Origin of the sequence: Lawsonella clevelandensis, assembly GCF_003241315.1 — a bacterium.
Lineage (GTDB): Bacteria > Actinomycetota > Actinomycetes > Mycobacteriales > Mycobacteriaceae > Lawsonella > Lawsonella clevelandensis_A.
Genome location: NZ_QFOZ01000001.1, coordinates 57,672 through 513,856, shown reverse-complemented (window position 1 = coordinate 513,856; position 456,185 = coordinate 57,672). Strand labels below are relative to the sequence as shown.

Annotated in this window: 403 protein-coding genes, 12 tRNA genes and 2 pseudogenes (1 of these 417 only partly in view); 125 read left to right on the top strand and 292 right to left on the bottom strand. The window is 50.1% G+C overall.

Going from position 1 to position 456,185, the window contains the following annotated elements:
• Positions 1-681: 681 nt before the first annotated feature.
• The 24 genes from DI579_RS02355 to DI579_RS02240 all read left to right on the top strand — a co-directional run bounded on the left by DI579_RS02355 (position 682) and on the right by DI579_RS02240 (position 24,845).
• On the top strand, positions 682-1,236 hold the full coding sequence (locus DI579_RS02355) for a lipopolysaccharide assembly protein LapB (protein WP_290595185.1): 555 nt from the start codon (positions 682-684) through the stop codon (positions 1,234-1,236).
• Between the two features lie 12 nt (positions 1,237-1,248).
• The gene (locus tag DI579_RS02350) at positions 1,249-2,265 is read left to right on the top strand and encodes an HAD-IIA family hydrolase (RefSeq protein ID WP_290595186.1); all 1,017 of its coding nucleotides are present in this window, start codon (positions 1,249-1,251) and stop codon (positions 2,263-2,265) included.
• A 14-nt stretch (positions 2,266-2,279) separates the two neighbouring features.
• Entirely contained in the window at positions 2,280-2,486 is a 207-nt protein-coding gene (locus DI579_RS02345) for a hypothetical protein (protein ID WP_290595188.1), read from the top strand.
• Positions 2,487-2,501: 15 nt separating this feature from the next.
• The gene (locus DI579_RS02340) at positions 2,502-3,386 is read left to right on the top strand and encodes a TlyA family RNA methyltransferase (RefSeq protein WP_290595190.1); all 885 of its coding nucleotides are present in this window, start codon (positions 2,502-2,504) and stop codon (positions 3,384-3,386) included.
• Positions 3,386-4,339 carry an NAD kinase gene (locus DI579_RS02335; RefSeq protein ID WP_290595192.1) on the top strand — a complete coding sequence of 318 codons (954 nt, stop codon included), beginning with the start codon at positions 3,386-3,388 and terminating at the stop codon, positions 4,337-4,339. Before DI579_RS02340 ends, DI579_RS02335 begins: the two co-directional genes overlap by 1 nt.
• 18 nt (positions 4,340-4,357) lie before the next feature.
• Complete coding sequence (gene recN, locus DI579_RS02330) at positions 4,358-6,145, top strand: DNA repair protein RecN (protein WP_303678620.1); 1,788 nt, start codon at positions 4,358-4,360, stop codon at positions 6,143-6,145.
• Between the two features lie 60 nt (positions 6,146-6,205).
• The gene (gene steA / locus DI579_RS02325) at positions 6,206-7,387 is read left to right on the top strand and encodes a putative cytokinetic ring protein SteA (protein ID WP_303678619.1); all 1,182 of its coding nucleotides are present in this window, start codon (positions 6,206-6,208) and stop codon (positions 7,385-7,387) included.
• Positions 7,388-7,423: 36 nt separating this feature from the next.
• Positions 7,424-8,224, top strand: a complete 801-nt coding sequence (locus DI579_RS02320) for a copper transporter (RefSeq protein WP_290595198.1) — start codon at positions 7,424-7,426, stop codon at positions 8,222-8,224.
• 60 nt (positions 8,225-8,284) lie between these two features.
• Entirely contained in the window at positions 8,285-9,988 is a 1,704-nt protein-coding gene (locus DI579_RS02315; protein WP_290595200.1) for a CTP synthase, read from the top strand.
• 20 nt (positions 9,989-10,008) lie between these two features.
• Positions 10,009-10,653, top strand: coding sequence for an NUDIX hydrolase (locus tag DI579_RS02310; protein WP_303678618.1), 645 nt, complete (start codon positions 10,009-10,011; stop codon positions 10,651-10,653).
• 61 nt (positions 10,654-10,714) lie between these two features.
• Complete coding sequence (gene xerD / locus DI579_RS02305; RefSeq protein WP_290595202.1) at positions 10,715-11,644, top strand: site-specific tyrosine recombinase XerD; 930 nt, start codon at positions 10,715-10,717, stop codon at positions 11,642-11,644.
• A gap of 33 nt (positions 11,645-11,677) precedes the next feature.
• Entirely contained in the window at positions 11,678-12,580 is a 903-nt protein-coding gene (locus tag DI579_RS02300) for a ParA family protein (RefSeq protein WP_290595203.1), read from the top strand.
• 3 nt (positions 12,581-12,583) lie between these two features.
• A complete protein-coding gene (locus DI579_RS02295; RefSeq protein WP_290595204.1) occupies positions 12,584-13,372 on the top strand; it encodes a ScpA family protein in 789 nt (262 codons plus the stop codon).
• A 9-nt stretch (positions 13,373-13,381) separates the two neighbouring features.
• Positions 13,382-14,065, top strand: coding sequence for an SMC-Scp complex subunit ScpB (scpB, locus tag DI579_RS02290; protein WP_290595205.1), 684 nt, complete (start codon positions 13,382-13,384; stop codon positions 14,063-14,065).
• Positions 14,066-14,139: 74 nt separating this feature from the next.
• Positions 14,140-15,057, top strand: a complete 918-nt coding sequence (locus DI579_RS02285) for a pseudouridine synthase (RefSeq protein ID WP_303678617.1) — start codon at positions 14,140-14,142, stop codon at positions 15,055-15,057.
• Positions 15,054-17,189 (top strand): bifunctional cytidylate kinase/GTPase Der, encoded by a 2,136-nt coding sequence (gene der / locus DI579_RS02280; RefSeq protein WP_303678616.1) that lies wholly within the window; start codon positions 15,054-15,056, stop codon positions 17,187-17,189. The genes DI579_RS02285 and der overlap by 4 nt, the downstream gene beginning before the upstream one ends.
• 112 nt (positions 17,190-17,301) lie before the next feature.
• Positions 17,302-17,375 (top strand) — tRNA-Pro (locus tag DI579_RS02275).
• 317 nt (positions 17,376-17,692) lie between these two features.
• Positions 17,693-19,990: an accessory Sec system translocase SecA2 gene (gene secA2, locus DI579_RS02270; protein ID WP_303678615.1), complete on the top strand. Its 2,298-nt coding sequence runs from the start codon at positions 17,693-17,695 to the stop codon at positions 19,988-19,990.
• Positions 19,991-20,047: 57 nt separating this feature from the next.
• Positions 20,048-21,388, top strand: a complete 1,341-nt coding sequence (gene gdhA / locus DI579_RS02265) for an NADP-specific glutamate dehydrogenase (protein WP_303678614.1) — start codon at positions 20,048-20,050, stop codon at positions 21,386-21,388.
• Positions 21,389-21,503: 115 nt separating this feature from the next.
• Positions 21,504-22,214 (top strand): CDP-alcohol phosphatidyltransferase family protein, encoded by a 711-nt coding sequence (locus tag DI579_RS02260; protein ID WP_303678613.1) that lies wholly within the window; start codon positions 21,504-21,506, stop codon positions 22,212-22,214.
• 129 nt (positions 22,215-22,343) lie between these two features.
• The gene (locus DI579_RS02255; RefSeq protein ID WP_290595211.1) at positions 22,344-22,796 is read left to right on the top strand and encodes an FHA domain-containing protein; all 453 of its coding nucleotides are present in this window, start codon (positions 22,344-22,346) and stop codon (positions 22,794-22,796) included.
• A 9-nt stretch (positions 22,797-22,805) separates the two neighbouring features.
• Entirely contained in the window at positions 22,806-23,525 is a 720-nt protein-coding gene (locus DI579_RS02250) for a MerR family transcriptional regulator (protein ID WP_290595212.1), read from the top strand.
• On the top strand, positions 23,525-24,070 hold the full coding sequence (locus tag DI579_RS02245) for a bifunctional nuclease family protein (RefSeq protein WP_290595213.1): 546 nt from the start codon (positions 23,525-23,527) through the stop codon (positions 24,068-24,070). The genes DI579_RS02250 and DI579_RS02245 overlap by 1 nt, the downstream gene beginning before the upstream one ends.
• Before the next feature lie 199 nt (positions 24,071-24,269).
• Complete coding sequence (locus DI579_RS02240; protein ID WP_290595214.1) at positions 24,270-24,845, top strand: MerR family transcriptional regulator; 576 nt, start codon at positions 24,270-24,272, stop codon at positions 24,843-24,845.
• A gap of 106 nt (positions 24,846-24,951) precedes the next feature.
• On the opposite strand, the gene DI579_RS02235 is transcribed toward DI579_RS02240, so the two are convergent.
• The 3 genes from DI579_RS02235 to DI579_RS02225 are packed head-to-tail and all read right to left on the bottom strand — an operon-like array spanning position 24,952 to position 28,050.
• Positions 24,952-25,605 carry a hypothetical protein gene (locus DI579_RS02235; RefSeq protein ID WP_290595215.1) on the bottom strand — a complete coding sequence of 218 codons (654 nt, stop codon included), beginning with the start codon at positions 25,603-25,605 and terminating at the stop codon, positions 24,952-24,954.
• Positions 25,606-25,615: 10 nt separating this feature from the next.
• A complete protein-coding gene (locus tag DI579_RS02230) occupies positions 25,616-26,680 on the bottom strand; it encodes a hemolysin family protein (protein WP_290595216.1) in 1,065 nt (354 codons plus the stop codon).
• Positions 26,677-28,050: a hemolysin family protein gene (locus DI579_RS02225; protein ID WP_290595217.1), complete on the bottom strand. Its 1,374-nt coding sequence runs from the start codon at positions 28,048-28,050 to the stop codon at positions 26,677-26,679. Before DI579_RS02225 ends, DI579_RS02230 begins: the two co-directional genes overlap by 4 nt.
• A 194-nt stretch (positions 28,051-28,244) precedes the next feature.
• On the opposite strand from DI579_RS02225, the gene DI579_RS02220 reads away from it, so the two are divergent.
• From DI579_RS02220 to DI579_RS02210, 3 genes are all read left to right on the top strand, one after another.
• Complete coding sequence (locus DI579_RS02220) at positions 28,245-28,934, top strand: hypothetical protein (protein WP_303678612.1); 690 nt, start codon at positions 28,245-28,247, stop codon at positions 28,932-28,934.
• Between the two features lie 27 nt (positions 28,935-28,961).
• Positions 28,962-29,435 (top strand): PaaI family thioesterase, encoded by a 474-nt coding sequence (locus DI579_RS02215; protein WP_290595219.1) that lies wholly within the window; start codon positions 28,962-28,964, stop codon positions 29,433-29,435.
• Between the two features lie 232 nt (positions 29,436-29,667).
• Positions 29,668-30,738 carry a class I SAM-dependent methyltransferase gene (locus DI579_RS02210; protein WP_303678611.1) on the top strand — a complete coding sequence of 357 codons (1,071 nt, stop codon included), beginning with the start codon at positions 29,668-29,670 and terminating at the stop codon, positions 30,736-30,738.
• 424 nt (positions 30,739-31,162) lie between these two features.
• Here DI579_RS02210 and DI579_RS02205 read toward each other — a convergent pair whose 3' ends face one another.
• Positions 31,163-31,501, bottom strand: coding sequence for a hypothetical protein (locus DI579_RS02205; RefSeq protein WP_290595221.1), 339 nt, complete (start codon positions 31,499-31,501; stop codon positions 31,163-31,165).
• A gap of 119 nt (positions 31,502-31,620) precedes the next feature.
• On the opposite strand from DI579_RS02205, the gene DI579_RS02200 reads away from it, so the two are divergent.
• Complete coding sequence (locus DI579_RS02200) at positions 31,621-31,974, top strand: RNA polymerase-binding protein RbpA (protein WP_290595222.1); 354 nt, start codon at positions 31,621-31,623, stop codon at positions 31,972-31,974.
• A gap of 70 nt (positions 31,975-32,044) precedes the next feature.
• Here the strand turns inward: DI579_RS02200 and DI579_RS02195 are convergent, their stop codons facing one another.
• Positions 32,045-32,812 carry a polyprenol monophosphomannose synthase gene (locus DI579_RS02195; protein ID WP_303678610.1) on the bottom strand — a complete coding sequence of 256 codons (768 nt, stop codon included), beginning with the start codon at positions 32,810-32,812 and terminating at the stop codon, positions 32,045-32,047.
• Between the two features lie 62 nt (positions 32,813-32,874).
• A complete protein-coding gene (gene lnt, locus DI579_RS02190; protein WP_303678609.1) occupies positions 32,875-34,653 on the bottom strand; it encodes an apolipoprotein N-acyltransferase in 1,779 nt (592 codons plus the stop codon).
• A 260-nt stretch (positions 34,654-34,913) separates the two neighbouring features.
• Between lnt and DI579_RS02185 the strand changes: the two genes are divergently transcribed.
• Entirely contained in the window at positions 34,914-36,134 is a 1,221-nt protein-coding gene (locus DI579_RS02185) for an acyltransferase family protein (RefSeq protein WP_290595224.1), read from the top strand.
• Positions 36,135-36,141: 7 nt separating this feature from the next.
• Here DI579_RS02185 and DI579_RS02180 read toward each other — a convergent pair whose 3' ends face one another.
• The 11 genes from DI579_RS02180 to DI579_RS02130 all read right to left on the bottom strand — a co-directional run bounded on the left by DI579_RS02180 (position 36,142) and on the right by DI579_RS02130 (position 48,616).
• Complete coding sequence (locus DI579_RS02180) at positions 36,142-36,900, bottom strand: SDR family NAD(P)-dependent oxidoreductase (protein WP_290595225.1); 759 nt, start codon at positions 36,898-36,900, stop codon at positions 36,142-36,144.
• 15 nt (positions 36,901-36,915) lie between these two features.
• Positions 36,916-39,546, bottom strand: coding sequence for an RNA helicase (locus DI579_RS02175; RefSeq protein ID WP_303678608.1), 2,631 nt, complete (start codon positions 39,544-39,546; stop codon positions 36,916-36,918).
• Positions 39,521-40,564, bottom strand: coding sequence for a twin-arginine translocase subunit TatC (tatC, locus tag DI579_RS02170; RefSeq protein WP_290595227.1), 1,044 nt, complete (start codon positions 40,562-40,564; stop codon positions 39,521-39,523). The genes DI579_RS02175 and tatC overlap by 26 nt, the downstream gene beginning before the upstream one ends.
• A 33-nt stretch (positions 40,565-40,597) precedes the next feature.
• A complete protein-coding gene (tatA, locus tag DI579_RS02165) occupies positions 40,598-40,894 on the bottom strand; it encodes a Sec-independent protein translocase subunit TatA (protein ID WP_290595633.1) in 297 nt (98 codons plus the stop codon).
• A 61-nt stretch (positions 40,895-40,955) separates the two neighbouring features.
• Entirely contained in the window at positions 40,956-41,879 is a 924-nt protein-coding gene (locus tag DI579_RS02160) for a WYL domain-containing protein (protein WP_290595228.1), read from the bottom strand.
• Positions 41,880-41,888: 9 nt separating this feature from the next.
• The gene (locus tag DI579_RS02155; RefSeq protein ID WP_290595229.1) at positions 41,889-42,896 is read right to left on the bottom strand and encodes a YafY family protein; all 1,008 of its coding nucleotides are present in this window, start codon (positions 42,894-42,896) and stop codon (positions 41,889-41,891) included.
• A gap of 14 nt (positions 42,897-42,910) precedes the next feature.
• Entirely contained in the window at positions 42,911-44,287 is a 1,377-nt protein-coding gene (pafA, locus tag DI579_RS02150; protein ID WP_290595230.1) for a Pup--protein ligase, read from the bottom strand.
• Positions 44,288-44,290: 3 nt separating this feature from the next.
• Positions 44,291-44,476: a ubiquitin-like protein Pup gene (locus DI579_RS02145; protein ID WP_290595231.1), complete on the bottom strand. Its 186-nt coding sequence runs from the start codon at positions 44,474-44,476 to the stop codon at positions 44,291-44,293.
• A complete protein-coding gene (gene dop / locus DI579_RS02140) occupies positions 44,476-46,071 on the bottom strand; it encodes a depupylase/deamidase Dop (protein ID WP_290595232.1) in 1,596 nt (531 codons plus the stop codon). Before dop ends, DI579_RS02145 begins: the two co-directional genes overlap by 1 nt.
• Positions 46,031-47,680 carry a proteasome ATPase gene (gene arc / locus DI579_RS02135; RefSeq protein WP_290595233.1) on the bottom strand — a complete coding sequence of 550 codons (1,650 nt, stop codon included), beginning with the start codon at positions 47,678-47,680 and terminating at the stop codon, positions 46,031-46,033. The genes dop and arc overlap by 41 nt, the downstream gene beginning before the upstream one ends.
• A gap of 96 nt (positions 47,681-47,776) precedes the next feature.
• On the bottom strand, positions 47,777-48,616 hold the full coding sequence (locus DI579_RS02130; RefSeq protein WP_303678607.1) for a tRNA (adenine-N1)-methyltransferase: 840 nt from the start codon (positions 48,614-48,616) through the stop codon (positions 47,777-47,779).
• A gap of 63 nt (positions 48,617-48,679) precedes the next feature.
• Here DI579_RS02130 and DI579_RS02125 point away from each other — a divergent pair, with 63 nt between their 5' ends.
• Entirely contained in the window at positions 48,680-49,552 is an 873-nt protein-coding gene (locus tag DI579_RS02125; protein ID WP_290595235.1) for a RecB family exonuclease, read from the top strand.
• Between the two features lie 24 nt (positions 49,553-49,576).
• Here DI579_RS02125 and hisG read toward each other — a convergent pair whose 3' ends face one another.
• From hisG to DI579_RS02110, 3 genes are read right to left on the bottom strand one after another with little or no spacing between them, the layout of a single operon-like run.
• The gene (hisG, locus tag DI579_RS02120; protein ID WP_303678606.1) at positions 49,577-50,434 is read right to left on the bottom strand and encodes an ATP phosphoribosyltransferase; all 858 of its coding nucleotides are present in this window, start codon (positions 50,432-50,434) and stop codon (positions 49,577-49,579) included.
• Positions 50,435-50,456: 22 nt separating this feature from the next.
• Positions 50,457-50,720 carry a phosphoribosyl-ATP diphosphatase gene (locus DI579_RS02115; RefSeq protein ID WP_290595237.1) on the bottom strand — a complete coding sequence of 88 codons (264 nt, stop codon included), beginning with the start codon at positions 50,718-50,720 and terminating at the stop codon, positions 50,457-50,459.
• 55 nt (positions 50,721-50,775) lie between these two features.
• On the bottom strand, positions 50,776-51,435 hold the full coding sequence (locus tag DI579_RS02110) for an HAD family phosphatase (RefSeq protein ID WP_303678605.1): 660 nt from the start codon (positions 51,433-51,435) through the stop codon (positions 50,776-50,778).
• A gap of 217 nt (positions 51,436-51,652) precedes the next feature.
• Between DI579_RS02110 and DI579_RS02105 the strand changes: the two genes are divergently transcribed.
• Together DI579_RS02105 and DI579_RS02100 are read left to right on the top strand one after the other, a co-directional pair.
• Complete coding sequence (locus tag DI579_RS02105; protein ID WP_303678604.1) at positions 51,653-53,011, top strand: ABC transporter permease; 1,359 nt, start codon at positions 51,653-51,655, stop codon at positions 53,009-53,011.
• A gap of 12 nt (positions 53,012-53,023) precedes the next feature.
• Positions 53,024-53,830: an ABC transporter ATP-binding protein gene (locus tag DI579_RS02100; RefSeq protein ID WP_290595240.1), complete on the top strand. Its 807-nt coding sequence runs from the start codon at positions 53,024-53,026 to the stop codon at positions 53,828-53,830.
• Here DI579_RS02100 and mshC read toward each other — a convergent pair.
• The 3 genes from mshC to DI579_RS02085 all read right to left on the bottom strand — a co-directional run bounded on the left by mshC (position 53,827) and on the right by DI579_RS02085 (position 56,625).
• On the bottom strand, positions 53,827-55,077 hold the full coding sequence (gene mshC / locus DI579_RS02095) for a cysteine--1-D-myo-inosityl 2-amino-2-deoxy-alpha-D-glucopyranoside ligase (protein WP_290595635.1): 1,251 nt from the start codon (positions 55,075-55,077) through the stop codon (positions 53,827-53,829). The genes DI579_RS02100 and mshC overlap by 4 nt on opposite strands.
• A gap of 124 nt (positions 55,078-55,201) precedes the next feature.
• A complete protein-coding gene (locus tag DI579_RS02090) occupies positions 55,202-55,798 on the bottom strand; it encodes a DUF3090 family protein (protein WP_290595241.1) in 597 nt (198 codons plus the stop codon).
• A complete protein-coding gene (locus DI579_RS02085) occupies positions 55,798-56,625 on the bottom strand; it encodes an undecaprenyl-diphosphate phosphatase (protein WP_290595242.1) in 828 nt (275 codons plus the stop codon). Before DI579_RS02085 ends, DI579_RS02090 begins: the two co-directional genes overlap by 1 nt.
• Positions 56,626-56,799: 174 nt before the next feature.
• Here DI579_RS02085 and DI579_RS02080 point away from each other — a divergent pair, with 174 nt between their 5' ends.
• The 3 genes from DI579_RS02080 to DI579_RS02070 all read left to right on the top strand — a co-directional run bounded on the left by DI579_RS02080 (position 56,800) and on the right by DI579_RS02070 (position 59,047).
• Positions 56,800-57,855: a quinone-dependent dihydroorotate dehydrogenase gene (locus tag DI579_RS02080; protein ID WP_290595243.1), complete on the top strand. Its 1,056-nt coding sequence runs from the start codon at positions 56,800-56,802 to the stop codon at positions 57,853-57,855.
• Positions 57,856-58,038: 183 nt separating this feature from the next.
• A tRNA-Leu gene (locus DI579_RS02075) sits at positions 58,039-58,127 on the top strand.
• Positions 58,128-58,279: 152 nt separating this feature from the next.
• Positions 58,280-59,047, top strand: coding sequence for a TVP38/TMEM64 family protein (locus tag DI579_RS02070; RefSeq protein ID WP_290595244.1), 768 nt, complete (start codon positions 58,280-58,282; stop codon positions 59,045-59,047).
• Here DI579_RS02070 and DI579_RS02065 read toward each other — a convergent pair.
• Positions 59,013-59,876: a DUF3097 domain-containing protein gene (locus DI579_RS02065; RefSeq protein ID WP_290595245.1), complete on the bottom strand. Its 864-nt coding sequence runs from the start codon at positions 59,874-59,876 to the stop codon at positions 59,013-59,015. The genes DI579_RS02070 and DI579_RS02065 overlap by 35 nt on opposite strands.
• Between DI579_RS02065 and DI579_RS02060 the strand changes: the two genes are divergently transcribed.
• Positions 59,875-60,687 (top strand): hypothetical protein, encoded by an 813-nt coding sequence (locus DI579_RS02060; RefSeq protein ID WP_290595246.1) that lies wholly within the window; start codon positions 59,875-59,877, stop codon positions 60,685-60,687. The genes DI579_RS02065 and DI579_RS02060 overlap by 2 nt on opposite strands.
• A 3-nt stretch (positions 60,688-60,690) precedes the next feature.
• Here DI579_RS02060 and DI579_RS02055 read toward each other — a convergent pair whose 3' ends face one another.
• Together DI579_RS02055 and DI579_RS02050 are read right to left on the bottom strand one after the other, a co-directional pair.
• Positions 60,691-62,331 (bottom strand): NlpC/P60 family protein, encoded by a 1,641-nt coding sequence (locus DI579_RS02055; RefSeq protein WP_290595247.1) that lies wholly within the window; start codon positions 62,329-62,331, stop codon positions 60,691-60,693.
• Between the two features lie 241 nt (positions 62,332-62,572).
• Positions 62,573-63,166, bottom strand: coding sequence for a DUF6676 family protein (locus DI579_RS02050; RefSeq protein ID WP_290595248.1), 594 nt, complete (start codon positions 63,164-63,166; stop codon positions 62,573-62,575).
• Positions 63,167-63,280: 114 nt separating this feature from the next.
• Between DI579_RS02050 and acnA the strand changes: the two genes are divergently transcribed.
• On the top strand, positions 63,281-65,977 hold the full coding sequence (gene acnA / locus DI579_RS02045) for an aconitate hydratase AcnA (RefSeq protein WP_290595249.1): 2,697 nt from the start codon (positions 63,281-63,283) through the stop codon (positions 65,975-65,977).
• 139 nt (positions 65,978-66,116) lie between these two features.
• On the opposite strand, the gene DI579_RS02040 is transcribed toward acnA, so the two are convergent.
• The 9 genes from DI579_RS02040 to DI579_RS02000 form a co-directional block, all read right to left on the bottom strand.
• Positions 66,117-67,748, bottom strand: coding sequence for an ABC-F family ATP-binding cassette domain-containing protein (locus tag DI579_RS02040; protein ID WP_290595250.1), 1,632 nt, complete (start codon positions 67,746-67,748; stop codon positions 66,117-66,119).
• Positions 67,745-67,984, bottom strand: coding sequence for a hypothetical protein (locus tag DI579_RS02035; RefSeq protein ID WP_290595251.1), 240 nt, complete (start codon positions 67,982-67,984; stop codon positions 67,745-67,747). Before DI579_RS02035 ends, DI579_RS02040 begins: the two co-directional genes overlap by 4 nt.
• Positions 67,985-68,314 (bottom strand): metal-sulfur cluster assembly factor, encoded by a 330-nt coding sequence (locus tag DI579_RS02030; protein WP_303678628.1) that lies wholly within the window; start codon positions 68,312-68,314, stop codon positions 67,985-67,987.
• Between the two features lie 357 nt (positions 68,315-68,671).
• The gene (gene sufU, locus DI579_RS02025; protein ID WP_290595252.1) at positions 68,672-69,184 is read right to left on the bottom strand and encodes a Fe-S cluster assembly sulfur transfer protein SufU; all 513 of its coding nucleotides are present in this window, start codon (positions 69,182-69,184) and stop codon (positions 68,672-68,674) included.
• Complete coding sequence (locus DI579_RS02020; protein ID WP_290595253.1) at positions 69,184-70,422, bottom strand: cysteine desulfurase; 1,239 nt, start codon at positions 70,420-70,422, stop codon at positions 69,184-69,186. The genes sufU and DI579_RS02020 overlap by 1 nt, the downstream gene beginning before the upstream one ends.
• A complete protein-coding gene (gene sufC, locus DI579_RS02015) occupies positions 70,422-71,189 on the bottom strand; it encodes a Fe-S cluster assembly ATPase SufC (protein WP_290595254.1) in 768 nt (255 codons plus the stop codon). The genes DI579_RS02020 and sufC overlap by 1 nt, the downstream gene beginning before the upstream one ends.
• 51 nt (positions 71,190-71,240) lie before the next feature.
• Entirely contained in the window at positions 71,241-72,392 is a 1,152-nt protein-coding gene (locus DI579_RS02010; protein ID WP_303678603.1) for a SufD family Fe-S cluster assembly protein, read from the bottom strand.
• Complete coding sequence (gene sufB, locus DI579_RS02005) at positions 72,392-73,837, bottom strand: Fe-S cluster assembly protein SufB (protein ID WP_303678602.1); 1,446 nt, start codon at positions 73,835-73,837, stop codon at positions 72,392-72,394. The genes DI579_RS02010 and sufB overlap by 1 nt, the downstream gene beginning before the upstream one ends.
• Positions 73,834-74,556, bottom strand: coding sequence for a metalloregulator ArsR/SmtB family transcription factor (locus DI579_RS02000; RefSeq protein ID WP_303678601.1), 723 nt, complete (start codon positions 74,554-74,556; stop codon positions 73,834-73,836). Before DI579_RS02000 ends, sufB begins: the two co-directional genes overlap by 4 nt.
• A 144-nt stretch (positions 74,557-74,700) precedes the next feature.
• Between DI579_RS02000 and mptB the strand changes: the two genes are divergently transcribed.
• From mptB to tal, 3 genes are all read left to right on the top strand, one after another.
• Entirely contained in the window at positions 74,701-76,347 is a 1,647-nt protein-coding gene (gene mptB, locus DI579_RS01995; protein ID WP_290595258.1) for a polyprenol phosphomannose-dependent alpha 1,6 mannosyltransferase MptB, read from the top strand.
• 132 nt (positions 76,348-76,479) lie between these two features.
• Positions 76,480-78,573 (top strand): transketolase, encoded by a 2,094-nt coding sequence (tkt, locus tag DI579_RS01990; protein WP_290595259.1) that lies wholly within the window; start codon positions 76,480-76,482, stop codon positions 78,571-78,573.
• Positions 78,574-78,596: 23 nt separating this feature from the next.
• Positions 78,597-79,709, top strand: a complete 1,113-nt coding sequence (gene tal, locus DI579_RS01985) for a transaldolase (RefSeq protein WP_303678600.1) — start codon at positions 78,597-78,599, stop codon at positions 79,707-79,709.
• A gap of 116 nt (positions 79,710-79,825) precedes the next feature.
• Here the strand turns inward: tal and secG are convergent, their stop codons facing one another.
• The 44 genes from secG to DI579_RS01765 form a co-directional block, all read right to left on the bottom strand.
• Entirely contained in the window at positions 79,826-80,062 is a 237-nt protein-coding gene (secG, locus tag DI579_RS01980) for a preprotein translocase subunit SecG (protein WP_290595261.1), read from the bottom strand.
• A gap of 177 nt (positions 80,063-80,239) precedes the next feature.
• Positions 80,240-81,022 (bottom strand): triose-phosphate isomerase, encoded by a 783-nt coding sequence (gene tpiA, locus DI579_RS01975; RefSeq protein ID WP_290595262.1) that lies wholly within the window; start codon positions 81,020-81,022, stop codon positions 80,240-80,242.
• A 29-nt stretch (positions 81,023-81,051) separates the two neighbouring features.
• Positions 81,052-82,263, bottom strand: coding sequence for a phosphoglycerate kinase (gene pgk, locus DI579_RS01970; protein WP_303678599.1), 1,212 nt, complete (start codon positions 82,261-82,263; stop codon positions 81,052-81,054).
• 190 nt (positions 82,264-82,453) lie between these two features.
• Positions 82,454-83,470 carry a type I glyceraldehyde-3-phosphate dehydrogenase gene (gap, locus tag DI579_RS01965; protein WP_290595264.1) on the bottom strand — a complete coding sequence of 339 codons (1,017 nt, stop codon included), beginning with the start codon at positions 83,468-83,470 and terminating at the stop codon, positions 82,454-82,456.
• 274 nt (positions 83,471-83,744) lie between these two features.
• On the bottom strand, positions 83,745-84,731 hold the full coding sequence (gene whiA / locus DI579_RS01960; protein ID WP_290595265.1) for a DNA-binding protein WhiA: 987 nt from the start codon (positions 84,729-84,731) through the stop codon (positions 83,745-83,747).
• 45 nt (positions 84,732-84,776) lie between these two features.
• Positions 84,777-85,706, bottom strand: coding sequence for an RNase adapter RapZ (gene rapZ / locus DI579_RS01955; protein ID WP_290595266.1), 930 nt, complete (start codon positions 85,704-85,706; stop codon positions 84,777-84,779).
• Positions 85,707-85,728: 22 nt separating this feature from the next.
• On the bottom strand, positions 85,729-87,657 hold the full coding sequence (gene uvrC / locus DI579_RS01950) for an excinuclease ABC subunit UvrC (protein WP_290595267.1): 1,929 nt from the start codon (positions 87,655-87,657) through the stop codon (positions 85,729-85,731).
• A gap of 5 nt (positions 87,658-87,662) precedes the next feature.
• The gene (ribH, locus tag DI579_RS01945) at positions 87,663-88,139 is read right to left on the bottom strand and encodes a 6,7-dimethyl-8-ribityllumazine synthase (RefSeq protein ID WP_290595268.1); all 477 of its coding nucleotides are present in this window, start codon (positions 88,137-88,139) and stop codon (positions 87,663-87,665) included.
• A 90-nt stretch (positions 88,140-88,229) separates the two neighbouring features.
• Positions 88,230-89,555: a bifunctional 3,4-dihydroxy-2-butanone-4-phosphate synthase/GTP cyclohydrolase II gene (locus DI579_RS01940; RefSeq protein ID WP_290595269.1), complete on the bottom strand. Its 1,326-nt coding sequence runs from the start codon at positions 89,553-89,555 to the stop codon at positions 88,230-88,232.
• Positions 89,556-89,597: 42 nt separating this feature from the next.
• Entirely contained in the window at positions 89,598-90,230 is a 633-nt protein-coding gene (gene ribB / locus DI579_RS01935) for a 3,4-dihydroxy-2-butanone-4-phosphate synthase (RefSeq protein WP_306558783.1), read from the bottom strand.
• 85 nt (positions 90,231-90,315) lie between these two features.
• The gene (locus DI579_RS01930) at positions 90,316-90,912 is read right to left on the bottom strand and encodes a riboflavin synthase (RefSeq protein ID WP_303678598.1); all 597 of its coding nucleotides are present in this window, start codon (positions 90,910-90,912) and stop codon (positions 90,316-90,318) included.
• Entirely contained in the window at positions 90,912-92,018 is a 1,107-nt protein-coding gene (gene ribD, locus DI579_RS01925; protein ID WP_290595271.1) for a bifunctional diaminohydroxyphosphoribosylaminopyrimidine deaminase/5-amino-6-(5-phosphoribosylamino)uracil reductase RibD, read from the bottom strand. Before ribD ends, DI579_RS01930 begins: the two co-directional genes overlap by 1 nt.
• Positions 92,019-92,023: 5 nt before the next feature.
• Complete coding sequence (gene rpe, locus DI579_RS01920) at positions 92,024-92,683, bottom strand: ribulose-phosphate 3-epimerase (RefSeq protein ID WP_290595272.1); 660 nt, start codon at positions 92,681-92,683, stop codon at positions 92,024-92,026.
• A 15-nt stretch (positions 92,684-92,698) separates the two neighbouring features.
• Positions 92,699-94,267: an RsmB/NOP family class I SAM-dependent RNA methyltransferase gene (locus tag DI579_RS01915; protein ID WP_303678597.1), complete on the bottom strand. Its 1,569-nt coding sequence runs from the start codon at positions 94,265-94,267 to the stop codon at positions 92,699-92,701.
• Positions 94,264-95,220 (bottom strand): methionyl-tRNA formyltransferase, encoded by a 957-nt coding sequence (fmt, locus tag DI579_RS01910; RefSeq protein WP_290595274.1) that lies wholly within the window; start codon positions 95,218-95,220, stop codon positions 94,264-94,266. Before fmt ends, DI579_RS01915 begins: the two co-directional genes overlap by 4 nt.
• 55 nt (positions 95,221-95,275) lie before the next feature.
• Complete coding sequence (gene def / locus DI579_RS01905) at positions 95,276-95,797, bottom strand: peptide deformylase (RefSeq protein ID WP_290595275.1); 522 nt, start codon at positions 95,795-95,797, stop codon at positions 95,276-95,278.
• 75 nt (positions 95,798-95,872) lie between these two features.
• Positions 95,873-97,924, bottom strand: coding sequence for a primosomal protein N' (locus DI579_RS01900; RefSeq protein WP_290595276.1), 2,052 nt, complete (start codon positions 97,922-97,924; stop codon positions 95,873-95,875).
• Positions 97,925-97,997: 73 nt separating this feature from the next.
• Positions 97,998-99,227 (bottom strand): methionine adenosyltransferase, encoded by a 1,230-nt coding sequence (gene metK / locus DI579_RS01895; protein WP_290595277.1) that lies wholly within the window; start codon positions 99,225-99,227, stop codon positions 97,998-98,000.
• A gap of 133 nt (positions 99,228-99,360) precedes the next feature.
• The gene (gene rpoZ / locus DI579_RS01890) at positions 99,361-99,654 is read right to left on the bottom strand and encodes a DNA-directed RNA polymerase subunit omega (protein WP_290595278.1); all 294 of its coding nucleotides are present in this window, start codon (positions 99,652-99,654) and stop codon (positions 99,361-99,363) included.
• Positions 99,655-99,738: 84 nt separating this feature from the next.
• Complete coding sequence (gene gmk, locus DI579_RS01885; protein ID WP_290595639.1) at positions 99,739-100,284, bottom strand: guanylate kinase; 546 nt, start codon at positions 100,282-100,284, stop codon at positions 99,739-99,741.
• An 80-nt stretch (positions 100,285-100,364) separates the two neighbouring features.
• Positions 100,365-100,685: an integration host factor, actinobacterial type gene (gene mihF / locus DI579_RS01880; protein WP_290595279.1), complete on the bottom strand. Its 321-nt coding sequence runs from the start codon at positions 100,683-100,685 to the stop codon at positions 100,365-100,367.
• Between the two features lie 154 nt (positions 100,686-100,839).
• Positions 100,840-101,721 (bottom strand): orotidine-5'-phosphate decarboxylase, encoded by an 882-nt coding sequence (pyrF, locus tag DI579_RS01875; RefSeq protein WP_290595280.1) that lies wholly within the window; start codon positions 101,719-101,721, stop codon positions 100,840-100,842.
• On the bottom strand, positions 101,721-105,071 hold the full coding sequence (gene carB / locus DI579_RS01870) for a carbamoyl-phosphate synthase large subunit (protein WP_303678596.1): 3,351 nt from the start codon (positions 105,069-105,071) through the stop codon (positions 101,721-101,723). The genes pyrF and carB overlap by 1 nt, the downstream gene beginning before the upstream one ends.
• On the bottom strand, positions 105,072-106,253 hold the full coding sequence (gene carA, locus DI579_RS01865) for a glutamine-hydrolyzing carbamoyl-phosphate synthase small subunit (RefSeq protein ID WP_290595282.1): 1,182 nt from the start codon (positions 106,251-106,253) through the stop codon (positions 105,072-105,074). It abuts the gene before it with no gap.
• 35 nt (positions 106,254-106,288) lie between these two features.
• Positions 106,289-107,608 carry a dihydroorotase gene (locus DI579_RS01860; protein WP_303678595.1) on the bottom strand — a complete coding sequence of 440 codons (1,320 nt, stop codon included), beginning with the start codon at positions 107,606-107,608 and terminating at the stop codon, positions 106,289-106,291.
• 2 nt (positions 107,609-107,610) lie between these two features.
• Entirely contained in the window at positions 107,611-108,555 is a 945-nt protein-coding gene (locus DI579_RS01855; protein ID WP_290595284.1) for an aspartate carbamoyltransferase catalytic subunit, read from the bottom strand.
• Positions 108,552-109,181, bottom strand: a complete 630-nt coding sequence (gene pyrR, locus DI579_RS01850; RefSeq protein ID WP_290595641.1) for a bifunctional pyr operon transcriptional regulator/uracil phosphoribosyltransferase PyrR — start codon at positions 109,179-109,181, stop codon at positions 108,552-108,554. Before pyrR ends, DI579_RS01855 begins: the two co-directional genes overlap by 4 nt.
• Positions 109,182-109,275: 94 nt before the next feature.
• Entirely contained in the window at positions 109,276-109,842 is a 567-nt protein-coding gene (gene nusB, locus DI579_RS01845) for a transcription antitermination factor NusB (protein ID WP_290595285.1), read from the bottom strand.
• A 19-nt stretch (positions 109,843-109,861) separates the two neighbouring features.
• Entirely contained in the window at positions 109,862-110,425 is a 564-nt protein-coding gene (gene efp / locus DI579_RS01840; protein ID WP_303678594.1) for an elongation factor P, read from the bottom strand.
• 77 nt (positions 110,426-110,502) lie between these two features.
• The gene (locus DI579_RS01835) at positions 110,503-111,585 is read right to left on the bottom strand and encodes a Xaa-Pro peptidase family protein (protein WP_290595287.1); all 1,083 of its coding nucleotides are present in this window, start codon (positions 111,583-111,585) and stop codon (positions 110,503-110,505) included.
• A gap of 128 nt (positions 111,586-111,713) precedes the next feature.
• Positions 111,714-112,145 (bottom strand): type II 3-dehydroquinate dehydratase, encoded by a 432-nt coding sequence (aroQ, locus tag DI579_RS01830; RefSeq protein ID WP_290595288.1) that lies wholly within the window; start codon positions 112,143-112,145, stop codon positions 111,714-111,716.
• Between the two features lie 2 nt (positions 112,146-112,147).
• Positions 112,148-113,233, bottom strand: a complete 1,086-nt coding sequence (gene aroB, locus DI579_RS01825; protein WP_290595289.1) for a 3-dehydroquinate synthase — start codon at positions 113,231-113,233, stop codon at positions 112,148-112,150.
• Positions 113,234-113,242: 9 nt separating this feature from the next.
• Positions 113,243-113,791 carry a shikimate kinase gene (locus tag DI579_RS01820; protein ID WP_290595290.1) on the bottom strand — a complete coding sequence of 183 codons (549 nt, stop codon included), beginning with the start codon at positions 113,789-113,791 and terminating at the stop codon, positions 113,243-113,245.
• Positions 113,779-114,975, bottom strand: a complete 1,197-nt coding sequence (gene aroC / locus DI579_RS01815; RefSeq protein WP_290595291.1) for a chorismate synthase — start codon at positions 114,973-114,975, stop codon at positions 113,779-113,781. Before aroC ends, DI579_RS01820 begins: the two co-directional genes overlap by 13 nt.
• A 63-nt stretch (positions 114,976-115,038) precedes the next feature.
• A complete protein-coding gene (locus DI579_RS01810) occupies positions 115,039-115,548 on the bottom strand; it encodes a prepilin peptidase (protein WP_290595292.1) in 510 nt (169 codons plus the stop codon).
• 42 nt (positions 115,549-115,590) lie between these two features.
• The gene (locus tag DI579_RS01805) at positions 115,591-116,415 is read right to left on the bottom strand and encodes a shikimate dehydrogenase (protein WP_290595293.1); all 825 of its coding nucleotides are present in this window, start codon (positions 116,413-116,415) and stop codon (positions 115,591-115,593) included.
• A 35-nt stretch (positions 116,416-116,450) separates the two neighbouring features.
• Entirely contained in the window at positions 116,451-117,731 is a 1,281-nt protein-coding gene (mltG, locus tag DI579_RS01800) for an endolytic transglycosylase MltG (protein ID WP_290595294.1), read from the bottom strand.
• Positions 117,732-118,238 carry a Holliday junction resolvase RuvX gene (gene ruvX, locus DI579_RS01795; RefSeq protein ID WP_290595295.1) on the bottom strand — a complete coding sequence of 169 codons (507 nt, stop codon included), beginning with the start codon at positions 118,236-118,238 and terminating at the stop codon, positions 117,732-117,734. It abuts the gene before it with no gap.
• 33 nt (positions 118,239-118,271) lie between these two features.
• Entirely contained in the window at positions 118,272-120,956 is a 2,685-nt protein-coding gene (alaS, locus tag DI579_RS01790) for an alanine--tRNA ligase (protein WP_290595296.1), read from the bottom strand.
• A gap of 196 nt (positions 120,957-121,152) precedes the next feature.
• Positions 121,153-122,556, bottom strand: coding sequence for a replication-associated recombination protein A (locus tag DI579_RS01785; RefSeq protein WP_303678593.1), 1,404 nt, complete (start codon positions 122,554-122,556; stop codon positions 121,153-121,155).
• 18 nt (positions 122,557-122,574) lie between these two features.
• Positions 122,575-123,708 carry a hypothetical protein gene (locus tag DI579_RS01780; RefSeq protein WP_290595298.1) on the bottom strand — a complete coding sequence of 378 codons (1,134 nt, stop codon included), beginning with the start codon at positions 123,706-123,708 and terminating at the stop codon, positions 122,575-122,577.
• Entirely contained in the window at positions 123,701-125,509 is a 1,809-nt protein-coding gene (gene aspS / locus DI579_RS01775) for an aspartate--tRNA ligase (protein ID WP_290595299.1), read from the bottom strand. Before aspS ends, DI579_RS01780 begins: the two co-directional genes overlap by 8 nt.
• A gap of 125 nt (positions 125,510-125,634) precedes the next feature.
• The gene (gene hisS / locus DI579_RS01770; RefSeq protein ID WP_290595643.1) at positions 125,635-126,915 is read right to left on the bottom strand and encodes a histidine--tRNA ligase; all 1,281 of its coding nucleotides are present in this window, start codon (positions 126,913-126,915) and stop codon (positions 125,635-125,637) included.
• A gap of 62 nt (positions 126,916-126,977) precedes the next feature.
• Positions 126,978-127,649 carry an MBL fold metallo-hydrolase gene (locus DI579_RS01765; RefSeq protein WP_290595300.1) on the bottom strand — a complete coding sequence of 224 codons (672 nt, stop codon included), beginning with the start codon at positions 127,647-127,649 and terminating at the stop codon, positions 126,978-126,980.
• Positions 127,650-127,728: 79 nt separating this feature from the next.
• On the opposite strand from DI579_RS01765, the gene DI579_RS01760 reads away from it, so the two are divergent.
• Positions 127,729-128,925 carry a peptidylprolyl isomerase gene (locus DI579_RS01760; RefSeq protein ID WP_290595301.1) on the top strand — a complete coding sequence of 399 codons (1,197 nt, stop codon included), beginning with the start codon at positions 127,729-127,731 and terminating at the stop codon, positions 128,923-128,925.
• A 166-nt stretch (positions 128,926-129,091) separates the two neighbouring features.
• Here the strand turns inward: DI579_RS01760 and DI579_RS01755 are convergent, their stop codons facing one another.
• The 19 genes from DI579_RS01755 to DI579_RS01665 all read right to left on the bottom strand — a co-directional run bounded on the left by DI579_RS01755 (position 129,092) and on the right by DI579_RS01665 (position 148,390).
• Positions 129,092-131,374 carry a bifunctional (p)ppGpp synthetase/guanosine-3',5'-bis(diphosphate) 3'-pyrophosphohydrolase gene (locus DI579_RS01755; RefSeq protein WP_290595302.1) on the bottom strand — a complete coding sequence of 761 codons (2,283 nt, stop codon included), beginning with the start codon at positions 131,372-131,374 and terminating at the stop codon, positions 129,092-129,094.
• 47 nt (positions 131,375-131,421) lie between these two features.
• Positions 131,422-131,949 carry an adenine phosphoribosyltransferase gene (locus tag DI579_RS01750; RefSeq protein ID WP_290595303.1) on the bottom strand — a complete coding sequence of 176 codons (528 nt, stop codon included), beginning with the start codon at positions 131,947-131,949 and terminating at the stop codon, positions 131,422-131,424.
• Positions 131,950-131,971: 22 nt separating this feature from the next.
• Entirely contained in the window at positions 131,972-133,678 is a 1,707-nt protein-coding gene (locus DI579_RS01745) for an ABC transporter substrate-binding protein (protein ID WP_290595304.1), read from the bottom strand.
• An 11-nt stretch (positions 133,679-133,689) separates the two neighbouring features.
• The gene (gene secF, locus DI579_RS01740; protein ID WP_303678592.1) at positions 133,690-134,808 is read right to left on the bottom strand and encodes a protein translocase subunit SecF; all 1,119 of its coding nucleotides are present in this window, start codon (positions 134,806-134,808) and stop codon (positions 133,690-133,692) included.
• 2 nt (positions 134,809-134,810) lie between these two features.
• Complete coding sequence (gene secD / locus DI579_RS01735) at positions 134,811-136,511, bottom strand: protein translocase subunit SecD (protein ID WP_303678591.1); 1,701 nt, start codon at positions 136,509-136,511, stop codon at positions 134,811-134,813.
• A gap of 71 nt (positions 136,512-136,582) precedes the next feature.
• Positions 136,583-137,056 (bottom strand): preprotein translocase subunit YajC, encoded by a 474-nt coding sequence (gene yajC / locus DI579_RS01730; RefSeq protein WP_290595307.1) that lies wholly within the window; start codon positions 137,054-137,056, stop codon positions 136,583-136,585.
• 50 nt (positions 137,057-137,106) lie between these two features.
• Positions 137,107-138,162 carry a Holliday junction branch migration DNA helicase RuvB gene (ruvB, locus tag DI579_RS01725; protein ID WP_306558885.1) on the bottom strand — a complete coding sequence of 352 codons (1,056 nt, stop codon included), beginning with the start codon at positions 138,160-138,162 and terminating at the stop codon, positions 137,107-137,109.
• 83 nt (positions 138,163-138,245) lie between these two features.
• Positions 138,246-138,845, bottom strand: a complete 600-nt coding sequence (gene ruvA, locus DI579_RS01720; protein ID WP_290595309.1) for a Holliday junction branch migration protein RuvA — start codon at positions 138,843-138,845, stop codon at positions 138,246-138,248.
• A complete protein-coding gene (ruvC, locus tag DI579_RS01715; RefSeq protein ID WP_290595310.1) occupies positions 138,846-139,421 on the bottom strand; it encodes a crossover junction endodeoxyribonuclease RuvC in 576 nt (191 codons plus the stop codon).
• An 81-nt stretch (positions 139,422-139,502) separates the two neighbouring features.
• The gene (locus DI579_RS01710; protein WP_303678590.1) at positions 139,503-140,267 is read right to left on the bottom strand and encodes a YebC/PmpR family DNA-binding transcriptional regulator; all 765 of its coding nucleotides are present in this window, start codon (positions 140,265-140,267) and stop codon (positions 139,503-139,505) included.
• A gap of 150 nt (positions 140,268-140,417) precedes the next feature.
• The gene (gene pdxT / locus DI579_RS01705; protein ID WP_290595312.1) at positions 140,418-141,023 is read right to left on the bottom strand and encodes a pyridoxal 5'-phosphate synthase glutaminase subunit PdxT; all 606 of its coding nucleotides are present in this window, start codon (positions 141,021-141,023) and stop codon (positions 140,418-140,420) included.
• An 18-nt stretch (positions 141,024-141,041) separates the two neighbouring features.
• Positions 141,042-141,935: a pyridoxal 5'-phosphate synthase lyase subunit PdxS gene (pdxS, locus tag DI579_RS01700; RefSeq protein WP_290595313.1), complete on the bottom strand. Its 894-nt coding sequence runs from the start codon at positions 141,933-141,935 to the stop codon at positions 141,042-141,044.
• Between the two features lie 90 nt (positions 141,936-142,025).
• Positions 142,026-142,673, bottom strand: coding sequence for a hypothetical protein (locus DI579_RS01695; protein ID WP_290595314.1), 648 nt, complete (start codon positions 142,671-142,673; stop codon positions 142,026-142,028).
• Positions 142,670-143,794, bottom strand: a complete 1,125-nt coding sequence (locus DI579_RS01690) for a glycosyltransferase family 4 protein (protein ID WP_290595315.1) — start codon at positions 143,792-143,794, stop codon at positions 142,670-142,672. The genes DI579_RS01695 and DI579_RS01690 overlap by 4 nt, the downstream gene beginning before the upstream one ends.
• Positions 143,795-143,797: 3 nt before the next feature.
• Complete coding sequence (locus DI579_RS01685; RefSeq protein WP_290595316.1) at positions 143,798-144,757, bottom strand: phosphatidylinositol mannoside acyltransferase; 960 nt, start codon at positions 144,755-144,757, stop codon at positions 143,798-143,800.
• Positions 144,758-144,817: 60 nt separating this feature from the next.
• Complete coding sequence (gene pgsA / locus DI579_RS01680) at positions 144,818-145,474, bottom strand: phosphatidylinositol phosphate synthase (protein WP_290595317.1); 657 nt, start codon at positions 145,472-145,474, stop codon at positions 144,818-144,820.
• A gap of 9 nt (positions 145,475-145,483) precedes the next feature.
• Positions 145,484-146,080 (bottom strand): HIT domain-containing protein, encoded by a 597-nt coding sequence (locus DI579_RS01675; RefSeq protein ID WP_290595318.1) that lies wholly within the window; start codon positions 146,078-146,080, stop codon positions 145,484-145,486.
• A complete protein-coding gene (gene thrS / locus DI579_RS01670) occupies positions 146,067-148,154 on the bottom strand; it encodes a threonine--tRNA ligase (protein WP_303678589.1) in 2,088 nt (695 codons plus the stop codon). The genes DI579_RS01675 and thrS overlap by 14 nt, the downstream gene beginning before the upstream one ends.
• Before the next feature lie 164 nt (positions 148,155-148,318).
• A tRNA-Val gene (locus tag DI579_RS01665) sits at positions 148,319-148,390 on the bottom strand.
• A gap of 390 nt (positions 148,391-148,780) precedes the next feature.
• Between DI579_RS01665 and DI579_RS01660 the strand changes: the two genes are divergently transcribed.
• From DI579_RS01660 to DI579_RS01630, 7 genes are all read left to right on the top strand, one after another.
• Positions 148,781-148,856 (top strand) — tRNA-Gly (locus DI579_RS01660).
• A gap of 16 nt (positions 148,857-148,872) precedes the next feature.
• Positions 148,873-148,943, top strand: a tRNA-Cys gene (locus DI579_RS01655).
• 18 nt (positions 148,944-148,961) lie between these two features.
• Positions 148,962-149,036: transfer RNA gene (locus DI579_RS01650), tRNA-Val, on the top strand.
• Positions 149,037-149,207: 171 nt separating this feature from the next.
• The gene (locus DI579_RS01645) at positions 149,208-149,780 is read left to right on the top strand and encodes a GNAT family N-acetyltransferase (protein ID WP_303678588.1); all 573 of its coding nucleotides are present in this window, start codon (positions 149,208-149,210) and stop codon (positions 149,778-149,780) included.
• Positions 149,781-149,847: 67 nt separating this feature from the next.
• Positions 149,848-151,074, top strand: a complete 1,227-nt coding sequence (locus DI579_RS01640) for a glycosyltransferase family 87 protein (protein ID WP_290595321.1) — start codon at positions 149,848-149,850, stop codon at positions 151,072-151,074.
• Between the two features lie 74 nt (positions 151,075-151,148).
• Positions 151,149-151,736, top strand: a complete 588-nt coding sequence (locus DI579_RS01635) for a DUF3000 domain-containing protein (protein ID WP_290595322.1) — start codon at positions 151,149-151,151, stop codon at positions 151,734-151,736.
• A gap of 7 nt (positions 151,737-151,743) precedes the next feature.
• Positions 151,744-152,997 carry an HRDC domain-containing protein gene (locus tag DI579_RS01630; protein ID WP_290595323.1) on the top strand — a complete coding sequence of 418 codons (1,254 nt, stop codon included), beginning with the start codon at positions 151,744-151,746 and terminating at the stop codon, positions 152,995-152,997.
• 19 nt (positions 152,998-153,016) lie between these two features.
• On the opposite strand, the gene dxs is transcribed toward DI579_RS01630, so the two are convergent.
• The 6 genes from dxs to DI579_RS01600 all read right to left on the bottom strand — a co-directional run bounded on the left by dxs (position 153,017) and on the right by DI579_RS01600 (position 158,728).
• Positions 153,017-154,891, bottom strand: coding sequence for a 1-deoxy-D-xylulose-5-phosphate synthase (dxs, locus tag DI579_RS01625; protein ID WP_290595324.1), 1,875 nt, complete (start codon positions 154,889-154,891; stop codon positions 153,017-153,019).
• Positions 154,892-154,940: 49 nt separating this feature from the next.
• Positions 154,941-156,299: a class I SAM-dependent RNA methyltransferase gene (locus tag DI579_RS01620; protein WP_290595325.1), complete on the bottom strand. Its 1,359-nt coding sequence runs from the start codon at positions 156,297-156,299 to the stop codon at positions 154,941-154,943.
• 20 nt (positions 156,300-156,319) lie between these two features.
• Positions 156,320-157,018, bottom strand: coding sequence for a DUF3159 domain-containing protein (locus DI579_RS01615; RefSeq protein WP_303678587.1), 699 nt, complete (start codon positions 157,016-157,018; stop codon positions 156,320-156,322).
• Positions 157,019-157,020: 2 nt separating this feature from the next.
• The gene (locus tag DI579_RS01610) at positions 157,021-157,848 is read right to left on the bottom strand and encodes a DUF3710 domain-containing protein (protein ID WP_290595327.1); all 828 of its coding nucleotides are present in this window, start codon (positions 157,846-157,848) and stop codon (positions 157,021-157,023) included.
• A gap of 3 nt (positions 157,849-157,851) precedes the next feature.
• On the bottom strand, positions 157,852-158,328 hold the full coding sequence (dut, locus tag DI579_RS01605) for a dUTP diphosphatase (RefSeq protein ID WP_290595328.1): 477 nt from the start codon (positions 158,326-158,328) through the stop codon (positions 157,852-157,854).
• Positions 158,329-158,422: 94 nt separating this feature from the next.
• On the bottom strand, positions 158,423-158,728 hold the full coding sequence (locus DI579_RS01600) for a DUF4193 domain-containing protein (RefSeq protein ID WP_290595329.1): 306 nt from the start codon (positions 158,726-158,728) through the stop codon (positions 158,423-158,425).
• Between the two features lie 564 nt (positions 158,729-159,292).
• On the opposite strand from DI579_RS01600, the gene DI579_RS01595 reads away from it, so the two are divergent.
• The 4 genes from DI579_RS01595 to DI579_RS01580 are packed head-to-tail and all read left to right on the top strand — an operon-like array spanning position 159,293 to position 164,033.
• Complete coding sequence (locus DI579_RS01595) at positions 159,293-159,871, top strand: 2-oxoacid:acceptor oxidoreductase family protein (protein ID WP_290595330.1); 579 nt, start codon at positions 159,293-159,295, stop codon at positions 159,869-159,871.
• On the top strand, positions 159,858-161,144 hold the full coding sequence (locus DI579_RS01590) for a transketolase C-terminal domain-containing protein (RefSeq protein WP_303678586.1): 1,287 nt from the start codon (positions 159,858-159,860) through the stop codon (positions 161,142-161,144). The genes DI579_RS01595 and DI579_RS01590 overlap by 14 nt, the downstream gene beginning before the upstream one ends.
• 12 nt (positions 161,145-161,156) lie before the next feature.
• Positions 161,157-162,371 (top strand): thiamine pyrophosphate-dependent enzyme, encoded by a 1,215-nt coding sequence (locus DI579_RS01585; RefSeq protein WP_290595332.1) that lies wholly within the window; start codon positions 161,157-161,159, stop codon positions 162,369-162,371.
• A 3-nt stretch (positions 162,372-162,374) separates the two neighbouring features.
• Complete coding sequence (locus DI579_RS01580; RefSeq protein ID WP_290595333.1) at positions 162,375-164,033, top strand: NAD(P)-binding protein; 1,659 nt, start codon at positions 162,375-162,377, stop codon at positions 164,031-164,033.
• A gap of 87 nt (positions 164,034-164,120) precedes the next feature.
• On the opposite strand, the gene DI579_RS01575 is transcribed toward DI579_RS01580, so the two are convergent.
• Positions 164,121-165,041, bottom strand: a complete 921-nt coding sequence (locus DI579_RS01575; RefSeq protein WP_290595334.1) for an inositol monophosphatase family protein — start codon at positions 165,039-165,041, stop codon at positions 164,121-164,123.
• A gap of 238 nt (positions 165,042-165,279) precedes the next feature.
• Here DI579_RS01575 and ppgK point away from each other — a divergent pair, with 238 nt between their 5' ends.
• Together ppgK and DI579_RS01565 are read left to right on the top strand one after the other, a co-directional pair.
• Positions 165,280-166,053, top strand: coding sequence for a polyphosphate--glucose phosphotransferase (gene ppgK / locus DI579_RS01570; protein WP_303678585.1), 774 nt, complete (start codon positions 165,280-165,282; stop codon positions 166,051-166,053).
• Between the two features lie 278 nt (positions 166,054-166,331).
• The gene (locus tag DI579_RS01565) at positions 166,332-168,002 is read left to right on the top strand and encodes an RNA polymerase sigma factor (RefSeq protein WP_303678584.1); all 1,671 of its coding nucleotides are present in this window, start codon (positions 166,332-166,334) and stop codon (positions 168,000-168,002) included.
• A gap of 81 nt (positions 168,003-168,083) precedes the next feature.
• On the opposite strand, the gene DI579_RS01560 is transcribed toward DI579_RS01565, so the two are convergent.
• Positions 168,084-168,326 carry a DUF3039 domain-containing protein gene (locus tag DI579_RS01560; RefSeq protein ID WP_290595337.1) on the bottom strand — a complete coding sequence of 81 codons (243 nt, stop codon included), beginning with the start codon at positions 168,324-168,326 and terminating at the stop codon, positions 168,084-168,086.
• A gap of 103 nt (positions 168,327-168,429) precedes the next feature.
• Between DI579_RS01560 and DI579_RS01555 the strand changes: the two genes are divergently transcribed.
• From DI579_RS01555 to galE, 4 genes are all read left to right on the top strand, one after another.
• Positions 168,430-169,983, top strand: coding sequence for a class I SAM-dependent methyltransferase (locus DI579_RS01555; protein ID WP_303678583.1), 1,554 nt, complete (start codon positions 168,430-168,432; stop codon positions 169,981-169,983).
• Positions 169,984-170,063: 80 nt separating this feature from the next.
• Positions 170,064-171,041 (top strand): RNA polymerase sigma factor SigB, encoded by a 978-nt coding sequence (gene sigB / locus DI579_RS01550; protein ID WP_290595339.1) that lies wholly within the window; start codon positions 170,064-170,066, stop codon positions 171,039-171,041.
• Between the two features lie 162 nt (positions 171,042-171,203).
• Positions 171,204-171,893 carry a metal-dependent transcriptional regulator gene (locus tag DI579_RS01545; RefSeq protein ID WP_290595340.1) on the top strand — a complete coding sequence of 230 codons (690 nt, stop codon included), beginning with the start codon at positions 171,204-171,206 and terminating at the stop codon, positions 171,891-171,893.
• A gap of 3 nt (positions 171,894-171,896) precedes the next feature.
• Positions 171,897-172,886: a UDP-glucose 4-epimerase GalE gene (gene galE / locus DI579_RS01540; protein WP_303678582.1), complete on the top strand. Its 990-nt coding sequence runs from the start codon at positions 171,897-171,899 to the stop codon at positions 172,884-172,886.
• A gap of 17 nt (positions 172,887-172,903) precedes the next feature.
• Here the strand turns inward: galE and DI579_RS01535 are convergent, their stop codons facing one another.
• Entirely contained in the window at positions 172,904-173,902 is a 999-nt protein-coding gene (locus DI579_RS01535; protein WP_303678581.1) for a DUF4192 family protein, read from the bottom strand.
• Between the two features lie 102 nt (positions 173,903-174,004).
• Entirely contained in the window at positions 174,005-174,898 is an 894-nt protein-coding gene (locus DI579_RS01530; RefSeq protein WP_290595343.1) for a hypothetical protein, read from the bottom strand.
• 164 nt (positions 174,899-175,062) lie between these two features.
• On the opposite strand from DI579_RS01530, the gene DI579_RS01525 reads away from it, so the two are divergent.
• From DI579_RS01525 to DI579_RS01510, 4 genes are all read left to right on the top strand, one after another.
• On the top strand, positions 175,063-176,013 hold the full coding sequence (locus DI579_RS01525; protein WP_290595344.1) for a PAC2 family protein: 951 nt from the start codon (positions 175,063-175,065) through the stop codon (positions 176,011-176,013).
• Positions 176,014-176,016: 3 nt separating this feature from the next.
• A complete protein-coding gene (locus tag DI579_RS01520; RefSeq protein ID WP_303678580.1) occupies positions 176,017-178,545 on the top strand; it encodes an RNA helicase in 2,529 nt (842 codons plus the stop codon).
• Between the two features lie 23 nt (positions 178,546-178,568).
• Complete coding sequence (locus DI579_RS01515) at positions 178,569-179,246, top strand: GNAT family N-acetyltransferase (RefSeq protein WP_290595346.1); 678 nt, start codon at positions 178,569-178,571, stop codon at positions 179,244-179,246.
• Between the two features lie 160 nt (positions 179,247-179,406).
• Positions 179,407-180,303, top strand: coding sequence for an SDR family NAD(P)-dependent oxidoreductase (locus tag DI579_RS01510; protein WP_290595347.1), 897 nt, complete (start codon positions 179,407-179,409; stop codon positions 180,301-180,303).
• A 37-nt stretch (positions 180,304-180,340) separates the two neighbouring features.
• Here the strand turns inward: DI579_RS01510 and DI579_RS01505 are convergent, their stop codons facing one another.
• Positions 180,341-181,291: a hydrogen peroxide-inducible genes activator gene (locus tag DI579_RS01505; protein WP_290595348.1), complete on the bottom strand. Its 951-nt coding sequence runs from the start codon at positions 181,289-181,291 to the stop codon at positions 180,341-180,343.
• Between the two features lie 121 nt (positions 181,292-181,412).
• On the opposite strand from DI579_RS01505, the gene DI579_RS01500 reads away from it, so the two are divergent.
• The 3 genes from DI579_RS01500 to hrpA all read left to right on the top strand — a co-directional run bounded on the left by DI579_RS01500 (position 181,413) and on the right by hrpA (position 188,345).
• On the top strand, positions 181,413-182,003 hold the full coding sequence (locus DI579_RS01500; protein WP_290595349.1) for a peroxiredoxin: 591 nt from the start codon (positions 181,413-181,415) through the stop codon (positions 182,001-182,003).
• A gap of 223 nt (positions 182,004-182,226) precedes the next feature.
• Positions 182,227-184,341, top strand: a complete 2,115-nt coding sequence (locus tag DI579_RS01495; RefSeq protein ID WP_303678579.1) for a beta-glucosidase — start codon at positions 182,227-182,229, stop codon at positions 184,339-184,341.
• Positions 184,342-184,448: 107 nt separating this feature from the next.
• Positions 184,449-188,345 carry an ATP-dependent RNA helicase HrpA gene (gene hrpA, locus DI579_RS01490; RefSeq protein ID WP_290595351.1) on the top strand — a complete coding sequence of 1,299 codons (3,897 nt, stop codon included), beginning with the start codon at positions 184,449-184,451 and terminating at the stop codon, positions 188,343-188,345.
• A 34-nt stretch (positions 188,346-188,379) separates the two neighbouring features.
• Here the strand turns inward: hrpA and nrdR are convergent, their stop codons facing one another.
• Together nrdR and DI579_RS01480 are read right to left on the bottom strand one after the other, a co-directional pair.
• A complete protein-coding gene (gene nrdR / locus DI579_RS01485) occupies positions 188,380-188,865 on the bottom strand; it encodes a transcriptional regulator NrdR (protein ID WP_290595352.1) in 486 nt (161 codons plus the stop codon).
• Positions 188,866-188,960: 95 nt separating this feature from the next.
• Positions 188,961-189,314: a LysM peptidoglycan-binding domain-containing protein gene (locus DI579_RS01480; RefSeq protein WP_303678578.1), complete on the bottom strand. Its 354-nt coding sequence runs from the start codon at positions 189,312-189,314 to the stop codon at positions 188,961-188,963.
• A 508-nt stretch (positions 189,315-189,822) separates the two neighbouring features.
• Between DI579_RS01480 and lexA the strand changes: the two genes are divergently transcribed.
• Complete coding sequence (gene lexA, locus DI579_RS01475; protein WP_290595354.1) at positions 189,823-190,506, top strand: transcriptional repressor LexA; 684 nt, start codon at positions 189,823-189,825, stop codon at positions 190,504-190,506.
• A 9-nt stretch (positions 190,507-190,515) separates the two neighbouring features.
• On the opposite strand, the gene ptsP is transcribed toward lexA, so the two are convergent.
• Positions 190,516-192,243, bottom strand: coding sequence for a phosphoenolpyruvate--protein phosphotransferase (gene ptsP / locus DI579_RS01470; RefSeq protein ID WP_303678577.1), 1,728 nt, complete (start codon positions 192,241-192,243; stop codon positions 190,516-190,518).
• A gap of 453 nt (positions 192,244-192,696) precedes the next feature.
• Here ptsP and DI579_RS01465 point away from each other — a divergent pair, with 453 nt between their 5' ends.
• Together DI579_RS01465 and DI579_RS01460 are read left to right on the top strand one after the other, a co-directional pair.
• Positions 192,697-194,769, top strand: coding sequence for a fructose-specific PTS transporter subunit EIIC (locus DI579_RS01465; protein ID WP_303678576.1), 2,073 nt, complete (start codon positions 192,697-192,699; stop codon positions 194,767-194,769).
• Positions 194,770-194,858: 89 nt separating this feature from the next.
• Positions 194,859-195,119: an HPr family phosphocarrier protein gene (locus DI579_RS01460; RefSeq protein ID WP_290595357.1), complete on the top strand. Its 261-nt coding sequence runs from the start codon at positions 194,859-194,861 to the stop codon at positions 195,117-195,119.
• Here the strand turns inward: DI579_RS01460 and hflX are convergent.
• From hflX to miaA, 4 genes are read right to left on the bottom strand one after another with little or no spacing between them, the layout of a single operon-like run.
• Complete coding sequence (hflX, locus tag DI579_RS01455) at positions 195,105-196,490, bottom strand: GTPase HflX (protein ID WP_290595358.1); 1,386 nt, start codon at positions 196,488-196,490, stop codon at positions 195,105-195,107. The two genes, DI579_RS01460 and hflX, sit on opposite strands and share 15 nt — an antisense overlap.
• Positions 196,483-197,352: a diaminopimelate epimerase gene (gene dapF / locus DI579_RS01450; protein ID WP_290595359.1), complete on the bottom strand. Its 870-nt coding sequence runs from the start codon at positions 197,350-197,352 to the stop codon at positions 196,483-196,485. Before dapF ends, hflX begins: the two co-directional genes overlap by 8 nt.
• Positions 197,353-197,365: 13 nt before the next feature.
• A complete protein-coding gene (locus DI579_RS01445; RefSeq protein WP_303678575.1) occupies positions 197,366-198,136 on the bottom strand; it encodes an IclR family transcriptional regulator in 771 nt (256 codons plus the stop codon).
• Between the two features lie 60 nt (positions 198,137-198,196).
• Entirely contained in the window at positions 198,197-199,114 is a 918-nt protein-coding gene (gene miaA, locus DI579_RS01440; RefSeq protein ID WP_290595645.1) for a tRNA (adenosine(37)-N6)-dimethylallyltransferase MiaA, read from the bottom strand.
• A 186-nt stretch (positions 199,115-199,300) separates the two neighbouring features.
• On the opposite strand from miaA, the gene DI579_RS01435 reads away from it, so the two are divergent.
• Positions 199,301-200,638 (top strand): DUF349 domain-containing protein, encoded by a 1,338-nt coding sequence (locus DI579_RS01435; RefSeq protein WP_290595361.1) that lies wholly within the window; start codon positions 199,301-199,303, stop codon positions 200,636-200,638.
• A 106-nt stretch (positions 200,639-200,744) separates the two neighbouring features.
• On the opposite strand, the gene miaB is transcribed toward DI579_RS01435, so the two are convergent.
• The 4 genes from miaB to DI579_RS01415 form a co-directional block, all read right to left on the bottom strand.
• A complete protein-coding gene (miaB, locus tag DI579_RS01430) occupies positions 200,745-202,217 on the bottom strand; it encodes a tRNA (N6-isopentenyl adenosine(37)-C2)-methylthiotransferase MiaB (RefSeq protein ID WP_306558815.1) in 1,473 nt (490 codons plus the stop codon).
• 75 nt (positions 202,218-202,292) lie between these two features.
• A complete protein-coding gene (locus DI579_RS01425; RefSeq protein WP_290595363.1) occupies positions 202,293-202,895 on the bottom strand; it encodes a regulatory protein RecX in 603 nt (200 codons plus the stop codon).
• A gap of 24 nt (positions 202,896-202,919) precedes the next feature.
• The gene (recA, locus tag DI579_RS01420; protein ID WP_290595364.1) at positions 202,920-203,981 is read right to left on the bottom strand and encodes a recombinase RecA; all 1,062 of its coding nucleotides are present in this window, start codon (positions 203,979-203,981) and stop codon (positions 202,920-202,922) included.
• 155 nt (positions 203,982-204,136) lie between these two features.
• On the bottom strand, positions 204,137-204,361 hold the full coding sequence (locus DI579_RS01415; protein WP_290595365.1) for a DUF3046 domain-containing protein: 225 nt from the start codon (positions 204,359-204,361) through the stop codon (positions 204,137-204,139).
• Between the two features lie 88 nt (positions 204,362-204,449).
• On the opposite strand from DI579_RS01415, the gene DI579_RS01410 reads away from it, so the two are divergent.
• The 3 genes from DI579_RS01410 to DI579_RS01400 are packed head-to-tail and all read left to right on the top strand — an operon-like array spanning position 204,450 to position 206,522.
• Complete coding sequence (locus DI579_RS01410) at positions 204,450-205,196, top strand: biotin transporter BioY (protein ID WP_290595366.1); 747 nt, start codon at positions 204,450-204,452, stop codon at positions 205,194-205,196.
• Positions 205,189-205,890: an energy-coupling factor ABC transporter ATP-binding protein gene (locus DI579_RS01405; protein ID WP_290595367.1), complete on the top strand. Its 702-nt coding sequence runs from the start codon at positions 205,189-205,191 to the stop codon at positions 205,888-205,890. The genes DI579_RS01410 and DI579_RS01405 overlap by 8 nt, the downstream gene beginning before the upstream one ends.
• A complete protein-coding gene (locus tag DI579_RS01400; RefSeq protein WP_290595368.1) occupies positions 205,887-206,522 on the top strand; it encodes an energy-coupling factor transporter transmembrane protein EcfT in 636 nt (211 codons plus the stop codon). Before DI579_RS01405 ends, DI579_RS01400 begins: the two co-directional genes overlap by 4 nt.
• Before the next feature lie 23 nt (positions 206,523-206,545).
• Here the strand turns inward: DI579_RS01400 and DI579_RS01395 are convergent, their stop codons facing one another.
• The 4 genes from DI579_RS01395 to pgsA (DI579_RS01380) all read right to left on the bottom strand — a co-directional run bounded on the left by DI579_RS01395 (position 206,546) and on the right by pgsA (DI579_RS01380) (position 208,932).
• Entirely contained in the window at positions 206,546-207,310 is a 765-nt protein-coding gene (locus DI579_RS01395) for a PspA/IM30 family protein (RefSeq protein ID WP_290595369.1), read from the bottom strand.
• Between the two features lie 161 nt (positions 207,311-207,471).
• Complete coding sequence (locus tag DI579_RS01390; protein ID WP_306558820.1) at positions 207,472-207,768, bottom strand: helix-turn-helix domain-containing protein; 297 nt, start codon at positions 207,766-207,768, stop codon at positions 207,472-207,474.
• Positions 207,769-207,807: 39 nt separating this feature from the next.
• Positions 207,808-208,293 carry a CinA family protein gene (locus tag DI579_RS01385; protein WP_290595371.1) on the bottom strand — a complete coding sequence of 162 codons (486 nt, stop codon included), beginning with the start codon at positions 208,291-208,293 and terminating at the stop codon, positions 207,808-207,810.
• A gap of 3 nt (positions 208,294-208,296) precedes the next feature.
• Positions 208,297-208,932, bottom strand: coding sequence for a CDP-diacylglycerol--glycerol-3-phosphate 3-phosphatidyltransferase (gene pgsA, locus DI579_RS01380; protein WP_303678574.1), 636 nt, complete (start codon positions 208,930-208,932; stop codon positions 208,297-208,299).
• A gap of 129 nt (positions 208,933-209,061) precedes the next feature.
• On the opposite strand from pgsA (DI579_RS01380), the gene DI579_RS01375 reads away from it, so the two are divergent.
• Together DI579_RS01375 and DI579_RS01370 are read left to right on the top strand one after the other, a co-directional pair.
• Positions 209,062-209,568: an amino-acid N-acetyltransferase gene (locus DI579_RS01375; RefSeq protein WP_290595647.1), complete on the top strand. Its 507-nt coding sequence runs from the start codon at positions 209,062-209,064 to the stop codon at positions 209,566-209,568.
• A gap of 3 nt (positions 209,569-209,571) precedes the next feature.
• Positions 209,572-209,859, top strand: a complete 288-nt coding sequence (locus tag DI579_RS01370; RefSeq protein ID WP_187398171.1) for a YciI family protein — start codon at positions 209,572-209,574, stop codon at positions 209,857-209,859.
• A gap of 97 nt (positions 209,860-209,956) precedes the next feature.
• Here DI579_RS01370 and DI579_RS01365 read toward each other — a convergent pair whose 3' ends face one another.
• From DI579_RS01365 to DI579_RS01315, 11 genes are all read right to left on the bottom strand, one after another.
• Complete coding sequence (locus tag DI579_RS01365; RefSeq protein ID WP_290595649.1) at positions 209,957-211,111, bottom strand: TerC/Alx family metal homeostasis membrane protein; 1,155 nt, start codon at positions 211,109-211,111, stop codon at positions 209,957-209,959.
• A 232-nt stretch (positions 211,112-211,343) separates the two neighbouring features.
• Positions 211,344-213,896 (bottom strand): DNA translocase FtsK, encoded by a 2,553-nt coding sequence (locus tag DI579_RS01360; protein WP_290595374.1) that lies wholly within the window; start codon positions 213,894-213,896, stop codon positions 211,344-211,346.
• 134 nt (positions 213,897-214,030) lie between these two features.
• Positions 214,031-215,899: a ribonuclease J gene (locus tag DI579_RS01355; protein WP_290595375.1), complete on the bottom strand. Its 1,869-nt coding sequence runs from the start codon at positions 215,897-215,899 to the stop codon at positions 214,031-214,033.
• 172 nt (positions 215,900-216,071) lie between these two features.
• On the bottom strand, positions 216,072-216,980 hold the full coding sequence (gene dapA / locus DI579_RS01350) for a 4-hydroxy-tetrahydrodipicolinate synthase (protein ID WP_290595376.1): 909 nt from the start codon (positions 216,978-216,980) through the stop codon (positions 216,072-216,074).
• 109 nt (positions 216,981-217,089) lie between these two features.
• Entirely contained in the window at positions 217,090-217,839 is a 750-nt protein-coding gene (gene thyX, locus DI579_RS01345; RefSeq protein WP_290595377.1) for an FAD-dependent thymidylate synthase, read from the bottom strand.
• The gene (gene dapB, locus DI579_RS01340) at positions 217,836-218,591 is read right to left on the bottom strand and encodes a 4-hydroxy-tetrahydrodipicolinate reductase (protein ID WP_290595378.1); all 756 of its coding nucleotides are present in this window, start codon (positions 218,589-218,591) and stop codon (positions 217,836-217,838) included. Before dapB ends, thyX begins: the two co-directional genes overlap by 4 nt.
• A 115-nt stretch (positions 218,592-218,706) precedes the next feature.
• Positions 218,707-220,011, bottom strand: a complete 1,305-nt coding sequence (gene galK / locus DI579_RS01335; protein ID WP_290595379.1) for a galactokinase — start codon at positions 220,009-220,011, stop codon at positions 218,707-218,709.
• The gene (gene galT / locus DI579_RS01330) at positions 220,008-221,189 is read right to left on the bottom strand and encodes a galactose-1-phosphate uridylyltransferase (RefSeq protein ID WP_290595380.1); all 1,182 of its coding nucleotides are present in this window, start codon (positions 221,187-221,189) and stop codon (positions 220,008-220,010) included. The genes galK and galT overlap by 4 nt, the downstream gene beginning before the upstream one ends.
• 135 nt (positions 221,190-221,324) lie before the next feature.
• Positions 221,325-221,660 carry a hypothetical protein gene (locus tag DI579_RS01325; protein ID WP_290595381.1) on the bottom strand — a complete coding sequence of 112 codons (336 nt, stop codon included), beginning with the start codon at positions 221,658-221,660 and terminating at the stop codon, positions 221,325-221,327.
• Positions 221,661-221,672: 12 nt separating this feature from the next.
• On the bottom strand, positions 221,673-223,391 hold the full coding sequence (locus DI579_RS01320) for a sodium:solute symporter family protein (protein WP_290595382.1): 1,719 nt from the start codon (positions 223,389-223,391) through the stop codon (positions 221,673-221,675).
• Positions 223,392-223,868: 477 nt separating this feature from the next.
• Positions 223,869-226,115 carry a polyribonucleotide nucleotidyltransferase gene (locus DI579_RS01315; RefSeq protein WP_290595383.1) on the bottom strand — a complete coding sequence of 749 codons (2,247 nt, stop codon included), beginning with the start codon at positions 226,113-226,115 and terminating at the stop codon, positions 223,869-223,871.
• Between the two features lie 471 nt (positions 226,116-226,586).
• Here DI579_RS01315 and DI579_RS01310 point away from each other — a divergent pair, with 471 nt between their 5' ends.
• A complete protein-coding gene (locus DI579_RS01310; RefSeq protein ID WP_290595384.1) occupies positions 226,587-227,078 on the top strand; it encodes a phosphoribosyltransferase in 492 nt (163 codons plus the stop codon).
• A gap of 156 nt (positions 227,079-227,234) precedes the next feature.
• Here the strand turns inward: DI579_RS01310 and rpsO are convergent, their stop codons facing one another.
• From rpsO to rimP, 11 genes are all read right to left on the bottom strand, one after another.
• Positions 227,235-227,504 (bottom strand): 30S ribosomal protein S15, encoded by a 270-nt coding sequence (gene rpsO, locus DI579_RS01305; protein WP_290595385.1) that lies wholly within the window; start codon positions 227,502-227,504, stop codon positions 227,235-227,237.
• A 177-nt stretch (positions 227,505-227,681) separates the two neighbouring features.
• A complete protein-coding gene (locus DI579_RS01300) occupies positions 227,682-228,671 on the bottom strand; it encodes a bifunctional riboflavin kinase/FAD synthetase (RefSeq protein ID WP_303678573.1) in 990 nt (329 codons plus the stop codon).
• Positions 228,672-228,714: 43 nt separating this feature from the next.
• Positions 228,715-229,665, bottom strand: a complete 951-nt coding sequence (gene truB / locus DI579_RS01295) for a tRNA pseudouridine(55) synthase TruB (RefSeq protein WP_290595387.1) — start codon at positions 229,663-229,665, stop codon at positions 228,715-228,717.
• Positions 229,666-229,689: 24 nt separating this feature from the next.
• Positions 229,690-230,559 carry a 4'-phosphopantetheinyl transferase gene (locus tag DI579_RS01290; protein WP_290595388.1) on the bottom strand — a complete coding sequence of 290 codons (870 nt, stop codon included), beginning with the start codon at positions 230,557-230,559 and terminating at the stop codon, positions 229,690-229,692.
• A complete protein-coding gene (locus DI579_RS01285) occupies positions 230,556-231,911 on the bottom strand; it encodes an MATE family efflux transporter (RefSeq protein WP_290595389.1) in 1,356 nt (451 codons plus the stop codon). Before DI579_RS01285 ends, DI579_RS01290 begins: the two co-directional genes overlap by 4 nt.
• Positions 231,911-232,849, bottom strand: a complete 939-nt coding sequence (locus DI579_RS01280; RefSeq protein ID WP_303678626.1) for a bifunctional oligoribonuclease/PAP phosphatase NrnA — start codon at positions 232,847-232,849, stop codon at positions 231,911-231,913. The genes DI579_RS01285 and DI579_RS01280 overlap by 1 nt, the downstream gene beginning before the upstream one ends.
• Positions 232,850-232,930: 81 nt before the next feature.
• The gene (gene rbfA / locus DI579_RS01275) at positions 232,931-233,380 is read right to left on the bottom strand and encodes a 30S ribosome-binding factor RbfA (protein WP_290595391.1); all 450 of its coding nucleotides are present in this window, start codon (positions 233,378-233,380) and stop codon (positions 232,931-232,933) included.
• A gap of 173 nt (positions 233,381-233,553) precedes the next feature.
• Positions 233,554-236,370 carry a translation initiation factor IF-2 gene (infB, locus tag DI579_RS01270; RefSeq protein WP_303678572.1) on the bottom strand — a complete coding sequence of 939 codons (2,817 nt, stop codon included), beginning with the start codon at positions 236,368-236,370 and terminating at the stop codon, positions 233,554-233,556.
• A gap of 134 nt (positions 236,371-236,504) precedes the next feature.
• Complete coding sequence (locus DI579_RS01265; RefSeq protein ID WP_290595393.1) at positions 236,505-236,819, bottom strand: YlxR family protein; 315 nt, start codon at positions 236,817-236,819, stop codon at positions 236,505-236,507.
• A gap of 68 nt (positions 236,820-236,887) precedes the next feature.
• The gene (gene nusA, locus DI579_RS01260) at positions 236,888-237,904 is read right to left on the bottom strand and encodes a transcription termination factor NusA (RefSeq protein WP_290595394.1); all 1,017 of its coding nucleotides are present in this window, start codon (positions 237,902-237,904) and stop codon (positions 236,888-236,890) included.
• A gap of 3 nt (positions 237,905-237,907) precedes the next feature.
• On the bottom strand, positions 237,908-238,504 hold the full coding sequence (rimP, locus tag DI579_RS01255; RefSeq protein WP_290595395.1) for a ribosome maturation factor RimP: 597 nt from the start codon (positions 238,502-238,504) through the stop codon (positions 237,908-237,910).
• Positions 238,505-238,756: 252 nt separating this feature from the next.
• Here rimP and DI579_RS01250 point away from each other — a divergent pair, with 252 nt between their 5' ends.
• Positions 238,757-239,134 carry a hypothetical protein gene (locus DI579_RS01250; protein ID WP_290595396.1) on the top strand — a complete coding sequence of 126 codons (378 nt, stop codon included), beginning with the start codon at positions 238,757-238,759 and terminating at the stop codon, positions 239,132-239,134.
• Entirely contained in the window at positions 239,134-239,769 is a 636-nt protein-coding gene (locus tag DI579_RS01245) for a ferritin-like domain-containing protein (RefSeq protein ID WP_303678571.1), read from the top strand. The genes DI579_RS01250 and DI579_RS01245 overlap by 1 nt, the downstream gene beginning before the upstream one ends.
• A 95-nt stretch (positions 239,770-239,864) precedes the next feature.
• Here the strand turns inward: DI579_RS01245 and DI579_RS01240 are convergent, their stop codons facing one another.
• Positions 239,865-241,598, bottom strand: coding sequence for a proline--tRNA ligase (locus DI579_RS01240; RefSeq protein WP_290595398.1), 1,734 nt, complete (start codon positions 241,596-241,598; stop codon positions 239,865-239,867).
• An 83-nt stretch (positions 241,599-241,681) separates the two neighbouring features.
• Positions 241,682-243,166, bottom strand: coding sequence for an MFS transporter (locus tag DI579_RS01235; protein ID WP_290595399.1), 1,485 nt, complete (start codon positions 243,164-243,166; stop codon positions 241,682-241,684).
• A gap of 259 nt (positions 243,167-243,425) precedes the next feature.
• Here DI579_RS01235 and DI579_RS01230 point away from each other — a divergent pair, with 259 nt between their 5' ends.
• Together DI579_RS01230 and DI579_RS01225 are read left to right on the top strand one after the other, a co-directional pair.
• A complete protein-coding gene (locus tag DI579_RS01230; RefSeq protein WP_290595400.1) occupies positions 243,426-244,853 on the top strand; it encodes a mycothione reductase in 1,428 nt (475 codons plus the stop codon).
• Positions 244,854-245,060: 207 nt separating this feature from the next.
• Positions 245,061-245,837, top strand: a complete 777-nt coding sequence (locus DI579_RS01225) for a triacylglycerol lipase (RefSeq protein ID WP_303678570.1) — start codon at positions 245,061-245,063, stop codon at positions 245,835-245,837.
• Positions 245,838-245,915: 78 nt separating this feature from the next.
• On the opposite strand, the gene map is transcribed toward DI579_RS01225, so the two are convergent.
• The 10 genes from map to rpsB all read right to left on the bottom strand — a co-directional run bounded on the left by map (position 245,916) and on the right by rpsB (position 255,800).
• Positions 245,916-246,803 (bottom strand): type I methionyl aminopeptidase, encoded by an 888-nt coding sequence (gene map, locus DI579_RS01220; protein WP_290595403.1) that lies wholly within the window; start codon positions 246,801-246,803, stop codon positions 245,916-245,918.
• A gap of 51 nt (positions 246,804-246,854) precedes the next feature.
• On the bottom strand, positions 246,855-247,961 hold the full coding sequence (ispG, locus tag DI579_RS01215; RefSeq protein ID WP_290595651.1) for a flavodoxin-dependent (E)-4-hydroxy-3-methylbut-2-enyl-diphosphate synthase: 1,107 nt from the start codon (positions 247,959-247,961) through the stop codon (positions 246,855-246,857).
• Positions 247,962-248,052: 91 nt separating this feature from the next.
• The gene (locus DI579_RS01210; RefSeq protein WP_290595404.1) at positions 248,053-249,288 is read right to left on the bottom strand and encodes an RIP metalloprotease; all 1,236 of its coding nucleotides are present in this window, start codon (positions 249,286-249,288) and stop codon (positions 248,053-248,055) included.
• Complete coding sequence (gene dxr / locus DI579_RS01205; protein ID WP_290595405.1) at positions 249,285-250,454, bottom strand: 1-deoxy-D-xylulose-5-phosphate reductoisomerase; 1,170 nt, start codon at positions 250,452-250,454, stop codon at positions 249,285-249,287. Before dxr ends, DI579_RS01210 begins: the two co-directional genes overlap by 4 nt.
• 28 nt (positions 250,455-250,482) lie before the next feature.
• Entirely contained in the window at positions 250,483-251,592 is a 1,110-nt protein-coding gene (gene rlmN, locus DI579_RS01200) for a 23S rRNA (adenine(2503)-C(2))-methyltransferase RlmN (protein ID WP_303678569.1), read from the bottom strand.
• Between the two features lie 92 nt (positions 251,593-251,684).
• Positions 251,685-252,602, bottom strand: coding sequence for a phosphatidate cytidylyltransferase (locus DI579_RS01195; protein WP_290595407.1), 918 nt, complete (start codon positions 252,600-252,602; stop codon positions 251,685-251,687).
• Positions 252,603-252,604: 2 nt separating this feature from the next.
• Complete coding sequence (gene frr / locus DI579_RS01190; RefSeq protein WP_303678625.1) at positions 252,605-253,162, bottom strand: ribosome recycling factor; 558 nt, start codon at positions 253,160-253,162, stop codon at positions 252,605-252,607.
• A gap of 44 nt (positions 253,163-253,206) precedes the next feature.
• On the bottom strand, positions 253,207-253,938 hold the full coding sequence (pyrH, locus tag DI579_RS01185) for a UMP kinase (RefSeq protein WP_303678568.1): 732 nt from the start codon (positions 253,936-253,938) through the stop codon (positions 253,207-253,209).
• A gap of 150 nt (positions 253,939-254,088) precedes the next feature.
• Positions 254,089-254,904, bottom strand: coding sequence for a translation elongation factor Ts (gene tsf / locus DI579_RS01180; protein ID WP_290595409.1), 816 nt, complete (start codon positions 254,902-254,904; stop codon positions 254,089-254,091).
• 29 nt (positions 254,905-254,933) lie between these two features.
• On the bottom strand, positions 254,934-255,800 hold the full coding sequence (gene rpsB, locus DI579_RS01175) for a 30S ribosomal protein S2 (RefSeq protein ID WP_290595410.1): 867 nt from the start codon (positions 255,798-255,800) through the stop codon (positions 254,934-254,936).
• Positions 255,801-256,182: 382 nt separating this feature from the next.
• Here rpsB and DI579_RS01170 point away from each other — a divergent pair, with 382 nt between their 5' ends.
• Positions 256,183-256,758: a M23 family metallopeptidase gene (locus DI579_RS01170; RefSeq protein ID WP_290595411.1), complete on the top strand. Its 576-nt coding sequence runs from the start codon at positions 256,183-256,185 to the stop codon at positions 256,756-256,758.
• A 22-nt stretch (positions 256,759-256,780) separates the two neighbouring features.
• Here DI579_RS01170 and DI579_RS01165 read toward each other — a convergent pair whose 3' ends face one another.
• From DI579_RS01165 to ftsY, 15 genes are all read right to left on the bottom strand, one after another.
• Positions 256,781-257,764 (bottom strand): tyrosine recombinase XerC, encoded by a 984-nt coding sequence (locus DI579_RS01165; protein WP_290595412.1) that lies wholly within the window; start codon positions 257,762-257,764, stop codon positions 256,781-256,783.
• Positions 257,765-257,857: 93 nt separating this feature from the next.
• Complete coding sequence (gene hemH / locus DI579_RS01160; protein WP_290595655.1) at positions 257,858-258,874, bottom strand: ferrochelatase; 1,017 nt, start codon at positions 258,872-258,874, stop codon at positions 257,858-257,860.
• Positions 258,849-260,015 carry a DNA-processing protein DprA gene (gene dprA, locus DI579_RS01155; RefSeq protein ID WP_290595413.1) on the bottom strand — a complete coding sequence of 389 codons (1,167 nt, stop codon included), beginning with the start codon at positions 260,013-260,015 and terminating at the stop codon, positions 258,849-258,851. Before dprA ends, hemH begins: the two co-directional genes overlap by 26 nt.
• 16 nt (positions 260,016-260,031) lie before the next feature.
• The gene (locus DI579_RS01150; protein WP_303678567.1) at positions 260,032-261,534 is read right to left on the bottom strand and encodes a YifB family Mg chelatase-like AAA ATPase; all 1,503 of its coding nucleotides are present in this window, start codon (positions 261,532-261,534) and stop codon (positions 260,032-260,034) included.
• 26 nt (positions 261,535-261,560) lie between these two features.
• Complete coding sequence (locus tag DI579_RS01145; RefSeq protein WP_290595415.1) at positions 261,561-261,962, bottom strand: YraN family protein; 402 nt, start codon at positions 261,960-261,962, stop codon at positions 261,561-261,563.
• A 97-nt stretch (positions 261,963-262,059) separates the two neighbouring features.
• Positions 262,060-262,362, bottom strand: coding sequence for a DUF2469 domain-containing protein (locus tag DI579_RS01140; RefSeq protein WP_290595416.1), 303 nt, complete (start codon positions 262,360-262,362; stop codon positions 262,060-262,062).
• 3 nt (positions 262,363-262,365) lie between these two features.
• Positions 262,366-263,019, bottom strand: coding sequence for a ribonuclease HII (locus DI579_RS01135; protein WP_290595417.1), 654 nt, complete (start codon positions 263,017-263,019; stop codon positions 262,366-262,368).
• A gap of 53 nt (positions 263,020-263,072) precedes the next feature.
• On the bottom strand, positions 263,073-263,840 hold the full coding sequence (gene lepB / locus DI579_RS01130) for a signal peptidase I (protein WP_290595418.1): 768 nt from the start codon (positions 263,838-263,840) through the stop codon (positions 263,073-263,075).
• Positions 263,841-263,981: 141 nt separating this feature from the next.
• Positions 263,982-264,323 carry a 50S ribosomal protein L19 gene (rplS, locus tag DI579_RS01125; protein ID WP_290595419.1) on the bottom strand — a complete coding sequence of 114 codons (342 nt, stop codon included), beginning with the start codon at positions 264,321-264,323 and terminating at the stop codon, positions 263,982-263,984.
• Positions 264,324-264,488: 165 nt separating this feature from the next.
• Entirely contained in the window at positions 264,489-265,229 is a 741-nt protein-coding gene (gene trmD / locus DI579_RS01120) for a tRNA (guanosine(37)-N1)-methyltransferase TrmD (RefSeq protein ID WP_290595420.1), read from the bottom strand.
• Complete coding sequence (gene rimM, locus DI579_RS01115) at positions 265,226-265,750, bottom strand: ribosome maturation factor RimM (protein WP_290595421.1); 525 nt, start codon at positions 265,748-265,750, stop codon at positions 265,226-265,228. Before rimM ends, trmD begins: the two co-directional genes overlap by 4 nt.
• A 57-nt stretch (positions 265,751-265,807) precedes the next feature.
• Positions 265,808-266,056 (bottom strand): RNA-binding protein, encoded by a 249-nt coding sequence (locus DI579_RS01110; RefSeq protein ID WP_290595422.1) that lies wholly within the window; start codon positions 266,054-266,056, stop codon positions 265,808-265,810.
• A complete protein-coding gene (gene rpsP, locus DI579_RS01105; RefSeq protein ID WP_290595423.1) occupies positions 266,057-266,554 on the bottom strand; it encodes a 30S ribosomal protein S16 in 498 nt (165 codons plus the stop codon). It abuts the gene before it with no gap.
• Between the two features lie 200 nt (positions 266,555-266,754).
• Positions 266,755-268,287, bottom strand: a complete 1,533-nt coding sequence (gene ffh, locus DI579_RS01100) for a signal recognition particle protein (RefSeq protein ID WP_290595424.1) — start codon at positions 268,285-268,287, stop codon at positions 266,755-266,757.
• 154 nt (positions 268,288-268,441) lie between these two features.
• Complete coding sequence (gene ftsY, locus DI579_RS01095; protein ID WP_303678566.1) at positions 268,442-269,950, bottom strand: signal recognition particle-docking protein FtsY; 1,509 nt, start codon at positions 269,948-269,950, stop codon at positions 268,442-268,444.
• 154 nt (positions 269,951-270,104) lie between these two features.
• On the opposite strand from ftsY, the gene DI579_RS01090 reads away from it, so the two are divergent.
• The gene (locus tag DI579_RS01090; protein WP_303678565.1) at positions 270,105-270,455 is read left to right on the top strand and encodes a hypothetical protein; all 351 of its coding nucleotides are present in this window, start codon (positions 270,105-270,107) and stop codon (positions 270,453-270,455) included.
• A gap of 8 nt (positions 270,456-270,463) precedes the next feature.
• On the opposite strand, the gene DI579_RS01085 is transcribed toward DI579_RS01090, so the two are convergent.
• The 13 genes from DI579_RS01085 to DI579_RS01025 form a co-directional block, all read right to left on the bottom strand.
• A complete protein-coding gene (locus DI579_RS01085; RefSeq protein WP_290595660.1) occupies positions 270,464-270,745 on the bottom strand; it encodes an acylphosphatase in 282 nt (93 codons plus the stop codon).
• Positions 270,738-274,343, bottom strand: a complete 3,606-nt coding sequence (smc, locus tag DI579_RS01080; RefSeq protein WP_303678564.1) for a chromosome segregation protein SMC — start codon at positions 274,341-274,343, stop codon at positions 270,738-270,740. The genes DI579_RS01085 and smc overlap by 8 nt, the downstream gene beginning before the upstream one ends.
• 10 nt (positions 274,344-274,353) lie before the next feature.
• Entirely contained in the window at positions 274,354-275,232 is an 879-nt protein-coding gene (gene mutM / locus DI579_RS01075; RefSeq protein WP_303678563.1) for a bifunctional DNA-formamidopyrimidine glycosylase/DNA-(apurinic or apyrimidinic site) lyase, read from the bottom strand.
• Between the two features lie 36 nt (positions 275,233-275,268).
• Complete coding sequence (gene rnc / locus DI579_RS01070; RefSeq protein WP_306558832.1) at positions 275,269-276,159, bottom strand: ribonuclease III; 891 nt, start codon at positions 276,157-276,159, stop codon at positions 275,269-275,271.
• Positions 276,160-276,162: 3 nt separating this feature from the next.
• The gene (locus DI579_RS01065) at positions 276,163-276,822 is read right to left on the bottom strand and encodes a DUF177 domain-containing protein (RefSeq protein WP_290595429.1); all 660 of its coding nucleotides are present in this window, start codon (positions 276,820-276,822) and stop codon (positions 276,163-276,165) included.
• Between the two features lie 75 nt (positions 276,823-276,897).
• The gene (locus tag DI579_RS01060) at positions 276,898-277,779 is read right to left on the bottom strand and encodes a DivIVA domain-containing protein (RefSeq protein ID WP_290595430.1); all 882 of its coding nucleotides are present in this window, start codon (positions 277,777-277,779) and stop codon (positions 276,898-276,900) included.
• 100 nt (positions 277,780-277,879) lie between these two features.
• Positions 277,880-278,350 carry a pantetheine-phosphate adenylyltransferase gene (gene coaD / locus DI579_RS01055; RefSeq protein WP_303678561.1) on the bottom strand — a complete coding sequence of 157 codons (471 nt, stop codon included), beginning with the start codon at positions 278,348-278,350 and terminating at the stop codon, positions 277,880-277,882.
• Positions 278,347-278,937 carry a 16S rRNA (guanine(966)-N(2))-methyltransferase RsmD gene (rsmD, locus tag DI579_RS01050; RefSeq protein WP_290595432.1) on the bottom strand — a complete coding sequence of 197 codons (591 nt, stop codon included), beginning with the start codon at positions 278,935-278,937 and terminating at the stop codon, positions 278,347-278,349. The genes coaD and rsmD overlap by 4 nt, the downstream gene beginning before the upstream one ends.
• Positions 278,937-279,173: a biotin/lipoyl-containing protein gene (locus DI579_RS01045; RefSeq protein WP_290595433.1), complete on the bottom strand. Its 237-nt coding sequence runs from the start codon at positions 279,171-279,173 to the stop codon at positions 278,937-278,939. Before DI579_RS01045 ends, rsmD begins: the two co-directional genes overlap by 1 nt.
• A 13-nt stretch (positions 279,174-279,186) precedes the next feature.
• Complete coding sequence (gene recG / locus DI579_RS01040) at positions 279,187-281,505, bottom strand: ATP-dependent DNA helicase RecG (protein ID WP_303678560.1); 2,319 nt, start codon at positions 281,503-281,505, stop codon at positions 279,187-279,189.
• 5 nt (positions 281,506-281,510) lie between these two features.
• Entirely contained in the window at positions 281,511-282,200 is a 690-nt protein-coding gene (locus DI579_RS01035; RefSeq protein ID WP_303678559.1) for a uracil-DNA glycosylase, read from the bottom strand.
• Positions 282,201-282,295: 95 nt separating this feature from the next.
• On the bottom strand, positions 282,296-283,405 hold the full coding sequence (locus tag DI579_RS01030) for an AIR synthase related protein (protein WP_290595436.1): 1,110 nt from the start codon (positions 283,403-283,405) through the stop codon (positions 282,296-282,298).
• 62 nt (positions 283,406-283,467) lie between these two features.
• A complete protein-coding gene (locus DI579_RS01025) occupies positions 283,468-284,604 on the bottom strand; it encodes a D-alanine--D-alanine ligase family protein (RefSeq protein ID WP_290595437.1) in 1,137 nt (378 codons plus the stop codon).
• 144 nt (positions 284,605-284,748) lie between these two features.
• On the opposite strand from DI579_RS01025, the gene DI579_RS01020 reads away from it, so the two are divergent.
• Positions 284,749-285,804, top strand: coding sequence for an NUDIX hydrolase (locus DI579_RS01020; protein WP_303678558.1), 1,056 nt, complete (start codon positions 284,749-284,751; stop codon positions 285,802-285,804).
• A gap of 39 nt (positions 285,805-285,843) precedes the next feature.
• Here DI579_RS01020 and DI579_RS01015 read toward each other — a convergent pair whose 3' ends face one another.
• The 3 genes from DI579_RS01015 to leuC all read right to left on the bottom strand — a co-directional run bounded on the left by DI579_RS01015 (position 285,844) and on the right by leuC (position 288,601).
• Positions 285,844-286,287, bottom strand: a complete 444-nt coding sequence (locus tag DI579_RS01015; RefSeq protein WP_290595439.1) for an HU family DNA-binding protein — start codon at positions 286,285-286,287, stop codon at positions 285,844-285,846.
• A gap of 261 nt (positions 286,288-286,548) precedes the next feature.
• Entirely contained in the window at positions 286,549-287,136 is a 588-nt protein-coding gene (leuD, locus tag DI579_RS01010; protein ID WP_290595440.1) for a 3-isopropylmalate dehydratase small subunit, read from the bottom strand.
• A gap of 31 nt (positions 287,137-287,167) precedes the next feature.
• Positions 287,168-288,601: a 3-isopropylmalate dehydratase large subunit gene (gene leuC, locus DI579_RS01005; RefSeq protein WP_290595441.1), complete on the bottom strand. Its 1,434-nt coding sequence runs from the start codon at positions 288,599-288,601 to the stop codon at positions 287,168-287,170.
• Positions 288,602-288,756: 155 nt separating this feature from the next.
• Between leuC and DI579_RS01000 the strand changes: the two genes are divergently transcribed.
• Positions 288,757-289,458, top strand: a complete 702-nt coding sequence (locus tag DI579_RS01000) for an IclR family transcriptional regulator (RefSeq protein WP_290595442.1) — start codon at positions 288,757-288,759, stop codon at positions 289,456-289,458.
• A gap of 78 nt (positions 289,459-289,536) precedes the next feature.
• Here the strand turns inward: DI579_RS01000 and DI579_RS00995 are convergent, their stop codons facing one another.
• From DI579_RS00995 to gltX, 5 genes are all read right to left on the bottom strand, one after another.
• The gene (locus tag DI579_RS00995) at positions 289,537-289,743 is read right to left on the bottom strand and encodes a cold-shock protein (RefSeq protein ID WP_290595443.1); all 207 of its coding nucleotides are present in this window, start codon (positions 289,741-289,743) and stop codon (positions 289,537-289,539) included.
• 137 nt (positions 289,744-289,880) lie between these two features.
• Complete coding sequence (locus DI579_RS00990) at positions 289,881-290,783, bottom strand: GIY-YIG nuclease family protein (protein ID WP_290595444.1); 903 nt, start codon at positions 290,781-290,783, stop codon at positions 289,881-289,883.
• Positions 290,784-290,937: 154 nt separating this feature from the next.
• Positions 290,938-291,013, bottom strand: a tRNA-Glu gene (locus tag DI579_RS00985).
• A 106-nt stretch (positions 291,014-291,119) separates the two neighbouring features.
• Positions 291,120-291,191: transfer RNA gene (locus DI579_RS00980), tRNA-Gln, on the bottom strand.
• A 65-nt stretch (positions 291,192-291,256) separates the two neighbouring features.
• Positions 291,257-292,768: a glutamate--tRNA ligase gene (gene gltX / locus DI579_RS00975; protein ID WP_303678557.1), complete on the bottom strand. Its 1,512-nt coding sequence runs from the start codon at positions 292,766-292,768 to the stop codon at positions 291,257-291,259.
• Between the two features lie 82 nt (positions 292,769-292,850).
• Here gltX and DI579_RS00970 point away from each other — a divergent pair, with 82 nt between their 5' ends.
• Complete coding sequence (locus tag DI579_RS00970; protein WP_290595446.1) at positions 292,851-294,041, top strand: isochorismate synthase MenF; 1,191 nt, start codon at positions 292,851-292,853, stop codon at positions 294,039-294,041.
• On the opposite strand, the gene DI579_RS00965 is transcribed toward DI579_RS00970, so the two are convergent.
• The 6 genes from DI579_RS00965 to DI579_RS00940 form a co-directional block, all read right to left on the bottom strand.
• Positions 294,038-294,835, bottom strand: a complete 798-nt coding sequence (locus DI579_RS00965) for a fumarylacetoacetate hydrolase family protein (RefSeq protein WP_290595447.1) — start codon at positions 294,833-294,835, stop codon at positions 294,038-294,040. The genes DI579_RS00970 and DI579_RS00965 overlap by 4 nt on opposite strands.
• Positions 294,836-294,962: 127 nt before the next feature.
• A complete protein-coding gene (locus DI579_RS00960; protein ID WP_303678624.1) occupies positions 294,963-295,979 on the bottom strand; it encodes a 3-isopropylmalate dehydrogenase in 1,017 nt (338 codons plus the stop codon).
• Positions 295,975-297,582, bottom strand: coding sequence for a phosphoglycerate dehydrogenase (gene serA / locus DI579_RS00955; RefSeq protein ID WP_290595448.1), 1,608 nt, complete (start codon positions 297,580-297,582; stop codon positions 295,975-295,977). Before serA ends, DI579_RS00960 begins: the two co-directional genes overlap by 5 nt.
• A 253-nt stretch (positions 297,583-297,835) precedes the next feature.
• Positions 297,836-298,849, bottom strand: coding sequence for a ketol-acid reductoisomerase (gene ilvC / locus DI579_RS00950; RefSeq protein ID WP_290595449.1), 1,014 nt, complete (start codon positions 298,847-298,849; stop codon positions 297,836-297,838).
• A gap of 97 nt (positions 298,850-298,946) precedes the next feature.
• The gene (gene ilvN / locus DI579_RS00945) at positions 298,947-299,450 is read right to left on the bottom strand and encodes an acetolactate synthase small subunit (protein ID WP_290595450.1); all 504 of its coding nucleotides are present in this window, start codon (positions 299,448-299,450) and stop codon (positions 298,947-298,949) included.
• A gap of 2 nt (positions 299,451-299,452) precedes the next feature.
• Positions 299,453-301,315 (bottom strand): acetolactate synthase large subunit, encoded by a 1,863-nt coding sequence (locus DI579_RS00940; protein ID WP_303678556.1) that lies wholly within the window; start codon positions 301,313-301,315, stop codon positions 299,453-299,455.
• 296 nt (positions 301,316-301,611) lie between these two features.
• Here DI579_RS00940 and ilvD point away from each other — a divergent pair, with 296 nt between their 5' ends.
• The gene (gene ilvD / locus DI579_RS00935) at positions 301,612-303,456 is read left to right on the top strand and encodes a dihydroxy-acid dehydratase (RefSeq protein ID WP_290595452.1); all 1,845 of its coding nucleotides are present in this window, start codon (positions 301,612-301,614) and stop codon (positions 303,454-303,456) included.
• Positions 303,457-303,579: 123 nt separating this feature from the next.
• Here the strand turns inward: ilvD and DI579_RS00930 are convergent, their stop codons facing one another.
• The 7 genes from DI579_RS00930 to ligA form a co-directional block, all read right to left on the bottom strand.
• A complete protein-coding gene (locus DI579_RS00930; protein WP_290595453.1) occupies positions 303,580-304,758 on the bottom strand; it encodes a DoxX family protein in 1,179 nt (392 codons plus the stop codon).
• A 91-nt stretch (positions 304,759-304,849) separates the two neighbouring features.
• Complete coding sequence (gene gatB / locus DI579_RS00925) at positions 304,850-306,358, bottom strand: Asp-tRNA(Asn)/Glu-tRNA(Gln) amidotransferase subunit GatB (RefSeq protein ID WP_290595454.1); 1,509 nt, start codon at positions 306,356-306,358, stop codon at positions 304,850-304,852.
• A gap of 132 nt (positions 306,359-306,490) precedes the next feature.
• Entirely contained in the window at positions 306,491-307,531 is a 1,041-nt protein-coding gene (locus DI579_RS00920; RefSeq protein ID WP_303678555.1) for a 6-phosphofructokinase, read from the bottom strand.
• Between the two features lie 234 nt (positions 307,532-307,765).
• Positions 307,766-309,265, bottom strand: coding sequence for an Asp-tRNA(Asn)/Glu-tRNA(Gln) amidotransferase subunit GatA (gene gatA, locus DI579_RS00915; protein ID WP_290595456.1), 1,500 nt, complete (start codon positions 309,263-309,265; stop codon positions 307,766-307,768).
• 5 nt (positions 309,266-309,270) lie between these two features.
• Positions 309,271-309,573: an Asp-tRNA(Asn)/Glu-tRNA(Gln) amidotransferase subunit GatC gene (gene gatC, locus DI579_RS00910; RefSeq protein ID WP_290595457.1), complete on the bottom strand. Its 303-nt coding sequence runs from the start codon at positions 309,571-309,573 to the stop codon at positions 309,271-309,273.
• A 55-nt stretch (positions 309,574-309,628) separates the two neighbouring features.
• Positions 309,629-310,165 carry a GNAT family N-acetyltransferase gene (locus DI579_RS00905; protein ID WP_290595458.1) on the bottom strand — a complete coding sequence of 179 codons (537 nt, stop codon included), beginning with the start codon at positions 310,163-310,165 and terminating at the stop codon, positions 309,629-309,631.
• Positions 310,162-312,321: an NAD-dependent DNA ligase LigA gene (gene ligA, locus DI579_RS00900; RefSeq protein ID WP_290595459.1), complete on the bottom strand. Its 2,160-nt coding sequence runs from the start codon at positions 312,319-312,321 to the stop codon at positions 310,162-310,164. The genes DI579_RS00905 and ligA overlap by 4 nt, the downstream gene beginning before the upstream one ends.
• A gap of 115 nt (positions 312,322-312,436) precedes the next feature.
• Here ligA and DI579_RS00895 point away from each other — a divergent pair, with 115 nt between their 5' ends.
• Positions 312,437-313,153 carry a 3'-5' exonuclease gene (locus DI579_RS00895; RefSeq protein ID WP_290595460.1) on the top strand — a complete coding sequence of 239 codons (717 nt, stop codon included), beginning with the start codon at positions 312,437-312,439 and terminating at the stop codon, positions 313,151-313,153.
• 155 nt (positions 313,154-313,308) lie between these two features.
• Here DI579_RS00895 and DI579_RS00890 read toward each other — a convergent pair whose 3' ends face one another.
• The 7 genes from DI579_RS00890 to DI579_RS00860 all read right to left on the bottom strand — a co-directional run bounded on the left by DI579_RS00890 (position 313,309) and on the right by DI579_RS00860 (position 320,916).
• Positions 313,309-314,178, bottom strand: coding sequence for a hypothetical protein (locus tag DI579_RS00890; RefSeq protein WP_290595461.1), 870 nt, complete (start codon positions 314,176-314,178; stop codon positions 313,309-313,311).
• Positions 314,178-315,401, bottom strand: a complete 1,224-nt coding sequence (mnmA, locus tag DI579_RS00885) for a tRNA 2-thiouridine(34) synthase MnmA (protein ID WP_290595462.1) — start codon at positions 315,399-315,401, stop codon at positions 314,178-314,180. The genes DI579_RS00890 and mnmA overlap by 1 nt, the downstream gene beginning before the upstream one ends.
• 9 nt (positions 315,402-315,410) lie before the next feature.
• The gene (locus tag DI579_RS00880) at positions 315,411-316,631 is read right to left on the bottom strand and encodes a cysteine desulfurase family protein (protein ID WP_303678554.1); all 1,221 of its coding nucleotides are present in this window, start codon (positions 316,629-316,631) and stop codon (positions 315,411-315,413) included.
• A gap of 40 nt (positions 316,632-316,671) precedes the next feature.
• Positions 316,672-317,652, bottom strand: a complete 981-nt coding sequence (locus DI579_RS00875) for an electron transfer flavoprotein subunit alpha/FixB family protein (protein WP_290595464.1) — start codon at positions 317,650-317,652, stop codon at positions 316,672-316,674.
• A 13-nt stretch (positions 317,653-317,665) separates the two neighbouring features.
• A complete protein-coding gene (locus DI579_RS00870) occupies positions 317,666-318,457 on the bottom strand; it encodes an electron transfer flavoprotein subunit beta/FixA family protein (protein ID WP_290595465.1) in 792 nt (263 codons plus the stop codon).
• 183 nt (positions 318,458-318,640) lie between these two features.
• Entirely contained in the window at positions 318,641-319,960 is a 1,320-nt protein-coding gene (locus DI579_RS00865; RefSeq protein ID WP_290595466.1) for a class I SAM-dependent methyltransferase, read from the bottom strand.
• Positions 319,961-320,025: 65 nt separating this feature from the next.
• The gene (locus tag DI579_RS00860) at positions 320,026-320,916 is read right to left on the bottom strand and encodes an ABC transporter ATP-binding protein (RefSeq protein WP_290595467.1); all 891 of its coding nucleotides are present in this window, start codon (positions 320,914-320,916) and stop codon (positions 320,026-320,028) included.
• A 100-nt stretch (positions 320,917-321,016) separates the two neighbouring features.
• On the opposite strand from DI579_RS00860, the gene DI579_RS00855 reads away from it, so the two are divergent.
• On the top strand, positions 321,017-323,023 hold the full coding sequence (locus tag DI579_RS00855) for a maltotransferase domain-containing protein (protein ID WP_290595468.1): 2,007 nt from the start codon (positions 321,017-321,019) through the stop codon (positions 323,021-323,023).
• Here DI579_RS00855 and DI579_RS00850 read toward each other — a convergent pair.
• Positions 323,020-324,063 carry a tetratricopeptide repeat protein gene (locus DI579_RS00850; RefSeq protein ID WP_303678553.1) on the bottom strand — a complete coding sequence of 348 codons (1,044 nt, stop codon included), beginning with the start codon at positions 324,061-324,063 and terminating at the stop codon, positions 323,020-323,022. The two genes, DI579_RS00855 and DI579_RS00850, sit on opposite strands and share 4 nt — an antisense overlap.
• Positions 324,064-324,110: 47 nt before the next feature.
• Entirely contained in the window at positions 324,111-324,803 is a 693-nt protein-coding gene (nucS, locus tag DI579_RS00845) for an endonuclease NucS (protein ID WP_290595470.1), read from the bottom strand.
• A gap of 59 nt (positions 324,804-324,862) precedes the next feature.
• Here nucS and DI579_RS00840 point away from each other — a divergent pair, with 59 nt between their 5' ends.
• Together DI579_RS00840 and DI579_RS00835 are read left to right on the top strand one after the other, a co-directional pair.
• Positions 324,863-325,459 carry an NUDIX hydrolase gene (locus tag DI579_RS00840; protein ID WP_290595471.1) on the top strand — a complete coding sequence of 199 codons (597 nt, stop codon included), beginning with the start codon at positions 324,863-324,865 and terminating at the stop codon, positions 325,457-325,459.
• A 71-nt stretch (positions 325,460-325,530) separates the two neighbouring features.
• Positions 325,531-327,201, top strand: a complete 1,671-nt coding sequence (locus DI579_RS00835; protein WP_303678552.1) for an adenylate/guanylate cyclase domain-containing protein — start codon at positions 325,531-325,533, stop codon at positions 327,199-327,201.
• Positions 327,202-327,257: 56 nt separating this feature from the next.
• Here DI579_RS00835 and DI579_RS00830 read toward each other — a convergent pair whose 3' ends face one another.
• The 19 genes from DI579_RS00830 to argS all read right to left on the bottom strand — a co-directional run bounded on the left by DI579_RS00830 (position 327,258) and on the right by argS (position 347,096).
• The gene (locus tag DI579_RS00830) at positions 327,258-327,692 is read right to left on the bottom strand and encodes a DUF2550 domain-containing protein (RefSeq protein WP_290595473.1); all 435 of its coding nucleotides are present in this window, start codon (positions 327,690-327,692) and stop codon (positions 327,258-327,260) included.
• A gap of 86 nt (positions 327,693-327,778) precedes the next feature.
• Positions 327,779-328,165, bottom strand: coding sequence for a F0F1 ATP synthase subunit epsilon (locus tag DI579_RS00825; RefSeq protein WP_290595474.1), 387 nt, complete (start codon positions 328,163-328,165; stop codon positions 327,779-327,781).
• Between the two features lie 6 nt (positions 328,166-328,171).
• Positions 328,172-329,617: a F0F1 ATP synthase subunit beta gene (gene atpD, locus DI579_RS00820; RefSeq protein ID WP_290595475.1), complete on the bottom strand. Its 1,446-nt coding sequence runs from the start codon at positions 329,615-329,617 to the stop codon at positions 328,172-328,174.
• A 3-nt stretch (positions 329,618-329,620) separates the two neighbouring features.
• Positions 329,621-330,589: a F0F1 ATP synthase subunit gamma gene (locus DI579_RS00815; protein WP_290595476.1), complete on the bottom strand. Its 969-nt coding sequence runs from the start codon at positions 330,587-330,589 to the stop codon at positions 329,621-329,623.
• Positions 330,590-330,642: 53 nt separating this feature from the next.
• Positions 330,643-332,277, bottom strand: coding sequence for a F0F1 ATP synthase subunit alpha (gene atpA, locus DI579_RS00810; protein WP_290595477.1), 1,635 nt, complete (start codon positions 332,275-332,277; stop codon positions 330,643-330,645).
• A 28-nt stretch (positions 332,278-332,305) separates the two neighbouring features.
• The gene (locus DI579_RS00805) at positions 332,306-333,136 is read right to left on the bottom strand and encodes a F0F1 ATP synthase subunit delta (RefSeq protein WP_303678551.1); all 831 of its coding nucleotides are present in this window, start codon (positions 333,134-333,136) and stop codon (positions 332,306-332,308) included.
• On the bottom strand, positions 333,133-333,720 hold the full coding sequence (locus DI579_RS00800) for a F0F1 ATP synthase subunit B (RefSeq protein ID WP_303678550.1): 588 nt from the start codon (positions 333,718-333,720) through the stop codon (positions 333,133-333,135). Before DI579_RS00800 ends, DI579_RS00805 begins: the two co-directional genes overlap by 4 nt.
• Before the next feature lie 18 nt (positions 333,721-333,738).
• Positions 333,739-333,978 (bottom strand): ATP synthase F0 subunit C, encoded by a 240-nt coding sequence (locus DI579_RS00795; RefSeq protein ID WP_290595480.1) that lies wholly within the window; start codon positions 333,976-333,978, stop codon positions 333,739-333,741.
• An 81-nt stretch (positions 333,979-334,059) separates the two neighbouring features.
• Entirely contained in the window at positions 334,060-334,842 is a 783-nt protein-coding gene (gene atpB / locus DI579_RS00790) for a F0F1 ATP synthase subunit A (protein ID WP_290595481.1), read from the bottom strand.
• A 146-nt stretch (positions 334,843-334,988) separates the two neighbouring features.
• Positions 334,989-335,477: a hypothetical protein gene (locus DI579_RS00785; RefSeq protein ID WP_290595482.1), complete on the bottom strand. Its 489-nt coding sequence runs from the start codon at positions 335,475-335,477 to the stop codon at positions 334,989-334,991.
• The gene (locus DI579_RS00780) at positions 335,470-336,768 is read right to left on the bottom strand and encodes a glycosyltransferase family 4 protein (protein ID WP_290595483.1); all 1,299 of its coding nucleotides are present in this window, start codon (positions 336,766-336,768) and stop codon (positions 335,470-335,472) included. The genes DI579_RS00785 and DI579_RS00780 overlap by 8 nt, the downstream gene beginning before the upstream one ends.
• A 72-nt stretch (positions 336,769-336,840) precedes the next feature.
• Positions 336,841-337,500 (bottom strand): L-threonylcarbamoyladenylate synthase, encoded by a 660-nt coding sequence (locus DI579_RS00775; protein ID WP_290595484.1) that lies wholly within the window; start codon positions 337,498-337,500, stop codon positions 336,841-336,843.
• Positions 337,497-338,429 (bottom strand): peptide chain release factor N(5)-glutamine methyltransferase, encoded by a 933-nt coding sequence (prmC, locus tag DI579_RS00770; RefSeq protein WP_290595485.1) that lies wholly within the window; start codon positions 338,427-338,429, stop codon positions 337,497-337,499. Before prmC ends, DI579_RS00775 begins: the two co-directional genes overlap by 4 nt.
• 7 nt (positions 338,430-338,436) lie before the next feature.
• Entirely contained in the window at positions 338,437-339,510 is a 1,074-nt protein-coding gene (gene prfA, locus DI579_RS00765) for a peptide chain release factor 1 (protein ID WP_290595486.1), read from the bottom strand.
• A 5-nt stretch (positions 339,511-339,515) separates the two neighbouring features.
• The gene (rho, locus tag DI579_RS00760) at positions 339,516-341,324 is read right to left on the bottom strand and encodes a transcription termination factor Rho (RefSeq protein WP_290595663.1); all 1,809 of its coding nucleotides are present in this window, start codon (positions 341,322-341,324) and stop codon (positions 339,516-339,518) included.
• A 337-nt stretch (positions 341,325-341,661) separates the two neighbouring features.
• Positions 341,662-342,567, bottom strand: coding sequence for a homoserine kinase (gene thrB / locus DI579_RS00755; RefSeq protein WP_303678623.1), 906 nt, complete (start codon positions 342,565-342,567; stop codon positions 341,662-341,664).
• A gap of 88 nt (positions 342,568-342,655) precedes the next feature.
• Complete coding sequence (locus DI579_RS00750; protein ID WP_290595487.1) at positions 342,656-344,023, bottom strand: homoserine dehydrogenase; 1,368 nt, start codon at positions 344,021-344,023, stop codon at positions 342,656-342,658.
• A complete protein-coding gene (gene lysA / locus DI579_RS00745) occupies positions 344,020-345,381 on the bottom strand; it encodes a diaminopimelate decarboxylase (RefSeq protein WP_303678622.1) in 1,362 nt (453 codons plus the stop codon). Before lysA ends, DI579_RS00750 begins: the two co-directional genes overlap by 4 nt.
• Positions 345,382-345,431: 50 nt before the next feature.
• Positions 345,432-347,096, bottom strand: coding sequence for an arginine--tRNA ligase (argS, locus tag DI579_RS00740; protein WP_290595488.1), 1,665 nt, complete (start codon positions 347,094-347,096; stop codon positions 345,432-345,434).
• 100 nt (positions 347,097-347,196) lie between these two features.
• On the opposite strand from argS, the gene DI579_RS00735 reads away from it, so the two are divergent.
• A tRNA-Arg gene (locus DI579_RS00735) sits at positions 347,197-347,272 on the top strand.
• Positions 347,273-347,287: 15 nt separating this feature from the next.
• Here DI579_RS00735 and DI579_RS00730 read toward each other — a convergent pair.
• From DI579_RS00730 to DI579_RS00715, 4 genes are read right to left on the bottom strand one after another with little or no spacing between them, the layout of a single operon-like run.
• Positions 347,288-349,891, bottom strand: a complete 2,604-nt coding sequence (locus DI579_RS00730) for an AAA family ATPase (protein WP_303678549.1) — start codon at positions 349,889-349,891, stop codon at positions 347,288-347,290.
• Positions 349,891-351,057, bottom strand: a complete 1,167-nt coding sequence (locus DI579_RS00725; protein WP_290595490.1) for a metallophosphoesterase — start codon at positions 351,055-351,057, stop codon at positions 349,891-349,893. Before DI579_RS00725 ends, DI579_RS00730 begins: the two co-directional genes overlap by 1 nt.
• Positions 351,050-351,946, bottom strand: coding sequence for a hypothetical protein (locus tag DI579_RS00720; protein WP_290595491.1), 897 nt, complete (start codon positions 351,944-351,946; stop codon positions 351,050-351,052). The genes DI579_RS00725 and DI579_RS00720 overlap by 8 nt, the downstream gene beginning before the upstream one ends.
• The gene (locus DI579_RS00715; RefSeq protein WP_303678548.1) at positions 351,947-354,883 is read right to left on the bottom strand and encodes a DEAD/DEAH box helicase; all 2,937 of its coding nucleotides are present in this window, start codon (positions 354,881-354,883) and stop codon (positions 351,947-351,949) included. It lies immediately after the preceding gene.
• Between the two features lie 345 nt (positions 354,884-355,228).
• Between DI579_RS00715 and DI579_RS00710 the strand changes: the two genes are divergently transcribed.
• On the top strand, positions 355,229-355,837 hold the full coding sequence (locus tag DI579_RS00710; protein WP_303678547.1) for an HNH endonuclease family protein: 609 nt from the start codon (positions 355,229-355,231) through the stop codon (positions 355,835-355,837).
• Positions 355,838-355,844: 7 nt separating this feature from the next.
• Here the strand turns inward: DI579_RS00710 and DI579_RS00705 are convergent, their stop codons facing one another.
• Genes DI579_RS00705 through DI579_RS00690 form a run of 4 tightly spaced genes read right to left on the bottom strand, consistent with a single transcriptional unit; the run spans position 355,845 to position 361,156 of the window.
• A complete protein-coding gene (locus DI579_RS00705) occupies positions 355,845-357,725 on the bottom strand; it encodes a DEAD/DEAH box helicase (protein WP_303678546.1) in 1,881 nt (626 codons plus the stop codon).
• Between the two features lie 35 nt (positions 357,726-357,760).
• A complete protein-coding gene (locus tag DI579_RS00700; protein WP_303678544.1) occupies positions 357,761-359,089 on the bottom strand; it encodes an MFS transporter in 1,329 nt (442 codons plus the stop codon).
• Positions 359,082-360,452: a M20/M25/M40 family metallo-hydrolase gene (locus DI579_RS00695; RefSeq protein WP_303678543.1), complete on the bottom strand. Its 1,371-nt coding sequence runs from the start codon at positions 360,450-360,452 to the stop codon at positions 359,082-359,084. Before DI579_RS00695 ends, DI579_RS00700 begins: the two co-directional genes overlap by 8 nt.
• Before the next feature lie 5 nt (positions 360,453-360,457).
• A complete protein-coding gene (locus DI579_RS00690) occupies positions 360,458-361,156 on the bottom strand; it encodes a TetR/AcrR family transcriptional regulator (RefSeq protein ID WP_303678542.1) in 699 nt (232 codons plus the stop codon).
• 165 nt (positions 361,157-361,321) lie between these two features.
• Between DI579_RS00690 and DI579_RS00685 the strand changes: the two are divergent.
• Positions 361,322-365,045: pseudogene (locus tag DI579_RS00685) on the top strand (multifunctional oxoglutarate decarboxylase/oxoglutarate dehydrogenase thiamine pyrophosphate-binding subunit/dihydrolipoyllysine-residue succinyltransferase subunit); the annotation flags it as partial.
• A gap of 3 nt (positions 365,046-365,048) precedes the next feature.
• Here the strand turns inward: DI579_RS00685 and DI579_RS00680 are convergent.
• Entirely contained in the window at positions 365,049-366,230 is a 1,182-nt protein-coding gene (locus tag DI579_RS00680) for an NADP-dependent malic enzyme (RefSeq protein WP_290595669.1), read from the bottom strand.
• A gap of 136 nt (positions 366,231-366,366) precedes the next feature.
• Between DI579_RS00680 and DI579_RS00675 the strand changes: the two genes are divergently transcribed.
• Both DI579_RS00675 and DI579_RS00670 read left to right on the top strand, forming a co-directional pair.
• The gene (locus tag DI579_RS00675; protein ID WP_290595498.1) at positions 366,367-367,008 is read left to right on the top strand and encodes a dTDP-4-dehydrorhamnose 3,5-epimerase family protein; all 642 of its coding nucleotides are present in this window, start codon (positions 366,367-366,369) and stop codon (positions 367,006-367,008) included.
• Positions 367,009-367,048: 40 nt separating this feature from the next.
• The gene (locus DI579_RS00670) at positions 367,049-368,137 is read left to right on the top strand and encodes a magnesium and cobalt transport protein CorA (RefSeq protein WP_303678541.1); all 1,089 of its coding nucleotides are present in this window, start codon (positions 367,049-367,051) and stop codon (positions 368,135-368,137) included.
• 18 nt (positions 368,138-368,155) lie between these two features.
• Here the strand turns inward: DI579_RS00670 and DI579_RS00665 are convergent, their stop codons facing one another.
• Entirely contained in the window at positions 368,156-369,166 is a 1,011-nt protein-coding gene (locus DI579_RS00665; RefSeq protein WP_290595500.1) for an FAD:protein FMN transferase, read from the bottom strand.
• Between the two features lie 259 nt (positions 369,167-369,425).
• Here DI579_RS00665 and DI579_RS00660 point away from each other — a divergent pair, with 259 nt between their 5' ends.
• From DI579_RS00660 to DI579_RS00650, 3 genes are all read left to right on the top strand, one after another.
• A complete protein-coding gene (locus tag DI579_RS00660; protein ID WP_290595501.1) occupies positions 369,426-370,718 on the top strand; it encodes a CBS domain-containing protein in 1,293 nt (430 codons plus the stop codon).
• Complete coding sequence (locus DI579_RS00655; RefSeq protein WP_303678540.1) at positions 370,708-371,259, top strand: DUF1003 domain-containing protein; 552 nt, start codon at positions 370,708-370,710, stop codon at positions 371,257-371,259. Before DI579_RS00660 ends, DI579_RS00655 begins: the two co-directional genes overlap by 11 nt.
• 75 nt (positions 371,260-371,334) lie before the next feature.
• Positions 371,335-372,462, top strand: coding sequence for an Mrp/NBP35 family ATP-binding protein (locus DI579_RS00650; RefSeq protein ID WP_290595502.1), 1,128 nt, complete (start codon positions 371,335-371,337; stop codon positions 372,460-372,462).
• 110 nt (positions 372,463-372,572) lie between these two features.
• On the opposite strand, the gene tatB is transcribed toward DI579_RS00650, so the two are convergent.
• The 3 genes from tatB to sigE form a co-directional block, all read right to left on the bottom strand.
• On the bottom strand, positions 372,573-373,247 hold the full coding sequence (gene tatB / locus DI579_RS00645; protein ID WP_290595503.1) for a Sec-independent protein translocase protein TatB: 675 nt from the start codon (positions 373,245-373,247) through the stop codon (positions 372,573-372,575).
• Positions 373,248-373,265: 18 nt separating this feature from the next.
• Positions 373,266-373,727, bottom strand: a complete 462-nt coding sequence (locus DI579_RS00640) for an anti-sigma factor (RefSeq protein ID WP_290595504.1) — start codon at positions 373,725-373,727, stop codon at positions 373,266-373,268.
• A 119-nt stretch (positions 373,728-373,846) separates the two neighbouring features.
• Positions 373,847-374,476 (bottom strand): RNA polymerase sigma factor SigE, encoded by a 630-nt coding sequence (gene sigE / locus DI579_RS00635; protein ID WP_290595505.1) that lies wholly within the window; start codon positions 374,474-374,476, stop codon positions 373,847-373,849.
• Positions 374,477-374,700: 224 nt separating this feature from the next.
• Between sigE and DI579_RS00630 the strand changes: the two genes are divergently transcribed.
• Positions 374,701-375,342 (top strand): O-methyltransferase, encoded by a 642-nt coding sequence (locus DI579_RS00630; RefSeq protein ID WP_290595506.1) that lies wholly within the window; start codon positions 374,701-374,703, stop codon positions 375,340-375,342.
• A gap of 25 nt (positions 375,343-375,367) precedes the next feature.
• Here DI579_RS00630 and DI579_RS00625 read toward each other — a convergent pair whose 3' ends face one another.
• From DI579_RS00625 to dapE, 5 genes are all read right to left on the bottom strand, one after another.
• Entirely contained in the window at positions 375,368-376,234 is an 867-nt protein-coding gene (locus DI579_RS00625; protein WP_290595507.1) for a methyltransferase domain-containing protein, read from the bottom strand.
• A gap of 64 nt (positions 376,235-376,298) precedes the next feature.
• On the bottom strand, positions 376,299-376,466 hold the full coding sequence (locus tag DI579_RS00620; RefSeq protein WP_290595508.1) for a DUF3117 domain-containing protein: 168 nt from the start codon (positions 376,464-376,466) through the stop codon (positions 376,299-376,301).
• A 79-nt stretch (positions 376,467-376,545) separates the two neighbouring features.
• Positions 376,546-376,845, bottom strand: a complete 300-nt coding sequence (locus tag DI579_RS00615; RefSeq protein WP_290595509.1) for a DivIVA domain-containing protein — start codon at positions 376,843-376,845, stop codon at positions 376,546-376,548.
• 46 nt (positions 376,846-376,891) lie between these two features.
• A complete protein-coding gene (locus tag DI579_RS00610; protein ID WP_290595671.1) occupies positions 376,892-377,674 on the bottom strand; it encodes a TIGR00730 family Rossman fold protein in 783 nt (260 codons plus the stop codon).
• A gap of 56 nt (positions 377,675-377,730) precedes the next feature.
• The gene (gene dapE, locus DI579_RS00605; protein WP_290595510.1) at positions 377,731-378,912 is read right to left on the bottom strand and encodes a succinyl-diaminopimelate desuccinylase; all 1,182 of its coding nucleotides are present in this window, start codon (positions 378,910-378,912) and stop codon (positions 377,731-377,733) included.
• 138 nt (positions 378,913-379,050) lie between these two features.
• On the opposite strand from dapE, the gene dapD reads away from it, so the two are divergent.
• Both dapD and DI579_RS00595 read left to right on the top strand, forming a co-directional pair.
• Positions 379,051-380,016 carry a 2,3,4,5-tetrahydropyridine-2,6-dicarboxylate N-succinyltransferase gene (gene dapD, locus DI579_RS00600; protein WP_290595511.1) on the top strand — a complete coding sequence of 322 codons (966 nt, stop codon included), beginning with the start codon at positions 379,051-379,053 and terminating at the stop codon, positions 380,014-380,016.
• Positions 380,017-380,156: 140 nt separating this feature from the next.
• Complete coding sequence (locus DI579_RS00595) at positions 380,157-381,494, top strand: amino acid permease (protein ID WP_366664340.1); 1,338 nt, start codon at positions 380,157-380,159, stop codon at positions 381,492-381,494.
• Here DI579_RS00595 and dapC read toward each other — a convergent pair.
• From dapC to typA, 5 genes are all read right to left on the bottom strand, one after another.
• Complete coding sequence (gene dapC / locus DI579_RS00590; RefSeq protein ID WP_290595513.1) at positions 381,491-382,612, bottom strand: succinyldiaminopimelate transaminase; 1,122 nt, start codon at positions 382,610-382,612, stop codon at positions 381,491-381,493. The two genes, DI579_RS00595 and dapC, sit on opposite strands and share 4 nt — an antisense overlap.
• A gap of 6 nt (positions 382,613-382,618) precedes the next feature.
• A complete protein-coding gene (fdxA, locus tag DI579_RS00585) occupies positions 382,619-382,945 on the bottom strand; it encodes a ferredoxin (protein WP_290595514.1) in 327 nt (108 codons plus the stop codon).
• A gap of 97 nt (positions 382,946-383,042) precedes the next feature.
• Positions 383,043-384,131 (bottom strand): PIG-L family deacetylase, encoded by a 1,089-nt coding sequence (locus DI579_RS00580; protein ID WP_290595515.1) that lies wholly within the window; start codon positions 384,129-384,131, stop codon positions 383,043-383,045.
• Positions 384,128-386,143: an ABC transporter substrate-binding protein gene (locus DI579_RS00575; protein ID WP_290595516.1), complete on the bottom strand. Its 2,016-nt coding sequence runs from the start codon at positions 386,141-386,143 to the stop codon at positions 384,128-384,130. Before DI579_RS00575 ends, DI579_RS00580 begins: the two co-directional genes overlap by 4 nt.
• Positions 386,144-386,158: 15 nt before the next feature.
• Positions 386,159-388,066, bottom strand: coding sequence for a translational GTPase TypA (gene typA, locus DI579_RS00570; protein ID WP_290595517.1), 1,908 nt, complete (start codon positions 388,064-388,066; stop codon positions 386,159-386,161).
• A 283-nt stretch (positions 388,067-388,349) separates the two neighbouring features.
• Between typA and putP the strand changes: the two genes are divergently transcribed.
• The 3 genes from putP (at position 388,350) to DI579_RS00555 (ending at position 393,333) form a co-directional block, all read left to right on the top strand.
• Entirely contained in the window at positions 388,350-389,837 is a 1,488-nt protein-coding gene (gene putP / locus DI579_RS00565; RefSeq protein WP_303678536.1) for a sodium/proline symporter PutP, read from the top strand.
• Between the two features lie 112 nt (positions 389,838-389,949).
• Complete coding sequence (locus DI579_RS00560; protein ID WP_290595519.1) at positions 389,950-391,392, top strand: aspartate ammonia-lyase; 1,443 nt, start codon at positions 389,950-389,952, stop codon at positions 391,390-391,392.
• A gap of 261 nt (positions 391,393-391,653) precedes the next feature.
• The gene (locus tag DI579_RS00555; RefSeq protein WP_290595520.1) at positions 391,654-393,333 is read left to right on the top strand and encodes a fumarate hydratase; all 1,680 of its coding nucleotides are present in this window, start codon (positions 391,654-391,656) and stop codon (positions 393,331-393,333) included.
• A 128-nt stretch (positions 393,334-393,461) separates the two neighbouring features.
• Here the strand turns inward: DI579_RS00555 and DI579_RS00550 are convergent, their stop codons facing one another.
• Entirely contained in the window at positions 393,462-393,896 is a 435-nt protein-coding gene (locus DI579_RS00550) for an Hsp20/alpha crystallin family protein (RefSeq protein WP_290595521.1), read from the bottom strand.
• Positions 393,897-394,072: 176 nt separating this feature from the next.
• Between DI579_RS00550 and DI579_RS00545 the strand changes: the two genes are divergently transcribed.
• Complete coding sequence (locus DI579_RS00545) at positions 394,073-394,858, top strand: NAD-dependent deacylase (RefSeq protein ID WP_290595522.1); 786 nt, start codon at positions 394,073-394,075, stop codon at positions 394,856-394,858.
• A gap of 210 nt (positions 394,859-395,068) precedes the next feature.
• Entirely contained in the window at positions 395,069-396,112 is a 1,044-nt protein-coding gene (locus DI579_RS00540; protein WP_290595523.1) for a zinc-binding dehydrogenase, read from the top strand.
• A 100-nt stretch (positions 396,113-396,212) separates the two neighbouring features.
• Here the strand turns inward: DI579_RS00540 and ychF are convergent, their stop codons facing one another.
• Positions 396,213-397,292 carry a redox-regulated ATPase YchF gene (ychF, locus tag DI579_RS00535; protein WP_290595524.1) on the bottom strand — a complete coding sequence of 360 codons (1,080 nt, stop codon included), beginning with the start codon at positions 397,290-397,292 and terminating at the stop codon, positions 396,213-396,215.
• Positions 397,293-397,348: 56 nt separating this feature from the next.
• On the opposite strand from ychF, the gene DI579_RS00530 reads away from it, so the two are divergent.
• The 6 genes from DI579_RS00530 to DI579_RS00505 all read left to right on the top strand — a co-directional run bounded on the left by DI579_RS00530 (position 397,349) and on the right by DI579_RS00505 (position 405,044).
• Positions 397,349-398,971, top strand: a complete 1,623-nt coding sequence (locus tag DI579_RS00530) for a sodium-dependent transporter (protein WP_290595525.1) — start codon at positions 397,349-397,351, stop codon at positions 398,969-398,971.
• Positions 398,972-399,134: 163 nt separating this feature from the next.
• Positions 399,135-400,787 carry a sodium-dependent transporter gene (locus DI579_RS00525; protein ID WP_303678535.1) on the top strand — a complete coding sequence of 551 codons (1,653 nt, stop codon included), beginning with the start codon at positions 399,135-399,137 and terminating at the stop codon, positions 400,785-400,787.
• On the top strand, positions 400,784-400,903 hold the full coding sequence (locus DI579_RS00520; protein ID WP_290595527.1) for a methionine/alanine import family NSS transporter small subunit: 120 nt from the start codon (positions 400,784-400,786) through the stop codon (positions 400,901-400,903). Before DI579_RS00525 ends, DI579_RS00520 begins: the two co-directional genes overlap by 4 nt.
• 109 nt (positions 400,904-401,012) lie before the next feature.
• Positions 401,013-402,587: an AI-2E family transporter gene (locus DI579_RS00515; RefSeq protein WP_290595528.1), complete on the top strand. Its 1,575-nt coding sequence runs from the start codon at positions 401,013-401,015 to the stop codon at positions 402,585-402,587.
• A gap of 42 nt (positions 402,588-402,629) precedes the next feature.
• Positions 402,630-403,739, top strand: coding sequence for a DNA recombination protein RmuC (locus DI579_RS00510; protein ID WP_303678533.1), 1,110 nt, complete (start codon positions 402,630-402,632; stop codon positions 403,737-403,739).
• A gap of 9 nt (positions 403,740-403,748) precedes the next feature.
• The gene (locus DI579_RS00505) at positions 403,749-405,044 is read left to right on the top strand and encodes a DUF6542 domain-containing protein (protein ID WP_303678532.1); all 1,296 of its coding nucleotides are present in this window, start codon (positions 403,749-403,751) and stop codon (positions 405,042-405,044) included.
• Between the two features lie 3 nt (positions 405,045-405,047).
• On the opposite strand, the gene DI579_RS00500 is transcribed toward DI579_RS00505, so the two are convergent.
• Positions 405,048-405,989: a 4-hydroxy-3-methylbut-2-enyl diphosphate reductase gene (locus DI579_RS00500; protein ID WP_290595531.1), complete on the bottom strand. Its 942-nt coding sequence runs from the start codon at positions 405,987-405,989 to the stop codon at positions 405,048-405,050.
• Positions 405,990-406,148: 159 nt separating this feature from the next.
• Here DI579_RS00500 and xseA point away from each other — a divergent pair, with 159 nt between their 5' ends.
• From xseA to glpX, 3 genes are all read left to right on the top strand, one after another.
• Positions 406,149-407,396: an exodeoxyribonuclease VII large subunit gene (gene xseA, locus DI579_RS00495; RefSeq protein ID WP_303678621.1), complete on the top strand. Its 1,248-nt coding sequence runs from the start codon at positions 406,149-406,151 to the stop codon at positions 407,394-407,396.
• Positions 407,397-407,433: 37 nt separating this feature from the next.
• A complete protein-coding gene (locus DI579_RS00490) occupies positions 407,434-407,709 on the top strand; it encodes an exodeoxyribonuclease VII small subunit (protein ID WP_290595532.1) in 276 nt (91 codons plus the stop codon).
• A gap of 261 nt (positions 407,710-407,970) precedes the next feature.
• Complete coding sequence (gene glpX / locus DI579_RS00485; protein WP_303678531.1) at positions 407,971-409,002, top strand: class II fructose-bisphosphatase; 1,032 nt, start codon at positions 407,971-407,973, stop codon at positions 409,000-409,002.
• A gap of 20 nt (positions 409,003-409,022) precedes the next feature.
• Here glpX and DI579_RS00480 read toward each other — a convergent pair whose 3' ends face one another.
• On the bottom strand, positions 409,023-409,979 hold the full coding sequence (locus DI579_RS00480; RefSeq protein WP_290595534.1) for a LysR family transcriptional regulator substrate-binding protein: 957 nt from the start codon (positions 409,977-409,979) through the stop codon (positions 409,023-409,025).
• A complete protein-coding gene (gene glyA / locus DI579_RS00475; RefSeq protein WP_290595535.1) occupies positions 409,972-411,282 on the bottom strand; it encodes a serine hydroxymethyltransferase in 1,311 nt (436 codons plus the stop codon). The genes DI579_RS00480 and glyA overlap by 8 nt, the downstream gene beginning before the upstream one ends.
• A 100-nt stretch (positions 411,283-411,382) precedes the next feature.
• Here glyA and coaA point away from each other — a divergent pair, with 100 nt between their 5' ends.
• Positions 411,383-412,315 carry a type I pantothenate kinase gene (gene coaA, locus DI579_RS00470; RefSeq protein WP_290595536.1) on the top strand — a complete coding sequence of 311 codons (933 nt, stop codon included), beginning with the start codon at positions 411,383-411,385 and terminating at the stop codon, positions 412,313-412,315.
• A 12-nt stretch (positions 412,316-412,327) separates the two neighbouring features.
• Here the strand turns inward: coaA and DI579_RS00465 are convergent, their stop codons facing one another.
• Positions 412,328-413,143, bottom strand: coding sequence for an isoprenyl transferase (locus DI579_RS00465; RefSeq protein ID WP_290595537.1), 816 nt, complete (start codon positions 413,141-413,143; stop codon positions 412,328-412,330).
• Positions 413,144-413,226: 83 nt separating this feature from the next.
• Positions 413,227-414,135, bottom strand: coding sequence for a mycothiol conjugate amidase Mca (gene mca, locus DI579_RS00460; RefSeq protein ID WP_290595538.1), 909 nt, complete (start codon positions 414,133-414,135; stop codon positions 413,227-413,229).
• A gap of 165 nt (positions 414,136-414,300) precedes the next feature.
• Here mca and greA point away from each other — a divergent pair, with 165 nt between their 5' ends.
• Positions 414,301-414,798, top strand: coding sequence for a transcription elongation factor GreA (gene greA, locus DI579_RS00455; protein WP_290595539.1), 498 nt, complete (start codon positions 414,301-414,303; stop codon positions 414,796-414,798).
• A 115-nt stretch (positions 414,799-414,913) separates the two neighbouring features.
• Positions 414,914-416,764 (top strand): acyltransferase family protein, encoded by a 1,851-nt coding sequence (locus DI579_RS00450; protein ID WP_290595540.1) that lies wholly within the window; start codon positions 414,914-414,916, stop codon positions 416,762-416,764.
• A gap of 103 nt (positions 416,765-416,867) precedes the next feature.
• Here the strand turns inward: DI579_RS00450 and DI579_RS00445 are convergent, their stop codons facing one another.
• From DI579_RS00445 to mfd, 9 genes are all read right to left on the bottom strand, one after another.
• Positions 416,868-417,716 (bottom strand): Bax inhibitor-1/YccA family protein, encoded by an 849-nt coding sequence (locus tag DI579_RS00445; RefSeq protein ID WP_290595541.1) that lies wholly within the window; start codon positions 417,714-417,716, stop codon positions 416,868-416,870.
• A gap of 254 nt (positions 417,717-417,970) precedes the next feature.
• Positions 417,971-418,044 (bottom strand) — tRNA-Leu (locus DI579_RS00440).
• 23 nt (positions 418,045-418,067) lie between these two features.
• Complete coding sequence (locus tag DI579_RS00435) at positions 418,068-419,069, bottom strand: Ppx/GppA phosphatase family protein (RefSeq protein WP_290595542.1); 1,002 nt, start codon at positions 419,067-419,069, stop codon at positions 418,068-418,070.
• Positions 419,070-419,102: 33 nt separating this feature from the next.
• Positions 419,103-419,663: a DUF501 domain-containing protein gene (locus tag DI579_RS00430; RefSeq protein ID WP_290595543.1), complete on the bottom strand. Its 561-nt coding sequence runs from the start codon at positions 419,661-419,663 to the stop codon at positions 419,103-419,105.
• A gap of 47 nt (positions 419,664-419,710) precedes the next feature.
• Positions 419,711-420,238, bottom strand: a complete 528-nt coding sequence (locus tag DI579_RS00425; protein WP_303678529.1) for a septum formation initiator family protein — start codon at positions 420,236-420,238, stop codon at positions 419,711-419,713.
• A gap of 224 nt (positions 420,239-420,462) precedes the next feature.
• Positions 420,463-421,740 carry a phosphopyruvate hydratase gene (gene eno, locus DI579_RS00420; protein WP_290595545.1) on the bottom strand — a complete coding sequence of 426 codons (1,278 nt, stop codon included), beginning with the start codon at positions 421,738-421,740 and terminating at the stop codon, positions 420,463-420,465.
• A 206-nt stretch (positions 421,741-421,946) separates the two neighbouring features.
• The gene (locus DI579_RS00415; RefSeq protein WP_303678528.1) at positions 421,947-422,714 is read right to left on the bottom strand and encodes a lytic transglycosylase domain-containing protein; all 768 of its coding nucleotides are present in this window, start codon (positions 422,712-422,714) and stop codon (positions 421,947-421,949) included.
• A gap of 125 nt (positions 422,715-422,839) precedes the next feature.
• On the bottom strand, positions 422,840-423,745 hold the full coding sequence (locus DI579_RS00410; protein WP_290595547.1) for a MazG nucleotide pyrophosphohydrolase domain-containing protein: 906 nt from the start codon (positions 423,743-423,745) through the stop codon (positions 422,840-422,842).
• A complete protein-coding gene (mfd, locus tag DI579_RS00405) occupies positions 423,738-427,457 on the bottom strand; it encodes a transcription-repair coupling factor (protein ID WP_290595675.1) in 3,720 nt (1,239 codons plus the stop codon). The genes DI579_RS00410 and mfd overlap by 8 nt, the downstream gene beginning before the upstream one ends.
• Before the next feature lie 127 nt (positions 427,458-427,584).
• On the opposite strand from mfd, the gene rfbA reads away from it, so the two are divergent.
• Positions 427,585-428,454, top strand: a complete 870-nt coding sequence (rfbA, locus tag DI579_RS00400; protein WP_303678526.1) for a glucose-1-phosphate thymidylyltransferase RfbA — start codon at positions 427,585-427,587, stop codon at positions 428,452-428,454.
• 107 nt (positions 428,455-428,561) lie between these two features.
• Positions 428,562-428,633: transfer RNA gene (locus DI579_RS00395), tRNA-Gln, on the top strand.
• A 109-nt stretch (positions 428,634-428,742) separates the two neighbouring features.
• On the opposite strand, the gene epsC is transcribed toward DI579_RS00395, so the two are convergent.
• Positions 428,743-429,327, bottom strand: a complete 585-nt coding sequence (epsC, locus tag DI579_RS00390; protein ID WP_303678525.1) for a serine O-acetyltransferase EpsC — start codon at positions 429,325-429,327, stop codon at positions 428,743-428,745.
• Between the two features lie 96 nt (positions 429,328-429,423).
• Positions 429,424-430,356, bottom strand: coding sequence for a cysteine synthase A (cysK, locus tag DI579_RS00385; protein WP_290595550.1), 933 nt, complete (start codon positions 430,354-430,356; stop codon positions 429,424-429,426).
• 164 nt (positions 430,357-430,520) lie between these two features.
• On the opposite strand from cysK, the gene glmU reads away from it, so the two are divergent.
• Together glmU and DI579_RS00375 are read left to right on the top strand one after the other, a co-directional pair.
• Positions 430,521-431,999: a bifunctional UDP-N-acetylglucosamine diphosphorylase/glucosamine-1-phosphate N-acetyltransferase GlmU gene (glmU, locus tag DI579_RS00380; protein ID WP_303678524.1), complete on the top strand. Its 1,479-nt coding sequence runs from the start codon at positions 430,521-430,523 to the stop codon at positions 431,997-431,999.
• A 153-nt stretch (positions 432,000-432,152) separates the two neighbouring features.
• Positions 432,153-433,130, top strand: a complete 978-nt coding sequence (locus tag DI579_RS00375) for a ribose-phosphate diphosphokinase (protein WP_290595552.1) — start codon at positions 432,153-432,155, stop codon at positions 433,128-433,130.
• An 88-nt stretch (positions 433,131-433,218) separates the two neighbouring features.
• On the opposite strand, the gene DI579_RS00370 is transcribed toward DI579_RS00375, so the two are convergent.
• Positions 433,219-433,413: a hypothetical protein gene (locus DI579_RS00370; protein ID WP_290595553.1), complete on the bottom strand. Its 195-nt coding sequence runs from the start codon at positions 433,411-433,413 to the stop codon at positions 433,219-433,221.
• Positions 433,414-433,415: 2 nt separating this feature from the next.
• Positions 433,416-433,610 carry a hypothetical protein gene (locus tag DI579_RS00365; RefSeq protein ID WP_290595554.1) on the bottom strand — a complete coding sequence of 65 codons (195 nt, stop codon included), beginning with the start codon at positions 433,608-433,610 and terminating at the stop codon, positions 433,416-433,418.
• A 264-nt stretch (positions 433,611-433,874) separates the two neighbouring features.
• On the opposite strand from DI579_RS00365, the gene DI579_RS00360 reads away from it, so the two are divergent.
• The 3 genes from DI579_RS00360 to DI579_RS00350 all read left to right on the top strand — a co-directional run bounded on the left by DI579_RS00360 (position 433,875) and on the right by DI579_RS00350 (position 437,045).
• Positions 433,875-434,507: a 50S ribosomal protein L25/general stress protein Ctc gene (locus DI579_RS00360; protein WP_290595555.1), complete on the top strand. Its 633-nt coding sequence runs from the start codon at positions 433,875-433,877 to the stop codon at positions 434,505-434,507.
• Positions 434,508-434,690: 183 nt separating this feature from the next.
• Positions 434,691-435,311 carry an aminoacyl-tRNA hydrolase gene (gene pth, locus DI579_RS00355; protein ID WP_290595556.1) on the top strand — a complete coding sequence of 207 codons (621 nt, stop codon included), beginning with the start codon at positions 434,691-434,693 and terminating at the stop codon, positions 435,309-435,311.
• Between the two features lie 108 nt (positions 435,312-435,419).
• The gene (locus tag DI579_RS00350; protein WP_303678523.1) at positions 435,420-437,045 is read left to right on the top strand and encodes a peptide chain release factor 3; all 1,626 of its coding nucleotides are present in this window, start codon (positions 435,420-435,422) and stop codon (positions 437,043-437,045) included.
• 129 nt (positions 437,046-437,174) lie between these two features.
• Here DI579_RS00350 and DI579_RS00345 read toward each other — a convergent pair whose 3' ends face one another.
• The 11 genes and pseudogenes from DI579_RS00345 to rsmI all read right to left on the bottom strand — a co-directional run bounded on the left by DI579_RS00345 (position 437,175) and on the right by rsmI (position 451,268).
• The gene (locus DI579_RS00345; protein WP_290595558.1) at positions 437,175-438,764 is read right to left on the bottom strand and encodes a peptide MFS transporter; all 1,590 of its coding nucleotides are present in this window, start codon (positions 438,762-438,764) and stop codon (positions 437,175-437,177) included.
• Between the two features lie 19 nt (positions 438,765-438,783).
• Positions 438,784-439,767, bottom strand: coding sequence for a diaminopimelate dehydrogenase (locus DI579_RS00340; RefSeq protein ID WP_303678522.1), 984 nt, complete (start codon positions 439,765-439,767; stop codon positions 438,784-438,786).
• Between the two features lie 9 nt (positions 439,768-439,776).
• Positions 439,777-440,894 (bottom strand): annotated as a pseudogene (locus DI579_RS00335) (enoyl-CoA hydratase/isomerase family protein).
• A 152-nt stretch (positions 440,895-441,046) separates the two neighbouring features.
• Positions 441,047-442,504, bottom strand: coding sequence for an MFS transporter (locus tag DI579_RS00330; RefSeq protein ID WP_290595562.1), 1,458 nt, complete (start codon positions 442,502-442,504; stop codon positions 441,047-441,049).
• Entirely contained in the window at positions 442,474-444,318 is a 1,845-nt protein-coding gene (locus DI579_RS00325; RefSeq protein WP_290595563.1) for an ABC-F family ATP-binding cassette domain-containing protein, read from the bottom strand. The genes DI579_RS00330 and DI579_RS00325 overlap by 31 nt, the downstream gene beginning before the upstream one ends.
• A gap of 1 nt (position 444,319) precedes the next feature.
• Complete coding sequence (locus DI579_RS00320; RefSeq protein ID WP_290595564.1) at positions 444,320-445,261, bottom strand: 4-(cytidine 5'-diphospho)-2-C-methyl-D-erythritol kinase; 942 nt, start codon at positions 445,259-445,261, stop codon at positions 444,320-444,322.
• 103 nt (positions 445,262-445,364) lie between these two features.
• Positions 445,365-446,216, bottom strand: coding sequence for a 16S rRNA (adenine(1518)-N(6)/adenine(1519)-N(6))-dimethyltransferase RsmA (gene rsmA / locus DI579_RS00315; protein WP_290595677.1), 852 nt, complete (start codon positions 446,214-446,216; stop codon positions 445,365-445,367).
• Between the two features lie 82 nt (positions 446,217-446,298).
• On the bottom strand, positions 446,299-447,441 hold the full coding sequence (locus tag DI579_RS00310; RefSeq protein ID WP_290595565.1) for a resuscitation-promoting factor: 1,143 nt from the start codon (positions 447,439-447,441) through the stop codon (positions 446,299-446,301).
• Positions 447,442-447,589: 148 nt separating this feature from the next.
• Positions 447,590-448,435, bottom strand: a complete 846-nt coding sequence (locus tag DI579_RS00305; RefSeq protein WP_290595566.1) for a TatD family hydrolase — start codon at positions 448,433-448,435, stop codon at positions 447,590-447,592.
• Between the two features lie 22 nt (positions 448,436-448,457).
• The gene (gene metG, locus DI579_RS00300) at positions 448,458-450,314 is read right to left on the bottom strand and encodes a methionine--tRNA ligase (RefSeq protein ID WP_303678521.1); all 1,857 of its coding nucleotides are present in this window, start codon (positions 450,312-450,314) and stop codon (positions 448,458-448,460) included.
• 72 nt (positions 450,315-450,386) lie between these two features.
• The gene (gene rsmI / locus DI579_RS00295; protein WP_290595568.1) at positions 450,387-451,268 is read right to left on the bottom strand and encodes a 16S rRNA (cytidine(1402)-2'-O)-methyltransferase; all 882 of its coding nucleotides are present in this window, start codon (positions 451,266-451,268) and stop codon (positions 450,387-450,389) included.
• Positions 451,269-451,401: 133 nt separating this feature from the next.
• Here rsmI and DI579_RS00290 point away from each other — a divergent pair, with 133 nt between their 5' ends.
• Positions 451,402-453,141, top strand: coding sequence for a dolichyl-phosphate-mannose--protein mannosyltransferase (locus tag DI579_RS00290; protein ID WP_290595569.1), 1,740 nt, complete (start codon positions 451,402-451,404; stop codon positions 453,139-453,141).
• 13 nt (positions 453,142-453,154) lie between these two features.
• Here the strand turns inward: DI579_RS00290 and DI579_RS00285 are convergent, their stop codons facing one another.
• The 3 genes from DI579_RS00285 to glpR all read right to left on the bottom strand — a co-directional run.
• Entirely contained in the window at positions 453,155-454,504 is a 1,350-nt protein-coding gene (locus DI579_RS00285) for a metallophosphoesterase (RefSeq protein WP_290595570.1), read from the bottom strand.
• A 249-nt stretch (positions 454,505-454,753) separates the two neighbouring features.
• Positions 454,754-454,826: transfer RNA gene (locus DI579_RS00280), tRNA-Ala, on the bottom strand.
• Positions 454,827-454,897: 71 nt separating this feature from the next.
• Positions 454,898-456,185, bottom strand: the 3' portion of a protein-coding gene (gene glpR, locus DI579_RS00275) for a gephyrin-like molybdotransferase receptor GlpR (RefSeq protein ID WP_290595571.1). 170 nt of this gene lie beyond the right edge of the window; 1,288 of the gene's 1,458 nt are visible here — the last part of the coding sequence; its start codon lies off the right edge, out of view; it ends in the stop codon at positions 454,898-454,900.

The following is a 456,185-nucleotide window of genomic DNA, read 5'->3' as shown; positions in this document are numbered from 1 at the left end:
TCGGGAGGGTGTGGGAGAGTAGGTCGCTGCCGAACTTTAACGTTGTGCTGTGGGGAGTCTCTTTGAGGCTCCCCACAGTTTTTTTATGTAAACTAAAAATCACAAAAGATTACGGATCAAGGAAATATGATGGCAGAGTACGTGAATAATAAAGGGTCCCACAAGGGAAAGCGCTCTTCTAGTACATCATTCCATCATCCTTCTTCTCGAGTTGCTCATTCCCAACGCTCTACTAGAGGAACAAGAGAGTCTGGAGAGCAAAGACAATCTCGTTCTTTCGAAAATAGGAGAAGGAACGATAGAAAAAACTTTAATTCAAGAAATTCTGATGTCAGAAGTTCTGACCATAAATATAAACGGGGTAATCAACACAGTAAATGGGATGACCGTACGGATAGCAACGGTTTTCGTCACCATGATTCTCACAATAAACGGTTGGATAAATCGTCTTCTACGGGGAATGAGCGTCGTTTTCGAGGGGGAAAGAGAAATTCTTACTCTTCAACGAAGAAGCGCTACTCACCGGATCAGAACTATCGTTCACGAGATGAGCGGTCGTCTAAACGGGCTAATAAAGATCCTCAGATTCCTGAATGGGTAGATCCACGCGATCTTCCTAGCGATATACGAAGAGATCTTCACATGCTCTCTAGAGAAAATGCTAACCGAGTTGCAAGCCATATGATTGCCTCGTATGCACTTATTGATGAAGATCCGAAAGAAGCTTTAGCTCACGCGAAGGCAGCTCGCGATCATGCTGGCAGAATTGCAGTAGTACGAGAGCATACGGGCATCATTGCTTATCGTACAGGGCACTGGCAAGAAGCACTTAGTGAGTTACGTACAGCTCGGCGTATAGGTGGAGGGCCAGGCATGCTCAGTTTGATGGCTGATTGTGAACGAGGATTGGGGCGCCCAGAACGCGCAATCGAAATGCTTAACAGTGAATATGTTAAGGATTTAGATGAAACTGCTTTAGCTGAACTCCGCATTGTCGTTGCGGGAGCTCATGAAGATATGGACGAGTATGATGCTGCTATTGCAGTTTTGGAAAAGGGCAATCTTGATCCGTCACAAGTGGGGGATACTGCGGTCAGATATTTTTACGCCTATGCAGACGCACTTTTGGCAGCTGGAGATAAAGATAAAGCTATTGACTGGTTCCAACGTGTTGTAGCAATTGATGATGAGGTTCTTACCGATGCCGTTGATAGGCTTGAAGAACTTGAGAATTAAGGTAATTCCGCTGTGGCACAATCGAGTTATGACTCTTTTCTAGTTGATCTAGACGGTACCGCCAACATCGGTGATTTACCTGTTCCCTACGCTGTTGATGCTCTTAATACATTCGGAGACTGCGTTGTTTATGTAACAAACAATGCTTCACGTTCTCCGGATACGGTGCATCACCGACTTAAGCGTATTGGCTATAACACGGATGTCCAGCATATTGTGACCAGTGCACAGTTAGCGGCACAAGTAATGAAGAAGGACCTTGTATCGGGAGCAGAAGTTCTTGTTCTCGGTACTCCTTATCTTGAACAGGTAGTTCGCGAAAGTGGATTTTCTACAGTCCGAGATAATTCGTGTCAGACGAAGGCAGTTGTACAAGGGCATTCAGATGCCACAGGCTGGAAACAACTGTCTGCTGCAGCGAGGGCTATCAGGAATGGTGCTCGGTATTATGCAACGAACAAAGATACATGCCTCCCCAGTGAACAAGGTCTTAATGTTGGTAACGGTGCGATGGTTGCTGCAGTTGAGGTCTCTACAGGTGTACGTGCTATTACTGCAGGTAAACCGGCTGCACAAAGTATGCAGCAAGCAGCTCATCTCGTAGAGGGACAAAATCCTCTTGTTATTGGCGATAGACTAGATACTGATATTGAGGGGGGTAATAATGCAGGCTACGATACTCTTTGCGTGCTCACCGGAGTAACTAGCATTACAGATATTTGTAATGCTAGTAAGAAACAGAGACCTACATATGTAGTGCCAGATCTGCGGTTCTTAAAGGATCTTGTGTGTTCCCCTAAAGATTTCAATCTTCCTCATTATTCGCGTGCATATGCAAAAGAGATTCTTTTGCTTGACGTTGATTGTAGCGGAGTAGCTACCGTTAGATTTCTGAATAAACATGCTTCCCACGTAGAAAAAATAGCTGCTCTTATTGTGCAAGCATGGGACAATACTCAGTGCGTAAAAGTAGTAAAAGGATTTGATACAACTGATACGGAGGAGCTTGTATCATGGTCGACTCTATGAGCTCAACTAAGTCAATGAGTTCAGCTAGTCCTGCTTCACTTGCCTCCAATGCACAGAAATTTGCTGGTGTTACTCCCGAAATAATCTATCAAGAAGTTGCTCAGTATCTCTCGAAGAGTCTTGAGTGCAATGATGATACTGATAGTGCTATTAGCTTTTTGAATGATGCTCATGATCTACTAACACAGGCATTGGATGCTGTCGAAGACGAATTAGACTAGTGGAAGGATCTACCGATGGTGCACCGTCTCCGTGCCGACGCCGAGCTAGTGCGCCGTAAACTCGCTCGTTCCCGTGAACATGCCGCTGATCTGATTAAAGCTGGGTGCGTTACATGTAACGGCATGCCGGTTAAAAAACCGGCTAGTGTAGTCTCTTCTGATGCCCCACTAGTTGTCGAAGAATTAGAAGAATATAAGTGGGCTAGTAGAGGAGCGCACAAATTATTGGGCGCTCTTGCTGCGTTTGGACCGCAAGGTCTTACCGTAGAGGGAAAACGCTGTCTCGATGCCGGTGCTTCCACTGGTGGTTTTACTGATGTACTGCTCGAAAATGGGGCTTTGCATGTTGTAGGCGTAGATGTCGGATATGGGCAGATGATATGGCGTCTGCAAAATGATCCGCGTGTAACAGTACTTGATCGTACTAATGTGCGTTCCATCGATGCAGCTAGTATTGGTGGTCCTGTAGATCTAGTTGTATCGGATCTTTCATTTATCTCTTTGACTTTAGTGCTCGATGCACTTCTTGCATGTTGTACCGATGACGCACAAATGATGCTTATGGTAAAGCCTCAATTTGAGGTAGGAAAAGATAATGTCGGAGCAGGAGGGGTCGTTCGAGATCCTGCACAACGTCAGAAAGCAATATGCCAAGTAGCCCAAAAAGCGCTTGATCTGGGCATGGGTATTCGGGATATTGCTGCTTCTCCTCTTCCTGGACCATCTGGAAATGTAGAGTATTTTCTCTGGATTGAAGCGTACCCTCACTCGCAGTGCGGTAGTGAAGAGAACGATACTGATTCGCTTACACGGCCATTGTGTATCGTAGGAAATGACGATGAAGCACTATTCCAAATATCTGCTTTAGCAGCTGAAGCAGTAGAAAAAGGACCTCAATAATGTCGAAGATACAACGTTCTGAGCATAATCATGTGGGTTTTACTCCCAAATCTGTGCTCATTGTTGGTTACTCCTATGATGCACCTCAGGTTGCTCATGAGGTTGCTGATTATCTTCGTAGTAGAGGCATCACCAGTAGTATTTTGAGCACAGATCCATGGAATGAACCTCCAGGAGCCTGCTCTGCTTCCGTTATTGATGAGGCCCGCAGTACGGCTTCTTCTAGCGATCTCATAATTGTTTTAGGCGGCGACGGTAGTTTCTTACGAGGTACAGATCTTGCACATGGTGCCGATATACCCATAATTGGTATCAATATGGGGCATGTTGGTTTTCTGGCAGAGCTTGAAGCAGATAACATCTGGAATGCGCTCGATCGACTCATATCAGGAGATTTCACAGTTGAAGATCGCATGACTATTGACGTCGGAGTTGTTTCAGATAATCGTGTTCGTACTGGTAGCTGGGCTATTAACGAACTTAGCTTAGAAAAAGCAACGCATCGAGGAATTCTTGAAGCCACATTAGCAATTGATAATCGGCCGGTCTCTAGTTATGCGTGTGACGGTATGTTTGTCTCGACACCGACAGGTTCTACGGCACATTCCTTTTCTGCGGGAGCACCCGTTGTCTGGCCGCAGATGGCTGCTATGCTCGTTATGCCGAATAATGCACATGGTCTTTTTACACGACCACTTGTTGTCTCTCCAGATTCTTTAGTGACAATTGATATTCACTGTGGGCGTGGTCTCGCGATGGCTTATCTTGACGGATACCGCGGAATTCGTGTGGAAAATGGTGAGCGTATTGAAGTGCGAAAAGGCTCTCGTCCAGTTCGCATGATTCGCCTTGATAACAGTCCTTTTGCTGATAAATTGGTACGGAAATTCCATCTTCCCGTCCAAGGATGGAGGGATGTTTCTCCGCATGCAGCTCCCCACAAAAATGCGTAGATCAGTTAATCTAGCCTTGTGTTAAGCGAACTACGAATTACAAATTTAGGTGTTATCGCGGAAGCGGATCTTGAACTACACCCGGGTTTTACTGTTGTCACTGGTGAAACAGGTGCTGGAAAGACGATGGTAGTCTCATCGCTCCAGCTTCTTACTGGGCAGAGGGCCGATTCATCACAAGTACGTAATACGGCGGATGAGGATATTAGCGAAGCCCGTGTTGAAGGCCGTTTTTATGTAGATGGATTACCTGATGAGTTAGCTCATCAAACAAGCGAGCTGCTTGCCGGGTGCGGTGCTGAAACCGATGACGACGAATCAATTATCGCTTTACGAACGATACGGTCCGATGGACGCTCTCGCGCGCATTTGGGAGGACGAAGCGTTCCTGCCGGTATCCTTGCTGAATTTAGCCGTCCTCTGCTGACTATTCATGGACAGCATGATCAGTTACGGTTGCTGAGTTCGGCACAACAGCGTGAAGCACTCGACCAGTACGGTGGTGATGAGATTAGTGAACTGTACACGGTTTATCGAAAGCTATGGGAGCAGTGGAAAGTATGCTCTCGGGAACTTCGCGAACGCCAAAGTCAGGGCCGCGAACGTGCCCGTGAGGTTGCTCAATTACGAGAATCTGTCGCAGAAATTAATCAGGTAAATCTTTCTTCCGGAGAAGATAGGCAGCTTCAAGAAGAGATTCGCCGGTTGATGGATGTAGACGAACTACGAGATATTGCCAGTCGTGCTTATTTTCTTGTCAGCGGAGATGTTTCCTTCTTGTCAGGGGATGGGCTGAGTTCTCTTCCCGACCATAGCTCTCCGGCGGCTATTAGTTCTTTGGGGGAAAGCCGTGATGTTTTACACGGTAGCAGTGATGCAGTTCTGGAAGAGTCAGCGGAACAGCTTGACGAAGTACTGTCTATTCTTGAAGAACTTTCCTCTGGTCTTCATTCTTATCTTGAAGCTCTTGATGCAGATCCTGTTGTATTAGAAGAAAAATTAGCTCGTCAAGCAAGTATCAAAAACATTATTCGTAAATACGGAGTTGATGCTGATGATGTCTTGCGATGGAAGAATGACGCAGAGAAGCGTATCGCTGAACTTGATACGTCGGAAACGACTCTCGACCAACTCCAAAAAGAAGTTGATCGATTAGCTGGAGAGCTTCATGAGGCGGCTCATACTCTTACCCTTGCTCGTAAAAAATATGCTCGGACTTTACAAAAATTAGTAACGTCTGTTTTACATACATTGGCGATGGATAAAGCAACTTTTACTATTGATATTTCGCCTCTGGACGGTGCTGCTACCAGTGGTAGTACAGAACATTTTTCAGAATATGGTGCAGATAGTGTCACTTTCCTCCTGGCTGCGAATAACGGTTCCATCCCGCAACCTATTTCAAAAGCAGCTTCTGGAGGTGAACTATCACGAGTGATGTTGGCTTTAGAAGTTGTTCTTGCACAAAAAGACTACGGTCGTACTCTTATCTTTGATGAAGTTGATAGCGGGATTGGTGGTTCAACGGCATTGGAGATAGGGAGGTGTCTTTCCCGTTTATCACGAACTCATCAAGTGTTCGCTGTCACACATCTTCCGCAAGTAGCTGCTTTTGCGGATTCTCACCTTACCGTCACGAAAGATAATTCCACACAGGTAGCAGTAACAACCGTTACTCATCTAGATGACGATGAACGGATACTGGAGCTTTCAAGGATGCTGGCAGGTATAGGAGATACGGAAACAGGTAAAGCACATGCCAAAGAACTATGGGAAACTGCTAAAAAATTAAAAACTGCAGATTAACCGTTATAAACTCGGCGCGCCTCTACTATCCAATTGGCATATTCAGAAATAATAACTGGTATGAAGTGGCCTATTTCTCGTTCCGATAGTAACTCTGATCCTGGAATTACCGGGATCGCACGAGTGGATGGTTCTCTCGCGCGTGTGCTTCATCGAGTAAAACCGGGTGATATCGTCGTCATCAATGAGCCAGACCTTACACAAGCCACAGCAGAGGATCTTCTTAAAGCCGGAGTTGTGGGAGTAATTAACGCTGCATCGGCACTGTCGAATAAATATCCCACCTATGGAACCCTTACGTTATTGCAAGCAGGTGTAGCAGTAGTTGATGAAGTAGGGGAGACCATTTTTGATGTTGTTCGAGAAGGTCATCCACTTTCCATGGATACCGGAACTATTTGGGTGAAAGGCGAAGCCGTAGCGCACGGTAACGCACTTACTCTCCCAGAGGTTTCACGGAAGATTGAAGAACGCCGTACGCGTGTTAATGAACAATTAGCTGCTTTTGCGGGTAACACTGCGGAATTTCTTTCAACAGAGTCGCCTCTTTTACTAGAAGGTATCGGTGTGCCCGATGTCGATTGCAATATGGTCGACCGTAAAGTAGTTGTTATTGGGAATAGTAGTGAAAGTGCCGCTCAGCTTCGTTCTATCCGCTGGTTTATTAAGAAGTATAAACCGGTTTTAGTCGGTGTTGATGCAGGTGCCGAGCTCCTCGTAGATGCAGGATATAAGCCTGATTTATTAGTTGGAGACCCCCGCAGTATGACTAATGAAACTCTACAATGTGGAGCCCAATTAGTCCTTCCTGCCTCCCCGGATGGACATGCAGAAGGTCTAGAGAGAGTACAGGACCAAGGGGTTTCTGCAATTACTTTTCCAGCGGTTGCAGATGCAGAAGAACTTGCACTTCTACTCGTAGATTATGCAGGAGCGTCTCTTGTTGTTGCCGTCGGGCTAACAATGAGTTTGCAGGACTTCTTGGATCCAGATTCTATAAGTACTAGTGCCGCGGCCTTTCTTACCCGGTTAAAAGTTGCGCATTGTCTTGTTGATGCGCAAGCTATAAGCTCGCTCCGACCTGACCAAACAGTGAGCTGGTGGGCCGTACTGCTAGTTGTAGTAGCTGTTATTTTTGCTGCTTTTATGGTGTATCTCTATGGTTTTCCAGATGCTCCAGGTGCCTCAACCATTATCGATGGATGGAATAGCTTTGCTACTACTGTCCAAGGCTGGTTCTAGTTGTTCCATGACCGCTATTCCTAGGGAAGATAAAAGATGAAAAAGGGAAACGGAATTGCTCTTACCATTGCTGCAGTGTTTGCTGCACTTGGCATTGGCATTATTACCGGAGGAACACTAGTCTCTTCAGATAATTCAACATCTACTACTGCCACACAGACAGAAGATGTTGTACCAGATGTACCTGTACGGGCTCTTGCTAATAGAAAAGTACTTATTATCGCTACTCCTGCGGCTAATCGTGAGACAATTGCCCAAATTCAGAAGCAAGTGACATCTGCTGCTGGTCGACTAACAGGATTTATCACCCTGACACCAAAATTTGCTGCCACAGAAAATGATGCTGAACTTTCTACCCTTGTTACTAATGCTCTTCCCAAAGGAGTTGAGTTACCAACAGATAGAGATCAGAATTCAGGCCGTTTAACGGGCTCTATTCTGGGATCATTATCTGTACAAGCGGATACTCCAACAGTAGATGCAGCACGTTCTACTTTTATGGATCGGCTGGCAGCTAATGGTTTTGTGACTCCCGATAGTTTTCTCGGGGAAGCTGACTGTGCAATTCTCGTATCCGGAGGAGCCAATAACAGTTCAGCACCTAACTCCGAAGATGGAGTACGAGGGATAACGATAGCGAAAATTGCGGAGGGATTAGCGCAACGAAAAGTTGCTACCGTTGTTACCGGTGCAACAGGTGCTGAACATGTGAATGGTCCTCTTACAGCAGCAAAAACTTTTACGACAAAGAAACTTGCTGTTGTAGGCAAAGCAGATAAGAAATCTGGCCAGGCAAATATTGTGTTACGTCTTGTCGAGTTAACGAAGACAAAGTGACCCCAGCAACACCGCTATGATAATCTGAAATCCCGTAGGAAAAGTGTGCTTTTTTAAAAAATGCACACGAAACATACGGGAGTTTTCGTGCTAAATAGACTAAATAGAACTGATAAGCGCGCGTGTAAACACATTATTGTTACAGGTGGGGTTGTATCATCCCTCGGTAAAGGCCTTTCGGCAGCTAGTCTTGGACAGCTTCTTATTTCCCGTGGTCTTTCCGTCACCATGCAAAAACTGGATCCTTATCTCAACGTTGATCCTGGCACTATGAATCCTTTCCAACATGGTGAAGTGTATGTTACTGAAGATGGAGCGGAGACTGATCTTGATCTCGGCCACTATGAACGATTTTTGAATGTACCCATGTCACAGCGCGGTAACATCACTACTGGGCGCATTTATACCAATGTCATAGCTAAAGAGCGGCGTGGTGGGTATTTAGGGGGAACCGTACAGGTAATACCGCATATTACTGATGCCATTAAAGAAGCTATCCTTGCGATGGAAGAACCCGACGAGAACGGTATCTCACCAGATGTCGTTATCTCTGAAATTGGTGGCACGGTAGGCGATATTGAATCACAGCCTTTCCTAGAAGCTGTTCGACAGCTACGCCATGATGTTGGACGAGAAAATATTTTCTACTTGCACTGCTCATTAGTGCCGTATATTGCCCCATCGGGAGAGTTAAAGACAAAACCAACTCAACACTCTGTGGCGACTTTACGCAGTATCGGTATTGTTCCCGATGCGTTAGTATTGCGAGCTGATCGACCGGTACCGGACGCATTGAAAAACAAGATTGCGCGTATGTGCGATGTTGATGATGAAGGCGTTATTTCTTGTCCCGACGCACCATCCATCTACGATATCCCTAGAGTTATTTATGATGAGGGTCTGGATACCTACGTCATCCGTAAACTTGAGTTGCCGTTCCGCGACGTAGACTGGACCATATGGGGAGATCTTCTTGACCGTGTTCATCACCCCCAGAGTGAAGTTACTATAGCGATTGTTGGCAAATACATTGATTTACCAGACGCATATCTGTCTGTTATTGAAGCAGTTCGTGCAGGTGCTTTTGCCGAATACAGTAAAGCGAATATTAAATGGATATCCGCTGATGAATGCGAGGACCCAGACACTACAGCTGAGCTCTTTGCCGATGTAGACGGTATTGTTGTCCCAGGCGGCTTCGGAATACGAGGAATTGAAGGAAAAATAGGCGCTATTCGCTATGCTCGTGAACATAAAATACCGCTGCTAGGTCTATGTTTAGGCTTGCAATGCATAGTACTAGAAGCTGCTCGTTCGGCGGGTATTGATGATGCGTCATCTACTGAGTTCGACCCCGATACGACACATCCAGTAATTCATACGATGGCTGAGCAAGAAGAGATTGTGGCAGGCAATGCTGATATGGGCGGTACTATGCGACTGGGATCGTACCCTGCAGTGTTGAAAAAAGACTCGCTTGTTGCAGAAATCTACGGTAGAACATCCATTACCGAACGACATCGCCATCGTTTCGAAGTCAATAACGACTATAGGGACGATATGGAAAGTGTCGGACTACATATCTCTGGTACAAGTCCAGACGGTAAATTAGTCGAATTCGTTGAATATGATCGCTCGTTACATCCTTTCCTAGTTGCTACACAAGCACATCCGGAATACAAGTCTCGTCCCACCCAACCACATCCATTGTTCCATCGACTAGTAGTAGAGGCACTGCGTTACCATCACAATAAGAACGCTTGATGGTTATCAAGGAGCACACCATGGTTAACGCACCTAGTACACATGACTTTGAGGTTGTGGATTCAAGGACTCTTTATGAAGGAGCAATTCTTGCGCTGCGTAAAGATCGTGTAAGAATGCCCGGAGGAACTATAGCAACTCGAGAAGTCGTAGAACATTCCGGTGCTGTGGCTATTGTTGCTCTCAATGAAGAGATGAAAGTGCTACTTGAGTATCAATACCGACATCCAACAGGACGACGTTTATGGGAAATACCTGCTGGAATACTAGATATTCCGGGAGAAAAGCCACTTACTGCAGCACAGCGTGAACTCTGTGAGGAAACATCGTATGCAGCTGAAGAATGGCATGTTATTGCAGATACTGTTACTTCTCCAGGATTTGCGGACGAATCTGTGCGAATTTTTTTAGCGCGTGGAATCTATTCCGTCGATCGTCCATCACCAGAGGAGGAAGAGGCTGACATGAGATTACAGTGGATGCCCCTTTCGCAAGCTGTGCAGCATATTTACTCTGGTGAGATTGTTAACAATATTGCGATAGCTGGCATTTTAGGAGCAGCCTATGCTTTAGCAACTAATTCCGTCGGTATGCTCCGCTCAACTGATGCAGACTGGGATACCAAAGCATGGCGTTTTGCGCAGCGGAAAGGATGGCAGAAGTAACACCATAGTACGTGTAAATATGGTGAAATTGACTGCGTGAGTAAAGAAAAGGAAGCCAGTGATGTCAGACTTTACAACACCTGTCGATTCCTATTTTGATTTTCTCGCAGTGGAACGAGCGGCCTCCAACAATACACTGCAGGCATACCGGCGGGATATCGATCGGTATATTTCTTTCCTTACGTGCTATCCAGTGAATTCTTTAGGGGAAGTTACCCAAAACCATCTCGAGGAGTTTCGAGATTCTTTAGTAGCTGGAGATAAAAAGTTAGGATATGCGCCGCTTGCGGCCAGTTCGGCGGCACGCGTCATGGTCTCTGTTCGAGGACTACATAAATTCGCTTTCCGGGAAGGAATAACAGAGAGCGATCCAGCGGCTACAGTACCTCCTCCAAAAATTGCTCAGCGTCTTCCCAAAGCATTACCGGTGAATACTATTTTTAAACTTTTAGAAGGAGCAGGGGATGGGTCCTCTCCCGATCCAGTTCGTGCATTACGCGATCGGGCACTTTTAGAAATGCTTTATACAACTGGCGCACGAATCTCTGAAATTACTGGCCTTAATATTGGCGATATAGACATTGAGAACGCTTCCGTTCTCTTGCATGGTAAAGGGGATAAAGAACGCATAGTGCCAGTGGGAGGACCAGCACTTAAGGCATACCAGGAGTATCTCGTACGTTCGCGTCCTGCATTGTCGAAAGGGAAAACTCATGCAGCTTTTCTTAACTTGCGAGGTAATCGTTTAAGCAGACAAAGTGCCTGGCAGATTATTCAAAATACAGCTGATCAAGCGCATATTACAGAAGACGTCTCTCCCCACACGTTACGACACTCTTTTGCCACACACATGTTAGAAGGCGGCGCAGATGTTCGTGTCGTGCAGGAATTATTAGGACACTCGTCAGTGACTACCACTCAGATCTATACGATGGTGACAGCAGAATCTTTACGCGAGGTTTGGGCAGAGTCACACCCGCGCGCACGGTAGGCTAATAGGGAACAGTGAAAGGAGAACTCCACCATGGCAGTTCGGTTGCAGGATCCAGGAAAAAGTAGCGATCAAAAGAGCGCTACAACTGGTGCTACAAAACTTGGACCTACTGGGCGACCGATTCGTGAGATCCCAACCCCCCAACCAAAGACTAGCCATGGGCCTGCTGTCGTCATCTCCATGTGTAACCAAAAAGGTGGTGTGGGGAAAACTACCTCCTCTATTAATCTGGGCGCTGCACTTGCAGAAACTGGACGTCGTGTACTTCTCGTCGATCTGGATCCGCAGGGAGCGCTTTCTGCTGGTTTAGGCATTCAGAGCTATGAACTGGATACAACGATCTATAATCTCTTAGTTGATACATCTGTCAGCGTTGATGAAGTTATCGTTCATACACACACGGAAAACCTCGACGTTATTCCTGCCAATATTGATCTCTCTGCGGCAGAAATTCAACTGGTATCTGAAGTAGGGCGAGAGCAGGCGCTTTATCGAGCAATTTATCCAGTTATGGATCGTTATGACTACATATTGGTAGATTGTCAGCCATCTCTAGGGTTACTAACGGTGAATGCTTTAGCATGCTCCGATGGAGTCATCATTCCAATGGAATGTGAGTTCTTCTCTATGCGAGGTCTGGCTCTTCTCACTGACACTATGGATAAAGTACGAGCGCGCCTTAATCCCCGTTTGTCTCTTACCGGGATTCTCGTCACCCTTTATGATGGTCGCACTCTGCATGCCCGTGATGTTATGTCGCGGCTTATGGAAGCTTTTGGGGATACTGTTTTTGAAACAGTTATTACTCGAACCGTACGATTTCCAGAAACGTCGGTGGCTGGAGAGCCCATTATTACGTGGGCATCCTCGTCACCAGGCGCACAACAGTATCGCCAGTTAGCTGCTGAAGTTATTGAGCGGATTGAGCATTAAATTGTGAATGAGGACGGTTTCCAACTTCGGCTAAGAAACTTTGAAGGGCCATTTGACCTGCTGTTACAGCTTATTCAAGACCGTAAATTAGACATTACCGAAGTGGCACTTCATGAGGTTACTGATGAGTTTGTAGCCTATACGCGGAGTCTAAGTGAAGAAAAAGGCCTGGATGCTGTCACAGAGTTTCTTGTTGTTGCTGCGACTCTTCTTGATCTTAAAACTGCCCGGCTCCTCCCACAGGGAGATATGGTCGATCCCGCAGATCTTGAATTACTAGAAGCACGGGATCTTCTTTTTGCCCGTCTTTTCCAATACAAGGCTTTTAAAGAGGTTGCGCAACAGTTTGCCCGATGGCAGCAGGAAGCGCCCCATCGATACGCGCGCTCAGTGGCACCTGAAGAACATTATCTTCACCTGCTCCCGCCAGTTGATCTAGGAATGAGTGCAACGGAATTTGCACTACTTGCTGCGGTAGCTTTCCGTCCTAAACCCGTTCCGAGCGTGAGTACTACGCATGTGCATGTTCCCGTCGTCTCAGTTAAACAAGAAGCTCAGTACATTGTGAGAGCACTATCAGGATTACACCGTGGCGAGAGAATGGACTTTGCACAGCTTGTCGCTGACTGTTCGCAAAATATGACAGTTGTTGGTCGATTCCTCAGCTTATTGGAACTGTACAAACTAAAAGCTGTTGATTTCGACCAGGAAGATCCTTTAGGGAATCTCTATGTTGAATGGACTGGTAAAACATTTACCGACGATGAGCTAGAAAGAGCAATGGGGGAATAGCGGATAACTATGGATAAGAACGACATCAACAATACGGAATCTACTCTGCCCGGCACTTTGCGTGGCGCTATTGAAGCGGTTGTGCTTATTGTTGATACCCCTATTACTACCTGCGATTTAGCACGAGCTGTTGATAGTGATGAAGAGACTGTACGAAATATTCTCGTACAGTGGTCCGATGAATTGAATTCTGCCCATAGTGGTATTGATCTACGAGAAATGCCCGATGGGTGGAGGCTTTATACTCGCGCAGAATATGCACCCTATGTTGAAAAAGTATTGCTTGACGGTAGTCGTGGAACATTATCACGGCAAGCTTTAGAGACCTTAGCTGTAGTGGCTTACCGTCAACCAGTTACCCGTTCTCAAGTCTCTGCCGTACGCGGAGTGAATGTCGAAGGGGTAATGCGGACACTGCAAGCGCGCGGACTTATCGTCGAAAATGGTCACGATCCAGAAACTGGAGGAATGCTGTTTTGTACAACATCACTTTTTCTCGAACAACTTGGGTTAACGGATCTTTCCGCACTACCCGATTTAGCACCTCTATTGCCTGATGTAGAACGTATTGATGAAATAGATGATGAGGCACGTCTAAGTTTTGAAGCGCATCGTGCTAAAACCGGACAAACGGATACTAGAGCGGAAGACGAGTTTGGTGATGACAAAGGTGACGGAGCCCCTTCAAAATGAGACAATGGCCACGTTAACCTGATTCATCTCAGCACTAAACATGATGCTGAATATGGTGTAGAAAAGAGAACATTGTGAACCGACCCGCTCGCCGTGATGGCACACCGGCAAGGAAGAGTCCTCGAAAAAATTCTTATTCATCACATTCTTCTGTAGTAAAGAAGAATCTCCCACGTACATCCTCGGCTCGGCCCAGTCGGCATCACATGGTAACGGCGAACAACCCTGTTGACGTTTCCGTATCTTCTTCTCATCCGCCGCAAGAAATGCGGCTACAGAAATATCTGGCGCAAGCAGGTGTCGCCTCACGGCGTGTTTCTGAAGAGCTCATTGCGGCAGGACGCGTACAAGTGAATGGTAAAGTGATCCGTCAGCAGGGTGTAAAAGTTAATCCTGCCAACGCTGTAGTACATGTTGATGGGGAACGTGTTATTGCGAGAGAAGAACATGTTTATCTTCTCCTTAATAAACCCCGTGGTTACCTGTCGGCTATGTCTGATGATCATGGACGTCCGTGCGTAGGCGATATCGTTGCAGACCGTATTCGCGCAGGACAGCGGCTTTTTCATGTAGGTAGGTTGGATCAAGACACAGAAGGACTGTTACTTCTCACCAATGATGGGGAATTAGCTCATCGTCTTATGCATCCCTCCTACGAGGTCCCAAAAACGTATCTCGCTACTGTACGAGGAGTAATGGGACAACGTGAGGCGCGTAAGCTGCGTCAGGGGATTGACCTTGATGATGGTCCAATTAGTGCAGATGAACTACAGATCATCGATAAATTGGATGGAAAAACTCTGGTGAGAGTTGTGGTTCACGAAGGTCGAAACCGAATCGTGCGACGGATGTTGGCTGAAATAGGCTTCCCCGTTATTGAGCTTGTCCGTACACAACTAGGGAGAGTAGCGCTCGGGAATCAGCGTTCTGGTTCTCTCCGTAAGTTATCCAGTAAAGAAATTGCATCACTCTACGAGGCGGTACAACTATGACGTTTTATATTGCTGTAGATGGACCCAGTGGAGCCGGAAAATCCACTGTTTGCCGAGCTGTTGCACAAGAATTGGGTATGGCTTATCTCGATACTGGAGCCATGTACCGCATTATTACCTTGGCTGTTTTACGGGCGGGACTTAGCAGCGATGATACAGCTGCAATTGTGAAGCTCCTTGATGAGACTGATATCAGTGTGTCGTCTGACCCGAATAAAACGTATTTTTATCTCAATGGTGAAGACGTTACTGCGGAAATTCGTGAGGCGGATGTGACCGCACACGTATCTGCAGTGTCTGCTATCCCTGAAGTACGTGAAAAGCTGGTTGAATTCCAACGTAAACTAGCGTGTAGTGGATGTGGTGCCATCGTTGATGGGCGTGATATTGGAACTGTTGTATTGCCCGATGCACCTCTCAAGATTTTCCTTACTGCGTCTCCTGAAGAACGCGCACGTCGTCGATTAGAACAGGATCTTGCAGAAGGGCGGACAACAACCTTTGATGAGGTACTGTCTTCTGTCCTCGCTCGTGATAAAGCTGATTCCACTCGGGCTGTATCGCCCTTACGGCAAGCAGAAGATGCCATTGTGGTGGATTCTACTGGTAATGAATTTTCGCAGACCGTTTCCATCATTGCTCAGTTAGCTCGTGAAAAACAGGCTGCTGAAGGAGACTGCGGGGATGAAAATGTTGAGTCGAATGACTCTTCCTATGATGCTGATTTGGGGGAGTATGACGCATCTACTGAAGAAGCATGGGAGCGTTTAGCAGCTGATTACCTCACTGATGAGGATATTGACCACACACAAGAAAAAGAGCTACTTCCGGTAGTCGCTGTGGTGGGGCGCCCCAATGTAGGGAAATCTACGCTAGTTAATCGTTTTATTGGCCGTCGTGAAGCCATTGTGGAAGATTTTCCTGGTGTTACCCGTGACCGTAACTCCTATGAAGCGCTGTGGAATGGACGGCGTTTTATGGTGACGGATACCGGTGGGTGGGAACCAGACGCAAAAGGTATGAATAAGGAAATCGCCAAGCAAGCAGAATCTGCCATGCAAACAGCAGATATTATTGTACTCGTTGTCGATTCCACAGTAGGCGTCACTATCACGGATGAAATTGCCGCTCGGAGTCTGCTGCGCTCAGATATTCCGGTTCTTGTTGCTGCGAATAAGTCTGATTCTCCTAACGCTGATGGGGATGCAGCTGACTTTTGGTCGTTGGGTCTGGGAGAGCCACATCCAATTTCAGGGCTGCATGGGCGTGGTGCTGCCGATCTTCTGGATGAAATTGTTACGTTGCTACCAGAACACCCGCGTCGTGGTGAAACGGCGCTTACAGGAGTACGGCGTGTGGCACTTGTTGGAAAGCCCAATGTCGGTAAAAGTTCGTTACTCAATAAACTGTCTGGGGAAAATCGTTCAGTGGTGGATGATGCATCGGGCACTACTGTTGACCCAGTTGATTCACTTGTTGAATTAGATGGTCAGCTCTGGCACTTTGTTGATACTGCTGGGTTACGCAAGCGTGTAGGCCAAGCACAAGGCCACGAATACTACGCATCATTGCGGACGAAAGCAGCTATTGAGACGGCAGAAGTTGTCATTATGCTTATTGATGCTTCACAGCCCATCACTGAACAAGATCAGCGCGTTGTTAATATGGTTCTGGAAGCTGGCCGTGCTGTTGTTCTTGCCTATAATAAGTGGGATCTTGTCGATGAAGAGCGACAACGCGAATTAGAACGAGAAATTGAACGCGATCTACAACAGTTGAGTTGGGCTAAGCGTATTAATATTTCTGCCGCGACTGGTCGATCCTTGCAGAAACTTGTACCCGCTATTGAAGAAGCACTGGAGAGCTGGGACAAACGTATTCCAACAGGACAGCTCAACCAGTGGCTAAAGGAAGTTGTGGCGGCTACTCCGCCCCCGATGCGTGGTGGCAGACTTCCACGTGTTCTTTTTGCGACACAAGCAGCTACTCGCCCTCCTACATTTGCTCTGTTTACGACGCGTTTCTTGGAAGCTGGATATCGGCGTTTCCTGGAACGTAAGTTACGTGAAAGTTTTGGATTTAGTGGTTCTCCTATCCGTATTAGCGTACGAGTAAGGGAGAAGCGTCGTTAGTAGAATAACGAAAATCCATAGTGATTATTTCTATGGAAATAACTGTCTTGCAGGCGATTGGGAAAATCTATACTTCTCGTTATAGAGTAGAGAAGCTGTCACAGACAGTGGACGGGCTATGGCGCAGTTTGGTAGCGCACTTGACTGGGGGTCAAGGGGTCGTGGGTTCAAATCCCGCTAGCCCGACAAAGATAGATATTAGACGGCGGCCTACGCATGTAGGTCGCCGTCTAATATTTGTTATGCGTCTCAGGTATCCATGCCATGCTCAAGCATTCATACCCACTACTGAGACTGTTGTTGTGGTGTTGTAAAAATTCTTGTTTTTAGTCAAAAGCCATGCGTGGCTCAATTTTCGCAAAGAATAACTCTAAAACTTTCTTAGAAATGTCGTTTTGTCTTCCCTATAGCTAAACTGATTCTGTAGGCTGGCAAAGTCAGCATAGCTCAGCATTCAGCTGTGGCGAATACGTCGTTAGCTAAGCGACAGAGGAGGAGTTCCTGTGAAAGGTTTCGGAAAGTTCTGGAAACTTCTGGGAGCTTCGACCTCAAAAAACCGGGAAGAAGCGGAATCTGCTGTTTCCCTTTCGCAAAAATATGATGAATGGGCGTCTTCTCTCAAAGATGATGAATTCGCTGATGCCGCGCACGCACTGGATCTTCTGTCTGATGATGCCCCGGAGTATCCACGGTTTTTAGCTTTAATTCGCGAAGCGGCGGATCGTAGTCTCGGATTGAGGCCCTTTGATGTTCAGCTAGAAGGCGCCTTGCGTTTGCTAGATGGCGATGTCATCGAGATGGCGACGGGTGAAGGTAAAACACTTTCTGGAGCTATCGCAGCCGTGGGATACGCGCTCAGTGGACACGCTGTTCACGTTATCTCGGTGAATGACTATCTAGCCCGACGCGACTCCATGTGGATGGAGCCGCTTTTTAATATCGTTGGTTTACGTTCTGGCTGGATCAATGAATCCTCTACGCGGGAAGAGCGTGAAGCAGCTTATGCCTGCGATATTACGTATGCTCCGGTAAATGAGATTGGTTTTGACGTTCTCCGAGATCAGCTTGTTACACGTGCAGATGATCTTCTTGCCCCCAAGGCGGATGTCGCCATTGTTGATGAGGCTGACTCAGTACTAGTCGATGAAGCACTCGTTCCTTTGGTGCTTGCGGGTTCCACAGCAGGAGAGATTCCTTCAGAAGATGTTGTGGACATTGTTAAGCAGCTGCAGTCACATCGGCATTACAAGACAGATGCAGAAAAGCGCAATATCTATCTCACGGATGAAGGATCGCGCTTTGTAGAAAAGCAACTAGGTGGTATTAACCTCTATGACGATGAGCATGTAGGCACCACTCTTGTACAGGTTAATGTTGCTCTACATGCACATGTACTGCTGCAACGAGACGTACACTACATTGTTCGTAACAATGAAGTGAAGCTTATTGATGCTGCACGTGGTCGTGTTGCAGAGCTACAGCGTTGGCCGGATGGTTTGCAAGCGGCAGTTGAGGCAAAAGAAGGACTCCCCATCTCGGAAGCTGGGGAAGTGCTCGACACCATCACTATTCAGGCTCTTATTGGTCGTTATCCAACAGTATGCGGCATGACAGGAACAGCACTTGCTGCGGGTGAGCAGTTCCGACGCTTCTATAATCTAGAAGTTTCTCCCATTGAACCGAATAAGCCATGTATTCGTGTTGATGAAAAAGATCGTGTTTACGATACTGCAGGTAATAAGCAAGCAGCTATTGTGACGTTCATTAAGAACGTGCACGAAAAAGGCCAACCTATTCTTGTCGGTACGCAGAATGTGGCAGAGTCAGAAGATCTGGCTGATCAGTTGCGTGCTGAAGGACTGCACTGCAACGTATTGAACGCTAAAAACGATGCTGCGGAGGCAAAAGTCGTCGCGGAAGCAGGCGCCTATGGAGCTATTACTGTTTCCACGCAGATGGCTGGTCGTGGTACTGATATTCGCCTGGGTGGCTCCGATGAAGTCGACCGTTCCAAGGTTGTTGATGCCGGGGGATTGTGTGTGATTGGCACTTCTCGCTACCGCACAGAACGGCTTGATAACCAGTTGCGAGGGCGCTCTGGTAGGCAGGGTGATCCGGGCATGAGCGTGTTCTTCATCTCTATGGAGGATGAGCTTATTGCTGCTGGTGCTCCGGATGCTAAATGGCCGGGGGCAACTGATCGTGACGGTCTTTTTACAACGCCAAAGGCTCTTCGTCTTGTTAACCATGCACAGCGTGTCACTGAGGGGCAGATGCTGGATATTCATGCATACACATGGCGTTATTCACGCCTAGTTGCAGATCAGCGTGCCATTGTCTCTGAGCAGCGTGACCGTATCCTGACCACAAATGTGGCCTCTGAATACTTTGCCTCACATAACACTGACAAGTGGAGTGAGGTAATGGCCAAGTTCTCTGCTGAGGATGCAGATCAACTTGCGCGAAATATCATGCTCTTCCACCTTGACCGTGGATGGGCTGATCATCTGGCATACCTTGATGACGTGCGGGAGAGTATTCACCTGCGCGCTTTGGGGCGCCAGAATCCTCTGGATGAATACCATCGTATTGCGATTGAGGCCTTTGAAGACTTCATCGAACGCGCTGAGAAGCGCGCCGAGGAAGCATTCAATAAGCTAGACCTATCCAACGGTCTTCCTGACCTCGATCTAGCTGGCATGGTACGCCCATCTACCACATGGACGTACATGGTACACAGCAATCCGCTTGCACAAGACGGTGATACTGGGTTCTCCAGTTTAGGCGGTGTATTCCGCTGACACAAGTGATGGTCTTTCGAGTCTCATCACACAACACACAACACGAAAGGCACTCTCATGCCAAGTACTCGGCTACAGGAAGTCTATTCTAACCTGGTTGCTAACAACCCTGGAGAAAAAGAATTCCACCAGGCTGCGAAGGAGATTCTTGAATCGCTTGAGCCGGTCATCAAGGAACGTCCTGAATATACTGACCGGGCACTCCTGGACCGTATTGTTGAGCCGGAACGCCAGATAATGTTCCGTGTCCCTTGGATGGATGACAAGGGAGAATACCACGTCAACCGCGGTTACCGTGTTGAATTCTCCAGTGTTTTGGGTCCATATAAGGGCGGTCTACGTTTCCACCCCTCTGTTAACCTCGGCATCATCAAGTTCCTAGGTTTTGAACAGATCTTTAAGAACTCCCTCACTGGCCTCGCTATTGGTGGCGGCAAAGGTGGTTCTAACTTTGATCCCAAGGGAAAGTCTGACGACGAAATCATGCGTTTCTGCCAGTCATTCATGACTGAGCTGCAGCGCCACATCGGTGAGAATGTTGACGTTCCTGCTGGAGACATCGGTGTTGGTGGCCGCGAGATTGGCTACCTCTATGGACAGTACAAGCGCATCCGCAACAGCTTTGATGCTGGTGTTCTTACTGGTAAGGGTCTCAATTGGGGAGGATCGCTGGTTCGTACCGAGGCAACTGGATACGGACTTGTGTACTTTGCCGAAGAAATGTTGAAGGATGCGGGTACCAGTTTCGATGGTAAGACCGTTGTTGTTTCTGGTGCCGGTAACGTTGCTACTTACGCAATTGAAAAAGCTGAGAAGCTCGGAGCTAAGGTTGTCACTGCATCGGACTCTTCCGGTTACGTCTATGATCCTGAGGGTATTGACGTTGAGCTCCTCAAGCAGATCAAAGAAGTTGAGCGCGGTCGTATTAATGAGTATGCAGACCGTCGTTCCAGCGCCACTTTTGTTGCTAATGGTTCTATCTGGGATGTTAAGTGCGATGTAGCACTACCGTGCGCTACTCAGAATGAGCTTGACGGCGATGCTGCTGCCACACTTGTGAAGAATGGCACAAAGTTTGTGGCGGAAGGAGCAAATATGCCCTGCTCACCTGAAGCTATCAAGACCTTCAGCCAGGCTGGTATTCATTACGCTCCTGGTAAAGCCTCCAATGCCGGCGGCGTAGCCACTTCAGGTCTGGAGATGGAGCAGAATGCTTCCCGCAGCCACTGGTCATTTGAACAGGCTGACGAGCGTTTGCACTCGATTATGGTAGGCATCCACGATACTGCAGTTGCCACTGCAGAGGAGTTTGGATTCCCCGGTAACTACATGGTTGGCGCTAATATTGCCGGCTTTGTTAAGGTTGCAGATTCCATGATTGATATGGGTGTCATCTAAATAATAGGGGAGTAACTTCCTATCATTGATAATGGGCGGTGTATGGTGCTTACGTGCGTCATACACCGCCCATTGGAAGTCTATTGTTAAGAAGAGAAACAGGAAGATGTCTGCTGTGACAGCTGCACATAAACATAATGAGGGTTCCAGACAGAATACTGAATATGTTGCGCATAAGAGAACATCTGAAGATAGCGCTGCAGCAAAGACATCTTCATCATTGGGTATATTCACTGTTCCTAATTTCATTAGTTTCTTACGATTGTGCCTAGTCCCTGTTTTTATCTGGTTATTGGTGGGGAAACACAACTATGTAGCTGCTTTCGTTCTTCTTATGATTATCGGCATCAGTGATTGGGCGGATGGGAAGATTGCCCGTTATTGGCATATTGAGTCCAAGATAGGAGCATATCTTGACCCCGCCGCAGATCGGTTAATGACAATTGCTGTACCAATTTCAATGGCAGTTGTGCACTTTGTTCCGTGGTGGATGGTTATTGTTCTTATCTGTCGCGATGTTATTCTCGCGGGAATATTTTTTATCTACCAAAATCGTGGCCTTCGTATGTCAGTGATTTATCTAGGAAAAGTTGCGACAGCAAGTCTCATGGTTGCTTTCCCCACGATAATTTTTGCTAACCTTCCTTATTCAGGTTGTAAATGGGCAATACCACTTGGGTGGGCAGTATTCATTTGGGCGTTTGTTCTCTATGTATGGACAGGGCTGCTTTATATATATCGGGGATATTTACTGGCTAAAAAAGTTCCAGTATTGACTCCGGAAGAGAAAGCTCAATGGAGAAAAAATAAAAATATTCTTAACTAGAGAATCGTTAATCTCATTGCGATTTAGAATCATAAAGAGGATGCCGAAGCTGTCTTTGCAGAGTATCCTTGAACCTGGAATTGAGTGTTTCACACATGTTTACTCTGTGTGCCATGGAAAGGAAGACTAGTGAGCGAGAATCCTGTCGGTTACCCATTCCAGGAACCAAGTACAGAGACCACTTCTGTTTTCCGGGCTAAATTACTGAAGGAAAGTGATTTAGCCGCAACTGAGCCTGTGGTGGCAAAAGCTACCTCAGTTGAGGGCCTCCCAGAAAATTCAGCATTACTCGTTGTCAAACGAGGACCTAATGCTGGTTCTCGATTCCTTCTTGATCGGGATGTTGTCACTGCTGGGCGTCACCCTGAATCAGATATTTTTCTTGATGATGTGACAGTATCGCGTCGACATGCAGAATTTCGACGTAATGGTGATACTTTCAGCGTCTCCGATGTGGGCAGTTTGAACGGAACGTATGTGAACCGTGAACCCACTGATTCTGTTGTCCTTAATAATGGGGATGAAGTTCAGATTGGCAAATTCCGGTTAGTATTTCTTACTGGTCCACGCCGGAGTGCATAAATGTCGGCTTTGCCACTGAGATCTTCTAGTGCAACTATGTCCATCGGCGCTGTCGTTGATCTTCTTGCACAAGAATTCGATGATATTTCTCTTTCTAAAGTTCGTTTTCTTGAAGCCACGGGTCTAATTTGTCCTGCGCGAACAGCGTCTGGCTATAGACGATATACACGTGACGATATAGAGCGATTGCGTTTTATTCTTAGTGCTCAAAGGGATCGTTTTCTTCCTAACAAAGTTATTGGAGAGCAGTTAGAGCGAGTTGACGCAGGTGAAGTGACTTTAGAGGAACTACAGCGTCAATCTAATACGGTGCAGCCTGTACCGTCTGAGCAGAAAGAGAATTTTTCTTGTGTTAGCCAGGTTCGACTTACTGAGCGGACGTTGTGTCTAAAAACAGGTATTGACCCGGAATTTTTAGATACTCTTATTGATGCGGATCTCTTACGTGTGACTGGTGCCGGATTTTACGTTGAAGACGATATCACCATTGTGAAGGTATGCAAGGCGTTATGCGATGCTGGTATCGATATAAGACACTTACGTACATTTCGTACTTCGATTGATCGTATGGCGAATCTTATCCGTCAAGCATCTGGTGCCAGTAGAGCGTTACAATCTGCTGATGATAAAAAATGTAGTGTTGAAAGAACTAGAGAGCTCGCCAATGATGTGAGCGATTTGACTGCTGGACTTCTTAAACAGCGTCTCCGCGATGTTTTGGATTACTAATGAGAATTCCTGTTCGTATTGTAGGTATACAATCTGATACTCCTGAAGATGATCCGATCGTTATACTGCACGAATGTGTAGGAGACCGGGTACTTGGAATGTGGATAGGGGAGCAGGAGGCGGCTCTGCTTACCTTTGCTATGACCAAAACTGAGATTCCTCGCCCATTTACGCACACTACGCTGTGGAGAGCTATTCAAGCTGCTGGTGCGGAAGTGCAGTCTGTATGTATTACGGCGCAGAGAGACGGAATTTTTTGGGCAGAAATTGTGCTTGATAATTCCAAGACGGTTGATAGCCGTCCCTCTGATGCTCTCATTCTTGCTGCGACGTGTGGTTGCGAGATCACCGTTGAAGAGTCTGTTCTAAACGAGTTCGGAGTACCCGATCCGCATAACGGTAAAATGCCTTCCCAACAGGTAGGTACTGGCAATTATTCAGATGAATTACCGGAAGAATACAATGTCGAGATTGATAAGTTTCGAGAAATGCTTGAGCATTTGTCGATGGATGATTTTCTCGATGGTCCGGACGATGAGGAATAAAAGTCTCAAGTAATACTTGAACCTTTGGGCGTGTCCAGTTGCTCTGGGATTTCCTAGCAAATATTCTTTATTCACGTAGGGTAAAAGAAGTCACATTAGTAACATTAGTAATTTAGTTACCATAAGTAACTTTGTGTTACTGCGTTGAGCTACTATTAGCACTGGTGGTCTAGCGATGTGACATGTGCAAGGTGGAATAATGGATAACGTCAGTTCTCACGGCGACAAACATAGCGAACAACCGGGACTATTCCCCGACCGTTCTATTCCAGATGACCAGACAGGCTATCGAGGTCCTACAGCCTGCCAGATTGCTGGTATCACATATCGTCAGCTTGATTACTGGGCACGCACAGGCCTTGTAAAACCGTCCATTCGAGGAGCCAAAGGATCTGGTTCCCAGCGTCTTTATTCTTTTAAAGACATTCTTACGCTAAAAATTGTGAAGCGTCTGCTTGACACCGGAATTTCTCTACAAAATATTCGTATTGCGGTTGACCATTTACGTGACCGCGGTGTTTCTGAACTATCTAACATTACGCTTGTGTCTGATGGATCATCAGTTTATGAGTGCACTTCTCCGGAAGAAATGTTTGACCTCATCCAAGGAGGCCAAGGAGTATTCGGTATTGCTGTATCGGGCACTATGAAAGAGCTCACTGGCTCGATCACGCATTTCCCTGCCGAGCATATTGATAATTCTTCTGTTACTGAAGTCCCTCTAGTTGATGAACTAGCGGATATGAGACGTCGACGTGAACGTCGTATCGGATAATGTAAACAGTACTAACACTTAAAATGGGGATTCTCTTAGTAACAAAAGAATCCCCGTTTATTTACTCGCTAATGATTTTGCGTTGCCGCTTCTCTAGACTGTCGTATTACCTTTTAGCTGGAGATGGTTTTAAAAGAGTATTCGCTTTTTTCGAAGAGGTACTTTCGGTGAACTGTAATTCATGCTGCTGAATATATGCATTCACGTCTACAGATGCTTGTGTCGCCTCAGAAGTATGTTCGGCAGTAGTGTCGTCTAGGTTCGTGGGATCATTTTGAGAGAGATCCAAACTGATGGAATAAAAGGATGTTCCCTGCAACTTTTTAGGTTTGGTTACCACCAGTGAAGGATGAACCTTTTCTACTTTCTTCATATCGGATAGGGAACCTATCCATACTCCAGGAATATAAGGTTTCTGGTTCTTAAGTTCCTTTGCAGCTTCAGACGAGGACTGCGTAGATAGTGAGAAAGATGAGCATAAACCGCCATTAGACGGTAGTGATGATTGATATGCAGTAATAAGTTCCGTAAGAGAATCTTGTATACCAGCAGGAGCCCATATATCAATGTTGAGATATCCTGCTGAACAATCCTGAACAGCATCGAGATTACGATTATTATCGATGTTTTTATGAGCAACCGTCCAGCCTACGGCACTGCCAATAACTACAAGTAAGACAACTATGGCTGTAATTATCCAGCCGGCGAGTAACTTATGTGGCCGGTTACCTGATCGATGGTGAGAACTCTCGATAGCCATGTCAATGAACTTACTCCGGAATCTTATGAGTGGAATCGCGAACGGTACCTACGAATTCTTCCATAAGGTCTTCTAGTGCCACGAAACCAATAATTTTATCCGTTTCGGGGTCTGTCACTAATGCTAAATGAGAATGTAGGCGACGCATACGAGCAGAGACAGAATCAATAGTTGAATCTGCCGGAAAAGTAATGAGTGGGCGAATAAGATTTGCGGGAATAGGTTTTCCTCTTAAGTCTTCGGAATAGAGGTAGCTAAGAACGTCTTTAATGTGCAGAAATCCTAAATAATGCCCAGTGGCATTCCGCACGGGATAACGTGAGTAACCAGTTTCCTGGACGAGTTTTTGTAAGGCATCTAGTGTTATCTGGCCCTCGTGAAGTTCAATAGTACGCATACGATCCACCGGTATCATGATTGAGCGTACTGGTTGATCGGATGCTTCTAAAGCACGGTCAAGACGATGCGTTTCCTCGTCATCAATTAAACCTTCTCCACTGGATTCGTTAATCATTGCTTTGAGCTGTGTAGAAGTAACTTTGCGCTCTAATTCATTTTTTGGCTGAACGTGTAGTAGTCGAAGACTGCCGTTTGCTAAAGCGTTAAAGAAACGAATAAGGGGTTTCGATGCCAGCATTAATACCCGCATAGGAGGGACAACAATAAGAGCAGTTTTTTCGGGAGAAGAAATAGTGAAATTCTTGGGAACCATTTCTCCAAACAAAATATGCAGGTAGGAAACAATAACGAGGGCGATAATGAACGCAGCGGTATGCAAGCCGAAGCCGGAAACGCCGATGAGACTAAAAGGTTTTTCGATAAGTCGAGTAATAGCTGGCTCTGCGATCTTACCAATGAGAACTGACGCGATAGTGATACCGAGCTGACAGGTAGCGAGCATCATTGAAAGATGTTCTGAAGCGTCAATGACTTTATAGGCACGTGTATGCCCAGCAGCAGCCATTGCCTCTAAACGATCATGTCGAGAAGACACTAAGGCAAACTCTGTGGTTACGAAATACGCATTGATAATAAGAAGAAGAATCAGTAAAAGAATAGCCGGCAATATACTCATTGCTTTTCCTCACTAGAGGAAGAAGAAACAGGGTGTCGCGGGGTAAGAAGAACTCGATCTATACGTCGACCATCCATATGTGTTATGCGGCAGTGCCACTGTATATCAGGTGAGTCCTCCAACATTTGTGTTTCGCAAGGAAGATCTAATTCATCGCCTTCTTCCGGAATGCGTCCCAACTTCCACATGATGAGTCCACCAAGAGTATCAAATGACTGATTATCTGGGAAGAGATATGTTGTGGCAGAGACCACTTCATCTCGACGAAGCTGACCAGAGCAGTCCCAACTACTACCGCGTTTAAGAACATCTAGCATACTGGCATCGTGTTCATCTCGTACGTCGCCGAGGATTTCCTCAATAATGTCTTCCACGGTGATGAGACCTGCTGCACCTCCGTATTCATCAATAACGAGTGCAGATTGTTGGCCGCTCGCACGGATAGTTGTTAGCACCGTATCGGCATCAAGACTGTCAGGGAGGCGGGGGAGAGGTTTCATAAGGTCACGCATAGTGACCGTAGAAAGTTTATCTAGTGGTACTGGAAAAGCGTCTTTTACATGGACAATTCCCAGAGTGCTGTCAAGATCTCCAGATACTACGGGGAAACGTGATATACCAGTTTCTTCCGCTCGTTCAAGAAGCTCACGTGCTACTGCATCCGCCGAGATGGTCTCGATACGCGATCTAGGCGTCATAATGTCTTCTGCGGAGAGATTTCCGAATTGAAGGGATCTTTGCACAACTTGCGCAGTATGAGCCGGGAGATGGCCATCTAGAGCCGATTCTTGGACTATTCTGTCTAACTCCTGCGGTGATCGTGCAGAGGCGAGTTCATCAACGGGTTGAGCCCCTAGATGGCGAACAATCGCATTAGCGGAACTATTGAGACTGTTAATGAGAGGCCGAAAGAATGCTGAAAAACCCATAAGAAAGGGTGCTGACGCTTTAGCGATTCGCATTGATTCACTAATTGCCCAGTTTTTGGGAACAAGCTCCCCGTATGTCATAGAAAGTATCGTCGCGATAATAAGAGCGAGTGCGAGGGAAATTTTATCGACAGAAGAATCGGATAACTGGGGAATCTTGTGCAGTAGGGGTCGTAAAAATTGCGCCAATACTGGTTCGGCGAGATAACCGGTAATAAGTGTGGTAAGGGTAATACCTACTTGGCATCCGGAAAGCGCAAAAGAGAGATGTTCATGCGCATGTTTCAGCTTCTGTCCACGCTTACTGCCAGTAGCCGCTTCTCTATCAATCGCAGACTTCTCGAGAGCCGTCAGAGAGAATTCCGCGGCAACAAAAATTGCCGTTATGTTAGTAATTGCCACAAACCCAATTAATGACAGTATTTGTGTAGCGATTCCCATAACTGTGCTGGTTTTCCCTCCTAATTCGTATGTTTTTTATTGTACTTAAATGCGTGTGTTCTAGCCCTCAGACTCGTCTCAGGTCGCTTTATTATGGCTCAATATTTCTTAGTATTTTGATAAAAGGCCGCAGTTGTAGAACAATTCCTTTTCAAATGCAGGGCATCTTCAATGAAAGAGAAAGTTTTCAGTAAATGCTCGATTTTTACGCTAAAGAAGTACTCCGTGAAATTGCGGACATGGGCGGAAGTCTATGCGAAGAGGAGCCACATTTGTATTCCGTAGCAGATATTGAAGAATGTCCTCATCGTCGGTGGATAACCATTACAGATGTGATCAAGAACAAGTACCTAGAAGACTATTACCACTCAGTTGTCGACTCGAGTTCGAATAAGAACCAGGCTATTGAGGACGTATGTAGCCACATGATCCACCTCGTCCTAGGTGGAGTAGTAACAAGTTACATGCTCAGTGGCCGTGTATGGGAAGTATGTCCGGGAAATATTCTGCTTCGTACACATGTGCTTGGTGGTTTTGATCGATATGGCGCTGTGCGTGCCCGCGTCCGTGTGTTAAAGGATGATCCGTATGTTACGCAGTTGCAGTCATATCTCGTTATACCGACTGAAGAGGATATGGCTGATTGGACAATGGTACAGGCGCAGGAAAGTCTCATCCCCATTATGGAGGAGATAAGCCGTCTTAGCGGTCTTTCTGAATCGATATGTTGGGGGCCTTTGCATGGTCTTATCAACGGTTATGCCAAACTTGCTATGCATCGCTATCCCAGAAAACAAGAGCAAGTAGAGCGACGAATGCACTGTATCTACGAGAGTTGTGAACGCCTCGGTCTGCCTCTTAAACGAAGGGTGAGTAGACTCTAGCTATCACTGTGATACAAGGAGCTACTGGTGCGAGATCTTATAAAGCTTTACGCCCCGTATATAGGGCGCACCCTTAATAAAAGAGAATTGGATGAAGCTCGAAAAGTTCTCGAATGTGAAGGCTTTTCTCGCACACTTGGCATTGTCTATGATGAGATTTCACCCGATAGAGTAGTAGCTCATCTGGATGTAGGACCTCAGTTCTGCCAGCCTATGGGAATTGTGCATGGCGGTATTTATGCGTCTCTCGTTGAAGATGTGGGGTCTCTAGCTGCATGGTGGTGGCTTGGTGGACGGAAACTAGCAGTCGGTTCGTCTAATGATACAGATTTTCTGCGTCCGGTAACGGAAGGACGTTTAACTGCAACAGCGACACCTTTACATCGCGGACGGACTCAGCAAATTTGGATTGTTGATATTGTTCGTGACGATGGCAAACAAGCTGCTCAGGGAAAACTACATCTTGCTAATCTTTCTTTAGATTCATTGCCGGATAGGTAGTAATTTAGGCGTGGCATAAGCTTCGTTAGCAATGTGGATACGTGCGTCTGTAGTTTCTCGATAAAAGGTGGCGTGAACAGCGATGACGTTATTAGATCTTTCAGCGTGGCCACGTTTGGCGCCTCCTACACATTCGCATTTTCGTATACGTAAATACCATCTTCGAGAACAGTTGCCTCAGTTTACATGGCTCACTGTAGAAGGAGAGTGTCCGGAACTAGTACCGGGGAGATTGCCTCTCGAGGATTCTGACTCTGCTCGTACTGTCAAACTTTACGATGAAGCTGCAGTAGACGAGCGTTTTATGGACAATGGTTGGCTTGGTCTAGCAGAAAGTTTCATGGCAGGGGAGTGGGATGCACAAGACCCCTCATACCTGTGGGTGGACGCCATGTCTTTGAAGGGAGCTCTTCCCCGCAAAGAGAGAGCAGAACGTCGTAAACCTTTGGTTTCTGCTCCACGTAAGCGTACTTTTGAATTTTTCTCAACATGCCTCGATGACACTTTCAATATTGGAGCAGCCGATTTTATTAACGGTCCACGTTCCACGGTAGTGGAAAAAGGAGTAGCGGAGATCTATCTCGATGATCCGTCACCTTTGCCGCTTCGAAAAGATCTTTTTGGGGCGCAGCGTCGACGAGTTGCTCGAATGCTCATGGATGCGGGTCTGAGACGGCGCGATAATGTTCTTTTTGTAGGAGCGGAGTGGGGAGAAGCGGCTTTAGAAGCAGCATCATTCGGCTGTGATGTAACAGTACTGTGTGAGAATCCTCAAGTGGAGAAAATTCTTACGGAGCGCGCTAACGAAGCAAAACGGGGGAGAATTCGCCTTATCCCGGGGTTATACCGTAATACGGGGGTATATGACGTTCTTATATCAGTGTCCTCGTTGCCGCATGACAATATTTACGACGTACTACCTCAGCTGGTTGCTGATGATGTTGCTCCACGAGGTCGTATTGTCGTGGAACGTCCTTGGCGGGGTCATACTCGGCAGGAGATGCCGCTATCGTGGTGGTGGTCATATATTGATGCAGATAGCCAACTTCGTTCCCGCAGTGAGTGTGTTGCTGCGCTAGAGGCGGTAGGAGCTCAGTTAACTCAAGCCACGCATTGTGGACATCACTATATTCGTTCGTTGGAACTATGGGATGAGAGTTTTCGTGCACATGTAGCTGAGGCTGGAGCGTTAGGTTACGACGCTGTGTACCGTCGCCTTTGGCGTACTGCTTTAGCTATTTCGCGAGCAGCTGTGCGGACGGGTGCACTTGAGTATCAGCGGTTAGTTTTTACTAAACGATAGTTAGACAGATTCAGCGGTGAATCGGTAGTAGAGGGTAGTAGTCCGAAGACAGTATGAACAGTACGAGAGTGTAACTCCTAACAGTTAAAATGACATAATGTAGATTATCGGATAATTACTGTTAGTGATGACGTAGGAATAAATGTAGGGATATATGTACTGATTAAAAAGTAAAGGACCTACTACTCGCAGTTGTATTCATATGTGTGACTACAGTGTGCATATTAAATAGTTAGCACAATAATAAATTGATGCCATGTGCTGTTTGTAATTGCCATGACATCTGCCTGTATGTGTAGTTACCTGCACTTCTGTTGGTCATGAAGAATATAGAGCTGCACGTACTAATTTCGTCACAGTGACAAAATTAGTACGGCTTTCCCGGTCGTGATCAGACAAAGGGTATGAACACTATTCCTGCTAATTAACGGATACGCTCAGCTTCACGACTCAAGGCCACTACTTCAGTAGCGATCTCCTGAAGTTCTTCTGATGTTGCTCCCTCTGAAATTGCGGTAAGAAGATCTTCAGCTGCACAACGAGCCTGGAAAATTCTGTCAATAATGGCGTCGGTGTCGGATTGTGTTAAAACAACGCAATCTGGAGACAGACCTTGTTGTATAAGATTATGTCGTGCTTCATAGGTTCGTTGACGACATGATTGTGAGCAGTATTTTCGTTTACGTCCGCGATTGTTTGTGGAAATGTCACGACCACACCATGCACAATGAGCATCCTCGTGCTTATTCGTGTACTGTGACATTGGTTAGCTCCCCTTCGTATCTTTTTACATAAATCGGTAGACTGATAAGTAACTATACGGTGTGGTGTACTTTATTAAAATAAATCACATTTATTCGGTGATGGTAGAAATGAGGATTCATGGCTGATCGTGTATTACGAGGTAGTCGGCTTGGCGCCGTTAGTTACGAAACTGATCGTAACCATGATTTAGCACCTCGGCAGATGATTACATACCGCTGCAGTAACGGTGAAGAATTCGTCGTTCCATTTTCCCACGATGCGGAAATTCCACAAACATGGATATGCAAGAATGGGATGGAGGGAACCCGAGTCGATGGCAAAGAAGAAAAAGACAAGCAAGTAAAACCTCCTCGCACCCACTGGGATATGCTCCTTGAACGACGCAGTGAAGAGGAACTACAGGAACTTCTTCAAGAACGTCTCGAAGTTCTTAAGAAGCGTCGCCGTCGTCTCCCTAGCAGCAACTCTTAGAGTTGCTAATTCTTAGCATATAAGTAATGAAGACCCCCGCTTATGCGGGGGTCTTCATTGAATTTAGATGCTATTTATCGAGGTTAAGAAGCTTACGAAGCTTTTCAAAACGAGATTTCATTCCCCACAGGAAAACACGACCGAAGGCTTCAGTAATGATATTTCCGCTCATTTTGGATTCACCGATCTCGCGCTCAGTGAACGTAATAGGAACTTCTACTACAGTGAAGCCAGCTTGAATAGCACGCCAAGCTAGATCAATCTGGAAGCAGTAGCCCACTGAACCGACAGCATCAAGATCAATAGTTTCGAGTACTTCTCGACGATATGCACGGTACCCGCCGGTGATGTCATTCAGTTTTACACCGAGCACAATGCGTGTATAGATATTTCCACCACGAGAGAGAATTTCGCGCTTCTTAGGCCAGTTAACAACAGTACCGCCAGGAATATAGCGGGAACCAAGAACCATATCTGCGCCTTCATCAATTTTGTCGAAAAGTCTGCAGAGCTGTTCGGGAGCATGGGAACCGTCTGCATCCATTTCACACAGAACGGTGTAACCATGGTCTAGACCCCAGTGGAAACCAGCGATGTAGGCGCCGCCCAGTCCCCCTTTGCCTTCGCGGTGCATAACAAAAATTTTGTCACTGTCGGCTGCAAACTTATCAGCGAGGTCGCCAGTACCATCGGGACTGTTGTCATCCACGATAAGAATATGGACATCGGGTTGTGTAGTGCGGACACGATCTACAATGAGCGGTAAATTTTCTTTCTCATTATAGGTAGGGATGATGACGAGTGTATGCGCACTCGGCTTCAAAGTTTTTGCAGACATGTTTTTCCTTATATACGCACTCTCATGGTTAGAAACCGTAAGGTGTGTTTGAAATAGTACAGCTAGAGAGGGATTTTACGCTTTTTCCAGGAGATAATCGATCCAATGCACACGAGAATTCCCAGAGTACAGAAAATTCTATCCAACCATGGCTGAAGATAAGTTGCAGCAGTTCGTATTCCATAAAGAGATATAGAGCGCACTGCGTAATGCTGTTCATAGAGAGGTGTCTCGTCCCAGATAGTGCCATCTGGGGAAATAAACGCACTTGCGCCAGAAGTGGATGCTACAACAACCCACCGGTGTAATTCGCGTGCACGAAATTGGCTGATAGCAAGTTGCTGGTATGTCTCATTGGAAAAACCGAACGTAGCATTATTCGTTGGTACTGCTAACCAGTTAGCAGCATGGTGAACAGCCTGCCGGCCACTATCATCAAAGATAATTTCAAAACAGGTAGCAACACCTGCACGAGTTCCATCAACAGGAATAACACCATCGTCATTGCCCGGCTGAAAATTACCTGCCCACATGGCATAAGGAGATATTTTTTCCACTAAACGACGTAGTGGGAGATATTCTCCAAATGGTTGAATATGGCGTTTGACATGTCGTATTCCCTGGTACCCCTTGCCGGTCCACAATAATATGGCATTAAGTTGAGGGCTATGCGACTCACGTCCTAATACTGACCCCACCAAAATAGGTGCATGAATAGCCTGAGCAGCGCGAGTAATAAGAAAATTGGCGTCAGGATTACCAATCGGATCAATATCAGCCGAGTTTTCAGGCCACACAACAATATCCGGTTGTGGCTGAAGTCCTCTTTTTACTTCATCGGCAAGCTTAAACGTTGCTTGAACATGATTGTGCAGTACTTCCATACGAACAGTATTGAAGCTGAGACCGGACGTAGAAACGTTCCCTTGGATAAAAGCGATGCGGCGCTCCCCCAACGACTCCGCGTGAGCTCGCTCATACTGATCGTACGTGAAAGACCCAGCAGTACCTATAGTTCCCATAAGAACTAGCGCACAGCATGTAATACATGCGTATCTCAAATGGAAGGACGTAAAGTGTCTGGTAGACGGAAGCCCCTCCCCTATTCTGTGATGTTCACGCCTATACGAAACCCCACATAGTACAGCCCATACCAAGGCGAAGAGGGTGTAAGACCATACCACTATAAGGAAATTAGTACCTGCTGTGGATCCCCATAGCGCGGCAGACATGAGAGGGCCTGTTGTCTGGGCATAGGCAGGACTTCCCCATGGAAATCCCCCAAAAGGGAAATGCGCTCGTGCTACTTCAACAACAGTCCACCATAACGCAGCGGCTAAGGCACTTTTTAGACAGATTACTCCCCACAGTCGTATGAAATGGGCGATAGGTATTGTGACCAGTACTGAAAATAACGAAAGGACAAGACAAAGAATAATCCACGGCAGATTTCCGACGAAAGTCTTAATCCACTGGAAAAGAGGGATGTAGAGTGTCATTGCCCACACAAAACCAGCAATAGCGGCATACCAGTACGGATGCGACGAAAGCTTTTCTACAATAAGAGCAATATCAGCTAGGAGAACTGCGATACCGATAAGTTCTAGTGGCCATAAACTATGCGGTGCAAAGCTGTAGTACGTTAAAGTACCACCCACAACCGGAATGATGAATAACAGTACGATAAGCCTGCTGATAGTCCGCACTTTATCGGTATTTTGAGAATGAGAAGAAGGACCGTGGCTAAGACTATGGCGAGAGTAGTTGTGGCTAGAGCTGTGGTTAGAGCAGTGAGATGATGATTCGCCACCATCGGATAGGGGGAGCACTGAGGCGCGCACAAGAACCTTCTTACCGTGACGATAACTCTCTCAGGAACTCTCTCATGGTATCAGGAGTCTATAAGACGAAGTCTCATTATTGATGCCAGTGCAGTAGGCTGTGAATAAGAATGATACAGTGTCACTACTCGTAAGAATACCCATTAGAGAATAGTGACAGATGCGCTGTACTAGGTATTGCTTCTTGCTGCATACGTACAGTGATGACAGGCGGCCAGCTCCAAACGTATATGGCTGTGCCGTTACGATGAGGAGATGTAGTGGAAGATAAGCCTGTCAAACCACGTATCGTATGGGTTGATATTGCAAAAGGTATTTCAATCCTTACGGTCGTGTTCCTCCACCTATCCACATGTGGCATAGATGCGGGAAGTTCTCCAGGTCAGTGGTACCAGATTTCTTCCTATCTCGTGCATTTGCGGATGCCGCTCTTTTTCATGGTGTCAGGTTTATTCGCTGCTAAAATCCGCCGCTTTACTTTTGCGGAGTTATTCGTCAAGCGTACATGGCTGTGGGGAGTCCCCTTCGTTATATGGGGTGCAGTTGTCCTCATCTCCTCACATTTTGTCAGAGGTACTTCTCTCGACGGTTTCTGGGAGGAATGGGGACGCGGAATCATCTTCCCTGAGAATGGTATTTGGTTCCTCATGGCCCTCCTCGTCTTTACCTTCCTTATCTGGGTATGTAGAAAAGTTCGTGGCCGCTACATGCTCATAGCTTCAATACTATTAACACTGGTAGCGTCATTTATCGGAGGTACAAGCGTACAAGCCGGACCATTATGGTCGTGGAAGCGTCTTGCAATGTACTTCTCTTCTTATTGCATTGGCCTCTACGGACGGCAGCTAGTACTTCGATTTGCATCCCGAATTCGTTGGTACTGGGCAGTTCTTTTAGTCGTTCTCCTCTTTGTAATGGAAAGAGGCTATCAGCACATTACTAACGAGTTTGCCAGTGCATGTGCCAATATTTTCCTTATCGGTTACGGGCTTATCGCGGGAGTCGCTGTAGCAGTAGCTTTTGATGGCACGCATATAGGTAAGCTACTTTCCTACCTTGGCCGCCACACCTTGGAAATATATCTTCTTAACGAAATATTGGTATGGATTTTTTACAAAGATATCTTCCCTCACATTGACACCAACACTGGTACAGATATGCGAACGTGGAAGGAGTGGGAACTCTTCATTCACCCACAAGGTGTTCTCAGTTCGATGAAATTCTGGTCACCAATAATTGGACTTGTCTTTGTTACGGGTTGCGCACTTTTTATTCGTTTTATGATTAAGGGATCTCGTCTTGACTATATTTTCACGCCACCCACATTTAAATGGATGAATAAGTGGATTGACAATAGTCTGCAGAAAAGAGAGAAAGCTCAAGCACAAAAGTGTGTACAAGAATCCAATGGGAAAGAAAAGTGCACCATAATTGAGGACAATACGCTACCGCGCTCTTCCCTACTACCAAAAGCTCGGTAATACCTTATTACCGAGGCATTCTCCGCCATAGTGAATTAGGTACAAAAGGCATAATACTGGCTAGTAAGCGCAATCTATTAGGCACCCATACCCGATGCTTACCTGAACAAATTGCCTGGTAAACGCTGGCTGCAACCTTTTCTGCTGTTGACGCCATAATGGCAGGCTCCATACCTGCTGTCATACGGCCAATGACGAATCCAGGACGCGCCATGACGACATTAACCTTTTCCTTGTGAGTGGCATCGATAAGCCCGGAAAGGAAACCATCCAGGCCGGCTTTAGCAGAACCATACACGTAATTTCCACGACGTACTCGCCATCCTGCAATTGATGAAAATGCCACGAGGAGACCATGAGTGTGCTTGCGGAGATACTCAATTGCAGCAGTAATAGTAACAACTTGAGCGGTGTAGTCAGTGTGAGCGATGCGGAAGACTTCTGCAGGATCATGCTCAGCTTTCTGCTGATCACCAAGTATGCCGAAAGCCACGATGACCGTACTGATAGGTATTCCGCAGGTCTTTTCAGCGTTCTCGTAAATAGAAACGAGGTCATCATTGTTGAGGGCATCCCATTGGAGGGTATAAACCTGCTGTGCTCCTCCTCGTAAAAGTGCCTCAACTGCACCGACATCCTTATTGGAAGGACGTTGTGCAAGAACGACCGGTCGGCCGTTACACAGACGACTTGCTAGCGCAATGCCAATTTCAGAGCGTCCTCCTAATACGAGAATTCCGCCTTCTGCAGGCTGCAGAGATTTCACAAGAACACCTTTCCTTTACAGCGATTCCGCCACAATGCCGCGCTGTATGGCATTTTTTGCTTGGTAAGAACAGTCTACGAGGTGTTGATACTCGTCGGTATTTAATTTTATGAACTGTGAAAGAAGATCAATGATTTGCCGGATATGACGGACAAAATCCCCCGGAGTAATACTTAAACCAAACATTTTTGCGAGGGTAAGACATTCTTCCAAGGTAGCGCCATTAGCCCATTGGAAAACTGCTGTTGTCAGTCCACCATAGAGAGGCCGAGAAAGTAGTAACTCGTGATCATTTTCTAAGTGATGGATATCGCGTGCAATTCGCTGAGTATCCGTATATGTATCCGCCAATACCTCTGTTTGCGCAGGGGGCCAGTAATGGTCAGTATCTTTCCGAGATTCTCCAGTAATTGCTGACGCAACAGCGGCCAACTCCGCAGGAGTAAGGCCATCCCACGCATGTTCACGAATAGCTTCGGCACAAATAAGATCTGTTTCACAGTATATTGACCGTAAAAGAGTTCCTGCAGAAGTTAATTCATACGTGGATGTAAGATAACCAGCTGACTGGAGAACGTCGCACACATGGGTAAAATCTGTTGCTAGGGTTCCCGCATCATGCTCGATACGGTGCTGAAGGTTTTCCTGTCGATTGAGGAGATGTGCCCTCTCACGGTTAAGAGCAGTAATTTCAGCATGGTTAAGGTGCCCATGTAGCGGGTGGTGTCGTAATTCCCGACGTAGCTGCTGGAGATGTGCAGGTGGCCGTATATTCTTCTCGTGTCGAGCATCCTTAGGAATACGTATATTACTGTGAGTGAGTTCGCGGCGTGCCAGTTTTACTGTATGCGCGTTATCAGGAGCTCCCCTTTCCTCTAAGTGGAAGTGCCCCAGTGCTTCTCCATTATGGCGAATAGTAGAAAGATGAGCAGTTCCAACCCAGTTCGACGTCGCTACGAGAATTTTATTCTTGCGTGGTCGTTCAAGAACTACCGCAAGAATAGGTTTTTTACGGATACTAAGACAGATAACATCACCGCGACGTAATTTTGCTAATGCACCTTTTGTGGGACGCGGATATTCCTTATTTTTTCTTTTCTCCCACGCCTTTGTCTCATTATTAAGTTGAGTAATAAGAGTGAGATAGTCCAGCATTTGTGGAGAAATAGTGGACTCTATATCATGAAGTTCTTTTTCCACTTGGTTAAGCTCGCGCTGTGCAAGAACAACTGCCGCATCATTTTGGTACTGTCCAAACGATTGACGGAGGAGAACAAGCGCTTCATCGTAGCTATGGTGTGCAAGTAGATTAACAACCATGTTGTAACCCACTTTAAAGCTAGATTGAAGTGGAGACGGTTCAGCTCGATAAAGCGCTGCTAGATTGTCTAGATCAACATCCGGGGTGTAATAAACAATGGCGTGCCCGGTGGAGTCAATGCCGCGTCTTCCAGCACGACCAATAAGCTGAGCAAATTGGCTGCTGGTAAGTTCTTCATGGCTAACACCATTGAATTTAGTAAGTTTTTCAAGAACAACAGCACGTGCTGGCATATTAATGCCTAACGATAGAGTTGATGTTGCAAAAACTACTTTGATAAGTCCCCTACTGAAGAGTTCTTCAACAACCTGCTTAAATAGTGGCAGCATGCCCGCATGATGGGTAGCAAAGCCACGTCCTAAGCTGGAGCGCCACTGTGTATAGTGCAGAGTTTGCCTATCGGCTTCTGAAAGAAGTCGGCAGTGTTCATCTACGTACTGGAAGATATGCTGACGTTCCTTTTTGGTCGTGAGAGTAAGACGAGAACGCGCACATTGCGATAAAGCTGAATCGCACCCTGTACGAGAGAAAATAAAGTCGATGGCCGGAAGTAAGTTTTCACGTTCTAGCGTCTCTACAATCCGCACACGATTAGGGAAGCGTTCGTGATGTGACGGAGTATGAAGTATCCGATCGACACGATTGTGCAGATGGCGAGAAACATCATTTCCACTTTTGTTCAGCAATGGATAAATAGTGGAGTTCACCAGCACATTTGCTGTCAGTGGAACTGGACGGAAGTCTGTAGTAACAACACTTGTTGGCCCCACTACTGCAGAAATCCAATTCGCAAACTCTGTGGTATTGCCAATAGTGGCAGAAAGCGCAATAAGCTGAACAGTGTTGGGGAGAGAAAGAATGACTTCTTCCCAAACTGCACCACGGAAAGCATCCGACAGGTAATGCACTTCATCCATAACAACGTAACGAAGCTTATGAAGAGTGGGACTTTCCGCATAGAGCATGTTGCGGAGAACTTCAGTTGTCACGACGACAACGGGAGCATCACCATTGATGGACTGATCTCCGGTAAGAAGTCCAACATTATCTTTCCCCCATCGTGCACAGAAGTCACGATACTTTTGATTCGATAATGCTTTGATGGGAGTCGTGTAAAAAAGTTTATCCGCTTGGTGTAAGGCAAGAACTGCTGCCGCTTCAGCAATAACTGTTTTCCCAGCACCCGTAGGGGCACTGACAATAACATTGCGTCCCTCCGCAATGTGCCCAATTGCGCGCTGCTGAAATTCGTCGAGGGTAAAGGGACGACGCGCCATAAAAGCGTCAAGAATTTCTTGTCTAGTGTGAAGCGTTATTGGATCCATTATCTGAAGGTTCCTCGTCATCTACATCGATGTCGGTCCATTCGGAGGTCTGTATATCGGTCGATAAAAGCGGTTGATTATCTGGTAGAGAGGTCGGAGCAGCAAGCGGTGAAGGCGTCACCTCCTCCCCCTCAGTAGTAGCTCCATCAGAAGTTATTGCATCTGGACTCTCCAACGGGGATGCAGCAGCGTCATCAGTTGCGAGCCAATCCGGACGTTCTTTTTTCTTACGTTTGTCATGCACACGACAGATCTGAATCGCTATTTCCTGCAGCACTGTTAGTGTCAGAGCCAAAGCCGTCATAGAAATAGGGTCGCCACCAGGGGTGACGAAGGCCGCAAAACAGAATAATGCCAGAATAGCAACGCGACGCCATTTCTTAAGCTGTTCATAGCTGACAACTCCCATAATGTTGAGAGTCACAATGAGCAGAGGAAGTTCGAAACTTATTCCGAAAATGGCGATAAGGGCGATAATGAAGTTGAAATATTGGGTACCAGAAAGTGCCGTAATCTGGACGTTATTGCCCATATTGAGAAGGAAGTCCAGAGCTTTGGCCACAATGAAGTAGGCCAGTACAGCACCACAGATAAAGAGCAAAGATGCGACGCCCACATACAGGAGCGCGAACTTCTTCTCTTTTTTATAGAGACCTGGCGCGATAAAAGCCCACACTTGATATAGCCAGAAAGGGCTTGTGAAGACGATACCGGCAACGGAACCAACTTTGAGGCGCAGCATGAACTGCTCAAAGGGGCCAGTCGCAAGGAGCCGGCAGGTATTATCATCGCCTAGCTGAAGACGACCCTCTGGAGGGATGGCGCAGTAGGGCCCTCTAAGAATTTCACCGAGGCTAGGAATATTACCAATACGAAGGTCGTACCAGATAAAGCCAAGTATCATCGACAGGAAAAGAATCCCGACAATAATAATGACGCGTTTCCTGAGCTCCCGTAAATGTTCCGACAACGCCATTTTTTCTTCTGGCGTGCGGATGCGTTGCTTTTTCGGTGCCAAGAATATTTCTTCGTGCTACGTGAATAGAGAAATCTATTTCGACTTGGGCGTAGGATCCGCCGCTGGTTTGTCAGTAGTATCAGCAGCCTTAGTGCTATCTGATTCTACAATGATGGCATCTGTCTGCACGATAGTATCAGCTTGGATCTGATCATCTTTTTTAGACTTATGAGATCCCTTGTCCGATTTGTCGTTTCCGTTTTCATTCTTCATTTCCTTCATTTCGGATTTGAAGATGCGCATAGAGCGGCCCATTGAACGAGCTAACTCAGGAAGTTTGGCGGCTCCAAAGAGGACGATAACGACGAGCAGGATAATAAGGATTTCCATCCAACCGATATTCACGGTGCCCTCCAATAAATGTGGTAACAAGTATCACTGTATCGCCAGTCTAGCGTGCTAAAGCCTTACTAGCTCTATCGACCACAATCTTTTCTATTTGTTCAGGTTTACGTACCACTAAGTAATCTGCATACTGTTGTGCAGTTTGAAGAAGCCAAGTATCTGAAAAGTACGGTAACGTGCCACACAGTCCTTCGGATGTACTACCCGTAATAGAAATACCTAGTAATTCTACTAACCACACTGCATCAGTACGTAACAGTATATACGCTTTGTGGGGAGCAGCTTTATTCTCGATAAATAGCTGAATATCTGTAGAAGTAACCGGGCTCTTTCCAGTCCATGGAGAACCTTCAGAAAAGTCAAGAATCCTATCTAACCGGAATTGTCGAAGTTCCGAAGCCTCAGTGGACCATGCAATAAGATAGGCGTAACCATGCTGAATATTAATTTTGTATGGCACAATTTGACGGTTCATAGTGCGCTCGCCAGTGCCATTCACGTAGTCAATGATGAGAATTCTCTGCTCGGCAATAGCAGTAGTGATAGCGTCAGCCAGTCCCGGAAGAGTAGAAGGACTACCACTGATGTCAGCAGGAGCTGCTGTATCGTAATTCTCTCCTAATTTGGCAAGAACACTCTCCACTGCCGAATTATTAAGAAGGCCTGGTACTTTCTCTACCTGGCGTAACGCAAGAGTAAGCGCGGCACGTTCTGCAGGAGTAAAACGTAGCGGCTTCTCTAGCCCTTGCGCGGTGTAAACGTAGATGTTATTGCCCCAGATATCAATATCGATAAGATCCCCGCCATAGTATCCAGGGACGCCACAGCACACCGCAGTTTCTAAAATTGAGGTAAGTTCGCGCGGCGTAATACCAAAATGATGCGCTGCTTCCTCTCTAGTAATGCCATTATGGTCGACCAGATAAGGAATGATATCGAGAGCGAGCGCTATCTTTTCCGAAGATTTCATCACCTTCACCTATTCCGCGTGGGACCCACGGTTCACAATACGAACAAGACAAGCATGAACATCATCAGCTAAGTCTTGCGGAGACAGAACAGAAACATGAGGAGTATTGGCGAGAATCATATCTCTCAGCCATTGATAATTGACGTTTGTGAAATGAAGAATATTCTGTCTTTCCTCCCCTTCTGTGGCTCCCTCTGTGTTCCTCGCTACAGAAGTCTCTATATGATCAGCTGCCAGACTCAGTTCTTCACTGATATCACTATCTGTAGCAATTTCTGCCGAGATGTAACGGCGTACCGATGACAATTGTTGACGGAGTAGCTCGCGGGCGCATATACGGGGACGTTCAGAGTGTGCAGGTTCATCCCTATCAACAACAGGACCTGTCATACGGGAAAGCCGAAAAACCCGCATCGCTTCCCTCTTGCGATCGAATCCTAAGCAATACCATTGTCCATTGTCAGCCACAACACCCCAGGGCTCAACGATACGGCGTTCCGGCGTTATATTTGTAGCCGTGTGGTAGAGGAAATCAACAGTACTGTGCTGTGATGCTGCCTCCGACAACGTGGTGAGCTTGTCTAGTTCCTCTCTATCAGTACCGATAACACTATTGCGTGATGCGGATCCTGATTCTGTAACGTCATGCTGTAATTTATCGAAACCACGCTGCAAGACGTCGTATTTTTTATCCCTATACAGCTGCATAGCAAAGTTGATAGCAGTGCGTTCTGCGGAGGTAAACGACATGGGTTCTAACTGATAGTCGGATTTATGAATACGGTAGCCGGGGACACCGTATTTTTCCTCAGTAGTAACAACACTAATGGGAATACCAAGCTCTTTAAGAACTTGTTTATCCCGCTCAAACATTTGTCGACCGGCTTCCCCATTATGCGCATCGTAGCCCGCTACGGATTGCCGTATCTCTTCCGCCGTAAGATAGGTAGAGGTATTGAGAAGAGCGATGACGAGATTGAGCTGCCGCTCTGTGGGCGAAATTTTCGAGGTAGGCACACCTTGATAGTAATTCATCCACTATGTGAAATGAATGACTTTATCTCGGATGTCATGGACTCAAAAGGATCATTTAGCTCTACTTCAGTGGACGGGGAGGAAGCATACTTAAGATGTGTCCAGTCCGCAGAAAAAGAAACTCCTGAGTCCAAACAATGGGTAACGAACTGTCCGCGTATATTAGCGCGAGTTGTTGCAGGTGGTACCGTACGAGCTTTTTCTACCTCGGTAGGGTCCGTCAGTCGGTTAATCAGTCCACGTGACTCCAGTAATGGGAAAATGCCACGTCCAGGGCGAATGTCATGGTAGATAAGATCCAGTTTGGCGCAACGCGGATCCGCATAATCAACGCCATAACGCTCTCTCTGCCGGTCCAGAAGAGATTTCTTAATGACCCAGTCAATATCGCGAGAAATAGGGGTGAGATCACCCGACTCTACTGCGTCAAGAGTACGGTTCCATAGATTAATGGTCCACCGATATCGTGGCGTTTGTTCATCTGTTGGGCGAGTTTCAAGATAGTGTGCGGCAGCTGTGCAGAACACCCGCTGAACCTCAAGTGCGGTACTTGTTCCACCTGCCTTCAACAAGAAAGGCGCTTGCCCATCTAACCCGCGCGATACGATGCGGATAGCATCAATAGGATCCTGCGGGTAAAAGTCTGAAACCTCTATCCCCTCTTCCAGCATTTCTAGTATGAGGAGGGTAGATCCTAGTTTGAGTGCAGTGGTGGGTTCCGCCATAGAGGAATCGCCCACAATAACGTGCATGCGGCGATAACGAGAAGAATCCGCAAGCGGCTCATCGCGCGTATTAATAATGGGACGAGAACGCGTAGTAGCCGATGACACACCATCAAAAACATGCTCTGCGCGTTGGGAGAGGCGATAGGACGTTTGCCCCGTGTGCGGATCGCGCAGGACTTTACCAGCGCCACAAATAAGTTGGCGGGTAACGAGAAAAGGAATAAGTGCCTGGGATATTCGGAAAAAATCGTCGGTTCGTTCAATGAGGTAGTTTTCATGCGAACCGAAAGAATGACCGGAAGCATCAGTATTATTTTTGAAAATATAGACGTCACCACTGCCAGCCGTGCGGGCAAGATTCTCTTCAGCACAGATAGCGAGACTATTCATCTCTTCATCGCCGGCACGAATATAGGTCAGCAGTTGGTCAACGGAGTCGCATTCACAGGTGGCGTATTCAGGATGAGATCCCACATCTAGATAGAGACGAGAACCATTGCGTGTAAAAACATTCGATGAATGGTAAGTCTCAATAACCGGAGTGAAAAAGCGATGCGCAATGTCATCGGCAGTAAGACACTGCTTACCATTCGATAAACATGCAATACCGTACTCAGTTTCTACTCCTGCAATGCGACGACGCATGCGTTACTCTCCGCCTTTTTGAATAAAAGACATGACGAACTCTTCCGCGTTGGTATCAAGCATGCTGTCAATCTCGTCGAGAAGATCATCTGTGTCATCTACTGATGCTTGTAGATGAGTTTGACCGCCACCGAACTCATCATCCTCTCCCCCATTACCATGACCACCAAAAACCTGAGCTTGTGGCATTATGATGCTCCTTCCATGATCTCTTGAGACACTCGATGAAGAATTGTCCCTGGATTACTCTCATTGTCCACGATAGGAGCACAATTAGCAGCTCCCACAGCAAGTGGATCCCCTATATGAAGAGTAAAGATTGTCCCATCCGGTTCCACAACAGACAGGCTATCCCAGGAAGCAGCCATAATAGCGGAACCAAATTTCTGTACAAGAGTACCCCGTAACCATGCGCGAGTACTGCACGGAGGCTGTGAAATAGCGTGTTGTACAGCAGATTCTTCCACGAGCCGAGACATTCTCCCCTTCGCAACAAGAGTGTTATAAATACCAGCGGGACGTATATCGCTATAGGAGAAGTCGAAAGCGCTGAGGCGAGGATCCTCCCAACCACAGTGATAACGTTCCCGCAGTTGTGTAAGAAGGGAGAGTTTCGCCGTCCAATCCAGATAACTAGCAGTGCTAAGAGGATCTGTACGCAGATCAGCTAATACTTTCTCCCACCACGCCATAAGATCAGCAGTTCTCTCCATAGAGAAACAACTGGAGTGCTTCACAACAGTCGTTGAGGTGGGTGCTTGGTCGCCATAAAAATAGGTGAGCACTCGTTGTCGATACTGCTCTTGAATATCCATGGCTGTCATAGCGCCACCACCGGCAAGCGTGAGTGGTGTGCGTAGGGTGAGATCACGCGAAACACTCTTTATTGCCTGTACTGGATCTGCAAGGGCAAGATCGGAGAAATCTACCCCATTCTCAATAGCAATAATGACAAGCATAGTGAGACCCACTTTGAGGTACGTGGCCACTTCTGCCATATTCGCGTTTCCCACAATGACATGCAGACGACGCCACTTCTGCTCATCAGCATGCGGTTCATCGCGGGTATTGATAATGCCCCGGTTCAAAGTGGTCTCTAGACTAATATCCGTTTCGATGTAATCCGCGCGCTGTGAAATCTGAAAACCAGGTATCTGGCTTGCGGTACCAATACCGACACGACCCGCTCCGGTATATATACAGCGGGTGACGAAAAATGGGATAAGGTGCTGTGCTAGCGTCTCAAAATCAAGTGACCGCTGCACTAAATAATTCTCGTGGCAGCCATAAGAAGCACCTTTGCCGTCAACATTATTCTTATACAGCACAACCGGGTAGGAATTCGGCAGTGACGCAAGTGCCTGTGTTGCGTTATAGGCAATGCGTTCGCCTGCTTTATCCCAGAGAACTACCTCAAGCGGATCGGTAACTTCCGGCGTGGAAAACTCGGGGTGCGCATGGTCAACATAGAAGCGTCCCCCATTGGGCAGAATAAGGTTCGCTAAACCTGGTGCATTGGGGTTAACACTGTGGCTAGGGCGGGCACGTCCAAGATCGTAACCGCGGGCATCGCGGAGTGGATGTTCGGGGGAAAAATCCCAGCGAGTGCGGGTATCAGCGGCCATTCCGAGGGAATGTGCATACGCCAGGACAATATCAGTAGAACTGGAGATGGGGCTAAGACGTGGATCGCAGGGTGTAATAATGCCAAATTCCACCTCTGTTCCCAGTGAGCGTGCGTTTTTACCGACAGTTTGAGGATTGTGAAAGTAATCGAATGTCAATGATTCGTTCGCCTCGCTTCCCAGAAACACGAGCCCACTCATCCGGGCGATGAACGTTGGGTAAGTCCTCGTTTTGTGAATACTCCAGGGCTACCGCATCCATCATCATCTGTTCGGTAATACCAGCTGGTTGACCATCAAGTTTGGCTTTAATAGCGGATTTTTTAGCGCGGTCAACAATGTTGTGCAGCATTGCGCCAGAGACAAAATCTTTGAAGTAGAGGATTTCCGTAGAGTGATCCTGATAAGTAACTTCGATGAACTCATTGGCAGGAATCTCTGCATACATGCGTTCCACAGTTCGATTAATAAGTTCCCGGTATGCTGTATCGCTATCTCCTCCTCCTAGCTCTGCCATAGTGGTAGCGGAGAGAGGAACAGCCTGAGTAAGGTACTTCGCAAGGATATCGCGTGCACCTGCTTCATCCGGTCGTCGGATAGAAATCTTCACGTCTAGTCGACCGGGGCGAAGAATTGCTGGGTCGATCATATCTTCACGGTTGGTGGCGCCAATGACGATAACGTTTTCCAGGCTTTCGACACCATCAATTTCGGCTAATAGTTGTGGCACAACAGTATTTTCCATATCGGAAGAAATGCCGGAACCGCGTGTCCGGAAAACAGCGTCCATCTCATCAAAAAAGATGATCATGGGTGTGCCGTTGCTTGCCTTATCGCGAGCCTGCTGGAAGATAAGACGAATCTGACGTTCCGTCTCCCCTACATATTTATTGAGTAGCTCGGGACCTTTGACGTTGAGGAAGAACGATTCTGCACGTATATGGGAGAGGCTCTCACCTGTGTTTTTCGCATTTTGTTCAGCGATTTGCTGCGCGAGCGAATGTGCAACCGCTTTCGCAATAAGCGTTTTACCACAGCCAGGGGGGCCGTACAGGAGCACTCCTTTGGGTGGCCGTAAATCATATTCAGCGTAAAGATCACGATGCAGGAAAGGAAGTTCTACAGTGTCTTTAATCTGCTGAATTTGTGGGGCTAAACCGCCGATATCAGCGTAGGAGACATCTGGGACTTCCTCCAAGATGAGCTGCTCTACCTCATCTCTCTCCACATGATGGTGGGCGATATTCGTGTGGTCATCAACGATGAGAGAGTCCCCTATACGAACTTTTCGTCTCCCCTGATCAGTGCTAATCCCCTCTACTAAATCATGTGCTAGGAGAACAACGCGCTCTTCATTGGTATGGTTTGCGACAAGTGCATGGGTAGTGTCTACCATTTCCTGCACTTTGAAAATCTGCCCTACTGCGGGGGTATCCACAACCTCGACAACGACAAGTGCGTCATTTAGCCGTACTGTAGTGCCGACCTGAATATCAGCAATCTGTACGGTAGGACTAAGTATTACACGCATAGGACGGTTGCTTGTAAAGACGTCAATAGCGCGAGCTGCAGTAGTATCAAGTCCCATATTTTCCTGCCGACGGGGGTTAAGCACTACCCCAAAAGCAGTTGGCGGTGTCGCCAATGAGTCCAGCTCATCTTTGAGCTCAATAAGCTGCTCGCGGGAGGCTTTAAGAAGCTCAGCAAGTTTAATGTTGCGTGTCTCAAGACTGTGCAACTTTGTTTTCAGATCATCAACTTCAGTCATATTCAACAACTACATACGTTGTGGTGGATAAGGACTACGATCCTAACGAGATACCAGCATGTATATCTATTATCTTCTAGGGTAATTCAGAAGGTATTAAGAGCGGCGTGCTTTTCGGCGTGGCGGAAGAGGCTTTGTACCATCAGCGAGCCGCCTGGTGGAAATAAGGAAAGCAGTATGCGCCTGCATACGGTGCTCCGGACGAACTGCGAGCTCAACAACATGCCATTCCCGCACAAAACTTTCCCAAGCGCGGGGTTCCGTCCAGCACTGTTGCGCACGAAGAGCCTCAATAAAACGCGACAGTTGTGTCACTGTGGTGACGTAGCAGATAAGTACACCACCTGGATTAATAAGGTCTTTAACAGCTGGTAGGCACTCTTCCGGATTCAACATATCGAGAATAATTCGATCCACACCATCAGATATGTCATCTCTGGTAACTTGCGCTAAATCGCCTTCTCGGAGAGTCCAAGAATCGGGGTGCTCTCCATAGAAATCGACAACATTGCGTTCCGCTACCTGTAGGTGGTCAGCACGGATCTCATAGGAGTACAGGTGGCCGGTAGGACCGATAGCACGGAGCAGAGAACATGTGAGAGCACCAGAACCAGCGCCGGCTTCTAATACACGAGCACCGGGGAAGATATCTCCCTCCATAAGAATCTGCGCAGCATCCTTTGGATACACTACAGCCGCACTGCGAGGCATAGACAGTGTGTAGTCGACGAGAAGATGCCGAAGTGCAAGATAATGGCCACCAGCAGAAGACTCAATAGAGGATCCCTCCGGCTGACCAATAATGTCATCATGAGAGATGAAACCTTGATGAGTATGGTAGCGCTCCCCTGCTTGTAGCGTCAGCGTAATATGACGGCTCTTCGAGTCTGTGAGCTGGACACGGTCACCTTCTGCGAAAGGGCCTTGAGAACGCATTATTCTCCTCTACTACAATTGCGGAAAAGGGCTATGTTGCACTAACCGTGTACGCTGCCAATTATGACGAACGAACAGACAAGTGAGACTGCTACCCAGGAAACTCCAAAAATTTCCCAACTCCCTAAGCCTACTGCATTAAAGCCCCTTGCTTTATCTGCCTCCCGTGCTAATGATTTTCGGCAGTGCCCGCTACTCTACCGTTTTCGTTCTATTGATCGTTTTCCCGAGCCAACAACAGAAGCACAGTTCAAAGGAACTGTTGTACATGCTGTATTCGAACGGCTCTTTGATCTCCCACTAGCAGAGCGTATCCCTTCCGCTGCGATTGATCTTCTTCCCACAATCTTTAGAGAGCTGCACGCGAAAGAGGACACGTCGGTAATCCCACAAGAAGAAGAGCGTCGTTTCCTCAACGATTGCGCCGCCCTTATTTTTAATTATTACCGAGTGGAAGACCCTTGCCGGTTCGATCCTGCCGGGCGAGAAAAATACGTTCACGTTATGCTGCCGGACAATACACCCGTACGTGGGTTTATTGATCGGTTGGATATTGCTCCCACGGGTGAAGTACGCATTGTGGACTATAAAACGGGGAAGAAACCTCTCCCTCGCTATGCTGGATCAGTTAAATTCCAGATGCGGCTTTACAGTCTGATGTACTGGCGTATCTACGGAGCTTTACCTGATCAGATGAAACTTATTTATCTGAAAACTGGTGAAACGATGATAAGCCAGCCTTCTATCCCAGATCTTATTGATACAGAAAAAGAAGTCGTCGACCTGTGGAACCGCGTAAGAAAGTGTGGAGTAAACGGGGATTTTCCCACACAAAAATCTAAACTCTGCGGCTGGTGCGCATTCCAACAGTATTGCCCAGAGTTTGGCGGTGACACTCCGGACTATCCAGGATGGCCAGGAGAGGCACAACATTAGTGCTTAGTGTTATGTCTGTGACATCTAAAGACGGCATGTGCGCAAGTCTGATGCGAGAATTGCGCTAGCACCAAGTTCGTGGAGCTCATCCATAAGAGCATTGATACCGTGACGCGGCACCATAGCGCGAACAGCCACCCAGCCATCATTCGATAGTGGCGAAACAGTTGGAGACTGTATACCGGGGCTTAGCTCGATAGCCTTATCGAGGAGCTCACGCGGGCAGTCATAGTCCAGCATGAGGTATTTCTTCGCATACGATACACCCTGTATGCGGCCCGTTAGTGTATCTTTAGCACGAGTTAATTCAGAAGTATCCGCGCCGCCGTCACGCTCAATAAGAACTGCCTCAGATTCGCACAGCGGCTCGCCAAATGGTGCCAGACCATGCGCACGCAAGGTACGACCCGATTCCACAATGTCAGCGATGCAATCGGCGACACCCAACTGAATGGAAATTTCGACAGCTCCGTCGAGGCGGATAACACGAGCGTCCATACCCCGGTTTTTAAGATCTGACCGGGTGAGATTGGGGTAAGCAGAAGCAATAGTTTTACCGGCAATCTTATCGACAGTCCACTCTTCGTTAGCGGGGGCAGCATACCGGAATTTAGATGCGCCAAAACCTAAACCAAGGCGTTCACGGACAGGAGCCTGCGATTCGATGGCGAGATCACGGCCGGTAATGCCAAGATCAAGCTGCCCATTACCAACATAGATAGCAATGTCTTTGGGGCGAAGATAGAAAAATTCAACTCCATTGGAGGAGTCCACTACGGTGAGATCTTTATGATCTGAGCGGGAACGGTATCCCGCTTCTTTCAGCATCTCCTGAGCAGGCTCAGAAAGGGCGCCTTTATTCGGAATGGCAATACGCAGCACGGCAGCTACCTTTCAGCGTCGATTAGAGGAATTTGTATATATCGTCCGGGGTGAGACCACGCTTCACCATAATGACCTGAAGCCAATAGATAAGCTGAGAGATCTCTTCTGAGAGTTCATCATCGGACTGGTATTCAGCCGCCAGCCATACCTCCCCAGCCTCTTCCGCGACCTTCTTCCCCAAAGAATGAATACCACCATCCAATGCTGCAACAGTGCCGGAGCCCGCAGGACGGTTAACGGATTTATCAAGAAGTTCGGTGAATAGGTCTTCGAAATTTTTCACAATTCCTATTATTCCACTTTTCTGACGTGCCTAGTTACTTATATTGCTGTGTAAGTCAGATAGACATATAACGACGGAGATCCTGCACGCTAACACCGAGCAGAGAATCCCAGATTTCGTAATCTTCACCTGAATCAAGTCTGTTGTCAGTATGTATTCCCAGTACATGACAGCCAGCAGCCAATCCAGCAGAAATACCCGTCATACTGTCCTCGATAACTAAACAGGATTCTGGTGGAAGGCATAGCATAGTAGCAGCCTTTACATAAGGATCTGCAGCAGGTTTCCCCGCCGGGACCTCGTCACCACAAACACTTACAGCAAAGTTCTCACTGCCGATAGTCTGTAGAGCCACGCGCGTAAGAACCCGTTTTGTATTAGTGACAAGTGCTTGTGGAATACCTGCTGCGTGTAATTCATTAACGAGTTCTTGGGCGCCCGGCTGCCAGTGCATCTCCGTTGTATAGAGTCTGCTCATAGCAGTAAGAATCTTGTCATTAATGGTGCGTACCAGTGTCTCATCGGTGCTCCCCGCAAAACCAGCAAGAGTGCGCAGCAGATTATCCATACTCATTCCCACCGTACGGGCGCGCTGTGCGGGAGTGAGTGGAGATCCTATCTCCTCCATTGCGCCGTAAATAGCTTTATCCCAAAGAATCTCAGTATCGACGAGAGTCCCATCCATATCCCACAGGACTGCACTGAGAGTGCTCATGAATCACAATCCGTTCTCTATACCGTGTATTTAACAAGTATGCTCTGTCGTTTTCTTTACCGCGACGACACGTAAGGGTTTTCTCATAGAAAGATACAGATCTTATAATCTGCTGGGCTATACGTGTTTTCTTCAGTGTATATGCGTAGCCTTTACATTGTTTGATGCGGTTAAAGGTAGATTGTTCGTGTTTAAAGAAATCCGCGATCTCAGACCGATGAGTCTCTCAGTTCTCATCATGACGCTCATTGCCTCGTGGATGCTCACATTATCGTTAGGAATAACGATTGTTGGTGCGCAAGCCTCCGATACAGAAGCTGGAGAACAGTTTTCCTCACTAGGTGGGCTACAAATAGCATTAACATGTATCTCCATCTTTATGTGTCTCCCATCCGTTGTGAAGCTCGCTATTCGGAGAGATTCCCGACGTATTGCACTCTGGCAAGTTATTGGAGCATCCCCTGCTAGTGCGAAGGCTCGTTACACAGGAATAGCATCTATAAGTGCTTTGGTGGGTGCCGTCCTGGGTGGCATATTCGCTTATCTGACGTGGCCTTCCTTCACAGATCTAGTGAAAAACACAGGATTACTCGCACTCCCCTCACTTTCTGACCCACTCACCGTCTGGGCATGGACTTTTGGCCCTGGTACAGCATTCCTTGTACTCCTCTTATCACTGGTGTTGGGGGCACGAAGCATTACCAGAATTGAACCTGTTGTTGCCCTATCAGAAGCCCCGGAGAAAGCTCCCGCTAACAGCGTTACAAAAATTATTTTCTCCGTCCTTATCGTGGCGGGCATTATTGTGGGGTACATAGCCATTGGGAAAACACACCCCATTGGGCAAGCACAGCCCATTTATGATTCAGAAAAACTGAGCGGCATAGTATCCGCATACTGGGGTACGGGGCTGGGGCTTCTCTTGGCCTATGGGCTATCTGACCGAATTATTATTCAGCCCGTTGTGCGATTGATTGGGGCTATTCTGCCTTTGAATTTTTTAGATAGTTGGCTCCTTGCGAAAACCTCTGCCCGTCGTCGATCTGTTGTGTCAACATCAGTCATTACCCCATTAGTGGTGGCGGCATCAGCTGTGGGCTGCATTTTCGGAATGGTAAACCAAACGAAAAATGTGACAATCGCTTTGGGAGCAAGCGAAGCAGATCTTCAGGTCAGCCCCACAAGCCAAATTATTCTTGTCTTTGGTGCCCCCGTTATCGTTGCAGCTTTCGCCGGCGTGCTAGCTGTGTATCTCACAAACGAATGGAGAAAACACGATATTGCTCTCCTCCAAACACTAGGAGCAACCACTACCTCTATCCGCTGGGCAGCAGTATTCGAATGTCTCATCTATTTTGCTGCCGCTGTCGTAATCTCCACAGTGATCCTCGGAATTAATGCACTAGCAATGGGAACTGCACTCCACAATGGCCCTGTACCAGGAGCATCCCCTGTATGGATAGGAAATGAAACCTACTACCTCCTAGCCGTGGGATTCGCACTCCTAGCCATTACCATTGTCATCCCCACCCTGCGGGAATCACACACTCTTCGACTAACTGCCATCGTCCGATAAAGGAACGCCATAATGACCACCACCGTAAATAACACAGTGAATAGCGCAGCGGCTAGAACAATGAACACCATCATTGAGGCGACAGCCTTAACAAAGTCCTTCCCCATTACGAAAAGAGAAAAAGAACTCATCCTCAAAGGAATTGATTTTTCCGTCCGCCCCCAGGAATTCGTGTCCATCGTGGGACCTTCCGGATCCGGTAAATCCACATTCCTTTACTGCATTTCCGGATTAGAAAAACCAGATTCTGGTACCTGCGTACTATGCGGTAAGGACTTAGCTACCGCATCTAACCGTGTAAGAAGTAACGTACGACGCAAAAACGCAAGTTTCATTTTTCAAGACTACAACCTTGTTGATTCCATGACCGCCTTAGAAAACGTCAAGTTAGGGCTGCGTTTTGTGGGTAAGAAAATGTCGAGAAAAGAACTCGATGCACTCTTTGAAAAATTTGGATTAGCAGGAAGAAAAAATTATTACCCAGCACAACTATCCGGTGGACAGCGGCAACGCGTTGCCATTATCAGAGCACTTGCAGTAAAACCACAAGTATTGTTCGCTGACGAACCAACAGGCGCCTTAGATTCTGCCTCCGGTGCACTTGTTATCCGAGAACTCTCCGAGCTCAACCGCAATGGCACAACCATTGTCATGGTGACGCACGATCTTGAGATTGCCGCAAGTGCAGAACGAGCAATTGTTCTCTCCGACGGAAAAATCGTTGATGATATAGCCTCGCCTACTGCAGAAAATCTCTTCGCATCATTTAACCATCACCGTACTACCTCTCCCCTAGCGGTCACTACCCCTAATAATTAATAGAGAGTAACGCCCAAAAGACTATCGATAAGAGTACGCATAGTTGTGGGGGCAGTAGCGTCGTCCCCTAATCCTCGTAATGTCTCATCTGCCCACACATCAATGAGTGCCAGTGCACGAGGCGTGTCGAGATCATCTGAAAGCGCTTCGCGAACGCGCTGAACAGTAGTCACGGCAGGAACACCACTGTTGCGTTCACAAGCCTGCTGCCAACGCTTCTGACGCTCAACAGCTGTTGCGAGAACTTCATCCGACCAGTCTCTATCCGTGGCATAGTGGCCCGCATAAATACCCAGACGGATAGCCCCAGGGTGAACACCCTGAGCACGCAGTTTAGAGACAAAGACAAGATTCCCCAAGGATTTAGACATCTTTACGCCATCGAGGGCAATCATTCCAGTGTGGACATAATGGCGAGCCATGTGGTGACATCCAGTTGCCGCTTCCACATGCGCGGCGGAAAACTCATGATGAGGAAAAATTAGATCGGAGCCGCCCCCCTGAATATCAAAGGAGGTTCCCAAACGGTTAAGAGCAATGGCCGCACACTCAATATGCCAACCGGGGCGCCCCGCCCCCCAGGGTGAATCCCATGCAGGTTCACCAGGTCGCTGCTGACGCCACAATAAAGCATCAAGCGGATGCTTCTTTCCGGGACGTTCCGGATCACCGCCACGTTCTGCAAAGAAGTGCTCCATCGTAGGACGATCATAGCCAGATTCATAGCCGAACTGTTGTGTAGCCGTCACCGGGAAGTACACATCTTGGTAATCTGGATCGTCTTCAGCAGAAATCTGGTATGCGGCGCCTTTATCGAATAGCTTTTGAACAAACTCGATAACCTCGTCAATGGCTTCTGTGGCACCGACATAATGGTCGGGTGGAATAACGCGGAGAGCTTCCATATCGCTGCGGAATAGATCGGTTTGCTCATTGCCTAATTCGCGCCAATCTACGCCGTCGCGTTCTGCGCGTTCGAACAGTGGGTCATCAACATCAGTGACGTTTTGGACGTAAAGAACGTTGTGGCCATTATCTCTAAGAATGCGATTAATGAGGTCGAAAGTAACATAGGTCGCGGCGTGACCAAGATGTGTTGCGTCATAAGGGGTAATGCCGCACACGTACATTCCTGCAGTTTCCCCAGGAGTGACGGCTGTTAGCTCTCCTGCGGAGGTGTCGTAAAGGCGAAGTGGAATCGAGATACCGGGAAGAGTTGGGACAGAAACCTTTGGCCATGCATACATGGACACCAGTTTACTGGCATGCAATGTATGTCGAAGATTAGCCACAGGTGATTCTTTAAGGGCTTATCCTCTCCACCCCTATAGTCAGTCATCTATAACCAGCTACTAGGGGGACAGTGGCACTTTAACGCTGATAATCAGTTAGTCGGTCAATAATCTCACCAAGATCACGGCGATAACCGTTCAAACGAACACAAATGTGTCCTTCTGGATCCATCGGTTCACCGCATAGTGGGCACAATGGTCGGCCAGCTGCATAAACAATTTTAGTTCGATGCGCGAACTGCCGAGCAAAATGAGGACTGAGCATAATGCGTACGGTATCTGGTCCTTCTTCAGCATCATCGGAAAGGATGAGATTCTCATCAAATTCGCCATTGGTGAAAGAAAGAAGTTCAAGAAGAATAGCTGATTTTTCTTCACTCCACGCCAAACCGATCGTCCCCGCCAGGAACTCTGAGTCAAGTGGCAGATCCAGCGGAGAAAGATCATCAACGTGTCTAGCACGACGCGGTAACCGCAAGTTGTAGTAGTCGGCAACATCGTCTAAAAGCTGGTCAATACGTTTAGCGATAAGCCGCAGCTGCATAGCATCAAGTTCTACAGAAACTAATTGGCCATCTTGAACAACTTGCAGATAGTAGCTTTGATCAGGATATTCCCCAATAGCGCCAATAATGCAGCGTGACGGATGGTCGAAAATAAAAAGCCGACGAGACACTAGGCGGTAAGCACCCCGGTTCCAAGGAGAATAAGGACTATTACACCAACGATAACGCGGTAACCCGCAAACCAGTTAAGAGAATGCTTTTCTACAAACTTTAATAGCCATGCGATAGAGATATATCCCAGAATAAAAGCAATAACAACACCCACACCTAGCTGAGAACTAGTTGCTGCCTGACCATGTGTGGGGTTAAAAGCATCTGGTAGGGAGAAAATGCCGGAAGCTAACACTGCTGGAATAGCCAGAAGAAAACTATAGCGGGTGGCTACTGAGCGTTTAAGACCAATAAAAAGTCCTGCAGAGATAGTTCCACCGGAACGTGATACGCCAGGAATGAGTGCCAGGCATTGCGCACAGCCCATAATGATGGAATCTTTCATTGTGAGCTGGTCGAAGTCGCGTTTCCGCGATCCCCATTTCTCTGCTGCCATAAAAACAAAAGAGAACACAACAAGCACACTGGCCGTTACCCAGAGACTGCGGAGATTGTCCCGAATAGCATCCTTTGCCAAAAATCCGATAAGACCGATTGGGATAGTACCAACAATGACGTACCACCCCATCTTGTAGTCAAGATTGTCCCTACGATCCTTGTGGAATAGGCCAATAAACCACGCTTTGATAATGCGGACAATATCTTTAGCAAAAAAGACCAGGACTGCCAGTTCCGTACCAAGTTGTATGACAGCAGTGAAGGAAGCTCCAGCATCTGCTCCCCAGCAGAGACGCGAAACGATATTAAGGTGTCCAGAAGATGATACTGGGAGGAATTCAGTTAGTCCCTGCACGATAGAGAGCACAATTGTTTGTGCCCAACTCATAGTCCCCACACTTGCTCCTTGTTATGGTGCTGCATTCGCCTGTCACTAAGCCTAGCGAAAAGAGTCTGCTAATTGCTTTTCCTCCTGCATGGTCAGCAGTTTATCCTAAAGGGTGGCAAGATAGACATGACAGTCCTCAACCCAGCAGGTAGGTAACCAGTGTTATATGAAGTCGTGAAGCGCACAATGTTCCTTCTTCCCCCCGAGAAGATCCACACTTTTGTGTTCGGCATGATAAAAACACTTCACCTGGTACCTGCGTTAGGGCAATTAGCTAGCTCCGTTTTTAACTACGAGGACGATATTCTTGCCCAAGATCTTTTTGGTGTGCATTTTCCTGCACCATTGGGTCTAGCCGCCGGTTTCGATAAAAATGCAGCAGCATCCGATGCATGGGGACCCATGGGATTCGGCTATGCGGAAATGGGGACAGTGACGGCTGCTGGCCAACCTGGTAACCCGCAGCCACGTTTGTTCCGTCTTCCTGAGGATCGCGCATTGCTCAACCGGATGGGCTTTAATAACCATGGTGCTGGGTATGCCGCAAATAATTTACGTCGCCGCCGCGGTACCACTATTACTGGCATCAACATTGGCAAGACCAAAGTAGTACCCCCGGAGGAAGCAGTGGCGGATTACCGTACATCTGCTCGTTTGGTGAGTGCGCTGGCAGATTATCTTGTTGTGAATGTGTCCTCCCCCAACACTCCAGGCTTGCGTGATTTGCAAGCTGTAGAATCTCTGCGTCCTATTCTGGAGGGAGTGCAGGCAGTATCTGAGGTGCCGGTGCTGGTAAAAATTGCTCCAGATCTTTCTAATGAAGATATTGATGCGATTACAGATTTAGCATTGGATCTTAAACTGGCTGGCATTATTGCCACTAATACAACAATTTCTCGAGAGGGTCTCCGTACAGATGCCGCCAAGGTGGCTGCAATGGGTTCTGGTGGAATTTCTGGGCAGCCGGAGAAAAAACGTTCCCTTGAGGTGCTAGATCGGATCTATGCGAAAACACAGGGACGTATTGTGCTGATTGGATGCGGTGGTATTGAAACTGTTGATGATGCATGGGAGCGGATAACGCACGGTGCAGATCTTCTACAGGGATATACGGCGTTCATTTATCAAGGTCCTTTCTGGGCTCACCATATCCACAAAGGATTGGCGAAGAAGCTACGCAAAAACGGATTTTCATCTATTTCAGAAGCTGTCGGATCTGCTGTGAGATAAACGCGATAATCTACGTTGTACAGGCGATTTGGGGTTTTAGTAGAGTTTGCAGTAAATTAATCCAAGCAACCTAGTGAAACACTTTCGCACTAATTCACACAGATTCATACAGATTCTCATGGATTAGGCAGAAGAGTTCTTCACGGTAGCAGTTGATAATTACACATGATAATTACACAGTGAGTCCGAGTGGCGGAATAGGTAGACGCGCTAGCTTGAGGTGCTAGTGCCCAAATTAAACGGGCGTGGGGGTTCAAGTCCCCCCTCGGACACAAATTCTAAAAACCCTGCACGTGGTATTCCATGCTGCAGGGTTTTTCTGTTGTCACAATAGAGAACAGTGGATACCTAGGAGATAATCGCGGCAGATAGTTGCAGTAGCGAAATACAATAGAGAGAGAAAGCGACAACGAAGGATTCAGTAATGGCAGAAAAACCGGTTTCTGGGGTGCGTGTAGCGCTTCGGAGATTATGGTCACTGCTGTGTTATATCTGTCGTGAAATATGGGCAGGTTTCCGGAGTGCTCCTCTGTGGAAACAACTCATTATTCCCATCGTTATTGTTGTGGGGATACTTCTTCTTTTTCTTACTGATGTGCCGCCGTTAATTGTTGTTCGCCACGGTGTGGCACGGTTGGGTCGTTGGTTCCCCTTCGTTTTTTTCTTGTGCTATGTTCTCCTCACCCTGTTTCCTATCCCTCGCACATTTTTCACGCTAATATCGGGGATTCTCTTCCCACCACTGCTGGCATTAGCAGTGTGCCTTGGTGCCACCGTGCTATCAGCAGTAGTAGCGTGTGCTCTTACCCGCTACGTGTTTCGTGGCTGGGTAGAAGAACACCTGCATCATCCTATGTTGGATGCTCTTAATGAGCGCCTTGAAAAACGAGGATGGTTGGCTGTCGGATCGTTAAGGCTTATTCCGTTTGTCCCGTTTTCTGTACTGAACTATGCTGCCGCGCTTACTCCGGTACGTATGCTTCCTTTTGCAGTGGCGACATTAGTGTGTAGCGCTCCCGGCACTACAGCGGGTGTTTTGTTCGGTGAGGCGGCTGTGGGGCATGCCAATCCTTGGGTCATTCTTGTGGGCTTGTGTTGTTGCGCCATGGGAATTGTGGGCCTTGTTATTGACGCAAAAATGCCCGTAACAACGTCACTCAGAGAGCCCCCGGCTCCGTCACAAAATCAATGAGGCGTTCTACTGCACCAATAAGAGTGGAGTCAAGATCTCGATACGTTTTTACACGTGCGGCAATTCTTCTCCACCCGTCTTGTGGAGTACCCCAGCCAAGACGTTGGCACGTACCAGTTTTCCAATCCTCACCCATTGGTATGTCTGGCCAGGCGGATATCCCCATTGTTGCGGGTTTTACTGCCGCCCAAATATCGACAAAAGGATGCCCAGTGACAAGAACGTTATCGCCAACATTGTCTACTAATGCAGTTTCTTTTGTACCAGTGATGAGATGATCAGCCAGTACACCCACTCGTCGTTGAGGAGAGGGAGAAAAGTAGGCAAGCCGCTCCGGAAGGTTATCGAGACCGGATAGTTCTTCTACCACAATCCCCTCTTGGGCAAGATCATGCCCCCATACTTGCTGCACGATAAGAGCATCATGTTTCCCTTCCACCCATATACGCGATGCGCGTGCTGTACGTGCCCGCTGCGGATGTGCAGCGAGCCGCGAACCACTATTGGAAAGTTGTGGACCACGTGGGGTTTGACGCGGACGAATAAGATGAATGGGCTCCCCTTCTAATAGTAAAAGTCCAGGTTTGGTAGGGAATACTCGCACATGGCCGTGGCGATCTTCGAGGCGTACCAGCAGGCCACTATCTGATTTTTCGAAGCCCACAACAGCTCCGCAGTATTCGGTGGCGGCATCCTCGATGATAAGTCCGCGTGTTCCCTCTACTGTGCGGTACTGTTTCGGAGCTTTTTTCTTAGCTAGGGGGTCTCGTCCATAGCGATCATTCCAATGCGGCATGGCATCCATCATAGTGACTATGCTGGATGCCATGGCTTCTCCTCTTTTCTCCGCTACCTGGTGGCTTCCCGCTTTACACCGTGGCGAAATCAGCCCGGATGATCTTATTGAAGCTCTTCTTCCATGGGGGAAAGACCACCGCATTGTTACTGGTGATGGTCACACATATAGCGGTCTTGTAGAACTACTACGTATAACTCGTCCCTGGGACATAAGATTCCTACAAGTACTGCCCGGAGCATATAGCGAACTTCCTACTACTCCCCCAGGTACTCATGAACTAGTGGAATCCGCAACAGAGGAAGAGAGTGTTCTCAGTACTACCGCATTGGGGGAACTAATAAGTACTGCAGGTGGTGAGGCATTGGCTCTAGGACATCCGCATGAGCACCCTGACGGACCTTTTGAGGTTAGTTTTATGACTCCCCTGCGTGACGTCGTTTTGTGGCGTCTCGTTCCCTTTCCGGGACAACTGCCTCCCATTGTCAATGCGGGACCGCGTGCGGCATTAGGAGACTTACGTCGTGCGGAGGAAGCATCACTACAGAGACTGCAGCACACTCCTCATATCATTAGCGAACAACAAGATGAGGATTTCCGTAATGCCCTTATTGATATTGATAGTGCATTACTTATTAGCGACTCTGTTACATATCCGCCGAGTGTTGAGGGACATTATCTGCAATTGATTTTTGCGGCAGACCACGTTGCTGCAATTGTGTCCGTTACACGACACTATGCGCAGACAGCAGAAACCGCGCTTATCCCACTCTTGCGAACAGCTCAGCGGGCGCGCGGTACTGCCTGGAATGAGTGGCGCTATCACCACTCTCCTACGTTATAAACGTTAATTCATAACCATACGAACAACGTAAGGTGTCATACCCTCCCAGCGGACAGGACTGACCTTGACAACATCACCAGAACATGGTGCTTCCAGCATCATGCCGTCACCAAGGTAGAGGGTAACGTGCTCGCTACCGCCAGGACCGTAGAAGATCATGTCGCCACGTTTCATCTGTGACGCCGGTATCTGCGTACCAGAGGTGTACTGGTAGCCACTGTAGTGAGGCAAGTTATAGCCAAGTGCAGCGAACGAATACACCATTAGGCCAGAACAATCGAAACCGACCTTGTTGTAGTCGCCATAGGAATCCGCTACGCCGCCGTCTCGAATACCGCGGGTTGGGCCATCGACGTTTCCGCCGCCCCACGCGTAAGGAACACCCAGCTGAGACATACCACGGTTAATAACCTTTTCGATTTTTTGCTGGGCACTAAGGAAAAGAGTATCCAGCGAGGCAGCGGCGCCAGGCTTAGCAATGGAGCCAGTATCAGGAACGACTGAACTTGCTGATCCATCGCCTTCAATGGCATCGGGCACACTAGCCAAAAGATCGATGCTATTAGTAACGATAGACAAATGTGGTATTGCCTTAATAGTTACGTCAGTGGCAATGCCAACGGCTACAGCTGCTTCTGGGCTTTGCTTCGCTACTTCTCTCTGAATAGTTCCGCCAAGCCTTCTCCACTCTGATGGTGGAATAGACTGCAGTGCTTCTATCGGCAGCTTAGCGAGATCTGCAGTTGTGTTCACATGACTAAGGTCAACATGTGCACTAGCTGCAGTATGGACAGCTGCACGGGTTATTGCTGCTCCGCTTCTTGCCCCTTGCACTACACCTGCTCGAATTGCTGCTTCGTCAATGGTGCCATTATGAACTGACTGTGATCGGGCGGAGGATACCTGCATCTTCTGCAGCTTAGTAGTAAGGGTGGCACGTTTCTTAGCAAGCTGTTCAATTTCTTTTTGCTTGGTGCGTACCGCGGTGCGAGAAGCAAGCAGAGTATCTTCCGCATCATGATTTCGCGATACAGCCCGTTGGGTAGCAGCTTCTGCAGCGGCGGCTGCTTCTTTTGCATGCGAGGAGCGGTTCGCGCTTACGGCGCGGGCTTGTTTGAGTTCATCAACAATGGAGCTTTGTTGTGCAGCTGCACGGCTAATAACTGCATCACGCGCCATAACTGAGTCGGGATCTTCTCCACTCATTAGCTCGAGTGTAGAACTGCTCGTTGAGGTATTTCGATAAGCATCGGCAGCGATGGTATTCAGCTGCTGTTGTGCGCGCAGTACATTTTTTTGTGCAGTGGCAAGTTGAGCAGCTGCAGCATCAGCTTCTTTTTGAGCATCAGCTGCACGGAGGCGAGCACTTTGGAGGTCTACGAGAGCCTTGTTTGCTCGTTCTTGATCTTGGCCAAGCTGGTGTTGCAGGGTAGCAAGATCCTGGTTTGTGGTAGCGAGTTGCTTAAGCAAGGCGTCCAGATCTGTATCCGGACCTGAATTTTCTCGTTGATTGTCAATATGCGGCTGGGCTTGACCGAAGCCGGCACCAGTGAGCGCAACAGCGCCCGTTACACCAACACCAACTAGTGTTCGTCCAGTTGTCTTGATGGCAGTGTTTCGGTTGGCTTTGTGTGGGGTGCTCACAGCTACTCCTTTCCACTTACACAAAACAGGAGTCCGTGTTCTTCCCCGAACACGGCTTTCCCTATTCATGAATGTGGCAATCTACACTAGTGTGACACTTGTACCGTACGACACTTCGTCACCATATGAAACATCTTTAACAGAATTACTCTTATGTAACTCTCTTTAAAGCCCTATATTCCCCTATTTAACTGCAGTTTTATGGACGAGCGTGACAAATAGGATGCCCAAATAATGAGATTTAGTGGGATGAGGTAATGCGCGAGGATAACGCCGATAATTTTCTCTTGAAAATTGTCGCTATCACCGTGATAGTCAGCACTACAGTCACTCCAACACCGCTCATAATAGGAGTCCAATTAAGAGACGACTCAGCGACATCATGGATGTAGGTGTCAATACGTGCCAGCACCTGCTGTGTTGTATAAGGAGGCTTACTGTTAGTAATAATCCGATTAGCATCGATCTCTGCATGTTCCATGACATAACGTGGATACACGGGGCTCACAGAGCCAATTTGCTCATCATTAAGTACCACAATAGTGCCATCAATATGAGGCTTGAGAAGCTCTGCTAAATTACGAGTAGCTGTGAAACTTTTATCCGAACCCGGATAATAAACAATTTTTAAATCTATTCCCTTGCTATGAGCCTGATACACACGTTCTCGTAAAGCTCCTGCTAGCTGAGGAGTTGCAGATACTCCATCTTTTTGTAGATCGGCAGCAATCGCAGCGGGATTAACACCATGAGGAAGCGCTGGATGAGAAACCGATGTGGGTAGCGGAGCTGAGTCAGACATAAAACCTCGTTCTATAACGGCAGAGATACCCATAGATACCCCTAGTCTACTGGCTTAGCTAACTGTTTTAACCAACCGAGATGTCTGAGACAACACAGTAAGTAAGGTAACCTGAAGACACTAATCTATTCAGAACGGAGCGCCTGTATGAGCCTTAATTCTTTCAACGCTCTAGACACCCTTGAGGTGAATGGACAGCAGTACAACTACTTTAATATCAACTCTCTGCCCGGAGTTGATAAACTTCCATACGCCTTAAAGATATTGGCGGAGAATCTTCTTCGTAACGAAGACGGTGCCAATGTAACAGAAAAACATATTAATGCTCTTGCCCACTGGGATCCCTCCGCAGACCCCAGTGTAGAAATACAATTCACCCCCGCACGCGTTCTCATGCAGGACTTCACCGGCGTTCCGTGCATTGTTGACCTGGCCACCATGCGTCAAGCTGTCACTACGCTGGGAGGAGACCCCGACCAGGTCAACCCTCTCAACCCCGCTGAGATGGTGATCGATCACTCCGTTATCGTCGAATACTTCGGTACCCCAGATGCCCTCACCAAAAATGTTGAGGTTGAATACGAACGGAATAAAGAACGCTATCAATTCCTCCGCTGGGGACAAGGAGCATTCTCCAACTTCCGCGTCGTTCCCCCGGGAACCGGCATCGTGCACCAAGTGAACATAGAACACTTAGCACGCGTTGTTATGAACAATGACGGTGTCCTCTACCCCGATACCTGCGTGGGTACTGATTCCCACACCACCATGGAAAATGGTCTTGGCATTCTGGGCTGGGGCGTCGGTGGTATTGAAGCCGAGGCTGCTATGCTTGGCCAGCCCATCTCCATGCTTATCCCCCGTGTTGTTGGCTTTAAACTTACTGGCCAAACACAGCCGGGTGTCACCGCTACAGATGTTGTTCTTACCATTACTGATATGCTTCGCCAGCACGGTGTGGTTGGAAAATTCGTGGAATTCTATGGGGAAGGCGTCAGCGCAGTACCACTTGCTAACCGTGCCACTATCGGCAATATGTCCCCTGAATATGGTTCTACCTGCGCCATCTTCCCCATTGATCAAGAAACCCTCAACTATATGCGTCTCACCGGCCGTGATGACGACACTATCGCCCGCGTGGAAGCCTACACAAAGGCACAAGGACTGTGGCATGACCCCAGTAAAGAGGCAACCTATTCGGAATACCTTGAGCTTGACCTGGGTACTGTCGTCCCCTCTATTGCCGGCCCGAAACGTCCGCAAGACCGTATCCCCCTCAACCAGGCAAAAGAAACCTGGCGGAAAACTGTTCGCAGCTACACGAGTGATCCCGAAGGTAAAGGCGATCTGTCCGGACGCCCCTCACACCCCGTTCATGTAGACACAGCCGAACGCGGCAGTTTTGACCTAGACCACGGCATTATCGGCATCGCATCCATTACGTCATGCACGAACACATCGAATCCATCAGTAATGCTTTCCGCAGGCCTACTCGCACGTAATGCGGTACAGCGTGGCCTGCGCGTGAAGCCGTGGGTAAAAACCACTATGGGTCCAGGCTCCCAGGTTGTTACCGACTACTACGACACTGCCGGCCTGTGGAAGTACCTCGAAAAACTCGGTTTCTACCTCTCCGGTTATGGCTGCACTGCCTGCATCGGCAACGGTGGTCCCCTTATTCCAGAAGTATCCCAGGCAATTCAAGACAATGACCTTGCTGCCTGCTCCATTCTCTCTGGTAACCGTAACTTTGAGGGACGCATCAACCCCGATATCAAGATGAATTATCTGGCATCACCGCCGCTCGTTATTGCCTATGCCATTGCGGGCACTCTTGATATTGATTTCGATAAAGAGCCCCTCGGTACCGATAACGACGGCAAACAGGTTTATCTCCGCGATATTTGGCCATCCGATAATGACATTAACGACATCATTATGTCCTCCATCACCGAAGACATGTACGCCAAAGACTATGCCGATGTTTTTACCGGTGACGAACACTGGCAAAACCTTGACACCCCGGAAGGCGACACCTTCGCATGGAACGACGATTCCACCTATATTCGCAAAGCCCCCTACTTTGACGGTATGACTCTGGAACCGGATCCTGTTACTGACGTGAAAGGTGCTCGAGTACTAGCTAAGTTGGGCGATTCCGTCACCACTGACCACATCTCCCCCGCTTCCGCAATTAAACCAGGCACCCCCGCGGCACAATATCTGGATTCTTACGGGGTAGCACAGAAGGACTACAACTCCTTTGGATCTCGACGCGGTAACCATGAAGTTATGGTGCGTGGCACCTTCGCTAATATCCGTTTGCAGAACCAACTACTCGATGGGGTAAGTGGTGGCTACACCCGAGACTTCACCCAAGATGGCGCCCCGCAGAGCTTTATCTATGATGCGGCACAGCACTATGCTGCGGCTGGTATTCCGCTTGTTGTCCTCGGTGGTAAAGAATACGGAACAGGCTCCTCCCGCGACTGGGCGGCAAAAGGCACCGCCCTCCTCGGCGTTAAAGCGGTTATCGCGGAATCTTTCGAGCGTATTCACCGCTCCAACCTCATCGGTATGGGCGTTATCCCTCTCCAATTCCCAGAAGGCGAAAGCCACGAATCGCTAGGCCTAGATGGCACAGAAGTTTTTGATATCAACGGTATCAGTGACTTCACTACCGGTAATATCCCGAAGACTGTCGCAGTGACTGCCACTAAAGATAACGGTGATACTGTTCAGTTCGATGCGGTCGTCCGAATCGACACCCCCGGGGAAGCCGACTACTACCGGAATGGTGGCATTCTGCAATACGTACTGCGGAACATGGTAAAGAACGGATAAAACAATAAACACAGTACTGGTGTAGCAATGCCGGTGCAGTGCTTCAACAAGGCGCTGCACCGGCATTAGCTATCTATGATTCATTCAGATGTGAAGGCTGTACGAGGACAACTGAGAGAGCATTCGAGAAATGCGGAGGTTAGGCAAGCGTGACAATCTCCATATAATCATCGCCCCACAGATCCTCCACACCATCAGGGAGAACAATAACGCGTTCTGGCTGTAAAGCCTCCACTGCTCCCGGATCGTGGGTGACGAGGATACAAGCACCCTCATACGTACGCAGTGCTTCAAGCACTTGTTCGCGGCTAATAGGATCCAGGTTGTTTGTGGGCTCATCCAAAAGTAGGACATTCGCTTGTGAACACACCAGACTAGCAAGTGCCAGACGTGTCTTTTCGCCACCGGACAAAGTACCTGCAGGCTGTTCCCACATCTGCTCAGTCAACATGAAAGCACCCAGCAAACCGCGCAGGTCCTGCGCTCCAGCGTCTGGGGCCTGGCGCACCATATTGTCCCATACGCTCTCATCTGGGTTAAGAGTGTCATGTTCCTGCGCGAAATAACCACGCTTCAGACCATGCCCCTCAATAACTGTGCCGTCCCCATCAGACTTCTCTACACCGGCGAGAATACGCAGCAACGTTGTTTTACCGGCACCATTCAAACCCAAAATAACGACACGACTGCCCTTATCAATGGCGAGATCCACACCAGTGAAAATCTCCAAAGAACCGTAGCTCTTCGACAGATTTTTCGCTGTCAGTGGTGTTTTTCCACACGGCAAAGGTTTCGGGAAAGCAATATGAGCATGCTTTTCGGCCTGTCGAACATCGGCAGCTTCATCAAGGAGACGTTGCGCGCGGCGTTCCATCTGATGGGCAGCTGCTGCCTTTGTGGCTTTAGCACCCAGATGAGCAGCCTGCGCCCGCAATGCTGCTGCTTTCTTTTCGGCATTAGCGCGCTCCCGGCGGCGGCGCTGCTCATCGGCGGCGCGTGCGGAAAGATAGCGTTCCCACCCCATGCTGTAGGTGTCTATCTCACCGCGGATGGAGTCGAGATACCACACCTTATTGACGACAGCATCCAACAGTTCAGTATCGTGACTAATGACGATGAGACCGCCCGTATATTGCATTAAAAAATCGCGTAACCACTGGATACTATCGGCATCCAAGTGGTTTGTTGGCTCATCGAGTAAAAGCGTTGTGTTGTTTTTACTGCCATCAGCTTGAGAACTGCCGAAAAGAATACGCGCAAGCTCCACACGTCGGCGTTGACCACCAGAAAGATGCCCTAGCTCTTCTGTAAGAACACGCTGCGGTAATCCCAGCGAGTTACAGATACGGGCAGCATCACCCTTCGCCTTGTAGCCGCCAAGATCATTGAAGCGTTCTTCTAGACGAGTAAATTTTTTAATAGCTTGATCGCGTTTCTTATCGTTATCAGTAGTCTCTAAAATGAACTGCTGACGATCCATATTGCGAGCAATGCTATCAAGTCCACGCGCTGACAACACCCGGCTGAGAACAGTTGTTGTGAGATTGCCTTCCCGAGGATCCTGCGGAAGATAACCAATATCCCCCGAACGCACAATAGTGCCAGCGTACGGCTCTGTCTCGCCGGCAAGAATGCGCATAGTGGTAGTTTTCCCAGCACCATTACGGCCAACTAGCCCAATGCGGTCCCCCTCATGCACCACTAAAGAGCCAGGAACAGTAAGGAGAGTACGAACACCTGCCCGCACCTCCAGATCAGTAAACGTTATCATGCAGGATTTTTACCTCGGTGAGATGGTTGCGAAGGCCCCTTGCCATTAGTGGATGTCGGGGGCAACTCCCCTTTCATGCGGCGAACTTCACGATCCAGAAAATACATCACCGCAAAAATAAGAAGCGTCATCACAATAAGACCCAACCATTGATGGGCAAGGATAGCGTATGCTGCCAGCGCAAACTCTACCGCTAGAAGAATCGCTAGCAGGGCGGTAATAATTTTTGACTTCATTTAGAGGGTAAAACCTAACGCGCGAAGTTGTTCACGACCATCATCTGTAATCATATGGGCACCCCATGGAGGCATCCACACCCAGTTTATTCGCAAAGCCCGGGCATGCCCTTCTGTACACACTGCAACGAAAGCCTGATCCTCAATAACATCGGTAAGCGGACATGCTGGTGAAGTGAGGGTCATATCAATAGTTGCGCGCCGTGCAATGTCCATTTTGACGTCGTACACAAGCCCCAGATCGACAACATTAACACCAAGTTCAGGATCGACAACGTCATACATTGCCTCGCGAACTTCCTTGGCTTCAGCCTCCGGAGCAAGCGGAATATCATCAGGGAGCTTTGCGAGATCCTCTGCTTTTACTGCACGATAGTCATCAACCGTCCAGGTAGAGAAATCAGTATCGTCAGTAATTTCTGGAGGCTCTGTAGTATTTGTAGACTCTGCAGTCTCTACAGACTCCGCAGTATCTACATTAGGCGTGTCGGAAGATGGGGTGCCAGAAGACAGCACAGTAGATGATGACGCAGTAGAAGACGATGCGGCAGCAGGAGCTAATGGATCCACATCCGGGTTCTCTCCGTCTTCTTGCGCAGCACTTCCCAGTGCTGCCAAAGCATTAAGAACAGCGTCCTCTTGTTCCTTGTGCTTACGCTGCTGTGATGAGGTGAAATCCGGTTCCATTTACTCTTTCTCTCCCCCATCGGCAGGTGCACCATCATTGTCCGACGATCCTTCAAGCGCCTGAGACGAAGCATCCTTAAACGCCATCCATCCCAATAAAGCGCACTTCACACGTGCCGGATACTGTGACACACCCGCCAGTGCAGTACCGTCGCCTAAGATATCTTCATCGCCCTCGTCTTGGCCACGAGAAGTGACCATCTTTTCAAAACGATCACAGATATCAAATGCTTCTGCCACAGTATGCCCAATAAGCTGCTCCGTCATAATAGACGTGGATGCTTGGCTAATAGAGCAGCCCTCCCCGTCATAGGAGATATCGCGAATGACGGTTTTTTCTGGGTTATGCGGATCATCTGGATCGTGGTCTAGGTGAACACGTAGCCGAATATCGTCACCGCATGAGGTGTTGTGGTGATGTACTTCTGCATCCCAATTGTCACGCAGTCCACGTGCGTTGGGGTGGCGATAATGGTCCAGAATGACCTCTTGGTACATGCTTTCCAAACGCATTAGATAACTCCAAAGAATTTCTGTACTCGCGTAATACCGTCCACTAACCGGTCGACTTCATCGAGGGTGTTGTAAATGTAGAAGCTAGCGCGAGTAGTACCAGATAGCCCAAAGTGAGTGTGGAGTGGTTCAGCACAGTGGTGTCCCACGCGGACGGCAATGCCATCATCATCAAGGAATTGTCCGATATCGTGGGAATGTATGCCATCAATAGTGAAGGAAATAGCACTGCCACGATTTTCAGGAGTGGTGGGGCCAACAATATGAACGCCAGTGAGCTTACCAAGTTCCTGCAAAGCATAACTGGTGATTTCTTGCTCATGGGCGAAGACATTATCCATGCCAAGAGAATCCAAATACTCGACAGCAGCACCTAAACCCACAACCTGGCTCATATTAGGTACACCAGCCTCATAACGCTGTGGAGGTGGAGCATACGTCGTCTTTTCCATGGTGACGTGTTCAATCATGGAACCGCCTGTCAAAAATGGTGGCAGCGCCTGCAGGATCTGTGCGCGGCCGTACAAGACACCAACCCCTGAAGGCGCTAGCATCTTATGGCCGGAAAATGCGGCAAAGTCTACACCCAGGGCGGTGAAATTCACCGGCATATGGGGTACCGACTGGCAGGCATCAAGAACAACAAGTGCCCCCACCTGGTGTGCACGCTCCACTACTGTCGCAACATCTGTAATAGCACCCGTGACATTGGAAGCATGAGTTACTGCAACTACTTTTGTGCGTTCAGTAATCTCCACCGCGTCCAAATCAAGGCGCCCATCATCTCGCAATGGGAACCATTTAAGAGTGGCTCCTGTCCGGCGGCACAACTCCTGCCAGGGTATGAGGTTTGCGTGATGTTCCGCCTCCGAGATAATAATCTCATCACCAGCGGAGACGCGGTACTGCCCAGCACGATCATCCCCCAGTACGTAGGACACGAGGTTGAGACCTTCTGTGCAGTTTTTCGTAAAAATAACCTCGTCAATGGCACAACCAACGAAACCTGCTACCAGTTCGCGGGCATGCTCGTATGCGTCGGTTGCCTCTTCCGCAAGTTGGTGAGCACCACGATGAGTTGCAGCATTGTGATGCAGCACGAAGTCACGTTCTGCATCGAGAACGGGAAGTGGCTTTTGTGACGTTGCCCCAGAATCCAGATAGACGAGAGGCTTCCCATCACGGACAGTGCGCGTGAGAATGGGGAAATCCGCACGTATAGAATGAACGTCAAGCATTACGCACCTTTCGTAACGAACGCATCGTAGCCATGCTCTTCAAGCTGATCTGCAAGTTCCGGACCGCCCGTTAACGCGACTTTACCGTTAGCAAAGACATGGACAATATCTGGCTTTACATAACGCAAAATGCGTGTGTAGTGCGTGATCAGTAAAATACCGCCATTCGTTTCCTGCTGATACTTGTTGATACCTTGCGAAACAAGACGGAGAGCATCTACATCCAAGCCAGAGTCTGTTTCATCAAGAATGGCGAACTTAGGTTTAAGAAGCCCCAGCTGTAGTGTTTCAAAACGCTTCTTTTCCCCACCGGAAAAACCCTCATTCACAGAACGATCATTAAAAGCTGGATCAATCTGTAGGAATTCCATTTCTCCACGGACTTCCTTCACCCATTGACGTAGCCGGGGTGCTTCACCACGGACAGCAGCCGCCGCAGAGCGAAGAAAACTGGAGGTCGACACGCCCGGTACCTCTACTGGATACTGCATGGCGAGGAAAAGACCCGCACGAGCACGTTCATCGGCAGTCATCTTGAGAACATCGTCCCCGTCGAGGGTGATGGAGCCACCTGTTACCTCGTATTTCGGATGTCCAGCAATAACATAAGAAAGAGTTGATTTACCGGATCCATTGGGGCCCATAATGGCGTGAGTTTCACCAGAGTTCAGGGTGAGGTTGACACCCTTCAAAATCTCAATGGGCTCCTCGGTATCATCAGCACGCTTGACCTGCGCAGTAAGGTCTTTAATAACAAGTTGGGACATGGTGTTTTCCTTTAGCGCGTTTTCCTTTAGCAGGGTTAGTAACGAGTTTCTTTAGAGACCAGCGCGTTCAAGCTGGCGGACAACAACGGCATCTAGCTCTTCTTCGAGACTGGGAAGATTGAGTTTGTGAACAATGTCATGGAAAAATCCGCGTACGACGAGCTGCCGTGCCGTTATTTCATCAATACCGCGAGACTGCAGATAGAAGAGTTGCTCTTCATCAAAACGACCAGTAGTAGAGGCATGCCCAGCACCAATAATCTGTCCTGTGGCAATTTCTAGGTTAGGGATAGAATCCGCACGGGCAGCTTTGCTGAGAAGAAGGTTGCGGTTACTTTCATAGGTATCAGTGCCATGCGCTTGGGGACGGATAAGAACATCACCAACCCATACACCGTGCGCCTCCCCCAGCTTGGACTCGGGGTTGCCCAGCAATGCGCCCTTGTAATGAACATACGAGCGACACTGCGCCACACTGTGGTCAATAAGCAGCCGATTTTCCACGTGCTGTCCAGCTCCACCGAAGAAGACGCCGCTCATGTCAGCATCTCCGCCAGGACCTTCATAGGTGACAGACGTTGTTATGCGGGTAGCTCCCCCGCTTAACGTGATAACACCATGGTGGAGGTGGGCATTACACCCTAGATGTGCGTGCTCCGCAGAAGCGACGACGGCATCGTCGTCCCATAGGTTGACGAAAGCAACGGTGAGGGATGCATCGTCTGCAATAGAAAATTCAATATTATCTGCTAGTGCACCTGCACCAGATCGGTAGATGAGAAGCTCTGCGGTGGTATGAGCAGGAACATCCACAAAAAGATGTCCAAAAGTAAAAGGCTTTTTGCCAGTACCAATAGTGATGACGGTGGGATCAGCTGGTGTATCTGTGGCAGCAAACTGTACAACATCAACGCTGGGACTGCCATTCCAGGCAACTGCCGCAAGACGATCAGAGGGTAGCTCTACGCTACCCGCGGCTGATTCTTCCCGTGCAACACGGCGGAGAGTAGCTGCGCCAGCAGTAGTAAGGCCCACCGTCCACAATGCGCGTTGGGATTGTTCAGGAAGCTCGGCGAGTGGAGAAAAACGACGAGTCGGAGTGAACCGCCAATCTTCCAGTTTGCCGTGGGGTTTAGGGAAGTCATCGATAGCAGTGGAGAAAATGCGATCCGCTTTATGCTCGGTGTACTTGGTGTAGTTCATTAACCAACTGCTCCTTCCATCTGGAGCTCAATGAGGCGGTTCAGCTCCAACGCATACTCCATGGGAAGTTCTTTCGCGATGGGTTCAATGAATCCGCGAACTACCATCGCCATAGCTTCTTCTTCGGTAAGGCCACGGCTCATGAGATAGAACAATTGCTCTTCTGAAACCTGTGAGACAGTAGCCTCATGCCCCATAGTGACGTCATCTTCACGAATATCGGCGTAGGGGTAAGTGTCAGTGCGGGATATATCGTCAACGAGTAAAGCATCACACTTTACCGAAGCGGCAGACCCATAGGCACCTTTATGGATGGACACTAAACCGCGGTATCCCGAACGCCCACCACTACGGGAAACTGATTTAGAAACAATGTTGGATGAGGTGTGAGGAGCCATGTGCACCATCTTGGCGCCTGTATCTTGGTGCTGCCCTTCTCCCGCAAATTGGACGGAGAGAACCTCTCCGCGTGCATGTGGTCCCATCATGTAGACGGCTGGATATTTCATATTGATTTTGGAACCAATATTTCCATCCACCCATTCCATGGTGGCTCCTTCAGCTGCTTTAGCACGCTGAGTTACCAGGTTATAAACGTTATTCGACCAGTTCTGAATAGTGGTGTACCGGCACCGGGCATTCTTTTCCACAATGATTTCGACAACACCAGAATGGAGAGAATCGGTTTGGTAGATAGGTGCGGTGCAGCCCTCCACATAGTGCACGTACGCATCTTCATCAACAATGATGAGGGTGCGTTCGAATTGGCCCATATTTTCGGTATTAATACGGAAGTAGGCCTGTAGAGGGATTTCTACATGGACGCCTTTAGGAACGTACACGAATGATCCGCCAGACCAAACAGCAGTGTTAAGTGCAGAGAATTTATTATCTCCAGCAGGGATAACTGTTCCGAAGTATTTGCGGAATAGCTCAGGATAGTCACGCAGGCCAGTATCGGTGTCCACAAAGATAACGCCTTGTTTCTCCAGATCGTCACGAATCTTGTGGTAGACCACTTCAGATTCGTACTGGGCGGCAACGCCTGACACTAAGCGTTTCTTTTCCGCGTCAGGTATACCGAGTCGGTCATACGTTGTGCGAATATCTTCTGGGAGGTCTTCCCACGTGGAGGCCTGCTGTTCAGTAGTGCGCACGAAGTATTTATATGAGTCGAAGTCGAGTCCAGAAAGATCGGGACCCCATGTGGGGAGAGGTTTCGCAGCAAAAATCTCCAGTGCCTTAAGGCGCGTCTCCAGCATCCATTCGGGCTCATTTTTTAATGCTGAAATTGTGCGAACAACATCTTCAGAAAGCCCACGATGGGCACTAGCTCCAAAAGTATCTTTGTCGTGCCAGCCGTAATCGTAGCGGCCTATAGTGTCAATATTTTTATCTCGTTCAGCAATGACGTCATCGATATCAGAGGGAAAAGTCTTCGTCATGCTTCACTTCTTTCCGCATGGTTCTGGATGGAGTTATGAGGAACAGTAACGTTTGTGGTGCAGGTATGAGCACCATATGCAATGGTGGATAACCGCTGTATGGGTGTATTCAATAGTTCAGAGAGAATATGATGTTCTGCTGCGCATAGAGCCGGGAAATCGTGGGCTACATGCGCTACCGGACAATGGTGCTGGCAAATCTGAATACCGCCACGCGCGTTTTCTACAGACGTGGCATAGCCGCATTTATTAAAAGCTTGTGCAATTTTTTCAGCGCATTCTTGAACATCTGCGCGAGTAGCATCCCTATCGAGGGGCGTAATACCTGCTACGACATCATGCATATGTTGCTGGGAGAAATCGACAAGTGCACGTTCTCCCCCCAATTTACGCACCATGCGGAGCGCATCGACAGCAAGATCGTCATAGGCATGGCCAAAATGAGAACGTCCCACATCACTGAGGTGGAATAACTTTGCAGGACGGCCTCGTCCACGTTCTTGATAAGGAGAGGGATCAACGGCTACTGCTACGCCTTCTTCGACCATAATGTCGAGGTGACGGCGTACGGCGGGGATAGTAAGCGACAACTCCTCCGCTATTGCCGACGCAGTTAACGGGCCATGTAACAGGAGTCGGGCGATTGCTTCCCGAGTAGTTAGAGCCGTATTGCGATTCATCTGCGGCAATGGTTGTGCTGATCGCTTGGAATAACGCATCAGTACCTCTTTTCCGCGGCCTTTTCATCGTACTTCCTATTTTTGCTAACACTAGTGTTGCTTAAATAATTCCCTAGGTCTAGCAAGGTTAGCCTAACGTCGTTCAGTACTTCTTCTTGTGGTTCTATCCGCTAGGCTTACTGTGTGGCATTACCTTCTTTTTCTGCGCGTACAACAGCAGCTCATGGAGATTCCTCTAAGAGGCGTTCCGCTAGTGCTGCTGTTCGCATGTTCCGCAGAGAAGAATGCGTCGTTGCTCCACTATCGGAAGAATCCACACGGCGATGGCGCATCGTACGTCTTATCGGCGCAGTGGCAGCATTGCTTGTCGCTATTGGCGGTTGGGGCGGAGGCGCCGTCATGACGCAGAATCCCATTACATCCGTCCCCGTTATTAATCTTCTGTCGCGTGCACCTTTTTCATCTGTTGGTTTATGCCTTATTGGTACAAGCGTGATAGTTGTAGCGTGGCTAACAATGATGCGCTATGCCCTCCCCCTGCGACACTACAATCGCGGGGAAACAGCAGTGACCCAAATGACAGAGGGACAAACATGGACAGTTATAGCAGCCTGGGTCCTTCCTCTTTTCTTCACTGCCCCACTGTTTTCTAAGGATGTTTATTCCTACATTGCCTTTGGCTACGCAGCTGACCATGGGTTAGATGTTTACTCCGGCGGACCGCAAGATCTTCTCCACGGAGGGGCTTTCGTTGAGAACGTTCCCCTAGAGTGGCGTCATACACCTGCCCAATATGGGGCTGGTTTCGTCGGTCTAGCTCGACTGATCGCCGCATTGACCGGTGACAACATTGTGGCAGCAATTGTGTGCTACCGTTTCCTCGCTCTTGTCTGTCTTGTCGTACTGGCGTACGTTGTCCGTTGGTTAGCACGTCGCTGCAATATGCGCATAGCGACAGCGTTATGGCTGGGAATTCTTAACCCCCTAACGCTCTTCCATATTGTGGCAGGTATTCACAATGAAGGCATTATGTTAGCGCTTACCCTGACAGGGTTAGCAGTTGGCCTGGAGGGAACCCGCTACCCCCGGCATTCGGTGCGAGCATGGGTACTTCTTATTGTGGGAGCATGTCTTATATCGTGGGGAGCCAGTATCAAATTGCCAGCTGTGGTGGCACTCGGATTCCTCGGAGTAGAAGCGGCACGTCGCTGGTGGAATCGCTGGTGGTCAGTACCCATTATGGGTGTGATCATGGTGGTAATCATGGGGATTACCGTGGTGCTTGCTACTGTCTTGAGTGGCACTACATTGACGTGGATTTCATCCACCGGTGCCGCGGCGCAGTATCCCACAGTATTAACGCTAACGAATGATATTGCTAAAGCAGCCGCTGCCTGTGGAAAATTACTGGGTCTTGGTAACCACTATGTTGCAATTCACAGTTTCTTTATTGCTGCTGGCCTGCTTGTATCAATGGTTTTCCTCCTATGGGCACTATGGAAGGTGTATCGAGGAGAACTCCATCCAGTGGGAGGCTTTGGCATGTCTATGCTTGTTATGGTGCTGTGCTTCCCGGTGATGCATCCGTGGTATTTACTATGGGGCATTATTGCGCTTTCGGCATGGATTAATGATCGTCGTTACCGCGTTCCTGTGGTCGTTATCTCTGCAATCGTCTCTATTTGGATTATGCCGCAGGGAGGAACTATGCCCTTCTCCCTCAACGTCGTCATTATTATCGAGACCATTGTTCTCGTTGTCGCAGGGATCTTTACCTGGCGTGCACTTTTTAAGCGCGACCACGCTTTACGATATGGGGATCTCTCCTAAGGTAAACTTTCTTTTGTTGCAGGAATAGAGAAAAGCCGTCTAGCGACTGATAATCTGTGCCGATATTTCCACTTATCCGCATACACTTATACAGGAAGACTGCTGAGCGACCGCTGAACAAGGAGCCCCTCCATGCCATTGAGTCCAGAACTCATGAAATATGTTGAACCGCACTACCCTAGCGATTGGACTGATCTCGATAGTAAAGCCGTCGATACTGCTCGTCTACTGGCTGCGGATGCCGTCCAGAAATGTGGTTCTGGACACCCCGGTACCGCAATGAGCCTTGCTCCTCTTGCCTATACTCTGTACCAACGAATTATGCGGCTTGATCCCAAGGATCCCACCTGGGTGGGACGAGATCGTTTTATTCTCTCCTGCGGGCACTCTTCTCTAACCCAATACATACAGCTTTACTTCAGTGGCTGCGAACTTGAACTTGACGATATTAAGAAGTTGCGGACGTGGGGATCACTCACCCCGGGCCATCCAGAATACGGCCACACCGCTGGCGTTGAAATGACTACGGGTCCACTTGGCCAAGGTCTTGCAACCTCCGTTGGCATGGCGATGGCAGCACGACGAGAACGCGGACTTTTTGATGCGGCAGCACCAGCCGGCCAGTCCCCCTTTGACCATTACATCTACGTTATTGCCTCCGATGGTGATTTCGAAGAGGGTATTACGGGTGAAGCCAGTTCCCTCGCCGGAACCCAACAATTGGGCAACCTCATCGTTTTCTACGATGACAACAACATCTCTATCGAAGAAAATACCGATATTGCCTTCACTGAAGATGTAGCGGCACGCTATGAAGCCTATGGATGGCATGTCCAGCATGTCGATGGTGGTGAAAATATCGTTGCTATTGAAGAGGCCATTGACGTCGCTAAAAAGGTCACTGATAAACCGTCACTTATTGTGTTGCGCACTATTATTGGCTATCCCGCTCCGAATAAACAAAACACTGGATCCTGCCATGGTGCAGCGTTGGGAACAGAAGAAATTCGCGCTACTAAAGAGATCCTCGGTTTTAATCCCGATGAAGATTTTGCGGTAGCAGATGATGTTATCGCTCATACGCGGAAAGCAATTGAGCGTGGTGCTGCAGCCCATGCTGAATGGCAGAAGAGCTTTGATCAATGGGCTGCAAATAATCCGGAGAAAAAGAATCTCTTTGATCGTCTCTTTGCTGGTCAACTCCCCGAAAAATGGGACGTTGACCTACCAGTGTGGGATGCTGGAGACTCCATCGCCACGCGTAAAGCCTCCGAAAGCGCTATTAATGCTTTAGCCGCAGTACTTCCCGAACTATGGGGCGGCTCATGCGACCTTGCCGGATCCAACAACACCGTCATTAAAGGTGAGAAGTCCTTTGGTCCAGCCTCTATCACCACAGAGACGTGGAATACTGATCCCTACGGTCGTAATCTCCACTTCGGTATTCGTGAACACGCTATGGGGGCAATTCTCAATGGCATTGCTCTCCATGGACCAACACTCCCCTACGGCGGTACATTCCTCATCTTCTCCGAGTACATGCGTCCAGCTATTCGACTCGGTTCGCAGATGGGAACCAACGTTATTTATGTGCTAACCCACGATTCCATTGGACTGGGCGAGGATGGGCCAACACACCAGCCAGTTGAGCAAATAACCGGTTTGCGTTCCATCCCCGGTGTGTCTGTTTTCCGCCCCGCTGATGCTAATGAAACTGTTGCCTGCTGGAAGGCTGTTGTTCAAGATAAGCAAGGGCCGAAAGCACTTGCGCTTTCCCGTCAGAATCTCCCGGTTTTAGCTGGTACAAAGGAAAAATCTGCGGAAGGAGTGCGTCGCGGCGGTTATGTTCTGCAGGATTGCGAAGGTACTCCCGATGTAGTCCTTATTGGTACGGGTTCAGAAGTTTACCTGGCAGTTAAGGCAGCAGAGATGCTCATGAATGAAGGTATTAAAGCCCGCGTAGTGTCTATGCCGTGCCTTGACTGGTTTGAACAGCAGGATGACGATTACCAGAATTCTGTTGTTCCAAGGGATATTAAAGCGCGTGTCTCTGTTGAAGCAGGTCTTGCTTTGTCCTGGTGGAAACTACTGGGTGATGCTGGTCAGGCTGTGTCACTTGAACATTTTGGTGCTTCTGCTCCTGCTGAGGAATTGTTTGAACGTTTCGGTATCACTGCTGATGCTGTCGTTGAAGCAGCGAAAAAGTCTCTTGCTGCCGTGCACTAGGCTGCCTAAGGAAGGACATTTCGATGTCTATTAATCCTCATATTGCGGACCTCAAAAAAATAGGTACGTCCGTCTGGTTAGATGATCTTTCCACTGACTTATTGGACAGTGGTGCTGTTGACACTTTCATTAACGAGATGGGAGTGGTGGGCATTACCACCAACCCCTCCATTTTTGAAAAATCCATCACCATGTCCTCTACCTATGACGCCACTATTGCGCAGTGCGCTGCCGCTGGAGAGAGCGCTTCTGAAGCAACGTTTTCTCTTATCTGTAAAGATGTGGACGAAGCCTGTAAGAAGCTTCTTCCGATATGGGAGTCCTCTGGAGGAATAGACGGACGTGTCTCTATCGAGGTAGAGCCCGGCTTCGCCCATGACACTGCAAACACAGTAAAACAAGCACGTGCATTATGGGAGCGACTCAGCCACCCCAACCTTCTTATTAAGGTACCTGCGACTTCAGCAGGTATTACGGCCATACAGCAACTGACTAGCGAAGGCATTAGTGTCAACACCACGCTTATCTTCTCCGTGGAATGCTATGAGGCTGTTGTTAATGCATATATAGAGGGGCTAAGAGAAGCCCAAAACAATGGACTCGATATTTCGACAATTGTTTCTGTTGCTTCTATATTTGTTTCTCGCCTTGATACTGTCGTTGATAAACAACTCACCGATATAGGTACGGAAAGAGCTTTATCTCTGCGAGGAAAAACGGGTATTACTAATTGCCGTCTTGCCTACGATATTTTCGTACAAACATATAAGCAAGGGGGAAAGTTCGATGAGTTAGCGGCCTTAGGAGGCCATCCGCAGCGTCTCTTGTGGGCATCAACATCTGTCAAGAATCCTGCCTATCCTGACACCCTCTACGTTGTTGAACTTGCAGGACCACACACCGTTAATACTCTCCCCCAACGTACCCTCAAGGCCGTTGCTGACCATGGTGATATTAAAGGCGACACTTTAACCGGAAAGAGTATGGAGGCCGCTGCCATTTGGCAGGCCATTAAGGATGAGGGTGTTGACATTAACGCCGTTGTTCAAATGCTTGAAAAACAAGGTGTAGCCGCATTTATTGAATCGTGGAAAAACCTTGTTGCTTCGGTTGAATCGCGTATGAAAGATATGTAGGCGATTATTCCTTAAGACCGTTTCTGCAACAGACAAAGGGAAGGATCTTTCTCTACTACTACTGTGTAGGAGAAAGACCCTTCCCTTTAGTGAATGGGGATCTTTTATACAGAGCTCTATACGCCCAAACGGAGTACAACACCCATTGCAATAATGGAGATTAACCAGATAATTGAGAAGATAACTGTAAGTCGGTCGAGGTTCTTCTCTACTACGCTAGAGCCTGAAAGACTAGATTGGACACCGCCACCGAAGAGGGACGATAAACCGCCGCCTTTACCGCGATGGAGAAGTACCAGCAGCATCAGAACTAGGCTGCTCACGATTGCGAGTACAAGTAGGAAGATCTTCATGGTGTCCTTCGTAAGTTATATGCAGACTTGGCTAGTATACCGTTAAACATGTAGAGACACGAAGACGGCACGCATTATGGACGACAAAGTATAGGAGATAGAGCACAAGCGGCAGAGTAAGAGGGGCGTGTATTTTATACACACCCCTCTTACTTTTAGGCGTAATAGAATTTATCGTTACGCAGCGGAATTAGCGGCGAGCGCACAAAGTTTGGCGAACTCGTCAGCCTTCAAAGAAGCACCGCCTACGAGGCCGCCATCAACGTCCTCTTCAGCAACGATCTCAGCAACATTGCCGGCATTGACGGATCCACCGTAAAGGATACGCATGGAGTCAGCAAGTTCCTGATCAGAGATTTCAGCGATGGTCTTACGAATGGCACCACATACCTCTTGAGCATCAGCAGCAGAAGCTACCTTGCCGGTACCAATAGCCCAAATGGGCTCGTAGGCAATAACAACCTTGGAAAGCTCTTCGCGGCTTAGACCAGCAAGAGAAGCCTTGGTCTGGGCAGTGACGAAGTCAACGTGGGTACCCTTTTCACGAATATCAAGAGCTTCACCAACGCAGACGATGGGCTGCATATTATGAGCAATAGCAATCTTAGCCTTAGCAGCTACTTCTTCGTTGCTCTCAGAGTGGTACTCGCGACGCTCGGAGTGGCCAACAACAACATAGGTGCAGCCGAGTTTCTCCAGCATAGAGGGAGCGATTTCACCCGTGTAGGCACCGGACTCATGAGTGGAGATGTCTTGTGCACCGTAGGCAAGAGCGAGTTTGTCGCCTTCAACAACGTTCTGTACAGAGCGGATATCGGTGAAAGGAGGGATCACAGCGACATCGACATTCTCGGTGTACTTATCGGGAAGGGCGAAGGATAGTTTCTGAACTAGTGCGATGGCCTCAAGATGGTTGAGATTCATCTTCCAGTTACCAGCAATAAGTGGCTTGCGAGCCATAGTTTTTCTCCTTAGATAGGGCTAGGACATTACTTTTGTAGAACGGCAATACCGGGAAGTTCTTTACCCTCAAGAAGTTCGAGGGAAGCGCCACCACCGGTAGAGATGTGGGAGAAACCATCTTCGTTGAGACCAAGGGTACGAACTGCTGCAGCGGAATCTCCACCACCGACAACAGAGAAAGCGCCATGGGAAGTAGCAGCGATAATAGCTTCAGCAACGCCACGAGTACCATCGGAGAACTTTTCGAATTCGAAGACGCCGGCCGGGCCATTCCAGAAGATGGCCTTTGCTTCAGCAAGACGTCCAGCAAATTTCTCAACGGACTTTGGTCCTACGTCAAGACCCATCCAACCATCGGGAATTTCGTTTGCGGCAACAGTCTTCGCGTTGGCATCCTTCGCAAACTTATCGGCAACGACAATATCAACGGGAAGGGCGATAACATCGCCGTACTTCTTAAGAAGCTCCTTGCAGGTATCAACCATGTCTTCTTCAAGGAGTGAAGTACCAACTTCGTAGCCCTGCGCCTTGAGGAAGGTGAAGCACATACCGCCACCAATAACGAGGGTGTCCGCCTTAGGCGCGAGAGACTCAATAACGCCAAGCTTGTCGGAGACCTTGGAACCACCCAGCACTACAGCATAGGGACGGGCAGGATTCTCAACGAGTTGAGAAAGGGTGGTCACCTCATGCTCAACGAGTTTGCCAGCATAGGCAGGGAGGAGCTTAGCGACATCGTAAACGGAGGCTTGCTTGCGGTGGACAACGCCAAAGCCATCGGACACAAAAGCACCGTTGTCACCAGTGAGAGCAGCATATTCTTTTGCAAGAGACTGACGCTCTGCTTCATCTTTAGAGGTTTCGCGGGCGTCGTATCGAACATTCTGTAGCAGTAGGATATCGCCATCGTTAAGACCACGAGCGCGTTCTACAGCATCGGGTCCCGTGACATCATCAGCAATCTGAACGAACTGGCCAAGCTGTTTGCTGAGTTCTTCAGCAACTGGAGCAAGGGAGAAAGCAGGATTTGCTTCGCCTTTAGGACGACCAAGGTGGGCACAGACAATGACGCGAGCTCCACCTTTGAGCAAAGCCTTAAGAGTAGGAAGGGATGCTGTGATACGGCCTGGATCAGTAATCACACCATCTTTGAGAGGAACGTTAAGGTCAGAACGGACGAGAACCGTACGACCAGCAACACCTTCAGCCAGAAGATCGTCCAAAGTTTGGACTGCCATAACTTTATTCTCCAATGAACGTGTGTAGAGAGTGCTACACGAAATGAGATTGTTATCCTTGATTGTCATTATCAAGGGTCAAGGTAAACAACGAGCCTGGCCTATCGAATGATAGGCCAGGCTCGGAGTCTACATCGTCATCGAATTACGACCACGGCGGGTAAGTTCGATGGCCTATGCTCTTACTAGTTTAGAGCTTGGAGGCAACGAGGTCGACAAGGTTGACGAGGCGGTTGGAGTAGCCCCACTCGTTGTCGTACCAAGCGCCGATCTTGATGAGCTCGCCGTTAACGCGGGTCAAGCCAGCATCGAAGATGGAGGAGTGAGGATCGCCCTGGATATCGGTGGATACGTAGGGAGCCTCGGTGTAGCCTAGAACGCCCTTAAGTTCGCCCTCAGAAGCCTTCTTCATAGCAGCGTTGATTTCTTCAACGGTAACTTCGCGGCTCATAACAGCGGTGAGGTCGGTGATAGAACCGGTGGGCAGCGGAACGCGAATGGCGAAGCCATCGAGACGGCCCTTGAGCTGCGGAAGAACGAGAGCCACGGCGCGGGCTGCACCAGTGGTGGTGGGAACCATGTTCAGGCAGGCAGCGCGAGCACGGCGCATATCCTTGTGCGGGCCATCCTGGAGGTTCTGATCCTGGGTGTAAGCGTGGACGGTGGTCATGAGACCCTTGACAATGCCGAATTCCTTATCGAGGACCTTGGCAACCGGAGCCAGGCAGTTGGTGGTGCAGGAAGCGTTGGAGATAACGTCCTGGGAACCATCGTATACTTCGTCGTTAACGCCCATAACGATGGTGGCATCTTCGTTCTTGGCCGGAGCGGAAATGACGACCTTCTTGGCGCCAGCTTCAATGTGGCCACGAGCCTTGTTGGCATCGGTAAAGATACCGGTGGATTCAACAACAACGTCTACGCCAAGCTCACCCCAAGGAAGAGCAGCTGGGCCTTCCTTGATGGAGAGAGCACGAATCTTCGCATCGCCGACGTAGAGGTACTCGTCGTCGTGGGAAACTTCCTTGTCAAGGCGACCCAGAATGGAGTCGTACTTGAGTAGATGAGCGAGGACCTCGTTGGTGGTGAGGTCATTCACGGCCACGATCTCGATTTCGGTGTTACCCTGGGCGCGCTGTGCTTCCACTGCGCGGAAGAAGTTGCGGCCAATGCGGCCGAAGCCGTTGATGCCTACTCGCACCGTCACAATAAGCTCCTTAAATAGATGTTCTGTTTGGGTGATATTTCTCGATCACCAGCAAGTCCAAGAATAGTGGCTAAACCTGTAATTCGCACTATTTTGATCATTCAAAATGGGGTATCCCCAGGTCGCCAACTAGTCCATGTGATTAAAAACACACATAATATCTGACAGCATTCGCGTCACATTGATGGTGTGTCTACGCATTTGACCATTTTGTTCTACCTCATTACGAATGAGGAATAAAGAAAATAATCTTAATATATTGTCTCATAATCTATTACATATTGAGTATATCTGGATTACATGCTGCTGCAGCGGTTTCAGTGTCAGGCACGCCTAATTCTTCTGCACGCCGATCAGCGAGAGAAAGTAAGCGTCGAATACGTCCTGCCACAGCATCTTTCGTCATAGGAGGATTAGCTAGACGGCCCAATTCCTCCAAAGAAGCCTGCCGGTGTTCAAGCCTCAATAGGCCAGCCGCCAAAAGATGTTCGGGAATATCGTCACCCAAAATCTCTATGGCTCTTTCGACACGCGCAGCAGATGCCACAGCCGCACGTGCTGATCGCCGTAGATTAGCATCGTCAAAATTGGCCAAACGGTTAGCAGTAGCCCGGACTTCACGCCGTTTACGCTGCTCCTCCCACACTTTATAGGTCTCAGGAGCGCCAATAGTACGAAGCATTTTACCGATCTGCTCAGCATCTCTGATCACAACCCGGTCACTCCCCCGTACTTCGCGAGATTTGGCAGTGACATTAAGACGCCGCGCTGTTCCCACCATCGCTAGCGCAGCCTCAGAACAGGGACAGGTTATTTCTAATGAGTTTGACCTACCAGGTTCAGTAAGAGATCCATGAGCGAGGAAAGCACCCCTCCATGCGGCGGCTGAATCCTCCACAGATCCCGCCACTACTGCTGCGGGAATACCTCTAACCGGTACTCCCCGACGATCAATCAGACCCAATAATCGAGCAAGATCAGTACCGTGAGAATTAAGCTGCAGCAAATAGCGGTGCGGACTATTTTCACCCGAACCAAGGATATTGAGTTCCATGGAAAGGTGGTACAGATGCTCTACCGCTGCTACGACTCTGCGAGCAATTGGCTCCGAATCAACTTCAGCCTTTAATTCAACTCTTGTGCCATTAGGGTGAAGACTACCGACAAAACGCAATAGCGTTGCTATCTCGGCGATCAATGGATCTCGACGAGGGACAGCAACTTTTGCTAGTTCTTCCTTAAGCTCTGCCGTCAATGACACAGAATTACCTTCCTCTTCTTCCCACCGCAGGCCTATATTCCTGGGTTATTCGCGACCTAAATCCCGATGCACCGCCGTCACATTAGCATCTGGAAGCGCTTCTGCGAGACGACGAGTGAGCTCCATCGTAGTAGCGACAGAACGATGTTTTCCCCCTGTACATCCCACTCCCAGAAGGACATAGGCCTTCCCCTCTGCTCTATAACCAGGAGTGGCTAGAACGATCATACGAGCAAAGTTATCAATAAACTCTGCTGCCACTTTATTGTTGAGGACATATTCAGATACTCCGGAGTCTAAACCGGAATGGGGGCGCAGCGTTGGTACCCAATAAGGATTGGGGAGAAAACGCATGTCAACAACGAAATCAGCATCCAATGGAACACCATATTTGAACCCGAAGGATTCAACAATAATATCTAGCCCCTTATCACCGGACGCACGAAACTCAGAAAGACGTTCACGCAATTTCGTGCTGGTCAGACGTGATGTATCAACAACTAGATCAGCATGGTTTTTAAGATCGGCAAGGAGTTCCCGCTCATCCCTAATACCCTCCTCCAAAGGGCGTTTATCTTGCAAGGGACGAGTTTTACGAAGCTGGTTATAACGGCGAATGAGAACCTCGTCTGTGGCATCGAGGAATAATACACGTGGAGACCACCCGCGCGCACGTAACTCATGAACAACGAAATCCAGTGAGCCAGAGAAATTTTGGGAGCGAACATCAGTAACAATAGCGAGACGGCGAATATCTCGCTTAGAATTCTGCGTTATTTCTGCTGTACGAACAATCAGTTCCAGCGGTAGATTATCGACAACATACCAGCCGAACTCTTCCAATAGCCGTGCTGCAGTGCCACGGCCAGCACCAGACATACCCGTAATAAGGACGATCTCAAGTGGATCGGTAGACACAGGACGAGCCTCACTCTCTCGTGAATCTACAATATGAGCATTAGTTGTTATGCCCATTCTCCTCTCTAGTGTGCCAGATTTATGGATGAAGAGCGGCATAAACTTTTTGGGCACGGTAGTGGCCAAAGCCAGGAACCTGTGCAATGTCGTCAACGGAAGCAGCACGCAATTTTTTTAATGATCCAAAGTACTTAATAAGAGCCTTCTGTAGTGAAGGACCCACGCCGTCAACATTTTCTAGTTCAGATTCCAACATGCTCTTGGAACGACGCTTCCTATGAAAACCGATAGCCCTTCTATGTGACTCATCCCGAACACGTTGTAGCAAATACAATGCTTCAGAATCACGAGGCAGGATAAGCGGCTCTTCTTCGCCCGGTACCCATACTTCCTCCAGTCGTTTTGCCAATCCCACAACTGGAATATCAGTAATACCGAGATCCTCTAATACGGCAGCAGCTGCAGCGGCCTGCGGCGCACCTCCGTCCACTACGAAAAGCTGAGGGGGGTAGGCAAAACGATGCTGCTCAGAAACCACCAGATTCCCTTCGGCATCAGGAACTGTACGAGTATCTTCTGCATAATGCTGGAATCGTCGACGGGTAACTTCTGCGATAGAGCCTACGTCATTTGATTTCCCATCTCCTGCAGCATCTTTAATAAGATAAGTCCGATAATCTGATTTACGCGGCAAACCATCCTCGAAAACAACTAATGAGGCCACTACATCTGTCCCTTGAATATGGCTAATATCAGTACATTCAATACGTAGTGGTGGATTTTCTAGGCCTAAATATGTCTGTAATTCCTCTAATGCACGTGACCGTGACGTAAGATCAGAAGCTCTCTTCAATTTATGTTGCCGCAACGCTTCTGCGGCATTATCCGTGACTGTGTCGAGAATACGAACCAAATCACCCCGTTGCGGTTGACGAATCTCTACATGGGCATGGCGGAGTGCATCTAATTGCGCTGAAATTTCCTCGCACTGGGTGGGAATTTCTGGAACAAGAATAAGCCGTGGAATGTCATCGGTGTGCGTGTTATAAAACTGGGAAAGAAAACTCTCCGCAATAAAAGGCACAGCAGGATCCGGTGTTCCCTTTTCCCACTCTCCTAAATCCGCATCACCCGTTTTAGAAATGACCCATCCTTGCTGCCCCACAATACGACCATGCCGAAACCGGAAGAGCTGCACAGAAGCTTCAATCTCATCAGTGGCGATGCCAATAACATCCGCATCCATAGTTTCCTGTAGGACAACAGTCTGTTTTTCCAATACCGCTTGTAAAGCCGCAATGTGGTCTCGTAGACGCGCTGCTTTTTCAAAATCGAGTTCGGCAGACGCCGCATTCATCTCCGCTGTTAATGTACGGACAATGTCCTTATCCTGTCCGCTTAAGAAGCGTTCCAGCTGAGTAATGAGTGCATGATACTCATCTGGTTCTATTTTCCCTACACAAGGCGCACAGCATTTACCGATGTAGCCAAGAAGACAGGGTCTGCCAAGTGCCGTATGCCGATTAAAAACACCCTTAGTGCACGTACGGACAGGAAAAACTTTGGTGAGTTGGTCGAGAGTGTCACGCAATGCCCCGACCTTTGTATAAGGACCAAAATATTCCACGTTTTTACGCCGTGCTCCGCGATACACCCATACACGTGGGAACGTCTCTGCCGTAGAAATCGCCAGAAGAGGATAGGATTTATCATCTCGGAACTGAATGTTGAAACGTGGTGAAAAATGCTGGATCCAGGTCCACTCTAGTTGGAGTGCTTCACCTTCATTAGCGACAACAGTCCACTCCACACTGGCTGCCTGGTTCAGCATACGACGAGATAGCGAGCGTACATTCTCCGGAGAGACAAAATAAGAGTTCAGTCGGTTACGGAGATTTTTTGCCTTACCAACATAGATGACACGACCATAACTATCCCGAAAACGATACACTCCCGGTTTAGTAGGGATTGTTCCCGGAGCGGGACGAAAATCTGCTGGTGAACCCATCAGATTTAATCCATGCGGCGAAGACGCTTAAGCTCGCAAGCAACTTCTAGCGCAGCATACGTGGCTTCGCCTCCCTTATCCTCTACAGAGTCTGCATATCCTGCGCGTGCATGGGCTTGCTCTACGGTGTTCACTGTCAATACAGCATTTCCGACAGGTGTACTTTCATCGAGAGCTACCCGTGTAAGACCATCGGTGACAGACTGACACACATAATCGAAATGTGCAGTATCACCACGAATGACGACTCCAATTGCCACAACAGCATCATGCGTTCGGGCAAATTGTTGGGCAATAACAGGCAGTTCAATAGAACCGGCCACTCGGGAGACATCGACAGTAGCACCGGCCTCCTCCGCAACTGCGCAAGCACGGCTCAACATTTGATTGCACAGTTCGGCATTCCACTGCGCAGCAACGATGCCTACTCGCATGCCAGTGGCGTCAATAGAGGAAATACCAGGACGGCCTGCTTCAGCCATGTCTGCTCCTAAATGAGATACTAGGGTTATGTGTGGGACATGCGCAGTCACCATCCTACCGTGATGGTGGCTAACGTCCTTACGAAGGTATTAATGCTCCTCATGATCGTGCGTGCATCCCGACACATGACGAGTATGATCATGCTCAATCCAGGCGGAACTTTGCACATCACTTGTAGCACTACCTACTACAGCGTCAAGGTCTTCCAACACATGCCCCATACGGTCACGCTTCGTACGCAAATACGTAAGGTTTTCAGGGGTAACGTCCAGCGGTAAATGCGCACGCTCCGCAATCTCTACTCCGTAGCCTTCCAGCCCCTCCTGCTTATCTGGATTATTCGTTAGCAGACGCATTGACCGTACACCCAGGTCATAAAGAATCTGTGCCGCAGAAGCATACTCACGCGCATCCGCGGGAAGACCAAGCTTCAGGTTTGCATCCACGGTGTCTTCACCCTCATCTTGTAGATGGTAGGCACGAAGCTTATTCAACAAACCAATTCCGCGTCCTTCATGTCCACGGAGATAGAGAACAATGCCCCTCCCCTCGTCATCGATCATGCGGAGAGAACGGTGGAGCTGCGGCCCACAGTCGCATCTGCGGGAACCGAAAACATCACCAGTAAGGCATTCGGAATGGACTCTGACTAAAACGTCTTGTCCATCATTGGCAGCAACGTCACCTTTCACAACTGCGACGTGCTCTTGTCCATCAATAAGGGAACGATAACCAACAATACGGAAATTGCCATAAGCGGTAGGTAGATTAGTATCAGTTACTCGTTCAACAAGTTTCTCATGCTGACGGCGCCACTCAATGAGATCCTTAATGGAAATCATGGAGAGACCATGCTTATGTGACCAGTCCCGCAGTTCCTCCGCATGAGCCATCGTAGTGGGATCATTTTCTGACACAATCTCGCACAGTGCCCCAGCTGGTGTACATCCGGCTAGTCGCGCTAGATCCACAGAAGCTTCCGTATGTCCTGCTCGCTTAAGAACACCGCCAGGAACGGCTCGTAGGGGAAGGACATGTCCAGGGCGGTTCAAACTGGCTGGTCCAGAGGTGGGGTCCGCCAGAGTTTTTATAGTGCGAGAACGATCTGTCGCAGAAATACCTGTGGTCGTGTGCTGTGCTGCGTCAACAGTGATCGTATAGGCAGTGTGTCGAGGATCTTCACTGTGGAGCACCATTGCCGGAAGATGGAGGCGGTCGCATAATTCCCCCTCCATACCGACGCAGATATAGCCCGAGGTGTAGCGGATCATAAACGCAAGTAGCTCTGGTGTTGCTTTTTCTGCAGCGAAGATGAGATCGCCCTCATTTTCACGGTTCTCATCGTCAACAACTACGACAGGACGGCCTGCACGAATATCTGCAATGGCCTGTTCAATACTGTCGAATTCGATCACTGGTGCAGCGCTCCTCGTGTTCCTGAAATGTCTCTTCCCTTATCATTCGTTAATAGGATCATGGACGCGACGCCAGGCAATCAAATCCGCAATAGAAATCATCGCGAGATGATGACGATTAGCCCATTCACGGAGTTCTTCGCGGCGTGCCATAGTGGTCGGATCTTTTTCAGACACAATCTCACACAATGCCGCCACTGGCTGGTATCCAGCTAAACGAGCAAGATCGGAACCGGCTTCAGTATGTCCCATACGCTTGAACACACCACCAGAAACAGCGCGTAGAGGAAGAACATGGCCGGGGCGGTGGAAATCTGCAGCAACAGCCTGCGGATCACCCAGTTTCTTGATAGTGAGTGCACGATCATGTGCAGAAATACCGGTGGTGGTTCCCTCTGCAGCATCAACAGACACGGTATAGGCAGTAAGTCGGCAGTCTTCGCTCTTTTCCCACATGATCGGCAGCTCGAGGCGATCGCAGATACCAGCATCCATACCGACACAGATATAGCCCGAGGTGTAGCGGATCATGAAAGCTAGTAATTCTGGAGTAGCTGCTGCTGCCGGGAAAATAAGATCTCCCTCATTCTCTCGGTTATCGTCATCGACAACGACAACGGGGCGTCCCTGCCGAAATTCTTCAATGGCAGTATCGATACTCTCGAAAAGACTCATGATCGTACTCTCGTTCTATAGTGATGATGGGTTCAGTATGGCCTATTACCTGTTTACGTGGGGTATTAAAACAGTGACAGATCTCTTACTTATAGGGGGTAAGGAGATGATCAACATATTTAGCGATGGCATCAACCTCAACATTGACAGCATCCCCCACATGTGCTTCCCCAAAAGTTGTGCGCGCAAGAGTTTCTGGAATAAGAGAAACCTCTAGCCACGTATCCCCCACCGCTGAAACGGTAAGAGAGACACCATTAAGAGTGATAGAGCCTTTGTAAGCAACAAAACGTAAAATCTCTGGGCTAAGAGAAATACGCACAACATGCTCGGGACTAATAGCAGTAATGTCGCCAGTTGTATCAACATGACCTTGCACCATATGTCCGCCGAGACGATCCCCAATAGCAATAGCGCGTTCAAGGTTGACTGCACAACCGGGAGATAACTTTCCCAGAGTGGTAAGTCGTAGTGTCTCATGCATAATGTCGGCGGAAAAGCCATGCGGAAGAATCTCTACAACAGTAAGACAGACACCGTTAACAGCAATGGAGTCACCAAGTCGTGTTCCCTCCATAACAGTCGCGCAATCAATAGTGACACGCTGCGACGGACTATCGGGAGTACCCGTATCAACTGCTTTAACGAAAACTCCACGTTCTTCGATAATGCCTGTAAACATTAAAGATTCCTCTCCAGAACAAGTTTGAGGTCTGCTCCTACTCTCTCACAACTTGTGAACTGAAAGCGCTGCGCGTTCGGCAAAGTGTCAATAAGTGAGCTATGAGCTGCGGAAAGTCCTTGTCCTAAAATAAGCGGGGCAAGATAGACAAGTAGTCGATCAGCATATCCACGAGCTACAAGATCACCAGCCAGACGAGGCCCACCCTCCACTAAAACATCTTGATAGTCGACAGTAGAGAAGTAGCCGAGTACGTTTTCCCACTGTCGCGTACAAAGATGTGTAAAAGGCGCCGCAGCATACCCGGCAGAAACCTGGCAGACAGTCATACCAGAAATGCGTGATACTACGGTCTCACCGGGAATTGGCCGAGTACCAATAACATAGCGGTGTGGTTGGTGCGGGTAGAGAGTTCCATCAGCACGACGTGCAGTTAGGCTGGGATTATCGGCCAGAAAAGTACCAGTGCCAACAATAATGGCGTCCACACGGGAACGCTCGAGATGTGCATCACTGCGCGCATCCTCCCCCGTAATCCATTGGCTTGTACCGTCAGCTGCCGCGGAAAAACCATCAAGAGACGATGCCATTTTTACTGTTACACGTGGGTGTCCAGTCTTTTGTTTATGCAGCCAGGCACCTAAACCTTCTGCTTTTACCTGTTTCTGACGAGCACTATCAAATTGCACACAGTGTATACCTTGTTTACTAAGGTACTGTGCACCACCTTTGAAAGAGGTCTCATCGGCGACAGCGTAGTACAGATGGGAAATACCTGCGGCTGCTAAAGCATGCGAGCACGGCCCCGTTCTCCCCCACTTATTACATGGTTCAAGCGTAACGACAGCAGTTCCCCCTACTGTATGCTTACCAGCCATACGGAGAGCCTGAATTTCAGCATGAGGACCGCCGGGAGGCTGTGTAGCGCCAATCCCCCGCACATATCCGGCTGAGTCCAGTATCACTGCTCCCACTGGCGGATTAGGGGTGGTACACCCGCGTGAGCTTTCTGCCGCAGCGATAGCAAGATTGAGTGCTTCAGTGGGGGTGAGTGAATGGCCTAGGGCTGCTAGAACCGTTTCGGGAAGATGCGGCGGTACAGTCATAAACTCTAGGCCAAAGCGGCTTCTCGAAGTTTTGCGATAGCCTCGGCACGATCAACCTGGTTATATACCGCTGATCCAGCAACAAAAGCATCAACACCAGCCTGATAACAGGATCCGATAGTGTCGACAGTAATACCACCATCAATTTCAATAAGTGTCGGCAGGTTGCGGCGATCAATTTCTGCCCGTAGAACCCGCACTTTGTCAAGCACTTCCGGCATAAACGATTGTCCGCCGAAACCAGGTTCCACACTCATGATGAGAACCATGTCAACGGCATCGAGGATATCGAAGTAGGGCTCAATAGGAGTGCCTGGTTTAACAGAAATCGCCGCGCGTGACCCCAACTCACGCAATGTTGCACACAATGCTGCAGGGTCTTTTGACGCCTCTACATGGAAGGTGACGGAATAAGCTCCACTTTTGGCGTAATCGGGTGCCCAGCGCTCCGGATCGTCAATCATGAGGTGGACATCCAAAGGCATATCCGTTACTTTTCCGACAGCTTTCATAACAGGTAGTCCGAAGGAAAGGTTGGGCACAAAGTGGCCATCCATAACGTCGACGTGAACCCAGTCTGCGCTAGCGATAGCAGCAATATCGTCTGCTAAATGAGCAAAATCTGCAGAAAGGATAGAGGGGGCGATGAGTGGTTCTCGTTGCATAACTTAATCCTACGTCTATAACGACTCGTGAGAGGGACGGCGGAGGAGGGCCACGAACATGGCGTCAGTTCCATGTCGGTGCGGCCACAGCTGGATGAAGGGGGCACTAGTGAGATGGTAGACACTATCTTCACCTGCCCAGTCTGGCCAGATTTGGGTGGCATCAAGGATATCTAGGCCGGTTTCAATAGCTACATCCCGCACTACTGCTTCGGTTTCTCGAAGATGCGGCGAGCAGGTGGAATATGCGATAACACCACCCGGCCGTACTAGTTGGGCTGCACTCGTCAAAAGTTCATGCTGTAAAACAGTAAGATCAGCGAGATCACTGGGCTGACGAGTCCACCGCGACTCTGGGCGTCGTCGTAATGATCCCAGCCCAGAACACGGAGCATCCACGAGAACACGGTCAAAGCCAGGATCAATCTGCGGGTCTCGACCATCGGCTTCTACAACCGTAACGGGTAGGTCAGAACATGCTTTTCGAACCAGATCTGCACGGTGATGGCTGGGCTCTACCGCTGTAACAGTGGCTCCAGTGATGGCAGCTTCTGCTCCTAGGAGTGCAGATTTACCGCCGGGACCAGCACATAAGTCCAGCCATCTCCCCTGGTCTTCCCCTTCTAGCGGCGCTTTCCGAAGGGTGAGAGCCACAATCTGTGATCCTTCATCTTGGACCCGTGCATGTCCTTCGCGGACAACATCAAGACGGCCTGGATCACCGCCCTCTGTCAGATGTACAGCATAGGGGCTGAGAGGTCCTGTCTCTCCCCCCGTCATAGCGGTTACTTCCATTGCCGTCGCTTCGCCCGGCAGCGCCACAAGATGCACAATTGGCCGTGTATCATCAGCTTCTAATGTTGCAGCGAGTTCTGGTGAATCTTCGCCAACATGCAATGCTCCGGCAAAAGCCTCCACAATCCAGCGTGGGTGAGCTGTGTGGTAAGCAAGAGCTCCAACCGGATCACGCTCTTCCTGTGGGCAGCAGCGTTCTTCCCACTCTGTAGGAGTACTCCGGGAAATAGTACGCAATACAGCATTGACGAAACCGGTGGAGCCCTGTCCTCGTTCAGCACGTGCTAGCTCAGTAGATGTCGATACGGCTGCATGCTGCGGGACACGTGTGCGGAGTAGTTGATATGTCCCTAAACGCAAGATATCCAGTAAATCTCCATCGATTTCGGAGACCGGACGATGGGCCGCTTCCTCGATAACAGGATCAAGAATCCCCTGGGCACGAACAGTACCGTTAGCGAGCTCTGTGGCAAATGCGGCATCTTGCTTATTAAGATGGCGATGCCGCAGTTCCTGAGATAACGCGATGTTGGCGTAAGCACCATCTGCCCGCACTGCGCGGATAACAGCCAACGCTGTTTCGCGTGCCGCATCTTCAATTGCTTGTCCGTGGCGTCTGTGCGCATGCTGCTGGTGGTGGCGAGACGATGCTTTATCATCATGCTTTACTTGCGTATTTTTTACAGTATCAGTGTGACGCTGCGCCGGTTGTTGCTGCTGTGCAGAGTGTTGTTGAGCAGACTTTCGTTGTGCCGCCACTTTTGACCGAGATCGGAATCCTCCACTCATTGCAGCGTCTCCCCTCCTTGTAGATGAGCACCGCGTGCCCAATCTGCTGCCCTCATCATTTTCTTCCCAGGCGCTTGGATAGTGGCAAGCTGTAAAGTTTCACTAGCCGTCCCCACTAGGACGTGCTTTCCAGTGAATAGTACTTCGCCGGGTTGAAGTTTAGTGTCGCGAGTAGAGAGATACTGCATGGCGGCAGGGTGGAGAGCCTCTACACCCCCAATTTTGAGACGAGAGTCGCCAAGCATAGTCCATGCTCCAGGAGCAGGAGACATAGCCCTAATATGGCGGCTGACAAGGTGGTCGGGAAGATCCCAGCGAATATGCGCATCTGCTGTAGAGATCTTAGACGTATAGCTCACTCCATCAGTCGACTGTGGAAGTGGTTCTACTATTCCAGAAGCAATGCCATCCACTGTCTCAACGAGTAAATGAGCCCCCACTTCTGCAAGACGCTGCATCAGTGTTTCGCTTGTATCCGTCGCCTGGATGGGCTCGGTTATTGTCCCATAGACCGGACCAGTATCCATTCCCTCATCAAGGCGGAATGTAGTAGCACCAGTAATCTCATCACCAGCCCAAATAGCCGATTGTACAGGTGCTGCACCGCGCCATTGCGGCAGAAGGGAAAAATGAAGGTTAACCCACCCATGCGCAGGGATCGACAGAACCTCCGGACGCAGCAGCTGACCATAGGCAACTACCGGACAACATTCCGGTTGATACTCGCGCAGTTCGTCAATGAAAGCAGGATCGCTGGCAGAAACTGGTTTAAGCACGGGGATAGAATGCTCAGCCGCGCACTGTGCCACCGGTGAAGGATGTACCTTACGACCACGACCAGCGGGCGCATCGGGCTGGGTAACGACGGCAACAACATCGTGCTGTGGAGAATCAATGAGGGCTTTAAGAGAGGGAACAGCCGCCTCTGGAGTTCCTGCAAAAACCAGCCGCATGAAGATCCTTTCTAGGACAGAGAAAAGGGGGCACAATAAACAACCTGAGGTTGTGCTACCCCTGCGGTTGTAGAGTGGACTGTCCAAACCAGTTGGCATTGCGGACTTCTGCCATGGAGAGTTTACGATTCTCCGCAGACTGTTGCTTCATGAACATAATGCCGTCGAGATGGTCACTCTCATGCTGGATACAGCGTGCAAGCAATTCGGTACCTTCATAGCTGACATCGTTTCCGTGACAGTCCTTACCGTGTACGACAACGTGGTTATAGCGTTCCACATCCCCATAGACGCCTGGTACAGAAAGACAACCTTCCATACCGTACTGCATTTCATCGCCAATAGGCTCCCACACCGGATTAATAACGTATCCCGACTGTTCATCCCCACAATCAAAAACGAAGAGACGTTGAGACACTCCTACCTGGGGTGCAGCTAAGCCCACACCATTATCAGCACGCATAGTGTCGAACATATCTTCCACAAGCTTTTCCAGTGCGCCGTCGAACTCCGTCACCTCATCAGCGCGGGTACGAAGAACCGGATCCGGGAAAAGTCGGATAGGAAGAACCGCCATAAAAACCCTTTCACTAATATGCCATCTACCAGCAAGTATAATCACTCTACACGGTAGATGACGTATATCTGAAGACTAGCCAATACGAGTAGGATCAACGTGGATACGAACCGGTATGTTTTTGGTTTTCGCAGATCGATAGCGACTTATTTTACGTACCTCAGAAAGAATATCGTCAAAATTATCCCCATTATCCCGCAGTAGCATCCGCAGTGGCTCTTCCCCACTATCCGCACAACTAGCGGGGAGAGACTCAAATACAGGAAGCTCTATAGGCCCAAGAGTGTCGACAGAAACCTCTGCAGTGACATCAGAAACAAAATCTTTCACAGCAGAGAAAGGACCATCAATCGCAATAAAATGACGACTCGGCGGTAGCAACGCACTCTCACGCTCTGCACAAAGGCGCTCCGCGACACCAACCGGATCCCAGCGAATAAGTCCCTGGATAAGGGGGTGACGCGGCTCCCCCGCAATGATCGCTTCTCCACCTTGCGAAAATGGTCGGACAAGCCGAACAGCATTGCACCATAAACGGAGTGTATCTTCATCAGCTGAGAGATCCGGACGTTGCGTGAGTGCCCACGGATCGAGAAGCACGACAGCACCATATCCCGACGGCGCAACAGGCTCACTCCCCGGTGTCGAGACAACAATCATAGGGCCAGCAGCAATACGTTCTTTTCGCTCATCCCCATAGGAAAGGACAACAGGGAAACCTGGAAAAGCTCGGCCTAGCTCCTCAGCAGTACGACCAGCACCCTTCGTAGCAGCTCGCAAGGTATGGCTGCCACAGTGCTGGCATGTAAAACGTGGTTCCGGTGTACCACACCAGCGACACACCGGAATACTGGCGCCCTCCGCATTTGTGCTACGTGACAAACCAAGTGGACCTCCACAGTGGCGGCAACGTGCAGGCTCACGACAATTCCCACACACTAAAGTAGGAATATAGCCGCGTCGAGGAACCTGGAATAGTACCGGTTCATTGCGTTCTAAGGCCGCCTTCACCGCTCGAAAAGCAGTATGTGGAATACGGGCTGCCCGTGCTAGAGGATCCCTCTCAAGTGCTTTATCGGAGTCTCCTGGAGCAGTAATCCGAGGAAGCTCCTTCTTCAACTCGCTATGCTCAGGCTGCAGATAATGCGCCCACCCCTCCTCCACGCGATAGCTCATCGCAACACTGCAGGACCATCCTGCAGCGAGAAAATTAGCTCCTGTGCTTTCCGCACGATGTGCTAATACATCTCGCAGATGAGGGTACGGTGCATGCAGATCCGCATAGATATCATTCCCATCATCCACCATGAGAACGGTGTGCAGATTCCGCAGTGGTGTAAAAGCCGCACCACGAGTACCGATTACCACATCAACAACGCCATAAAATGCGTACAACCAATTCCGGTAACGCGGAGCCTGCCCAGACGCAGCAGATAATGCGGCAATGCCAGTGTCACCTAAACGCTGCACAATATCGTTATACAAGGGATCAAGATCATACTGATCCGGCACAAGGATGAGAACTGATCCTCCTGCTGCACGAGCAACAGTAATAAGATCGCAGGCACGCGCCGCCAGATCCTCATGCGGAAGTAACTGCCATGCTGCCCGTACACCACCCCGTGGAAGTGCCGCCACCATACTCGTTCCCCACCGGTAACGCCCCCACGCGGCACGCGATTCTTCCGCCAAAAGATCGCAAGAGAGATCTGCGTCCACACTTTTCAGAACATCGGGAACTCGCGTAGCGGGTATCTCTTCCTTATCTACGCGAGCAACTCTAGGCGGAATCGCCAGACGAATGACGTCAGCTATCGTTCCCGCATAGCGGTGTGCTGTCCACTCCACTAACTCTCTATACGAACCTGTGAAAACCGGGTGTGGAGAAGTCACTTTACGAATAGGAGTTAACTTTCCCGGAAAATCTGATTGCGCACAGCGCTCCAACACATAACCATCCACCTGACGACCGTGAAAAGTGACGCGGACACGGACCCCCGGCTGTGCAGTATCAGAGAGATCAGTCGGTACAGAATAATCAAAGGGCCTATCCAAATGCGGCACATCAAGCAACGGCAATACCCGGGCAATAGGGTTTTCCGATGCGAAATGTGGTGAACCAGCCATGTCTATATTCTTACCAGAGACACGCGGAGTGCCTGTGAGAATAACACAGGCACTCCACCCAGTAGGTGATGTATTAGGCAGTCAATCCAGCTAGTGAAGCAAGATCAGCTGCACGATCAGTATTCTCCCAAGGAAGATCAATATCAGTACGGCCGAAATGTCCGTAAGCGGCAGTTTGCCGATAAATGGGGCGAAGAAGATCAAGATCGCGGACGATGGCGCCGGGCCGTAGATCAAATACTTCCTCAATGGCTTCTTGAATATGCAGAGGATCGCACTTCTCCGTGCCAAAAGTCTCCACGAAGAGCCCGACGGGGGCGGCTTTTCCAATAGCATAAGCAACTTGCACTTCAACTCGATCAGCAAGTCCCGCCGCTACCACATTCTTTGCAACCCACCGCATAGCGTAGGCAGCAGAACGATCCACTTTTGAAGGATCTTTTCCAGAGAAGGCACCACCACCATGGCGAGCCATACCACCATAGGTGTCAACGATAATCTTGCGACCGGTAAGACCGGCGTCGCACATAGGACCCCCAAGGATGAAACTTCCGGAAGGATTGACGAGGAGCCGTGGAGATTCTATATCCAGATCTGTTCCGCTCAGGCTTTCTAGTACCGGGTTGAGGATACGATCATGAATAGCTGGGGTTAGTTCACTGTCAAGGTCAATGCCCGCATCATGTTGAGTAGAAATGATGACGGTATCTAAACGAACTGCTTTATGACCGTCATATTCAATAGTCACCTGGGTTTTACCATCTGGGCGCAGCCACGGCAGTTCATTATTTTTACGTTCTTCAGCAAGGCGACGGGAGAGCCGATGTGCCAGTGCAATAGGCAAAGGCATCAATTCGGGAGTATCGGTGCATGCGTAGCCAAACATGAGTCCTTGATCGCCTGCACCTTGCCGGGAAAGCTCATCCTCATCACATTCGGTGCGTACCTCATGGCTGACATCAACACCACCAGCAATTTCTAGAGATTGCTGGCCAATAGAAATATTAATGGCGCAATTATTACCGTCTAGTCCCTTAGCGGTATCGTCGTAGCCTACATCGAGAATGGCGTTACGAACAGTGGCATCAATATCAACATGGGCATCACTACGAACCTCGCCACCAATATGCACCTGGCCAGTAGTGGCGAAAGATTCAATAGCGACATGTGAGTGGGGGTCTTGTGCCAGGTAAGCGTCAAGTAGTGTGTCGCTAATAGCATCACAAAGCTTGTCAGGATGTCCCTCTGTAACCGACTCGCTAGTGAAGAGACGGCGAACAGTACTCACGATATGATTCCTCATTTCTGCGGTGTGGGCAGACGTCTATTAGATTGGCACGAAAAACCGCCCGACCGCCAAAATATGACGGCAGGGCGGTACTTGCTTTTATTGAAACTATTCAGCAGCCTGTAAAAACATCCTGTTTTCTGTGAGGCTATTCCCCTTCAGTGCATTCGAGAAGATCCGCATCAATCTCACGCATTGCGATAGATAACGGTTTCTCATGCAAACGAGGTTCTACAAGCGGACCAACGTATTCGAGAATGCCCTCAGCAAGCTGATTGTAGTAATCATTAATTTGGCGGGCTCGCTTAGCAGCAAAGACTACGAGTGCGTATTTAGATGACACCTTAGTAAGGAGTTCATCCAACGGCGGATCGGTAATACCGATCGGTGGCTCGTATGGCTTCGGTGCTGCAAGACCATCATTTAGGCTCTGTTCAGCCACGTTCTGTGCCTCCGTGTGCCTGAGAGTGTTACTTTTCAACTCTAGGGGTAACACACTAAACAGGCAAATTAAGATTATATAACTTTATTTAATATCCCAACAGGATACTAACTCAGCAACAGCCTTATCGAGATCATCATTGACGATGACACGATCAAATTCATCCTGTGCTTTAAGCTCAGTTGCCGCAGTTTGTAGACGACGTTGAATAACATCGTCAGTTTCAGTTCCACGCCCGACAAGACGATCCACCAAAATCTCCCAGCTAGGAGGAGCAAGAAAAACGAGCTGAGCCCCTGGCATTGAGTGACGAATCTGCCGTGCACCAGCAAGATCTACTTCAACAAGAACGGGTCTTCCTTCCGCCAATGCTTGTTCGACTGGCTGGCGAGGAGTACCGGAACGCTGCAAGCCACCATGAATATCTGCCCACTCGAGCAGTTCATTATTATCGATGTAGTGCTGAAATTCTTGCGGCGACACAAAGAAGTAATCACGCCCATCAACTTCACCTGGCCGTGGCTGTCGTGTAGTGACAGACACAGAAAAGTACAGGTTAGGAATGAGTTCTCGCACGCGCTGAACGACAGTAGATTTTCCTACAGCAGAAGGGCCGGCTAGTACGACCAACCGACCCCTCTGAGTAGTTCTGTCGTCTGAGGATGTAGATACAGAAAAAGTTCTTCTAGTCTCGTCAGACACAGTGGAAACTACTCGCCAAAACCAAAACGTTCCAGCAGGGCACGACGCTGACGGTCACCCAGACCACGAAGACGACGAGTGGGAGCAATCTCCAACTCAGTCATGATTTCTTGTGCCTTTACCTTGCCTACCTTGGGTAGTGCTTCCAAAAGGGCGGAAACCTTCATCTTTCCGATGATTTCATCAGTCTCAGCATCTTTCAAAACAGTTTTAAGATCTGTTTCGCCCTTCTTCAGGTGTTCCTTAAGCTCGGCACGGGCACGACGAGCTGCAGCAGCCTTCTCGAGTGCAGCAGCACGCTGTTCGGGGGTTAGTTCAGGAAGGGCCACGATTCCTCCGTATCAAATAACTTTTATTAGCGGAACACGGTTATCGGTTCCGGGTACTTGAATAGCCAAGCACCAGTGTGTGTCGTTTATTTTCTTAAATAGCGTAGCACCAAACGACCAGGTACAACGCAACACAACAGCATGTTTTAACGGTTTACGCCAAATATTCAGAGTTAAACTTTGAAAGCTGCGTTGCTAAGTCTTCCACAGATGGACCGCATTCTAAAAGTGCACGTGAAATATTCGGAATTCCTAACGTACCTTTGTTCCCAACAATACGATCAACATCATCTTTTGTAGCTCCTTGCGCCCCTACACCAGGTAATAGGACAGGTCCGCAGAGGTTTTCAAGAAGCGGTGGTTGCTGTACTGTCGCACCAACCACTACGCCATAGGAACCTATACCCCAGCGCTCTTTTTCTATAGCGTTACATGCCGACACATAATCGACAACATACTGTGCGACGCTACATGAGGACGTTTCACTATTCTCCATACGTTCATCGGAATCTAATGAGGTAACAGCATTTTGAATAACTGCACCTTCTGGATTAGACGTACGGGCTAAAACGAATAGACCCTTCCCCGATTCCTGCGCTGCAGTAAAAAGAGGGGCAAGAGAGGCAACTCCCAGATAAGGGGATACCGTAAGGGCATCACATGCAAGCGGAGAGTCATCACGTAGCCAAGCATCGGCATAACCCTTATTTGTGGAGCCAATATCACCGCGTTTAGCATCAGCAACTACCAAAGTTCCAGCATCATGCAAATCTGCAAGAGCCTTTTCTAAGATGGCAAAACCTTGCGAACCAAAACACTCGAAAAAAGCCACCTGGGGCTTCACAAGAGCTACGCGGCCAGCAAAGGCTTCCACACAGATCTGTGTAAACTCCCGCAGACCAGCTACGTTCCACTCGAGTCCCCACTGCTGCATTAAAGCAGTGTGGGGATCGATACCAACGCAAAGACGACCAGTCTTCGCACATGCCTCTTGTAAAGCTAGCCCAAAAGGCTTACTGGAGCTACAGAGTGACACTAGCGGCCCCTATCCATACGGTGAAGTTCCTGCAGCGGGTACACAGTAAACTCTTCTTCTCCACGCAGTGCCTCAATACCCTGTACACATGCACCTGCACCAGAGACCGTCGTAACACAAGGAATGCCGCGGGAAACAGCTGCGGCACGAATACCATAGCCGTCTTCCCGAGAACCGGAATCACCCTTTGGTGTATTAATAATGAGATCGACTTGACCAGAATTAATGAGATCAACGACGCTCTCGGCACCTTCTGGACGGTCATCATCACCGGTCTGCTTGTACACATGTACGCAGTCGATACCGTTACGGCGCAGAATGTCGCTGGTACCACCCGTAGCGAGAATACGGAAGCCCATATCATAGAGACGACGTGCCGGGAATACCATGGCACGTTTATCCGTATTGGCGACGGAGATAAATACTGTTCCTTCTGTGGGCATATTGCCATAGGCAGCAGTTTGGCTCTTTGCGAACGCTTTACCGAAGTTGGTATCAATACCCATAACTTCGCCAGTAGACTTCATCTCTGGCCCCAGCAGTGTATCCACTCCTCTCCCGTCTACCTTGCGGAAACGGTTGAAGGGAAGAACAGCTTCCTTGACTGCAATAGGATGCCCCATAGGAATAGTGCCGCCATCGCCTTCTGCCGGCAGCATACTTTCCTGGCGAAGCTCAGCAATAGTAGCACCCAGCATGATGCGAGCACAGCACTTAGCCAACTGTACAGATGTTGACTTCGAGACGAAAGGAACGGTACGCGAGGCGCGCGGATTCGCTTCCAGGACGTATAAAGTATTCCCCTTTAACGCGTACTGGACGTTCATGAGTCCCTTGACGCCGATACCCATAGCAAGTGCCGCTGTGGAATGCCGAACCGCCTCAATATCACCGCGTCCAAGCGTCATTGGGGGTAGCGCACAGGAAGAATCTCCGGAGTGGATACCGGCCTCTTCGACGTGCTCCATGATGCCGCCCAGGTAAACCTCTTTACCGTCGCAGAGTGCGTCAACATCGATCTCAATAGCATCGTCAAGGAAACGGTCCACCAACACGGGGTGTTTCGGAGTGAGTTCAGTTGCGCGTTCAATGTAATCGCGGAGAGAATCCTCGTTATAGACAATTTCCATTCCTCTACCACCCAAAACATAGGAGGGACGGACGAGGACGGGAAAACCAATCTCGTTAGCGACTTCCGCTGCCTCTTCGAAGGAGATAGCAGTTCCGTAGCGGGGAGCCGGCAGTTGTGCAGCAGCGAGAACCTTACCGAATTCACCGCGATCTTCAGCGAGATCAATAGCAGCGGGCGATGTTCCCACAATAGGAACGCCTTCCGCCTCCAGTTTGGCGGCAAGGGACAAGGGGGTTTGTCCACCTAGCTGAACGATGACACCGACAACCTCGCCAGACTCACATTCTGAACGGTAAACTTCGAGGACATCCTCCAGCGTGAGCGGCTCAAAGTAGAGGCGGTCAGCGGTGTCGTAGTCGGTCGACACAGTTTCGGGGTTACAGTTGACCATAATGGTCTCATAGCCAACGGCAGAAAGCGCCTGAGCAGCGTGTACGCAGGAGTAATCAAACTCAATGCCCTGCCCGATTCGGTTGGGACCAGAACCCAAAATGATAACTTTTGGACGATCCTTCTGCGGGGCTACTTCAGACTCTGCTGCAGAATCATACTCATAGGCTGAGTAATGATAGGGAGTTTTCGCCTCAAACTCCGCCGCACATGTATCAACTGCTTTATAGACGGGGTGAATACCCAGGCGATTACGCAGGTTACGAACACCCGCTTCCCCATCAATTTCTGTGCGCAGGGACGCTATCTGGCGATCTGAGAAGCCATTGTATTTGGCAAGCTGAATCATCTCGCCGGTGAGTACAGGGGCATTGACAATCTCGTTGCGGACATCAACAAGAGCTTTAATTTCTCCGAGGAACCATGGATCAATAGCGGTAGCTGCATACAGATCGTCAATCGAAACACCTTGTCGGAGCAAGTATTCAACTGTGTAGATACGGTTTTCGGTAGGACGTTTGATCTCTTCGAGTAGATCCGCGACAGTTTTCTCCCCATTATTGGTGAGAGCATCATCGGGACGAGTCCAGAAACCAGCAAACTTCGTTTCTAGGGAACGCAGTACTTTGTTCAGTGCTCCACGGAAGTTACGGCCGAGGGCCATGGCCTCTCCCACTGATTTCATCGTGGTGGTGAGGGTGTCATCTACGCCAGGGAATTTCTCGAAGGCAAAACGTGGAGCCTTAACGACAACGTAGTCGAGAGTCGGCTCGAAGCTCGCTGGGGTTTCCTTAGTAATATCGTTAGGAATTTCATCCAGCGTGTAGCCAATCGCCAATTTGGCAGCGATCTTGGCGATGGGGAAACCAGTTGCTTTGGATGCAAGCGCAGAGGAACGCGAAACACGCGGATTCATCTCGATAACAACGAGGCGACCCGTCTTCGGATCCTGTGCGAATTGAATATTGCATCCACCGGTATCGACACCAACAGCGCGCAGAATAGCGATCGATTGATCACGCATTATCTGGTATTCGCGGTCGGTGAGGGTCATTGCTGGGGCAACGGTTATGGAATCGCCGGTATGAACACCTACTGGGTCGAGATTCTCGATAGAGCAGACAACCACGACGTTATCGTTATGGTCACGCATCAGCTCTAGCTCAAATTCTTTCCACCCAAGGATAGATTCTTCAATGAGAACGTTTGCTGTTGGGGATGCTGCTAATCCGCCGCCGGCAATACGATCCAGGTCCTCCATTGTGTAGGCCATGCCGGAGCCTAAACCGCCCATTGTGAAAGAGGGGCGAACGACTACGGGGAGACCGAGCTCTTCAACTGTTTCATGGACTTCGTCCATGGTGTAGCAGACGCGGGAGCGGGCTGACTCACCACCGATCTGTTCAACAATATCTTTGAAAGTTTGACGGTCCTCGCCGCGCTGAATGGACTCGAAAGAGGCGCCGATTAGTTCAACGTTGTATTTCTCGAGAAGGCCACGATCATGCAGATCAACAGCTGCGTTGAGGGCAGTTTGGCCACCAAGGGTAGGCAGTACGGCGTCAATGGGATGGCCGTCAGCAGCTTCTTTCTGGAAGATCTTCTCAATGTATTCTGCAGTAATAGGCTGCACATAGGTGGAGTCTGCAAACTCTGGATCGGTCATAATTGTGGCCGGATTGGAGTTAACAAGGGAGACACGAATGCCTTCTTGCTTCAAGACTCGACATGCTTGGGTACCCGAATAGTCGAATTCGCAGGCCTGGCCAATAACAATAGGCCCCGAACCGATGACAAGAATGTGGTTAAGATCGTCGCGACGTGGCATTTACTTCTGTCCCTTCTTGTCGTGTTTCTCAAGGAGATCAACAAACTCATCAAAGAGATAGTTTGCGTCGTGTGGCCCAGCACATGCCTCCGGGTGATATTGCACAGAGAAGGCGCTACCATCAAGCAGTTTGACGCCCTCCACCGTATTATCGTTGGGGCAACTATGGGAGATGAGTGCCCGACCATAAGGAGTGTCAAACTCCATGCCGGGTTCACCTTCCAAAGCAAAACCATGGTTTTGGGATGTAATAGCAATACGGCCAGTTTGGTGGTCTTTCACAGGGATGTTGATACCACGGTGGCCGAATTTCATCTTGTAGGTATCAAGCCCTAAAGCCCGACCGAAAATCTGGTTACCGAAGCAGATACCGAAAAGCGGCACGTCATTTTCCAACGCAGCCTTGGTGAGTGCAATAGACGCAGTAGCAGTGACTGGGTCCCCTGGGCCGTTAGAGAAGAAAAGCCCATCAACATCGAGATCGTGGACTTGTTCCCACGTAGCAGAAGATGGCAACATGTGAACACGCAGTCCACGGTTGACAAAGTTACGCGGAGTATTAGCTTTAATACCCAAGTCAATAGCCGCAATGGTAAAGCGATGCTCGCCTACTGGATCAAGGGTATACATTTCCCGCGTAGAGACTTCACTCGCAAGATCCTGACCAACTGCTGGTGGTTGTGACCGTACCTTTTCTAGCATTTCTTCGTCACTGGCCAGAGCGTCACCGGAAAAGATGCCAGCAAGCATACTGCCCTTTGTCCGAAGATGTCGCACGATGGCACGTGTATCAACATTCTGAATAGCAACAATACCCTGCGCTTCTAGTTCCTCCTGCAGCGTGTGATCTAATCGCCAGCTGCACGGCTGATGGGCATAATCACGAATGACGTATCCTGCAACATGAATTTTTCCCACCATGCCGTGGCGAACGGCGTCATTGGTGGGGTCGGCAGTCATGGACTCACCGTCGATACGATTCCACCCAGTGTTACCAATCTGCGGTGCAGTAGAGACAACAATCTGACGCCGATAAGAAGGATCCGTCAGAGTCTCCTGATAACCAGTCATACCGGTGGAAAAAACTGCCTCGCCCAGGGTCTCCCCTAGAGTTCCAAAAGCATGACCGTGAAAAATACGCCCGTCTTCAAGAACTAGGGCTGCTGGAATCCGCTTGCTCACTATTCCTTTTCTCCTCTTCTGCTCGCTATAGAGCCCTAGAACTCAACTACCCCATCACGGGCAGTAACATGTCCACGAAGCACTGTTAGTACTGGGCGGGCCCGGAACTCCATGCCCTCGTAGGGAGTATTAGAGGCGATTGAGGCTAGCTCTTCGCCATGTACTTTCCAGCCGGCATCTGGATCAATAACAGTGAGGTTAGCTGGCTCTCCTACTGCAAGTGGACGTCCTTGATCCGATAAACCGACAAGTTCTGCTGGACGTTCACTCATAACTCGCGCGATATCACGCCACGTCATACGGCCAGTTTCCACCATCACTTGAGCAAGGATGGCAAGGGACGTCTCCAACCCCAACATGCCATTGGCAGCTTTCGCGAACTCACAACATGTCTCCTCGGATCCATGTGGTGCATGATCAGTGGCCACACAATCAATAACACCATCAACAAGAGCTTGCTGAAGTGCCTCATTATCTGAGTCTTCCCGCAGTGGCGGATTAACACGGTAGACACCGTTATAAGTAGGAAGAACAGAATCATTGAGAAGCAGGTGATGTGGAGTCACCTCAGCGGTGATAGTGACACCTTGCGTTCGTGCCCACTTCAGCAACTCAACGGTTCCCTTAGTAGAAGCATGGCAGACGTGAATACGGGCATGTGCATCACGTGCTAACAGAATATCCCGCGCCACAATAGATTCCTCAGCAGCGCGCGGCCATCTCTTCATTCCCAACTTTGCGGCCATTGGCCCTTCGTGGGCAATAGCGCCTTCTGTTAAACGATCTTCTTCCGCATGTTGAGCAATAGTTGCCCCGAAACCTGCCGCATATTCAAGTGCACGCCTCATGACCAGCGGATTATTGACACACTTACCATCATCGGAGAACCAACGAACATGGGCTTTACCCTTATTCATCAATCCCATTTCGGAAAGTTCTTTACCCTGCAGGCCTACGGTTATAGAGCCAACAGGGTAAACATCGCAGAGACCAATTTCTTGGCCCTTGCTCCATATCATTTCGGCAAGATTATTGTTGTCGATAACTGGCTTAGTATTGGGCATAGTGAGAACAGCAGTGAAGCCGCCGCGTGCAGCTGCCGCCGAACCACTAGCAATAGTCTCTGTACCTTCTCGACCGGGTTCACGAAGATGCACGTGAATATCAACAAGACCGGGCAGTAGTACATTGCCCTTGCCATCGTATTCATCACAATTATCTGGAAGAGACGTTATTTCTCCGCATGGAGTAATACGGCTAATGCATCCATCTTCAACAAGAACATCTACGGTGTCGCCTTCACCATAAGGACGAACGTGGCGAATAAGAAGTGAAGTCATAGTATCTTTCTGCATGATTACGCTTCCTTGTCACCGGTGAGAAGCGAGATGAGGATGGCCATACGAACGTGAACACCATTGTTCACTTGTTGAAGAACAGCAGTCTGTGAAGAATCAGCAACATCAAAGTTGATTTCCATGCCACGAATCATCGGGCCCGGATGCATGATAATTGCATCGTCGCGCAACATACCGAGACGCTCTTTGCTCATCCCGTAAAGAGCAGCATACTCACGGACAGAGGGGAAGAACGCCTCCCCCGCTTTCATTCGTTCTTCCTGAACTCGTAGAAGCTGAATAGCATCAGCATCTTTCAACTCTGCATCAAGATCCTGCGTTACACGACATGGCCAATTCTCGACACCAACAGGAAGCAATGTTGGAGGTGCCACAAAAACAACCTCAGCACCGAGCTTAGAGAAGAGAAGAAGATCAGAACGTGCTACGCGGGAATGCAGAATATCCCCCACAATGACAAGTTTCCGTCCCTCGAATCCCCCATGATGCTGCCGGAATGTCAGAGCATCAAGTAAAGCCTGGGAAGGATGCTCATGCTGTCCGTCACCTGCGTTAATAATTGACGGACCATGTATTCCATCGGGAGAAAGCCAGCGAGAAAGCTGATACGGTGCGCCAGAATTAGGATGCCGAACGATGAGGGCATCCGCACCGATAGCAGTTAACGTTTGACCCGTATCTTGGAGAGACTCCCCTTTTTTCACTGATGAATTGGCAGCCGCAATACTACCGACATCCGCACTCAGCCATTTAGCGGCAGTCTCAAAACTAGTACGCGTACGCGTTGAGTTTTCATAAAAAACAGTAAAAACAGTACGTCCCCGCAATGTGGGAAGTTTTCGAATTTCCCGTTCTAGCAGAGAAGACTTCAGATCATCTGCCAGGTTAAGAAGAGCAATGGCACTGTCTTTATCAAGGTCATTAATCGAGACGAGATGCTTCACTCTGCCTCTCCTCCTGTGATATCTCGAGTGAGGACAACTTCATCTACACCGTCTGTTTCTTCCATGTGAACAGCAACCCCTTCAGCACGAGCAGTAGGAATGTTCTTGCCTACATAGTCGGGTCGAATAGGAAGTTCTCGGTGTCCACGATCCACTAAAACTGCCAGTTGGATAATATCTGGGCGTCCGATATCCCGAAGTGCATCCAGTGCGGCGCGCACCGTGCGTCCAGAAAAGAGAACGTCATCAACAAGAATGACTAACGCGCCATCAATACCAGCGCGTGGGATTTGAGTTTCCCCCATAGGACGAGGGGGGCGTTGACGTAAATCATCACGGTAGAGAGTGATATCGAGAGATCCGACTTCTGGAGAGATACCCGAAAATTCAGCAATTTTCGAAGCAAGCCGGTGAGCGAGGTGGCTACCTCGCGTAGGAATGCCCAACAATATGACGCGCTTAGACGAGGATTCGTCAAGTGCTGTCTTCTCAATGATCTGATGGGCGATTCGTGCGACGGTGCGTGATACGTCCGCAGCGTCAAGCAGTTGCACATTGTCGTTCATCCTGACCTCCTTCTCCGCCTCTCTGGACGGCTTGTTAAAGGATGTCTGCTCTGCATACAGAGTATACCAGTCTGTAGACTACCTATATACGGCAAATGGCCGGAACCTAACAGATTTTTAGGTTCCGGCCACCATAATGAATGCGGATATGCAGTTAGCGAGTTTCCGTCCCATCAATTTCAGCAGGAGTAGAGTCATCTGCTACGGATTCTTCCTCTACCACGTCGACAGTACTGGTATGAGAAAGCTGTTCTTTGAGGACATCGCGATCGCGCAATACTTTGTCAAGCACACCGTTAACAAAACGTGGTGCATCGTCATCGGAATATTCTCTGGCTAAACTCACTGCCTCATCAACAGCAGTGAGGGCAGGAACATCATCCGTAAAGAGTAGTTCCCAGAGACCGATACGCAATGCTGTGCGATCAACAGCAGCAAGCCGATCAAGAGACCAATCAGTGAGGTAGGAGGCTAAAATCTCGTCGATGCGATCAATTTCTTCCGCCACTCCGGTAATGATGGCAAGAGCGTAATCACTTACCAGCGGCATACCGCCTTCGCCACTACGCGCCAGCTCCAGCGCATAGTCACGACGATTCTCCGCTAACTCAACTGGGTCGACATCCCGGCTTTCTGCTTCAAAAAGAAGTGTCAAAGCACGCTGACGAGCTTTATGCCTGCTTCCAGCATGACTAGGACGGCTTTTTCCGTCTCCACTCATGGCAGAACTCCGAGGGGGATTAATTGTTGACACGGCTTAGATAGTGACCGTTGCGGGTATCGATACGGAGGACATCTCCAGTGTTAATGAAGAGAGGAACCTGCACTTCAGCACCAGTTTCCAAGGTTGCAGGCTTAGTACCAGCAGAAGAACGGTCACCCTGCAGGCCCGGATCAGTATGGGCAACAGTGAGGTCAACTGATACCGGCAGATCTGCAAACAGTGGCACACCATCGTGCATAGATACCTGGATAGTGGTGTTTTCAAGAAGGAAGCGAGCACCATCGCCAAGGATTTCCGGACCAACAGTAATCTGGTCAAAAGTATCTTCGTCCATCAGAACGAAGTCCTCTCCATCCTTATAGAGGTAGGTGAAATCGCGGCGGTCCACGGTAGCCGTTTCAACCTTGACGCCAGCATTAAAAGTCTTGTCAACAACTTTTCCAGTAACGACATCTTTCAACTTAGTGCGTACGAAAGCTGGGCCTTTACCCGGTTTCACATGCTGAAATTCCACAATTTGCTGCAGCTTGCCGTCCATCTGCAGCACCAAGCCATTTTTGAAGTCAGCGGTACTCGCCACAATAAGCTCTTTTCTGTCGAAATATCTGAATGGTTGCTGACGCTACATCAGTACAACCGTTACCTCATGGTAGTTTACTAAACAAGCAGCAATTCTGCGGAAAATGCCTGCAGAGAGCGCACATTCCCATCTTCTTCTAGCACATAGGTATTTTCTATGCGTACACCTCCCCTATCGGGCAGGTAAATACCTGGTTCTACGGTAAAGACTGTGCCGGGAACAATAGATTCTTGTGAACCTGTCCGCACCCACGGATGTTCATGAATATCAATCCCTACTCCGTGTCCCGTGGAGTGGCCAAAACACTCTCTATATCCGGCGTCGGTAATAATAGCGCGGGCAGCATCATCAATACTTCCCGCAGTGATTCCGGGAACAACAGCCGCTACTGCGGCTTGGTGAGCCTGCCACACAATATCGGAGATTTCTTTTTGCCACGGTTGCGGATCACCAATACAGAAAGTGTGTGTGCAGTCTGAATGATATCCATCAACAACTGCACCGAAATCGATAACAACGAGATCACCAGCACTAATCTGTGTGCCATCTGGACTGTGGTGTGGAAGAGCACCATTGGCGCCAGTGCCCACAATGGTCTCAAAGGACACACATTCAGAACCGTGTATCTTCATAAGATAATCCAGCCGTGCAGCTACCTCATTTTCAGTAACTCCCGGGGCAAGAATCTTCTCATCAATAAGATCGCACAAAGCGGCTTCAGCACAACGCGCAGCTTTATCGAGAGCAACTATCTCCGCGCTGTCTTTGACAGCACGTAACTGGGCTATTTGTGGCGAAATATCAACAAGCTGGGCAAGGATAGTCGTACTGTCCACCCCGCCGCTATTTTCTGTATTCAGCCATGCTGCTATTTCCTGGTAGTCGAGCCAGTTGAGGAATTCTCCATCAACCCCCAGTGTGTCTGCATGTAATCCACGCTCTGCCGCGGTCGCGCACAATGCCGCACTACCACGTGAGGACTGTATATCAATCGTTAACCCTGGGCATTCACCCCGTGCCTGCGTCGTGTAACGGCCATCGGTAATAAGAACATCACGTGCCGCATCGCTACCATCGATCCATAACAGTGCATTGGAACCACTAAACCCAGAAAAATACCGGATTGAGCTTAGCCCAAAAATAAGAACGGCATCTGGCACATTCTTACTCTGTATATTCCCACTCTGTATATTCTCGCGGAGCTGATTTCGCCGAGAAAGATACGTATCTACTGTCCCCATAATCTTTCCTTTACAGTCTCTCCTACGCCCTTCGTTATTAGGCAATACTAGTTGTGCTGTGCAAACCAACGCAGTGCTAGACGGTAGCCATCAATCCCCAGGCCGACGATAACACCGGTAGCAATGTCAGAAAGATAACTATGATGGCGAAACTCTTCGCGCGCATGCACATTAGAGATATGCACTTCGATAAAACCGGCATAATCAGTTAATTCCGCGCAAGCATCGCGTAATGCTACCGACGTGTGTGTAAGAGCACCGGCATTCAAAATAACAGGCTCCCGTTTATCAGCACTATCATGTATCCACCCCAGCAGCTCGGCTTCAGAGTCTGTTTGCTTCACCTCTACGTCAACACCCAAATCTGCAGCGTCATGTTCAAGCAAAGCGACAAGATCTGAAAAAGTCGTGGAACCGTAAATGTCGGGTTGACGCTTCCCTAATCTTCCCAGGTTAGGCCCATTGAGTACATGAATCATGACTATTTTCCTTCCGGTTCGCTTATGACGGAGTAAGCATCTGCCAATTGTTGGGGAGAGGGATTTTCCAAGCGGATGGGATTTCCGAAACCATCGAGGACGACAAAGCGAAGTGCCCCATTCCGGTTCTTCTTATCTGACTGCATAGTATGAGTCAGTTCATCCAAAGCCCCAGCTTCGTATGTCGTGGGAAGCCCCACAGAGTGAAGTACAGCACGGGTACGTGCAACGTCTGCATCATTCAATAATCCCGCAGTACGAGCTAGTGCAGCAGCAAACACCATCCCCACTGCTACCGCATTCCCATGCCGCCACAGATAGTGTTCACGCTGCTCAATCGCATGTGCCAGAGTATGCCCATAGTTAAGATTTTCGCGGAGGCCGGTTTCTCGTAGATCGCAGCTCACTACATCAGCTTTTACCTGTACTGAACGCTGCACAAGCTCATGAAGAACAGCACCATCAACATCGAAAACTGCTGCAGGGTTCTCTTCAATAAGATCAATAATGCGCTGATCAGAAATAAAACCACATTTCACAACTTCAGCCATACCTGAGACGATTTCTGCTCGTGGCAGTGTATGCAGCACCGAAAGATCGATAAAAACACCACGCGGTTCATGGAAAGTACCGATCAGATTCTTACCAATGGCATTATTGATACCTGTTTTACCGCCTACACCAGCATCTACCATGCCAAGAAGCGACGTGGGACAACTAATAAAAGCTATTCCCCGCATCCATGTTGACGCAATAAAGCCAGCCAGATCAGTGGCTGCACCGCCACCCACTCCCATGATGGCATCTGCACGAGTAATACCGGCATTACCACAGCTCATCCAGAGTTCTTCTGCCACTACTAAGGTTTTGCCAGCCTCCGCATCAGGAACTGCAAAAAGATGTACATTAGTCCCTTTACTTTGAAGTGCGGCAGCAATATCCGCAACGAAAGTGGACACGCTCTTCTGATAAACGATGCCTACATTACGGAAAGTACTGCCCAGTTCAGCAATATCTGGAACTAAATGCGAGCCGATACAAACGTGATAAGGCTGTGCAGCTTTTACATCAATCACAGTAGAACGCATAAGACTCTTTCAGTTGTCACTATTGGTAGTAATGCGAGTACGGCCGAGGAACGTACAGATCTCGTCGATAACATCAATCGGTTTACGATGTTCTGGTTGGAGGACAAGATCCGCAACCTCGAAATAGTATGGTCTCCGTATGCGGTACAACTGCCGATAATGCTCTACGGGATCAGCCGCCGCAAGCACAGGACGCGTAGCCGTTCCACTTGTGCGCCGGATACCCTCTGCGGCAGAAATATCGAGAAAAATAACCGGTACGTCCATCAACAAAGTACGGGTCCGTGGCGATAAAATAGCTCCCCCACCCAGTGCGAGAATACCGCCATAAGACGCTAAGGCCTCTGCTACCACATCTTCTTCAACGTCACGGAAAGCTTTTTCGCCAAGCTCTGTGAATACTTCTCCACAGCTTTTTCCATAGCGTTCTTCAATGATCTGGTCTGTATCCGCAAAAGGCAGCTGTAGCGCACGAGAAAGTCTTTTGGCCGCAGTCGTTTTCCCAGAACCCGGAAGCCCCACAAAAACGCAGACTGGAGAACATGCTACTTCGCCCATGTCAGGCGTTCCTTCACATACTCTTGATACGCATGGTAATTCCGCTGCGTTTCTGCAAGCGTATCTCCCCCGAATTTTTCCAGCACTGCCTGGGCAAGAACTAAAGCCACCATAGCTTCTGCGACTACTCCAGCAGCAGGCACAGCACATACATCCGACCGTTGATGAATAGCAGTAGCAGGTGCACCCGTCGCCATATCAATTGTGGCTAAAGCACGAGGAACTGTAGATATAGGTTTCATTGCGGCACGTATAACTAACGGCTGTCCGTTGGTCATACCGCCTTCCAGCCCTCCGGCATGATTAGAACGTCGAATAATGCCATCTTCAGTGGGATCCATTTGATCGTGTGCTACAGAGCCGCGATGGCGTGCAAGTGCGAAACCGTCACCAACTTCTACCCCCTTAATGGCCTGGATCCCCATTAAAGCACTGGCTAATCTAGCTTCTAGACGACGCTCGCCAGAGACAAACGATCCCAAGCCAATAGGAAGACCATGAACGACGACTTCAACAATGCCACCTAAAGTATCGCCAGCTTTGCGAGCTGCATCAATCTCTGCGATCATGCTCGCTTCTGCTTCTGGATGGGAGGCACGCACTGGGCTTTCATCAATACGACGTTGATCGGTACTAGTGGGAAGGTCATCCTCACCATAAAGGGTGGAATTTCCGATGGAAAGTACACGGGAGACAACCTCTACCCCCAGCACTTCCCGCAGGATAGAGCGCGCCACTGTACCGGCAGCAACACGGGCAGCGGTCTCGCGGGCGGAAGAACGCTCCAGAATATTGCGCGCATCGTCTGCATTGTATTTGAGCATTCCGGCAAAGTCGGCATGTCCTGGTCGTGGACGGGTGAGTGCCTGGTTACGCGCTAAATCATCAATAGCGGCAGGGTCAACATAGTCGGGAGACATGATTTTCTCCCACTTAGGCCACTCACTATTCTCAATCTGAATAGCGATAGGACCCCCCAGGGTCTTGCCGTGTCGCACACCGGTGAGGAGTGTGACATGATCCTGCTCAAACTTCATCCGCGCGCCACGACCATAGCCGAGACGGCGACGCGCTAACTGAGTAGCGACCTCATCGGTCGAAAGCGGAAGGCCAGAAATAACATCCTCTACGAGAGCGATGAGAGCTTGGCCATGGGATTCACCTGCAGTAGTCCATCGAAACACTTCTCCATTCTGTCATGTTTCGCTTCTTCTCCACGGCGATACGTTCCCTTACTGGGCATATTCTTAGCGGAATATAACCAGATAATGAGAAATAAGAATGATTCCAGTGACGACAGCAAGTGAGACACCATGCGGAATAGTAAGACTATGAATCTCATCGTGGGCACTGGTGTGCGAGAATTGTGTAGATAGACGGAGAATAATGCGTTGTCCTATTCCCACACACGCAGTAACAAGAAATGCACCTACACTCGCGCACCACCAAGCAGCCCATCCCAATGCCCCCACAAACATCCCAATGGGAAAAGCCGCTTTAACATCTCCCCCACCAATACCCGCGCCCATGACATAGGGAATGAGATAACAGGCAAAAAGGCATAATCCAGCGCATACTGCGCGACCGCAGGCACCTTCACTGAACGAATACATGCTTGCTAACACTATTCCGAGTCCCACAAGATATGTAGGGATACGCCGTGCTGCACTGTCCTGCCGCGCTAACCATGCTAGCCATAGCAAAGACAATACTGTGATAGCGGTAGAACATATAAAAGGTATAGAAGATACAGTCACTATTTTTCCTCACGAGGGTAAGTCGCCCTCAGTGTAGGATTTTTAGGACCTTTGTAGGGAAGCTACCATTGCGGCAAAAACATCATCTGTCACAGTTTTTTGGGTGAAGGCTTCTATCTGTGCGACAGCCTGGTGTAACAACATTGTCCGTCCACCGACCACTGTACCGCCATTATCTGCCACTACTTGCGCTAATGAGGTAGGCCATGGTGCATACGTCACATCAATAAGACGTGGAGTTCGACGGAGAAATGTACTGTATCCGGCAGCTGCGTCACCCGGTAAAGTCGAAATAACTAAAGTGGCGTTATGACAGCTAGCGCGCAAAATCTCAGGATCATTGAGAGGTATCCAGGAATAATCCAGTCCTAGCCGTGCAGCAACATGCAACGTGTGTTGTGCACGTTCCTCTGCACGCGACGCAATAGCGACTCTCCCTACTCCTTCTACTCCGGCACTGCGAAGGGCGGAAAGATACGGGCGAGATGTTCCACCTGCACCTAGCAGAAGAACATTGCCGCCGGTGTAACCAGATTTTTTAAGAGAAGCACATGCACCATCAATGTCTGTACAGTCCGCATACCACTCTGTGCCCCGACGAATGAGTGTATTGGCAGATTCCACGATATGTGCACGCTCTGAAACAACGTCAGCAAACCGCAACGCAGCATCTTTGCATGGTCTGGTAACAGAAAATCCACGCATACCGGGATCCGCAGCAGAAACTATTCTAGGAAGATCACTGGCAGTGCACTCAATTTGAGTGTACGTCCAATCATTTAAACCCAGTGCGCGGTAGGCAGATTCATGAAGAAGAGGGGAAAGCGAATGATCGATAGGAGAACCAAGAACTGCTGCGGCAAGCATAGTGACCTTTCTACGAATCCGCGATAAGTACCCTTTTATTGGCTATCGAAAACTCCATTGCGATGAGCTTCTTTAATATCTCGTTCATGGCCTTTTAGCGTGGCATTGAATTTAGTAGTGCCCCGCTTGTCAACTGTCACAAAGTAAAGCCAATCACCTGGAGTGGGATTTTCCATAGCGTGTACAGCATCCATTGTAGGTGAGCAAATAGGGGTGGCTGGTAGCCCCTTCTTTGCATAGGTATTCCATGGGGTCACTGCGGCACGATCTGCATCTGTAGTAGCAACCTGCTGCTCAGACAAACCATAGTTAACAGTTGAATCAAACTGCAGGGGCTGATCACGGTTTAACCGGTTAACAATAACGCGTGCTACTTTCCCGTAATCAGATACTCCTACTTCCCGCTGTATTAGTGATGCTCCTGTCACAATTTCGTACGGCGATAATTTTTGCTTCTTAGCAGCCTCTACTAAACCTGACTGCTGATAGATCTCTGCCGATGCCGTCACAAGATCGTGAATAATCTGGAGGGGACTATGCGTCGGATTGAAAACGTGAACTCCCGGAAGAATAAGCCCCTCGATTTTACGATCAGGATATTTTGCGTGAGCTACCGCATGGTATGCCCACTCGGGAACACCTAACTGGGCAGGATTCGCTTTCGCAACAGCATTCCGGAAGGCTGCACTGCTAATACAATGCTTTTTTTGCGCGTTCATATAACAGGATGCGACAGAAAGATGATGGTAGATACCGAATGTCTTCCCATGCACAACATGAACATCTTCCAGCGTTACACCACCAGGGAGATTAACTGCACCTGCTCTGTTAGAAGGATCGAGAAGCTTCTCAACAGCTTTCACAGCCGCCATTTTTTTACGAAGTTGGTAGTAGCCAGGCTGCATGGACGTAATACGAGGATTATCATTAGCTGCTTGAATAAAAGCACCAGTAGATTTGACGACGCCCATTTCCACTAATGTTGGAGCTAATGAGGCAGCTGACGCCCCTGGAGTAACTTCAACGAGAACCGATCCTGTCCCCGGTCCCTCAAAATCAGGATATGAGTGCCTATTGCGGTGATGGTACAGCATCGCTCCAGCGAAGAGGACAACGACTAATAGCACGACGCCACTGACAATTGAAAACCGCCGACTTTTTACAGTTTTGCCAGATTGCGAAGAAATATTATTCGCATCATTGCTATATCCTTCGGCGTTATCACTGGGCGCCGCGTGTTTATCAGAAGATTCAGCAACGATACTAGATTCTTCCGTATAGTCTTGCGGGTCAATCCCTTTACTGTGCCGTCCCACTCACTGTTCCTTCTCATTATGACAACAATGTCGTCTACGAAGATCGAGCCATGTATTAAGAATTTCTACAGCGGCAGCTTGGTCAACGAGAGCTCGTTGTGCACGGCTCGCTACCTGCGACGAACGGAGTGCCTGGGTAGCAACCACTGTTGATAATCGCTCGTCTACTAAGCGTACAGGTATTTTTGGCCACGACGTGCGAAATTCATCGACAAAACCAATAGCCATCTCTACTGAACTAGACGCGCGTCCATGCAATGTACGTGGTAAGCCGACGATAACTTCAACGGGTTCATATTCCGTTAGAATGCTATCTATTCTCTGCAGGGTAACCTGTGGCCAGGGATAATGCTTTAAATGAATAGTCTCAACGGGAGTCGCCAAGATACAGTCTGGGTCACACGATGCAACGCCTATACGTGCTTTCCCAACGTCAAATGCTATCCGGCGGCCACGTCCCGGGTCATCATCACCCGGGACGTCAGGACGGTAATCATCTAATTCCACAAAAACCCTACACAGTAGCTTTATACGGTACTTTTACACAGTAACTTTCTGCACTGCAGCAGTAACAGTGGTCAGAGCTTCCGCAAGTCCACTAGCGTCACTCCCCGAGCCTTGGGCAAGATCGGGTTTTCCGCCGCCACGACCACCAATTGCAGGAGCGGCAGCCTTCACAATATCGCCGGCTTTCACACCACGTGATACGGCTGAAGAGTTAACAGCAACAACAAATGGGAGCTTTTCCCCAGAACCAGTGAACAGTGCAACAACTGCCGGGTTTTCTCCAAAATGCTTACGAATAGTGCAGGCCAAAGTACGCAGTTGGGCACCATCTGCTCCATGCGGAGCCTCCGCAGCGATCACCTGTACACCGTTAATATCGACAGCCTGCTCAATAAAGGAACCAGCATCCTTCAATACTGCCGCCATACGTACATCAGAGAGCTCTCTCTCAAGATTTTTCACTGTTTCTTGAAGAGCAGCCACACGCGGTACAACATCGTCTGATTTCACCTTAAAACGAGCCATCAGATCGTTGACAATACGCTGGTCATTGCGAGCTGCAGCAAGCGCTTGGAGGCCAACATAGGCTTCTACTCGACGGATACCTGATCCCACAGATGAATCACCAATGAATCGAACTGATCCAATCTGTGCCGTAGATGCAACATGGATTCCACCGCAAAGCTCTTTAGATACGCACGGCTTACCCTCCTCACCAATGGTGACAACGCGAACTTTATCACCATAATTCTCACCGAACAGTGCCATTGCACCAGAAGCTTTAGCATCGTCCAAAGCCATAATTTCCGTTGTTACCGGAAGGTCTTGATCAATAGCAGTATTGACCCACTCTTCAATTTCGGTGAGTTCCGCCGGGGTAAGAGGAGACGTCCAGTTGAAATCAAACCTCAAATATCCAGGCTTATTGAGCGATCCTGCTTGCACAGCTTCTTCACCGAGGATTGAGCGGAGAGCTGCGTGTACCAGGTGAGTAGCAGTATGCGCCTGCGCTCCATGACGCCGATTAACCGCATCTACCTGCGCCTGTGCAGAACCAACAGTGATAGTTCCACTTGTCACGATGCCACGATGCAGCCAAACTTTTTTCCCGATTTTCTGAACATCCCGGACATCTACGCACCCTTGTGCCGTTGTAATTGTTCCACAATCTGCACACTGTCCTCCCGCTTCTGCATAGAATGGGGAGTCTTCCAGAATGACCTCAACATGAGTTCCGGTATCTGCGTGGTCGACATGCTCACCATCGACAACGAGACCAAGAATCTTGGTGTCAGTAGTAAGACTGTTATAACCAGTGAAAGTAGTGGGGTGCTGATCGATAAAATCTCGATAAACACCAAGGTCAGCATGTGCATGCTTCTTCGCGTGCGAATCAGCTTTAGCGCGCTGTTTCTGCTCCTGCATAAGACGATCAAAAGCTGCATCATCAACAGTCATTCCCTGTTCAGCAGCCATTTCACGAGTTAAATCGATGGGGAATCCATGCGTATCATGCAAAGTAAAAGCAACATCGCCAGGAATGACATCCTCGCCTCTAGCTTTTACCGCAGCAGCCTCCACAGCGAACAGCTTCATCCCCGAATCAAGAGTCCGGAGAAATGCTTTTTCCTCTGTTACACAAAGCTTTTGGATATGCTCACGCTTTGTCACCAACTCGGGGAAGGAAGGTGACATAGAGTCGCACACCGTAGCAGTTAGTTCCTCCATAACAGGACCATGCGCGCCCAGCAGACGAGCAGAGCGAACAATACGTCGAATAAGACGTCGCAAAATATAGCCGCGGCCTTCATTACCAGGAGTTACTCCATCAGCAATAAGCATGACGGCAGTACGCGAGTGATCCGCAATAACGCGGAAATAAACAGCATCCTGATGGTCTTCTGGAGCATCACTATAAGTAGACCCAGTTAACCGTTCCGCAGTGGTAATAGTGGGACGAAGCAGATCAGTTTCGTAAACATTTTCAACGCCCTGCAGAATGAACGCCACACGCTCAATACCCATACCAGTGTCGATATTCTTCTGCGGAAGAGACCCAATAACCTTGTAGCCGTCTTTACCGATGCCCTCTCCGCGTTCCTTCTCCATGAAGACAAGATTCCAGATCTCGATATATCGATCTTCATCGACAACAGGTCCACCCTCTTTACCATAGGCTGGTCCTCTATCGAAAAAGATCTCGGAGGAAGGTCCACACGGTCCGGGAACACCCATCGACCAGAAATTGTCTTTCATCCCGCGACGCTGAATGTGATCCTCCCGCATACCAACACCATCACGCCAGATGGAGTAGGCCTCATCATCATCCTTGTAGACGGTAGCCCACAACGAATCTGGATCGAATCCGTAGCCCCCCTCGTCAACTGGGCTCGTCAGCAGAGACCAAGCATGTTTAATAGCACCCTCTTTGAAGTACGCTCCAAAGGAAAAATTACCGGCCATCTGGAAGAAAGTATTATGCCGCGTGGTAATACCAACTTCGTCAATATCGAGCGTACGGACACACTTCTGGATAGAAGTAGCGGTAGAGAAAGGTGCGGTCTGTTGTCCCAAAAAATAGGGTTTAAAGGGAACCATACCGGCATTAACGAAAAGCAGAGTGGGATCTTCTAGTACGAGAGATGCGGACGGAACATGCGTATGTCCAGCTTTCACGTAATGATCAATAAAACGTTGCCGAATTTCGTGGGTTTGCACGGATGGAATCCTTTTTCTTTAAACACCGCGCTGTGGCTACTACGGTCGCCACACCAATAAGGCGCAACAACACGCAAGGGCAGCTGCAGTTCCACAGTGTGCGTATCGTTTTTCTCGCCCTTTAGCTTACCTTGTGACACACGCGGACCCATATCTCAGAGACATAGGCAAAGAAAACCCTCTTTTGTCCTAAGAATTAATTCTTCTTAGTTGCTCCCCGAACAGCTGTCCGTAATTTAGGTAGCCACTGGGCAATTCGTTTTTCTGCACCATGCTCAGTGGGATGATAGTAGTTTTTGCCTACCAAATTGTCAGGCGGATACTGTTGCTTCTGAATTCCCTCAGAAGTGTTATGGGGATACTGATAGCCGATCGCGTTTCCCAACTTTTTCGCGCCCGCATAATGGCCATCACGGAGATGCTGTGGAATAGGACCTACTACACCGTTCCGTACATCTTCTAAAGCGGCGTCAATAGCGGTATAACACGCATTGGATTTTGGTGCCGTTGCTAAATGAAGTGTCGCCTCCGAGAGGATAATACGCCCCTCCGGCATACCGATCATCTGTACTGCCTGTGCTGCCGCCACTGCAGTTTGTAACGCAGTGGAATCAGCCAAACCAATATCTTCAGAGGCGAGAATTATGAGCCGACGAGCAATAAAACGTGGATCTTCCCCCGCGTTTATCATACGGGCAAGATAGTGGAGAGCAGCATCAGGATCCGATCCACGCACCGATTTAATAAAAGCGCTTACAGTGTCGTAGTGCTGGTCTCCATTACGGTCATAGCGCGCCAACGCATCCGGTGTAGAACGCTCAATATCAGAAACAGTAAGCGGATCATCATCATGAAAACGCGCATCAGCTGCCGCCTCTAAATACGTTAACGCGCGACGTGCGTCACCCCCCGCCAACCTTACGAGATCTGTATAAGCGGCATCCTCCACCTCAATATGCCCCCCAAAGCCACGCGGATCAGATACTGCACGCTCTAATAAAATTCGCAGATCGTCGGGTTTTAGCGGTTTAAGCTGTAGGACAAGTGACCGCGATAAAAGAGGCGCAACTACCGAAAATGAAGGATTCTCAGTAGTTGCCGCTACCAGCAGAACAACACGGTTTTCCACCGCTGCTAGCAAAGCTTCCTGCTGAGTACGGGAAAACCGATGCACTTCATCAATAAACAGTACTGTGTCAACGCCATACGCAAGACGAGTGCGTGCATCATCAATAACCTGACGTACTTCTTTAACACCAGCAGACAATGCAGAAAGCTCAACAAATTTTCTACCAGTGACCCCCGAAATAAGACTTGCTAATGTTGTCTTGCCTGTTCCCGGAGGACCATAAAGGATGACGGAGTTTACTCCCTCACCTTCAATAAGGCGACGCAGTGGAGATCCCTCTCCCAACAGATGTTGCTGTCCTACTACCTCATCAAGGGTACGTGGACGCATCCGTACAGCGAGCGGAGCTCCCTCCCGAATGTACCGACGAACACCACGCGATGAAGACGAATCCCCGTCAGTAGAAGTATGGTGGGCAACTGTCTCGTCAGAATCATTCATGGTAAAAAGACCCGGAGAAGAGCTATCCATACTTCCTCCATTAATGACTTAAGCCACAGCCGCAAGCGCTACAGATACTGTGCGAGCATGGTCAGCTAACTCGCTATCTTCCCAGTACTCAGCTAGCGTACCAAGTCTTTCTAAATTGCGGATTGCTAAAAAACGCACAATATCATCAGTATCTAATTTGTCTTTACTGGCAGCATGCTCGAAGTTAGGTTCATCTCCAAGGATCCAACTGACACTCAACCACGCCCATGTGAGGGCGCCATCTAAGATACGTTTACGCGATGATTGTTTCCTCCGCATACGAGGCCACATGGCATCAACTTGCTCAACCCACGTATGGGTAACAGCGTCGATTTCCTCTCTTGTCAGTTCATAACCATTAAGATCCGAGGGGAAACCTAACAACACAGCAGCAATATCAACACCGATGTCTCGGTAACCACAGAAAGCAAAATCTAGTAGCCTGATATTACGCTGCGACATGAGAATGTTTTCAGGAATAAGCTCCGCCGCACCAAAGGCTCGATAGCTTCCTTGAACAGCGCGTTTCACACTACGACGACCATGGTCTTGAACCGACTCGACAAGGTCGATTCCTAATTTATCGTGGAGTAGTTTCGGAACACGACGCAATGTATCCGCTAACACTTGCGAAGAAAAAGGAACCGAAAGACCAGGTATCTTTGTTTGCGCACGATGCAACAGTGCGTGAAAATCCTCTTCGCGCCCTGCTGTAGAAACCTGTAGTGAACCAATAAGGGTAGCCAATTCCTGTAATGCTGCAATGGTTACAGCACCATGCTGCCCCTCATTCAAAACATCCTGCAGAGTAGATGTTGTTCCCAAATCGGAAAGGACAAATGCACGTTCATCAAGGTCGTACGCTATTAGTTCCGGACCAAAAGTGGCTGCGCTACTAAGAGAACCGACGAACTGGTACCCCACAATTTCCCGCAACAGAAGTCCATCGCGTTCTTCTCCACGATTGGGGAATACTTTAACGACAACTTTCCGAGAGGGAAGAAAGGGACTATCTGAAGTAACACCACGCACTAAAACTGCGTCAGAGTCGGACGCAATGCGTTCGGTATGCGACAGGGTGACCGGGCTTCCCACTCGGGCACTCAGTATTCGCTCACCGAGCGCAATAGCGTCATCAACAGTGCTAGTCATTATCCTTAGAGTTTTCGCTCTTTACCTCACGCTCACCAGTGCGAACTGGCTTCGCATCAATTCCAGATTCCTTACGCTGCTGGGCAGTAATAGGAGCAGGAGCATCCGTCAGAGGATCAACACCACCACCGGACTTGGGGAATGCAATAACGTCGCGGATTGATTCCTCACCGGCAAGCAATGCAGTAATACGATCCCATCCGAAAGCAATGCCTCCGTGTGGCGGAGCACCATACTTGAAAGCGTCAAGCAAGAAGCCGAACTTTTCCTGTGCCTCTTCCTCACTGATACCCATTACTTTAAAGACGCGTTCCTGTACATCGCGACGGTGAATACGAATGGAACCGCCACCGATTTCATTGCCATTACAGACAATGTCATAGGCATAAGCAAGAGCACTACCTGGATCGGTATCAAACGTATCCATAGATTCAGGCTTTGGAGACGTGAAAGCGTGATGCACAGCCGTCCATGCAGAATTACCGAGAGCAACGTCACCCGAGGCAGTAGCGTCTGCAGAAGGCTCAAAGAGAGGTGCGTCTACAACCCAGGTAAAGGCCCAATCTCCGTCCTTGATAAGACCCAGCTTCTTTGCAATCTCATTACGTGCTGCACCCAGCAGAGCACGCGAAGATTTAACATCGCCTGCGGCAAAGAAGATACAGTCACCCGGCTCCGCGTTAACATGCGCAGCAATGCCGGCGCGTTCTTCATCGGAAATATTCTTAGCAACGGGACCAGATAGCTGTCCATCCTCACCCACGAGAATATAGGCGAGCCCCTTAGCACCACGCTGCTTAGCCCATTCCTGCCAAGCATCCAATTGACGACGGGGCTGCGATGCGCCACCCTTCATAACGACCGCACCAACGTAGGGAGCTTGGAATACACGGAAGGGAGTGTTTTGGAAGAAGTCGGCACACTCTACGATCTGAATATCGAACCGTAGATCGGGCTTATCTGAACCATAGAGACGCATAGCATCTGCGTACGTCATGCGCGGGATAGGAGTCTTGATCTCATACCCAATGAGTTTCCAGAGATTGACAAGAATATCTTCTGCCAGAGCAATAATATCCTCTTGATCAACGAAGCTCATCTCAACATCAAGCTGAGTAAATTCAGGCTGTCGATCAGCACGGAAATCCTCATCCCGGTAGCATCGTGCTATCTGGTAGTACCGTTCCATTCCAGCCACCATAAGAAGCTGCTTGAAAAGCTGTGGAGACTGTGGCAATGCATAGAAGGTGCCAGGCTGCAGACGTGCCGGAACCAAAAAGTCGCGTGCACCTTCTGGCGTGGACCTCGTCATTGTCGGTGTCTCAATCTCAACAAAGTCATGTTGAGCAAGAACCTCGCGGGCAGCTGCATTAACTTTCGAGCGCAGTCGAAGATCGTACGCTGGCTTATCACGGCGCAGATCAAGGTAGCGGTACCGCAAGCGGATCTCTTCGCCAGGCTCATCATCAAGTTGGAAAGGCAGTGGCGCACAGCTATTGAGCACTTCCAGTTCGGAAACGTTGATCTCAATCTCGCCAGAGGCCAAGTTCTGATTCTCGGAACCTTCTGGACGTGCCTCAACAACGCCCGTGACCTTAATGCAGTATTCAGAGCGCAAATGGTGAGCCTGCTCTGCAACATCAGCCTTACGGAAAACAACCTGTGCAATACCGGAAGAATCGCGAAGGTCAACAAAAATAACTCCACCGTGATCACGGCGACGGGCAACCCAGCCCGCGAGAGTAACAGTCTGTCCAATAGCAGCGGCGTTCAATTCGCCAGCAAAATGCGTGCGCAGCACGAGAATCCTTTCATGCTGAAAGTTATAAACAAGCCATAGGCATACGTTGTTTTAGTCTACCCGCTTCTTCACAAGCAGCAGAACTTACCATGCACTATTAGCACATACGTAGTAAAAAGAACGTTTTATTTACCTATGATGTTGAGGGCTCTAGCGACAGCGTCAGTTTTCGCAACTTCCTGCTGCTGACCATTGCGAAGATCCTTCACGACAACAGTTCCTGCAGCAAGTTCATTCTCCCCTATGACCAGAGCAACCACCGCTCCAGATTTATCAGCAGCTTTAAAAGCTCCCTTCATTCCACGAGAACCGAACACCATATCTGTACGAATACCTTGTGTGCGGGCTTCAGCAAGCAATGGCATCATTACTTCTTTTGCAGCGTCCCCCAGCGGTACACCAAACATTTCACAATGTGCCTCCGAACCCGGGACACATCCTTCCTGCTGGCACGCTAAAAGAATACGATCAACGCCAAGACCGAAACCGATACCGGAAAGTGGCTGTCCACCCAGAATCTCCATAAGTCCGTCATAGCGACCACCACCGCCAATACCAGATTGTGCGCCTAGACCATCGTGCACAAATTCAAAAGTGGTCTTGGTGTAGTAATCCAATCCTCGTACCATGCGAGGGTTGACGGTGTACTCCACCCTCAGAGTATCGAGGATACGGAGTACCGACTCAAAATGACTCTTGCATTCATCAGATAGATGATTAAGCATGAGCGGAGCATCCTCCGTCATCTCACGGACCTCGGGTCGTTTATCGTCAAGAACACGAAGCGGGTTGATTTCAGCGCGACGACGCGTTTCCTCATCGAGAGGAAGGTTAAAAAGAAATTCTTGAAGCGCCTCACGATAAGCCGGACGACACGTCCGATCTCCCAAGCTTGTGAGTTCGAGACGATACCCGCGTAACCCCAATGTCCGCAGAGCAGTGTCAGCCATGGCGATTACTTCCGCATCCAAAGCCGGATCATCCACACCAATAGCTTCCACACCAACTTGCTGAAGCTGACGATAACGACCCGCTTGCGGACGCTCATAGCGGAAGAACGGGCCTGCATACGTGAGTTTTAATGGCAATTGGCCACGGTCAAGATTGTGCTCGATAACTGAGCGCATAACGCCCGCCGTACCTTCCGGACGCAGCGTCAAAGACCGCCCTGAGCGATCTTCAAAGGTATACATTTCCTTCGTAACAACATCAGTTGATTCCCCCACGCCGCGCGCAAAAAGTCCAGTCTCTTCGAACATGGGTAGTTCAATATGCGAATATCCATACTTATGAATAGTTGCGGCGAGAGTATCACGGACAGCCTGGAAATGTGCTGAGAGCGGGGGTACATACTCAGGTACACCTTTAGGAGCTCGGAATGATGCAGCTGCTGATCCTTTAGCCATCCGTTTTACTTTCTCTTCGGGAATAATTGTGTCCTGTCTATTATGTCCCATTTACTCTACTGTCAGCGGAAGCGACGTAAGTAGACGTTGTCGGCCCGTTCCGCCGCCATCGTACTAGTAGCCCCATGGCCTGGTGCCACCACAACGTCACCAGGTAGTGGGATAAGTTCACGCTCTATCGAAGCAAGCAGAGTCTGTGCGTCGCCCCCGCATAAATCAGTACGACCAACTGCACCTTTGAACAAAGTATCTCCAGAAAACAATACCGTCGGAGCACTCGAGTCCGTCGACGTATCCGTAACAAGAAGCCCCACTCCCCCCGGAGTATGCCCGGGCAGTGGAAGTACCGTCACTGACAATCCACCAATTAATAATTCATTATCCTGGTATGTTGTCAAGAGACGTGGGGGTTTCCACCCGTTGAAGGGAAACACCGAAGAAAGGCCAGCTCCGACTCCTACCGCCGGATCCTCCAGCATGAACATATCGTCATGGTGAACAACAACTGGAATGTCATATTTCTCTGATAACTCTGGAGTATTCCAAACATGATCTGCATGGCCGTGGGTGAGATAAATACCTGCTGGATGCAGTTTATTGGTATCGATAATGTCGCAGACTTGCGGTGCTGCATCCTGTCCTGGATCAATGATCATGCACTCATTGCTGTCATCGGAAGAAACAATATAGCAATTTGTGCGAAAAGCACCTGCTGGGAAGGTAGCAATTCTCATACCGACCTCTTTTCTGCACAATAATAAGCAATCGACTAGTCTTAACATGGCCATTTTAAGACTTTGCGGTAGTCTTCTAATGTCTACGTCTGTTGTGAAAGGACGCCTAGTGGCTGTATACGACAAGAATAATAGTGGTGCCGGGGATAATCCTGAGGACAAGCTCAACAGCATGGTTGAAGCAGGAGAAAACGTCTCCCCCGCCGATGATGCCGCTGCAAAAGCTGCGCAGCGCCGTATCGCTGCCCGCGAGCGACTGGAAGCAAAAATCGCGGAAGATAACGAGGCTGAGCGTAAACATCGTCGCAATGTTGCCCTCATCATCACTTCTATCGTGGTCATTATTGCTGTAATTGTCACGATTGTTCTCGTTGTCAACAAGAAGAAAGATGACAAGGCTCGCGAAGATGCCATTGAAGCAGCTAAATGGTCAAGCTGTCACTGGGTGCATTCAAGTGAAACTCCAGACCTTCTGAAGCAACTAACTGATGCTAAAAAACAGACGGAAGAGCAGTGGGAACAGCAAAAACTGCAAATTCCGCAGGCTCAATTAGGGGAAGCCGAAAAGCAGTACAACGAGCGTATGGCCTCAATTGATGCACAGATTGCCTACGCCCCCACTGCCATGGAACTGCTGAAGAATCAAACTCGTACGGTCGATGCTCCTCTCAACGGTACGTACCCGCGTACCGGAAAAGCCATCACCATACTGAAGACGTCAGCTGGCGATATACGGATAAACCTTATCCATCGTCATGCTGCTTGTAATGATGCCGCATTTGAAAAGCTCATTGAGGCTAAGTACTTTAACAACACATCCTGCCACCGCATGTTCAACAGTGAACAAGGCAGTGTTCTCCAGTGTGGTGACCCCACCGGAACTGGTATGGGAGACCCCGGTTTCTATACCCCCGATGAGCTCCCCGAATACCTCATTAATGCCGCTGGGGCCGAGTACGGAATGCAAGCTCAGCAAATTACATACCCCAAGGGAACAGTGGCTGTTGCTAACTCCGGCCCCAATACCGGTTCAGGCCAGTTCTTTATCGCCCTCACAGATACACAACTTGCCCCCAGCTACACCGTCATCGGTGTCGTCGATCCAGCGGACTTCTCAATCTTGGATAAAGTCAAGGGATACGGAATTGTACTTGCCCCCGGTACAGCAGCACCCTCCGACGGCAAGATAACTGACGGTGCACCAGCAACTCCTGTTGATATTAAAACTTGGACTCTGGTGAAAACTGTTGGAGTAGAACAGCATAAAGCGAAATAGGGTGTATAAATACAAATTCATAGCGTAAGACGTAGTGAAGGGGCAGTGCTGAGATGAAGCACTGCCCCTTCACTACATTTGTGCATTTGCTATTCAGCTATTACTAGTGTGCTACTTGCTGGCCAAACACTAGTCAGACATTATGGCACTACAGTTACTATGCGTTCTAAACACTATTAATGCGATAGACATCGTAAACACCCTCAACTTGACGAACCGCATTCAGCACAATACTTAACCGTTGCGGATCTCCGATCTGGAATGCCCACTTAGAAATAGCCACGCGATCATCGAGAGTTTTTACTTGAGCTGATATAACATCAACCTTTGATTCAGAGAGTGCATGTGTAACGTCAGATAAAAGCCCTTGCCGATCCAAAGCCTCCACTTGAATACAGACAAGAAAAACAGCTGCTGACGAGCTCGCCCACTCTACTTTTACCTCACGATTTTTATTTTTTTCAATAAGGTGAAGTCCATTAGGACAGTCAGCACGATGAACTGATACCGATCCCATACGAGTAATGTAGCCAATTATTGCGTCACCTGGCACGGGCGTGCAGCACTTAGAAAGTTTTACACTGATTCCCGGCATACCATCGACAAGAACACCAGCATCATCGGTCGTTTTTACGGCATGATGCGATGTGTGGAAAGCAGTACGCTCAGTGAGCGTTTCTTCTGCTTCTTCCATAGTGCCGAAAAGAGAAACTAAACGACTAACAACGTGCCCAGCAGTAATATTGCCGCTTCCCACTGCGCTATAGAGAGCCGTAGCATCCGCAAAGTTAAGTTCTTGGACAAGTTGCGCCATCGACTCGTTATTGAGGAGTCTGTGCAACGGAAGTCCTCCACGGTGTATTTCCCGTGTTATAGCTTCTTTTCCCGCCTCAATATTTTCTTCACGACGTTCTTTCGCAAACCACTGACGAATCTTTGTTTTAGCCCGCCCCGAAACAACAAATTGAGCCCAGTCGCGGCTTGGTCCTGCACTGGGATCTTTTGATGTAAAAACTTCAACAACGTCGCCATTTTTTAATGTATTTTCCAGTGGGACAAGTTTTCCATTAACTTTTGCGCCAATACAGTGGTGTCCAACCTCTGTATGTACTGCATAGGCAAAATCGATGGGTGTTGAACCCGAGGGAAGGGTAATAACGTCACCTTTAGGCGTAAACACAAAGATTTCTTTAACTGCTAAGTCGTAGCGAAGCGACTCAAGAAATTCACCCGGATCAGCAGCCTCCCTTTGCCAATCAAGCAGCTGACGCATCCATGCCATACGGTCTAATTCTGCAGAATCACCTTTATGGCTACCCTTTGTTTCTTTGTACCGCCAATGCGCCGCAATACCGTACTCAGCAGTTTGATGCATTTCTTGAGTACGAATCTGCACCTCAAGTGGTTTCCCCTGCGGACCCACCACAGTAGTGTGTAGGGACTGGTAAACCCCAAACCTTGGCTGCGCAATATAGTCTTTAAAACGACCAGGCATAGGCTGCCACAATGAGTGAATAACCCCTACAGCCGCATAGCAGTCCCGCAGGTCGTCACAAATAACTCGTACTCCGACCAAGTCATAAATATCGTTAAACTCGCGGCCTCTAACAACCATCTTCTGGTAGATGGACCAATAATGCTTAGGACGACCATAGACGTTAGCATCTATGTTGGCTGCTTTGAGTGCCTGCTCTATCTCTTCAATTACTTGTGCTAAATAACGCTCTCGCGATGGTGCCCGCTCACTGACAAGGCGGACAATCTCATCGTATTGGCGTGGGTAGAGGATATGAAAACTCAAATCCTCTAATTCCCATTTCACCGCTGACATACCCAGGCGAGCAGCAAGCGGAGCAATCACGTCAAGGGTTTGCCGGGCTTTTGCAGCTTGCTTCTCCGGTGGAAGAAAACGCATAGTGCGCATATTGTGAAGTCGATCAGCAACTTTAATAACGAGTACCCGTGGATCTTGCGCCATCGCAATGATCATTTTTCGGATAGTCTCAGCTTCAGCTGCAGAACCTAATGCAACGCGATCGAGCTTAGTAACTCCATCCACCATCGCTGCAATTTCTTCACCGAAATCAGCAGTAAGTTCCTCAAGGGTATAGTCTGTGTCCTCTACTGTGTCATGTAGAAGTGCGGCAGCCAAAGTAGCCGTATCCATACCAATTTCGGCTGCAATGGTAGCTACTGCTAGAGGATGTGTGATGTAGGGATCACCAGATTTACGATAAACGCCCTCGTGCAGACGCTCCGCAGTTTTATATGCGCGGACAAGAAGGTCAACATCTCCACCAGGATGAAAACTATGATGAACCGCGATAAGTGGTTCAAGAGCCGGCGGGACTGTGGTTCGGCTTCCTATCATCCTGCGCGCAAAACGGGCACGCATACTTTGTGAGGAGAATCCCCCTTTGCCAGCAACAGACGGATTATTGTCAACCATCGAATCACCTCCGCCAGTTGCTAATTACACATTACACAAGTGTGATGCTACGCTGTTGTAATCGAAAATATAGGAAGATCTGGAAGATTATTCCTACCACCCAGATCTGCTAATTCTAGAATGGTTGCGAAACCAGTCACTACTCCCCCAGCTATATCGATGAGTTCAAATGCTGCTTGAGAGGTACCTCCGGTAGCAAGGACATCATCAACAACGAAAATATGTTTGCCTTCTATATCAAGACCTTCAGCAGGGATTTCTAGAGCTGCCTCACCATATTCCAATCCATAATCTACATGGTAGACAGGAGGAGGAAGCTTACCAGCCTTTCTTAACGCTAAAACTCCCACATTATTAAGAGCAGCTACTCCCGCAGCAATCAAAAAACCGCGTGCATCTAGTCCCGCAATAATATCTGCGTCACCTGCCCACTCTGCCATCTGGTGCATGATGCCATTAAAGATAGTCGGATCAACTAATACCGGAGTTAGATCAGCAAAATGAATACCATCTTGCGGAAAATCAGGAACCCAGCGAATTGTACTGTGGATCTGTTTCCCTAGATCGGATGTCATTGGAACCACTCTTTCCATTTTCTTATATTCCCCAACGATCCATATTCCATCCCACACTTGCTGCAGATCGTCCTTGCGTCACTCCCTGTAAATCATTTCTGACAAATTGCCATCGTAACTGTACGTAGAGAGGAATGGCATACCCCATGTCATAGACATACTGCTGGAAATGAGCAACAGAATGGGCAAATTCTACATAGCGATCACTACCATCTTGCTGAATTGGCATTGTTTCACCTTGTAGATTATTGAGGCGTCTAACAGTAGCAAAGAGACCGCGTGCATCACCACTAGTGAAATCAGGTAATCTATACGGACTTAATCCAACAAGGCCACTTGCACTATCGAATGAACCACCCGGGCCAACAGCTCCTGCTGTGCCAAAAAGAGCCGCTTGCGCATGGGAAGAGGAAAGAATCTCTCCGGTGTAGACTTCGGTCGGAACTCCTACCACAGAGAAACCGCTACTTTTACAGTCCTCCGACACCAATTTAATAATGTGCTGTGCATGTGAAGATCCTGCGGGATAAACAACATTCACACGTTGTCGCCGTGGTGGTCGCGTACTGGAAGGCCGACGATCCAACGTAGTCCAGGACGATATCTGTTGAGCAACTGGCTCATTGTCCAAAGGCACAATGGCAGCAGGTATATGGCTATGAACTTCCTCGGAATGAGTAGTCGTTACCTCATTATTTCGCGCAATGTATGCAGTGATTTTCTCTAGTGGAATGCACCTCAAAAATGCACGTCTTCTCTGCACATTTGAAAAAACACCATGCGTCGAAAGACGCAGCTGCATGATATTTTCTGAAGAAATTACTGCACTCGTAGATTCTTCAGGTGTTGGCGGATTAGTGTCTTCAGAGGAGATATCTGCTACGCGAACGTGTCCATCACGAATCTGCTGTTTAAGATTAGCTCGTGTGGAATAAATGATAATTTTAGAAACTCGAGCTGGGTCGCCCCACCATTTATCGTTACGTTCCAAGGTAATTGTTCCATCATCCCCTACATTGGCAATTTTATAGGGGCCTGAAGAGACGAACCGATCAAGATCTAAGGGGGAATGGTCTAGACGCCATCCATGGTTCCAGAAATCAGCAACTCGATGGAGTTCTTTACTATTCTTGTCGCTCAGAAGCTTCCGTATATCGTGTACACCCGTTTTTTCTGACACGATATGCCACGGCATGATAGACCCAGCTCCGAATAAGGCGAGCCAATCACGAGGTAATTGTTCAGACCGAAAAACTATCTTTGCGTGTTTAGAGTGAGGATCACACGTAATAGTCGAGATTTCGGAAAGCCCTGGCATCGACATAGCGTGAAAAAGATTATTTTTTTGAGGACGCCGAGCTAACCAGCTCAATAAGATATCGTCACATGTTATGGGCTGGCCATCAGAAAATTGAGCATGCTCATTGATAGACATGTCGACACGAGTCGGTTTTCCCAGTTTAACCTGTACGGTTCCAAACTCTGTGTCGGCAAGTCTATTCCCCATGCCGTCAACATACGAGAATCCCGTATTAACGCGCGGGAATGCAGCTAGACTTCCTCCTGTGTAACCAGCCACAGTGGAAGTGTTGTAATCGATAACGGGACCATCAAGACCGTAACCAACTACATCACTACGTTGATTCCCCAGTGTGCAACCAGAAAATACGATCGATAGTAGACAAGCAATACTAGTAATTCCAATACGCTGAAGTACCGAATTACGCATGTGATTGCACCTTAGTCAGCAGCTGCTTTGACAGTTTTAGTAGTACTTTCTGATGTGCGTAACTCTATAACAGACTTATCGTGTTCCTGGACATCCTTACTAAAGCGTTTCTTGATATCAACCACAAGAGGAGTAGCCAAGAAGACGGATGCGTACGTACCCGTGATAACACCAACAAGCTGAATAAGAGCTAGGTCCTGTAATGTACCGACACCCAGCATCCACACCGCAACAACCATCAATGAAATAATGGGAAGAATAGAAATGATCGTCGTGTTGATTGATCGCATAATAGTTTGGTTAATCGCCAGGTTTGCACCTTCTCCATAAGTATGTCGCTTATGGTGAAGAGCCGCCTCAGCATTCTCTTGTACCTTATCGAACACAACGACGGTGTCGTAGATGGAGAAGGCGAGAATTGTGAGAAGGCCAATAATCGTTGCTGGTGTTACTTCGAACCCGATGAGGGAATACACACCGGCGGTAGTAAATGTACAGAAAACTAGCGATGCTAATGAGGCTAGTGCCATGTCCCGTTCAAAACGAAGGGCGATATACAGACCAACAACAACGAGGAAGACGACCAAAGCTAAGAGAGCTTTTTTCGTTACTGTCGTTCCCCATGTATTAGACACGGTCGAGTCTCCAATTGCAGAAGCACCAGAACGTCCAGAAGAGTCTTCAGGTTTGAACTCCTCCCCCAGCTTCATCTTAATCTGCGCAACTTGACCATTATCGAGGTGCCGTGACTGGATTTCCACCATGCGGCCAGATCCCGACCCCACGATAGAAACATTAGAAGGCTCAAAACCCAGAGTATCTGTAAAGACCTGCTCTACTTGTGATGTCTCAATATTCTTTGAGCCCGCCGGCATATTAAGTTTCGAACCACCGGTGAAATCTACCCCAAAGCTAAATCCTCGAATAATGATAGAGAGAATAGCGATGGCAAGAATAACACCACTGGCGATATACCAATTTTTACGCTTACCGACAATGTCAAAGGCGCCAGTACCAGTGTAGAGACGGGTGAGTCCGGAGTGACGTTGTTTTGCAGGATCATTTGATGAACCATAAGCTTCATCAAATTGCTCAGCGTCAACATCGATCGGAGCAAGATTCTCTGCCATGTTTACTTCTCCTCTCCAGTAGCAGCTTCAGCAACCGGGGCGGTGCGCCTTTCTTCAACTAATCGGGCAGCGGCAGCACGACGCTCTGCAGTAATCTCCTGCAGCTTGCCCAAACCGTTGAAGCGTGGATTCGACATAAACTTCAGATGCGAAGCAAGTAGCACCAGTGGCGAAGTGACAATAAAGACGATCAAAATATCGAAGATAGTAGTCAAACCAGTGGTGAACGCGAATCCGCGAACCTCACCAACTGCAAGAGTGTACAAAACGATCGCTGCAATGAACGTGACGGCGTTACCAGTGACAATAGTACGACGTGCTTTCGCCCAGCCACGCGGAACTGCTGAGCGGAAGGATCGACCTTCACGGATCTCATCTTTAATACGTTCAAAGAAGACGACGAAGGAGTCTGCTGTAGTACCAATACCGATAATAAGACCAGCTACACCAGACAAATCAAGTGTGTAACCAATCCAGCGTCCTAGTAAAACCAAACTTCCGTACACCATAGCGCCAGTAGCAACCAAGGAAATTATGGTGACGACGCCCAAAGCACGATAGACCGCAAGAGCAAAGATAGCAACGAGGACGAGACCGACTAAACCAGAGATAAGACCCGCATTCAGGGATGCAATACCGAGAGTAGCCGGAATCGTGTCAACTTTACCGCCAGGAGTTCCATCTGGTGAAGAGAAATTCAGTGGTAGAGCACCATATTTCAGGTTATTTGCCAAAGAGACAGCTTCGTCTGTATTAAACGGACCAGTAATTTGCGTATTACCGTTTTTAATCGGTTCTTGAATGGACGGTGCAGAAACAACGTTAGAATCCAGCACCATAGCTACTTGTTTACCGGTGTATGTGCTAGTGACACGTGCCCACGTATCAACTCCTTTACCTTTGAAAGAGAAGGATACGTATGTATGTCCCTGTTGATTGTTAAATCCACCCTCGACCGTATCAGCTTTGATAAAAGATCCATCAAGACGTGATCCGTTCGGATTATTCGGATCAATGAGAGGAGCAGGACCTAAAATATATTTCTGTCCTTGCGAATCACACGTGACGAGCGGACGCGAAGGATCATCATTACCGGCAAATCGGTCAGCTTTCTGACATGTCATCTTCGACGCATTTTCACGCAAAATGCGCAACTGTTGATCCGCGGCAAGAGGTTTCCCATCTTCACCATTAAGGGGTGCTTGTCGGAATTCTCGCAGTGCTTCTATTTCACGTTTACGGACATCGACAGATGTTTCATCTGACTTATCTTTAACTTTTGGCTGCTGATCCACCTGAGTGTTGTCAGGGCCGAGAGCTTCCATCACTGGACGCACGACAAGCTTAGCTGTAGTACCAAGGTTACGTGCATCTTCAGCACTCGATCCAGGAACAGTAATGACGAGGTTATCGCCATCACCATCAATCTGCACTTCAGCACCGGAAACGCCCATACCGTTAACACGGTTCATAAGAATCGTCTGAGCTTGCTTCAACTGATCATCAGAAGGATTACCGGAAGGAGTAAGGGTAACCCGGGTACCACCTTGTAAATCGATACCAAGTTTAGGTGCGCCTTTACCACCACCGGTACAGAAAATAAGGCAATACATCAAAATCACGAGGATCGCGAAGACGCTCAACAGAATATACTGAGTAGATTTCTTCGACGATGGCGTCGCGGTCGTGTGGTTAGCAGCCACTGTCGTCGGACTCCTTTAAGTAACGTTTAAGCCAGAAAAGCCGTTAGCTTTTCCAGACTACGGCCATTTGCTTAATTATCCGAATCCTCGGTGGAAGTGTCCTTCGGATGATCTGAATCTTTCCCGTCTATACCGTCTAGACCTTCAGGCGTATCAGGAATGATCAGATTATTCATTTCCTCTTGTTTATTTTCAGTAATCTGCTGAGGCGCAGCTTCCTGCTTATCGGCATCTTTACTATCGCTGTGGGCAGCTGTTTCTAATTCCTCATCGAGATCGCTCTTAGTATCTTCGACTTTTCCGCGTACGGAGTTCAGATCCCACGTCGTAACAACTCCATCGGCGATCATAAGATCGATCTTCGTATCAGAAACTTTTACTACAGTGCCATATACACCGGCAGTAGTGGATACTTCATCACCCGGAAGAAGCTCTGACAGCATACTGTAACGCTGTTCCATCATCTTCTTCTGCTTACGAGACCCGAGCAGCATGAAGACGATCATCGCAATAACGAGAACGATGAGCATTATTGAACCAGCCATATGGTTTCCTTCCCACTAGCGCAATGCGCTTATCTATTATTCTTTCACCATTACAGTGTGCCAGTGTTATCTGAAAATAACCCAGCTTGATTGGTATTGTGAGTTTTTCCCGTAGCTGAGGTGCTAGACGGTGGAGTTAACCCCAAGTGTTCCCAGGCACGTGCAGTCGCAACTCGCCCTCGCGGAGTTCGAGCCAACATGCTTGTTCGTACAAGGAAAGGCTCACACACTTCCTCAATAGTATTCGGTTCTTCACCAACTGCTACAGCGATAGTAGAAAGCCCCACAGGTCCACCATTGTACATGCGAATAATGGTCTCTAAGACCGCTTTATCTAGACGATCAAGTCCAAGATCGTCCACATCATAAACTGACAGTGCAGCGCGCGCGACCTTCCGGTCAATACGTCCTTTCGAGCGAACATCTGCGTAATCTCGAACTCGTCGAAGCAACCGATTCGCAATTCTCGGAGTACCTCGTGAACGCGATGCTATTTCTGCTGCACCACTGGGAGCAATATCGATGTCGAGAATTTTCGCGGATCTGTCAATAATTTCTTCTAGTTCTTCAACCTCGTAAAAATCTACATACCCGGTATATCCAAAACGATCTCGTAGTGGACTAGTGAGTAGCCCCGCCCGAGTTGTCGCTCCTACCAGGGTAAAAGGTGCAAGACTCAGAGGAATAGATGTAGCGCCAGGTCCTTTCCCGACCATGACATCGATACGAAAATCCTCCATTGCCTGGTAGAGAATCTCTTCTGCTTGACGTGAAATACGATGAATCTCGTCAATAAACAGAATGTCCCCCTCCTGCAAATTGGAGAGTATCGATGCAAGATCGCCAGGTCGTTCAAGGGCCGGTCCAGACGTACTACGTAAAGTAGTCCCCATTTCTTTTGCAATAATCATGGCCAGTGATGTTTTGCCAAGGCCGGGAGGACCGCTGAAGAGAATATGATCTGGAACTACTCCCCTACTACGGGCACCACTAAGCACTAAATCAAGTTGTTCTCGGACTCTCTCTTGCCCAATAAAAGTTGTGAGATCAGTAGGGCGAAGGGTTAGCTCCTCATTCTCTCCCCGCAGTACTGTCCCAGCAAGCACATTTTCTTCGGAGGCAGATGAGGCAGACTCATCCCCCAACAGTCCTCGCCGCGCAGAAACAAAATCATCATCTGTAAATTCGATCATGACCGTGCTCCCAAATACGCTAAGGCTTTTCGCAAAACAGTGGAAGTATCTGCATCTGTTTGCTGTTTAAGAATACTAGAAATGGCATTTTCTGCTTCACGTGCAGAGAAGCCTAGACCGGTAAGAGCTTCTTCCACTTCTACTGCAACACTTGAAGTAGTCGGTGTTCCCTCTACACCGGTCGGTTGTACAGCGACAGCATCAACTTTATCTTTTAGTTCAACAACTAGACGTTGCGCGACTTTTTTACCAACACCGGGAACTTTTTGAAGTAGTGCAATATCCTCTTGTGACAATGCTCTACATAAATCTTCAGGAGTAAAAACAGAAAGAATTGATAGCGCCATCTTTGGCCCTATACCAGACGTTTTTTGTAGAAGAATGAAAAGATCTTGTTCGTTGCCATCAACAAAACCATAAAGAGTGAGATCATCTTCGCGAACTACCAACTCTGTCAGTAATGTTTCTGTGCTGCCACACGTTAGGTTCGCGAGTGTACCCGGGGTGGCAAAGACGCGATAACCTACTCCACTAACGTCAATGATGACGCTGTCAAACAGTATGCGAGTAACAGTGCCAGTAAGGGAAGCAATCACTTAAAATTCCTTGCTACGAGTTCTCGTCATAAGAACGCCAACAGCATCCGCAACAGAAGAAGGCGGCTGAATTTCTCGAAGTTTATGTTGTAGCGGATTTCGCCATAAATGGCAGATAGCAATGGCGAGCGAATCTGCGGCATCAGCAGGACGAGGTTCTTCAACTAAACCAAGAATACGTGTCACCATAGCAGTAACCTGTGCTTTATTAGCATGGCCATTACCCGACACTGCCGCTTTCACCTCACTGGGAGTGTAAAACGTTACAGGAATATCACGTCGCGCTGCTTCCATAGCAGCAACCCCCGCTGCCATCGCAGTTCCCACTGCAGTATTGCGATTATGTTGGGTAAAAACTCTCTCAATAGCAACAGCATCTGGCTGAAAACGATCAAGAATAGTGGATACTCCCTCCGATATATCCAGTAAACGACGCGCTATATCAGTATCTATGGGAGTTCGGATAACATCTACAGCAACTGGCTTAATCGCTGCACTATGTTGTTGTAAACACACTACCCCAATACCACAACGAGTGAGGCCGGGGTCAATACCTACAACACACGATTGAGACATGACCACCGTCCTCACTCATCAAGGGAATGAAATTAAGCGAGACAATTTCTTGTACCAGCGTCTGTACTAGCGAGAAGAAAACTAATCTTCGTCGCCATACAACTCTGCAGCTACCTCATCAGAAACTGTCATATTGGTGTATACGTTCTGAACATCGTCGCACTCTTCCAGAGCATCAACGAGACGAACGATCTTTTGCGCACCGTCCAACTCTAACGGCACTTGTACTTCAGCACGGAACTCAGCTTCAGCCGACTCGTAGTCAAGGTCAGCATCCTGGACAGCTTTTCGAACTTCTACAAGGTCAGAGGGACTACACGTTACCTCAAAGGTAGTATCCTGATCGACAACTTCTTCTGCGCCGGCATCCAATACCGCCATAAGAACATCGTCTTCGCTAATGCCGTCTTTCTTCTCCACAGCAACGACACCAATGCGATTAAACAGATAACTCACCGAACCGGCATCTGCCATATTGCCCCCATTACGAGACATAGCGATGCGAACTTCACCTGCGGCGCGGTTACGATTATCGGTAAGGCACTCAATGAGGATAGCAACACCATTAGGTCCGTATCCCTCATACATGATGGTTTCCCAGTCAGATCCCCCAGCCTCGGCACCAGAACCACGCTTAACAGCACGGTCGATGTTATCTGCAGGAACAGAAGACTTCTTAGCCTTTTGAATGGCGTCATAGAGGGTAGGGTTTCCAGCCGGATCTCCGCCACCGGTACGCGCTGCTACCTCAATATTTTTGATAAGCTTGGCGAACATTTTGCCGCGCTTAGCATCAATTGCAGCTTTCTTATGCTTAGTCGTCGCCCATTTGGAGTGGCCACTCATAGTGTCACGTCCTTTCCCTCAACGTGGTACATACATCTTTATATACGTTTATCCGTACTGTAAGCACCACATACGTCCTTATAAACTAAAATTAGCTATATACAATGTACTGCCTAGCTAACGAGCATGCAGAATCTACACGTGCAGAACCTACATGGTACCCTGCACAATCGACAAAAAATACTGGTGCATACGAAGATCTGTAACAAGCTCTGGGTGGAATGAAGTTGCTAAGGCATTCCCCTGCCTAACTGCTACGGGATTAGTGTTACCGTGCGTATCAGTCACAGTGCAGAGAATATCCACAGCTTTCCCAACTTTTTCAACCCAGGGAGCTCGAATAAAAACTCCTCTAAACGGTTTCATCCCAAGCGGAGTAATTGTTAAATCTGCTTCGAATGAATCCACTTGGCGTCCGAATGCATTACGGCGGACAGTAGTATCCATCGCGCCGAAGCAGCGTGCATCTTGACGCGTATCCAGCACTTCTTTAGCCAAAAGGATCATACCAGCACATGAACCATAGACAGGAAGACCCTCCCGCAGCAAATCTGCTATTGGCTCCCACATATCACATACTGTTAGCAGCTTACTGAGCGTTGTAGATTCTCCACCGGGAATAACAAGTCCATCAAGACTATGGAGATCACTAGGCCGACGGACTCTCTGTGTTGTGGCACCACATGCTTGAAAAGCATCAATATGTTCAGTGACAGCACCTTGTATATCGAGAACGCCGATAAGAGGAGCAGACATAAACCTAAATCAGTATCCTTACCAGCCGCGATCTGCAAGACGATGATCGACAGGAAGATCATCAACATTAATACCCACCATTGCTTCACCGAGACTCCGCGAGACATCAGCAACAACACTAGAATCGTCATACATATTGGTTGCTTTAACGATAGCGGCAGCTCGTTTTGCCGGATCCCCCGACTTAAAAATGCCGGAACCAACAAACACACCATCTGCACCAAGTTGCATCATCATTGCGGCATCTGCCGGTGTAGCAATACCACCAGCAGTAAAAAGAACTACCGGCAACTTTCCCTTTTCCGCGACCTCTTTCACTAGCTCGTATGGAGCTTGCAGTTCTTTAGCAGCAACATAGAGTTCATCCGGGTCCATTGCTTGTAGCCGTCGAATACTGGCATTAATAGAGCGGATATGCGTAACAGCGTTGGAGACGTCACCCGTACCAGCTTCACCTTTAGAGCGAATCATCGCGGCACCTTCAGTTATCCGTCGCAGTGCTTCACCTAAATTAGTAGCTCCACACACGAAAGGAACCGTGAAATTCCACTTATTGATGTGATTGCTGTAATCAGCGGGAGTCAGAACCTCTGACTCGTCAATGTAGTCCACCCCAATAGCTTGGAGAACTTGTGCTTCTGCGAAATGGCCAATACGGGCCTTCGCCATCACCGGGATAGTAACGGCATCTTTGATGCCTTCGATCATGTCCGGATCCGACATTCGTGCTACACCACCTTGTGCACGAATATCCGCAGGAACACGCTCAAGAGCCATCACCGCAACTGCACCCGCATCTTCAGCGATACGTGCTTGTTCTGGATTGACGACATCCATAATGACGCCGCCTTTAACCATTTCAGCCATGCCGCGTTTTACTCGATACGTACCGGTCTGATTGTCACTAGTCATTAATGACTCCTGTTCTCTGCTGATCCTGTAAAGGAAATACCAGAATAAAAACTATCCTTAACAGCTTAAACTACTATGCGGGAAGATAAGTCAGTCTTGCTCAGCGTGCGAAGAATTCTCTAACTCTACCGAGTCCCAACTATCATCATGCGTTTGCACATCGATATCCGGCCACGATTGATCAACAATATTGAAAAAGTAGGGCTTTGGAGCGTGCCCCGCTAAATGCAGAAACTGCACCATTGGCATAGTCTGAACTGTGCGGGCTTCCCGAACTGCATTGTTATAAAAGCGACGCGCCAAATTAACTCGCAATGCTGCTTCTTGTAAGTCTGCGACATACTCACGACCGATATAAGAAAAATCTGAACGCCGCAATACCAACGTCAGATCATTTTCGACAGTCTCCCGCTCCCGCATATCAAGTAACTGCGTGCACACCGTCGATTCCACGATATGTGCACAATGGCTAATTGTATTAGCATCAGTCACGATCTCTGCGGCTTTATCCGGATCTGTGGTTAGATCTGCGGCGACTCTTCTCATCTCACGAGCCGCCATTCGCGCAGATAATGCACGTCTATCTAACGCACCTTCAAGAGCAATCGCAGTTTGTTCACAACGCTTATGCAGCCGGTGAAGTCGTTGTGCCGTCAAATACGCCCAGGTAGCAGTGATAATGACAGCAATAGCGACAATGCTAATAAGAATAACAGCCCAAATTGGTAAAGAAATCATTTGAGCTGCACCTTTCCTGCACCTAATGTGACAGTTTCATACACGGCCAGCACTTGCTGAGCTACTACTGACCAGTCATATTGCGCTACCACACTTGTAGCATGAACTACCTTTGCCGTTGTTTCATGCTTATCAGTGAGTGCTTGCACAATTGTCTTGCCTAGCATGTCTGAGTCCCCCACAGAACTCAACCATCCAGCAGCCCCTTTATCTAGCACCGCTGTAAAAGCAGGAATATCACTGGCTACCACGGGAACACCTGCTGACATTGCCTCAACCAGGACAATTCCGAAACTTTCTCCTCCTGTATTAGGAGCAACGTAAATACTGGCAGAACGAAAAGCGGACGCCTTCTCCTCATCAGAAACATGCCCCAAGATAGTGAGGGTACCCACTTTTCCAGCAAGTTTTTCCCGTAATATCGCAGCATCCCCATCGCCGATAACCATTAGTTCAACATCTGGATATTGTGCATAAACCCGTGGAAGTGCATCTATCAAAACATCCATTCCTTTTCTCGGTTCGTCATAGCGCCCCAAGAAAAGCAATACGGGATGATCATTCACTTCATACCCAGGTAAGGGCTTTGCTGTGCGGAATTTTGATACTCTCACCCCATTGGGGATCAGTACCGCATCTCCCCCAATCCCATCCATTTGCCAGCGTCGAGCCATATTAGATACGGCTATATGCCCGCTAATACCCTCTAGCCGCTTCATTAAAAAAGATCGAAATACTCGTACAAGAGCACTAGGTTTTCCAGAAGCATGAAATGTGCTCACAAGTGGCCCCTGTGCCATATATGTAGCCCACATTGTGAGGCTAGGTGAAGCAGGTTCGTGTAAGTGCACTACATCAAAGTCACCTTCAGCAATAAATTTACGAACGGCACGCCAATGCTGTGGGGTAAAACTCAAACGAGCTACTGAACCATTGAAGGGGATAGGAATAGCTTTCCCCGTCAGTGTGACATACGACGGTACACTGTCAGTTTTTTCTCCCGGCCCCAGAACCTCGACATGGTGGCCGAGTTCAATCATCTCATTCGCAATCTCAAGGATGTGTATTTGTACTCCGCCAGGAATATCAAAAGAATAAGGGCAGATCATACCAATACGCATGTGTTAGTCGTCCTTCTCCCGTTCGAGCCTTTTCACACCTTCTTCAATATGAGAAAGATGACCAGCTGATAGATCCTTGAGCCACAAAGGCTGTAACAGATGCCAATCCGCTGGATGCTGAGCGATATTTTTTTCGAAAACATTTGCCAACTTCTGGGTAGTGAATTCCACTCCCCTGCTGGTATCCAACGGCTCTTCTATACGTATTCCCCACCCACGTGATGTATACCAGCAATGAACGGGACAAAGAACAGCACCTGTATCAATAGCCAGTTTAGCTGGCCCAGCAGGCATACGTGTTTTTTCGCCAAAAAAGACTACTTCTACCCCTCGAGCTCGCAAATCACGCTCGCCTAACAGACACACGACCCCATTATGCGACAATGCTTCTCGCAGTCGTTGCATAGGAGCAACTGCTCCCCCCGTAAGAGGGACAACATCAAATCCCAAACTTTCCCGATAATCAACAAAACGTTGATAGAGACTTTCGGGTTTGAGTCTTTCCGCGACAGTAGTAAATGTTCCCACTGTCTGGACAAGCCACACGCCCGCCATATCCCAGTTACCCGAGTGTGGAAGCGCCAGGATAACACCATGACCTTTTTCTAGAGCATGAGTAATATGTTCTTTCCCAGTAACAGAAATATCTAGTTCGGAGAAACGCTCCTCTATATTCATAGTGGGGAGACAGAATGCTTCTCTCCAATATCGAGCGTAGGACCTAATAGAGTCCCGCACTAGGCCATCAGGGACTTCCTCTGGCCCATCAACACCTATAACACGCGCAAGGTTCCTCCGTAATTGTGTGAAATCTTTACAACGCGCAATAACATCGGCAGCCTGATTGAAAAGACATTCAGAAAGAGAACCTGGAAGCGCTTTCACTGCAGCCCACCCTAAGGCATAGGCTTTATCGGATAGTCCTTCGCGCAGCTCCACTAACCAGTTATGTAGCTCAACCATAAAGGTAAAACTCCTTGTTAAAGCGCCGCAAAACTCTCTACAGCGATTTATATAAAAGGATTAATTATCCTGTTCGGTGAAATCTTCTCTAGCATTTGGAGCTTTCGAAGCTACATATAGACGCTGAATAACGGTAAAAATACTACCAATGGCCAAAACCCACATGGCGGCATCAATACAGTACGACAACCACCGTACATTGTAATGAATACCGATACCGGTAAGGCACAGACAGACCAAGGAAATAATGAGGCGTTCAGGCCTTTCAATAAGACCAACGCTGACGGGAATTCCCGAAGCCTCTGCACGTGCTTTGGCATAGGAAATAACTTCCGAAAAGACCAGGGTGACAAGTGTTGTGATGAGAAGCCAGGTATCGCCAGCGCGATTCTCCATAGCCCACCACAAAATTGATCCAAAAACCGCACCATCTGCGACCCTGTCCAAGGTGGCATCAAGGATCGCACCATACGGCGTACCATGGCCGATTTGTCGCGCCATCGCACCATCAACAAGATCGACAAAAACCGTCAATCCCAACAGTAAAGAACCAATGATGATGTGATTAGTAGCAGCAATAAAAACAATAGCCAAAGTAATATTGAGAACTGTTCCAAAAACAGTCACCATATTCGGCGTAACACCAATTTTGAGAAGCCCGCGAGCTATCGGGTTAATTATTTTCGAGATCCCCGGACGAAGATACTTTCCGATCACAGCTTCTCCTTATACCGAACTATCTCTGTCGGCAGTTTGACGTACCCATTCTTCCGACAGTAGTCGGCGTGTTTCTCGCAATGTTTGCGGGAGCACTTTAGTGTTTGCGAAAAGAGTAATAAAGTTGGCGTCACCAATCCAGCGAGGAACAACATGCTGATGTACATGCTCCGACACTGATCCGCCTGCTCCACTGCCAAGGTTAAAACCTATATTAAATGCATCAGGATGCGAAACGGCACGAATCACGCGGATGAGTCTTTGCGTCATCAACGATAACTCTAAAACCTCATCTTCGGTGAGATCCTCATAATGTGCGACTTTTCGATAGGGAATGACCATAGCGTGTCCGGGATTGTAGGGATACAAGTTCAAACACACAAAACAGAATGTTCCACGCGCAATGATAAGACCAGATTCATCATCCCCTTGCGGAATTTTCACAAAAGGATCATGGTCAGATGGCTCTGCTACTTCCCCATTCTCAGTATTATTCTCCACGGGATCGGGGTTTTCCGCGATATAGGACATACGGTAGGGAGCCCATAAACGTTCGAGTTTATTGGGCTCCCCTGCCCCGGTATCCACATACTCAGGCTTTGGCACGTTCTTCCTTTACCAACTCAGCGGTAGGCGACTCATTGCGCTGGGAACGCGCCCATTCCGTAATAAGATCTATGGCCTCAGCACGAGGTACTCCGTTGGCTTGAGAACCATCACGGAAACGGAACGATACGGCTTCTGCTTCTTCATCGCGAGCTCCCGCCAACAGCATGAACGGGACTTTTTGGGTGGTGTGCGTACGGATCTTCTTCTGCATACGATCATCGCTCAGATCTACTTCAGCACGAATACCGCGTGCAGATAGCTCTGCGATGATGTCCTGCAGATATGGAGCAAAAGCATCCGCAACAGGAATTCCCATCACCTGTACAGGTGCTAGCCACACGGGGAAAGCACCTGCATAGTGTTCTGTCAGAACTCCGAAGAAACGTTCAATAGAACCGAAGAGCGCACGGTGAATCATGACAGGACGCTGCTTGCTACCGTCAGGAGCAGTGTATTCCAAACCAAAACGCTCAGGCAGATTAAAGTCCAGCTGTACAGTGGACATCTGCCACGTGCGGCCAATAGCATCACGTGCCTGTACAGAAATCTTCGGGCCATAGAAGGCAGCGCCCGCCGGATCTGGAACAAGTTCCAGTCCAGATGCCTCTGCGACGCGCTGCAAAGTACTGGTGGATTTCTCCCAAATCTCATCTGATCCAACAAACTTATTGGGATCCTTCGTGGATAGTTCTAGGTAGAAGTCATCCAAACCATAGTCACGCAGTAGTGAAATGATGAAGTTCAAAACGTTGGTGAGTTCTTCTTCAAGCTGATCCTCTGTGCAGTAAATATGGGCATCGTCCTGAGTAAACCCACGTGCACGAGTGAGACCATGAATAACACCTGACTTTTCGTATCGGTACACAGTGCCGAATTCAAAAAGACGCAGAGGGAGTTCTCGGTATGAACGACCGCGCGAAGCAAAAATAAGATTATGCATCGGGCAGTTCATCGGCTTGACGTAATAATCCTGCCCAGCCTTACGAACTTCCCCATTTTCATCGAGTTCCTCATCTAAATGCATAGGAGGAAACATGCCATCCGCATACCAGTCAAGGTGACCAGAAGTCTTAAACAGATCCCCCTTCGTAATGTGGGGGGTGTAAACGAATTGGTAGCCGGCTTCGATATGACGACGCCGTGAGTGCTGTTCCATCTCGTTGCGGATAATGCCACCTTTGGGATGGAATACGGGGAAGCCCGAACCAATCTCATCGGGGAAGCTGAAGAGATCAAGCTCTGTACCTAGACGACGATGATCACGCTTCGCTGCTTCTGCCATACGATCGAGGTACTCGTCCATGGCTTCCCGCGATTCCCACGCAGTTCCGTAGATACGCTGCATCGCGTCATTTTTCTGGTCACCGCGCCAGTATGCTGCAGATGAGCGCGTCAGATGAAATGCGGGAATGAACTTCGTGGTTGGTACATGCGGGCCACGGCACATATCGCTCCACAGTACTTCCCCAGTACGCGGATTGACATTGTCATAAACCGTGATGTCACCATCATTGATATCGCCAGATTCTTCACCAGTGAAGGTGGCACCCTGCGCTTTTTCACGAAGAAGCTCTAGCTTATAAGGCTGATCAGCGAGAAACTCTTCCGCCTCAGCCAAACTGCTAAATGAGTATTTCCGGAACTGCTGCCCTTGTTTGATGATCTTACGCATAGCTTTTTCAATCGCTTTAAGATCATCTGGAGTAAATGGTTCATCGACTTTGAAATCGTAATAAAAACCGTTCTCAATAGCTGGCCCTATACCGAATTTGACGTTAGGAAACAGCTGCTGAACCGCTTGCGCCATCACGTGGGCAGCAGAGTGGCGAATAATAGTACGACCCTCTTCTGTGTTGGCGGGGATACCCGTAACAGTAGTGTCACTATCGGCTACCCAACCAAGATCGTGGATAGTCCCGTCACTAGTGGTGACACCGAGTATTGCCGTGCTGCCTTTTGTCGGTAGGTCAGTATCGCGAAGTGCGGTACCAGCGCGCGTACCAGCAGGGACAGAAAATACAAGATCGGCCGCTGTGAAGGCGGCCTGCTGAGAAGATGAGTCATTCGACACGAGGAAATGCTCCTTGATTGTGGTGCGGTGCTACATACCTGGTAGCTACCGACGTTGCCTGATCATCTTAGCGCGAAGAAGCACGAATATTCCACGCAGCGTAGTGAGGATCCTTCTTACTGCTGGAGAAGAGTGAACCAGGAGCAGTACTACGATACAAAAAGTGGTCCCAGCTGGGATCGAACCAGCGACCTCCCCGGTGTGAACGGGACGCTCTTCCACTGAGCCATGGGACCCTTTGCATATCGATGCCATTCAGCCGTTCTGTGAGTGTGTCACTCGCCCAGATAGCATCAACTACAATGAGAAGAATCTAGCAGACTGCAGCTTCTTTGTCCAAGCAGCACGTGACATGCCAGTAGTACTGCCCAGAGGATCTCCTAGAGTGTTGCTCGAAGCACTGTCCACGTAGCGTGTCCACGTAACGTATTGCCACACGATTGTGAAGTGACCCATTCTGGACCGTGCCAGCGGATAACTTGTCTACGCTAAAACGAGTTCGTAAACAACATGCAACACACCTGTGAACAGGCGATTTTGCACAGGGGCTTGTTGTCCGCTAATGTAATCGGAGCAAGCCCAAGAGCGAGCGTCGTTCGAAAGAACATGAGTTCAGGGAATGTAATGCGGATGTAGCGCAGTTGGTAGCGCATCACCTTGCCAAGGTGAGGGTCGCGGGTTCGAATCCCGTCATCCGCTCCATGGTGGAAACACCTGCGGTGGAGTGGCCGAGTGGCGAGGCAACGGCCTGCAAAGCCGTGCACACGGGTTCGATTCCCGTCTCCACCTCTCTTTTTTTTGAAGCCTGCGCGATTAGCTCAGCGGGAGAGCGCTTCCCTGACACGGAAGAGGTCACTGGTTCGATCCCAGTATCGCGCACCACTTAATGTGACGGTCGAAAGGCCGTCACATTGCTATTTGCCACTGCTTAGTTTGTTTTATCCGTTCATGGAGAGTGCAGTCACTCCTCTTTTCCGCTTTTGTTATGGGGAATCGTTAGATGATTACGTCTCAGCTCGAAATAAAGACTCTTCTTCCTTTACACTGATAGTCATGCTTTCTCAGCCCACTCCCTCTTGTACTATTCGGTCTGCTAGAGAAGATGATATCTCTGCGGTTAATGAACTTGCGTACATAACATTTCCCATGGCATGTCCCGACAGTGTTGGTCCTGAAGATATTATCGAGCACTGTGCGTCTCAGTTCAGTACAGAGCGTTTACTGAACCATCTCTGTAATATAGCTCACTATTTAGTAGTGGCGGAGGATCAAAATTCGCACCAACTACTAGGCTATATGCTGCTTGTAGCCGGTGCAGAAATGGATCCCACGGCCTATGAGAATCTGCAAGAAAAACCGTCACTAGGCGTGGATAAGCTATATGTAAGAAAAGAATTTCACGGGTGTGGTATTGCTACGGCTCTCATGGAACATGCTGTTGAACAGGCCTTTGCATGCGGATATTCAAGTCTGTGGTTAGCAACTAATTCGTATAACAAGCGTGCTTTGCGTTTTTATGAAAAGCAGGGTTTTACACCTGTTGGAACGAGAATCTACTACGTAGGCAAAACTCGTAATGATGATGTCGTTTTAGAGAAACCTCTTATTAGTTCTCTATCTAAGTAAGCTCATAGACTAGGTTCAGTAACGGTACCGCCTAACCGTCAATCACCTGATATCCACGAGGAAAAGAATGGCATCACCTGCGCCTTTATCAACAGCTAGTACATGGGATAAACACTCCCTCAACAAAGTACTCACTGTTGTATTTTGGCCGCTTACGGTATTCGTCATACTGTATAAAGTCTTTATTCAAGCAGTTAATGGCTATATCACTAATGACTTCGCTCCTGTTTATGACGCAGTAAAGCAATTTCTCGCAGGTCAGCCCGTTTATACAGATAATTACAATTTTACTAATCCACATTATCTCTACTCCCCCTCGGGTACTCTCCTCCTGGCTCCATTCGGATTTATTACTAATGAGACGATCAGCCGCTGGGTGTTCATAGGGTTTAATGCGCTCTGTATAGTGCTTGCCTCCATTATTTTGGTGAAAATGTTTGAGTTCAGTCTGAAAGGCTGTGCTCTTCCTATCCTTCTTTTCGCTAGTTTTATCTCCGAAGGCGTTACCAACACACTGGTATTCAGCAATATAAATGGAGCTGTCTACTTATGCGAAGTCGGTTTTCTCTACCTGCTTTTACACAATAAAAATTGGTGGGCGGGAGTCCCACTAGGTATATCGCTGGCAATAAAGCCTATGCTGGCTCCGCTTCTTCTTCTCCCCATTTTGTTGAAACGATGGCGGCCTTTTATTACCGCGTTCGCAATTCCTGCTGTCCTCAACATTATTGGATACTATATCGCTGCTGATCCTGCAGAATATTGGACTCGCACCGTTAAATATCTAGGTGAAGTACGTGACTACTACAATAATTCCATTGCTGGCTGGTTAGCCTATTGGGGCGCACCACCGGCCTTTACATGGACTATTCGAATTATTGTCATCATGCTTGGCCTAGCCACAATCGTATTACTGCAGCCTTATCGAACTATTGATTGTCGATTGTGGCTTACAACAGTTACAGGAACTGTGCTCCTCATCGCTTTTTTAGGTGGATCGCTCGGCCAACGGTACTACTCCATCATGCTTATCCCCATGGTGATGACAATTGTAAGCAAGGCCAGTTTTCTTAAAAATTGGCCAGCCTGGCTTGCTATATATCTTATTCTGGGAGAACACCGCTGGTATTCCACACGCTGGATTACCTACGGACGCTGGTTCGAATATAGCCGTGCCACTATCGGATGGCTGCTCCTACTTATCATCATCTTCATCGTGTCTTTGTGGCGGTATCGTGTAGCCCGAAAAATACAAGACCCTACTTATCCAACAGGTAAAACTGCATTCTTATAGGGAAACTCGCTCAAAGTTGTCAAAGCTCGGCGCGTCAACTGGGAATCTTCTCTCAGTGTTTTAGCGTAATAATCGTGACCAGCGAAGAAAATAGCCTCGACACTACAGCCTTTGATAGTGCAGTCGATTCTCTTAAAACCGCTCAATTCCGTCCTGAAATTGAAGTTGGACCTATTCGTCCTCCGCAACGACTTGCTCCCCTTAGCTATGCCGTTGGTTTGGAAGTATCCCACCCGGACGAACTTATTATCCCTGAACAAAGCGAAGGTGATGCGTACGGACGCTTCATCATTCTCTGTGACCCTAGTGGTCAAGATGCCTGGAATGGGACAACTCGCATTGTGACCTATATTCAGGCAGATATGGATGCTGCGGTAGCGGAAGACCCCATGCTCACTGAAGTTGCCTGGACATGGTTAGTAGATGGTTTACACGAACGCGATGTTAAATTCTCCATGCTGGGTGGCACCGTCACTGCAACGCATTCAGTTCGTTACGGAGATATATCTGGGCCACCACGTGCCTACCAGCTAGAGTTAAGAGCTTCGTGGACGGCAGAAGATAATGCTATGACATCCCATCTTGAGGCTGTTGCCGAAACTCTCGCATTTGTCGCAGGATTACCTCCTGTCGGAGTAACAAACCTTTCGAAACATCATTAAGGACATCATGCCTAATGGTTCATCGACGCCACCAGAACCACTAACACCTGACTCTGCGCCCATTCCAGTAAATGCTCCACGAGAAGGACTTCCCCCTCTTTTAAACACTACCCACGATATAGCAAAGGCAGCTGAGTCGTTATCTGCTGGCGTAGGGATCCTGGCACTTGATACTGAGCGTGCAAGCGGATTCACTTATTCTCAACGGGCTCAGCTTATTCAACTTCGCCGGAGGGGTGCAGGAACCTATCTCATTGATCCCACAGCTTTCTCCCATCCGCAAGAAGACCTCGCTCCACTCGCATCGGCCATCAATCCACTCACGTGGCTCCTTCATGCCGCAGATCAAGATCTTCCATGCCTACGGGAGTTAGGGCTCACTCCTCAATATCTGACAGACACACTACTTGCCGGACGCCTTCTGGGATATAAACGATGCAATTTGGGACACCTTACCGAAGAAATTCTTGGTCTACATCTTGCTAAAAACCATAGTGCTGAAAACTGGTCTCGCCGACCACTCCCCGACTCTTGGCTTAACTATGCAGCTCTTGACGTTGAATATCTCGTAGAACTATGGGATGAACTATACAAAGAAGCATTAGACCGCGGACGGTCCGAATGGATTGACCAAGAATGCGAATTTGAACGGTGTAAACCCAGTCCTGCACCGAAAAAAGATCCTTGGCGCAGTATCTCACACATCCATACTCTAAAAACCCGGCGAGACATGGAAATAGCTCGTCAGCTGTGGATATCACGCGATGCATTAGCGGCAGAAAAAGATATTGCCCCTGGACGACTTCTTCCTGACCGTCTCATCATTACTCTAGCGAAAGCTAAGCCAACGACAGCAGCGGACCTACAGACTCTTAAAGGAACAGGACGACTCCGCTACCGTAATCGTTGGCTGCACACCGTTAAAAATGGTTTACATACTCCCGCGAATAGACTGCCACCTCTACTGCTTCACAGTGATCAGCCCATACCTCATCAATCTCAATGGAAACGACTAAATCCAGATGCGGCACACAAATTATCACAGTGCCGCACGGTTACTGAGCGTATTGCAGAAGAACTAGGAATTGAGCCACAAGATCTTATTGCGGGTGAGGCACTGCGGACACTCAGCTGGACGCTGACAGAGGAGAACTCGCCGGAATCTATTACTGCCAGTCTTGTTGCCTCGCAGGCACGTCCCTGGCAAATTGCTCATGTAGCAGGAGCATTAGCGGAAAAGCTCGCTGTTCCAGTTGAGTAACAGATATCTCTTGTGGCGTTTACCCGCTAATTTTCTGGAACCATTCTTTTATACGGTGAGCTGCACTACTGCTGTCCAAACCGTAATTTTTCAGAAGATCCTTGCGGGTACCGACCGGTAAAAATTCTTGTGGAAGTGCTAACTGTCGTAACGGTACATCACATTCACGTCGATGTAAGGCAGTACTCATAACAGAACCAATACCTCCGTTGACGGCATTATCCTCATAAACAACCACTAGACGATACTTACCTGATTCCTGGAGAAGATATTCCGGAAGAGGAAGTACCCAACGAGGATCCACAACGGTGACGCCAATATTCTCTTGTACCAATTTCTGCGCAGCAGTTACTGCACGGCGTGCAAAAGTCCCGACACCCACAATAAGGACATCTTTTCCCTCTTCAAAAAGGATATCAACACCATCTTCAGTACGGCGTATAACAGTGAGATCGTCAGTAACTGGTCCTTTAGGGTAACGAACTACTGTTGGACCATCGTCAATGGCGACGGCCTCATTGATCTCTTCACGCAGTGTGCGCGGATCACGAGGTGCAGCAACACGCATTGTGGGAATAACACTCATTAAAGAAAGATCCCACATACCATCATGACTTGCACCATCTGGTCCTGTTACCCCAGCTCGATCAAGCACGACTGTAACCGGTTGATGGATGAGAGCAACATCCATCAAGAGCTGATCAAAAGCACGGTTAAGGAAGGTAGCATACAAAGCTACTACGGGGTGTTTACCGCCCAATGCCAACCCTGCAGCAGAAGCAATAGCATGCTGTTCCGCAATACCTACATCAAAAAATCGATCAGGATATTTATCACGGAATGGAACAAGACCTACTGGACCTGCCATGGCTGCGGTAATGGCCACAATATCTGGTCTTTCTGCACCAAGTCGGAGCATTTCTTCTGAAAAGACTTCTGTCCATCCTGGCCTATGCAGAACGAGGGAGATACCTGTCTCTGGATCTATAGCCTCCGTGGTATGCATATGATCGCGTTTATCATGTTCTGCGAACGGGTACCCTTCCCCTTTTCGAGTAACCGCATGCACTATTACCGGGCCATCAAAATCTCGTGCTCGTTTCAAAGCAGTTTCTATAGCACGTTGATTATGCCCATCAACTGGACCAATATATTTCAACCCTAGATCACTATAAAGAGGTTCGGGGACAACTGTATCTTTAATACCCGTTTTAAAACCGTGCAGAAGCGAATAGACAAATTGTCCGAATTTACCCCTCTCCTTCAGTTTTTTCTTCGTTTGATACATCGCCCACTCATAGGCGTTTTCAGTACGTAGCCGCGTTAAACGCTCTGCTAATCCCCCGATAGTAGGAGCGTAGGAGCGACCATTGTCATTAACAACAATGGTTAACGACGCATGCTTATGTTCAGCAATATTATTGAGGGCCTCCCACGTCATACCTCCGGTGAGAGCCCCATCGCCAACAACAACAACGATGTTACGGCGAATGCCATCAATAGCGAACGATTTTACAAGACCATCTGCATAGGACAGCGAAGCTGAAGCGTGAGAAGATTCAACCCAGTCATGACAACTTTCTGAGCGACTGGGATAACCAGATAGTCCACCTGCCTGTCGTAAGGTATTGAAGCGTTCTCTCCGACCAGTGATGATCTTATGCACGTAACTTTGATGGCCAGTATCAAAAATAATAGCGTCCTGCGGAGATGTGAAAACACGATGTATTGCGAGAGTCAGCTCCACAACGCCTAGATTAGGACCAAGGTGACCACCAGTTTGGGAGACACTATGAATAAGAAATTGGCGGATCTCTTCAGCTAATTCTTGCATTTCGGGATACGTCAACCCCGCCAAATCTGCAGGTTCATTAATATGCTCCAGAAGCGACACGGATGGCACCTCCTTAACAATAAACTCGTCCGCTGAGGACTAATACAGTTTAGAGTAGACGCCTCAACAGAGCGAAACACTCCATGTGAGGGGTATTAGGAAAACTATCAAAAATGCGCACTTCAGAGATACCGTAACCATTCTCTTTCCACAAATGGAGATCGCGTGCAAAAGCTGCAGCATCACACCCAAAATGCATGACAGTTCGAGGTTGATGGGCTGCAACTCCACACACGACATCTTTCCCCGCCCCTGCGCGTGGAGGATCCAACACTACTGTAGCGGGTGCAGTATCGTCAGCAGAAACACCTTTGTGCAGCCACTGTGAAACAGAACTTTCCACCATAGAAATTTTTTGGCCAGTGTGGCGAAAACTAGCTTTTCCCGCAGCTATTGCTGGGCCTGCAGTATCAACGGAAACAACAGCGCAGGAGTGGGATGCTGCACGCGATAATGCATGGGCAAAAATACCGCATCCGCCATATAAATCCCAGGCTGACTCACCATCATGTAAATCCGCACAATCACACACAAGCTGGGCATATACAGCTGGTGCAGCATAATGCGCCTGCCAGAATGAATCAGCTGGTATATGCCATTCCTGTCCCAGAACTCTCTCCGTCGCCATTCCAGATCCTTCTAAAACTTCACGACGAACAATATGGGAAGTATGAGCACGACGGGCAGTAGCTTGTGCACGGCGAGATCCACGATAGTGCCGTTGTTCGCGCGTTAGAGAAACGATATGGCGTTCCCCTAATGAGTCAGCCGCCAAGACTAGCTCAGATGACGTACCTGCCAAAGAAGCTACTTCATCCGCGATCCCCCATTCTCGAGGAGAACCGGATAATAGTGGTACTACCTGCGAACACGTAGCCGCAATAACAGTGTGAGAACGCGCTGCTAAAGGTCCCACTTCTCCACGACTATTAATACTCAACCGCTGACGTACTCGCCACTGTGTTCCATCCGTATTGGGTTCTCCAGACAATGTTTCTCCAGAAAGCGGAGTAACAGACCCCTTCCAGGGAATATGAGAACAACCACCAATACGGTGAAGAAGATCATCAACAATCTGTGCCTTCATCGTTCGCTGCAGAGTTAATGAGGCATTATCCCATGTACAGCATCCGGCTCCAGCCGCTGCTGCTTCACACACGTGGTCTCGTCGTTCAGGATTCGCTGAATGAATATCGACGACATATCCGCGTACAAAAGATTTTTTCTCCTCCGTAACACAGACAGTAACGTCTTCATTGGGTAATGCACCGTCAACAAAAATAACGCGACCATGATGTCGCGCCACCATAGCTCCCCCATGCGCAGGACCACCACACTTAACGCGTATACAGTTATCGAGAGTCTCTGCCTCTGGGTCTGGCAAGCACTTCGTAGAGTCGTTATGCACTTTCTACACCACCCTCACTCTCACGAATCTGTTTTTGAACAAGATTCAGACTGTTCCCGTGTTGTCTTCTTGACAGCCCAAACAGTGATAACGACGGCAACAATAGTAAGCGGCCATCCCATGACGATACGAGTAACCCCCAAAGCAGTTGCTGCATCTTTAAGATAAAGCCACTGTTGTATAGCAAAGCGAGCGGCGAATACTAAGGCCCACGCAAAAGTAGCAAGATCATACCAATAGCGACTGGTCTTGTTCTTTTGCCACGATTGGTCATGCCCATTCAATAGATTCAGTACAACACCAATTAAAGGCCACCGAACCACAATGGAAATGATAGATATCACTGCATAGGCAGCCGATACCCAAATTCCCCAGACAAAATATCCCTTAGCATTGCCCATCCGATAAGCAATAAAGGCACACAATGCCACCGCTATTAGGCCAGATACGGCAGGGGTAAGTTTTTCTCGACGAATAAGACGGAGAAGAAAAATGACGACGGCGATAGCGAAAGCACTCCATAGCGCGGGCATAAGTCCCTTCCACGCGTTAACGGGCACAAAAACCACAACTGGAAGCGTGGAGTACACCACCCCACGCCATCCGCCCATACGCTCCAAGAGAGTCTCTTCAAGAGCGTCGTTATCCTCTTGAAGAGTGCAGTCTTTATCTTGTTCTTGCTGTGGATCTTCGCACGGAATTGAGGAGGAAGAACTCATATTTAGGACTCGGATTGGTCAAATTGTTGAAGCGCTTCGCCATTATCTGCAGCATCACGCTTCCGCGCCTGTTCGGCAGCCAATTTCGTGTCCTCTTGCTGACGGAGTTGTTCGGCCTGTATCTGTTCGAGAATCTCCATGGGAAGCACCAACGGAATGGGGGTACGCGCAGGCATGGGATTTGTACCACGACGTACTACAGTATGGCTCAACATTGTGCGTGCTATTTCAGCAGATTGTTCAGCTTCTGCTGGACTACTGACGATAACAGCTCGGAGCATCCACCGAGGGCCATCCACACCGATAAAACGAATAACGGACTCTGCGGCGGATCCTATGACCTCACGGCCCCAAGGACCATCTTGGATAGAAACCTTTGCACCTTGGTTACGTAAACCATCTGCTAGCTCGGAGGCGACAAATCTCCATTGGCCCCCCGTTTTAGGAGCCGCATACGCATCTATCGTAATATTGCTTTGCCCTGACAGAACGTGTACAACAAGGTTCTGTTCTTCAGATGACTCAATCTGAAGTTGTGTATTGACAGGAGGAACGAAAGCATAGGCCCCAAAATCAAGAATGCCAAGTCCTTCACCATCGGGGTCGAGAAGCCCCGTTATAGTGCCATCTGACTCATCAAACGGACCTTCCTGAGGAGGAACCTGACTGCCAGTATTACTGGAGCTAGCTGTTGAAGTGACGACACTGTCTACCGAGTTCTCAGAGGTATCTCTCGTGCCTTCAGCACTCGCGTTTTTAACACTTGTCTCTTCTGCTACAGCGCTCTTTTTCTGTGCTGCTTTCTTTTTTTTCTTTCCGAATCCAAACATTAACTAGCCTTCTACAAGCGTTGAATGACCACCGGTAGAGCCATAGCCATTCTCTCCTCGCTCGGATACACCAAGCTTTTCTACTTCATTAAATGTAAACATTTCAACACGTTGAACCAGCAACTGTGCAATGCGATCTCCACGTTTAATTTCAATAGACTGCTGTGGATCAAGATTGATAAGGCACACTTTGATCTCTCCACGGTAACCAGCATCCACAGTACCAGGCGCATTAACGATAGAAAGACCACTACGAGCAGCAAGTCCTGAACGTGGATTGATAAAACCTACCGTCCCAAAAGGAAGTTCAATAGCAATACCAGTACGGACAAGTTGTCGCTGTCCGGGTTCTAGTGTGAGAGATTCCGCAGAGTAAAGATCCACCCCTGCATCATCATGATGAGCACGCATGGGAAGAGGAAGCTCCGAATCAAGGCGAACGATATTAACAACACAAGAGGTAGGTGTGAGTCCAGACATGATCTTGAGTGTACCGCTGCATTAATTGCTATGGAGACCTAAAGGCCACGCAAAGATTTTCCTTTGCATGGCCTTTAAGGAACTGCACAATAGATTATCCAGCACAATCCTGGCACACCATGGTGCCATCCTCATCGATATACGCAAGGCGGCTAATGTGCTGTACGAGAAAACATACACCACACGTGAATTCGTCTTTTTGTTTAGGAACAACGCGGACAGTAAGTTCCTCATCAGACAAGTCGGCGCCAGGCAGCTCATACGACTCGGCAGTATCTACTTCATCAATTTCTGCAGAACCAGCTTGGTTCTCCCCGCGGCCTGCTTGTAATTCTTCAAGAGAATTACTTTCAAGACCGTCAGCGTCGTTATTACGCGGTGCGTCGTAGTCAGTCGCCATAATTCATTCCTTAATCGTCGCAGTAAGAGACGAGATGGTGCCTATACCCACATAATGTAGGCCTAGCTCGACAACGGCATATTACAGAAAGAAAGGCCCTAATGCTAGCTAATGCGAACATTTTTCATAGCTTTCTCTGCTAGAGATTCTCGCATTTTTGTCAAGTCTCAAAATTACGCGCGTATAGCCTCTCTCCACACTCTCGATTTTCCTCTATGAGATCGTCATAGCCGCATTGTTATACCGTTTATCACGTGATCCAGATAAAGCACTTGTACATTACAAATAATTAGGATAGGCTTACCTTTTAATAGAGCAATTATGGAAATTTTTTAAAAAAATTTTTATATGGAAATAATATTCCACAATACGGAAATTAGCTGATAAAAGGCTATATGGAGTTCATCTACCAGAACTTTCCCATACAGCAAATCTAAGAAATATTGTCTCTATATATAAAAATTTAAAAACAATGCTATTCGTTCCAATATATGTAGCGTAATTACGCTATAAACGCCGCTACTACACAGGTAACCTCTCCATTTCAGCCGTATAGTTCTAAATATGGTTGAGGTACGAATTCATGGACGAGGCGGACAAGGTGTAGTTACTGCATCTGACCTTCTCGCCTTTGCTGCATTTGAAGATGGACACTGTGCGCAAGCTTTCCCCAGCTTCGGCTCTGAACGCACCGGCGCCCCAGTAGTGTCATATTGTCGTATCCGGGATACAGAAATCCGCACTCGCGAACCTGTACTTGAACCGGATCTCATCATTGTCCAGGATCCCACCCTGCTGGCAATTATGGATGTCTTTTCAGGTTTAAAACCTGACGGTTATGCCCTTATCAACTCAACAAAAACATTTGATGAGTTAGATCTCAACGACCTTGTCAACAGTCATATCCCTGGACATATCCGTCTTATTCCCGCTACCGATCTCGCATTCCAATACGTGGGGCGCAATGTCCCAAATGCGGTTCTTCTCGGTGCCGTTACTGCTTTCACCGACATTGTCTCTATGGAAGCTGTTACGAAGGCTATTCATTCAAAGTTCCCTAAGCCAATTGCAGAAAAGAACATTGCTGCAGCTCAGGCTGCCGCGGAACTGCTCTCTCACGAAGAGGTACATGCCAGTGCTTAAGCAAATTGAAGGCTCACAGGCCATGGCACAAGCTGTTGCCGCTTGTAAACCACAGGTCGTTGCCGCATACCCTATTAGCCCCCAAACTCACATCGTCGAAGCCCTTTCTAAATTAGTTAAGGATGGAGAACTCCAGGACTGCGAGTACCTCAATGTGGAGTCCGAGTATGCTGCTATGTCAGCTTCCATTGGTGCTTCCGCAGTAGGTGCTCGTGCTTATACTGCAACAGCATCACAGGGCTTGCTCTTCATGGTGGAAGCCGTATACAACGCTTCTGGTCTCGGCCTTCCCATTGTTATGACAGTGGCCAACCGCGCTATTGGTGCCCCTATTAACATTTGGAATGATCACACTGACGCTATGAGCCAGCGTGACTCCGGGTGGCTACAGCTTTACGCAGAAACAAACCAAGAAGCTGCCGACCTCCACGTCCAGGCATTCCGTATTGCGGAGGAACTTTCACTACCTGTCATGGTATGTATGGATGGCTTCATCTTGACTCACGCAGTCGAGCAAGTAGATGTCCCGGAAGAAGAACAAGTCGCTAAGTTCCTCCCCCCGTATGAACCACGCCAGGTACTCGATCCTGAACACCCCATGTCCATTGGCGCCATGGTCGGTCCTGAAGCATTCACCGAAGTTCGTTACCTCGCACACCACAAACAAAAGCAAGCTCGTGAACTTATCCCACAGGTTCAAAAAGAGTTTGAGAAAATCTTTGGCCGTCAATCTGGTGGACTTATTCACACCTATCACTGTGATGACGCCGACACCATCATCGTGGCTCTTGGCTCCGTTGTGGGAACGCTCAAAGACGTTGTTGATGAACGTCGTGCACAAGGCGAAAAAATCGGTGTTCTTTCCATCTGCTCCTTCCGACCTTTCCCCTTCGAAGCCGTTGGAAATGCCCTAAAGAATGCCAAAACCATCATTAGCTTTGAAAAAGCTTTCCAAGTTGGAATTGGTGGTATCGTCTCCTCCCACATTTTCCATTCTCTCCGCGATATCGACCCCGATCTCCATCCCGATCTGTACGAAGTAATTGCAGGTCTTGGCGGACGTAATATCACCAAACATTCCATTCACGACATGCTTGATTCTGCCCAGAAGAATGAGCTTGAACCGCTTACTTTCCTCGATCTCGACCGCACTCTTGTGGAGGCCGAGCTTGAGCGCCAAGAAACAGTTCGCCGTTCTGGTCCGATGGCAGAAAACATGCTTCGAGACGTGAATACTCGTGCTAATCAAGCGGCAAATGCCCGCAACAACTAGGAGGTAAATACAATGAGTGAAGTAAGTCTTCCCCTCCCCAGCATGCCGTCAACTCGCGAGACCTCCATTCCAGCTCGTGAAAAAGTTAAGTTCTACCAGGTTGGTTCCTACGCAGTTGGTAACCGTCTTGCTGAAGAACAACTTCGTTCTGTGCAGTCTGATCCCGACCGTTACAACTCTCTAACATCTGGTCACAGAGCATGCCAAGGCTGCGGTGAGGCCCTCGGTGCCCGCTATGCGCTGGATACAGCCATGTCTGTCACAGATGGCCAGCTAATTGCCGTCAATGCCACAGGCTGTCTGGAAGTATTCTCTACTCCGTACCCAGAGACATCTTGGACATTGCCATGGCTCCACTCGCTATTTGGCAATGCCCCGGCAGTTGCAGCAGGTGCTGCTGCTGGTCTGCGCGCCCAGCACAAGGACGATATCCGCGTTATTGCACAAGGTGGTGACGGCGGCACTGTCGATATTGGTATGGGTTGCCTGTCAGGCATGTTTGAGCGTAACGACGATGTCCTCTACCTCTGCTACGACAACCAGGCCTATATGAACACTGGTGTGCAGCGCTCCGGCTCTACACCCCCTACCGCACGTACTGCTACTACTCAGCCAGTTGGTTCACACCCCGGTAATGAGTTTGGTAAGGGTAAAGATATGGCGCGCATTGCCATGGCTCATGAAATTCCCTACGTAGCTACAGCAACTGTAGCTGACCTGCGTGACCTTGAATATAAAGTCACAAAGGCTATGCAGTATCACGGAGCTCGCTATATCCATATCTTGGTGCCGTGCCCGCTCGGTTGGGGATCAATCTCCCGCGATACTGTTAAACTTGCCCGTCTTGCTACACAGACTGGCCTGTTCCCGGTCTATGAGGCAGAAGCTGGCGAAATAACGTCAGTCATGAAAATTCGTCGCCCAGTGCCGGTCGAAGAATACTTACGACCGCAACGTCGATTTGCGCATATCTTCAAAAATAAAGACACGGAGACACTGACTCGTCTGCAGGCTATGGCTGACCGCAATATTCGCCGCTATGGGCTGATCGATGAGGAAGGTCTTGACGATGACGTCCTTAAACGCGTGATGTCAGCAGGAGATGACCCCGAGGGTCGTTTTGCCAGGGCTGTTCGTGACGCTGCTAAAACGACTCAAGCTGATAAAGAAGCGAAAAAGCATAAGCAACACATTCTTGATGCTAAAAGCGAACATAAGGAGAAGTAGGACATGACTGTCCCGGAATCTAAAGGTGCTGCCCACACCTCTGAACCGTTTGCTATCACATTGGAAGTTGGTTCTTCTCTTGCAAACGAAACGGGCTCATGGCGTACCGAACGCCCTGTCTATGTTCATAACTTGCCTCCTTGTAACAAGGCCTGTCCTGCTGGTGAAAATATTCAAGAATGGCTTTACCATGCCGAGGAGGGAGATTACGAAGCTGCTTGGCGGGAGATTATGGTTAATAATCCCTTGCCAGCAACGATGGGACGCGTGTGCTACCACCCATGTGAAACAGCATGCAACCGCGGCCAGGTTGATGAAGCCGTAGGTATTAATGCCATCGAACGCTTCCTTGGAGATAAGGCCATCGCAGAAGGCTGGACCGTTCCCCTCCTACAGGAAGAGACTGGGAAAAAAGTTCTCATTGTCGGAGCTGGCCCCTCCGGACTTTCCGCTGCCTATCACTTGCGTCGTGCCGGACACACCGTCACCATTCGTGATGCAGGCCCAGAGGCTGGCGGTATGATGCGATTTGGCATTCCGGCTTACCGTCTCCCCCGCGGCATTCTCCGCTCGGAAATCGAACGCATCGAAAATATGGGTGTCACCATTGAGCTCAATACCAAAGTTGAGAATGTCGATAAGGAAATTGAGAATTTCGACGCAATATTTCTTGCTGTTGGTGCCCAGATTGGTAAAAACGTCAATATCCCAGCAGGTTCTGCTGCCAATATGGTCGATGCTGTATCCGTCCTCCGCGGCGTAACAGATGAAGACGCTGAAGATAAGCCATTGCTTGGCCGTCGCGTTTATGTCTATGGTGGTGGCAATACCGCTGTTGACGTCGCCCGTACAGCTCGCCGTCTCGGCGCATCTGAATCCGTCATTCTTTACCGTCGTACACGAGACCAAATGCCCGCCCATGATTCTGAGGTAAAAGAAGCCGAAGAAGAAGGCGTACTCATGCGTTGGCTCTCCACCGTCAAGCATGTTGACCAGGGCGAAATCCAGATCGAGAAAATGGAACTCGACGAAAATGGTTTCCCTCAACCAACTGGCGAGTATGAAACCTTACAGGGCGATTCTCTCATCATGGCACTGGGGCAGGATGCCGACCTGTCGCTTGTAGAAAATGATGATGAGATTGAAATTAGTAATGGCGTTGTGCAGGTGAATAACCAAATGATGACCGGCCACCGCGGTATATTTGCTGGTGGCGATATGGTTCCGTCTGAGCGCACAGTAACCGTCGCTATTGGACATGGAAAGAAAGCTGCTCGTTATATTGATGCTTTCCTCCGTGATACCGAGTACCACCCGGCTCCGAAGCACGCAGATGCTACTTTTGATCGCCTTTCCACGTGGTACTACGCGGATGCCCCCGTACAGGTTCGAGAGAAGCTAGAGGGTGCTCGTCGTGCTTCTACTTTTGATGAGGTTGTCCTTGGTTTAGATGAAGGCTCTGCACTATTTGAGGCACGTCGCTGCATGTCCTGCGGTAACTGCTTCGGATGCGATAACTGCTTTGGTGTTTGCCCCGACAACGCAATTACCAAGATCAAACCGGGCGAATACGAATTTAAGTACGACTACTGCAAGGGCTGCGGTATATGCGTTGAAGAATGCCCCTGTGGTGCTATCGATTTAGTGCCGGAGCAGTCCTAACTTTATTTGCTGAACTAAAAGATAATGGCAGGGTTCCTAGCCTCAAGGAGATGGGAACCCTGCCATTATTTTCACCAACTGGGAGTGTTAAGGCAGCGGCATGGGCTGCAGACCACCTGCTTCTTCCATCATGGCGAGAAATTCTTTCGCTACAGAAGGCGCTACTGCGTAGTTGAGAGTACCTTTATGACCAATCTCTGCAGGATCTGGAATAGCGGTGACGGCACCTGCTTCCTGTGCAATAATTCCACCTGCAGCACGATCCCATGGATGTAGACCGTGCTCGTAGTAGGCATCTAAACGACCTGCTGCAACAAAGCATAGGTCCAACGCTGCCGAACCCAATCGACGGATATCACGGACATGCGAAATCACTTTGGAGAAGAGCGCGCCCTGAAGAGCTCGCTTTGAAGCAGTGTAGGAGAATCCCGTACCCAGTAGTGTTACCCCCAAATTGGCGGGCTCATTGCAGCTGAGACGCGGAGCAGTACGCGCATTCTGAGGATCAGCAAGAGCGTCTTCTACACTGATTGCGCTTGCTCCTCCTCCGCGGTGTGCAGAGAAGATTTCATTACCCACGATATTGGCGACGGCACCAGCGACAACTTTACCGTTCATAGCGGCAGCAATTGATACTGAATATGCGGGAATATTGTAGAGGAAATTGACGGTTCCATCGATGGGATCGAGAATCCAGGTGACGGCGTTCTCGTCACCTGTCATGACTTCTCCCCCACCTTCTTCTCCCAAAATTGAATCGTGTGGACGAGTACTGGTGAGGAAATCACGCAGAGCTTTCTCATTTTCTTTATCAACGACAGTGACAGGATCGCATTCCGTTGTCTTAAGTTGCTGTCCAAGTGCAGTTGCCGTGCTGGCAGTGTTTCCAGACAGCAATTCTGCGCGTCGGCGGGCAACGAGCTGGGCGGAGTTTGCCGCCATCTTAACAGCTAAGTCGCGCAGTTCAGCGGGAGTAATTAGAGATGAAGAGGTAGTAGGATCAGCCATATCGATACGTCTTTCTGAAAATCACTTATTTACGATGCCAGCAATAAGATCAGAGAAGCTCTGATCTGTCACTTACTATGCTACGTCTGGCAACAGAGTTGGCAGAACTCGTTTTACCCTCCATAATCATATCTGGAGCGATTCAGTATCTTCTAGCGTGATCTTTGCCAGGTTATGTTGACTAAGATATTGGTAGAGCACCATGACCTCACAGGCTTCTCCAGTGCAAAGGAACACCATGACGGAAAACGGTCTCCAGTCACAACTTCGTGGATTCGGCATTGACGTTGGCGGCAGCGGTATCAAAGGCGCACTCGTCGATCTCAATACTGGGCAGTTCATCGGTGAACGCATAAGAATTGCTACTCCCAAGCCTGCTACCCCCGATGCAGTAGCCGACGTTATTGCTGAAATTACTCACCGCTTCGAATGGGACGGACCGGTGGGAATCACTCTACCTTCCGTTATTCAGCAGCAAACTGCTAAAACTGCTGCCAATATTGACAAGTCGTGGATCGGCACGAATGTACCAGACCTCTTTACGCATCATCTTCCAGGCCAGGAAATCACGGTTGTCAATGATGCTGATGCAGCGGGTATTGCCGAACTACACTTTGGTGCCGCAAAAGATGTTGAAGGATTAATAGTACTTTTAACGTTTGGTACCGGAATCGGTTCAGCAGTTCTCTACAATGGCATTCTCGTGCCAAATACTGAATTCGGTCATTTTGAACTGGACGGTATGGATGCTGAAGCTTATGCGTCCGCAGCAGTACGAAAACGTGAGGATCTTTCCTGGTCCGAGTGGGCAGCACGGGTAAGCACTATGCTTCGTGGAATGGAAAAATTCTTTTGGCCGGAACTTATTATTGCTGGTGGTGGCATTTCTCGCCGTTACGAAAAGTGGATGCCCGACCTTGATATTCGCACTCCAATAGTACCTACTGAACTGCGTAATCAAGCTGGAATTGTAGGTGCCGCCTATGCTGCTGCCAACGGTATTCGCCCCTAGATTTACTCGGTTATAACTTCTCGGACAACACCGCTGCGTCTTATCTCAGATCTAGCTGATAATCGCCACATTGCGCATGTCGTTTTACCGCATTGTGACACGCGTCTTATAACAGTGTTTCGGCAATATCATGAGCTAGTCGGTACAATGGCTGTGTGTGCTTTCCGCGCCCGTGTACTTACAGTGTACTTACCCTATATTTACACTGAATATTTATTGTATTTATTGCGCGGAAGCAATAATTGACGTCATATTCGCCTAGTCTTGAAAGGTTTTTTGTGGCAGCCTCTAAGAGCGAATCTACCTCCGCCTCCACTACTTCAGAGAAAAAGAAAACGACCCGTCGCACTACTGCGCGGCGTCGTCCAACTTCTTCTGCATCAACAAAGAATGTAGATTCTGCAACGACTGGTACTGCAACATCTCAAGCTGCTTCTCAAAAAAAGAGCACTGGACGCAGCGCGTCAAGTACAGCAAAAACAACAAAAAAGGCGAAAAGCGAAACAGCTGCTAAAAAGACGAAACGTAAGCGTACAAATACAAAAACTGTTTCTACACGTGGCACTAAAAAAGGTACTAAGAAACGTACCGAGAAAACTGATAAAGAAGAAAACATCGTCCTCAATAATGAGGAAACTGCTGAAGACGCACTTGAGAATGACAATCTTGACCTTGACGAGGGTCTCGACAACGATCTCGACGAGGATTTAGACGATGATCTTGACAGCGCCGCTCTTACAGATGACGACCTTGGATTAGACGACGATGTCACACCCCTCGATGACGATGAAGACGAAGACGATGATGATGACGACATAAACGACGTTGTTATTGAGGGCGAAGAAGACGATGACGAGGAGGAAGAAACTCCTGTCATTGACAACTCCCCTGCTTCTCGTGTTCTCTCTAAGACATCCACGGGCAGAGCCCTTCCCAAAAAGAAGAAGAAAGTCACTTCGAAGGACTTTGTATGGGATGAAGAGGAATCTGCCGCCCTCAAACAAGCTCGCAAAGATGCTGAGCTTACTGCATCTGCGGATTCAGTGCGCGCCTATCTTAAACAAATCGGCAAGGTAGCACTGCTCAATGCGGAAGAAGAGGTAGATCTCGCTAAGCGTATCGAGGCCGGCCTTTATGCTGAGCACTTTTTGAAAGAGCTGGAAGCCGGAGAAGAGAAAGTTCTACCCTCACAACGCCGCGATCTTAAACTCGTCATTCGAGATGGAGACAAAGCGAAGAATCATCTTTTGGAGGCCAACCTTCGTCTCGTTGTGTCATTAGCTAAGCGCTACACTGGCCGCGGCATGGCCTTCCTTGACCTTATCCAAGAAGGCAACCTCGGTCTTATCCGCGCTGTTGAAAAATTCGACTATGCCAAGGGCTATAAATTCTCCACATATGCCACCTGGTGGATTCGCCAAGCCATTACCCGTGCTATGGCAGATCAGGCGCGTACTATCCGTATTCCTGTGCACATGGTTGAGGTTATTAATAAGCTCGGTCGTATTCAGCGAGAACTTCTACAGGATCTAGGTAGGGAACCTACTCCAGAAGAACTTGCTAAAGAGATGGATATTACTCCTGAAAAAGTATTGGAAATACAACAATACGCGCGTGAGCCTATCTCTCTTGACCAAACTATTGGCGATGAAGGCGATTCCCAACTCGGTGATTTCATCGAGGACTCTGAGGCGGTTGTTGCTGTTGACGCTGTGTCTTTCACCTTGCTGCAGGACCAACTACAGGATGTTTTAGATACCCTGTCTGAGCGCGAAGCGGGTGTTGTACGGCTTCGTTTTGGTCTTACTGATGGCCAACCTCGTACTCTTGATGAGATTGGTCAAGTTTATGGAGTTACTCGCGAGCGTATTCGCCAGATTGAGTCCAAGACTATGTCTAAGCTCCGTCACCCCTCACGATCCCAAGTTTTGCGCGATTATCTGGACTAGAAACAACATCAGAAAATAAAAGCGGGAGGCTAGCAATAACGCTAGCCTCCCGCTTTCTAGATTCTCACACCATAAGTACAATTATCGAGATTTTTGCAACGTATCGTAGATTCGCTGGCATTCTGGGCAGACGGGTGATCCCGGCTTGGGTGTTTGTGTCACCGGGAAGACTTCACCGCACAAGGCAACTACGTAGCTTCCCGTAACGGCACTTTCCACTATCTTGTCTTTCTTGACATAGTGAAAATATTTAGGAGCTTCATCGGTAGTTTTTTCTTCAACGTCAACATCAGGACGTTCTAAAACATCATTCGCTGTACTCACAGGCTACATTGTCCTCCAATTTATGTTATCCATCCACTCTTTCCACTGTTTATGTCTGTAAGGTTGGCACCTGGTTAGTTCGAACTATGTCAGAATAAGTGACGTGACTATTCCTCATACTGTTATTGATACTCTCCGGCAGACTTTTATTCGTCTTAACTACACAATTGATGGACTGCACGATTTACTGGGCGATGTAGCTTTTAGCGCACTTTTCCGTCATGAACCGGTACCGGTATGGCTTGCTACTGACCATAGTAGAGATAATGACACGCACGACTTGGCACAGCTTGTACGCCTACTCCTTTTAGGCGATTCGATGAGTGCTCAGGATATTGGTGCTCTCTTCCGCATACAAGATGATGACACCCTCGCAAGTTTTCTGAATTGTGCTCTTTTTACATCTAGTGACGGCATGAATTATCAAGTGGCACTTGATGTTCGTCCTATAGATACAGGTTTTGGAGTACAGTGGGTGTTTTCAGATCTCGATGGGGCTCTTTTCCCTGCAAAAACCCATGACGACCATGTTTTAGGAGTAGGAGAAGCATCCCTGTCGCTATTGCGGTCAACTCCTATTGAGCCAGTTAATTCTCTTCTAGATATAGGAACAGGCTGTGGAATTCAGACTCTTCACGCAGCACATTACGCTAATGACATTGTGGCAACGGATCTTTCACCACGGTGTTGTGAATTAGCAAAGGCTACGTTGGCTATAAACCAGATTCCCGTAGCATCCCGCGATGATTCTTCTGCTACTGCACAGACAATGGTAGATATCCGACAGGGATCATGGTTTGAGCCAGTACATGATCAACAATTCGATGCCATTGTCGCAAATCCTCCATTTGTCGTTGCCTCACAACACATAACCCACTCCTATAGAGATTCAAGTTTAGATCTTGATGGGGCTACCCAACTAATGATTGAGAATGCTCCACTTCACCTTAAAGAGGGAGGACACGCCACCATATTAGGAGCATGGGTACATTGTTCTGATGAAGATTACCGCGCTCGCTTGTCGAGCTGGATAGCCCCTCATGGTGTCGATGCATGGATTGTCGAACGAGACTGTGTAGATCCGGCTCTCTACGTCTCTACATGGATGAAAGACTCCGGTAGAGACCCTGCAGATCCACAGTGGCACAACTATGCTGCCGATTGGCTTACTCACTTCAGTGATAACAATGTAGAAGGTGTGGGCTTCGGCATCATTTTCCTTCGTAAAACGACGAAACCGTCAAGTCTTATGATTGAGGAACTCACTACTCCTTCTGGAGATGCTCTTGCTGCAGAATGTCTTGCCCGCTGGGAAAGATGGGATAATCTTCAGCGATGGGATGACGAGAACCTCTTATCACAACATTTCGCTTTATCCCCGCAAACTGTCTTTATAGAGACTGCAACCCCATCACTGCAGGGACAAGGTACGACAACGAGCAGCCTTGTCGTGTCTCGTGCTGACATGCCCAGCTTCCGTCATACGATTGATGAGTCTCTTCGTGCGTTTCTTAATGGTCTTTCCCGAGAAGGACTTTCAGCCGGAGAAACGGCACAACTGTTGTGCACTGTTCAGAATGAGGACTGGACTGTTTTTCGTTCAGCTATTTGTCAGGCTCTCTATACTCTCTACCTGCACGGAATCATTACGCTGTAATTAATTTCCCAATTTGGGAACTCTTTTGGCCGGTTATGCGTTGAACTGAGTGAATCGACATCATGATGAGGAGGATCCTCATGACCTCAGGCACCGCAGCAACCGCAATCGTTGATAGAACACAAGGACAAGATCTCGACCGCCCTTCACAAACAGCGGATCTTGTTCGTGTCTATCTTAATGAAATCGGTAAACGGCCATTGCTGACTGCTGCAGAAGAGGTAGAGCTAGCCAAACGTATTGAAGCAGGGATTTATGCGGATCACCTACTCAAGGAACATCCACGATATGGAGCTACTCGTCGTGCTCAGCTTCGTATGCTTGCCCGCGATGGTGAACTAGCTCGTCAACAACTTCTTGAAGCGAATCTTCGCCTTGTTGTATCGCTGGCAAAACGTTATACCGGACGCGGCATGCCACTACTTGATCTCATTCAAGAAGGAAATCTTGGCCTTATTCGTGCTGTAGATAAGTTTGACTATGCCAAGGGATTTAAGTTCTCCACGTATGCCACCTGGTGGATTCGTCAAGCCATCACGCGAGGCATGGCGGAACAGACCCGTACTGTCCGTCTTCCTGTTCACCTTGTAGAACAGTTCAATAAGATATCGCGCATTAAGCGAGAACTTAACCAGCAGCTAGGTCGCCCAGCTACGTGGGAAGAAATTTCGGAAGAGTCTGGTATTCCAGTTGAAAAAATTCTTGATTTAGTCGATAAAGCACGCGATCCTATTAGCCTCGATACCAAAGTGGGTTCTGACGATGACTCTCCTTTGGGGTCTTTCATCGAGGATGACGATGCATTAGATGCTGTCGAATACACGATGACTCGCTTCATGGCTGATGATGTCCACGCCGTTTTAGAGGGTCTTAGCGAACGTGAGCGCAACGTCATACGGTGGCGTTATGGTCTCGCAGATGGCGAAACTCACACGCTCGACTATATTGGCAAGAAATTTGGGCTATCGCGTGAGCGTGTACGCCAGATTGAACGAACGGTGCTCGAGCGTCTTCGTGAAAGCGAAGATATTGATCACCTTCGTGCTTACGCCAGTTAACCCTCAATTTTGCGCTAGCTGCTAGCGAAATCGCAGAGATCCTGTCTAGATTCTCTTCTTATGAAAGTCTTTTAGGCAGGGTCTTTATGTATTTTTGTCCTAAGATAAATATGGCTAATGTGTTATTAATCCGGTCTGCTCATTAAGGAGAAGAACTCTCATATGAAAGAGCTTGTTGATACTACTCAGATGTATCTGCGGACCATCCTTGAACTCGAAGAGGAAGGTATTACTCCGCTCCGCGCTCGTATCGCCGAACGCCTTGAGCAGTCAGGTCCTACTGTCAGTCAGACAGTAGCACGTATGGAGCGCGATGGACTTCTCACCGTTGAAGCCAACAGAGAGCTGCATCTCACCGATAAAGGACGTGAAATTGCTGTTGCAGTAATGCGCAAGCACCGTCTTGCAGAACGTCTTCTTGTTGACGTTATCGGCATGGATGTTGCAGAGATTCACGATGAAGCGTGCCGTTGGGAGCATGTCATCAGTGAGAATGTAGAGCGTCATCTCATGGATGTACTGGACCATCCACATCGATCTCCTTATGGCAATCCTATTCCTGGGCTAGATAAAATTTCGGCTGATAGCGAGGATCTCTCTATCTATCCTCGTCTTACTGAAATTGATCTTGGGGACGACCCCGCTATTGTTACGCTGCGTCAGGTAGGAGAAATTGCACAAACTGACCAGGACCTTGTCGATAGTCTTATCGCCAATGAGGTTGGTCCCGGTGCACGTGTTAGTGTGAAAGAAAATAGTGGCATTATTTCCTTGCGTTCGCTAGGTGGAGAATGGATTACCATTCCTAACGATATGGCACACGCGTTTTACGTTGAACCTGTAAAGAGGTAGTAAATGAAATTACTGGTTACTGGTGGAGCCGGATACGTTGGTAGCTGCGTAGCTACTGTTCTCGTAGAACGCGGTCACGACGTCACTATTATCGATAACTTATCCACTGGTACCAGAGATGCCGTTCCAGCAGGAACACGTTTTATCGAGGGCGATGTTAAAGACATCGCGCAGGATGTTCTTTCTGCAGAGCACTACGATGGCGTCCTCCATTTCGCAGCTCGTTCCCTTGTTGGGGAATCGTGTGAAGTACCGGATCAGTACTGGCAGGGCAATGTTGTAACTACACTGGCTCTACTTGATGCGATCCGCGATAACAGTGTTCCTCGTTTAGTGTTCTCCTCAACCGCTGCCACTTATGGAGAACCGGACGTTGTGCCTATTACAGAAGATATGCCTACTCGTCCTACTAACCCTTACGGAGCGACGAAGCTATCTATCGATATGGCCATCACCTCATACTGCAATGCCTATGGTCTAACAGCAACGTCACTTCGCTACTTTAACGTTGCTGGTGCTTACCATGGTGCAGGCGAAAATCGTAGAGTAGAAACCCATATTGTCCCGTTGGTCTTGGAAGTGGCCATGGGATATCGCGATAAAATCTACATTTTCGGAGATGACTGGCCTACCGCGGATGGCACGTGTGTTCGCGACTATATTCATGTTCTTGATTTAGCTAATGCACACATTTTAGCTTTAGAAAAATCCCCTGCTGGTAAGCATTCTATTTTTAATTTGGGTTCTGGAGAAGGTTTTTCCGTTAAGGAAGTAGTAGAGGCTTGTCGTAAAGTTACCGGCCGTCCTATTCCTGCCGAAATTGCGCAACGTCGTATGGGTGATCCTGCCACGTTAATAGCCTCGTCGGATAAAGCTAAGCAAGAACTTGGATGGAATCCGCAGCATACTGATATTGAAGAGATTGTTAGCGATGCGTGGAACTTCACCCAAGGGCTAGGCGATCGCGCTTTCGCTGCACACAAAAATCGCTAACTCATTGACACAGTCTTCTATTGAGATCCTGCAATTTCATCAATAACGGTTCGTATAGCGGCTGGTTCTACACAGAGATTGAGTAACTGTCGTAGCGTAATCACACTCGCGCACGTCGGGTCTATCGATTCCGCCTGGTCAAGAAGAGTATGAGTTCGGAATCCGTCACCGTGCATATAGTGCCATAAAGCAACTGTTAGTAGTACATAAGGTCGTGTAGACAAGTCTAATGTGGGTAAAAGTACCCACATCCAGGCAACCCACCGCTCTGCTTTGTCGTCTACAAGTAGGGAGATAAGACCATCTGCGCCCTGATAAGACTCTATAGTGCGAAGAAAAAATTGATGCAGAGAGACTGCGGCCTTATCTTTAACCGACGTCGTAGGAGAGAAATCTAAATATGTATAGAGTTCATCGTGGGTAGGAAGAGGGAGAAAAGCTACATGGGATGATCGTACTTCCCACGCAGATAATAAAGAGGTGTCATTAATGTGCTCTTCTAAAGAATGACGCGTATCTTCCCGTGATAATAAATATTCTGCCGTTGTGAAGACATTTAAAGAATCATCAGCAGGAATGTGAGAATCTCTTGCTAAAGGTTCCTGCGAAACTTTTCCTTGCTCTCCTGTAAAAAGAGATACCCAGCGATCTTGTGGATGACAGCTTCTCGCCATGTAGAAATCTCGAATGGTAAATCCTGTTTTATATGCTGTATCCTCACATAATTCCTCTATTTCATCAGCGTATAGTGCACCATCTGAATCCCAATGAGAACTAACCAACACAATAATGAGCTCACTATATTCGCGATCAGATAACTGGCGTAAGGCTCGCGTGATCGTCACTCGACAATCGTCCATATATTTCTCGTGTGGTATATCAATACGAATAAGTGGACCCACCAGGTGAGTAATACACGTCGTCGTAATAATAATGAGTGAGTCTTGAAGATCGAATCCATAGAAATATGGGAGCTGTGCAATTAGGCTCCCCGGTGAAGAAATCGTGCGATGCATGCACCTACTGTGTCAGAGAAGCGTCACACTAATAGGTGATATCCCCGTACAACCATCACTTGTCCACACAACGACAAAATTGTGAATACACAGACATATTGCTTACTGAACTGATGCTGAATGCTTTTTATGCTCTGTTGCTACAGTAGCCTGCTTATGGATCTCACTACTTCTTGCGACAGCTTGCTGTAAAACTTCATCAACCTCACGACGGTTGACGGGTCCACCAAAATTCATCCCCATAACTTCTATGACGACTTCACCCATCGGAACAGCATAAAGAAGCTGTTCTTGAGTAGTAGTCCCCCGCAAATTAGTCGTTTTTGTTTTTACCAGGTAGCCCACACTATGAGCACCACTAACCTCTGGGCTATGCGTGTTCTCCACAGTGACTGTTGATGTCACTCCATTTTCTTGAGACAAAAACGTGGGGCATTGATTATTTTTTTGTGCCCACGTAGACACCGCAGCATTGGGATCAGAACTATTAATAACAACTAGTGTGAGTGAATGATTCTGCTTGGATGCCATTTGTATAGCTATCCGATCGTTAGCGGTACCAATACGTCCGGCAGCTCCATTACAGGATTCTGGGAAATTCTCGACACTTACTCCAGCCCGCCCCACATCCTGGATAGCTTTACCGCTTTCTGTCAGGCTCAATGTGCGGGCTACATAGCCTTGAGGAAAGTCACCTTTCTCTAAAAGATAGTTAGCGGGATCTTGGAGAAACGCTACCCAATCTCTATGGGATTCGTCATGGTGTGAAGGGTAGTCATCACCAGGTGAAGAACTATCAGAATGTTCTACACTATCTCGATGCGAAGAGTGATTACGCCCGGCAGAGCGCTTGTCAGGACGCTCCGTTGTCGTACTACGTGCTGCAGAGTTATCGCTCTTTGTATGGTGCGATCCGCAACCTGGAATAAAAACTAGTGATGCCACCATAGAAAGAGCGAGAACAGCACGGGTTATCCGTGTGCATCGAATCTTCATATTCCCAATCTACTCGAGAGGTTTCATCTCTGCAGGAGGTAGCGCCCATTGGATTTGTCGTTAAGCCAGCGTATGTTGACATTAGAAAGCTAGCAGATCATTAACCAAGTATGCTCGTAATAGAGAGCGCTAATCTATTTGTCCGCCTAGAAAGGAGTGACGACATGCCTGATTCTCTGTATCAATTACACTTTCCACGTCCGACACTTCCCGATGGTGTTGACAACGTGCCCTTCGTACACGGTTTAACAGGATTCGTTGATGCTGGTGATGCATTACTAATTACCACTCAACATCTTCTAGGATCGCTAGAAAAAGAACTCGTTGCACAGTTTACCGCGGATGCGATTATTGAATACACCAATAGACGTCCAGCATTACTGATGTGTGATGGGAAGCTTGAAGCTTGCCATCCGCATGACCTACAACTGTGGATGCTGTATGACAATACTGGCCACCCATTCCTCCTTCTTGAAGGTGCGGAGCCTGATTTGTACTGGGATCAATTAGCCCGCGAACTGTCCAGTATTCTATCGTCCTATGGTGTTACACAGATCATTGGACTGTGCTCTGCAGCAATGGGTATTCCGCATACTCGTCAAGCGCCCTGTTTCCACCATGGTTCTCAACACTATGAGAGTGATGATATTTCCCAATGGGAAGGCTCTATGCGTTTTCCCGCAAGTTTTGATGCTTATCTCGATTACTCTCTTCAAGAAGAGAATTTCCATATAGACGGGTTTACGTCTCAAGTTCCTAATTATCTTGCGCAATCCCGCTACTCACCTGCCGCAGTTCAGCTTCTTCACGTGCTACAGAGTTTCGGCCATTTATCTATTCCTATCGGTGCACTTGAAAAAGACGCGGATAAGCTCATGAACGATGTTAATGAGCAAATCGATGACAATCCTGAGCTTGTTGCAGTAGTTCGCGCTATGGAAGAAACCTACGATTCTTTTAAAGAAGAACACGAACGTAAAAAGACTGCGGAGGCAGATCTGAAAATCTTTGCGGAGGATATTAAAAATTCCGACAAGCTTGGTGCAGAACTGGAAAAGTTCCTCTCGCAAGTGGATTCCCGAACTGATCCACCGCATGAGGAAGGCGACGCATAGTCTGTGACTTCCTCTACTCCTTGCTTAGCTGATTATCTTTCCGAGCTCTCTGACTGCCCTGATTCCCTTCTTGATACGTCTGTCATTGAGTGTTTTGAGCGATATCTAGAAGAGTCGGGAATTACACCATATCCTTCCCAATCCGAGGCTTTCCTCACCATCAGTGCTGGCGATCATCTTATCCTGTCTACTCCTACAGGCTCCGGGAAGAGTCTTGTCGCCACATTCGCGCATTGGTGGGCACTTACCCACAATCAGATAAGTTTTTATACTGCTCCAATAAAAGCACTGGTCAATGAGAAATTCTTTGCCTTGTGCAAGATATTTGGTGCATCTAATGTAGGCATGATGACGGGGGATGCAACGGTTAATCCCACTGCACCTATTATTTGTGCCACGGCAGAAATTCTTGCTAATAAAGCATTGCGCGAAGGGGATCAGTGCCCTGTGGGGTTGGTCATTATGGATGAATTCCATTTTGTTGCTGACCCAGATCGCGGATGGGCGTGGCAGGTACCGCTCATCGAACTCCCCCATACACAGTTTGTTTTACTATCTGCTACATTGGGCAACACTCAGCTCTGGAAAGAGGGGCTTCAGCAACGTACGGGCCGTGTTGTCACTGAAGTTGGTGGAGTGGAACGCCCTGTCCCCCTCACTTTTCGGTACTCTCGCTCCCCTCTGAATGAGACAGTATTGTCCCTCCTCGAAGAAGGATTGGGCTCACTCTATATTGTGTTCTTCACACAGCGGGAAGCTCTCGACTACGCAAATCAGCTGAAATCAACTGCACTCATTACTAAGGAACAACGCGCACGTATTGCAGAAGCATTACGCGGATTCCGTTTCTCCACAAGTTTTGGTGTCTCACTACGCAGCCTTTTACTGCATGGTGTGGGGATACACCATGCCGGTATGCTCCCTAAATATCGGAGACTAGTGGAACGTCTTGCACAGGCTGGATTGCTGCCAGTCATCTGCGGTACAGATACCCTCGGTGTGGGTATTAATGTTCCTATCCACACCGTAGTTTTCAGTGGTTTAGCTAAATTTGATGGACACCGCCAGCGCATTGTAAAAGTGCGCGAGTTTCAACAAATTGCAGGACGGGCAGGACGCGCCGGGTTTGATACGGAAGGTCTCGTTATCGTACAGGCGCCGCTTGATGAGATTGAAGCGTTACGTGCCACCCGAAAGGGCCAAAAGCAGAAGAAGAAAAAGAAAGAGCCTGGCGTTGTCAGCTGGAATGAGAAAACATTTGAGAAACTCACTACAGCAGAGTCGGAAACACTTGTCCCCCGTATGCACATGACGGCAAGTATGCTCCTCAACCTTATTGAGCGGCCGGGTGCGTTATTCGAGAACACCAAGCATCTCATTACGAATAGTTTTGTAACCCGTGCACAGCAGCGGGCTCTTGCATTGGAAGCGTTTGAACTGTTTCGCGGACTAGAAAAATCTGATGTTGTGACACGTCAGGCTGAGCCTTTTGAGGATAATCGCTGGGTGCATATTAGTGGCGATTTACTGCATGAGTTAGCTCTTAACCAGCCATTAGCCCCGTTTGCACTTGCCTATTTAACAATTCTTGATACAGATTCGCCTGACTATCCACTGCAGGTTCTCTCGGTTGTGGAGTCCATTGTGGAGAATCCTTATCCACTGTTGTATGCGCAGCAGAAGAAATTGCGAAATGAGCGGGCTCAGATACTACGTGACGACGGTGTGAGCTATCAAGAAATGATGGCAGAGTTAGATGAGATTACCTGGCCACAGCCACTCGCTGAGGAACTGTCCGCTGCTCTTAATAGTTATCGGGAAGAGCACCCATGGGCGCGTCAGTGGGAATTATCCCCTAAGTCTGTCGTCCGAGAAATGGTTGAAAATGGGATGACGTTTGGTGATGTTATTGCAACGTACGGTATTTCTCGGGCAGAGGGTACTGTCCTGCGTTACATCACTGATTGCTATAACACACTGCGTCATCTTATTCCTGCAGAGAAGATCACCGATGAAATACGCGACATTCTCGACTGGTTACGTTCACTCATCGAACAGGTTGATAATTCTCTCTTAGCAGAGTGGGAGGCCCTACAAGCGGGTCGTGTTCCTACTGAAGAGGAGCGGGATGCCACTACTCCCCCGCCAGCCCTTACCGATAATCGGTATCTTTTTGAACGACTTATCCGTACTGTGATGTTTCGTCATGTATCTCTGCTCGCATTGGACGATACGAAAACCCTTGTACAACTTGATGAGAGAATCGCAGAGGAATTTCCAGATTGGTATGAGGAGACAGAACCATACTGGGCTGAGTATGACGATATTCTTACCGACCAAGATGCTAGGAGTGCCCGTTTTATCACCATTGATAGTTCGGATAACGGTTCTACCTGGAATGTTCGCCAAACTATTTGCGATCCGCAGGGAGACCATTCATGGGTTATTGATGCTGTTGTTGACGGTGCCGAGTCCAATACACGAGGAGAAGTCTATTTTCAGTCTCTGACCGTGAAGGATTTAACGCAATAAAAGGTAAAGGATTGAGTTGAGTCGTGAGTACGCATCCGACGGGATTCATTCTACGTCCTGCCCAAAAAGATGAGATCCCTTCTGCAGCAAGGATTGTAGCAGAGTCTTTTGGTCCTGTTGAACCGTATTTAGCGTGGCTTTTCCCCGCTGATAGTGATCGTGCAACTGCTTCTTTACCGCTCGTCACGCATTGGGCGGAGGAAGCCTTCGCAGACGGTACACTCATGGTCGCGGTGACAGATCCGCAGCATGAGAAAGAACATGAATTAGCAGCACCACAGGTTGCGGGCGTAGCTTTGTGGACAGTAGAAAATGCATTCTACCTCAACAGTCCTAACCATCTTTTTACCTCGTGGAAAAATCGAGTACACGCGGCACAGCATGCTCTTCGCTCAGTACCGACACTGTGGGGATTATTAGGGAAGCACACGTGGCGTTACTATTACGAAGCGTTCCTAGCAAAAAGGGCACGTGGTTTTAACGCCCAGTGTTATCTTTCGTGTCTTGCTGTCTCATCCAAGTTTCGAGGGCATGGACTGGCTACAGCACTTCTTAACTACCCTCCACGGCCTGATCTCCCTCTCACCTTAGAGTGTAGAGACGAGCTTATCGATTTTTATTCTCATCATGGTTTTCACCGTGGCTTGTCTTATCGCTTACCACAAACGTCCACTATGGTGTCTTTCCATCGTTATCCTTGAGACTGGTTTCCCTTGAATATTCGTTTCCTTTGCGGACCTTGAGTACTTCGCCAGTATTTGAAACTATCTGTGTTCGGTAACGACTAGTGTGGTTGATATGGAATGATCGACATTGGCGTTACATTAATGGTAATAACGAGTACTGCGGAAAGGGATTCACATGGGGCACGTACCTATGCAGGTTATTAAAGACGCTCTTCCACTACTTAAAAATGGTGGACCAGCCATGGTTGAGAATGCGGTTAAAAATCTCATCAAAAAAATCTCGCCAACTGATGGCACTGCAATTTCTGGACGTGTTGTTCTTATTACCGGTGGATCTAGTAGCGTCGGACGTCTTATAGCTGAAGAGTGTGCACGTCGTGGCGCTAAAGCCGTTATTATCTGGGACGACAATCAAGATTCTCTTGATGAAACTGTCGCTCGCCTCACGAAGATGAGATGTAAAGCTGCGGGATATTTAGTTGATATTTCCGATACACAGGCGGTAGACGATATCGCTCGCCAGGTTCTCGAAGAATTCGAAGATGTAGATATTCTTATCCATGCAGCTAGAGCTATCCCAACCTCAGCGTCATCATACCTAGCTAGCGCACCGCTTACTTCTGGACCGCATGCTGATTCCACAGGGCTATCTTCTGTAACTCAAGCTTTCCTCCCCCACATGCTCGACCGTGACCATGGGCATATCGTGTCACTCAGTTCTGTATCTGCCGTAAACGGCCCCATATCACAAGAAGATTATGCAGGTGAAAAGCATGAACCGCGTAGTTTTATGAGATCTCTTCGCAGTGATCTTGTCTCAAAAGGATCAGCTGTAAAAACCCTTACCGTTTGCAGCTACTACGCGTCTAATAAGCAATCGACTGCTGAGAAATGGGCTTCATCTATCCTCCATACTCCTACAGAGGAAGAAATATCAGACAAAGTTATTGCTTCTATTGAGTCCGGACAACAAGAACTCTTTATTCCCGAGTCTTTGAAATACAGTGCAATACTGTATAAACTTCCTGCTCACTGGTATGACGCCATTATGAGTATTCTTGGCATTAAGTAATATTATGCGCCTGGGTACTCATGGCTATCTTTCATAGTTAGCGTCGCCGGTAGTTACGCTGATTTCGTGGTCGTACTGTCTTAATGAAAGCTTCACCGATAGTGCGCGCAAGTGATTCCCAATCCCCGCCACGTGTGGACGAGGAGCGATAGACGAGACCCATTTTGCGACCTGGTACCGGGTCGGCGAAACGCGCAATCGTTATCCCCTTCATGTATCCTTCAACGGGAATAGCGGAAGCGGGTATAAGGGTAACACCCATTCCTGCGGAGACGCACTGCAAAATAGTGGGTAGTGAGGCAGCGCGCGTATTGGATTTGCCGACCGATGCTCCTACTGAATGGCATAAATCAATCGTTTGGTCACGTAGGCAGTGTCCCTCGTCAAGGAGTAGAAGAGGGACTTCTCGAAGTACACTGGTGGGCAGATCAGTGCGACCTTCTAGTGGATGACCTTTAGGAAGAGCTAATACAAAATCTTCTTGGTAGATGGGGATATAGTTAAATCCCGTCTCTGACAATGGAAGTGCAAGAAGTGCCACATCAATTTTTCCAGCTCGAAGACTCTCCAACAGCCGTGCCGTTTGATCTTCAATAACAGTCATCGCGAGATTGGGATAATTTTGCGTTACTAAGCTCAATACCTGTGGCAGAATATAGGGTGCAGCTGTAGGAATAAGACCAATAGTGAGATCCCCTTCAAGCCCATTTCCAAGTCCCTGCGAGGCGGCCTTAAAGTGATCTGCGGCGGCTATAACAGCTTCCGCGTACGGGAGAAGAGATTCCCCTTCCTGGGTGACAATAACTCGTCGCGTAGAACGCTCAATTAATGTCCGATGAATCCCCTCCTCCAGGGTCGCAAGTGATTGCGACAGTGACGGTTGGGAAACTCCGAGACTCTGTGCGGCAGCACCAAAATGACGATGGTGCGCGATTGCCACGAAGGCACGGAGATGGGCAATGGTTGGTTGATACGATTGATTAGCCATAGTAATTATTATTATACACTCTTAAAACCTTGACTTTTCAATTCCGAAAGCGAAAGATAATGACTAAGAAATCACCAAAACATGGTGATTGATAATTGGTACGTATCAGAAGGAGTACAAGATGGCTCTGCTTACTATCGACGACGAATTCCCCGAGTTCTCCCTAACCGCACTTAAGGGAGGCAATCTTCACGACATTAACGCTGAGGTCCCCGAGGATTACTTCGAGACCATCGACAGCAACAGCTTCAAGGGCAAGTGGCGCGTTATCTTCTTCTACCCCAAGGATTTCACCTTCGTTTGCCCCACCGAAATCAAGGCCTTCGGCGATCTGAACGATGAGTTCTTCGACCGCGACTGCCAGATTCTGGGTGCTTCCATCGACTCCGAGTTCTCCCACTTCCAGTGGCGTGCCACCAACGACAAGCTCCTCGAAATCCCCTTCCCGATGCTCGCCGACATCAAGCACGAACTCGTTCAGGCTACCGGTGTAGAGAACGCTGACGGTGTTGCAGACCGCGTCACCTTCATCGTCAACCCCGAGAACAAGATTCAGTACGTCTCCGCCACCCCGGATTCTGTCGGACGTTCCGTTGAAGAGGTCCTCCGCGTCCTCGACGCCCTGCAGACTGCTGGCCCCTGCGGCTGCGACTGGAAGAAGAACGACCCCACCATCAACAAGCTGGACGTCGTCAACTCCGTCTTCAAGTAAGCCATAGTATTCATTAGGTTACCGTTTAAGGTAAATAGAGAGAGCCCCTCCTCACACGGAGGGGCTCTCTCTATTTGCTACTTTTTATGTGATAAAACGGGAAAAAATAGTTCACTATATTTACTAAAAATGGCAAACGTGTCACTATTAGCTCTCTTTTTCCCACTTAAAAGCATAGTGTAAAAGGTGACCACCCATTCTCCATAAGGACGTGCTATAGCCTATGTCTACTTCCCAGAAAAAAACTGCACGAGGACTTTTCACCTTGGGTATTGCCACTGTTATAGCGCTCACTCCTTCTTTTACAAGTAGTGCTGCAGAGGCATCATCGCGCCCTTGGATGAATACTTCCCTCAGTCCCGAACAACGTGCCGCCAAACTTGTTTCGGCAATGGACCTATCCCAAAAGATCCATATGCTTTCAGGAACTAAACTCACCGGTCCACATACTCCTGCCACTGGATACATTCCCCCCATTCCAGAATTGGGAATCCCCGAATTTGTCCAGTCTGATGGTCCTGCCGGCGTTCGCAATGGCAAAAATCATGCGACAAAATTCCCCGCTCCGCTTACCTATGCTTCTTCCTGGGATCCCGCAATAGCAGGTCTTGAAGGCCGCGTTGCAGGCGAAGAAGCACGCGCTTTAGGAACCGACCAACTTTATGGTCCTGGTTTTAACATCGCCCGTAACCCCTTGGGCGGACGTGGTTTTGAATACTATGGAGAAGATCCTTACCTATCCGGTACCATGGCCACCGCCAACGTCAAAGGCATGCAATCTGCCGGAGTAATTGCAACCTTGAAGCACTACGTTACTAACAATCAGGAAACTTCTCGACTCATCAGTAACTCTGAAGTACCTGAGCGAGCACTCCACGAGATCTACATGAAGCCTTTTGAAATGGCTGTGGAGCAAGCACATCCAGGTTCTGTCATGTGCTCCTACAACTCCATTAACGGAACACATGGGTGCTCCAACTACTACACCCTTACTAAATACCTTCGCCATGCATGGGGTTTTAATGGCTATGTCGTAACAGATTTCCCCGCATCCTGGTCAACTGAAGACTACAAAAACGGCCTCAACGTCGAGATGCCGCAAACCTTCACGTCTCTCGAACCAGCTGTCCGCTTAGCCCTTAAGCAAGGACGGCTCAGCGAAAAGGATATTGATGCGCGTGTCCAAGAAACACTCACCGTCATGTTCCGCTTCGGCATATTCGACCGCACCAAGAACATTCACCCCATCAACGTAGACCGCGGCGATACCGCTGCGCAAAAGATTGCAGAGCAAGGCGCAGTACTCCTCAAAAACCAGAATGCTGCTCTTCCTCTCAGCGATAAAACAGCACGCCATATTGCAGTCTTCGGCGACTCCGCTAAATTCGCTGTGGGCGGAGGCGGCTCATCCAACGTCAAACCCACCAAGACCGATACAGCGTTAGACGAAATTACGAAGCGCTCTCACGGTGCAAAAGTCACCTATTCTCTAGGAACTGACTTACAAAAGGCTGCCCGCGAGGCAAAGAAAGCCGACACCGCCATCGTCTTCGTCACTAACCTCACAATGGAGGCAGCGGACCGACCTACTATCAAACTTCTGCCACACCAGAACAAACTCATTGAAAAGGTTGCGGCAGCTAATAAAAACACGATTGTGGTTGTCAATACCGGCGGCCCTATTGCTATGCCGTGGCTAAATAACGTTGCTGCAGTACTTAATATGTGGCAGCCTGGGCAAGCCGGCGGCAAAGCAACCGCAGCGCTACTCTACGGTGATGTGAATCCCTCCGGCCACCTCACACAAACCTTCCCGCAGGAAGATGGCCAGTGGCCCGCCAACACTCGCGAGCAGTTCCCCGGTAAACCGCTAGGACTTAAACCCATCTACAGTGAAGGTGTCTTTGTGGGATACCGCTGGTATGTGGCGAATAACCAAATACCACTCTTCCCCTTCGGTTATGGTCTTTCCTACACCACCTTTGCCTATGGAACACCACGCCTATACAAGACCTCCGGTGCTAAGAACGCTCCCATCAAGGTAACGTTCACCGTCACCAATACCGGTAAACGCGCCGGCGCAACTGTTCCGCAGATCTACATCGGTAAGCCCTCCCAGCAGGGTATTCCTGTTCCCCCGAAGGAACTTGCTGGATTCCGCAAGATCTACCTCTGCCCGGGAGAAACCAAGACCGTCACCATAACAGTTGAGCCTCGACAACTCGCCTACTGGAATACTCAAGCCGACAGGTTCGTCGTCATGCCAGGGCTGTACCGCATTTATCTTGGATCGAATGTGAACAATACGCCGAGCATGGTGACATACACCGTCCGCTAAGCTCTCTCCCCGCAGAGAGAAGATCCTCCCAGGGTGGTGCTTCCTACACTGATCAGGAAGCACCACCCTCTTTCTGCCCCGTCCCTTTTTCCGAGTAGTCTAAATTCATGTCTCGAAACCGCCACCGTTCCCAACCACGCGGACCTTTACCCGAAGACGTCCGTCACCGTCGGAATGCTCTCTATTCCCGACTAGGAACTGGTGAAAAAGTCACACTCCGAGATTATGACCAGCTGCGTCGTCGTATCCAGCATGTTCGTTCCATATCCTCATGCGAAGCAATTGAGCAGGACTTAGAAACAGCGGAACTAAAACTACAGCTCCGACAAGAGACTCTCCCCCACATCTCATATCCTCAAGAATTACCCATCAGTGCACGAATAAACGATATTCGTGACGCACTCCTCCACCACCAAGTAGTTATTGTGGCGGGAGAAACCGGCTCCGGAAAAACAACCCAGCTGCCAAAGCTTTGTATGGAGCTAGGCTGGGGCACCCGCGGTATTATCGGCCACACTCAGCCACGTCGTATTGCAGCTCGTTCTGTAGCAGAGCGTATTGCCGATGAACTTCACTCTTCCGTCGGTGACCTCGTTGGCTACTCAGTCCGTTTTACTGATGCTGTCTCTGAAGACACCCTCGTCAAAGTTATGACAGACGGTATCCTACTGGCAGAAATACACCACGACCGGCTACTACGCGCATACGACACCATCATCATCGATGAGGCCCACGAACGTAGTCTCAACATCGATTTTTTACTCGGCTACCTTAAACAGATTCTTCCGCAACGACCCGATCTTCACATCATCATTACCTCGGCAACTATTGAAACTGAACGATTCGCCGAACATTTCGCCATAGACGGTAAACCTGCCCCCATCATCGAAGTATCAGGGCGTACCTACCCTGTAGAGATCCGCTACCGTCCCGGTACGGAAGACGACGATCCTCTGGATGTTTTCGTTGATGCCGTCACCGAACTCTACACAGAATCATCTGTAGAAGGAGGCGATATCCTCGCTTTCTTCCCCGGTGAAAGAGAAATTCGAGAAGCCGAAGCAGCACTCCGTAAACAGCAATTCCCCGCTCTTGATATTGTTCCTCTCTTCGGTAGGCTTTCTGCCGCAGAACAGCATCGTGTCTTTGAAAAGCACACTACGCAGCGCGTTGTGTTAGCTACCAATGTGGCTGAAACATCACTCACAGTTCCCGGTATTCGCTACGTCATTGATACTGGTACAGCCCGTATCTCTCGCTATTCACACAGAACAAAAATCCAGCGGCTCCCCATCGAAGAAATTTCACAAGCCTCTGCCCGGCAACGTTCCGGACGGTGTGGCCGTCTTTCTGACGGTATTGCGTTACGCCTCTACTCTGAAGAAAATTTTGAGGCTCGTCCTTCCTACACTGAGCCGGAAATACTGCGTACTAATTTAGCTGCTGTTATTCTCCGCATGGCAGACCTTGGTTTCGGATCTGTAGAAGATTTCCCCTTCCTTGATCCCCCAGAATTAAGTTCTATTCGAGACGGCGTACAGGAACTGCGAGAACTCGGCACACTTCGTGACGATATGGCACTGACCAGCACGGGACGCACCATGGCTCGCATTCCTACTGATCCACGCCTAGCTCGTATGCTTATTGAAGCGCAACGCCGTGGTGTTCTAGGGGATGTCATGGTTATCGTAGCGGGGCTTTCTCTGCAAGATATTCGAGAACGCCCCAGTGAACAGCAACAGGAAGCGGACCAGCTGCATGCTCGTTTCCGTAACCCTCACAGTGATTTTCTTTCCTATTTACAGCTTTGGGATTATCTTCATAAACAGCAAAAAGAGCTGTCTCGCTCAGCTTTCCGTAGACTCTGTAAAAAAGAATTTCTCCATTGGATGCGCTATCGCGAATGGCTCGATTTGGTACAGCAACTCACAGATATTTGCCATGAGCTCAAATGGTCATGGAAGTCCCACCAATACGAGGGTGGAGTTAATGAGGATGCTATACACCGTGCGCTTCTCGCCGGTTTACTGAGCCATATTGGTTCTCGTATTAGTGATACGAGAGATTATCAAGGCACTCGCGGGAAACGTTTCGCTATCTTCCCCAGCAGTGGTGTGGCTAGAAAAACTAGTTTCCTCATGGCCTATGAAATTGTTGAAACGTCCCGCGTGTGGGCTCGTACAGTAGCAGCTATTAACCCTGAATGGGTAGAGAAAGCTGCCGGGGAAATGGTGTCTCATCGTTATGCGGAACCGCATTGGTCTCATTCCCGCGGTGAAGTACAGGCATACGAGACAACAAGCTTGTGGGGTGTTCCACTTGTTGTAGAACGTCTTATTTCTTACCGGAAAATTGATCCGGAATTATCTCGGGAAATGTTTCTCCTCCATGGTTTAGTCCAGGGGGATTGGAATCGAGATTATTCATTCAAAGCCGCTAATGACAGCACAATTGAACATTTACAGGCTTTTGAGGAAAAAGCTCGACAGCGTGGCAGCGTCATTGATGAAGAAACTTTAGCGGGGCTTTTCGCGGAGGTCGTACCCGATACTGTGATGTCGCGAGTGCAGTTTGACCAATGGTGGAAACATGCATCACCGAAGCAGCGCGCAGCATTGGAATTTTCTGAGGAGCGTATCCGCACCGCATCCTCCGTCGGTGAAGATAGTTCACTCTACCCGGATGATCTTAATGGTTTTTCCCTTGATTATTCTTTTAAGCCCGGATTTGACGATGACGGTATCTCTGTTCTTGTCCCGCTGACTCAGCTTCCTTCTGTCCGCCCTGAACCTTTTACCTGGCTTGTCCCTGGCATGCGAGAAGAATTAGTCCTTACTCTTCTACGCGGACTCCCCAAGGACTACCGCCGCATGTTTATTCCCCTGCCCGATACTGCGCAGGACATTATGGGCGTCTTACAAGAAGATTTAACCCGCGATTTTGCTAGTGCTTTTCAAGAAGCATTGCACACAGTGCGTGGGGTGACTGTACCTCTCCCCGTTATTACGAACGCTGAATTACCGCCACACCTAACAATGCGCTTCGTCGCTATCAACAAACGCGAGAAAGCCATTGATGCAGACCGCAACTTAGAGGCTTTGCAACGACGTCAGCACCATACAAGTGCCAATGCTATTAGCTCTACGTTTACGGGGGTAGAAAAAGGACCATTTGCTACGTGGACGGAAGAACTTGGGGATATACCGCAACACGTATCGCACGGTAATGTGACAGCGTTTCCTGCTTTGCAGCGAAAGAACGACGGCTGGTATGTACACGCATTTGCCTCGGCAGCTGCTGCGCGTAGTGCTCAATACACAGCACTTATTACGCTGTTATTAGAGGAGCTTCCTGCTGCTCGCCGACAATTATTCAACGGAGTTCCACAATCTCAGAAGATGGCGTTACGTAGTTATCCAGGTGGAGAAGAGGAACTACGCATGGACTGCCACCATTGTGCCGTTCGAGATATTGTTGCACTGGCTGGTACCCCACCATTGACCTACTCCGGTTTTGTGGCATTACAGCAGAATGCTAAGAACAAAGTCCCTTCCCGAGAACGCGCAATTGCACTGTTAACTGTACGTGTTATAGAAGCTCGCCTTAGTGTTGTGAGGAATCTGCCAGAGGGTGACGGTATTGTCAACGATATTCGTGACCAAGTGGAGTGGCTAACGAGTCCGGGTTTCGTTACTGCGCATGGTGCTACCCGTCTTAAGGATATTCCACGCTACCTCCAGGCTGCGGAAGAGCGTGCCCGTAAATCGATACTGTGCAATGGGCAATGGGAGGATCCTCCATCATCGTCTATTAGTGCGTTTTACCATGTTGAAGATGCTTTGTGGGAAAAATGCGGAGCACCGTCACCCCACGATTCTGTGAAGGTAAAGCATGTGCGCTGGCTTTTTGAAGAGTTTAAAGTGAGTACTTTTGCTCAGCAGTTAGGAACGAGAGGAAAAGTATCAGAGAAGAAATTGCTTAAAGAGATAGCGTCCCTTCCCTAGTGAGGACCGATGTACTGTTCTTTAACTGCGCTGATTAGAGATCCTCGTAGCCGGCATTGTCCGCTTCAGTATGTTCGTGATCATGCCGTAAAGATGCCATTTCTTTTTCGAAATCTTCTAATGATGTAAAGGATTTGTACACTGAGGCAAACCGTAAATAGGCAACTTCATCCAGTTCACGTAATGGACCGAGTATTGCTAATCCCACCTCGTTGGATGGGATTTCAGACGCACCAGTAGAGCGAACATTTGCCTCTACTTTTTCAACAAGAAGTTTGAGTTCATCTTCAGAAACATCACGCCCTTGACATGCACGTCGTACACCACGAAGAACTTTATCTCGCGAGAAAGGTTCCGAAAGACCACTGCGTTTAATGACGTTGAGGATTGCTGTCTCATGGGTGGTAAACCGTTTGCCGCAGCTGAGACATTCTCGCCGTCTACGAATGATCTTCCCGTTATCAATAGAGCGCGAATCGACTACTCGCGAATTCGGAGAGTGACAAAAAGGACAGCGCATTTCGGTTTATTACATCCTTATAGCTAGTGGTACAGGTAGTAAATGTATTTGAATGTAACTACTGCTATCTTATTCCCCTAAAACAATATATAGGGTTAGAGACCCGCTGGAACCACAAGAACTTGTCCAGGAGAAATAGCGGAAGATGTAAGACCATTAAGTTCCTGGATACGCGCTATCACCGCACCAGCATCTGCATGCGGAGCATAGTGAAGGGCGATACTTCCTAAAGTATCTCCCGACTGCACACTAACAGATGCAAGATTCGTGGGAAGAGACGCAGTTGGATCCCCAGTAAGCTGCACAATGGTAAACGCAAGAATCCCCATAACAACTGTTAAAAGCAGGAGAATAGTTATTTGTTCCCACTGCGTGGCTTTTACCGACGACCCAAGACCATACCGTTCATGATCAATTGCCCGTGAAGAAGAATCACTCTCTCCTGCCACTGGTCGTTGAGTACGTACCCGCTGGCATCGGTCATACGTAAAGGAACCACGCCGTCCCCGGTATCTCAGGGAAGAGCCTTGGTTCCTTTTCTCTGCTTGCACACCAGAAGCTTGTTCCCTAGAAGAAATCACTGGATCCATCCGAGACTGGCAATATTTAGCCTCTTTCCTATCGAACACAGTATCTATTCCATCGGTAGAGGAATCTGCTGAATAGTTCATGAAGCGCGATGACGAAGCCATCAGCATGGATGACATAGTCGACATTTCTATAACCTCATTTCCCTAATTGTTCCAGGGTACTGGACTGTACTGCGACTGTACTGAACTAGTGTACATCATTATTCGAACATGTGTACGATTTATTTTTTCGACACTTCATTCTTATCAAGACGCTGTAACAAAAAATAAAGTTCTGTTTATTCGCACAAATGTTTGATTTACATAATTTCTCTACGTAGTCTAAAAGTACGTCACTACATCGCAATGGAGAGTAGAGGAACTACCCATGGCAGCCGGTTCTCATCGACGTCCTCGTTATGAAGACTTAACGGAACGCCAACGGCGTATCTATGACTTCATCAAAGATGCAAATGATCTGCGCGGCTACCCACCCACGATCCGCGAAATCTGTGATGCCACCGGCCTTAACTCCACGTCATCTGTGTCATATCAACTGGATAATCTAGAGAGTTTTGGTTTTATTAAACGCTTCCCCAATCAACCACGCGCAATGCAAGTTATCGATGTTGATCGCGCAAGCGAAGAACTTTCCGTGGATAACATTAACTCCCCAGCACTAAACAATGACGACGATAGTACTGCTTTCGTCCCTCTTGTTGGCCGTATTGCTGCAGGAGTTCCCATTTTGGCAGAAGAGAATATAGAAAATATCATGCCGCTCCCCCGCAATGTTGTGGGATATGGGGATCTGTTCATGCTACAGGTTGTCGGAGAATCCATGATTAATGCTTCCATCTGCGATGGGGACTGGGTCATAGTCCGATCCCAAAATGTTGCGGAAAATGGCGATATTGTCGCAGCACTCATTGAAGATGAAGCCACCGTGAAAACTTTTCTTCACGACAGCAGTGGAGTCTGGCTTATGCCTCACAATCCAGTATTCGACCCAATACCTGGTGAACATGCCCATATTATGGGTAAAGTGGTCGCCGTCCTACGGAAAGTTTAGAAGGTTCTGCTAGTCTTCCATTCGATCTTCCATGTCCTTTAATTGCGCAAAGTAATCGGAGGCAATTCGACGGGCATGGTGAGCTCCCTCGGCTTTAAGAACTTCTTGTGCTAAGTCCTGGTAATGTCGCATATCCCATTTCTCTAGGGCCACACCAACCTCAGGAACAGCATTGGGAGCCATTGAGAGTGAATCTACTCCCATTCCCACAAAGACCTGTGCAAGATAGGGGTCACTTGCCGATTCTCCGCAAATAGATACCGGCTTACCACACTTCTTCGCCGCCTGTACCACGGTGTTAATAAGACGTAGGCCAGCTGGCTGCCATGGATCTGTTAGCTCAAAAAGATCAGCAGAAAGGCGATCTGCGGCCATAGTGTACTGGATAAGATCGTTTGTGCCGATAGAGCAGAAATCGACCTCCCGCATAAACATTTCCGCCATAATAGCTGTCGCGGGAACTTCAACCACAATACCGGGGATAAGACCACGTTCTCGTACTAATGCAGCAAATCGTCGCGCTTCTGATACTCGAGAAATCATGGGGGCCATAACTTTAGGAGCATCGTCACCGGATAACCCGGCGCGGCGAGCCCCCTCTGCAATAGCATCTAGTTGACGAATAAGAAGTTCCTCGTTTTGTAAACCGATGCGTACACCACGCATACCAAGTGCTGGGTTTTCTTCGCGGCTCGTTTGGGCAAACTTCAGCGGTTTGTCCGAGCCGGAATCAAGGGTACGAATAGCAACACGGTTTTTAAACGCCTGAAAAACTTTTTCATAGATGGAGGCCTGCTCATCTACGCTTGGCTCAGTGGAATGACCGATAAAGCATAGTTCTGTTCGGAAAAGTCCGACACCATCCACTTCTGTGCGACGTGCTTCGTCAATAGTGTTTTCGTCCTGCACATTAGCAAGTAGATGAACGTGCACTCCGTCTCGCGTTTGAGCTGGCCCGTTCCATGCTTCAACTTGTTCACGATGGCGTTCGTCAGATGCCAATCGCTGTTCCACCATGACGGTAGAAGGGTTGGCAATAATCAGTCCACGCACACCGTCAAGGAGTGCACTAGTGCCTTCAGGTAATACAGTGAGGTCTGTAACGCCAGTAACATAAGGGATTCCTAGCTGTCGAGCAACTACAGCAATGTGTCCTGTTAGACCGCCTCTAATAGTTGCAATAGCTCCCACGCTATGTGCATCGATAGCAGCAATATCAGCTGGTGCTAACTCGTCCGCCACAAGAATGGAAGAGGATGTTAGTTTTGGAAGTTCTGGTTCCTCAAGTCCTTGTAAGCGGCGCGCAATACGATCGCGAATATCGCGTAAATCTGCGGTGCGTTCAGCGGCGAATCCCCCGCGTCGCTCAAGCAGCTCAATGAAACGACCAATTTGATGACCCGTGGCTGCTTCTGCCGTCATGCCCGCAGTAATGTCTCGTTCTGCCGGTCCTACCCAGCCACGGTCAGTAACTAGGTAGACACTTGAGCGGATGACGTCAGCGGTAACTCCTGTTAGTTGTTTTGACTGCTCGCGTAGACTTTCCGACACTTCATCGAGGGCGGTGTGAAAACGCTCTAGTTCGGCAGGACGATCAGCTACTTTTACACGGTAACCACGACGTGGCAATTCAGGTCCATGACGGAACCAGACGACAGAACCATTGACGACACCAGGTACTACAGCAATACCCTGTAGTACTCTGTTTTGGTCATTGGTTAATCCAGTGTTCCTCATATAAACCTTCATCGCATTCCACCACCACTCCCATATATGGAAACTTGTTGCATCCCTACATAGTGGAAACAACTGTGGAGGTAGTGGAGTTTTTGCTCGGTGGGCAGATTACTTCCTAAATATGCCTAATCGTTTCTACCTGGTCAAATTATTCCGTTACTCGTAACTGTTATTTTTTGCAATGAGTGCTGCAACTATTGCCATTAATTCAATTTAGTACGAGTACTGCACGATTCAGTAAGATGGCTAGAGAAATGTTTAGTTATATTTACCACAACAGCAGTACTGCGGAGCCCTCTCCCACACACATATTCCACAATCTGCCAAAATAAGCCCTACTAATCTGGTATCAGTACTTCCCTTACTCCCCTACAAACTCATCATTATCAACCTCTAGCATCCCCAAACGTACTATCGTCATGTACCGTATGACAGAAAGGTATGAGAACCGCCATGGCGCCTAGTTTTCTCACCATTCTGTCAACAGACGCCATCCTTCTCGACGCCAATCTAGGGGAGTCAAAAAGCGATGTTATTACTGCTTTAGCCCAGCGGATACAAGATATTGGCCGCTCCGGTGATGCTGAACAGTTAGCTCACGATATACAGGCTCGGGAAGATAAGTCGGCAACTGGCCTCCCTGGAGGAATAGCTATCCCCCACTGTCGTACAGAAGCTATTGCCTTCCCAACTATTGCTTTCGCACGGCTTTCCCACCCCGTTGATTTTGGAGCCAATGACGGTCCTGCTGATCTTATCTTCGTCCTAGCGACCCCCGTTGATGGGCTTATTAGCCACACGAAACTACTTTCACGGTTAGCTAGAGCTCTTGTCCATGACGAAGTACTTGCGCAATTACGTACAGCTGAAGACCCAACTGAGGTTTTTCAGCTTCTCAATGGGCCACTAGGTAATTCGGGACCGCTTCTTCCCCCTGCACCCGCTCGTAATAACAAATTAAAGCTTCTTGCAGTAACAGGCTGCCCTACCGGTATTGCGCATACGTACATGTCAGCAGAAGCCCTTGAGCAATCTGTCCGCAATAATTTTCCCAATGTTGACCTCCATATTGAAACACAAGGAGCAGGAGACAATACCCAGCTAACCCAGCGGCAAATAGATAACGCTGACGTCGTTATCTTTGCTTCTGATGTGTCCATCAAAGATCGGGAACGTTTCGTTAATCTCCCCTCAATTTCTGTGGGAGTACGACAAGCCTTAAATTCTCCCAACACTGTTATTCAACAAGCAGTTGAACTCGCACGACTTTCTCGTGGAGAATCGGGACTCGGTAGCGAAAACGCGCACCGTAATCGCCCCCATCGCAGTCGTACAGCTTTTATTAAGAGCATTCCATCATCATTCCGCGGAAAATTGTCAGGTGTTGGACAGGCAGTTATGACGGGCGTCAGCTACATGATTCCTTTCATTGCAGCTGGTGGTTTACTTATTGCGCTTGGTTTTCTTATTGGAGGGTACGAGGTAAGTAACGTAGCCCGACAAGTCCTTCTACATTATTCCTTAAGCGATCTTCCTCCTCACATGCATTATCTGTTAGGAGCACAAGGTGACGGCACACTAACAACGAGCCGCTGTGGGGTTCCCCTCTACATAGGGTCTGTCTTTTATTCACTAGGCCAGATGGCAATGGATTTTATTGTGCCGGTGCTATCTGGGTATATCGCTTATGGATTAGGTGGACGGCCAGCTATTGCCCCTGGATTTGTAGGCGGCGGAGTGTCAGTACTGCTAGGAGCAGGTTTTTTGGGAGGAATAGTCACTGGACTATTGGGGGGACTTGTTGTCTTACTCTTCCGCCTTATTCCTGTTCCACAGTGGTTAGAAACACTTATGCCGGTGGTAATTCTGCCATTATTAGGTAGCCTAATCGTCGGCTCACTTATGATATTTGGCCTTGCCACACCACTGGCCTGGGCAATGACAGGACTACAAAACTGGCTTTCCAGTATGAATGACACTTCAGCGGTTCTCCTAGGAGTGCTACTTGGTGTCATGATCTGTTCTGACCTGGGCGGACCTATCAACAAATCGGCGTATCTTTTTGCCACTGCAGGTCTAGCCGCACAATCTAGTGGAGCTTTCGCGGTTATGGCAGCAAGTATGGCTGCAGGAATGGTCCCACCACTGGGCCTTGCCTTGGCAACAACACTACGTAAGCAACTTTTTACCAGCAATGAACAGCAAAATGGAAAAGCTGCCTGGTTGTTGGGCTTTTCTTTTGTTACAGAAGGGGCTGTTCCTTTTGCGGCTGCAGACCCACTGCGGGTACTTCCGGCAACAATACTCGGCGGCGCTACTGCAGGAGGGCTTTCTATGGCACTTCATGTAGGGTGCCGGGCTCCCCACGGCGGTATTTTTGTTATCTTTGCAATGGACAACCCGCTAGGTTTTCTTGCAGCAATAGCAGCAGGAACGCTCGTAACAGCAGTGGTCGTTATCCTCTTAAAGGCACTTGCCCACCATAAGCGAGAAGAAAAAAGTGCCGTTCAACCTACCAGCGAATAAAACCACAGGAGACACAATCGCTACTTTTCATACTTACCCGAGCATAAACTAGAATCATTGTCGTAAGCTTCACAGAGACCAGAGGAATTATGACTGCGAAAGATGTTGTTGTTGGCTCCGCCATTGGCCTGCACGCGCGCCCTGCCGGCATTATCTCCGATGCCGCCGCTAAATTCGATGAAGAGATTACGATCGCAGTTGAAGGCGAAGAACCAGTGAATGCCACTTCTGCGCTCCTCATTATGAGCCTGGGAGTAGAACACGGTCAGACTGTAACAGTTGCGTCAGAAAACGTCGCTGCAGTTAATACTATTGCGGATCTTATTGAAAAAGATCTAGACGCAGAATAATTGAAGCTGCTGCGCTAACGCATGCGGAACACGGGCCTCGATGATTGTTCCATCGGGTCCGTGTTTTTCGCTAAGTACACGCCCATGTTCATGTAGCCGAGACACGACCTCCCCATGATCATAAGGAATAAGCGCGTGGACAGTTGTCTCCCGCATATCTAATAAACGCGAGAGAGCCTGTGTGAACTCCTCTATCCCCTCTCCTGAATGTGCAGATACGAAAACTGTATTGGGTATTTCACTCCGCAACTGCGCCAATGTAATAGGCTCTGCTACATCGCACTTATTGACGACAGTTAATACCGGAGGTAATTCAATCCCATAGTCGGCAACAACATCGGCAAGTACCGCATTGACTGATTCAATCTTCTGCAGAGGAAAATCGTCTGAACCGTCCACGACATGCACAACAATGTCGGCATCTGCTACTTCTTCCAAAGTAGAACGGAACGATTCAACTAACTGTGTAGGTAGGTATCGTACAAAACCTACAGTGTCGGTAAACACCACTGTTCGACCATCGGGTAATTCACCCCGACGAGTTGTAGGGTCAAGAGTTGCGAATAAGGCATCCTGGACAAGTACTCCGGCTCCCGTAATCCGGTTAAGCAAACTAGATTTACCGGCATTCGTATACCCTACAATAACGACGGAGGGTGTATCTCCTGTATGCCGACGCTGGCGCTTTGTTTGCCGAGACATCTTCATATCCGCTAATTCACGGCGTAATTTCGCCATTCGTTGACGAATACGTCGACGGTCCGTTTCTATCTTCGTTTCACCAGGACCGCGCAAACCAACACCGCCATTAGAGCCTGCCCGGCCACCCGCCTGTCGGGATAGCGTGTCGCCCCAACCGCGTAGCCGCGGCAGCATGTACTCCATCTGCGCAAGTGTCACCTGTGCTTTACCTTCGGAAGAGGAAGCATGCTGTGCAAAAATATCAAGGATAAGAGCTGTACGGTCGATAACCTTAACGTTGATCGCTTTTTCTAAGGCAATAAGTTGTCCGGCAGAAAGCTCACCGTCGCAGATCACTGTATCTGCTCCCAGTTCGTCTACTACCTGTTTTACTTCCCGGACTTTTCCCGATCCGATATATGTTGCTGGATCCGGTTTATCACGTCGCTGAATGAGGACATCAAGTACTGCCGCACCCGCAGTTTCAGATAGTGCAGCCAACTCTGCCATGGCCGCTTCCGCTTGCGCTACTGAACCTTCCGTCCACACCCCTACTAATACGACTTTCTCAAGCCGCAGTTCACGGTATTCAGCATCAGTAACATCTTGAAGTTCGGTGGAAAGGCCCACCACATGGCGTAAAGAGGATCGCTCCTCTAACTCCATCTCACCGCGGGTTGGTTCATGCATAAGGTTCGAAATACTCTCCTTCGGCGACGATAACAGAGGGACCACGGAGGAAGCTATTATCTGGAGTGAATTTCACCTGTAATTCACCACCGGGAACACTGACGGATACGGTGCCATTCTCCACTCCAGCATCAGCAAGAGCCGCAAAAGCACTTGCTACTGTGCCAGTACCACACGACTTCGTCTCCCCCACACCACGCTCATAGACACGCATGGTGACATGACCGTCAACAAGTGGAGTAAGAACTTCCACATTAGTGCCAGCGGGAAACATCTCGGGATCGATACCAGGAGCATGACGAAAATCCATGCTTGCCAACTGTTCCACAGTTAAACCAGGAAGTACACATGCCAAATGTGGATTTCCTACCGAAAGAGCAAGACCAGCGATATGCCGTCCCGCAAAATCAGCCGAGGAAATACCTCGCAAGTCAACCTTCCCCATGGCTATCTCAACGTCCGCGATCAGGCCATCATGGCTGAGCCCATATACCCGAAACTTTTTACGTCCAGCCCGTGTCCCAAATGCTCCCTGGGTAGTATCTTCCGGAAGCAATCCTTGTGTGAGAAGAACATGCGCACATACTCTGGCCCCATTCCCACACATTTCTGCGCAAGAACCATCAGCATTGCGATAGTCCATAAACCATTCATCTGGATCTACTCCTTCGGGAAGCTCCATGAGCTCGCCCGCAGAAAGAAGATCGCGTGCACGGCTTAACCGAATGACACCATCTGCTCCAATTCCTTGCCGCCTATCGCACAGGTGAGCAACAGAAGAAGCGGTAAGACGCACCGTACACTCCGGATCCGGAAGCACAATAAAGTCATTCTGTGTACCGTGAGCTTTCAGAAAAAACATGCAGTAACCTTTGCTAGCAGAGAATACTATTTGCTGCGTTTTGGAGAATCGTCACTGCCGCATTACGTTTCTCCACAGTAAAACGAGCCTCCGGCCCAGATACGGAAAGAGCAATAGGTGTAGAACCAACAACACGGGCAACCGCTACACAACGTACCCCGGCTTCCTTTTCCTGTTCATCGGTGGCATATCCAGCTTCGCGAACAATTCGAATATGCTCAAGAAACCTCTCTGGATTGGTAATTGTGTGTTCAGTATCCGGACGCATCCCCTGCGTTTCCAACATGCGCATAATAGTGGCATCGTCGAGACATGCCACAAGAGCCTTCCCCACTGCTGTGTTGTGGACTCCGACACGTCTCCCAACTTCAGTAAACATACGCATCATATGCGGAGAAGGCACACCTGCCATATAGATAGCCTGATTGCCATCAAGCATGGCCATATTGGCAGTTTCTCCGGTGGAATCTACCAGCTTTTGGAGAGTAGGTTTCACCCAATCGCCCACCAGCCGGCTAGCACTTTCCCCCAACCGCACCAGACGCACACCAAGCGCATACTGACGGTTTGCTTCTTGTCTCACGTAACCGGCATCCCGCATTGTCCCAATAAGACGATGAATTGTGGCAACGGGAAGGCTGGTGTGCACAACGAGATCTGAAAGAGACGCTATTCCCCCCATATCGGCCAATGCATCAAGTAACTGAAGAGAACGATCCACCGACTGGACATGCCCACGCTTCGAGTCATCACCGCTATATCGGAAGAGTGACTCATCAACCATCTGCCATTTATCCTTATCGTGTAAAAGCTTGTACGTTATCGCGGACAGCTACATTTCCTATCATGAGGAAATCGCACTACACACATCGTCAACAAGAGAATCTGCGGATGCTGAGAACCAGTTTATCCTGTTATCTCGTTTAAACCAGGAACGTTGACGCCTAACATAACGACGCGTCGCAATAAAGGTACTGTCAATAGCCTCATCAACAGTACTATCCCCATCAATAACACTAAGTGCCTGGCTATACCCAATAGCACGGGCAGCTGTCGTACCATCCCGTAAGCCTCTCCCACACAGCTCACGTACTTCTTCCACCAAACCATCATGGAACATTCGTTTTGTTCGCTGTAGTAAGCAGGGATCAAGCCATTCCACATCCGCAGAAAGACCAATTATGTGGGTATTCCACCGTGGCGGAGCGCCACGCTGTGGTTGCGACGCCGTATAAGGTTGACCGGTAAGTTCCATAACCTCCAATGCCCGCACAGTACGACGTGGATCTGTCGGCAGAATTGTGCGTGCCGCAACAGGATCCCGCTGCGCTAATTCCCGATGCAGGTCTGCCACACCTCGCTTCGCAAGCTGATCTTCCCAATATGCACGAACCTGCGGATCAGTGGGAGGAAACTTCCAATCATCCAGAAGCGATTGAATGTACAACATAGAGCCGCCCACGATAATGGGAACAACTCCTCTTTTAAGAAGACGCTCAATATCTAGCTGGGCGGCCTCCTGATAGCGTGCAACTGTCGCTGTTTCCGTCACATCTAATACATCGATCTGATGGTGAGGTATACCCCGTCTTTCTGCCACAGGAGTTTTTGCTGTACCAATATCCATACCGCGGTACTGCTGCATAGCATCACAATTAACAATTTCTCCACCGAATCGCTCAGCAAGAGTAATACCAAGAGCCGATTTTCCCGATCCGGTCGGGCCAATCACAGCTAGTGGAGTAGGCGATGACGATGGCATTGCAGGCATTACACCAGATCTTTCTATGATGAGAGCTCCCCCTATCCTCTCACATCTCGAAATTCTTGCAGTTTTTAGAAAAAAGTATGGGTTAAGCCGTTAACCTAAAGATACGCACATTTTCACAAGAGAATGCGCTGTAGTTTCACTTTGGCAGCCGTGTCGCGCGGCAGAGATGAGGCAGTAATGTCCGATACCACACCGTCTCCCACCCCTTCGTCTTCCCACCCCATCCCTGGTGCGGGAGCCGCAGCCCCTAACCCGGCACAATTACGTCGCCGCAGCTCAGTCGTTATCCCCCCACGATCACAACCGGAAAAATGGGGTCATGTTGACGATGACGGTTCTGCATGGGTAAAAACAGCTGACGGAGAGCGTCTTATCGGAACGTGGCAGGCAGGAGCACCTGAAGAAGGTCTCGCCCACTTTGGTCGCCGCTATGATGACTTAGTTACTGAAGTAGCACTCCTAGAACGACGGCTAGACAGTCATCCTGCAGAAGCTGCTACAACACGTAAACATGCGGAGGACCTCAAAGCATCTTTAAGCACTGCTGCAGTTATCGGTGATATTGCTGCCCTAGATAAACGCCTACAAGATATTATTGCGCACTCTTTTACAGCGGAAGAGAAAGCTAAAGAACAGCGACAGCAAAAACGTGAAGCTGCCGTTCTGCGAAAAACAAAGCTTGTGGAAGAGGCAGAAGCCATCGGTGAATCTGCTACAACTTGGAAGCAGTCAGGCGATCGTCTGCGGGAGATCCTCGAAGAGTGGAAGACGATTCATGGAATCGACCGAAAAACAGATGACGCACTGTGGAAACGATTCTCTCGTGCCCGTGAAAGTTTTAACCGTCGCCGCGGCTCCCACTTTGCGGAACTAGATCGAGTACGCGCTACTGCAGCTCGTCAGAAAGAAGAACTCGTTTCTCAAGCGGAGTCACTACAGGACTCGGAAGAGTGGAGCGATACTGCTAGTGAGTATCGCCGTCTTATGCAGGAATGGAAGAAAGCCGGTCGCGCCCAAAAAGATGTGGATGATTCCCTCTGGGCACGCTTCAAGAAGGCACAAGACCATTTCTTCGACCGCCGAAAAGCTGTCCTCGACGAGCGAGATTCAGAGTTTGCCGCAAATGGTGCTGCGAAAACTGAGCTTCTCAACACTTACTCCCCTCGTATCAAGAATGCGAGTGATTGTGAAGAGGCACGTACTCTCCTCAATGAGTTGGAGGGCAAATGGGAAGAAATTGGACGAGTTCCGCGCGCTGATATGCGCCCCCTTGACGATGCTATCCGTAGTCTCGAACGCCATGTGACAGACCTTGAAAAGGCTGAATGGCAGAGGACTGATCCGGAAGTACAGGCTCGTGCACAGCAATTCTGGAACCGTGTGAAAGATTTTGAAGCACAGGCAGAAAAAGCCGACAAAGCAGGCCGTACAAAGGATGCAGAAAAGGCTCGTGCACAAGCTGCCCAATGGACTGAATGGGCAAAAGCTGCTGAGAATTCTCTGAACGAACTCTAGATAATAGACAAACTAGATTATCAGCACTACAACAATTGTGGGGATGGGCAGGATCAATACCGTCTGGTAGATACAGCCCATCCCTACAATTGTTATTTCTTATCTGTTATTTCTCATCAGCGAGTGTTCTAAACGTGGGTATTCCTAAACCAACGCCTACGGGTTTTACTTGTGGTTGAATACCCGCTTCATAATTGTCCCCAGCTTGAGTGTGCCGCACTGACAGAACCCCGTTGTCAGCGAGCAAATGGTGTGGAGCAGCGCCCGTAATAGAGACCGTTACACAATCCCCCGGCCGTACCGTTTCACTCCCCCGATGCGTAAAGTGCACAAGGCGACCACACCGAGTCCGTCCACTCCGACGATGAGTGGCATTATTCTTACGGCCATCATGGGCAGTGACAAGCAATTCTTGCGTGGAGCCTATCAGCTTCTGATTTTCTTCAAGAGTAATGCGTTCCTGCAGCGCAATAAGCCGATCGTAGCGTTCTTGCACAACATCAGCCGGAATCTGATCCTCCATCTCCGCAGCTGGAGTACCAGGCCGAGGAGAATACTGGAATGTATACGCGCTACTAAAACGTACTTTTTCGACAACATTGAGAGTCTCTTGGAAATCTTCTTCAGTTTCTCCTGGGAAACCCACAATAATGTCAGTAGTAATAGCAGCATCCGGCATATAGTGACGTACATTGTCGACAATGTTGAGGAAACGCTGCTGCCGATAGGATCTCCGCATTGACCGTAGGATTCGGTCTGATCCTGATTGCAAAGGCATGTGCAGTTGTGGACATACAGCCGGTGTTTCCGCCATAGCCAGAACAACATCTTCAGTAAATTGGGCAGGATGCGGAGAAGTGAATTTCAAACGCTCAAGTCCAGGAATTTCTCCACATGCTCGCAGTAATTCAGAGAAAGCCTGCCGATTCCGTGGACGTTGCGAATCAGCAAAGCTCATGCCATAGGAGTTAACATTCTGCCCTAATAAGGTAATTTCTTGAATTCCCTCATCCACTAGACTCTGCACTTCGGCAACGATATCTGCAGGTGGTCGATCAATTTCTTTACCACGTAGGGATGGAACAATGCAGTAGGTACACGTATTGTTGCACCCTACTGAAATTGATACCCATGCTGCGTAGGACGATTCACGCTTGGCAGGAAGAGTAGAGGGAAATTCTTTGAGTGACTCATAGATTTCAACCTGTGCTTCTTTATTGTGACGAGCACGCCGCAAAAGTACTGGTAATGAGCGAAGATTATGCGTCCCAAATACTGCGTCAACCCAGGGAGCACGGTCTACAACAGCATCTTTATCTTTTTGCGCGAGGCAACCGCCAACAGCGAATTGGAGATGAGGATTTTCTTCTTTTAGAGGTCGTAATAGTCCTAGTGTTCCATACAGCCGATTCGCTGCATTTTCCCGCACAGCACAGGTGTTAAAAACAATAAGGTCGGGGATTCCCTCACCAGAGAAAGGTATATAGCCATCGGCTTCTAAAACACCTGCTATACGTTCAGAATCATGCACATTCATTTGGCACCCAAAGGTGCGAATTTCGTATTGCCTGCGCTCCACTGATCTCCCCTTCACACTGGATAGTATTTAGGACAAGGCAGGTCTTCTAGTGTACCTGAGCGTAAGAGTGTTTCTTTAGTTGGAGTCGTATCCCTCACGATGTGCTACCAGAGCTTCGTTAACAATACGCTGTGCTAATTCACTGGAAAAGCCACGGCGCACCAGCATGCTATAGAGCCTTCGCTGTTGTTTTTGAAAAAACTCCCATTCAATAAGGGATGCCGCATCAATAAGTTTCACTTTACGAGAGACAAGTGCTCGTGCAGTGTCTTCTTCTACACACGGGGAAAGATTCTCAAGCTCCGCTTCTATAATGGAAGGTGCAATACCTTTGTGACGAAGCTCTTGCCGCAGAACAGCTTTTCCTCTACCACTATGTCGTGACCGTGAAGAAACCCATTCGTGTGCGAATCTCTCATCATTGAGAAGATCAACCCGCTCAAATCGTTCAATGAGATCATCAACGATATCTGTGGGAAATCCTTTACTTTGTAGTCGGTCTGCTAGTTCTTTGCTACTTCGGGACCGTACTGAAAGAAGCCGTAAAGCTGCTTCCCTTGCTCGATCATTAAGGCTATCGCTAGTAGAACTAGTAGATTTTTGCTGAGGCTTCGACAGCACACTTTCGGTAGCATGACGCAGTACCTCAAGAGTGTGCTGTCGTCGATCATTACTCATTGGTTACTGAGAAATCTATGTTACTTAGAAATCTACAGAGTCGTCCTCAGTAGCCTGAGTTTCTTCATCCGGTTCAGCAGCATAAGCCCCAATCTTCAGTTTCCGGAGAATCTTCTCCTCAATTTCGTCACACAGGGCGGGATTGTCCCGTAAATAGGTCCGTACTTTTTCTTTACCCTGCCCCAGCTGATCTCCCTCATAGGTGTACCATGATCCAGATTTACGGATAAATCCCTGGTCAACCCCCATATCTATGATAGATCCCTCACGAGAAATACCTTGTCCATAGAGAAGATCGAATTCAGCTTGTTTGAATGGTGGGGCAACCTTGTTCTTCACAACCTTGACGCGAGTGCGGTTACCTACTGGTTCAGTACCGTCTTTCAATGTTTCAATGCGTCGAACATCAAGGCGTACTGAAGAATAGAACTTAAGTGCTCTACCACCAGTCGTTGTTTCCGGTGAGCCGAACATGACACCGATCTTCTCGCGAAGCTGGTTAATGAAAATGGCGGTAGTGCCTGAAGCAGAAAGGCCACCTGTCATTTTACGTAATGCTTGGCTCATCAAACGGGCTTGTAAACCAACGTGGTTATCTCCCATTTCACCTTCAATTTCAGCACGTGGAACAAGAGCCGCAACCGAGTCGATAACAATAATATCGATCGCTCCAGAACGAATGAGCATATCGGCAATCTCGAGTGCCTGTTCACCAGTATCAGGCTGTGAGACGAGCAATGCGTCTGTATCAACACCTAATGCTCGTGCATACTCCGGGTCAAGAGCATGCTCAGCATCAATAAAAGCTGCAATACCACCGGCTTTTTGCGCATTGGCAACTGCATGGAGAGCCACAGTAGTTTTACCTGATGATTCTGGTCCATAAATTTCGATGATTCGTCCACGCGGCAAACCACCAATACCCAGAGCAATATCCAAAGCAATTGAGCCTGTTGGAATAGCTGCAACAGCCTGGTGCTGATCGTCACCCAGACGCATCACGGAGCCTTTCCCATATTGTTTATCAATTTGGGCAAGGGCATTTTCTAACGCTTTTTCCCGATCAGGAAGCTTTCCTGCAGCCATGAGTTATTTCTCCTTTATGGTATTTCACCGTTGTTACCGATGCTGTCACTAATCACTATAAAAAAGCCCAGTAACAAAAAATTTGTTATTCACAGTCTAATAGAACAAACTTTCGAATTTCTACTTCTAGAGAAACGTGTCCAGTTTCTCATTCTTTATTCGACCATGTCCCCAGCACCAATATCTGGTCCCCACTGTCGTTCTTCCGGAACTTGTTGATGACGACACAAAGCAAGCCACACATCACGGATTTCATATCCACTATCTAATGCTTCTTGTGGAGTTTTTCCATCCAACTCACTGAGCACCGTATCGTTAAGAAGAGTATCTCCCACCATTTCTCCAAATTCACGGTGGAGAGCTACTTCAAATTCTGTCATACGCACACGTTTAGCCTAGCGTCTTTTTAGCAAGTAGCATATGCTCTAATCACAGAACTATTGAACAATGTTTAACGACTGGTATTACATGAGCAAAACATCGCAATCATCCTCTGCAAAAGATTTGGCCTATATCGCCGTTTTCACTGCACTCACTATCGTTCTAGGCTTCATCCCACCCATTCCCGCTGGTCCACTAGGTGTCCCCATCCTCGTCCAAAATCTCGGCATTATTCTCATGGGAATGGTATTAGGCGCTCGTCGTGGGACGCTGTCAGCACTTCTCTTCATTGCCCTCGCGTGCACGGGGCTACCTATTCTGGCTGGAGGACGTTCCGGTCTTGTCGCTATTACCTCCCCCACTGCAGGGTTCTTCCTCGGATACCTTCCAGCAGCTGCCGTCATCGGACTTATCAGCCGCTGGCGTTCCGGACGTAACGTCCTCATCAACATTCTGGCTGGCATCGTGGGAGGAATCCTGGTCAATTATGCCTGTGGCATCGCTGGAATGATGATCGTGGGGCATGTCTCCTTCACCGCAGCTCTCGTCACACTGCCTGCCTATCTACCTGGCGACCTATTGAAAATAGTCGTGGCGGCCTCCGTCACTGCCGCCCAGCTTAAAGCTCTCCCCCATATTCGTCCTGCAAAGACCCAGGATGACCAGGCACAATCAGCTCTTGACCAGATTGATTCCCCGGAACATAATGCGGCCGTAACAGACTCACCTATCATCAATACCGCTAATACCGTTAATATCCCTGATAGTTCCAATAGCTCCGGTAACATTGATAAAACTGCCTCCACCGACAAAGAGTACACATCCCATGATTGAGCTACACGATGTGTCACACGCCTATGAGAGTGCAGTCATCCTACGACATATCACCGCTACCCTTTCCGAACACCGTATTGGCATTACCGGCCCCAATGGTTCGGGTAAATCCACTCTTATCCGCATGATGAATGGACTTGTTATCCCCACCCGTGGTGACGTTATTGTCAACGGACATAACACTCGTAAAAAAAGTGCCGAGATACGCCATCACACTGGCTTTATTTTCTCCGATCCACGCACACAGATTCTTATGCCCACACTCTGCGAAGACGTGGAATTCTCACTGCGCCGCCGTATTAAAGACAAAAAGGAACGCCATAACGTCGCACTTCATTATTTAGATCAATTCGGCTTAGCGGAACGAGCTGATTGCTCACCTCATGAACTATCAGGAGGACAACAACAACTTCTTGCGATTGCATCGATTATGGCAATCGAACCAGACCTCATTCTGGCAGATGAACCGACTGCACTTCTGGATCTTCGTAATACGCGACGACTTCTTCGCATTTTCCAACGTATAGATGCACAGATAGTGCTTGTCTCACATGATTTTTCCGTACTTCGCCAAATGGATCGTGTCATCGTTATTAACAATGGCACTATTTTTGCCGATGGAACTCCACAAGAGTCTCTCGACGCTTATGAAACACTGATCGATGTCGAGGAAGATCACGCAAAACTGTTATGAAAAATTATGTCTTGGGGACCTATCACCCTGGTAATAGTTTTCTTCACCGCACCCCTGCCGTTCTCAAGATTCTGGTACTCATCGCGTGGATACTTGCTGTCAGCCTTGGCTGCCGTCAGGTGCTCTGGCTTAGTATTCCTGGAGCTATCGCCATCATTCTATTGTTCATAACACGTGTTCCTGTACGGATCGTATGGGAGCAGGTATGGCCGACGCTACCGCTTCTTGTCCTTATCGGTTTGTATCAATGGTGGGCAGTATCGTGGCAGGAAGCATTACGAATTACTGGTATTATTCTCTGCTGTATCCTGGCCGCTATTGTTATTTCTCTAACGACACGTGTTACAGAAATGCTAGACGGATATATGGTTCTCCTCCGTCCTCTGGCGAAACTTAAAGTGCCTACAGAACGCATTGCCTTAGCTTTCGCGCTCACTGTACAGTCTGTGCCGGTTATTTCCGCTATCGTCACCGATGTACAGGAGTCTTTATGGTCTCGGGATGGAGGATGCTCCCTGCGAGCATTTATTACCCCTGTACTATCCCGCGTTTTACGCCATGCTGACGGAGTGGGCGATGCGCTATTGGCTCGCGGTATGGACGACTCAGATAGTCACCACGACAGTAAGTAAAAAGAATACGACTGACTAGCCTTCTATCCCTTAGAAGAAGAGTTATGAGGTTGCGGAAGTTCACCAGTCGCAGCCATTTCAGCACGAATTTCAGCAAGACGAGTGTTTGCACGCGTCTTTGCCGATACTGCTTCCACTTCCATCATTTGTTGTGCCACACCACTATCAGCAAGCTCAGTCTGCCCTATAGCGCGAGCATGACGGCTCTCAATTTTATCCCGTACATGTTCTAGGCTCGGTGTGGAACTATCACTATTTGTCCCATTAATCTGTTGCACAGCCTGCGCAACTTTTTCCTGCATTTTCACTTGATCAAGCTGATTCAGGAGTTTAGTACGCTCTGCTAGCTGATGCTCCATAAGACGGGCATTCTGCTCTACTGCAGCGCGGGCAGCATCAGAAGCCCCCCGTGTCTGCTCGTGGAGCACTTTGAGATCCGCAATGGTCTTCTCCGCACTCACTAACTGTTCAGAGAAAGCGTTGGCGGCCTTTTCATAGTCACGGGCTTGCTCAGCATGGCCTTTTCTACGTGCATCTTCAGCCATGAGGAGTGCTTGCCTCACGTTATTTTTTATATTCTCCACACTAGATAGCTGGCGATCTAGCTTCATCTCCAGTTGACGCTGATTCCCGATAATAGTTGCCGCCTGCTGGGAAAGCTCTTGGTGGTGACGTTTTACCTCAGCAATTGCTTGCTCAATCTGTATTGCAGGATCAGCATCCTGTTCAACTGTGTAGTCAAACTTCGCCATGAGGTATTTCCAAGCCTTAATAAAAGGATTGGCCATCATTTCTCCTCACCGTACATACGCATCAGTACACCCTCTCCTATTGAGGGGTGGAGCACAGACTTCTTGTAGGGAAGTACTACCTCCGATAGTACAGAACAGTTCGTATAGAGGAGAGCTAGCGCAGCTAACGTCGTTACTTCTTATCTAGTAAATAAAGACTACGCGACAGCATGAAGCGTAACGTCTTCTTCAGGCCCCATCACATAGGCAGCACGACGTAAAACTACAGCTAGATTCACTCCGAGAGCATCGCAGATTGAACGAAGCACCTCAGAAGAGACTTCTTTTCGCCCGCGCTCAAGCTCGGATAAATACCCAGAGCTCACACGTGCACTGTCAGCAACATCACGAAGCGTCCGATTAGCATCCAGACGGTAAGCACGAAGAACTGTCCCCAATGCCTCGCGAAGAAGCGGGGAAGAATTGTTTATTGCGGTATTAACTGTATTGTTCACACTCTCTATAACCACGGTGCTGCTAAATTAATTCCCGCATTATTGTGTCTGTATATGCTCATGTACAAGGGACAAAGCTGCTGACACGCTCTGCTCTCGGATTTCTTGGCGCGAACCAGTGAAATGATACTGGCGTACACATACCGGTATTTCCGGTAAAGCTACTCCTATAAAAACTGTTCCTACAGGATGACCATCTTGTTTCGTTGGACCAGCTACCCCGGTAAGACCAACTCCGATATCCGCACCGCACTGTTTTTTAGCCCCTACAGCTAACTCTCTAGCAGTGTCTTCTGCTACTGCCCCAACCCGCTGCAATGTCTGCGTAGAGACGCCTGCTAATTGGTGTTTAAGATCAGTCGCATACACGACCAATCCACCCCGTAGAACAGCACTTGCTCCCGGAACTGAAGCGAGAGTAGCGCAGAATAAGCCTGCAGTTAACGATTCTGCCGCAGCTATAGTGAGTTTCTGCCCAGTAAGTTCTTTAATAACAACATGTGCCAGGGAAGACGAGCACTCCATAACTCACCCTTGCTTCCCAAGCTTAACAGCAGTGTGGGGAACAGTTCCGACGTTATCAGCTATCGTATTCTCTGGTTCTTCCGGGGAAGGATGATAAGCCTTCCATAGATAATCCACACCAGTCACAATGGTGAGAACCACGGCGACACCCATGACGATCCAACCGCACCACTCTAGCCATCCGTCATAAGGAATGAGCAGGAGAAAAACTGCCAGAGTCTGCACCATCGTTTTCAGTTTTCCACCGCGACTAGCCGGAACAATACGCTCTTTAAGAACAGTGAATCGCCAAACGGTAATACCGATTTCTCGAATCAAAATAATAGCGGTAACCCACCACCACAATTTACCGATAACATTCAAGCTAATGAGCGAGGCAGCCATAATCGCTTTATCTGCAATAGGATCAGCAATTTTGCCGAAGTTCGTCACGAGATCGTAATGGCGAGCAATACGACCATCTGCAGTATCTGTCGCCATGGCTACACAGAAGATAACGACTGCCCAAGCGCGAGCTTTATACGTAGGCGTTCCACAAAAGAACACCACCAAGAATACAGGCACGAGGATAATACGAATCACTGTCAAAATGTTAGGAAGATTCCATACTTTTGCCTGTGATTCTTCCTTTACCGCCATGGTCCACCCTTTACGTCGCTTCAACGCCTCTACTCTCTATCCTAACCCTCTTGCCTACGTAGACTTTGCCGAAGGACTATTCTAATTGCTATGGAAAATACCCAGGCAGACGATATACCCAACATCAACATTCGCACCGCAACTACAGATGATGTACCTGAGATTAAAGCTCTAGTGGATATCTACGCCGGGAAAATTTTGCTCGAGAAAAATCTCATTGATATCTATGAGGCTTTACAAGAATACGTTGTTGTAGAATCCGCAGGTCACATTATTGGATGCGGTGCGCTACACGTCTTATGGTCTGATTTAGGCGAGATACGTACTGTCGCTGTCCATCCCAAAGCTCATCACCATGGTATCGGGCACACTATCGTTACCACACTATTGAAGAAAGCCCACCAACTGAATTTAGAACGCGTTTTCGTTCTTACCTTTGAAGTTAATTTCTTCGCACGCTACGGATTTAAAGAAATAGAAGGAACTCCAGTAAGCCGAACGACCTATGAGCAAATGCTGCGGTCGTATGATGCCGGTGTAGCCGAATTTTTGGACCTTTCTTCCGTGAAACCCAATACATTGGGGAACACGCGTATGCTGGCCCATATAAAACCACAAGGAGTAGACAAGGAGTAAACAATGTCCGTTTTCGTTTTCCGCTATGTCTATGATGACGCAAATGCTGCAATGATGGATAAGCTACGTCCACAGCATCGGGCCTACTTAGGAGAAGGTGCACAACGCGATATTGTTCTTGCTTCCGGACCGTTAACAGACGGCAGTGGCGCTCTTATTCTGGTAAAAGCGCAGGATAAGGACGACGCTCTTCACTTCATGAATCATGATCCATTTTATGTCAACGGCATGGTCGCAGAACGCTTCTGCGATGAGTGGAAATCCGTGATTGGTGCTTTTACCGACTGCTAAACACTTCATAATAAAGGGAGCTTTCCTGCGCCACTATGTGCCATCAGGAAAGCTCCCCTTATTGTCTTCACTATCGGCTACACCGTAGTTATACGAGTTATACGGCTTTCCCTTTTTTACGATGTATACAGCGAAAAAGCGGTTCATCCCCGTCACAACCAACATCAACAAGGGCGTGCGAAGAACTTTGCTGGTGCAGATCATTCAATTGACGAGTTTCTGCAGACATTTGTAAGTGATCAGGATCTTCAGCTCCATCACGACGCTTATCTATCGCATTTTTAATAACTGACGCAATAATAGTGAGCAGCAAAACGACGACAATAAACAGTAGTGAGAATGTGATGGACGGCTCCCACACGTGAACAGCCTGGCCACCGTTAATAAAGGGCACCCTGTTGTCATGTAGTGCGTGCAGGACCAATTTAACGCCAATGAATCCCAAGATAATGGATAGTCCATAACTCATAAAAGAGAGACGATCAAGCAATCCATAAAGAAGGAAATAGAGCTGACGCAACCCCAACAAAGCGAGAGCATTAGTCATAAAGACGATATAGGGTTCCTTCGTCAGACCGAAAATAGCGGGGATGGAGTCTAAGGCAAAGATTAAGTCAGTAAAGCCAATCGCAATTAAGGCAATGAACAGCGGAGTGAACATTACTTTCCCGCCGCGTCGAAACATTAATCGATCACCATGTAATTCCTTGCTAACGTGGAAGATTTTCGATGCAAGTTTTACTGGTGCTTGTTCACTAACAGGTTTAGGTTCTTCGTCTTTAACTTCTTCCACAACAACTTTGACAGCCATGTACAACAGGAAAATACCAAAGAGGTAGAACACCCACGCCCACGCGCTAATAGCTGCAGCACCAACTCCGATAAAGATGGCACGCAGTGCAAGGGCAAGAGCAATACCTATAAGGAGAACTTTCTGCTGATATTTGGGTGGTACACGGAAATTACCCAAAATAAGAGCGAACCCGAAAAGATTATCTACGGATAACGATTTTTCAGTGACGTAGCCTGCGAAAAATTCCATCCCATGTTGATGGGGATTACCTGGTTCTTTCCAGAAGAACCATAGAAAACCACCATAAATACATGCGACAACAATATAAAAAACTGACCACAATGCAGCTTCTTTTAATGACGGCACATGTGGGGTCTTAACGTGTGAAAAGAAATCAAAGACAAAAAATCCGATGATAACTAATATGCTGATAAACCACGTTAGGGCATTAACGTCCACAAAACTCCCTCCGGGGATGCGCACAGCGCACTACTCTCCGGAGGTCTCTCCCGCTTCAGTGGTCACATCCTCAGCAGATATGCCCTGAGCCCGTTCGCCGGTTAAATGCGGACCTAACGTGTTGACGACGAGTGCGGAACTGGGATACTCCCCTCCTACTTGCTCCAGTGTACACAACACTAAAAGCTTGTACTAAGTATTCTCCAGGACTAGATGATTCCAACTAGCCATTTCAGTTATCGGATGGATCCCCACCCTTGAGTGACCACATTACTGCCTCCAGTTCTTCTGGCTTCACTAGCACTTCGCGGGCCTTTGACCCCTCTGACGGCCCCACAATGCCACGTGATTCCATAAGATCCATAAGTCGTCCTGCTTTCGCAAAACCAATACGTAGCTTGCGCTGAAGCATAGACGTGGAACCGAATTGGGAAGTGATAACAAGCTCAGTGGCGGCAAGGAGGTCATCTAAATCCTTGCCGATCTCTTCATCAATCTCGCGGCCTTGCTTCTTCTGCTCCGTAACGCCTTCTGTATATTCAGGTTCCGCCTGCTCTTTGATAAAGGATACAACACGGTATATCTCTTCATCCGACACAAACGCACCTTGCATACGGACAGGACGTCCACCCTGCGCGATAAAGAGTGCATCACCCATACCGATAAGATTCTCTGCCCCACCTTGATCCAGAATGACGCGTGAATCTGTCAGTGACGATGTTGCAAATGCCAGTCGGGAAGGAACGTTAGATTTAATAAGTCCCGTCACAACATCAACGGAAGGACGCTGCGTTGCGAGAATAAGATGGATACCAGCCGCACGAGCTTTTTGCGTAAGACGCACAATGGAATCTTCTATTTCCTTGCCAGATGTCATCATGAGGTCTGCAAGCTCATCGACAATACACACAATGCGGGGATACGGTTTGTATACTCTCTCCGACCCAAGCGGCGCAGTAATTTCTCCAGAAATTACTTTTGCGTTGAAGTCGCTGATCTTCCGTGTGCCCGTAGCCTGCATATCTTTGTAACGCTGTTCCATCTCCTCTACTAGCCATTCCAAGGCAGCAGCAGCCTTTTTAGGCTGAGTCACAATAGGAGTAATGAGATGTGGAATACCTTCATAGGGCGTCAATTCCACCATCTTTGGATCAACTAAGATAAGACGCAACTGTTCTGGCGTAGAACGCACCAGCATTGAAATCAATGTAGCGTTCACAAAAGCAGATTTACCGGAGCCGGTAGCACCTGCTACAAGAAGATGAGGCATCTTCTCCACTGAAGAATAAACGAAGCCGCCTTCAATATCCTTCCCCATACCAATCATCATCGGATCAGTATTGCGAAGCATATAATCGCATGTCAGAACGTCGTGAAGCCGTACCATCTCACGGTCGGTATTGGGAACCTCGATACCAACCGCAGATTTTCCGGGGATGGGGGCAAGCAAACGAATATTGTCGTTGGCGACAGCGTAAGCAATATTGCGTTGCACGCCTGTTATCTTCTCTACTTTGACTCCCGGCCCAAGTGATACTTCATAGCGCGTTACTGTGGGGCCACGGCTCATTCCGGTGACGGCGGCATCAATTGAAAATTGTTCAAAGACGCTATTGATGGCATCAATGACAAGATCGTTAGCGTGTGAACGACCACGCGGAGGCTCACCCGCAATGAGGAGCTCTGCATCGGGGAGTTGATAGTCCGTATCAGAAAACTCCGTGCTCATCACTAGATCGTCTTCATCACGATCATCTGCGTATGGTACAGGCAGTACAGCAGTATCCAGAGTTTCTTTATTGTCCTCAGCGTGCTCATCCTCATCGTACTGGGACATGTGCTCACGCCATTGTTGACGCATAAGGGCAAGTTCCGTAGGCGCGTCTTCCTCCGTAGGATAATTTTCCTCCGGAGTTCGAGAAAGATAGGAAGCCTCAGACTCTATTTCCTCTTCATAGAATTCGTCGCTGTCTTCATCATTATCATCATTGCCGTCTTCGTCTACACTATCGTCGTCATCGTCACGCTTGCGTTCCTCACACCACTGACGGACCCGCATCCACGTGTTGCGTAACCATCGTCCTACATCTTGGATACGACGATTAGTTAATAACAGGAGACTGAAGAATATAACCGCTAAAAATATGATGATGGATAGCGGCGAGGTAAGTCCTTTAGCAAGGGGTTCCCCAATAATAAAGCCAAGAACGCCTGCTCCACCTTGTACATCATCAATTGTTTGTGCTCGTCCACTGGCAATATGCCAAATACCGAGGATAGACCAGGTAAGAAGAGATCCTCCTACTCCTGTAGGTATGCGTCGCTCTTCTGCAATGGGCGGAGTGAGTGTCAATACTAGCGTTGCACCGACAAGAAGTACTGGGATGAGGTGGACTGCTGTGCCGATAATGTAGCTTAACCCACTCAAGACGTATCGTCCGACAGGCACGGATAGCGGTGCCCACAGCATTACTCCAAGAATAATAGCCAGAACAAAGCAGAAAAGAGCCCATCCGTCTCTGGCGTGGCCGGCATCAATATCGCCTGCACGACTAATCGCATGAAACCCTTTATGGCATTTTTCTGTTAACGCAGACCAACTTTTTTTAACTTTTTCGCCAAAACTTTGGCTTGTATCAGAAGCAGATGGCACCGGACGAGCCTGCGAAGATTGTGCTTGCCTACGTCGAGATTGTGGCAGTTTCGATTTTCGACGTGCACTAGGACGCCGACCAGCATTAGTAGCAGATCGGCGACCTTTTTTTGGGGCACGGGATGCGCTCACAGTAAAAGTAGAATCCTCTCCTACAATGGTGTCTTACCGGCTATAGCGATGTTATTAGTGTAGCTCGCACAGTCACACTAATAACATGAGCAACATGCCTTTTATAGAAAACTCCGCTAACAGAACGTGTTCCGTTATTTCTGCGGTGGCTCAGCCATAATAACCGTAGGCACAATCATGGGGCGGCGACGCCACTTTTTCGCAACCCACTTCCCCACTGTTCTCCGCACAGCTTGCGCCAACCGGTAAGGATCGTTTTCTGCCTCTTTTGCGAGTTTCTGTAAGGTCTTTTCAACTAGCTGCGGAACCTCATCTAAAGCATCCGGCTCATCGGTAAAGCCTTTCCCCATAACCTGTGGTGTGGCTAATGGGCGACCTGTGCGTCGATCAACAACTACTGTGGCAGCAATGAACCCTCCTTCTCCGAGAATGGCGCGATCTGCCAACACGTCTTCACTAACGTCACCAGTTGAGAGACCATCAACATAGAGGTGCCCCACCGGTATCTGGCCAGCAAGTGCTATGCGACCTTCAAAAAGATCTACGCACACACCATTGGCAGCAATAACAACACGTTCTGGGGATACTCCGGTAGAAATAGCAAGATCATGGTTGAACCGCAGATGACGCCACTCACCATGTACCGGCATAACGTTAGAAGGGCGTGCAGCATTGTAAAGGAACAGCAAATCAGTGGAATAACCATGGCCCGAAACGTGAACGTTTGCGTCATGGTTAGTAATAACCTTAATCCCCCGCTGTTCTAGGGTATTTAGCATCCCATAAACAGATTCTTCATTACCTGGTACAACAGAGGACGACATAATAACTGTGTCGCCTTCTTGTAAGCTCACCTGACGGTGATCACTACGCGCCATACGGGACAGACCCGCCATGGCTTCGCCTTGCGTACCAGTAGTCATGACAACAACTTCATCGCGACGATACTTATCGATGTCCTGAGCATCAATAAGATTCTCCTCAGCGATAGTAAAAAGTCCCATCTCTCGCGCAATTTCCATATTGCGCACCATGGAACGCCCCGTCAACGCAAGTTTGCGATGCGCAGATACTGCCGCATCTGCAACCATCTGTACACGCGTTACATTAGAGGCAAAACATGCCACAACAACGAGTTGTTCAGCATCGCGAATAAGCCGACGCAATGTCGGTTCAATCTCCGCTTCACTAGGTGCTAATCCCTTGTGAGTCGCATTCGTTGAATCGACCAACATGAGGTCAATACCATCATCGCCAAAACGAGAAAGAGCCGGTAGATCAGTAGGAATATTATCCTTCGGAGTCTGATCGACTTTGATATCACCAGTCTGTACAACGACGCCAGCCGGAGACTTTACAACAATGCCTAATGCTCCGGGAATGGAGTGATTAACGTGGAAAAACTCTACGGCGAAAGGTCCAGTTTTGTAGACAGACTCTCGTGTGACATCAATACACTGAGGATGTAAACGATGTTCCTCACATTTGGCTTTTACGAGTGCATTCGTAAACTTGCTTCCCACAATCGGGATATCAGGGCGGAGTTTAAGAAGAAAAGGAATTGCCCCAATATGGTCCTCATGACCGTGTGTAAGAACTAATGCGTCAATACTGTCAAGACGGTCTTCAAGATAGCTAAAGTCGGGAAGAATAAGGTCAATGCCGGGTTCTGACGCACTGGGGAACAACACACCACAGTCACAAATAAGAATATGGCCATCGTATTCATAGGTCATCATATTGCGACCTATTTCCGATACTCCGCCCAATGCAACTAACCTCATTGCCCCTGATGCAAGAGGTTTAGGGGCGGGAAGAAGCTCGGAAAGATCCATTCCCTGCATTGTTTGGACACCACTGTAGCTAGGCTCAACATACTTTTTCCGTGATGATTTCTTCCTAGCTTTTTTAGTTTTTGGTTTAGCAGTGAGCTCAGAGCTCTCCCGTGGCGGTCCCATGCGCCGCGTAGCGCGTTTACGACCGGTACGTTTCGTATTAGACATACTTTTCCTTCAACTAATTATTCCCCAAGGGAATAGAGCGACAATCTTCGTCGCGAACGGTATAGAAATATGCCAAACGGCACAGTCCCCCATGAATCCCCCTGTACCACTGCCTTCCAATAAATAAGGCCATAGTGGCTAACGTACATACAGCACAATCGCCCATTGCGACCTACGACACTACACCCGCCTGGCGTAGATCCTCTAAGAGAGCGTCTCGTGCCTCATCTGATAGAGGCACTTGCGGAAGACGAGGGCTACCCACCGACATACCCATTATGTCAAGGGCTGCTTTCGCAAAACTGACTCCCCCAGATCGCGCCATAGCCCTATTAAGAGGGAACATAGTGGAGTTAAGACGTAATGCCTCCGCCAGATCACCACGGTCAAAAGCAGTACGCATATCTCGTAGCGTTCGCGCAGCACAATGTCCAACGACTGAAACAAACCCCGTAGCTCCTACAGAAAGCCATGGAATGTTAATGGGATCATCCCCAGAATAAAGAGCTAACTCTGTCTTCTGATACAGACGGGCACCCGCAGCTAAGTCGCCTTTAGCTTCTTTAATAGCCACAATATTCGGAACTTCTGCCAATCTCATAGCAGTTTCTTCCGCAATGGGAGTAGCTGTACGCCCGGGAATGTCGTACAACATGATAGGAGCATCTACAGCAGACGCAACTGTCTTGAAATGCTGATAAACGCCTTCTTGAGGAGGCTTGGAGTAGTACGGGGTAACGATGAGAAGCGCATCAGCTCCCGCATTCACAGACTGTTGTGCAAGATCTACAGAGGAATCTGTACTGTAATTTCCAGCTCCTGCCACAATTTTTGCACGCTCACCGAGAGCATTCTTAACCTCTCTAATAAGGGTCAATTTTTCGGCGGTAGATGTTGTCGGTGATTCTCCGGTGGTACCTCCCAGTACCAGACCGTCACATCCATCATCGACAAGTTTCGCGGCAAGCTTCACACCAGCATCAACATCAAGTTTCATATCCTTGTCAAAGGGAGTCACCATTGCGACAAGGACAGTTCCAAAATGCTCTGCAGCGCGAGTACTTACCATTCCGTTCGTCATATGTTTTAGACTACCCGTTTCTCTTCTCGATCAAAGAACCCTGGACAATGTTGGGCCTGCCGATGCCCCGTTTCTTCCCTAAATTACGGTACATGCTTACTGTTTATCGCTAATCCATTGCATAAGGGCTAGTGGCAATTTCTGATCCATCAGGCAGGACAGAAATTTCAAAATCACCAAAAACTGTCGGAGCAATTTTTTGTAGCTGCCGCAGACACGAAATTGCTAGCTGACGAATTTCCACATCCGCATACTCAGTAGCACGCATACCAATAAAATGACGCCACGAGCGCAGATTACCCGTTACAACAATACGTGTTTCAGTTGCGTTAGGAAGCACTGCACGGGCAGCCTGACGTGCTTGTTTCCGCCGTAATAAGGCATTGGGTTCATCTGCGAACTTCTTCTCCAGCTCTTTTAAGAGCTTTCGATATGCCTCTTTACTGCGTTCTGCGGCCTCAGTAAACACTTGCACTAGTTCAGGATCATCGACAAGCGCGGGAGGAGGAACAACAAGAGAATCTTCCTCCGGAACAAACCGCTGGGAAAGCTGGGAATACGAGAAATGACGATGCCGAATTAACTCATGCGTACAGGAACGAGAAATACCCGTGATGTAGAACGTTACATTGGCATGCTCTAGCAGCGAAACATGTCCTACTTCCAACACATGCCGAATATAACCAGCATTTGTGGCAGTATGCGGATTCGGCTTATCCCACGTTTCATAACACGCGCGACCCGCGAATTCAGTGAGAGCCTCCGAGCCTTCCGCATCTGTCTCCCACCCTAAATCGGTCGGTGGATCAAAATGCGTATAGGCAACTAGCTGTACCCTCATCGTGACCAAATTGGTCATGCTAGTCCTAGCACCTCATCAAGGCCGAAAGTAAGACCAGGCCGCTGGGCTACCTCTCGTACACCCAGCAATACTCCGGGAACGAAACTAGTTCGATCCATAGAATCCTGACGAATTGTCAGCGTCTCCCCCGGACCACCAAGTAGCACTTCCTGGTGTGCAATAAGACCACGCAAACGAACCGCATGAACGTGGACACCATCGACAGTTGCACCACGCGCACCTTCTAGGCTTTGTGTAGTAGCGTCCGGACTATCGGGCACGTTGGCATCATGTCGAGCTGTCGCAATACGCTGCGCTGTTGTTGTGGCAGTACCAGAAGGAGCATCTGCTTTATCGGGATGGTGCAGTTCAATAACTTCAACAGATTCGAAGAACTTAGCAGCCTGCTCAGCAAAATTCATGCAAAGGACGGCACTGATAGCAAAGTTAGGGGCGATGAGCACACTAACATCCGGATTTTCTGCGCACCAGGTTCGTACTTGGTTAAGACGTTCCTCAGTGAAACCAGTAGTACCCACAACACAGTGAATACCATGCTTGATAAGCCATTCCAGGTTACCCATCACAACATCAGGATGAGTGAAATCGATAATGACATCAACATTATTATCGAGGAGAGTCTGGAGATCATCATCTCGATCTATAGCAGCAGCAAGTTCCATGTCAGAAGCATTTTTCACAGCCTCGCACATAGTCTTGCCAACTCGTCCAAGAGCACCTATGACGCCAACTTTATGTACTTCAGTCATTTTCTATCCTTCTCTCCCCCGATTTCACAAACACTAACTGTAAGTATCACACTCACCTATCTTTTTGCCCCAGTCTACTCTGCGTCTACACCATTCCTCTTCACACGCCGCCTGGCTACTTTTCTCGCCGTGCTCCATCACAGGGAATAGCGACTAAGAACGTTGGTGTCGCAAGACCGAGCTGACGTGCACTTGCTAAGACTGCTTCCTCAACTTTTTCCACATCTTCCGCATTGATAAGAGCAATAGCAGAACCGCCAAAACCACCACCGGTCATGCGAGCACCCCATGCCCCTGCCTCCAAAGCAGCATCCACTGCACTATCTAATTCTGGGCAGCTCACTTCATAATCATCGCGCAAGGACTCATGCGAGGCGGTCATAAGTCCACCTATTTGCTCAAGCCCACACACAGCATCTTTATCTTTAGGATTTCCCAACGCACCTTTACGCAACGCTGTGACAAGAGATTCTGTACGGCGCGACTCTGTGACAATATGGCGCATACGACGAGCTACCAAGTCTAGCCATTCCTCTTTTTCTTCCTTAACAGAAGCTTCTGGTTCTTGCGCTGTCCACTCTAGTGCTCGATCAACTAATTTATGCTCGCGATGCGGTTCAGTAACATGTAATCCCTCCATAACTCGATCGACGATAGCGCGACGAGAGGCATACTGACCATCACCTAAATTATGGGGTGCATTCGTATTCATCACGAGAATGGCTAAACCGTTCCCTGCAAGATCAAAGGGAACATCAGAGATAAGACCCTCCCCCATATCGAGTTCCAAGGCTTTACCAGCCTGCCCACGAAACGAAATGGATTGGTCTAGCCCACCAGTGGAAGCACCTACAACTTCATTTTCAGCACGAATACACGCCTTAATGATGTGCTGTGAAGGCGTATCTTTACGACCTTCTGAAAGGCTATCAAGTCCCGGACCAACAAGATCAAAAACAGCACACGCTGTCGCCAACTCAATTGCAGCAGAGCTGGAAAGACCAGCCCCTACAGGAACATCAGAGACAAAGGCCATATCAAAGCCGGAAGTCTCCGTCAGAGATACTCCTATAGTTGCGGCATCCTGCCACATACTCCAGATAACACCTGCGGGATACCCTGGCCACCTGCGCGGATGACCCGGCCCGATATCACTGATACGACCTTCCCAGTGAAAAACTTTCTTTCTGCCAGGAAGCAGCGAAACAAGACGAATAATACCGTCGTTGCGTGAGGATGCTGCGCAGTATGTACGCCGGTTAAGTGCAAAAGGTAAACAGATACCACCTGCGTAATCAACATGTTCGCCTATAACGTTGACACGTCCGGGGGCAGACCATACACCCTTTGGTTGATGACCATAGGTATCTGTAAAAAGCTGTGCAGCACTATCCGCAGTAGCAGTTAATACATCACTCATTTCTCAGCAACCTCTCGAAGTCGTTCAGCGATACGTTCCGGTGTCGTATCGTTAATCCACACCCCCATAGCAGATTCAGAACCAGCCAGGTACTTCATCTTGTCGGGGGAACGGCGCAAACTAAAAAGTTGTAGATGGAGACGCCCAAATTCACGGCCCTCATGAACAGGTGCCTGATTCCATCCAGCGATATAGGCAGTTTTCTCAATACCAGGGAAGAATTTATCAACTTGGCGCAGTAAGCGAGGATACATAACTGCTAGTTCTGCTCTTTCTGATTCTGATAAAGACGGGAAATCTGGGACATCGCGACGCGGTACGAGCATAACTTCTAGTGGCCATTTCGCTGCCGCTGGAACATACGCGAACCAGTACTCCCCTTCGCAAACAACACGTGTTTTCGCAGCAAGTTCAGCCATGACGACATCATGCTGTAATTGCCGCCTCGTATCCTCGTAGTACTGACGCGCCTGCCGCAGAATTGCTTGTGTACGTGGTGGAAGGAATGGATAGGCATAAATCTGGCCATGCGGATGCTGTAATGTAACACCGATTTCTGGGCCACGATTTTCGAAGCAAAAAACCTGTTCAATTCCCGTGAGGGCTGACAGGGCTTCAGTACGATCCGCCCAGGCCTCAATAATTGTTCGAATTCTTCTCTGGGAGAGCTGGCAGAAACTATCTGTTGGGTGGGGGCTAAAGCACACGACTTCACAACGACCACGTCCGGGAGCCTGGGGTACTAACTCCATATTGTCAACGTATCCCGGTAATTCCTCATTAAGATAAGCAGTTCGCGCAAATGAAGGAAAACGATTCTCAAAGACAACTACATCGTAATCATCAGCAGGTATTTCAGTGGGAAGCTGCCCTGACTGAGTGGGACCAAGGGGATTTTCATTGGCTGGTGGCATAAACGTGCGATTCATACGATGCGCAGCCAAAGCTGTCCATTCCCCAGTAAGAGGATCCCTTCTTATTGAGCTCAGCGGAGTGGACTTGGGAAGATGACGACCATCATGTAGCTCACGCGTTGCTGTCCCGCTTAGATATGGCTCGGAATCGTCAAAATAAATTAACTCACGACCATCGGATAGCGTGGTAGTAGTCTTTCTAACAATCGGAGTTGTACCACTGTTTGTGTATTTTATTTCTACTTGGTGTGGTGAGTGGAACACTAGTACTCCTCAAAACTACATGTCGAAACTACATGAGATACTTTAACGATTATCTGCCTTCATTATGATGAAATGAGCCCCACTCGCACAGTACTTGTTATGACGAGTGGGGCTCACTTCTATATGACCTGTAAGCTATGCTTTCTTGTCATTCTTATCATCGAGAGAGACAAACGCATCGCCGCCTGAAACGGCTTTTTCATCATTAATCTCGTTTGCTTCTTGAATACTATCCGGGTCAGCGGGAACGACCTGTGGATGTGCTTTAGCCCAAAGGAGGAAACACACGCCTACTACCAGGATGATAATTCCCACAATGAGGTTGATGTTGACGTCTCCCGTTTTAGCTGCATCTGCATCGTCGTACGAGACGCCACCGAGAATGGTGAGAATAACACCAAAAATGGTGAGTAGCAGACCAATAATGTTGCGGATGTCAAAGGCACCAGCAGTGGTAGTCTTCTTAGCCATGAGTATTCGCTCCTAAGCAAAGACGATATTGAGAGCAATGACCAATACTAGCGAGATGATAGCCAGTGGTACCGGACGACGGAACCATGGGCGACCAATATCGCGTGGATCATGGAAGTGCTCTTTAGGAGTTTCGGAGTACACGAAGCCCACCAATTCGCTGGCAGGTTTTGGCTTGGTGCACAGGGACACTAGCACGGCTAGTAATACGTCTACGACGAATGCCGTAATAGCACACATGAACGCTAGCCCCTGACCAGGGAGATCAATGATGCCGACTTGTCCAAGAACAAAGACGATAATAGCGGAGAATGTACCTCCCAACAGGGAAACCCAACCAGCTGTAGGTGTCATACGCTTCCAGAACATGCCCACAATAAAGGTTGCGAACAGCGGAGCGTTGAAGAACCCGAACAGAGTCTGTAGGTAGTCCATCAAATTAGAGAAGCGAGCCGCCAGGAGAGACGTTCCAATAGCGATAATGGTGGCAACAACTGTGACGATTCGACCGGCCTTCAGATAGTACGTATCGTCTTTGTCTTTCTTGACATACCGCTGCCAGATGTCATAGGTGAAGACGGCGTTAAAGGAGGAGATGTTAGCTGCCATACCAGTGGTGAAGGATGCCAAAAGACCTGCAAGAACGAGACCGAGAAGACCATTTGGAAGAACGTCGCGCATAAGTAACAAGATGGCGTCGTTGTACTTCAGTCCGTCGAAAGCATCCGTAGCGGCTTCTGCACCCATTGAATAGGCCATACCCTTGTACTCAACCATCTCATTGACAAGAACAGCGGCCACCATACCAGGCAAAACCACGATGAACGGAATGAACATCTTGGGGAACGAGCCAATGATAGGTGTGCAGCGGGCAGAATCCATTGTGTTAGATGCCATTGCACGCTGTACCTCAACGAAGTTCGTTGTCCAGTAACCAAATGAGAGGACGAATCCGAGGCCGAAAACGATACCGATAACGGAAAGGACAGGGCTATTGAAGCCAGACAATGCTTCACCTGGCCAGGTGTGCAACTGCTTATCGCCTAACAGTCCATCATTGGAAATTTTGTCTTTTAGACCGCTCCATCCACCAACACGATGCAAACCAATGAGAGTAAGGGGAAGCAAACCGGCCACGATAACGAAGAACTGCATTACTTCGTTGTAGATTGCGGCTGATAGGCCACCCAACGTAATGTATGCGAGCACCACGACGGCACCGATGATGAGCGAGACCCACATCGGTAGACCAAAAAGACGATTCACGACAAACTGCAACAGATACAGGTTTGTGCCCGCAATAAAGAGCTGCGAAAGTGCAAACGAAATGGAGTTCACTAAGTGAGCACCAATACCGAAACGTTCATACATGAACTCTGGTACGGAACGTACTTTGGAACCGTAGTAGAACGGCATCATGACTACGCCCAGGAAGAGCATAGCCGGAATAGCACCTACCCAGTAATAGTGGAATGTGGGGAACCCGTACTGAGCACCAGTAGCGGACATACCCATCAATTCAGTAGCACCCAGATTCGCGGAAATGAATGCCAAACCAGTTACCCATGCCGGAAGATTGCGCCCCGACAGGAAAAAGTCAATACTGCTTGAGACTTTACGTCGAGCAAGCATACCGATGCCCAAAATAAAGCAGAAATAAATGGCGATAATCAGGTAGTCCACCCAGACGGCATCCAGCCTGTAGTCTACCGCACCTTGAGCGAGGATCATTGGTCTCCTTAAGCCGTCCTTATCACTCTCAATACACAACAAACCAGCATGGTTTGTTACACATCTCAAGCGAGGGCGTGACCGGACGTTAATGTCGTTAAAGCGGTGTCCATAGAAGCACACCTTGGGTACCGAGCATTTTGCTCAGACGAAAATACACTAACAGTCCACGCATTACTGAGAAGAATGCGTGGCAACTAATAAAGCAAGTTCTGAATCGTTTTCTTGTGCTGTATTCACAGTGACATCATGCATAAGATAGGGATTAGCTGGGCTTTCTAGATCGTATAAGGAACAACACCACGAAAAAATAGAAGAATCGTTCCAGTAAACTGCTTGCCAAATACAAAGCTAAAAAGACAAGAAAGAAAAGAAAGTCCCGATCCACAGAATATGGATCGGGACTTCCCTATTATTGTATGTCGTTACCCACTGCTACTGAAGCGTGCGCCCCACTAACAGATAAACGCCTAGACGTTACTTCTTGGTATCCGCATTATCATCGACGGGAATAAGAGAGATCTTTCCACGCTTATCGATATCAGCAATTTCCACCTGGAGTTTATCGCCAACATTAACAACATCTTCAACCTTGGCAATGCGCTTACCCTTACCCAACTTAGAGATATGGACAAGGCCATCACGACCAGGCAGCAGTGACACAAATGCGCCGAAAGCGGTTGTCTTGACGACAGTGCCGAGGAAACGCTCCCCTACCTTAGGAAGCTGTGGATTGGCAATGGCATTGATGCGATCGATCGCAGCCTGTGCGGATTCACCGTTTGTAGCTGAAACATAGACGGTGCCATCGTCCTCAATAGAGATATTGGCGCCAGTTTCTTCCGTAATAGTGTTGATCTGCTTGCCCTTAGGCCCAATGACTTCACCAATTTTATCGACGGGAATCTTAACGCTGGTGATACGTGGAGCGTAAGGACTCATCTCGTCTGGGCCATCAATTGCTTCACTCATAACATCCAGAATGGTAAGGCGGGCATCACGAGCCTGTGTCAATGCTCCAGCGAGCACCTGTGAAGGAATACCATCCAACTTTGTATCGAGCTGCAAAGCAGTAATGAAGTCCTCGGTGCCAGCAACCTTAAAGTCCATATCACCGAAGGCATCCTCAGCACCAAGAATGTCAGTCAGTGCCTGGTACTGCATCTTGCCGTCAACTTCATCTGATACAAGCCCCATAGCAATGCCGGCAACAGGAGCTTTAAGGGGAACTCCCGCATTCAACAGGGACATGGTTGAAGCACAGACGGAACCCATCGAGGTAGAACCGTTAGAACCGAGAGCTTCAGAAACCTGACGAATAGTGTAGGGGAAATCCTCACGCGAAGGAATGACGGGGAGGAGAGCGCGTTCCGCTAAGGCACCATGGCCAATTTCACGACGTTTCGGGGTACCAACGCGGCCTGTATCACCAGTGGAATACGGGGGGAAGTTGTAGTGGTGAATGTAACGTTTGCTCTCATCAGGACCGAGAGAATCAATCTGCTGTTCCATCTTCAGCATGTCAAGAGTGGTAACACCCATAATCTGAGTTTCTCCACGCTCGAAGAGAGACGACCCATGAGCCCGTGGAACGACCTCAACTTCGGCGGAAAGAGCACGAATATCAGTAACATCACGACCATCAATACGGAAGTGATCTTTCAGAATGCGCTGGCGAATGATCTTCTTTGTGATGGCTTTATATGCCCCACCGATTTCGCTCTCCCGGCCTTCGAATTCTTCTGCCAATTCCTCATAGACTTTTTCTTTCAGAGCGGTATCAGCAGCTTCACGTTCCTGCTTATCGGCAATGGTGTAAATCTTTTCCAATTCCGCTTTAGCAGCTTTTTCGACAGCGGCGAAGGAGTCATCTTCATACGCTGGGAAGAGTGGGAATTCACCGGTTTCCTTGGCAGCAACACTAGCAAGCTGCTGCTGAGCATGGCAGAGCTGGGCAATGAAGGGCTTAGCGGCTTCCAAACCACCCGCAACGACAGTTTCTGTTGGTGCTTGTGCACCACCGGCAACAAGTTCAACAACGTCTTCCGTTGCACCGGCTTCTACCATCATAATTGCGATTTCTGGCTTACCCGTGCCATCGTCTTCAGAAACAATACGGCCAGCTACAGCCATGTTGAAGACAGCCATCTTGAGCTGCTCTACAGTTGGGAAACACACCCACTGTCCCTCGGGATTGTCTTCAGTGGGAATAAGAGCAATACGGACACCACCAACCGGACCCGAGAATGGTAGTCCAGCTAGCTGGGTAGAACACGAGGCAGCATTAATAGCAACACAGTCGTAAATATCGCCTGGGCGCAGGCTTAACATCGTGACAATTATCTGTACCTCATTGCGGAGGCCAGCGACGAAGCTTGGGCGTAGCGGACGGTCGATAAGACGGCAGGTAAGAATGGCATCGGTGGTGGGACGACCCTCGCGACGGAAAAAGTTGCCGGGGATACGTCCTGCCGCATACATACGCTCTTCCACATCAACGGTGAGGGGGAAGAAATCGAATCCTTCACGGGGTTGCTTAGAAGCGCTGGTGCAGGACAGCATCATAGTTTCATCATCGAGATAGATGACGGCTGAACCTGCGGCCTGTTTTGCTAGGCGACCGGTTTCAAAACGAATAGTGCGTGTGCCAAAAGCACCGTTATCGATAGTGGTTTCGGTTTCAAAAACTCCCTCTTCCACTTCGAACTCACGGAGTTCAGTCATAAGAGATATACATCTTTCGTCTGGGAGCTACTCCGCCGAAAACATGGTCATCGATCGAAGCTGCCGGAATCTTTCTTTCTACTTTCTTGTGTGACACATTTTTCTCGTCTTTTATCGCGTCACAAGAATTATGTCGAAAGCGCTTGTCCGACAACCACCACCGAGGACCGTTCACACGTGGGTAACTCCAATGGATGGCCACAATAAGGGCCTATATGACATCCCTAGTGTAGCAAACACCGTGATAACTCAGTGGGGATAGTCACACCTGGCCAGAGCAAGATATCCCTCTTACAGAACACGTGCTATAAGTCACGCCCTTGTTATTACGTGCTTATACTGCTTTTCAGGCATACTATAACGTAAATAATCTATACGATTCTCGCCCCTACCTATGTGCTCGAGAGTCAACACGAGAAGACCGCGTGTGTTCACACCCCGCAATGCACGCCACATCAGAAAGGCTACACCATGACTGACATGCCCGATCGTGAAGTACTGACATGGGAAGGCTTTGGCTCTGCATCTCGTGAGCTTGCGCATATGGTCGCTGACGACTCCTACCGACCAGATCTCATTCTCTCTATTGCACGTGGTGGCCTCTTTGTTGCAGGTGCTTTGGGATACGCTCTCAACGTCAAAAATCTCCATGTTATGAACGTGGAATATTACACGGGCATTAATGAGCGTTTGGATCTTCCCGTTATGCTTCCTCCTGTACCGAAACCGGGCATGTTACAAGGTGCGCGTGTCCTTATCACTGATGATGTTGCAGATACTGGAGCAACTCTTCGTTTTGTGTACGACTTCGTACAAGATTACGTAGCTGATGTGCGCTGCGCCGTAGTCTTTGAGAAACCTCATTCCACTGTTAAGTGCGACTATGTCTGGAAGCGTACTGACCGATGGATTAACTTCCCCTGGTCAACAATGCCTCCTGTAGATTTCCCAGAAGGCGTCTAAAACACTTTTTAAAAGGGATGGGAGCCACGTACGTGGCTCCCATCCCTTTGTCATGTTCCCATGTAAATCCCATATAAATGTAGGAGACCCCTTTACCCGCTATATGCGGTGGTAAAGGGGTCTCCTACGGTAATAACGTCTATTAGCGCTTATTGCTTAACGACGCAGTCCCAGACGTTCGATCAGGGAGCGGTAACGCTCGATGTCGACATCAGCAAGGTATTTGAGTAGACGCTTACGGCGACCAACCAGAAGCAGTAGACCACGACGAGAGTGGTGATCGTGCTTGTGAACCTTGAGGTGCTCAGTCAGGTCAGCAATACGCTTCGACAGGAGAGCCACCTGGGCCTCCGGAGAACCGGTATCAGTCTCATGCAGACCGTACTCGGCGAGGATTTCTTTCTTCTCAGCGGACGAAAGGGCCACGAGATTACTCCTTGTTTTTCAGTGTCGTGTATCAAAAGAGCCTTCTTTAGCAGTACTACAAAGGGTAGTGCGAAGAAGGTGGTGCACCGCCACGAACCACAGTGAACACCGCTGTGTGAGTCTATCAGGGAAAAGTGTTAAAAAGCGAACTCAGCTCCGCTAGCTTTAGTGAAATATTCAGTTCAACTTGGTGGGATGAACTGTCGAATTATGAAGAATCTCCCGTGTTTTTGCCACATCACGATTCATGTACTGCAGCAAATCATCGACAGAATCAAACTTTTCCATACCGCGAACTCGATCAACGAACTCTACTACCGCATATCGATGGTAAAGATCAGCATCCTCATCAAGAACGAATGCTTCAACAGTGCGAACAGCACCATCAAATGTTGGGTTAGTTCCTACTGATACAGCTGTGGGATACCACTTTCGAGGTTCCATAGAACCATCAATGGGTTCCTTATCAGTAACAGCAAACCACCCGGCGTACACACCATCGGCGGGAAGAGCTATATCACTGGCAAAACTGATATTCGCAGTGGGAAAACCAAGTTGACGACCGCCACGACCGGCCCCATGGACAACCTCCCCTTCTACCCGAGGAAGATGCCCAAGCGCTTTAATAGCGTCCTGTATACGTGATTCTGTTAGCGACTGGCGAATAAACGTACTGGATACAGTGTGCCCGTCTTCTTGTAAGAGAGGAACAATTTCAGTAGTAAAACCGTACTTCTCCCCTAAAGTAGCAAGAGTCTCTGGAGTCCCTGCAGCTCGCGCACCAAAAGTAAAGTTCTCCCCCACAACAACGTGAACGGCATGCAGGCGGTCAACAAGTACCTCTTTAACAAAATCTTCCGGTTCCTGCCCTGCTCGCTCCGGCGTAAAATTCAGTACGACAAAGTCGTCAATACCATTCTCCTGTGCAAGCTGTGCACGAAAATCAATCGTGGATAGCCGCAGGGGCGCAATACCCTTACCCACTACAGAGGAAGGGTGAGGATGGAAGCTCAACATAAGAGCAGTAACTCCATGCTTCGCCGCATAGTCAGCAGCAGCATGCGCTAATTGAGCATGTCCCCTATGCACTCCATCAAAGACACCAATGGTGACAACACTGTGTCCCCGATCACTCGGATAGTTTTCTACACCTTGCCAAATATGCACACTACAAGGGTAATAGGTAGTGGGCAGTGGAGGGAATTGGTCATTACTGCAAAGTAGCCGGGCGAGCTACGAATACAGATCGCACAATACGGATCCCTTTAGCGTCTTTTTCCTCTTCTAGCAGGGCAATTGTGTGATTATCAGGATCAACACCGGCATAAATTCCAGACATTCCGTTGGGGGCAATACGCTGACCTAACGCGACTTTAGTCGCTTCCTCGGTTGAAAGGTGACGAGTCTCTCGTCCCATCTGCGTCGCTGCGTCCAGATCCAGAGTCAGGGAAGGATAAGTACCAGACTCTATAGCATCACGATAAACATCTAATGGTTGCGCACAGCTGAGATCAAAAGCACCCACCCGCGTACGCCTAAGTTCCGTCAGATGAGCATGCGCACCAACCGCAGCAGCCAGATCGCGAGCCAAAGCCCGCACATAGGTGCCGGAGGAACAACTCACTACCGCATCCAGCAACCACCAGCCTTCTGGTGTTCTTCGAATATGAGAAAGTGTGAACTCATCTATGTGTACAGGCCGGGGCGGTAAATCGACAGTTTCTCCCTGCCGCACTCGTTGGTATGCCCGAACACCGTTCACTTTAATAGCGGATACTGCTGATGGAACTTGCTCAATGTCACCCGTCAATTGTGCTGCAGCAGTATGAAGATCAGTTTCAGTAAGACGATCTAAGTGTTCTCGCGAATCCGTTACAGTGACGTCCCCATCCGCATCTTCTGTGGAGGTAGCTTGTCCAATAAGAATTGTGGCCTGGTAGCTTTTCGAATCTTTAACGAGAAACGGCAGAAGTTTCGTACCACGCTCAATCCCTACAACAAGAACACCTGTCGCTGCCGGATCGAGTGTTCCAGCATGCCCTACTCGTCGTGTTTGAAAAGCCCGGCGCAGTACTGAGACAACATCGTGGCTGGTCATACCGGCAGGTTTATCGACGATAACGAGACCTGAGTGGGCTAGTGAGACGGGGCGACGAGACATACCGGTTAGTTTACCTGGGTGTCTTCATAATCTGGGTGTTGTCACAACTAGTGCGGTGATGATGACTCCGTCGCCGACTTCCCATAGTCCTGTGCATTCTGCGAAGTATTGACTCATTGGGGATTTCTGTCGATGGCGTTCAATAACAGGTGTTTGAACGCGTGCGACAAAAGTTCCTGACCCTCTTATCTCTCTTGTTTCCTTTATTGTTGCTGCTGTGGGTGTGGTGCTGTGGTGGTGTGATGACACATTCTGTGTGGTGAGTTCTAGGTGTGCGTCTGTGAACCCTAGCCATTCTTGTGTTAGTGGATACCAGGCTTTGTAGAGGGATTCTTTAGCGCTGAACAGGACGATGCCTAGTGGGAGCTGTGCTGTTTGCTGCTGTAGCAGGAGGCGTTCTTGCGGGGTGGTGACGGTACGCAGCACGTCTGGACTGAGGGGTTGGGCAATTTCTGCGTCGAGGCCGATAGACAGAATATTTCCTTGGTGAGCCGCTAGTACTGCTTGGAGTCCTCGTGTGTGGGTTAGTGAACCGGTGATACCTTCTGGCCATAGTGGGGCACGTTTACTGTCTCGCAGTACTACTGCTGATGGTTCCCCTAATTGCGTGAGGGCGGAATGGGCAAGCTCTCGGGTTCGGGCGAATTCCCATTGGCGAGCTGGTACTGCATGTTCTACGAGGGCTTGTTCTTCTAGCGGAATACGTGCGAGAGCCCACTGAGCGTCAGCCTGCGAGGGAGTAAAAGTACTGTCATCGCAGCTGTAGTTACCTACAACGTCATTACTGGGGGTGCTACTGAGACTGCTACCGTTGGCACCAAGAATATCGCAAAGGCGGGTATAAAGGCGCTCGAATGGGTGCTGTTCCGGTGACGGTGCTACCACTATGCTCACGCGAGTTCTTCCGGGGTGCCGTAAATGATCCATTTTCCGCGCCATTGCCGGATAAGTCCTGCTACTGCGCGCACCATGATGAAGAGGACAAATCCTCCCCATAAACCGGCTAATCCCCAGTGGAAGCTGTAGCTTAACCAGATCATGGGTAGGTAGCAGCAAAACGCTGCCCCTGCCGTCACATTACGGAGAAAAGCAGCATCTCCGGCACCTAGTAAGACTCCATCGCAGGAGAATACGGCACCGGCCACGGGGAGTAGACACACCATAAACCACCAGGGAATACCAACGCAGTTAAGTACTGCACTATCACTGGTAAAAATGCGAGGAATAACGTTGTAGAGTGCGGCATAAATAATTGCGATAACGACTGCAATAATTGTGCCGCTCGCGACGATATGCTTTCCTAGCTGTTCCGTTTCAGTGGTGCGATGCGCTCCCAAGGACTCCCCTACTAATGATTGTGCAGCGACGGCCACAGAATCTAGTAGTAGTGATGTAAAGACCCATATCTGCCACACAATTTGGTGTGCTCCCAGAGCTTCTGCGCCAATGCGAGCGGCTACCGCAGAAACGGAGAGAAAACACACCTGGAATCCGAGTGAACGAACAATGAGATCCTTCCCCATGCGCAATTGTTGGCGGATAATCTCCCGATTGGGTTTCCACGAAAGATGGTAGCGGTGGGCGGAGCGAATCAAGACAATGGTGAAGAGAATACCTGTTAGAGATTGTCCTACAACGTTTGCCCATGCTGATCCTTTGAGACCTATAGAGGGCAGGAATCCCCATCCGTAGATAAGAGCAGGGCAAAGGATAGCAGAAACACCAAATCCCACGACAACAAAAATGGGGGGTTGACGTACTTCTTGAACACCGCGCATCCACCCATTTCCCGCCATGGATAGCAGGATAAAGGGAACACCAAAAAGTGCTATTCGCAACCAGCTAAGAGTATCGCTAGCAAGTTCTCCCCCGCCGGTAAGAAGTTTCGTAAGTGGATTAAGAAACACCTGCATAAGGATAAGGATGGCAAGACCAACAAAAATAGCTAACCAACTAGCTTGGACACCTTCTTGGCGTGCTAGTTGAGGTTTTCCCGCCCCGTGGTAGCGAGCTGATCGAGCAGTAGTTCCATAGGAGAGGAAAGTGAGCTGTGACGACACAACAGCCAATACTGTACCGCCTACAGATAAAGCAGCCAGTGGAATAGCACCTAAGTGACCGACCAATGCTGTATCAAATAAGACATACAGCGGTTCCGCAGCTAGTACGACAAGCGCCGGGAGTGCTAGACGCAGCAACTGTGGTACAAGCTTACGAAAAGAATTGAGTGATACAGAAGAATTCATTATGGTGTTAAAGCCCGATACCCGTCATGGAGAGGCGGATTGTCTAATATGCGAAGAATTGTGTGAAGGACATCGTTCAAACTACTGGTAACAGTGAACCCGGCTGCTTGCCGATGCCCACCGCCCCCAAAATGGCGAGCAATGTCAGCTACGTTAACAAGACTGCGAGAACGCAAAGAACCTGTCCATACACCTGAAGTCATTTCCCGCATGACAAGTGCCACTTCTGCTTCACCGGTAGTACGAACAACATCAATAAGTGCCTGTACGTCCTCGGGTCGGGCATTCTTATATACGTCATGCGGAACTGTGGCATAGACAAGCCCGCGGCCTTTCCCCGCATCGGGTAATAATGTTGCTGTTTGCAGCACCGTTCCCAAAAGCTCCAGATAGCTAAAAGGGCGCGTATCCATCAATTGTCGAGTAAGACTATCGGCGTCAATACCAACTTCTACTAAGCGGGCAGCATCAGCATGAGCGCGGGCACTCCCCCAGTGGAAACCACCAGTATCGGTGAGGAGCCCAGCGAAAAGACACGACGCAATAGAAGGAGTTAAGGCAACTCCTAAAGCATCGAGAAAATCGAGAATAAGCTGTGCTGTTGCATCGGCACGAGGAACAATAACGCTATGGGTGCCGAATCCGTCATTGGAACGGTGATGATCAATAATGAGCGTATAGGGAACTTTCTCCGCTAGATGGTGGAGTACACCCATCCTATCGGCCGAACCGCAATCAACAACTACAACAAAATCGATATCATCCGGCATATCGCATGGCCGCACAATAGTGTCTGCACCTGGCAATATGCGGAGAGTCTCGGGAGTCTCATCAGGATAAGCAAAACTCAACCATGCTTCTTTACCCAAGAGATGGGCAGCGTGAACCACTGCTAATCCCGACCCAATAGCATCAGCATCAGGATTAACATGCCCAATAACAGCAATACGGTGAGCTGTACTGTGTATCTGTACTACGTGTTACCTACGTGCAGTACTCACAATTGCGAATGCAGTTAACTATTCTTCATCGTCTTCTGCACCATCTACCCGATAGGGATGCGCATCTCCTGCCGGGGATGCACCTTCACGAGCTTTCGCCGCTGCGGCATCTGCTGCACGAGCTCGCGCAAGAAGCTCCTCCATATGCAGTGCTGCATCGGGTACAGTATCTGTCTCAAAACTAAGGGTAGGGGTAAAACGTACCCCCGTTCCTTTACCGACAAGCGTGCGCAACTGCCCTTTTGCCCTATCCAATGCTGCTGCAGCGGCCGCAACGTTAGGACGCTCATCGAGCGTTTCACCACGCACTGTGTAATACACGGTGGCATCGTGTAAATCACCGGTCAGGCGAACATCGGTAATCGTGACGTAGTGCAAGCGAGGGTCTTTAATTTCTCGGTCGATCGCAGTAGCCACAATTTCACCGATTCGTTTCGCCAAACGGCGTGCACGAGGTGATGATGTCATAAGGCCCTCCTCACATCAATAGTTAATTCTTACCTTTGAGAATACCCAAGCTCATGATGAAAGCCCATCACCGCATGATGAACGCCCTTCACTATACGGAAGGGCGTTCATCCACTATGCACTAACTGTATGCGGTATGTAGCTATACGATCAGGCTAGTCACACTAGTCAGACTAGTCGCGCGGCTTTTCCACCATCTCGTAGATCTCGATTACATCATCTACCCGAATATCGGAGTAGCCAACGGTAAGACCACATTCGAAACCTTCACGAACTTCTGTAACGTCGTCTTTTTCACGACGTAGTGAATTAACAGAAGTTTCCGGGCACACCACATTGCCGTCACGAACAATACGTGCCTTCGCGTTACGACGCACGATACCGTCCTTGACCATACAACCAGCAATTGTACCGACCTTGGAGGACTTAAAGAGAGCACGAATTTCAGCATGGCCAATAATATGCTCTTCGTAGATGGGTTTGAGGAGACCCTTAAGAGCCTTCTCAACTTCATCAATAGCCTCGTAAATGACGGTGTAGTAGCGAATTTCTACACCTTCACGGTTGGCAATTTCTGTTGCTTTGCCTTCCGCACGGACGTTGTAGCCAATAATGACAGCATCTGAAGCCTGCGCCAATCTGACGTTAGTTTCGGTAACAGCACCAACACCGCGGTCAATAATATTGAGTTCAACTTCGTCGTCAACATCAATATCCAGCAAGGCAGATTCCAGAGCCTCAACGGTACCGGAATTATCACCTTTGAGGATGAGATTGAGTTTCGAGGTCTCCTTCAAGACTTCATCGAGATCTTCCAGGCTGACGCGCTTGCGGGTCTTGGCAGCAAGGGCATTGCGTTTGCGTGCGTCGCGTTTTTCTGCGATCTGGCGAGCGATACGATCTTCTTCAACGACGAGGAAATTGTCGCCTGCGCCGGGAACACTGGTGAGACCAAGTACCTGTACAGGGCGAGACGGCTTAGCTTTCTCAAGATCATTACCGTATTCGTCAACCATACGACGAACGCGACCATAGGATCCGCCAGCCACAATCGAATCGCCAATATGCAAGGTTCCTCGCTGTACCAGCACCGTAGCCATGGGACCACGTCCACGGTCGAGGTGGGCTTCAATAGCCACACCTTGTGCGGGCATATCCGGATTAGCACGCAAATCCAAAGTGGCATCAGTAGTAAGGAGGATAGCTTCTAGGAGCTTATCGATATTGACACCATGCTTGGCATCAATATCGACAAACATTGTGTCGCCACCGTATTCCTCCGGCACCAAACCATATTCGGTCATCTGGCCACGTACGCGATCCGGATTGGCGGATTCCTTATCGATCTTCGTAATAGCAACGACAATCGGAACATCCGCAGCCTTCGCGTGGTTAATAGCTTCCACCGTCTGCGGCATAACACCGTCATCGGCAGCGACCACAATAACAGCCAAGTCTGTAGATTTAGCACCACGTGCACGCATAGCGGTAAATGCTTCGTGACCTGGGGTATCAATAAAAGTGATAACGCGAGTGCGTCCATCCATCGGCAGACGTACCTGGTAAGCACCGATATGCTGGGTAATTCCACCCGCTTCGTTCTCACCTACATTAGTACGACGAATGGTATCCAACAGACGGGTCTTGCCGTGGTCAACATGGCCCATGATGGTGACAACAGGTGGACGACGCTTTAATTCATCATCGTCGCCCTCATCGGCACCGAACTGAAGATCAAAGGACTCAAGAAGTTCGCGATCTTCATCTTCGGGGCTCACAACCTGAACCTTGAAATTCATCTCGTCGCCGAGCAGCTCCAAGATGTCGTCAGAGACGGACTGGGTAGCCGTCACCATTTCGCCGAGGTTAAAAAGAACCTGCACGAGAGATGCTGGGTTAGCATCAATCTTTTCCGCAAAATCAGCTAGTGAAGCACCGCGGGAAAGACGAACAACTTCGCCATTTCCTTTAGGAAGCCGCACTCCACCCACTGATGGTGCCTGCATTGCTTCATACTCTTGCTTCTTCTGACGCTTCGACTTCTTTCCTCGCCGGGGACCGCCACCGGGGCGTCCAAAAGCACCTGCTGTACCGCCGCGGCGTCCACCACGACCACTCCGGAAACCGCCACCAAAACCAGAATTGGGCTGTCCACCCGGGCCATGATGGCCACCAAAACCGCCACCGCGTTCACCACGACCACCAGAATGTGAGCGTGGAGCGTCAGGATTTTCTGAATGCCGAGGCATGACGGTAGGCGTGGGGAAACGACCGGAACGACGATTCTCCCCACCATTACGATTCCCGCGGTTATGGGAGGAACGACCACCCTGACCGCCGGAACGTCCACCTTGATTATTTTGTCCACCCTGTGAACCGGGACGTCCACCACGACCACCCGGACGTGGCATAGGACGGGGTGCGGGGTGCTCATCCGGTGTAGAGAATGGGTTATTAGCAACATGCGGACGACGTGCCGCAGCTTTTGCGACAGCTGCGGGGGAAGGATGCGAACCACGCGGTTTAGCAGCTGCACCAGGTTTAGGAGCTTTAGCTGTTTTGACAGCGCTCTTAGCCGCAGTTGCAGGAGTTGGCTTTCGTGATGTTTTAGCAGCGTCAGTTTTTGCGACACTACTGGCCTTAGCCGGTGCGGGCTTCGGAACAGGTTTCTTGGCTGCACCGGGTTTAGCAGGTTTAGCAGCGCTTACCGTAGCAGGCGAAACAGAATTCGTACTGCTGGTAGTTTTACGAGACTTCTTCGCCGCAGCAGGTTTTGCACGTGAAGACGTTTTTTCCGCTGTTTTATCGGTATTTTCTGCTTGTGCTGTTTTACCAGCAAATAGTTTGCGGATACGTCGCGCAACTGGAGCTTCGACGGTGGAACTCGCAGACTTAACAAATTCACCCTGTTCATTCAGGGTCTCTAAAAGTTGTTTGGATGTAACTCCGAGCTCTTTTGCAAGCTCGTGGACACGGGCCTTTCCAGCCACTTTTCTCCTCACTCAGAGGCCAAGCGCCGAAAAGGTGCTCGACCTCAATGATTACTGTGATTGCCGTTCATCGTAGTGACTTCACGGTGTACTCATCAGGGGTTTGTCTCACTTTCATATCTACTGACGAGGTATCACTCATACGAGTGAACCTCCTCGTCTAGGGTGCTACACCATTCTGATACTGCCTGAGTCGCAGCATCGGTGTTCAGCATTCCTTGCACTCGTAAAGCTCGTTGGAATGAACGTCGTTGTAACGCGAGCTCATAGACATGCTGATCCGAAAGAATCCATGCTCCCCTACCAGGAAGCACGGCTTGTGGATCAAACACTAACTCTGTTCCGCCAGCATTTGTCCTGCTAACAAAACGCCACAGCGCCGCACACTCTCGTTTTTCCCGCGTGACAATACACATACGGGTAGGACGATGAACTTTACATATAGCCACAGGCTATTCTATCGAATTCCGTGGTAAATCCTCGAATTTCGATATGTCTGGCTAATAATGCGCTAAAACTAGAGTTCAGCATGCTCCGGAGGCTCTGTTGTGACGCCATCAGATCGGATATCAATACGCCACCCTGTCAACCGGGCCGCCAGACGTGCATTTTGCCCCTCTTTACCGATAGCAAGAGAAAGCTGATAATCGGGGACAACAACACGCGCTGCTTTAGTTTCCTCATCTAGCACAGTGACGGAAAGAGCTTTCGCGGGAGACAGTGCATTACCAACAAATACTGCAGGATCTTCGTCCCAATCAATAATGTCGATCTTCTCGCCTCCCAGTTCACGCATAACGTTACGGACACGCTGCCCCATAGTGCCAATACAAGCACCTTTAGCATTAATGCCATCCTTCAAAGAGCGCACAGCGATCTTTGAACGGTGCCCAGCTTCACGGGCGACGGACGTAATCTCCACCTCACCTGCGTCAATTTCAGGAACCTCTAGGCGGAACAGTTCCCTCACCATATTGGGATGTGTTCGTGAAAGAAGAATCTGTGTTGAATTAGCTCCCCGACGTACCCCCACCACAAAGCATTTCAAACGATCGCCATGGTTGTAGCTTTCACCTGGGACTTGTTCACTGGGGGCAAGAATACCTTCCTGTGAATCAAGCTCAGTACCAAGTTGCACAACCACCATGCCACGTTTATTAGCAGCCGCATCTCGTTGTACGACACCAGCAACAATCTCACCCTGCTGCGCAGCATACTGACCATAGGTGCGATCATTTTCAGCATCACGCAGACGCTGCAGGATAACTTGTCGAGCAGTTGTAGCTGCTACTCGACCAAAATTGCGAGGAGTGTCATCGTATTCTGAGATGACAGCACCATCCTCATCAATTTCTTTAACGATGACAGAAACAGCACCGGTCTTTTCATCAATATCAATCGATGCATGTGGCTGGTGTCCCTCTGTATGCCGATAAGCACTTAATAATGCTTGTCGAATAGTGTCAATCATGTCTTTGACAGGAATTCCCTTGTCAGCCTCAATCATGCGCAATGCAGCGAGATCAATATCCACTTGTTACTTTCCTTCCTGGTGGACAAATGCGGCTAGCTTGTCATCGTCCATAACGATCTCCCAGTCCACGTCAGAGGGCTCGGAGAATTCAAACTCAATCATTGCTAGCGCAATCGAGGTAAATGGCACAGTGTGTACCGTAAGACGTTTGGGATTAATCCGCTGTCCCTTTTTCATTGTCGGAACAGTAAGAATAACAACAGCGTTATCACGTACAGGACCGATACGTCCACGTAGCGACTCCCCATCTGTTGTATCGATGGTGACAAGACGACCACGATTCCGAAGCCACTGTCGCACACGAGTAAGAGGGCGGTCTAGTCCCGGACTAGTAACTTGCAAAAGATAGGGTGCAGAACCTTTATCGTGTGCATCAAGTACCTGAGAGAGTATCTCGGATAATGCCACGATAGTGTCAAGAGAGGGACCACACTCAGAATCGTCATCAACACAGATCTCAATAATGCGTTGACCATCTTCACGGCGGAACGCAACATCAATAAGTTCCGCCTGATGCTCACTGAGCACCGGAGCTACGATATCTGCCACGGAATCTTCGGTGGAGAGGCCAGTGGCCTCGTCAGACGAGGAGGGGGGCATTCTGCCTTCTTTCGATTGTGTTATCGTCTCTAGGATACCCATCTTCGGGAGGAAGTTCGCATCTTTTGTCTTACCCAGACACGCAGTTCTCACGACAACTCTGGCACAATAAATAACGTGACTATAAATGTACAACAAGCGGCCAACACGCCAATGAACACACCAATGGAATTGTGTGACAGTTCATTGGCGCTTCACTGTAATAGAAGAAAATTTCTATTAGGTGCGGTTTCACTAGGCTTTACTCCCCTTATGGCCGGGTGCAGCCTTGGCAAACACGATACTGCTGATCCGCTCTATCAATTGTTGTATAGCGCACAATGCGATGTTCACGCAGCTCTTAGCCTTACTACCCTCTCTTCCCACACAAAAAATATTATTACTGTGCGGAAACGCCATATTGAGGCTCTGCAAGAAGAAATTAAAAGGCAGGAGAAGCTATGGAAGGCTCCTTCTGAGCCTCCGCATATCTCCCAAAAATCTCCTGTTTCACTAAAACTGCTACAGCAGCATCTCCTCAAAGCATCGCAGGAAGCGCTTAACATTGTTGCTGACAATACTGGTTATCGAGCAGGTCTAGCTGGCAGTATTGCTGCCTCATGCAATGCTCTTGCAAAGGTGGTGCTCTAATGGCCTCTGATACTGATGCCAAAGCTCTCGGTGAAGCACTCCGCAGCGAATATTCAGCTATTTTTGGCTACGGTGTTGTATCGGCCTATGTCTCCGATACCTACAATTCCTCCGTTGCCACTGTATGGTCAGCACATCGTGCCCGGCGTGATCGTATTATCCACATTATTGAGTCCTCAGATGAGGACCTCCCGCAACCGGAAGTGGCTTATACATCCACTAAAAAAGTGTGGGATAGCCTTACCGCTATGCAATTAGCTGCCCGAATTGAAGATGACTGTTCCATTGCTTGGGTGAATGCTTTACAGCAGTGCTCTACGCCAGATGGTCGTCAATTAGCCATGCGGGCGCTTCTGCATACTGCAGAATGGACGGCACGCTGGCGTATTGCAGCTGGTACTACACCTAGTGTCGATGCATTTCCCGGGCTGCATCGTTCGAAGGGTAAAGACCTTCACGAGGTGGATCCGGGGGCACAGCCTTCGCCGACACTACCGACTATTTCATCTCACTCGACAACTACGTCACCGGAGAATGATAGGACGGTACTCAGTACACCATCATCGACTACTATGATGTCTTCAACTATGACGCCCTCGAATAAGGTGTCTCCTTCGTCCCTCTCAGACCGGTAAAAGTGCAAAAAGAAAATATGCGTTGTGGTGTGTCTTATTACTAGACACACCACAACAATGATTTTTCGTATTAAAGATCGGACTACCGGGTCATACTAACGGTTGGTAAGCACGGCGAGAGCATCTGCTGGATCCATTTCCTCAGATTCCCCGGTAAGACGGTTTCGCAGTTCCACCTTGCCGTTGGCCCAGCCGCGGCCAATAACAAGTATGTGCGGCATACCGAGTAGCTCGGAGTCTTTAAACTTCACTCCTGGTGAGGCTTTTCGATCATCGAGGAGTACTTCCAATCCGGCATCGGATAGCTGTTCTGCCATGTCAGTTGCTGCTTCAGCTACGCCTTCAGTCTTATTAGCGATAACAACGTGGACATCCCATGGAGCAACTTCTTCTGGCCAGCGCAACCCTTTATCGTCATGGGACTGTTCAGCAATAACAGCAACCAAACGCGATACACCAATACCGTAGGATCCCATAGTGACGCGTTGGGGTTTACCATCTTCACCCAAGACGTCAATATCGAAAGCGTTAGTGTATTTGCGGCCAAGCTGGAAGATATGTCCAATCTCGATACCGCGAGCCAGTGTTAATGTGCCGTTTCCGTCGAGGGCGGGATCGCCTTCATGGATAGTAGCAACATCTAAAACACCTGTAGGAATGAAATCTCTACCTACGACTGCATGAAGACGATGAGTATCCACTTCGCCGCCACCAATAACCCAGGAAGTACCTGTTACTGCACGGGGATCAACATAGTACTCAATGTCATTGTTAAGCAGTTCAATTGGCCCAATATAGCCCTTCTTGATGAAGGGGTACTTAGCGAAATCTTCTGCCTCGAAAAGCGCTACTTCAGCGGGATCGAAAGCAGCTTCTAGACGCTTCTGCTCAAGTTCACGATCACCTGGGATACCAATACCCATTGGTACCCACTCTCCGCCTGGTTGACGTGTTTTAACCATGAGTGTCTTTAGAGTATGGTCTGCCGTCACCGTCGTATGCCCAGCTTCATGGAGGCAGGTGACGAGTTCCTCAATAGTACCGGCGTGCGGAGTTGACACAGTAATCATCTCTGCGTGATCAGAAATGGATTGTTCCGGTGGAGCAGGAATACGTACAGCTTCTACATTGGCTGCGTAATCTGATTCAGTGGAGCGGACGAAAGTATCTTCGCCAGCCGGTGATACTGCCAGGAATTCCTCCGAGGCAGATCCCCCCATCGGCCCAGACATGGCCGTGCAAATAACGTATTCCACCCCAAGCCGGTTAAAAATACGCTGGTAGGCACCACGATGTGCTTGGTAGGCTGCTTCTAGGCCAGCATCGTCAACGTTAAAGGAATAGGAGTCCTTCATAACGAATTCGCGACAGCGGAGCAGACCGGCGCGGGGTCGTTCCTCATCACGGTACTTCGTTTGAATTTGGTAAAGCACCAAAGGAAGATCCTTGTACGAGGTGCACTGTGACTTCACTGTCAGCGCGAAAAGTTCTTCATGCGTGGGCCCTAGGAGATAGTCGGCATTTTTACGATCTTTCAGCCGGAATAATGCTGACCCATATTCCGTCCACCGGTGGGTGGTCTCATATGGTTCACGTGGTAGCAAGGCGGGGAGTTCAATCTGTTGAGCTCCAATGCCGTCCATTTCTTCTCGCACGATCTTCTCGATATTGCGGAGAACTCGTAAACCAGCCGGTAGCCAAGAATAAATACCGGGGGCAATGCGGCGGATGTAGCCGGCGCGGACTAGCAATTTGTGGCTAGCAACTTCAGCGTCGGCGGGGTCTTCTCGGAGGGTACGCAAAAATAGCGTCGACATTCTGGTGATCACAGAGTTAGCCTAGTCCTTTTGCACGTAAGACACACTTTAGGCCATCAAGAACAAACTGAAAGAGACCCGCCTAGAGTGCACAATTACGGAAGATCGTTAGCTGCCTCATTAGCTTTCTGCCCCTCCACAACGTCGGGAACAGTGAAACGGATAAAGAGTGCGCTAAGAATTCCCATAACAACCGCTAATCCCAAGCACACGAAAAGAGTGAGAAGATACCCTTCACCAAGTGCATGCAACTGCACAGAATTCATCTCTGTTACGGGGATATCTGCTCCCCCATGATGGCGCGTATAGGACTGTGCCAACGCGCCAGCAAATGCAAGACCAATAGGTCCACCCAGCGTTTGTGCAACTAAAGAAATGGCAGTCAACGGGCCAACATCAATGGGTTTCACACCGGCCACGGCAGAAAGCGTAAGAGCAATACTGACTAATCCAACTCCATAGCCAATGATCAATGTGGGTGGGAAGATGTCAGCCCAGAATGTGGACTCTTCGCTAATGGCAGTCCCCCACCCAAAGCCGATAACCATAAAGATACAACCCGCCAAAATGATCCACCGGGGAGCCCACTTCATCGATATTTTGGAAGCTGTAGCAGCACCAAGAGCAAGTGCAAAGGCAAACGGTATAAAAGCTAGTCCAGCGCGCAGTGTGGTGTATTTCAGAATGGTCTGTACGTAGAGCGCGACGAAAACAGCTACCGTAGTCATAATTGCGCCTAGCAAAAAGATCGCGATAAATGTGAACACGCGATCCCGGCGAGTGAAAAGGCTAAGTGGAAGAACTCCATTCTCCGTGTGCTTTTGAGTAATGAAAAATGCCCCGAGGGATGCAATACCGACAAGCATAGCGACAATAAAAACAGGATTTGAAGCACCTTTACCAGCACTCGTCAAACCTAAAACAAGTGCGGTAGACCCCAAGGTTGCGAGGATAGCACCCCATATATCCAGTGGTACTCGCTGTCCTTCTACTGCACCCAGCACATAGTGGCCAGCAATGACGATAAAAATCCCAATGGGCACATTAATAAGGAAAATCCATTCCCAGGAGATGCTAGTGAGGGCACCACCAATAATCAGACCAAAAACTGAGCCCAATCCCGTCATGGCAGACCATACGGCGAAAGCTTGATTCCGTGCTTTTCCGGGGGGATAGGTCACCACAATAAGCGCCATACCTGACGGTGATGCAATCGCTGCCCCGAGGCCCTGCAGGACACGAGACAGTATGAGCATGATAGGCCAACGGGAAAGACCACATAGCAGGGAGGCCACGGTGAAGGTTCCCACTCCAATGAGGAATGCTCGTTTACGCCCTAAGACATCTCCAATACGGCCACCAAGGAGGAGAAGACCACCATAGGCAAGGGCATACGCTGTGATAACCCAAGAACTTGCTGATTCTGAAAGTCCTAGTTCTCGCTGAATAGGTGCGAGTGCCAGATTGACGACGGTGCCATCCACAACCACCATGAATTGGAGGAGTGAAAGAACTAATAGAGGCAGGCCAAAAGCACTTACTTTTTCTTGTGGCGCAGCCGCCTGCGGGGCGTCAGTCATGGAAAGAGAACTCCTTTTCAGGATTTCTACAGTGAAGATAGTGGGAACAAACTGATTATCACTACACTATCGGTCTTTTACAGAAAATCCCTATTTGAATTGCACATGCCACGACATGGTTATGAACTAATCACACTTATAGAAAACACTTGTGAGACGAAACACCCTTCTCTGATGTATACCATGGAGGTAACACCTCTCGTTTTGGCGAGAAACTTCCCCTAGCGTTGTTGACACTCTCATTTCACAAGGATGGATAATGGCTGCAGCACATTATGATCTCGTCGTCATTGGAACCGGATCCGGTAACTCACTCTTTGACGAACGATTCGACAATCTCAAGATTGCTTTATGCGAAGACAAAATCTTTGGCGGTACATGCCTCAACGTCGGTTGTATCCCCACTAAAATGTTCGTCTACCCTGCAGACCGTATTCATGACCTCTACGATATCGACCGCCTTGGCGTCAATGCCCACGTTAACAACATTCGATGGGATGAGATCGTCAACCGTGTCTGGAACCGTATCGACCCCATCGCCGCTGCCGGCGAACGCTACCGTGTAGAAGACTGCAACAATATCGATGTTTACGGTCATGCTGAATTTATTGGTGAGAAACGTTTCCGCGTAACAGATCGCAATGGTACTGATACCCATGAGATCACCGCTGACCGTGTTGTTCTCGCGGCTGGTTCACGTGCCGCTATCCCCGGACTTGTCGCTGAGTCTGGTGTGCAGTACTACACCAATGAAAATATTATGCGTATTGACCGAGTGCCCGAACACCTCGTCATTCTTGGATCCGGCTATATTGCTACAGAATTCGCCAATGTTTTCTCCGGTATGGGCTCCACAGTAACCCTTATCGGCCGCTCCCCTGTGCTCCTTAAACATCTCGATAATGAACTATCTGAGCTCTTTACTGAGATCGCTCGGGAGAAATGGGATGTCCGTTTAGGGCAGGGAACGACAGCTATCGACCAGGTGGAGAAGCAGCGTGAAGATGGGTCTTCCTACTTCGAAACCACCATTACATTTGAAGACGGCAGCACTGTTACCGGTGACGCATTCCTAGTTGCTACCGGACGTACCCCTAACACCGACCGCCTTGGCCTCGACAATGGTTCCGGTGTGAAGGTTGAAAGGGGACGCGTTGTTGTCGATAAGTACGGGCGTACCACTGCACCCGATGTGTGGGCCTTTGGTGACATCTCCTCTCCCTACCAACTTAAGCACGTTGCTAACGCGGAAATGCGCGCTGTCCAGCACAACCTTATGGCAGACTCCCCTGCCGACTACCAAGAAATGCCACACAGTGTAGTCCCGGCAGCAATCTTTACCCATCCACAAATCGCCAATGTGGGTCTTACTGAAGAACAGGCTCGTAAGAAAGGCGCGGAGGAAGGTTTCCCCGTTACCGTCAAGGTGCAAAAGTATGGTGACGTTGCCTATGGCTGGGCGATGGAGGACCAGCACGGGATCGTCAAACTTATTGCCAATGCAGCAACCGGTGAGCTACTCGGCGCACATATCTTGGGACACGAGGCTAGCCTCCTCATCCAGCCGCTTATCCAGGCAATGAGTTTCGGACTGAAAGTTAACGATATGGCACGCGGTCAATACTGGATTCACCCTGCGCTGACTGAAGTTATCGAGAACGCTTTACTCGGCCTTGAGCTCCAGTAACATGTGAGATAGCTCTACAGTATGGCCACCAGTACACTCAGCACACTATGAAATAACTGGTGGCCATACTTTTGTAGAAAGGTTCAACTACGGGAGAAAGTAACCATGTTCCATAGTCGCCTCTCACAGACAAATAGCCGCCTTTCACATAGAATGTGCACAGTTCTCGCTTCTCTAGTGCTAGTGTGCATATACCCGTCAGCTAACATGCCTACGGCGCAAGCCACTACCACCACAAACATAACCAGTACTGCTATCGATCAAAAGACAGTACCCACAACAAAAGACGGATTACCTACCATCCTCAACCACTGGGATTGTCGTTCCTCCCAGCACCCCACCCCGGTCATCATGATTCATGGAACGTTCTCACGGCAATTGAGCCAAATTGACGTTACTCAGATGCTGCACGACAGAGGATATTGCGTTTTCGGTATTGACGCTGGCCATAATGACAATCTCTATACCCTGATAAAACCAGAGTATTACGGAACTGCCCACGTCGATGAGACCACCGACCAGGTTAATGCCTTCATCGAAAAGGTAAAAAGAAAAACCGGAGCTAAAAAAGTTGACCTTATCGGTCACTCACAAGGCGGTCTCATTATCCGTAACCGTATTACTCGCTATGGCGGCAAAGACGTACGTATCGCCATGATGCTTGCTGGAACCCATCAGGGCACAACACTCAACAACCTCAACACGCACAAAGATACAGTGGCTGGCATTACGTATGTTGTGATGGTTACCCCGGACGATAATCAAGCAACGCCGTGGCAGTCAGGATTCATTACTGATCCGGTAAAAGGAGCAACTGTTTATAACATCAACATTAAACAGTTGTGCAACATACCGGCTTCCGAGAAGATAGGGCACTCTGATACGCATATGGATTACCGTGCACTCCACGTTATCCGTTGGGCTTTAGCGCATGCTACTCATCGGGGAGCTCAACCCAATTGCCAGATAGAAGCGCGGAAATAAACCATAAAAGGGCAGGGCACATCGAGAAAACTACTCGATGTGCCCTTAGCCTGTCTGTTTCGTTATAAAGATGCGTATTTAGAGGTGCGCAGGGTCACCGCTACCATCTGAACGGATCGTCAGAACCTCATAGGAGTCTTCTGTGACAAGAATGGTGTGCTCAAACTGTGCGGTCCACTGGTGATCCCGATTTTGGACAGTCCATCCGTCATCCCAAATATCGTAGGCTAGCGAGCCGAGATTAATCATCGGTTCCACGGTGAGTGTCATTCCGGGTTCCATCACATCGGTAATGGCGGGTTCATCGTAGTGCAGAACAGCCAGACCATTGTGGAAAGTGGGGCCTACCCCATGTCCGGTGAAGTCCCTGACCACGTTGTATCCAAAGCGCTTCGCATAGGATTCAATGACTCGGCCGATAACATTTACCTGGCGTCCCGGACGAATAGCTTTAATGCCACGCCACATAGCTTCATGGGTGCGTTCAACAAGTAGTCGATGTTCTTCACTGGGTTCACCAGCGAAAAATGTTGCGTTTGTATCTCCGTGAACACCATTTTTGAAGGCGGTGACGTCAATGTTGACGATGTCCCCTTCTTGGATCACTGTAGAGTCCGGAATACCGTGGCACACAATCTCATTAAGGGATGTACAACAGGATTTTGTGAATCCTCGGTATCCCAACGTAGAGGGGTAAGCACCATGATCGCACATGTACTCATGAGCAATACGGTCTACCTCATCCGTTGTGACACCGGGAGCAACCGCTTCACCGGCAGCCTGCAACGCATCTGCAGCAATCGTGGAGGCCTCCCGCATTGCTTCAATAACCTCAGGGGTTTGTACATACGGTTCGCCGATGGCTTCCTGAACATCGTCTTTCCATGCGTACTCCGGGCGTTCAATATCGGCGGGAACAGTACGGATGGGGGTAGGTTTACCAGGTTTTAGGGGTGCACGAGTCATAAATATTCCTCTACCAATTGAGTGTGTGTAGGTACGGTGTGGGCAGTGGCATTATTGCTCGGTAAGGCCTTGTTCATCGGCTATGCGCTGGGCTTCTTCAATAAGAGTAGGAACAATTTCTTGCTCGGGTACAGTCTTAATGACGTTACCTTTCACAAAAATCTGTCCTTTACCATTACCTGACGCACAGCCCAGGTCAGCTTCGCGAGCTTCGCCAGGACCGTTCACAACGCAACCCATAACCGCCACGCGCAACGGGAAGGATACGTCTTTGAGACCATTTTCGACTTTATTAGCCAGTTTTACAACGTCAACCTGACAGCGTCCACATGAAGGACACGACACAATTTCTAGACGCTTAGGGCGAAGATTAAGGCTACGCAGGATGGCCTCCCCTACTTTAATCTCCTCCACTGGCGGTGCTGAGAGACTGACACGAATAGTATCGCCAATTCCCTGTGAGAGCAGAGTGCCGAAGGCGACAGAGGATTTAACCGTACCTTGGAAAGCAGGACCTGCCTCAGTAACACCTAAATGCAGCGGGTAATCACATTGGGCGGCAAGCAATTCATAGGCACGTACCATGGTGACAGGATCATGGTGTTTCACTGAAATAACGATGTCGTGAAAGTCGTGCTCTGCAAACAGGCTTGCCTCCCACAATGCAGACTCGACAAGCGCTTCCGGAGTAGCTTTCCCATATTTCTCAAGAAGTCTTTTATCGAGGGAACCAGCATTAATACCAATACGAATAGGAATATGAGCAGCACTAGCTGCCGTAGCAACTTCCTTCACACGCCCATCGAACTCGCGAATGTTGCCGGGATTGACGCGTACTGCTGCACAGCCTGCATCAATAGCAGCAAAAATATAGCGTGGTTGGAAATGGATATCAGCAATAACCGGTATGGGGCTTTTCTCCACAATTGCCGCTAATGCATTTGCGTCTTCTTGTCGGGGGCAGGCCACGCGCACAATATCGCAGCCGGCTGCCGCAAGCTCAGAAACCTGCTGCAGCGTTGCAGTAACATCATGCGTCCGAGTAGTTGTCATCGACTGGACGGAGACAGGGAAATCGGAGCCTACACCAACATTTCCCACCATTAATTGGCGAGTTTTTCGACGGGGATGAAGCACCGGTGCCGGGGCTTCGGGCATACCCAGATTCACATCAGTCACGATGACTCTCCTCTCGAAAGGCGTAAAGCGCCCTTCTGCGCTACTCTCTAATGCTAGTCACTGCAGATCTCTACTGCATAAGCCGAACAGGGTTCACAACATCCGCTACCACTGTCACAATGAACAGCAGGACAAGCAACCCCACGACAACGGTGGTAAGGGGCATAAGCTTGGAATAATCAGCTGGCCCCTTAGGATCTTTACCTTCTAGACGACGGATACCATCACGGATTTTCTCGTAGAGAACAACGACAACGTGGCCACCATCCAATGGGGGCAGCGGAATGAGGTTGAAGAGTGCAAGACAGAAGTTAATCTGCGCCAGCAGCATAAGAAATACTGACCAGGACCCAAAAGCGAGCGCATCGCCACCTGCAACAGATGCCCCCACAATACTCATGGGGCTATCTGCGGAACGCTCTCCCCCAAAAATGGCTTTAACAAGTCCGGGGATCTGGGCTGGAATATGGACAAGCGCTTTAGCAATAGCCCCATTAATTTCCCACGAGAATTTCATCGCCGCGGGGAATGCGGTGGCTCCGTTATAGTGTCGTATTGGCTCTAGCGGTTCTTCTCGAACGCTTACGCCAGCAACAGCAACTTTAGTGAGCGTACCTTTGTCATCCTTACCAGCATCTGGTTTTTTCACGAGGCGAAACGCCTGCTCCGGATGAACATGGAAGGTATATGTCTTACCGTCACGCATTACTGTGTATTCCACATCTGTGGTGGCGGACTGGGTAAGGGAAATAACCTGCGCGGAATTCTGAATTTTATGCCCGTTAACATGCGTAATGATGTCTCCCGCGCGAATACCAGCAGCTGCAGCAGGGCCGTTCCCAGAGCACTTTGCGACGGAACCATCACTATGCTGATCAGCTACGCACGTGGTCGCAGCGACACGAGTCACTATGGGAGAATTCGTGTTTGGTAGTCCCCAGGCGGCAGCTACCACCCATATAAGAGAAATTCCCAGCAAGACATTCATGATGATACCGCCCAGCATTACAATGATGCGTTTCCATGCCGGCTTCTTATACATAGCGTCGGGAGCTTCTTCCTCCGTGAGCTCCTCATCCAGAATGGTCATACCGGCGATATCGCAATAGCCGCCAAGTGGGAGAGCTTTAAAACCGTACTCGGTTCCGCCTTTATGCCACGAAAAGAGTGTGGGACCAAAGCCAATAAAGTAGGCGCGAACTCGCATTCCCGACCATTTGGCAGTCAGTAAATGTCCTGCTTCATGTAGAGCGACAGAAATCGCAATACCGAGAATGAAGAGGATAATACCGAGGGCAAAACTCATAAACGCTCCTGGAGCTTCTGCTGTGCGCAAGCACGGGCCCACGCTTCTGCGGCGAGAACATCATCGACGCAGGCTGGGGTGGTTGTCCACTGGTCAGCTTCAGAAAGGACATCCGCTACTGTGTCAACGATCGCGGGGAATGATAAGTTCCCTGCTAAAAACGCTGCCGCAGCCTCCTCATTGGCGGCATTATAGACGGCTGTCATCGTTCCACCAGCTCGTCCTGCTTCCCGTGCTAGTTCTACAGCAGGGAAAACCTCATTATCCAAAGGCTCAAAAGTCCATGTTTGAGCCTGGCTGAAATCACACGCGGGAGCCGCCTCCGAAACACGATTCGGCCACATCATTCCCAACGCGATAGGTATCTTCATAGACGGTGGAGAAGCCTGGGCAATAGTAGAGCCATCGCAGAATGTCACCATGGAGTGAACGATCGATTGCGGATGCACTGCCACCTGGATATTGTCGTAGTCCACCCCGAACAGTAAACGTGCCTCAATAAGCTCCAGCCCTTTATTCACCAAAGTGGCAGAGTTAAGGGTATTCATAGGACCCATGCTCCACGTGGGGTGAGCACCTGCTTGTTGGGGAGTCACTGATTCCAATTGTGCGCGAGTCCATCCCCGGAACGGACCGCCGGAAGCAGTAAGAACTAGTCGCGCTACCTCATGTGTACGTCCTGCGCGCAGACACTGTGCAAAAGCAGAATGTTCAGAGTCTACTGGAACAATCTGTCCTGGCTGCGCTGCCTTTATAACAAGCTCACCACCTGCTACCAGAGATTCCTTATTCGCCAATGCGAGAATCTCCCCCGCCGCAATAGTGGCCAATGTGGGACCAAGTCCCAGTGAACCCACCAAACCGTTAAGAACGGTATGCGCGGGGACAGTGTTGACCAAATCCGTTGCAGCACTCTCCCCCACACGAACACTGATGCCAGTACGATCTTGTACAATCTGTGCCGCATCAGCATCGGCAACAGCAACTTCAGTGACACCGAATTCGGCAATTTGATCACATAAAAGATCGATGGATCTACGCGAATGTCCCCCTGCAGCAAGACCCGTAATAGTGAATAAATGCGGATTGGTGCGAACAACATCAAGAGCCTGAGTACCGATAGAACCGGTGGACCCAAGCAAGAGAACAGAACGTGGCTCTGTCACTGATCCTTCTTTCTACTTTCCGCCTAGTCTACTTCTCTTCTGCAGCAAGCTGACCGCATGCTGCAGCGATATCCTGCCCGCGTGTATCACGGACAGTACACGTCACGCCTTGTGCGCGTACATGCTCAACAAAAGCATCCTGGCGGGCGCGCGGAGAAGCATCCCACTCACTACCCGGAGTGGGGTTAAGGGGAATGAGGTTAACATGTGCCATTTGGTGCAGTTTGTGGTGCAGCAACTGTCCCAACATATCTGCACGCCATAACTGGTCATTAACATCTCTAATAAGGGCATACTCGATAGAAATACGGCGTCCTGTACGATCCGCATAGTACTGTGCTGCATCAATAACATCCGCCAGTGGCCATCGATTATTGGCAGGGACAAGCGTATTCCGCAGATCATCATCAGGACAATGCAGAGAAATCGCTAACGTCACGGCAAGATCTTCATCGGCGAGCCGACGAATAGCAGGAGCGACACCCACCGTCGACACCGTTACATGTCGCTGCGAAATTCCGAACCCTTGTGGCGACGGAGAGGTAATTTGTCGGATCGCACGAAGTACGCGTTTATAGTTAGCGAGTGGTTCACCCATTCCCATAAACACGACATTGGATAACCGTCCCGGACCTCCCGGCATTTCCCCACTGTCCATCATGTGAGCAGCAACGCGAACCTGCTCAACAATCTCCGCTGCAGAGAGCTGACGTTGAATACCAAGTTGTCCAGTTGCACAGAATGGGCACGCTTGCGCACAACCCGCTTGCGAAGAAATACAGAGTGTTGCCCGGTCGCTGTACCGCATGAGGACAGACTCTAGAACCGTCCCATCAGGTGATTTCCAGAGTGTCTTACGAGTTTCTCCCCCATCTGCCTCAATATAGCGAACAGGGTGAAGAAGCTGCGGGAACAATGCCTCTTTTACTTTTTCACGGACACCTGCGGGAAGATCTGTCATCTCCAACGGGTCTGCTTCGCATCTTTCGTAATAATGACGCGCAATCTGATCAGCCCGGAAAGCTGGTAGACCAAGCTCACGCATCTTCTCCTTCACTTCAGGAATAGTGAGATCAGCAAAATGCGTGGGCGGCAATCCCCGGCGTGGGCCGCGGGCAAGAGGGACAGGAACCGTCATCGAATACAGTATCTACTCTCATGAGATGCGTAACAGTACGTTACAAATGAAGTACTTACAGGTCACATTGTAGGAGCACACGCAGTCTGTACTTACAACAACCCGTTAACTGCAACAATAATCGTAAGAACAATCCACGTCATTGCTGCACTCGGCAGAATGCCATCAAGGCGGTCCATCATACCGCCATGCCCGGGAAGCAGATTACTCATATCTTTAATCCCCAATTCCCGCTTGAACTGGGATTCAGCCAAATCTCCGAAAATATCGGAAAAAACCAGGCCGATACCCAGTAGTACGCCCACCCACCAGGACAGATCCAAGAGGAAGACTGTCATTAGAATAGCGGCAATCAGGGAAAAGATAAGTGACCCGGCTAAACCTTCCCAGGATTTCTTAGGGCTCACTTTTGGAGCGAGAGGATGTTTTCCCCAAAGAACACCAAAGGTATATCCGCCTATATCTGAACACACTACGGTGACGATGAAGGTGATGAGGATGAGGTTCCCTTTAATACCTCTCTCCGCAGATTGAAAGCCCATTAAAACAGTAGTGAAGGCTGCCATAAGAGGGATCCAGGCAAGGAGAAATCCTCCCATGCTCGTATCCCGTAACCAGTTTTTGGGTGCAGCCTTATTTCCCTCAAGGAAAAGACGAACTACCGCAAACACCATGATGGATAGTAAGAAAGCCACCATAATGCCTCGTACACCGGCTAGTGCAGACCATGCAACGACTTGCCCCAGCAGATGTATGGCAATAGATGGTAACTGGTATCCGTGTTCGTGGAGACGATCCAGCACTTCCTTAAGCGCAAGAACGACCAGAATAGCCACTAGCACAGCCCATATCAGCTGAGCAGTGAGCCTATTGTCAGTAAGTGCCGGAACTCCCAGAACAACAAAGAGAACAATTCCACCAAGAAAAATTCCCGTACCGAAAGCAGCTGGAAGATTGCGTCCCGGATTTCGCTTTCGCGGAGTCGCAGTAGGCGTCGAAGAGGAAGCCACTACTATACCCCCATCAAATCGGTTTCCTTAGCGGCCACCATTTCTTCAATACTCTGCGTGTACTTTTTAGTGAGGGCGTCTACTTCTTTTTCAGCCGCCTTTACTTCATCTTCCCCGGCGTCGCCATCCTTATCCAATTTTTTCAAATCTTCCATGGCTTTACGACGAATACCACGAACAGCAATCTTGCCTTCTTCGCCTTTAGTTTTAGCCTGCTTAGTAAGGTCACGGCGACGTTCCTCAGTAAGCTGCGGAACATTAATACGTAGTACTTGCCCATCGTTAGCGGGATTAAAGCCCAAATCGGAATTGCGGATAGCATTTTCGATAGTGGACATCTGGCTCTGCTCGTAGGGTTTAATGAGAACAAGTCGAGCTTCTGGAATGTTGATTGTCGCCATCTGTGTAATGGGAGTCATCACTCCGTAATAGTCAGCCATAACGTGGCTGAACATAGCAGCAGTAGCGCGACCAGCGCGGATAGTACTGAGGTTTTCACGTGTGTGCTCCACAGTTTTATCCATTTTGTCTTCGGCTTCGAGAAGAATCTCGTCAATCATCATGAAATATTTCCTTTAATGGTGGGGGTTGACTATGAGGTGCTTTACTCGGGAATAACGAGCGTACCGATATCCTCACCGTTAACAGCTCGTGCAATATTTCCTTGTTTTAACAAATTAAAAACAAGAATTGGCATCTTGTTTTCCATACAGAGAGAAAATGCGGTGGCATCCGCTACTTGGAGTCCCCTATCAAGGCATTCACGAGCAGTAATGTGGTCGAACATAGTGGCGTTAGGGTTAGTGCGTGGATCATCCGTGTAAACACCATCAACAGCTTTAGCCATAAGAAGCACATCTGCTCCAATTTCTAGCGAGCGCTGCGCAGCCGTTGTATCCGTGGAAAAATACGGCATCCCCATACCGGCACCAAAAATAACAACTCGACCTTTCTCAAGATGCCGAATAGCTCGCAGCGGCAGATAGGGTTCCGCTACTTGTGCCATCGTGATGGCAGTCTGTACACGAGTAGTGATACCTCGTTGCTCGAGGAAATCCTGGAGTGCTAAACAGTTCATGACAGTTCCCAGCATGCCCATATAGTCAGAGCGAGAACGGTCCATGCCACGTTTAGAGAGTTCACGTCCACGGAAGAAATTACCGCCACCGATAACTACAGCTACCTCAGTTCCAGCTTCAACAATTTCCGCAATCTGGGCAGCAACTGAGTCAACCACGTCGGGGTCGACACCGACAGCCCCTCCACCGAACATTTCGCCACCGAGTTTAAGCAGGACGCGCTTGTAGTGCGACCGTGAGGAAATATCCTCCGACATTATGTGAACCCCTTTGTAAGGTTGTAAAACGTGTGTTTCTCTCAATGATAGTAAAAAGCAGAGTCACTGTGAGACTCCTTTGATAAGAAACACAGTGACTCTGCTTGTATGCTTCTTAGAGCTTTCCGTAGCGGTAGCTCTGAGGAGTGTCTAGTGCTGTCCAACCTCGAAACGGAGGAAGGCGTTAACCTTCACACCAGCTTCATCGAGTACCTGGCCAACAGACTTCTTACTCTCAGCAACAGAAGGCTGATCAACTAGGCAAACATCCTTGAAGAAACCATTGAGACGACCCTCAACGATCTTCGGAAGAGCCTTTTCGGGCTTACCTTCCTGGCGGGCGGTAGCCTCAGCAATCTCACGTTCTTTCGCAACAATATCGGCCGGAACTTCGTCACGAGTGACGTACTTCGGCTTCAGTGCTGCAATCTGCATGGCAGCTGCGTGAGCAGCATCCTTGCCATCGCCTTCATACTGAACGAGGACGGCAACCTGCGGTGGCAGGTCAGCAGAACGCTTGTGCATGTAGGTAGAAACTTGACCATCTAGCTTACCGTAGCGAGGTAGCTGCATTTTTTCGCCGATGATGGCGGAAAGAGCCTGTACAGCGTCAGCAACGGTCTGGCCATCGAGATCGAGGGCAAGCAACTCTTCAAGAGTATCCGGACGCTTTTCAGCAGCGAGGTTAACGATACGGTCAGCCAGGTTGATGAACTGCTCATTCTTGGCGACGAAGTCCGTCTCGGCATTGAGCTCAATGACAACGCCATCTTTAGAGGCGACAAGACCCTGAGCAGTAGCGCGCTCGGCACGCTTGCCCACGTCCTTAGCACCCTGAATACGTAGGATTTCAACAGCCTTGTCAAAGTCGCCTTCGGATTTAGCGAGGGCTTCCTTGCATGCCATCATGCCGGAAGCAGTGATTTCGCGAAGACGCTTAACGTCTGCGGCAGTGAAATTGGCCATTGTGGCAACCTTCCTAAAGTGTGGAGTGATTACTCAGCGTCAGCAGCGGCTTTCTTAGCCGGAGCTTCTTCTGCTGCGGGGGCCTCATCAGCAGCGGCCTTGTCAGCCGGAGCATCAGTGGCGGCAGCAAGCTGCTCGGCTTCCCACTCAGCAAGTGGTTCACCTTCGCCGGGTTTTTCAGCGGCGTTATTCTTTGCAGCCTGTTCTTCGGCACGAGCCTGCAGGCCTTCGGCGATAGCAGAGGCAATCACCTTAGTGAGAATAGCGTCGGAACGGATGGCGTCGTCGTTAGCCGGAATCGGGTAATCAACGTCGTCGGGATCGCAGTTGGTGTCAAGAGTACCAACGACCGGGATGTTAAGCTTCTTGGCTTCAGCAATGGCCAGGTGTTCTTTGTTGGTGTCGATGACCCACATGACGGAAGGAACCTTGGTCATGTCGCGGATACCGCCAAGGGTACGCTCCAACTTGTCCTTCTCACGGGTGAGCATGAGAATTTCCTTCTTGGTGCGGCCTTCGAAACCACCGGTCTGCTCCATGTTCTCAAGTTCCTTGAGACGGAGAAGACGCTTGTGAACAGTCTGGAAGTTGGTCAGCATGCCGCCCAGCCAGCGGTGATTCACATAAGGCATACCAACGCGCTTGGCTTCTTCCTCAATTGCTTCCTGAGCCTGCTTCTTGGTGCCAACGAAGAGAATATTGCCACCATGTGCAACAGTCTGCTTAACGAAGTCGTAGGCCTCGTCAATGTAAGTAAGAGTCTGCTGGAGATCAATGATGTAAATACCGTTGCGTTCAGTGAAGATGAAACGCTTCATCTTAGGATTCCAACGGCGGGTCTGATGACCAAAGTGTGCACCTGCATCAAGCAGTTGCTTCATAGTTACAACAGCCATGTTGTAGTGGAGACTTAAAAACAGCCTGCGGCTGCAGTCCCCATCCTCGCTTTCTTACATGTGGTTAGTGCATTCTCACTTTGAGAACACCCTGGTAGAAAAGAGGTTTACCCGTCACTACGTGAACCACGGGGTCCTCCTCACCAGTATCACTATGCATAACTGCCGGATCCTGGTGCTATGTGGAAAATTCCTATCCGCGAGTGGACGGAATTCCCACCATAGTACTTTCTACGCGAAGTCGATTGTGCCTCTTTATACACATATCGCAGGCCATATTTTACCTAGTAGCTCTCCCAAAATCGAATCATATAGGTCATACTCTAGGGATCATTCACTCGAGAATTTTTCACATCACCTCAATAGTGAGGAAAGGGCACCTATGTCACGCATTTTTCGACGCGTTACTGCATCTATTCTGACGGTGGTATTCACTCTCGCCATTCTGTTGACTGCTGGCAATGACACTATTTCCCAGGCAGATACTGCTGTCACTTACTCTCCAGCTCATACTGCATCAGTATATATTCCCCCTGTTCCCGGCCACACTGTCCGCGATTTCTCGGTAGGGCCGGAACGTTGGTCTCGTGGACATCGAGGAGTTGACCTTTCGAGCCGCACGAACGAAGCAGTCCATGCAGCAGGTGCAGGAATAGTTACCTTCGCAGGAGTTGTTGTTGATCGTCCCTTGGTCGTTATTGACCATGGTCCTTCTCCCCTCGTTCCCACAGGAGAGCACCTCTTCACAATCTACGAACCTATTACCCCGCTGGTAGAGAAGAACCAGCAGGTACAACGTGGACAGATTATTGGCACAGTATTAGCAGGTCATGCGGGATGTACGGGAGTATGCCTGCACTGGGGAGCACGATGGGGCCACGGACACAATTCTGGCTACCTTAATCCGTGGCTGCTCATAGATTCTCTGCCACTGAGCCTCTTACGATGGGTTGATTAACTGCGCCTCAACTAAGTACTTCTCAGCCACGCGGATGAGCTTGCTTATGAACTGCCCGTAGTCTTTCCGGTGAAACGTGCGTATACAATTGCGTGGTAGACAGCGATGAGTGTCCTAAAAGCTCCTGTACAACACGTAAATCTGCGCCGCCCTCCAGCAACGCGGTAGCTGCCGAGTGACGTAACCCATGCGGTGCTACCTCTACCCCACCCGGTATTTCCCCGGTAGAAGCATGAACGACATCCCTGACAATGCGAGGATCAATACGCCCCCCACGCGCTCCTAACAGTAATGCGTGTTGGGATCGTTGATTGGAAAGATACGGACGACCGTCCTGCAACCACATGCGCAAAGCTCGCTGCGCAGGCACACCGTAAGGAACAACGCGCTCTTTGTTACCCTTACCGATAACGTGCAGAATACGATGTTCCTCATCAACACTGTCCAGATCGAGATTGACAAGCTCAGCAACACGAATCCCGGTATCGTAGAGTAACTCCACAATGAGCCAGTCCCGAATAGCGATTGGCTCCTTTTCTGCCGCTGCACAGGCGAGATGAGAGAGTACCTCGTCCATTTGTTGCTGATGAACAACTTGCGGAAGCTGCTTTTTAGCAGGTGGTGTCTGCAACCGCACAGAGGGATCGCTGGCAAGCCGACCGGTTTGTACTGCCCACCCACAGAGTGCCCGCACAGATGCAACATGACGAGCAATAGTAGCAGGAGCTACTCCTCGCATGACATCCCGCGAAAGCCATTTTCGTAAAAGAGGGAGGGTAAGTTGGCTCCAATCGGTTTCCGCTATGGTTGTGCGGTCCACTCCGGGCTGGGTTACACGAAGCATAAAATCAATAAGACCACGACAATCTGCCAGGTAGGAACGTTGCGTGTTGGCAGATAGCTGGAGACGTACAGCAACGTAGTCCCCGAACTCATCCAGATCGACAGACCATGGCGTGGGTAACTCAGAGTACACAGTTGTAAGTGCTCGCTGTCCACGTCCCATAGTTCTACTGTGCAAGGGAAAAACGGAGAAATCAACCTTTCCCCAGACAGCTTTACAGAAGACCACTACAGATGGGGTAAAACCCCATTAAACTCAGCAAAATTCGGAAGTACTTGGGGATATTTTCTGCACACTACGATAGAGCGAGGAAAGAGTTTTTCCGAAAGCAGGGTCCGCATTAATAGGGTTAATAACGTCGAATATCTGGCCGCCTGCGCGCAAGAAATGATCTCGATAATCGAGGCGCACTTCTTCTAGTGTTTCTAGACAGTCTGCAACGAAAGAGGGTGTCGCTACGAGGAGTTTTTTTACTCCTTCAGCGGGAAGTTCTGTAACTCGTTGTGCAGTGGATGGACCTAACCATTCTCCTGGACCAAATTTAGATTGAAAACTAATTGAGATGGGAAGATCTGGGAAAGCGGCCGCAATGGCATCGCGGGTAGCTATGCACTGTGCTTTATAGTGTGCCGCGCAGTGATAGCGCTGGTCAGGAACTCCGTGAAACGAGAGCAGAACATGGTCGTAGGGCACAGTCGCGCATAGATCCCTAATCTGTTGCTGATACCAGTGGATCATGTGAGGTTCGGTCGCATAGCTAGATACAAAATGGAGATGCGGGTGTACCTTGCTCCCCCTCACCGTGCTATCCCCAGGTAGCGATTGCTTTTTGTCGCATGCAAGAGCGTCATAAAAATCAATAACTCTTGTGACAATTGGGGTCACAGTTGACGTTGCAAATTGTGGGTAGAGGGGGATAACAGTGAGGTCATCAATATCCCAATCAGTAAGAGCTTCCTCAATGGTGGGTGATGATGCACAGAATGCGTATCGTACGTCAACATGGGAAAGCGCTTCTTGTAGCATGGCGCATTGTTGCTGGGTGATGACGGAAAGAGGAGAACCATGCGGAGTCCACATCGCTTGGTAACGATCAATTAATTTATGTGGCCGTACCTTCAGAATGATGCCGTTGAGAATGGGTTTCCATAGGATGGGATGAAGATTCACAATGCAACGATCACTCAGCATGTTGCGCAGAAAATTGCGAATGGCGTCTTCAGTCGGTTCCTCTGGGCTACCCAGATTAACAATGAGGCACCCGTTCTTCATGCGACGCACTCTCTTTTCTTATCCAACGTCCGGCAGTGATGGAGACTAGTTTACAGTCACAAAGACTTTTTAGAGACATCTGAACAGTTTTTGTCTCCAATCCAGTTTCTGTACATATCTCCATGAGAGATGTTGGGAAAAACGGAGAGATGGCATTCCATACTTTTTTATTGTCCTGTGTCAACCGATCTGTCGGCAAAGAAGAATTTTCTAGTGGTAAAGCCAGCTGTCCAATAGGACCGATTTCCTCCATAATTTCTTCACCACGCGTCACAAGTGTGGCCCCCTCACGAATAAGCCGATGACACCCAGCTCCATCCACGTCATGAATACTATGCGGCACTGACATCACTGGACACCCAAGATCACGTGCCCAACTGGCAGTATTAAGAGCTCCTGATCTCCACGCTGCGGACGTCACCACTACCCCCTGCGAGAAAGCAGCAAGGAGCCTATTACGAGCCAAGAAACGATACCGCGCTGGCCGTGTTCCAGGCGGATATTCGCTGACGATAAGACCGTGATTAGCAATACTTTTATAAAGAGCAGAATGTTGTGCTGGATACACACGATCCAATCCACAAGCGATAACAGCCATAGTTGGTACCCCCATCTGCAGCGCAGTACGGTGAGCAATGCCGTCTACCCCGCATGCCAACCCGGATACTATACCAACACCCTCCGCAGCTACTTCTGCCGAAAGTTCGGTCGTTATCTGTTTTCCCTCTGTAGAGGGATGTCGACTCCCTACTACTGCTACTGCTGCACACTGTAGAACATCTATATCTCCTTTTACCCATAAAGCGTAGGGAGCATACGCGGCATTATCGTGTTCTTGACGTGCGTGTACTGCATCATAATTAAAGACAGCTAACTGTTCTTTCGGCCATTCTGGCTGGTCGGGAGTAAGTAATCGGAAACCATTAGCATGTGCAGAATCAAGGTCATCAACAGCACAATCCCATTCCCGCCGAGCCCGCACTTTTCGTTCTAAGGCATCCGGTAAAACATCCTTATTACGGATAACTTCGGCAGCATATTCCGGGCCAACATGTGCAATTAAATCCGCCAGTGGTGCACAGGGACCTTCTGCTACACGGGCAAGATATGCCCAGGCTAGTTCAGTATCAGAATATTTCATGGTTTATTTTTCACTTTTAAAGATCGTCGATAGGTCTGCGAAGTTTGAGTGCACTGGCAATATCATCACTGGTAGGAATAGATTTATCTGCTAGGTCAGCGAGTGTCCATGCCACTCTGATAGTGCGAGATAATCCACGCGCCGACATCATCCCCGAACGCAATTGCGCATGTACAGGTTTTAAAGTACCGGCGGATAAACGATGTTCATTGAGAACCGCTTCTGATACATCACTATTGGTGTACTCTCCTCCCCATCGGTTATAAGCTCGCTGCCGTGCATCTATAACTTTCTCGCGCAGGTAGGCAGAAGTAATTCCCTGAGTTTCTGTAAGAGCTGCCAAACCAACAGCTTCAACCCGGATACGCAGATCCACACGATCCAGTAAAGGACCGGATAAACGCGCACGATAACGTGCCCGGGTAGCGCTAGAACAGTGACATTCTTGCGGTGCTGGAGCCCCACACGGACACGAGTTACCAGCCAGAATAAGCTGACAACGTGAAGGGTATGTCACTGTCCCTTTACTTCTACTAATGCGCACTTCCCCATCTTGTAGAGGTGCACGTAGCATATCGAGAATAGATGCGGGAATTTCTGTGCACTCATCTAAAAAGAGCACTCCTCGATGCGCTAGCGATACTGCACCTGGTGATGCGTAACCACTCCCTCCTCCTAATAATGCAGGTCCAGTAATTCCCGCATGCGGGGCTTCAAAGGGAGGAACTGTTATAAGTGGATGCTCAGCATCAAGACATCCTTTTAAAGAATGCACTGCAGTAACTTCAAGCGCATGCGCATAGCTCAACCTCGGCAGAATGGTAGGAAGGCGCTGTGCAATCATTGATTTTCCAGCGCCTGGAGGGCCCAGCATGAGCATGTGATGTCCGCCGGCAGCTGCCACGAGTGCGGCCTCTACTGCTGACCGTTGACCGCGGATATCGGCAAAATCCTTATCTTGTGGCACCTCAAGTGCTTCTAAAGGCTTGTTATCCAAAGAAGATGAAGGTACAAGGACATCTCGTGGAAGATCGCCGCGGAGCGCACCTACCAAAGTGGCAAGATCTGCTGCATCTAGGATCTGTAATCCTTCTACGAGGGACGCTTCCGCGCGGTTAGCTGTTGGCACGATAAGAGTGCGGATACCTGCATCGTATGCTGCGGCCGCCATGGGAAGAACACCATGGACAGGAAGGATACTGCCGTCTAACCCAACCTCTCCAAGGACAGCAATAGGGTGCTGTCGTGAAGATAACTCCGGTATATGTCCTTGTGCAGAAAGAATAGCGAGTGCAATAGAGAGGTCAAAGTGAGCTCCCGTTTTCGGAATATCCGCAGGCGAAAGCGAAAGCGTTAATCGTTGACGAGGCCAGGGAAGACCAATTGTGGAAAATGCTGAGCGTACTCTATCCCCAGCCTCACGAACTGCAGTGTCAGCTCGTCCCACAATATGAATAGTGGGCAGTCCTCCCCCACAATGCGCCTCCACTGCGATGAGTGTCGCATGCAAACCCTGCATTGTCAGGCTGTATGCGACCCCCAAACTCATGAGAGAACATCCCGGAAATGCCGAAAAGAAAACCCTTCAGTGGGATTACCTAGTAATGAAAGAACATCAAAGCGAAGCCCTCGATGATCTGGGAATCCCTCCGGTGGTTCTTCATATGCATGTGACAACCACTCTGAAGCAACCATACGAATCGTACGTGCTTTTTTACGGGTAATAGCTTCCTCTGGCCAACCAGCAATAGTTGTTGTCCGTGTTTTTACTTCCACAAAAACAAGTTCAGTTGTCTCTGTGTCGAAAGCAATAATATCGAGTTCACCACGTATTCCGGGGATACGTACATTACGATCCACAATGGTGTAGTGACGGTCTTCCAACCATTGAACTGCAAGGTTTTCGCCTAAAACTCCAAGTTCTTGCGGCGTTAATGTATCTGTCATGCCCTACAGCATGCCGCACTCACATACGTATAGGAGCACCATTACCCGTCATAGCGGCATCCTATACACAGTGCCCTATATTTGTGGAAAACACCCCTTAGGGAAGCTCAATGTCTGGCTTATCAAGCTCTTCAATATTGACATCTTTAAACGTCAATACGCGGACATTTTTTACAAAACGTGCTGGTCTATACATGTCCCATACCCATGCATCGGACATGCGTACTTCAAAGTACACCTCGCCCTGACTATTACGGGGAATCATCTCGACAGCATTCGCAAGGTAGAAACGCCGCTCGGTTTCTACGACATAGCTGAATTGGCTAACGATGTCCTTATACTCACGGTACAAGGACAATTCCATCCTTGCTTCATAGTCTTCTAGATCATCTACGCCCATTAGCTACTCCTCCTTAACAGGTGCCGCTTTTCGCATTCCTGCAATAGCGTGAGCCTTCATTACATTCGCATAGCTCATCCGATGTATGGGGCTCACTCCATAGTGTTCCATAGCAGCCTGGTGTGATGCGGTCGCATAGCCCTTGTGTCTCTCAAAACCATATTCTGGATACTCGTCAGCGTACTGAACCATAATATGGTCTCGACTTACTTTGGCGAGCACGCTAGCAGCCGCTATACACAAAACATTGGCATCGCCTTTAATGACAGGAAGTGACGGCATTGGTAGACCTGGTACTGAAAAACCATCAGTTAATACATAGCCAGGAGATATCGCTAGCTGGGCAACTGCCCGTCGCATACCTTCAATATTGGCATGCTGAATACCACTATCATCAATCTCTGCTGCACTAAAGTGCACAATAGACCAGGCCACAGCATATTTTTGAATAAGGGGGAACAATCGTTCACGCCGCGCGGGAGTGAGCTTTTTAGAATCGGTAAGTCCGTCCAGATCCGGTACCGGCTGCATAGGGAGAATACACGCAGCCACAGTAAGTGGTCCTGCGCAGGAACCACGGCCCGCCTCATCTACTCCTGCTACTGGCCCACACCCATGAGATATCAGTACGCGTTCCATCTCGTGAAGATGGGACATGTCTGTAGATTTTCTTCCCATAGCGACAATTACCGCAGTAGCATCTGGGCCGATTACTTTGGTTGCGGGAGTGGTTGACTCTTTACCTTATGCCACCGCCCAGCAGGCCAAATAATGGACTGGACTTTGCCTCGAACGTTAGAAATTGGAACAGTTCCGTGATACTGATCTTGCATGTGATAACGCGAGTCTGCTGAATCTGTACGATTATCTCCCATTACCCACATAAACCCCTTGGGGACAGTAACGGGGCCAAAATATGGGCCTCCACAGGCATTGGAACCGTTAGGATTCCCACCCCAGTCGATAAAGGGCGGATAGAGTATGTAGGAAGAATTAATAACATGGTCGTCCACAGTGACGCCCTTATCCCCCGGCTGGCAACGAACTGTCTGTCCACCTACTGCGATAACTCGTTTGACAAGGTCATTCTCATCGGGTGGAACAAGTCCAAAGAAAGTGCCCGTGTTCTGCATTGCACGGACAAAGGAATTGTCTGATCGGTTGGACTCAAAAGACTCATTCCAGGAATCTGGTCCTTTAAAAACTACTACATCGCCGGGCTTGGGATCGCTAGACCGATATGTCATTTTATCGACAAGAATACGGTCCCCTACTTGCAGGGTAGGGATCATAGATCCAGAGGGAATGACATAGACACGCGCAAAAATATTCTGCACAAAAGCGCTAATAGCCAACGCGATAACGATAATGATGAGCAATTCCTTGAAGAAACTTAACACGCTACTTCCGAAGGATTTTTCTTCTTCTTTATCCGCATTAACAGCGTCAGCAGTGTCTTTTTCTTTGCGACCAAGCATGCTTTGTAGGAGAACCTTTCACTGTGGCGCGATAGAGGATAGCGCGTCCGGTAATTACTCTGTGTACAGGATACGACGAACCGGACCAGAAGTCCTGATGCTCCTGATCCGGTTCGTAGAAGTCTCAGTAGAAAATGCGACTTAGCGCTTTTCCCTAATCTTAGCTGCCTTACCATGGCGATCGCGCAGGTAGTACAGCTTAGCGCGACGAACATCGCCGCGAACAGCAACATCAATCTTGTCAATGTTGGGAGAATGTACCGGGAAGGTACGCTCTACACCTACACCGAAAGACATCTTACGTACGGTGAAGGTCTCGCGAATACCAGAGCCCTGGCGGCGTACAACAATGCCCTTAAAGACCTGGATACGCTCCTTAGAGCCTTCAATAACTTTCACGTGAACGTTGACGGTATCGCCAGGACGGAAATCCGGAATATCATTTCGCAACGACTGTGCGTCAACGGAATCAATAAGGTTCATAACAAGTTCCTTGTATGCTAGTCATAAGGCAGAGGAACCTAGCGGCACATGCTCAACTGGTTCGTACCCCGATCAGGCAGCTTGCGTACTACGTATAGTCCACAAACAACGAAATAATTGTGCCACATAGTAGCAGTTTTCCCTAATCACTCCAGGGAAATCCCTTTAATCGTCATCTCCGTGAAGCGAATCAAGAAATGCACGATCACGTTGCGAAAGTTCTACAGTGTTGAGAAGATCTGGGCGTCGCTTATATGTACGTCGTAATGATTGCTCACGACGCCATTGGTCAATACGCGCATGGTGCCCAGATAACAAAACATCCGGAACAGCAAGATCACGCCATACCTCCGGGCGAGTGTATGACGGACCCTCCAATAAACCATCCGAGAAAGAATCTTCCTCATAGGACCGCTTATTGCCAAGTACGCCAGGAAGTAGACGGATAATAGCTTCACTCATAACGAGTACGGCTACTTCTCCCCCGTTAAGAACGTAATCTCCGATGGATACTTCAACAACACGCATCCGCCGACGTGCATCGTCAACAACACGCTGGTCAATTCCCTCATATCGACCACATGCAAAAATAAGGTGCTGCTCTGTTGACCACTCACAAGCATCGTGTTGTGTAAAAGGCCGACCTGCCGGCGTAGGCACAATGAGAAGTGGATCATCTGCAAGGTCGACAGTATCTAGCGCTTCACCCCAGACAGTTGGTTTCATCACCATACCTGGACCTCCACCATAAGGAGTGTCATCGACAGAACGATGCACATCATGCGCAAAGTCCCGCAGGTTATGAACTTCTACCTTAACTGTGCCCGCTTCTATTGCTTTTCCAGGAAGTGATTGGTGAAGTGGAGCAAGGTATTCAGGAAAAATAGTGAAGATATCTAATTTCATGAAAGATCCCACAATCCTTCAGGAAGATCAACGACCAGCCGTCCTCCTGCAATATCTACCTCCGGCACCATTGCTTTCACAAAAGGAATAAGATGCTGCGTCTTTTCTGCATCGGTAATAACAAGAAGATCCTGGGCTGTGTAAGAGAGGACATCTGTTACTTCTCCCACTACCTCTCCCCCTCGCGTCACAGCATTGAGTCCAATAAGTGACGTGACATGGTATTCATCCTTCTCCGGATTATCAGCATTAGTGAGGTCTGCCGAGTCAATAATAAATTCAGCATGTCGGAGGTTGTCCGCAGCAGTGCGATCATTGATATCTGCCAGATGAACAAGTAAACGTCCCTGATGCCAACGAGCGGCCGTTACTTCATGGTGCGAAGTAACGCCGCTCGTATGACGTAATGTAATTGTAGTGCCTACCGCAAACCGTTCTTCGGGAGAATCGGTGCGTACGTCGACAACAAGATCGCCACGAACTCCATGAGATTTAACAACGGTGCCAGTGGCTAATTCCATGAGGTAACTCCTTGTGCTGGCAGCAACTACAAGCTTCTGCTTCCAGCGTAATGGTAGTTACTGATCGGAATCTACAACGTCGACACGCAAGTTTCGTCCACCGAGGGCATTGACAACAGTGCGCAATGCCGTGGCGTTACGACCACCGCGGCCGATAACCTTTCCTAGGTCATCCGGGTTAACGGTAATTTCGATGGTACGGCCACGACGACCGTGTACCAGGGCGACTTCCACGTCATCCGGATTGCTCACAATGCCACGAACCAAATGGTCTACGGCATCCGCAACAATGGTGGCGTTCAGCATTTATTCAGCCTCAGCAGCCTCGTCTGCAGCTTCTTCCTTCTCAGAAGCAGCTTCTTCAGCGGCAGCAGCTTCCTCAGCTGCTTTCTTCTCAGCCTCTTCCTTGGCTTTCTTGTCGGCCTTACGCTTAGCAGTAATAGCTTCAGCGGTAGGCTCGTTGGCAGCCTCTTCCAAAGCCTTATTGAAAAGATCCAGCTTAGAGGGCTTTTCTTCAACAGTCTTGAGGGTACCTTCAGCACCAGAAAGACCCTTGAACTTCTGCCAGTCACCAGTGATCTTGAGGAGGTTTAGAACAGCTTCTGTGGGCTGAGCACCAACACCGAGCCAGTACTGAACGCGCTCGGAATCAATATCGATGATGCTGGGCTCATGCTTCGGGTGGTACTGACCAATGGTCTCAATGCCACGACCGGAACGACGAGTGCGAGCATCTGCAACAACGATGCGGTATTCAGGGGTGCGAATCTTACCGAGACGCATAAGTTTAATCTTGACAGCCATAATGGCTCCTTTTCTGTGTCACAGGGGAATTCAGCAATACAGCAGACTGCATCCGGTTTTCCCCCTCGAGTGGGTGTGACGGTCGGCCGGCGCATCTGGGAAACATGTCCGAGAAACCGAGTCCGACGCCCTCTGTACAGTCATTCCGTGTTAACGGAGACTGGTCTTCTATTCTGCCAGAAATAACGACAGGAAAGAAATTAAAACTTGGGGAACTTTAATTTGCTTAAATCCATTCCTTCTAGCCCCGGAGGCATTTGTCCTAGTCCCCCAGCTAAACGAGAAAGATCTGGCATGCCTGGCATACCCTGCGGTATACGCTGCTGCGAACGGTTCTTCCCCTTTTTACTATTTTTCCCCTTCTTACCCTTGCCCTTCCGACGATTCCCACCAGACGCCATCCGATTCGTGAGTTTATTCATCACCTTACGGGCAGTGAGGAAACGCTCCACTAATTGGTTGACTTCGGTTACTGTCACGCCGGAACCTGCAGCGATGCGACGCCGGCGAGAAGCATTAAGAATTGTGGGATCTTCCCGTTCCGCTGGTGTCATACCACGAATAATGGCCTGAATATGGTCAAGCTGCTTCTCATCTACTTGTGCAGCAGCCTTCTGCATTTCTTTTCCGCCCGGCATCATACCGAGAATATTGGACAGTGGCCCCATGCGACGCACCATCAACAATTGGTCGAGAAAATCCTCCAGCGTCAACTGACCGCTCATCATACGAGTGGCAGTTTTCTTCGCTTCTTTTTCGTCAAAAACCTGCTCTGCTTGTTCAATAAGAGTAAGCAGATCTCCCATACCAAGAATACGGCTGGCCATACGCTCCGGATGAAAAACATCAAAATCTTCTAGTTTTTCACCCGTGGAAGCAAACATAATGGGCACGCCAGTCATTTCACGGACAGATAACGCAGCACCACCACGCGCGTCACCATCGAGTTTGGTGAGTACCACGCCAGTGAACCCCACGCCATCCCGGAATGCTTCAGCTGTAGAGACAGCATCCTGGCCAATCATGGCGTCGAGAACAAAGAAGATCTCGTCTGGATTAACAGCATCTCGGATAGCCCGTGCCTGCCCCATGAGTTCTTCGTCAATACCAAGACGACCAGCAGTGTCGATAATGACGACATCGTGGACTTTACGCCGAGCCTCTTCAATACTCTGACGCGCTACTTCTGCCGGATCCCCAGAGGTTTGGCCAAGAGGGCTTTCTCCTGCACCAACACTGGTGCCCGGATTAGGAGCGAATACCGGTACACCGGTACGCTCCCCTACAATCTGTAGCTGACTTACCGCTCCAGGACGCTGCAAATCGCACGCTACCAACATGGGTGTATGGCCATTATTCGCGAGGTAACGAGCAAGTTTACCGGCGAGGGTCGTTTTACCAGCGCCCTGCAAACCCGCCAGCATAATAACCGTGGGGGGATTCTTGGAGAAATTCAGCTTACGAGCTTCTCCACCCAGAATCTCAATAAGTTCCTCATTGACGATCTTGACGAACTGCTGTGCCGGATTAAGCGCAGCATGTACCTCAGCACCCTTTGCACGAGTTTTAACTCTCTTAATAAAACTACGCACAACAGGAAGTGCAACGTCAGCATCCAGTAACGCGAGACGAATTTCGCGCGCAGTGCTGTCAATGTCGGCATCGGTAAGTTTACCTTTGCCTTTAAGACCTTTGAGGGCATTTCCTAAGCGGTCGGAAAGAGACTCAAACACGTGTGTTTACTCCTGAAACGGGGGCAGGAAACGGGGGCAGGGCGCAAGAACGCCCGTCACTTCTCCCTCATGTTACCCGTCTACCCGCGCAGAAGCGTTGTCGGCTCCGACAAGCGCAGGTAGAACAACTCCATTGCCATAAATGACGAAATATCTATGCTAAAAGTGCATCAACAAAAGCAGCCGGTTCGAAGGGTGCAAGATCATCCGCCCCTTCACCTAATCCCACAAGCTTCACTGGCACACCCAGTTCTTCTTGAACTTGGAAAACAATGCCACCCTTGGCCGTACCATCTAGTTTGGTGAGCACAACCCCGGTAATGTCGACGACATTCTTAAACTCTTTTGCCTGCAGAATACCGTTCTGACCAACTGTGGCATCAAGAACAAGAAGTACTTCATCAACACTAGCCTTCTTTGATACCACCCGTTTCACCTTGCCGAGTTCATCCATAAGACCGGTCTTAGTGTGAAGACGGCCAGCAGTGTCAATAAGGACTGCATCAACATTCTGCTGTACTCCAGCGTCTACAGCATCAAAGGCAATAGCAGCAGGGTCAGATCCCTCAGCGCCACGAATAGTAGTGGCTCCTACACGATCTCCCCATGTTTGGAGCTGATCAGCGGCAGCAGCACGGAATGTATCTGCAGCACCTAGTAGTACTCGTCTACCATCCCCCACCAGTACACGTGCGAGTTTGCCAGTAGTTGTCGTTTTACCAGTACCATTCACACCCACCATAAGGAGAATTGCCGGGTGATCATCATGTGGAAGAGCTTTGAGAGAGCGATCCATCTCCGGGTGGCATTCCTCTATAAGAATGTCACGGAGCAGAGCGCGCGCACCTGCTTCATCGCGGATGTTTGAACTAGCGAGTTCATCCCGCAAGCGGTCCACTACACGCATAGTGATAGTCGTCCCCAGATCCGCCATGATGAGAGTATCTTCAACTTCTTCCCAGGCGTCTTCGTCTAGGTCCCCAGCACCGAGAATACCAAGAAGTCCCTTGGAGAAAACGTTATTAGAACGAGCGAGACGACCACGTAAATGAGAAAGACGACCTTGTGCAGAAGGAACTTTTTCTTTTTCTACTGTATGTTCTGTCTCATCTACTGATTCTTCAACAGTAGCCGTATCAGTTGGTTCTGCACCATTATCTACAGGGATAGAAACATCGGTGCTTGCAGGGGTAGCAATAGGGACAGCAACAGGAACAGTGCCAGTACTGGGTTCACTGTGAGTCTCTTCGCTAGTTTCGGCGGCAGTTTCAGCAGCACTTTCGGTACCGATGCCAACACTAGTGTCGGGAGTAATTTCAGCTGAGGTATCGACAGAATTATTGGGTTCTGCAATAGCAGATTCTTCCCGTACCGATTCTTTCTTAGAAAGTGTCGTATCTACAGATTGTTGAGATACTTTCGGCGCAGACTGTTGAAGAGGCACCGTATCTTTAAGTTTTCCTTCTCCTTCCGAGAAAGAAAATTGCCCACCCGCATTGTATGAGCCACTTCGTTCTTTGCCTTCAAGCTGCTCTTTCTCAGAAAACGAGATAGCATCTTGCTTCTTTTTCTTGGCTCCTACGGCAAGAGTAATTGCAACAGCAACAATAACAACGCCAATGACAATACCGATGATTGTCGCGATAAGAGTATTAGTATCCACGCTAATAGTGTGGCAGGTTCTGACGATCCTTGCAGAACGAGACTCCACAAAATGAGAAAAGAAGACGTGGATTTGGTGTTAGCCCTATAGCCATCACAATAATAAAGACAACACTAGTAAAAAATAATGCTATGCCTTATCCAGAAGGATTCCAATGAGCGCTATAACTGCTGATGACATGCGAGCCACTATTAACGAATGGGCTGATAAACGCGGTTTCCGACCTGAAATTCCCTACGCAGAATCAACATCACTGAAGTACCAACGGCGCTTTTCTTGTGTTCCCGGCCTTTACGTTTTTATTTTCACAAACGGGGATATTTTTGTAGGCACGGCTGATGACCTTGGAGAAACACTAACGCGACAACCAGAGCAATGGGTTTCTGAGATTAGCGGAGTACGCCTCATGGCTCGCTCAAAGAAGGGGCTCGATCTAGCTCAGGAAGCCATGGCATTGCAGCGAGAAGTACAGTCCCAAGGTTTCACTATTCATCCGCGCCCCTAAACAACACGTCAACGCTCGTAAAAACCTGCTGGTAAACCGCGCGGACGTGTATAGTTTTCCACAACTAGATCAACACGTCCCGGGGTACTCCCCGAACGGAGCAACTCCACTAAGTGTTCACAGCTGGAGCGAGTTCCTTCCGCAACAACATGGACTCTCCCATCGCTCTTATTAGTGGCGCTTCCCACCAGACCAAGTTCTAGGGCTCGACACCGAGTCCACCAGCGGAAACCAACGCCTTGTACATAGCCATGTACCCATGCATCAAGCCGAACTGTATCGTCATTCATCATGCTGCTCTGCTGAATCTATGCGCTGTACTGGATGCATACGCTGCGAGATAACGCGAGTAACACCGTCACCCTTCATCGTCACACCGTAGAGCACATCAGCAAGATCCATTGTCTGTTTTTGGTGAGTAATAATCAGAAGCTGTGAATGTTCCTGCAGCTCTTTAAATAATCCCAGGAGCCGATGCAGGTTAGTTTCATCTAACGCAGCCTCGACCTCATCGAGAATATAGAACGGACTCGGACGTGCTTTAAAGATAGCGACGAGCATCGCTATAGCAGTTAATGATTTCTCTCCACCGGAAAGCAACGAAAGCCGTTTAACTTTCTTTCCCGGAGGTCGAGCTTCTACCTCAACACCCGTATTCAACATGTCGTCTGGGTCAGTAAGGTAAAGCCGCCCCTCACCTCCCGGGAAGAGTGTGGCGAAAACAGTGACGAATTCACGTGCTACATCGTGGAAGGCTTCCGCAAAGACCGTTTGGATGCGTTCATCAACATCGTCGACGACACCAAGAAGATCCTGGCGCGCTTTTTTAATGTCCTCTAGCTGGGTGGAGAGGAAACTATAGCGTTCTTGCAGGGCCGCGAATTCCTCTAATGCTAGTGGGTTTACCTTCCCTAAGCGTGCTAATTCTCGTTCTGCTATGCGCAGACGTGTTTGCTGCTGTTCCCGATCGTATGGCAATGACTGTGGTTTGCTGACGTTTTCGCCACGCTCTTTCGCTTCCTCATATTCCTGCATTTCCAAAGCAGACGGCGGAAGTGGCACATCGGGACCATACTCTGCGAGGAGGTCATCCGCTCCCATCCCCAGATCATCCAAGATCTGTTCTTCCATAAGACGCAACCGCTCTGCCGCTTGAGCACGCAATAGTTCATCTTTATGGGTAGCATCCCGTAATTGCTCACATTCAACTTGAGCATCACGACACTGCTGACGGGTGGTAGTAAGGTGCTCAGTGAGCTTCGTTTGTTGAGCCGCCAGATGCTGGCGATGCTCCTCCACTATTGCGAGATGCTGACGGAGTGAAGCTTGGAGATCTTCCCCTGCTTCCTGAACAGCAGCAATAATGGCAAGTGCTTGTTGTCGAGTGGCAGCTCGACGCGCAGCGCGTTTCCGCAAATCACGCTCCCGCATTGCTTGACGGTGCAGAGAATCAGCACGTCCATGTATGTGGGTTGAACGTTCTTCCGCGGTACGAACAGCAAGACGAGCCTCCATCTCAGCAGCCCGCGTGTGGGCTACTGCAGCGGCAGCCTCAGTAGTGGCAGTATCGTCGAATAACGTGGGTTCTTCTTGCTCCTCACTAGCAAGACGCTGCCGCTCCTCGAGATCTGTGAGCTCTGCCATCAATGTACGCTGTTGTTCTTCCGCTTGATTGCGTTGCTCAGTAAGACGATCCTTGTGCAGAGTAGCTGCACGCCCACTAGCCGTAAGGCGAGCGAGTTCCTTGGTAAGCGTCGTAATTGCCGAGTCGGATTCAACTAGAGCTGCTTGTGCCTGTGCGGCAGCTTCAGTACGAGTGCGGTAATCATCTTCTGCACCGCGTAGAGCAGCTTGTGCTTTTTCGACGTTGTTGAGGGCAGCTTTTTCGTTTTTACGGGCTTCCTCAATAGCTACTTGAAGCTCTACATCGCTATGTGCAGTGCGAGGACCACCCGACGTCCATCCCCATCCGCAAGAATCTCCATTGCGGGTAAAAACGCGGAGTCTGCGGTCGCCAGCAATAACTTTGTCTGCAGTTTCCAAATCTTCTACAAGAACAACATCTACAAGTAATGTTGTCACCGCACTTTGTAGTGAATCAGGAACAGTAACAACATCAAGTGCCCACTGTGCACCTGTTGGTAAATCGCTATCCAGGCGGAACGTGTCCACATCATGGCTTTCAATAAGGAACATGGAGCGGCCAATGGAGCCTTCTCGCAGAGATGTAATAGCGTCATGGGCATGACGCGTGGTGGAGATAGTGTGGGCGGAGCTAGCTTCCCCCAAAGCTACAGCAATAGCCCCCTCCCATCCCGGGACAATCGTGATTTTTTCAGCAAGTTTTCCAGAGATACCAAATTGTTCCGCATGATCGTGAAGCCATGTGGCAGCATCCCCAGCCGCTAGGTTAAGAGAAAGAGCCTCTATACGTGCATGAAGCGCCGCTGCTGTCTTTTCGGCAGCACGTTCTTCATTACGTAGTTCTGTGCAGCGTTCTTCGGCACTATCACGTTCGGCAATTGCTTGGTCGTAGCGATCATTGAGATGTTGCTCTGCGTTTTCTAACTCGCGCAGCCGCGTCTCTGCTTCTGCTGTTTCCTGCTGCGTAGAAAGACATTGTTGACGAGCATCGGCAAGTTCCTCACTGTAGCGAGATGCTTGTGTTTCCGCCGTTGAAATGGCATTTTTTGTGGACTGAATAGCTCCAGCAAGACGGGCAATACCTTCCCGCCTATCAGCAACAGCACGCATAGCTGCCAGCCGTTTTTTCTCAACAGCTTGTGCATATTCTTCGGCTTCCGCCCGCGCATGCGCAGCATCCTGCAGCGTGCGCTTAGCGACGGTAAGTGCTTCGGTAAAAGAAGCTTCCTCCTGCGCAGCTTCTTTTGCTTGTTGTTCTAATTGGTCTGGGTCTGCCCCAAAATGAGGTTCAGGTTCTGCACGGAGATGCCGGGCACGGTCTTCTGCAATACGAAGTGTTGCTGCCACCCGTTCCGAGAGGGCTGAAAGGTCAAACCAGTTCTGTTGAGCTTTATCCAGTGCTGGGGAAAGCTCCGCCAGTTCAGTCTCGGCAGCAGTAACAGCAGCAGTTAGCTGCTGCAACCGTACTTCTGCTTCCTTATACTGTGTAGCTTTCTCCTGCTGAAGCTGTGTGTATTGTGTTGCTTCATGGCGGTGCTGGACAAGATCATCGGCAGCAAGTCGAAGTTTGGCGTCACGGGCGTCGGCTTGAATAGTTTGGGCTCGTCGGGCGGCTTCTGCTTGCCTGCCGAGGGGTTTGAGTTGGCGGCGGAGTTCTTTGGTGAGGTCATTAACTCGGTCGAGGTTGCCCTGCATAGCGGACAGTTTTCGGAGTGCTTTTTCTTTGCGTCGGCGGTGTTTGAGAACACCTGCAGCTTCTTCGATGAAAGCGCGGCGTTCTTCGGGACGGGACTCGAGGATTTCAGCAAGTTTTCCCTGCCCGACGATGACATGCATTTCGCGGCCGATGCCGGAGTCGGAGAGTAGTTCTTGTACGTCCATGAGGCGGACGCGATCCCCATTGATTTCGTATTCGCTAGCGCCGTCCCGGAACATGCGCCGAGTGATAGATACTTCAGTGTATTCAATGGGAAGAGCACCATCGCTATTGTCGATGGTGAGGGTGACTTCTGCACGTCCAAGTGCTGTTCTAGTGGGTGTACCGGCGAAGATGACGTCTTCCATTTTTCCGCCACGGAGAGCTTTTGCACCCTGCTCCCCCATGACCCAGGTGAGAGCATCTAACACATTGGATTTGCCGGATCCGTTGGGGCCGACGATAGCGCAAATGCCGGGTTCAAATCGGAGAGTCGTTGACGAGGCAAAGGACTTGAAGCCTTTGAGGGTCAGACTCTTGAGGTACATGTGGTGAATTCTACCTGGTTCGTGCGGGTGGTTTCTGACAATGTGGGCAGAATGTGTGGGAACGTCCACCTATAACAACAGAGGTGAGCGGTGTACCACAGCGGTCGCAGGGTGTACCAGCTTTGCCGTAGGCGTGGAGTGACCGCGCAAAATATCCGGGTTCTCCTGCAGTATTGACGTAGAGACTATCAAACGATGTGCCGCCCACAGCGAGAGCTTTCCGCATAACGCTCTGTGCCTCGGTAAGGATACGCGTGAGTTGCGTATAGGACAGTCCGGAGGCAAAACGAGCGCCATGGATCTGTGCTGCCCACAATGCTTCATCTGCGTAGATATTGCCAATGCCGGAAACAATTTCTTGGTTCAGTAGGGCGGTTTTGATGGGGACGCGGTGCTTCCGTAATTCTCGTGCTGCTGCTTCCGCATTAAAGCAGTCTTCAAGGAGATCTGGGGCAATGTGGCGTGCCAGACTCGGTACCCATCTGTCGGCATGAACGTCATGTACTAGCTCATCCAGTGTGAGATATCCAAAGGTACGTTGGTCGACGAAGCTGATACTACGTCCTGCACCAATAGAGGCGTACATGCGGCAGTGTGGACGCGGCAGTGTTTCCTGCTCATCCATAATGAGTTGGCCGCTCATTCCTAAATGTATGAGAAGCGCCTGTGGTGTATCCGATAGCGTTTGTAGAACACACCATAGATACTTACCCCTCCGATCAATTGTGGTGACGGTGGCACCCTCAAGAGCTGCTGCTAAGGCGATACTTCCTCCGGGATAGCGTCTTCCCGTACGGGGATGCGTAATCTCAACATTATGAAGAGTAGCGCCGGTGAGGTGGTTGGCGAGACCGCGACGTACTACTTCAACTTCAGGTAATTCTGGCACTAGTATTCCGTCACTAGTATTCTGACTGTCTTGTCGTTAGTGTTCCGCCGGTGAGGTCAGCGTTACTGCCGAAGTAGAAGAACCACCATTATCGAGTGCGTAACGCGGCATTGTTGGATTCTCATCGAGATCAACATCATGGGCGGGCATACCAGCTAGCGTAGCTTCTACTTGCTTCGAGATAGGAACTCCTGGATGGTGTTCCTGAATAGCCTCCCACGTATTTTTCGCAGCGGCTTGCTCAGCTTTCTTCTTGTTTGTGCCGGCTCCAGTTCCAAAAGCACGCCCAGCAATAATGCCTGTTGCAAAGAATTCTTTAGCATGGTCCGGGCCGGTAGACGTGATGTAGTAAGTGGGAGCAGAATTGTAGTGGCTAGCAGCATATTCTTGCAGACTAGTCTTCCAATCGAGGCTTATTCCTGCCGTACCAGCATTATCGATAAGCGGCTGCATAAGCCCCAGCACAACACGCCGGCTTACCTCAATGCCATGGGTGATGTGGGTCGCTCCGAATAGGGCTTCTGTCGCATCGGCAAGAATTGATTCTTTGCTGCGGCCTCCCGTCATCTCTTCTCCCCTGCCCAGCAGAAGATATTCGCCTAGACCCTTTGTCCCCAATGTGTTCGCTATGCGCGCCAGGGAAAAACCGGACACGATATTGGCACGCATTTTTGCTAGTTCGCCTTCGGAACGCTCAGGGTATTGACGGAAGAGCTGTTCAGTGACACAAATGCTTAACACAGAGTCGCCGAGAAACTCTAGTCTTTCGTTATTGGGGATACCGGGATGTTCATACGCATAGGAGCGGTGACACAATGCGTGGATAAGAAGTTCCCGTGGCAGATCAACATGCAGACAATCCAGCAGTGGTTGATAATCGACGGAGTCCCATCCTGCTGGAAGGTCCCACTCAGAGGGGATACGCATAAACTATCCCTCTTTCTTTTCTTCGCTACCTGCAGATTCTTTACTGTCTGCAGAGGCGTCATCTGTGTCATCAGCGGTGGGTTCTGTGGCAGCATCATTTAAAAACGCAAGATTTTGGAATTTCTCCAGGGCTGCCCATCGTGGATCAATCAGATCATTATCCTCCCCTGAAACACCATCAATCTCGGGCATTTCGGCATCTTCGGGGCACGGGTGTCCCTCCACAGAAGAACACGAGGGGGCAAACGGCAAAGCGAGACACACTGCATCGATGATAGCCTGCTCTAGATCCAATTGCGTGGGGTCGTCTAAGACATATACTTCGTCATCATCCTGGATAGTATTAGCTGTCTCTGAATCTGGGTAGACGAACAGTTCAGTTAACGAGGCCTCCACTGTCCCATGAATTTCGCTAAGACAATTGACACACTGCCCTGTGGTAGGACCAGCAATAACCCCCGTCACCAAAATACCTTCGGTAACAGCTTCTAATTCTAAATCCGCGGAGACTGGGCTACCTGCAGGAATAGCAATAAGGTCTAACCCGATGGGCTCATCTATGAGGAAAACACGATCAATATGGTGATGATTCCCGGCGGCACGTCCCAGCGGACGCACGTCCAGGACGAATTTTGATTCGTTCTCGGAGGTATTCGTAGTCACAGACTTAGTTTAACGTGTCACAGCTTAAGGAGACACCAGCTACAACACCCTGCAGTCAGATAGTCCAATAGATAATTACTGGTACCCGTCATTATAGGGGGCGTAGTCGCCCTGCTGAGAGTCGTCGTTGTAGTCAGCATTGTAGCCAGCGTTGTAGGACCCGTTATAGTCCTCATCAACGTTCTCGTCGTACACTGCGCCTGTAGGCTGATAGTTCTGATAATCATCGCTACGCTCTGCTACACCAGCAGTGGAACGCAACTGTTTGCGACCGTTGAGAACTTCGCGTGACGTAGTGTTAAGAATGGATTCAAACTCGGCTAGTTTCGTATCGACATAAACATCGCAGTCTCCACGCATCCGGTCTGCCTCAACATGAGCAGCATCGACAATGCGGGTAGCTTCTTCCCGCGATTTTTTGACGACTTCTGACTCACTTACTAAACGGGCCTGCTCGGCACGACCTGCTGCCACGCTAGCTTCATAATCATCATTGGCTTTGGCGAGGAGTCTCTCTGCCTCAGTTTGTGCACGGTCCGTGACAGTTTGATACTCATGTTGTGCTTCATGCAGTATCCGATTGGACTCGTTTTCCGCATCGGACATCAATACTGCGGAATTGTTGGTAGCCTCGGCAAGCATACGGTCAGCTTTGTCCTTGGCCTCCGCAATCATGCGATCTGCATCTGCTCGCGCCTCCGCCAACTGCTGGTCTACCTGCGCATTAGTCTCGTTCTTGGTGGTTTCTGCATAATCATTGGCATCGTTAACAAGAGTGTCCCGTTTATCAAGAACATCCTGGGCATCATCTAGCTCGCCGGGGAGAGCGTCACGAATTTCGTCAAGTAGTAAAAGGGCATCGGAGCGGGGCACCATACATTGAGAAGACATTGGTAGGCCACGAGCTTCTTCAATCATGGCGACAAGTTCGTCAAGTGCTTCAAAAACGTGGAACATGAGTGGTCCTACCCTTCTTTTTTAATGGTCATCTCTAGTGTGCCGAATCTTCAGCGATTTTGTGGGAAAGTGCCTCGGTGTGTCGCCTGACCTGCATAACTTACAGTCGTTTAAGAAGCTTTTTCAGAACTATCGGAGGAACAAGTCCACTAGCATCCCCACCAAAACGAACAACTTCTTTCACCACACTAGAGGAAATAAAACTGAGCTCTGGGGATGTCGGTAAAAAGATAGTGTCAATCCCAGAGAGTTGTTTATTGACGTGGGCCATAGGCAACTCATACTCATAGTCCTGGTTAGACCGAATACCCTTCACCACCGCACATGCTTCTACATTCGTGCAGTAATCAACTAGTAGTCCCGCAAAAGAATCGCTTGTAACGTTAGGGATATCGGAAAACTCTTCCTGCAGGATTTCAAGACGCTCCGCAACTGTGAAAAGCCCCTGTTTGTTTGGGTTATGGGCGACGCACACAATAACGTTGTCAAAAAGCTGCGCAGCGCGCCGCACAATATCGACATGCCCATACGTAAGAGGGTCAAAAGACCCTGGGCAAACTACAGTGCTCATGCAGCTAGACTACCCGTATTATCGACAATTGCGATGTCGATACGAGTTTCTCCATACTTTTTTGATCGATATTCGCGGTAGTACTCTGGCCATTGCGTGGGCGCATCGCGGGAGGAACGCTCAAGGACAATAACGGACCCGTCAGCAACCCAGCCATTGTCTATTAAAGACTCCAGAATGCCCGGCCAGTCCTCTTCTACTTGTGTATAAGGCGGATCTGCAAAAACTAGATCATAGGGAGTAAACGCATCTGTCTCAGCATTGCCGTGGGCAGCTAGAAATGCCTGTACAGACCTTCGCACAATTGTTACTCCCGGCACGTCTACCACAGCCTTATTGCGTTCTGCGGATGCTACAGCTGCCCCGTTTTTTTCTACAAGAGTGACGGCTTTGGCTCCCCGGGAGGCGGCCTCCAACCCCACTGCCCCTGATCCCGCGTAGAGATCAAGCACAGTTGTGGTATCCCACTCCAGAAGAGTATCTAGACTGTTAAAAAGTGCTTCCCGTACACGGTCGGTTGTGGGACGGGTACTGCTTGGCGGGGAGAAAAGTCTGCGGCCACGTGCGCTACCAGAAACGATACGCATTACTGTATCTCTGCAAGAGGGTCTCCGCCGTCTACATTGACGAAGTCATCATTCAGTAGATAGTGAGCGGTTCCGGCTGCTGGGGCAACAACTGCAGCATCTAGTTTGATGGCTTCAACGTAGCCGACCACATCCCCCTGTGACACCGGGCTATCTTGCGGCATAGTGCGGCGCCATATACCGGCTAGCGGCGCCACTATGCGCAGCGGCTCTGGTGTGTTCTGGTTGTTCGTCATATTCTCAGTGTATCTATCCATGTGGGTAGTAAACGCCGCTCTGGGACGCAACTTTCGCAACGACGTTTGCCCATCCAGGATACTGGGTGGACCACTCAGATGAAGAGTTCTTCAGTAGTTCTTCCATATCGTCTCGCGCGTCAGCCACAACATCCTCGTCGTGTGCAATATCAAGTACACGAAGCGGCATTGTCAATCCAGCTTGTGTTGTTCCCAGGAGATTTCCTTCTCGTCGCTGTGCAAGATCGACCCGGGCTAGATAGAAACCGTCTGTGGAGGCTTCCACTGCAGTTAGTCTCTTCTCTGCCGATGATGCAGGGTCGCAATCAGTTAGTAGTAGGCACAGGCCCGGCGCGTTTCCACGGCCGACACGACCGCGGAGTTGGTGGAGTTGGCTAACGCCGAATCGGTCTGCGTCTACAACGACCATCATTGTGGCGTTGGGAACGTCGATTCCTACTTCAATGACTGTTGTGCACACCAGTACATCACATTCGTGGGAGCTGAAGGAGTCCATGACGGCGGTTTTTTCGTCTGTGCTGAGCCGTCCATGGAGGAGACCGACGCGTAGGCCTGCGAGGGGCCCGGCGGTGAGGTCATTGTATGTGCGGGTGACGGTGGCAAGGTCGCTATTATCGCTGTCGTCAATGGCTGGGCAGACGACGTAGGCTTGGTGTCCTTGGTGGACTTCTTCGCATATTCTTTGCCAGATGCGCGGTACCCAGGTGGGGTGCATATTGGTGTTAATGACGGTGGTGGTGATGGGTGCACGTCCGCGTGGGAGATCTTTCAGGGTGGAGATGGTGAGGTCTCCGAAGCTGGTGAGGGCGATGGTGCGCGGGATGGGGGTGGCGGTCATGACCAGCGTGTGGGGTGTGCTATCGGCGGGGCCTTTGTGAGAGAGGATTTCTCGTTGCCGGACTCCGAAACGGTGTTGTTCATCGATGATGACGAGGCCGAGGCGGAAGAATTCTACGCCTTCTTGGAGAAGTGCTTGAGTACCGATAATGATGCCGGCTTGGCCTGTCATTATGTCGAGGAGGGCTTGTCGTTTGGCAGCTGTGGATAGCGATCCGGTGAGGAGGGTCACTGCGGTTTGTGGGGTCGGTGCTGTGCTTTGTTGAGCAGAGTCAGCAGAGTTGGCAGAATCTGTGAATGTGAGTTGGTCTGCCGTACCGAGTTCCCCGAGAAGTTCTCGGATACTGCACGCGTGTTGGTAAGCAAGGACTTCTGTGGGGGCCATGAGGACTGCCTGGTAGCCGTTATCGACGGCTTGCAGCATACTGAGAAGGGCCACAATGGTTTTGCCGGAGCCTACTTCACCTTGAAGGAGACGGTTCATGGGGTGGGGTTGACTAATGTCTGTAGAGATTTCGGCAAGTACTTTTTCTTGCCCAGCGGTGAGGCGGTAGGGCAATCGCTGCTGCAAGGCGGTAACAAGGCCCTCGCTGTGTGGTGGGCAGGCTGGCGCCTGATGGGCGTGACGTTCCTGCTGTTGCTGTAAAAGCGCCATTTGTAGACTGGCTGCTTCATCGTAGCGGAGGCGTTCTTGTGCCGCGATAATGTCGGCGGAGGTGGTAGGCGTGTGAATTGTTCGTAGTGCGGTATCGAGGGGAATCAGGTGGTGACGGTCGAGAAGCTCCTGTGGTAGCACTTCGGGGAAGGGTGCTACTTGGGGAAGAATTTTTTCAATGAGCACCATGAGAAGCCACGATGACACTCCACTGGCGGCTGCGTAGACGGGAATAATCGGCCGGTTGAGCAGCTCGATAATAGTGGGGTCCACTCCCGTAAGCCCATCTTTATGAAGATCTTCAGAGGTGAGTTCTGCGGAGGTGGCAGTGGGTGTATTTACCGCTGTGCTGCCGACAATCTTGGTTGCGTGGAGGAGTTTGGCGAATTGTCCGCCGGCGATGGCGGGAGCATTTTTGCGGAGTACTAAAAAATTCGGGTGGCTCATATCGAAGAACCTCCCGCGTCGTTGGATAGTCCCGTCGAGGAGAACTTCTGTTCCTTCGGTAAGGACACGTGCAATGCCGTGTGGATGGAAAAACGCCACGTTGATGGGTGTGTCTCCGGATATAACAGTAACGCGCAGAATGTATCCTTTACGTTGCCGCATGCGAGACAGGTCGGCGCGTATGACGCGCCCTCGCACCATCACACTGTCTCCATCAGTGGTTGTGGAAGGGTCAAAAACCATGCGGCCCTGGATATAACGGCGGGGGAAATGATAGATAAGATCCTCCACTGTGTGAATACCCAGCCCCTCCCCCAGACTGTGTGCCACTTTTGTGGGGAGAATACTTGCTAGGTAATCATCGACATGCATGAGGATTATTCTCCTGCAACCGGAAGTCGCCAATTGACGGGTGTGGCTCCTTGCGCAATGAGTTTTTCATTGGCTTTGCTGAAAGGTCGAGAACCGAAGAAACCGCGAGAGGCGGATAGTGGAGAGGGGTGTGCTGAAGCGATAATTGGGGTGGATCCTAGCTGTGGGGTAAGAGTTTGGGCGTCACGGCCCCACAAGATTGCTACAAGTGGGGCATCTCGAGCGACGAGTGCATTAATGGCGCATTCGGTGACGTTTTCCCATCCTTTACCACGGTGAGATGCGGGCGCGCCGGGTCGGACGGTGAGCACTCTGTTGAGGAGAAGAACTCCTTCTTTGATCCATGGGGTGAGATCCCCATTCGCTGGGGTGGGGTACCCCAAATCTGTGGAGTATTCCTGGAAAATATTACTGAGGCTACGTGGTAGCGGGTGTACGGCCGGGTCCACGCAGAAACTTAACCCCACTGCGTGTCCCGGGGTGGGATAGGGATCCTGTCCCACGATAAGAACTTTTACTTGGTCAAAAGGTTGTGTGAAGGCTCGTAGAACATTTTTTCCGGCGGGAAGATATCCGCGGCCGGCAGCTATTTCACTACGGAGGAAATCTCCCATTCGGGCAACATCGTCTGCGACGGGGGCAAGAACCTCCGCCCAACCGGGGTCAATAAGTTCCGCAAGTGGACGTGCTGCCACAGTATGCTCCTCAGTATTCACAAAATAGGCGTTATCGTGGGCAACGGCATAGTACACCTAATAGAGGCGAGGGAACGTGAGGGAAAGCTTGTGAGCTAAGCGAAAGATTCCCATCCTTCTATAGTCGATATACCGTTACCGTCCATGCTAATAAGATGTGCGCTATCTGCCGCCATCGCAGTGCTAGTAGTGCCAATCTTATGAAAGCCACCGGGTAATGCACTGTTGTGAGGGAAAAATGCGAGAAGGCCATGGTCCTCTCCCCCCGAGAGGACCCATGTGCGGAGAAGCTGTTCTTCTTCCATAGCGTGAGAAGAATATGCTGCGCATACAGTAGCGAGTTCTCGAAGAGATTCCCCTGCTATCTCTGTTATTTTTTCATAGGACAAATCGGCTGTGAACATAGTACTGCCGGCACCGGTTGTATCGTTCGATCGCTGTATGACGCGCTGCAGATCTACTAGCAGACCATCTGAAACATCCGTCATGGCTGTTGCGCCGTCGGCGGCAGCCCGTGCCCCATAGCCATAGGGAGGATGAGGACAGCGATACAGTTCGCATGCACGCTGAACAAGCGGATGTCGTAGGAATCCGCCTCGCTGCCCAAACGTACCTGAAAGAATATCGAGACCTGCAGCAGACCAGCCGAGAATACCGGCAAAAGCTATATCCTCTTCTACTCCGGCAGTATTTTGTAGCACTGGCATATGGACAGGAGGGACAATCTCTCCCAGTGCTGTCACACTAATAACAATGTGCTGCGCGGCAGAAAAATCTCCACCCACAATGTCAGCACCAGAGCGGTGTGCTTCCGCAACTGTGCCACGACCAATCTCCGTGATAAACGTGGCGGGAGTATCGCGTGGTGCGGCGAGTGCAACTACATACCCAGTGGGATGGGCACCCATGGCTTCAATATCTGCAGCGTTTTGGGCAATTGCTCGGCGCCCTATGGAATAGGGGTCGGACCAGTCGCGACGAAAGTGTTCTCCCTCGATGAGGATGTCTGTGCTGACAACTGCTCTGCTGTTGCGGGCTGACACAATAGCGGCATCGTCACCGGGCCCAAGAATAGTGGAAGAATGCTGAGGCTGGCACGTAACACTATCAATGAGAGCAAATTCTCCAATATCAGCAACAGTGGAGCCAGTGTCGGGGAGGTCCGTGTTGGTAGTGGCAGCGACAATAGGGTCAGCACTTACCATAGTGACTCCATCCCTTTCTCGTATACCTACGCATTCAACACGTTCTTATTGCAGTATGCAGGTTAGGCCGTGTGACGGGCTAACTCAGTGTCGATAAGAGTGGCGATGAGATCGGGATAGCTCACACCCTGAGCTGCCCACATTTTCGGGTACATGGAGATGGAGGTAAATCCGGGGAATGTGTTGATTTCGTTAATAACAGGACCTTGCTCTGTAATGAAAAAGTCCACTCGAGCAAGACCTTTTCCATCAATGGCACGAAAAGCTTTCACTGCTAATTCACGAACTTCGTCGCTGACACTCTCCGGTACTTTGGCAGGTAAGTCGACGTTAATAACGTCGTCAAGGTATTTCGTATCGAAGTCGTAGAAGTTTCCACCGTCCGAAGGCTCTGTAACTTCCTCATTTGTAACTGTCGCGGAGGACTCGCTTGTAGATTCTGGAATACAAATTTCTGCAATGGGTGATGCGTGTACGTCACCGGAGGCGAATTCCAATACGCCGCATTCCACTTCGCGCCCTTTAATGGCGGACTCCACAATAACTTTGCTATCGCAGGTACGGGCAAAGTCGACAGCGGCGGGAAAATCCTCCCACGTTGTCACTTTGCTGATACCGATAGAAGAACCGCCGCGAGCTGGTTTCACAAACACGGGTAACCCCAGCATGTCTTTTTCAGAATCGGTAAGCGTAGTGGTACCAGCGCGCATCACTACTTGCGTACCAACGGGAAGACCAGCATGGCCAAGTACAACCTTGGTAAATTCCTTATCCATGGAATTTGCAGAAGCTGCTACCCCACACCCCACGTAGGGCACCCCGGCTAGCTCAAAAAGACCTTGAATGGTGCCGTCTTCACCATTGGGGCCGTGGAGAACGGGAAGAACAACATCAATTGTGGCTACTTCTTCTCCTGCATGGTCGCCACTGGTATAGACAATGGTGCCGCGTCGTGTGGGGTCTAGAAGAAGGGCTACTTCTTTACCCGGAGTAGGTGTAACTTCTGGCAGTTTCCGGCCATGCTGTGAAAGTTTATCGAGGTCACCATCGCCAAGATACCACCCGCCGTCTCTCGTAATGCCAATGGGAACAATTGTGTACTGACCCATCTCCTTCATAATGCTGGCAGCGGAAATACAGGAGATTGAGTGCTCGGGGCTATTGCCCCCGTAGATAACAGCAACAGTGGTGTTCTTCATGCTTTAAAAAATACCTAATTGGCGAACTAAATACCTACTGGCCGCATACCTAGCTATCACTCATCGAATAGGCATGAATTAGTCCGAACTAGGAGCAGGACCCCTCATCGCCCTAAAATAGCGGTGATTATGGAAAGGTTTTTCATGAGTTCTCCTTCTGCTCCCCACAATAGCGTGGAAATATCTGCATCTGCCGTTTCTTCCCCCACCTCTCAGACGGGATCGTTACTAGCAGAGAATCCACAATCAATGCGGAAGTGGTTTATACACCGTATCGATGCTCGGAATTCCCCCAATAATTATGTTCTTGCAGCGGGAGGCGTTGTGTGGCGTCGCAATGAAAAAGGCGACATCGAGGTTCTACTCGAGCATCGCAAACGCTACGACGATTGGTCTATCCCCAAAGGAAAAGTCGATCCTGGTGAATCGCTCGTTATGACAGCTATCCGCGAGATTGCGGAAGAGACTGGTTTTGATGTCCGGTTGGGCAAATTCTTAAAACGAGTCCACTATCCCCTATCAGGCGACCGCCAAAAGATTGTGTACTACTGGTCTGCGCAGGTTACTGGTGGAGAATTCCACGTCAATAGCGAAGTGGACAGCATTGCGTGGCTTACACTTCCCGAAGCTGAACAACAGGTTCAATATGAGTCTGATCGCAAAGTCTTACGCCGTTTCCGGAAAATAGATGTGACATGGCATCCGCTGGTTCTTGTACGGCATAGTCGTGCAGGAGAACGCAGGGAAGGAAACAGAGATTTCCTTCGCCCTCTCGATGCGGTAGGACGCCAGCAAGCCACAGCACTAGCGGAGGCTGCCAGCGCCTACGGGGTGACTGAGCTTTTCGCTGCAGACCGCATTCGGTGTGTACAAACGCTACAGCCCACTGCACTTTTACTGAATTTATCTCTCCCCACGGAAGAGGCTCTTTCCGAAGAATTCGCCCTTAATCACCCAGATGACACACTGAACTTCTGGAAAACAATGTGTACGCACGCAACACAGGGGCAAATACCTATGGTGTGTTCACAGGGTGGCGTTATCCCGTCCCTTCTGCGGAGTATGGAGACCGCCGAGGGAATAGCGTGGGGACCGCATAACTGTAAGTGTAAAAAAGGCGGAATGTGGGTCATTTTTGTTGATAATTGCGGAGTTGCACAAGCCGCTGATTATCTACCAAGCCCACTAGCCGTGCGGTAATTCTTTTGTACAAGTGGCAAAGAGAGGGCGAAGCCGAGTCTATTTCTTAGACTTCTTCTTTTTGGACTTCTTCCCCTTTTTGCCACTTTTTTCTGCTTTAGCTGCTTTCTTCGCTGCCTTTGTCTCTTTTTTCAGAGTGGAAGCATTAGATTCAAAAGTATTGGTAGCAACGCGTTTTACAGATATTCCAGATTCGGGCAGTTCAGCTTTACCCTTAACGACAGCCCTGAAGTACTGGCCGGGACGAAACATGGGTACTTGTGTTGGTGCTACCGGAACAGCTTCTCCGGTATGAGGATTGCGGGCGACACGGGCAGCTCGGTCGCGACGCTCGAAAGTACCAAATCCCATAATGGTTACTGATTCGTTGCGTTCAACGCTTCGTACGATAATGTCGAGGATATTTTCTAGTGCATTGGTGGCCGTGTTCTGGTCGATATCCATGCGGCGCGACAATTCCGCCACAATGTCGGCTTTATTCATTGTTCCTCCAGATGTTCTTCAGAAAGCTCTTCGGGAGATACAGACTCTAAGATCTGTACTCGAATAGTGAACTATCCTCAGTAACAACAGTTATACGCTCTTTTAGCGAGGGCAGCATGCGATCACGCTACTTCGCAAAGGATAAGCATGTTGTTATTCTTTTTCTCGGAATAACAATTAGTAGATTCTAGTTTTCCAAAACTGGGATCTACTGAAAATATAGCCGAAATTGGTAAGTTTAAGGGGCAATTACAGAATAAATTATCGAGTAATTGGCTTGTACGATGGTCGATTAATCTCATATTGGGCTATCTCGTCTTCGTGTCGCAGTGTCAAATCAATGTCATCGAGCCCCTCCATAAGACGCCACCGGGTGTAATCGTCTAATTCAAAGGGAACAACATAGTCGCCTGCGGTGACAGTTCGCTCTTCTAAACTGACTGTAACGGTCATACCGGGATGGGCTTCTGTTATCTCCCATAGCTTCTCAATGTCTTCCTGCGCAACCACTCCCGCGACAAGACCCGATTTAGCAGCATTACCACGGAAGATATCCGCGAATCGCGGCGAGAGAACTACTCGAAAACCATAGTCCATTAACGCCCATACTGCGTGTTCACGCGATGATCCCGTGCCGAAGTCTGGTCCAGCAATAAGGACACTCCCCTGCCGATAGGGTTCCTGGTTCAAGACGAAATTCTCATCATTTCGCCAAGCAGCGAAAAGTCCATCGGCAAAACCGGAGCGAGTAACGCGTTTCAAAAAAACTGCGGGGATAATTTGGTCGGTGTCAACGTTAGAGCGACGCAGTGGGACGCCAACACCACTATGAGAGATGAACGGTTCCATGGTTTCTGTTCCCTTTCGAGTGGAGTGACAATTATCGGACGGGAGCAAGATCTGCGGGGGAAGCAAGTGTTCCGCATACGGCAGAGGCCGCAGCAACAGCGGGACTTACCAGGTGGGTACGGGATCCTTTCCCTTGTCGCCCTTCGAAATTGCGGTTAGAGGTAGAGGCGGAACGATCTCCTGGATTCATTGTGTCGGAATTCATTCCCAGGCACATGGAACAACCGGGGTTACGCCATTCCGCGCCGGCGTCTCGGAAAACTACATCGAGGCCTTCTTCTTCCGCTTGTTGTTTTACTAATCCGGATCCGGGAACAACAAGCATACGAACCCCTTCTGCCACCGTACGACCACGGAGAACATCCGCAGCAGCTCGTAAGTCTTCAATGCGCCCGTTAGTGCAGGAGCCAACGAATACTGTATTGATGGCGATATCCCTCATGGGGGTGCCTGCTGTCAAATCCATATATGCGAGGGCTTTTTCACAAGCGGCTTTCAGAGACTCATCGGCAAAGTCGTCGGGGCTGGGAACTACTCCAGAAAGTTCCACTCCTTGACCTGGATTGGTACCCCATGTGACATATGGTTCGATGTCTTCGCCTTTGAGGACAACTTCTTTATCAAAAGTGGCGCCGTCATCCGTACGAAGTTCTTTCCACGCTGCCACAGCCTTGTCCCATTGTTCGTCTTTGGGAGCATGTGGGCGTCCTTTGAGGTAATTAAAGGTGACGCTGTCGGGGGCGATCATGCCTGCCCGTGCCCCGGCTTCAATACTCATATTGCAGATGGTCATACGGCTTTCCATAGAGAGTTTCTCTATGACGGGGCCACGGTATTCAATAACGTGCCCTTGCCCACCCGCGGTACCAATCTTCGCAATAATGGCGAGAATAATGTCCTTGGCGGTAACTCCTGGCTGCACTTCACCAGTGACAGTGACGGACATGGTCTTAAAAGGCTTGAGAGGCAATGTCTGAGTGGCCATGACGTGCTCTACCTCAGAGGTGCCAATACCGAAGGCTAAAGCACCGAATGCCCCGTGGGTAGATGTATGAGAGTCACCACAAACGATGGTCATACCGGGTTGGGTGAGACCAAGCTGCGGACCAATAACGTGGACAACACCTTGGTTAAGGTTTCCCATGGGATAGAGGGGAACCCCGAATTCTTGACAATTCTTATGCAGAGCGTCCAGCTGTGCCCGTGATGTGGGATCAGCAACAGTACCATCGACCGTAGGAACGGTGGGAACGTTGTGATCTTCTGTAGCGACAGTAAGATCAGGGCGGCGTAAACGGCGTCCCGCAAGACGCAGTCCATCGAAAGCTTGTGGGCTTGTTACCTCATGAAGAAGCTGCAGATCAATATAGATAAGATCGGGTTGACGGGCATCGCCTTCCCCTTCTCCAGGTACAACAACGTGCTGTTCCCACACTTTTTCGGCGAGAGTTTTAGGGCCGTGCATAGTGGTCGTAACGCTCCCTTCGCAAGACTACTGATAAGCGGTGCAGATACGAGAGCTTTTCGTTCCTATAATGAGAGCGGAAGAACCATTATGTGAAGAAATGAGGCAGGCTCACAGCATTTGCATCCCATAAAATGGGATGCTACAGTCAAAATATGGGAAAGTCAAGCGGAATCGGCGTCTTAGATAAGACGATGCTTATCCTCACAACAGTCGCAGAAGAACCCTGCTCACTCAATGAATTATGTGAACGCTCTGGAATTCCACGCGCTACAGCACACCGCCTTGCCGTAGGAATGGAATTACATCGTCTCTTAAGCCGGGATACCTCCGGACTATGGCATCCTGGCCCCGCATTAGCCGAACTTGCAGCCAAATCAACAGACACACTATTAGAAGCAGCCCATCTCATTCTCCCCCGCCTACGCGACATCACGGGAGAATCAGTACAGCTTTACCGCATAGAAAATGGACAACGCGTCTGTATAGCAACATCTGAACCACCCACGGGTTTACGAGATAGCGTCCCGGTAGGAGCGCACCTTCCTCTCTACGTAGGCGCATCCTCTAAAGTTCTGGTCGCATGGGCAGAAATGAGTATCCAACGATCCATACTGGCGGAAGGCGAAATTACGGAAACACAACTCCGCGATACCCGTCGACGTGGATGGGCACAGAGTATTGGTGAACGCGAACCCGGTGTAGCAAGCGTCTCCGTACCAGTTCGCGACGCACGCGGCACCGTACTAGCAGCCATCGCTGTATCGGGCCCTATTGACCGCATTGCTAAACGTCCTGCAAATATGTGGGCAGCAGACCTAAAAACCGCATCGAGCGTTATCACTAAACACCTGTAAACACACAGGTAGAAAAACTATAGAGGTACATCTTCTACAAGATGTACCTCTACTGTTGTATTCCTTACAGGAATTCTCTTAGCCGATAACCCGCACTCCTGTAGCCTGCGGGCCACGGCGACCATCGCCTAGTTCATATTCCACTTGCTGGTGTTCTTCTAGCGTGAGAAAACCGTCTCCCTCAATCTCGGAGTAGTGGACGAAAACATCAGCGCCGTTGTCATCGGGAGTAATAAAGCCGTAGCCTTTTTCTGAGTTGAACCACTTAACGGTACCCGTTGCCATGGCGTTTCCTTTCTTTCCCCTACTTTTATGTGATCATTGGGGATTCATAGACGGGTTGATTACCCTATTGTCCTCCACAATAACGAGAAGCGCCTAACGACGACGTCAAAACTCACATCCCAGCTAAAATGACAGCGTCACTCAATGCCAGCTGCTTCCTCATCCTCAATTTGTTTGAGAGACTTCCCCTCCTCCGTTTTCCACTGCACACGACCATTCACCGATGTCCCACTAACGAAACTTGCAGCAGTAGAAGGGCTGGAAAAATGTGTATCTCTAGTTAGAACAAAATTCTCATTAACACGGTCAGCATAGTGCGCTCTCAAACGACAAACATACGGCGGAACTGATGCTGTGAACTGATCTTCAGGACGTATCTGTGAGCCCGCTAATACAACGAACCCATCACTGACCCGCTTCCCTCTCGCCACAAGTCGTGCTCTAGTAAAAGTCAGTTCTTGTTCTTTAATCTCATCAGATCTTTTCTGTTGTATTCCATCGAATGTGGTTTCGTTAACAGATTCGAAAACTTTAAAGCCTAAAGCACCGATAACAATATGTGCGTAATCGATAAACTCATCAAGCTCAGCTTGTTTCTCCTCTGTAGGAGCTCCCATTGATGGATCGTTACCGTTGGTAACCACGTAACGCCCAGCACTTTTCGCCATTCCAGTAAACCGATGTTCTAAGTAGCTGATTTCCGTAGGCCCCAGTGCGTTATTAGAAGTGACGATTGCAACGGCCTGAGTCCAATAATCGGTTTTTTCCTCATCCCGATGCTCCATAATGCGACCGAGCACACCTTTATTATTTTTCCTTTTTCGTGCCTGTCCAATATAAACTCGCTGGTTTCCATCATCATCAGCCCCAAAAAGAAGATAGACACCAGATTGTTGCAGATCAGATCTATCTTTCGACTTTATTAGATCAGTACGAGGAAGAAGATAGCACACACCTGTCCAATTACTGAGTGAAGCTTTAATTCTCCCCTGAGGAATTCCATCGATAAGATACAACATAACTGTTTTTGGCCGTAGCATTACTTATCCTTGCTTTCTTTTCTTCCGTGTAATTTGTTATTACTCCAAGCATAAAAACCGTGATATTCATAAGATAATTACCATTGTTACTTTTACCTGTATACAAAAATCCCCCAGCTATAGCCGGGGGATATCACAGGTATTAAGAATTATTTGGTACCCCCAACGGGATTTGAACCCGTGTTACCGGCGTGAGAGGCCGGCGTCCTAGGCCGCTAGACGATAGGGGCATGACCACTTGATAACAAGATGGTTATAGAAGCTTAACGTATTACTTCTAAGATCCCAAAACTGTTACCAGATTTGGGTTTTCTTCACTTTTATAAAGCGAAAAAGCTGGCCTACCAGGACTCGAACCTAGAATGGCTGAACCAGAATCAGCTGTGTTGCCAATTACACCATAGGCCATTGGGGTCTCATGACCACCTCGAAAAGGTTACCACTTTACCCCTCGTTAACACCAAATCGAGATGTTAACCTTGGTTTTCCACTGGAGTGGGTTCATAGGAAAGAGCCTCTGTAAGACGCTCTAGGGACACCTCACGACCCAACATCTCAATGGATTCAAAGAGTGGCGGGGAAACATGGGTACCTGTTACCGCTACTCGTATCGGGGTGAAAGCCTTGCGCGGCTTCAACTCCATCTTCTCAATGAGTTCACCCTTCAATGCACTCTCAATAGCGGCAGCCTTCCATCCTGTTTCTGGGATTTCCTGCAGAACAGTAAGAGCTGCTTGCAGGACAGGCTTAGCCTCGGGCTTGAGGTTTTTGCGCCCCGACTTCGCATCAATGGAGAAATTATCTCCACAGTAGAGGAAGTCCAGTAGCTTCCATGCGTCACTCAACACAACAATGCGTGTCTGTACAAGGTCTGCAGCCATCGTGAAGATATCGTCATCGAGATCTTCCGGTAGTGTTGTTCCTCTCGGTGAGGGGAATTCACGCATATAGGCAAGTAGTCGCTCGCGAAAATCGGCTGGCTCCAGCATGCGAATATGCTCGGCGTTAATAGCATCAGCCTTCTTCTGGTCGAAGTGCGCCGGAGCGGAGTTCACATCGACAACATCGAAGTTCTTAACAAGTTCATCAATGCTGAAAATATCGCGGTCAGAGGAAAGGCTCCACCCCAACAAGGCCAGGTAGTTGAGGAGTCCCTCCGGGAGGAAACCACGATCACGGTGGATGAAGAGGTTAGATTCTGGATCACGCTTAGAAAGCTTCTTGTTACCAGTTCCCATCACGAAGGGAAGATGCGCAAACTGCGGAATCTGCTTCGCTACACCAATACGTATCAGGGCTTCATAAAGAGCAATCTGGCGCGGAGTAGAAGGCAGCAGATCTTCACCCCGCAACACATGAGTAATTCCCATCAACGCATCATCGACAGGGTTTACCAGGGTATACAGCGGAGAACCATCAGAGCGGGCAATAACGTAGTCTGGCACAAACTGGGACTTGAATTCCGTGTAGCCACGCACCATGTCATTCCAGCCCAGATCCTTATCGGGCATGCGCAGACGAATAACGGATTTACGCCCTTCCGCACGGTAGGCAGCTTTTTGTTCTTCGGTAAGGTCACGATCGTAGTTATCGTAGCCGAGCTTGGGATCTTCACCCTTCGCCAGGTGACGGGCCTCTACCTCTTCATTAGTAGAGAAGGCCTCGTAGGCTTCGCCAGCGTCTAGAAGCTGCTGAATAACCTTGCGGTAGATGTCGCCACGCATGGATTGGCGGTACGGCTCGTGTGGGCCCCCTACCTTCGGGCCTTCATCCCAGTCGAGTCCCAGCCACTCGAGAGAATCAATGATGGCCTGGTAACTTTCCTCCGAGTCACGCTGTGCATCGGTATCTTCAATGCGGAAAATGAGTTTTCCACCGGTGTGACGAGCGTAGGCCCAGTTGAAGAGGGCAGTGCGGACCATTCCCACGTGGGGGGTACCGGTAGGCGACGGGCTAAAGCGGACACGGACTTCTTGAGTAGTCATAGTTTAAGGCTAGTAGCTTTCACGAGTAGGCTGGAGAACGGCGCTACCAACAGCGCCTTTGTTCTTATTGTAGGAGGTGGAGATGGAGCCTGAAAAACCCTTGCACTCGCAGCAGCACTATCTCCCCACAAGACCGTGTACCGAACCAGATTTTTTATTATCACGCGCCACCGGATCTGTCCGCACACAAGGCATTAAAGAAACTTTCTCCTCCGTAGCAGAGGCCCGTGAAGCTCTCGCCTCCGGCCGTGCCGACATGATTGTGGGGGCGTTACCGTTTACACCCAACGCACCAGCTGCTCTTATTTCTCCCAAGCACGTCATTCGCTCTGATGCTCCATTGGAGCCGCCCGCGTTCTTCCGTGGACAAGAAATGCGTGCCCGTATTGTGGACTTCTCTCCTACTGCTTCCGAGCATCGCCGTCGTGTTGAGCAGGCCGTTGCAGCTATCCGCCGGGGTGTTGCGGAAAAGATTGTGCTTGCTCGTGCTGTGGACGTTATTGCTGATGAGACTTTAGATCCCCAGCTTATTGCCGCACGTCTTCTTGACGGTAGCCCACGCCAGGAGGCGTATTTAGCGGACCTCTCCCCTGCCGGGACAGACTATGAGGGGCACTGGCTAGTGGGCTCTTCCCCGGAACTGCTGATAAGCCGCCGCGGGGCAGAGATAAGCTCTCACCCGCTAGCCGGTTCCCGGCCCCGCTGTTCTGACCGTCAACGCGATGCGCAATCTGCACGCGACCTGCGCACTTCTACGAAAGATAGTGCCGAGCATCGCTATGTTACCCAGGCACTGGAAGAAGCTCTACGTCCTTTGTGTAGCAGACTCGATGTTCCCGCTACACCTAGTCTGACGTCTACGAAAGAAATGTGGCATCTTGGTACCCACATTACGGGGACACTTGCCGCTCATGCAGAAAATAGGGATGCCACACAGACACACGAACTACCCACTGCTCTCGACCTAGCTGAGTTACTGCACCCCACTCCTGCCGTGGGAGGTTGGCCTCGTCGCGAAGCACTCACTTTTATCTCTGATGCGGGTGAAAACCGCCGCTTCTATGCGGGCACGGTGGGATGGTGTGATGCTGCTGGTGATGGTGACTGGGTAGTGGCTATTCGTTGTGCAGAACTGGATCCGGCACACAATTCCGCCACGGCCTGGGCTGGTGGTGGAATTGTGGCAGATTCTTGTCCCTCTGCCGAAGTACAGGAAACTCGCGACAAGCTACAAACTATCTTGCGTGCTTTAGGAATTGTCGACAGTCTTTAAGCATTGACAACGGGGTTGGAAAGCGTGCCGATACCGTCAATAGAGACCGTGACCGTATCCCCTTCTACCAGGGGTCCAATACCTGCCGGTGTGCCGGTAAGAATAACGTCGCCGGGCAGTAGTGTCATGACACTACTAACAAACTCGATAATCTCCGAAACAGTATGAACAACTGCTGCTGTGTTCTCATCCTGGCGAACTTCGCTCGTTCCATCAGCATGTATCACTTCCACCAGGATGTCTTGGTCAGAGGGATCGAGTTGGGTCTCAATCCACGGGCCTAGTGGGCAGAACGTGTCATAGCTTTTAGCCCTGGTCCATTGTCCTTCTGCGGCTTGAATATCGCGAGCAGTGACATCGTTAGCAATGGTGTACCCCAGGATGACGCGTCGTGCGTCTGCCGCATCAACATTGTGACAGGGTTGATTGATGATGACAGCTAGTTCACCCTCATGGTCAACACGTTGGCTGACCGCAGGCCTCCGAATGGGGGCATCTGGGCCAATAATAGAGGTAGGGGGCTTAATAAAGATGACGGGTTCATCTGTCGTTTGGCCACCCAATTCTCTGGCGTGATCAATATAGTTCTTCCCTACTGCCACAATCTTTGTGGGGAAAATGGGAGCTAAGAGACGTACGTCGGGAAGTAAGAACTTTTTGTCAGTGAAAACGGGCTGTCCATCCCAGGGAAGTTCATCTACTTGACGGATAGTACACGTGGAAGGAGTATCGGGATTCCCCTCGACGACGCCAAAGGAGACACCTTCGGGGGTAGCAAAACGAGCAATACGCATAGTAGAAGAATACCCCGCGCTGCAGAGCCCTGTTGAGTAGGACACTGCTGAGTAAGACACTGCTCGGTAGGAACTCATCTCCGAGTTCCTACCGAGCAGGATTCAGATAATTGAATAACCTTATGCGCTATGCGAGTGCAGCAGCGATACGATCACCTATCGCACTGGTGGAGATAGTCTCATCATCGCGGTGTGCCACATCGTTTTCTATTGCTTCCATAATGCGAGCAGCTTCACTGTCATACCCCAAATGCTCCAGCATCATTGCGCCAGAAACAATGGCGGCAGTGGGATCTGCCAGTCCCTTCCCCGCAATATCGGGGGCAGAACCGTGTACTGGTTCAAACATGGAGGGGTTGGTACGGGTGGCATCAATGTTTCCGCTTGCTGCTAATCCAATACCACCTATCACAGCGCCGGCGAGATCTGTGATGATATCGCCGAAAAGATTATCGGTGACGATAACATCAAAGCGACCCGGATCCGTCACCATATAGATAGTGCACGCATCAATGTGACAGTAATCCGTTGTTACTTCCGGATAGTCAGCAGCAACATCATCAACAGTGCGTTTCCACAGTGAACCCGCATGGGTTAGCACATTCATCTTGTGAACAAGAGTGAGGTGTTTACGACGTTTCATGGCGCGTTCAAAAGCGTCCCGCACAACGCGTTCCACTCCGAAGCGGGTATTCAGGGAAGTTTCTGTAGCAACCTCAGCTGTGGTTCCTACGCGGATCGCTCCACCATCGCCACAGTAGAGACCCTCCGTGCCCTCACGCACAACAACGAAGTCGATGGAAGGGTTACCAACTAGGGGTGAGTCAACACCTGCGTAGAGCTTCGCTGGGCGAAGATTGACAAAGTGATCAAGGGCAAACCGTAATTTTAGAAGTAATCCGCGCTCCAAAACGCCGGGAGCTACCCGCTCTGGATCACCAATGGCGCCGAGCAAGATGGCATCATGTTGACGGATCTTCTCAACAGTCTCATCGGAGAGAATCTCACCAGTTTTCAGGTAGTGTTCCGCGCCTAGCGAGTAGTGCGTGACCTCAATACTGGGGATAACTGCACGAAGTACTTTTAGCGCTTCGGCAGTAACCTCAGGGCCAATACCATCGCCACCGATGACCGCTAGATCAATCGTGGCACTCACGCGAGATCCACCTGGGCAGCACGAGTTGCCCAACAGCAGAACTGACAGTCTCCATCTCATCTTCAGTAAGGGCACGGTTGAGACGCAGCAGAGCAGTAGCACCAGTTCCCTTTGCATCAGGGCTGAGAGCACAAGAAATAATATCTACGTCCGCATTGCCCAATGCAGTGGCGAAAAGCCCTAGTGCACCGGGACGATCCTGGTAGGACAGCACCACATTGTGACCTTCTGCACGCATGTCGAAGTTGCGACCGTTAATACCGATAATCTTCTCAACTTTCTCCAGACCAGTAAGAGCACCGGAGATAGAGGTAACGTCACCATCGGCGGTGACGGCACGCACCGTCACAACAGACCGGTGGGTAAGAGCCTCAGTGTGAGTATCGACCTCAATAGAGACACCGCGCTCTTCGGCAATCTGCGGAGCATTCACAAAAGTTACCGGCTCGGTGCTGACAGCGGAGAAAAGACCGCGCAAAGCGGCAAGACCAAGAATATCGACGGGTTCAGCGGAAAGCTCACCGGAGACAACAACCTGCACGGCAGTAACCGGTTTGGGAGAAAGTGTGCCGGCCAGAAGACCCAATTTGCGAACAAGTTCCAGCCACGGTGAAACTTCATCATTAACGGGGCCGCCGGAGACGTTAACAGCGTCTGGAACGAACTCGCCAGCAAGTGCCAAGAGTACGGAATGAGCAACATCAACGCCTGCGCGATCCTGTGCTTCTGCGGTGGAGGCGCCAAGATGCGGAGTTAGGACAATGTTGTCGGCATCTAGCAGCGGGTTATCCGTAGGGGGTTCCTTGGAGTACACGTCAACAGCAGCGCTGCGCACCTTACCGGATGCCAATGCCGCTGCAAGGTCTTCCTCAACAATGAGTCCACCACGAGCAGCGTTCACAATAATGACACCATCCTTGCACTTGGCAAGTTGCTCAGCATTGATAAGACCGGCGGTTTCCGGGGTCTTCGGGAGGTGGATGGAGATGATATCGGCGCGGGAGAGCAGCTCGTCCAAGCTCACCAATTCAACGCCGAGTTGGGCGGCGCGGGCAGCGGGAAGATAAGGATCGTATGCCACTACCGTGGTATCAAAAGCCTTCATACGCTGAGCGTATAGTTGACCAATATGACCTAGACCGATCACACCGACGGTCTTGTGGAAGATTTCAACGCCTTTGAAACTGGAGCGCTTCCATTCGTGCTCACGAAGAGTGTTGTGAGCTGCTGGGATCTGGCGAGCAGCAGCCATTGTCAGCGCTACGGCATGTTCTGCCGCAGAATGAATGTTTGAGGTAGGCGCATTGACAACCATGACACCGCGGGCAGTAGCCGCGGGAATATCGACGTTATCAAGCCCTACACCAGCGCGACCAATAATCTTGAGATTATCGGCAACGGCTAATGCTTCGGCGTCAATAGTGGTGGCAGAACGTACGAGTACTGCGTCCGCTTCAGGAAGAGCTGCCAGCAATTCAGAACGGTTCGGACCATCGACCCAACGAATTTCTACACCATCACCCAGTGCATCTACGGTCGATTGAGCAAGTTTGTCGGCAATCAGTACGACGGGACGAGCATTTTGGCTCACGAGATTCTCCATTGTGTGTGAGGTTATTTCTGACACGACCGCGCCAGAAACTCTAGGTATCACGCTGCTAGTGTGCGCGTAGAGTAAAGCGATCTGGAGACATAAAGAATGCTACGCAGACTTCCCTACACTACTTCCTAAACAGCCTGATACACGGCTTATTCTAGTAGGCGAAAACAGATATAGGAATAGATACCTTGGTACTACTTTTGGGCAGTACCAAGGTATCTCAGCATTAGGTGGGACTGTCTATTTAGGCAGTCTCAGTAATTTCGCGCTTGACCCAGCTCATCATGTTGCGAAGGTCTGCACCAACAGCTTCAATCTGGTGGTTCTGTACCTGCGCACGCAGTTCCTCTAGCTCCTTGTTTCCATTCTCGACGTTCGTCATAAGCCGCTTTACGAAAGTACCGTCTTGGATTTCTTTCAGTACCTGGCGCATAGCTTCGCGAGAGGCGTCTCCCACAACACGGGGGCCAGACAGGTAGCCACCGAATTCAGCAGTGTCGGAGATGGAATAGTTCATATTGGTAAGGCCGCCCTCGTAGATGAGGTCAACGATGAGCTTCGTCTCGTGCATGCACTCGAAAAATGCCATTTCGGGGGCGTATCCGGCCTCAACGAGAGTTTCGAACCCCATCATAATGAGAGTTTCCATACCACCGCAGAGCACTGCCTGCTCACCGAAGAGATCTGTTTCGGTTTCTTCGCGGAAGGTTGTCTTAATGACACCTGCGCGGGTACCACCAATACCCTTTGCGTAGGAGAGGGCAAGAGCCTGGCCTTCGCCGGTAGGATCCTGCTCAACCGCAATGAGGCAGGGCACGCCGTGTCCTTCCACAAACTGACGACGAACGAGGTGGCCGGGCCCCTTAGGAGCACACATGGCAACGGTGACGTACTCCGGAACCTCAATGAGTTTGAAGTGAATATTCAAACCGTGTGCAAAGAAGAGGGCGTCGCCTTCCTGCAGATAGGGCTTAATGTCATTATTAAAAATTTGTGCCTGAGAAGTATCCGGGGCAAGCATCATAATGGTGTCTGCCCATTGTGCAGCCTCTGCATTGGTCATAACTTTGAGACCCTGCTCTTCTGCCTTGGCAATGGACTTGGATCCCTCGCGCAGACCAATGACAACGTCAACGCCGGAGTCACGCAAGCTTAGAGCATGTGCATGGCCTTGAGAACCGTAACCGATAATGGCAACCTTACGGCTCTGGATGATGGAAAGATCAGCGTCGTCTGAATAGAAAGTTTCGACTGCCATGGGTGGAGTCTCCTTTTACTGTGTCTTCATGTGGAGTCATACAAGCCATTGACCTATATGTTGTGTTAATCAGTGTAGCGTTGCCAGGAAGCCTTAGTCAGCGGGTAGCTGTCATTGACTTCGGGCCGCGGCCAAGAGTGATCGTGCCCGACTGCACAATCTCTCGAATTCCAAAAGGATCTAAGACTCGCAATAATGCGTCTATTTTGTCTTTGGTACCAGTAGCTTCCAGCGTCACAGACTCTGGAGCCACGTCAATTACTTTGGCGCGGAAAAGTTCTGCTGTTTGCACAACCTGGATGCGGTTACTCGCATCGCATCGAACTTTGATAAGGATGAGCTCCCGGGATACGGAAGCATCAGCATCCTGTTCGACAATCTTCAACACGTTAATGAGCTTATTGAGCTGCTTCGTTACCTGTTCAAGGGGAAGTCTGTCGACGGCCGTAACAATAGTCATCCGGGATACTCCCTCAACCTCTGTCGGACCGACCGCAAGAGATTGAATATTGAAACCTCGGCGCGCGAATAAGCCAGCGACACGGGTTAGCACGCCAGGCTTATCTTCCACCAGGATACTCAAAGTATGTGTCGTAGTCATGGTTAGATGGTGTCCCTTCTGGCCTGATCCTCATCGACGAGCGGATATATTCCCTTGAGCATCATGATTTCACTGTTACTAGTACCAGCAGGCACCATTGGCCATACTTGAGCATCCTTGGCAACAACAAACTCGATAACAACTGGGCGGTCGTTAATCTTACGGGCTTTTTCGATAGTTGGAACGATATCCTCTTCAGTTTCTACGCGAAAAGCAGCGCACCCAAGAGCTTCCGCCAACATAACGAAATCGGGGATACGACGTGTATGCGTCTCCAAGGTGGTCTGGGAATAACGCTCGTCATAGAAGAGCGTCTGCCACTGACGCACCATTCCGAGGCTGTCATTATTGATGAGGGCAACTTTAATGGGGAAATTATTTAGTGCGCAGGTCGCTAGTTCCTGATTCGTCATCTGGAAACAACCATCGCCGTCGATTGCCCATACTTCCTTATCTGGGTTACCAGCTTGAGCCCCCATGGCGGCAGGAATTGCGTATCCCATTGTGCCAAGACCACCGGAGTTTAACCAGGTACGGGGTTCTTCAAAGTCGATAAGCTGTGACGACCACATTTGGTGTTGTCCCACGCCAGAAACATAAATGGCGTCTGATCCGACAATGTTAGAGAGGGTCTCAATGACATACTGAGGAGACAAGTGTCCTTCTTCGTCTAGGGCCTTGTCGTACTTAATGGTGTAACGTTCACGTAATTCATCGAGATAGTCCACCCAGGCACGAATGTCACCAACAATATTCTCGGAAGGATCCGATTTCATCGTATTAATAAGTGCCGTTATTACTTCATGCGCATCGCCCACAATGGGGATATCGACAGTGACATTTTTACCAATCTCTGCCGGATCGATATCTGCATGAATAACTTGCGCATGCGGGGCAAAGTACTCAAGATTACCTGTTACGCGATCATCAAAGCGAGTACCGAGTGCAATGATGAGGTCACTTTTTTGCAATGCGGCAACAGCTGGGATGGTACCGTGCATTCCCGCCATACCGTAGTTCAGTGGGTGACTCTGCGGAAATGCATCCATACCCATAAGTGTGCAGGTCACAGGAATATCCGTGAGGGCTACCAGATCGAGCAGATCCTGCGAGGCATTGGCGTTAATAATGCCTCCGCCAATAAGGAAAACTGGTTTGTGGGCTTTCGCAATAAGACGAGCTGCTTCACGTATTTGTTTGCCGTGTGGCTTCGTCACTGGATGGTAACCTGGCAGATCAATAGCTGGCGGCCATGAGAATGTTGTCTCCTGGTTCATCGCCGATTTCGTAATATCGACGAGCACTGCGCCGGGCCGACCAGTTTGGGCAATATAAAAAGCCTCTGCCAATACTTGTGGGATAGTAGAGGCGTCTTTGACAAGGAAATTATGCTTTGTCACTGGAATGGCGATGCCAGAAATATCTGCTTCTTGGAAAGCATCAGTACCAATGCACGATTCTCCCACCTGCCCAGTAATGGCCACCATGGGGACAGAGTCCATTTGTGCATCAGCCAGTGCCGTTACCAGGTTAGTAGCAGCGGGACCAGACGTCACCATGCAAACGCCAACTCGCCCAGTGGATCGTGCATAGCCTTCGGCTGCGTGGCCAGCCCCTTGCTCGTGACGAACAAGTACGTGGTTAATAAAAGTGCTGTCGTAGAGCGGATCATAGACGGGAAGAATTGCGCCACCTGGAAGTCCAAATACGGTGTCTGCGCCAAGTTCCTCGAGAGAGCGAATGACAGACTTTGCGCCTGTGCATTTCTCTGGACCTATGCCGCGGTTACTGCTGGTTGCGTGTGCTGCTTCAGCGGGTGTGGGAATAGTGCCACGCCCTGGCTGGCGAGCTTGTGGTGCGCTCACATCAGTTCCTTCAGGTGACGGGCAGAGGCTACGCCTCCGCGTGAGATGGTAATAAAAAACCCTCGCCAGTGTGACTGTGCGAGGGGCATTTAGCTTCTCCGTGATCCGGTAGCGTTAACCGGGTCTAGCATAAACGCCGACCGCGAATACGTACAGATACTAGGACTTGAAGCATGACTTGATACTACGGTACAAATCTCATAATGTCAACTAATATAGTCACTATATGAGATCGAATACTCAAATTTCGATGTCGCAATGTTAATGGCACATGACCCATACAGAAAGGCTTCACAATGCCTCAGCTTCGATCTGCCCAATCAACACGTGGTCGTAATGCCGCAGGAGCGCGCGCACTCTGGCGTGCCACTGGTGTCAAAGATTCTGACTTCGGTAAACCAATTATTGCTATCGCCAACTCATACACGGATTTTGTCCCCGGACACGTACACCTCAAATACGTCGGCGATATTGTCAAAAAAGCCGTCGAAGAGGCTGGTGGAATAGCGAAAGAGTTTAACACCATTGCCATCGATGACGGCATAGCAATGGGCCACAACGGCATGCTCTATTCCCTCCCCAGCCGCGAAATCATTGCCGACTCCGTGGAATACATGTGCAATGCACACACCGCCGACGCCCTCGTCTGCATCTCCAACTGCGACAAAATTACCCCCGGCATGCTGAACGCTGCACTGCGCCTCAACATCCCCACAGTTTTTGTGTCCGGCGGCCCTATGGAAGCCGGTGGCGCCGTCGTCGTCGATGGTGTCGCCCGCAAAGGCTCAGACCTTATCACCGCCATCTCCGCAAGCGCTTCCGATAAAACAGATGACGATGCACTTCTTAAAGTTGAACAAACCGCCTGTCCTACCTGCGGTTCCTGCTCAGGCATGTTCACTGCCAACTCCATGAACTGCCTGACAGAAGCCCTTGGCTTATCCCTGCCCGGTAATGGTTCTACTCTTGCCACCCATAAAGCCCGCAAGGCGCTTTTTGAACGCGCCGGAAAACTCATTGTGGAATTAGCCAACCGCTACTACCACGATAATGACGAGTCCGTTCTCCCCCGCTCTATTGCCACTCGCGAAGCATTCTGCAACGCTATGACCCTCGATATAGCCATGGGCGGATCCACCAACACTGTGCTGCATATTCTTGCCGCTGCACAAGAAGGTAATGTGAACTTCACACTGGATGACATTGACGCTATCTCGCGCCGCGTACCGTGCCTTTCCAAAGTGGCCCCTAACTCCGATTTCTACATGGAGGACTTCCACCGTGCTGGTGGTATTCCAGCACTACTCGGCGAACTTAACCGTGCTGGCCTCTTAAACACCACTGTTCACTCTGTACACTCTGCGGACTTTGCACACTATCTGGCCGATTGGGACATTCGCGGCGGTTCCGCCACCGATGAAGCTATAGAGCTCTACCATGCTGCTCCCGGTGGAGTACGCACCACACAGCCCTTCTCCACCGATAATCGTTGGGATAGTCTTGATCTTGACGCTGAAAACGGATGCATTCGTGATAGCGCCCACGCCTACACCAAGGAAGGTGGGCTCTGTGTCCTCCGCGGCAATATCGCCGAAGACGGTGCCATTCTTAAAACTGCCGGCATCAGTGAAGATCAATTCCACTTCGAGGGATCTGCGCGCGTCGTCGAAAGCCAAGAAGAGGCTGTTAACGTCATCTTAAATAAGACACTACAGCCGGGGGAAGTTCTTTTCGTCACCTATGAAGGACCTTCTGGTGGCCCCGGTATGCAAGAAATGCTGCATCCTACTGCCTTCATTAAAGGCGTTGGTTTAGGGAAGAAATGTGCCCTGGTCACAGATGGTCGTTTCTCAGGAGGATCCTCCGGCCTTTCCATCGGACACGTCTCTCCTGAAGCAGCCCACGGTGGCGCTATTGGACTTGTCCACGATGGTGACCCCATCTATATCGATGTTGCTGAACGTAAGATCGAATTGCGTGTTAGTGCAGAAGAACTGAAAAAGCGTCGTACTGAAGAGAACACCCGTGAGCACCCCTGGACTCCTCATAAAGATCGTTCTCGAGAAGTATCAAAGGCCCTACGCGCTTACGCAAAGATGGCCGCATCGGCAGACCGCGGCGGTGTGCGCGACATCGACTAGCCTTCTCTTTCCTAGTCCTGCCCTCCCTCTATGAAAAGTGTGAGGCCCCACTGTATGGTGGGGCCTCACACTTTTCATAACCTTACGACATTATCGACGAGAGTCTACTAGAAGATAAATCTGTTAGAAGGGGAAACCTTGCGTATTAAAAATTGCCCACACAATGGGAGCTGACGCGATACCAACAATGAACCACACAATGGCACCCCATTTAGGTCGTGTCGCCCAGCCCCATCGTCCATCCACTGACCACCGGCCCGACCCGGCAAAAATAACCGCTGCAGACATTGCCGCAATAAGGGTAATCAGCTCATACGGTCCCTTATAAAGAGCGAGAAAAGCACCCTCACCCAATGCTAAATGCGTAAGCGTCGCCATGCCCATCACACCTAAGATCACCGACGCTCCCGCTGGCGCAAAAAGCCCCAAAATAACGATGATGCCGCTCACAAGTTCTGCCACACCAGCACCTATCGCAAATATCTCAGTGTGATTAGTGAAGCCGACAGACCGTAGCAGGTCCTCAGTTGCACTAATGGAACCGCCAAAAAGACCAAAGAGTTTATCCGCACCATGCATGGCCATAATGACACCGAGAGTTACTCGCAGGAGGAAAAGGCCCCAATCAACCGTCCCCCATCCTTTTGACTTATCGTCCTCGTTATCGTCTTTTTCCTGGCCATCATGTACATCTTCCAGAAGTTCGTCACTATCTGAAAGGTCACTACTATCCAGAGGCTCGCTACTAGCAGCATCTTCAACTGACGAAGAAGACACGCTCACGGGGGCAGCAGGGGCAACAGAAACAGGAATGTCAGCTACGGCAGTCTCCGCTGATTCCATAACAGCTGTCTCTGCTGGGTCAATGTAAACATTGTCATCGAATACCCCAGAGGAAGTATCCTCACCAGGTAAAACAGTATCGATAAACGTTGTTTCAGCATCTTCTGCGGCGGTATAGGCCAGAGGCTGCTCCATCTCTGGCATCTCACTCGCAGTGTCCTCACTATCGAAGATTCCCACAGCTGTGGCATCGTCGTCATCCGTCGACTGCGCTTCGCTTTCACTGTCTGCAGTAATACTTTCCTGATCTGCAGCAGAAATAGTGTCGATGTCGTCTAATAAACCATCCAGGACGACATCATCGTCACTAACTGGCTGCATCTGTTGGGGAACAGTATCATCCGACGAATCGCGCGAGGCAGTATCTTCGCTGATATCCTCGCCAGTATCTTCGTTGAGCACAGGTTCCTCATTAAACGCAGGCTCAGAGTTAGGAACAGAAGTTGTATCGTCGCTCATGCGTCCAGAATAACGGGAGAATTTATGAAAATGCAGAACATCCCAGGTGAGTCGCTAAGAGCACACTCCTGGGATGTTCTACGTAAGAAAGTTATGAGCACATTTCAATGATGATTTCGCGTACTCGTGCAGCATCTGCCTGGCCGCGAGTAGCTTTCATCACTGCACCGATAATGGCACCGGCTGCCTGTACTTTGCCACTGCGAATCTTATCGGCAATATCAGGCTGAGCGGCAAGAGCTTCCTCCACTGCGCTGCGAAGCGCCGAATCATCGGAGACAACGGCCAGTCCACGTTTTTCGACGACTTCAGCAGGTTCACCCTCGCCGTCGAGGACAGCATCAACAACCTGGCGGGCCAGCTTATTGGTGAGCTTGCCTTCCGCGACCATGCTAATAACTTCTGCCAGCTGTTTCGGAGAAATAGCCAGGGCATCAAGTTCTACCTCGCGGTTCTTGGCTTGCTGCGTAAGGTAGGAAACCCACCAGTTACGTGCTTCAGCGGAGGGAGCGCCCGCTTCCACCGTATCGGCAACAAGATCCATAGCACCGGTATTGACGAGGTCTCGGAGTTCCTCATCAGAAAGATTCCACTCTTTCTGCAAACGAGCACGACGCACCCAAGGGAGTTCCGGTAGTGTGGCACGAATATCTTCAACATGCTCACGCGACACGACAACAGGCGCCAAATCAGGATCATTGAAGTAGCGGTAATCAGCAGAGGTTTCTTTCGGACGACCTGCTGCAGTTGCACCAGTAGATTCCAAGAAGTGGCGCGTCTCTAGACGAACTTCTTCACCCGCATCCAGAACGGCTGCCTGACGGCACATTTCGTAGCGGACAGCAGTCTCAATGGACTTTAACGTATTAACGTTCTTTGTCTCTGTACGCGTACCGAACTCGGTGGTACCCACGGGGCGGAGAGACAAGTTAACATCGGCACGCATGGACCCCTGCGCCATATTGACGTCAGACACCTTCAGCGAGCGAATAACATCACGCAATGCGGTGACGTAAGCGCGAGCTACTTCGGGGGCGCGCTCCCCTGCTCCTTCAATAGGCTTGGTAACAATTTCGATAAGCGGCACGCCGGCACGGTTCATATCGAGGAGAGAGTGTGTAGCACCGTTAATGCGGCCTGTCTCACCACCAATATGGGTCAGTTTGCCGGTGTCTTCCTCCATGTGAGCACGTTCAATATCAACCCGGAAGGGGGTGCCGTCTTCGAGCTGGAACTCCAGATAACCGTCGTAGGCAATGGGCTCGTCATATTGGCTAATCTGATAGTTCTTGGGCTGGTCCGGATAGAAGTAATTCTTTCGAGCAAAACGCGAATAAGAAGCAATCTGGCAGTTTAAGGCCAAACCGATCTTGATAGCCCAGTCCACTGCTTGCTGGTTAACAACGGGGAGTGCGCCAGGTAGTCCCATACATGTGGGGCTAACGTGGGTGTTGGGTTCTGCACCGAAAGCGGTGGGGCTATTGCAGAACATTTTCGTTTCCGTAGAAAGCTCTACGTGAACTTCCAACCCCATAACGGGATCGTACTTCGCGATTACCTCGTCGAAGTCGAGGATGTCATCTACATGGGCGCTTGTCATGGTTCCTAGTTTAGGTGAGAAGAGCAGTTATTGCAGTATCGGCTCAACACACGGTTCCTCGCTGAGAAAGCATGCACTGAACCCGCATTGAGCCGATACTAAGTGATCAGTTATACCACCGCTATGGCACGTTTAGCCGAAGAGGGCTTCCATTTCCCTGTAGCGATCCATGGGGACTCTCTTCGGATGGCCGACTGCCTCATCAAGAGTGATGCGTTCAATCTTGTCATTGCGAACCGCGACCACTTTTCCAAAGTCGCCCTCGGCAACGGCATGGACAGCATTAACACCAAAACGAGTACCCAGAACGCGGTCAAAAGCAGTAGGGGTACCACCACGCTGAATATGACCAAGTACCGTGGTACGGATATCGCGATCATAGAGGCGAGTACGTAGCTCATCGCCAAGCTGTTGCGTAACGCCCGTATATATTTCGTGCCCGAACTTATCGATACCGCCAGACCGCATTTCCATCGTGCCTTCCTTAGGATGTGCCCCCTCGGCTACCACGCAGATAGCGTAGGATTCACCCATTTGGAAGCGGCGCTCCATAAGCTTGGCAATGCGATCAACATCGAAAGGAACTTCTGGGATAACAACCATGTGTGCGCCTCCGGCCATTCCTGCCTGGAGAGCGATCCATCCGGCGTTGCGTCCCATGACTTCTACCAGCATGACGCGCTGGTGGGACTCCGCAGTGGTATGCAGACGGTCAATAGCATCTGTGGCAATAGATACTGCTGTATCGAAACCAAACGTGTAGTCAGTATTGGCAACGTCATTGTCGATAGTCTTGGGAACACCGACAACATTAATGCCGTTTTCCATCAGCCAACGACCGCCGCGCAAGGTACCGTCTCCACCAATAGGAATGACGGCATCAATTTCATTATCGGCAAGAGTCGCTTTGATATCGTCTATGCGAGATTCCAACTCATGTGGATTCATGCGACCAGTACCTAAAATGGTGCCACCTTGGTCGAGGATCTTGTCGATGCTTTCATTGTCATAAAGCTGAATACGAAAATTGTTGACGAGACCAGTCCAACCGTCTTGGAAACCCACCACTGTAGCGTCGTAGCAGCTGTTAGCAGTGCGAACAACACCGCGAATAACTGCATTTAAGCCCGGGCAGTCACCACCGGCAGTCAGAACACCAATTCGAAGACCCATGTGACTAATCCTTCTCTATTGCCATTTCTTAGAAAAAGTAGCTATAGGTGCAGTGTACCGAGATAAACAAGCGAATACTTAACCGATCCAGCAACAGATTCACCGCACCTACATAGTTTCGCTGATATAAGCCCAGATTACGCCGAAATCCTCCCCTCCGCCTGTATTCCTCAGACGAAGAGGAGGACTCCTCACAAAGTGTTCTCACAGAATATTAGCGTCTAGTGGCAAAAGCTAGCAGAGTGGTCCACGCGCCTTTTCATACGCGGCACCAACCCGATAAAGACGAGCATCCTCCAAAGCTGGAGCCATAATCTGCAGACCCACAGGCATTCCAGAATCCGATGCCAGTCCAGATGGAACGGACATACCACAAATACCTGCCAAGTTCAGAGGCAACGTGTAAAGGTCGAAGAGATACATGGAAAGCGGATCGTCAACTCGCTCTCCCAGCTTGAATGCCGTCTGCGGAGTAGTCGGCGAGATCAACACATCTACCTGCTCATAGGCTTTTTGGAAGTCCTGTGCAATAAGCGTACGAACCTTCTGTGCCTGCGTATAGTACGCATCGTAGTAGCCAGCAGAAAGAGCATACGTACCAATGATGATGCGGCGTTTAACTTCCTTACCAAAACCAGCAGCACGCGTCAGAGACATCACCTCGTCAACCGAATGAGTCCCATCATCGCCCACCCGGAGTCCGTAGCGCATTCCGTCAAAGCGGGCCAGATTAGACGACACTTCAGAGGGAAGAATGAGGTAATAAGCAGCCAATGCGTAGGGGAAGTTCGGGCAAGACACCTCAACGATTTCTGCGCCCAACCCTTGCAGAGTTTCAACTGCCTGACGGAAAGACTCCGCTACTCCAGGTTGACATCCCTCATCAGTGAGGAATTCCTTAATAAGGCCAATCTTCACACCGGAAAGATCTTTATTCTGACCCTCCAATGCGGCATCCACCATATTGGGAATTTCTACCGACAATGATGTGGAATCATGATCATCATGGCCAGCAATAACATTGTGCAGCATGGCCGTATCCAACACGGTACGAGCACACGGACCACCCTGATCCAGGGACGATGCACACGCTACCAGACCATAGCGAGATACTGTGCCATAGGTGGGCTTCACCCCTACCGTGGCGGTAAGAGCTGCCGGCTGACGGATTGAACCACCCGTATCTGTACCAATAGCTAGCGGAGCTTCATAGGAGGCCAACGCCGCAGCGGAACCACCACCAGAACCACCCGGAGTACGCTCCTTATCCCACGGGTTATAGGTGGGACCATACGCAGAGTTTTCCGTAGAAGAACCCATGGCGAACTCATCCATATTGGTCTTACCCAATATGGGGATGCCAGCTTCGCGGAGCTTCTTCACAACAGTCGCATCATACTGTGGGACATAACCCTCCAGAATTTTCGATGCGCATGTTGTCGGTGCATCAACCGTTGTGAAAATATCCTTCAAGGCAAGTGGAACACCCGCTAGCGGAGAAGCCGGTTCCTTACCAGCTGCAACATCCTCATCCACCTTGCGAGCAGTTGCTAAAGCTTCCTCCGCGCCAACATGTAGGAAAGCATGGATATCGCCATCGATTTCTTGAATACGATCCAAGAAGGCTTGCGTTACTGCAACAGATGATAGTTCCCCTGCATGTATACGCTGTGCCAGCGTATATGCATCCATAGAAAGAATAGAATCAGCAGGAACAGTACGAAGATCACTCATTATCGTTATTCCCCTCCCTCACTCAGAATCTGCGGAATGACGATACGGCCATCCTCTACTTCAGGAGCCTGACTCAATACTGATTCCTGCGACAAACAAGGCTTGGTAACATCCTCATGCGCAATATTCTGGATAGCCACTGGATGGCTCATTGCGTCAACGCCTTCAGTGTCAAGCTCCGTGATGACATTCACGTGCTGCAAAATATCCTTAATTTGACCAGCCAACTCATCTAACTCATCATCAGCTAACGCCAAACGCGCTAGTTTCGCGAGGTGAGCGACATCGTCACGGGTAATACCGTCCACTGAAGCACCTTTCTTCGGAATCGTACTATGCAAATGCTTATGTACTGTGCAAATGCTACCGCGTCGCGGTGGGAACAGGCCACACGTAGCAACGAACAATGAGTCCTGGAACAGGACTCCAAAAACGCGAGCGTTCCAGTTGGAACCCCATGCGCTCATACACTCGGTGAGCCGGAACCATATTCTCCCTAGTTGAGAGTACTACTGTGTGAAAACCATTCTGAACAGCATATTCCTGGCAAGTACGCACAAGTGTCGACCCAATACCGCGCCCCTGCGCTGCCTCATCTACAGCGAGTGTACGTAGTTCAATTTCCCCCTCTTGCGCAATTGATGCCCAAGGATTACCACCTGCTGCCAATGTAACAGCACCCAAAATCTGATCGGTGACATCATCAACAGCAACAAAATTGGCATCCGCATTCTGAAAACGCGGAGTGACATCACGCAAGATATCGAGATAAGGAGAATTGGGATCTTCATAAGGGGTAAATGTGGTAGCCGTCATTTCCCCCACTATCTGCAGATCCTCTTCACGCATTGGACGGATAGTAAACCCAGTAGTAGACCCAGTGCGATTCTTATCGCTCATGCACGTTTCTCCTTTAACGCTGCTTCGCCACCGTGTAGTAGCACAACAAATTCTTCCTCATTAAGAACAGGAATACCTAAAGCCTCTGCTTTAGTAAGTTTTGAGCCAGCATGAGCACCAGCAACAACGTAGTCAGTTTTCTTGGAAACAGAACTGGCTGCCTTACCACCATGGGAGACAATAGCCTCCTTCACAGAATCGCGCGTAAAGCCTTCTAATGAACCGGTAGCAACCACCGTCAACCCCTCTAGCGTGTGGGGCTGATCCTCCTCATGGGAATCCTCCATACGGACTCCCGCAGCAGCCCATTTGTCAACGATATCGCGATGCCACTCTATAGAAAACCATTCCACAAGCGAATCTGCAATAATGCCGCCCACACCTTCTACCTCAGATAGCGTGGCTACTTCTCCACTCATAGCCAAGTGCTGAATTTTCTGCAGACTACCAAATGCTGTTGCTAGAGAACGAGCAGCGGTGGGCCCAACATGGCGAATGGAAAGAGCAACGAGAATCCGCCACAATGGCCGTTCTTTTGCCTCTTCTAAGTTTTGTAGTAACTTCTCCCCAGTCTTGGACAAGATGACGCGCTGTCCATCGACCTCGCCTACTGCAGTATGCGCATATTTAGGATCCGTATCCACATTACGGGGTGCACGCCGCGTATATTGCTGTGTTTTTAACAAATCTGCAGCAGTGATGGTGAAAAGATCCCCTTCATCATGCAAAATATTCCGCTCGTACAGATCACGGGCCCCCTTCTCCCCAAGCGCCTCAATATCGAGGGCGGCCCGACTCGCAAGATAAAACAGACGTTCCCGCAACTGCGCCGGACATCCATGTGTGTTGGGGCAACGCCAGTCCTGGTCAGATTCTTTTTCTGGGGCAAGAAGAGCACCACATTCAGGACAGTGTGTGGGAAAGATGAATTCTTTTTCCTCACCCGTACGCGCATCAACGATAGGGCCTAAAACCTCGGGGATAACTTCTCCAGCTTTTCTAATGACGACCTGGTCGCCAATGAGAACACCCTTACGTTTCACTTCAAACTGGTTGTGCAACGTCGCATTAGATACTGTTGAGCCGGCAACAGTGACAGGTTCCATAAAAGCATAGGGTGTGACACGTCCAGTTCGCCCTACAGAAACGCGAATATCCAGCAGTTTCGTTATAGCTTCTTCGGGTGGATATTTATAGGCAACAGCCCACCGCGGTACACGTGATGTTGCCCCCAGTCTGCGTTGTTCCGCAATGTTATTGAGTTTTACAACTAATCCATCAGTTTCATGTTCACTTTCGGCACGATGTTCACCCCAGTACCGCATCTTGTTAAGGACCTCATCGATACCGTGGACGCATTCTGTTTTATCGGAAACATGCAATCCCCAAGACGCCATAGCTTGATAGGCCTCCCACTGCGTCGTAGGATGAAAACCTTCAGTTTTCCCTAAGCCATGACAAATCATACGAAGATGGCGACGAGCCACCTCTGCCGGATCTTTTTGACGGAGAGATCCCGCCGCAGCATTGCGTGGATTAGCAAAAGGCTTAGGTTTCCTGTCAGCTTCTGCTGCCTCATTAATAATTCGTTCATTAAGTGCAGCAAAGTCATCAAGAGCAAAAAACACTTCCCCGCGCACTTCTAACAGAGCAGGGATCGGGTAATCCGGATTTTCACGCAAATGCGTGGGGATATCAACAATAGTGCGCGCATTGAGGGTAATATCCTCCCCCACTCGCCCATCACCGCGAGTAGCAGCACGGTCCAAAACACCATTTCGATACACCAGATCTATTGCGGCACCATCGATTTTCAGTTCCGTAAGATATTCCTGGTGTGTCCCCACCTCATTTTCCAGCCGAGTAAGCCACTCCGTTAATTCTTCTGGACTAAAAACATCGTCTAAACTGAGCATTCTCTCCGGATGCTCAACAGACTGAAAAGTAGTCTCGAAACCACCACCTACCAACTGTGTAGGTGAGTTAGGTGTACGGAGTTCGGGGTATTCGTCTTCGAGTGCTACTAGCTCATAGAAAAGCTTGTCGAACTCACTATCTGCAATGATGGGTGAATTCATAACGTAGTAGCGGAATTGGTGGTCCCGCACAGTGTCCGCTAGCTCATTCCACCGCTGCTGAATAGTTGAGTCAATCACGTCTTTAGCCTAACGTTTCCACACCACGAAGTTAACCAAATTTGCTACAGCCAGAGAGTAACCTGAAGAACAGTTTTGTGCATATTCTGCGATTGCTTACCTCAGAGGAGTATCCATGGCAGACAGTTTCTTTAACCCTCACCACGTGTGCTCTTTCGACCTCGAAACTACTGGTCCAAACCCACGCACCGCACGCATTGTCACATCCTCATGCCTAAACATTGATTTCCCCGACACTACGTCATCGGCAGAACCCCTCATTGAGGCCCATAATTGGCTTGCTGATCCCGGATGCGATATTCCTGCCGCCGCAAGCGCAGTCCACGGCATCTCAACAGAAAAAGCGCGCACAGAGGGACGCCCCCACCAGGAGGTTGCAGAGGAGACTGTCTCTTGTCTTTACGATGCGTGGGAGGACAATCGCGCAGTTATCGTCTACAACGCCTCATTTGATCTCACTATCCTGCGCCATTGGGTTCCCAGTTTTGAGATTCGTGGGTTAGTAATAGACCCCTACGTTATTGACCGCGCACTGGATAAATATCGTCAAGGCAGACGCACGTTAACCATGGTGTGCGCACATTACAACGTTTCTCTCGACAATGCTCACCAGGCTGATGCGGATGCATTGGGGGCTGCACAGCTGGCACTCCGTCTCGCGGAAACCTATCCCCAGCTTTGTACAACACCCACTGCGGAATTAATGACGCAGCAGACTGAGTGGCAGAAGGAACGTCAGCAGAGCCTGCGTGACTATCTGGCACGGGTAGGACGTAACTATAGCACTGTAGAAACGGAATGGCCGTTACTGGGGCCACTCGTTGAGGACTAACGCTGGTACTTCTGCAAGAGCTCCCACATACTCCGCTACACTTTCCGCAGGACGAAACGGCACAGCATTAAACGTGGTATTGGACACGGTACTGGCTGCCCACCGCAATGTTGTATCATGTACAGCTGGTATTTTCTCTACCTGTGGAGGAACAGCTATATCGTGTAGCACTTGTGCAATGCGCTGTGCCTGAGTGCGCCACTGCTGGCGTGGCACCGCCACTGGTAGCGATATAGTTCTAGGCTAGTTCCCCACTGGTCATACAGCTCTCCTAGAGTATCGCGCTGCTCTGCCGTTGGTCGCAGAGAAAATGGCAGAGCTAAACGCAATGTCTTTGCACGTATTACCGAATCACAGTAGCGAGTCCAGGTATGGTCCGGAAACTGCGTCATATCCGGTAGACGTAGGACAACGCGACCTGGCGCTACTGCCCCACTAGCACCCCATTGGGACAGTAATGTTCGCATATCGGGAATGGGCATACTCTCCCATATATGTATCCCAGATAGACTTCCATCGAATACTGACTGTGCTTCAGTCTCGTCAATGACAATCCACACATCACGGCCCGTACGATGCGTTATTTCGTTGATGACATGGGCAACCATTTCCGCATATTGCTCCATGAGGTCCCGCACTGCACCTGCATCTGTCCACATCCAATGCCCGTTGGAAAGTTCCACATGGGAAAGGCAGGTGACAGGTCCTGCGAGCGGTACCGTCAGTTTCCCCTCCGCTGTACCTGTTGTTTCGATAGTTTCTTCCAGTAGATCCAGATCTTGCTCTAGGAGTGAACAGGCAGACCGGTGAAAACGCGTTTCATGCGCTCCGCAGGTAAAAGTACGTATCCCATAGCCCCATACCATGTCTGGTAGCAGAGCTGTCATTCGTCCTACTGGTGACGCTTCATAGCCACGCTCCGGAAGAACAGGAAAGAAGAAACTCGGACTGGCTTCTCCCGCAATTGTGGCAAGGGTAAGCCGCATATCCGTACCGGGATAGGTTCCCTCTGCACGTATGTCCACTAGATATCCTCTGCGGCTATTGTCTCTGTGGTTGTAGCAGAAGAATGTTCACTGGGGAATTCTTTGTACAGATCATCACGGTTGCGTGCCGTAGCGTGGATAGTGACAGATCCAAGGACAATATCTCCGGCCGGATCTGGCTGGTAAAGCACGGCAGTTTGCCCACATGCGACACCACGCAACGGTGTATCCGTATGAATAGTGACAACTCCACCTGTCATCTCCGCTGGTGTACCTGCAGTGTTAGTATCCGCAGCACCTATTTCAACGGTGCATGGTACGGGTGTAGCGTGTGCTCGTACTTGTACTTCACAGCGCAATTGGTAATGTTCACCAGCTGCCGCAATAGTGGCTAATTCCGTTACTAACCAGTTTCCAGGCCATCCCTGTAAATAGTTAGTTGCCAACATGTCTCGCGTACCAATAAGAACCGTATTACGGCGCACATCAATACCCACCACATAGCGTGGTAATCCATCGGGTAGTGGACCAGGGAGCCCTAGTCCCTTCCGCTGACCAATTGTAAAACCGTATGTACCGTGGTGTTCCGCAACGGTTTTCCCCGTCACCATATCGACTACTGGGCCAGGTCGATCACCGAGCCGAAGGTGAAGGAAACCACGTGTATCTCTATTGGGAATGAAACAGATATCAGTAGAGTCTGGTTTCGATGCCACACTGAAACCGTGTGCAGCAGCTTCCTTCCGAATATCAGGTTTTTCGGTATCACCACAGGGGAAAAGTGAGTGATCAAGTTGGTGTCGGTTAAGCACACCTAACACATACGATTGGTCTTTCGCCGAGTCCACACCACGGCGCAGCATGCCGTCAGTAATCTGTGCGTAATGGCCAGTGGCCACAGCGTCATATCCCAAGGCAAGGCCACGTTCGAGGAGAGCATCAAATTTAATTCGTTCATTGCACCGCAAGCACGGATTAGGTGTCTCCCCTAGTTCATACGTGGTAACAAAATCCTCAATGACGTGCGAACGGAAACGCTCAGAAAAATCCCACACGTAAAACGGGATGCCTAATTGATCAGCAACACGACGCGCATCGCTAGAATCTTCCAGAGAACAACAACCACGCGCGCCAGTCCGTAATGTCGCTGGAGCACTGGACAGTGCAAGATGGATGCCCACTACCTCGTGCCCAGCATCAACTAGGCGGGCAGCAGCTACGGAAGAGTCAACACCTCCGGATAAGGCAGCTAGTACACGCATGGGTATAGCCTATGCCAGACCAGCTAAACGAGCACGTTCCACCACCTGAGGTAAAGCGTGAAGAAGCGTATCAATATGCTCCTCTGTTGTGGTGTACCCCATGGAAAGACGCAGTGTACCACGCGCTTGTTGAGCAGGAATGCCCATAGCGAGCAATACTTCAGAAGCCTGTGCCACACCAGCACTACACGCAGCACCAAGGGAGACACTCACATCCTTACCATCGAGAAGCATAAGAAGGGCATCACCTTCACAACCAGGGAATGTAGCTGACACTATCCCGGGAAGAACGGGAGTATCCGCCCCACAGGTTGCTTCTTCTGGACCATTGATAATGACATCGTCGACGGCAGCATGTAGTCCATCAATCAGTCGCTTTCGCAAGGCAACAAGCCGTACAGTTTCTTCGTGTTGTTGTGCGATAGCGGATCGTAGCGCAGCAGCCATACCAACAATGCCCAAAAGATTCTGTGTCCCTGGGCGCAAACCTCGTTCCTGCCCACCGCCGTGAAAAAGAGGGATGAGGGGGGCATCACGGCGAGCCAGAAGAACCCCTACACCGGTAGGTCCTCCAATTTTTTGGGACGCAACCGACATAGTGGTGATGCCGGGATGTGAAAAATCTACCGGAATATGTGTTGCTGCTTGCACTGCATCCACGTGGAAAGGAACATCATGAGATAGTGCTAGATCTGCTAGTTCGGTTATAGGCTGAACAGTACCTGTCTCATTATTAGCAGCCATTACCGTCAGTAGTAGCGGTACATCGTCTTGGTTCAGTCGCTCCGCAACAACATCAGGAAGAACACGTCCCTCCGCATCAACAGGAAGAATATCCAAATCGATACCGAAATAGTGATGTCGATAGTCGGAAAGCCACTTCGCCGTATCACTAACGGAATGATGCTCCACCGCACTAAGGAGCAAACGATGGCATTCCTGCCCGGCGCGCTGTAATGCCATACCTTTGAGAGCCAGATTGTCTGCTTCTGTACCTGAGCTAACGAAAATAACTTCGCTGGGGCGGGCCCCTAGATTATCTGCGATAGACTCACGTGCTTCTTCTAGATGACAGCGGGCTCGTCTTCCCACGGAATGTGCACTGGAAGGATTGCCTATATCACTAGCCAAGGTACACATTGCTTCCAACGCTTCTGGCCGCAATGGGATAATAGCAGCGTGGTCGAAATATGCGGCATTAGCTAGAGATTCTGGATCTTCACAGAGCATTCGGTGTCTTTCTTCAGCTATGAGTCAACGATGACTGTTGTCAGCTGCGTGCTTTGAGCAGTTCAATAAGTTGCGGCACAATTTCTTCTACATCACCAACAATTCCCAGGTCGGCGAGTGAAAAAAGTTGTGCGTCGGGATCATTGTTGACAACCACAATATGTTTAGAATTTTGCATTCCCGCTTTGTGCTGGATAGCGCCCGAAATACCTAGCCCAATGTAGAGATCGGGATTGACGGTGACGCCAGTTTGCCCAATTTGGAGAGTTCCTGAGCAGTATCCAAGATCTACCGCGTCACGCGTGGTGCCTACTGCAGCGCCTAGTTGGTCGGCAAGTCCCTCAACATAGTCGTGGAATCCTTCTGCCGATCCCACACCGCGGCCACCAGCTACAACAACTTTTGCTTGAGTGAGGTTGGGACGGTCGCTCGGGGCGTCTTCTTGCCATTTCATAATTTTGACGCTGCGTCGAATAGTGGGGTCTGGTAAAGAGACTGTACGAATTTCTACGGTTTTTTGGTCGTCCTGCGAAATTTCGGAGATATCGATAACGCCGTTACGAAGTACTACCACTGGGTAGCGTCCGTGTATTTCGGCGGCGACGTCAAGCTGTGATCCGAAGATGGAATGTGTGACGTGGGTGATATCGGTAAGAGCGACAACATCGGAGGCAAGTCCAGAGCCGAGGCGTACGGCAATACGGCCAGCAATTTCGCGGTTCATAATGCTATCGGGAAGGAGAACGCCAGCAGCGTCTTCGGCGATAGCGATACTACTAACAAGATCAACGGTGGGGGTGGCGAAGAAAGTAAAAGCGTCCTTGTCTTCGGCAGCGTGGAGAACGTCTACACCGTAGGGGGCGATTGCCTCCGCGAGAGTTTCTGAAACGCCTGGTTCACAGACGACTATTGCATGCACCGTATCTATGGATCGGGCAGCGGTGAGAGCTTCAAGGCTAGATTGTGTGGGGCGTACCTGGTCGCCGCGGCCAGTGTAGGAAATGGGGACAAGAATAGTCATAGGTCATAGTCTCCTATACAAGCTTCTTTGCGACGAGGTAGTTCATGATGCGTTGAGCACCATCACCGTTATCAACAAAAATATCGCCTTGCGATTTGGCAGGCCGTTCTTCAGTAGCGGTTACTGTTGTGCCGGCACCTTTTTGCCCTACTTGTGTGGGAAGGACACCAATATCCGCAAGAGTCCATTCTGTAACTTCCTTTTTCTTGGCAGCCATAATGCCTTTGAAGGAGGGGAAACGGGGTTCGTTCATTGTTTCTGTGACGGAGATGAGGGCGGGCATTTCCGCGGTGAGCTGGTAGGTAAAGCCGTCTGTGGCACGCTCAGCGATGAGGGATCCATCAGGTTCAACGGTGAGGGAATGGATGCTGGTAAGAGCTGGAATACCTAGGTACTCAGCAACGATTGCAGGTACAGTGCCCGCACCTGCATCTGATGATTGGTCACCGCAAACGATAAGTTTTGTATCTTCGATATGGCCAAGAGCGTTTGCAAGAACCCAAGAGGTTTGGATGGCATCGGAACCAACGAGAGCGTCATCGCAGATGTGAATGCCACGGTCTGCCCCCATTGCCATGGCGCGACGCAGTGCTTCGACGGCACTGTCAGGGCCCATAGTGAGAGCAATGATCTCATGTGGGGTTTCCAGGATATCATTGAGCTGTACAGCGGCTTCCACAGCATGCTCATTAGTTTCGTCTAAGATCTTGTCAACGTTTTCGCGGTTGAGACGAAAATCGTCGGTCAAGGAATTGTCTGTCTCATAGTCAGGAACTTGTTTTACAAGAACGACTGTGGCTGACATGTAAACCTCCTGCTTGAGGGTGCACTAGCGGAAATACGCCTGCAAAGATGGTAACTCTAATAGCTTTTTCAACCTAGTTTTCTCTCCATTTGGCGCTTAGTTTTGACATGTATTGACCCGTATTTGTCCATTGACCCGTATTTATCGTGGTTTACAAATGCTGAACTGGCCAAGAGGGTGGAACTATTGTCCAATGCGGCGAGCCTCGCAGAGAAATGCCACTGCATTGCTTCCCACGCGGCTAATAACCAGGGTACGGGCGGGAGCGTCCGATACTGGTTTAGGAAGAATTGCTTTCCGTAGGTGTGCTGGGTCAACGTCAACGCCGCGTACCAGGATTTCTATGCTTGATGTGGGGTAATGCCGTAGCGCCTTCTTGATGTCTGCGACGCGGTAACGCATTTGCTCTACCACTGGATAATAGGCAACCCCTGCAGGTGCGGCAGAACCCGTAAGATGAGCAATACGCGTATCCAGTTGCCACAGTCCGTGCCGTGCTGCCCAGTGTCGCACCAGCCCGGCGCGCACAATTGCCCCGTCTGGTTCGATGAGGATTTCTCCTACTTCTCTGGTAGGAACATCTGCGGCAGCGGCCTCGTTGGCGGCACTGTTTGTTATCTGGTCAACGATCTGCCCGTTTGAGCTCAGTATGGTGGCGCGGCGTCTGGTGTATCCGTCGTTATCCTCTGCCACATTCACTGCTGTGCCTGCTATACGGTTAAGCAGATCGACGGACCATAGGGCGGCCTCTTTTACTCCCCCATCGTGTGATCCGGTAATGGAAATAATCTCAACTTCTCCCTGCCAGGGGCCTGTGCCCCACCCGTCTGCGAAAAGTTTGTCCCACTCGATACCAGGGGCGCATTTCATCAGGTACGGGCGCTGACGATATGCCTCCAGGACAGCTGTCAGTGAGGGGGTGGTGGCATCGGGTCCCCGGTAGCGTCTTTGTCCTGTGGCGGTTCGCCGGGCAGGATCTAGCAGGGTGATGACGTCGCTCCCCCATACGGGGTGGAGACAATCCGCTTCCTGGAATGCGACTGTGGGAACATTGTGGCGCGCCATAGCTAAACGAGCCTGATCAATATCTGACCCGCTGAGTTCTCCTGTGCTGCCAGCCTGGACTAGTGCGGCCACTTCTGTTCCCACTGAGCAGGTGGCATCGTGAATAGGCTGTGCAATCGTACTATCACTACTGAGAAGTCGACGGGATCGGTAGTGTGTTACCGCATAGGGAGTAGCTTGTTGAACTGCTGCCAAAGTGAGAAACCAGTGGGCACTGGCAGGCCCTAGTTTTTCCACTGCCCGCTGCCGTGCTTGCACCAGATCAATTGTCCCATTCAGTATTTCTGGCGTGAGATCTGGATAGTGTCTCCGAAGTTGTGCCGTTGACGAGAGACTATCTGCGGGAGTCCACGATAAAGCGCTTACAGCATTAATGAGATCTTCTCCAGCAGGAGTGGTCCACCACTCTACTAGTTCAGGGGAAGCTACTATCGTCACAGTTCGCTGCCTTATCCGTTTTATGGTTGTATTTACACTTATTTACACTGTGGAACTATAGGTGTTCAGCGGCCAGATAGATCCATACTGTGACGGCCTCGTGCATAGTCACGATGTGCGAAAAAGCGCCCATCTTCCCTGGTAACGGTAATGGGCTGTGCGAAGGCATCCGACATAGTTTGCGATGTAATGACGTCTGCAATAGGACCTTGGTGAACTACCTGTCCTTCACGCAGGATCATTGCGTGGGTAAAACACCGTGGGATTTCCTCTACGTGGTGCGTCACCATAACCATGGCAGGGGCTTGTGGATCTTGTGCGAGAAGTTCTAACAGTTCAATAACATCTTCTCGGCCTCCTAGATCGAGACCAGAAGTGGGTTCGTCAAGAAGTAACAGTTCTGGCACCGCCATAAGAGCTCGCGCAATAAGGACACGCTTCTGCTCCCCTTCGCTTAACAGGCCAAAGGGACGATCGTGTAAATGAATAACAGAGAAATCTTCCAGTAATGCTGTTGCCCTATCGAGGTCTTCGGGAAGGTATTCCTCTTTCCACCGACCAAGCATGGAATATCCGGCAGATAGGACAACATTGAGGACAGTTTCTTGGGCGGGTACATGACGCGCTAAAGCAGCGGAGGACACTCCTATGCGAGTTCGTAATTCGGTGAGATCAGTATGCCCGAATTCTTCCCCGAGGACGTTCAGAGTTCCTCGAGATGGGTACAGATCGCCAGTTAGAAGGCGTAGGAGGGATGTCTTTCCGGCACCATTAGGCCCAAAAATAATCCATTGTTCACCCGCATTAACACGCCAGCTAAGGGGACCCACAAGAGTGGTATCGCCGCGGTAAAGTAGGACGTCACGCGCATCTACAACATTCCCCCATGATACAGTTGCACCATTGTGTGCTGAATGCTGTGTTGGATACTGTACTGGACTATCAGCGAAAGCCACCTCAGACCCCTTCCTCTTGCTCTCTAGTGATGGTATCAGCGGTACCGTTTATCCACTATGCTGATATCGAAGAGTGATATCTTTTTAGGGAGAAACCGCAGTGATCGGACGGTTCGGTGTTACTAATGTCCAGCCCGTTGTCGATAATGGAAACTCTCCTTCTAAAGCTGTTGTAGGAGAAGTTATTCCGGTCAGCGCAACCGCATGGCGCGAAGGGTACAACAAACTTGCTTGTACGCTCTGGGTAAAGGGTCCTGACCATACTAAAGCGCAGCGTATTAGCATGACGCCTGGTGATATCGACGATACTTTTCACGCTTGCTTTGTCCCCGATACTGAAGGAATGTGGACATTCCGCATTGATACATGGTCAGATGTTCGTTCTACGTGGGTACACGACATCACTGCGAAGATTAATGCGGGCCAAGAAGCTCACGACCTTGCTAACGATCTTGAAATTGGTGCCGAAATACTGGAAGCCGCATTGCTTCAAAACAGTAAAAAAACTGTAAAAGCAGTGCTTCAAGAGGCTATTAACGCCTTACGCGACACTACTCTTGCACTACCTGAACGCGTTGGTCCGGCCCTCTCTAAAAAAGTTACAAAGATCCTTGCCAAACGTCCCGTACGAGATCTCCTCACTCATGGGAAGCCTTACCGCATATGGGTCGATCGTACGAAGGCAATGTTTAGCTCCTGGTATGAGCTCTTCCCCCGGTCTACAGGTGGTCGTGACAAGAATGGCAAACCAGTTCACGGTAGCTTCTCCACCACGGAAAAAGAGTTAAAACGCATTGCCGACATGGGATTCGATGTTGTCTATTTTCCTCCCATTCACCCCATTGGAGAAGTGAATAGAAAAGGGCGTGACAATTCTCTTACCGCAACACCACAAGATGTTGGCAGCTCCTGGGCTATTGGTTCTAAAGAGGGCGGTCACGACGCAACCCATCCACAGTTGGGAACTAAGAAAGATCTTGCCCACCTTGTTAAAGCTGCCCGCAAGCAGGGCTTAGATGTTGCCCTCAGCCTTACCTTGCAGTGCGCTCCAGACCATCCATGGGTGCAGTCACACCCCGAATGGTTCACTATCCTTCCCGATGGGTACCTGGCTGTTGCGGAAAATCCTCCGCATAAATACCCCGATATTTATCTTCTCAACTTCGACAATGACTATGACGGGCTGATACAAGAAATCGAGCGTATCGTCCGTGTATGGATAAAAAGAGGCGTCCGCATCTTCGCCGTCGACCGACCCGATAGTAAGCCGGGAATGTTCTGGGAAGACCTTATCTCTCGCATTAAAAAGACAGATTCAGATGTTCTTTTCCTTGCTGAAACATTCACCCGCCCTGCTCCTATGTTCGGTCTTGCACGTTTGGGCTTTTCGCAGTCCTACACGCACTTTATATGGAAAACAACAAAGCAAGAATTAGAGGAGTTCAGTCTCCACACACTCCGCCACCTCGATGAAGCCCGGCCAAATCTTTTTACTAATACTCCCAGTGTGCTACAGGAAAATCTGCACGATGGTAACCCGCAAATGTTTGCCATCCGTGCTGCCCTGGCAGCTACCCTCTTTGCCAGCTGGGGTATGTACTCCGGTTTTGAAATCTGTGAACATGCTGTTCTACCAGGTTCGGAGGAATACCTCCACTCTGAAAAATATGAACTCCGTCCACGCGATTTCGCCCAAGCCTGCGCAGAGGGAAAGAGCGTAGAGCCGTGGATTACTACCCTCAACCGTATTCGTCGCGAGCATCCAGCACTACAGCAAAATCGTCAGCTAGTTTTTCATCACTGCGATAATGATGCTGTTATTGCATACTCAAAATTCGATCCAAAAACTGGTGACTCTGTTTGTGTTGTTATTACTCTCAATCCACGAGAGACAGAGGAGACCACAATCAGTCTCAACATGCCTGCCCTAGGATTGGACTGGCACGACCACATAGACGTTTACGACGATGTCACACAACAAACTTTCCGCTGGACAGACTGCAATCATGTGAAATTAACACCAGAGGAGAGTATTGCACACATCTTTACGCTTCCGCGTATTCCACGGAAGCGTCGCGCACGTCTTTGCTATCGAAAAGATACCTAAAAAAGCAACGATGCTAATTGCTGCCGTGCGGCTAAAACTAGAGGATCGGCAGAGTCACACATAGCGAATAGCTTCACTAGATGGTCACGTGCTTTAGCTCTGTCATCACCAGTAGTGCGAGCGATCGTGTTGAGCAATCGCATAAATGCTGCTTCTGCTCCTACTTCTGTCATCTCTCGATCGGCTGCATCGCACTGTGCAGAAACATCGTCTAGGTGTGCGTCCGCTTTTGCAATAGTGTTCTCGTCAGTAGTGGCTGCACGGGCAAGCGTTTGGTACAGGGCTAATGCCGATTCTGCCGCGTGATCTCCCGGATGATGAGCCAAATAGTCATGCAGTAGCTTCTCAGCGGCAGCATAGTCGCCTTTATCGGCTAGTGCATCCGCTTCATCAACAATGCTAGGTGACGCAGGCACAGCATCTTCTGAGGTAGATCCAAACTCGCCAAAAGCGTCAAGTCCTGGAATAGTGCCATCGGCAGGAATAGGAGTCAATCGTCCGTTGACAACGTTAAGGAGAGCATCAAGCCATCCCCTTAGCTGCGCTTCCGGCTGCACACCCGCAAACGCATCAAGCGGACGTCCCTTCGCCATAGCCACTACTGTCGGTACAGATTGCGCTTTGAAGGCTTGCGCCAGCACTACTTCTTTTTCAGTATTTGCTGTCGCAAGGATCCATTGACCATGGTAATCAGCGGCTAACTTCTCAAGAAGAGGAGTGAACTGCTTACAAGGCTGCGACCAGTCAGCCCATAGTTCCACAACTACGGGAACATAGTCCGACACCTTGAGCATAGCTTCAAAGTTGGCTTCCGTAAGTTCAATAACGGTGGGGAGAGAGACACCATGAGATGTCTCTGTATCTGTTCTGAAAATAGTGCTCTCATTCTCAGCGGCACTAGCAGCAGTATGAGCACTATCCGCTGCAGCTCCCGTCATGCCTTCGTTTGGATGAGGCTGATGAGCTTTTGCACGTTGTTCTTCTTCGGCAACACGGGCTTCTGCAACTTTTTTGAGAGCAGAGAGATCAATATTTTCCACGAAACTTCCTCACCTCTTGCGTCATTACAAACAAGTGTATTCTTCTATCAAAAAAGCCGCAGCTCAGTACTCTCGATACCGCGTAATTCATCATAATCTAAGATAGCGCAACGGATTCCACGATCTTCCGCCAGTGTCTGCGCCTGCGGTTTAATACTCTGTGCAGCAAAAACTCCCATAACCGGCGCCAACAGTGGATCACGATTCAACATATCGAGATAACGGGTAAGTTGCTCAACCCCATCGATACCACCCACACGCTTAATCTCTACTGCCACTGCGCCTCCCTCCGCATCCCGACACAGAATGTCGACAGGGCCAATGGCAGTAGGGTACTCACGCCGTACCAACGTAAAACCTTCACCCAAAACATCAATATGCTCGGCTAAAAGTTCCTGAAGATGTTGCTCCACGCCATCTTTTTCAAGCCCAGGATCCGGTCCAAGCTCAATTTCTTCATCCAGCACAATATCTCCGATAAGAATACGGAGTTGCTCGCGTGCTTTATTCTCGACGACCCACAGTTTTTCTCCAGTGGGTACGTCATCTTCATCTAAGACATCTTGCTCGTCAAACCAACAGGGTGGTGTCATCCAATTCAGTGGTTTATAAGCGCGGTCATCTGCATGCACGCTAATAGAACCATCAGCTTTTATCAGAATAAGACGACGGGACATAGGAAGGTGGGCACTTAGCCGACCAACATAATCTACTTGGCAGTCTGCAATAACTAATCGCACCCCTCCTACGATAGGGCAGATTGTGTGGAAATGGGCATTACCTTGCTTAGAATGGAGCTATGTCAGGCTGCGAGTGTCCACTACCCCACGAACCTGTTTTTGGACAACCAACTACTCTTGCAACTCGCGAGGTATATCGGAATAACTGGATGGTAGTTACCGAATCTGATCTTCGGCAGGCAGATGGTTCTCCCGGGATCTATGGCGTTGTTCATAAACCCAGTGGGGTTGTCGTTGTGGCATGGCGGCCTTCCCAATGTCATAAAGAAGGCGAAGTTCTTATGGTGGAGCAGTACCGCTACGCTCTCCAGCGACGCTCCTGGGAATTCATCGCCGGGACTGCTCCACATCGTGCTGAGCAAAACCCAAATGACCTTGCGCAAAGAGAGCTCCGCGAAGAAACAGGCTATCGTGCAGCAACCGTCACTAAAGTTGGTTGTATTGACGTAGCTCCCGGATTCGTTGACCAAGTACAACATGTTTTTCTTATGCGTGACTTAACCCCTGGCTCGCCAGAAAGAGAAGATACGGAAGCCGATATAGTGTGCCGATGGTGGCCACTACCGAAACTAAAAAAGTCTATATCCGCTGGTCTTATTAATGATGCGCAGACCCTGGCTGCATGGTCATTGGTACAACTACATGTGGAGTTTTAGGCTTAAAGACAATGACTGCGCACTCTCCCAAACCACACCGGCCTCCGTACCCTCGTAGGTACATTACTCCGGTGGAATCATCCACAGAAGAGACTCCCAAGAAACACGAATCGCGGTTCGGGTCTCCTCTTCTCGGATCTGCTAACGACACACCGAAAAAAACACGAACTCGTATTTTTCTTCTTTTGTGGGCACTCCTCAGCGGCGCTCACTTATCCGGTGCTCTGGCATGTCTCCTCATTATCTCCAGCATTGTGCCGTCAGATCGTATCTTTGCTCCCGACGTCGCAACACTTACCTGGAAAGCAGTTCCTGCCTTTATCGCTATCTCTTATATTGTGGGAATTTCTGGGTGCTACTTCTATACAAACTATGCTTTGAAGTGGTTCGTCGATGAACAACCCCCTACAGAGAAAAATCGCACGCTAGTTTTACTCGGGCCGCGTTACCTGACACTTCTACAGCTCATTCTCTGGCTTATTGGGGCGCTTATTTTCGGCTGTTGTTATGGCCATATAGAACCCTCTATGGGGTTAAAAGTTGCCCTTACTGTTATCGTTGGGTCAATCATTATGGCGGCACTCTGTTTTCTCGCCTCAGAGTTCGCGCTCCGCCCCGCAGCTTCCGTTGTCCTCTCCCACTATGGGCCACAAAGCCGTACCGTCACGGGAATTGCGTCCCGCATGTTCCTCGTATGGTTGGCAGGTACCGGTTTGCCTATCCTAGGGCTTCTTCTTATTGGTGCTACGAATCTTCATACAACTGAATTCTCTATCCAAGAGATGTCACGCTTCATCGTCATCATTGCAGTATGCGTACTACTCTTCTCCGCTGTACTCAACCTGCAGATTTCCACGTACATCACTCCCCCATTGCAGCAAGTACGTCACGGCATGGAACGCGTATCAGTGGGTGATTTAGATACCGAAGTTGCAGTGTTCGATGGCTCTGAAATTGGTGAACTTCAAGCTGGATTCAACAACATGGTGCATGAGCTGCGCGAACAACAGCATATAAAAGACCTATTCCGCCAACACGTGGGGTCAAAAATTGCTGATCAGGCGCTCTCTGCTCAGCCTGAAGAACGAAACGTCACAAAGCGAGACGCTTCTGTCTTCTTTATTGACATTATTGGGTCTACAAAGCTCAGTTTAGAATACGACAGTTACACCGTTGTTGACCTGCTCAATCGCTTCTACACAATTGTTGTAGAGGAAGTTAATCGTGCAGGTGGAGTCGTTAATAAATTCGCCGGCGATGCAGTACTAGCCATTTTTAATGTCCCGGACGATCACCCGGATCCAGCAGGCGCATCACTCTATTGCGCTCGGGTAGTTATGAACCGTCTCGATCATGAACTTCCCGAGATTGCTGCCGCAGTAGGAATATCAGCAGGCCGTGTAGTTGCCGGCAATATTGGGTCAAAAGATCGTTACGAATACACCGTTATCGGTGATCCCGTCAATATCGCATCGCGCCTGTCTGAGCTTGCTAAACAAGAGCCCGGCCGTATTTTAGCGTCACAGAGAACAGTTAATATGGCCAATGAAGAAGAAGCCCATTTCTGGATGATTGACGGCGCAACAGTCCTACGAGGTCGCTCCGACGCAACCGTACTTGCACGCCCAGAAAACCCCGTTGTCACATCTTTTGCCCTACGCAAGGAACGACAGCAGCAGAACAAGCACCACGACGGCACTATGCAGACTAATACGCCCGACCACAACACCACACAGTTATAAAGTCGCTGCCCCACAAAAAGCTCTCCTCACAAGAAGAGTAAAAAGAGCACAAATATTTACAGACCTTGGTGGTATAACCGCTTAGAGGGACGAGATTCTAACCACGACAATAATGCTGCATGCGCAGATGGACTTAATGCTAACTCTACCTCTGGGGTGCAGCCAGTGACGGAAACAATACGAGTATTCTCTTCCATCAACGAACTCTCAGAAGAGTTTGGGCTGCGACGAGATGAGATACGAATGTCTTCGCGATTTAAATCGAATGATTGACGGCTAACAAACTTAAGAAGTTGGTAGTAGCGTACACAATTTTCTTCATAGACGAGGATCCCATGACGCCACCCATGACTGCCTTCCGCAGGCAGCGTCCGCATGAGCACTCCCGTCCCCTTACCCTGCAGTGCAGTCATGTGACGGTAGAAAAAATACAACGCAGCCGCCAGTGCAATAAGTAACACACCGACGGCTACGATACTAACCCACCACATAAGGGCAGCATACCTTGAATTCCACTTCTATTTCCAACTTGTCGTTAGAGTCCAAGTACAAAACAAAGTCATCTATTCTTTTTTTACTATGCTGCTGCAGCGAGTCTCTTAGCGGCACGAATTTGTGCACGCAAATGAGACCGCTTCCACTCGGGAGTATCCTCTGGAAGATCAGCCAACTGCTTCTCAACATCCGCAAGAGATATGTTGTCGGCGGGGATAGCCTTTTCAGCCATCACCATAACATGCTTACCTGTGCATGAAAGAAGACCGCCAGAAACAGCAAAGACGAGGAAGTCACCATCGGCGCTGTGTACAGTCACAACGCCGTCCTCTGCCATCTGGGCAAGGATTGGCTGACGCCCATAGAGGATACCCATCTCGCCTTCAACCGTCGTACTAGTAACACTAGCTGCGGTACCAGACCAGACTGAGCCATCAACCGAAACGATTGAAACATCCAAGTCAGACATAACAGATTATTCTTCCTCGAGAGCTTTGGCCCTGTCCTCTACCTGATCAAGTCCACCAACATTGCTGAAAGCCTGCTCAGGATAATTATCAAAGTCACCCTGGCAGATCTTATCGAAGGCCTCAATAGTATCGGAAAGAGGAACAACAGAACCTGGGATACCGGTGAACTTTTCACCAACCAGCATATTCTGGCCGAGGAAACGCTCGATACGGCGGGCACGACCAACCAGTACCTTATCCTCTTCTGAAAGTTCATCCATACCAAGAATGGCGATGATATCCTGCAACTCCTTGTACTTCTGCAAAATATTGATGACATTCTGAGCAACTCGATAATGCTCTTCGCCAACAATACCTGGCTCCAAAATACGGGAGGTAGAAGAAAGCGGATCCACTGCCGGGTAGATACCCTTTGAAGCAATACCACGTGAAAGCTCAGTGGTTGCATCAAGGTGGGCGAAGGTTGTGGCAGGTGCCGGGTCGGTGTAGTCATCAGCAGGCACATAAACAGCCTGCAGTGACGTAATAGAGTGACCCTTAACTGAGGTAATACGCTCCTGCAACTGACCCATTTCATCAGCCAAGGTTGGCTGATAACCCACGGCGGAAGGCATACGGCCTAGCAGGGTAGAAACCTCTGAACCGGCCTGGGTGAAACGGAAGATGTTGTCGATGAAGAGAAGCACATCCTGGCCCTGTACATCGCGGAAGTACTCCGCCATGGTCAGAGCAGAAAGTGCGACGCGCATACGAACTCCCGGCGGTTCGTCCATCTGTCCGAACACAAGAGCGGTATCGGGAAGAACACCCATATCGCCCATCTCGAGAATGAGGTCGGTACCTTCACGGGTACGCTCACCAACACCAGCGAATACTGAGGTACCGGAGAACTCACGCGCAATACGCGTAATCATCTCCTGAATAAGCACTGTCTTACCAACACCAGCACCACCGAAAAGGCCAATCTTGCCACCCTTTACGTAGGGGGTAAGGAGGTCAATAACCTTAATACCGGTTTCAAGGATCTCAGTTTTACCTTCAAGTTGGTCATAGCTTGGAGGCTCGCGGTGAATGGACCACTGCTCTCCATCACGCCCAAGACCAGGCTTATCGAGGCAATCGCCAAGGGCGTTAAAAATGTGGCCCTTAACGACATCTCCCACAGGCACGGAAATGGGATTACCGCTATCGACAACCTTGGCACCACGAACAATACCGTCAGTAGGTTGCATAGCGATTGTACGGACAATGTTATCTCCCAGATGCTGGGCAACCTCGAGCGTGATCTTATGGGTATTGCCGCTCAAAGTAGCATTCACATAGAGAGCATTATTAATTTCTGGAATGGCGCCCCGCGGGAACTCTATATCCACCACGGCGCCGATAACGCGAACAACTCGTCCTTCAAGAGCGATATCCGCTGATTTTTGATCAGTCAGGGCTGAGGTCATCTCTTAATCTCTTCCTGCACTCTCCGAGAGAGCGCCAGCTCCACCAACGATCTCGGTAATTTCTTGGGTAATCTGAGCCTGTCGAGCCGTGTTAGCGAGGCGGCTCAAGTCCTTAATGAGCTCATTAGCGTTATCTGTAGCTGCCTTCATTGCTGTACGACGAGCAGCACACTCCGAAGCAGCTGATTCGAGCGCAGCTGCAAAAACACGCGTCGTAATATAACGCGGCAGAAGCTTGTCAAGAAGCTCTTCAGCATCTGGCTCAAACTCATATTCAGGAGATAGCGAATCAGAATCAGTCGGATCGGAGAGTAAATCCTCACCGAGAGTAATGGGATCATCGTCGTAGACCGGCTCAATTGGGATCATACGACGCACTGTTGGAATCTGAGACAGCATCGAACGGAATGTGGTGTACACCAAGTAAATGGCGTCACAACCAGCAATTTCCGAGCCATCAGGGGCAGACAAAGTACCTCCAGACCCCGTTAAGTAGCTATCTAACAGATGTTCAAGGGGACTCTTGAGATTCTCATACTCTGGATTCATTGAGAATCCCGACCATTGGCCTGCTAGGTGATGATCATGGAAGGAGTAGTGGGCAATGCCTTTTGCCCCCATGACATAGAGAACTGGTTCTGTACCATGTTCTTTCAACATCTCACAGAGCTCATCACAAGCCTTCAAAACATTGTGGTTATAACCGCCACACATGCCTCGATCACTAGTAATAATGAGCACGGCTGCACGCTTAGGATTAGACCGATCTGCGAGAAGAGGATGCGTCATGTTAGTCGCACCAGCCACTGCAGACAGCACGTTGACAATTTCTTGTGCATACGGTGCTTGTGCAGCAGTACGGGCCTGAGCACGAGTAATACGTGACGTAGCAATAAGTTCCTGCGCGTGAAAAATTTTCGCATTAGACCTTGTCGCCGAAATACGATTTTTTAGCGCTTTCAAATCTGCCATAGATCGCTCCCTCCTCTCTGATTGGTAGAAGTCGTCATCATTGTCATCACACCTTACGCTTCGCGAGAAGCAGTACGCTTCACCGGCAGAGTTTCTTGTGTGACTGCTTCTTCTTCAATAGCCTCCGCATGCAATGCAGAACCATCGGAGAGACGGAAAATCTTCTTGAAGTTGTCAGTTGCAGCAACGAGCTTAGCGATAACATCGTCAGTCAGCGGCTGTCCGCCCTCAATATCAGTGAAGATATCCGCAGAGTTACGATGCAACTCACTCATCAGCTGCTCTTCAAAACGACGTACCTCCCCTACCGGGACTTCGTCGTAGTGACCATTACTGGCCAAGTAAATGGTGACAATCTGGTCTTCCACTGGCCACGGATGGTGCTCACCCTGCTTCAAGATTTCAACCAAGCGTGAACCACGAGCCAACTGCCGCTTGGACGCATCGTCAAGGTCGGAAGCAAAAGCAGCGAAGTCTTCTAGCTCACGGAAAGAAGCAAGATCCAGACGCACACTGCCAGATACTTTCTTCATTCCCTTTGTCTGTGCAGCACCACCGACACGGGAAACAGAAATACCAACGTTAACAGCAGGTCGAACACCACTGTTAAAGAGGTTGGACTCCAGGAAGACCTGACCATCTGTAATAGAAATGACGTTCGTTGGAATATAAGCAGAAACGTCATTAGCCTTGGTCTCGACGATGGGGAGACCCGTCATAGATCCGCCACCCATGTCATCAGAAAGCTTGGCACAACGCTCAAGTAGACGAGAGTGCAGATAGAACACATCGCCAGGGTATGCTTCACGTCCCGGTGGACGACGTAGCAGAAGCGAAATAGCTCGGTAAGCTTCCGCCTGCTTAGATAGATCGTCGAAAATAATAAGAACGTGTTTGCCCTGGTACATCCAGTGCTGACCCAAAGCGGAGCCCGAGAAGGGAGCGAGCCACTTAAAACCAGCAGAATCAGATGCAGGAGCGGCCACAATCGTCGTATATTCCATTGCGCCGTACTCTTCTAGCGCAGCTTGGACACCAGCGATAGTGGAACCCTTTTGACCAATAGCAACATAAATGCACCGCACTTGCTTAGAAGGATCTCCAGATTCCCAGTTAGCCTTCTGGTTGATAATAGTGTCAGTACAGATAGAGGTTTTACCAGTCTTGCGATCGCCAATGATGAGCTGACGCTGACCACGACCAATAGGGGTCATTGCATCAATAGCCTTTAAGCCTGTCTGCATAGGCTCACTGACCGGTTTACGTTGAAGTACAGTAGGTGCCTGCAGCTCGAGGGGGCGTTCCGCCTCAGACCCTATTGGGCCCTTACCATCGATAGGCTGGCCCAGCGGATTAATAACGCGGCCAAGGAAAGCATCGCCGACGGGAATAGAAAGTACTTCCCCAGTACGACGAACTTCGTCACCCTCTTTAATCTGTTCAAAGCTACCCAGTACTACAGCGCCGATTTCGCGCTCGTCAAGGTTTTGAGCAACACCAAGTACACCACCTGGGAATTCAAGTAGCTCATTAGCCATAACTGACGGTAGGCCACTGACACGGGCAATACCATCAGCTGCCTCAACGACAGCACCAACTTCACTACGGGTAGCGTTGGGATCGTAACTATCCCGGAACTGCGCAAGGGCATCCCGAATTTCTTCGGAGGAGATCTTTAACTCCGCCATCTTTTCCCTGCTCTTCCTAATGTTTTATCTAGACTAAGCTGCGCCGGAGCGAATCAAGCTTGCTAGCAAGACTTCCATTAATAATTCCACTGCCCACCTTGATGATGACACCGCCGAGAATAGCGGGATTAATCACCTCATGAATGGACACCTCAATGCCATAGATGCCATGAAGTTTCTTGCGAAGTGCTTCACGCTGAGCATCATTTAACGCTATGGGAGTAGTCACATCAGCTACTCGACGTCCAATTTCATGCGCCGCCTGGCGAGACAGAATATCAAGATCATCAGCAGCAAGTCCCTCTTGTGGACGAGCAACTGCTTGCGACGCAAGAATCTCCGAAATAGCTGAAACTTTCCCGTACAACAGTTGAGCAAGCAACGCACGCCGCTCATCTGCGGAAGCTCTTCTATCACCCAAGGCCTGTTCTAAGCCAGGATGGGCCTTAATAGTACGGCTAAGCTGAAAAAGCTCTTCTTCTACCTGCGGAAGCGAGTTCGAAAGCTCGGCTGCTTGTAGTAATGCAGAACGGGCAGTACGAACAAGCCCATCACGGAGATCAGCTGGATTGGACCAATCCAAACCAGCAGCTTCTTGGCAGACGCGCAAGGTTTCAGGCAATACCTTGTTCTCAATGAGACTAGTCATGAGAGTTCTGCGCTGTTGCGGAGTAGCAGAAACATCTGCCACTGCGATACGCGTCGGACGATCCTTTTCAATAATTTCCACAACGGTGAATAGCTCGGCACCCATCTGTTGTCCTAGAACAACAGACTGTTCACTCTGACGGATAAGGTCTTCCGCAAGAGAACGAATATGGGCAAGAGCATCACGGCTGGCGGCATACATGACAGTCATCGACGGGCAACTCCCGCATTGTCATTGTCACCAAGGTTAGCGAGGAAAGCATCAATGGTACTAGCCCGCTTTTCGTCCTCGTGCAGCTCTTCACCAAGAATAAGCTCAGCGAGGTTGGTGGCTTGTATACCGATGTCATTCTTGAGATCGGTATAGGCCTTTTGTCGTTGGGCATCAAGGGACTGCCGTCCGCTGGCAACGATACGATCGGACTCAGCGACAGCTTTGTCCTTCATCTCAGCCACGATCTGTCGTCCCTGTTCACGCGCTTCTTCACGAATCTTAGTTGCATCATCGTGAGCCTGTGCCAGCTGTTGGTTGTATTCGTCCAACGTCTGCTGCGCCTTGACCTGCAGTTCTTCTGCCTTGGCCATGCCGCCTTCAATACGATCGCGTCGTTCTTGGAATACTTTCCCATAACGCGGAAGAACGAATTTCCACATCAACAGCATAATGATGAGGAAACAGACCAGTGACCACACCACGTCATAATTAGTCGGGAAGAGCGGACCAAGGCTGCCATCAAGAGGCATATTCTTGGTCGAGTCTTCTCCTCCAGAAGCAAGAATAAGTGAGGTCATCATTTTCGAATAGTCCAACGTTTAGAAGAGGAAGCCGGCCACAAGAGCAATAAGGGCCAAAGCTTCAGTGAAGGCAATACCGAGGAACATGGTGGTACGAAGCTGTCCCGCCATTTCCGGCTGACGAGCCATGGCCTCAACTGTTTTACCAGCAACAATTCCGATACCAAGGCCAGGACCAAGAGTAGAGATACCGTAACCGACAGTGCCGAGACCCTTAAGGGTGGTTTCGGTGTTGGCGGCAAGCGTCATCAGATCCATTATTTTTCCCTTCTTAATTCTCCCCACCCATCGTGGGGGAAGCTCAAATTCGTATGGATATGAAGTTATGGGGATAGGGAGCTAGTGCTCACCGGCATGGAGTGAAAGGTCAATATACACAGCTACCAACAATGCGAAAATGTACGCCTGCAAGAAGATCACAAGAAGTTCGAAAAGTGTGAAGAGAACGGATGCGACCAACGTGACTGCGGACAATACAGTCCAACCATTGAACTGCCAGAAGAAGAAGTCAGTAGCAGCAAAGATCAGGGCCAGAATAAGGTGCCCTGACAGCATATTCGCCATAAGACGAATAGTGAGAGTAACCGGACGAAGAATGAATGTGGAGATGAATTCGATCGGAACAACAATGATGTGCATTGCCGCCGGCATATTCGGAATAACGACCGAAGACTTCATGAATTTAAAGAACCCGTATTTACGAGATCCTGCGTAAATGAACGCTATATACCCGACGATAGCCAGTACAAACGGCATACCAATACGTGCGTTCGGCGAGACGTTAAGGAACGGGATAATCGACGGTAAGTTGAGGAAAAAGACAAGAACAAATGTCGCAGTAATGAGAGGAAGGAATCGTTTACCTTCTCTTTTACCGAGAATATCCTCAGCTACTCCAGTACGGACAAAGTCCAATACCATTTCGGCAGCATTCTGCAGCTTGCCCGGAACAAGTTTGGGATTGCGAAAAGCTAATGCAAATAAAAGCGCGACAAGAAGTACTACGAATAGGCGCACAACCATGAGCCTGTCGAGGGTGAACCACCCTCCAGCAACATCATGGAACCATATTGGATCAGGAAAAAAATCCCCCAAAGATGGGGTGTGGAATTCACCCTTCATAGCCGCTACATCTGAGTTGATCAGTGGTCTCTCCCCTCATGGAATGTAACCGTATGTACATCTGCGGCAACAGTGAACATGACAAGACCCACTTTAACAGCCAGTGGAGAAAAAGGCCTATCCAGAATAGGAAGCTGTGTCAAGATTCACTCTGAGTGATTCTTGTCTTCTTTTTCCAATTGGGGTGTCACATACGTGACCTGGGTTTTCTTCACCCCAACAGTCTCAGCAGCAAGAACGACAATAAGAGCCGCCGTCATCACCCACACAAACGTAGGCCGATCATAGAACGTGAGATGCTTAATAGATGCCACAATCACCAAAACAATAATGATTTTCAGCAGCCAACTTCCCATAATGATCGCCATCGTGACGCGCGGTGAAAGGTCACGTGTCAAGAGCACCATGATGACGGTAATAAGCTCAAACACCCCAGCAATAAGGCCTCCTAAAAGAGCACCCCATATACCCGCTGTGCCAGCTGTACACCAGCCAACTATCACACCAATAAGAAGAACACCTGCTAGGCCAATAAGACCGTTACGCAGCGCATTGAGAAGAGGAAGCGGTTTTTCTTCACGATATGGTTGTAGTTTCTCCCGCGTTTCTGACGCATCAGAAGAAGTATCACTCATCGCTGGATTCCTCTCGTAACGAACTGCCATCCGTGCAATAATTCATCTGCTTCACACGCGGCGAACTAGTTGGCTGCCCTATGGTATCTCGTACCGCAGCTGTTCCCCCACCATGCGATCTTTTGACAGAACGATCACGACTGTTCCGCTGCTCTGACCAACGCTGCTGTACACGTGGAAGATATGTCAACACTGCCACAAGTAAAGCAAGCATAATAATGAGAGGAAGATACACCTGCCACGGTAACAAAAGAGGTGTAACGGCAGCAGTAGTCAACCACCCTGCCCATAGATAAATAATGAGTACAGAGCGACGTTGTGAATGCCCCACCCGCAATAAGCGATGGTGGAGATGCATTTTATCGGGAGTAAATGGGCTCACACCAGCACGAGTACGTCGTACTACCGCCATAATGAGATCCAACATTGGAATAAACATTGCTGCAATAACCACTAAAAGTGGTGATAACAACGCTAATGCATCGCCCACCCCATAGCCAGAAAGTGAGGTACGTCCCGATGCAGAAGTAGATGCTGCAGCTAAATTAAGACCAATAAGCATAGAGCCTGAGTCCCCCATAAAGAGACGTGCAGGCTGAAAATTATGGGGAAGAAAACCTAAACAAGCTCCCGCTAAAACTACCGAAATAATTGCAGGAGGATAAGCAGACACTGCACCTTCTTGCTCCGAGAGAAGATGCACGGATAACACCATAATGGCCACTGCTGCTATCGCCCCCACCCCAGCAGCAAGACCATCTAACCCGTCAACAAAATTAACCGCATTAATAATGGCGACAACCAGTAGAACCGTAAAGAATCCAGCCTGCCAAGGATCGAGCACAAGATTATTAATACCCCCAAAGGGAACATAGATCTGAGTCCACGAAAGACCCATGACAACCATAATGCTCGCAACAACAATCTGCCCTAATAGCTTAGTAACAGCATCCAGTCCCCACCGGTCATCCACGATGCCGAGAATAACGATGAGGCATGATCCCACCATTGCCGCTTTCAGATCGGGAACAAAAGTAAAGCCATTATGCAAAGCCGGCAAATTCGATGCAATGACATAGCCCGCAACAAGGCCAATGAAAATTCCTATTCCTCCCCACCGCGGTATAGGAATAACGTGCACGTCACGCCGTCGCGGAATGGCCATAGCGCCACCGCGAATAGCGATTTTACGAATAAGACCTGTAATAAGAAAAACAACAATTATGGAGGAAAGGAATACCAACCCCAATTCTCTCCACGGCACACCGAGGCCACCAGCAACACCAAACATAGATGCGCCAGCTAGAGTGTGTACACATGGAGCAGAAATAGTGATGTTTCCCCTTCTCTACCTATAGAAGTATTACGCCTTTTCCCTACGCAGTACCGCAGCAGGCGTTCCAATACTACGTGCTACATCTTCTGCAGTGATAGTACCTTCCCGAATAATACGTGGAGGTTCACATGTAACGTCCACAATAGTTGATGCCGTGCCGCTATCCGCAGGCCCACCATCCAGATAGATGGAAACACTCTCCCCCAACTGCTGCTCTGCCTGCGTGACATCAGTAGCTGGAGCATGCGCTGTAATATTTGCAGACGATACCCCCAATGGTCCCGTCAGCCGTAATAAATCTAGCGCCACCGCATTAAGAGGCATCCGCAACATTACCGAATGCGACGTCTCCCCTAAATTCCATTTCACTGTAGAAGACTGTGGAACGACCACACTTAAACCACCTGGCCAATACGCCTTCATAAGAGCAACAGCAGGTTCAGGCAAGTCTCCCGCCAATTCCTCCGCCGCAGCCCACGAACCGACAAGAACCGGCACCGGCATATCCGGACCACGATGTTTAGCCGCTAATAGTGCTGCCACAGCTGCCGGGTTAAAAGCATCACACGCAATGCCATAAACAGTATCGGTAGGCATCACTACCAGTTTCCCAGCTGCTAAAACGGCCGCAGCCTCCGTCAGCGCAGCCGTACGATTATGACCAGGCAGACAATTGTAGGTAGTCATACAGATATTCTTTCTGAAGAAAGGGGACTCTTCCAACGAGCAGTCATAAAACGTGGACGGCCAGCTAAATCTAGATGGTCTTTACAGTCACTATAGCCAGCTCTCTGCGCAAGCTGTGTGAGGGACTCTCCGGTGGCATCATCATGTTCCATACCGAGCACTGCACCAGGTGTAAGAAGCACCGGAAGGTGGTGAAGAATATGCCGACTCAAGACGAGCCCGCCTTCTCCCGAGAAAACGGCATCAGTTGGGTCAAACTCTCTCGTTTCCCTATCGACGGTGCTGTCCAAAGGAACATAGGGCGGATTACACACCACTACATCAATACTGTTCTCGGGGATTCCCCACCCACTATATGGGAGAGTCGCATCTCCCTGGATAAGGGAAATCTGCGGAGCCAATGCAGCAACATTACGACGTAAATACATAAAAGCCTGGTCAGAATACTCCACTGCCCATATATACGCAGTGGGAAATGCTCGTGCCATAGCAATAGCCAACACGCCCGATCCTGCACAAAGATCGAGAATATGCAGTGGTTGTGCGCTGGACATGGACATCTGTTGGTGTGCTGCTTTTATCGCCCAGTCTGCGAGGAGCTCAGTTTCTGGGCGGGGGATAAACACTCCCTCCCCCACGGCTACAGAAAAATCTAGGAAGGGAGCCTCCCCCAGGATATGCTGCACCGGTTCGCGGGACATGCGCCGCTGCACCCACCCTTCTAGAGTGTCTTTTTGTGCAGTAGTCAGTTGTGTATCACTACGTAGTATCAGTTGCGCAGGTGCACAGTGAAGAAGTGCTGCTACAAGCAAACGTGATTCGGCAGCCGGTGAATCGATGCCAGTACTCTCTAAACATGCGCAAACCCACCGCAGCACGGTCCGCACTGATAAATCAGTAGGGAATTCAGACTGAGGTGGGTTTGTCATTGGAGTATTACTCCGCTTCAAGACGAGCTTTCCGATCAGCTTCTACAAGAGCATCGATGAGGTCACCCATGTCTCCATCGAGAACCTGGTCAAGATTATGCGCTTTATACCCAATACGGTGGTCAGTAATACGATTTTCGGGGTAATTGTAGGTGCGAATACGCTCCGACCGGTCTACAGTGCGTACCTGATCGGTACGACCGGAGGCAGATTCCGCCGCAGCCTCTTCTTCCCGGATAGCTTGCAGACGCGCCTTTAACACCTGCATCGCGCGGATTTTATTCTGCAGCTGGGATCGCTCATTCTGGCACGTCACGATGAGCCCTGTAGGGAGATAGGTAATACGCACAGCGGAGTCAGTCGTGTTCACTCCCTGGCCACCTTTACCGGAGGAGCGGAAAACATCGACACGAATATCTTTATCGTCGATCTCGATTTCTTCCACTTCTTCCGGCTCAGGGAAAACGAACACGCCAACCGCAGAAGTATGGATACGGCCCTGCGATTCGGTGACGGGAACGCGCTGCACGCGGTGCACACCACCCTCAAATTTCATTTTGGACCAGACACCATCACGGCTCGGCTCACGAGACTTTACCGACATGGAGATATCTTTATAGCCACCCATGTCAGACTCTGTAGCGTCGAGGACTTCTACTCGCCATCCAAGTTTGTCGAAGTACTTGGTGTACATGCGGGCTAAGTCTGCAGCGAATAGGGCAGATTCTTCGCCGCCTTCACCAGATTTCACTTCGAGAACAATATCATCGGCATCATGTGGGTCACGCGGAGCAAGAAGATCTGTTAATTGTTCTTTCAGCTTCTCCACTACTGGTTCTAGACGTGCCACTTCTTCTTTGAAAGAGGAATCCTCCTTCGCCAATTCTTGTGCAGCATCTAGATCGTCCTGTGCTTGTTGCAGCTCGCGATAGCACTTCACAATAGGGCCTAGCTCTGCGAACCGCTTAGCAACACGACGCGCAGCGGTCTGGTTATTGTGAAGTTCTGGATCTGCAAGTTGCATTTCCAAACCGGCATATTCCGACAGAACATCATCGACTGCGGAAACTGCAGTAGCCACGGAACTTACTCCTCCTCATCGATATTGGGAGTCGTCTTTGCAATTTGCATGAGGAACTCACGATTGTTCTTCGTCTTCTTCAGCTGTTTAATAACCAGCTCAATGGCCGGAACCGGCTCGAGACCGGACAGCACGCGACGGAACTTATGAACAATCTGATATTCCTCTGTCCCCAGCAACAGCTCATCTTTACGCGTACCAGACGGGTTAATGTCGATAGCCGGGAAAATACGACGCTCAGCAATACGCCGATCGAGCTTCAATTCTGCGTTACCGGTACCCTTGAACTCCTCAAAGATGACGGTATCGCCGGCAGATCCGGTTTCCACCATGGCGGTTGCGATAATGGTAAGAGATCCACCGTTCTCAATATTGCGGGCGGCGCCGAGGAAACGCTTCGGCGGATACAGTGCAGTGGAATCGACACCACCGGAAAGAATACGGCCGGATGCCGGGGAGCTGTTGTTGTAGGCACGCCCCAGGCGAGTAATGGAGTCCAACAACACAACAACATCCATCCCCTGCTCTACCAGACGCTTTGCGCGCTCAATAGCAAGTTCGGACACAGTTGTGTGGTTAGACGGGGGGCAGTCAAATGTAGAGGCAATAACCTCACCCTTCACACTGCGCTGCATATCCGTCACTTCTTCGGGACGCTCATCAACAAGCACAACCATAAGGTGGCATTCCGGATAATTGGTAGTGATGGCATTGGCGATATTCTGCAGCACCGTCGTCTTACCGGCTTTAGGAGGCGACACGATAAGAGCACGCTGCCCTTTACCAATCGGCATAATGAGATCAATGAGACGAGTAGTAATGTTTTCCTTCGTCGTCTCCAAACGCAAACGCTGATTAGGATACAGCGGAGTAAGTTTGGCGAACTCAGGACGCTGCGCAGCCATTTCCGGACTTAATCCGTTAACTGAGTCAATGCGTACCAGGGGATTAAACTTTTGCCGGTTGTTATGGTTCTGACTACTACCCTCACGCGGCATACGAACTGCGCCAACAATAGCGTCACCACGTCGTAGTCCAGATTTCCGCACCATATTCATAGAGACGTAAACATCGTGGGGGCCAGCAGAATAGCCAGAAGTACGCACAAAAGCGTAGTTATCAAGAATATCGAGAATACCGGCAACAGGCTGTAGCACATCGCCTTCCCGAATCTCGGTATCCCGATCATCCCGACGATTACGGTTGCGGTTATTACGATCTCTCCGATTATTGCGATCCCGACGATTACGGTTGCGGCCGTTATTGTCTTGGTTGCCGTTGTTCCTGTCATTCGAACCGTCACGACCAGAACCATTAGAGTTTCCGCCACGATTATCAGAGCGGTTATCGGAACGATTGTCGGAGCGATTGTCGTTGCGGTTATTCCGATTACGGTACCGCTTCTGATAATTGTCTCCGCCGTTATTATCGGCGTAGTCGCGCTCAGAATAATGACGATCGTTATTGTCGTGCTTAGAAGTATCACGATCAGTATTGCTATGGGAAGAACGATTCTGCGCATCGTTCTTCTTATCTTGCTGCTTATCCTGCTGTGTATTCTTCTCTTCTACCACAGGTGCAGTTTTGTCAGTGCGCTTCGGAGAACGCTGAGTTTTCTCCCCTTGAGCCTGCTGACCGGAGTTTTTAAGCTGCGTCTGAATTGCCTCAATGAGGTCGCCTTTACGCATACCAGAAGTACGTTTAATACCAAGCTCGGTGGCCATTTTACGAAGCTCGGGAATGACCATCGAAGAAAGTCCTTCGCCTTTACCGCGGCGAGAGCGAGTGGGTTCTGCCGAAGCAGTATTATCCATAGTGTCCGTACTGGTCACGGATTTCCTTTCATCCCTATTGGTAAAAAAGAATAGGGGCTTTAATGGATGAGGAAAACGACATCAGTTTCCTCGTTATGATTCTCCCTCACAGCAGGCATTTCTAAGAAGAATGCGAAAACTGTTCAGAAACAGGGAATGCCCATCAGACTCCACACAGTAACAGTGCTTGTAACTGCCGATAACGTAATGCTAACCGACAATAACTGACAACAAGGCAATAGTTGGTAACAACTATGCTACACGCGCTAACTGGTGGTAGGCCTTTTAAGAATAACTGTAAAAACTGCAGCTAAGCAAGCTAGGCATAAGTTTATTGCTAATAAACCCGCTGAACACCTTCACAGATATCAAGATGCAAGACGCGCAGACCGTCATCTTCGGCATCGCTCTGGAGATCCTGGGGGAAATCCCCTGTATGCAAACACAACACAGTAGGACCGGCACCAGACACCATTGCCGCTAAACCACGGTCGCGTAAACACCGAATCCAACGCGTTGTAACAGGTAGTGCCGCTGCACGTTGCTGCTGGTGAAGTCTATCTTCGGAAGCGTCGAAAAGTAGGTCGGGGCGCTTTGTCATAGCGAGCATCATCATGGAGGCACGCGACACATTAAACACCGCATCTCGATGCGGCACTGTTGCAGGGAGCACCGCTCGCGTTTCCTCTGTTGACGACCGCGAATACGGCACCAGCGCGGTAGCGCGAATATCGGGATGGACATCAAGACGAACAGCGTGATACGACGTGTTCGCGAAACCTGGTTCATCCGCCCAGGACACCACCATGCCGCCTAGGACAGCTGCCGAGGAATTATCCGGATGACCTTCAAATTCGGAGGAAATTTGCACCATACGGGTGAGGTCAAAAGGACGATCACACAGTGCATCTGCAAGAGCTACGCCACCAACTGCAGCCGCCGCAGAGGATCCGAGACCACGCGACTCCGGCACCCGGTTGTGACAGACAAGGTGTAGCCCCGGAACATCGTAACCGTTGGCTTCCATAGCAGCTCGAAAAGCACGATATACCAAGTGTTTTTCATTGAGAGGAACTTCTCCGCTGCCCTCTCCCTCTACATCTATGACCAGGCCAGAATCAATAACCTCACAGGACACGTCATCCCACATACCCAGAGCAAGACCTAACGTATCAAAGCCAGGACCTAGGTTTGCGCTGGAGGCAGGTACACGGATAGCCGCTTTTGTCCCTACCGGAAGCATGCGTGCTTCAGCTACTCCATTTGCTCTGTCTGTCACGATGCGTCTCCTTTACCACAGATAATATGGCTTGCAGGAAAAGGACAGTAGCCTATTTTTCCTGGCCTTCCATACGAAGAACAGAAGTAACTCTCACAACGCTGTCAGACTCACCCAGAGCTTCTACGCATGCAGCAAGATTGGCTTCACTGGCAAGGTGCGTTACAACAGACAAGCTAGCAAATTTGCCGTCCGAGTTACCACCAACAGCAGTGTCAGCTTCACTCTCTCCCAGTTCATCCTGGTACACAGTGGCAATAGAAACATCGTTCTTGGCGAAGACATCTGTCACCTTGGACAAGGTGCCTTTTTCGTCAACAACATACATGTTGACGAGATAGCGCGTCTGCACATCCCCAAAATTGGCGATAGGAAGATTAGCGTATGTGTTATCTCCCGGGGCACGCCCACCGTGCACAACGTTGCGGGACGCAGCAACCAAATCGCCGAGTACTGCCGAAGCAGTAGGGGTTCCACCTGCACCAGGACCATAGAACATAATCTGTCCAGCAGACTCCGCTTCCATAAAGACAGCATTAAAAGCACCATTAACGGTAGCCAACTGGTGGGTAAGCGGTACCAGTGCCGGATACACACGCGCAGATACAGACTGTGAACCATCCTGGGAAGTGATGCGCTCGCACACTGCAAGCAATTTAATAGTGCAGTTCAAACGGTGCGCGGAACGAATATCCTGCTGTGTAATCTTGGTGATGCCCTCGCGATATACGTCCTTTGCCGTCACCCGAGAGTGGAAAGCAAGAGTAGACAAAATAGCTGCCTTAGATGCAGCATCAAAGCCCTCTACATCAGCAGTAGGATCAGCTTCGGCATAGCCTAAACGGCCGGCTTCAGCGAGTGTCTCGGCATAGTCCGCGCCGGTTGCATCCATCGCGGAGAGGATGTAGTTTGTAGTGCCGTTAACGATACCCATAATGCGCTGGATCTCATCCCCAGCCATAGACCGCTTCAAAGGCCCAATAATAGGAATTGCACCCGCTACTGCAGCCTCGAAATAAAGATCAACCTGGGACTCGTCCGCGGCAGCGGCCAACTCTGCAGAATGTGCAGCCACTAAAGCCTTATTGGCGGTAACAACTGATTTACCCTGTTTCAAAGCAGATAGGAGAAGCTGGCGTGACCCCTCGATACCGCCAATAACTTCCACAACGACGTCAACATCGGGGCGATCAATTAAAGCCTGTGCATCATCAGTGATAAGACTGGGATCAACTCCGCGATCACGTTGGGTATCGCGGACAGCAATACCACGAATAACAATGGGCGCCCCTACCCGGTGGGTGAAGGAATCACTGTTTTCAATAAGAAGACGAACTACCTCTGTTCCAACTGTTCCCATGCCGAGAATGGCAACACCAACCTCGGGCTGACGGAGTTCAGTATGAGCTTCGCGGGTCATGAAACCTCCAAACTAAGCAGATCGTCAAGCGTTTCTCGACGAAGAATAAGCCGGGACTTACCGTCACGCACTGCCACAACAGCGGGCCGTGGCAGCATATTATAGCGGCTGGCCATGGCGTAACAGTACGCTCCCGTAGCTGCTACACCTAGGATATCGCCGGGCTGAATATCAACAGGCTGCCACGTGTCACGAACAACAACATCACCACTTTCGCAATGTTTACCAACAACGCGGCATAAAGCCGGATCTGCCTGAGTTGTTCGATTGACCAATCGACAGTCGTACTCAGCATCATACAGGGCGGTACGGATATTGTCGCTCATACCACCATCAACAGCCACATAACGACGGATAACTCCAGAAGGCAGCACAATATCCTTCAACGTGCCAACCGTATACAACGTCACCATGGAAGGACCCACAATGGAACGCCCCGGCTCCACCATCAACTGCGGTGTGGGAATACCCGCTGCAGCAGCCTCCCGCTCAACAATGGCCCGCAAATCAGCCGCAATGTCGGCAATTGCCGGAGGATCATCAGATTCCAGGTAGGCAATGCCAAAACCGCCACCAAGGTCAACTATGGAGAAGCCTTCCGTAGCGTCCGGCCCATACTGCTCCACAATCTCAGCAAAAAAAGTGATAATGCGGTGAGCAGCCATTTCAAAGCCGTCAACATCGAAAATCTGGGAACCGATATGGCTATGCAAACCATTCAGGATGAGGTTATCTGCCTCAATAACACGTTGCACAGCTTCAGCAGCCTGGCCACTCGCCAGCGAAAAACCAAACTTCTGGTCCTCATGCGCCGTGGCAATGAAGTCATGCGTATGGGCTTCTACCCCACAAGTAACACGCACAAAAACGTTCTGGCGTTTACCCAGTTCACCAGCAACTTTATTAAGACGGTCAATCTCATACAGCGAGTCCACAACAATGTGCGCAACGCCTAAATCAACAGCCTGCCGAAGCTCCTCCACAGACTTATTGTTTCCATGCAGAGTCATGCGGTTAGCGGGAAAACCTGCCGCTAGAGCAACACCCATCTCATAGCTGGAGGCAACATCCATGCAGAGGCCAGCCTCGTTAATCCAGCGGGCGACCTCACCACACAAAAATGCTTTGGCCGCATAGTGAACATTCTGGGGGCCTCCAAAAGACTTCGCCATCGTAGCAACGCGACCACGGAAATCCTCTTCATCCAAGACGAAAAGCGGTGTCCCATATTCGGATACAAGGTCAGTGACAGCTACTCCACCAATCGTGACAACGCCATCCTCATTTCGAGAGGCCGTAGCGGGCCACACGATCTTCGGCAGATCATTCATGTTAGCGGGAGGCTTACGCACCCCCATCAGATCGGCTACTTCGTGAGTTTCGTGGCGGGATCCCGCGGGGTTGACAGTCACATGCGCTCCGGTGCGGTTACGCCAAGGAGCTGCAGACCATTCTCGAGAGTCTGGCGAGTTGCGGCACACAAGGCTAGGCGGGCTGAGTGAAGAGCAGCGTCTTCATCATGGTCAACAGTGTCAGCTTTGGGAAGAACCTGACAGGAGTCATAGAAACGGTGGTAGGACGCTGCAAGATTTTCCAAGTAGCGGGCGACGCGGTGCGGTTCCCGCAACTCAGCAGCACTTGCCACAACTGTGGGGAATTCACCCAGGGTACGAATGAGATCCCCTTCTCGCTCGTGTGTGAGCAAGGAAAGATCAGCGGTATCAACAGTGACACCCAGCTCCTCAGCCTTACGCTGTAAAGAGCAGAGGCGAGCATGCGCATATTGCACATAAAAAACCGGGTTGTCATTGGACTTGGATGCCCACAATTCCAGATCAATATCCAGGCTGGAATCCACGGAAGAACGAATCATTGAGTAACGGGCAGCATCCACCCCAACAGCCTCAACCAAATCGTCAAGGGTGATAACGGTGCCGGCACGCTTCGACATCTTGACGGCTTTACCGTCACGCACCAAGTTCACCATCTGGCCAATAAGCACCTCTACCCCATCCGGGTCATAGCCCAAGGCCTGCGCGGCAGCTTTGAGACGGGCAATATAACCATGATGGTCCGCACCCAACATGTAGATGCACAGGTCATGGCCACGATCGAACTTGTTTTTTACGTAGGCGATATCGCCAGCGATATAGGCAGCATTACCATCAGACTTGATGACAACACGATCCTTATCATCACCAAAATCAGTGGACCGCAACCACCAGGCACCATCTGCAAAGTAGAGCTTGTCAGAATCCTTGAGAATCTTAATCGCGGCATCAACAGAGCCATCCTCAAATAGGGAATTCTCATGGAAGTAGACATCAAAATCAGTGCCGAACTCGTGGAGAGTGCGCTTAATATGCGCAAACATCATCTCCACGCCCTGGCTTCTGAAAACTTCCTGACGCTCATCCGCGGGAAGATCACACACACCAGGGTTCTTTTCCACAATAGTGGCGGCAATGTCATCAATGTAGTCACCGGCGTAACCATCCGGTGGCGTCGGCAAATGCAGAGCAGAAAACACCAGAGAGTTAGAAAAACGATCAATCTGGTTACCGTGATCATTGAAGTAGTACTCGCGGGTAACCTGAGCCCCCTGTGCCTCCATAACACGCCCCAGAGCATCACCCACAGCCGCCCAGCGGGTACCACCCAAATGAATAGGGCCAGTGGGGTTCGCCGAAACAAATTCGAGATTAATACGTTTCCCGGCGAGACTATCGCCGCGGCCAAAGTCCTCCCCCGCAGCCACAATAGTGCGCACAAGTTCACCCTGCGCATCTGCAGCAAGGCGAATATTCACAAAGCCAGGACCCGCAACAGTAGCCTCCGCAATCGCATCCGCTTCCCCCAACACAGCGGCAAGCTCAGTAGCGAGCTGACGAGGATTAGTCCCCAACTTCTTCGCACTCTGAAGAGCAATAGTCGTGGCATAATCGCCATTTTCGGGATTACGCGGCCGCTCCACCGTCACCTCCGAAGGAAGCACAGTAGAGTCAAGACTTTGTTCTTTAACGACCTGCTGCAAGGCAGCAAGGACAACTTTTCCTAATTCTGCGGGCGTCACAATTGACCATTCTACGTGGTAAAGCCCCTAAAGTGGTACCCGTCCAGGTGGAGTGCTTTAGTAGTCAAGCGGACTGACTGGTACACTCTAAATTCGTTACGCCTCCGTAGCTCAGGGGATAGAGCATTGGTTTCCGGTACCAAAGGTCGCACGTTCGAATCGTGTCGGGGGCACCACCACAGCAAGTAAAGCTATTCCACCGTCGGATTGTTCCAGTCCAGATGTAATCCAGGGATTTCTGTAAACCGGCTACTGTCACAGGTGAAGATGATGAGCTGGCCGACTGATGTGGGGTCAGACTCGGCGAGAGCTGTTGCTGTCTCTATTGCCTTGGCCATATCTCCACGATGCTCAGGGTCTGAATAGCCCAGGATATCGTCCAAGATGACGGGAACACTTCCCTGGTTGACCAGCTGGTAGCAGGCTAGTCGAGAGAGCACAGCTAACTGTTCACGCGTACCAGTGGAAAGATCCTTATAGGCTATGGGGCTGCCGCCTGGCCGTGTAATCGCGCTTTCGATTCTGAGGTTATCGGCAACATTGACGGAGAAATCCTCACCCCACACGTGCTGGCCAAGTGCTGTTAATGCAGTGACATAAGGGGTTTGGTAGCGGGCGGCGGTACGTTGCCGGGCGTCCACAAGAGTGTCGCGGAGTAAGCGAGCCGCCTCAGCCTCTGCAGTGACACGCTTATTAGCACGCGATAGTTCTTCACACTGTCCTTCTTTATCCTCCAGGGCGGTGTGCAGTCCTAAGTCCAAATGTGAATCAAGGACGCCTTGCTGATGCTGATATTTGTTCTCAGCCTCGCGATACTTTTCCCGAAGGTTAGTTAATGCGCTGGTGGCATCACTTAATGCTGGTGTTGGGTCGCCCATGTCGGCATGCATAGCGTCAAAGTCGGAGATTTTCGCACGCTGTTTAGAAACAGTAACTTCCTGCTCGTGAAGTGCCGCAGTATGAGCTTTCATTGCTTCCTCATCTAGCGGGGCAAGTTCTTGTTCTTCCTCACGTGCACTGTTAAGAGTCTGGGTGAGAACTTCTCGCCGAGCACATGCGTTCTCATAATCCCGGGATGCAGCTTCCCACCGCTGCTTTGTTTCCGTGTAGCCACTACGTAGTTCTTCCAGATCATCTGCGGACAGGGTAGGTAATGTACCTGCTCGGGCCTGGTCGATAAGCTCCGTGGGGTATGTCGCAAATTCTTGTGTAAGAGTTTGTTCTTCCTCCGACAGACGTGATTCTGGATGCACTGCGTCAAACGTCTGTAGGTCTGTAGTGGCAGTGGTGTATGCCTCATCAGCTTTTTCCCATGCATCGGCTTGCGCAGCTGCACTCTGCCAGTCGCTAACGTGTAGTTCTGCAAGCGCAGCCTGGTAATCGTTTTCCTGCTGTTGCAACATGTCGTGCAAGTGTGCTGCTTCAGCTGCCGGTTCCACTGCAATAGTGACATGCCCAGGGACTTCAATAGTGAGCGGCTGCCCCAAGTCGGCGCGTAAAGATTCGTGGAGTTCCCCGCCATTACAGAGGATGTGGCTATCCTCCGTCTGTGGTGTGATGGTGATTGTTCCAGCTGTTGCGTTGAGTGCTTGGCGAAGACTTTCCGTTTCCGTGTGGAGTTTCTCTGCCTGCTGATACACCGCAGGATTATGGGCAAAGGACGCACGTTTTTCAGCAGCATCGTCTACTGCTTCACGAAGTTTTTTCGCCTGTTCTTGTATGTCGTGGAGAGCATATTCACGCTTCACAAGATCTACTAGATGAGTAGCGCTCGTCATCTCTTCAAGTGCTGTTGCTAACTGCGCACACTTCTTTTCTAGTTCCGTTACTTCGCTGCCATCTGCAGATGGCAAGTCCGCTAACTCTTTTTCCGCATTTTTTATGCGTTTTTGGACATTCTCATGCTGGTTAAGAAGATTACTATCGGCTTCTACAACAGCCTGTGCAGCAGCTAGCGTCGCTTCATTTGCCGTCAATTGAGTGCGTAACTTATCTTTCTGCTGTCGCTGATGGGCATAGTTTTTCGCCTGCTGCTGTAGTTCTTTTTCGTCCGCTTCTACCTGGTGAATCTGGTCGGCTAAAGTATCGCGCTGCGTCGCAAGCTCCGTGACATTCTGCGCTATGTCGTGTGTTTCCTTTATCTGGTCTTTAAGATCAGCAATCTCCTGTGTAAGTTTTTCTTCTTCCTGAATACTGTGATTGCGTTCCTTGTTGGGACGTCCAGTTTTTGTGAAATAGCGATCACATTCAGCCTGGGCCGCATCCAAAATATGGTCCCCCGACATGGCACCATCATTCTGCTCACTGGCGGCAGCATCCAATGCTTCTTGGAGAGCTGACTGCCCGTCGGTAAGTTCAAAACTCGCTAAGTCTTTCCCCTGTAGAAAGCTCAGGGCAGAAAACAGGGCCATATCTTCATGCTCTGCCAGCAGTTCTTGCACATAGTTGTGTGCGGGATCTCCCCACAAAGCCTCTTTACTACCATCCGCGAAGACAAGCGTTGTCCCTGCTTGACGTCCCCGCCCAAATTCTTTCCGCAGGGTAAAACGTTCCCCCCCGATAGTGACATCTAGCTCCACAATGGCAGGACGGTCCACCCCACTGCGCCGAATCGCTTTAACAGCTTCTTTACGGGAAGTCGCTTTCTCTGTGAGAACGAGGTTAATAGCTTCAATAACACTGGATTTACCTGACTGGTTGGGGCCTGCAATGACGGTGATACCGTGGTCGTGAAAATCAATCTTTTGTTGTGCAATTCCACGGTAATCCTGCACTGTAATGGAGTGAAGGCGCATTAGTGGTATCCTCCCTGTGCTGCTAGCCGATACAACAACATAAGCGCATTTTGAGCAGTTTCATCGCCGGCTTCCGCTTGTTGTGCAAGCTCATCTGCCGCTTCTGCCACATAACCGGCAAGATTTTTACGCACCTCATCGGTGGCGGGAAGTACGTGTGTAGAACTATTTCTCTCCCATACATGGAACCCGGCCAGCATACTTTCCCAGCGGTCTTCTTCTTCAGCGAGATACGCTGCGTCATCGAGGGGAAGAGTGGCGTTACACGCCAACCGAATGACGGTACGGCGTTTATTAGGAAGCGTATCGAAATAGTGTGCTAGCTCAGTGATATCGGCAACGCTATTGATATCCTTCTGCACAGTATGAAACGTCCATTTCCCGCAATCGAGTGGGGTTACTGTGCAGTCATCTGCTGCGAGTTCAACAAGGAGACAGTGCCCTGAATCCTTCTCCACATCATCAAAATCTGTCATTTCGGGGCTTCCTGAATACCAGATTCTTCCGCTCTTCCCCACCGTGGCTGTAGAATGTCGATCCCCTAACGCGATGTAATCACAGTCGTACTGCGATAGTGCGTTTTCCAGCTTCTCAAGGGGAATAACGTCACCACCGATCGCATCATCCAACTGCGGGGCGAAAGTATCCACACTTCCATGCACGATACCTACCCGGTAAGTATCGGAATCTTTAGGATGATTTTCTATACTCTGCAGTGCTGTGAAAAAAGGGTTTTCCGTGGGGTAGCGATTCGTATAAGGCCCAACAATGAGCTCTAGCTGGGAAATTTCTGGCAATACCAACACGGTAGGTTCGGTGGGAACTATGACGTTATCTGGGCAGTGGGTACGAAACGCTGGTGCGCAATAGACACTTTCACGCTGATACGAGTCATGGTTACCTGGCTGCAGAACAACAGGACACGGTAAGTCTCCCAACATTTCTAGCAGGGACACTATGGTATTGCTATCTAGCTGAGTGCCATCAAAAATATCCCCCGCTACTACTACTGCCGCAACATCATAGTTGACAGCATGCTCGCAGAGACGTTCCACTGCGCTTAATCGAGCATCCCGAAAAACAGCTTGTTTTGATTCGGGGAGATGACGGCGCGTCATCCCAATATGCCAGTCACTGCTGTGTAGAAGACGCAGGCTGTCAGTCATGTGTAGTCTCCTCAGTGTCGATGTCACCAGTGAGGAAGTCCCAGGCATCGTGTAGATCGGATTCCATCGTGAGTTTATCAACGGGGTCATTAGTGTAGGCGGTGGCAGCAGCCATCCTCTGCACTGGATCGAGGTCTTTATAGGCTGGATCTGGTAGTGGGTGCGGCACCTCGGGAAGTTCACCAGATAACGACCAATAACGGTAACTATCAATCGCTATGGGTGTATCCGTCTTCGACTCGTCTGCATCTGCATGCGCTGGCCGAGTGATACGCTGCGCCTGCTCCCCACGCGGAATAGTGACGGTAGTACCAGTGGTGTTAGTTTCTGCTTCCACTGGATCTGTTGAGACAAGAATATCCCCCAGCGAGATTCCACGAAGCTGCAGGTACCATTCACTATCCCGGTCCATTCGCTCCACAAGGAGGTATCCCAGTGCAAGTGTGTGGGAACACCGTTGGTCAATAGCTGGGCAAGTACATGCGCAATGCAGATCCGCGCCACCCAGCGGTAAAAGATCTTCCAGAAATGCGGGCAGTGTTCCCGCAATAATCTCTTCCGCAGAGCCGGGATGCTGTGCGATAGCAGTACGCACTGCAGCAATGGTCGCAGCACTAACTGGGGCACAGGTAATAGTTGGGGAAAAAGGCGAAAGTTGGCTTCCTTGTACCTCCCCCGCCACAGTGGTTCCATAATGTTCCATAGCGAGGACAGCACCATTGCGCGCCAATGCTTTAGCCCGCGTCACATGGGGGTGGCGGATAGCAGAATTCCGGTAGTTGTGGTAGTCCTGCCTCCGATAGGGTTCTTCTAATGCTTGTTCTACCTGCTTTCCCCACCAGGTACGCCCAAAATGTCCGGTTCTTTTCTGTGCGACAAGACCCCTCATTTACGTCACCTCCAGACGGAAGAGTTCCTGTAGCTGCTCGTCGTCGAGTTCTGTGAGCCAGGTTTCGCCAGTACTCACCACAAGATCCGACATGGTGGATTTATGGGAAATAATGTCGTCAATACGCTCCTCAATAGTGCCGTCGCAGACAAGTTTTCGTACCTGCACATCCTTAGTTTGACCAATGCGATAGGCACGGTCAGTGGCCTGATTCTCAACGGCTGGATTCCACCACCGGTCATAGTGAATGACGTGGTTTGCCGCAGTAAGAGTGAGCCCCGTTCCCCCAGCTTTCAGTGAAAGCACCATAATAGGGGGCCCATCTGGAGACTGGAAACTATCCACCATAGCGTCGCGTTCTTCGCGTCGGAGTGAACCATGTAAGAAAGGAGCAGGAACACCAAAACGCTTCCTCACATAGTCCGACAGATATTCACCAAACTCTTTGTACTGGGTGAAAATGAGAGCCTTCTCCCCTTCCGCCAGAATTGTTGAGAGGAGTTCTTCCAGCAATGCGAGTTTTCCAGAACGGTGTTGTCCGTGGCGGAGAACCGCAGAACCATCACCGAAATAGTGGGCGGGATGGTTACAAACTTGCTTTAGCTTTGTTAGCGCCGCCAGGACCGCCCCTTTACGCTGCAGTCCCTTTGCCTGCTGGATTTTTTCCATCATGTCGTCAACGACAGCTTGGTAAAGGCCAGCCTGTTCAGCTGTGAGAGTGGCCCGCATAACGATTTCTGTCTTCTCCGGTAGATCACTGATAACTGCCGGATCACTCTTAAGGCGACGCAGGAGGAAAGGAGATGTCAGAGAACGTAATTGCGCTGCCATAGTGTCGTCATGGTCGCGTTCAATCGGTAATGCGTAATGATGGCGGAAACCATGCTGCGTCCCCAAATATCCTGGGTTCACCAGATCCATAATGGCCCGGAATTCCTCTAAATTGTTCTCCATGGGAGTACCAGTAAGGGCAAGACGATGAGTTGCTGACAAAGCACGGGCAGCGCGTGATTGTTGTGTCGCAACATTTTTCAAATGCTGCGCCTCATCGTACACAATTCTCCACCACGTTATTTTTTCCAGCTCCGCACGATCTCGATGGAGAAGGTTATACGTCGTAATAATGACATCATGCTGCGCCACTAAAGTACGGAATTCTTCCCCAGCCTGTCGATCGGCACCATGGTGAATAGCGACGGAAAGTTGTGGAGCAAATTTTTGTGCTTCGTGATACCAGTTAGCGGCAAGAGACATGGGGCAGACAACAAGTACTGCAGATTCTGCGGGGACCACCCCACATGCTTTGTCATAGGCCATAACAGTGAGTACTTGAAGGGTTTTCCCCAAACCCATGTCATCAGCCAAAATTCCACCCTGGCCAAGCATGTCAAGGCTTGCTATCCAATCCACGCCACGTTGTTGATAGGGACGCAGTTGTGCATTGACAAGGCCGTCAGTTGTGACGTGAACGGGCTGCGCACAGTGGGCCATAAGATCATCGATCATCTGCGATCCAGCTACCCCCGCTACCGGCACGGGGGCTTCACTGCTGACAAGCTCATGCAGAATATCGCCAGCGGCCCCCTGCTGCGTCGATTCGAGATCTGCCTGCCGCAACGCTTTTTTACGCCGTTTTCCACTCTTAGCCGCAATAAACTCGGCAGCCCGGCGCAACAGTAGCGGGTCTGCTTGTACCCAGCCGTCACGTAAATGGACTAACCCGGATTGTTCTTGCACAATGTCAAAAAGTTCCGCGGGGCTGAGAACTGTTTCCCCTAATGCCACTTGCCATTGGTAGTCCATGATGGCGTCTAGGCCAACTTTGGCGCCGCTGACGGCGGAGCGGGCGGCTTGTTCATCCTCGCCGGGAGTGACGTGTAGCCGGACAGATACGGGAGCGGAGACCCAGGCGCGTGGCAGCATGACGACAACACCTTGTGCGCGGACTAGGTCTACTCCGCGGGTGACGAAGTCTGTGACTTGTGTGGTGGTGAGGAGGCGGTCTTCCCCGTAGCCGGAGGGGATACTGTCTAGTAGTGCCGGGTAGGCGTCTGTTGCCCGCCCCCACAGACGGGTTGCTGTGGTGTAGGAGGCCGCATCGATTGCACTGGGAATGAGGGGTTCTGGGGCGCCGCCGAGAACTCGCACGGACACTTCTAACCCCCACCAGTCGGGGGTATCAGGCAGAGGTTCGTGGATACGCAGTACTAATTCTGTGTCATTGTCTGCGGCTCCGTTCTGCCATTCTCGTAGTCTTTCGGAAAATCCTATGTTTCCTTCAAGAAAGGGTTCTCCGGTGATGAGTGCTTCTACGAAAGGGTGGCGTGGACGGTGCGGCATAGTGCGGAGCTTGTGCCGGCAGGTTTCTGCCGTCATGGCCTCTACGAAACTTTCTACGGCAGCAAACCCGCCATTGTGGGCGAGTTCTGGTGGCATAGCGTGGAGAAGTTCTGTTAACCATACGCGTTGTGCTCCCCCGCCGAGCAGCTGCCATTGGGCGTACCAGGTGGGGCCTTTTCTCCATAGTCGGGGGACGACTCGGCCGGCCCGCACCCACTGGTTCACGCCTGCTACTGCGTGGGCAAGAAAACGCAGGTCGTCTCCTAAACCAGGAATGGGGTCTGGCTCCTCATTACAGGCGGTCTCATTGCAGGCGGTGAGGAAGTTGAGGGCTGCTCCTGCACTAATCACAAGGCAGGGAACAGTCTGGGAGCGGGGGTGTCCGTCACTATCCACTGTGGTGAAAGGAAGACTATGGCGGAAAACTGGCACTCTGCTGATGAGTGTCGTGATGAGTGCGGGGAATGCTGCGTCCGGTAAATCCTCTACTCGGCCTACTACCTCTCCCCCTGCAACATCACGAATCCACAGCATTAAGCCGCGGTCGGGTATCCACCGACCGCGTAGCTCGTAGGATGATGCTGCGGGTTGAGTCATGCTTCTATCCAACCAGTCCCCTGTAACATTTTCTGCTGCGCCATGGCCTATTAGCGACAATACGCGCCGAGGGCATAAAGTAGCTCCCCCACGAAGAACGTACATGTGCTTAACTACAGGTTCTTCCCCTAGTAGAGAAATACTTTTATGCTTTCATCTCCTCCACCTTTATCTCCTCCACCATTCAGCACAGTATCTCAGACGACAGCGCAGACGGCACTCCAGACCTCTCCTCAAACAACGCCTCGAACAGCACCTCAAAACATAGCTGCTGAGCCGGTTCATTTGTGGAGTTTACGCGGACGCCGGTGGCTACTGTGGGTGGGATGGGTTATTGTCCCGCTCGTGATTGCGCTGGTGATGATGGGTTTGCAGTGGATTCCTCCCCGACAGCAATGGCCGGGTAGCCCCTCCCGCGATGATGTCAGCAAACTTCTTGCGCGTGTTCGTGTTGTTTCTACGCGACATCATGTACTGGGCTATGAGAGATCCTGTACAGGCACGTCTGCGTGTAGTTTTGGGGAGCCCTGGACTGATAATTCTGACGCACCAGGCAGCCATAATGGTGTCGATACGCGCTCTGATATGCTGCGTAACCTCTCTTCACCACTGGATCCTTATACTGGGCAGCCTCTTCCCCAACAGCGTCGTCAGAAACATATTGACCACTTGTTCCCACTGGCAGCCGCTTGGGATTTGGGGGCAGCCCAGTGGCCGCAGCGGAAACGGACAAGTTTTGCCAACGATATAGAACGCAATCTGGTTGTTGTGTCTGGCGATGTCAATATCGACAAGGGCGACAGTACCCCCAGTGAATGGCTACCGCCGTGGAAGGGATCTCAGTGTTGGTATGCGGCACGCTACCTTACTGTCGCCATTTACTATCAGCTTGCTATTACGGAAGCTGATTGGCATGCGCTTTCCGGAGCGCGCCGACTATGTCACCGTTCCTAGTGCACTCTTAGTGCTTTTTGCCGTGCTTATGCCCGGAAAAATCATTTTTCTTGGAATACCCTTTACCACCTGGCTGGTAGCTCTTTGTAGATCGGGGATTCCAGTCTTTCCGATTATTCCGATTTTTCCAGTCACTCCGGTCATGATTTTGCTTGCGGGAGTACTTCTTGGGGCGTTTGTAATTGCCCTTCTGTTTCTTATCCCGTTTTGCCTGCTTTAGTGCACCGGGGCGGTTGGCGGGCGGGCCCGGATCCAACTCCAGGTGAATAAGCTGCCCAGAAATCCGTGTCTTCTGGAGATTATCGAAGACTTCTTGGGGAAGGTCAGCTGGCATGTCGACGAGGGAATGGTCACCCCGGATAGAGATGTGGCCAATATCGGCACTACTGATACCGCCCTCATTCGCAATAGCGCCCACAATGCTGGAGGGGGTGACTTTATGGCGTTTGCCAACAGCAATACGGTAGGACACGAGATCTTTGCCACTGCGTGACTGGTGCCGTCCTTCTTTACGCTTTCCACCATGGGAGAAGGAACGTTGCCGCCCCTGGTAGTCCTCTACTTCTAGTTCCTCGGTAAGGAGGAAATCCTCAGTGTCATCGACGGTTTGTACTGCTAAAGCGGCAGCAATATCTACCATGTCGACGCCGGTATCTGCTGCATAAAGTTGTACGAACCCGCGGAAAAGATCCAGGTGTTCGTCTTCTAAAGCGTGGGTGATGGACTCGTTGAAGCGGCGCACGCGGGTTTCGTTCACATCGTCCACGCTGGGAAGTTTGACTTCTTCCAGAGACTGCCCTGTGACACGCCCGATTTGTTTAATCATGCGGCGCTCGCGCGGCGTGACGAAAAGCAGTGCCTGGCCAGTTCTACCGGCGCGGCCAGTACGCCCAATGCGGTGAACGTAAGACTCGGGGTCATGCGGCATGTCGTAGTTGAGGACGTAGCTAATACGGTCAACATCAAGGCCGCGGGCAGCCACATCGGTGGCAATAAGAATATCGAGTGCGCCTTCTTTGAGCTGGTTAATGGTGCGTTCACGCTGCGCCTGCACCATATCACCGTTAATGGCGGCGGCACCGTAGCCACGTGCCCGTAGCTTATCGGCCATCTCTTCGGTCTGCTGCTTGGTGCGGACGAAAAGAATCATGGCCTCGAAGGTCTCTACCTCGAGGATACGAGTAAGCGCATCAATCTTGGATCGCTGGTTAACAATCACGTAGCGTTGTTCGATATTGGCGTTAGTGGTGGTGGGAGTCTCAATCTCAATTTGTTGCGGATCGGTGAGATATGACTCCGAAATGCGCCGGATAGCCGGCGGGATCGTCGCGGAGAAAAGCGCGGTCTGACGCGTCTCGGGAGTCTGTGAGAGGATCTCTTCAACATCCTCCTGAAACCCCATCTTGAGCATCTCATCAGCTTCATCGAGCACAAGATAACGCAGTTCGGAAAGATCGAGTTTTCCCTTAGAGAGATGGTCAATGATGCGCCCGGGGGTGCCCACAATAATCTGTGCCCCGCGTTTTAATCCAGCGATCTGGACACCGTAGGACTGTCCCCCATAGATGGGGAGAACTTTCACACCGGGCAGGTGCCGGGCGAAGGTAGACACTGCGTCCGCTACTTGCAGGGCGAGTTCACGGGTAGGGGCAAGAACGAGAGCTTGGGGAGCTTTAAGCTCGGGGTCAATTGACGCCACCATGGGTAGGCCAAAAGCGGCAGTTTTGCCGGTACCGGTTTGGGCCATGCCCACAACGTCTTTTCCGGCAAGGAGGAGAGGGATAGTAGCAGCCTGAATTTGGCTGGGGGACTCGAAACCGAGGTCACTGATTGCTTGAAGAATCGGAGCGGGCAGAGCGAAGTCAGAAAATGTTTCGACAGTAGTCATCGGATCCTATACTACCTGCTACTACCTGCGGAAACCTAAAGGGAGCGAGAGGTAGTACAGTTTTCTGTTACTGACGGTAGCGTTTCACGTGCCGGGACCCAGGCCAGAGCACTTACCGTCAAAACAATGCCGGTAATGCCGAATGCCCAGGTATAGCCCAATGCATCCGCAATAGCGCCAGCCGCCAATGTTCCCACAATAGATCCAAGATCTGAGGACATCTGTACCGATGCCAATATTGTGCCAGCACGATAACCTGCTACAACATCCCCAATAGCAGCCTGCTGGGCGGGGTTAATCACGCCCCCACCGAGACCGGCGAGAAAGGAAAGGCCGTAGATGACGCCAATGTTTGTTCCTTGCCCAAGAAGTATCGTCATTATTCCGCAGAGAATGAGTCCACCAATAATGAGTGGACGCCTCCCCCACCGATCTGACCAGTGGCGTGTAGTGTAGAGCGCCACAACGTTTCCAATGGCAAAAATAGCCATGGCGATACCAGCTTGCGCTGCCCCATTTGTATGAAGAAGAGAGGAAACGAAAAGCGGTAAGAGTGCTACGCGGACACCGAAGTTTCCCCACCCGTTAGAAAAGTTTGTCGCTAGGCAGGCCCAGTAGGCGCTATCCCGCTTGACGTCTCGTAGCTTCAGCTCAGGAGTACACACTGTAGTAGAAGATGTTGTGTGCTGTGGTGATGAGGACTCTTCACAGTTCTTTTTATCTTCTTTGGCATTGTCCGTATTATCAGCAGCCTGCGGGATACGCCCAGCGGGAAGCATCTGCCACACAACAATGATCGCCAACAATAGCGCCACTGTATAGACATAGAAAGGCAGACGAATATCCACGTGCCCCAACATGCCACCCACCACGGGGCCAGCAATATTACCGATGAGAAAGGCACCACCGTATGCCGAGGTGGCGCGTCCCCGCATGTGTGCGGGAACCATGCGAACAATCATGGCGGTGGCGGAAACAGTGAACAGTGTGGATCCAATGCCACCTGCACCACGGTAGACAATAAGTTCCCAGTAACCGTGAGCAAAAGTCGTTGCCAATGTGGACGCGGCCACGATAAAAAGACCAGTGATGTACATGGGACGCGCGCCTAATGCATTAATAAGTTTGCCGGACGCTGGTGCAAAGACCAATCGCATAAAGCCAAACACACTAACAATGGCGGATGCCGCCATAACACTCACACCAAAACTGTGCGCATACTGTGGTAGCACTGGCGTAATAAGCCCATAGCCAATGGCTATGAGAAATGCTGCCCCTACGAGGACCCAGACTCCCTGTGGGAGAGCTTCCCGAGATCGCGTATGTGGAGTCTCCCGCGTCTCTTGTCTCTTCTGTTTATGCATGCTGAGTGAGATGGGCTAGTACGCGGGCACCGCCATGGACGGCACTGGCGGGGACTCGTTCGTTTTTTGCATGGAAATGGCCAAAACCGTCATAGTCGCTGGGAAGTTGCAGGGGCACGAAGCCGAAACATTCAATACCTAGATGCTGCAGGAACTTATTATCTGTTCCAGCTGGTAGGAGGTAGGGTGCCACTACCCCAGCGGGGTCAGTCGTAGCAAGAGATGCCCGCACAGTATCCACAAAGGGTGCATGGGGGTCACTGGATACGGCATTGGGTTGCTCCCACTCAATGGTGAGTGCTTCATAGTCTTCCCCCAATTCAGTACGCAGCAGCGTGTCAACAGTGTGGAAAAACTCTTCTTCATGCCCGGGGAGAACACGGCAGTCGATAGTTGCTGTTGCTTCAGCTGGGATAACATTCACTGCATAGCCGGCATGCAGCTGTGTGGGGGCGGCGGTATGACGCAAACTAGCACGCACAACGGGCCCTAAGAATCCCCACTCTTCAGTGGCGGTATCGAGGTCATCATCGTCATACTGCTGGCCTGTTACTTCGGTGATTGTGTCCAAGAAAGCATCCAGTGCTGGAGTATGGACAATGGGGAATTGATAGCGGGCGATCGCTGCTACAGAACGCGCAATTACTGATACTGCATTAGTTCCGGAGGGGCGTGAACCGTGCCCGGCGCGACCTGTAGCACTAAGCCGTGCCCACGCTACCCCCTTTTCGGCAACAGCGAGGGGATAGATTCGCTTATCTGGATAGCCGGGAAGGGTGACGGAGAAGCCTCCCACTTCGCTGAGTGCTTGGGTTACGCCTGTGAACCATTCAGGATGGTGGTCAACGAGCCAGTGGGATCCCCATACTCCGTCGTGTTCTTCGTCCGAGAACCACACCATCATGAGAGTGCGTGCTGGTCGCATGCCGCTAAGTGCATAGTGGCGGGCGACTGCCAGCATCATGCCGGCAAAATCTTTCATGTCGACAGCGCCTCGTCCCCAGATCCAGCCGTCAATAATGTCACCGCTGAATGGGGGGTGGTCCCATTCGTCGGCGTTGGCGGGGACGACGTCGACGTGTCCGTGGAGGAGAAGCGCATGTGGGTCGTCTCCGGGGATAATGATGCGATAGTTTCCGCGTCCCGGGCGGGATGCTAGGTAGTCCCCTTTTATTCCTACTTCAGCGAGTTTGTCGGCAATGAAGTGAATGCAGCGGTCTTCCCCGTCACCAATATCGGGGTCGCCAGTATTAACGGAGGGGATGCGGATGAGCTCTTGTGTGAATGCTACGGCTTCGCTGCCAAGAGTGTCCCAGTCGTTCCAGTCTCGTGCGGGAAGAGAATGTGCGCTAGTGATCGTCATACCTTCTAGTGTAGGGGGAGAGAGACGGGACGTTTTTCGGCATTACGGACAATTGTCCGTATGACGAGGGTAAGGGACTCTTCCACCACTTTCATGGCATCCGCGCTACTTGCTAGAGCGGGTTTTTGGGGAGTTCGGAGACTGAGGTGCCGGAGGAGATAGCCATGCATAAGGTCGACGATAACGGATGCTAACTGGTTGAGATCCATTGACCAGACAACGGCGGTGCGTTGCGCTATTAGTTCGAGGTAATTGCAGAACAGTTGGGTGAGGGAATTGTAGTAGCGGGTGATGAGATCTTGAAAGCGTTTATTCGAGTTGTGGAATGCGTACGAGATGATCTCGTATATCAGTGGAGAGTTTTCGGCTTTGGCGGATGTTTCGTTGAGGACTCTAATGGCATCGCTGTATAACGCTTCTTCTAATCCGGTAATACTGAGCCCTGTCATACTGTTTGACTCTGTTCGGGAAACGGTGGTGCGCACGCTGTTGGTGATGGTAGAAATAATTTCGTTAATGGTATGAGCAGCCATTTCGTAGAGCAGTTCTTCTTTATCTTGAAAACAGTAGTGCACTACACCAAGGGAGATGTCGGCTTCTTGGGCTACGGCACGGGTGGTAACTTGTGCGAAACCTTCTCGCCGAGCAACGATCATAGCTGCTTTTATAAGGTGCGCTCGACGATCTTCTTTATTCATACGCATGGTGTTGGTGCTCTCCACGAGGTAGTGAGGTTGTCGCGTAGCGGGGCATATGTACAGCATTATCCTAATCGGGATGGCGTGCGGACAGCGTGCTGCAGTTAAAATTTACTTATTCTTACATGCTTTTCTGTAACTTAAATCACTCTCTCTACTTTCTAGGTACCTGATCCAGACAGTGTTGATGAATCTTGGCGCGCCTACTTTACTGATCACCGGTTAATCCCCACCCCCACACACGTCCTTCCACAAAGAGAAGAAAAAGTTATCTCTGAACCCGGTGGCCCCACCAACCCCACAGCCTTCCTCTCCGACTACAACTATTCGGAGACTGCCGCAGATCCTGTTCATGTTGAGCGTGTTTCCACAGAAAAGGTACGTTCTGCCGCGAAAGATGCCCTCACCACTATGTACAACGTGGAGCAACCTACTGGTCCCACGTATCCAACCCTAGAAGCGGAAGAAATGACCCCGCTCCGTGGTGTGGCTCGTGCAATTGCCCGCAACATGAACGCTTCTCGCGATATTCCCATGGCGACCTCGGTGCGGTCTATCCCCGCAAAGTTGATGATAGAGAACCGTCTTCTCATTAATAGTTATCTTGCGAAAACGCGCGGCGGGAAGGTCTCTTTCACTCACCTTATTGGCTACGCCATGATTCAAGCTATAAAAGCGTATCTGAATATGAACTGCCGTCTGGAAGAAAAAGATGGGCATTTCACGCGTGTACAGCCAGACCATATCAATCTTGGCTTAGCGGTAGATCTACGCGGGAAAAATGGTGGCCGCTCCCTAGTTGTTGCTGCCATTAAAGAAACCGAAAATATGGACTTTCGACAGTTCGTCGCTGCCTATGAAGATATTGTGGCACGTGCCCGCAATGGTGAACTTACTGCAGCTGATTTTGCGGGAGTAACCATATCACTCACTAACCCGGGCGGAATTGGTACTATTCATTCTGTCCCCCGCCTCACACCTGGTCAGGGATGTATTCTCGGTGTTGGTGCACTGCAATATCCGGCAGAATATGCAGGAATGAGTGAGACGAGTCTCGCTGAATTAGGTGTCGGCAAGATGCTGACGGTTACCTCCACTTATGATCACCGCATTATCCAGGGCGCTGAATCTGGCGAATGGTTGGGAACCATTCATAAATTATTGCTGTCCGATGAGTTCTACGACGAGATCTTTACGAGTCTTAATCTGCCTTTCGAACCATGGCGGTGGCGTCGTGATATTACCTCCCACAGTGTTAATAAGGACGCCCGAGTTCTCCAGCTTATTGAGGCCTACCGCGATCGCGGTCACCTAATTGCGGATACGAACCCACTGAATTTCAGCGAACCTGGTCGCAAACGCCAAACATATCCCGATCTCAACATTGCCACGTATGGGCTAACTATATGGGACCTCGATCGTGAGTTTGCAGTAGGTGGGTTAGCCGGGCATGAACGTATGAAACTGCGTGACGTCATGACAATTCTCCGCAGTGCCTATTGCGGAAAAATGACTGTCGAGTACACCTATATTCTTGACAATGAGCAGCGTGAATGGATCCGTACCTATGTGGAGAATACGAATGCTCCTCTCTCCAACAAGGATCAAAAACTCACACTCACTACTCTTATTGCGGCAGAGGCATTTGAGTCTTTCCTCCAAACAAAATATGTGGGGCAGAAACGCTTCTCCCTCGAAGGCTCTGAATCCCTCATCCCTATGATGGATCGCATTATTGATGTTGCCGCCGACCATCATGTGCAGGAAGTTGTTATCGGCATGCCACATCGGGGTCGCCTTAACGTCCTCGCTAATATCGTCGGCAAACCCTACAAGCAGATCTTCAGTGAATTTGAAGGCAATATGCTCTCCACTGAACAGCAGGGCTCCGGCGACGTGAAGTACCATTTGGGATCCGAAGGTATCCACTACCAGATGTATGGCGATAACGACATTAAAGTGACGCTCACCGCCAATCCTTCCCACTTGGAGGCCGTTGACCCAGTTCTTATTGGCATTGTCAAAGCCAAGCAGGATCTTCTCGCTCGCACAACAGACCACACTTCGCACGACGATTCTGAAAAACGACAAACAGAACAACAAGCAGAGCAGCTGACAGAGTATCCCGTCATGCCGCTTATGCTGCATGGCGACGCCGCTTTCTCCGGCCAAGGTGTAGCCTACGAAACTCTCAATTTAGCGTTATTGGAAGGCTATAACGTGGGTGGCACTGTCCATATTGTGGTGAATAACCAAATCGGTTTCACGACTTCTCCTTCGCAGGGACGCTCTAGCGAATACTGCACTGATATTGCGAAAGCTTTTGGCGTTCCTGTTTTCCACGTCAATGGAGATGATCCGGAGGCATGTGTCCGCGTTGCTCGCGCTGCAGTCGAATTTAACCAGCGCTTCGCTAAAGATGTTGTTATTGACCTAGTTTCCTACCGTCGCCGGGGCCACAATGAGGCTGACGACCCCTCCATGACGCAGCCTGCCATGTACGACATTATCGACAATAAACGCTCCGTGCGGCAGTCTTACTTGGAAACTCTCATTGGGCGTGGAGACATCACCACACAAGAAGCAGAAACTGCTATGCAGGATTACCGTGGAGAACTTGAAAACGTTTTCCAACAGGTTAAAGAACTGGAGAAGGAATCTGCACCGCTCTCCCACTCTGTTGCTACCAAGCAGCGTGTTCCCTACAATCTTCAAACTGCTATTTCTGCTGAACGTTTGGAAGAGATTGGTGATGCCTTCATCAATGTCCCCGAAGGCTTCTCTGTTCACCCACGAGTAAAGCCCATTCTGGAATCCCGCTACCGGATGACGCGCGAAGGCAAGGTTGACTGGGCGATGGCGGAACTTCTTTCCTGGGGGTCACTACTCCAGGAGGGACGCGATATTCGTATTGCGGGAGAGGATAGTTGTCGCGGTACGTTCACACAACGCCACGCCATTATCGTAGATAGGAAAAATAGCAATATTTATAGTCCGCTCCGGGCTATTGCCCAAACTCACGGCGGGCACTTTGATATCTATAATTCGTCACTATCCGAGTTCGCTGGACTGGGCGTGGAATACGGATACAGTGTGGCCCACACCGATGCTCTTGTCTGTTGGGAGGCACATCGCCAATGGTGCACAAACTATTGTCGACGAGTACGTTTCCTCCGCGGAGGCTAAGTGGAACCAGTGTTCAGGGCTCGTTATGCTTCTTCCCCATGGGCAAGAAGGGGCGGGACCGGATCACTCTTCTGCACGTATTGAGCGTTATCTACAACTGTGTGCTGAGTCCAATATGACAATTGCGCAGCCCTCTACGCCAGCCAATTATTTCCATCTACTTCGTCGCCATACTCTTTCTAGTATCGTTCGTCCGCTTATTGTGGCGACGCCGAAGTCTATGTTGCGAATGAAAGCAGCCACCAGCCCCCTGGAAGATTTTACGCAGCGCAAATTCCGGTCTGTTATTGACGACCCGTATTTCTACGACCGCACACAGCTACATGACCCTAGCTCGGTAAAGACCTTAGTGCTCTGCTCTGGCAAGGTGTATTACGAGTTGGCTCGCCGCCGCGATGCAGAGAGCCGCTATGACCTGGCAATTGCTCGTTTGGAGCAAATCTATCCTGTGCCCTTCCGACGTCTCTACGAGCTTGTAGCGCGCTACCCACAGGTCGAGAAAGTCGTATGGGTCCAGGAAGAACCGTCTAACCAGGGAGCATGGCCATTCCTCAAGGTGAAACTCCCTACGGTCGTTGGGAATCTTCCACCTTTTGAGCACTTCTCACGGCGCAGTATGTCGGCACCGGCTACTGGTGTTTCCAGTGTTAACCATGCCGAGCAAAATCTACTGATGGATACAGTATTTTCGACTACGCTACCGCAGTAATAGTTACGATTGCTTAGCTTTTTCTGCAGCAGCTTTCACAGCAGCTGTGACGGCTGGGCATACCCGTGTATCGAGTGGCGATGGAATGATGTAGTCAGCTGCTAAGTCATCCGGGTCGATAACGTCAGCGATGGCATAGGCGGCTGCCTGCAGCATTTCTTCACTGATATCGGTAGCACACGCGTCCAAAGCTCCTCGGAAAATACCGGGGAAAGCGAGAACGTTGTTGAGCTGGTTGGGATAATCAGAACGGCCCGTTGCGACAATGGAAGCATGCCGGTGTGCAACGTCGATAGGTATCTCCGGGTCGGGGTTAGAGAGCGAGAAGATCATGGCGTCAGGAGCCATGGTCTTCACAACGTCTTCTGGTACATGTCCGCAAGACACTCCCACGTAAACATCAGCATCGCGCAGTGCTTCTTCCTGTCCACCGACGATATTGTTCGGGTTGGTGATCTTAGCCAGTTTTTCTTTTACGGGGTTAAGACCATCTCGACCGCGCGAAATAATGCCATGGGAATCTAACACCACAATGTTTTTGACTCCCGCATTGAGAATAATTTTTGTGCAGGCAACGCCGGCAGCACCGGCACCCGAAACAACAACTTTCAGATCTTCTGCTTTGCGCCCGGTAAACCGGCAGGCATTAATCATACCGGCAAGGACAACAACCGCTGTACCATGCTGATCGTCGTGCATGACGGGAATATCGAGTTCTTTTTTCAGACGGTTTTCGATTTCGAAGCAGCGCGGTGCAGAGATATCCTCCAAGTTGATTGCGCCGAAACTGGGTTGTAGACGGATACATGTCTCGACGATCTCATCGGGGTCGGTAGTGTCTAGTACAATCGGGATAGCATTGAGCCCGGAGAACTGTTTGAACAGTGCGCATTTACCTTCCATAACGGGGAGTGCGGCTTTTGGACCAATGTTTCCCAGCCCAAGCACTGCAGTTCCGTCACTAATAACGGCGACCAGGCGTCCTGCCCAGGTGTAGCGCCTGACATCTTCTGGTTTGTCGTAGATGTCGTTACATGCGAGAGCTACTCCAGGGGTGTAGGCAACTGATAAATCGTGCTGGGTATCTAGTGGAGAATGCAGCGCGATATCGAGTTTTCCATCGAGGTGATACTTCAATACTTCTTCTTCTGTTACCGCATCTTCATTAATTGCGGCAGTGAACATACCGTCATCGGCGTTATTACGTGTTGTGATAGTCTGTGTCACTTGTATCCCCTTCACGTCACAATATTTCTCACTAGTGATGTAAGAGACAATACCCTTACTCGTCTTATCCTAGCGACAGGTAAACTTCCATTCCATGCATGTAGTACAACTTCCTCTTCCTCAGTGTTTTCTCTTTGAAGCCCCCACCTTCCCGGATAAACGGGGTTTCTTTTCAGCCCCATTTCATGCCCCTACCTTTATCGATACGGTTGGCTATAAACTGGCTGTAAAGCAAACAAACCTTAGCCCCACTCACCGTGGCGCCGTTCGCGGAATCCACTTCGCAGATGTTCCACCAGGACAATCCAAGTACGTTTATGCAGCTAGCGGGCGTTTATTAGATGTCCTTGTAGACCTCCGTGTAGGTTCTCCAACTTTTTCTCAACATGTTGCCGTCGAGTTGTCACCTAATAGTGGAAAAGCTGTCTTTCTCCCCGAGGGAATGGGACACCTTGTTATTGGACTCACCGATGATGCAGCTTTAAATTATCTCTGTTCAGAGGCCTATAATCCGCCTGCTGAACATGGCATTAACCCATTTGACCCAACTCTTTCACTGCCATTTAACACATGGTGTGAAAAATACGGTCTCGGTAATAAAAGTTGCCTAACACTGTCAGAGAAAGATCAAGCAGCGCCCACATTAAGAGCTGTAAAAGAATCTGAAGCACTTCCCCGCTACGATGAATGTGTCGCTTACTATCATGATTTGCAGCACATGCCATCCGACCACTAACTACTCTCTAGTCCGCCTACCTCATCTACAGGAGCGTGCAATGGGTTTTACTACCTTCTGGGATAAACTCTTCAACCCTCAGAAAAATACTCACGAAGAGTCTAGAGAGAATGCCCATATCCCCACTGCTGAAGCAACCACAGGATGCGATGTTTATGATGAGAACGGACACCACATTGACCGCACGTTCGACTATCGCAGTGGCTTCCATTGGGTAGAAGAGCATCCCGGACATTTCGTATGGCTACAACTCCGCGACCCGAATCGTCGGCAGATGACACACGTAGGGCGTGTCTACAATCTACACGAACTCCTTGTAGAAGACTGCTCTACCGACCACCAACGCCCCAAACTTGAGTCCTTCGACGATTCCCTTACCCTAGTAGCCCGCACCCTCCGCTATGTTGACCACGAAGTTATCGACAATCCTGCAGACGCCGTTGAAACAGGTGAAGTGGTTCTTGTCGCAGGTAAAAACTACTTTATCTCTATACAACACGGCAACGGTCACAGCCTCGATAGAGTCCACAAACGCCTCTCGCACAATCCCGAGGATCTAGCACAAGGTCCCATGATGTGTTTCTACAGCGTCGTCGACCATGTTGTGGACTCATATCTTAAAGTCGCAGCACTCATGGATAACGATATTGACGACCTAGAAGAGGAAGTCTTCGATCCCAACACCGATATCGACATTGATGAAATTTATGCCGTAAAACGAGAAGTGCTGGAAATTAAACACCTCATCTCGCCACTCCGCACACCACTCCACGAACTGTGCAACAGTGACCAAATCTACGTAGACGAAGATATCCGCAGTTACTTCCGCGACGTTGAAGACCACCTCCTGCGCGCCATATCAGACGTGCACGGATTCGATGAAGTGCTCAGCTCCCTCATCGCTGCTGCAGCTGCAAAAGTAGGCGTTGAGCAAAACGTTATTAGCCGTGCATTGTCTGCATGGGCTGCCATCATTGCCGTCCCCACACTTATCGCCAGCATCTACGGTATGAACTTCACATTCATGCCCTTGCTTGAAGTTCACGGAGCCTACTATGTTGTCGTTGCCCTCATGGTGGTCTGGTCAGTCACTATGTACATGGTCTTCAGACGAAAGAAATGGCTCTAATCTCTACTCTGTTACTCTTTATTCTGTTTGTCGACGCCAGGCCGGTGACATTTTTTCGTGGAATGTCCCGCCTTCTTTAACAATCATGGTGCAAGCTATATCCATTTTTATAGCCTGTTCCATACCTTTATCGGGTCCCAATACGTCAAGGCCCGTCGCCAACCCGTCAGCCGTCATACACGAATGATGCATAACAGTTACCGAGGCAAGATTATGAGTAATAGGGCGGCCAGTACTCGGATCAATCGTATGCGAATAACGATGCCCGTCCTTTTCAAAATAGTTACGATAATCCCCCGATGTGGCTACTGAAGAATCGGCTAAATGCACCATCCGGTCTAAGAACGTATCCTCTTGCGATATCGGGCGTTCTACTGCTACCCGCCACGGACCACCATGCGCACTAGCCCCCAGGCCGCGCACCTCTCCCCCCACATCCACTAGGTAACGGTCTATTCCCAATGCTTCTAATTCATCGGCAATGTATTCCACCCCAAAGCCTTTAGCAATAGAAGATAGATCAACATAAAGGTCCGGAATTTTCTTCACCAGTGCATCCCCAACAATGTCCAAATTATTGATGCCGCACTGTGCTTTAGCTCTCCTAATCTCAGCGTCGGTAGGTACCCTATTCGCACGGCCATCTGGGCCAAACCCCCACAAGTTCACTAACGGCCCAACAGTAACATCAAGTTTTCCCGCAGTAACTGCATGAAGACGGATAGCCTCCCGCACCACCGTAATAACGTTTGAAGAAACAGGAAAAGGAGTATTAACGTCACGGAACTGGTTAAACCGAGACAGTTCAGAGTCCGGAATATAGGTGGACATCTGCTGATTAATAGCGGAAAACCGTTCTTCTATCTTTTTACGAACATCCTCAACAGAAGGATTTTTCCCATCATGGAGATACGTAATTGCATAATACGTTCCCATGGTGGTGCCACGAATAACATTCTTTTGTAGGGTCTCATCCAAACTACAGCCCGTTGCTGCCCCCAACCCGAGGACTCCTGCAGACCCAGCCATCCTAAGAAATGTACGTCTGGAAAGATGGCGCGTATTTCTGTACGCACTGTACGTTCTATACACTCTGTGCGCCCAAGGAGCAGAAAATTTCTTTTTCATGACACCGCTCTCGCAGACAATACGCACTACTGCGTCTACCCAGCACTGTCCATCTAGTATAGTGGCACTTCACACCGCATCTTACTGTGGAGTACATGTGACAATGCCTACAGTGTTAATTACGCTACAGTGTTAATTCCGCACGCATTACACTGAATACATGAACTCACCTAACCGTGTTTTCGTAGGGCGACTAGATAATCTTGTCGTTCTCGGCCCCGATGGTGAATCACTTGGTCGCGTTCGGGATGTTGTTCTTACCCTGCAAGATCCCACTTCTTCACCTCGTGCTGTAGGGCTGGTTATTCAGCTTCTCAATAGACGCCGTATCTTCCTCCCCATGCTGCGCATTGCGAGTTTTTCTGAATCTGCCGTCACCCTCGTGACAGGAAACGTCACTGTCCGTTCCTTCAAACAACACCCTATGGAGATCCAAGTACTAGGCGAAATGGTGGACTCCATCGTCCAGGTACGCGATCCTGAAATTGAAGATCTTGACGGTAAAAACGTCGTTGTCACAGATGTTGAAATTGAACAAACACGAAGCCGTGACTGGATTGTTTCCCGGCTAGCCGTACGCCGTCGCACCGGCCCCTTCTCCCGCCGCGGTGCTATCCATCTAGTGGAGTGGGAATTTATTCAAGGGTTCTCTAACACCACTGTTTTGAATAATGAGCAGGATGCGGCTGCTCTTGCCCAACGATATGAGGACATGCGCCCAGCAGATGTTGCCTCCGCTATTCTTAGCCTTCCGCAAAAGCGGCGTCTGGAATTGGCCTCTGTACTTGATGATGAGCGTCTTGCCGATATTGTGCAGGAGCTTCCCGATGACGATCAGACGGAGCTTCTTACAGCGTTACCGCTCGCCCGTGCCGCCGACGTTCTGGAAGCTATGGATCCCGATGACGCCGCTGATGTCCTTGGAGAAATGCCGTCACACGAGGCAGAAAGTCTGCTTAGCCTCATGAATAAGCAGGACGCTGGTACAGTCCGCCGCCTGCTTACATTTAGTCCTGAAACCGCTGGCGGCATTATGACGCCTGAACCCATTATCCTGACTGCACAAACAACTGTGGCAGAAGCACTGGCGCATGTTCGTAATCCAGATCGTTCTGCGGCCGTATCCTCCCTTGTCTATGTCGTGCGTCCCCCTACACAAACTCCCACTGGGAAATATCTTGGCGTTGTGCATACGCAACGATTACTTCGGGAACCACCATCAACACTCATTGGCGATTACATTGATACCGATCTCACTGCGCTCACCCCAGAAGCCTCCACGGAATCGGTAGCTCGTTACCTTGCCACATATAACTTGGTGTGTGGACCGGTGGTGGATAGTACCGGGCACCTACTGGGTGCTGTCAGCGTTGACGATCTGCTCGACCACCTTTTGCCGGAGAACTGGCGCGAAGCAGAAATGGCAGTAAGGGAGGTAGATGATGACAGATAATCATAACCGTCTCGATATTCCTCAGCTGAGTGGACGTCGGCGACGCATCTTCGATACAGAAACTGTCGGTCGTCGTGCTGAAGTAGTGGCGCGTTTTCTAGGTACCGGCAAATATTTGGCCTACCAGACCGTGTTCGTTGTGGGGTGGATCGTCCTCAATATTGTGCTAGCACGCCACGCTTTTGACCCCTACCCTTTTATCCTTCTCAACTTGGCATTTTCGACGCAGGCCGCCTATGCAGCACCGCTTATTCTGCTGGCACAAAATCGTCAAGAGAATCGCGATCGTGTCAGTCTGCAGGAAGATCGTGTACGTGCCGCCCAAACTAAAGCTGATACTGAATTCCTCGCCCGTGAACTTGCCGGTGTCCGTATTGCGGTAGGCGAGACTGTTACACGCGACTACATGCGCCATGAATTAGATGAGATCCATGACACGTTACAAAAGATCAATGAACGACTCGACCACTTATCTAATTCTTCTGATATGCAAGAACATGCTGATAGCGCAGCTATTACTGCACCATCTGAGACATCATAAATTTTCTCAATAGTCTGGCACGCTATAAGCGAGCCCAGTCGATAACTATTCTCTCCACTCGCTAAACTGAAATCCATGACTGCTGTAAATCTTGATGCGGTACAAGCTGCCCTTGCTACTGTAAAAGACCCTGAAATTCACCGCCCCATCACAGATTTGGGAATGGTAGACAATGTCGATATCGATCCCAATGGCCACGTTACTGTAGCTATTCTTCTGACGATTGCGGGCTGCCCCTTACAGTCCTCCATCCGCGATAGTGTCATCTCAGCAGTTTCTCGCGTTGAGGGAGTAACTGCAGTAGACGTCACCTTGGGAGTTATGACGGACGAACAGCGACGCGCAATGCGCCAAAAACTACAAGGTCCTGGCGCCCAAAAAGATATTCCCTTTAATAAGCCCGGTAATCATACAACCGTCTACGCCGTCACCTCCGGCAAGGGCGGAGTTGGCAAATCCTCTACCACTGTGAACTTAGCCGCCACCCTAGCTAAACGCGGCTTTTCCGTAGGCATCTTAGACGCTGATATCTACGGCCATTCCATTCCCCCCATGCTTGGCTCCACTATGCCGCCTACCAAAGTAGACGACATGATGATGCCGCCTGAGGCGCATGGTGTGAAATGTATTTCCATTGCTCAATTCACCGCCGGTAATGCTCCCGTTGTCTGGCGTGGCCCCATGCTCCACCGCGCACTACAGCAATTCCTGACAGACGTGTACTGGGGCGATCTTGACTTCCTCCTCCTCGATCTTCCCCCCGGAACAGGCGACATTGCCCTCTCTATCCCCTCCTTGCTCCCGAATTCCCAGCTCCTCATTGTGACAACCCCACAGACGGCAGCTGCAGAAGTAGCGGAACGCTCCGGCATGATGGCGGCACAAACCAAGCAGAAAGTTGTTGGCGTTATCGAAAATATGTCTTGGATGGAGCTTCCTGACGGTTCCACCGTGGAAATGTTTGGAAATGGTGGCGGTATGACGGTCGCTATGGATCTCACCCGCATGTTGGGATACCAAGTCAACGTGTTGGACCAGATTCCTATGGATGTGCGTCTTCGTGAAGGAGGAGACGCGGGCGTCCCCATCGTCCTTTCTCACCCGGATAGTACTGTGGCTAAAGCCTTCAATAATATTGTTGATCAGCTTCTTGAACAGCGCGAAAGCATTGTTGGACAGTCGCTAGGTATTCAGCCGCATTAATCCCACTATCGTTCCTCTACAGGAAACCATATCTATAACACTGCCCTTCTCAACACTGGTTATGTGCTGAGAAGGGCAGTGAGTTTATATGGTGCAATAAGATTGTTGAGTTAGTCTTCCTCATCAAAGGAAATCTCAACATCTTCTTCGTTAGATTCTTCCCAACTATCCCCCACTGTAAGAGGAGCACTCGGAGATCCTGTTCCTTCCGTGGAGGACGTTTCCTGCGGCCGATATCGCGCTAAACCATCCGCACTAAAAGCAGCTTCCTCAGCCGTAGACGCAATGCCATCATTAATAGTTACTGCAGAAGTAGTGGTGTGATTGTGCAACCTTGTCGCTCCCGATACCGCATCACTGCCCTCATGCCCACTACCTTCATGAGGGCCACGCACCGGTTGCTCAGGTGCTGCCCGGAATGCTGATTCATCAACATCATTGAGACCGCTAAGTTCTTTAAGATCAAAAGTAAGATCTTTCTTCCCCAAATCAACGTCTAGAACAGACGCATCATCATCTAGTAAGTAGTGGATGGCTGCAGCCTTCGGTCCCATTGTTTTAATACGGGCAATTTCTTTTACTGGTTCCTGGAATTCTTTAAGATCCCCGAATTCTTCATCCACGTTATCTTTTAACTGGTCTTGTGCATTATTAGCCCAATCACGCAGTTTACGTAGTCCTTTAGCAAGGCGACGAGCAGCATCTGGGAGACGATCAGGACCTAAAATGATGACAGCGACAACGAGGATAACGAGAATTTCCCCCCAGCCGACATTGCTAAACATAATTCTCTTTCACCACTCTTATTCGCTTCTAAAACCGCTCTGCCACTTCAGTGAAATCCCTTGCGTGAAATGGCGAACGCGCATCCGGATATGTGCTCCCACTGCGCGCCATCCTTCACGTATCTCTTCTTTCTGGGCGATAGTGTGCAATGAACTTACCATATTGTTATCTTCTGCATAGTGCGTAGCCGCGGCATACCCCTCACTAGTTGCTATTTTACGCAAGACCTCATCGTTTGCAGGAATAGCATGGAGCTTGCGAACTAGTGAGTGTGGAGTACTGAGAGGTTTATTCGCCTGTTGAAGACGTGCACGTGCTTGTCTTTGTTGTTCAACCAGTGCCCGGCATTCCGGGCACTGCCGGAGATGCTGTTCCGCCCGCATACGCACGTAATTAGGCATAACGCCATCGACATACACACTGATGGCTTCTTCTGAAAGATGCTCTGTGGACCTAAACGGCACTGTTTTATGGCCCATGCTCCACCTTTCGCCTACACGCCCCAAAAAATCTCTAGAGAACTAGAAAACTCTCTCTACAGTCGAGTATACGGAGCTTATGGCACACTACCAGAGCAGGTGAAAGAAAAGATGAAGAATTATACGAGAACTGGCCTGGTATTACCGAGCTGAGCACGCAACTGGGCGCGACCACGATGGATGCGGGAACGAACTGTCCCAATTTTTACCCCCAGTAGATCAGCAATCTCCTCATAGGTATGTCCTTCAATATCGCAAAGAACTACTGCCACACGATAATCAGGAGAGAGCGAATCCAGTGCACGCTGTAGATCAGGATGCAGGACTTTCTCATCAACAACTGCAGCGGGACCAGCAGAATTAGACACGACACGTTCTGTATCCTCAGGGAGACACTCCATACGAAGAACAGAACGATGGCGAACTTGATCTAAGAAAAGATTAGTCGTAATACGGTGCAGCCAGCCTTCAAAGGTTCCGGGGCGATAACGATCAAGCGAGCGGAACACTCGAATAAAAGTCTCTTGTGTAAGGTCTTCTGCATCCTGCGCATTACCACTGAGACGATATGCTAAGCCATAGACGGAATCTGCGTATGTCCGAACAATCTCATCCCAGTTTTCGCGTGATACCGCCGGAGATTCTACAGTCTCAGCTGACGTGGATATTTCAGCTGGTGTGTGGGTATTCGTGGCCGTCGATGCCTGAGCACGACTATGTATCGTGGTTTCTTTGGGCATCGTAATCATTGGTGTCATCCTTTCATGCACCGTGTTGAATTCCCAAAGAATGTTTCCGGGAACTCAACCAGACACCATGAGTATCGGAAAATGCCTTGCAAAGGCACTGGAATTAGTCTGTGTTTTCCCTGTGAGTTACAAAACACCTCGTCACACCATATTTATCTGTAAAAATTACCATGCTTTCGGTGTTTTACCAGCTATCTTCGGATTATCCTCGTTAAGCTACACTTGTGATTGAGCTTGTAGATTCCATTACGTCCAGCATTATCGAAACACCCGCTCTTAGCGATGCCCGTCAAGAATCCCTCAATAAAGGTTTTACGCCGCTTTCTCCCATTGCGGCAGAAACCGTCACAATGCTGTCCGCTACAACGGAAGTTCACACTGCTGCAATCGTCTCTTCTTCGGGGGCTGTGGCAGCACTCAGCATTGCCCACGGCATGCAGCAAGGTGGTGTTGTCACCTACATCAATCCACAACCTGAACTAGTGGACCATACCCGCCAAAACTACAACGCTGAAAAACCGGCGGGAGTACTGCTGCGCCCCATTACAGGTCTGCCACTAGACGTTATGAGCCGATTGGCTGACGACGCCTACGACCTTGTCTACGTTGAGGACGTCGCTGATCAATTGGGAATTTTTGTGGAGACCTCAGCCCGCCTTCTCCACACGGGAGGAATTCTTATTCTGCCGAATTCCCTCGCTAATGGTCACTTCCTGGAAGAAACAGATCCGGCAGAAGCAACAAACGACGATGATAATAAAGCCATCGCCGCCACTACCCTAGCCGGTATGCTAGCAGAAACTGACGATTTTGAGGTTTTTCGTCTGCCTCTCGATGAAGGAATGACCATCGCACGCCGCGTGTAATAATGTCCATCCAGATGTCTTTACGTTAGCTATCTTTACGCTTGTATTGCCGTATTTCCACAGAGCACGTTATTTGTTGGTGCACAGCGGCTAATTCTGCTGCGGCCGCAGATACTTTTTCTGTATCACTGTGATAGCTCGATGGTCCCATCGTAATGATCTGTTCAATTTGGGAGCGGGTAGGCGTAATTGTCCACTCACACAAATCGCAGTCAACCTCGTCAAAATACTCTATAAATCCTTGGCGTAAACGGTCTGCTTTCTGACTATCCACGTGTACCGCAATACCTGCTGCCACTAGTTCTTGCAGATGGCGTTGAGATGGTGCCACAACAAGCACGCCTCCTCCCGGACGCAATACACGAGCTGCCTCCGCGGGGTTGCGCGGAGCAAAAACATGCATAACGAGGTCTGCGCAAGCATCCTTAATGGGCCACCGCTGCCACACGTCGGCAACAATAGCGCCTACATGACCATCTAACTTTGCAAGACGCTTCGCCGCTGGCACAGAAATATCTGCAGCAATAATGCGTGTTTCTGAACTCACTGCACGTTGTAGCTCATGGGTGTAATAGCCAGTTCCAGCACCCATATCAACAATGACAGGAGTGTGTTGATCACTACTCATAGTCATTTGTGCCCCATGGGCTGCTATACGGCGCGCTAGAGGAGCATAGAGACCGCTGGCGAGAAAAGTATCTCGATTCATCACCATGTGCGCATTATCGCCAGGAAAAGCACGACCTGCTCCAAAAAGTGTGACATATCCTTGACGGGCTACATCGTAGTGGCGTCCCGACTCTGTCGTCAGTACTCGTTTGTCATTTCCGCACCACTGTAATGATTCTCCTGTACGTGGATCAGCTAAATACGCGACAACATCATCCAGCATACTTTTTACCCCACACAACAATAATGTCCGCCGGTTTCCCGACGGACATTAGAGAAAAACTGTATTAAGCCTCAATCTTGGCCAGCTCCTGGCCAAGTTCAACTGCTTCGTCAGGAGTCAGCTCGACAACAAGACGGCCACCTCCCTGCAGGGGGACTCGCATGATAACCATACGGCCTTCTTTGACAGCTTCCATTGGCCCATCGCCAGTGCGTGGTTTCATTGCCGCCATGCTGTGCTTCCTCCTATTTTTGAAATATGCTCGACGTCCATTGTCTCTCATTTTGGAATAAAATGCCAATGATATTGAACTATTCGTGCTTGTCAGAGGGTGTATTGCAGTTTTCACGGCGGGAAAGATCACTCGCAATTTGAGCTAGTGCCCAATCAACTTCTCGACGATCATATCCACGTTTTTCAGAATGAAAACGAAGATTATTAATATCCGCCGACCGTATATCGTGAGCGGGAAGAAACGTTTCTACTGTTGGAGTAGTCTCTGAAAGTTTTCTCTCCTGCGGAAGAAAACTCCATGTCGTTAGCAGGAAAGTGACAATAGCACCCACTACACCAGCAGCAATACAAATAGCTACCCATGCACCTGCACTCATAGCATTCTCCTTGAGTTTTTCAGCACCTGTTTACCAACAGTACCGACTATTCCTCCTCATCCGCTTCGAGTGTTTCATCGTCGTCATCCAATGCATCAGTAAAACTATCAACTTGATGTTGATGAATTTTAATGATGTGACGAACCGCGTCTTGCGCAGAGTCCGTTACATACAAAAGCTTGATATCTTCAGGCGAGATCATTCCCTCATCAAGCAACGTGGTAGTAATCCAGTCCATTAGCGGACCCCAGAATTCACTGCCAAACAAGACAATGGGGAATCGAGAAATTTTCTTCGTCTGTACTAGCGTCAAAGCCTCAAAAAGCTCATCTAACGTACCGAAACCACCTGGCATACAGACAAATGCCTGCGAGTATTTCACAAACATTGTCTTGCGGACGAAGAAGTAGCGGAAGTTCATTCCCAGATCAACCCACTTGTTGATCTTTTGCTCAAATGGCAATTCAATACCTAAGCCAACAGAAAAGCCTTTAGCGTCAACTGCCCCTTTATTCGCGGCTTCCATCTCTCCCGGGCCGCCCCCTGTAACAACCGCATATCCTGCTTTACTGAGTTCTTCAGCAACTTCGTATGCCGCGTGATACCACTTGTTATCTGTTTCTGTACGGGCAGATCCAAAAACACTTACTGCTGGCGGCATTTCCGCTAGTGCACCGAATCCATCAATAAATTCGGACTGGATGCGCATTACTCGCCACGGATCAGTGTGCAACCACCCGGTATCTGGCTGTGGCTGGAGAAGACGAGAATCAGTGGTGGAACCACCGCGCCGCACTTGTGCACGACGTCGTACTACTGGTCCCCTCATATAGGACGCAGCAGATTGATACATGGCATTGGGGTTAGTATTCGTACTTTTCACAATTAATCTTTCTTTACATACTCTGAAGGAGTGGTCAAATAGGTGCGCACAATCTCCGTGACACCAGCGATATGCTCCACTGGACAATGTTCATCCCGCTTGTGGGCAAGAGACGGGTCCCCCGGTCCCAGATTCACAGCTGGCATTCCCATTGCCGCAAAACGTGAAACATCAGTCCATCCATATTTAGCTCGTACTTTTCCCCCAGCCGCGGCAACGAGTGGAATTGCTGCCGGGGCGGAGAGACCGGGCATGGCACTTGCAGACATATCGAGAATTTCCCACGTCAGACCATTGACAATAGTGTCCTGACGAGTACCTTCCGACGTTTCTGTGACGCCTTCTAGGCTCAGCCCCAAGGTGGTGCACACGTAGGATAGGGCCTCTGCTTCTGAACGATCGGGGGCAAACCGAAAGTTTATTTCCACCCATGCTTCATCTGGAATGACGTTCCCGGCTACTCCTCCAGACATTCGCACAGCGTTAAGTCCCTCACGGTAAAGACAGCCGTCAATGTTAACGTCACGAGCTTCATGGCGAGCGAGTTTAGCGAGAACTGGACTTAGCGCATGAATGGCGTTGTCTCCCATCCATGCACGGGCTGAATGTGCACGCAAACCATGGCTTTCAATACGCATACGCATTGTTCCCTGACAGCCTGCTTCAATCCAGCCGCCAGAAGGTTCACCCAGTATGGCCAGATCACCCTGTAATAGTTCTGGATACTCGCGTTGCAAAGCTCCCAGACCATTAAAAGACCCTGTAATTTCCTCGCAGTCATAGTAGACGAGGGTCATATCATGCTGCAGCTGCGGATCGTCGGCAAGAGTATAGAACAGGTGATAAAAGACTGCATCCCCAGACTTCATATCCACGCTGCCACAACCATGAATACAATCTGTTCCCTGCTCTCCCGGCCCACGATAGCTAGGTACATTATTGGCAATGGGAACAGTGTCAAGATGGCCCGCGAGAACAACACGACTTGGTAGTCCACGGTGAGTCCGCGCCACTAGACGATTGCCGTGCCGTTCTACCGTGATAGTTGGGTGATCTACTTGGGCTATTTCCCGAAGCCCGCGCTCTACCGCATCAGCGATAGCAGTTTCCTCCTGCGAAACGGAGGGAATATCCACAAAGTCCTGGGTTAAGGAGATGGGATCACGGCGGGGGTCAAGTATCATAGGAATTTTCATTCTCACCCCCACAGTTTACGGTGGACAAGACTGTTTATGGAGAGTCTTACCATTATTCACTTTGTCGTTAACGACACAATAGTATGTGAACTAGCACACATATCACCTGTACAGTAGGCTGATTTTATGACGACATACGGAGCATTTGCGCGCGGAATCGCGACTGTCACCAGCGATGGCAAAATTCTAGACACCTGGTACATAGACCCAGTTTTACAAGAAACCACAGGTGGTGAAAGCTACACTCACAAGCTCACCCCTGATGATCTCAATTCCAGTTGGGAAAATTTGCTCGGCTACGACGCTGCCCGCGATGTCGAGCGTATAGCTGTAGAAACAGTAATCGCAGATCTTGATACTCCCCCCGTTGACGCATACGACGCTTACTTACGGCTCCACCTCCTCTCCTATCGCTTGGTAAAACCCAATACGATTAACCTGTCAACTCTCTATCGAGTGTTACAGAACGTCGTATGGACCAATTTTGGCCCCTGCTCTGTAGAAACCTTCGCTGCCACACGTCTCAAACTGGTACAGCGTGGACCTGTTATTGTCTACGGCATCGACCGTTTCCCCCGCATGGTCGATTACGTCATCCCCTCTGGGGTACGCATCAGTGATGCCGATCGTGTCAGGCTCGGTGCGTACCTCTCGGAGGGCACCACCGTCATGCATGAAGGTTTTGTGAACTTTAATGCGGGCACTCTCGGTGTCTCTATGGTGGAAGGGCGTATCTCTCAAGGCGTTATAGTAGGAGATGGCTCTGATATTGGTGGCGGTGCCAGCATTATGGGCACACTCTCCGGCGGCGGTACACAGCACATCACCATAGGTGAACGCTGTCTCCTGGGGGCTAACTCTGGCCTTGGAATCCCCCTGGGAAACGATTGTGTTGTAGAAGCAGGCCTTTACATTACTGCCGGCTCCAAAATCATGAACTATCTCGATGGCGATCCCACCGAGGTAAAAGCCTTAGACCTAGCAGGTCGAGACAATGTTCTCTTCCGCCGTAATTCCTTGACGGGTGTAGTTGAAGCCGTCAAGTATGGCAAAGTGGGAATTGAACTGAACGATAGTCTCCATAACAATTAATTTCTAAAGAAGGTCGTATGGCTAAGTCCACACCGACAACTCCTCATAATTCCAACGCATCCAATAATCTGTCTGAAAGCGTATCTTCCTCTGACGAGAAGCCAGCCTTACGAAAAGGTTTACAAGTCCGTCACCTCACCATGATGGGGCTGGGATCCGCTATTGGTGCAGGTCTTTTCCTAGGAACTGGACAAGGTATTCACGCTGCAGGACCAGCTATCCTTATCTCCTATATTGTTGCTGGAATTATTGCTGTTCTCATCATGCAGATGCTTGGCGAGCTCAGCGCTGCCCGCCCCTCCAGTGGTTCTTTCTCCACCTATGTAGAGATGGCCTACGGGCGCACTGGTGGATTCGTGACGGGGTGGCTCTACTGGTTTATGCTCATTATGGTCTTGGGCGCAGAGATGACAGGCGCCGCCGGTATTATGGGCCAATGGTTCCATTGCCCCTCATGGATTCCTGCACTGGTCTGCATGATCTTCTTTACCATTATTAATCTTGCCCAAGTTGGCGGTTTCGGAGAGTTCGAGTTCTGGTTTGCCGCCATCAAAGTTACCGTCATCGTGCTCTTTCTTATTGTTGGCATCCTTCTTATTTTCGGTATTCTGCCCGGTACTGAACCAGTGGGATTCACCAATTTTCTTGGCCACGGTGGCTTTATGCCCAAGGGTTGGAGTGGCGTGGCGGCCGGTCTTTTATCCGTCGCTTTTGCTTTTGGTGGTATCGAGATTGTCACTATTGCAGCAGCCGAATGTGATAATCCCAGCCTCTCCATCGCAAAATCGGTTCGCTCGGTCATCTTCCGCATTGCCGTATTCTATTTAGGGTCTGTTGTCGTTATTACGTTCCTCCTTCCCTGGGATCAATTACAGGGAGCGAAAAACGCGTCTGAAAGCCCCTTCACGGCAGTACTAGAGAAAGCGCACATACCTGGCGTTGTCACGTTCATGGAAGTCATTATTGTGCTCTCCCTGCTGAGCGCATTTAATGCCCAGATTTATGCCACCTCCCGAATGATGTTCTCGCTGGCTAAACGTGGCCATGGACCTCAAGTACTTACTAAAATCTCCCGTACTGGAGTACCTCTTAACTCGCTACTGGTCAGCGTCTTTTTCGGGTTTGTCTCAGTTGCGCTGAACTACCTAAATCTTCCGGGACTGCTTGTCTTCCTCCTCAATTCAGCGGGGGCTGCCCTGCTGGTTGTCTGGGCTTCTATTGCTCTTTCCGAGCTTAAATTGCGTCCAGTTTTTGAAAAAGAAGGAGATCTACCAGTAAAAATGTGGGGCTACCCCTACCTAACGTGGGTTGCCCTCGTACTGATGGCAGGGCTTACTGTATTGATGTTTACGGACGAAACAACCCGTAACCAACTCTTTGCCACCATCATTATTGTCATTGTTCTGGTGATTCTAGGTTCTATCAATCGTGCATGGCGCAAACAACATCCAGTGGAGAACACTCTCTCGCAGGATTAAGGCTGTAAACGTTCGCAGGCTGCGTCAATACGCTCATCGGTGGCAGTTAGCGCAATGCGCACATGCTCTGCCCCACGTGGACCATAGAATTCACCTGGAGCGACAAGAATACCCCGCTCGGCAAACCAGTGCGTGAGTTCTCTGCAGGGTGTACCGTTTGTTGTCCACAGATAAAGCCCAGCCGCAGAATCATCAACCCGCATTCCCGCAGATTCCACCGCTGCTTTGAGCTTTTGGCGACGTTGCCGATAACGATCGTATTGTTCATGAACATGACGATCGTCACGCAAGGCAGCTGCACTAGCGGACTGTATGACAGTTGGCACCATAAAACCAGCATGTTTTCGGACTGTTAAAAGTTCTTGGATAAGAGAAGGATCTCCCTCGACAAAACCAGACCGATAGCTCGCCATATTAGACGTCTTAGAAAGAGAATGAATAGCGAGTATGTTACTAGTATCTCCATCGCAGACTGCAGGATCTAGGATAGAAGGAGCTTTTCCTTCCCAGCACAGACCAAGGTAGCACTCGTCTGCAGCAATGATGACGCCACGCTCCCGCGCCCACGCCACAACCTTCCGTAAATGCTCAACAGGTAGTACCTTGCCTGTAGGATTAGAGGGACTATTGAGATACATTAATGCTGGAGTACAGGGCCCCACCTGGGCTGTTCCATCTGCACGGACAACAGTACATCCTGCTAACAGTGCACCTACTTCATACGTGGGGTACGCAATCTCTGGGATAACGACAGTATCGTGTTCTCCCAGCCCCAGCAGAGTGGGCAACCAGGCAATGAATTCTTTCGTCCCTATAACCGGCAGAATTTGTGTGGCTGGATCGAGCGGAATAATGCCGTATCGGCGGGTAAGAGCATCTGCACAGGCCTCACGCACATCGTGGGTACCAATAGTTTGCGGATAGCCGGGGACGTCGGCTGCTTCCTCTAAAGCGTTCTGGATAAAGGGATCAACTTTATCAACAGGGGTGCCTACAGAAAGATCGACAATGCCGTCGGGGTGGCTAGCCGCTAGGCTACGCACCTCCGCCAAAGTATCCCAAGGAAAAGCAGGAAGTCCTGCAGCGACGGGGGTACGTTTACGGGGTGCGATAGACATAAAAACTTATTCGCTTTCGTTTTGTGGGGGTAGCGAGCTCACAAAGTCAGTGTCGTATCCAGTGCGTCCAACACTGGCGGCTCCACCCGGGGATCCCAGCTCATCAAAAAAGTCGGCGTTGGTCTTTGTATATTCAGACCACTCATCCGGAACATCATCTTCATAGAAGATGGCTTCCACAGGGCAGGCGGGCTCGCAGGCGCCACAATCGACACATTCATCGGGGTGAATGTAGAGCATGCGGTCGCCTTCGTAGATACAGTCCACCGGGCACTCTTCCACGCATGCGCGATCAAGATAATCAACACAGGGCTGCGCGATGACGTATGCCACGATGTCATCCTTTCCGACTTACCACGCTAGGACTAGCGTGTGAGGGACGGCGCAGAATATAACGCCGTAATCATCACAAGACTGCTTAAGAGCAGAGTTACTCACTCAGTTTAGTATGTGCCAGCGCCGCCGCAATATCAGCGGAGTTCACAGCGCTAGCGGAATGCGGGTGACGAACAAGCCGATACTCCTCCGTCCGCAAAAGCGGCTGTGCGATATTATTCGACATAGCAAACGAGACTGGCCCAGAGGTCGGCGCATATACTGTGACTTGCGTAGCATGCGCCCGCAATGCAGCAATTTTAGCGGCGTAGGCAGCATCGTCGAGGGCAATAGTGTGGGTCGCTTCATTGTCTGCAGTGTTGAAGATGTCGTGTGCCGCCGGCATAGACCACTGTGATGGAATAGCCCCGGCTATAGTGTTGAGTCCTGCTTCTACGCGGCTCATCGACTGCATCATCCAGTACACCAATGGCACATCCCAGGCGGGTGCGAGAGGTTCTTTTTCAAGAGGCTCTTCCGCATGGTAAAGATGCGTACCCCCATATCCGCATCGATGTTCAGCCTGCCATAGTGGATCGGCATAAAGACCAGCTTCATGCAGTTGCTCAATGCTTCTATCCCCTGTGTAAGCAGCTTTATCAACTGCTAAAAGACCACAGTGATGGGCGCGAATATGGTCAGGATGCCCATAGGTTCCACCGTCGTCATAAACCAACACCACGTGGGGCCGCATCCACCGAATCCAGCACGCTATAAGATCTGCTACGTGATCAGGATCGGCGCGGAGAAAAGCACGTGGATGGTCATTTGCTGGAGTGTTCAGCATACCGGAGTCGCGGAAATGTCCCGCGCCGCCCAAAAAATGTGGACACCCTGCATGCAAAGCCTGCAGTGCCTGGGTAAGTTCGTGAATACGGTAACCACCTAGTTGGTCCGCTCCCCCTCCTGCGGCGACAAGCTGCGCGTAGGTTTCCCCAATTACTTCGCCTTCTTCGCCGAGCGTGCAAGTTAGCACGGCTGTTTGTGCCCCTGCTGCCTGGTAGGCCGCTAGTGTTCCGCCGGTGTAGAGAGTTTCATCGTCAGGGTGTGCATGGAGTGCTAAAACGCGAAGTTTTTCACCGTCAACATATCCGGTAAGAGAAGCTGGCCGAGAAGCAGACAGAGAATCTGATACTGCCGTCATTGGACTATCCCCTCCTGCTCTTTAATAGCGACAGTCCACTGGGAAACATTGTAAAAATAGCCCAATGAAGGGGTGGAGAGAATCTCATGGACGGGGTTAGAGATACGGGAACTGTATGCCTCGAGGAGAGTTTCCTGCCAAATGGGTAGTACTAATCCCAATTCCCCTAATCGTTGCTCTATCTTTTGAAGGAAAGGAAGCGCTACCACAATTTGCTGTTGTGGTGATAGCGGATCTGTAGCGGTTCGCATTTCTTTAATGAGAGAGTTCAGAATGGGATCACAGATACCGGTGGTATTGACACCGCGGCTTCCTCTCTGAACATTTTTGCTACGCGCTTGGTCTGCTTGTTGGCCATTTTCTTTGCTTGGCAGTTTACTGTATTTTTCTCGCAATACCTGCAGCGATTGTCCCGTGCTGGGATCTACTCCTCGATGTTGTTGCGCATTGGAAATGCTGTCAGAAATTTCTTTTTGCTGGGACTCATTCCCCACTGCGGAAGACGCAAGCGTATCTAACTGCGCTGATTGGATACGGGCTGGATCTGGGCGGACGGCATCCCCCACAGTGCAGTGGAAACGGCTGGCGACACTAGCGATAACTGATTGGTCGGTACTGTGCCAATCCACTACCAGATCAACTTTTCCGCGTGGTAGCCAAAAACCGTAGAGATCTGTCGCCGTTGTATCTTGCACAATTGTGGGGAATCCTTGTTGGCTCAGTTGATCAGCGATAGCTGTTGCTGCAGCTATCGCCTCTACGTCTCCTCGTACAGTTCCGATAATGAGAGCTCGGTTATGGCCGTGGCGAGTAACAATACGGCGCCCTTGCTGCGCCCATCCTGCATTGTGGAGAATCGCGGCCCCTTTACTCTTGGTAGATGCCATGCTGGGGGTAAGAGAGTAAAGCGCACTGCGTTGCGGAGGCACGGTAACGAGTTGCGGTAATGCTACTGCGGGGACGCGTCCGCCGGTAACTGTATCTAGCCGGTTGGATGCTAGTTGTGCCACTAGCGGCACATTAATAAGGCTAAAGAGTGCTCGGGACACTGCTGGCTGCCCTCCCACTAGTGAGGAGGCGGCATTGATAGAAAGAGAGAGTTGTCGGGGACGCCACGCATACGCTGTGCTTATTCCCGGAATAGCGTTAAGACGAGTTGGCGCTAGTGAATCGCCTTGAATATACCCTGCCTGAACACTTTCCGAGCGTAACCCTTCAGCGATTTGGTCAGAGGCGCTTTGACGTTGAATGCGGATGGAATCTGCGGCCATAGGTGCCCCGGTAACGAATTTGTCGTTTGGCATCAGTGTAATTTGCCCGCGGTCTATGTCGACGCTGCGAACTGTCGCCACACCAGCCGAGTACGGCATATCGTGATCCAACTGGGACAGACCAGGAATATCGTTCAGGAATTGAGACGGTAGAAGGTGCTGGAACAACGTCCGCCACTGCGCATAGGGATGTTTGAAGGTAACAACTACTGTCTTCCCGTCATTTTTCCCCTTTATAGAGGTAATAAGGTCATAGCCTGCAGTAGTGTCAATCTCCGGAGCTTTCATCATGACGTGCCACAGGTAGCTGAAATCGCGTGCTTCGACGGGGACGGGAGGACTACCTCCCCACTGTGCACCTGGCTGAATTCGATATGTCACCTGGAAAGGCGACTGGCTTGTTACCTCCGCTGAACGCATCAGCGATTTATTCATCGTCCACTGTGTGGAATCTACTAATGCGGTTTGGCTTGTATCACCCGCTGTGGCGGCGGGCACAAAAACACTGGGTAGGGTGAGGCTTGCCAGGATATCGGTAGTGAGTGTTCTATCTCCCGCAAAGTGCGGATTGAACCCTGCTTCTAGCTGGTCAGTAACAATTCCAACAACATTGTCCCCGTCCGTTTTTACGCTAGGAGCAGGTTGTCCAATTTGTGCGTTAGGAGCTTTTGCCGTACATCCCGCCACAAGGACAAGAGCACTACAGAGTAATGCGATGTGGGTGGTGGGATGCCGACGCACTATTCCTCCTGAATGCTACATATGCTTCATATGCCCGCGAGCGCGGCCGCGTTCAGCAGCTGAGAGTACTACTTTACGCACACGGATAGCGTTAGGAGCCACTTCGACACATTCGTCGTTGGCGCAGAACTCCATTGCTTCTTCCAAGCTAAGCGTACGTGCTTTAGCGAGTGTTTCTGTCTGATCGGCAGTGGAAGAACGCATATTTGTCAACTTCTTTTCTTTGGTGATGTTGACATCCATGTCTTCCGGACGAGGATTCTCGCCCACAACAACGCCTTCGTAGACTTCATCACCGGGGGTAACGAAGAAATCGCCACGGTCTGCGAGCTGGAGCAATGCGTAGGCGGTTACTTGTCCAGCCCGGTCCGCAACGAGGGAACCAGAGTGACGGGCGCGAATGTCACCGGCCCAGGGGGCGTAACCGGCAGATACAGAGTTGGCAATACCAGTACCGCGGGTTTCCGTAAGGAAGGCGGTACGGAAGCCAATAAGTCCACGAGAGGGAACGGTGAATTCCATACGTACCCAGCCGGTGCCATGGTTGCTCATCTTATCCATCTGGCCTCTTCGCGTTGCCATGAGCTGAGTAATGGCGCCTAGGTGCTCTTCGGGAACGTCAATAGTGGTGTTCTCGTAGGGCTCGTAGACTTTGCCGTTAATCTTCTTGGTCACAACGTTTGGCTTGCCGACGGTCAGCTCGAAGCCTTCGCGACGCATGGTTTCTACCAGCACGGAGAGGGCCATTTCGCCACGTCCGTGGACTTCCCACTCGTCGGGGCGGTCGGTGGGTAGTACGCGTAGGGAGACGTTACCAATAAGTTCACGGTCGAGACGGTCTTTCACCATGCGTGCAGTTAACTTAGTACCGCCATTTCGTCCGGCCATAGGCGAGGTGTTAACGCCGAGGGTCATGGAGATTGCGGGCTCATCGACGGTGATGCTGGGGAGGGCCTCAGGGTGTTCCGGGTCAGCCAGGGTATCGCCGATCATAACGTCGGGAATACCAGCGATAGCAACGATATCTCCGGCGACGGCTTCGGTGGCGGGCTGACGCTCTACACCGATAGTCTTCAGCAGTTCTGTAATCTTAACGACCTTTGTGACCTGCTCACCTTCGGGGGTGGTGTGAATCCAGGCGACTTGCTGTCCTTTACGCAGGGTGCCGTTGTAAATACGAACTAGTCCAATACGGCCGAGGAAGCTGGAGGCGTCCAGGTTGGTGACGTGTGCTTGAAGCGGGGCGTCCGGGTCACCGGTGGGTTCGGGGATGATCTTGGTAATGAGGTCAAAGAGGCATTCGAGGTTGTCGGAGTTAGGCAGTTGGCCGTTTTCCGGCATTTCTAGAGAGGCAACGCCGGCGCGGCCAGAAGCATAAACGGTGGGGGTATCCAGCAGTGCTTCGGCGGCAGCAATGGCTTTTTCATCGGAGAGGTCTGCGGCCAAGTCAAGCAGCAGGTCTTGGCACTCGGCAACAACTTCGGGAATGCGGGCGTCGGGGCGATCTGTCTTATTGACAACAATAATGACGGGAAGGCAGGCTTCGAGGGCTTTGCGGAGAACGAAGCGGGTTTGTGGGAGTGGTCCTTCGGAGGCGTCAACAAGGAGGATAACGCCGTCAACCATGCTGAGACCGCGTTCTACTTCGCCGCCGAAGTCGGCGTGCCCGGGGGTGTCAATAATGTTGAGGATGAGGTCTCCCCCATCTTTTGCTTGTCCGGGACGATGCACAGCTGTGTTTTTGGCGAGAATGGTAATGCCCTTTTCTCGCTCTAGATCGCCGGAGTCCATAACTCGTTCAGCAACTTCCTGGTGTTCAGAGAAGACACCGGACTGTTCCAGCATTGCATCAACTAGGGTGGTTTTACCGTGGTCAACGTGGGCGATGATGGCTACATTGCGGAATTCGTGCTTCTGAGGCAAGAGAGCTCCTAGCAAGGATCGACAGATTCAGCCGCAGTACTTATGGGCTGTGGAGTGAGCTGTAAACACAAGACCGACGCTGTGCGCGGCAGCTCCAACGGCAACTTTACACGTCACAGTTTGAAAACTGTTAGTTGGAGGCTTATTGCCCACTTCTCACCGAAAATTGTGTAAAAAACTTTTATTTTCTAGTTTGCCGGTAAAGTTAGCCACTAAGTCACTTATCCGCTACACGCTATGAAAGACCCTCATAGCCTCGATCCCATTAACAAGGACTCCATCAGTGTCGTCAACTAGCTGGACTATTCTCGCCCTCGTCGTCTACTTTGTGGCGATGATCGGTATTGGTCTCTATGCCTTCCGCAAGACCACGAGCCACGAAGGATACATGCTGGCTGACCGACAACTTCACCCCTTCACAGCAGCTTTATCGGCGGGTGCGTCGGACATGTCGGGATGGCTTCTGATGGGTTTGCCCGGCGCCATCTACATTTCAGGTCTCTGTGAAGCCTGGATTGCGGTGGGTTTGACGGTGGGTGCGTGGCTGAACTGGAAGATTGTGGCTCCGCGTTTGCGGTCGTATTCCGTTGTGACGCAGGACTCTATTACTATTCCGACGTTCTTAGAAAATCGTCTCCATGATTCGTCCCATGTCTTGCGTATTTGTTCGGGGCTTGTCATCCTGTTTTTCTTTACCTTCTATGTGTCCTCCGGCATGGTGGCGGGGGGAACGTTTTTCCAGGCCACGTTTGGTACCTCCTATTTGACGGGCATGCTCATTGTTTCCGGTGTAGTGGTGCTGTATACGTTTGTGGGCGGCTTTTTAGCTGTTTCATACACCGATGTTGTGCAGGGTCTTCTCATGATGACGGCGCTGATCGCTATTCCCATTACGGCGGTAGTGTCCTTGGGTGGTTTTTCTGAGACAACGGACATTATTCGCACGTCGTTCCCGGATCATTTTTCTATGGTGCATGGTGTGGCGCCGTTGACTATTGTGTCTGCGCTGGGGTGGGGTTTGGGGTATGTGGGGCAACCGCACATCATTGTGCGTTTTATGGCCCTGCGGTCTCCTCGTGAAGCTGCTTATGGTAGGCGTGTCGGCACGACGTGGATGGCGGTATCCATTCTGGGGGCTATTGCTACCGGTTTGGTGGGGTGTGCTTATCTCCATGTTGATGGGCATGAGTTGACAGAGTCTCAGCAAACTGCGGAAACAGTGTTTTTGGTGATGGGCCAGAAACTCTTTCACCCATTCTTAGCGGGTGTGGTGTTGGCGGCGGTGTTGGCTGCCATTATGTCGACTATTTCTTCGCAGTTATTGGTGACGTCTTCTGTACTGGTGGAGGATCTTTACCGCGGGATTTTCAAGAAGAAGGTGTCGCAGCGCAGGTTGGTGTTGTTGTCTCGCTTCGCGGTGTTGGCGGTGGCGATTGTTGCGGCACTGTTGGCGATTCCCCGCTCTAACACCATTTTGGAGTTGGTGGCGTTTGCGTGGGCGGGCTTCGGTGCCGCATTTGGCCCCATTATTGTGCTGTCGTTGTGGTGGAAGCGTCTTACTAAGGAAGGCGCTATTGCCGGTTTGCTGACGGGTGCTGTAGTGGTAGCTGTGTGGGGATTCACTCCGGTATTGTCGTCGCTTATCTATGAGATGATTCCGGGGTTCTGTGCAAATATGCTTGTCGCAGTTATCGTGAGCTATCTCACCAAGCCGCCATCTGAGCAGGTCGTGGCTGAATTTGAGAAAGCGGTTAAAGATTCCCGCGAGTAGAAATCGTTTCCCCCTCTCCATTAATTATTAGGCAAGCCTATACTTACAGTTATGGGAGGAATCCTAAGAAGGTACCCCTCCCGTTACTGTCCGTTACCTAATGGAGATGAGAATGTCTGCTGACAACCAGGAATACCGCATTGAGCACGACACCATGGGCGACGTAAAAGTCCCCAAAAACGCCCTCTACGCCGCACAAACCCAACGAGCCGTAGAAAACTTCCCTATCAGTGGTAACACCATCACTCCGCACCACATTGCCGCCCTTGGACACATTAAGCGCGCCGCCGCACTCGCCAACCTCGAACTAGGTGTTATCGACGAAGCCACCAGTAAAGCCATCGTCACCGCCGCAGACGAGGTTATCGCCGGCAAACACAACGACGAATTCCCCATCGACATCTTCCAAACGGGCTCTGGCACCTCCTCTAATATGAACACCAATGAGGTCATTGCCACCCTGGCCACACGCTACAAGAAGGAAGCTTGGGAAGCCGCCGGTAAACCCGCCGACGAGTTCACCCCCGTCCACCCCAACGACCACGTGAATGCCTCCCAGTCCTCCAATGATGTTTTCCCCTCCTCCATCCACATTGCCGCAGTGGAAGCCATCACCACAGTTCTAAAGCCAGGCCTAGAAACCCTCGCCACCGCCTTGGAAAAGAAGGCAAAAGAGTTCACATCTGTTGTGAAATCCGGTCGTACCCATTTGATGGACGCCACGCCCATTACGCTTGGGCAGGAATTCTCCGGACACGCCCAGCAGATTCGCAATGGTCTGGACCGTATCGACTCCTCCTTTGGCCGCCTCTGCGAACTCCCCCTCGGCGGCACTGCCGTTGGCACCGGCATTAATACTCCGGCTGGTTTCTCACAGCGCGTTATCGAGCTCATTTCCGAGAACACCGGTCTCCCAGTTGTGGAAGCCCCCAACCATTTTGAGGCACAGGCTGCACAGGATTCTCTCGTCGAGATGTCCGGTATGCTGCGCACCATCGCCGTCAGCGAAGTCAAGATCGCTAATGACCTGCGCTGGATGGGATCTGGCCCGCGCACAGGCATCGGCGAGATCTCCCTTCCCGACCTGCAGCCCGGCTCCTCCATCATGCCCGGCAAAGTTAACCCGGTTCTCCCCGAAGCCACCGTCCAGGTAGCCGCTCAGGTTATCGGCAACGATGCCGCCATCGCCTTCGCAGGTGCACAGGGTAACTTTGATCTTCTGGTTATGCTGCCGGTAATGGCCGCTAACCTCCTGACCTCCATCACCATTCTCGGCAACGTATCTCGCGTACTAGCTGAGCGGTGCATTGATGGTCTTGTCGCCAATGAAGAACGCTGCCTGCAGCTAGCCGAATCCAGCCCCTCCATCGTCACCCCACTTAACCGCGTTATCGGCTACGAAGCATCCGCCAAGATCGCCAAATATGCCATCAAGAAGAACCTCACCATTCGCGAGGCCACTATTGAACTTGGCTACGTTGAACGCGGCGAAATTACCGAGGAGAAGCTAGCAGAAGCCCTCAATGTGGCTGCCATGACACACCCGCAGAAGTAGCCAACTTCTCCCGTTAACTATTTTCCCTTCTGCATACTCCCCCGTAGGAACTGAAACAGTAACTGAAACAGTGTCATACACAGACAGTTTCTCCTGCGGGGGAGCATGTAATTTTTAACACACTGCATCTTTTTATTGCACTAAATAAGCAGCTCAGCAAAGTTTTTAACAAAATAGCGTAGGCTATCCTTGGCAGACGTCATCGAAAAAGAAACCTAGGGTGAGAGTTGAGTATTTACCCTCTCTGCCCAAGGAATGATGATGCCGGAATTCTTCTACGAAGACATGCTGCCCCTGCAATCCGACCCCACTGAATACCGCCTCCTTACCAAAGAAGGCGTGGAAACAGTGGAAGGACCGGACGGCACTACTTTCCTCAAGGTGAGCGACGAAGCCCTCACCTTGCTATCGGAAACCGCAATGCACGACATTGCCCACTACCTGCGTCCCACCCACCTCGCAAAACTCCGCAAGATTTACGACGATCCGGAAGCTAGCGACAACGACAAATTCGTCGCCTACAACCTTCTACAGAACGCCGTCATCGCCGCGGAGGGAACCCTCCCCATGTGCCAGGACACTGGCACCGCCATTATCAAGGGCGAACGCGGCCAGTACGTCCTTACCGAAGGTACCGACGAGCGTGCTCTCTCTCGCGGCGTCTACAACGCCTACACCCAGGACAACCTGCGCTACTCCCAAAACGCACCACTGTCCATGTACGAGGAAAAGAACACCGGCTGCAACCTCCCCGCGCAGATCGAACTCTATGCTGACACCAAGCCGGAATCTGACCGCGACTACCACTTCCTCTTCATGGCTAAAGGCGGCGGCTCCGCTAACAAGAGCTACCTCTTCCAAGAGACCAAAGCCATCCTTAACCACGAATCCATGATGCACTTCCTGGAAGGCAAGATCCGCAGCCTCGGCACCGCCGCCTGCCCGCCCTACCACCTTGGCATCGTTATCGGTGGTACCTCCGCTGAATACGCTCTCAAGACCGCAAAGTACGCCAGCGCCCGCTACCTCGACACTCTTCCCACCCACGGAAGCGAAACCGCCCACGGTTTCCGAGACCTGGAAATGGAAGAAAAAGTCCTCGACATGACCCGCCACATGGACATCGGTGCCCAGTTCGGCGGCAAGTACTTCTGCCACGACGTCCGCGTCATTCGTCTCCCCCGCCACGGCGCATCCCTGCCCGTCGCCATCGCCGTCTCCTGCTCCGCAGACCGCCAGGCCAAGGCCAAGATCACACCCGAGGGTATTTTCTTGGAGAAGTTGGAAACCAACCCCGGCCAGTATCTGCCGGAACTCACCGATGCAGACATTGATCACAAGGGTGGCGACGACACCGCCGTCAAGATTGATCTTTCCAAGCCGATGGATGAGATCCTTGCAACCCTCTCCAAGTACCCCATCAAGACCCGCGTCTCCATGACCGGAACCATGATCGTTGCCCGCGACATTGCCCACGCCAAGATCCGTGAACGCATTGAAGCCGGCGAACCCATGCCCGAGTACATGAAGAACCACCCGGTCTACTACGCCGGCCCCGCCAAGACCCCCGAGGGTATGGCTTCTGGCTCCTTCGGCCCCACCACCGCTGGACGTATGGACCCCTACGTTGATCCCTTCCAGGAAAAGGGTGGCTCCATGATCATGGTGGCCAAGGGCAACCGCTCCAAGCAGGTCACCGATGCTTGCAAGAAGCACGGCGGCTTCTACCTGGGCTCCATTGGTGGCCCCGCAGCTGTTCTCGCCAAGAACTGCATTAAGAAGGTAGAGGTACTGGAGTACCCCGAACTCGGTATGGAAGCAGTATGGAAGATTGAGGTAGAAGACTTCCCCGCCTTCATCGTCGTTGACGACAAGGGCAATGACTTCTTCGCCCACACCCAGGAATGCACACTGACCATCGGCAAGCGTCCCGGACTGTAAACACTCCCCGCTAGTAATTACTAGCGACTGCACTCCTTAAAAAATTAAGGGGAGGGGCTGTACATTCGTTATCATGTACAGCCCCTCCCCGCATTTATGCACGCAAACACGGCGTGGGAATATTGATCCTACTTGTTAACTTCTTTCTGGTCTGCTGCATCGTTGCTAATAACGTGGTTGACGGAGATCTTCCGCGGCTTAGCTTCTTCTGCCACAGGCAGAGTGAGCTTCAAAACGCCATCAACATAGGTAGCCTCAATACGGTCGGTAGCAAGTCCGCGGCCGAGTGTTAGTTGGCGGGCGAATGTACCATTGCGACGTTCCCGGGTGAGCCATTCAATATCGTCCCCGGAAACAGAGGCGCGTGCCGCGCGAACCGTGAGAGTGCGATCGTCAATATCAATGTCGATAGAGGCGGGATCAACACCTGGCATATCGATTTCTGCAATGAAGACGTCGCCCTTCTTGTAAAGGTCCATGGAGAGGCTGGAGTCCTGGGCGGTAGCGACACCGTTGAAGAGACGCTCGAATTCGTGGAAAGGATCGAAAGTAGCAGTAGCCATAATGGCGACCTCCTTAAAGTCTTATTTGTCTATGTAGTATTTGTGCTATTTACTTCATTACCAGACTTGAGTGCTATGCAATCAACTCTTACAGGAGCAACTATAACCCTTGATACAAATAGACTCAAGTATTATTTTCATTTTCCTCTAAAAATTTTTCATCTACTATAAGAACTATGCCTGACCAGGAAGTTCTCCTAAAAGAAGCACAACACCTCTGCGCCACAGCAGAAAAAATTGCAGTTCTTTCCGGCGCAGGAATCTCCGCAGAATCCGGAATACCCACCTACCGCACTTCCCAAACCGGACTATGGGAACAGTTCGATCCCCAAACATTGGCTACCCCCGAAGCATGGCGCCGCGACCACCAAATGGTGTGGGCATGGTACCTATGGCGCAACTCCCTTGTCCGAGACGTCCAACCCAACATCGCTCACCACACACTGGCTAAATGGCAGGAATATGCAGACGTTCGAATTTGCACCCAAAATGTGGACGATCTCCACGAGCGCGCCGGATCGACACAGGTAGAGCACGTCCACGGCACACTATTCCATTTCATCTGCTCAGAATGTCGCAAAGACTACCCCGACACAGTAGACATCCCCACCACGGAAGTATTCCGCGCTGAACCACCCGCCTGCCCTTACTGTGGTGCCCCTATCCGACCCGACATTGTGTGGTTCGGTGAAATGCTCCCCCAACGCCCCTGGGAACACAGTGTTATCGCCGCCGAACAATGCGACGTATACCTAGTAGTAGGAACCTCAGCGGTTGTACAACCTGCCGCCACACTCCCCCGCATTGCCGCTCACTCCGGTGCACCCGTCATCGAGATCAACCCGGCGCGCACCCCCGAATCCGGTCTCTGCGATATCAGTCTCCGCATGAGTGCCAGTGATGCGCTACCTCCCCTTCTCGCCGCACGACAGAATGCTGCTGGGGAGAAAACAACCACGTAAAGCAGACTAAAGTAATGGCTTATCATGCACTATTTGTGTATCTATGCGTTCTCTAAAAATCGTTAATAGCGATATTCGTGGAAAGTTGCCGTCTACTGGTGCACTTCGCGTAATTCTCATCATTATTTGAACCCGATATATGCACATATGTGATTAGCATCATATTTAGAGCACCGGAAAAGGAACCGGCGCATTCACAAGGGATCAATAATGACTGAAACAATGCTTGCTGAACGCTTTCATGCAGCGGATCGTTCGATCTCCCTTGAAGAGATCCCGATTCCACACCCCGGCCCCGGCGAAGTACTCATGAAAGTCGCCTACTGTGGTATCTGCCACTCCGACCTAAGCCTCATCAACGGTGCTATTCCCGCCTCGCTCCCTGTCGTTACCCAAGGACACGAAGCCTCCGGCACCATCGTTGAAGTAGGACCCGGTGTCACCAGGTGGAAGGAAGGCGACCGCGTTATCCCCTCAGCCGGCCGACCCTGCCTCAAATGCCGCAAATGCCAGCGTGGCGCTTTCACCGACTGCCTAGACCTACACCTCATGGCATTCGCCTACGACGGTGCCTGGGCGGAATACCATGTTGCCCAAGCGTCCGGGCTCACAAAAATCCCCGACAACGTCCCCATGGATCAAGCCGCCCTCCTCGCAGACGCCGTCTCTACCCCCTACGCCGCCGTAGTCCACACTGCCCAAGTACACATGGGTAACACTGTGGCAGTATGGGGCGTTGGTGGTGTTGGCGCTCACCTAGTCCAGCTATCCAAACTCGCCGGTGCCGTACCCGTCATTGCCGTCGACCTCAACGACGCTGTACTGGAACGCGCTAAGCGCCTCGGCGCCGACTACGCTTTCCGCAGTGATGACCCCGACCTCATGAAGAAAATCGAGGACATCACAGACGGCCGTATGGTAGACATTGCCTTCGATGCTGTCGGTATTCAACCCACCCTACGAGCCTGCGTTGAATCCCTCGATATAAACGGAAAAGCCGTCTCGATCGGCTTGTCCCCCCAAAATATCGACGCCGGCACATTCCTAGAGTTCAACCTGAAAAAGAAGCAACTCCTCGGCCACCTAGGGTACAAGCGGCAGGACATCGCCAGGCTCGCAGACATGCTGTCCTACGGGCGACTCGACCTTACCGAATCCATCTCTAAGATCATCCCCCTCACAGACATCAAACAAGGCATCGACGACCTAGAAAACCACCGCGGAAACCCCATCCGCATCCTCGTCAAACCCTAACCACCACACCACAACCAACAACTACACAAAAGTGGGTGCCGTCACGATAATTTCGTGGCGGCACCCACACTACTATGCCAACTTGTTATGCCAGCAAAAGCTACACGTTGAAGCGGAATTCGACGACGTCGCCTTCTTGCATGACGTAGTCTTTGCCTTCCATGCGGACTTTGCCGGCGGCGCGGCAGTCGTTGATGGAGCCGTGTTCCACGAGGTCGTCGTAGGAGACGATTTCGGCCTTAATGAAGCCTTTTTCGAAGTCACTGTGAATAACGCCAGCGGCTTGGGGTGCGGTATCTCCTTGGTGAATGGTCCAGGCGCGAACTTCTTTTTCGCCGGCGGTGAGGTAGGTTTGCAGCCCCAGGGTGCGGAAGCCGGCGCGCGCTAGCTGTGCGAGGCCGGGTTCGTCTTGTCCGATGGATTCCAGCAGTTCGAGGGCGTCTTCGTCGTCGAGTTCTGCTAGTTCGGATTCCACTTTGGCGTCCAGGAAGATAGCTTCTGCGGGGGCTACTTGGTCGCGGAGTTCCTGTTTGCGGGCTTCGTCGGTGAGGATGGCTTCGTCTGCGTTGAAAACGTAGAGGAAGGGTTTGGTGGTCAGCAGGTGTAGTTCGTAGAGGAGTTCGCCGTCTACTTCGCTTGCGCGGGAGAAGATGGTGTCGCCGTTTTCGAGGATTTCTTGGGCTTTCTTGACCTCCGCTACCTGCTTTTGGAGGGATTTGTCCTGCTTTGCTTGTTTTTCCAGGCGGGGCAGTGCTTTTTCTATTGTTTGCAGGTCGGCGATAATCAGCTCGGTTTCAATAACTTGAATATCGTCGAGTGGGTCGACTTTGCCTGACACGTGTACTACGTCGGGGTCGCCGAAAACGCGCACTACTTGGCAGATGGCGTCGGAGTCGCGGATATTGGCCAGGAATTTATTGCCGAGGCCTTCACCTTCGGAAGCACCCTTCACAATGCCGGCAATGTCCACGAAGGACACTGTGGCGGGCACGATGCGCTTTGCATTAAACATTTCCTGTAGTTTCGGCAGGCGTTTATCGGGCAGTTCTACCACACCCACGTTGGGTTCAATGGTGGCGAAGGGATAGTTCGCAGCTAGTACATCGTTTTTGGTTAGGGCATTAAAAAGGGTGGACTTGCCCACATTGGGCAGACCAACAATTCCAAGTGTAAGGCTCACGGCTCTTTACTCTACTCGCTACCTGCATAATTGCCCTTACCGCTATTGTTACTAGGGTGACTGCAGCAAACACAGACAGTAAAACGCCCGCTGCGCGCGAGACATTCTCCAAGCGTTCAGTGTTTATTATGGCCGCGATCGGCTCTGCCGTGGGCCTTGGCAACATTTGGCGATTCCCCTACGTCGCCTACCAAAACGGCGGTGGTGCTTTCCTTATCCCCTATCTGTGTGCGCTCCTCACAGCCGGCATTCCGCTTCTTATCCTGGAGTATTCCCTGGGGCACCGCTACCGCGGATCCGGCCCCCTCGCCTTCCGCCGCATTAGCCGCTGGGGGGAATTCGCGGGCTGGTTCCAGGTGTTTATCGCTTTCCTTATTGCCCTCTACTACCCCATCATCATTGCCTGGTCCGTGCGCTATATGGGCTACAGTTTCCACCGGGAATGGGGCGACAACCCCACCCGCTTCTTCAATGAGTCTTTTCTCCATAAAGCTGATGGTTTTGGGCTTCACATGGTGCCTAACCTGCTTATTCCACTGCTAGTTGTGTGGGCTGTCATTGTTATTGTGATGGCATTCGGTGTGGAGAACGGCATTGGGCGGCTGAACCGAATCTTCGTCCCTGTTCTCGTTATTCTTTTTGCCTCACTGGTTATTCGTGCACTTTTCCTGCCCGGCGCGGCCCAGGGACTCAATGTTTTCTTCACACCCAAGTGGGGATCGCTCCGTCACCCGTCTGTGTGGATTGCCGCCTATGGGCAGATTTTCTTCTCGCTCAATGTCGGTTTTGCGGTCATGATTACCTACAGTTCCTATTTGAAGAGCAAAACTAACCTGGTGGGGACGGCGCATGTAGTGGCTTTTGCGAATTCTTCCTTTGAGGCATTGGCCGGTATTGGTGTGTTCGCCACGTTGGGTTTCCTGGCGGCCAGCTCCGGCCAGCCAGTTGGGGAAGTTGCAGAGGGCGGCATTGGATTAGCATTTATTGCGTTCCCCACCATTATTTCGCAGATGCCGGGCGGTACTGTTTTCGGGGTTATTTTCTTCGGCTGTCTGTCTATTGCTGGGCTGACCTCGGAAATATCGGTGGTGGAAGTATGTATTTCTGCTATTCGCGATAAGTTCGGCCTGGCCCGCTGGGCGGCGACGACTGCTGTTATCCTGCCGCTCGTTATAGCGTCGGTGTTGTTGTTCCCCACGACTACTGGTGCTAGCACGCTCGATATTTTTGATAAGTTTGTGTGCTCTATCGGTATTGTGAGCGCCGCTATTATTTCTATGTTGACGATCAGCTGGGGGTTACGGCATCTCCCCGTTCTGCAGTTACACCTCAATGCGTTATCGTCTCGCAAGGTAGGTAGGCCGTGGCGTTTCTATGTTTCGGTACTGACTCCGGCGGTGCTGCTCATTATTTTGGGGACAGAAACGCACTCCATCATCACTGAGGGGTATGGAAATTATCCGCAGTGGGCATTACTTGTTTTTGGGTGGCTTCCTATCCTCTGTTTCTTTGTCGTTTCTCTTCTACTGCCGCTTGCTCCTTGGCCTGCTGCTGCGGAAGTGGAGAAGGGTGCTGTGCGGCGGCCGGAGGAAGAACTTCTTGATACTCCTCACAGTAAAAATCCACATAGTGAAAATTATGCTGAGAAAAATACTGTCCGACACGATAATTCGGCATAGGATGGGGAGGTAACTGTCTTTCTCCGCTGGATAGAGAGCTATTCTGCTACACACATCCATACGTATTGTGCTTTCCCGGAGAAACACTTTATTCGCCACCATACGTTTAGAGAGCGCAGGCGTGACGACTCGTAGCCGTTCTCACGACCACGTCAGGATATGAATGAGTAACACTAGTCCAGCCCAACGAGAAACTTTCTCCAAACGCTCAGTCTTTATTCTGGCGGCCATCGGTTCAGCAATTGGCCTTGGTAGTATCTGGCGTTTCCCCTACGTCGCCTACCAAAACGGCGGCGGCGCCTTCCTTATCCCCTTCCTCATAGCGCTCCTTACCGCCGGTATCCCCATGCTGTTCCTGGACTATGCCATGGGACATCGTTTCCGCGGCGGCGCACCACTCACCTTCCGCCGCTTCGCTAAGCACACGGAAACTCTCGGCTGGTTCCAAGTAGCTATCTGTTTCGTTATTGCCTGCTACTATTCCGTCATTATCGCCTGGTCATGCGCCTACATGGTGTACTCGGTTAAAGAGGCATGGGGAAACAACCCAGCCGAGTTCTTTAATAATGATTTTCTGCAGTCACAGAGTTCGCTCAGTGTAGATTTTGTGCCAGCTGTCCTTATCCCCCTCATCATTGTGTGGGTTATTACTATCGGCACGCTAGCTCTTGGTGTACAAAACGGCGTGGGCAATATGTCCAAATTCTTCGTTCCTCTCCTCGCCGCCCTCTTCCTCATCCTGGTAGTACGCTCCCTTTTCCTATCTGGTGCCAGTGACGGCCTGGAAGTATTCTTCCACGCTAACTGGAATTTGCTCTCTGACGGCAAGGTCTGGATTGCGGCCTATAGCCAGATATTCTTCTCACTGTCTGTTGGCTACGGCATCATGATCACCTACAGTTCTTATCTGAAGCGCCGTACCGATCTGGCCGGTTCCAGCCTTGTCGTAGCTTTTGCAACAACCTCTTTCCAGGTGTTGGCCGGTATTTGTGTTTTTGCCGCGCTCGGTTTCCTCGCTCACCAGCAGGGCACCAGCGTGGATAGTGTTGCTGCCAACGGTATTGGCCTAGCGTTTATCGCTTTCCCCTCCGTCATCTCGCAGATGCACGGTGGCCCTATTTTTGGGGTATTGTTCTTCCTCAGTCTTGTTCTTGCTGGTCTTACCTCCTCCATTAGTCTGGTGGAGGTTGTCGCGGCAGCTTTCCAGGATAAGTTCGGATTACGTCGCGTCCCGGCTGTGCTCATTACGGGCATTCCCATGGCCATCATTTCCATCGTGCTCTTCGCAACAACCTCCGGCGTTAATGTTCTTTCGGTTGTCGATAAGTTCATCAATAACGCCATTGCACTCAATGCCCTGGTCACCCTCATTTTGATCTCGTGGGTGTATCGCCGCGTGGAGGAATTGCACAAGCACCTCATTTCCGTGTCGTCTCTGTCGGTGGGGAAATGGTGGAATGCGTGCATCTCCATCATTACGCCCGTCGCACTTGTGTGGATGCTCTTCGTGGAGTTTTCCACCATCATCCGCGATGGGTACGAAGACCACCCCACCTGGTTCCTCGTTGCCTTTGGTTGGGGCAGTATGATCTTCGCTCTAGTCTTCGCCATTATTTTGGCGCTGTGCCCCTGGAGTGACCGAATAGTACATCTAGACGGCCCTGTCTTTACGCCCGAATTAACTACTGAATATCAGCACCCCTACTACCGGGAGTGGCTGGCGAAACATCACCCGGAACAATCAAATGCTGCCCCAACTACTTCAGCTGCTCCGGTAGAGACAATTGCTTCTGAAAGACAGGAGGAAACAGAATGAGTGCAGGATCTATCGTTATGATGGTGTTGTTTCTGGTCATCATTTGGGGTGGACTTATTGCTAGTAGCGTCCATCTTATGAAACACCCAGATACTACCGCCGACAGCGATGAATAAATCACACATACAATAAGGGCAGATTGCTCATACTATCTATATGTCGTACCTGCGTATCGGTAAACGACATCACTAAACGACAGCGGTGTGTGTTGTTGGAGAGAACTACATGTCTAACAAAAACAGCAAACCGGAGCTGATAGGTAAAGACAGCTCTGCTGACACACCTGCGCTCGATAGCGGGAACGACACAAAAAACGCGTCTTCTACCGCTACTACTTCCTCTCGTCACGGAAAGAACGAGAAAAAAGATAAGAAAGACGAGCGTGAACACCCCTCGTCTAGGCGTATGCACTCCACAAGCCGATCTGCTGTTATTGGCCAGGATCTTCGCAAACTGGCTAATTGGTCCCTTCGCTTCATTATTGTTGTCGCCGCCGGCTATATCCTCTACAAACTCTGCCAGTTCATCTGGGTAGGGCTCCTCCCCACTATCCTCGCTATCATTATCTGCTCGGCATTGTGGCCGCCAGTTAAATGGCTCACCAACCATAAAGTACCTAGTTGGATAGCGTCCCTGGGCATGCTCCTTGTTGTTTTAGGAGTTGTCAGCGGTATTCTCTCCGCAATCGCCCCCAGTATCGCCTCCCAAATTAATCCCATCTCCCAAAAAACAGTGCAGGGACTCCGAGATCTACAACATTGGCTCCTCGGCCCTCCTTTCAACGTCAATCAGACACAGCTAAACCGTATTGTGGCATCAATAACGGATAAGATTCAGTCTTCATCCACCCAAATCGCCTCCGCTGCTATTAACGGTGTTTCAACAGCCTCTAACGTGGTGGTGACGCTACTCATCACCTTCATGCTGTGTTTCTTCTTCCTCAAAGACGGCTCAAAGGTTCTCCCGTGGGTAAAACGCGTTGTGGGAATGCCCGCCTACGCACATATTGAAGAACTGACTCTACGCTGCTGGACTACCCTGGGTGGCTTTATCCGTACACAGTGCATTGTGTCTGCGATTGATGCCGTTGGTATTGGCATCGGCATGATCGTTCTTAAAGTTCCGCTTGCGGGGCCACTCGCCATTATCACCTTCATGGGTGGCTTCATCCCTATTGTGGGCGCTTTCGTCTCCGGATTCCTGGCAGTATTGGTTGCTTGGGTAGGAGTATCGTTCAAAGCGGCCATCATCATGCTCATCGTGATTATCGTGGTGCAACAGTTGGAGGGGAATGTTCTCTCCCCCATCCTGCAGTCCAACGCCATGGACCTGCACCCCGTCATCGTGCTGCTTGTTGTTTCCGCCGGCGGCAGCCTCTACGGGATCGTGGGAGCTTTCCTCGCCGTTCCAATTACCGCTGTTATTGCAGTTATCCTCCGCTACATTGTGGAGTCATGGGATGAACGCGCAAAAATTGTTGTGACAAACCAACCCAGTGAACAACCGGAGACGAAACACACAAAAATGCGTCGCTGGTTGCGGCGCCGCTCTAGTTCATTGCGGAATTTCGTCCACGATGAAGATAACGAGCTCTTACATGACACTACATCTACGGAAGAACCTCCTGCACATGTAGACGAAGATGCTGAGTCGACATCATTGTTAACAGCATCATTACCAGATGAGACTAGCGATACTGCAGATAGTGATAATGATGCAGATGTCACCAGTTCTGACAGCACTCCTGGGGATAGATCCGACGATAAACCTGGAGACAGTCCTAGCCGTGAAGAGTCGTAGCAACAGTAAGTTTTGTTACAGTCCTCTGGTAAAAAGACAGGCATGAACGTTCTTGCCATTATCGGTCTTATTGCCGCTGGTTTAGTCCTCGGGTTCATCATTGGCTGGCTGGCACGAGGAAACTCCCGGGCGACTCGCCGAGATATCGCGCAACAAGCCGCATTATCCAGAGAGATGATGCAGCGGCAATCAGATTCCGTGTCCGACATAGTACTGCCTGTTATTTCTCCTCTTGAAAAATCCCTCCAGGGGTTTAGCCTTCACATGGAGCAGTTAGAACAAAACCACTTACGTGAGTTCTCCCAGCTCACTGAATCTGTAGTAGCTATGCAGCGGAGTTCCCGTATTCTCTCGGAAGAAACGGGGCGTCTTTCTTCTGCTTTACGGTCCCCCAATATTCGTGGGCGTTGGGGAGAAATGCAGTTAGAACGGGTAGTTGAACTTTCTGGCATGGCAAAACATTGTGATTTTTCTCCGCAACATCATGTTCATGGCAGTAACGGCGTGCAGCGTCCCGATCTTGTTATCCATTTATCGGGGCAACGCACCATTGTGGTGGACGCTAAAGTTCCCTTTGATTCTTACCTCACCGCTGTAAACGCGGCAGACCGCAGCACACAACAAAAAGCACAACGAGCCTGCGCGAAAGCTGTTCGCACACATGTCGATGCTCTTGCGAAGAAAAGTTATTGGGAGGCGTTTTCCTCCACACCTGAGTTTGTGGTGATGTTCCTCCCCAGTGACCCCTTTCTAGATACAGTGTTGCAGGAGGATCCCTCTATTCTCGATTATGCTTTTTCACAGAATGTTATTCTAAGCACCCCCACAACACTCATTGCCTTACTTAAAACTGTTGCACTGACGTGGCAGCACGACACCATCACACAAGAGGCAAAAGAGATTCAAAAACTTGGTTATGAGCTCTATCAGCGTTTAGGAACTGTCATACAACACTTCACTACCTTGGGAGCACAACTTGAGAAGGCCGTGGACTCCTATAATTCGGCACTCGGATCTGTGGAATCGCGACTTGTTGTTACTGCCCGAAAATTAGAAAACTATGGCATTTCTCCTGCTTCTGTAGTAATAAGTCCCGAAGAAATCGACTCTTCTCCGCGTGCAGTTTCGAACAAGTGGGTGTCTTCCCGGTAAAGTTGACCTGTGCTAGTTAACTACCATGCAGATACATCGACACCGGAGAGGAAACGATCACTCATCCGGTCAATTCGTGGTATTCCATGGTGGGGCGTTCTTATTGCCTATCTTGCTGCACTCGTTTTAGGCATGCTTCTCAGCCTTTTTACTAAAGAGCTGGGGATACCATTCGCAGTAGTGTTCATCCTGTGTTCCACAGCATGTGCAGTTTTCGCCGACTGTGATGCGCTGTTCACTGCGACAGTCATGCCGGTTCTTGGGTATGCCATTGCCTATATTGTCTTTTACTCCATCAGTATGCTGGCTTCTGGAGATAAAGGCGGTAGAGCAGCAATTATAAAGATTGGTTTACCGTTTATAAGCGATGTTCCCATTATGCTGGGAGCCTTATGCGTAGCAGCAGTAATTGTTATTACGCGCATAGTAATTACGGGTATTCAACGAGGATGGGACTCGCTGAAAATCGTTGCTTTTTTCACAAAGAAAAAAGACAAAAAGCACTCTGCCGAAACTACGAAATCTGAATCTGCGAAAAAGAAACACTCCCGCTCTACCAGTTCTTCTTCCTCTTCTTCCTTAGCACAGCCAACAACTGCAGCAGATTCAGTAGCTTCTTCACAAACACCCGCCACAGCTCTCGTTCATGAGCATCGTACGACTACTCCGCGCCCACGTCCTATTGCGCATAACCACGATGTCACACTTCCGAGGATTGCTCATTCCCACGGAAACGATCCGCGCATGCATCACCAGCAACCTCGCACCGAGGCTATTGACCGCACTAGCGATGCTGAAATGCGGCGTCGTGCCATACTCGCTGCTGAAGAGCGCCAACGAAAAGCCGTTATTATTGCTGCTAAACGGCAGGGCATAGATCCGCGTGATCCCCGCGTAAAACGCGAAATTGCGCGTCGTATTGCGGCAGTCCGAAGAAGGGCAGCCAATGATGCCTCCGCCCCCCGTCACCCAGTAGCAGGGATGCCCACTACCGGATCCCCTTATCCACGTAATGGTGCCCCACAGCCTTATCCCTCATCGTCTCCGCGAACGCAGCGACATACCCCGCAGCCTCATAGAGATTCCCGGCGCAATAATCCCCAGCGTAATAACTCTCAGTACAACACTCACCAGTACAGTGATCCTCGCCGGGATCCTTACAGCCGGTCCTCTCATAATCGGCCAGGCCACGACTACCCCACCCGCGAGCATCATTCCACCCGTGAACACCAGATGAAAACCCATCGTCATTACGATGGTCAGTACCCCCAGAATAATGGTGGACGGGGACACACCTCGCGTTAGATATTAATTCTGCGATACTTTTCGAATCTCCGGCGGTAGCTGGAAACTCATATCCTCACGTACTGTTTCTACTTCCTCCACCTGGGTGAATCCGCGTTCCTTTAAGGAACTGACAACCTCTTCAACTAATACTTCGGGGACAGAAGCCCCCGAGGTTACCCCTACTGTTTCTGCTTCTGTTAGCCAGGTATCGTCTATTTCATGGGCGTAGTCCACCAAATAGCAGTGCTTAACACCCGACTGTTCCGCAACTTCCCGTAAACGTACGGAGTTGGAAGAGTTTCGCGAACCCACCACAATAACAACATCGCACTGTTCCGCCATGGCTTTCACCGCTCCTTGACGATTCTGTGTGGCGTAGCAAATATCGTCAGATGGCGGATCTGTTATCTCGGGGAAAAGCTCATGGAGCATCGTCACCGTGTCTTTAGTTTCATCCACGCTAAGAGTGGTTTGGGAAAGCCAGACAAGGCTGCTGGGGTCTTTTACAGTGAGGTTTTTAACGTCTGTAGGACCTTCCACAACATAAGTTTGTGTGGGGGCTTCACCAGCGGTACCTTCTACTTCTTCGTGTCCACGGTGGCCGATAAGGATAATTTCTTTACCGTGTTTGGCGAAGCGTCGTGCTTCACCATGTACTTTCTTTACTAGTGGGCATGTTGCATTAATAGTTGTGAGATTTCGTTCCTGCGCTGCTGCCATTACCGATGGTGCAATTCCGTGGGCTGAAAATACGAGAACAGAGCCCTCCGGTACCTCATCCACTTCATTAACGAAGATGGCTCCGGCTTTAGTGAGAGTATCCACTACGTGTCGATTGTGGACAATTTCTTTACGAACATAGACGGGAGCTCCGTAGTGCTGTAGCGCTAATTCAACTGTGTGGACAGCACGATCAACTCCGGCACAGTAGCCGCGGGGCGAAGCAAGCAGAACCTTACGCATTCTTTTAGCCTACGGGTTTATCCCCTACTTTGACACGTTGCCTCACTACAATCGAGAGAAGACGGTAGTAAAGAAATTTTTTATAGACCATAACGCGCTGTTAGGAGATGGCAGATGAGCCAACAGTCAAGTGCTGTATCGGGAGGAAAACCCCAGGCCATGTCTGCTGATCATCCTTATCCGGTGCGGGAAGTTAGCGCTCTTGTAGCATCGTGGATAAACCGTTTGGGGGAAGCCTGGGTGGAGGGAGAAATCACTCAGCTGAAACTACGGCGGCAATCCTACTATTCCTATTTCTCGCTTCGGGATCTGGCAGAGACAGTGTCTTTGCAGGTAACATGCCCTTCTCGCTTGCTTGCGGAGGGAACTATAACGGAGGGTACCCGTGTTATCGTGCATGGCAATTTTGCCCTCTACAAGGGAAACGGCTCCCTTTCTCTACTGGCGAAGGATATTCGCCAGGCGGGCTTGGGGGAATTGTTGGCGCGATTGGAGCGTCTCCGCCAGCAGCTTGCTGCTGAGGGACTTTTTGATACGGAATTAAAACGTCCGCTTCCCTACTTACCGCGCAACATTGGTCTTATTACAGGGCGTAACTCGGCGGCGGAACGGGATGTTTTGTCAGTGGCGCATAGCCGCTGGCCGGAGGCTCATTTCACAGTTCGCTACGCCACAGTGCAGGGTGCGCGATGTGTTCCGGAAGTTGTGGAGCAACTTCGTCTTTTGGATGCGGACCCCTCCGTTGACGTCATCATTATTGCTCGCGGGGGCGGATCCATGGAGGATCTGCTTCCCTTCTCTGACGAGACACTGGTGCGGGCGGTATCACGTGCTACTACTCCCGTCGTTTCCGCCATTGGGCACGAGCCTGATATCCCACTGTTGGATTATGTAGCTGATCTTCGCGCAGCAACTCCCACGGATGCGGCAAAGAAAGTAGTTCCTGATGTGGTGTCTGAGCGAAGCCATATACGGGATTTGCGGGCACGGAATGCCCAAGCATTACGGCAGTGGGTAAGGCGTGAATCTGCGCTAGTGGAAAGTTTTACATCACGCCCGGTAATGGCTTCGCCGGTAACTCTTATTGAGCAGCGTTTGCAGGAAACTGAGCGCGCACGAGAAGAACTCTACCGGCAGATGACGCTCTTCCTCGCTAATGAAGATAATCGCATCGCTACAGCTACCACGCAGCTCACAGCATTGGGACCAATACATACTCTGGCGCGTGGTTACTCAATTGTGCAGATACAGCATCCCGACGGAACAACAGTAGCACTGAACTCTATTAAGGACGCCTCCCCTGGATCACAATTGCGGGTGCGGGCTACTGATGGGGTAGTTAATGCGGCAGTGTTGGGGACCCAGCCGTGTCCTAGTTCTTCCTCTAGTAAAGCTCAAGTCCGATAAGAACAAGTTAGTAAAAACCAGTTAAAGGAGGCTACTGATGGCACAACAGAATGATGATGTGAAGCCCGTTGCTGAACTTAATTATGAAGAAGCTCGGGATGAGTTAGTAGAAACGGTCCGCTGTTTGGAGCAAGGCGGATTGAGCTTAGACGATTCCCTTGCTTTATGGGAACGCGGTGAAGAACTTGGGCAACGTTGCGAGGAGCTTTTAGCAGGCGCGCATAAACGTATCGAGGAAGCACTTGCTACCCATACGGATACTGAGACCATCGGGGACGCTGAAGACACAGTAGACGGTAGCACCGACAACTGATACTGACTAGTGATAGTGACAGTAGTATCACCATTACCAGAAATCCTGATAAATGAGATTTTTACTGAGTTTTTATTAGTGAATACTCGCTCTTTATCGTTCTACTTTTAAGAATATTCTTTATATTCTCACCCTATTCTCGTTTTTTGCCCGAGCTAGTGAAATAATAGGTGTACACATAATTTCTGCTCGTTTTTCTCCCGGTCACTTTTCCGCAACCTTTCCGTGGAGTGAACATTCGCGAAGAAAGGGAACCTTCTTATGCTTTCCTCGTTCATCTCTGATCCCAACAGCCTTGACCGCAATCTCGGCATGGAACTTGTCCGCGTGACAGAAGCGGCCGCCTTGGCTGGAGGACTATGGGCGGGCCGTGGAGACAAGAATGGTGTTGACGGAGCCGCTGTTCGCGCTATGCGTGACACTCTTGACACCGTCAACCTCAGTGGAACTGTCATTATTGGGGAAGGCGAAAAAGATAAAGCCCCCATGCTGGCCAATGGCGAAAAAGTTGGTAATGGCCAAGGCCCCAAAGTTGATGTTGCCGTAGACCCCATCGACGGCACACGCCAATGCGCTGAAGGACGCCCCAATGCTATTTCTGTCATGGCTATTTCTGCAGCGGGAAGCATGTACGACCCCAGCGCCTTCTACTACATGAAGAAAATAGCTACTGGCCCAGAAGCAGCAGATGTTATTGATGTCGATGCATCCGTAGAGGACAATATTAGAAACGTCGCACAGGCGAAACAGAAGAGTGTCCGCGACATTACTGTGGTTGTTCTCGACCGTCCCCGCCACGATGATCTACAGGCAGCTATTCGCGAAGCTGGGGCAAAGGTCCGCCTTATTGCCGATGGTGACGTTGCTGGCGCTGTAGCTGCCGCTAAACACGGTAACTCAGTAGACCTCATGATGGGGATTGGTGGAACCCCCGAAGGCGTTATCACCGCAGCCGCTATGCGTTGCCTCGGTGGTGCTATTCAAGGCCGACTATGGCCCAAGACTGATGAAGAGATCGCCCGCGCAGCAACCGGCGAATACGACACTGACAAAGTACTCTACACAAACGATCTCTGCTCCAGTAAAGACTGTTTCTTCTGCGCTACGGGAGTAACTAATGGAGACATGGTGGGAGGAGTATCCTTCCGCGCCCACGGAGCCTACACGCGTTCCCTCGTTATGCGCGGTACCTCGGGAACTATCCGTTTTATTGAAGGCTTCCACCGTTTAGAAAAACTCCAAGCTCTCTCCAGTGAATACGCTCGTGGTTTACCCCAGATTGGATCCCTCTAAATAGAGCGCTTTAACGTCCTTTAACGGCGCTTTCCACGTTTTTGAGCTGCCCGTTTGGCCGCATGACGCGCAGCGATACGCTGCTTACGCTGTTCTTGACTTTGTGCTCGGCTAGCTCGAATCTTTTCTTGGCGTGCCCGTTTACGCGCTTGCTTCGTCGATAGCCCCATATCGTCGCATGTATGCGACACCGCTTGTGTAGCGACACTGGATCGAGACGAATGAGCTCGGCGTCCTCTTAGCATTCCGATGAAATCCTGGATGAGCTCTTCCGAGCAGCCATCTGCACATCCGTCCGTACGATCCTTGAGCCACACTGCACACACCCGTGTGGTTGGTTCCATGTCCAGGAGGCGCACTGTTCCTTCCCCCTGCCCCACAACTTTCACCATGGACTCCGGTAGAACAGCGATACCTGCACCGGATTCTGCATAGGTGACAGCAACTTCTGGCTGTCCTACAGGAACGATGAGATCCCCTTTCCCAACACGCTTGTCAGGTAGATCTGCCAGATCCGCCAGCGTCACTTCGGACACTAGCCCGATATCGTGTCGTTTACGGCCCACGACAACCCAGCGTTCTTGGTAGAGCTCTACAACATGGGTTGTTTCTGTGAGGTCGGGGGGAAGAATAACGTCACCGGCACCGTACGACAGTAACGACAGTGAGGACTCTACTGAGCCCGCTGGCACAGTTGACTCTGCTGAGTCTACGGGCTCTGTTGTCTCTGACAGTACCGTCATGCGTGCGAGCACAATGGACCAGCGGCCGGAACGCAGCCCCTCCCATTGCACGCTAGAGTCCATAAAATCCCATGACGTGGAGACATCGGGACGGTTTTCTTGCCAACGACGCTGCCACTTGTCTGGCTGTACACCCAGGACGCAACCAATGCGCAGAAGCGCCGGGGAAAACTCAGTTTCCGACGGCGCCTCTCCGAGAGTCCTGGTAAAGGGGGATGGATCCTCCTTAGTCAAACATCTTCCAATCTTCTAGACCGTCATACAGCGGTACCTGTTCGCACAGTGCGGTGACGCGGGCGCGTAGTGCGGGCACGTCAGCGTCCTTGCCTTGGGCGAGAGCGGTACCGATAATATCGGCAACTTCCTCGAACTCGGCATCATCAAAACCGCGGGTAGCCAGGGCTGGAGTACCGATACGCAGGCCAGAGGTGACCATCGGCGGGCGGGGATCGAACGGAATAGCGTTGCGGTTGACGGTAATACCAGCTTCGTGCAGAAGATCCTCGGCTACCTGGCCATCCATATCGGATTTACGCAGGTCTACCAGTACGAGGTGGACATCCGTACCACCAGTGAGCACGTCCACACCATTGCTGCGGACATCATCAGCCATAAGGCGATCTGCCAAAATCTTTGCGCCGCGTAGTGTCCGCTCCTGCCGCTCTTTGAACTGTTCAGAAGCAGCAATCTTCAAAGCTGCAGCTTTCGCCGCAATCACATGCATGAGCGGCCCACCCTGCTGACCGGGGAATACATTGGAGTTGATCTTCTTGGCGTACTCCTGTTTGGCAAGAATCATGCCGGAACGCGGACCCGCAAGTGTCTTGTGAACAGTCGTGGAAACCACATCTGCATACGGTACGGGAGACGGGTGCAGCCCTGCTGCCACCAAACCTGCAAAGTGGGCCATATCAACCCACAGTTTGGCACCAACCTCATCGGCGATGGAACGGAATGCCGCAAAATCTTCATGGCGAGGATACGCGGACCAACCAGCCACAATAACCTGCGGACGGCATTCGAGTGCCTTCTCACGCACCTTATCCATGTCGATCATCATGGTGTCTTCTTCAACACCGTAGGAGTAAACGTCATACAACTTACCGGAGAAGTTGAGTTTCATACCGTGTGTCAGGTGGCCACCGTGTGCAAGGTCGAGGCCGAGGAGACGCTCACCGGGCTGCAGGAGCGTGGAAAGAACAGCGGCGTTGGCCTGTGCCCCAGAATGTGGCTGCACGTTCGCGAAATCGGCACCGAAAAGAGACTTGGCGCGGCTACGAGCAATGTCTTCAATAATGTCAACGTTTTCACAGCCACCGTAGTAGCGACGGCCCGGGTAGCCTTCCGCATACTTGTTGGTCAGGATGGAACCCTGCAACTGTAGTACAGCACGTGGAACAAAGTTTTCCGAGGCGATCATTTCAAGGGTGTTGCGCTGGCGGGACAATTCGCCCTGTACAGCATCCAATAGTTCTGGATCCAACTCACTGAGAGGAAGGTAACGCAGGTCCTTAGCCGCAAGATTCTGGTCACTCATTCGGTGGTTCACGCTCCAAAAAGGTGGTTCAGGTGCAGTCTGTTCAATGCACATCTCATTTCCCCAGTTTAGTGGGTTACCCCGACTATAGTTAATAGAGATGTTTCAAGATCATGTACCTAGTCCTTTCCACTGCTTCCCTCGTGAAGACTGGCGTAAACTCCGTAAATCATGGCCGATGGTGCTCACTGAAGATGAACTGGAGTCTATTCGTGGCCTAGGTGACCAGATAGATCTAGATGAGATCGCAAAGATTTATCTGCCACTGTCCCGTCTCCTTTATTTCCAGGTTCGCAATAAGAGCCATCTTTATAACACCTCACAGGAGTTTTTCGGCGATATTTACCAGCAGAAAGAATCCCCTTTCGTTATTGCCATTGCCGGTTCTGTCGCTGTTGGTAAGTCCACTACTGCCCGTGTTCTACAGATTCTTCTGTCCCGGTGGGAAACTCATCCGCGTGTCGATCTTGTTACCACTGATGGGTTCCTCTACCCCACTGCAGTTTTGCAACATCGCGGCATCATGGAGAGAAAAGGCTTCCCCGAATCCTACAATCGGCGTGCCCTCCTGGACTTTCTTTCTGCCGTTAAAAATGGGGAGGATGTAGCGTGTGCCCCTGTTTACGATCACGGAATCTATGACATCATTCCGGGGAAAAAGCAGGAAGTTCGCCAGCCCGATATCCTCATTATTGAGGGACTCAATGTTCTCCAGACTGGTCCGTCCATGATGGTGTCGGACTTCTTCGATTTCTCAATCTATGTTGATGCCGATACTGCAGATATTGAAAAATGGTTCCTCAACCGTATTTTCATGTTGCGCGATACGGCTTTCCAGGATCCTACGAGCTACTACAACCGCTTCACGCATATGCCCGATAGTGATCTGTATGACTACGCGCATGGTGTTTGGCTTCATACAAACCAGAAGAATCTAGAAGAAAACATATTGCCCACAAAGCTACGTGCGGACCTCATTCTTCGTAAGGATGTTAACCACAAGATTCAGCAGGTACTTCTGCGCAAGATCTAGCTATTGTTGGGCTTATTTTCCATAGCGACGGTGGCGGGATGCGAAATCGCGTAGTGCACGCAGGAAATCGACTCGTCGAAATTCTGGCCAGTAGGCGTCAGTAAACCAGATTTCTGAATAGGCGGTCTGCCACAGGAGGAAACCGGATAAACGCTGTTCCCCCGAGGTGCGAATAACAAGATCTGGATCTGGCTGGCCAGATGTATATAGGTGCTCTCCAATGGCTTCTACGGTTACCGCGTCTACAAGATCCTCGGGCTTAGCTCCGCGTGCTATCTCATCGGAGAGTAGAGCCCGCACAGCATCGCATATTTCTTGCCGTCCTCCGTACCCTACTGCCACGTTAACGGTAATCCCCGAGCGGTGTGCAGTGGAGGCCTCTGCATGACGAAGATCCTCCGCAATAGATGCCGGAAGAAGATCCATATGCCCCATCAGGTGAATCCGCCAATTGTGGCCCGGCGCGGCAATTTCTTCTACAACATCACGAATAATGGCGAGGAGTTCATCAAGTTCTTCCGCAGAACGACCAAGATTTTCTGTAGAGAGCAGATAGAGGGTGACGCAGTCGATGCCATCAATCTCACTGCACCACTCCAGCATTTCTACAATTTTCAGAGCACCTGCACGGTGTCCACTCGCAACGTCAGTGAAACCAGCTTCCCGTGCCCAGCGACGATTTCCATCGCACATAACGGCAATGTGGGCGGGCTTGGGTAAAGGCGCAATTGTACGGAGGAGGTGCTGTTCGTAGAGCGGATACAGTACCGCCGCTGCTGTATTCGCTAGGGGATGTCGTAACCAGCGTCGCAGGGCTTTGTTTTTCACTCTTACCAGAGTAACCAACTTCCGCTATATCGTCGCCTTTAGCGAAAGGAAAATATTCAGGCTAGTGCAACACAATATGTCCTTTACAGTAATTCTGGGCGAATTGTCGATGCGTCTATTTCTGTATTCTCGGGAAGTTGTGTAAAAAGTCCTTTTTCTGGCAGTGAAACAGGAACGCGTGTACTTGCTAGTTCAAAATGTTCCCACGGCCAGGCAACCCGTTGAATATCAAGGGGTGCAAAGAAGAAAACACTCGTTGGATCAATCTGTGTAGCATGCGCCTGTAGTGCTTTTTCCCGCTGCGCAAAATAGTCTCCACATTCCACGCAGGTAGTAGCGCGTTCAAAACCTCGTCCTTTATCCTTGCCCCACTTATCTAATAATTCACCGTAGGGGCTAGCAAGGTGACGACGTTGATATTCCTTATCAAAGGCTTTAAACCGTTCACGCGTGAGGTTGCGATCAAAATATATTTTGAATGCTTGCCACGGGCGTCCAGAATCTGGGAATGCTGCCGGATTACCGGCTTCATGCCACGCAATCATGGATACTCGATGTGCCTGAATATGGTCAGGATGCGGGTATCCACCATTTTCGTCATACGTAATAATGACGTGCGGGCGGAACTCGCGAATAAGCCGCACCAATGGTTCGGCAGCCGTGTAGGGGTCGAGGGAAGCGAATGATCCTTCGGGCAGATTAAGGAGTGGATCGCCCTCTGGTAGCCCAGAGTCAACGAATCCTAGCCACCGATGGTGAACACCAAGAATAGAGGCGGATGCTGCCATTTCTTGGATACGTACGTCGTGCAGATGTTCTCTAATGGCGGGATCGGTAATAGTGGGGTTCAGGACGTCACCACGCTCCCCACCCGTTAACGTTGCCACCATTACCGTATGCCCCTCATCGGCATAACGAGCTAGTGTAGCCGCCCCTTTAGATGCTTCATCGTCAGGGTGTGCGTGCACAGCAAGAAGCCGATATTTAGCCATCTTTCCTCTCCTTTAGAGCTAACAATTTCACCATAAGCGTTATTGCAATAATGTGCTCATTTTGCCTACTCCAAAGAAAAACTGCTGATCGCATGGTAGAATCAGGCTAATGCGCGGCCTCACACAGGCCGTGCTTGTTTATTTATTGGAGATGGAGGACCGACTATGACGGAACCCCAAGAGACCTGGCTTACGCAAAAAGCCTACGATCGCTTGCAAAGTGAGCTCAAGGGTCTAATCGAAAACCGCCCCATTCTTGCTGCCGAAATCAATGAACGGCGCGAGGAAGGCGACCTCAAGGAAAACGGTGGCTACCATGCCGCACGCGAACAACAAGGTCAGGAAGAGGCGCGTATTCGTCAGCTCCAAGAACTCCTCGCTAATGTCACTATTGGCGAAGCCCCCACTGAGTCTGGCGTTGCTAGTCTCGGTATGGTTGTCACGGTGTACTACGACGGCGATGAGGATGACGATGAGACTTTCCTGCTCGCTACGCGCGAAGAAGGCGGCCGAGATCCGAATCTGGAAACCTATTCCCCAGACTCTCCTCTTGGTAAAGCCCTCTTGGGTGCCAAGGCCGGCGACACTCGTACATACGATCTGCCCAATGGAAAAACCTGCGAGGTCACTTTAGTCTCAGCTGAGCCTTACCACGAGGATTAACTGAGAATTCTGTACACCACAGAATGACTGAAAGAGTCTGAAGAATACTCGATGATACGCGAAAGCGAGGAGGCCGTATGTCGGCTTTCCTCGCTTTCGCGTTACTATTGACAGCATGACAAAACGACCACAGTCAGCCCGGCTGCGCCGCGTCCCTGGAATTGATGGACTCCGCGGTCTCGCAGTAATAGCTGTGGTCTTGTACCATTTTTTCAAACCAGTATTCCATGGTGGTTTCCTCGGCGTAGATGTTTTCTTCGTCCTTTCTGGTTTCCTGATCACGTCACTACTTATCCGTGAGCAAGCCAGCACTGGCCGAGTCTCACTGAAATATTTTTGGGTGAGACGTGTCCGCCGCATTCTCCCTGCCGCATTTACCGTCATGGCTGTGGTAGCTGCCCTTACACTGTTCACCAAAGGTGATTCACGTGTCGGGCTAGGCTGGCAAATGCTGAGTATCCTCACGTTCTCTAATAACTGGGTACAAATTGCGCAGTCTCACAGTTACTTCGCGGATAGTGCTCCGCAGGTATTCTCCCACTACTGGTCGTTGGCGGTAGAAGAACAGTTCTATGTCATTTGGCCGCTTCTTTTTGTCGCACTGTGTGCGCTAGGCCTGCGACGTAAACACTGTTTGGTAGTAACGGGCTTCCTGGGGATTGTTTCTGCTGTTCTTATGGGAGTATTAGTCCATCCTGGTCTTGATCCCACACGCGTCTACTACGGTACGGATACTCACGCATTCGGCCTGCTTTTGGGCGCCTTTATGGCTTTCTGGATGTCGTCCCAAAATGCTTCACAACTTGCCGATTCATGGCCGAAGTATCAAACCTTTGCCAGATTCCCCCGCCTCATAAGTTTTAATTCTGTTATTGCTCTACTAGGCCTTTGTGTACTTTTTGTCGTTCTCCCCGATACCGGAATTTGGACATACCGCGGCGGAATTGTTCTAGCATCCCTTCTTAGTGGTGTTGTCCTCTACGCTATTGTGCAAGAAATTGGCCCCGCGAACTGGATCTTTAAAAGCCGTGTTCTGCGCTGGCTAGGTGAACGCTCTTTCAGCCTTTACCTTTGGCACTGGCCGCTTATTGTCATGATCTCGGAACCTTTCCGAATGCATGGGCAAAAGCATTCCCTCATCGCTGGGTTTATTGCACTAGCCATTACTGTGCCACTGTCTGCACTCTGGTACCGGTACATTGAGACTCCGTTCCGCCGTAAGGGAGTAGGAGAAACATTCCGTACTCTTTTCTCTCCGCTGGCACATCCTCGGGATGCCAAAGCGTTATTCTCTCGACGGCTCACTGATACAGCCATCATTCTTGCCGTTCTTGTTATGGCGGTAACGTCTGGTGCTACCGCACCGCATAAGACGCGGATTCAGCAGAATCTGGAAGCTATGCGTGTCCAAGGTACGCAGTCGAAGCCGCGGCCAGTACAGCAACGTCAGCATTTACAGCATCGTTCTTTCCCCCGCGGGGACGAGATTACGGCACTGGGAGATTCCGTTATGCTGGCCAGTCTCCATGGGCTCCAGCACGCTTTCCCCGGCATCTACGTTAACGCCGATATTTCCCGCGCATGGCCGTGGGCTCCAGGCTATATTGCCCAGATGAAACGAAACAATACTTTGGGTCATTTCGTTGTACTGGGACTAGGTACTAATGGTCTTGCAACCCCCGGAGAGATTGACCAGATTATTGATGAAATTGGCCCTGACCACATTGTTATTTTGGTAAGTCCTTATGGTGATCGCCCGTGGATGGAAGAATCTCGACAGCAAATCTATGCTGCTGTTCGGGCTCACAAGAATACTTATCTGGCGCGCTGGTATGAGGCTGTAGCAGCTAATCCAACAATTGTGCAGGAGGATGGCATACACCCCGGTGAAGCAGGCGGGAAACTCTACGCTCGGGAAGTCCGCAATGCACTAGAACGCTGGGCACATTACAAGTCCCGTCTATAAAAGGCGAAAGGCTTGCCCTCTAGACAGAGCGCTGCTAGACAGAGCACCCCTAGACAGAGCGCTGAAGGGTACGAGAGTAATAAACTACCGAGCCGGAATGAGATTAGTCTCGGAAGTAAGAGAGAAAACGCAGAATCTCGGTGTAGAGCCAGACAAGAGTGACGGTAAGTCCTAGTGCAATACCCCAGGCGTAGCTGGCTGGCATACCGGAGCGCACTGCTTGATCAGCTGAATCAAAATCACTGAGGAAAGAAGACGCTGCCAGAGCAATACAAATAAGCGAGAAGATTATGGCGACAGGGCCATGGTAAAGACCAAAGTAATCGGGGGTTTTCAGAATAAGGCTAATAAGCTGATTAACAATAATCACAGCGAGGATACCGAACATAGTTCCCGTGAGAATACGGGTGAACTTAGGGGTAACTCGGACAGCCCCAATACGGTACACCACTAGCATCCCAATAAAGACGCCAATTGTTCCGGCTATGGCTCCGAAAATAATACCCATAGCGGGCTGACCGCCCACTTTATACCCGGCGACTATCTGTGAGAAGGCGCCTAACCACATGCCTTCAAAAATAGCATACAGGATGGTGACGGGTGCGGACTGCATTTTTCTACCGAGGGTAGAGATAAGCACCAAAATAAAAGAGGCGACGATGCCGATAAAGGTGAGCGCTGCACTCGCCATTTGGCTCTGTAAGGATATGACAAAACTGATGATGGAGGTAACGACAAGAACGCCTAGTGTAATTCCGGTTTTGGTGACAACATCATCAATGGTGATGGCACGCTCGTATGTTGTCGGCATCTGGCCGGGAACCGAATACTGTTGTTGAAACGGTGCCTGTCCATACTGCGGAGGATAATACGCCTGCTGATTATTTGCTGCAGTATTCTGTTCTCCCCGCTTTACTGCTTCCAACACAGGGTTATTACTGCGTAGGGCCATCGTGTGGATCCTTTCCGGCAATTGCGCGCTGCAATGAGCCCGATTTATCTATCCTATATAACGCTTAATCGTCTTATATAGTTCCTCCCCACTACACAACAGTGAAGTAAATGGTCACTTCTATAGTTCTCTACGAAGGACTACTAAAGAGAAAACGGCACTGTTACACGTGCTTCTGTACTCCCTGGTGTATTAAAAATGACGTATCCAATGACGTATCAAGGGAAGAGAAGCCACGTCACCGCGGGTAAAAGTGCCCCCAGTGGGATTCGAACCCACACTGTGCCGGTTTTAAGCCGGGTGCCTCTGCCGATTGGGCTATGGGGGCAATACTCAGTTGTATGTACGGTTTTACGCACGACGATGAAGTAGACCGTACACCAAACCATCGAGAATGTCGCGTTCGCTAACGACAACCTCAGTAACACCACATACTGAATTCAGTTGTGATGCAAGCTCCTGCACTACAATAGCACCTCCACCGATAACATCCGCACGGCCTGGATGCATGGGGCCAAAATCCATGCGTTGTTCCGGCGTCATCCGAATGAGGTCATCGGTAATGCGCTGCAATTGTGCAAGAGAAAGACAAGAATGATGAATCCTTGCTGCATCATACTTATCTAAGTGTAAAGCCAGAGCCGCAATAGTCGTAAAAGTACCTGCTAAACCAACCCACGTGTGCACAGTATCAACCGCAAGACGGTTAAAAGCTATGTCTAGTTGTTCCCGCACGCATTGACGTGCCGCCGTAATTTCTTCCTCCGTGGGTGGCTGTGAATGCAGATAACGTTCCGTCAGTCTCACACATCCAATGTTGAGTGAGATCGCGTCATCGACATGCGGAAGACCAGAAGAAATATTCTGGGAAGAGGTACCCTGCTCAGTCTCACTCCCTCCTAGTGCGAGCTCTGTTGAACCGCCTCCTAAATCGACAACGAGGAAAGGACCACTACTGCTATGGAGATCTGCAACGGCACCTCCGAAGGAAAGCTGTGCTTCTTCTTCCCCAGAGATAACTTCTGCCTGGCTACCAGGAATAACACGGCTGAGTTCCCGCTGTGTCATAGCGAAGAAATCGTCCCTATTATCAGCATCACGGCTGGCAGAGGTTGCCACCATGCGAACGCATTCAACATTGTGCGTAAGCATAATATCGACGTACTTGGAAAGTGCTTGACGAGTCCGTTCAATAGCGTCTGCATCGAAAACACCATTTTTATCGACGCCCTCCCCCAACCGCACAATTTCCATGCGCCGAGCGACCTCATGAACACACCCATCCTTGTCCTGCTCAACAAGCAGTAGGCGAATAGCGTTCGTGCCACAATCAACGGCCGCAACAGAAGTCATAAGAAGTCCTTCCTACCAGGTGAAATGCCTAACCTAATTCACACCCATATCTGTAAGCGCATCTGTAATCCCCAAATCTGCAAGAGTGGGCCAATCTTTGGGAATAGCTGTACCACGCAGTCCACCCTCATCGGCAGCTCGCGCTACCGCTTCATCGCCAAGAAGGACTACCCCCGGCCCCTCAGAGAGAGCATAGGCCATAAGCACATGTATGCATTTCACACGATCCGGCATACCCCCACCGGAAAAATTTGTCCCCAAATCCTCCATACTATTTCGCTTATCCAAGTAGTGCTGGTGCGCCGCCTGATAATTAGCCTGCAGCTGAGGATCAGTATGGAGGCGCTCAGTCATGTCCTTCATAAGATGGGACGCTTCCATGCGGGAAGCCTGTGCCACTAGACGTGGTTCCGTCAAATAGTAGAGAGTGGGAAACGGGGTACCGTCTGGGAGACGAGGTACAGTCATCACTACAGCGGGTTCCCCATCGGGCGTGCGATAAGAAATAGCAACAACGCCTCGCGGAGTGCGACCCAATTGTTCAGCTACACGGTGCAAATCTGCTTCGCTTGGCAGTTGGGAATGAGTGCTCACTAATACGCCTTACTATAAAAGTTCTACTAATTGTTTTACTGAATGTTCTACTGCGAGTTTTTGTCAACAGGCTCGGGTACAGAGATGCTTCGCCACAGATCGTGATACCACGGACCCGTACCATTGAGGCTAAGGGGAGAAACATCCTCAACACGTTGTTGTGCGTTATCTTTCTCTTTCTTTCCAGGAAGAATAACGCGGAAACCAGTCTCTCCACGCGGTACTAAAAGAAGCCGTTGACGTGCCTGCTCTTCAATAGTTTTCGGGTCATTCTGTACAGCTAGTTGATCTTCTTTACGTTTTATTTCTTTTTCCAGTTGTGCATTCTCTGCCTGCAACGACGCTTTTTCCGTACGCTGCTGGAAATATGTTCGTACCGGAGTAACCAGAGAAACTGCCAGCACTACTATCACAATGCCAACAAGAAGAATGCGGGCTGGTCCCATCCGCGACTCCTGCCACCGTTGCAGGAAACTGCTGTGGCGGTTATCTGGTTCAGTGGACGATCGGGTACGCCAATGGCGGGTGGCAGACTCTGACTCTTTATAGGACTCTTTATAGGATGTGTGCGCCATCGGTCCTCCCTTCACCAGTCCGTAGGCTAGCTATTCAGTTGGCCATTAGCCGGTACTGTCGATAGAGCCAGTAGCCGGGGTCAATAGCCGGTACTCCTTCGTATGAACATTGTCCTATCTACATAGTACGCGGGCACCACCCAGGAATAGGTGATGCCCGCGTAAGATTATGCGTTCCTTCTGTTCTGCATTAGCTAGTGGCAGAACAGTCCGTTACACGATAATTAGGCGTTGAAACGGGGGAAGGCGGCAGCGCCAGCGTACTTGGCGGAGGCACCGAGGCGCTCTTCGATACGGAGGAGCTGGTTGTACTTGGCAACGCGCTCGGAACGAGCAGGAGCACCAGTCTTGATCTGTCCACAGGACAGAGCAACAGCGAGATCAGCAATGGTGGTGTCCTCGGTCTCACCGGAACGGTGGGACATCATGCAAGCGTACTTGGCGCAGTGAGCCATCTGTACAGCGTCGATGGTCTCGGTGAGGGAACCAATCTGGTTGACCTTCACGAGGAGTGCGTTAGCAACGTTCTTCTCAATGCCCTGGGCGAGGCGAGCTGGATTGGTGACGAAGAGGTCGTCGCCGACGAACTGGACCTTGTCGCCGAGTTCAGCGGTGAGCTCTGCCCAGTTATCCCAGTCGTTCTCATCCAGCGGATCCTCGATGGAGACGATCGGGTAGTTAGCGATGAGGTCTTCGTAAACCTTGGTCATCTCGGCAGCGGTGTGGACGCCACGCTCGAAGTGGTAGCCGTCATCCTCGCAGAATTCGGAGGAAGCAACGTCCATAGCAAGGGCAATGTCCTTACCAGCTTTGAAGCCAGCCTTCTCGATGGCGGCAACGATGAGGTCAAGAGCGTCCTTGGTGGAAGCGCAGTCAGGGGCGAAGCCGCCCTCGTCGCCGAGGCCGGTGGAAAGGCCCTTAGCCTTAATGGTGGACTTCAAGGAGTGGTACACCTCAGCACCCCACTGGAGGGATTCTTTGAAGGTGGAGGCACCGATCGGGGCAATCATGAATTCCTGAACGTCAACACCGGTGTCGGCGTGTGCGCCACCGTTGAGGATGTTCATCATTGGGACGGGGAGGAGGTTAGCGGTGGGGCCACCAATGTACTGGAAAAGTTCCAGATCGGCGGACTGGGCAGCAGCCTTGGCAGCGGCCAGGGACACACCGAGGATGGCGTTGGCGCCAACGCGACCCTTGTTAGGAGTGCCATCAACCTCAATCATGGCAGCGTCGATAGCACGCTGGTCAGCAGCATCCAGGGAGAGGACGGCCGGAGCCAGCTCAGAGTTCACAGCGTCGCAGGCCTTCTGGACACCAGCGCCGTTGTAACGGTCACCACCGTCACGGAGCTCTACAGCTTCGTGCTCACCAGTGGAGGCACCGGAAGGAACACCGGCGCGACCGAAAGCACCGTCTTCAAGAACAACTTCAGCTTCAACAGTGGGGTTACCACGGGAGTCGAGAATCTCGCGAGCAATTACTTCAACAATAGCCGCCATTACGGAGGCCCTCCTTTTGTTATGTCTTGATCAACCCGCTGGACTTCTGTGAAAATTTTTCTACGAAAATTCTTCTACACGTGCGGGTATCAGTATCCATTCTCTCACGAATGAACAATTATTACGCTACCCGGAAAACAAGTAATGAGAGAAAAACTACAACATTCTGTGATCTATCTCATTCAATATCTCAAACGGGCTGTTCACTAGAGCTTGCGCATCAGATAATTCCATCGTAAACCCCGCCCTTGCCCATAAGCAGAAGCGGCCCTATACACTGCACGAACATACTTCATAGAGCAGTTGTAACTAAGAATTGCCTGCTGCCACTGCTCGGGAACAGCCAGATCACGATCGTTATGACATAAATAACGCCCCGCGGTAACAGCAGCATCATCAATATTGTCGGGGTTAGCCACGCCGTCACCGTTAGCATCTACCCCAAAATGACGCCATGTTTCCGGAATGAACTGGAAGGGACCCATCGCCACGTCATACTGGCTATTCCCATCTAAGACACCTTTATCTGTGTCGCGAATGCGTTGCGTATCATGCTTCCCATCCAACTGCACCCCCCGAATTTTGTGCGACGTTGTGCCATCAGCACGCACCTGTGCGCCGCCATACGTACCATGCTGGCTTTCAATAAAGGCCAACCCTGCCAACGTTGTCCACTGCAGATGACATTCTGGCATAGTCTGTTTCAACGTTTGTTCAGCATTGCCGTAGGCTCGCAAAGCACGTGCAGAAAACCCAAGTCGAGGAGCCCATTCATGCGACCACTCTTCTAACTGGTCAGATGTTTGTCCAGCTTCATTAATCGCAACATACGGAGCAGGCGCACTCTCCCCCGGTACTTTTGTGTCCAAGTACTTCGTACTGTCCCAGTCCTGGTACACCCAAGCAGCTACACCCAACCCTGCTGCGAAAACAAGAACAAGCAAGACTACGAAGAGCCGACGCACAACTTTCACGTAAAAACTTTCACACTAATTTGTAGAATAAGCATCAATTTGCGCACACCCATCATGCACTGGCTGTACTGACTGCACTAGCCATGCAGACTCTTTCCTAGGGTAACTAATGTCATGAGCCGCATCTACTTACCGCGCAATCGCTGCAAAAACTCCAGAGAAACCTTCCTCACTTTTTCCTCCGCAGAACCTCGACCATCCTTATCAACATCGGTAATTTTGCGAAGTAACAAAGGAATATCCGTTTCACTAACCCCTGCCCGGCGCGCCCGCTTAACAACTTGTGAAGCAAGCGAAAGAGCCGGCTGTGACCGCACAATGCCCACAAACGGAGAACGATTTTCACGCTTTTTCGATGCTTGCCAGAGAGCGTCCTGTTCTGCTGCTGTTGCCGGAAACTGGCCCCCGTTAAAAGCGTACGGCATTCTCCTTTTCAGCTTATCCAGCAGAGAGTTCGCCACATCGTCATAGGTGAAATGGGCATCTCCAGTAGCACTCTCCCCCACTGCAGAGTGGAAGAGTACTTCTAAAAACACGTCGCCTAATTCGGAAACAATGTCTGCTGTGCCAGAATCAGAATCGCGAATGGCGTCCACTAATTCATAGGTTTCTTCCAACAAATAGGGCACTAAGCTCTGGTGTGTCTGCTCGCTTTCCCAGGGACCGTGGCTGCGCACATGCGTCATTACGTGAGCCGCTTCTACCATACTCATACCTGCCGGTAATTCCGCCTTCCGCCAATCCCATTCCGCTGCCTCAGAATCGCACTGTGGATATGCGGCGTCCCAGTCTGCTTTCCCCAAACTGGTAAAAATATAGCGAGTGTTTTCGGGAAGGTGCGGCGCCTCGCTGGGGGTCCACTCTGAATCTGTACGCCGGAGTTCTCCCCAGGCGGTAAGTGTGGGGTAATACTCGGCGATTTCAGCAGAAACAAGACATGCCTCGCCAGCTTGTACGGCAGGTACCATATCTGCTGTCAGTAACCCTGGGAATCTTTCATCGAGCTGCCAGACGGTAATGACATTAGCCATGGGAACGCTTCCTTCGGCGAGACCTGGATGTAGAACGTGACGACGCGGTATCTACCGATGGTACCGACTCTTCTGCATTGTCCTCTACAGATTTTTCTGTAGAAGAGGTGTGCTCGGAGCTTCCGTCAGTATTGTCAGAAGACTCTTCTGGCCGCGGCGGTTCAAGAGAAATACGAGGAATTCCTTTCACTCCGGTAATAAGGTCCGCAACCCACTGGAGAAGATCATCATCGCGGATCCTCTCCCCCGCCAGGTTTTTCCCTCCTACACGAGGTAGCGGCACGGCAACCTGCTGTACTGTAGCGCGGTAGCGGGCCTGCGGATAGAGACGTCGCAACCGTACTTGTTGAGAATCCAGTAACGCCAGTGGCGAAATACGTAGGGTTGATCCGGTGAGCCCAATGTCTGTAATGCCGTGTTGTTGTGCTAGTTGACGAAGCAACGCAACCGAGAAGAGCCGCTGTGTAACGTCCGGTATTGCCCCATAACGGTCTTCTAATTCGGCTGTTACTGCGGCCAGATGAGCACGGTCACCAGCTTGTGCAATCTTTCGGTAAGCCTCTAAACGGAGTCGTTCTCCCTCAATGTAGCTGGCAGGAATATGGGCATCGACTGGCAGTTCTACCCGCACCTCACGGGATACGGGTTGTTCTACTGCCTTGCCATCTGCGGCGGCACGGAAAGCATCCACGGCTTCACCAACGAGCCGCACGTAGAGGTCGAATCCCACCCCGGCAATATGCCCAGATTGTTCCGCCCCCAATACATTTCCGGCGCCGCGTAGTTCCAGATCTTTCATAGCAACGGCCATGCCGGCGCCTAGATCATTATTATGTGCAATTGTTTTCAAGCGGTCATAGGCCACCGTGGTAAGTGGTTTTCCGGCCGGGTAGAGGAAGTAGGCGTAGCCACGTTCGCGTGAACGCCCCACACGGCCACGCAGCTGGTGCATCTGTGAGAGACCGAGGCGGTCGGCATGGTCCACAATGAGCGTATTGGCGTTAGAAATATCGAGTCCTGTTTCCACAATGGTGGTGCACACCAACACATCCCATTCATGGTTCCAGAATCCGTCTACTGTCTGCTCCAGTAATTGCTCCGACATTTGTCCGTGCGCAACGGCAATGCGTGCTTCTGGAACTAACTCTCCTAATTGTGTTGCAACAGCATCAATATCGGATACTTTATTGTGAACGAAGAAAACTTGCCCGTCACGCAAGAGTTCACGGCGGATAGCAGCCGCCACCTGTTTAGGATCGTAGGCGCCCACATAGGTGAGAATAGGTTGACGGTCCTCGGGAGGGGTAAGAATCGTCGACATCTCGCGAATGCCCGCCAAACTCATTTCTAGAGTGCGCGGGATAGGGGTGGCGGAGAGGGTGAGAACATCCACGTGGGTACGTAGGGCTTTGATATGTTCCTTGTGCTCCACCCCAAAACGCTGCTCCTCGTCAACAATGACAAGTCCCAGATTTTTCCACTGCACGCCTGGTTGTAGAAGGCGGTGCGTACCGATAACAATGTCCACAGTACCGTCTCGTAAACCCTCCAGAATTTCCTGTGATTCCGCTGGAGAAGTAAAGCGGGACAACCCCTTCACCGTCACGGGAAAACCGGCCATGCGTTCACTAAAGGTCTCTAAATGTTGTTGCGCCAAAAGTGTGGTGGGTACCAGCACTACAACCTGGGTACCATCCTGTACGGCTTTGAAGGCCGCCCGCATAGCTACTTCAGTTTTTCCGTAGCCAACATCCCCCACCACCACACGGTCCATGGGGGTGGGTTTTTCCATGTCATTTTTTACATCGTCAATGGCATGCAGCTGGTCTTCCGTCTCCACATAGGGGAAGGCGTCTTCCATCTCTTGCTGCCAAGGTGTATCGGGGGCGAATGCATGTCCGGGGGCAGCCTGCCGGGCTGCATAGAGTTGCACTAGTTCACCAGCGATTTCTCGGACGGCTTTACGGGCTTTGCGCTTCGTATTTTTCCAATCCGAGCCACCCATTTTGCTCAGTGCTGGTTGTTCCCCACCCACATAGCGGCTGAGCTGGTCGAGTTGCTCCATGGGAACATAGAGACGGTCGCCGCCCTGTCCACGTTTTGAGGGGGCATATTCGATAACGAGGTACTCGCGGCGGCTGGTCCCCTCCCCTGTTTTAATGGTGCGTTCCGTCATTTCCACAAAACGACCAATGCCATGTTGATCGTGTACCACCAGGTCGCCGGCTTTGAGTGCCAGCGGGTCAACAGCGTTACGACGTTTCGCCACGCGGGAACGTCTACTGCTGACCGTGCCGACGCGGGAACCGGTGAGATCAGGTTCCGAAAGAATGAGGAGTTCTGGAAGCTCCACCCCATTACGACAGTTACCTGCCAGGAAATTCACTTTCCCTACGGCAGGCTGGTAGCCCGGCGCGAGTTGGTGGAGAACAATGTCTCGTTCACGTAGCTGCTGGTGAAGACGCCGATAGGTGGAGGCGGGACCAATGAGAAAGACGGGTTTTTCTGTTCCATCTGTTGTGTGGAGCCGATGGTGTAGTCCCTCAACAAGGTCATTGATGGCAGTGAGGTCACCGCGTGGTGCGGGTGCGGCAGTCCAGGATAGTTCGTGGAGGGGGGAGCCTTGCGGTGCGTCCACGTTGAGCATGCCGGGCGGGTTGAGGACCCACCAGCGTCCGTCGTTATCCAGAGTGTCCTCGTGGACTTCTCGCAGTGTGCGGTAGGCGCCTTGTCCGAGATTGAGAAGGTCAATGGGGGCTTCTCCGCCGTCAGCGGCGTTTTCCCAGGACGCATCGAGGAATTCTGCGCAGGTGCGAGTGAGGTCGGCGGTGCGGGTACGAATTTTTTCTTGGTCACAGACGACGGTAATGGCTCCTGCGGGCAGGAAGCTGGGGAGGAGCTGGAGGTCATCTGGGACGAGTGCGGGAATGAAGGCTTCGCGGCCGGTTACTGGTATGCCGTGGGAGAGTTTGTCGAGCATGTCAGCGATGGCTGTGTAGCCAGCGAGGTCCTGGGAGAGTTTCGCGGCGCGATGCTCCATGTCTTCTGTCATAAGAAGCTCCGAGCATGGGTACATGGCAACCCAGGTGAGGTCAGCGTCGGGGATAGTGCGCTGGTCTGCAACGGCGAAGGTGCGGATGTCAGAGATTTCGTCGCCCCAGAATTCGATGCGCACGGGGTGTTCGGCGGTGGCCGGGAAGATATCGACAATGCCGCCGCGGACAGCGAAATCCCCGCGCCGTGCGACTAGGTCGACGCGTTCGTAGGAGAGGCCGGTCAGAATTGTGGGAAGCTCTGCGAAATCGATTTCTTGGTCAACGTGCAGAATGAAGGGTTCTGTGTGAGCGAGGGAACCTTGCAGGGGTTGGATGAGGGAGCGAGCTGCCGCCACAACAACACGCAATGGGGTGATGGGGCAGTTTTTGTTGGGGTGGTCGGCAAGTTGTAGCCGGTGGAGGACTTCCAGCCGTCGCCCTACGGTGTCAATGGAGGGTGAGAGTCGTTCGTGTGGAAGGGTTTCCCAGCTTGGGAAGTAGGCGACGCCATCGCCTAGGTAGGTAGCGAGTTCGGCGGTGAGTTCTTCGCCTTCGTGACCTGTTGCCGTCACTACAAGGAGGGGTGTGGTTGTTGCGAGACCTGCAAGAATGAGGGGTCGGGCGGCATCAATACTATTGATGGTGAGGTTGCGTTCCGCGCGGGAGGCATCGTTCAGTACTTCTTGGAGGGCAGGATTGTGGAGTGCTAATTCGAGGGGTACACGCCCTAGTGGGGTGTCGTGAGGTGCATCGTGGACGGCGGGAACAGAAGAGTTGGTCACGCTTCTAGCGTAAACTAGAAACATGCGTGGCATCATTTTGGCGGGCGGTACGGGGTCGCGCCTGTTCCCTATGACGATGGCTGTCAGTAAACAATTACTCCCGGTTTATGACAAGCCGATGATCTACTATCCTCTTTCTACCCTAATGTTGGCGGGTATTGAGGATATTCTTATCATTACGACCCCAGTGGATCGCCCCCAGTTTGAGCGTTTGCTGGGTGACGGTAGCCACCTGGGTCTGCGTTTGCAGTATCTTTCGCAGGAGAAGCCGGAGGGGCTTGCCCAGGCGTTCGTATTGGGTGCGGATTTCATTGGCGACGACCATGTGGCGCTTATCTTGGGCGATAACATTTTTTATGGCCCCCGTTTGGGAACTCAGCTGCGCCGGTTTGCGCAGGTTGATGGTGGTGCTGTTTTCGCCTATCAGGTGCGGGAGCCGCAGGCGTATGGTGTGGTTGATTTCGATGCTACGGGCAGGGCGCTATCTATTGAGGAAAAGCCTGCTCACCCACGTTCATCTTTTGCTATTCCTGGCCTGTATTTTTATGACAATTCCGTTATTGAGGTAGCTCGACACCTACAGAAGTCTGCACGCGGCGAGTATGAGATTACGGATGTCAATCGCCACTATTTGGAGGCTGGGAAGCTGCATGTGGAGGTACTGCCGCGCGGTACCTGTTGGATGGATACCGGCACTGTGGATGATCTGATGAGTGCTGGCGACTATGTGCGTGCGGTAGAGCAACGGCAGGGGCAAAAAATTGGGGCTCCGGAGGAAGTTGCCTGGCGGTTGGGGCGTATTGACGATGCGCAATTGCGGGCGCTGGCGTCTGCACAAACCTCCTCTGGCTATGGCGATTACTTGCTAGCCCTGGTCGATGGGGTACACTAAGGAAGCTTCGAAGGCTGATCTTTGAGGCTCGTCGCACACTGTCCTACAGGTAGTACTGTCCCACAGATAGCACTGTCTCACAGGTTAGTGCCGCGATTTTTCCACAATCTCCCGTGGTGTAATAGGCAACACAGCTGGTTTTGGTCCAGCCGTTCTAGGTTCGAGTCCTGGCGGGAGAGCATAACAATAACAGAAAATAATAACGGTGCCCTGCCTGTCTGAGTACAGGCGGGGCACAAACGTATTACATAGTCAACTGTAGGATCCGTACAGTCTAGATATAGATATCTAGATGTAGATAGCGGGATCGATATATTCGGCCGGGTCCACTAAAAGCTCAGTCTGGTTGGCTTGTCGATGCAGCACCTCAGCTGGGATCCCAATAAGAATTGAGTCCGGGGGTGCATCGTGCACCACAACAGCATTGGCACCGATAGCGCAATCGTCACCAATAACGACGGGCCCTAGCACCTTGGCACCGCAGCCTACCTGTACACGGTTACCAATAGTGGGATGGCGTTTCCCTTTGTCCAGTGAGCGTCCACCGAGTGTCACCCCGTGGTACAGCATGACGTCGTCACCTATTTCGGTTGTTTCGCCAATAACAACACCCATACCGTGGTCAATGAAGAAACGCCGGCCAATAGTGGCCCCAGGGTGAATTTCAATGCCGGTAATAGAGCGAGTTATTTGGGACCCCACACGGGCGAGGGGGCGTAGTACGGGGATCTGCCACATAGCGTGAAAAACGCGGTAGGCCCAGATAGCGTGCAAACCGGAGTACACCAGTGCATTTTCTAAGTCGCCTCGTGAAGCGGGGTCATGCGTACGCGCATTCTGTAGGTCTTCACGAATAAGGGCGAGAATATTCACTGGGGTTCCTCACATACAGTCAGAGAAGTTCCGCGCAATAGGGGCGGAACTTCTCTGATCCTATCGTTTTAGATGTAGCGAGAAAAAGATATCTCGTTAATTTCGAATATCGTCGAAGAGAATGGTGGATACGTAGCGCTCACCAAAATCGGGAATAATAACGACGATATTCTTCCCCTTGTTCTCGGGACGAGCCGCAAGCTGTAGTGCAGCATAAAGCGCAGCACCAGCAGAGATACCACCAAGGATGCCTTCCTCCCGTCCGGCCTTACGAGCGGTTGCGACAGCATCATCGTCAGTGACGTCAATAACTTCGTCATATATATCGCGATCCAAAACGTCGGGAACGAAATTGGCTCCCAGGCCCTGGATCTTGTGCGGTCCGGCGTGTCCTTCGGAAAGGAGTGGTGAGGTTGCGGGCTCTACTAGTACTACCTGTACATCCGGGTTAGCTTCCTTAAGGGCCTGCCCTACTCCGGTAAGGGTGCCGCCGGTGCCCACACCTGCTACAAAAATATCCACCTTGCCATCAGTATCGCGGAGAATCTCCTGCGCGGTGGTTTTACGGTGGATATCGGGGTTGGCGGGGTTGGCGAACTGGCTGGCGAGAATGGAGTTAGGGGTGGACTCAACAATTTCCTTTGCACGATCCACTGCCCCCTGCATGCCTGCGGATCCTGGCGTAAGTTCAATCTCCGCACCGAAGGCCTTCAGCATAACCTGTCGTTCTTTCGACATTGTTTCCGGCATTGTCAAAATAACGTGGTAGCCGCGGGCAGCACCCACCATTGCTAGTGCAATACCGGTATTGCCGGATGTTCCCTCAACAATAGTTCCGCCGGGCTTTAGATCTCCGGATTTCTCGGCTGCATCAATAATGGCGCGGCCAATGCGATCTTTTACGGAATTAGCGGGGTTGAAGTACTCAAGTTTTGCGAGAACAGTAGCTCCCGTATTTTTTGTAAGTCGGTTCAGTCGGACGAGTGGAGTGTTACCGATAGTCTCAGTGACGTCATTGTAAATAGCCATGAGGAAGTCCCCTTTTCTTAGAACTTGTTAATGGTCCAACGGACGAACCGTCGGTTCTGATATTTCCATAGTGCTCACTAGTATGCGAGGATGCCGAGTTTCGTTCACTATGACGCAAAGCACGTAAGATGGAATTAATCAGCTTCTCGAGCGCAGAGGGATTTATGTCTAAAACTGCTGCATCGCCTATTACCGTCATCATTCTCGCGGCCGGATTAGGGACGCGAATGAAGTCCTCCACCCCGAAAATGCTCCATAGTTTATGTGGGCGCACAATGCTAGAACATGCTCTTCATGCTGCCGCCGGGGTATCGCCTGACAACATTGTGGTAGTGACGGGTCACCAGCGTGAGCGCGTGCAGCAGGCAGTGCGCCACAGTGCCGGGGACCTTGGATGTCCTGTCCTTACCGCCGTCCAAGAGGAACAAAACGGTACGGGTCATGCCGTCATGTGTGGTCTTTCGGTGCTCCCGGAGGACTTCACCGGCACAATTCTTGTGACTACGTCAGACGTTCCCCTGCTGGATTCTGCCACTCTGCATGATTTGGTAAACGTCCACGACCAGCATCCGCGTCCGGCCGTAACAGTCCTCACCGCCACCGTGCCCAACCCCACTGGCTACGGACGTATCGTCCGCAATGCGAGTGGTGAAGTACTGTCCATCGTTGAAGAAGCAGACGCTAACGAGGACGAAAAAGCTATTACCGAGGTGAACTCGGGTGTTTATGCGTTCGATGCTGCCCAACTGCACCGCTCGCTTGAGCTTCTCGATACCAATAATGAGCAAGGCGAACTTTACCTCACTGACGTTGTGTCTATTGCCCGGCAAGCAGATCGTCCCGTGCGAGCGCACCATCTTGATGATGCCTTCACCGTTGCCGGTGTGAACAACCGCGTACAGTTGGCGGACGTTTCCGCCGAAATGAATCGCCGTATCCTTGTTCATTGGATGCTGGAGGGCGTCACCATTATTGATCCTGCTACTACATGGATTGATGTGGATGTGGAACTGGCACACGACGTTACTATCCTGCCCGGCTGCCAGCTGCATGGCCACACCACGGTGGGTGAAGGATCCACACTTGGCCCCGATTGTTCCCTTACCAATGTGACAATTGGCTGTAACGCTAGTGTTGTGCGCGCTCATGGATCCGATTCTGTTATTGGTGACGGTGCCACAGTAGGTCCCTGGGCGTATCTACGCCCAGGTACACACTTGGGAACTGACTCCAAGATGGGAACATTCACCGAGATGAAGAACGCCACTATTGGCGAAGGCACGAAAGTTCCGCATCTTACCTACGTGGGTGACGCAACCGTTGGCGACTACTCCAACATTGGGGCGTCTAGCGTGTTCGTCAACTATGACGGAGTCAACAAGCACCACACCACAATTGGTTCTCACGTACGCATGGGGTCCGACACCATGTACGTTGCCCCAGTTACTGTGGGGGACGGCGTATATTCCGGGGCGGGAACTGTTATTCGCCACGATGTCCCGGCGGGTGCCCTTACTTATAGCGATGCCCCGCAGCGGATTGTCAACGATTGGGTGCTTCACCATCGTCCGGGTACTGCCGCCGCGGAAGCTGCAGCAAAAGCACAGGAAGATGCTCAGAAAGACACTCAAAAAAAATACTAGTGCCGTTGGCAATGACACGAAGGCCGACCAGGATACCGCAAAAAAGTAATATCTTTCACGCTTTCCCCCGTCCTGAAAATTTATCGGGAATGCCTTTTATCCACTAACGTTGAAACTACCCACCACTACCACAAACGAGGATAACGATTCCCTTTGTCCAGTAAACGCAGCACTCAGGAAAAGAACCTCATTCTTATCTCCGGTCGCGCACATCCGGAACTTGCCGAAGAAGTAGCCCAGGAGTTGGGTGTCACTCTCACAAAGACAACTATGCGCAACTTCGCCAACGGAGAGATCTTCGTTCGTTATGAAGAATCTGTGCGTGGCACCGACGCATTCGTCATCCAGAGTTTCCCTGCTCCGCTGAACGAGTGGCTCGTTGAGCTTCTCATCATGATTGACGCGTTGAAGCGTGGCTCTGCCCACCACATCACCGCCATTCTCCCCTTCTACCCCTATGCCCGTCAGGACAAGAAGCACATGGGTCGCGAGCCTATCTCTGCTCGTCTCATTGCGGATCTTCTGAAGGCTGCCGGTGCCGACAGAATCGTCTCCGTGGATCTACACACGGACCAGATTCAGGGATTCTTCGATGGCCCAGTTGACCACATGCATGCCATGGGGCAGTTGGCACAGTACGTCAAAGACAAGTACGGCACCAAGAACATTGTCGTTGTCTCCCCCGATGCCGGTCGTGTGAAGGCCGCGGAAAAGTGGGCTAACATCCTCGATGGTGCTCCCCTGGCCTTCGTCCACAAGACCCGCGACCCCCGCGTCGCGAACCAGATTGTGGCACACCGTGTTATCGGTGATGTGAAGGGCCGTACCTGCGTTCTTATTGACGACATGATTGACACTGGCGGCACTATTGCCGGCGCAGTAAAGGTTCTGAAGGAAGCTGGCGCTGGCGATGTTGTTATCGCCTGCACGCATGGCGTGTTCTCCGATCCTGCTGCTGAGCGTCTCGCTAACTGCGGAGCGAAAGAAGTTATTGCCACCAATACGCTGCCTATTCCGGAAGAGCATTGCTTCGAAAACCTCACAGTCCTGTCCATGGCTCCCCTCCTAGCTGCCACCATTAATGAAATCTTCGATAATGGTTCTGTAACTGCACTGTTTGAAGGTGCCTAGGATAGGGTTCGCAACTCTCTGATACAGATGAATGGGGCTGCTACCAGACGGTAACGTCGGTAGCAGCCCCATTCACGCAATAAGTGGCTTATTTTCCGCTCAGTAGAGCTATATAAGAGGCAGTCAGTAATATCATTCCGAAAACAATAACAGCGATGAATGCTCCAGCTGCAATATCCGCTGATCGTCCTTGGTTAAGAGGATGATCGCGCAGAATGAGGACGGCGGCAACAATACCTAAAATAAGTGCCACAAGCATGACGATAATGCCAACAACACTCATATTTACACCCCTCCTTTAATATCGCCGGTAGCAAAAAAGAGGATAGTTGTGAGAAGTAGCCATACGGCCAGCGCAATTATGCAGGCGATAGTAACATCTCCAGCTTTTCGGTGCCCCGCCCATACCCATATCACGCCGAGTGTGATACCGATAATGGCGAAAACAACCACAAGGGTAATCGTCCATCCCAGTGCCATGCTCTTCTACTTTCTTTTGGAGAGATACCTTAAATAGTACCGAAAATGGTACTGGCTAAGTTGGGAGGATGCGCGCTCGTCAGCTAAACTTATCTCGTTATCTCGGCGAGGGCTAAAGATAAGCCGTTATCGACGCGATAGTGTGGGGTTCTTTACTTCCGCGGTCGTGTTGGGTGCCTTGCCGCGATGGAAAACTTTCTATGCAGCGCTTTTAGCGCGCAACGTTTCGCACGAATTTACCTGAATCTATAAGGAGCTATACCCATGGCACTGAGAACTCTTGCCGCACCCACTCGTACTGAATTTGGTAAAGGTGCTGCCCGCCGTACCCGTCGCGCTGGTAACATTCCCGCCGTTGTTTACGGACACGGTGCCGACCCTATCCACATTGCCATTAACAATCTTGGTTTCCTCGCCATTGTTCGCGAAGAAGGTATTAACGCCGTTATCTCCCTTGATATTGACGGCGAAGAAACCACTGCCCTGGTAAAGTCCATTGCCCAGAATCCACTTACCCGCGAAATTGAGCACGTTGACTTCCTCATCGTTAAGAAGGGCGAAAAGGTTGAGGTTGAGGTGCCGCTGGTTGTCGAAGGCAACGTTGCTTCTGGCGCTATCTTCCTCATTGAGCTCGACGTTCTTAAGGTCAATGCAGACGCCCTCAGCATTCCGGAAGACATCACCATTTCAGTAGAAGGCATGGAAGCTGGCAGCACCATTACTGCCGGCGATGTGAAACTGCCAGAAGGCGTTGAACTCGCCGATGATCCGGAACAGCTCCTCGTCAACGTCACCTTCGAAGAGATTGAAGACACTACCCCCGATACCGGCGAAGAAGAAGCAGAAGCAGCTACTGAAGAAGCTGCTAGCGAAGCTGCCGAGTCTACCGAGGAGTAATTCTCCTTCTCCCCTCCGCATTCAGTGCTGTAAGGGTCTTGTCATAAGGGTCTCACTGGTATTACCGCCAGTGAGACCCTTGTGCTTTTCACAGCACTGCCTTACTGCACACAATGGTCTGCTTGGGAATGGCTCTATCTGGGAATAGCTCTGCCTGCCCAAACGTGCGAGAATAGAAGCATTATGAGTCCTAGTGCGCAGATCCCCGATATTAATACTGTTTCCGGCCCCATACTGATCGCCGGTTTAGGCAATCCCGGGGCACAGTACGAGCTCACCCGACACAATGTGGGGTACATGGCGCTCGACGAGCTCTGCGAACGGACCAGCCCAACCGTCACCCTCTCCCCCAATAAACGCACTAATGCACTGGTAGGGCGCGGCACGCTTAACGGCACGCCTGTTATACTTATGAAATCCCGAACATACATGAATGATTCGGGCCGTGCTATTGCTGCTACTGCACAGTTTTTTAGTGTTCCTGCCACCAACATCATTGTTCTACACGATGATCTTGATCTGGAAGAAAATACGCTGCGTCTAAAACGTGGAGGTGGCGAAGGTGGCCACAATGGTCTGAAATCCATGACACAACATCTCGGGACCAAAGACTATCTACGTGTTCGTATCGGTATTGGTCGTCCACCGGGACGCATGAACCCCGCCGACTATGTGTTAAAGCAGTTCTCGGCACGCGAATGTGAAGATCTGGGAGTCACTATCCAGGAGGCAGCTGATGCCGTCGAGCTTCTTCTCCAGGAAGGTTTAGCATCAACCCAAAATCGTGTTCACTCACGCCATTGATGGTCTGTACCCTACCTGATCTGTCCTGCTTGATCTGCTACGCCACTGCTTATCTAACAATTATCTAGCCAGCCCTCATTTTTCACTACTCTCCAAGGACAAGCCCCCGTGAATGCTCTTTCCCCCGCTGTTGAAGCACGCCGCCGCCGCACTTTCGCCATTATTTCTCACCCGGATGCCGGTAAATCAACACTGACGGAGGCACTCGCCCTACACGCGCACGTCATTAATGAGGCGGGAGCTGTCCATGGTAAAGCGGGGCGTAAAGCCACAGTCTCCGACTGGATGGAGATGGAGCAGGCACGCGGTATTTCTGTCTCCTCTACTGCCCTACAGTTCGAATACCTCCCGCAGGGATCAAAAGGTGCGGAGGGAGACGGGCAGCCCTACGTTATTAACCTTGTTGATACACCCGGCCACTCGGACTTTTCGGAAGACACGTACCGTGTTCTTACCGCCGTTGACGGCGCACTTATGCTGATCGATGCGGCAAAAGGTTTGGAGCCGCAGACCCTGAAACTTTTCCGCGTCTGTAAGTCCCGCAACATTCCCATTATTACTGTCGTGAATAAGTGGGATCGTCCTGGTAAAAGCCCCCTTGAACTGCTTGACGAGATAGCGGAAGAAATTGATCTCACCCCCACCCCTATTTTTTGGCCAGTGGGTATTGCTGGGGATTTTCATGGTCTTGCCCGACTTGATGCCGACGGTATGCCCACGGAATATATTGAGTTCACGCGTACCGCAGGCGGCTCAACTATTGCCCCTGAGGAGCATTTCACGCCGGAGGAAGCAGTACAACAGCAGGGCGATAACTGGACAACCGCGGCAGAGGAATCGACACTGTTGGCGGAGATGGGGCAGGTTCACGATGAGGAACTTTTCCTAGCGGGCGCAACCTCCCCCGTTATTTTCGCCTCCGCTAAGCTCAATTTCGGCGTTCACCAGATTCTTGACAGTATCGTTAACCTGGCGCCGCATCCGGCAGGACGTGAAGACGTTAATGATGTCTTTCACGATCTTGACGATGACTTCTCTGCTGTTATCTTCAAAGTACAGGCCGGCATGGATTCTGCTCACCGTGACCGGCTGGCCTTCATGCGGGTTGTGAGCGGCGAATTTGAGCGCGGCATGGTAGTAACCCACGCCCAGACGCAGAAACCTTTCACCACAAAGTATGCGCTGACAGTATTCGGGCGCGATCGTGAGACTGTAGAGACGGCCTACCCCGGCGACGTCGTGGGCCTTGTTAACGCCTTAGGCCTAGCCCCCGGCGATACTCTCTACAAAGGGAAGAAGGCCCAGTACCCGCCTATTCCTGCTTTCGCACCGGAGCACTTCGCTACGCTACGTGCCGCCTCCCTGTCCAAGTACAAGCAGTTCCGTAAGGCAGTTGATGAGCTGGGTGCGGAAGGTGTTGTACAGATTCTGACCAATGATTTGCGTGGTGAGTCCAACCCGGTGATGGCTGCGGTGGGTGTGCTGCAGTTTGAGGTTGTCCAGGCACGTATGCGGGCAGAGTACAACGTGGAGACTGTCATCGAGAATATTCCTTACACGGTGGCCCGGAAGACTGATGCGGAGTCTGCAGATGAGCTGGGGCGCCAGCGCGGTGTGGAGATCTTTACCCGCCAAGATGGTGAGCTTATTGCTCTTATTAGCGATAAGTGGCGTCTCAACTATCTGCAGAAAGAACTTCCCGATTTAACACTCGATACTCTCATCGCTGATTAAGCACCACCAGCTAATCGGCGTGCTAACCAATACGCATAAGTAATGGGCTGTTGCTTCCTTTTCTCGGAGGCGACAGCCCATTACTGTAAGTTATGCGGATATACGCTATATAGGTACCCGAATAAGGTGTTAGTGAATACCCACCATCTTCTTATCGATCCAGCGGCGTAGCAGGAAGAATACCAAGCTCAGAACCATCGTCACAATTCCCAGAATAAGGAAGTATGTTCCTGTGGAACTGGGGTTATCGACATCCGTCAACTGGGCTAATGAACCAGACGCTGCGGATCCAATAGCGACTGATAGGAAGAAGAGCGCCACCATTTGGCTGTGGAACGCCTTGGGAGCTAACCGTGTCGCCAGGGAATTACCTACTGGGGAAAGGAAAAGCTCACCGATTGTCGCAACAAAGAGGAGGAGCGCGACAGATCCGATGGGAGCTTTATCCATGCGGGCAAAGGGAACAAACACCAGGAAGGATAGCCCGCAGAAGAAGACACCCCATGCGAATTTAGTGGAGCTGTGCGGCTGACGGGTACCGAGCTTCTGCCACAAGGCCGCCATAATAGGTGCGAAAATAATGATGAAAATGGGGTTGATGGACTGCACCACACTTGGCGGCAGTTGGTGCCCAAAGCAGGACAGGTTGAGACGCCGGTCCGCGAACGCTGGCAGAATCGTAAACTGCTGCTGGTAGAGGGACCAGAAAAGAGCGGACGCGATAAACAGCGGAATGAATGCGATAACGCGGGAACGCTCCACCTCAGTGATCTTCTTACTTGTCAATATGACAATGAAGAGACCCACTGCGCAGATGACGGTTAGCACAGTAACCACAGTGGAGAGGTTGTCGAGATTCACCCATCCTATTGCGAATACGCCCCAAATGATGAGGATACCGGCAACAAGACCGATTAGAGACAACCATTTCTGTTTACGCGGTAGCGGGTTGGGAACTTCCCGTCCGGCATTTCCAATAGTGCTCTTCGCTAACAGAAGATACTGCATAAGGCCAATAAACATACCGATAGCGGCAAGTGCGAATGCCCAGTGGAATCCGCCGGCGCGCTGCACAATACCGGTAAGAATAGGTCCAATGAAGGCACCGATATTAATACCCATGTAATACACGGAGAAACCGGCATCTTGGCGAATATCGTTTTCATCGTATAGATCGCCGAGGACGGTCAACGATGCAGCTTTCAATGTTCCAGCACCGAAAGCAATGAATATGAGGCCGACGACAACACCTGTCAGACCGTGTAAAACAGCCAATGAGAGGTGGCCCAACATAATGATGAAGCCTGCACCCACAAGGCTGCGGGCGGCACCAAACCACCGGTCTGATATCCAGGATCCAATAATAGATGCTAGATAAACTAAGCCGCCGTATGCGCCCACAATGGAGTAGGCAATTTCTTTGGAGTAGCCAAGGCCACCGGACGTCACCGAGTAATAGATGTAGAAGGTGAGGATGGCTTGCATGCCGTAGAAGCTGAAGCGCTCCCACATTTCTACTCCGAAGAGATTAGCTAATCCCATTGGGTGGCCGAAAAAGGTACGTGGCTTGCGCTTTTTACGAGATGCCATGGCATCAGCGGTACCAGCAGCGCCAGTGGGGTTAGGTGTAGAGGCAGCGACGGAATCCGTGGCTACTTCCGGAGTAATTACTGAGCAGGCTGTAGAACCTGCTGTAGGAGGGTTGGGATCATCGGACATGTGGAAACCTTATTGATATTTAGAGGAAGTTAGCGCGTAATTCGCCAGCGCTAATAGGAGCGTAGAGGGCTGGGGCAATATCGAGGACGGTACGGCAGCCTCGTTCATCGGCAGCAGCCAGACGCGCGGTGGCACGCGCAGTAGCCGTGAGCATGGATCCTGTAAATTCAGGGTTGGAGTCTAAGGACAGAGTGAAACTATACACCTGGGTGGTATCTTCGCTCGTTTCTCCAGAGCGAATCACCTGACCACCGTGTGGCATAGTGGAGTGATCACGGATAAGTTCTTCTTCACTAATAAACGTAACGGTTGTGTCGTAATCAGCGAAGTAGTTTTCCATGGTAACGATAGCTTTTTCGATGGCGGCTTTATCGGCGCCTTCTTCTGCTACCACGTAGCATTCCCGCAGGTGCTTTTCCCGGGCGCTGAGAGTGGGACGTTCACCCGCTTTAATGCGGTCCACTGCAGTTTGAACAGGCACCGTGTACTGCTTGGCGTCCTTAACACCCGGTATGCGGCGGATAGCGTCAGAGTGGCCTTGTGAGACACCGCGACCCCAGAACGTGTAGGTACTGCCATTGGGGAGGACAGATTCGGCGATAACTCGGTTAATGGAGAAGAGCCCTGGGTCCCAGCCGGAGGAAATGACTGCTACATGGCCATTGTCGTGTGCAACCTTGTCCATGTCAGCATAATGCTCAGGAATTTTGGCGTGAGTGTCGAAGGAGTCCACGGTGTTGAAATAAGCGGTAACAGCTGGGCCTTGTTCCATGAGGTCAGTGGCGGAGCCGCCACAGTTTACACAAACATCAACCTTATCCTTGTAGTCAGGCATATCCTTGATGGATACAGCCTTGCCGGAAACAGTATCTAGCTGTTGCGGATCACGTCGAGTAAAGATGGCGACGAGTTCCATATCGGGGGCGGCTAGTACAGCCTTTTCTACGCCACGACCAAGGTTTCCATAACCATTAATAGCAACGCGGATGGGATTGATAGTCACCGTATTCTCCTAGCATGTATAGAGGGTATCCATATCTACTTCATCTAAAGTAGGAGGATCCCAATTTTTAAAAGCTTTTTTATCAACAAGTTTAGCCCGCACACCATTCCGGAAATCACTGCGATGACATAAATAGCGTGCACCTAAACGGTATTCTTGCTGGACTGCGCTACGAACATTGGCGCACTTACTACTTCTCTCAATAACGAGAAAAGTACCTTGCAAAGCCGTGGGGCTACACCCCTGCATCGCAGAAAGTGCTTCTTGTGCCCACGTGCCATAGCGGTGAGTAGTAATTCCGCTCTGCAGACGTGACATGATCTCCGCTACTGACGAAGCCGAGAAGACTTCGTCAACCTGCTGAATAATCTTTTGCAAACTCGCTTGTTCCACAGGCAGTTGCGCGCGGCGGGAAAGATAGTTCGTAATAGCGGCAGCTGCCGTACCAGGTTCATACTGCAAATGCAGCAACTCTTCTTCGAGAGTAGGGAACTCGTGGGAGGGAACATAATATCCTACAAGTCCGCACCACAGCGCGTCAGCGGCATTCAACCACCGTCCGGTGAGAGCAAGATATCTGCCTAGGGCCTTGTCCGCCTGGCCGTCCTTCCCCCGCAGATGTGGCAAAACCCAACTCATGCCTGCATCAGTGCAGAACCCGAGTCCAGCCTCTGGCATTGCCATCAGGGTTTTTCGCTAACCACCATAAACTGCCCGTTGGCACTAATACCAAGGCCACCACCAATGCAGTAACCGTCAACTAGGGCAATATATGGCTTGGGAAATTCGGAGATAAAAGCGCACAAATCGTACTCGATGGCGAAGAATTCTTCCGCACGAGCAGCATGCCCTTCCTCATAGAGATCGGCTATCTTCCGAACATTGCCGCCGGAGGAAAAGGATTTCTCGCACAGCGATGTCACAAGAACGTAATCAATGCGCGGATCATCGGCTGCCTTGTGAAGGTGGTATCGCATGGCGCGCGCTAATCCTTCGTCGAAGGCGTTGAGCGTGGCACCATTATTGAGTTGTAGATGTAAACAACGCTGAGAGACAGTAGCGCTAATCCGAGCATCAGGTTGATCGACACTTGTCGATCTAGAATATCCATCCTGATCTGCGGTCATCCTTATCCTTTACAATCCTTCACACATTTTCACGTTTTACGCTTTTTATGCTGCCCCAACCATCACTAGGATGCCGCACGGCATCACTGGCAGTGTTATTAAGGTTATGAAGCGCTACTAAAAAGTGGTACTAAAACTGTTTTTTTAACAGTTTACTCCGTAGAGCTATCTGGGACTGAACCGGCACTGGACACACGTACAGGCAATTGCCCAACGTTAGTGCGAGCCGCGGCAATAATACCGAGGATGCTGTAGACAAGTGGCACCAGTGTGAAAGCGAGAATAGCGTGCAGCATACTGCTTTCCACCAATGCTCCAAAAAGCACACCGCCTAATGCCAATGATGTTGATGTTCCCAACTGCTCTGCCATAGAGAGAGAAGCCGAATTGTTACCAATCTCACCAGGCTGCGAAAGTGTCAACACCATTACGCTAGCGAGCGGGTAAGCGACACCAATGCCAAAACCAGCAATCCCCCACCCGACAATAGCAACCGCTAAAGGAACCTGCTGTAACGCCAGTGTAAAAGTAACAACGATACCTGCTGCTCCACTCGCCATTCCTGTTGTCAATATTTTCGTCCGATTAAGATTTTCCGGTAGTCGCGCTTGTAAGAAAGAAGCGATCCCCCACGTCACCGAGCCAGAAGCAACAAGCAGACCCGATTGCGTAGGACCAACATGGCGAAGAGACTGGCCAATAAGGGGAATATAGGACTCCATAGAAAAGTAACAGCCAGCAAGGAAAAGACGCGACGCAATAACTGCGGGTAACCCCTCTCGCATTGTCAGAGTGTGGGGCGGAACAAGTTTGCGGGCAGCCACTATCAGTACTGCCATAATGACAATAACTCCCACCACAACAAGAACAACTTTGCCCTCTTGGATAAGCTCACCTGCTGGCTGTAACACACAAATACACACGGCGATGATAAACGCCCGAAAAACCCTCTCTCGCCACTCTTTACCGGTAAGGTTCTGCTCTGCTGCACCACCATGCGAGCGCATACCAACCAGTGTGATGACCGTGGCGATAACAAAAATGGGAGCGACGCCCCAGAATGCCCACCGCCATCCCACAGTATCCACTAAAAGCCCTGCTATAGCAGGCCCTATAAGAGCAGGCAATATCCAGGACATGGCATTGACGGAAAACATTCTGGCATGCAAATGCGGAGGGAGTTCACGCCCAATAATGACGTAGGAACTCACGTTAACCAGCCCCACACCAATCCCCTGAATAGCGCGTCCTACCAGGAAAAAGGGCATAGTTCGGGCAAAACCTGCGAAGAGGAGACCCGTCATCATAGAAACCGCGCCAACGGTAATGGGGATACGTGGACCCTTTTGGTCCGCCCAGGGACCTGCCAGCAAAATACCAATGATGGAACAGGCAACTGTAATAGCAACTGCTGACGAGTAGGAGCTCATGGCGTTAAGTTCACGAGCCACCGTCGGCATAACAACACTGACGGCAACTACTTCAAACCCAGATGCCACCATATACAGGGCAAGACCGGGAACTATCCATTTGAAGTTTCCGGTTAATAACCCCACGGGTTTTTCCGTCGATGATGGTGTCATTCCAGGGTTTCTGCCTTTTCCAGCCACTCCATCTCCACTTCGCTTATCTCGTCGAGGACACTTTTCAGTTCACGATCGAGGTCGGCTAATAAATCAGTATCAACAGGTGTTGCGCTCGCTGCTGTCGCTAATTTATCGTGCAACTTTTTCTCTTGTGTGCGCAATTTCTCCAGGCTATGTTCTAGCCGTCTCAGGTCTTTCTTCACAGCGCGTTCTTCTGCTGACCCACGCACTAGACCACCGGCGGTAAGCTGCGCTTCCTGCGATGAGGTAGCATCTGCTGCTTCTGCCCCCAATTGCGCTGCCTGCAAACGAGTAGCATTCTCCGCCATCTCTGCTCGACGTTCTAAGTACTGTTCAATTCCACGTGGAAGATTGGTGAGTTTACCGTCGCCGAATAGTGCCCACGTGGAATCACAAATACGTTCAATTAAGTAGCGGTCGTGGGATACCACCACCAATGTTCCTGCCCACTGGTCAAGCAGATCTTCTAACTGTTGGAGAGTATCGATATCTAGATCGTTAGTGGGCTCGTCCAGTAGTAACACATTGGGTTCGTCCATAAGGATACGGGTGAGCTGCAGGCGTCGTCGCTCACCGCCGGAGAGGTCTTTAACTGGGGTACGCTGGCGCGCTGGCTGAAATCCCAAGCGTTCCAATAATTGTGATGCTGTTAGTTCATTTTTTCCGATGGTGACGCGGCCCGCCACATCTTCCACTGCCTGTAGTACAGTGCGGTCGGTGGGGAGGTCATTAAGTTCCTGCTTTAACCATCCAATATGCACAGTAGGGCCTTGCACACGCTTACCTGCGGCAAGTGGATAGTCCCCCGCTAGTGTGCGCAACAACGTGGTTTTACCAGAACCGTTGACGCCCACTAAGCCAATGCGTTCACCCGGCGCCAGCATCCAGTTGAGATGTTCCACGAGGACGTCTCCGCTGGGGCCAACCAGTTTGCCATCAAAGAAATCGATGACGGTTTTCCCCAGCCGTTTAGCCGAGAATTTCATAAGCTCAGCACTGTTACGGGGCTCTGGGACGTCCTCAATCAGCGCTTCGGCGGCTTCAATTCGGTAGCGTGGCTTGGAAGTACGGGCGGGGGCACCGCGACGCAACCAGGCTAGTTCTTTCCGCATGAGGTTTTGTCTGCGTTGTTCGGTGGCAGCTGCTTGGCGGGCGCGTTCCGCACGGGCGAAAACCCAGTCGTTGTAGCCACCGTCGTACATATCGACCTGCCCATCGTGTACTTCCCAGGTGCGGGTTGCGATGGCGTCAAGGAACCAGCGGTCGTGTGTGACAACAACAACTGCGCAATGGCGGGAAAGGAGATGGTCGGCCAACCACTGCACGCCTTCCACATCAAGATGGTTGGTGGGCTCGTCGAGAACGATGAGGTCAAGTTCTTGAATAAGTGCGGCGGCAAGTGCGACACGGCGTTTTTCCCCACCGGAAAGTTGCTCTACGGGCGTATTGAGTCCGAGGTTTCCAATGCCGAGACCAGCCATTGTGGTACGGATACGGGCATCGGAAGCCCACTCATAGGAATCCAGTCCCTGGCTGGCGAGGATCGCTTCCCCCACAGTGGCTCCGGGTGGGAGTGGGGATCGCTGCGTGACGACGGCGAACCGTAGGTTGCTGCGGCGTGAGACGCGCCCGCTATCGGGTTCCTGTAACCCGGTGAGGATCTCGAGGAGGGTTGTTTTTCCTCCTCCGTTGAGGCCGACAATACCGATGCGGTCGGTTTCATTAATACCGAGTGAGACGTGGTCAAGTAATGGCTTTAAGCCATAGCTGAGGGACACATCCTCACAGTTAATGAGGTTAATAGGGGCATTGGGCACGTTAGTTTGCCTGTTCTTCGATAGTGGCGCCGGGGACGGGTCCGAATCCAGTGCGGACGGCATTACAGACACCAGCTCCGGCAAGTTCTGCGGAAACAGCGAGGGCACTGTCAGCATCTTTACAGAGGAAAGCACAAGTAGGGCCAGATCCAGAGACGATACCGGCGAGGGCTCCTGCTTCTTTTCCCACACGGAGGGTGTAGCGAAGCTCGGGGTAAAGGCTGATAGCAGCTGCTTGTAAATCATTGCTGAGGTGGGCAGCGATAGTTGTGAGATCGCCAGCTGCGAGGGCCTGTAAAAGGGTATCTGGGTCTCCCCCCGAGTGTGAGTTCTTGAAGTCCAGTGTGGTGTTCCGCGCATGAAGACGATCGTATTCACGGAATACCGCAGGGGTGGAAAGACCTTTTTTAGCAATGGCCAGCACCCAGTGAAGAGGCGCGCGGTGTAAAACGGGTAGCAGTTGTTCACCCCTACCCTTTCCAAGAGCACTTCCTCCCACCATACAGAAAGGTACGTCGGAGCCAAGTTCTAACGCCATATCGAGAAGAGTCTGTTTTTCTAGCCCTGCTTGAAAGTACTCGTTACAGGCGATGAGGGCGGCTGCTCCATCCGCTGAGCCTCCTGCCATTCCTCCGGCAACCGGAATGTTTTTGTCAATATGTAGGGCTATACCGGGGTGAGCACCACACGCGTCGGCAACCAGTTCGGCAGCTTTCCAGACAAGATTATGAGAGTCGCGGGGGACTTCTTCGGCACTTTCGCCGGAGACTGTGACACAAAGGTGGTCTGCTGTAGAAACAGTGACGGTATCGCGCAGTGATAAGGCACAGAAGACTGTTGTGAGTTCGTGGTAGCCGTCAGAGCGTACGCCATTAACCCCTAGGTGCAGATTCACCTTTCCGGGGGCAGATACGGAAACCGGGGGTCTTACAACGGTGAGCACTCCCCTAGATTACTACGCGTCCTGCATAAAGCGGAGGTTCCAGAACACGATAGGTACACCCGCTCTGCCATGATTCTCTGTCGCAACTCTCTGCAGCAGCTTCCTACAGTAGCGATGCCCCGCATTGTGCTAGCCGCACGTAATCGGCCGCGGTCAGCCTCTCCCCTCGCAATGTTGGATCAATGCCGGCTGCTTTCAGAAGGTGCTCCGCCGCCTCTCCACTACCTGTCAGGGGTTTGAGGGCAGCACGAAGTGTTTTGCGACGCTGCGCGAACGCAGCATCGGTTATTGTCCACACTGCCGCATGTAAGTCGGCATCATAGGGATCCCAGGGAGCAGTTTCCTTCTCGAAGGCAGTAATTCGTACAAGCCCAGAATCAACATTGGGAGCCGGCCAGAAGACATTGCGTCCAATTGCTCCCGCACGCGAGACAGTCCCGTAAAAGTTGGCTTTGACGCTGGGGACACCGTAAATGCGGCTGCCTGGTGTGGCAGCCAATCGATCGGCTACTTCTGCCTGCACCATCACCACTGTAGTCCGCAAGGAGGGGAGAATATCTAGCATGTGTAGCAGTACGGGTACCGCAACGTTATAGGGAAGATTAGCGACGAGCGCAGTGGGGGCGGGGTGGCCTGTGTGAAGAATTTCCTCCGCAGTTACGTGCATAGCGTCTTTGGTAATAACGCGGAGAGAAGCTTCGGGGGCGTGGGATTGAAATGTTGTTGGGAGTTGCTCTGCTAATCGTGGATCGATCTCCACAGCTGTTACTTGGGCGCCGGTTTCTGCTAACGCCAGTGTGAGCGATCCCAGACCTGGACCAATTTCTACGACCGTATCGTGTGGTTTTAGGTGGGCTGCCGCCACAATTCTGCGTACCGTATTGGGGTCGATGACGAAATTCTGGCCGAGGGTTTTGGTGGGACGAATATCTAACGTATCCGCCAACTTACGGATCTCGGGAGCAGTTAATAAGTCAACATGTGGGGTATGGGGAGATTGAAGACTATGGGAAGCATCAGCCACAACTATGCCGCCTTTACCGCAATCCCATACCAGCAGTGCAGGCTGGCCATGCGCCCCATCCTTGGGAATCCCGTACCTTTTCTGCTACTGCAATTTGTTGTTCGCGGGTGGCCAGGTCAGCTCGTGGAGCGTAGGCACGTCCGCCATGTGCTTCCCAGGTTCCTTGCGTGAACTGCAGGCCGCCAAAGAAACCATTGCCATTGTTAATACCCCAGTTACCGCCTGCTTCGCACTGTGCAAGACGGTCCCAGATTTTATCGATCTGCTGGGATCCTACTTTTACTGTGGCCTTACCGGGTTTATCGGTGACGATGCGTTTAATGAGAATCCGTTTAATGACCTTACCGTGTTTATCAAAAACAAGACGCTCAGTGAGAACTGCTTTACCAGGCTTGCCATGTTTAATGACGATGCGAATTCCCTGCAGATGGGTGGGATCCTTAATGATCCTCTCCGTAGGTTTAAGGGAGACAACTCTTTCCCGCACCATATCTCCGTGGCGGATAACCCTAATTTTCATATTGGGGGTCACTGTCGCATTGCGGGAGGGGGTCACTTCGTCCGAGTTACGCAACGGGGTGCCAAGTTTTTCCAAAGCCTCCCGAACGGTGAAGGCTCCTACTTTGACACACATAGGTTTATTGCCAAGATCAGATAGCCAGACAGTCTGCGGCTTAATAGCTTTTACTGTTAAACCACTAGTGGGAATACGTTTTTCAGTTGAGACATTAAGACCGTAGCTAGGGTTAAAATTCTTTACTTCTTTTATCGCGTCTTCTACGGTGTAGGCAGTTGTCTTAATGCTAATTTTTTCTACTTTTTCGTTTTCCTTATTACCTGTCTGAATTTCCAGGTTAAAGGGACGCTGCTTCTGATACGTAATGGTGTCATTACCCGCTACGCGCGTGTCGGAAGAAGGTTTAACAAGGTCCCCCGGCGCCACTGTGTATCCTTGCGCCGCTAGTATGTCTTTGACGGTGTGACTGTATGTATTAACAGTAGATTTTTCACCGTCCACAATGAGTGTGATGGAGCGATGGTAGGCCATGCTGACACCAGCGGAAATCGTCACCGCAACAAGTGCGACGGCAAGCAGAATACGCCACACGGGCTGGACACGGCGGGACGATGCACGGTGCTGACCAGTGTCAGACATAACAGATCTCCTTGGTAACATCTTTCGGAAATACTGGGAGTAGCTACCTGTGGAAGTAACTATCTTGCGCAGTGGTAAGCAGTTGGCGAAATCTCATTCGCACTTTTATAACGATAACGTAACGTTACCAGGTGAAGTGCCTCTAGTACTACTTAACGGGGAACGGTATCCCATACACACGGCAAGCATTACGCGTCGTCAATTCAGCAAAATCCGTGGGGGACATACCAATAACCTCCGCTAGGCGGTAGGCCGTGTACGCCACATATTGCGGTTCATTCTTTGCCCCACGAAAAGGCTCTGGTGTGAGGTACGGCGCATCCGTCTCCACCATGATGCGATCATGCGGGAAAACTTGCACTGCCTCCCGCAACTCCGCATTGGGCTTGAACGTCGTAGACCCTCCAAACGTTGCATAAAAGCCGCGTTCAGCGCAGCGATGCGCCATCTCTACGCCGCTGGAGAAACAGTGAATAATTGTTTTCTCCGGGGCACCCTCATCGTCCAGAATACGAATGAGATCCGCATCCGCGTCACGCGCATGGATCATCACTGGTTTACCGACCTTTTTAGCGAGATCAATATGCCAGCGGAAAAGTTCCTCCTGCTGCACTTGTGTGGCGGTAGTCTCCGGTTCACGCTCAATCCAGTAGTAGTCCAGTCCGCACTCCCCCACTGCAACAACACGCGGATGCTGCACGAGCTCCGCCAGCCGTACCCGTCCCGCTTCATCAATTTCGTGGGCATCCATGGGGTGTTGGGCAAGCGCTGCCCACACGCGACTATCCGACTCCGCCGCCATCAGCGCATTATCCACACTGTTAATGTGGCAGCCTACCGTGACTGCCGCGACAACGCCGACAGCCTCTGCCCGATCCATTAGCTCATGGACGCCTTGCGGGTCAGTCCCGCCGCAGGAATCTAGGTGTGTATGGCCATCAATGAGGGGGAAGAGTGGTTCTGCCGGTACAGGTTCGCGACGCTTCTTACCCATAACGTGCTCCTAAAGCTGGATCCTAATGCTGTACGGGTGCCCACTCGGGGCCAGTCTCGCCTAGTTCCGGATCAAGTTTCTGGAAGATGGGCTTCGGCTTCGCCAACGGAGTTCCGGGCACAATCTCATGCCGCTCCCAAGAAGCAAGCTCATTGGCGTAATCACCCATAATGACGGGGTATTCACGGCCCGGCGCGGGAACACCGGCGCCGACGGGGGAAACCGGCATGTCGTCAACAACCTCATGGATTTCTGGCTGTGCAGCCCACACACCTTCGCCACCCAGCTGTTCGAAGATTTTTTGGGATGCGTTCGGCATGAAGGGCGTCATCATGGTGTTGGCGTCTTGGACGGCCTGCAGTGCAGTGTGAAGGACGGTCGCTAGGCGTTCTTCTGCCTCCGCAGCTGCCGCACCGCCTGCTTTTACGTCTTTCGCAATCTTCCAGGGTTCCTGGGCGGCAATGTAGCGGTTAGCGCTGGCCACGTAGTGCATGGCTTCGGTAATGCCGGCTTTGAAGTGCGAGTGCGCCAGATTCATGCCGATAGTCTGGAAGGCCTCTTCGGCTTGTTTCCGCAGTTCCATGTCGGCGTCGGTGAGGGTGCCGGGGGTGGGGATTTTTCCGAAATTCTTGTGTGCCATGGAGACGGTGCGGTTGACGAGGTTACCCCACTCGTTGGCAAGCTCACTGTTCGTGCGGCGTACGTATTCGTCCCAGGTGAAGTCAGTGTCCTGGTTTTCCGGTCCGGCAACCGCAATGAAGTAGCGTAATGCGTCAGGGCCGAAGTCTTTCAGGAAGTCCTTCACATAGATGACGACGCCGCGAGAGGAGGAGAACTTGGATCCGGACATGGTGAGGTATTCCGAGGACACAACCTCCGTGGGAAGGTTGAGGTTCCCCAGCATGCCGTGTTCGCCCTGCCTACTGCCGTGGCCGTTGTAGGCGAGGAGTTCTGCCGGCCAGATTTGGCTGTGGAAGGTGATGTTGTCTTTACCCATGAAGTAGTAGCTGAGGGCTTCGGGATTGTTCCACCATTTGCGCCACGCATCCGGGTCGCCAATACGGTACGCCCATTCAATGGAGGCAGACAGATATCCCACCACAGCGTCGAACCACACGTATAGACGCTTATCGTTGCGATCCTGCCATCCTTCAATAGGAATAGGAATACCCCAGTCGATATCGCGGCTCATAGCGCGGGGTTTAATATCGTCAAGAATATTGAGGGAGAACTTCAATACGTTGGGACGCCAGTCTTTACGGCCACGCAGCCAGTCCCCCAAAGCGTCTGCTAGCGCGGGGAGGTCAAGGAACCAGTGTTCGGTTTCCACAAACTTGGGGGTTTCCCCATTGATCTTTGACACCGGGTTAATAAGGTCAGACGGATCCAGCTGGTTACCGCAGTTATCGCACTGGTCACCACGAGCACCCTCATATCCACAGATGGGGCAGGTGCCCTCAATGTAGCGGTCAGGTAGGGTGCGGCCAGTGGAGGGGCTGATAGCGCCAGTAGTTTTCTTGGTAAAAAGGTACCCGTTCTTGGCGACGGTGCGGAACATCTCCTGCACTACCGCATAGTGGTTGCGGGTAGTGGTACGGGTGAAAAGATCGTAGGACAAGCCGAGTCCGGCAAGGTCGTTAACAATGACCCGGTTGTAGCGGTCGGCCAGATCGTGGACATTCATGCCTTCCTTGTCTGCTTGGACAAGGAGTGGGGTGCCGTGTTCATCGGTGCCGGACACCATGAGGACGTCGTTTCCCACCATGCGCTGGTAGCGGGAGAAAACGTCGGAGGGGACGCCGAATCCGGAGACGTGGCCGATATGGCGGGGTCCGTTGGCGTACGGCCAGGCAACAGCGGTAAGAACAGGCTTAGTCATGTGTCTCATTCTAGGCAGTGACCGGCTCTAAAGCCTAGTTAGCCCATGGGAAATGGGAGCGCTGGGAAGCTCTCAGAGTTCCCCGCGAGCAGCAACAACCGCCTGGTACAACTCCCGCTTCCGACGACCGTGGCTTTTCGCCACCGCCCCACACGCATCATTGAGGCGAATACCGTCAGAGACCAGTTCCTCCACCTGCCGAATGAGAGTGGCGTCACTGGTGTCGTCATCTTCCGGACTGTCCGGCGCCACTACTACTGTGATTTCGCCGCGCACACCCTCCGCCGCCCAGTCAGCCAACTCCGCTAATGTGCCTCGCCGGCACTCCTCATAGGTTTTCGTGAGTTCCCGGCACACTGCGGCCTGCCGCTCCCCCAACACTTCCGCACCAACCGCCAGCGTATCCGCTAAACGATGCGGGGATTCAAAGAAGATGACGGTGCGCGGCTCGTTTTTTAGACTCTCCCACCAGGCGCGCTGCGGCCCCGGTTTGCGCGGGGCGAAACCGTCAAAGGCGAAACGATCTGCCCCAATGCCGGAGATCGCCAGAGCGGTCAGGGGTGCGCTGGCGCCGGGCAAGCAGGTGACGGGTATACCTTCCGCTACCGCCAGGGACACTACCCGGTAGCCGGGGTCGGATACGGTGGGCATTCCCGCATCGGAAACAACCAGCACGGTAAGACCCTGCTGGAGAAAGTCGATGAGTTGAGGGGCGCGGTCACGCTCATTGTGGTCGTAGTGGGAAAGAACCTTCCCTGTGATGGTGACACCCAGATCCCGTGCCAGCTGATGGGTGCGGCGAGTGTCTTCTGCCGCCACAATATCGGCGGTGGCGAGGGCTGCCCGTAGACGCGGTGTCGCATCACCTCGATTCCCCAGCGGCGTTGCCCCCACAATGAGAGTGCCGGCAGGCGCTACGGGGGAATACACTGTCTCGCTCGGTGGAGTTGTCATGCCACCAGTGTACGCGGCACGGCATAAGCGGTGCAGTATAGGCAGTGCAGTATAGGCAGTGCAGTATAGGCAGCGGCGGGAACCACCCCACGTGGGAAAGCACACGTTGGACGAGGTTAGGTAGGATCGAAGCGTGCCCCCGTCCACCTCCCTGCCCGCGCCCGCGCCTGTATCCGCGAGGAAACGTCCTCTCACTGAGGTTCCTACCTCGCGTGCGTATCATGCGCGTCACCAGGTAGGGATATGGGGTCCGCGGCCTACCCCAAACGCCAGCTCTGTCAGCCCACAGCCTCTCTGGCCAGCCCCTCAACGGGCAACAGATACAACACGGGGATGGATTGTTACCGCCCTTCTTGGTGTTATCGCGGCACTCACTCGCTTTATGGGTTTAGGTGCTCTCTCTGATGACGGCACACCCATCTTCGACGAGAAACACTATGTACCGCAGGCCTGGCAGATGCTTCACAACGGCGGCATGGAGTTCAACCCCGGCTACGGATTGGTCGTGCACCCGCCTTTAGGGAAACACCTGATAGCCCTATCGGAGGCGGTTTTCGGCTACAACCCATGGGGGTGGCGTGTCAGCAGCGCCATCGCCGGCACTATTTGCGTCATTCTTATTGTGCGCATTGGGCGGCGTCTCGCCGGATCCACCTATGCGGGGGCACTCGCCGGGATTCTCCTTATTTGTGACGGCATGTTTACCGTCGTTTCTCGTACAGGGTTGCTCGATATTTTCCTCATCGAATTCGTGCTAGCGGCGCTACTGTGTCTCCTCCACGACCGTGACCAGGTAGAAGACCGCATGGTGACAACGCTGCAGGCAGGAACCACGTTCACCAGCGAGTTCGGCCCCCGCTGGGGATTCCGCTGGTGGCGGTTCAGCGCCGGAGTATTCCTAGGGCTAGCTACTGCGGTTAAATGGTCGGGGCTGTATTTCATTGTGGTTTTTGGCCTTCTGAGCGTGATGTGGGATGTTGCGCTCCGCCGCCGCTACCATGTTTCCCGCCCCTGGGTGGGGACGCTACGCCGCGATACTTTCCCGGCGATCGCCTCCCTCGCCATCATGCCCATTGGCATCTACATTGCCAGCTGGTGGAGTTGGCTACGCGCCGAAAATGCCGTCTACCGGCACGTGGGTGTTTCCCACGCGTGGTGGTCAACCTTTATCCCCCGCAACCTGCAGTCATTGTGGTACTACCACCAGCAAATGTTCACCTTCCACGCCAACCTCACAAACTCCCAGGGATACCACCACCCGTGGGAATCCAAACCGTGGCAGTGGATCGCCAATATCCGCCCTCTGCTGTACTACTATGACACCGGTGTGGAACCCGCCAGCGGACCGCACAGTTGCGGCCCCGACGGCTGCGTCCAGGCAGTACTTCTATTGGGTACATCGGTTATCTGGTGGACGGGGCTCATCATGCTCGTATGGGCAATCCACCAGGTCATTATCAAACACGACCCTCGCTACACCATCATCCTTTGCGGATATGCTGCCGCCTGGCTACCCTGGCTTCTCAACTGGGACAGGCAAATGTACTTCTTCTACGCCTCCGCCCTCGTCCCCTTCATCTGCCTGGGCCTAGCACTCATGCTCGCACAGATAGACGGTTGGGTTCCCAATATACCCACTATTCCCACTGCCACTTCAGGGAATAGGAATAAACCGAGGAAACACGCTCAGCATATATGGAATGTACGGGCGGCATGGCTAACCTGGTGCCGCAACATACACATCGGGCGCGTCATCGTCTGCGCCTTCATGGGGCTCGTTATTGCTAACTATGTTTGGATACTCCCCATCCTCTACGGCGTACCCATCAGCCCCGACCTATGGGACCTTCAACACTGGCTGCCCAGTTGGTAGAAGAAAACACCTGCTACTGTTTACCCGTTCTTCCCGTGGGTACGAACGACTTTGGCATTTCTAGGTAAGCAGGCAGTTTCGAAGGAGTAGTAACAGGTTTTAACGAGGGCTGTCGGCATCGCAGATTGCGTCGTGCAATGTCAAGATAGTCTGGGTCGTTCTCGTCTTTGTGATTGACAACGAACCGGGTGAAACCAGCGAAGCGTTGCGCGAAATCCATGTGCTCGATGAAAGAATCCCGCTCGTTCTGATAATAGAGAACATCCTCATTGACGAGTGTTTTAGCAGGTTTCTTAGCTGCGTAGGGGCTAGCCGCCAGCATTTCCATAGTGTTATGCGTGAAGTCGAACTGGAGGAGCCCTAAGAGCCCATTCCCACCCTCATAAGATTCTTGGTAATCCTGCAAAACATTAACAACAGAATGACCTTTATTATTTTTCGTTACCAGTGTTCCTGACCCAGCATTATGGCCGCATAACGTCAAGAATATTTGGTCATTCTCTTTAATGAAGTCATTCCACAAGTGCTCACCGTAACCCTTAGTGAACTGGATATCACGCTTGTCACCGCCCTTAACAAGGATCTCATGCGTGGTAAGAATAGCAGGCAGAGTAGGATGCGCATCCAAGACTTTTTGAGCCCACCGCAGTACTCGATCACTGGCCTGGTACGCCAACGCCAGAACGAGGAAACTATGCCCTTCAGCACTAAAAATATGGTATTCGGACTCATTATTGAGCTCATTGAAGCGCTCCCGGAAAGTGGGGTTCTTCTGTGCCCGCTCCGCACTGAACCATTTGGAGTAGAAAGGAAGTTCCTTCGTCGCCTTGCTACCACTAAACACAGAAGGTTTCGTCTCAACACCAATTGTGCCGGGGTAATTCACCTTAGACGCACCATAGTCGGCGTATCGCCCAACTTCTTCCGCAAGCTTATTGACTGATCCCCCAACTACTGGAATAGGACCCATATCGTGGTTTCCTGGGAGTACAGAATACGGAACACCGCCCTTTTCCAGGATACTCATGGCGGCATCAGCAGCCTTCCACTGACCCTCATTCACCGAATTATTGACGACATCGCCTAGATGTACAACGAACTTCAGGCCGAAAGCCTTCTTGTTATCTGCTAACCACTGGGTTTGAACTTTATAAGGCTCACTCCCGTATCTATTCATGAAGTGGTGCGATGCTGGGATACTTCCAGCAGATGCGTATTGAGTATCAGGGAAAACACCCATTGTGAAACGAGAAGCCAGCTGAGCAGAGTCAGCGTGGGCAACCGACTGGGCTGGGACAAGTGAGAATGTTGCAATAGTAAGCAGTGCGGAGCACACTACCGACCCTAAAATTTTCGACCTCATAGTCTATAAGCTAGCCCGCATAGATTGTTTTCTATCGACCAGTCTTTTTCTTCTTCATGAATAGAGTGGTAACAGATATCCATATGAGCAATTTTTGTGCCTAGAATGTGCCAACTTTATTCCATAATTGGTCGCAGCGTTCTATTTAGTTCTAGTTGTCATTACTCTAAAAAACACATGTTTAACAGCATAAATAATCATAAATAAAGAAAATCCCTGGTCATTTCTGACCAGGGATTTTGTATTCTGTGGAGCTAAGGGGAATCGAACCCCTGACCTTCTCGATGCGAACGAGACGCGCTACCAACTGCGCTATAGCCCCAGACTTTCCTACTGTACCAGTGTGGGACAGTAGGTTAGAAATTGTGGTCACTGGCCACCAGCAGCGTAGCTCTAGCCGACGTCTCGGTAGTCCCCATCATTGTGAGGTAGTTCGAAGCGGACAATGTCTTGCGCGGCTTCTTCCTCACCCCAGTAGTCCACGCTGCGTTCACCGGAGTACTCGCCCAACGTGTAGGGATCATCGTACTGGTAGTCTGCTTCAGCATCGTCGTAGCGGTACTGCTGCTGTCCTAGCTGCTCCGGCTGTCCTATGCCGGCAGAGTCCGGGTAGCGGGAGGCATTGACGCGTACGCGGCCGAAACGGTCACGCAGGTAGCCGCCTTCATCGTAGGAGAATTCTTCGGCGTGTGTCGCCATGTATTCTTCCATGAATGGGCGGGTATCAAGGTGGTCGAAGAGTGGGTCTCCGTCGTCTATGTCCACTAGCGAGTACTGGCCATAGAAATGGGTGTCAGCAGGCTCTTGTTCTTCTTGGTAGCCGTATTCGGTGCGTTGCGCGCGGGCCCGGCGCATTTGTGCGAGACGGCGTTGGCGTAGCTCGTTGTCTAGGCGCACTTGGCTGCGGAGTGCTGCCAGGTAGAAGGCGATTACACCACACCAGGCTGCGGGGGCGATCCATACTAGCCCACCGAGTACTGCTGCGGCAGCGATCATGGGGATAAGCAGAATAGCAAGAACGAGGAAGATAATGCGGCGACGCTTATATCGTTTCTCTGCGGCTTCTTCTGCAGCAATGGGGTCGTAGCCGCCTCGTCCGCGGCGGCGTTCTGCTTCTGCTATATCGTCGGCGTTAAGAGTGAGCTGTGGGGCAGGTTCGGGGATATTACGGTCAGCTTTTTTAAAGTCAGAGATTTTCTCCGCCAAGCTACTCGTTAGGCGAGACATAGGTTTCTCTTCACTACCATCATCGCTATCCTCACTGTCATCACTAGTAACACTGTTATCACTGGCATTGTCCTCACCAGCACTATTTACACTGACGTTATCGGCACTATCTGCTGTATCGTCAGTGGCCTTGTCAGTAGTCTCTAGTACTTGTTCGGGATTTTGCTCTGCGTGGTAATTGTCAAGGCTTTCGTGCAATAGCTCGGGGGTAATAACAATCTCTTCAGTAGAAGTTTTATGCTCTTCAGCATCAGTAGAGGAGTCTTCTGCTTCCGTAGTTGCTTCGGCAGTTGTCTCTGCGGTGAAGGAGCTAGCGGCGATAATGGCGGGATCAACGGTAAGCCGCTTAGCCTTCCTTAGGAAGTGTCGTTGTGGAGTTTTCTTCTTGGCGGCCGAGTCTTTTTCTACCGAATCGTCTTCTGTGGAGTCGCTATTATCCTCGGCAGGGTGTGGG

Excerpts from the sequence above, each read along its gene's own strand:
- galK (WP_290595379.1), bottom strand. The coding sequence starts at position 220,011 with ATGAGTGATGTATTAACTGCTACTGCGGATAGTGCTGCACAGCTTTTT.
- DI579_RS02315 (WP_290595200.1), top strand. The coding sequence starts at position 8,285 with ATGCACACGAAACATACGGGAGTTTTCGTGCTAAATAGACTAAATAGA.
- DI579_RS02125 (WP_290595235.1), top strand. The coding sequence starts at position 48,680 with ATGACGAACGAACAGACAAGTGAGACTGCTACCCAGGAAACTCCAAAA.
- DI579_RS00675 (WP_290595498.1), top strand. The coding sequence starts at position 366,367 with ATGCATGTAGTACAACTTCCTCTTCCTCAGTGTTTTCTCTTTGAAGCC.
- DI579_RS02300 (WP_290595203.1), top strand. The coding sequence starts at position 11,678 with ATGGCAGTTCGGTTGCAGGATCCAGGAAAAAGTAGCGATCAAAAGAGC.
- DI579_RS01310 (WP_290595384.1), top strand. The coding sequence starts at position 226,587 with ATGACTGACATGCCCGATCGTGAAGTACTGACATGGGAAGGCTTTGGC.
- xerD (WP_290595202.1), top strand. The coding sequence starts at position 10,715 with ATGTCAGACTTTACAACACCTGTCGATTCCTATTTTGATTTTCTCGCA.
- metG (WP_303678521.1), bottom strand. The coding sequence starts at position 450,314 with ATGACTAAGCCTGTTCTTACCGCTGTTGCCTGGCCGTACGCCAACGGA.
- DI579_RS00705 (WP_303678546.1), bottom strand. The coding sequence starts at position 357,725 with ATGACTACTGTCGAAACATTTTCTGACTTCGCTCTGCCCGCTCCGATT.
- DI579_RS00625 (WP_290595507.1), bottom strand. The coding sequence starts at position 376,234 with ATGCTGGATGATGTTGTCGCGTATTTAGCTGATCCACGTACAGGAGAA.
- DI579_RS00920 (WP_303678555.1), bottom strand. The coding sequence starts at position 307,531 with ATGGGTCTTCGAATTGGTGTTCTGACTGCCGGTGGTGACTGCCCGGGC.
- lexA (WP_290595354.1), top strand. The coding sequence starts at position 189,823 with ATGGCAGCCGGTTCTCATCGACGTCCTCGTTATGAAGACTTAACGGAA.
- ppgK (WP_303678585.1), top strand. The coding sequence starts at position 165,280 with ATGACGGAAAACGGTCTCCAGTCACAACTTCGTGGATTCGGCATTGAC.
- thyX (WP_290595377.1), bottom strand. The coding sequence starts at position 217,839 with ATGACCAATTTGGTCACGATGAGGGTACAGCTAGTTGCCTATACGCAT.
- DI579_RS02040 (WP_290595250.1), bottom strand. The coding sequence starts at position 67,748 with ATGATAACGTTTACTGATCTGGAGGTGCGGGCAGGTGTTCGTACTCTC.
- DI579_RS02335 (WP_290595192.1), top strand. The coding sequence starts at position 3,386 with ATGTCGAAGATACAACGTTCTGAGCATAATCATGTGGGTTTTACTCCC.
- DI579_RS00680 (WP_290595669.1), bottom strand. The coding sequence starts at position 366,230 with ATGTTCACTGCCGCAATTAATGAAGATGCGGTAACAGAAGAAGAAGTA.
- DI579_RS01320 (WP_290595382.1), bottom strand. The coding sequence starts at position 223,391 with ATGATCCTCGCTCAAGGTGCGGTAGACTACAGGCTGGATGCCGTCTGG.
- DI579_RS01370 (WP_187398171.1), top strand. The coding sequence starts at position 209,572 with ATGTCCGTTTTCGTTTTCCGCTATGTCTATGATGACGCAAATGCTGCA.
- DI579_RS01685 (WP_290595316.1), bottom strand. The coding sequence starts at position 144,757 with ATGGTTGAGCTACATAACTGGTTAGTGGAGCTGCGCGAAGGACTATCC.
- DI579_RS00615 (WP_290595509.1), bottom strand. The coding sequence starts at position 376,845 with ATGAGTGCAGGTGCATGGGTAGCTATTTGTATTGCTGCTGGTGTAGTG.
- ilvC (WP_290595449.1), bottom strand. The coding sequence starts at position 298,849 with ATGGCAGTCGAAACTTTCTATTCAGACGACGCTGATCTTTCCATCATC.
- DI579_RS02070 (WP_290595244.1), top strand. The coding sequence starts at position 58,280 with ATGGCAGAAAAACCGGTTTCTGGGGTGCGTGTAGCGCTTCGGAGATTA.
- DI579_RS01140 (WP_290595416.1), bottom strand. The coding sequence starts at position 262,362 with ATGGGCGTAGATGATCTAGAAGACTATGAAGCAAGGATGGAATTGTCC.
- DI579_RS01410 (WP_290595366.1), top strand. The coding sequence starts at position 204,450 with ATGAGCAAAACATCGCAATCATCCTCTGCAAAAGATTTGGCCTATATC.
- uvrC (WP_290595267.1), bottom strand. The coding sequence starts at position 87,657 with ATGGGTTCACCAGCAGATTTTCGTCCCGCTCCGGGAACAATCCCTACT.
- DI579_RS00500 (WP_290595531.1), bottom strand. The coding sequence starts at position 405,989 with ATGCGTAAGGTTCTGCTTGCTTCGCCCCGCGGCTACTGTGCCGGAGTT.
- DI579_RS01025 (WP_290595437.1), bottom strand. The coding sequence starts at position 284,604 with ATGAAGAACACCACTGTTGCTGTTATCTACGGGGGCAATAGCCCCGAG.
- rsmD (WP_290595432.1), bottom strand. The coding sequence starts at position 278,937 with ATGCGTATCGTTTCTGGTAGCGCACGTGGCCGCAGACTTTTCTCCCCG.
- DI579_RS01580 (WP_290595333.1), top strand. The coding sequence starts at position 162,375 with ATGACTGTCCCGGAATCTAAAGGTGCTGCCCACACCTCTGAACCGTTT.
- gatB (WP_290595454.1), bottom strand. The coding sequence starts at position 306,358 with ATGACAAGCGCCCATGTAGATGACATCCTCGACTTCGACGAGGTAATC.
- rsmI (WP_290595568.1), bottom strand. The coding sequence starts at position 451,268 with ATGACAACTCCACCGAGCGAGACAGTGTATTCCCCCGTAGCGCCTGCC.
- DI579_RS00875 (WP_290595464.1), bottom strand. The coding sequence starts at position 317,652 with ATGACTATTCTTGTCCCCATTTCCTACACTGGCCGCGGCGACCAGGTA.
- DI579_RS01400 (WP_290595368.1), top strand. The coding sequence starts at position 205,887 with ATGAAAAATTATGTCTTGGGGACCTATCACCCTGGTAATAGTTTTCTT.
- DI579_RS01645 (WP_303678588.1), top strand. The coding sequence starts at position 149,208 with ATGCTTTCTCAGCCCACTCCCTCTTGTACTATTCGGTCTGCTAGAGAA.
- DI579_RS00360 (WP_290595555.1), top strand. The coding sequence starts at position 433,875 with ATGGCACTGAGAACTCTTGCCGCACCCACTCGTACTGAATTTGGTAAA.
- trmD (WP_290595420.1), bottom strand. The coding sequence starts at position 265,229 with ATGAAATTAGATATCTTCACTATTTTTCCTGAATACCTTGCTCCACTT.
- DI579_RS01615 (WP_303678587.1), bottom strand. The coding sequence starts at position 157,018 with ATGAGTTCTTCCTCCTCAATTCCGTGCGAAGATCCACAGCAAGAACAA.
- glyA (WP_290595535.1), bottom strand. The coding sequence starts at position 411,282 with ATGAGTGACCAGAATCTTGCGGCTAAGGACCTGCGTTACCTTCCTCTC.
- lepB (WP_290595418.1), bottom strand. The coding sequence starts at position 263,840 with ATGCTTGGTCGCAAAGAAAAAGACACTGCTGACGCTGTTAATGCGGAT.
- DI579_RS01600 (WP_290595329.1), bottom strand. The coding sequence starts at position 158,728 with ATGGCGACTGACTACGACGCACCGCGTAATAACGACGCTGACGGTCTT.
- DI579_RS01585 (WP_290595332.1), top strand. The coding sequence starts at position 161,157 with ATGAGTGAAGTAAGTCTTCCCCTCCCCAGCATGCCGTCAACTCGCGAG.
- DI579_RS01495 (WP_303678579.1), top strand. The coding sequence starts at position 182,227 with ATGTCTACTTCCCAGAAAAAAACTGCACGAGGACTTTTCACCTTGGGT.
- DI579_RS00370 (WP_290595553.1), bottom strand. The coding sequence starts at position 433,413 with ATGAGTGTTGTTGGCATTATCGTCATGCTTGTGGCACTTATTTTAGGT.
- mca (WP_290595538.1), bottom strand. The coding sequence starts at position 414,135 with ATGGCTAAATATCGGCTTCTTGCTGTGCACGCACACCCTGACGATGAA.
- glmU (WP_303678524.1), top strand. The coding sequence starts at position 430,521 with ATGTCTAAAACTGCTGCATCGCCTATTACCGTCATCATTCTCGCGGCC.
- DI579_RS00450 (WP_290595540.1), top strand. The coding sequence starts at position 414,914 with ATGACAAAACGACCACAGTCAGCCCGGCTGCGCCGCGTCCCTGGAATT.
- DI579_RS01015 (WP_290595439.1), bottom strand. The coding sequence starts at position 286,287 with ATGAATAAAGCCGACATTGTGGCGGAATTGTCGCGCCGCATGGATATC.
- DI579_RS00310 (WP_290595565.1), bottom strand. The coding sequence starts at position 447,441 with ATGTCTGACACTGGTCAGCACCGTGCATCGTCCCGCCGTGTCCAGCCC.
- ribD (WP_290595271.1), bottom strand. The coding sequence starts at position 92,018 with ATGACTGTACCGCCGCATCTTCCCGAAACGGTTCTAGCAGCCCTAGGC.
- ruvC (WP_290595310.1), bottom strand. The coding sequence starts at position 139,421 with ATGTCTCAATCGTGTGTTGTAGGTATTGACCCCGGCCTCACTCGTTGT.
- gdhA (WP_303678614.1), top strand. The coding sequence starts at position 20,048 with ATGCCAAGTACTCGGCTACAGGAAGTCTATTCTAACCTGGTTGCTAAC.
- der (WP_303678616.1), top strand. The coding sequence starts at position 15,054 with ATGACGTTTTATATTGCTGTAGATGGACCCAGTGGAGCCGGAAAATCC.
- ilvD (WP_290595452.1), top strand. The coding sequence starts at position 301,612 with ATGCCTCAGCTTCGATCTGCCCAATCAACACGTGGTCGTAATGCCGCA.
- aroB (WP_290595289.1), bottom strand. The coding sequence starts at position 113,233 with ATGCGTTCTACTGTGATTGATGTAAAAGCTGCACAGCCTTATCACGTT.
- mshC (WP_290595635.1), bottom strand. The coding sequence starts at position 55,077 with ATGTATGCATGGCCAAAGGTTTCTGTCCCAACTCTTCCCGGTATCTCG.
- hemH (WP_290595655.1), bottom strand. The coding sequence starts at position 258,874 with ATGAAGAACGGGTGCCTCATTGTTAATCTGGGTAGCCCAGAGGAACCG.
- DI579_RS01745 (WP_290595304.1), bottom strand. The coding sequence starts at position 133,678 with ATGCGTAATTCGGTACTTCAGCGTATTGGAATTACTAGTATTGCTTGT.
- DI579_RS01545 (WP_290595340.1), top strand. The coding sequence starts at position 171,204 with ATGAAAGAGCTTGTTGATACTACTCAGATGTATCTGCGGACCATCCTT.
- ispG (WP_290595651.1), bottom strand. The coding sequence starts at position 247,961 with ATGCCCGAAGCCCCGGCACCGGTGCTTCATCCCCGTCGAAAAACTCGC.
- sigB (WP_290595339.1), top strand. The coding sequence starts at position 170,064 with ATGACCTCAGGCACCGCAGCAACCGCAATCGTTGATAGAACACAAGGA.
- DI579_RS02240 (WP_290595214.1), top strand. The coding sequence starts at position 24,270 with ATGGATAACGTCAGTTCTCACGGCGACAAACATAGCGAACAACCGGGA.
- DI579_RS00610 (WP_290595671.1), bottom strand. The coding sequence starts at position 377,674 with ATGAGGGGACCAGTAGTACGACGTCGTGCACAAGTGCGGCGCGGTGGT.
- DI579_RS01465 (WP_303678576.1), top strand. The coding sequence starts at position 192,697 with ATGGCGCCTAGTTTTCTCACCATTCTGTCAACAGACGCCATCCTTCTC.
- DI579_RS01285 (WP_290595389.1), bottom strand. The coding sequence starts at position 231,911 with ATGAATTCTTCTGTATCACTCAATTCTTTTCGTAAGCTTGTACCACAG.
- DI579_RS00540 (WP_290595523.1), top strand. The coding sequence starts at position 395,069 with ATGACTGAAACAATGCTTGCTGAACGCTTTCATGCAGCGGATCGTTCG.
- DI579_RS01930 (WP_303678598.1), bottom strand. The coding sequence starts at position 90,912 with ATGTTTACAGGCATTATCGAAGAACGTGGAGTTTTCGTTAAAGCAGTT.
- DI579_RS01045 (WP_290595433.1), bottom strand. The coding sequence starts at position 279,173 with ATGACGAACAACCAGAACACACCAGAGCCGCTGCGCATAGTGGCGCCG.
- DI579_RS01150 (WP_303678567.1), bottom strand. The coding sequence starts at position 261,534 with ATGCAGGGTTTGCATGCGACACTCATCGCAGTGGAGGCGCATTGTGGG.
- DI579_RS01530 (WP_290595343.1), bottom strand. The coding sequence starts at position 174,898 with ATGAAGATTCGATGCACACGGATAACCCGTGCTGTTCTCGCTCTTTCT.
- DI579_RS01145 (WP_290595415.1), bottom strand. The coding sequence starts at position 261,962 with ATGACAGATACATTAACGCCGCAAGAACTTGGAGTTTTAGGCGAAAAC.
- DI579_RS00345 (WP_290595558.1), bottom strand. The coding sequence starts at position 438,764 with ATGTCCGATGATCCCAACCCTCCTACAGCAGGTTCTACAGCCTGCTCA.
- DI579_RS00730 (WP_303678549.1), bottom strand. The coding sequence starts at position 349,891 with ATGCGCCTTCACTCCATTACAGTGCAGGATTACCGTGGAATTGCACAA.
- DI579_RS02225 (WP_290595217.1), bottom strand. The coding sequence starts at position 28,050 with ATGGGAATCGCTACACAAATACTGTCATTAATTGGGTTTGTGGCAATT.
- def (WP_290595275.1), bottom strand. The coding sequence starts at position 95,797 with ATGGCGGTTCTTCCTATCCGACTTTTCCCGGATCCGGTTCTTCGTACC.
- DI579_RS02085 (WP_290595242.1), bottom strand. The coding sequence starts at position 56,625 with ATGAGTTGGGCACAAACAATTGTGCTCTCTATCGTGCAGGGACTAACT.
- hrpA (WP_290595351.1), top strand. The coding sequence starts at position 184,449 with ATGTCTCGAAACCGCCACCGTTCCCAACCACGCGGACCTTTACCCGAA.
- xseA (WP_303678621.1), top strand. The coding sequence starts at position 406,149 with ATGTCTGCTGATCATCCTTATCCGGTGCGGGAAGTTAGCGCTCTTGTA.
- dapE (WP_290595510.1), bottom strand. The coding sequence starts at position 378,912 with ATGATACTTGACCCCCGCCGTGATCCCATCTCCTTAACCCAGGACTTT.
- DI579_RS00775 (WP_290595484.1), bottom strand. The coding sequence starts at position 337,500 with ATGACTACCTACAATTGTCTGCCTGGTCATAATCGTACGGCTGCGCTG.
- pgsA (WP_303678574.1), bottom strand. The coding sequence starts at position 208,932 with ATGGCGGTAAAGGAAGAATCACAGGCAAAAGTATGGAATCTTCCTAAC.
- smc (WP_303678564.1), bottom strand. The coding sequence starts at position 274,343 with ATGTACCTCAAGAGTCTGACCCTCAAAGGCTTCAAGTCCTTTGCCTCG.
- DI579_RS01785 (WP_303678593.1), bottom strand. The coding sequence starts at position 122,556 with ATGGATAGCTCTTCTCCGGGTCTTTTTACCATGAATGATTCTGACGAG.
- pgk (WP_303678599.1), bottom strand. The coding sequence starts at position 82,263 with ATGGCAGTCCAAACTTTGGACGATCTTCTGGCTGAAGGTGTTGCTGGT.
- galE (WP_303678582.1), top strand. The coding sequence starts at position 171,897 with ATGAAATTACTGGTTACTGGTGGAGCCGGATACGTTGGTAGCTGCGTA.
- DI579_RS00880 (WP_303678554.1), bottom strand. The coding sequence starts at position 316,631 with ATGCTCTGTGAAGATCCAGAATCTCTAGCTAATGCCGCATATTTCGAC.
- DI579_RS00620 (WP_290595508.1), bottom strand. The coding sequence starts at position 376,466 with ATGGCGGCAATGAAACCACGCACTGGCGATGGGCCAATGGAAGCTGTC.
- sufU (WP_290595252.1), bottom strand. The coding sequence starts at position 69,184 with ATGCGTTTGGAAAGCATGTACCAAGAGGTCATTCTGGACCATTATCGC.
- atpB (WP_290595481.1), bottom strand. The coding sequence starts at position 334,842 with ATGAAGGGTGAATTCCACACCCCATCTTTGGGGGATTTTTTTCCTGAT.
- DI579_RS01820 (WP_290595290.1), bottom strand. The coding sequence starts at position 113,791 with ATGGGCGAAGTAGCATGTTCTCCAGTCTGCGTTTTTGTGGGGCTTCCG.
- DI579_RS01355 (WP_290595375.1), bottom strand. The coding sequence starts at position 215,899 with ATGTCTAATACGAAACGTACCGGTCGTAAACGCGCTACGCGGCGCATG.
- DI579_RS01780 (WP_290595298.1), bottom strand. The coding sequence starts at position 123,708 with ATGACTAGCACTGTTGATGACGCTATTGCGCTCGGTGAGCGAATACTG.
- rlmN (WP_303678569.1), bottom strand. The coding sequence starts at position 251,592 with ATGACGGTTCCTGTCCCTCTTGCCCGCGGCCCACGCCGGGGATTGCCG.
- rplS (WP_290595419.1), bottom strand. The coding sequence starts at position 264,323 with ATGAACCTTATTGATTCCGTTGACGCACAGTCGTTGCGAAATGATATT.
- DI579_RS01595 (WP_290595330.1), top strand. The coding sequence starts at position 159,293 with ATGGTTGAGGTACGAATTCATGGACGAGGCGGACAAGGTGTAGTTACT.
- DI579_RS00720 (WP_290595491.1), bottom strand. The coding sequence starts at position 351,946 with ATGAGGGGTCTTGTCGCACAGAAAAGAACCGGACATTTTGGGCGTACC.
- DI579_RS02110 (WP_303678605.1), bottom strand. The coding sequence starts at position 51,435 with ATGAGCACTCTCAGTGCAGTCCTGTGGGATATGGATGGGACTCTCGTC.
- DI579_RS02100 (WP_290595240.1), top strand. The coding sequence starts at position 53,024 with ATGACCACCACCGTAAATAACACAGTGAATAGCGCAGCGGCTAGAACA.
- sufB (WP_303678602.1), bottom strand. The coding sequence starts at position 73,837 with ATGACGAAGACTTTTCCCTCTGATATCGATGACGTCATTGCTGAACGA.
- tatA (WP_290595633.1), bottom strand. The coding sequence starts at position 40,894 with ATGGAAATCCTTATTATCCTGCTCGTCGTTATCGTCCTCTTTGGAGCC.
- DI579_RS00665 (WP_290595500.1), bottom strand. The coding sequence starts at position 369,166 with ATGGCTGGGTCTGCAGGAGTCCTCGGGTTGGGGGCAGCAACGGGCTGT.
- pdxS (WP_290595313.1), bottom strand. The coding sequence starts at position 141,935 with ATGACTAGTGACAATCAGACCGGTACGTATCGAGTAAAACGCGGCATG.
- prmC (WP_290595485.1), bottom strand. The coding sequence starts at position 338,429 with ATGACAAACCCACCTCAGTCTGAATTCCCTACTGATTTATCAGTGCGG.
- atpD (WP_290595475.1), bottom strand. The coding sequence starts at position 329,617 with ATGACCTCAGCCCTGACTGATCAAAAATCAGCGGATATCGCTCTTGAA.
- DI579_RS00365 (WP_290595554.1), bottom strand. The coding sequence starts at position 433,610 with ATGGCACTGGGATGGACGATTACCCTTGTGGTTGTTTTCGCCATTATC.
- DI579_RS00700 (WP_303678544.1), bottom strand. The coding sequence starts at position 359,089 with ATGCATAAACAGAAGAGACAAGAGACGCGGGAGACTCCACATACGCGA.
- arc (WP_290595233.1), bottom strand. The coding sequence starts at position 47,680 with ATGACTGAAGTTGATGATCTGAAAACAAAGTTGCACAGTCTTGAGACA.
- DI579_RS01640 (WP_290595321.1), top strand. The coding sequence starts at position 149,848 with ATGGCATCACCTGCGCCTTTATCAACAGCTAGTACATGGGATAAACAC.
- DI579_RS01325 (WP_290595381.1), bottom strand. The coding sequence starts at position 221,660 with ATGGCTAAGAAGACTACCACTGCTGGTGCCTTTGACATCCGCAACATT.
- aroQ (WP_290595288.1), bottom strand. The coding sequence starts at position 112,145 with ATGATTCATGTACTCAATGGGCCTAACCTGGGAAGATTAGGGAAGCGT.
- DI579_RS00560 (WP_290595519.1), top strand. The coding sequence starts at position 389,950 with ATGTCTGCTGACAACCAGGAATACCGCATTGAGCACGACACCATGGGC.
- DI579_RS01610 (WP_290595327.1), bottom strand. The coding sequence starts at position 157,848 with ATGTTTGGATTCGGAAAGAAAAAAAAGAAAGCAGCACAGAAAAAGAGC.
- DI579_RS01060 (WP_290595430.1), bottom strand. The coding sequence starts at position 277,779 with ATGTTCCACGTTTTTGAAGCACTTGACGAACTTGTCGCCATGATTGAA.
- DI579_RS01460 (WP_290595357.1), top strand. The coding sequence starts at position 194,859 with ATGACTGCGAAAGATGTTGTTGTTGGCTCCGCCATTGGCCTGCACGCG.
- DI579_RS01415 (WP_290595365.1), bottom strand. The coding sequence starts at position 204,361 with ATGACAGAATTTGAAGTAGCTCTCCACCGTGAATTTGGAGAAATGGTG.
- DI579_RS01405 (WP_290595367.1), top strand. The coding sequence starts at position 205,189 with ATGATTGAGCTACACGATGTGTCACACGCCTATGAGAGTGCAGTCATC.
- greA (WP_290595539.1), top strand. The coding sequence starts at position 414,301 with ATGACGGAACCCCAAGAGACCTGGCTTACGCAAAAAGCCTACGATCGC.
- DI579_RS01765 (WP_290595300.1), bottom strand. The coding sequence starts at position 127,649 with ATGAGAATTGCTACCTTCCCAGCAGGTGCTTTTCGCACAAATTGCTAT.
- DI579_RS00785 (WP_290595482.1), bottom strand. The coding sequence starts at position 335,477 with ATGAGTGATACTTCTTCTGATGCGTCAGAAACGCGGGAGAAACTACAA.
- tpiA (WP_290595262.1), bottom strand. The coding sequence starts at position 81,022 with ATGGCTCGCAAGCCACTTATTGCTGGTAACTGGAAGATGAATCTCAAC.
- rimM (WP_290595421.1), bottom strand. The coding sequence starts at position 265,750 with ATGGAATTAGCCACTGGCACCGTTGTTAAATCTCATGGAGTTCGTGGC.
- rfbA (WP_303678526.1), top strand. The coding sequence starts at position 427,585 with ATGCGTGGCATCATTTTGGCGGGCGGTACGGGGTCGCGCCTGTTCCCT.
- DI579_RS01395 (WP_290595369.1), bottom strand. The coding sequence starts at position 207,310 with ATGGCCAATCCTTTTATTAAGGCTTGGAAATACCTCATGGCGAAGTTT.
- DI579_RS01525 (WP_290595344.1), top strand. The coding sequence starts at position 175,063 with ATGCCTGATTCTCTGTATCAATTACACTTTCCACGTCCGACACTTCCC.
- DI579_RS00525 (WP_303678535.1), top strand. The coding sequence starts at position 399,135 with ATGAGTAACACTAGTCCAGCCCAACGAGAAACTTTCTCCAAACGCTCA.
- DI579_RS01505 (WP_290595348.1), bottom strand. The coding sequence starts at position 181,291 with ATGGCTAATCAATCGTATCAACCAACCATTGCCCATCTCCGTGCCTTC.
- rpe (WP_290595272.1), bottom strand. The coding sequence starts at position 92,683 with ATGCAACGAGAACCACTCATCGCCCCCTCTATCCTTTCTGCAGATTTT.
- DI579_RS02200 (WP_290595222.1), top strand. The coding sequence starts at position 31,621 with ATGGCTGATCGTGTATTACGAGGTAGTCGGCTTGGCGCCGTTAGTTAC.
- DI579_RS01590 (WP_303678586.1), top strand. The coding sequence starts at position 159,858 with ATGCCAGTGCTTAAGCAAATTGAAGGCTCACAGGCCATGGCACAAGCT.
- steA (WP_303678619.1), top strand. The coding sequence starts at position 6,206 with ATGAAGTGGCCTATTTCTCGTTCCGATAGTAACTCTGATCCTGGAATT.
- dapC (WP_290595513.1), bottom strand. The coding sequence starts at position 382,612 with ATGTCTATCGCACCCCGTAAACGTACCCCCGTCGCTGCAGGACTTCCT.
- tkt (WP_290595259.1), top strand. The coding sequence starts at position 76,480 with ATGCCATTGAGTCCAGAACTCATGAAATATGTTGAACCGCACTACCCT.
- DI579_RS01755 (WP_290595302.1), bottom strand. The coding sequence starts at position 131,374 with ATGGTTGACAATAATCCGTCTGTTGCTGGCAAAGGGGGATTCTCCTCA.
- DI579_RS00410 (WP_290595547.1), bottom strand. The coding sequence starts at position 423,745 with ATGGCTAATGTCATTACCGTCTGGCAGCTCGATGAAAGATTCCCAGGG.
- DI579_RS00650 (WP_290595502.1), top strand. The coding sequence starts at position 371,335 with ATGACTGCTGTAAATCTTGATGCGGTACAAGCTGCCCTTGCTACTGTA.
- rimP (WP_290595395.1), bottom strand. The coding sequence starts at position 238,504 with ATGCCCCCCTCCTCGTCTGACGAGGCCACTGGCCTCTCCACCGAAGAT.
- DI579_RS01315 (WP_290595383.1), bottom strand. The coding sequence starts at position 226,115 with ATGACTGAACTCCGTGAGTTCGAAGTGGAAGAGGGAGTTTTTGAAACC.
- tatB (WP_290595503.1), bottom strand. The coding sequence starts at position 373,247 with ATGTTTAGCAATGTCGGCTGGGGGGAAATTCTCGTTATCCTCGTTGTC.
- DI579_RS01710 (WP_303678590.1), bottom strand. The coding sequence starts at position 140,267 with ATGAGTGGCCACTCCAAATGGGCGACGACTAAGCATAAGAAAGCTGCA.
- DI579_RS00520 (WP_290595527.1), top strand. The coding sequence starts at position 400,784 with ATGAGTGCAGGATCTATCGTTATGATGGTGTTGTTTCTGGTCATCATT.
- DI579_RS02340 (WP_290595190.1), top strand. The coding sequence starts at position 2,502 with ATGGTGCACCGTCTCCGTGCCGACGCCGAGCTAGTGCGCCGTAAACTC.
- metK (WP_290595277.1), bottom strand. The coding sequence starts at position 99,227 with ATGAGGAATCATATCGTGAGTACTGTTCGCCGTCTCTTCACTAGCGAG.
- cysK (WP_290595550.1), bottom strand. The coding sequence starts at position 430,356 with ATGGCTATTTACAATGACGTCACTGAGACTATCGGTAACACTCCACTC.
- DI579_RS01630 (WP_290595323.1), top strand. The coding sequence starts at position 151,744 with ATGCCTAATGGTTCATCGACGCCACCAGAACCACTAACACCTGACTCT.
- DI579_RS01535 (WP_303678581.1), bottom strand. The coding sequence starts at position 173,902 with ATGCATCGCACGATTTCTTCACCGGGGAGCCTAATTGCACAGCTCCCA.
- DI579_RS02320 (WP_290595198.1), top strand. The coding sequence starts at position 7,424 with ATGAAAAAGGGAAACGGAATTGCTCTTACCATTGCTGCAGTGTTTGCT.
- DI579_RS00825 (WP_290595474.1), bottom strand. The coding sequence starts at position 328,165 with ATGTCTGACTTGGATGTTTCAATCGTTTCGGTTGATGGCTCAGTCTGG.
- DI579_RS00805 (WP_303678551.1), bottom strand. The coding sequence starts at position 333,136 with ATGACTGTCATGTATGCCGCCAGCCGTGATGCTCTTGCCCATATTCGT.
- DI579_RS01225 (WP_303678570.1), top strand. The coding sequence starts at position 245,061 with ATGCCTACGGCGCAAGCCACTACCACCACAAACATAACCAGTACTGCT.
- DI579_RS00995 (WP_290595443.1), bottom strand. The coding sequence starts at position 289,743 with ATGGCAACGGGTACCGTTAAGTGGTTCAACTCAGAAAAAGGCTACGGC.
- secF (WP_303678592.1), bottom strand. The coding sequence starts at position 134,808 with ATGGCAGAGAATCTTGCTCCGATCGATGTTGACGCTGAGCAATTTGAT.
- DI579_RS00965 (WP_290595447.1), bottom strand. The coding sequence starts at position 294,835 with ATGCGTATTGCTCGTTTTGCTACCCCCGAAGGTGTCTCCTTTGGCGTC.
- DI579_RS00780 (WP_290595483.1), bottom strand. The coding sequence starts at position 336,768 with ATGTTTGGTGTTGCTGGTGGCCTCGGTGTGCCGTGGAGAGAATTGGGG.
- DI579_RS01030 (WP_290595436.1), bottom strand. The coding sequence starts at position 283,405 with ATGGTAAGTGCTGACCCTATTGTCGCTGCCACTACCAACACGGACCTC.
- lysA (WP_303678622.1), bottom strand. The coding sequence starts at position 345,381 with ATGGGGGTGCGTAAGCCTCCCGCTAACATGAATGATCTGCCGAAGATC.
- DI579_RS00640 (WP_290595504.1), bottom strand. The coding sequence starts at position 373,727 with ATGGGCCATAAAACAGTGCCGTTTAGGTCCACAGAGCATCTTTCAGAA.
- recA (WP_290595364.1), bottom strand. The coding sequence starts at position 203,981 with ATGGCTGCAGGAAAGCTTCCTGATCGGGAAAAAGCGTTAGAAAATGCC.
- DI579_RS01090 (WP_303678565.1), top strand. The coding sequence starts at position 270,105 with ATGAGCGCTATAACTGCTGATGACATGCGAGCCACTATTAACGAATGG.
- DI579_RS02035 (WP_290595251.1), bottom strand. The coding sequence starts at position 67,984 with ATGAAGTCAAAAATTATTACCGCCCTGCTAGCGATTCTTCTAGCGGTA.
- pyrH (WP_303678568.1), bottom strand. The coding sequence starts at position 253,938 with ATGTCGGAGGATATTTCCTCACGGTCGCACTACAAGCGCGTCCTGCTT.
- DI579_RS01805 (WP_290595293.1), bottom strand. The coding sequence starts at position 116,415 with ATGCTTGCCGCAGCAGTTCTTGGTTCTCCTATCGATCATTCGCTTTCC.
- gltX (WP_303678557.1), bottom strand. The coding sequence starts at position 292,768 with ATGACTACTCAAGAAGTCCGTGTCCGCTTTAGCCCGTCGCCTACCGGT.
- rpsP (WP_290595423.1), bottom strand. The coding sequence starts at position 266,554 with ATGGCTGTCAAGATTAAACTTATGCGTCTCGGTAAGATTCGCACCCCT.
- scpB (WP_290595205.1), top strand. The coding sequence starts at position 13,382 with ATGGATAAGAACGACATCAACAATACGGAATCTACTCTGCCCGGCACT.
- leuC (WP_290595441.1), bottom strand. The coding sequence starts at position 288,601 with ATGCACGGCCCTAAAACTCTCGCCGAAAAAGTGTGGGAACAGCACGTT.
- DI579_RS01110 (WP_290595422.1), bottom strand. The coding sequence starts at position 266,056 with ATGCTGAACGCCACCATTGTTGCGGATGCCGTAGACCATTTGGTTCGT.
- carB (WP_303678596.1), bottom strand. The coding sequence starts at position 105,071 with ATGCCACGTCGCGACGATCTTAACCACATTCTTGTCATCGGTTCGGGG.
- sigE (WP_290595505.1), bottom strand. The coding sequence starts at position 374,476 with ATGATTACGATGCCCAAAGAAACCACGATACATAGTCGTGCTCAGGCA.
- DI579_RS01135 (WP_290595417.1), bottom strand. The coding sequence starts at position 263,019 with ATGTCCCATCTTCACGAGATGGAACGCGTACTGATATCTCATGGGTGT.
- DI579_RS00595 (WP_366664340.1), top strand. The coding sequence starts at position 380,157 with ATGATGGGGCTGGGATCCGCTATTGGTGCAGGTCTTTTCCTAGGAACT.
- dapA (WP_290595376.1), bottom strand. The coding sequence starts at position 216,980 with ATGACGAACGGAATGGTAAGTACTCGCGCTGCAGAGCATTTTGGAACT.
- dapF (WP_290595359.1), bottom strand. The coding sequence starts at position 197,352 with ATGTTTTTTCTGAAAGCTCACGGTACACAGAATGACTTTATTGTGCTT.
- DI579_RS02060 (WP_290595246.1), top strand. The coding sequence starts at position 59,875 with ATGGCTTCTCCTCTTTTCTCCGCTACCTGGTGGCTTCCCGCTTTACAC.
- dprA (WP_290595413.1), bottom strand. The coding sequence starts at position 260,015 with ATGAAATATTCTGATACTGAACTAGCCTGGGCATATCTTGCCCGTGTA.
- DI579_RS00545 (WP_290595522.1), top strand. The coding sequence starts at position 394,073 with ATGCCTGACCAGGAAGTTCTCCTAAAAGAAGCACAACACCTCTGCGCC.
- leuD (WP_290595440.1), bottom strand. The coding sequence starts at position 287,136 with ATGGAACCGTTCATCTCTCATAGTGGTGTTGGCGTCCCACTGCGTCGC.
- tal (WP_303678600.1), top strand. The coding sequence starts at position 78,597 with ATGTCTATTAATCCTCATATTGCGGACCTCAAAAAAATAGGTACGTCC.
- DI579_RS01385 (WP_290595371.1), bottom strand. The coding sequence starts at position 208,293 with ATGGAGTGCTCGTCTTCCCTGGCACATGTTGTTATTAAAGAACTTACT.
- DI579_RS00905 (WP_290595458.1), bottom strand. The coding sequence starts at position 310,165 with ATGAGCGATAAGAATCGCACTGGGTCTACTACTGGGTTTACTATCCGT.
- dut (WP_290595328.1), bottom strand. The coding sequence starts at position 158,328 with ATGTCTGGACTCACACCTACCTCTTGTGTTGTTAATATCGTTCGCCTT.
- hflX (WP_290595358.1), bottom strand. The coding sequence starts at position 196,490 with ATGCATGAACCAACCCGCGGTGAGATGGAGTTAGAGGAGCGATCCTCT.
- fmt (WP_290595274.1), bottom strand. The coding sequence starts at position 95,220 with ATGCGGCTGGTTTTTGCAGGAACTCCAGAGGCGGCTGTTCCCTCTCTT.
- DI579_RS02310 (WP_303678618.1), top strand. The coding sequence starts at position 10,009 with ATGGTTAACGCACCTAGTACACATGACTTTGAGGTTGTGGATTCAAGG.
- atpA (WP_290595477.1), bottom strand. The coding sequence starts at position 332,277 with ATGGCGGAGTTAAAGATCTCCTCCGAAGAAATTCGGGATGCCCTTGCG.
- DI579_RS02195 (WP_303678610.1), bottom strand. The coding sequence starts at position 32,812 with ATGTCTGCAAAAACTTTGAAGCCGAGTGCGCATACACTCGTCATCATC.
- dapB (WP_290595378.1), bottom strand. The coding sequence starts at position 218,591 with ATGACTGAAGTACATAAAGTTGGCGTCATAGGTGCTCTTGGACGAGTT.
- DI579_RS01915 (WP_303678597.1), bottom strand. The coding sequence starts at position 94,267 with ATGAGTGGAGGATTCCGATCTCGGTCAAAAGTGGCGGCACAACGAAAG.
- acnA (WP_290595249.1), top strand. The coding sequence starts at position 63,281 with ATGAGCCTTAATTCTTTCAACGCTCTAGACACCCTTGAGGTGAATGGA.
- gatA (WP_290595456.1), bottom strand. The coding sequence starts at position 309,265 with ATGAGTGATCTTCGTACTGTTCCTGCTGATTCTATTCTTTCTATGGAT.
- DI579_RS00695 (WP_303678543.1), bottom strand. The coding sequence starts at position 360,452 with ATGACGATCACTAGCGCACATTCTCTTCCCGCACGAGACTGGAACGAC.
- DI579_RS01435 (WP_290595361.1), top strand. The coding sequence starts at position 199,301 with ATGTCCGATACCACACCGTCTCCCACCCCTTCGTCTTCCCACCCCATC.
- DI579_RS02000 (WP_303678601.1), bottom strand. The coding sequence starts at position 74,556 with ATGCGTTATTCCAAGCGATCAGCACAACCATTGCCGCAGATGAATCGC.
- DI579_RS02010 (WP_303678603.1), bottom strand. The coding sequence starts at position 72,392 with ATGAACTACACCAAGTACACCGAGCATAAAGCGGATCGCATTTTCTCC.
- DI579_RS00750 (WP_290595487.1), bottom strand. The coding sequence starts at position 344,023 with ATGACCCGCGAAGCTCATACTGAACTCCGTCAGCCCGAGGTTGGTGTT.
- DI579_RS00515 (WP_290595528.1), top strand. The coding sequence starts at position 401,013 with ATGTCTAACAAAAACAGCAAACCGGAGCTGATAGGTAAAGACAGCTCT.
- ptsP (WP_303678577.1), bottom strand. The coding sequence starts at position 192,243 with ATGAGGAACACTGGATTAACCAATGACCAAAACAGAGTACTACAGGGT.
- yajC (WP_290595307.1), bottom strand. The coding sequence starts at position 137,056 with ATGGCTGGTTCAATAATGCTCATCGTTCTCGTTATTGCGATGATCGTC.
- sufC (WP_290595254.1), bottom strand. The coding sequence starts at position 71,189 with ATGTCCCAACTTGTTATTAAAGACCTTACTGCGCAGGTCAAGCGTGCT.
- ribB (WP_306558783.1), bottom strand. The coding sequence starts at position 90,230 with ATGAGTCTTTTCGAGAGTATCGATACTGCCATTGAAGAATTTCGGCAG.
- dapD (WP_290595511.1), top strand. The coding sequence starts at position 379,051 with ATGACGACATACGGAGCATTTGCGCGCGGAATCGCGACTGTCACCAGC.
- rho (WP_290595663.1), bottom strand. The coding sequence starts at position 341,324 with ATGGATAATACTGCTTCGGCAGAACCCACTCGCTCTCGCCGCGGTAAA.
- nrdR (WP_290595352.1), bottom strand. The coding sequence starts at position 188,865 with ATGCGCTGTCCTTTTTGTCACTCTCCGAATTCGCGAGTAGTCGATTCG.
- DI579_RS00445 (WP_290595541.1), bottom strand. The coding sequence starts at position 417,716 with ATGGCCCTACGCAGTAATAACCCTGTGTTGGAAGCAGTAAAGCGGGGA.
- DI579_RS01500 (WP_290595349.1), top strand. The coding sequence starts at position 181,413 with ATGGCTCTGCTTACTATCGACGACGAATTCCCCGAGTTCTCCCTAACC.
- thrB (WP_303678623.1), bottom strand. The coding sequence starts at position 342,567 with ATGCTTCCGGTAGGGACAAAAGCGGCTATCCGTGTACCTGCCTCCAGC.
- DI579_RS00930 (WP_290595453.1), bottom strand. The coding sequence starts at position 304,758 with ATGAGCGACGATACAACTTCTGTTCCTAACTCTGAGCCTGCGTTTAAT.
- map (WP_290595403.1), bottom strand. The coding sequence starts at position 246,803 with ATGACTCGTGCACCCCTAAAACCTGGTAAACCTACCCCCATCCGTACT.
- DI579_RS01085 (WP_290595660.1), bottom strand. The coding sequence starts at position 270,745 with ATGAATGACGATACAGTTCGGCTTGATGCATGGGTACATGGCTATGTA.
- DI579_RS02020 (WP_290595253.1), bottom strand. The coding sequence starts at position 70,422 with ATGCTTGACGTTCATTCTATACGTGCGGATTTCCCCATTCTCACGCGC.
- DI579_RS01165 (WP_290595412.1), bottom strand. The coding sequence starts at position 257,764 with ATGGGACGTGGACAGCGAGCACTTACAACTGTGTACTCTGAGTTACCC.
- DI579_RS02175 (WP_303678608.1), bottom strand. The coding sequence starts at position 39,546 with ATGGATCCAATAACGCTTCACACTAGACAAGAAATTCTTGACGCTTTT.
- eno (WP_290595545.1), bottom strand. The coding sequence starts at position 421,740 with ATGGCGGCTATTGTTGAAGTAATTGCTCGCGAGATTCTCGACTCCCGT.
- pafA (WP_290595230.1), bottom strand. The coding sequence starts at position 44,287 with ATGCGTCGTCGCATTGCAGGAGTAGAAACTGAGTACGGTATTGCATGT.
- DI579_RS00895 (WP_290595460.1), top strand. The coding sequence starts at position 312,437 with ATGGCAGACAGTTTCTTTAACCCTCACCACGTGTGCTCTTTCGACCTC.
- DI579_RS01510 (WP_290595347.1), top strand. The coding sequence starts at position 179,407 with ATGGGGCACGTACCTATGCAGGTTATTAAAGACGCTCTTCCACTACTT.
- DI579_RS01690 (WP_290595315.1), bottom strand. The coding sequence starts at position 143,794 with ATGCGTATTGGTATGATCTGCCCTTATTCTTTTGATATTCCTGGCGGA.
- DI579_RS01750 (WP_290595303.1), bottom strand. The coding sequence starts at position 131,949 with ATGACATCCGATCTAGGGAAACAGATCCACAGTACAATTCGCTGGGTT.
- DI579_RS02220 (WP_303678612.1), top strand. The coding sequence starts at position 28,245 with ATGCTCGATTTTTACGCTAAAGAAGTACTCCGTGAAATTGCGGACATG.
- DI579_RS01860 (WP_303678595.1), bottom strand. The coding sequence starts at position 107,608 with ATGCAGAAAGATACTATGACTTCACTTCTTATTCGCCACGTTCGTCCT.
- DI579_RS02245 (WP_290595213.1), top strand. The coding sequence starts at position 23,525 with ATGAGAATTCCTGTTCGTATTGTAGGTATACAATCTGATACTCCTGAA.
- DI579_RS00990 (WP_290595444.1), bottom strand. The coding sequence starts at position 290,783 with ATGCTACGGCCAAAAACAGTTATGTTGTATCTTATCGATGGAATTCCT.
- tsf (WP_290595409.1), bottom strand. The coding sequence starts at position 254,904 with ATGGCCAATTTCACTGCCGCAGACGTTAAGCGTCTTCGCGAAATCACT.
- DI579_RS02205 (WP_290595221.1), bottom strand. The coding sequence starts at position 31,501 with ATGTCACAGTACACGAATAAGCACGAGGATGCTCATTGTGCATGGTGT.
- rbfA (WP_290595391.1), bottom strand. The coding sequence starts at position 233,380 with ATGACATCATCACCTCGTGCACGCCGTTTGGCGAAACGAATCGGTGAA.
- nusB (WP_290595285.1), bottom strand. The coding sequence starts at position 109,842 with ATGAGTGGAGACGGAAAAAGCCGTCCTAGTCATGCTGGAAGCAGGCAT.
- DI579_RS01760 (WP_290595301.1), top strand. The coding sequence starts at position 127,729 with ATGTCTACGTCTGTTGTGAAAGGACGCCTAGTGGCTGTATACGACAAG.
- DI579_RS02065 (WP_290595245.1), bottom strand. The coding sequence starts at position 59,876 with ATGGCATCCAGCATAGTCACTATGATGGATGCCATGCCGCATTGGAAT.
- DI579_RS02235 (WP_290595215.1), bottom strand. The coding sequence starts at position 25,605 with ATGGCTATCGAGAGTTCTCACCATCGATCAGGTAACCGGCCACATAAG.
- coaD (WP_303678561.1), bottom strand. The coding sequence starts at position 278,350 with ATGAGCACTGTAGTTTGCCCAGGGTCTTTTGACCCTCTTACGTATGGG.
- DI579_RS02105 (WP_303678604.1), top strand. The coding sequence starts at position 51,653 with ATGAGTCTCTCAGTTCTCATCATGACGCTCATTGCCTCGTGGATGCTC.
- DI579_RS00550 (WP_290595521.1), bottom strand. The coding sequence starts at position 393,896 with ATGGCTACTGCTACTTTCGATCCTTTCCACGAATTCGAGCGTCTCTTC.
- DI579_RS00490 (WP_290595532.1), top strand. The coding sequence starts at position 407,434 with ATGGCACAACAGAATGATGATGTGAAGCCCGTTGCTGAACTTAATTAT.
- ribH (WP_290595268.1), bottom strand. The coding sequence starts at position 88,139 with ATGGCTGAAGCAGGCCGTCCTGGTATTTCCTCTATTGACGCCACTGGC.
- mnmA (WP_290595462.1), bottom strand. The coding sequence starts at position 315,401 with ATGCGTGTACTAGCTGCCTTATCCGGAGGTGTTGACTCTTCCGTAGCT.
- DI579_RS01575 (WP_290595334.1), bottom strand. The coding sequence starts at position 165,041 with ATGGCTGATCCTACTACCTCTTCATCTCTAATTACTCCCGCTGAACTG.
- DI579_RS00725 (WP_290595490.1), bottom strand. The coding sequence starts at position 351,057 with ATGACTGACAGCCTGCGTCTTCTACACAGCAGTGACTGGCATATTGGG.
- pth (WP_290595556.1), top strand. The coding sequence starts at position 434,691 with ATGAGTCCTAGTGCGCAGATCCCCGATATTAATACTGTTTCCGGCCCC.
- DI579_RS00970 (WP_290595446.1), top strand. The coding sequence starts at position 292,851 with ATGGAGCCTGAAAAACCCTTGCACTCGCAGCAGCACTATCTCCCCACA.
- rnc (WP_306558832.1), bottom strand. The coding sequence starts at position 276,159 with ATGCGTATCCCCTCTGAGTGGGACCTTCCAGCAGGATGGGACTCCGTC.
- secG (WP_290595261.1), bottom strand. The coding sequence starts at position 80,062 with ATGAAGATCTTCCTACTTGTACTCGCAATCGTGAGCAGCCTAGTTCTG.
- miaA (WP_290595645.1), bottom strand. The coding sequence starts at position 199,114 with ATGCCATCGTCATCGCCTACTCCACTAGCTGTGATTGGCCCGACCGGA.
- rapZ (WP_290595266.1), bottom strand. The coding sequence starts at position 85,706 with ATGGGCATAACAACTAATGCTCATATTGTAGATTCACGAGAGAGTGAG.
- DI579_RS00555 (WP_290595520.1), top strand. The coding sequence starts at position 391,654 with ATGCCGGAATTCTTCTACGAAGACATGCTGCCCCTGCAATCCGACCCC.
- DI579_RS01425 (WP_290595363.1), bottom strand. The coding sequence starts at position 202,895 with ATGAGTAATGATCGACGACAGCACACTCTTGAGGTACTGCGTCATGCT.
- DI579_RS02345 (WP_290595188.1), top strand. The coding sequence starts at position 2,280 with ATGAGTTCAGCTAGTCCTGCTTCACTTGCCTCCAATGCACAGAAATTT.
- recG (WP_303678560.1), bottom strand. The coding sequence starts at position 281,505 with ATGCATGTCGATGATTACCTAGCAAGTATTCTCCCCACAAAAGTGGCA.
- DI579_RS02160 (WP_290595228.1), bottom strand. The coding sequence starts at position 41,879 with ATGAAATCTTCGGAAAAGATAGCGCTCGCTCTCGATATCATTCCTTAT.
- DI579_RS01695 (WP_290595314.1), bottom strand. The coding sequence starts at position 142,673 with ATGATTTCTTTACCAATTTGGGCTGTTATTCTTATTAGCATTGTCGCT.
- DI579_RS02230 (WP_290595216.1), bottom strand. The coding sequence starts at position 26,680 with ATGAGTATATTGCCGGCTATTCTTTTACTGATTCTTCTTCTTATTATC.
- hisS (WP_290595643.1), bottom strand. The coding sequence starts at position 126,915 with ATGGCTAAAGGATCAGCAGCTGCATCATTCCGAGCTCCTAAAGGTGTA.
- DI579_RS00580 (WP_290595515.1), bottom strand. The coding sequence starts at position 384,131 with ATGACGGCAGTATCAGATTCTCTGTCTGCTTCTCGGCCAGCTTCTCTT.
- DI579_RS00870 (WP_290595465.1), bottom strand. The coding sequence starts at position 318,457 with ATGTCAGCCACAGTCGTTCTTGTAAAACAAGTTCCTGACTATGAGACA.
- frr (WP_303678625.1), bottom strand. The coding sequence starts at position 253,162 with ATGATTGACGAGATTCTTCTCGAAGCCGAAGACAAAATGGATAAAACT.
- DI579_RS02145 (WP_290595231.1), bottom strand. The coding sequence starts at position 44,476 with ATGCCACAAGCTCAGGTTTTTGGTGGTCATGGTAATGGGGGAGAGGAT.
- DI579_RS01250 (WP_290595396.1), top strand. The coding sequence starts at position 238,757 with ATGGCCGGGTGCAGCCTTGGCAAACACGATACTGCTGATCCGCTCTAT.
- DI579_RS00670 (WP_303678541.1), top strand. The coding sequence starts at position 367,049 with ATGGGTTTTACTACCTTCTGGGATAAACTCTTCAACCCTCAGAAAAAT.
- DI579_RS00655 (WP_303678540.1), top strand. The coding sequence starts at position 370,708 with ATGACAGATAATCATAACCGTCTCGATATTCCTCAGCTGAGTGGACGT.
- rpsB (WP_290595410.1), bottom strand. The coding sequence starts at position 255,800 with ATGGCTGTTGTAACTATGAAGCAACTGCTTGATGCAGGTGCACACTTT.
- DI579_RS02130 (WP_303678607.1), bottom strand. The coding sequence starts at position 48,616 with ATGCGTTCTCAAGGCCCTTTCGCAGAAGGTGACCGTGTCCAGCTCACA.
- DI579_RS00435 (WP_290595542.1), bottom strand. The coding sequence starts at position 419,069 with ATGACTTCTGTTGCGGCCGTTGATTGTGGCACGAACGCTATTCGCCTA.
- pdxT (WP_290595312.1), bottom strand. The coding sequence starts at position 141,023 with ATGTCTGCTCCTCTTATCGGCGTTCTCGATATACAAGGTGCTGTCACT.
- DI579_RS01235 (WP_290595399.1), bottom strand. The coding sequence starts at position 243,166 with ATGACTGACGCCCCGCAGGCGGCTGCGCCACAAGAAAAAGTAAGTGCT.
- DI579_RS01900 (WP_290595276.1), bottom strand. The coding sequence starts at position 97,924 with ATGGCTGGTTCACCACATTTCGCATCGGAAAACCCTATTGCCCGGGTA.
- DI579_RS00285 (WP_290595570.1), bottom strand. The coding sequence starts at position 454,504 with ATGAGGTCGAAAATTTTAGGGTCGGTAGTGTGCTCCGCACTGCTTACT.
- DI579_RS01020 (WP_303678558.1), top strand. The coding sequence starts at position 284,749 with ATGAGTTCTCCTTCTGCTCCCCACAATAGCGTGGAAATATCTGCATCT.
- DI579_RS01170 (WP_290595411.1), top strand. The coding sequence starts at position 256,183 with ATGTCACGCATTTTTCGACGCGTTACTGCATCTATTCTGACGGTGGTA.
- DI579_RS00815 (WP_290595476.1), bottom strand. The coding sequence starts at position 330,589 with ATGGCAGATTTGAAAGCGCTAAAAAATCGTATTTCGGCGACAAGGTCT.
- coaA (WP_290595536.1), top strand. The coding sequence starts at position 411,383 with ATGTTTCAAGATCATGTACCTAGTCCTTTCCACTGCTTCCCTCGTGAA.
- DI579_RS02050 (WP_290595248.1), bottom strand. The coding sequence starts at position 63,166 with ATGGGTATCTCTGCCGTTATAGAACGAGGTTTTATGTCTGACTCAGCT.
- DI579_RS00795 (WP_290595480.1), bottom strand. The coding sequence starts at position 333,978 with ATGGATCTGATGACGCTTGCCGCCAACACCGAAACCACCCTTAAGGGT.
- DI579_RS00840 (WP_290595471.1), top strand. The coding sequence starts at position 324,863 with ATGTCAGGCTGCGAGTGTCCACTACCCCACGAACCTGTTTTTGGACAA.
- DI579_RS01230 (WP_290595400.1), top strand. The coding sequence starts at position 243,426 with ATGGCTGCAGCACATTATGATCTCGTCGTCATTGGAACCGGATCCGGT.
- DI579_RS01210 (WP_290595404.1), bottom strand. The coding sequence starts at position 249,288 with ATGAGTTTTGCCCTCGGTATTATCCTCTTCATTCTCGGTATTGCGATT.
- DI579_RS01445 (WP_303678575.1), bottom strand. The coding sequence starts at position 198,136 with ATGGTTGATGAGTCACTCTTCCGATATAGCGGTGATGACTCGAAGCGT.
- glpX (WP_303678531.1), top strand. The coding sequence starts at position 407,971 with ATGCTTTCCTCGTTCATCTCTGATCCCAACAGCCTTGACCGCAATCTC.
- DI579_RS01000 (WP_290595442.1), top strand. The coding sequence starts at position 288,757 with ATGGGAAAGTCAAGCGGAATCGGCGTCTTAGATAAGACGATGCTTATC.
- DI579_RS00690 (WP_303678542.1), bottom strand. The coding sequence starts at position 361,156 with ATGCGTATGAATAAAGAAGATCGTCGAGCGCACCTTATAAAAGCAGCT.
- DI579_RS00830 (WP_290595473.1), bottom strand. The coding sequence starts at position 327,692 with ATGTGGTGGGTTAGTATCGTAGCCGTCGGTGTGTTACTTATTGCACTG.
- ilvN (WP_290595450.1), bottom strand. The coding sequence starts at position 299,450 with ATGACTACGACACATACTTTGAGTATCCTGGTGGAAGATAAGCCTGGC.
- DI579_RS00800 (WP_303678550.1), bottom strand. The coding sequence starts at position 333,720 with ATGATGACCTCACTTATTCTTGCTTCTGGAGGAGAAGACTCGACCAAG.
- DI579_RS00715 (WP_303678548.1), bottom strand. The coding sequence starts at position 354,883 with ATGACTCAACCCGCAGCATCATCCTACGAGCTACGCGGTCGGTGGATA.
- DI579_RS00425 (WP_303678529.1), bottom strand. The coding sequence starts at position 420,238 with ATGGCGCACACATCCTATAAAGAGTCCTATAAAGAGTCAGAGTCTGCC.
- DI579_RS01245 (WP_303678571.1), top strand. The coding sequence starts at position 239,134 with ATGGCCTCTGATACTGATGCCAAAGCTCTCGGTGAAGCACTCCGCAGC.
- DI579_RS00510 (WP_303678533.1), top strand. The coding sequence starts at position 402,630 with ATGAACGTTCTTGCCATTATCGGTCTTATTGCCGCTGGTTTAGTCCTC.
- truB (WP_290595387.1), bottom strand. The coding sequence starts at position 229,665 with ATGTCTCGTCGCCCCGTCTCACTAGCCCACTCAGGTCTCGTTATCGTC.
- DI579_RS00660 (WP_290595501.1), top strand. The coding sequence starts at position 369,426 with ATGAACTCACCTAACCGTGTTTTCGTAGGGCGACTAGATAATCTTGTC.
- DI579_RS00305 (WP_290595566.1), bottom strand. The coding sequence starts at position 448,435 with ATGGGTAAGAAGCGTCGCGAACCTGTACCGGCAGAACCACTCTTCCCC.
- DI579_RS02355 (WP_290595185.1), top strand. The coding sequence starts at position 682 with ATGATTGCCTCGTATGCACTTATTGATGAAGATCCGAAAGAAGCTTTA.